The following is a 420,749-nucleotide window of genomic DNA, read 5'->3' on the forward strand; positions in this document are numbered from 1 at the left end:
AAAGCGTGCTGGAGGTATCAGAAGTGCGAATGCTGACATGAGTAGCGTTAAAGGGGGTGAAAAGCCCCCTCGCCGTAAGCGCAAGGTTTTCTACGCAACGTTCATCGGCGTAGAGTGAGTCGGCCCCTAAGGCGAGGCAGAGATGCGTAGCTGATGGGAAACAGGTCAATATTCCTGTACCGATATATAGTGCGATGTGGGGACGGATCTTAATAGGTCATCCAGTTATTGGATTATTCTGGTTTAGTTGGATGTAGGCGTGCATTAGGCAAATCCGGTGCACATATACCGAGGCCAACGATCGAGCGGACTTGTCCGTGAAGTGACTGAACGAGGTTCCAGGAAAAGCCACTAAGCTTCAGCTATATACGACCGTACCGCAAACCGACACTGGTGCGCGAGATGAGTATTCTAAGGCGCTTGAGAGAACTCAGGAGAAGGAACTCGGCAAATTGACACCGTAACTTCGGAAGAAGGTGTGCCCTATTAGTGTGTAGTGAACAACGAAGCATGAATGGGTTGCAAAAAATCGGTGGCTGCGACTGTTTATTAAAAACACAGCACTCTGCAAACACGAAAGTGGACGTATAGGGTGTGACGCCTGCCCGGTGCTGGAAGATTAAATGATGGGGTGCAAGCTCTTGATTGAAGTCCCAGTAAACGGCGGCCGTAACTATAACGGTCCTAAGGTAGCGAAATTCCTTGTCGGGTAAGTTCCGACCTGCACGAATGGCGTAACGATGGCCACACTGTCTCCTCCTGAGACTCAGCGAAGTTGAAATGTTTGTGATGATGCAATCTCCCCGCGGAAAGACGGAAAGACCCCATGAACCTTTACTGTAGCTTTGTATTGGACTTTGAACAGATCTGTGTAGGATAGGTGGGAGGCTTTGAAGCAGGGTCGCTAGATCTTGTGGAGCCAACGTTGAAATACCACCCTGGTGTGTTTGAGGTTCTAACCTAGGTCCATTATCTGGATCGGGGACAGTGCATGGTAGGCAGTTTGACTGGGGCGGTCTCCTCCCAAAGCGTAACGGAGGAGTTCGAAGGTACGCTAGTTACGGTCGGACATCGTGACGATAGTGCAATGGCATAAGCGTGCTTAACTGCGAGACTGACAAGTCGAGCAGATGCGAAAGCAGGACATAGTGATCCGGTGGTTCTGTATGGAAGGGCCATCGCTCAACGGATAAAAGGTACTCTGGGGATAACAGGCTGATACCGCCCAAGAGTTCATATCGACGGCGGTGTTTGGCACCTCGATGTCGGCTCATCTCATCCTGGGGCTGTAGCCGGTCCCAAGGGTATGGCTGTTCGCCATTTAAAGAGGTACGTGAGCTGGGTTTAAAACGTCGTGAGACAGTTTGGTCCCTATCTTCCGTGGGCGCTGCAGATTTGAGGAAGCCTGCTCCTAGTACGAGAGGACCGGAGTGGACACACCTCTGGTGTATCGGTTGTCACGCCAGTGGCATTGCCGAGTAGCTAAGTGTGGAAGAGATAACCGCTGAAAGCATCTAAGCGGGAAACTCGTTTCAAGATGAGATCTGCCGGGGCCTTGAGCCCCCTAAAGAGTCGTTCAAGACCAGGACGTTGATAGGTCAGGTGTGGAAGCGCAGTAATGCGTTAAGCTAACTGATACTAATTGCTCGTGCGGCTTGACCCTATAACTTTGATCAGTCTGATCAAGGTGTTATGCCAAGTTGACGCATTCAAAATACATTCAAGCAGCGCAGTCACTGCGTGCTGATTCCAAACTCTATGAATTCGTTTGACTGATCATGTGATCAGCCAGACAACAAGTTATGCCTGATGACCATAGCGACGTGGTACCACTCCTTCCCATCCCGAACAGGACAGTGAAACGCGTCAGCGCCGATGATAGTGCGGGTTCCCGTGTGAAAGTAGGTCATCGTCAGGCTCTTACAGCCAGGAAAAGCCCAACACAGCGTGTTGGGCTTTTTCATTTTGAGCTTTAAAAAAGCGCGCCATCCTTCGATGGCGCGCTTTTTTTGTTTCTGATCGACAAGCGTCAAATATTGCGGAGGAGCGACGAGTCCCGCTCGGCCGCCCCAGCAGCGATCAATTCGGCCAAGATGTCTTCAGCCAATTGATCCAGTTCCGTATCGGCAAAGAAGCGTGAGTGGATAACACCAAAATATGACGCGCTTCGAAGCCACTCAGCCCAATCGTGCAGTGCGATGGACTGCACCTCGAGCAGCTTGAACTTCATCAGCACCTTGATGGCATGCCGAGCATGCTTTACAGGATCGTGCTGAAGGCTATCGAGCCGGCGGCGCGCTATGGCCAATGCCTTTTCAACCTGACTGAAAACAGCTCCATGACCGGGGATCACTTGAAGGGGCGCCAACGCCTCAATCGAGTCCAGTGTTGCCGCTATATCTCCGAAGGAGGGCTCTCCGGTCAACTCGGGGAAGGCAATACCAAAACCGTTTTCCCAAAGGGCATCCGCCGAAATCAGTGTTCGCGAGATGGGCTCGAACAGGATGACCGAATGAGGGTCGTGGCCTGGTGCCCCGTGTACCTGCCAAGGCTTGTCACCCAGGAAGCACTCAGTTCCAGGCTGCAGCAGCCCGGTGAATCCGAACCGCGGGCACGTCTGGCCCGTCGCAAGAAAGCTCAACCCGCTTTCGTCCCAGCGCTCAACCAAGGCCGCCTCGCCGGGGGGAATACTCGTCCGGACGGCCGGGTAGCGGTGTTGCAACGCAGCGTTGCCACCGCAATGGTCGCTGTGCAGATGCGTGTTCAGCAACCGGTCGAGCGGCCGCGCCCCAAGAACCGATTCAACAAGCGCCAGGGTCTGGTCGGCGTGCGTGACATAGCCAGTGTCGACCAGCGCAGTCTCTTCCGCGCCAACGAACAGGATGTTGTTAGAAGAGAGCCAGCCGCGCTCGAAGACCACGAGATTCGCCGGAAGACCGGCCGCGGGGCCTTCGCGCATTCAGGCGCCTGCGCTGGTTCTGAGTTCGCGGCGCAGAATCTTTCCGACGTTCGTTTTCGGTAGCGATTCACGAAACTCGATGTGCTTGGGCCGCTTGTAGCCAGTGAGCTGGCTATTGCAGTACTGAAGCACGGTATCTTCCGTCAGCGTCGGATCCCTGCGCACGACGAACACCTTGATCGCCTCACCTTGCTTCTCATCCGGTACGCCGACTGCGGCGCATTCGACAACACCCGGGCACAGCGAAATCACATTCTCGAGCTCGTTCGGGAAAACGTTGAAGCCGCTGACCAGGATCATGTCCTTCTTGCGATCGACGATGCGGCTGTAGCCGTCTTCTTGCATGAGCGCAATATCGCCGGTGCGCATGAACCCGTCAGGGGTGAAGGCGGCCGCGGTTTCCACGGGCTGGTTGTAATAGCCCGTCATCACATTGGGGCCCTTGATGCAAAGCTCGCCCGCGGTTCCAACGGGCAGGGAATTCCCTTCGTCGTCCTTTATTGCAATCTCGATGCTCGGCAGCGGCAAGCCGATCGTGCCGGTGAACTTTGTATTCGACACTGGGTTGTTCGTACCGATTGCACAGGTTTCGCTCATGCCCCAGCCTTCGATCATCGGACATCCGGTCGCCTCGAACCATCGCTGTGCCGTACCTTCCGATGCGGCCATGCCGCCTGCTTGCGAGACGAACAGCGTCGAAAAATCGATCGACTTGAACTGTGGGTGCATCAGCAGCGCATTGAACAGCGTGTTCACTGCCGGCAGCATGTGGAACGGACGCTTCTTGAGCACCGCAACAAATTTGTCAAAGTCCCGCGGATTCGGAATCAGCGTCATGTGCGAGCCCTGGCGGATGACCAAGAGGCACAGCGTGAGCGCGAAAATGTGATACAGCGGCAATGCCGCAATGCTGTTGACCTTCGACAAGTCGCCCGCGCGTGAAAGGGCCGGCGTGAACCACGCCTCAGCCTGCAGGGTTGCTGCAACAATATTGCGATGGGTCAGCACCGCGCCCTTTGACAAGCCAGTCGTGCCGCCTGTGTACTGCAAGAAGGCGATCGAATCGAGCGTACTTTGATCCGGGCCCAGCGGTCGACCGCGCCCATCGGCAATGGCCTTTGAAAATTCCGTAACCGTGCGGCCATCGGTCAGCGGCAGCTTGTAAGGCGGGACCATCTTCGCCAGGTGACGAACCGCCACAGTGATCCAGGCGCCATACAAACCGCCCAGCAGATCGCCCATCGAAGTGACGACCACATGCTTGACGGGTGTGCGCTCGATCACTTGTTCCAGCGTCGAAGCAAAGTTCTCGAGAATGACGATGGCCGTGGCGCCGGAGTCCTTGAGCTGATGCTCGAGTTCACGCGCCGTGTAGAGCGGATTGACATTCACGCAGGTATAGCCTGCACGCAGCACGGCGCACATCGTCACGGCAAACTGAGGGACGTTGGGCAGCATGATGGCCACTCGCGCGCCGGGTTCGAGGCCGAGCGATTGAAGCCAGGCACCCAGCGCCTTCGAGAGCGTGTCAAGCTCTCCGTACGACATCCAGCGCTCCATGCAAACCGAGAACGGCCGCTCGGCGTAGCGGCTGAAAGCCTCGTCGAACATGTGGGTCAGAGACCGGTATTGCTCGGGATTGATCTCCTGAGGGACGTCGGCCGGATAGTTTTGTCGCGCGGATGTTTGCATGCAAGCTCCTTTGCGCGAATTGTGGGAGTCAGGTGCGTCCGGCCACTAGCGGGCTTCTCCTAGGACGATGGCAACCACTGTCGCGCGTGCGATAGCTGCCCGGTGCCATCCGTCTCCGGGCAAGGGGCTGCGCCCTCGCGCGAACGGCTTGTTTTCAGGCCTTGCCGGACTCGCCGGGAAGCAGCACTCCAGCCGGGATATCGGGCTCGACTTCCAATGCCCGGTAGAGGGGCGTGAAATCAGGCGCCGTCAGCTCGAACAGCTGCGCAAAGCTCTCGATCACGAAATAGTTCGCTTGGTACGTGTCGATCTTGTAGCGCGTGCGCATGGTGCGCAGCAGGTCGAGCGGCAGCCGGTGCGGCTCGCCGCTGCGCACCGCGTGCTGCAGCTCGCCCACCGAACTCAGGATGCCCGCACCGTATGCACGCAGGCCATCCGGCTGGCGGATGAGTCCGAACTCCACCGTGTACCAATACAGCCGCGCGAGCTTCTCGCCGGCACCCAGTTCGTGCGCCTTGATGCCGCCCTCGCCATAACGCTGCACGTAGTCTGCGAAGGTCGGGTCGAAGAGCATCGGCACGTGGCCGAACAGGTCGTGGAACACGTCGGGCTCGACGATGTAGTTGAACTCCTCCGGCTTGCGGATCCAGTCGGTCACTGGAAACTTGCGATTCGCAAGCAAGGTGAAGAACGGCAACTCGGGAATCAGCCCCGGCACAGCGACGATCTCCCAGCCGGTAGCCCGATGCAGCCGCTCGTTGATTTCTTCAAAGCGCGGAATGCGGTCCTTCACGCCGAGCGATGGCAACGCATTGATGAACGCATCGCAGGCAAGGCCGGGCAGTTGCGCGGCCTGCCGCTCATAGAGCCGCCTGTAGGTGTCGTGGTCGGCCGGCGTATAGCTCGCCCAGTCCTGCGGGCAGGTGTAGTCGGCATGCACCGCGCCACCACGCGAGTAGTCGCCTCGAGGCGGGCGATCCGACGCGCCGTACACAGCGGGTTTGACGGCGGCAGTGGCAGGGGCGGGGGTGTCCATGGAAGATTACTCTCGGGTTATTTGAGCCAGCGATTCATCACGCGCTGGAAATCGCCGCCGGCTTGCTGCAGGTGCAGCCATTGGTCGACATAGGCCTTGAAAGCCACGTCGTCGCGCGGCAGCATCCAGGCCATTTCGCCGTACTGCAACGGCTTCTCGGGGTTGATGGCGCAGAGTCCGGGCTTGAGCTTCTGCTGTGTGATGGCTTCAGCGGACTCGGTCACGAACACATCGGCGCGGTTGGTCAGGATCTCGTCGAAGATCGTCACGTTCTCGCCGTGCAGCGTGAGCTTGGCCTGCTTGAAGTTGGCTCGTGCAAAACGCTCGTTGCTGCCACCCGGATTGAAGATGACCCGGGTCGAAGGCTTGTCGATATCCGCCACGCTCTGGTACTTGGCAACGTCGGCACAGCGCGCAATGGGCGCCTTGCCGTTCACCATGTACGGCGCGCTGAAGAAAGCGCGCTTCTGCCGGTCGGTGGTTACCGAGACACCGCCGACAGCAATGTCGCATTTGCCCGCCGCAAGGTCAGGCAGCAGGTTTGCCCACGTGGTCTTGACCCACTCCGGCTTGGCGCCCAAGCTGGAGCTGAAACTCGCCATCAGGTCGACGTCGATGCCCTCGAACGATCCGTCCGCCTTCTGGAAGCTGAACGGCTTGTAGTCGCCCGGCGTGCAGATGCGCAGCACGGCAGCCTTCTGCACCGCATCCAGATGCGAACCTGCCGTGGGCACGGCAGGGGCCACGGCGCAACCGGAAAGAACGGCGGCCGCCGCGACAAGGGTCAGGCCGATTGAGAACGTGCTGCGCATGAAGGCTCCTGTGCAATGAAAGAGGCGCTTATTTTGGGGCCGCCAGCACGCCACGACGCATCTGGTCGAGCTCGATGCTCTCGAACAGCGCCTTGAAATTGCCGTTGCCAAAGCCGTCGTCGCCCTTGCGCTGGATGAACTCGAAGAAGATCGGGCCGAGCTGGTTTTCGCTGAAGATCTGCAGCAGCAGCGCATCCTTCTTGCCGTCGATCAGGATCTTGCGCTTCTGCAGTTCGGCCACGCTTTCGCCGTGTCCGGGAATTCGCTTGTCGACCAGCTCGTAATACGTGTCGATGGTGTCGAGCAGCGTCACGCCCTTGGCGCGCAGCGCATCGACCGTTTTGTACAGGTTGTCCGAGCCCATTGCGATGTGCTGGATGCCTTCGCCGCGGTACATGTCCAGGTACTCCTGGATCTGGCCCGCCTGCTCCTTGCCTTCTTCATTGATCGGAATGCGGATCTTGCCGCACGGGCTGGTCATGGCCTTGCTCTTCACGCCTGTCACCTGGCCTTCGATGTCGAAGTACTTGATCTCGCGGAAGTTGAAGAGCTTTTCGTAGAAGCCTGCCCACACGTTCATCCGGCCCCGGTACACGTTGTGCGTGAGGTGGTCGATGTAGGTAAGGCCGTTGCCTTTGGGCGCCAGCGCGTCTTGCGAGGCCACGCCCGGGAGCGGCTCGAAGTCGACGTCGTAAAAACCGATGTTGCCGATGTCGCCCGACTTCGCACCGTTCTTGCCGGGCCAGCGGTCGACCAGGTAGATCAGGCTGTCGCCGATGCCCTTGATGGCGGGAATATTCAATTCGCCAGGCCCCGCCTTGTCTGCAAAACCCCAGGCGCCGAGCGAGATGGCGCGCTCGTAGGCCTGCTTGGCGTCTTGCACCCGAAACGCAATGGCGCAGACGCTCGGGCCGTGCTCGCGCGCAAAGCGCTGCGCGAACGAGTCGGGCTCGGCATTCACGATGAAATTGATCGTGCCCTGGCGATACAGCAGCACGTTCTTGTGGCGGTGCTTGGCCACCGCCGTGAAGCCCATGCGCTCGAACACCTGGCCCATGGCAACCGGATCCGGCGCCGCGTATTCGATGAACTCGAAGCCGTCGGTCCCCATCGGGTTCTCCCAAGGCGTGAAGGCGGGGGCGTCGATATGGCTCATAAAGGGGTCTCCGGAGGTGGGTTCGAATGGATAAAGAAACAGAAATATTGCGAAAAAGCGCACCGAAGCGCCCTTTGCTGCAATGTAGGACGGATGTCGCTCATGTTTTCAGCGTTATTGGGCGCCATCCGTGGTGCTGACGCACAAAAACTGCAAAAATAGCAATATGGAAGCACTCGACAAGATCGATCGACTCATATTGCGCACGCTGCAAGCAGATGGCCGTGCTACCTACGACCAGATCGCCGAGCAGGTCAGCCTATCTCCCAGCGCGGTGCTCAGGCGCGTCAAGCGGCTGGAAGAAAGCGGCGTCATCGATCGCTACGTTGCGCTCGTTCGCCCGGAAGTCATCGGCCTGGGACTCACCGCATACTTGAACGTTCGCCTGGAAAAACACACCGAAAGCCACAAGCGCAACCCTATGGACCTGTTCCGGGCCAGCGTGCAGACTTGGCCCGAGGTGGTGGAATGCGCAGCGCTCACCGGTGAAATGGACTACCTCTTGCGCGTCGTGGTCGCCGACATGGGCCACTACAGCCGTTTCATCATGGACACCCTGCTCAAGCACCCCAGCGTCGAAGACTGCAAGACCAGCTTTGTGCTCGACCGTGTCAAGGCCACAACGGCTGTGCCGGTTTAGCAACGATCAGTTGCTCGAATAAAACACCCTTTTGGCATTGGTTCACAAATGACAACCGGAAGTACCCATTCGGACTTGTTGATTAAGGGAAAACCCTTATATTTGGACCATGCTCACCGCCAAGACCCTTCTCAAAGCGTCTCTCGGCCTCGGTTCTTTCCTGAAGGCTCCGATGGTTGAGGCGCAACCGCGCGCGGCCTTCGCGCCTCAACCCGTCATGGTGCCGATCCGATCCATCGGCCCGCGCGAACGCGACCGCATCGCGCGCCACCTGCTGGCTTTGAGCCCTCACGACCGCTACCTGCGTTTCGGCTATGCCGCGTCCGATGAGCAGGTGCAGCGCTATGTCGACGGCCTCGACTTCGACCGCGACGAGCTCTTCGGTATCTACAACCGCCGTCTCGACCTGATCGCGATGGCTCACTTGGCCTTCGCACCGGACGACCAGCACAGCGACTGCGCAGAGTTCGGTGTTTCGGTGGCGGCGCATGCGCGCGGCCGCGGCTACGGCGCCCGGCTGTTCGAGCGGGCCGTGGTGGTGGCGCGCAATGAGGGCGTCGGCATGCTCTTCATTCATGCGCTGAGCGAAAACGCCGCAATGCTCAAGATCGCCCGCAACGCCGGCGCGACCGTGGTGCGCAGCGGCTCGGAGTCGGAGGCGCATCTGCAGCTGCCGAGCGCCACCTTCGACAGCCGCATGAGCGAAATCGCGCTCGAGCAATATGCTGCGGTCGACTACCACCTCAAGACCCGCGCGAAGCAGTTCTGGGCTTTTCTCGCTAGCCTGCAGGAAGTGCGCAGCGGCATTCGCGACGCCCGCGGCAAGTCGGCGCAATAGCGGCCCGGTAGCGGGCCAACAGGCCTGAAACGGGGCATTGCCGCTGGCAAGCTACGCTCTTGTTTCGTCCTGTAGCGGAATTGCGAGATGGCTGGAGTGCCAGGGGTAGAGCCTGTCACACGCAATCCGGTATCCTTGTATCTCTTCAACTACGCCTCCCGAAGTGGCCGAACCTCACCCTGAACGCGCACCCGTTGAACGGGAAGACAAGCGTGGCTTTCTCCAGAAGCTGGCCGAATTCATCCATCCCGGTCCCGACTCGCGCGACGAGCTGATCGAAACCTTGGCCGACGCCGAGGACAACGAGGTGATCGGCGCAGAGTCGCGCGTGATGCTCGAAGGCGTGCTGCGCATGGCCGACATGACGGCCGGCGACGTGATGGTCGCCGCCCCGCGCATGGACCTGGTGAACATCGACGCGCCCTTCGACGCGCTGCTGCACCTGGTCATCGACACCGCGCACTCGCGCTTTCCGGTGTACGAGGGCGAAAAAGAAAACATCATCGGCATCCTGCTCGCGAAAGACCTGCTCAAGCTGCAGCGCGCGCCGGGGCTCAACATTCGCGCCCTGCTGCGTCCGGCCACCTTCGTGCCCGAGAGCAAGGGCCTGAACGACCTGCTGCGCGAATTTCGCGGCAACCGCAATCACCTGGCCATCGTCATCGACGAGTTCGGCCGCGTGGCCGGCCTCATTACCATCGAAGACGTGCTCGAGCAGATCGTCGGCGAGATCGAAGACGAATTCGACATTGCCGAAGACGAGGGCGACATCTTCGGCCTGGCCGACCACACCTACCGCGTCTCGGGCGACACGCCGATCGAGCGCGTTGCCGAGGCTTTCGGCATCGTCTTCGACGAAGAACAGCTGAGCGAAGACTTCGACACCATCGGCGGCCTCATCGCGCATGAAATGGGCCATGTGCCCAAGCGCGGCGAGCATCACGCCATCGGCGGCTTCGACTTCGTGGTGCTGCACACCAAGGGCGGCGCGGTACGCTGGTTCAAGGTGTCCCCGGCCCGCGGCAGCGACGCGGCCGACTGATGCCGCTGCCTGCAGCGGCGACGCTCCGCACCTCGCGCATTCTTTCTGCCGTCGGCCTGCTGCGCCTTCTCGGCTTCGTTTTTGCGGGGCTCGCACAGGCTGCATCCATAGCCTGGCCTACGAACGGCCAGCCGCTATGGTGGCTGCAGCTGGCCTCGATAGCGGTGCTCGTCGGCCTGCTGGACCGGCTGCGTTCAGAAGGCGCCGGCTGGCGTCGTGCCGGCCTGCATGGTTGGCTCTTCTCAACGGCCTGGCTCACCGGCAGCTTCTGGTGGCTCTTCATCTCGATGCACACCTACGGCGGGCTTCCGGCGCCGCTGGCGGCCATTGCGGTGCTCGCGCTTGCGGCGGCGCTCGGCCTTTACTACGCAGTGGCTTGTGCCTGGTTCGTCGTTCGCGGGCCGCGCGGACCCGTGGCCGGTGCCTTGCTCTTCGCCGCACTGTGGACACTGGCCGAACTGGTGCGCGGCAGCTGGTTCACCGGCTTCCCCTGGGGTGCCGGCGGCTACGCGCATGTCGAAGGTCCGCTGGCGGCCTGGGCCCCATGGATGGGTGTCTACGGCATTGGCGCTGTCGCGGCCATCGCGGCGGCACTGGTCGCGCTCACACGGCCTGCGCGCACAGTGGCGCTGGTGCAATCGCTGGTTCTTTTTGCCGCCGCATTCGCTCTGCCGCACCTCATTGAGCCGCTGCCTGCCAATGTGCAAGGCGACAAGGGCTCGAGCGGCAACCTGCAGATGGCATTGCTTCAAGGCAATATCCCGCAAGACGAAAAATTCATTCCTGGCGGTGGCATCGACCTGGCACTGCGCTGGTACGGCGAACAGCTGCGCGATGCCAAGGCTTCGCTGGTAGTCACGCCCGAAACGGCGTTGCCGCTGCTGCCGCAGCAATTGCCCGGCGGCTATCTGGAGGCCATCCAGGCCCGCTACAGCCAAGGCGCGCAGGCGGCGATCGTCGGTCTTCCGATGGGCGGCCAAGGCACCTACAGCAACGCGGTGCTCGGCTTCCAACCCGGCGCCGCGCAGCCCTATAGCTACAGCAAGCACCACCTCGTTCCGTTCGGCGAATTCATTCCGCCGGGTTTTCGCTGGTTCATCCGCATGATGAATATTCCGCTCGGCGACTTCGCCCGTGGAGGCCTGGCGCAAGCGCCTTTCGTCTGGCAGGGGCAGCGCATCGCGCCGAACATCTGCTACGAAGACTTGTTCGGCGACGAGATCGGAGCCAACTTCAAGAACGAGGCCACGGCGCCGACCGTGCTGCTCAACGTGAGCAACATCGCCTGGTTCGGCGACTCCGTAGCCATCGACCAGCACCTGGCCATTTCGCGCATGCGCTCGCTCGAATTCGCGCGGCCGATGGTGCGGGCCACCAACACCGGCGCCACCGTGGTGATCGATGCTGGCGGCCGCGTCACACACCAGCTGCCGCGCCTTACGCGCGGCGTGCTCGAGGCCTCGGTCGAAGGCCGCAAGGGGCTCACGCCGTATGCGCGCTGGGTTGCACCGTTCGGGCTCTGGCCGCTGTGGATCTTGGCGCTGGGTATCGTTGCCATTGCCTTCGCGCTGCGCCGCCGCCAGGGCTGAGCAGGAACGATCGTTCTCAGGCCGCGGTCTTCACAGGCCAGTCGCGCAACTTGCCGGGGTTCAGCAGCCCCATCGGGTCGAAGCGCTTCTTCACCTCGATGACCTCTGGCGGCAGCGTACCGCCCGCCTTGCCGTCTTCCACGATGTTCACGTGCGGATTGTTGATGTGCACGTTGTGGGCACGGTAAATATCGATGATTTCCGAGAGCCTTTCTTCGGTGCTGAAGCGCACCAGCTGAAGCCCGCTGCACGTCATGAGCCCCGCCACATTGCGGATGAACTCGATGTGCATCATTACTTCGCCGCCGAGCAGCTTTTCCATCTCGATGATCTGCTCGACGTGCCGTCCGGGCACAAAGCCGCTCTGCAGATAGGTCAGCGTCGGATCGACCTTCAGCGCATGCAGCGTCGTGTGGTTCCAGGTGAACTCCATCAATGTGCGGTTGCTCTTCTGAACTTCGGCCGCCGTCTTGCGGTAGCTCACTGTGCCGCCGTGCGCTTCGGCAAACTGCAGCATTGCCGGCTCGCAGTACTCGGCCACGAGCGACAGCACTGTGTGGCAGCCTTTGGGAAGGTGCGCCGCAAGCTGCGCAAGGTGGTCGGAAATGGGTGCGGCAAAAAAAGCGATTTCCCGTTTCACGATGCCGGGCGCGTTGGCGAGCTTGTCGGCAAAGTGCAGAGCGTCTTCGAACTTGTCGAAGGTCACAAGCGTTTCGAGCCAGGGGTGTGCGGGTGCGAGTGCCACCTCCAGTTCAAGCACCAATCCGTTGGTGCCCCAGAGATGGTGCATGCGCATGGCCTCGGCGCCGCGCAGTTCAACCATCTGCGGCTCGGCCTCGATGGTCATTGCACGAATGCCGAGCACGTTGCCTGGTGCGCCAAGCGGCCCATAGTTGATGGAGCCCACGCCGCCGAAGCCGCCGCCGAACAGCCCGCCGAGCGTGGCGCTGCGGTAGGTGGAGGGCAGGCAGCGCATCTCCTGGCCTGAAGGCTTGGTCTGCTTTTCGAGCTCGCCCAGGCGAATGCCGGCCTGCGCGCGCGCCACGCCGGGCTTTACCCACAGCAGGGCGTTGTAGCCGGTCATGTCGAGCACCACGCCGCCCGCCAGCGGCGTGGTCTGGCCGTAGTTGCCGGTGCCGCTGCCGCGAAGGGTGATCGGCACATTGCGCCGAGCGCAGGCGCCGACCACCGCCCGGATTTCGTCCTCGGTGCGCGGGCGCACGACCACGTCGGCGCGCTTGTCCTTCAACTGGCGGTTCAGCACCGGGCTGAACCACGAGAAGTCTTGCGAAAGCCGCGCCACACGGCTTTCATCGGTGATCCAGTCGAGCCCGGGGAGCTCGAGCAGCAACTGTTCGATGGCGGAAATGGAAGCGTTCATGATCAAGGTCTCAATCCTGGGAAAGTTCGCTCGCGTGCCACGAGCCCAACGCCAGCTTGGTAAGCCAGGCCATCAGCACGAATAGCGCGACACCCGTGAGCGAAATGAGCAGCAGGGCCGCGAACATGCGCGGAATGTTCAGCTGGAAGCCGGCCTGCAGAATTTGATACGCCAGCCCCGCACCGGAGCCTCCTGTGCCGGCGACGAACTCGGCCACCACCGCACCGATGAGCGCAAGACCGCTGGAGATGCGCAGCCCGCCGAAAAAATAAGGCAGCGCGCTCGGAATGCGCAGCCGCACGAGCTGTTGCCAGCGCGTGGCGCGGTTGAGCTTGAAGTAGCTCTGCAGGTCGGGGTCGATGCTGCGCAGGCCGAGCGTGGTGTTGCTGATGATGGGAAACAGCGCCACAAGCGCCGCGCACACCGTCATCGCCGCCACCGGGTTCTTCACCCAGATGATGATGAGCGGTGCCACCGCCACGATGGGCGTTACCTGCAGCAGCACCGCATACGGAAAGAGCGCGGTCTCGATGCGCTTGCTCTGCACAAAGAGAAATGAGATCAGCACACCCGCCACCGTGGCCAGCGCGAACGACAGCAGCGTGATCTTCAGCGTAACGAGCAGCGCGTTGCCGAGCGGCGCCCAGTCGGTGACGAGCGTTTGCACCATCAGGATGGGCGAGGGCACCAGGTACGGCGGCAGCTCCATTGCCACCACCATCCATTGCCACAGCGCCAGCAGCACCACGCCGATCAGCACCGGGTAGAGCACGCGCTGCACACGCGGCTGGCTCAGAAGGGGCGTGCTCTTTTTCATTGCGCATGCTCCTCGTCGCCCTGGCTCGCGCGCAGCAGGCTGTCTTGCAGGCGCTTGGCGTGGCGCGCGAATTCCGGCGTCACCATGAAATCGGGCGTGCGCGGATAGGGCTCGTCGATGTGGAACTGCTCCACCACCCGGCCCGGCCGCGCGGCCATCATTACGACGCGGGTCGACAGAAACACCGCCTCGTGGATCGAATGCGTCACGAAGATCACCGTCAGCTTCTTCTTGCGCCACAGGTCGAGCAGGTCGGCATCGAGCTTGTGGCGCGTGATCTCGTCCAGTGCGCCGAATGGCTCGTCCATCAGCAGCAGGTCGGGCTGCGTCACGAGGCCGCGCGCAATCGACACGCGCATCTGCATGCCGCCCGAGAGCGCGCGCGGCAGCGCATCGGCAAACTTTTCGAGCCCCACCAGCGCAAGCGATTCCATCACGCGCGCATCGGCCTCCTTGCGCGGCACGCCGGCCAGGTCGAGCGGCAGCCGCACGTTGGTGCGCACGCTCGCCCACGGCATCAAGGTGGCCGACTGGAACACAAAGGACAGCTTGTGCGGGCAGCTGTGGATCTCAGCCACGGGCTTGCGCCACACGAGCAAGCGTCCGTCGCTCGGCTCGAGCATGCCCGCCACCATCTTCAGCAGCGTGCTCTTGCCGCAACCCGAGGGCCCCAGCAGCGTGACGAACTCGCCTTCGGCGATGGACAGGTCCACCGGCAGCAGCGCCTGCGTGCCGTTGGGGTAAGTCTTCTCGGCCGAGAGCACTTCCACCGCGGGCACGGCGGGCACCGCGGGCGGCGCAAGGGTGTGGGGTTCGATGCGGTTCATGGCGCAAGAATCAAGGCAGTACCTTGGCGTCCTTCACGAAGTCGGTGGTGTACGTCTTTGCAAGTTCCACCTTGGCCGGGTCGAGCAGCTTGGCACTCACGAGAAAGTCGTAGCTCGCCTTGGAGCGTGCGTCGGTGATCACGCCGATGCCGAGCTTGGCTGCGTCGCCGCCGGTGACCATGCCCATCTCCTTGAGCTTGGCAACGCTGTAGGCCAGCTGGTCGTCGGTCATGTTGGGGTTGTCCTTCTTGATCAGCGCATTGGCGGGCGCCGGGTCGGCGAGATAGCTCTTCCAGCCTTCGGCCGAAGCCTTCACGAAGGCCTCCACCTGCTTGCTGCGGTCCTTCACGGTCTTTTCCATGCACGACACGGTGGTGGCGTACGCGGGAAAGCCGTGGTCGCTGAACATCAGCACGGTGCTCTTCACGCCGGCTTTCTGAATGGCGTAGGGCTCCGAGGTCAGATAGCCCTGCTGCGCAGCGTTCTTGTCGGCCACAAAGGGCTGGATGTTGAAGGTGTAGGGCCGCGTCTGTTCATCGGTAAGGCCGAACTTGGCCTTGAGCCACGGCCAATAGCCGCGGTTGGCCTGCGCGCCGATCAGCAGCGTCTTGCCTTTCAGGTCTTCGAACTTCTTGACGTCGTCATGCGCAATCAGCACCTGCGGGTCTTTCTGGAAGAAGGCCGCCACGTTGACCACCGGCACGCCGCCTTCGCGCACCTGCATCATCTGGATGTCGCTCGAACCCATGATGCAGTCGGCCTGGCCGGCGGCCATCATCTGCGTGATGTTGACCTGGGGGCCACCCATCTTGATGGTCACGTCGAGCCCGTGTTTCTTGTAGATGCCCTGTGCCACCGCCTGGTAGAAGCCGCCGTGCTCGGCTTGCGCATACCAGTTGGTCATGTAGGTGAACTTGTCTTGCGCGCGGGCCGGTGCGGCGGCGGCGAGCAGTGCGAGCGCGGCGGCGCCGGCCATGGAAAGAGCGAAGGAACGCATGGTGGGAACCTCTCGAGGCTGGTGGAAGAACGGTTGAAGAAGAAGGAAGCCGGTGGAACGATGCAAGTAGCGCGCCTCAGGCGGGCTCGAACGACTGCTGGATGAAGCCCTGCTGGTGGCCGCGTTCCCAAGTTGCCTCTTCGCGGACAACCCAGCGCAGGGCATGCAGTTCGGTCAGCGCCTGCACCCAGCTGTCGGACAGCGTGTCCAGAATCTCCATGCCCTGTTCGCGCGTAGCGCTGGTCGGGTCGCCGATCACGCCGCTGGGGCCAAAGTCGCGTGCAGTCCATGCGCAGGCCGGCCGGCCATCGGCAGACAGCAGCTTGATCGGGAACGGCGGCGGAAAATTGGCGGCGGCGCGCTCCATGTGCACCGTGTCCGGCGCCAGCGCAAGCATCAGCGCCGTCTCCGAATGGCCGGCATGCATCGAGAGGCGCTTTTCCTGTTCGCTGATCTGCTTGCTCGATGCGTTCGGCAGGCGCGACACGCCATGAGGCACCACAACAAAGTCGCCATGCCGAAGGCGCAGCTCACGTGCGGCCATCTCCAGCACCTGCGGCTGGCCGCCGTGGCCGTTGGCGAACAGCAGCTTGCGAAAGCCCGCGCGGTAGACCGACTCGCCGATCTCCGTCACCGTCGACAAAAGTGTGGTGCCGGTCAGCGTCATGGTGCCCGGAAAGTGCAGGTGCTCTTCCGACTTGCCATAGGTGATGGTCGGCAATGCGAAGGCGCGCACTTCCGCCGGCAGCTTTTCGAGCGCCTTGCCCATCACGCCCGAAGCGATCACGCTGTCGACCGAGCAGGGCAGGTGCGGGCCATGCTGCTCGATGGCGCCGCAGGGCAGCACGATGACCGTGTTCTCGCGGTCGGGCAGGGCGGCAATTTCAGTCCAGCTCAGGTAGGGCAGAAAACGATGGGGCGGTATGTAGCCGTGGAGCATGGGAGGTCCTTGTTCTTTAGCGGGAATCAGCGGGAATAAAAAGGCGCGGGGTCGCCATGGGTGGTGCTGCCTTCGCGCAGCACCACGCGTGTTGCGCTGCGGGAAGGCCAGCCGGGCGGGTCGGCTTGTGTGAACAGCACCAGGTCGGCCTTGGCGCCGACCAGCGTCGGCGTCGCCGCGGCGGGCGCGCGCTGCAGCCAGTCGCTGCGGCACAGCGCCTGCGACCAGTTGTCGAAGGGTTCGTCCAGCTGCGCCACCAGCGCGGCGGTGCCCAGTGCCTCGACGGGGTCGAAGCTGCCGAGCCGGCAGAACGGGTCTTGCACGTTGTCGCTTGCAAATAGCAGCGGAATGCCGCGCTCGCGCGCTTCCTTCACCAGCGTGATGCCGCGCATGCGCGGCGTGCGGCCCGTGACGGCGTCTTGCAGCAGCAGGTTGGTGGCGGGCAGCGACACCACCGTGATCGGCGAGCGCGCCACGGCGTCGAGCGTGGCAAATGCCTGGGCCTCGGGCTGGGCGGCCAGTGCGCAGATGTGGCCGCAGACCACTCGGCCCTCGAAGCCGATCTCGCGCAGGATGCGAGCAGTGGTCTGCAAGCCCACTGCTGCGGCGTTCAGTTCCTCATCGACGTGCAGGTCGACGTCCAGGTCGCAGGCCTGCGCAGACACAAGCAGGTTGCGCAGCGCCTTCTCGCTCCAGTTGGTGGAATGCACGAAGCCGCCCAGCAGCGCCTGCGGCCCGGTGGCCTTGACCTGCCTTGCAAGGCGCATGGCCTGCTCGGCATCTTCGAACAGCGGCAGCTTGATGAGGCTGACCTGCTCCAGCCGCACCTTGCCTGCCCATTCCTGCGCCAGTTCGGCCATCACCGGCCAGGCGATCGGCACTGCATCGGGTTCCCACCAGTCGACGTGCGTGCGCACATGCGTGGTACCGCACTCCCAGGCCCATTGCAGGCCGCGCGAGGCGCGTTCGCGCACGTCGCCGGCGCTCCAATGCACGCGGTCGCTCAGCATCGCGTCGATGGCGCCGAGCAGGCCGGGCTGCACGTCTTTCATGCGCGGCAGCGTGAAAGCCTTGTCGAGGTGCGTGTGCGCATCGACAAAGCCGGGCAGCACCGGGGCACCGGCCAGGTCCCAGCCTCCAAGGCGGGGCGCACTGTCATGGGACGCGGGCTGCACCGATCGGACGCGCCCGGCATCGATTGCAATGCGCGCCAGCCCTGGCGCACCGCTGCGCTGCTGCGGCCAATCGGCGGGCAGCAGCCAGCGCGGCAGGCGCGCGTTGTCCAGAAAAGCGGGGGTTTTCATGCGAAGCGCGCCATTGCGGTGCCCACCCGCGCCATGAAGCGCTTGAGCTGGGGCTCGGTCGCCACGTTCATGTGATAGTGGGCGTGGTAGTCCACCTTGGCGCGTCGGCCGGTCAGCCTCAGCATGTACCGCGTGACGATCTTGCGGGGCGGATCGCCCATGTACCAGGCCATCCAGCGCGGGCGGCCATAGGTGACGACGGCGCTGATGCGCTTGATGTGCGTGAGCATCGGCTTCACGTTGGCCGGGTCGCTGATGTCGAAGGCCACGCCGGGCATGAAGAGCCGGTCGAAGTAGCCCTTCAGCATTGCGGGCAGGCCGAAGCACCACGTCGGAAAGCAGAAAACGATGCCTTCGGCCCACTGCAGCCGCTCGACATAAGGCTTGAGCGGCAACTGGTTGGCCGGTACCTCGTGGTAGCCCAGCCGCTCTTCGCGCGAGAGCACCGGGTTGAAGCCCTCGGCGTACAGGTCGCAGTCGTCCACCTCGTGCCCGGCCGCGCGCAGGTTCTTCAGCACCTCCCGGTGCAGGGCTGCATGAAAGCTGGTTTCGACCGGGTGGCAGTAGACGACGAGCACGCGCATGTTGTTTGACCGCTTAATCAGAGCAAGTGGTCAGGTTATGCAAGCCGCGTGCCAGTGCCGATGCACCGGAGTGGGGAGGCGAGGGACTCCGCCCCGCCTTTCTTCTGGAGCTACGTGGCCTTGCCCCGCCAGAGCCGCACGCCCAGCCCCGCCGCAGCCGTGGCGGTTGCCAGCCAGGTCACACCTGCCCAGCCCCACTGTGCGAGCGCCAGGGCGCCCAGTGCCGAGCCGGCCGCCATGCCGATGAACATGCTGGTGAACAGCACCGCGTTGAGCCGGCTGCGTGCACCGGGCTCGATGCTGTAGACGATGGTCTGGTGCGCGATCAGCGCCGCCTGCATGCCCAGGTCGAAGCCGATTGCCGCGAGTGCGAGCAGCCAGAGCTGCGCATGGGGCGGCAGCAGCGGCGCGAATCCCATGGCCGCGAAAGACACCACCACCAACCCCGCGCCGAGCCGTGTTACCAGTTCCGGGCCGCGGCGGTCGGCCAGGCGTCCGGCAAGCGGTGCGGCCAGCGCGCCTGCAGCACCGGCCAGGCCGAAGGCACCCGCAGCGGCGCTGCCCAGGTGGAACGGCTCGCCGTGCAGCATGACGGCCAGCGTGGACCAGAAGGCGCTGAAGCCCACCGCCAGCAGCGCTTGCGCCAACGCGGCGCGGCGCAAGGCGCCGTGGCGTGACCACAGCGTGCCCAGTGATCCGAGCAACGCGCCGTAGCCCAGGTGCGTGGTGGGCCGAAACCGCGGCAGGCCGCGCCAGGCCGCCGCGCCGATGAGCGCAATGCTGGCTGCCGCAGCAATGAACATCGCGCGCCAGCCAAAGTGCTCGGCGACGAAGCCACTCACCACGCGCGACAGCAGGATGCCGAGCAGGAGCCCCGTCATCACTGTGCCCACGGTCTTGCCGCGCGTGGCTTCGGGTGCCAGCGTTGCCGCGGCGGGCACGATGTCTTGCGCCATCGTGGCCGCCAGGCCGATGGCAAGGCTGGCTGCGAGCAGCATGCCGATAGACGGTGCGGCTCCGGCCACCAGCAGCGCGGCGCACAGGGCGGCTGCCTTGGCCAGCACGATGCGCCGCCGGTCGTAGCGGTCGCCCAGCGGCGCCAGCAGCAAGATGCCCAGCGCATAGCCAAGCTGGGTAAGCGTGGGAATGAACCCGACCGACCGTGCGGAGGCGCCTATGTCGGCGCCCAATACGCCCAGCATCGGCTGGGCATAGTAGAGCGACGCCACGGAGAGCCCGGCGCCCGTGGCGAGCAGCAGCACCAGCGAAGCCGGCAGGTCGCGTGCAGCCGGTGCAGCGGCATCGATTGCATGCGTTTGTTGAATGGAAGACATGGCGTTAACCCTTGAATACTGAGCGAGGGTTGAAATGTGCGCCTATGAGGCGTGACTTGGTAGCCCCGAAGATCGCACAATGCCTATACGCATCACGCATAAAGACAAGTCATGTCGACCTCTTCTCCCGCAGCCGACCGCATCGAACTGATGCAGACCTTCATCCATATCGTCGAGGCCGGCAGCCTTTCGGCGGCAGCCCAGCAGATGGGCGCCACGCAGCCCACGGTAAGCCGCCGGCTGCAAGCACTGGAGCGCTCGCTGGGGGTGCGGCTCTTGCGCCGCTCCACGCACGCGATGAAGCTCACCGAAGACGGCGAGCGCTGCTACGAGCGCGCCAGGGAACTGGTCGCCGACTGGCACGCCTTCGAGGCCGACCTCCGGGGTGTGGGCGACGAGCCCGAAGGCACGCTGCGCGTGGTGGCGCCGCATGCGCTGGGGCAGCTGCTGCTGGTCGGGCCCCTGGCCGACTACCTGCGCGCATACCCGCGCGTGTCCGTCGAATGGCTGCTGAACGACCGCCGGCCCGACTTCATCGCCGAAGGCGTCGATTGCGCCATCCAGGTGGGCGAAGTGACCGACACCATGGCCGTGGCCATCAAGCTTTCGGAAGTGCCGCGCGTGGTGGTCGCCGCGCCCTCGGTGCTGGCGGGGCGGAAGCCGCCCACGCATGCATCGGAGCTGGCCGAACTGCCATGGATCGCGCTGCGCACGTTCTATCGCAACGAGGTGGTGCTCACCCACAGTCCGTCCGGCGAGATTGCACATGTGCCCATCCGGCCGCGCATGAGCACCGACAGCCTCTATGCGCTGCAAAGCGCGGCGCGCATGGGGCTTGGTGCCTGCATGGGTTCGGCCTGGCTCATGAATGACGACATCGCAACGGGCCGCATGGTGCAGCTTGTGCCGCAGTGGCACGTGGCGGCGCTACCTGTCTACCTGATCTATCCGCATGCGCGCTACCAGCCGGCGCGGCTGCGCCGGTTCATCGAGATGATGCGCATCGCGCTGGCCGACCCGACCGGCCGCGCCTGGGAGGCCGGCGCGTCATAGGCGCCCGCCTCGCGAGCGGCCCGGTCAAGCCTTTATGCCGCAGCCGCCCAGCACAAAGGCCACCAGTTCGCGCGCAATCGGCTCGCGGTCGATGGGTGCGTCGGGCGGCAGGCCGAGCATCACCCGCGTCTGTATGGCGTAGTCGGCATAGCTCTGGGTCATGGCCCAGATGTGCATCAGCAGCAGGCGCGCATCGAGCGGGCGCATCTGTCCGCGCGCAATCCAGCCGTTGATCACGTCGACCTTCTTTTGCGTCCACGCCCGCGCATTGGGCCAGTAGCGGTCGAGGTTGCGGCCGCCGTCGAGCACCTCGCGCGTGAAGATGCGCGAGATCTCGGGGTTGTCGAATGCGTGGTCGAGCTTCTTGCGGATGTAGTCGCCCAGCACCGTGCCCGGGTCGCTCGCGTCTTCGAACGAAAACACCACCTTCCATGCATGCAGCACCTGCATCAGCAGCTCTTCGTAGAGCTCTTCCTTGCCGGCAATGTAGTAGTGAAGCTGGGGCTTGGTAAGGCCGGCGCGCGCGGCAATGGCCTGGGTGGATGTGCCCTTCAGCCCATGCAGGCTGAACTCGGTAACGGCCGCCGTGCGAATCGCGGCCATGATGCGCTCGCGCCCCGGGCGTGCTCGCGACAGCGGCCCGTCGGGGGCGGGCATTTCCTGGGCTGTGGTGGGGGGCAGGGCGGCGGGATCGGCGTTCATTGGATGGCGGGGTTTGCGGCGGGGCGCGAGCCGATGGTAATCCTTGGCGCATGGCCGCATGCCATGCCGGCATGGAAGGCCGAGGCATGCGGGCATGGTTCATGTATCTTCTCGCCGCTTCCAGAATTTCATTCAAGACACAGGAGTTTTCTCATGTACCTTTCTCCCCGTTTCAGGGCCTTTGCGGCCGGTGCCGCACTGCTTGCGGCCAGCGCCCTCGCGCAAGCCCAGCAGGCAATGCCCAATGTGGTGATCCTGGCCACCGGCGGCACCATTGCGGGGGCTGGCGCCTCGGCTGTGAACAGCGCCACCTATGCGGCTGCCAAGGTCGGTGTCGACAAACTCATTGCCGGCCTGCCCGAGCTCTCGAAAATTGCCAACGTGCGCGGCGAACAGGTGTTCCAGGTGGCTTCCGAGAGCCTTACCAACGACAACCTGCTGACGCTCGCCAAGCGCGTGTCCGCGCTGTCCAAGCAGGCCGACGTCGACGGCATCGTCATTACCCACGGCACCGACACGCTGGAAGAAACCGCCTACTTCCTCACGCTGACCGTGCACACCAGCAAGCCGATCGTCGTGGTCGGCTCGATGCGTCCGGGCACGGCGCTTTCGGCCGACGGTGCGCTCAACCTGTATGACGCAGTCAGCGTGGCAGGCAGCAAGGACGCCGCCGGCAAGGGCGTGCTGGTAACGATGAACGACAACATCGACAGCGGCCGCGACGTGAGCAAGAACGTCAACATCAAGACCAGTGCGTTCTCCAGCCAGTGGGGCCCGTTGGGCATGGTGGTCGAGGGCAAGAACTACTGGTTCCGCGCTCCGGTCAAGCGCCACACCATGAATTCGGAATTCGACATCGACAGCATCAACACGCTGCCGCCGGTCGAGATTGCGATGGGCTATGAGGGTGTTTCGTCGATTGCCATCGATGCTTTCGCCAAGAGCGGCGTGAAGGCGATCATCCATGGCGGCACGGGCAACGGCTCGGTGGCCAACCGCATCGTTCCCAACCTGCAGAAGGCGCGCGCCGACGGCGCCATCATCATTCGCAGCTCGCGCGTGCCCGACGGCTTCGTGATCCGCAATGCAGAGCAGCCTGACGACAAGTACGACTGGGTGGTGGCGCACGACCTGCGTCCGCAGAAGGCCCGCATCCTGGCAATGGTGGCACTCACCAAGACCAGCGACACCAAGGAACTGCAGCGCATCTTCTGGGAATATTGATCCCGCTCAGCGCGCGGCCCGGCGCTTGCGGTGCCGCGCGTATTCGAGGCTGCTCACGCACACCAGCAGCCACGCCAGGCCAGTGAGCAGGCCGGCCACCACGTCGCTTGCAAAATGCACCTGCAGGAAGACGCGGCTGCACGCAATGGTGACGATGGCGGCTGCGGCTGCCATGGCCGCCGGCACATGCCAGCGCGCCGGCAAAAGGCGCAGCGCCAAGTACATCAGCATGCCGTAGCTCACTATGGCGCCCGAGCTGTGCCCGCTCGGAAAGCTGAAGCTCGTTTCCAGTGCCAGCCCATGGTCGTGCAATGGCCGCGCCCGCGCAAAGATGCGCTTGAGCGCGGGGTTCAGCAGCACGATGCCGCCGAGCGCCATCACCCAGCCCAGCGCCAGCCCGCGGTGCGCCTTGCGCCACAACGCAGCGGCCAGCACCACGCACACCGGCGCCAGCAGTTCGGCGTCACCCAGGTGGGTGAGCCAGCTGAAAACAACCAGGGCAGCCCACGGCGCATGCTCGCCGATGGCATCGGCCAGCGCCTGGTCGGCCAGGCCGAGCAAGCGCCCGTCTCCCAGCTTCGACGCGATGTAGGCCACCAGGCTTGCCGCCGCAAGAATCAGCACGAAGCCCAGCGCCAGGCCGCCCGCTACGCGCGGCTCATCCGGCTCGTCGCTTTCAGAAGAAGCCCTGGCGCGGCGCTGCTGCAGCAATCGGCAGATGGCGCCGGTGCCCAGCACAGACACCGCAAAAACACACACGAACCAGGCAAGGGCATGCTCGCCGACATGGCGGGCTAGAAGAACAAGAGCAGGGGCTTCCATCGGCATGCGGCGCACCCTAAGGGAGCATCGCGCCGCTGGCAAGCCGAAGCCGCAATACTTTGCCGCACACAAAGGCCTTGTGAGCCGCCGAATGGTCCCATCGCTCCGCTTGGCAGACGCGGGTGCCGCCAATGTTTTCCATGCGCAGCACGTTCACCGAATTGGGGTGGCCCGCCCGCACGCGCGACGACACGGCCGTGCCGGCCTGCACAGCCCACGTCGTGCGCGGGCAACCGGCGTACGCGTCGTGCAGCGAGCGCACGAACGGCAGGTGGATGTGGCCGCCCAGGATCAGGTCGGCTCCTGCATCGCACCAGCGCGCGACCGCCGCTTCGCGGCCATGCAGCCGGTTGTGCATGTCTTCCTGGCGCGTGACCATGACCGGCTGGTGCGTCACCACCACGCGCAATTGCGATGGCGACGCGGCCGCCAGCCGGGTCGCGACCCGCTCGACCTGTGCAGGCGAAACTTCGCCGTCTTCGTGCCGGTACCAGCGCGTGGTGTTCACTGCAAGCACCAGCCATTCGGGAGATTCGAACTCCGGCTCGAGATTGGTGCCGAAAGCTTCGGCGTACCGTTCATAGGGCGAGAACAGCCGCGCCGGCAAATGAAAAAGCGGAATGTCGTGGTTGCCGGGAATGGCTACCACCGCCGGCACCGCCAGCCTGTCGACGAACGCGCGGGCCGCTGCAAACTGCGCCCGCGTGGCGCGCTGGGTAATGTCTCCGGAGAGCACCACCACCCGCGGCGAGAGGGACTGCGCAAGCTGCTCGAGCGCCTCCATCACCTCGGGCTGCTCGGTGCCGAAATGCGGGTCGGAAATCTGAAGCAGGCAGTTGCTCATTGCTTGGCAGCCTCCAGTTCGGGGGCGGAATCCGGCCGCACGAGCCACAGCGGCTCGGGCGACACACGAAACAGCAGCGGCATCTCGGTCCAGGCGATCTCGCCGTCGGTGGCCACCTTGACCCGGCGCGGAGAATGCAGGCGGCCGGTCTTCACCGTCATCGACTCGAACGGAAAGCTCAGCACCTCGTCGGCGCTCCCAAGGCGGCCCAGCGCGCCGCGCACCAGCAAACCGGGCATGGCCAGCACCCCGGTGGGCTTCAGCACAACCGCTGCAAGCTGCCCATTTTCGGGTGCGTCCGCATGCTCGATCCCAACCTGCAGCAGCTGCAACGGGTTGTTGCCCACAAAAAGCGTCGGCGTCCTGATGTCGCGCTCCTGCCCGCGCCAGGCCATGCGCAGGTTCCAGAGCCGGTGGCCCCGCATCACGGTCAAGAGCCCCGCAAAAAAAGCGATCCAGCGGCTCCGGCCATAGCGCGCCTTGTAGCTTTCGCGCTCTTCCAGCAACTCGGCGTACAGCCCCATGCTGGCGTTGACCAGGAACACGCGGTCGTTCACCAGCCCCACCTGCGCAGGCTGCGGCTGCGCAGTCAGCAGCACCTGCAGGGCCTCTGCCGTATCGCCGGGAATGCCGTGCGCGCGGCTGAAGTAGTTGAAAGTGCCCTGCGGCAGCACGCCAAAGGCCAGCCCGCTCCCCAGCGTGGCCTGCGCCACCGTATTGATGGTGCCGTCGCCGCCCGCCGCCACCACCACGCCGCCGACAGCGCGGGCGCGCTCCACCGCCTCGCGCGCGAGCGCCTGCACCGTGGTGCGCTCATCCACAAGAAAGATGCGGTGCTTGCGGCCGGCCACGGTGCAGCCCTCCTCGATGATCCGGCGGGTTTCGGCGGTGTCCGCGTTGCCCGAGCCGGCGTTGAGAACAATGAACAGAGGCGAATTCGGACCGATTTGGGGCGGCAGCATGTCGGTGGAAACTGGGAAAAGGGGCACCCCGCAATAGAGCGCAATGCCGACTGCGGGGCGAAAGAGACCAGGAAAAGATCTGGGGAAGACTGCGAAAAGGCGATTGCATGCAACCGGCCCGCCTTTGTCTCACGGCCCGGCGCGCCGGGCGGGCAGCCGGCATCCCGGCTTGATGTGGGAGAGTTGCCCTCCGACCGTAAAATCGTTCGCTTTCGCGGCGCATTGCCGCGCTACCGTCCAAATGTCCGGCCTGCGCCGGCCAGCTTCATGTTGACCTTCCAGCAAATCATTCTCAAACTGCAGTCGTACTGGGCCGACAAGGGCTGCGCGCTGCTGCAACCGTACGACATGGAAGTGGGCGCGGGCACCTCGCACACTGCCACCTTCCTGCGCGCGCTCGGCCCCGAACCCTGGAAGGCTGCCTACGTGCAGCCCAGCCGCCGCCCCAAGGACGGCCGCTACGGCGAGAACCCCAACCGCCTGCAGCACTACTACCAGTACCAGGTGGTTCTCAAGCCGGCGCCCAGCAACATCCTGGAGCTGTACCTCGGCAGCCTCGAAGCGCTGGGCTTCGACCTGAAGAAGAACGACATCCGCTTTGTCGAAGACGATTGGGAAAACCCCACGCTCGGCGCCTGGGGACTGGGTTGGGAGGTGTGGCTCAACGGCATGGAAGTGACGCAGTTCACCTATTTCCAGCAGGTGGGCGGCATCGACTGCAAGCCCATTACCGGCGAAATCACCTACGGCCTGGAGCGCCTGGCCATGTACCTGCAGGGCGTGGACAACGTCTACAACCTCACATGGACCGAAGGCCTGAGCTACGGCGACGTGTACAAGCAGAACGAGGTCGAGCAATCGACCTACAACTTCGAGCACAGCGATGCCGAGTTCCTGTTCACCGCCTTCAACGCGCACGAAAAGCAGGCCAAGCACCTCATGACCGAGCAGCTCGCGCTGCCGGCCTACGAGCAGGTGCTCAAGGCCGCGCACAGCTTCAACCTGCTCGACGCGCGCGGCGCCATCAGCGTGACGGAGCGCGCCGCCTACATCGGCCGCATCCGCAACCTTGCGCGGAGCGTGGCGCAAAGCTACTACGAGAGCCGTGAGCGGCTCGGTTTTCCGATGGCGCCGCGCGAGTGGGTTGCACAAATCACGAAGAAGGCGGCTTGAGCGATGACGAGCGTGCAAAAGAATCTGTTGGTCGAACTCTTCGTTGAAGAGCTGCCCCCCAAGGCGTTGAAGAAACTCGGCGATGCCTTCGCAAATGGCCTGCGCGACCAGCTCGTGGCCCAGGGGCTTGCCGAGCCGAGTTCCGTGCTCACCGCCTACGCATCGCCGCGCCGGCTGGCTGCGCACCTCACCCACGTGGCCGAGCGTGCCGCCGACAAGGCCGTGTCGCAAAAGCTCATGCCCGTGGCCGTGGGGCTCGACGCCTCTGGCCAGCCCACTCCTGCGCTGCTCAAGCGGCTGGCCGCCCTCGGCGCCGATGCCTCGGCCGTGCCCGGCCTGAAGCGAGCAATGGACGGCAAGGCCGAAGCGCTGTTCTATGAAAGCACCGCCAAGGGCGCAACGCTCGCCGAAGGGCTGCAGAAGGCGCTGGCTGAATCCATCGCCAAGCTGCCGATTCCCAAGGTAATGAGCTACCAGCTCGAAAGCGGCTGCGAACTGCCCGGCTGGAGCAGCGTGAGCTTTGTGCGCCCCGCCCATGGCCTGGTGGCGCTGCATGGCGATGCCGTGGTGCCTGTCGAGGCGCTGGGCCTGCATGCGGGCCGCGAAACGCACGGCCACCGCTTCGAAGCGGCAGTCGACCCGGTCGTGCTGCGCGATGCCAACAGCTATGCGCTGCAGATGCAGGACGATGGCGCGGTCATTGCGAGCTTCGAGGCCCGTCGTACCGAAATTGCGCGCCAGCTTGCGGCCGCGGCCGTGCGGGTGGGCGGCGGCACGGTGCCCATTCACGACGACGCGCTGCTCGACGAAGTCACGGCGCTGGTCGAGCGGCCCAACGTGCTGGTCTGCAGCTTCGAGCGCGAGTTTCTCGAAGTGCCGCAGGAGTGCCTCATCCTTACGATGAAGGCCAACCAGAAATACTTTCCCCTGCTCGACGCGGCGAACAAGCTCACCAACAAGTTCCTGGTGGTCAGCAACATCAGCCCCGACGACGCGAGCGCGGTGGTCGGCGGCAACGAGCGCGTGGTGCGCCCGCGCCTGGCCGATGCCAAGTTCTTCTTCGACCAGGACCGCAAGAAATCGCTGGCCTCGCGCGTCGAATCGCTTGGCAAGGTGGTCTATCACAACAAGCTGGGCACGCAGGGCGAGCGCGTGCAGCGCGTAATGCGCATTGCGCGCGGCATTGCGGCGCAACTGGGGCAGCCGGGGCAACCGACGGATGCCACGCTCACCGCGCACGCGGTGCAGGCAGCGCAGCTTGCCAAGGCCGATCTCGTGACCGACATGGTCGGCGAGTTTCCGGAGCTGCAAGGCACCATGGGCCGCTACTACGCGCTGCACGACGGCCTGTCCGCCGAAGTGGCCGATGCCATCGAAGACCATTACAAGCCGCGCTTTGCCGGCGACGAACTGCCGCGCAACACCGTCGGCCTCGTGGTCGCGCTGGCCGACAAGCTCGAGACGCTGGTCGGCATGTTCGGCATCGGCAACCTGCCCACCGGCGACCGCGATCCGTTCGCGCTGCGCCGCCATGCGCTCGGCGTGATCCGCATGCTGATCGAGAAGGACCTGCCGCTGGGGCTCGACGCGCTGCTGCATGACGCCGCCGCGCAGTTCAAGGACATCGAAGGCTTCGACAGCGGCAAGGCCACGGTCGAGCTGCAAGACTTCATTCTCGACCGCCTTGCCGGCAGCCTGCGCGAGCAGGGCGCCAGTGCGCAAGAGGTCGACGCCGTGCTGGCGCCGCGCCCGCAGCGCCTGGGCGAAGTTCCCAAGCTGCTGGCGGCCGTGCGTGCCTTTGCGGCGTTGCCCGCGGCCGCCGCCTTGGCCGCGGCCAACAAGCGCATCGGCAACATCCTCAAGAAGGCGCCCGAGGCCGACGCCCACGTCAGCGAGCTGCTCTTGCAGGAGCCCGCCGAAAAGGCGCTGCATGCGGCCATGGCAAAGGTGGTGCCTGCCGCCAATGCGCAGTTCGACGCCGGCGACTACACCGCTTCCCTGCAGACCCTGGCTGCGCTGCGCGAGCCGGTCGATGCCTTCTTCGACGGCGTGATGGTCAATGCAGAACAGGCCGACCTGCGACTCAACCGGCTGGGCTTGCTGATGTCGTTGCACGCCGCGATGAACCGCGTGGCGCAACTCGAACGGCTGGCAGTCTGAAGCGAAGCACGGGCTCTTTTGCCAACGCCATGAAACTCGTCATCCTCGACCGCAACGGCACGATCAACGTGCACCGCGAAGACTTCGTCAAGAGCGACATCGAGTGGACGCCGCTGCCCGGTGCGCTCGAAGCCGTGGCCAAGCTCAACCATGCGGGCTGGCACGTGGTGGTCGCGTCCAACCAGTCGGGCCTGGGCCGCGGCCTGTTTGACATGGCGTCGCTCAACGCCATGCACGCCAAGATGCACAAGATGCTCGCGGCCGTGGGCGGCAAGGTCGATGCGGTGTTCTATTGCCCGCACAGCCCCGACGAGGATTGCGACTGCCGCAAGCCGAAGCCGGGCCTCTTCCTGCAGATCGGCGACCGCTACGGCATCGACCTGCAGGGCGTGCCGACCGCCGGCGACAGCCTGCGCGACCTGCAGGCGGGTGCCGCCGCGGGGTGCGAGCCGCACCTCTTGCTCACGGGCATGGGGGCCGCCTGCATCGGCGTAGACCCGCTGCCCCCCGAATACCCGGCGAACACCATGGTTCACGAGAACCTCGCCGCCTTTGTCGACTTCCTGCTTGCGCGCGAAGCGCAGGCTGCACTCCAGGTGGCTGTCTGATGGCGTTTTTCCGTTCCGTTCTCCACGCCCTGTGGATGCTCGTCACCGTGGTGCCCTGGGGCATCATCATGTGCGTCAGCTCGCTCTGGAAGCGCGGCATACCGCTCTACTGGATGGCCGTGCAGTGGCTCAGCTGGGCCATTGGCGGCGCGCGCGTGCTGCTGGGTATCAAGACCCGCGTCACGGGCATGGAAAACCTGCCGACCGACAAGCTCGCAGGCGCGATCCTGCTGGTGAAGCATCAGTCGACTTTCGAGACATTTCTCATGCCCACGCTGATGCCGCATCCGCTGGCATTCGTGTTCAAGAAAGAACTCATCTACGTACCCTTCTTCGGCTGGGCCATGGCCCGGCTCGACATGATTCACATCGACCGCAGCCAGCGCGCGCAGGCGTTCAACAAGGTCGTGAACCAGGGCCGCAAGCTGCTTGCGCAGGGCATCTGGATCATCATGTTTCCCGAAGGCACCCGTATTCCGCGCGGCCAGAAGGGCACCTACAAGAGCGGCGGCACGCGGCTCGCATGCGAAACCGGCGTACCGGTGATTCCGGTTGCGGTGACCTCGGCCAAGGTTTGGCCGCGCAAGGCGTTCATCAAGCGCCCCGGCGTGGTCGATGTGTCGATCGGCCCGGCCATCTCCAGCGTCGGCCGCAAGCCCGATGAGCTGATGCGCGAAGTCGAAGCGTGGATCGAATCCGAAATGCGCCGGCTCGACCCCGAGGCCTACCGCGACAGCCCCCCGCTGCAGCTGCCGCAAGAAGTGCGCTGAGCAAGAAGAACGACGACCAGAGATTCGACATGCGGGGACTGCTTCAGTTCACGATGGACCTGTTCGAAGGGCCGGGCAACGAGTTTGCGCCGGCCAAGGCACCTGAGCCCAAGCCGCGAAAGGTGAAGAAGAAGGCTGCGCCGCCCGTGGCTGCTTCGCCTCCTGTGGCCGATGCCCAGCAGCAACAGCAAGACGACGCCGGCCAAGCCGCTTTGCCCGCCATTCCGCTGCGCGACACGCTGACGCTGGCGAGCTTCGTCCATCCGCAGGCCACGCGCGAAACGGTGCTGGGCTCGGCCCGTGTGGCGTATGAGTTCAAGCGCGGCAAGCGCAAGACCATCGGTTTCGTGGTTGGCCCCGAAGGTTTGTCGGTACGTGCGCCGCGCTGGGTCACCCTGCGCGATGTCGATGCCGCCATTCAGGAGAAGGCCGACTGGATCATCCGCAAGTTGCTGGAAACGCGGCAACGCCACGCACGTGTCGAGGCCACGCGCATCGAGTGGAAAGACGGCGCGGAGTTTCCTTTCATGGGCGAGCCGGTCGTGATTCGCCTGGATCCGAAGCACGGCTTTGCAAGCGTCGGCGGCACGCTCGATGAGGCAAGCGGCGACGGCACGGGGCCGCGCATCTTGCGCCTGGCCGTGGCGCAAAACGCCGAACCCGCGCAGATTCGCGATGCCGCCCAAGCCTGGCTCATGAGACAGGCGCGGCGGCTGTTCATCGAAAGGCTCGATCACTTTGCGCCCCGACTTGGAGTGCGGTGGCAGAAGCTGTCGTTGTCGAATGCCGCCACGCGGTGGGGCAGTGCGAGTGTGGATGGGTCGATTCGGCTGAACTGGCGCTTGATTCACTTTCGCCTGCCGGTGATCGACTATGTGGTTGCGCATGAGCTGGCGCATCTGCGGGTGATGGATCACTCGCATCGGTTTTGGGAGACGGTGGAGAGTGTGGTGCCGGACTATGGGGTGCTGCGGCGGCAGTTGAAGGATGAGGCTGTGCCTCGGTGGGGCTGATTGCTGGCTGTGTTTGCTTCCCGGGGCCGGGGCGAAACCCGGCCTCGGGAAACAAACCAAGACCAGCAGACTCAACGCGCGTGCGTAACCCCCCCATCCACCACCAACGTAGACCCCATCACATAGTCCCCCGCCCGAGAAGCAAGATAAATAGCCGCCCCAGCCATATCCTCCGGCACCCCAATCCGCCCCGCAGGAATCCGTTCCTTCACCTCGTCCCCATGATCACGCGCCAGCTTGTTCATGTCCGAAGCAAACGCCCCAGGTGCAATCGCACTCACCACAATCCGCTCTTGCGCCAGCCGCAGCGCCATGCGCCGAGTCAGCTGAATCAATCCGGCCTTGCTCGCCGCATACGAATAAGTCTCCTGCGGGTTCACCGAAATCCCGTCGATGGAAGCAATGTTGATCACCTTCGCGAGGTGATCGGTCGCCGCCTTCCTGAGCATCGGCGTCAGCGCCTTTGTCAGGAAGAAGGGCGTCTTCAGGTTCAGGTCCACCACCTTGTCCCAGCCGCTCTCCGGAAACTCGTCGTACGGCGCGCCCCATGCCGCCCCGGCGTTGTTCACCAGGATGTCGAGCGAGCTTTCATGCTTGGCGTAGGCATCGACCAGCGCCTGCGCACCTTCCAGTGTAGACACGTCGGCCGGCAAGGACACACACTGCCCGAAGGCCGAAAGCTCCTTGGCGGTCTGGTCGCATGCGGCTGCCTTGCGGGCCGAGATGTACACGCGCGCGCCCTGCGCCAGAAAGCCCTCGGCAATCATGCGGCCGATGCCGCGCGAGCCGCCGGTGATCAAGGCGCTGCGGCCCTTCAGCGAGAAGAGTTGGGTGGTGTCCATGGTGCAGGTGTCTCCTGAATGAAAGATTTCAGGAAACGAGCTTAGTGCGCCGCGTGCGCGCAGCGCGTCACCTTGGCGGCAGCGCCAGGCTCCGGGGGCTTGTGAAGCTGCGCAGCTCGCCGCTCACCGGGTCCTGAAATGCCACCGACTTTGCCAGCAGCTGCAACGGCTTTTCGAAGTCGTCGGTATCGGGCGGCAGAAGCGTGGGATAGATCGGGTCGTTGACGATCGGCATGCCCAGCGCCATGCAATGCACCCGCAGCTGGTGCTTGCGGCCCGTCACCGGCGAAAGTTCCAGCAGGGCGTAGCCATCGGCCGCCTGCCGCACGACGATGCGCGTTTCCGAATTCGGCTCGCCGGCTTCTTCTTTCACGCGCATGAAATGCTCGTCGTCCACCAGCCGGCTGCGGTAGATGGCGGGCGCCGACGACACGCCCGGTTGCCACGGCACCACGGCTTCGTAGTGCTTGGCGATGCGGCGCTCGGGAAACATGGCCTGGTAGGCGCCCCGGGTTTCGGGGCGTACCGAAAACAGCACCAGTCCGGCCGTGCTGCGGTCGATGCGGTGCAGAGGCACCAGGTTGTCGAGCTTCAATTTGCGCTTGAGCCGCACCAGCAGGCTCTCCTGCAGATACTTGCCCGTGGGGGTTACGGGCAGGAAGGGGGGCTTGTCGACCACCACGAGTTGGTCGTCCTGAAACAGCACCCGTTCGTCGAACGGAATGCGCACCTCGGCGTCGAGCGTGCGGTAGTAGTACACGCGTAGCGGCGCCTGATAGCGGCGCTGCGCGGTCACGGGCACGCCGTGCTCATCGACCACGTCGCTGGCGTCGATGCGGGCCATCCAGGCCTCGCGCGAAATCGCGGGAAAGCGTTCGATCAGAAACTCGGCAATCGTGGTCCAGTGGCCTTGCGGCAGGCCGACGCAGCTGGGGCCGACCCCGTCGCGCGTGGGCAGCGGCAAGCGCTGGCCGGTCATTGCAAGAACTCGCGACGGAGCACAAGGGCCGCCTCGGCAAACGAGGGCCGCGCGGCCACATCGGGGTGCATGCAGCGGTCTTTAAGGGCGGCCATGGCCTCTGGCGGCGCATCGCTGCAGCGGTCGAGCAACTCTTCCAGCAGGCAGCCGAAGGCGCGCATCTCCAGCCGTTGCAGCGCCGCAGTTTGCGCCGCCTCCAGCGCGCCGGTCATCCAGGCCGCGCCGAAGTCGCCGAGCAAGCCGCCGCCCTGTGCACTCCACAAGATGTTGTGCGCGTACAGGTCGCCGTGCAGGATGCCGCGGGCATGCAGATGCTGCATGGCCGAAGCAATGTCGCGCGCAATGCGCAACGCCACGCCGGAAGGCCATTGCGCGTCGGCGGCATAGATGTCGCGCGTGCACGATGCGAGGCTCGGCGGCCCGGCAAGCGTGTGAAAAGACGAGTCCACCAGCGCCATGACCAGGCCTTCGACGCCTTCAGGGTGGCCGTCGATCCGGCTTTGCGCGGCAATCAATGTCGAGTGCGCACCGGCTGCGATGCTCGCGGCCATTTCGCTGTGCGGCCAACCGTCGCTCGTTACCGCGCCCTTGAACAGCTTGACTGCCACGGGCTGCGCCGCAGGGCCGAGCGTCGCCCGGTAGATCACACCCGAGGCGCCTTCTCCGAGCTTTTCACCCAACGCCAGGTCGCCCCAATCGACGTGCGGTACCGACTGCGCGGCAATCGCGGCGTCTTCGGCTTTCGCATCGAAAGGGTTGCCCGCGCCAGCGAGCCACGAAAGGCGCGGCATCGAAAGCAACCATCGGGGCAGGGCCTCGAAGCGGTTCGCGGAAATGCGCAGCAGTTCGAGCTGGCTGCAGGCCGCCAGCGATTCCGGCAGTGCGCTCAGCCGATTGCCGGCAAGCATGAGCTTCTGCATTCGCGTGCACTGGCCAATGGCATCGGGCAGTGTCTCGACGCAGTTGTCCGTCAGGATCAGCCAGCGCAAAGAGGGCAATTGCAGCGCTGCTGCCGGTACGGCGGCGATGCGGTTGGCCTTGAAGCCGACCATTTCCAGGCCCTGGCAACGGCCGATGGATTCGGGCAACCGCGTAAAGCGGTTGTCGGAGCAGAACAGGACGCGAAGGCGGTGCAGCCGGTCCAGATCGCCCGGCAGCGTATCGAGCGCGTTGCCCGAAAGGTTCAACACCTCGAGCGAATCGGCAAGGTCGAAAATCTCGCGCGGAAACTCGGTGAGTCCGCACGAGAGGTCGATTCGTTTGGCGCCAGCCAGCCGGCCGGCGCGCAGCTCAGCCAGCGTGTCCATCCGGCAAGTCTAAATCCCCGGCTAGACGGCGCTGCGGCCTCTGAAGCGGTAGACGCCGTCCTTGCCCAGTTCGCGCCTGACCTGGCCCGAAAACCACAGCAGGTGCAGGTGTGCCACCGTTTCGCCCATGGCAAAGGTCATCTGGTGCAGATCGAGTTCACGCTTGAACAGGATCGGCAGGCCCTCGGCTGCGGTGAGCGGGCGGGCGGTGCAGGCTTCGAGCAGTTCGGCCAGCCGGTCGCGGTGATGCTCTTGCAGCTGGTCGACGCGGCGGTGAATGCCGGTGAACGGCTTGCCGTGCGAAGGCAAGCCCAGCGTGTCGGCGGGCAGCGCCTTGAACTTGTCGATGCTGTCAAGGAAGAGCCGCAGCGAGTTGGCCTCGGGCTCGCCCGCATGCACGCTCACGTTGGTCGAAATGCGCGGCAGCATCATGTCGCCGCCCAGCAGCAGCTTCAGTTCGTCGCAGTACAGGGCGATGTGCTCGGGCGCATGGCCGTAGCCGCTGATGCAGCGCCAGGCATGGCCGTTGATGGTGACCGTGTCGCCGTCCATCATGCGTGTGAAGCGCTCTGGCACCGAGGGCACCATGTTGGCGTAGTAGTTGGTGCGGGCGCGAATCTTTGCCACCGCCTCCGGATCGGTCAGGCCGTGCGACGCAAAGAAGTTGGCCGCCTGGTCGCCGCCGGCCAGGGTGTCGCCGGCGGAGGTCAGCACGCGCGCCACGTGGTAGTCGGTAGAACTGATCCACAGCGGCGCATTCCAGCGCTTGCACAGCCAGTCGGCCAGGCCGATGTGGTCGGGATGCATGTGCGTGACGATCACGCGCAGGATCGGCAGGCCCTGCAACTGGGTTTCGAACACCTGCTCCCATTGCGCGCGGGCCTCGTCGTGGGCAATGCAGCAGTCGACCACCGTCCAGCCCTCGACGCCGTCCAGGCTGTCGCGCAGCAGCCAGAGGTTGATGTGGTCGAGCGCAAACGGCAGCCGCATGCGGATCCATCGCACGCCCGGCGCCACTTCCAGTGCTTCGCCGGGGGCGGGCAGGGTGTCGCCCAGGGGGTAGTGGAGTTCGCGTTCGAGGAGGTTCATGTAAGATTGACGTTTACGTAAACGTCATGGGTTAAGGGCATCATTGTAGGGACGCGGGCGCAAACCTGCTGTCGCCACCGCAACGCCCCTCCAGACGGCTTTTTCGACCGATTCCAGCTACATGTCTGCGCAAACCTTCACCATCAGCCAGCTCGCGAAGGAGTTCGACCTGACGACGCGCGCCATTCGCTTCTATGAAGACATGGGGCTGCTGACGCCGGAGCGGGCCGGCATGCAGCGCGTCTACAGCGCGCGCGACCGGGCGCGGCTCACGCTTACGCTGCGCGCCAAGCGCCTGGGCCTCAGCCTGACGGAGGCCAAGGAAATCCTCGACATGTACGACAGCCCGCGCGACACCGTCGCGCAGCTGCAGAAGTTTCTCGGCGTTCTGGGTACCCACCGCGCCCAGCTGGAAGAGCAGCTTGCCGAACTGCAGGCCAACCTGGCCGAAGTGCGCGAGCACGAGAAAAAAGGCCGCGCGGCCCTGGCCAAGGCGCAGCGGGCGGCCAAGGCGGCCTGACCCAGGGGCCACTGATATACCGCATACGAATCACGACTCATCGACAATCACGCCCATGTCCGACACTCTTGATGACCTCTTTGCCCACAACCGTGCCTGGTCCGCACAAATGGAACGCGACCGGCCCGGCTTCTTCACCAGCTTGGTGAAGCAGCAGACGCCGCGCTACATGTGGATTGGCTGCTCCGACAGCCGGGTGCCCGCCAACCAGATCACCGGCCTCGAGCCCGGCGAGGTGTTCGTGCACCGCAACGTTGCCAACATCGTTGTGCATTCCGACCTGAACGCGCTCTCGGCCATCCAGTTTGCCGTAGAGCACCTGAAGGTCGAGCACATCATGGTGGTCGGCCACTACGGCTGCGCCGGCGTCAAGGCGGCGCTCAGCGGCAAGCGCATCGGCCTGGCCGACAACTGGATCCGCCACATCCAGGACGTGCGCGACCGCCACGCCGTTATGCTCGACAGCCTGCCCGAAGACGTGCGCGTCGACGCGCTGTGCGAGCTCAACGTGGCCGAGCAGGTGGTCAACGTGGCCGTCAGCACCGTCATGGTCGACGCCTGGGGACGCGGCCAGAAGGTCAAGATCCACGGCTGGACCTTTGGCGTGCACGACGGCCTGCTGCAGGACCTGGGCCTGAACGTCGACGGCGCCAAGCCGCTCGACGCGGTGTACAAAGCTGCGGTTCAGCGCATTCGCTACAAGTGGAGCAAGCCGTCGGGCGCCTCGCCGTCCGGCCAGGCAGGCGCGGACGGAATCGCTACTGAAGCCATTCCGGTCGTTTCCCCCATTCAGGCGGCTGCAGGCAGCGAAACGAAAACCGGCTGAGGCCATGTTCCCGCAGCGCCTCGATTCGCCGCTGGCTTACGACATCGCCAAGGCGATGATCGATGGATTCAATCGCCATTACAGCCTTTTTCGTGCCGAATCGGCGCGTGCCAAGCATCGCTTCGAAACGGCCGACTGGCACGGCCAGCAGCGCGCGCAGCGCGAGCGCATCGAGTTTTACGACCTGCGGGTGAACGAGGCCGTGGCCCGGCTCGAGAAAGAGTTCAAGGCCGGCGACCAGCCAATGGAGGTGTGGCACCAGGTCAAGCTGCACTTCATCGGCCTCCTGGTGGACCACCACCAGCCCGAGTTGGCCGAGAGCTTCTTCAACTCGGTAACCACGAAGATCCTGCACCGCGCGTACTTCCAGAACGACTTCATCTTCGTGCGGCCGGCCATCAGCACCGAATACATCGAACCGCGCGGCGCCCCAACGTACAGGCCCTACTACCCCTCGCACGAAACGCTGGCAGACACCATCGAGCAGATGCTCGACGACTACGGCCTGCAGGGCGGCTTTGCCAACAAGCGGCGAGATTCTGAAAGGGTGGCCCACGCCATCATGGGGCGCTTTCACCAGGTGAAGCTGCGCGCCAACTTCCAGATCCAGGTGCTGTCGGGGCTGTTCTACCGCAACAAGGGTGCCTACGTGGTCGGCAAGATCATGAACGGCTTTGTCGAACTGCCGTTCTCGCTGCCCATCCTGCACGACCGGCACGGCAAGTTCTACGTGGATGCGGCGCTTTTCGGCGAAGACGACCTGCAGATGCTCTTCAGCTTTGCGCGCGCCTACTTCATGGTCGACATGGAAGTGCCTTCGGCGTGCGTGCAGTTCTTGCGCTCGCTCATGCCGCGCAAGCCGCGCGCCGAAATCTACAACGCGCTGGGGCTTGCCAAGCAGGGCAAGACGCTTTTCTACCGCGACTTTCTTTCGCACCTCAATTATTCGAGCGACCGCTTCCGTATTGCACCAGGCATCAAGGGCATGGTCATGCTGGTGTTCGACCTGCCTTCGTTTCCTTTCGTCTTCAAGGTCATCAAGGATTTCTATCCGCCGCAGAAAGACACCACCCGCGAGCAGATCAAAGGCAAGTACCTGCTGGTGAAGCAGCACGACCGTGTCGGCCGCATGGCCGACACACTCGAGTACAGCGACGTGGGTTTTCCTCTCGACCGTTTCGAGCCCGAGCTGATTGAGGAGATCCGGAAGTTCGCGCCCAGCCAGCTCGAGATTGCCGACCGCGACGGCAACGGGGAGATGGAGCTGGTGCTCAAGCACGTCTACATCGAGCGCCGCATGATCCCGCTCAACATCTTTCTGCAAGAAGCCTTCGACACGCTGGCCAATCCTGAAAGCCCGGCGCATGCCAAGCGCGCGCAGGAGCAGCTCGAGCACGCCGTCGTCGAATACGGCAATGCCATCAAGGACATGGTTGCGGCCAACATCTTTCCCGGCGACATGCTGTGGAAGAACTTCGGCGTCACACGCGGGGGCAAGGTCGTGTTCTACGACTACGACGAGATCGAATACATCACCGATTGCCAGTTCCGCAAGGTGCCCGCGCCCCGCAACGAGGAAGACGAGATGAGCGGCGAGGTCTGGTATTCGGTCGGCCCGAAAGACGTATTTCCCGAAACCTTCGGCCCCTTTTTGCTGGGCAACGACGCGGTGCGCGAAGCCTTCATGGCGCACCACGCCGACCTGCTCGACGCCGCCTTCTGGCAGCACCACAAGGAACGCATCCAGGCCGGGCAGATGCTCGATGTGTTCCCGTACGAAGAAGCGCAACGCTTTCCGCACGACGGACATGCAACGCATTTTTGATTGAGCCACTGTCCACAGCCATCCCTTTCACTTTTTCGAAGGAGACCCCCATGTCCGAATCCATCGTCATCGTCGGCGCCGCCCGCACCCCCATGGGGAGCTTCCAGGGCGACTTTTCTTCCCTCTCCGCGCACGACCTCGGCGGCGCCGCGATCAAGGCCGCAGTGGAACGCGCCGGCATTGCGCCCGAGAGCGTCGGTGAAGTGCTGTTCGGCAACTGCCTCATGGCCGGCCAGGGCCAGGCGCCCGCACGCCAGGCGGCCTACAAGGGTGGCCTGCCCGACAGCGCAGGCGCAGTCACGCTCAGCAAGATGTGCGGCTCGGCCATGAAGGCCGCCATGCTTGCACACGACCTGCTGCTGGCCGGCACGCACGACGTGATGGTGGCCGGCGGCATGGAAAGCATGACCAACGCGCCGTACCTCATGCTCAAGGGCCGCGGCGGCTACCGCATGGGCCACGACAAGATCTATGACCACATGATGCTCGACGGCCTCGAAGACGCCTACCAGCCGGGCCGCTCGATGGGCACCTTTGGCGAAGACTGCGCCGCCAAGTACAAGTTCACGCGCGAGCAGCAGGATGCGTTCGCCATTGCCAGCGTGCAGCGCGCCAAGGCAGCCACCGAGTCCGGCGCTTTCAAGGACGAGATCACGCCCGTCACCGTGAAAGGCCGCGGCGGCGACACCGTCATTTCCATCGACGAAGGCCCGGGCAAGGTCAAGCTCGACAAGATTGCCACGCTCAAGCCCGCGTTCAAGAAAGAGAACGGCACCATCACCGCGGCATCGAGCTCGTCGATCAACGACGGCGCCGCAGCGCTGGTGATGATGACCGAATCGCACGCGAAGAAGATCGGCGCCAAGCCCATCGCGCGCATCGTCGGCCATGCCACGCATGCGCAGCAGCCCGAGTGGTTCTCCACCGCGCCCGTCGGCGCCGTGGCCAAGCTGTTCAAGAAGACCGGCTGGAGCGTGAAAGACGTCGACCTGTGGGAAGTGAACGAAGCCTTTGCCGTGGTGCCCATGGCGCTGATGCATGAGCTCGACGTGTCGCACGAAATCGTCAACGTGAACGGCGGCGCCTGCGCGCTGGGCCACCCCATCGGCGCCAGCGGCGCGCGCATCATGGTTACGCTCATTCACGCGCTGAAGGCGCGCGGCAAGAAGCGCGGCGTGGCCACGCTTTGCATCGGCGGCGGCGAAGGCACCGCCGTGGCACTCGAATTGCTCTGATAAAAACGACCGCCACGAAGCGCCCCGTGCCAAGGCGCTTTGTGGTTCTTCTTCAAAAAATATCGCAGACGCCAGGAGGTTCTTCATGCGCCCATTCACCCAACATACCGTCATGGCGGCCTTGCTCGCCGGCGCCTTTCTTGCGCCTGCCGCCGCCTGGGCGCAAAAACGCGACAACGTGCTGTTCCAGGCCGCTACCGATGCGCAGCCCGCCGTGCTCAAGACGCTGGAGCAGCTCGTGAACATCGAAACCGGCACGGGCGATGCCGAAGGCATTGCGGCCGCCGGCAACTACCTGGAAGGCGAGCTCAAGAACCTCGGCTTCACCGTGACGCGCAGCAAGTCGGCCGGCATCGTGGTGGGTGACAACATCGTCGGCAAGCTCAAGGGCCGCGGCGGCAAGAACCTGCTGTTGATGTCGCACATGGACACCGTATACCTCAAGGGCACGCTCGCGAAGGCGCCGTTCCGCGTCGAAGGCACCAAGGCCTACGGCCCCGGCATTGCCGATGACAAGGGTGGCAACGCCGTCATCCTGCACACGCTGAAGCTGCTCAAGGACTACGGCGTGCGCGACTACGGCACCATCACCGTGCTCTTCAACACCGACGAGGAAAAGGGTTCCTTCGGCTCGCGCGACCTGATCCAGGAAGAAGCCAAGCAGGCCGACTACGTGCTTTCCTTCGAGCCCACGGCCGCCGGCGACGAAAAACTTTCGCTCGGCACTTCGGGCATTGCCTACGTACAGGTCAACATCACCGGCAAGGCCTCGCATGCCGGCGCTGCGCCCGACCTGGGCGTGAACGCGCTCGTGGAAGCGTCGGACCTGGTGCTGCGCACCATGAGCCTCGACGACAAGGCCAAGCACCTGCGCTTCAACTGGACCATTGCCAAGGCCGGCAACGTGTCGAACATCATCCCCGCCAGCGCCACGCTCAACGCCGACGTGCGCTATGCGCAGAACGAAGATTTCGAAGCCGCAATGAAGACGCTGGAAGAAAAGGCCCAGCAAAAGAAGCTGCCCGAATCCGACGTCAAGGTGCTGGTCACGCGCGGCCGCCCGGCATTCAACGCGGGCGAGGGCGGCAAGAAGCTGGTCGAAAAGGCCGTGGCTTTCTACAAGGAAGCCGGCGGCACGCTGGGCGTTGAAGAACGCACCGGCGGCGGCACCGACGCGGCCTACGCGGCGCTCTCCGGCAAGCCGGTGATCGAAAGCCTGGGCCTGCCGGGCTTCGGCTATCACAGCGACAAGGCCGAATACGTCGACATCAGCGCGATTCCGCGGCGCCTGTACATGGCGGCGCGGCTCATCATGGACTTGGGCGCCGGCAAGTAAGCACGCAAGAACAAAAAAGACAGGAGACACGCCATGCTGCTCAGTGCCGACCAGGAAGCCATCCGCGACGCGGTGCGCGATTTTTCGCAAGCCGAACTCTGGCCCAACGCTCCGAAGTGGGACCGCGAGCACAGCTTTCCGAAGGAAGCGCACCAAGGCCTTGCGGCGCTTGGCGCCTACGGCATCTGCGTGCCGGAAGAGCATGGCGGCGCGGGGCTCGACTACCTCACGCTTGCGCTGGTGCTCGAAGAAATTGCGGCCGGCGATGGCGGTACCAGCACGGCCATCAGCGTGACCAACTGCCCGGTCAACGCCATTCTCATGCGCTACGGCAATGCGCAGCAGAAAAAGCAGTGGCTCGAGCCTCTGGCGCAAGGCCGCATGCTTGGCGCCTTCTGCCTGACAGAGCCGCAGGCCGGCAGCGATGCCTCCAGCTTGCGCACCACGGCGCGAAAAGACGGAGACGGCTACGTGATCGACGGCGTGAAGCAGTTCATCACCAGCGGCAAGAACGGCCAGGTCGCCATCGTCATTGCGGTAACCGACAAGAGCGCCGGCAAGCGCGGCATGAGCGCGTTCATCGTGCCCACCGATGCGCCCGGCTATAGCGTTGCGCGTCTCGAAGACAAGCTCGGCCAGCACAGCAGCGACACCGCGCAGATCAATTTCGACGGCTGCCGCATTCCGGCGGAAAACCTCATCGGCGCCGAGGGCGAGGGCTACAAGATCGCGCTGGGAGCGCTCGAGGGCGGGCGCATCGGCATTGCGGCGCAGAGCGTGGGCATGGCGCGCAGCGCGTTCGACGTGGCGCTGGCCTATGCGAAAGAGCGCCAGGCCTTTGGCGGTTCGATCTTCGACCAGCAGGCCGTGGGCTTTCGCCTGGCCGAATGCGCCACGCAGCTCGAAGCCGCGCGCCAGCTCATCTGGCACGCCGCCAGCCTGCGCGACGCCGGCCGCCCCTGCCTGAAGGAAGCCGCCATGGCCAAGCTGTTTGCCAGCGAAATGGCCGAGCGCGTGTGCAGCGCCGCCATCCAGACGCTGGGCGGCTACGGCTACGTGAACGACTTTCCGCTCGAGCGTATTTATCGCGACGTGCGGGTGTGCCAGATCTACGAAGGCACGTCCGACATCCAGAAGCTGCTGATCCAACGCGCGCTGGCGTGAGTGCCGTTACGCGCCGCCGGCTGCCGGTGCTCCGGATCGCGGCAGCGGCCCTGCTGGCGCTGGCCGCCTGGACAGTTGCCATCGAGCCACGCTGGGTCGCGGCACGCGCCGAGCCGCTGAGTTCGGCGCAATGGCAGCCGCCCGCCGGGATCAAGGTGGCCGTGGCGGGCGATTGGCATCTCACCACGCGCTCGGCATGGCGCATTACCAGCGTGGAGCGCGCCGCGCGCATCGTCGACCAGATCAACGCCGCGCAGCCCGACGTGATCCTGCTGCCCGGCGACTTTCTTGCGGGCTCGGGCGGCGACGAAGAACTGTCCATCGAGGAGATGGCTGCCGTGCTCGGACGCCTGAAAGCGCCGCAGGGCGTGTACGCGGTGCTCGGCAATCACGACTGGTGGCACGACGGCGAACGTACGGCGCGCGCCTTGTCTGCGGCGGGCATCCGCGTTCTGGAGAACGCCTCGGTTCGCCTGCCCGGCCATGACATCTGGGTGGTCGGCATCGGCGACGACTCAACCGGCCACTCGCAACCGGACAAGGCATTGGCCGGCGTGCCGAAGGGCGCCGCCACGCTGGTCATGATGCACGACCCCTTCAGCTTTGCGACCATGCCGCCCACCCGTGGGCTGGTGGTGGCCGCGCACACGCACGGCGGGCAGATCAGCGTGCCGGGCTACGGCGCGCTGGTTGTGCCGGGGCGGGCGCCGCGCGAGTGGGCCTATGGCTGGGTCGCGCACAAGGGCAAGCGCATGTACGTAACCAGTGGGCTGGGCGTGAGCATTCTCCCGGTGCGCTTCAACATGCGGCCCGAGTGGGTGATGTTCCAGTAGGGCCTGGATGCGGTGTCATCGGTTTTGATGACAGACAGAACGGCGCCCTTGGCGCAGCATGGCGGCCTCTTCGTCGAAGGTTCTTGCCATGTCCATTTTCTTCAGGCCCATCTCGTTCGCCGCGGCCCTCCTGTGCCTCGGTGCATCCGCGCAGGCGCAGTCCGCCGCCGCTGACCTCGGCACGCTGACTGCGAGCGATGCCGTGCAGCAGCTCTGCGCCGGCACTCTCACCAGCGAGCAACTCGTAACGGCCTACGTTGCGCAGGCCAAGGAAAAGGCAAGCCTCAATGCCTTCATCACGCTCGACGAGGCCGGCGCGCTGAAGGCGGCGCGCGCGGCCGATGCCGCCCGCGAGCGCGGCGGCGCTTGCAAGCCGCTGGCCGGGCTGCCGGTGGTCATCAAGGACAACATCCAGGTGCAGGGCCTGCCCGCCACGGCCGGCTCGCCGGCGCTCAAGGGATTTGTGCCCGCAGCCGATGCGCCGGTGGTAGCGAAGCTGCGCGCGGCCGGCGCCGTCATTCTCGGCAAGACGAACATGCACGAACTGGCCTTCGGCGTGACGGGCTACAACCCGGCGTTCCAGACCGGCACCGAGGTGGGCGTGCGCAACGCCTACGACGCAAGCCGCGTGGCGGGCGGTTCGTCGTCGGGCAACGGCGCGGCGCTGGGGGCGCGCATGGCGCCGGCGGCACTGGGCACCGACACGGGCGGCTCGGTGCGCATTCCGTGCGCGTTCAACGGCTGCGCGTCGCTTCGTCCGAGCATGGGGCGCTACTCGCAACGCGGTATCGCGCCGATCTCGCACACCCGCGACACCGCGGGGCCGATGGCGCAGTTGATGGCGGACGTTGCGCTGCTCGACCGAGTGATTGCGGGCGGCGCGCCGCTGAAGCCGGCCGACCTGAAGCACGTGCGCCTCGGCGTGGTGCCGGCTTTCTACGCCAACCTCGACGCCGACACGCGGGCCGCAACCGACGCCGCGCTCGGCAAGCTGCGCGCGGCAGGCGTCACCCTGGTGGACGTGGAAATGCCGAAGCTCATGGAACTCAACAGTGCCATCGGCTTTCCGGTTGCGCTTTACGAGGCGCACGACGACATGGTGGCCTACCTCGCAAAGTACCGCACCGGCATCGACATCGCGCAGCTGACAGCCGGCGTCGCAAGTCCGGACGTCAAGGCCACCTTCGAAGCCTTCGTGATTCCACGCAAGCTGCCGGCGCCCAACGGCATGGTCGATGCCAAGCCGGCGTATGACAACGCAATGCACGTCGCCCGGCCCGCGTTGCAGAAGCTCTACCGCGACACCTTCGCTCGGCACCGGCTCGACGCGCTGGTGTTTCCGACCGTGCCGCGCGTGGCTCCGCCGGCGGCACCCGAAGCCAGCAGCCCCGAGACCTTCAGCGCGCTCATCCAGAACACCGATCCCGGCAGCAACGCCGGTATTCCGGGCGTGCAGCTGCCGTCGGGTCTTGGCCCGAGCAGCGGCCTGCCCATCGGGTTGGAGCTGGACGGGCCCGCCGGCAGCGATCGCAAGCTGCTCGCCGTGGGCCTCGCAGTAGAAAACGTACTGGGCCGCCTGCCGGCTCCGAAGGGCAAGTAGCGCCTCCGGCCGTGTCAGCGCCGAGCCAGGCCGGCCAGCGCCGAACGCCGTTCGATGCCGAGCTTGTCGAAGATGCGCCGCAGGTAGGTGCGCACCGTGGGCACGCCCACCGCCATGCGGCGCGCGATCTCTTTGTCGGTCAGGCCTTCGAAGACAGCCCCCGCAACCTCCTGCTCTCGCGCGCTCAGGGCACTCCACGGGGCTTCGGCGGGCATATGCGCGGCAGCCGCCGTGCGCTGCGCACGCTGCAGCGCACCGATGAAAGCCGGCTCGATCAGGTCGAGCAGCGCCTTCTCATGGTCGCCGAAATCGCCGCGGCCCTTGCGCCGCCATATGCGCAGGTCGCCCAGGGCCCTGTTGCCTTCGAAGGCATGCAGGTTCATGCCCCAGTGCAGTCCGTCGCGCGAAAGAAAGTCGGTGAAGAACGCCGTGCGCATGAGTTCGCGCTGCGGCATCACGTCGGTCACGCGCGTGGCGCGGCGATGCGACTGCAGCACGAAGGTGATCGGGTCGTGGTGCTGGTGCCATTCGCCATAGCGGTCGAGGTTGGCAGGGTCCATGTTCAAGGCCACGCGGCCGTCGAACTGACCGGTCTCGGCATTCCAGACGAAGGATGCGAACTGGTCGGCATGCAGCAGGTCGAGCAGCGCCCCGCCCAGGCGCTCGCGAATGTCGCCTTCGCCCCGGTCTTCCGCCAGCAGCGTGAAAACGCCGCGCAGCGCCTGCTGTTCGGAGCCTGTCAGGTACATCGCCGCCTCGCTCTTTTGGTGTGCAGAAACAAGGCTAGCGTCTAGCAAGCACTGCGCCAAGAGTGGATCTCCGCAGGCGGCCCCGGGCTTGCCCCATCGGCGCGAGGGCCGCAAGGTGTTCCAATAGAGGCCTTCATGAGCGCCACTGATCCCACCACCGGACCCTGCCCCTGCGGCCGCACGGACCGTCGAGACAAGCCCATCGGCTATGCCCTGTGCTGCGGCCGCTACCTCGAAGACTTCGAGGGCACGCCCGCGCCGGATGCCGAATCGCTGATGCGCTCGCGCTATACCGCCTTCGTGCTGGAGCGAGAGCCCTACCTGCTGGCCACCTGGCACGCGTCGAAGCGGCCGGCTTCGATCGAGTTCGAGCCCGGCGTGAAATGGCTGGGGCTCGACATCCGCTCGCGCTCGGTGCTCGACGCCGACCACGCAGAGGTCGAATTCGTCGCGCGGCAGCGCAGCAGCACCGGCACCGCCACGCGGCTGCACGAGCGCAGCCGCTTCGTGCGGGAAGGCGATCGCTGGTTCTACCTCGAAGGCGACCTGCAGACTCCTGGTTGACGCGGCGGGCCGAGGCTCGCACAATCGGCCTCGCTCCGGGGTGCACGCATGTGGCGTGCTGAGATGGCAAAGCTGCCGACCCGCGAACTTGATCCGGGTCATACCGGCGTAAGAAGAGCTGCACTCCCTGACTCCGGTCCCGCCACCCACCCACCGTGGCGGTCCAAAGTCCACCGAGCGATTGCGGAGCACCCTTTCCCTCAACAAGGAGTGCCCCGCATGAATGCCCCCGACAAGTTCACCTCCCTGCTCTCGCTCACGCGCGAGCCCTTTCCCGCTTCGCACAAATGCCTGATTCCGGGCAGCCGGCCCGACCTGAACGTGCCGGTGCGCGACGTGCTGCTGACCAACGGCGAGACCGTGTCGCTCTACGACACCTCGGGCCCCTACACCGATGCCAAGGTCGAGATCGACGTGCGCCGCGGCCTGCCCGACGTGCGCGGTGCGTGGGTGCTTGAGCGCAACGACACCGAAAGCTACGAAGGCCGCACCCACCACGCGCTGGACGACGGCGCCAAGAACGAAGACCGCGATGCCCAGCGCCTGGCCGAACTGCGCGCCGGCGCTTCAGCGCTGCAGCGCACACCGCGCCGCGCCAAGCCGGGCGCCAACGTCACGCAGATGCACTATGCCCGCCGCGGCATCATTACCCCCGAGATGGAGTACGTGGCACTGCGCGAGAACGGCAAGCGCGAGTGGATGGCCGAGTACCTGGCCAACGAAGAGCGCGCAAAACGCGTGGCCGGCAACCCGATGGGCGCGAGCATTCCGCGCATCATCACGCCCGAGTTCGTGCGCGATGAAGTCGCACGCGGCCGCGCCATCATCCCCGCCAACATCAACCACCCTGAAGTCGAGCCGATGGCCATCGGCCGCAACTTCAAGGTGAAGATCAACGCCAACATCGGCAACTCGGCCGTCACTTCGAGCATCGAGGAAGAAGTCGAAAAGCTGGTGTGGGCGATTCGCTGGGGCGCCGACAACGTGATGGATCTTTCGACCGGCAAGAACATCCACACCACGCGCGACTGGATCGTGCGCAACTCGCCGGTGCCCATCGGCACGGTGCCGATCTACCAGGCGCTCGAAAAAGTGGGCGGGGTGGCCGAAGACCTCACCTGGGAGATCTACCGCGACACGCTGATCGAGCAGGCGGAGCAGGGCGTGGACTACTTCACCATTCATGCAGGGCTGCGGTTGCCGTTCATTCACCTGACCGCCAATCGAATGACGGGCATCGTCTCGCGCGGCGGCTCGATCATGGCCAAGTGGTGCATTGCCCACCACAAGGAGAGCTTTCTCTACGAGCACTTCGAAGACATCTGCGACATCATGAAGGCGTACGACGTGAGTTTTTCTCTAGGCGACGGCTTGCGCCCGGGCTCGGGTGCCGACGCGAACGACGAGGCTCAGTTTGCCGAGCTGCGCACGCTGGGCGAGCTCACGCAAATTGCCTGGAAGCACGACGTGCAGACCATGATCGAAGGGCCGGGCCATGTGCCGATGCACATGATCCAGTCGAACATGGACGAGCAGCTCAAGCACTGCCACGAGGCGCCGTTCTACACGCTCGGTCCGCTGACCATCGACATTGCGCCCGGGTACGACCACATTGCGAGCGCCATCGGTGCCGCGATGATCGGCTGGGCCGGCACTGCGATGCTCTGCTACGTGACGCCGAAGGAGCACCTGGGTCTGCCCGATCGCGACGACGTGAAGCAGGGAATCATTGCGTACAAGATCGCCGCGCATGCTGCCGATGTGGCCAAGGGGCACCCGGGAGCGCGTTCGCGAGACGATGCGCTGAGCAAGGCGCGCTTCGAGTTCCGCTGGCAAGACCAGTTCAACCTGGGGCTCGATCCCGATACGGCACGCGAGTTCCACGACGAGACGCTGCCCAAGGATTCGAGCAAGGTGGCGCATTTCTGTTCGATGTGCGGCCCCAAGTTCTGCTCGATGAAGATCACGCAGGAAGTGCGCGAGTACGCCGCCAGGAAGGGCGTGGCCGAGGCTGAGGCCATGGCCGAGGGCATGGAGGAAAAGTCCAAGGAGTTCATGGCGGGCGGTGGAGAAATCTACATCCCCATACGCCCAGTAGCCTGAGCGCGCCCCGGGGTCGTTGCTACCATGGGGGCTCTCCCCGAAACCCCTTCAGCGCAATGACCCCATTTCCCTTCGCCGCAGTCCTCTTCGACTGCGACGGCGTGCTCGTCGACTCCGAACCCATCACCAACCGCGTGCTCGCCGAAATGCTCGGCGAGCTCGGTTGGCATCTCACCACCGAAGAGTCGATGAACACCTTCACCGGCAAGGCCGTGAAGGACGAGACAGACCTCATCGAATCCAAGACCGGCGTCCGGATTACCGAGGAGTGGCTCAGGGCTTTCAGGGCTCGCCGCAACGAAGCACTCGAACGCGACCTGGCAGCCATTCCCCATGCGCCCGCGGCCATCCGCGAAATTCATGCAACGCTCAAGGGCCGCATCGCCTGCGCCTCGGGGGCCGACCGCCACAAGGTAGAACTGCAACTGGCCAAGGTGGGCCTGCTCGATTGCTTCCAGGGCCGAATCTTCAGCGGCCACGAGATGCCGCGCTCCAAGCCGCACCCCGATGTGTACCTTGCCGCCGCCGAGGCTCTGGGCGTCGATCCGAAGCGCTGCGCCGTGGTCGAGGACACCGTAACGGGCGCGATGGCCGGCGTGGCCGCGGGCGCCACGGTGTTCGGCTACAGCACCGGCGAGTCAGGCCACAGCGGGCCCGAGGCGCTGCGCAGCGTGGGCGCGCTGCAGGTGTTCAGCGACATGCGGGAACTGCCCGCGCTGCTCGCCTCGCATGGCATGCAGCCCGCCTGAAAACGGGCCCCGACAAACCAAGCCCCTGCCGCGAACAAGCCCGCAAAATTTTGGTGCAATGGGCCAAGCAACCCAAGAAAGGAGCCAGATCGTCATGACTTCCGAATACAAGACCGAGCAACCGGCCCGCGCTGAAATCGACGCCCTGAAAGGCCCCGCGGTGGTCGAGTTTGGCACCAACTGGTGCGGCATCTGCAAGGCCGCGCAGCCCAATATCGCGGAGGCTTTTTCCAGGTATCCGGACATTCCTCGCATCAAGGTCGAAGACGGCAGCGGCCGCCCACTGGGGCGCTCGTTCAACGTGCGCCTGTGGCCTACGCTCGTGTTCATGCGAGACGGCAAGGAAGTCGCGAAGCTGGTGCGTCCGGAGGACAGCCAGTCGATTTCGGATGCGCTGGCTTTGATTGCCCAGCCGGGGTGATTGCTCGGTTTTAGCGCTGCTTCTTTCGGGGCGGCGCACCCGCCGACGGGGTACCTTGCTCCGCGAATGTCCCCCGGCCTGCGGCCTCCTCCTTTATTTCGCTGCGCAAGGCACCCCATCGACGGGAGCGTTGCGCAGAGCGGTCATTGAACAGCGGAACACCAGCGCCTGAAAAAACCTACAACCCCCGTGCCCGAAAGTCACGCGGCGCGTGTCCGGTCCACTGCAGGAACGCACGCGAAAAACTCTTCTCGTTGCGAAACCCCACCGCCAGCGCGACTTGCTTGATCGGCCGATTGGTTCGGCGCAACTGCTCCACTGCCATCTCGTGGCGCACTTCATTTTTCAGCACCTGCAGCGACGTGCCTTCTTCGTGAAGTTGCCGGTGCAGCGTGCGGCCCGACACATTGAGCAGCGTAGCCAGCGCTTCCGCCGTGGTGGCCTCGCCGGCGCGGGAGCGCAGCAACTCTCGAACCCTCTGACCGAGCAAGCGGTCGCGGCGGTACTGCAGGATGGTGAGCGGCAGCGCGCGCTTGAGCATGGCGCGCAGTGCGCGTTCGTCGCGCTGCAGGGGCAGGGCGAGATAGCGCTCGTCGAAGCTGATGGTGGCTTGCGGCGCGTCGAAGCGCACCTCGGGCGTGAACATTGGGGCGTATGCATCGCGGTGCGGCGGCTCTGCGAACGGAAAGGTGGCGCTCCGCAGAGAAATGCGCGAGTCGATGGCCCAGCACATGTAGCCGTGCATGAAGCGCAGGCTGGTTACCAGGCAAAACTCGCGAAAGGCCTCGCCCAGCGGACGGTTTTCGGTAATGCGCAGCGTGGCCACTCCGCCCGCCACTTCTAGCGCGAGGCCGATGTCTTCGGTAAGCAACCGGTGGTGCCGGCACCAGCGCTTGATGGCCACGCCCAGGTCGGGCGAACTCAGCGATGCGCGGCACAGCATGCCGTAGCTGCCCCAGGGCAGGCGCCGCGAGAACCAGCCCAATGCTTCGTCGTCCAGTTCCTGCATGGCGTGGTCGGACAACGCCTCGAACTGCGCCGCCGTTACCCGCGCACCCGGCCGGGCCAGCTCGGGCGGCGTAATCTGTGCCGCCTTGAGTGCCTCGGCAGGGTCGACGCCGTAACGCTCGTAACCCTTCACGATAGCTCTCACAAAGGCCATGGGGGTGATGGCTCGGGCGGGTTTGAGAAAAGCGGGCGAGGTCATGGTCGGGCGGGAAAGGCGTGGCGCAATTTGCAACCATTGTGGCGCCAATTGCGGCGCAGCGAGGCGTAAGCTGCGTTCTTCCAAGCGCCAAATCCGCGTGGGTAGCTCTGCGCGCCGACCCCTCAGAGGAGACAACACACATGCACGATCCCGGCCTGAACTTCGACCTGGGCGACACCATCGATTCGCTGCGTAGCGCCATCCAGGACTTTGCCGCGAACGAAATCGCGCCGCGCGCCGCGGACATCGACCGCGACAACCTGTTTCCGCACGACCTCTGGCAAAAGCTCGGCGAACTCGGCCTGCACGGCATGACGGTGAAAGAAGAATTTGGCGGCACCGAACTGGGCTACCTGGCGCACATCGTGGCCATGGAAGAGGTCTCGCGGGCCTCGGCCTCGGTGGGCCTCTCTTACGGCGCGCACTCGAACCTGTGCGTGAACCAGATCCACCGCAACGGCAGCGAAGCACAAAAGAAAAAATACCTGCCCAAGCTCGTGAGCGGCGAGCATGTGGGCGCGCTGGCCATGAGCGAGCCCAATGCCGGCTCCGATGTGGTGAGCATGAAGCTCAAGGCCGAGAAGAAGAACGGCTACTACGTGCTCAATGGCGGCAAGATGTGGATCACCAACGGCGGCGACGCCGACACGCTGGTGATCTACGCCAAGACCGAACCCGAAATGGGCGCACGCGGCATGACGGCCTTCATCGTCGAGAAGAGCTTCAAGGGCTTTTCGGCCGGCAGCAAGCTCGACAAGCTCGGCATGCGCGGCTCCAACACCTACCCGCTTTTCTTCGACAACTGCGAAGTGCCGGAAGAGAACGTGCTCGGCGGCGAAGGCATGGGCGCCAAGGTGCTGATGAGCGGCCTCGACTACGAGCGCGCCGTGCTCTCGGGCGGCCCGCTGGGCATCATGGCTGCGTGCATGGACGCAGTGCTGCCCTTCGTCCACGAGCGCAAGCAGTTCGGCCAGAGCATCGGCGAGTTCCAGCTCATGCAGGGCAAGCTCGCGGACATGTACTCGACCTGGCAGGCCACGCGCGCCTATGTGTACGCCGTGGGCAAGGCCTGCGACCGCAACGACCATGCGCGCACCTTCCGCAAGGACGCGGCCGGCGCCATTCTCTATTCGGCCGAGAAGGCGACGTGGATGGCCGGCGAGGCCATCCAGGCGCTGGGCGGCGTGGGCTACACCAAGGAGTTTCCGGTCGAGCGGCTGTGGCGCGATGCCAAGCTGTATGAGATTGGTGCGGGTACGAGCGAAATTCGAAGGATGTTGATCGGGCGTGAGCTGTTTGCGGAAACGGCCTGAACTGCCTTTTTCCTTCCCCCAGAGGGGGAAGGAGCAAGACCAGACGGAGACAAGGAAGGACATGAGCATGACTGCTGCGTTGACCGAGAGCTACGGCAAGGGCGCCACCGACGTCCCCCTCATCGAACAAACCATCGGCGACTTCTTCGACGACATGGTCGGAAAGCAGCCCGACCGCGAAGCCCTCATCAGCCGCCACGAAGGCGTGCGCTTCACCTACCGCGAGCTGCAGGCCGAATCGAACAAGCTCGCAAGTGCGCTGCTGAACCTTGGCCTCGTTGCGGGCGATCGAGTCGGCATCTGGTCGCACAACAACGCGCCCTGGGTGCTGATGCAGATCGCGACCGCCAAGGCCGGCCTCGTCCTTGTCAACATCAACCCGGCCTATCGCACTTCAGAGCTCGAGTACGCGCTCAACAAGGTCGGCTGCAAGGTGCTGGTAACGATGGCGCGGTTCAAGACCAGCGACTACCTCGGCATGCTGCGCGAACTGGGCACCAAGCGCCTGCCGCAGCTGCAGCACATCTTCTGGATCGACGGAAAGGCTGCTGCGGACGCGAAAGAAGAACCGGGAATGCAGCGCTTCAGCCAGCTGCTGGCGAGCGGCAATGCAGCCGACCCCCGCGTGGCGCAGGTGCAGAAGACGCTGAAAGCCGCCGACCCGATCAACATCCAGTTCACCAGTGGCACCACGGGCTTTCCCAAAGGCGCAACGCTCACGCACCGCAACATCCTGAACAACGGCTTTTTCATCGGCGAGTGCATGAAGCTCTCGCCCGCTGACAGGCTGTGCATTCCGGTGCCGCTCTATCACTGCTTTGGCATGGTGCTGGGCAACCTGGCCTGCCTTACGCATGGCTCGGCCATCGTTTACCCGAACGACGGTTTCGATCCGCTCACGGTGCTCGAGACCGTGCAAGCCGAAAAGTGCACGGGCCTGCACGGTGTGCCCACCATGTTCATTGCCGAGCTCGACCACCCGCGCTTCAGGGAGTTCGATCTTTCCACGCTGCGCACCGGCATCATGGCCGGCTCGCCGTGCCCCATCGAGGTGATGAAGCGTGTGGTGAACGAAATGCACCTGAGCGAAATCACCATTGCCTACGGCATGACCGAGACCAGCCCGGTGAGCTGCCAGAGCAGCACCGACACGCCGCTGGACAAGCGCGTGTCGACTGTGGGCACGGTGCAGCCGCATCTCGAAGTGAAGATCGTCGACCCCGAGACCGGCGCCATCGTGCCGACCGGCCAGTCGGGCGAGCTTTGCACGCGCGGCTACTCTGTGATGCACGGCTACTGGGAAGACGAGCCGAAGACGCGCGAGGCCATCGACGCCGAGCACTGGATGCACACCGGCGACCTGGCCACCATGGATGCCGAGGGCTACGTGAACATCGTCGGCCGCATCAAGGACCTGGTGATCCGCGGCGGCGAGAACATCTATCCGCGCGAGATCGAGGAGTTTCTGTACCGCCACCCGAAGGTGCAGGACGTGCAGGTGGTCGGCTTGCCCGACAAGAAGTACGGCGAAGAGCTCTGCGCCTGGATCATCGTCAAGCCCGGCCAGAGCGCCACCGACACGGAGATACGCGAGTTCTGCAAGGGCCAGATCGCGCACTACAAGGTGCCCAGGTACATCCAGTTCGTCACCGAATTTCCGATGACGGTGACCGGCAAGATCCAGAAATTCAAGATCCGCGAAGCGATGGCCGAACAACTGGGCCTCGAACAAGAAAAGACAGCATGAGCAAACTCGAAACAAAATTGAATGCGCGTTCCGCCGACTTCCAGGCCAACGCCGCGGCCATGCGCGCGCTGGTCGACGACCTGCACAAGCAGTTCGCAAAGGTGGAGCAGGGCGGCGGCGAGGCCGCGCGTGCCAAGCACACCGCCCGCGGCAAGCTGCTGCCGCGCGACCGCGTGGCCGAGCTGCTCGACCCGGGCACGCCCTTCCTTGAAATTGCGCCGCTCGCCGCGCACGCGATGTACCTCGACGCCAAGGGGGCTGAATCGGCACCCGGCGCCGGCCTGATCGCGGGCATTGGCCGCGTGAACGGCGTCGACTGCATGATCGTGTGCAACGACGCCACGGTGAAGGGCGGCACCTACTACCCGATGACGGTGAAGAAGCACCTGCGCGCACAGGAAATTGCCGAGCAGAACCGCTTGCCCTGCATCTACCTGGTCGACTCGGGCGGTGCCAACCTGCCGAACCAGGACGAGGTGTTTCCCGACCGCGACCACTTCGGCCGCATCTTCTACAACCAGGCCAACATGAGTGCCCAGGGCATTCCGCAGATTGCGGTGGTGATGGGCTCGTGCACCGCGGGCGGCGCCTACGTGCCGGCGATGAGCGACGAGTCGATCATCGTGAAGAACCAGGGCACCATTTTCCTGGGCGGCCCGCCGCTCGTGAAGGCGGCCACGGGTGAAGTGGTCACTGCTGAAGATCTTGGCGGCGGCGATGTGCACACGCGGCTCTCGGGCGTGGTCGATCACCTGGCGCAAAACGACCTGCACGCGCTGGCGCTCGCGCGCTCCGCGGTGGCCAACCTCAACGCGAAGACTGCGACTGAAGGCGCCGAGAAAGCCGCCGTGCGTGAACCCGCATTCCCGCGTGAAGAGCTCTACGGCGTGATTCCGACCGACACGCGCAAGCCCTTCGATGTGCGCGAGATCATCGCGCGCATCGTGGACGGCAGCGAGTTCCACGAGTTCAAGGCCCGCTTCGGCGCAACGCTGGTCTGCGGCTTTGCAGAGATCGAGGGCATGCCCGTGGGCATCGTCGCCAACAACGGCATCCTGTTCAGCGAGTCGGCGCAAAAGGGCGCTCACTTCATCGAGCTGTGCTGCCAGCGCAAGATTCCGCTGGTGTTCTTGCAGAACATCACGGGCTTCATGGTGGGGCGCAAGTACGAGAACGAAGGCATTGCGCGCCATGGCGCCAAGATGGTGACGGCGGTGGCCACGGCCAACGTGCCCAAGTTCACCATCATCATCGGCGGCAGCTTTGGCGCCGGCAACTACGGCATGTGCGGCCGCGCCTACAGCCCACGCTTTCTCTGGATGTGGCCCAACGCACGCATCAGCGTAATGGGCGGCGAACAGGCCGCGAGCGTGCTGGCCACGGTGAAGCGCGACGGCATCGAGTTGAAGGGCGGCAGCTGGAGCAAGGAGGAGGAAGAAGCCTTCAAGGCGCCGATTCGCCAGCAGTACGAAGACCAGGGGCATCCGTATTACGCAACGGCTCGGCTGTGGGACGACGGAATCATCGATCCGGCGGATACGCGGCGGGTGCTGGCGCTCGGTCTTGCTGCTGCACGCAACGCTCCGATTCCGGAGCCGAAGTTCGGCATTTTCCGGATGTAGCCATGGCGCCGTTTTTGCGCAATTCAAGTCGATGCGGTCACCGTGCTTCAGGGGGCGCACCCGCCGACGGGGTACCTTTCTCCGCGAATGTCCCCCGGCCTTCGGCCTCCTCCTTTATTTCGCTGTGCAAGGCACCCCATCGACGGGAGCGTTGCACAGAGCGGTCATTGAACAGCGGAACACCAGCGGCGTGCCCTGTGCACACGCCCTGGAAAAAATGCGCACTACGCCACGGATCACATAAATGACCTTCACCAAACTGAAACTGGAAGTCCAGGACACAGTAGCGCGCATCTGGCTGGACCAGCCTGACGCACGCAATGCGTTCGACGACATAGTCATCGCCGAGCTCACCCAGGCCTTCGCCGACGCCGGCGCCCAGCCGCAGGTCAAGGCCATCGTGCTCGGCGCCAACGGCCCTGCTTTCTGCGCCGGTGCGAATCTCAACTGGATGCGCCGCATGGCCGACTACACCCGCGACGAGAACATCACCGACGCGGGCAAGCTGGCCACCATGCTGCGCACCATTGCCGAATGCCCCAAACCCACCATCGCACGGGTGCAGGGCGACGTATACGCCGGTGGCATGGGCCTGGTGGCTGCTTGCGACATGGCAGTGAGCGTAGACACCGCGTGGTACTGCCTCAGCGAAGTGAAGATCGGCCTTGTGCCCGCGACCATCAGCCCGTACGTGCTTCGCGCCATGGGCACGCGCGCATCGCAGCGCTACTTTCTCACGGCCGAGCGCTTCACCGCCGCCGAGGCGCATCGCATCGGCTTCGTGCATGAAGTGGTAGCGAGCGCTGACGCCCTCGACGCCAAGGTCGATGAGCTGGTAAAGGCGCTCACCAGCGCCAGCCCCGCCGCGGTGCGCGCCTGCAAGCAGTTGATCGCCGACGTGGACGGCCGCGAGATCGACGATGCACTGGTCGCGAAGACCGTCGAGAGCATTGCCGACATCCGCGCGAGCGATGAAGGCCGCGAAGGCGTGCAGGCCTTCCTGCAAAAACGCAAGCCGTCCTGGCTTGGCCGCTGAGCAGGCCATGACCGCACTCGACATGCCCCAGCTGCTTGCCCTGGCCGCGGCCGTCGGCTGGGCCAGCGGCGTGCGGCTGTACCTGGTCGTGCTGCTCACGGGCCTGGCTGGCTACTTCGGCTGGGTGCCGCTGCCCGGCGGGCTGCAGATGCTCGCGCATCCAGTGGTCATTGCGGCCAGCGGATTCATGGTGTTCATCGAGTTCTTCGCCGACAAGATTCCCGGCCTCGATTCGCTCTGGGACGTGGTGCACACCGCCATCCGCATTCCCGCAGGCGCGGCACTTGCAGCCAGCGTATTCGGCGCGGACCATGGCGCGATGGCCGTTGTTGCCGCGCTGCTCGGCGGCAGCTTTGCGGCCACCGCGCATGCAGCCAAGGCGACCACGCGCGCGGCCATCAACACGTCGCCCGAGCCGTTTTCGAACGTGGGCGCCTCGCTCGTCGAAGACAGCATGGTGCCGGCCGGCCTATGGCTGGCGGTGGCGCATCCGCTGGTCTTTTTGGTGCTTTTCGTGCTGGTGCTTGTGCTCAGCGTATGGCTCATTCGCAAGAGCTGGCGCTTTCTGAAGGCGCTCTTCAGCCGAGTGGCCCGCATCTTCAGCGGCCGACCCGATCCGGGCGTCACGCCTGCGTTTCAACTGAAAAAGAATCCTCCGGGAGACACTCCGAATGTTTAAAAAAATCCTGATCGCCAATCGCGGCGAAATTGCATGCCGCGTGGCAGCGACTGCCCGCCGCATGGCAATTCGCACCGTGGCCGTGTACTCCGATGCCGACGCGCATGCCAACCACGTGCGCGCCTGCGACGAGTCGGTGCACCTTGGCGGCAGCGCGCCGAAAGACAGCTACCTGCGCTGGGAAAAGATTCTCGAAGCCGCCAAGGCCACGGGCGCGGAGGCGGTGCACCCGGGCTACGGCTTCCTGAGCGAGAACGAAGAGTTTGCGCAAGCCTGCGCCGATGCGGGGCTGGTTTTCATCGGCCCGCCGCCTTCGGCAATCAAGGCGATGGGGCTGAAGGCCGAGTCGAAGCAGCTGATGGAAAAAGCCGGTGTGCCGCTGGTGCCCGGCTATCACGGCCATGACCAGGACCCGGCGCTGCTGCAGCGCGAGGCCGACCGCATCGGCTACCCGGTGCTCATCAAGGCCAGCGCAGGCGGCGGTGGCAAGGGCATGCGCGCGGTCGACAAGGCCGAAGACTTTGCGGCGGCGCTCGCTTCGTGCCAGCGCGAGGCGATCAACAGCTTCGGCGACGACGCGGTGCTCATCGAAAAATACGTGCAGCGCCCGCGGCACATCGAGATCCAGGTGTTCGGCGACGCGCACGGCAACTACGTCTACCTGTTCGAGCGCGATTGCTCGGTGCAGCGCCGGCACCAGAAGGTGCTCGAAGAAGCGCCCGCGCCCGGCATGACCGAAGCCATGCGCAAGCAGATGGGAGAGGCGGCCGTGGCAGCAGCGCGTGCCGTCGACTACGTCGGCGCTGGCACGGTCGAGTTCATCGTCGAGCAACGGGACGGCGGCGAGATGAACTTCTTCTTCATGGAGATGAACACGCGCCTGCAAGTCGAGCATCCGGTGACCGAAGCCATTACCGGGCTCGATCTGGTGGAGTGGCAACTGCGCGTAGCCTCGGGCGAGGCGCTGCCGGCCAAGCAGCAAGAGCTGCAGATTCATGGCCACGCCATCGAAGCGCGCATTTGCGCCGAGAACCCCGACAACAACTTTCTGCCCGCCACCGGCACGCTGCGGGTCTACCGCAAGCCGCAGGCCACCGCTTTCCAGCGCAGCCGCGTGCGCATCGACGACGGTGTGCGCGAGGGCGGCGAGATATCGCCCTTCTACGACTCGATGATTGCCAAGCTCATCGTGCACGGCAGCACGCGCGCCGAAGCGCTGGCTCGGCTCGATGCGGCATTGGCGCAGGTGCAGATCGTCGGGGTATCGACCAACGTGCAGTTTTTGCGCGGCATTCTTGCGACCGATTCGTTCTCGAAGGCGAACCTCGACACCGCACTGATCGAGCGCGAACGCGCCGTGCTGTTCGACCGCGAGGCGCTGGGCCTGCCGCTGGCCGCAGCCGCTGCCATTACCCGCACGCTGATCACCGAGCGGCCAGTTGGCGCACCCGACCCCTTCGAGCGTCGCGACGGCTGGCGCGCGATGGGCGAGTACCGGCGCCACTTCGACTTCGAGTTTCGCGGGGCCGAACAGACCGCCTTGCTGACCTACAAGCGCGACGGCAGCCTGTGGCTCGAAGCCGGCGGCGCGCAAGGCCCGCTGGTCGTGGGCCAGTTCCCGTCGGGCGAGTTCGAGGTCGAGTTCGCGGGCACGCGGCAGACGCTCGACGTGCATCTGGACGGCGCCACGGCCCACGTGTTCGCGTCGAAGGGCGCGACCAGGATTACGGCGATCGACCGGCTGGCCCATGCCGGCGACACCCAGGCCGAAGGCGGCCGGCTCACTGCGCCGATGCCCGGCAAAGTCGTGTCCTTCGCGGTCAAGGCCGGCGACAAGGTCAGCCGCGGCCAGCCGCTCGCGGTGATGGAGGCCATGAAGATGGAGCACACCATCGCCGCGCCGGCCGATGGCACCGTGGAAGAGCTGATGTTCTCGCCCGGCGAGCAGGTGGCCGAGGGCGACGAACTGCTGCGGATGGCTGCTGCAGCAGCCTGAGTCAGCCCACCACCACTTCGCTGATCTGCATCACGGGCGCGAGGTCGGTGTAGTTCCTGATGTCGCCGAGGATCTCCTTGGAGTGCGGGCCAAAGGCCGCCTGAAAAGCTTCGACAGATTCGCAGAACACGTGGCACATGCCGACATAGGTCGGTGGTGTGCCGGGCGCGCCGCCTCCCAGTCCCTTGTCGATGGTGTACGACTTGCAGGCGTCGCCCATGCGGGCCTTGAGAAGCGGCATGTGCTTGTCGCGGTAGTAGGCGTGGTCGAATCGTGCGCCCTCGGTGTAGGGGTACATCACGCTGACTTTGATCATGTTTAGGTCTCCTGGTGTTTCGAGGTCTTCGTTGGTCGCGCACCAGCATAGAAGAAGCACCTCGCGCGTACAAGCAGCCGGTGCTGCCGTGGCCCCGGCAGGCGGCAAAGGGGCCGGCCCCTCTAAGATTCGGTCATGAAAATCATCGTCTCTCTCACCGACAACCGCCCCGAACCGTGGATCGAAGGCCTGAAGGCCGAACTGCCTGAAGCGCAGATCGAGACCTGGCAGCCGGGTGCCGCGCAGGCCGACCATGCCGTGGTGTGGGCGCCGCCGCAGCAACTGCTCGACGAGCAACCCCAGCTGCGCGGCCTCTTCAACATAGGCGCGGGCGTCGATGCGCTACTCAAGCTGAAAGTGCCGGCGCACACGCGCATCGTGCGGCTCGACGATGCCGGCATGTCGGTGCAGATGGCCGAGTACGTGTGCCACACGCTGATCCGGCACTTTCGCGAGTTCGACATCTACGAAGCCGATGCGCGCGAAGGGCGCTGGAGCTACCGCAAGCCGCGGCTGCGGCGCGACTTTCCGGTCGGCATCATGGGCCTGGGCGTGCTGGGCGAAAGGGTTGCCAGGGCCGTGGCGCAGTTCGAGTTTCCGGTGCTGGGCTGGAGCCGTTCGCCCAAGGCCATCGACGGCGTGAAGGTGTTCAGCGGCGAAGCGCAGTTCGACGACTTTTTGTCGTCCACGCGCGTGCTGGTCAACCTGCTGCCGCTCACGGATGCCACGCGCGGCATTCTCAACCGCAACACGCTCGGCAAGCTGCGGCCGGGCGGTTATCTCATCAGCATTGCGCGCGGTGCGCACCTGGTCGAAGACGACCTGATCCCGATGCTGGATGCCGGCCAGCTGGCGGGCGCCACGCTCGATGTGTTCCAGGTCGAGCCACTGCCCGCCGACCATGCCTTCTGGCGCCATCCGAAGATCACGGTCACGCCGCACGGTTCGGCGCGCACGCTGCGAGAGGAATCCATTGCCCAGATCGCCGGAAAGATCCGCGCAATGGAGCAGGGCCTGCCGGTCAGCGGCGTGGTCGATCCCGTTCGCGGCTACTGACCAACGCGGCCGCCGCGCCGCCGACACCGCGAAAAAACGAGGGCGCAGGCAGGGCAAACCCCGACGCTTTTGTTTTTCACATACGCGAAAATTTCTTCATGGTTGTGAAGACTGCGTTTCGCGTGATCGAGATCGTCGAGCTTTTCGCCCGCGAGAAGCAGCCGCTGGCGCTGTCCGAAATAGCGCGCCTGCTCGATGTGCCGGTTTCCAGTTGCCTGGGCCTCATCCGGACGCTCGAAGAGCAGGGCTACGTTTATGAAACCGGGCGACGCCAGGGCTACTACCCGACCGGCCGGCTGCTGGCCATGGCGCAGATCATCGCGGCGCATGACCCGGTGCTCGACCGCGTGCGGCCCGCGCTCGAAGAACTGCGCGATGGGGCGCGCGAAACCGTGCTGTTCGGCAAGTTTCGCGACCCCAACACGGTTGTCTACCTCGAGGTGTTGAGCGCACCGCAGAGCATTCGCTATTCCGCCGAGTCGGGCGAGACCCGTCCGGCCTACGCCAACTCGATGGGCCGCGCGCTGCTTTCCACGCTGGCACCCGAAGCGCGCCGCAAGCTGCTCGAAGCCACCCGGCCGGTGCCGCTGACCGACGCCACGCTGACCACCGCCGAGGCCATCGAGCAGGAGCTAGAGCGTTCACCCGCGCGCGGCTGGTACGGCAACCTGGGCGAAAGCATTCCCGACCTGGTCGGCCTGGCGTGGCCGCTGCGCATCGGCGGCGAGGCCTATGCCATCTCGGTGGCGGGCCCGCGCTACCGGCTGGAGCCCCGCATCGACGACGTGGCCGCCATGCTGCGCTCGGCCTGCCTGGCCATCGAACACAAAGGCTGAAAAAACAATGACCTCACCGCGCTACTTCATTCGCGAAAGCGAAATTGCCGGCTACCACCCGGCCAACCACACCGGCACGCTCAACAAGCGGCTCATCGGACCCGAGACGGTGGGCGCGAAGCAACTCGAAGTGCTGGTCGGCCACATTCAGAAGGGCAAGGGCGCGCTGCCCCATGCCCACCCCGGCATCGAACAGGTCTGCTACATGCTCGAAGGCCGGGCCGTGGCAGAAGTGGGCGGCCAGCGGCAAGAGCTGCATCCGGGCGACAGCTGTTTTTTTCCGGCCGACGCAATGCACACCTTCACGGTGGTGAGCGACGAGCCGGTGCGCGTGCTGGTCATCTACAGCCCGCCGTACGAGGAACTGCCGGAGCGCGTGATCCGGCCCTGAGCGACAACAACCCCCGGAGACAGACAACATGCAGACGACGAAGAACGCGGCAGAAACAGCCGCGGTGGCAAGCCGCCGCCGTTTCATTTCCATCGGAGCCGCAGCAGGCCTTGCCGGCGCGGCGCCGTGGGCCTTTGCGCAAGACGGCTATCCAAAGCAGCCGATCAAGCTCATCGTGCCCTTTGCCGCCGGCAGCGGCACGGATGCGGTGGCGCGCATCACCGCGCAGATGCTGGGCGAGGCACTGAAGACCTCGGTCATCGTGGACAACCGCGCCGGTGCCAACGGCGTGATTGCCGCCGAGTTCGTGGCCAAGGCGCCGCCCGACGGCTACACGCTATTCATGACGACCAACACCACGCATTCGGCCAACCCGAGCCTGATGAAGTCGCTGCCGTACGATCCGGTGAAAGACTTTGCGCCCGTAAGCCGCATGGGCAATCTGCCGTTCATGCTGGTGGTGAACAACGACCTGCCGGTCAAGAGCGTGGCCGAGTTGCTCGCCTGGGGTCGGGCCAACCCGGGCAAGCTCACCTATGCAAGCGGCAACAGCACCGGCATAGTGAGCGGCGCCACGCTCTCGCGCATGAGCGGCGTGCCTATGCTGCATGTGCCCTACAAGAGCACGCCGCCGGCCATCGCCGACCTGATCGGCGGGCAGGTGTCGATGATGGTGGTCGACCTTGCCGCCGGGCTTGCGACGGTAAAGGCCGGCAAGATGCGCGCGATTGCGGTCACCACGCAAGAGCGCACCAAGCTCTTTCCAGAACTGCCTCCGCTGGCCGACACGCCCGAACTCAAGGGCTTCGACATCACCTCCTGGAACGGCGTGTTCGCCCCTGCGGGCACACCGCGCGACATCGTGCTGAAGCTGAACAAGGCGCTGTCCGAAATGGCGAACGGCGCTGTGTTTCGCGAGCGGGTGATGAAGCTGGGGTTCGATGCTTTCGGCAGCACGCCTGAAGAGCTGGGTGCGTTCACTGTGGCGGAACTGGCCAAGTGGAAGAAGCTGATCCAGGCCGCGGGCATTCAACCGGAATGAGTGTGCTGTTGCTGTATTTCTCCCTCCCCTTCCGGGGGAGGGCAGGGGTGAGGGCAAGCGGCGTATCCATCGGGCGCTCTGGCTGCCCCCATCCCAACCTTCCCCCGGAAGGAGCAAAGACATGAAGACCATTGGACCTCTCGACGGCATCCGCATCCTCGACCTCACGGCGGTGGTGATGGGCCCCTACGCCACTCAGACGCTCGGCGACCTGGGCGCCGACATCATCAAGGTCGAGCCGCCTTCGGGCGACAACCTGCGCGCGGTCGGGCCGATGCGCAACGCGGGCATGGGCGCCATGGCGTTGCACCTCAACCGCAACAAGCGCTCGATCGTGCTCGACCTCAAGCAGCCCGAAGGCCGCGAGGCGTGCCTGCGGCTCGCGGCCGGCTGCGATGCGCTCATCTACAACACGCGGCCGCAGGCGATGGCGCGGCTCGGGCTGGGCTACGAAGCGGTGGCCGCGGTCAACCCGAAAATCGTTTATCTGGGCGCGTTCGGCTACGGCGAGGAAGGCCCTTATGCCGGCAAGCCTGCCTACGACGACCTGATCCAGGGCGCGGCCGGCGTCGCCTCTCTCTTTGCGCAGCAAAGCGGCGGCGCACCGCGCTACGCCCCGGTCACGCTCGCTGACCGCGCGGTGGGTTTGCAAGCGGCCATCGCCCTGCTGGCTGCCGTGTTGCATGCGCAGCGCACCGGCAAAGGGCAGGCGGTGGAAGTGCCGATGTTCGAGGCGCTTTCGCAGTTCGTCATGGGCGACCACTTGGGCGGCCATAGCTTCGAACCGCCGCTCGGCCCCACCGGCTATGCGCGCCTGCTCGCGCCGCACCGAAAGCCTTACGCCACCGCCGACGGCTACCTGAGCGTGCTGATCTACAACGACAAGCATTGGCAGGCTTTCTTCGACGTGATCGGCCGGCCCGAGTTGCGCCACTCGCCGATGTTCGGCACGCACACGGCGCGCGCGGCAAATATCGGTGCGGTCTACGCATTCGTGGCCGAGGTGATGGCCACGCGCGGAAGCGACGAATGGATGGCGGTGCTCGAAGCAGCCGACATTCCGGTCGCGCGCCTGCACAGCACCGAAAGCCTGCTGGGCGACCCTCACCTGCGCGCAGTCGGTTTCTTTCCGGAGCTCGACCATCCGAGCGAGGGCCGCATCCGCACGTTGGCGCCGGTCGGCCGCTACAGCGCTACGCCCGCGGCCATTCGCCGGCCCGCGCCGCGCATCGGCGAACAGAGCGTCGAGCTGCTGCGCGAAGCGGGTTATGCAAGCGAAGAGATCGACCGGATGCTCGCGCGCGGCGTGACGCTGCAGCCGAAACCCCCGAAGGACAGCGAATGAACTTTTCCCTGAACGAAGACCAGCGCTCGATGGTGGCGGCCATCGAGCGCCTCTGCGAAGACTTTCCCGCCGACTATTGGCGCGACCACGACGACCGCGCCGTGTTCCCGCACGAGTTTCACCGTGCAGTGGCCCAAAGCGGCTGGCTAGGCATTGCAATGCCCGAGGCGCAGGGCGGCGCGGGGCTCGGCATTACCGAGGCCGCGCTGATGATGCGTGCCATCAGCGCATCGGGCGCGGGCATGTCGGGTGCGTCGGCGGTGCACATGAACATCTTCGGGCTCAACCCGGTGGTGGTGTTCGGCAGCGAGCAGCAACGCCAGCGCTTCTTGCCGCCACTGATTGCCGGCACCGAGAAGGCCTGCTTTGCCGTGACCGAGCCGGACGCGGGGCTGGACACCACGAGCCTCAAGACGCAGGCCGTGCGCCAGCCCAACGGCAGCTATCTGCTGCATGGCCGCAAGATATGGATATCGACCGCGCAGGTGGCCGATCGCATGCTGATTCTCACGCGCACCACGCCCATCGACCAGGTGAAGAAGCCCACGCAGGGCCTCACGCTGTTCTATACGCCGCTGGATCGCGAGAAGGTGGAAGTGCGCGAAATCCACAAGCTTGGCCGCGCGGCGGTCGATTCGAACATGCTCTTCATCGACGGGCTCCAGGTGCCCGAGGAAGACCGCATCGGCGAGGAAGGCCGCGGTTTCGAATACATCCTGCATGGGCTCAACCCCGAGCGCATTTTGATTGCGGCCGAGGCCATCGGCATAGGCCGCGCAGCACTGCGCATTGCGTCGCAGTACGCGCAGGAGCGCGTGGTGTTCGGCCGGCCCATCGGCCAGAACCAGGGCGTGGCGCATCCGCTCGCGCGCGCCTGGGCCAACCTGGAAGCGGCCGACCTGATGGTGTTCAAGGCCGCCACGCTGTACGACGCGGGCGAACCCTGCGGCGTCGAGGCCAACGCCGCCAAGTACCTTGCGGCCGAAGCGGCGCACGACGCCTGCCAGAACGCGGTGCTCACGCTCGGCGGCATGGGCTACGCGAAGGAATACCACGTGGAGCGGCTGCTGCGCGAGAGCTACATTCCGCGCATTGCGCCGGTGAGCCCGCAGATGATCCTGAACTTCATCGCGGAAAAAGCGCTCGGGTTGCCCAAGTCGTATTGAGCGATGCTGGCTCGCTGGCGCGATTTGCAACGCCGGTGGCGGGCATTGCAACCCCGCGCAGCAGCCCCGGCCGAGCGCGCCGGACGCAGGTGGCCGACAATCGACGGACGGTCCATTTTTCTTATTCCTGCGAACTCCAGAGACACGCCATGAAACTCCCCGCCAAGGTCAAGATCGTCGATGTCGGTCCACGCGACGGACTGCAGAACGAGAAGCAACCCGTTCCGGCCGAGGTCAAGATCGGGCTGGTGCATCGTCTTCAGGATGCGGGCGTGGACGAGATCGAGGTCACCAGCTTCGTCAGCCCCAAGTGGGTGCCGCAGATGGCCGACAACGCCGAGGTGATGCACGGCATCAAGCGCAAGCCCGGCGTTCGCTACTCGGTGCTCACGCCCAACATGAAGGGCTTCGAGGCCGCCATTGCCGCGCCGCGTGAAGAGTGGCCCGACGAGATCGTGGTGTTCGGCGCCGCGAGCGAGGCCTTCAGCCAGAAGAACATCAACTGCTCCATTGCCGAGAGCATCGAGCGCTTTGCGCCCGTGGTGGCCGCTGCACGCGAGAAGGGCATCGATGTGCGCGGGGCGATGTCGTGCACGGTGGGCTGCCCCTACGAAGGCGAGGTTGCCCCCGAGCGCGTTGGCATGCTGGCCAGGTTGATGAAGGACATCGGCGTGCAGCGCGTGGACGTGGCAGACACCATCGGCGTGGGTACGCCGCGCAAGGTGCGGGCCGCCATAGAAGCCACGCTGGCGCACTTCGGCGTGGACCACATCTCGGGCCACTTTCACGACACCTATGGCCAGGCGCTGGTCAACACGCTGGCTTCGCTGGAGCTGGGGGTCTGGAACTTCCAGTCTTCGTCCGCCGGGCTGGGCGGCTGCCCTTACGCCAAGGGCGCCACGGGCAATGTGGCGACCGAGGACGTGGTCTACATGCTGCACGGCATGGGCATCGAGACCGGCATCGACCTGGACAAGCTGATCGATGCGGGCGTGTACATCAGCGAGGCGCTGGGCCGCGAGCCGAACTCGCGCGCATCGAAGGCCATTCGCACGAAAAGGGCGGGATGATGAGCCGGCCGACGAACACAGACGAAAAGCATGGAGGCATGTAATGTGCGGCGCTGAACTTCATTCGCTGCCCGAAGGCGTGCAGCGCGTTTCGCGCGTGCTGCAGGACGCGGGCCATCCGCATTCACCGCGCATGCTCGACGACGCCTGCCGCACCGCGCAGCAAGCGGCCGATGCGCTCGGCATCTCGGTGGGGCAAATTGCCAAGAGCATCATCTTCCGCCGCAAGAGCGACGACGCCGCGGTGCTGGTCATTACCTCGGGCGACAAGCGCGTCGACGAGAAGAAGGTCGACGCGCTCATCGGCAAGACCGGCCGCGCCGACGCCGAGTTTGTGAAGGCGCGCACCGGCTTCACCATCGGCGGCGTGTCGCCGGTAGGCCATGCAACAAAGCCGGTGGTGCTGATCGATCGCGAACTCTTCCGCTTCGATGACATCTGGGCTGCGGCGGGCCACCCGCATGCGGTGTTCCAGCTCAAGCCGCAAGATCTCGAAACCCTCACCGGCGCGCCGGTGGCGGACGTGGTTTGAATTTCGCTGAAGCCGAGACGCTGGCCGCACGGGCTGTCGCGGTGCAGGCGCTGCGCGAAGGCGTGCCCTCACCGTGCACCTCCGTCTGCCGCATGGACCGCCAGAGCGGCTTCTGCGAGGGGTGCCTGCGCACCATCCCCGAGATTGCGGCCTGGAGCAAGATGGACGACGCCGCCCGCCGCAGCGTATGGCACGCGATAGAGTTGCGGGCGCGCGCCGGCATCTGGCGGCTTGCCGAGGCACCTGGAGACAACCACGCATGAAGCACATCGACTTTTATCTCGACTTCATCTCGCCCTATGCGTACCTTGCCTTCGAGCACCTGCCCCAGGCGCTCGAAGGCCTGAGCTACAGCGTGGCCTACAAGCCGTTGCTGCTCGGGGCGCTGCTCAAGCACCATGGCCAGCTCGGCCCCGCCGAAATTCCGGCCAAGCGCAGCTGGACGTACAGGCACGTGCTGTGGCTAGGCCACGCCAACGGCATTCCCATCGAAATGCCGGCGTCGCACCCGTACAACCCGCTACCGCACCTGCGGCTTGCCGTTTCCACGTCGGACGACGGCAACGTCAGCCGCCTGGTGGCCGAAACCATCTTTCGCAACGTGTGGCGCGGCGGTGAAGAGGCGGGCGACGCAACGCGCCTGGCCGCGCTCGCGGCGCAACTGCAGCCCGGGCGCGACATGAACAGCGACGAGAGCAAGGCATTGCTCAAGCGCAACACCGACGAAGCGGTGCAGGCGGGCGTGTTCGGCACGCCGGCCTTTGCGGTCGACGGCCGGCTGTTCTGGGGCTTCGACGGGCTTGCGATGCTGCGTGCCTACCTGGCTGGCGATTCGTGGTTCAACGGGCCGCAATGGGCCGGCGCAGACCAGCGTCCATCGATGCTGCGCAGCAGCAAAAACTGATCAGGACTTTCCCGATTTCTTACAACCTGAAACGAGCGCTGCGGGTTTCACCTTAATCCGTAAGCGTCGGTTCAGTTTCGCGAAAGGCTCGGGTCAGTCGCGCCTCCAAGAATGCCCCACGGTTCCGAATGCCGGGACTGACGAACGCATACACAGGAGACGACGCAAATGGCAGCAACACTGGATTCGAGGGGGGTGCCGCATCCGGCCCCCCGGCCCATGTCGGCAGAGGAAAAGAAGGTCATCTTCGCTTCCTCGCTTGGCACGGTGTTCGAGTGGTACGACTTCTACCTTTACGGCTCGCTGGCCGCGATCATCGCGAAGCAGTTCTTCAGCGGCCTCGATGCGGGCGCGGCCTTCATCTTTGCGCTGCTGGCATTTGCAGCGGGCTTCCTGGTGCGGCCGTTCGGCGCCATCGTGTTCGGCCGCCTCGGCGACATGATCGGACGCAAGTACACCTTCCTGGTCACCATCCTGATCATGGGCCTGTCGACCTTCATCGTCGGCTTGCTGCCCAGCTACGCGACCATCGGCGTGGCCGCGCCGGTGATCCTGATTGCGCTGCGCATGCTGCAGGGGCTTGCGCTCGGCGGTGAGTACGGCGGTGCCGCCACCTACGTGGCCGAGCACTCGCCGCACGGCAAGCGCGGCGCCTACACCTCGTGGATCCAGACCACCGCAACGCTCGGCCTGTTCCTGAGCCTGCTGGTCATCCTGGGTGTGCGCGAATGGCTCGGCGAAGCGGTGTTCAACGACTGGGGCTGGCGCATTCCGTTCCTGGTGTCGATCCTGCTGCTGGGCATCTCGGTGTGGATCCGCCTGTCGCTGTCGGAGTCGCCCGCCTTCCAGAAGATGAAGGCCGAGGGCAAGACCTCGAAGGCCCCGCTGTCGGAATCGTTCGGCGAGTGGAAGAACCTCAAGATCGTGATCCTGGCGCTGGTCGGCCTTACGGCCGGCCAGGCGGTGGTCTGGTATTCGGGCCAGTTCTATGCGCTGTTCTTCCTGACCGCGCAGCTCAAGGTCGATGCGACCACTGCCAACCTGATGATCGCCGCCGCGCTGCTGCTCGGCACGCCGTTCTTCGTGATCTTCGGCACGCTGTCGGACAAGATCGGCCGCAAGCCGATCATCATGGCCGGCTGCCTGCTGGCCGTGGTCACGTACTTCCCGGTCTTCAAGATGCTGACCGAAGCCGCCAACCCCGACCTGGCCAAGGCGCAAGCCACCGCCGGCGTCACCGTCACGGCCGACCCTGCCACCTGCTCGTTCCAGGGCAACCCTGTGGCCCGCGAAATCGACTTCCGCAGCTCGTGCGACATCGCCAAGCGCTACCTTGTGCAGAACTCGGTGAGCTATGAGAACGTGGCCGGCGCACCCGGTTCGAAGGCTGTCGTGAAGATCGGCAACAAGACGGTCGAAGCACCGGTCGGCAATGTCGTCAACCTCAAGTTCGACGAAAACTCCGCCAAGGAAATCGCCGCCTTCAAGAAGGGCGTGGCCGAAGACCTGAAGGTTGCAGGCTATCCGGCCAAGGCCGACCCCACGAAGATCAACAAGCTGCTGACCATCGGGCTGCTGTTCTGGCTGGTGCTGCTGGTAACCATGGTCTATGGCCCCATTGCCGCAATGCTGGTCGAACTGTTCCCCACCCGCATCCGCTACACCTCGATGAGCCTGCCGTACCACATTGGCAACGGCTGGTTCGGCGGCCTGCTGCCGACCACCGCCTTTGCCATCGTGGCGTCGACCGGCAACATGTACAACGGCCTGTGGTACCCGATCATCATCGCCGGCGTCACGCTGGTGGTGGGCACGCTCTTCATTCGCGAGACGAAGGACGTGGACATCTACGCGAACGACTGAACGCAGGGTTCAGGAGGAGGGCGGCGCGAGCCGGCCCTCCGTTCAACAAAGGGGCTTCATGCCGTCGGCATGAGGCCTTTTTCTTGAACCCATTGAACCCATCAGGAGATACGACCCATGTGGAAACTCGTTGTCGGCTTTGTCATTTTTGCCGCCATTGCCCTGTACGTGATCTCGAAGGCCGGCGACAAGGTCGATATGTCCGGCGAGAAGCACGGCGGCGACGCGATGCACGAGCCGGCGCCGGCCGCACCTGCTGCACCTGCTGCCCCCGCCAAGTAAGCAGCTACCGCTTGAAACGGCCTTCGCTGACGATCGACAGGTCGACATAGTCGATGCCGGTGTGGTCCTGCGGCGAGTAGTTCACGTCGAGCCTGCCGCCCACGTCGTACTGAAAGCGGTTGAGCGTCGCAACCAATCGGGCGCGGGTCGGCTTGGGGCCGGTGCGGCGCAGGGCCTCCACGAGCACCTTGGTGGCAACAAAGCCTTCGAGCAGCGCTGGCGACAGCTCGGTTTGCCCCCTGGCCTGTGCAAGTGCCATCGCCTCTTTGATCAGCGGATGGCCGAACGCACGCTCGTAGGGCAGCACCTGCGTGACGATCACGCCGGTGCTGGCCGAACCGAGCTCCTTGATGAAGCCTGACGCCGCGTTGTTCGACAGCGTGATGATCTGCGCCGCCGAGCCCGCGGCGCGCAGCGCCTTCACGCCGTCGGTTACCGCGTTGCCGGAGCCGATCCACAGCACCGCCTGCGCGTTGGCCTTGACCAGCTGCGGCACGATCGCTGCAAAGTCGGGCTTGCTTCTGTCGGCAAGCGCGAGCACGGCCGGCGCCAGCCCGGCCCGTTCGAAGCCCTTGTTCGCGCCTTCCATCGCGTCCCTGCCAAAGGAATCGTCGGCCTGCACGACGGCAATGCGCCGGATGCCGGTGGTGAACAGGTGCTGCACCGCTCTTTCCGCCTCGCGCTGGTAGGTCGAGCGCACGTTGAATACGTTTTTCTGCAGCGGCTGGTGCAGCACCATGGCGCCCGTCGAAGGGCCGACCAGCGCCACGCCGTATTTGTCGAGCAGGGGAATGACGGCAATGGTGTTGGGCGTGCCCCGGTTGAGCAGCAGTGCCAGCACCTTCTTGTCCTCGATGAGGATGCGGGTGTTCTCGACCGAACGCTTCGGGTCCAGGCCGTCGTCCAGCCGGATCACCTCGATCTGCTCGCCGTGAATGCCGCCCTGGGCGTTGACATGGTCGATGACCAGCTGCGAGCCCATGATCGTTTCCTTCACGCCCACCGCTGCCGGCCCCGACAGGTCGGCCGACTGGCCGATGACGATCTGCGCGGATGCGCCGGAGGCCGCCATGGCCAACAACAGCGCGGCGGCGCGGAACCTGTACATCTTCATCGAACGAGCCTTTACGCGAAGCGGATGCTTCCGTCGGAAGATGCGCAAATGTGTTCCAGCGAGTGGTGTTCACTCGCTCGTGGAAACCCTGTCAAACCATAGTTACCAATGGCATGGGCAGGGAGCCCACGCAACAACGCGGCCCGCGCGGGCGCGGTTTACCGCTTGAAGCGGCCGTCGCTGATGATCGCCAGGTCGGCGAAGTCGATGCCCGAATGGTCCTGCGGCGAATAGCTCACCTCCAGGCCGCCGAGGTCATAGGCGCGCAGGGTTTCGAGTGCTGCAAGCACCTTGGCGCGCGTGGGCTTCGGCCCGGCGCGGCGCAGCGCTTCCACCAGCACCTTGGCCGAGGCGAAGCCCTCCAGCGCCGCTGGCGAAAGCTCGCCCTGGCCCTTGGCCTGCGCAAGCGCCATCGCCTCCTTGACCATCGGGTAGCTGATGGAGCGCTCGTTCGGAAACACCTGCGTCACGATCACGCCTTTGCTCGCGTCGCCCAGCTGTTTGATGAAGCCCGACGAGGCGTTGTTGGACAGGGTGACCACCTGCGCGAACGACCCCGCGGCGCGCAGCGCCTTGATGCCGTCGACCACCGCCACGCCCGAGCCGATCCACAGCACCGCTTGTGCGTTGGCGTCCTTGATGGCGGGCACGATGGACTTGTAGTCGGGCTTCTCGCGGTCGGCCGGCACGGTGACGATGGGCTTGGCCTGGGCCTTGGCAAAGCCGGTCATCGCGCCTTCGAGCGCGTCTTGCCCGAAGGAGTCGGTTACGTAGACCACCGCAATGCGCGCAATGCCGGTGGTGAGCAGGTGCTGAACCGCCTTCTCGGCTTCGCGCTGGTAGGTGGCGCGCACGTTGAACACGTGCTTGAGAACCGGCTTGTGCAGCGCCATGGCGCCGGTGGAGGGGGCAATCAGCGGCACGCCGTGCTTGTCGAGCCAGGGCACGATGGCTTGCGAGTGCGGTGTGCCACGGCTCAAGAACAGCGCCAGCACCTTCTTGTCTTCGATCAGCACGCGGGCGTTTTCGCTGGCGCGCTTCACGTCGAACGCATCGTCCATGCGCAGTATCTCGATCTTCTCGCCGTGAATGCCGCCTTGCGCGTTGGCGGCGTCGATCACCAGCTGGGCGCCGCCCAGGGCTTCATTGACGCTCGCGGCCACCGAGCCGGTCACGCCCGTGGTCTGGCCGATCAGGATCTGGGCCGAGGCGGCCGTGGCCGCCATCGTCAGGAGGGCGGCGCAAAGTGCGTGCAGCGTCTTCATGGGTAATCTTCCTAAAACGACCAGGTCAGGTAAACGTAAACAAAATCCGCTATTTGTTACTCAAAGTGTCTGAGGCTGAATCCGTATAAACCCCTGCACACACACAGTCCATGTGACGGAGTGCACAAATCCGTCACCAGCCACTCCCTAGAATGTTTGCCCCACCCCCCAAGGCACTCATGACACAGGGCTCCATCCGGATTCGCGGCGCGCGCCAGCACAACCTCCAGAACCTCGACCTCGACATCCGCACTGGCGAGATGACCGTGGTCACCGGGCCGAGCGGCTCGGGCAAGTCGAGCCTCGTGTTCGACACCCTCTACGCCGAAGGCCAGCGGCGCTATGTAGAAACCTTTTCCGCCTATGCGCGCCAGTTCCTGGACCGCATGGACAAGCCGGCCGTCGACAAGGTGGAGGGCGTGCCGCCCGCCATTGCCATCGACCAGACCAACCCGGTGCGCTCGTCGCGCTCCACGGTCGGCACGATGACGGAGCTCAACGACCACCTGAAGCTGCTCTATGCGCGCGCAGCGCAGCTGTTCGACCGCGAAACGGCGTTGCCTGTGCGCCACGATTCGCCCGACAGCATCTATGCGCAGATTGCCGAGCGGGCGGCCGCGGCGGGCGACCCGCGCCTTGTGGTCACCTTTCCGGTCGAACTGCCCGCAGGCACCACGGCAGACGAAGTCACGCAGTGGCTGTCGGCCAGCGGCTTTACGCGCGTGCAGGCGGAGCGCGAGGTGGCAACGCCCACGGGGCCGCGCAAGATGCTCGACGTGGTGGCCGACCGCTTCCGCATTTCCAGCGCCGAGCGGTCGCGCGTGGTCGAAGCCATCGAAGTGGCGCTCAAGCGCGGCAGCGGGCGCGTTACGGTGCATGCCACGGGCGCTGAAGAAAACGCGCCCACCGATGTGTGGAAGTTCTCGACCGGCCTGCACTGCCCCGAAAGCGACATCCGCTACACCGACCCGATTCCGTCGATGTTCTCGTTCAACTCGGCCGTGGGCGCCTGCGACACCTGCCGCGGCTTCGGCCGGGTAATCGGCGTCGACCTGGGCCTGGTGATTCCGAACGACAAGCTCACGCTGCGCGCCGGCGCGATCAAGACCATCCAGACCCCGGCGTGGAAAGAAGCGCAGGACGACCTCATGCGCCACGCCGAGGCGGCCGGAATTCCGCGCGACACGCCCTGGAACAAGCTCACCGACGAGCAGAAGCACTGGGTGATCGAAGGCACGCCCAACTACAAAGAGGGCAACTGGAACAAGCAGTGGTACGGCGTGCGCCGCTTCTTCGGCTACCTGGAGAGCAAGGCCTACAAGATGCACATTCGCGTGCTCTTGTCGAAGTACCGCAGCTACACGCCGTGCCCGGTATGCAGCGGCGCGCGCCTCAAGCTAGACAGTCTGCTGTGGCGCATCGGCAGCAAGGAAGACGCCGATGCCGTGCTGGAGCCCGCCAAGCGCTTCATGCCGACCGGCGCCAAGTGGACGCGCGCGCAGCTCGAGGCGCTGCCGGGGCTGTGCCTGCACGACCTGATGCTGTTGCCCATCGAGCGGCTGCGCAAGTTTTTCGACCGCATGGGTTTGGCTCCCTCCCCCGCCGGGGGAGGGCTGGGGTGGGGGCACGCGGCCTCTGCAAAAGCTGTGGCGGTGGTGGAGGCCGGGAGCCCCCATCCCCACCTTCCCACAGCGGGGGAAGGAGCCAGACAGGGCGAAGCCCAGGCCCTCAAGCTCCTCCATGAAGAAATCACCACGCGCCTGCGCTACCTGCACGACGTGGGCATCGGCTACCTCACACTCGACCGGCAGAGCCGCACGCTTTCGGGCGGCGAGGTGCAGCGCATCAATCTCACCACCGCGCTGGGTACCTCTCTGGTCAACACGCTCTTCGTGCTCGACGAGCCCAGCATCGGCTTGCATCCGCGCGACATGAACCGCATTACCGAAGCCATGCTGCGCCTGCGCGATGCAGGCAACACGCTGGTGGTGGTCGAGCACGACCCGGCCGTGATGCTTGCGGCCGACCGCGTGATCGACATGGGCCCCGGCCCCGGCGTACGCGGCGGGCAGATCGTGTTCGACGGCAGCACCGACCAGCTGCGCGATGCCGACACGCTCACGGGCCAATACCTGGGCGGACGCAAGAAGATCGGCATGGGCTTCAAGCGGCTCGTGAGCGAGAACACGCACCGCCTCATTCTTGAAGGCGCGCGCGAACACAACCTGCAGAACGTGACGGTCGAGTTTCCGCTTGCGCGCCTGGTGTGCGTAACCGGCGTCAGCGGCTCGGGCAAGTCGACGCTGATCCAGGACGTGCTGGCGCCCGCGCTCATGCGCCACTTTGGCAAGGCCACCGAAACGCCCGGCGCGCACGACCGCCTGCTCGGTGCCGATCACCTGGGCGACGTGGTCTTCGTCGACCAGTCGCCCATCGGCAAGACCGCGCGCTCCAATCCCGCGAGCTATGTGGGCGCATGGGACGCGATTCGCGAGATCTTCGCCACCGCTGCGCTTTCGCGCCAGCGCGGCTACACCGCGAGCAAGTTCAGCTTCAACTCGGGCGACGGGCGCTGCCCGACCTGCGGCGGCTCGGGCTTCGAGCACGTCGAGATGCAGTTCTTGTCGGACGTGTACCTGCGTTGCCCCGATTGCGACGGCAAGCGCTACCGGCCGGAAATCCTCGAAGTGAAGGTCGAGCGCAAGGGCAAGAGCTACAACGTGGCCGACGTGCTCGAGCTCACCGTAGCCGAAGCGGCTGCCGTGTTCGAGGCCGACCGCGACGTGCTGCGCGTGCTGCAGCCCATTTCCGACGTGGGGCTCGACTACGTGAAGCTCGGCCAGCCGGTGCCCACCCTGAGCGGCGGCGAGGCACAGCGCCTCAAGCTCGCGGGCTTTCTTGCGGAAGCTGCAAAGAACGGCACGGCCAGCAAGCAGTCGGTCGCGCGCAAGGGCACGTTGTTTCTGTTCGACGAGCCGACCACCGGCCTGCACTTCGACGACATTGCGCGCCTGATGCGCGCGCTGCGCAAGCTGCTCGACGCGGGGCATTCGCTGATCGTGATCGAACACAACCTCGACGTGATCCGCGCGAGCGACTGGTGCATCGACCTTGGCCCTGAAGGCGGAGAGGGCGGCGGCCGGGTGGTGGCCGAGGGCACGCCGGAGCAGCTGCGCGAGAACCGCGCCTCGCTTACCGGCGCGGCGCTGGCCGACTACGAACTGGCCATCGGTCCCGAGGCCTACAAGGTGGCCGAGCGCGCAGCGCGGCGCTATGTGGCCAACGCCAAGACGGCGCCGGGCGGCAAGGCGATCGAGATCGTCAACGCGCGCGAACACAACCTGAAGAACCTCAGCGTCAATATTCCGCGCGGCAAGTTCAGCGTGGTGACGGGCGTCAGCGGTTCGGGCAAGTCGACGCTGGCCTTCGACATCCTGTTCAACGAAGGGCAGCGGCGGTACCTTGAATCGCTCAACGCCTATGCGCGCAGCATCGTGCAGCCCGCGGGCCGGCCCGAAGTGGATGCGGTGTATGGCATTCCGCCCACGGTGGCCATCGAGCAGCGCCTGTCGCGCGGCGGCCGCAAGAGCACGGTGGGCACCACCACCGAGGTGTGGCACTTTTTGCGCCTGCTGTACGTGAAGCTGGGCATCCAGCATTGCACGCACGACGGCGCGGCCGTGCAGCCGCAGACGCCTGACAGCATTGCGGCGCAGCTGATGCGCAACTTCAAGGGCCAGCACATCGGCCTGCTGGCGCCGCTGGTGAGCAACCGCAAGGGCGTATACACCGAGTTGGCCGACTGGGCGCGGCCGCGCGGCTTTACGCACCTGCGTGTGGACGGGGAGTTTCTTCCGACCACGGGCTTTCCGCGCATCGACCGCTTCAAGGAACACAGCATCGAACTGCCGGTGGCCAGCCTGGACGTGCTGCCGTCGAAGGAGACCGAACTGCGCGAGGCGCTGACCAAGGCGCTGGAGCATGGCAAGGGCGTGGTGCATGTGCTGAGCGAACTCGACGGCCTGAAGGCCGCGATGATGGCCGGCGTGTCTGCCTCGGGCATCGGCCGCGTGAACGTGTTTTCCACGCTGCGTGCGTGCCCGGTCTGCAGCACCAGCTATGCCGAGCTCGACCCGCGCCTGTTCAGCTACAACAGCAAGCACGGCTGGTGTCCCGATTGCGTGGGCACGGGCGTCAAGCTCAGCAAGGACCAGCGCAAGGTCTTCGACGATTCGATTCGCGACGACGACAACAAGGGCCGCGAGCAGACTTTTGCGGAGCCCGAGGTGGAAGACCTGGCCGATGTGGCGTGCCCCACGTGCGAAGGCACGCGGCTCAATGCCACGGCGCGGGCGGTGAGCTTTGGCGCATCGCTGGCGGACGGCATGGGCGGCATCGGCATTACCGAACTCGCGCGCATGAGCGTGACCGAAGTGCGGCAGTGGTTCGAAGGGCTGGCATTGACCGGGCGCGAAGCCGAGATCGCGCGCGACCTTGTGCCCGAGATCAAGAGCCGGCTCGAGTTTCTCGAAGAGGTGGGCCTGGGCTACCTCACGCTCGACCGCGGCGCTCCCACGCTGAGCGGCGGCGAGGCCCAGCGCATCCGGTTGGCGGCGCAGCTTGGCAGCAACCTGCAGGGCGTGTGCTACGTGCTCGACGAGCCGACCATCGGCCTGCATGCACGCGACAACCAGATCCTGCTCGACGCACTGCACAAGCTCGGCGACAAGGGCAACACGCTGGTGGTGGTGGAGCATGACGAAGACACGATCCGCCGCGCCGACCACATCATCGACATCGGCCCCAGCGCGGGCAAGCGGGGCGGCCGCCTCGTTGCGGAAGGATCGGTCACCGACATCCAGGCGGCAGGCGATTCGCAAACCGGCCGCTACCTGCGCGACGCCATCAAGCATCCGTTGCAGGCGCGCCGGCTCATTCCCTCGCCCGACCCCAAGGCGGAAGACAGCGGCAACTGGCTCACGGTCCACGGCGCCGACCTGCACAACCTGCAGGACGTGACCGCCACGCTGCCGCTGCACCGCCTGGTGGTGGTTACCGGCGTGAGCGGCTCGGGCAAGTCGACGCTGGCGCGCGACGTGTTGCTGGCCAGCGTGCAGGCGGTGGTGGTGCAGCGCATGACCAAGGCCGGCCGCGACGCCGATGCCGCAGGCAAGCGCCCGGCATGGTCCGGCTGCGATCGCGTGGAGGGCTACGAAACCATCGATCGCGTGCTCGAGGTCGACCAGACGCCCATCGGCAAGACGCCGCGCAGCTGCCCGGCCACCTACATCGGCTTCTGGGACACCATCCGCAAGCTGTTTGCCGACACGCTCGAAGCCAAGGCGCGCGGCTATGGCCCGGCGCGCTTCAGCTTCAACACCGGCGAAGGCCGCTGCCCCGGCTGCGAAGGCGCGGGCGTGCGCACCATCGAGATGAGCTTTCTGCCCGACGTGAAGGTGCCATGCGAGGTGTGCCATGGCGCACGCTTCAACCCCGAGACGCTGGCCGTGAGCTGGCGCGGCAAGAGCATTGGCGACGTGCTGCAGATGGAAGTGGACGAGGCGGTGGAGTTTTTTGCCGCCATGCCCAACATCAGCCATCCGCTGCAGTTGCTGAAAGACGTCGGCCTGGGCTACCTCACGCTGGGGCAGCCTTCGCCCACGCTCTCGGGCGGCGAGGCGCAGCGCATCAAGTTGGTGACCGAGCTCAGCAAGGTGCGCGACGACATTACGCGCCGCGGCCAGAAGGCGCCGCACACGCTGTACGTGCTCGACGAGCCGACCGTCGGCCTGCACATGGCCGACGTGGAAAAGCTGATCCACGTGCTGCACCGGCTGGTGAACGGCGGCCACAGCGTGGTGGTGATCGAGCACGACCTCGACCTGATTGCCGAAGCCGACTGGATCATCGACCTGGGGCCGGAAGGCGGCAATGCCGGCGGGCGCATCGTTGCCGCGGCGCCGCCCGAAGAGGTGGTTCGACTGGGTACCCATACGGGCGTGGCGCTGGCGCCGGTGCTGACGAGATAGGGCAACACTGCGGGCCGGCAAGCGCCGGCCCGCGGGGGCTCGCAAAGCGCCGTGAGCGGGCGCACAATGGCTTCGATCCTTGGCGCAGGCGCATCCTGAATCAGCCATGGGGAATCGAGTCGAGTGACAGGATGAAGCGCCGTGCCGGGGCTACGCAAGGAGCCATGTCATGACCCGCTTCATCGATGTTCACAGCCTGGTTCGCCTGGTGGATGAAACCGGCGTTCCGCAATTCCTCACGGCGCTGGCCGACGCGCTACGCGACGACTTCCTGCGCTGGCGCGAGTTCGACAAGAAAGCGCGCGTGGCGAGCCATTCGCACCTTGGCGTGATCGAGTTGATGCCCGTGGCCGACGACGGTGCCTACGCCTTCAAGTACGTCAACGGCCATCCGCATAACACGCAGGTCGGCCTGCCCACCGTCATGGCTTTTGGCGTGCTGGCCGAGGTCGACACCGGCTATCCGGTTCTGTTGTCCGAACTCACGCTCACCACCGCGCTGCGCACCGCCGCCACATCGGCCATGGCGGCGCAGGCCCTCGCGCGGCCGGGTTCGCGCAGCATGGCGCTCATCGGCAACGGCTCGCAAAGCGAGTTTCAGGCGCTGGCTTTTCATGCGTTGCTGGGTATCGAGGAAGTGCGCGTGTTCGACATCGATGCGCGGGCGACCGACAAGCTGGTGCGCCACTTGGTCGCGTGCACGCCGCTGGATGTGGTGCGCGCCCGCTCGGTGGCCGACGCCGTGCGCGGTGCGGACATCGTCACCACCATCACAGCTTTTCAGGGGAAGGCCGCCGTTCTCACGCCCGACATGATCGCGCCTGGCATGCACATCAATGCCGTGGGCGGCGATTCGCCCGGCAAGACCGAGCTGCACCCCGATGTGCTGCGCCTGGCGCGCGTGTTCGTCGAGTATGAAGCCCAGACCCGCGTGGAGGGCGAGATCCAGCAGTTGCCCGCCGATTTTCCCGTGCACGAACTCTGGAAGGTGCTCGTCGGCGACGTGCCGGGCCGCGAGACCGCCGACCAGGTCACGGTGTTCGATTCGGTCGGCTTCGCGCTCGAGGACTACACCGCGTTGCGCTACATCCACCAGCTGGCTGTGGAGCGAGGCGTGGGCCAGCAGATTGCACTGGTGCCTGAGCTCGATGACCCGAAGGATCTGTTCGGCCTGACCGCATCGGGACGGCGCCGTGCGGTGCTGCGGCGTGCGGCATGATCGAGGCATGCTCACCATCTACAACGACCAGCACGCGCTTCACCAAGGCAAAGTCGAGATGTTCCGCGGCGAGCTGGTGCCGTGCTTCGAGGTGCCCGACCGCGTCGACCACGTGAAGCGTGAACTGGAGCGCCGAAGGCTCGGCCCGCTTCAGGTGCCCGACGGTTTCGATGAAGCCCTGCTGGCCAAGGTGCATTCGCCGCGCTACCTGGACTTCATTGCACATGCCTGGGAGGAGTGGGTTGCGCTGGATGCGGCCAACGCCTCTCGCGATGCGCTGCCTTCATACTGGCCCACGCGCGGCATGCGCACCGATGTGCTGCCCGGGAGCTTTCCGGCCCGCCTGGGCCTGTTCTCGTTCGATGCGGGCACACCGCTTACTGCCGGCAGCTGGACCGCCGCGCGGCACGGTGCCGCCTGCGCATGGACGGCGGCGCAGCGCGTCATTGGCGGCCGGCGCGCCGCCTTTGCGCTCACGCGGCCGCCGGGCCACCATGCGGGTGCCGACTTTTTTGGCGGCTATTGCTTCGTCAACAATGCCGCCGTTGCCGCGGAGGCGCTGCGCAGCGCCGGTGTGGAGCGCGTTGCGGTACTCGACGTGGACTACCACCACGGCAACGGAACGCAGGCCATCTTCTACGAACGCAGCGACGTGCACTTTGCAAGCATTCATGGCGATCCGCTCACCGACTATCCGTATTACCTCGGCCATGCCGACGAGCGCGGCGCGGGCAAAGGGGACGGCTTCAACCACAACCTGCCGCTCGCGCGCGGCGCCGGCTTTGCCGCATGGCGCGCAGCACTGCAATCCGCGCTCGACGGCATTGCGAAAGTGAAAGCTGGTGCCCTGGTGGTGTCGCTCGGCGTCGACACCTTCGAGGGCGATCCGATCTCCGGCTTCAAGCTGAAAAGCGAAGACTACTTGCGCATGGGAGAAGACCTTGCACGCGCGGGGCTGCCCACGGTGTTCGTGTTCGAGGGCGGCTACGCGGTCGCGGAAGTGGGCATCAACACGGCGAACGTGCTCGAAGGTTTCGGCCAGCGGGCCGGCTGAGGAACCTCGGCGACAGCAGTCGGGTGAGCCCCGATTGCCCGGCACGGCGGAGCAGGGCCCAATCCGCGGTTCATTCAGTATCAGGAGTCCTCCGTCATGTTCCGCCGTTCCCTTCTTTGTGCCGCCACGCTTGCCGCGTGCGGTCTTGCTTTTCCGTTGGCGGCGCTTGCCCAGGCTTTTCCCAGCAAGCCGATCAAGCTGGTCATCGCGTTTCCCGCGGGCGGCCCGACCGACATCACCATGCGCCAGCTTGCCGACAACGCAAGCAAGATCCTCGGCCAGCCCGTCATCGTCGACAACAAGCCCGGCGCCGGCGGCACGCTGCCCGCCCAGGCGCTGCAAACCTCGCAGCCCGACGGCTACACGGTCGCGCAGATTCCGCTTGGCGTGTTCCGCCTGGGCTATACCACCAAGATCAACTGGGACCCGCTCAAGGACATCAGCTACGTCATCAACGTGACGGGCTACGCCTTCGGCATCGTGGTGCCGGCCAGCAGCCCCTTCAAGACCTGGGCCGACTTTGTCGCCTATGCCAAGGCCAACCCCGGCAAGCTCACCTATGGCTCCACCGGCAACTTGACGAGCCCGCACCTCACGACCGAAATCATTGCGCAGAAGGCCGGCATCGAACTGCAGCACGTGCCCTACAAGGGTAGCGCCGACCTGATGCTCGCCGTGGTCAGCGGCCAGCTGATGGCCGCTGCCGACAGCACCGGCTTTGCGCCGCAAGTCGAGGCCGGCAAGCTGCGCGTGCTGAATACCTGGGGCGAAAAGCGCCTGGCCAAGTTCCCCGATGCGCCGACGCTGAAGGAGCTGGGCTACGACGTGGTGCAGAACTCGCCGTTCGGTATTGGCGCACCCAAGGGGACCCCGCCCGAAGTAGTGAAGAAGCTGCACGACGCGTTCAAGCAGGCCATGGAAGAGCCAAGCTATGTGGCGTCGCTCGGCCGCTACGACATGCTGCCTAACTACATGAGCTCGGCCACTTACACCAAGTTTGCGCAGGACACCGTGGTGAAGGAAAAGGCCGTTATCGAGAAGCTGGGCCTGGCGAAGGAACAGCCGAAGACGAACTGATCGCAAACAACTCGCCCACCAGCCGCTGGGCGAGCTCGGGCTTTACCGGCTCGGCGCCGAACACCAGCCGGAAGACGATCGGCGCGATCAGATGATCGATCACCTGCTGCGTCTCGGGCGTGTGCTCGCCCCGGGCGTGCGCCTGCTCGACCAGCGTGCCCGCCTCCTTGCGGCGGTTGCGCAGACAGTCGGTGTCTGCGCCGTCGTTGGCCAAAGCGGCCGCGGCTTTCAACAAGGACTTGCTGCAGGGCTGCGCCAGATGGGTGATGAGTTCCTGCGCCCAGGCCACCAGGTCTTGCCGCAGCGAACCCGTGTTGGGCAGGGGCCGGTTCGGGTCGAGCCGATGGGTTGCGGTCTCGGCCAGGAGGCCTGAAAGGTCGCCCCACCGCCGATAGATGCTCGAGGCGCTGACGCCCGCGCGTTCGGCCACGGCCGGCACGGTTACCCGCTCGCGGCCTTGCTCGGCCACCAGTTCTTCAAGGGCGGTGCGCACCAGTGCCTGCACTTGCGCGCTGCGGCCGCCGGGACGCTTGCTGGGAAGGACGACATCATTCATGACACGACTTTAACGCAAAGATATTTGCTTTAGGGAATATACAGGTCTAGAATCGCAAAAGCTAAAAAAGTTGCGTTAAGGATTTGCCATGTCGTCCTCCTGCCCTGAACTCGCGGTTGCCACAGCCGCCACCGCAGCCCGGTCCAAGCCCTGGCGCCTTCCGACGTCCGTCAGCTTTGCGCTGCTGGGTGCGGTGCTCTTTGCGTTCTTCTTTGCCGCGGCCGCGCCGTCGCCGCTGTTCGTGGTGTTCCAGCACGCCTGGGGGTTTTCGGCGTCGATGCTCACAGTGGCTTTTGCGGTCTATGCAATTGCGCTCCTGATCTCGCTGCTGGTGGCGGGATCGCTGTCGGACCACATCGGGCGCCGGCCGGTGGTGCTGGGGGCGCTGGTGCTGCAGGCGGTGGCCATGGGGCTCTTCCTGCTGGCGCATGACATCGCCGGGCTGATTGCCGCGCGCATCGTGCAGGGCGTGGCCACGGGCGTGGCAAGCGGCGCGCTGAGCGCGGCGGTGGTCGAGGCGGCGCCGGCGTCGCGCAAGCGGCTGGGGGCGCTGATCACGAGTGTCTCGCCGCTCGCCGGGCTCGCGGTGGGCGCCCTGCTGACGGGCATGGCGGTGAAGTTCACAGGTGTGCCGGTGGCGCTGGTCTTTGGCGTGCTGGCCGCGGTATTTGCGCTGGGAGCCGCCACGGTGCTGTGGCTGCCCGAAACCGTGACGCCGCGCGCCGGTGCGCTGGCCTCGCTGGTGCCGCGTGTGTCGATTCCCGTGCGGGCGCGGCGCGAGTTTGCGCGCGGCCTGCCGGTGTTGGTCGTGGTGTGGGCGCTGGGCGGGCTGCAACTGTCGCTCGCGCCTTCGCTGATGCATTACGTGTTCGGCATCGACAACGGCGTGGTCAATGGCCTCACGATTGCGGTGCTCTCGGGCTTTGGCGCGGTCGCGCCAACGCTGCTGGGCCGCCTGGGTGCGCCTCGTTCAGTCGTCTTTGGCACCGTCAGCATCGCGGTCGGGTTGGTGCTGCTGCTGGCTTCGCTGGCCACGCGGTCGCTCACGCTCTTCTTCGTCGGCACGGCAGTCGCGGGAATCGGCTTCGGCGGCGCGTTCTCGGCGCTGATTCAAATTCTGGCCCCGCTTGCAGATGCCCACGAGCGCGGCGAGCTGTTTGCGGCCATCTTCGTGGTCTCTTACCTTGCGTTCAGCCTGCCCGCAATGCTCGCGGGCTTTCTGGTGGCACCGCTGGGGCTTCTGCGCGTGGCGGAAGGCTATGCAGCGGTGCTGCTGCTTATCGCGGCCTTCGGTGTCTGGCGCCAATGGGCAGCGCTGCGGGGCGCGTCGGAACCGGACGCGCCGCTCACCGAATAGCACGCGCCGAGAGCACGGCGCGCGCCGCCTCGGCAAAGCCCGCGCCGCGCTCGCCCTCGGTCACGTAGCGCGGCAAGTGCTCCAACTGCGGCACAAAGCGTGCAACGTTGGCCACGCCGATGCTGCTTGCAAAGGTGCGGAACATCAGCTGGTCGTTGGTGGAGTCGCCTACGTAGGCCCAGCGGTCGAGCTCGTCGTCGAGCGTGCGGCCCCAGAGCTCGCGCACGATCCAGCGCGCGCCTTCCAGCTTGTCGTTGTCACCGTACCAGCCATTGATGTGGATGCTGCTCACCGTGGCGTGCATGCCCTCGCTGCGCATCAGTGCAACCACGTGCGCAATGGTCTCGTCGCTCAACTGCACGAACTCGCTGTGGTCGATTGCAATGTCGGTCTCGCGGCCCGGTGAATCGGTGGCGCGCCGGGCACCCGGAATCTCGCGCTCGATGCGTGCCAGCACGGCCTGCATGCGCTCGAAGTTGGCAGCGCGCGTGGGGGCGTCTTGCTGGTAGCGCTTTTCGATCTTGCCCCCGGCGGCGGGCAGCAATGCCACCGCGCCGTTCTCGGCCACGATCGCGTCGACCGGCCAGGTGTTGACGAAGGGCAGGCTCCAGCCCACCGGCCGGCCGGTGATCGCCACGACGGAAAGCCCCGCCGCCTTGAGGTCGCCGAGCGCCTGCAGTGCGTCTGCCGTGATCGCGCCTTCGCTGGTGAGCGTGTCGTCGATGTCGGTAAACACGCCGACGAGCGCATTGCGCGTGGGCGCTGCCCAGTGATCCAGGGGCAGCAGATGGGTGGGCGAGGGAGGCAGGGGCGGCGAAGATGGAGACATGGCGGGCTAACGCTTGGTATCGCTTGGAGAGCCCACGATCGTACCGGCGCTTTCGTGTAGCATCCCGCCCCCGCCGGGCTTTCCGTACCGCTGCGCCGACGCCATGCCCCACATCCTTGTCGACAACCTTCGCAAGACCTACCGCATCTCCGAGAGGGATCCCGGTGTGCTGGGTGCTTTGCGCGGCCTGGTGCAGCGCCGGCACCGCACCGTCGAGGCGTTGTCGGGCGTGTCGTTCTCGCTCGAGCGTGGCGAGCTGCTTGGCTTCATCGGGCCCAACGGCGCGGGCAAGTCGACCACCATCAAGATTCTTGCCGGCATCCTGCGGCCCGACGGCGGGCGTGTGCAGGTCGACGGACGCGACCCCTTCGCAAACCGTGAGCGGCACGTGGCGCGCATCGGCGTGGTCTTCGGCCAGCGCACGCAGCTGTGGTGGGACCTGCCGGTGGGCGACGGCTTCGACCTGCTGCGCGACATCTATCGCGTCGACCCGCAGCGCTACAGGCGCACGCGAGACGAATTGGTCGCGCTGCTCAACCTGGAACGCGTGCTCGGCCAGCCAGTGCGCCAACTGTCGCTGGGCCAGCGCATGCGCGCGGAAATTGCGGCGGCGCTGCTGCACGAGCCCGACATCCTGTTTCTCGATGAGCCGACCATCGGACTCGATGCGCCCTCGAAGCTGGCGGTGCGCGACTTCGTCCGGCGCGCCAATCGCGAACGCGGCACCACAGTGCTGCTGACCACGCATGACATGCATGACATCGAGGCGCTGGCCGAGCGCGTGATCGTCATAGGCCACGGCCGCGTGCTGGCCGACAGCCCGGTCGAGGCGCTGCGTGCCCAGGTGATGGCGGAGCGCCGGCTGGTGGTCGACTTTGCGCAAGATTCGGAACTGCCTACGCAGGTGCCTGGCGCCAAGGTGCATTCGCGCGATGGCCACACGCTGGTGCTCGACTTCGACCCTGCGGTAACCTCGGCGCCGGCGCTCATTGGACGCATTGCGGCCGCCCATGCGGTGGAAGACATTCGCCTGGAGGGCATGGCCATCGAGGCTGTGATCGCGCGTTTCTACGCAATGCATGGAGCGGCGGAAGCGTGAGCCCGAGCGACCTGCTACGCCCCTACGCCGCGGCCTTTGTGTCGCGCTTCATGCAGATGCTGCAGTACCGCACCGCTGCGCTCGCCGGCTTTGCAACGCAGTGCTGGTGGGGTGGAATCAAGGTGATGGTGTTCGCGGCGTTCTATGGCGGCAGCGCCATGGCGGGCGCGGCACCGTCGATGTCGCTCGCACAGGCCATCACCTACACCTGGCTCGCGCAAGGCCTGCTGGTGCTGCTGCCATGGCTCGGAGACCCCGAGGTGGCGCAGGCCGTGCGCACCGGTGCGGTGGCCTACGACCGGCTGCGCCCTGTGGACGCGTATGCCCTGTGGTTTGCGCGCAGTGCGGGCTGGATTGCGGCGCGCCTGCTGCCGCGCGTGGCGCTGATGGCAGTCTTTGCCGGCGGTGTGCTGCCGCTGGTCGGGCTGGGCGAGTGGGCCTGGCAACTGCCACCCAGCGCGATGGCCGGCATGGCGTTTCTCGTGTCGGTGGGGCTTGCGCTGTTGCTGTCGACTGCGATGGTGATGCTGCTCAACGTGGCGGCCACCGCGGCGCTCAACGAACGCGGCATCAGCGCGGTCGCAACACCCGTGGTCATCGTGTTCTCGGGCAACCTGCTGCCGTTGGCGCTGCTGCCGGATGCCTGGCAAACGGGGCTGTTGGTGCAGCCGCTGGCGGGGCTGTTCGACATTCCGGCCCGGCTGTACTTCGGGCAGCTGAGCGGCTGGCACGGGCTGGCAGGCTTGGCGCTGCAGTGCTTCTGGATCGTTGTGCTGGTGGCGTTCGGGCGCTTGACGATGGGCCGCACCATGCGCAGTTTGCAGGTGCAGGGTGGCTAGGGCCACGATGGGCGCGCTCCCGCTTTTCTTTCGCCTCATGGCCGCTTCGATCAGCGGGCAGGCGCGATACCCTGCCTCCGCGCTGTTGCTGACCGTGGGCCAGTTTCTCGGCACGGGCATCGAGGTGATTGCGGTCTGGGCGCTGTTTCATCGCTTCGGCGAGGTGCAGGGCTGGAGCATCGGCGAGGTGGCGTTGTTCTACGGGCTGGTCAACTGCATGTTCGCGATTGCCGACGCACTGGGGCGCGGCTTCGATGTGCTTGGCACCGAGTTCCTGCGGACGGGCACCTTCGACCGGTTGCTGCTCCGTCCGCGCCCGCTTGCGCTGCAACTCATGGGACATGACGTGCGCATCAGCCGCCTCGGCCGTCTGCTGCAGGGCCTCGTCGTGCTGGTGTTCGCTACTGTCCAGGCAGGCATTGCGTGGACGCCGGGCACCGTGGCGCTCGCGCTGTTCGCGCTGTCCGGCGGCATCGCGCTCTTTCTGGGCATTCTGGTGCTGCAGGGTACGCTGTCGTTCTGGACTGTCGAAAGCCTGGAGATCGCAAACGTGCTCACCTACGGCGGCGTGCAGGCCGCCCAGTATCCGCTGGCGCTTTATGCGCAGTGGTTCCGCCGCGTGCTGACTTTTATCGTGCCGCTCGCCTGCGTGGCGTACTACCCGGCGCTTGCGATTCTTGGCAGGCCCGACCCGCTGGGTGCGCCGGCGTGGGTGGGCATGGTGTCGCCGCTTGCGGGCTTTGTGTTTCTGGCGGCGGCCTTTGGCGCCTGGCGTATCGGGTTGCGCCACTACACCTCTACCGGCAGCTAGCCGGCGCGCACCCTGGCCCGTGTTTCGACCCGTGCTTCAGCCCGCGCTCTGAAGCGCCAGGCCCGCGTGCTCCCGCAGCGGATGGAAGTGAATCTTGGGAAAACGCTCCTGCGCCAGCCGCACGTCGTAAGGCGATGTGCACAGGAAGGCCAGCGTATCGGCCGCGTCCTTCGCCATACGTTGCGGATAGGCGTTGACGAACTCCCGCAGCTCGGCGGGCGAGTCGGCCGTGATCCAGCGGGCGCCGGTGTATTGGCAGCCTTCGAGCCGCACGTCGGCGTCGTATTCGGCTTTCAGGCGGTGCTGCACCACTTCGAACTGCAGCTGGCCAACGGCACCCAGCAGCATCGGGCCGCCGATTTCGGGGCGGAACACCTGGATCGCACCTTCTTCGCCGAGCTGGGCCAAGCCCTGCTGCAGTTGCTTGGTGCGCAGCGGGTTCTTCAGGATCACGGTCATGAACAGCTCTGGCGCGAAGAAGGGCAGGCCGGTGAACTGCAGGCTCGCGCCGTCGGTGATGGTGTCTCCAAGCTGCACGCCACCGTGCGTGGTAAAGCCGACGATATCGCCCGCATAGGCCTCTTCGACTGCCTCGCGACGTTGGCTCATGAAGGTGACGACGCTGGTGGGGCGCAGTTCCTTTGCGGTGCGCTGCACCTTGAGCTTCATGCCCGGCGTGTACTTGCCCGAGGCCATGCGCACGAAGGCGATGCGGTCCCGGTGGTTGGCGTCCATGTTGGCCTGCACCTTGAAGACCACGCCTGCGAAGTCCTTGTCCTCGGGCTGGATTTCCTTCACCACCGGCTGCCGGTTGACCATGGTGGTGCTGGTACGCGACTGCGGCGGCGGCGCCAGGTCGACCAGCGCATCGAGCACTTCCATCACGCCGAAGTTGTTGACGCCGGAGCCGAAGAACACGGGCGTCTGCTTGCCGGCCAGAAAGGCTTCGCGGTCCCAGGTGGGCGAGGCGCCGGTTGCCAGTTCCATGCTGTCCATGGCGGATTCGAAATCGGCGCCGAAGCGCTTGGTGAGCGTGTCGCGTTCTGAAAGCGGAATGGTCTCGAAGTCTTGCGGCAGCCGCTCGCTGCCCGATTCGAACACCGTCATCGTCTGCGTGCGCAGATTCATGATCCCGCGGAAGCTCTTGCCCTGGCCCACCGGCCAGGTCATTGGCACGCACGGCATGCCAAGCTCGCGCTCCACCTCGTCGAGGATGTCGAGCGGCTCGCGCACTTCGCGGTCCATCTTGTTGACGAAGGTGATGATGGGCGTGTCGCGCTGGCGGCAAACCTCGATCAGCCGCCGCGTTTGCGCTTCCACGCCGTTGGCCGCATCGATCACCATCAGGGCCGAGTCGACTGCGGTGAGCACGCGGTAGGTGTCTTCGGAGAAGTCCTTGTGGCCGGGCGTGTCGAGCAGGTTGATCACGTGGTCGCGGTACAGCATCTGCATGACCGACGAGGCCACCGAAATGCCACGCTGCTTTTCGATTTCCATCCAGTCGGACGTGGCGTGGCGCGAGGCCTTGCGCGCCTTGACCGAGCCGGCGATCTGGATCGCGCCGGAGAAAAGCAGCAGCTTCTCGGTCAGCGTGGTCTTGCCGGCGTCAGGGTGGGAAATGATCGCAAAGGTGCGACGGCGGCGGGTTTCGGAGAGAAAGGGGGATGACACGGGAACTCCAGGGGAACCCGTAATTTTCGCAGATGTCCGTCCGTCCGTCCGTCCGCCCGCGCCGGACTTGTGTCGAGGCCCCGCTCAACGTCGACCGGAGCAGCGAACTCTGTGGATCGAGCAAGCGACCCGCAGACCGCTGGTGCTAGCCGGAGGTACGCGAATCAAAGACTCGTCCAACCGAAATATGCAGCTCCTTCATACGAGTACACCCGAAGATTTTGTTGAACGCTGTCGCGCTCGCCAGCGTTGATTGTGTAGAAATGGGTTTGGGTCTTCGTTTGAAAGAACCGGAACATCGGGGTGGATCCAGCGGCTTGCGAAGTACTGGCATACCACGCCACGCCCTCGTATTGGTACCCGGGGAGTGTGGCCAGGACTTGAGCACGCTCCTGATCGCTGATTGTGTAGAAGTGAGCGCCGGTGCGGGTGTTTAAGAACCGATGAACCGGGCTCGTGCCCGGTGCTGCGGCGGCGAACGCGAAAAAGGCGGGACCTTCGTAGCTGTACTCGCGTAGCTTGGTGATGACGAGGTCGCGTTCCGCAACACTAAGGGTATAAAAGTGCGTACCTGTTCTGGTATTGAAGAAGCGGTAGATGGGCGTGCGAACAGTGGTCGATGGAGCGTTGAGCCACTGTTGCAGCGCGGTGTTGAAAGGGAGATCGAAGCGTCCGTAAAAATCGTATCCGTTGGGCTGACTGCACGAAGACGCTCCCCCCAGCAGTTGCCCGACAAGATAGTCCTTGCCATTCAGTCTCCGGAACAGCCCTGAACCGCTGCTTCCGCCTTCGGTCACGCCTCGATTCCACCTGACGGCCAGAAACTTGGCTTCACTTCCCGTTGAAGAGCTGCAGCTCGAGCTGCCGCAGACTGCAGTTCCGAGGTAATCCCCTTCACTGTATTTCTGAAAGTCGCCTCTAGGGTGATGTACACCATAGACGCCCCGCATCCCCTCGAAGTAGCTGGGTCCAAAAGGACTTGATCCGGCAAACAGCGCACCGGCCGGTGGCTGCGAATTCAGTCGCATGAAGGAGGTGTCCGTCGCCGACTCCGAATAAAGCAAGGTCGCGCCGGAGCCGATTGAGGCAAGCGCCGGACTGACCTGTGTGCTATTGCAACTGGCAGACTTGTAGGACCACAGGGTGTAGAGGGTCGACGCAACCGTCTGGTTGGGGATGCAATGGTTGGCACTCAGGAAATATGGAGTGCCTGTCGACATGCGGTCATTCAGCAGCGTACCGGTGCACAGATAGTTGCCTCCGTCGCTTATGAAGTCCATCAAGGCGACAGACTTGCTGAGGGTGTCGTATTGGGACGCACAAGTAACATCAAGATTGCATGCCCCTGCTTCGCCGAGTTTCTGCAGCGAATCCAGTTTGGTAATGTCGACCGCCACATGCGACAACATGGGAACGGCCACTTTGACTGCATCGAGCACGGCGTTGGGCGGCACCTCGATCTCGACGGTGAGCGCTTCGCCTCCCATGTTGGGCGACCAATAGAGTCGCGCGTTGTCGCTGGAATCGCCTGCGTCGAGATTGCGCTGGATAGAAGCCAGGATTTCCTGCGCAGACACCTCGTACAGCTTTTTGCTCGTGTCGCCATAGAAGCGCACGATGGTGCCGAGAGGAAGGCTCTCGACACGCAGCCCGACGCGAACTCCCTTTGCGTCTGGTGAAGCGAATCGCAAGGCAGCCAGTTTTCCGTCCCGTTCCGACGGCGTCCAGTTCATCATGCCGGAAACCGACTGGGCACTTGCTGTTTCATCAATGGGGCGTGCAACACCGATCTTGGTAGGCGTGCCGAAGATCGCGGGTGCCGACTTCAGGGGAAGAGCGCTCTGTGCTGGGAGCGACGGCAGGATGACGTGCCGTGGAACAGGGACGGCGCCCACCGGGCGATCCTTGAACGGACTGACGTCGATTGCCGCGAGTTCTGGCGTCTGCACTCTCGAATCGATGAGCACGGGGGCGTCGCTGGTGGCAGGAGTCGGCGGCGCGTTCTGACCTGCCGTTTCGGCGCTCGCCCCTACGGCGAGCGGGGCGGATTCACCACCACCACTACCACTTGATCCTCCGCACGCGGTCAGCAGAGCTGACAAGATGACCGTGCTTAATCCTATCCCGAGACTTGCGCGCATACCCTGTTCCCTGAACGTTACGTCTTGACACGTTATTGTCCAGCAAGGCAATGTTTTTCTAGGATCTGCATCATGTCTATCGTGCGAAACATCACGAGATCGGTGGCTTTGCGCAACAGATTCACGCCTGTGCGAGCAAGCAGCTTCGGCTACTTAGGAGCTTAGTACCACTTGCTCCAAGCGAGATATTGGTTCTTTTTAGGGAATTACTTTCGCTTCAGCATCTTGGTCACTTCGTCCACATTGGCCTGAATGCGCTGGCGCACCAGTTCGAAGGCATCGGCCTGCGACTTGGCGGCCAGGTTGGCCAGTTCCTTGATGTCGTCGATGGCGCGCTGGAACGACTGGCGGCCGAGTTCGTCGAGCTTGGCCAGGTTGGCCTTCGGGTCTTTGCCGGGCATTTCCTTGGCAGCCGTCTGCCATTCGGTGATGGCGCTCTTGATCATCTCGGTCTGCCGCTGCACCACGGTTTGCAGGCCCTGGTAGGACTTTTCGTTGGCCTGCATCAGCGCCTGCAGATCCTTCTGGCCGCTTTCAAGCAGCTTGCTCGCGCCACCGGTCAGGTTGAGTTCCTGAAGGCGATCGGTCATGGCCTTGAGATTCTTCAGCGGATTGAGCATGTCGGCGGCATCAGGGCCGGCCGCCCTGGTGCTGCCGTTGCCGTTGTTGCTGGTGCTGCTAGCCGCGGTCTTCGTTGCGGCTGCTTTCTTGGCTGTGGCCATGGTGCGGTATCTCCTGTGTCGGATGAACGGGTGAATATGGCAAGGACTGGCCGGGCGGCAAAGTCCCTCGCCACGATACGCCGCACGGGAACGGCCGCAATGCCCACGGCAAAAATTCGCCTTCGGGATTTCCCTTGGGCTGCTACATCGGAGGCGCAAAGCCGTTTCTCCCTGCGGTGACGCGCAGCGCCGTGGGCGTGCCGTTCTTTTCTTGTGCATTGACCAGCACCTTGGCGCCCGGCACCAGCAGTGACTCGGTGCCCGGGCGGAAGGTTACGACCGGCACATCGGGCGGTACGACGACAGTCTTTTCTCCACCGTTGTAAGTCAGCCGAAGCTGCTGCCCGCCGCGCACCGATCTGGGCGCTGCGGCCAGATCGGCCACGGTGGCGTTGGTCATGGTGCTCTGCGGCAGCAGGTCCCATGGACGATGCCCTTCACCGGTGCCGCGCGCGGCCTCGGGAAACACTACCACCTCGAGCGCTTTCTGCGAGCCGTCGGCCTGCGGCATGGCGGCAGTGCCGATGAAGCTCCCCCGCTTGATATCTGACAGCTTGATCGGATAGACCTCCGAAACGGCCATGCCGGCGGACCGAGCAAGGCTGACGACCTCGCCGCTGCGGTCTTGCACCACGAGGGTCGTCGCGTCGACCCGGACGATGGTGCCGCGGATGCGGACCGGATCGGAGGCTTGTGCCGATGCGACAGGTGGAAACAGGAGCACGGTCACGCAAAGGGCTGTGGCAGCGGCAACTTGGGTTCTCGAAGGAAGATGCGGCATGGCGGCTTTTCGAAAGCTGAGTGAGGGGCAGGTCAATGTACGCGGCATCGGGGAATCCTGCCGGCGCGAGACTTAGTCTGGAATGAGCGAAGGCCGCAAGCCGCTGGACGCGGCGTGCAGCCTTTGTGCCTGGCGGCCCGCGAGTCAGTCGATCAGGCCGATCTCAAGCGCACCAGCCGTGGCCGGGTTGCGCGAACCGACCATCGCGAAGAGCTTGGCGCTTTGGCTCGCGAAGTGCAGCGAGGAGCCGCCGAACGAGGCCGTGCGCATGTTGAGTGGGCCGATTGTTCCCGTGGAGCTCAGGTTCGCATTGAGCGTTGCCGAAGTTCCGTCGGAAAACGCCTGGGTGCGCGTGTAGCTGGATGCGTTGATGGAACTGCCGCCCCAGCTGCCATTGCTCGCCCCGCCGAGCGCCGTGACGCTGGGCCATGTCGCGCGCTCTGGCAGGCCGATGCGGAAAACCGAGGTGGTGGGCGTCGCGGGCGAAACACCGGCTGAGAGATAGACGTTCTCGTCTCCGATCCGTGCGATTCCGAAGTTGCCGCTGTCCGATGGGTTGGACACGTTCACGATGTGCCAGGTGTCCACGGTCGGGCCTGCCGAGACGGTATAGGTGCGCACCGAGGCCGCGGGACAGTTGTCGATACGGTAGATCCCGCTGTCATTGCACAGGTAGAGCGTAGTGCCGCCATTGGTGACCTGGATCTGCGTGATCGACGAATCGCGCGTAGTCGCCGTCAGATTGATGCCTAGCCGGTTGTAGATGCCGTCCAGGCCGGCCTGTGCCTTCACCAGCGTGCGAGACGCCACGAACGGCTTGATGCCGTAGCTCACCGGCGTGACTTGTGCGAGCGCGAACGGAAAGGAGCCGACCACGGTATCTGTGGCCAAGCGGAAGCGCGCCGTATTGACCGGGCTGGTGACCCGGGCGCTGTCGAAGACGAATGTGCCGGGTTCGGCCGCGTCCTCGGCGAAGCTGCCCGATGCGACGGTGCCGGCCTCGTCGGTCATCTCATAGCGCTTGCTGTCGAGGTTGAGGGCGAGCGTCTGGCGCGATCCGTTGGCGGCGTACACCTTGTAGCGGCCGTTGCGTGCGTCCGGTGCCGCGCCACTGTCGATCAGATTTAGCTGGATGTAGCCCTGCGTATTGGGGTTGCGCGCACCGACGAGCACCGAGAGCAGGCCGTTCTGCATCGCGAAGTACTTGCTCGTGCCGTTGCTGTTGACGCCCCGGATGCCTTCGGGCTGCAGCGGGAACGTGCCGCCCACCGGCATTGTCAAGGTGCCGTAGGTGCCGTCGATGTTGGTGGCCGCTCGGACCGAGTTAGCGGTGTCGATCAGGTTGCTGCCCCAGCTGCCCGTGGTCGATGCGCCGACGCCGCGGGTGGCGGGCCAGTTCGACGAATCGGACAGGCCGATGCGCAAGAACTGAACAGCCGGGGTGGCATTAATGCCGGCGGCCAGATAGACGTTCTGCCCACCGACGCGCGCCATGCGGAAGTTCGCAACATCACTGCCATTGGACACGTTCGTTGCAACCCAAGTGTTGTCGGCGCCGGCCGTGACGGCGTAGGTGCGCTTGGATGTCGCAGGGCAAAGGTCTATCTTGTAGATGATGCTGTCATTGCAAATATCGAGCGTCGTGCCGCCGCCTGACAGGCGTATGGCAAGAATTGAAGAGTCCTGCACGCTGCCGGGGCTGCGCGTGATACTGAAGCGGTTGTAGGTGCCATCCAGTTGCGCCGCAGTAGTCACGAAATCGCGTGCGGCAACGAAGGGTTGTGCCGCATACGAGACCGGGTCCGAGTAAGCCACCTGAAACGGGAATGCGCCGATTACGGCGTCGGTCATGATCCTGAAGCGCGACGTGTTGGCCGGGGAGGTGATCCGGCTGCTCGCGAACACGTATGTACCGGGTTCGGTGAAGTCTTCTGAGAAGCTGCCAGACTCAGCTTGGCCGAGATGGTCCGTCATGGTGTAGCTGGCCGCCTCGAAATCGAGCGCCAATTGTTGCTGTGTGCCGTTAGCGGCGTAGACGCGATAGATGCCGTTGCGCAAGTCGGCATCGCTCTGGGCCTTGGTCGCTGCAGTGCCGGGCTTGGCATTGCCTGCCGTGGCCGATAGCCCGCCTCCACCCGAACTTGAACCGCCTCCCCCTCCACAAGCTGCCAGCAACAAGGCTAGCCCCCAGCCCACAAGATGTCCTGTGATCCTCATGTTTGTCCTTTTGTTTTCAGTTGGCTTCGGCAGCAAACCGAGTGGCTCCTGAACCGAACCCACGAGAATCGTAACGGGATGTTTTGGCGATCGCGAGGCGATAAACAGACGCCAAAAGACCGAGATTGGCCTCTCCTTTTCGCCCCGTCTACAATCCCCCGTTCCGAGGAGCGTTGCAGCGCCATCAGGCGTGAGGCTCGGACTACATCGCAACCACGCTCACCCGCTGTTCTCGCGGTGAGTCTTTCCCCGAACGCAGTGGCACCTTTCAAACTAGCTTTGTTGGAGTTCTCATGAGCGCTGTTCTCAAGCCCACCCCCGTTTCTTCCGCCGACCAGGCGATTGCCGACCTGTCGCTGGCTGCATGGGGCCGCAAGGAAATCCGCATCGCGGAAACCGAAATGCCTGGCCTGATGGCCATCCGTGAAGAGTTCTCGAAGGCGCAGCCGCTGAAGGGCGCGCGCATCACGGGCTCGCTGCACATGACGATCCAGACCGCCGTGCTGATCGAGACGCTGCAAGCGCTTGGCGCCACCGTTCGCTGGGCCTCGTGCAACATCTTCTCGACGCAGGACCACGCCGCCGCCGCGATTGCCGCAGCGGGTACACCGGTGTTCGCGATCAAGGGCGAGTCGCTGAAGGACTATTGGGACTACACGCACGCCATCTTCGACTTCGGACCGAAGGGTTCGAAGGGCGAAGGCCCGAACATGATCCTGGACGACGGCGGCGACGCCACGCTGCTGATGCACCTGGGCCAGCGCGCTGAAAAAGACCTGGGCGTGCTCGCCAACCCGACCAGCGAGGAAGAACGCATCCTCTACGCGGCGATCAAAGCCAAGCTGGCTGTCGATTCGACCTGGTACACGCGCAAGTCGGCCGAGATCATCGGCGTGACCGAAGAAACGACGACCGGCGTGCACCGCCTGAACGAGATGAGCGCCAAGGGCACGCTGCTGTTCCGCGCCATCAACGTGAACGACTCGGTCACCAAGAGCAAGTTCGACAACCTGTACGGCTGCCGCGAATCGCTGGTGGACGGCATCAAGCGCGCCACCGACGTGATGATTGCCGGCAAGGTGGCTTGCGTGGCCGGCTACGGCGACGTGGGCAAGGGCTCTGCCCAGGCGCTGCGCGCGCTGAGCGCCCAAGTGTGGGTGACTGAGATCGACCCCATCAACGCCCTGCAGGCTGCGATGGAAGGCTACAAGGTCGTCACCATGGAATACGCCGCCGACAAGGCCGACATCTTCGTGACCACCACCGGCAACAAGGACGTGATCCGCCACGAACACATGGCTGCAATGAAGGACCAGGCGATCGTCTGCAACATCGGCCATTTCGACAACGAAATCGACGTTGCCTCGATCGAGAAGTACGAGTGGGAAGAGATCAAGCCGCAGGTCGACCACATCACCTTCCCGGACGGCAAGAAGATCATCCTGCTGGCGAAGGGCCGCCTCGTGAACCTGGGCTGCGGCACGGGCCACCCGAGCTTCGTGATGTCGTCGTCGTTCGCGAACCAGACCATTGCCCAGATCGAGCTCTTCACCAAGCCCGATGCATACCAGGCCGGCAAGGTCTACGTGCTGCCCAAGCACCTGGACGAGAAGGTTGCACGCCTGCACCTGAAGAAGGTCGGCGCCATGCTCACCGAACTGACGGACGAACAGGCTGCCTACATCGGCGTGAACAAGGCGGGTCCGTACAAGGCGGACACGTACCGGTACTGAATGCGCGCTGATCAATTGCTGGTGGAACGCGGCTTTGCCGCGTCGCGCTCGCAGGCCGTCCGGCTAATTGCCGGCGGCATGCGCTGGCGCGACGCAGGCACGGGCGACGCGTGGCGCTCCGTCGTGAAGAACCGCGACGAAGTGCCCGAGTCGGCCGAGGTCGAACTCGACGATGCGGCGGAGGCCCGCTACGTGTCGCGCGGTGGGCTCAAGCTCGAAGGTGCGCTGGCCACTAGCGGCCTGGACCCCTCGGGCAAGCTTTGCCTCGACGTCGGCCAGTCCACCGGCGGTTTTACCGATTGCCTGCTGCAACGCGGAGCCGCAAAGGTGGTGGGCGTAGACGTCGGTCATGGGCAGCTGCATGCGCGGCTGCGCGAGGACGAGCGCGTTGTCGCCATCGAGGGCGTCAATGCGCGCGCGTTGTCGGCGGACGACTTGCAGGAAGAAGGCGAGGAGCCATTCGAATCGCGTTTCGACCTGATCGTCGGCGATTTGTCGTTCATTTCGCAGACGCTGGTGCTGCCGGCGCTGGTGCCATTCTTGGCCGATGACGGCCACCTGCTGATGCTGGTCAAGCCGCAGTTCGAACTGCAGCCGGGCCAGGTGGGCAAGGGCGGTATCGTGCGCGACGGGTCGATGTATGCCGTGGTCGAAAAGCGCCTGCGCGACGCCTGCGAAGCGCTCGAGCTTCGCGTGCTGCAGTGGTTCGACAGCCCCATCGCGGGCGGAGACGGCAACCGCGAGTTTTTCATTCATGCCGTGCGCGCTGTTCAAGCGGACGGCTCTTAAGGAGACGCAGGTGCGCCTTCCGCTGAGCTTCGAATTCTTTCCGACCAAGACGCCTGAAGGCGCGGTCAAGCTGCGCGCCGTGCGCCAGCAGCTGTATGCGCGCAAGCCCGAGTTCTGCTCGGTTACCTATGGCGCGGGCGGTTCCACGCACCAGGGCACTTTTGGCGCGGTTCAAGAGATATTGGCCGAAGGTGTAGACGCCGCCAGTCATTTCTCGTGCATCGGCGCCACGCGCGCCACGGTGCGCGAGCAGTTGGCCGAACTCAAGGCCATGGGCGTCAAGCGCCTGGTTGCGCTACGCGGCGATCTGCCGAGCGGCTACGGCATTGGCGGCGAGTTTCTGTATGCGAGCGATCTCGTGGCCTTCATTCGTGAAGAAACCGGCCGGGACTTTCACATCGAGGTGGCCTGCTACCCTGAAGTCCACCCGCAGGCGCGGTCGCCCGAAGCCGACCTGCAGGCCTTTGCCGCAAAGGTGAAGGCCGGTGCCGATTCGGCAATCACGCAGTACTTCTTCAGCCCCGAGGCGTACTTTCGATTCGTCGACGACGCTCGCAAGCTGGGGCTCGACATACCGATCGTTCCCGGCGTCATGCCGATCATCAGTTCGACGCAGCTCATGCGTTTCTCCGATGCCTGCGGCGCCGAAATCCCGCGCTGGATTCGCCTGCGGCTGCAGGGCTTCGGCGACGACTCGGCATCCATCAAGGCCTTTGGCCTCGACGTGGTGGCCGACCTCTGCGCGCGGCTGCGCGACGGCGGCGCGCCTGCGCTGCACTTCTACACAATGAACCAGTCAGCGCCGACGCTGGCTGTGCTGGAGCGTCTCGGTTGAGGGGGCGCGCAGAAGCAGGGAGCTCGCTGCGCGGAGCCCTTCGGGTCGCTCTTGTCGCAGCAGCCTGCGCACTGGCCGGCTGTTCCATGCCTTCTGCCACCGACGGTTCGGCAGCGGACGCAAAAGACGCAAGGCTCTCGCCTTTGCCGCGCCAGTTGGCTGTCCCTGCGGGCGCGCCGGCACGCTCCAGCGTGCCTTCGGTCCGCTATGACCTTGCAGCGCCAGGCCCGGGTGAGCTGGGGCCTGACGACGGCGTGCCGGGCGACGGTGGTCCCCGCGAAATCTATGAACGGGGCGGTGCCTCCTGGTATGGCATTCAGTTTCATCAGCGCAAGACCGCTAGCGGCGAACGTTTCGACATGACGGCCATGACGGCGGCCCACAAGACCTTGCCATTCAACACGCGCGTCTGCGTGCGCAGCCTGGTCACCGGCAGCGAAGTGCTGGTGCGCATTACCGACCGTGGCCCCTACGCGCAGGGCCGCATCATCGACCTGAGCCGTGCCGCGGCCGAACGCATCGGCATGATCGGCCTTGGCATCAAGCAGGTGGCACTGACGATCATCGACCGCGACGGTATGCGCTGCGGTGGCGCCGACGTGGAGGCGGCCGAGCAGCCGGTGGCATCTGCACCGGCAGCCCCGCGCCGCAAGGTGAACGTGCCGGCGCGTCGCCGACGCTGAAAACGTCGGGCGAAGAAAAACCGGAAAGAGCTAGCCGCCCGAATCGAGCGAGAAGGCGGCGTGCCGGTCTTGGGCGAGACGCTCGACCAATTGCGGCAGGGCAGCGGCCAGCAGGGGCTTCAGCGTGTAGGGCGGGTTGATCAGGAACATGCCGCTGGCCGGCAGTCCGGGGCGCTGGGTTTCACCCGTTGTCGTGGTGATCAGCTTGCTCGACTTGACCGTGAGCGTGGCGTGCAACCACGACTTGCCGGCCTTGGTTGCCAGCGTCTTGAGCCGCCGCGGCAAATCGTGCGCTTCGGGCCGCGGAATGATCGGGTACCAGACCGCATAAGTGCCGGTGGCAAAGCGCTTGAGCGCCTCGGCTGCGAAGTCGAGCACGCGGCCGTAGTCGCTCTTGATTTCGTAGCTGGGGTCCATGAGCACCAACGCACGGCGCGAAGGTGGCGGGAGGAACTTGGTGGCGCTGCCGAACCCGTCTTCGCGCAATACGGCAATCTGGCGGCCCGCTTCGAGTTGCGCAATGTTGGCGTCCAGGGTGCGCGCGTCGGTGGGATGCAGTTCGAACAGCTTGAGCTTGTCGTGGTCGCGCAGCAGGTGCTGCACGATGAAGGGCGAACCGGGGTAGATGCGCGCGCCGCCCTTGGGATTGAAGTCGTGGATCACGCTGAGATAGCGTGCAATCGCATCGGCCAAGGGCGTTTCAGCTTCGGGCACTACTTTTTTTGTAGCAGACTTTGCAGCCGGGCCTGTTGGCGCCGCAGGAGCTGCTGCCTTCTTGTCCGCAAGCAGGCGCAATATGCCTTCGGCTGCTTCGCCGCTGGTGCCGGCGTAGTCCCCGTCGAGCCGGTAAAGGCCGGCGCCGGCATGGGTGTCGATGACGGTGAGGGCTGCTTCTTTTTCAAGCAGGTGGTCGAGCGTGGCAATCAGCACCGTGTGCTTGAGCACGTCGGCGTGGTTGCCGGCATGGAAGGCGTGGCGGTAACTGAACATAGGGTGACGATGGTAACGTCTCGGGCTCCCCGGCAGGCTTCAATTTGCTTCGATGGCCCGATTCTTCGTATAATCGCAGGCTTCGCAGCGTTTTTGTGGCCCCGCGGCGAAGGCATGCAACCTGTTCCCCAGGGCGCGTGAAACCCACCTAAGAGATTCCCGTCAGAGGAACGCCGACCGTGGAAAAGGGCTCGCCAAACCCTCTTTTCAAGAGAAAAACTCATGACCAAAACGTTCAGCGCAAAGCCCGCTGACGTGACGCACGAGTGGTTTGTGATTGACGCGACCGACAAGGTCCTCGGACGAGTAGCCAGCGAAGTTGCTCTCCGTTTGCGCGGCAAACACAAGGCCATTTATACGCCTCACGTCGATACCGGTGACTTCATCGTCATCATCAACGCAGCCCAGCTGCGCGTCACCGGCGCCAAGTCTATCGACAAGGTGTACTACCGTCACTCGGGCTACCCGGGCGGTATCACGGCGACCAACTTCCGCGACATGCAATCCAAGCACCCGGGCCGCGCCCTGGAAAAGGCTGTCAAGGGCATGCTGCCCAAGGGCCCGCTCGGCTACGCGATGATCAAGAAACTCAAGGTGTACGGTGGCGCTGAGCACCCGCATACCGCCCAACAGCCCAAAGTGCTGGAACTGTAAGGAGCCTTGAGAATGATTGGTGAATGGAACAATGGCACCGGCCGTCGCAAATCGAGCGTCGCCCGTGTGTTTCTGAAAAAGGGCTCGGGCAAGATCACGGTCAACGGCAAGGACATCCAAGAGTTCTTCGGCCGCGAAACCTCGATCATGATCGCGAAGCAACCCCTCGTGCTGACCAACAACCTCGAAGCTTTCGACGTGATGGTCAACGTGAACGGCGGCGGTGAATCGGGCCAGGCCGGCGCAACGCGCCACGGCATCACCCGTGCGCTGATCGACTACGACGCAAGCCTGAAGCCGGTGCTGAGCCAAGCTGGCTTCGTTACCCGCGATGCGCGTGAAGTCGAACGTAAGAAGGTCGGTTTGCACTCTGCACGCCGCCGCAAGCAGTTCAGCAAGCGCTGATCTGTCCACTGCGAAAAAAGCCGCCTTCGGGCGGCTTTTTCTTTGCGGGGCTTGGCGGGGGCGGTTATCGACCCCACTTGTGTTGGGTGCTCGCTGCCGCCGCCCTGCCGAGAATGCCGCATTGCAGTAGCATTGGTTCATTGGCCGCCTGTTCGGCCCTCAAGGAGTTATCCCACATGAGCGTTGTTGCCGAAAACATCCAGACCCAGATGCCAGAACCGATTGTCTTCACCGACAGTGCGGCCGCCAAGGTGGCCGACCTGATCGCCGAAGAAGGCAATCCCGACCTCAAGCTGCGCGTGTTCGTGCAGGGTGGCGGGTGCTCGGGCTTTCAGTACGGCTTCACTTTCGACGAAATCACGAATGAAGACGACACGACAATGACCAAGAACGGCGTGTCGCTGCTGATCGATGCCATGAGCTACCAGTACCTGGTCGGCGCTGAAATCGACTACAAGGAAGACCTGCAGGGCGCCCAGTTCGTGATCAAGAACCCGAACGCCACCAGCACTTGCGGCTGTGGATCAAGCTTCTCGGCCTGATCTTTCAGTCCTGCTGCTGCCGATAAGCCGCCTTCGGGCGGCTTTTTGCTGGGCGCCGATGGCTCTTTGTTGAGCGCCGCTGGCCAGTGCCCGCAAACTCGGTGCGCGATGCTCGCGGGAGCTTTCAGGCCGGGTAAATCGCGCCGAGCACGCGGGGCCCGCGCGCACCTGTCACGCTGGCCAGGTTGCCGACTTCGCGCCGCATGGTGCTGCGAGCCAGCCATGCAAAGGCTGCTGCCTCGACCTGCAGCGGCGGTAACCCGTGCTTGGTGGACGCGGCCACCTCCACCCCGGAAAGCATCGCGCGCAAACGCTCGAGCAGATGGTCGTTCAGAGCCCCTCCGCCGCAAACGATCAAAAGCTTGCTATCGTTTCCATAGCGCAACACATCAGTCGCACAAACGCTGGCAGTGAATTCCGTCAGCGTGGCCTGTACATCGACGGGTGCGAAGCCCGAGGCCGCGCCAAGGCGCGCTGAAAGCCAGGCCGGGTTGAACAGATCGCGGCCCGTGCTCTTGGGCGGGGGCTTTGCAAAGTAAGGTTCGGCCAGCAGCTTTGCGAGCAGCTCAGGCAGCACCCGGCCGCTCGCAGCCCATTGTCCGCCTCGATCGAAGGGCTGGCCGGTATGAAGCTGGCACCAGTAATCCATCAAGGCATTGCCGGGGCCGCAATCGAAACCCAGTACCGCAGGGTCTTCCGCCGCATCGGCGGCCGGCAGCAGGCTCAGATTGGAAATGCCGCCGATGTTCAGTACTGCCACGGGCTCGCCGGCGCGCGCGAACAGCGCACGGTGGAACGCCGGCACCAGCGGGGCTCCCTGGCCGCCTGCGGCGAGGTCGCGGCTGCGAAAGTCCGCAACCACGTCAAGACCCGTGAGTTCGGCGAGCAACGAAGGGTTGTTGATTTGCAGCGTGTAGCCGACGCCGTCGAACTCGGTAGGCCGGTGGCGCACTGTCTGCCCGTGGGCGCCCACGCCTGCAACTTTGTTGGCGGAGGTGCCGCTGTCAGTCAGGAGTTGGCTGACTACGCTGGCATAGATTCGGGCCAGCCCGTTGGCCGCAAGGGCTGCGCGATGAAGCTCGTTATCGCCCGGAGTGTTGAGCGCCATCAACTCGGCACGAAGCGCGTCGGGGAAGGGTGCCGTGGCATAGGCGCGCACCGCGATGCGATCTTCCGAAAAGTCGGCCAGAACGCCATCGACGCCGTCGAGCGACGTGCCGGACATCAAGCCGATGAACAGTTCGGCAGCCATTGCTGGGTGGGCGAGACGAGCGGGGCGCCTGTTGTGCCGCCGCTATCGCCCCTTGGTGCTCAGTCTGCGCTGGCCTGAATGACCGAGAACGCCGCGGCCAACTCGGTGCGTGCACCGACGGCGATGCGTTCGAAGGCCGGGCGCATGGCCGCTGTAATTGGAGCGCCGCCTTCCTGGGCAATGGAGGCCGGGTCCTGGTATTCGCCGTTCACGCGGAACTCGAAGTGCAGGTGGGGGCCGGTGGCCCAGCCGGTGGAGCCCACAGCGCCGATGGTTTGGCCCTGGCTGATGCTTTCGCCGGCCTTGACGTCCACGCGGCTCAGGTGGGCGTAGGCGGTCTGCTGGTTGTTGCGGTGCTTGACGATGACGATGTTGCCGTAGCCGCTTTGCGTGCCGGCGAAATCGACCGTGCCGTCGCCGACGCTGCGCACCGCAGTACCCGTGGGGGCCGCAAAGTCGATGCCGTTGTGCTGGCGCCAGCTGTTGAGAATTGGGTGCATGCGCATCGCAAAACCGCTGGAAACGCGCGAAAACTCGACCGGCGAGCTCAGGTACGCCTTGCGAAGGCTGTCGCCGTTGGGGCGGTAGTAGCTGCCCTTTTGGCCTGGGGGCTGGAACCACACGGCCTGGTGCACCTTGCCGCCGCTCTCGAACTCGGCCGAGAGCACGCGGCCGCTGCGCAGAGCCTGGCCGTCGGCTTCGAAAGTTTCGTAGACCACGGCAAAGCGGTCGCCCTTGCGAAGCGCGCGCACGTCGACGTCGCCCGCGAAGATGTCGGCCAGCTGGCTGGCGACCGAGTCGGGAACGCGGGAGTCGTCAGTGGCTGCGAACAGCGACGTGCGGATGGTGCCGCTGGCCAGGCGCGTGCCGGGCGTCAGGGTGTCGCGTTCGGTGAGTGCAACGAAGCCGACAGCGGTGCGCTCGATGACAAAGCGCTTGAAGCCGCCGTCGCCGTCGGGGATCCAGCGGGCGCTCAGCTTCTTGAGCTGGTTTTCCTGGGTGGCTTCGGCCGTGATAGTGCGGCCCGCGCGCGCGAACAGCGCATTGCGGGCTTCGCCGCTCGCGCGCACGAAGGCGGTGGCGGCGGGGTCGGAAATACCCAGGCGCTTCAGCAGGGCTTCGGCCGTGTCGCTGGAGCGCGTGATGTCGGTGCGAAACAGCGTGAAGCTGAAGTTCTCGAGCGATTGGCTCTGTTCTGCAAAGGACAGGGGCGCGGTCGCTTCAAGCACCTGTTGGACCGGGAGGTCGGACGCGTCGGGGCCCAGGGAGGCCACCGCCAGGGTTCCGGCGCTCAGCAAGGCAGCCGCGATAGCCGCGGTGATCTGCTTGGGATAGGTCCGGAATGTATAGGCCACGCGAGAAGCAAGGAGCTCCTCGGCGGCGAGAATGCCGTTGATCAAACTTTGAATTCCAGCTCAGGTTCTGCAAATCCGTGCTGCAAAGCCCAGAACGGAGCGGGCGGCAGGACGGTGCGGAAAAAGCGCCGCTTAGAATCCGGCGCTTGAAAAGTCGGGCTGAGTATAGCTTCGGCAACCTGAAAATCAGCCAAAAAGCCTATGAACGCCGAATCTGTTACATCCAATGGCCTGTCCGACGATGTAAGACGAGCGCTTGAAATATCCCTCCGGGGCGCCGACGAGCTACTGCCGCAGGACGAATGGGTGCGCAAACTGCAGCGTTCGGAGGCAAGCGGAAAGCCGCTGCGCATCAAGCTGGGGCTCGACCCGACAGCCCCCGATATCCACATCGGCCATACGGTTGTCCTCAACAAGATGCGCCAGCTCCAAGACCTGGGACATCGGGTCATTTTCCTGATTGGTGACTTCACGACCACCATCGGCGACCCCTCGGGCCGCAACAGCACCCGGCCGCCCCTCACCCGGGAGCAGATCGAGGCCAACGCCCAGACCTACTACCGGCAGGCCAGCTTGGTGCTGGACCCCGAGAAGACCGAGATTCGCTACAACTCCGAGTGGAGCGACCCGCTGGGCGCGCGCGGCATGATCCAGCTGGCCGCCAAGTACACCGTCGCCCGCATGATGGAGCGCGACGATTTCAACAAGCGCTTCAAGGCCGGCCAGTCGATCTCGGTGCACGAGTTCCTCTACCCGCTGATGCAGGGCTACGACTCCGTGGCGCTGGAAAGCGATCTGGAGCTGGGCGGCACCGACCAGAAGTTCAACCTGCTCGTCGGGCGGCATCTTCAGCAGGAATACGGCCAGGAGCCGCAGTGCATACTCACTATGCCCTTGCTGGAAGGGCTCGATGGCGTCGAGAAGATGTCCAAGAGCAAGAACAACTACATCGGTATCAGCGAAGACGCCAACACCATGTTTGCCAAGGTGCTGTCGATCTCCGATGACCTGATGTGGCGCTGGTACACCCTGCTGAGCTTCCAGTCGCTGGAGCAGATCGACGCGCTCAAGGCTGAAATTGCGGCCGGCCGCAATCCAAAGGATGCAAAGGTTGCGCTGGCCAAGGAAATCACCGCGCGTTTCCACAGCGCAGCAGCGGCAGAGACTGCGGAGCAGGATTTCATCAACCGCAGCAAGGGCGGCGTGCCCGACGAAATACCCGAGGTGTCGCTCGGCGGCGCACCGCTGGGGATCGCCCAATTGCTCAAGCAAGCCGGGCTGGCACCTTCGACCTCCGAGGGCAACCGGTTGATCGACGGCGGTGGCGTGCGGGTCGATTCAGTCGTGATCAACGACAAGGCCTTGAAGCTGCCCGTGGGCAGCTACGTGGTGCAGGTCGGCAAACGCAAGTTTGCGCGTGTAACCCTCAGCTGACTGCGAGGGAGGGCGGTGGCGGCATCGGCCACCACCAACCGCATTTACCTGACTTCGATGGTGACGCGCCGGTTGCGCGGTTCGTCTACTTCGTCGGCCGTGGATACGGCGAGTTCACGTTCGCCTCGGCCCACGGCTTCGATGCGCTTTGCCGGAAATTGCCGGTCCACGAAGAGCTGCACCACTTCCTGAGCACGGCGCTTCGAAAGCATGTCGTTCTGCTCGAGAGGGCCCTTGGTGTCGGTGTGTCCGGTCACCACGATGTCGCTGCCGCTGCGGGTTTGCGCCGCAATGAGCGCTTCGTTCATGACCTGCTGCGACGCGGGTGTGAGCGTGGTGCCGCCAGCATCGAAAAACACGGTGTAGCGCTGCGGCGGGGGCGGGCGCATGTCGAACAGCACCTTGTTCTCGGCCTGGATCTTGGCGGGCTCCGCCTTGTCGACCACCGGCGCGCCAGACGCGCCTACGGCCGCGGTTGCACGCTGATAGGGTGTGGAAAGCGTTTCTTCACCGTCTTTGGCGCGAACCACTACCGCTGAAGGCTTGCCATCCGCCTGGGGCAGCAAGACCACACGGGTGCCTGGGGTGGTGCAGGCGGCAAGCAGCGTTGTAACCAGGGCGGCAAAGACGATGGAAGAGGCCTGGGGGCGCAGTTTCATGATCATGGTTGGCCGTCGGTCTGCACGATGAAGTCTGTTCCGCGGATTCCGATGGTGGCCGTTTGCGTTTCCACGCGAATCGCGTCGGGATTGGTCTTGCCGATAAGGCCGGTGATCATGCGCATGGAGCCGCGCAACAGCGATACGAGCACGCCGCCTTCATGCGTAGTGGCGTTGAAGTGAAATTCCTTCAGGTCCAGCCGCGACGAAGGTCCGACCACGAGCGTTGTGTCGTCGCGCAAGACCACGGCGGCGGAAGAATCGGGGCCCGTCACGATGCGGTCCACCGCGCTGAGCGCATCGCCCGGCTTGGCGTCACGCGGCGCTCCTGCGGCACTGAGCAGCTGCACGCTGCCGCGCACCGATTTCATGAAACCCGCCTGCGGCTCTGCGACCGGTGCAACTGCGGGCGCTGTAGAAGTAGTTGCTTGTGCGTGGGCCAACGCCACTGCGCCCCAAAAGGCAAAGCCTCCCAAGGCGGTCAGGATTTTTTTCATCATCACTCTCTGCGAATGTCTCGCGGTGACACAAATATTAAATTGAACCTGTTACAAGCGGAGCCCTCACTTGATAACTCGGCTACAAGGATGCGGCCTTTTACCGCATTTCCGTCGTTTTTATTGACTGTCGCTTCTCACCGCGCATGACTCTCACGCCCAAGACGCTGCTTCGCGTTTCCGTTGCCGTTGCTCTCGTCACGATCCTGCTCAAGGGAGCGGCCGGCTATGTCACGAACTCGATGGGGCTGATTTCAGATGCCATGGAGTCCTTCGTCAATCTTGCCAGCGCAATGTTCGCGCTGGCGATGGTGACCGTGGCGGCCCGGCCGGCCGACGAGGACCATCCCTACGGCCACCACAAGGCCGAATACTTTTCGTCGGGCTTCGAAGGCATTCTCATCGTCGCAGCCGCAGGCGCCATTCTGTGGGTTTCGGTGCAACGGCTGCTTGCGCCTCAACCGCTCGAGCAGCTCGGCTGGGGGCTGGGGCTTTCGGTAATCAGCTCGGGCTTCAATGCGGCTCTGGCCTTTGCGCTTTTTCGTGCGGCGCGTACGCACCGGTCTATTGCCCTGGAGGCCGATGCGCGGCATCTGGTGACCGACGTCTGGACATCGGCGGCGGTGCTTGTGGGAATCGTGGCCGTGCATTTCAGCGGATGGCTCTGGCTCGATCCGCTGCTGGCAATTGGCGTGGCACTCAATATCGTGCGGGAAGGCGTGAAGCTCGTGTGGCGCTCTTCGCAAGGGCTGATGGATGAAGCCTTGGAGCCGGAGACCATTGCCACGCTGCGCACCACACTCGACCAGTTTGCCGCGCGCCGGCCCGAGGGCGGGCGGCTGCGCTTCGACGACATGGTCACGCGGCGCGCCGGCCAGCGCCGGTTTGCCGACCTGCACATGCATGTACCAGGAGAGTGGACACTGCAGCGCGCGGCCGCCATGCGCGATGAACTCGAGCAGGCACTGATGGATGCCGTGCCCGGCCTGCGCGTGACCATCCAGCTGCTGCCGCTCGGCATGGAAGCACGCGCTACGCAAATGGAGGAAGAGGCATGAAAGCCGTGATTCAACGTGTGGCCAGCGCGCGTGTCGATATTGCCGGGCGCACTGTCGGCGCCATCGATGCGGGCTTGCTCGTGCTGCTTTGTGCAGAGCGCGAAGATGTGGATGCGCTGGCCGACCGCATGCTTGCGAAGATATTGAAGCTGCGCATCTTTTCAGACGATGCGGGCAAGATGAACCGCAGCCTGCAGGACATCGGCGGCGGCCTGCTGGTGGTGAGCCAGTTCACGCTTGCGGCCGACGTGAGTGGCGGCAACCGTCCCAGCTTCACGCAGGCGGCGGCGCCTGACGAGGGGCGTCGGCTCTACGAATATTTTGTGATGCAGGCCCGCGCTGCGCACCCTGTGGTTGCAACGGGCGAATTCGGCGCCGACATGCAGGTGCACCTGGTCAATGATGGGCCAGTCACCATTCCGTTGCAGATGGCGGCGTAACGCGCCGCCTTCACCTTCACAGGCGTTCGAGCACGGCTTCCCAGAGCACCTTCGGTTGCTCGTAGCGCTGCACCGTGCGTTCCTCCAGGTGCAGCATGCGCCAGCCGTCGGCAAAAAGCCGCTGCACCGCGGCGCGGTCGAAAAAGCGCTTGGGCATGCCGTCCACCATGTAGAAGGAGTCTTCGCCCTCGGGCGCCGGACCATTGGCGCCGTGATGAAAGTCGTTCACCGAATTCAACCGGCACAGCAGCACGCCGCCCGGGCGAAGCACCCGATGAATCCGCCGCGCCAAAGCCAGCGTTTCGTCCCAGGCAAAGTAGTGCAGCGAAAGGCTCGCGAGAACCACGCCGCCGCTTCCGTCGGCCACTGGAAAGGGCTCGCGGAAATCGCGGCAGTGAAACTCCCCGCCATGCGGCACGCGCGTTCGTGCTGCCGCCACCGACTCGGCCGACAGTTCAATGCCCACCACGCGCAGCCCCGCGTTCACCAACACTGCGCTGTCGCGGCCGGTGCCGCAGCCTAGCTCCAGCACCGGGGCTGTTCCTGCGTGCTCGGCGATCAGGCCAAGCCAACGGTCCAGCCACGGATCGGTGCTCGCTCCGGGTGCCGGCATGCTAGCGGCCGTATGGATTGCGAATGCCCAGGCCCGCGAGGATTTCGATCTCTCGCGCTTCCATTTCCTCGGCATCCGCCTCGCTGGTTTCGTGGTCCCAGCCCTGCGCATGCAGCGTGCCATGAACCAGCAGGTGCGCGTAGTGCGCGGCCAGGGTCTTGCGCTCTTCCTTGGCTTCGCTCGCGACCACCGGCGCGCACAGTACAAGGTCCGCCATGACTACCGGGCTTTGCGCATAGTCGAAAGTCAGCACGTTGGTCGCGTAGTCCTTGCCGCGGAATTCGCGGTTCAGGCGCTGGCCTTCCTCTGCGTCGACGATGCGCACCGTGATCTCGCCATCCACGTCCAGCGCATGGCGGATCCAGCGGGCCACGCTGTGCCGCGGCAAGGCGGCCCGGTGCCGCTCGATACCCTTGAAGCCCGGTGCGAACTGCAGCGAAAGCGAAAGCTGAGCCAACGCCATGTCAATGCGACCCCGCGCGCTTGCGCTGGCCATCGTAGGCATCGACGATCTTGGCGACCAGCGGGTGCCGCACCACGTCCGAACTGGTGAAGTGCGTGATTGCGATGCCGCTCACACGCCGCAGCACCCGCTCGGCGTCGATCAGCCCGCTCAGCTGCTGCTTGGGCAGGTCGATCTGGCTCACGTCGCCCGTTACCACCGCCTTGGCGCCGAAGCCGATGCGTGTGAGAAACATCTTCATCTGCTCGACCGTGGTGTTCTGCGCCTCGTCCAGGATGACGAAGGCGTTGTTCAGCGTGCGTCCGCGCATGAAGGCCAGCGGCGCAATCTCGAGCGCATTGCGTTCGAAAGCCTTTTGTACCTTTTCATAGCCCATCAGGTCGTAGAGCGCGTCGTACAGCGGGCGCAGGTACGGATCGACCTTCTGCGTCAGATCGCCCGGCAAGAAGCCGAGCCGCTCCCCGGCTTCCACGGCCGGGCGCGTGAGCACGATGCGCTGCACAGCCGCGCGCTCCAGCGCATCGACTGCGCAGGCCACCGCCAGGTAGGTCTTGCCGGTGCCGGCGGGGCCGATGCCGAAGGTGATGTCGTGCTTGGCAATGTTGTCGAGATACAGCGCCTGGGTGGGCGTGCGTGCGCGCAGGTCGGCGCGGCGCGTGACGAGCATGGCCGCATCCTCGTCGCCGTCGATCATGGAGCCGTCACCCGCGAGCGTGAGCTGCACCACGGCCGGGTCGATCGGGCGCTGGGCAATTTCGTACAGTGCCTGCAGCACGTCCATTGCCCGTTGCGCGGAAGCCTTGGGGCCGTCGACCTTGAACTGCTCGTGGCGGTGCGCGATTTTCACGCCCAAGGCCTCTTCGATGCGGCGCAGGTGCGCGTCCAGCGGTCCGCACAGGTGGCCGAGCCGCGAGTTGTTGGGGGGAGCAAAGGTGTGTCGCAGAATCACGCCGGACATTTCAAGGAAAAAGGGCACCCATGATAGGCAAACTCACCGGCATCCTGGCCGAGCGCAACCCACCGCAGGTGGTGGTGGACTGCAACGGCGTCGGTTACGAGGTCGACGTGCCGATGAGCACGTTCTACAACCTGCCCGGCACCGGAGAGCGCGTTTCGCTGCTCACGCACTTCGTGGTGCGCGAGGACGCGCAGATTCTCTACGGTTTCGGCACTGCCGAGGAGCGTGCGGCTTTTCGGCAACTCATCAAGATCACCGGCGTGGGGCCGCGCACGGCGCTTGGCCTGCTTTCGGGCATGAGCGTGGGCGAGCTGTCGCAGGCCATCACCACGCAGGAACTCGGCCGGCTGGTAAAGATTCCGGGCATTGGCAAGAAAACCGCCGAGCGCCTGCTGCTGGAGCTCAAGGGCAAACTGGGCGCCGACATCGGCCTGCCCGCGCATGCGGCCTCGGATGCGCAGGCCGACATCCTGCAGGCGCTCATCGCGCTCGGCTACAGCGACAAGGAAGCCGCGCTGGCGCTCAAGGCACTGCCCAAGGATGCAACGGTGAGCGACGGCATCAAGCTCGCGCTGAAGGCGCTGGCCAAGTAGGAAGCAGGCACGGGAGCCGGCGATGCCCAACTGCGATTTTTACGCGACGAAGGAAGACCACGAGGGCCTGCTCACGTGGCTCTTCGCGGAAGAGAGCTGCGACGTGTATGAACTTGCGTCCGACTTCGGGCAGCCGCTGAAGTGCTTTCGCTCGGCGGCGGAGGTGCTGGCGCAATTCGGGCGCAGCTACGCCAATGGCAACAAGTGGCGCTCCGTGCATCTGCAGCTGTATGTGCGCGGCGCGGGGCCCGCCTTCGAACCCCGCCGCGTGGAGCTGGACCCGGCAGCTTGCGGCGGCGCCACCTTTCGCTACAACGCGGACGGATGGGGCCTGGTGCAGCTTTATTTGGGCACGCTGCCCGAAGGCGACACGCGGCTCGAGGACTCACACACCAACCACAACACCCTGAAGCGTGCACAGACCTGGTCGGGTACCGTGCCCGAACTGGGTGATGTCGATGCCTGGGCCTTCAGCAAGATCACCTCGTTCTCTTCGCGCCTGAATCGCGAAATCCGAAAACGCGGTGTCGCGAAAGCGGGCAGTCGCGTCGTGTTGCCGGGCGCGCTGAAGCTGTGGGACACCGGCGTGGCGTTGGGGCCTTACAAGCCCGGCGAGCACACGCTCCAGCGTGCGGAAACATAGCGCCCGCGGCGGCACTCAGGGATAGATCTTCTCGCCCTTGGCCAGCATTTCGACGAACTGCGCAATACGCCGCGCCCGGGTTTCGGGCTTCTTCGCCCCCTGCGTGCGGAACAGCACCGAATAGCGGTTGCGCGAATCGAGCTTGGCAAAGAAGGCCGCGGCCTTGGGGTTCGCGTCGAACGCGGCCTGCAGATCGGGTGGCACGGTGGCGACGCTCTGGGCGTCGTAGGCTGCATCCCAGCGGCCGTCGGCTCGGGCGCGATCGACCTCCGCCAGGCCGGCAGGCTGCATGCGGCCCTCCTCGATCAGCTTCAGTGCCTTGTCGCGGTTGATTTTCGACCAGGTGCTGCGCGGTGTGCGCGGGGTGAAGCGCTGCAGAAAGTGCGTGTCGTCTTCCGCCTTGCGCTGCCCATCGATCCAGCCATAGCACAGCGCAACTTCGAGTGCCTCGGCGTGGGTGACCGATGCAATGCCGCTGCCCTTTCTGGCCATTCGCAGCCACACGCCGGAGGCGGCGGCATGGTGGCGCTTGAGCCACCGCTCCCATGACGCGGCGGTGGTGCATTCGACAGGCGTGTCATGCGGAACACGCTCGGCCATTGCCGTTTTTGTTGCGCTCGCGCGTGCCGTAGTCACGGCACCCACCAGTAGCGCAATGCGTGAAAGTAGATTGGCGCCGCAAAGATCACCGAGTCGAGCCGGTCGAGCATGCCACCGTGGCCTTCGATCATCGAGCCCCAGTCTTTCACGCCGCGGTCGCGCTTGATTGCCGACATCACGAGCCCGCCGAAGAAGCCCATGAGGCAGATGGTGAGCGCCATCAGCGCGGCCTGCCACGGGTTGAACGGCGTCGCCCAATAGAGCGCCGCGCCGAGAGCGGTAGCGCTGGCGACGCCACCGACCAGGCCTTCCCAGGTTTTGGACGGAGAGAGTTCGGGCGCCACCTTGCGCTTGCCGAAGAGCTTGCCCCAGACGTACTGCAGCACGTCGCTGCCCTGCACCACGATCACCAGGAAAGCAATCAACAGGAGGTTGCGGCCTTCGAAGCCGGGAATCTGCAGCGTGAGCAGCGCCGGCACGTGGCTGATGCAGAACACGCAGATCATCAGTCCCCACTGGATCTTGGAGGTTCGCTCCAGAAAGCGCTGGGTGTCGCCGCCCACCGCCGCAAGAATGGGCAGTACAAGAAAGGCGTAGACCGGAATGAATATCGAATAGAGCCCGTACCACTCGATCCACACCAGAAAGTACTGCACCGGCAGCCCGATATAGAACGCCGCCGCAATTGCATGGTGGTCGCCGCGCCGCGTGTAGGCGAGGCTGATGAACTCGCGCAGCGCATAGAAGGAGATCAGGTAGAACAGCACGATCACGCCGCCCTTGCCAAATGCAAAGGCAAGGCCGATCACCGCCACCATCACCCACCACGCATTCACGCGGGCGTTGAGGTTGTCGATGACGGAGTTGGGCTGGCCCTGCGCCACGCGCCACTTGAGCGTGGTGCCAATGGCGGAGGCAAGTATCAGCACGCCGGCCACACCTCCGAAGAGTTGCAGCGTGGTCTGGGTAGATGGCGAGATGTTCATGGCGTCGTGGCAGCTGCTTTTTCTTGTTCTGGCACGCGGTCGTATTCGGGGCGCAGGTCGAGCATTGCAGCGCGCGCGCGGGTCAGGAAGCCCGTTTTGTCTTCGCCGTCGGCCAGGCGGATCGGCGCGCCGAAGCGAACCGTGCAGGCCAGTGGAATCGGCACCAGCGTGCCCTTGGGCAACACGCGTTTCAGGTTTTCGATCCACACCGGTACCAGCCGCACTTCGGGGCAGGCGCGTGCCAGGTGATAGAGCCCGCTCTTGAGCGGCAGCAGGATCTCGTCGCCGGTGTTGCGCGTGCCCTCCGGAAACATGATGAGCGAGTCACCACCCTCCAGCGCTTCTTTCATCTGGTCTACAGGGTTGCCGCCCTGGCCTGAGCCATCGCGGCGGATCATCAAGGCGTTGAACACATCGGCGCCGATGAACTGGCGCACCTTGGACGCCATCCAGTAGTCCTGCCCCGCCACGGGCCGCGTCAATGCGCGAAGATCGGGCGGCAGCGTGGCCCACAGCAGCACGAAGTCGCCGTGGCTGGTGTGGTTGGCGAAGTACAGCGTCTGCTCGGCCTTGGGCGTGGTGCCGCTCCAGATGGCGCGCACGCCCGTCAAGAGGCCGGCTGCGCCGATGATCAGCTTGCCCGCAACGACGGCGAGTGCACGCCGAAATAGCGTGCTCTCGGGGCGGGAGTCTTTTTCTTTGTTGTTGTCGGTGTTGTTGTCTTTTTCGGTCACGACAGGTCCTGGGTCATCAAGGCAAGGAGAAACATCGCGCTCTGGCAAGCGACCACGATGGCGTGGCGCTGCATGAGCTGCCGCGTGCCTTGCACGCGGTCATCGAGCGGCCGCAGCGCCTGAGCCGTTTGCGCGTTGCGCAGGCCGAGCCTGTCGAGTGCGGTGTCGAGCGCATCGAGCGACGCGATGGTGCCGCGCGCCAAGCCGGCGAACAGCGCCTGGTCCAACCGCAGCCTGAACGCGAAATAGCGTTCGAGCCCGCCAAGCACCACCACCGCTCCAAAGCCCATGGCCGCCGTGGTCGAGAGTGAGCGCACGGTGAGGGCGAGCACCAGCGCCGCAATGCACATGAGTGCAAAGCCCCACACCGCCAGCACCGCTGCCGAGCGCAGCAACCCGGCTAGGGCTGCGCAGGTGGTGCGATCGTTTTCAGTCATGAGGCGGCGCTCCAGGAACCGTGCGGCCCAGCGGCTCGAGCGAGACTCTCCACGCGGGGCGAAGAACGATTTGCGGGCGCGCCACGCGCACCGCGTCTTCCGCCTGCACCAGCCCGCCCGATGCGCCGTAGCGACCCAGCCATGCAATGGTCGCCGCGGCACTGCGCGAGAAGCCCAGCGCACAGCAGACCCACACTGCCGCGCCTTCGGCATCGAGGCGCTGGCCTTCGATGACCGCAGCGGCGCGCTGCAGCCGCACGGTCGGTGGCACGGTCAGGTCGAGTATCGGCACGCAGCGCGCATGCGGAACGCCGGCCGGCGTCTGCAGCTCGGCACACAGGCTCACCAGCCGGGGCTGCCCGGCAGCCATCCATTCGGCCTTCGTCGGCAGGCGTCCGAGGCGCAATCCCGGCACTACTTCGACCGACGCCGGCAGCTTGCGCGTCCAGAGCCACGCATTGACGGCGGCGCCCAGGCGATAGGGCGCAAACAGCCAGCGTGCGGCCCAGCCAATGCGCCCGTGACCGTTCATCTGGAAGCCGCGCGCCCCAAAGCCGATGTAGTTGAGCGCCACCAGGGCCAGCGAAACCGCGGGCCAACCGAGCCACAGCAATACCCCGCCGCCATACAAGCCGGCCGCAAGAAACAGCGCCGCCCCGGCGGCATAGAAGCCCGCCAGCTTGCGGCGCTGCGCATCGCGCGTGCATTGCCAGGCGCGCGGCATCGACACCGTGCGCTCCAGCGGCCACAGCCATACGCAGAAAAGGCCCAGCAGTGCGCCCGTGGGAATGTCGATGAAATGGTGCTGCCAAGTGGTGAGCACCGATGCGCAGATGGCGAATGCCCACACATGCAGCACCCACCTTGTCCACGCTGCGCGCAGGAACTGCCGGTACCAGTCCCAAAGGATCACTGCCAGTGCAATGTGCAGCGATGGCGCCTGGTTGTAGGGCTGGTCGAAGCCGCGCAGCGCATTGAACAGGAACGCCGGGGCGCCCTGTACCTCCGGTTGCCCAAAGCTGAAATGCAGCGGCCAGACGACGAAGCAGGTGCAGGCGATGAGCGTGGCGCTCACCAGCCGCAGCGCATGCCGGTCGAGCGTGTGCTTGCTGCGCGCGAGAAAAAGCGAGAGCGCGTAGAAGACGTTGATCGTCCAGTACGGAAAGATCGTCCACGCCCAGAACGGCACCTGCCGCTCCCATTCGAAGGCCATGGAAGGCACTTGCGCGCGCGTGGTGGCCCACCAGTTGGCGAGGCCGTAGGTTGTGTAGAACAGCGGCCCCAGGAACACCAGCCATGCCGCGGCCCGCTTCCACGGGCGTTGCGCCAGCCAGTGCTTCATTTCGCGCAACGTTCCAAGTTCATGCCACCCTCACAGCGAGCGAGACGGTGAAGATGCCCCACTCGTCGACGCGCTGGTCGATCTTGCGAAAGCCCGCTTCTTCGACCAGCTGGTCCATCTCGGCCTGCGTGCGGCGGCGCATTACCCAGGCCTCGCCCTGGCGGTGGCTGGTGAGCGCGCGCGCAATCATCTCGAGCTGCGGATGCCAGGGCTGTCCGGTGTAGACAAGGTAGCCGCGGTCTTCCACCGCATCGCCCACGCCCGCGAGAGAGCGCCGCACCATCTCGTTGTCGGGAAACAGTTCGTACAGGCCCGACACCACGGCAAGGGTGGGGCGTGGCGTTACCGTGGCCAGGCTGATGCGATCGAAGGCGTCGGCCTGAACGAACTGCGCGACGTCTTCGAGGCCTTTTTCGGCGATGAGCGCGCGGCCGTCGCGCACGTTGATGTCGCTGTAGTCGCGCAGCAGGATCGAGCTGGCCTTGACCGGGCTTGCAGCCACCGCGTCGAGCACATAGCGGCCATGGCCCGCTGCAATGTCCATCACGCGCACCTCGCGATGCATTTCGGCCAGGCGCTCCATCGCGATGCGAATCAACTCCTCGACATGGACCTTGCGCTGCCGAATACCGCGCCAGCCAATCGAGTTGAGGTAGGTCTTGTCGATCGAGCGGCCGAGCGGCCCGTTGCCCTGGGGCTCGTTGCGGTAGACGTAGTCGAGCGTGCTGCCCGAATCGAAGCCGGTGTCGTGGCCCAGCTTCACGCCGCGAGCAAGCGTGCCACCAAAGCGCAGCCCGGCCCGCGTGAGCCCCCAGTAGGCGCCGCGCGGAGAAAGCGATGGCAGCGGTTCGGCCAAGGCGCGCGACTCGTCGGCGGTGTTGCCGCTCAGGTGCGCGGCGCGCAGGTCGACCGGTGCGGGTGGCTGGTCGAACAGCTGCAGGACGAACTCGCGGATGGCCTGCACCGCCGGTGCGCGGTCTTTCTCGCCCAGCGTGTCGTGAAAGAAGCCCGGCAGTTCCATCTTGGTCTTGATGGCGCTGCCCAGCCGCTCGAAGAACTGGTGCTGCGGCTTGTGGTGCACCACCCAGTCAGCCCCGGATATCAGCAACTGCACCGGCTGCGTGATGGCGTTGGCGTCGGCCACCACGCGGTCGGCCGCTTCGTACAGGCCCAGCAGGATGTTCACCGCAATGGGCCGCGAGATCAGCGGATCGCTTTCGTAGCTGGCAATGCGCGCCGGATCATGCGTGAGGAACTTCGCCTTCACATAGCTGTTGACGAAGAACAGGCCGCGCAGCTTGTGCATGAGGCCCAGCCCCGCGCGCGCAAAAGGCACATAGAGCTTGACCTTGAAAGCCGGCGAGGCCAGCGTGAGCCCGCGCACCTTGGGCGCGTAGTCGTGCGCCCAGGTAGAAACCAGCACGGCGCCCACGCTCTGCGCAATCACGTGGATGTCCTGCTCGGCCACGCCATGCGCGCTGCCGATGTGCTGCACGAAGGTCTGCACGTCCCGCACAGACGTGGCAAAGCTCGGGCTGTAGCCGCGCTGGCCCGGCGAGCGGCCGTGGCCGCGCGCGTCCCAGGCAAAAAAGTCGATGTCGGGCAGGTTGAGCTCGTCGACCAGGTGCGACATGCGCGCGCCGTGCTCGTGCCCGCGATGAAACAGCACGATCGCGCCGCGGCGCGCTGCGCCCGTGGCCGGCCAGTGCCGGTAGAAGAGCGATTCGCCGTCGTGCGTGCGGAACTGGCGCTCTTGCGCCGTGCGTTGGTGGGTGTTGGTATCGATGTCGGTCATTGAATCCAGATCGCTGTTCTTTTGTTTGTTGTGCAGGGGTTCATGCGGCTTCGGCCAGCGCACGCCGCACGCGGTTGGCCACCGTCCAGGCGACAAGTGCGGCGAGAAGCGGCATCAGCCAGGCCGCCGAGCCCGGCAGCGGCCAGCCCAGCACCACATAAAGGCCGAGTGCGCCGAATACGAAGGCGCGGTCGCTCTTGCCGAGCGGCCCGTCGTAGCGGCGCGAGGCGCCCACCGTGGGCCCCAGCGCGCCGGCAAATTCGCTCAGGCCCGCAAGCATGATCACGGTGCCGACCCAGAACGGGCTGAACGGCTGAACCAGCGCAAAGGGCAGGTACAGCGCGGCGTCGGAGACTACGTCGGTCAGTTCGTTGAGAAAAGCGCCGAGCTTGCTCTGCTGCCCGTGCTCGCGCGCCAGCATGCCGTCGATGGCGTTGAAAGCCATGCGCACGAACATCCAGGCCGGAATGAGCGCAAAGGCCGCAGGCGACGGCGCAGCAAAGAAAAGCCAGAGCCCGATGGCAACCGAAACCGCGCATGCGGCCAGCGTGACCTGGTTGGCGGTAACGCCCATGGCGTGCAGGCGTGCCACCAGCGGCCGCAACAGCGCCTGGAACCGCGGCTTCAGTTCGTAGATGGACACGTGCTGGCTTCCCCTCGTTTGTTATGTGGCCTGAGACGGCCGAAGCATTCTGCCAGTGTGGGGATTGGCCCCCACGCTCGGCACTTCATGTCCTCGCTGCCCCCCAAGGGGGCCACTCGCTTGCTTGGGGGCGGCCCGGCGCGCGCTCGGACTAAACTTGCCGCCGAAGCCCCTCATTCCATGACCATCCAGACTGACGATTTCGCCCCCGCACCGCCCCGCGTGGTGTCCGCCGCCCCGGCTTCGCCCCAGGAAGAGGCGATAGAGCGGGCGCTGCGGCCCAAGCTGCTCGACGAATACGTCGGCCAGGCCAAGGTGCGCGAGCAGCTCGAAATCTTCATTGGCGCGGCGCGCAAACGCAAGGAAGCGCTCGACCACGTGCTGCTGTTCGGCCCGCCCGGCCTCGGCAAGACCACGCTGTCGCACATCATTGCGGCCGAACTGGGCGTGAACCTGCGCCAGACCTCCGGCCCCGTGCTCGAAAAGCCCAAGGACCTGGCCGCGCTGTTGACCAACCTCGAGCCGAACGACGTGCTCTTCATCGACGAGATCCACCGCCTGAGCCCGGTAGTCGAGGAAATCCTCTACCCCGCGCTGGAGGACTACCAGATCGACATCATGATCGGCGAAGGCCCCGCGGCGCGCAGCATCAAGCTCGACCTGCAGCCCTTCACGCTCGTGGGGGCCACCACCCGGGCCGGCATGCTCACCAACCCGCTGCGCGACCGCTTCGGCATCGTTGCGCGGCTGGAGTTCTACACGCCCGAAGAACTGGCGCTCATCGTGCGGCGCAGCGCCGGGCTGCTCAAGGTCGAAACAGACGAAGCCGGCGGCTTCGAGATTGCGCGCCGCTCGCGCGGCACGCCCCGCATTGCCAACCGCTTGCTGCGGCGTGTGCGCGACTATGCCGAGGTAAAGGGCAACGGCCGCATCACCGAAGACATTGCGCACAAGGCGCTTGCCATGCTCGATGTCGATCCGCAGGGCTTCGACCTGATGGACCGCAAGCTGCTCGAGGCTGTTATCCACCGTTTCGATGGTGGCCCTGTGGGGCTGGACAACGTGGCGGCCAGCATCGGCGAGGAGCGCGACACCATCGAGGATGTGATCGAGCCGTATCTCATTCAGCAGGGCTACCTTCAGCGCACCCCCCGCGGACGCATCGCCACGCTGGCGGCCTACCGCCACCTGGGCGTAACGCCGCCTTCGAGCCGCTCGGACGGGCAAGACCTTTTCGGAATCTGATCTTCTTCTACTCATGCATACCCATGACCTGAGTGCCTGGCAGCACGACCATCACTTTGGCGCAGGCAACGAGTCGGCCGAGCGCAGCACCCGCCTCGTGATGTGGATCACCATTGCCGCAATGGTCGTCGAGATCGGCGCGGGGTGGTGGTTCAACTCCATGGCGCTGCTGGCCGATGGCTGGCACATGAGCTCGCATGCGTTGGCCATCGGCCTGAGCGCCTTTGCCTATGCGGCGGCGCGACGCTACGCGCACGATCCGCGCTTTGCTTTTGGCACCTGGAAGATCGAAGTGCTGGGCGGCTTTGCGAGCGCGTTGATGCTGCTTGGCGTTGCGGTGCTCATGGTGGTGGGTTCCATCGAACGGCTGCTCTCGCCTTCGGCCATTCACTACCGCGAAGCCGTGGCGGTGGCCGTGCTGGGGCTGGTGGTCAACCTGGTCTGCGCGCGGCTGCTGGGCTCGGCTCACCACCACGGGCATGGGCATGGGCACGACCATGGTCATGCGCATCATCACGATCACGGCCACGCGCATGGCCACGACCTGAACCTTCGCTCGGCCTACCTGCACGTGGTGGCCGATGCCGCTACCTCCGTGCTCGCCATTGCGGCGCTCCTGGGCGGCTGGTTCTTCGGCTGGGCCTGGCTCGACCCGGCGATGGGCATCGTGGGTGCGGTGCTGGTGTCCGTGTGGGCCAAGGGCCTGCTGAAGGAAACCGGCCGCGTGTTGCTCGACCGCGAGATGGACCATCCCGTCACGGCCGAGATTCGCGAAGGCGTGGAAACCATGCTGGCCGATTCCGAAACGCGCGTGGTCGACCTGCACGTGTGGCGCGTGGGCCGGGAGGCCTATGCCTGTGCGCTCACCGTGGTGACGCATTCCCCCACGCTCTCGGCCGACGAGGTGCGCGCCTGCTTCTCGATGCACGAGGAAATCCGCCACTCGACGGTGGAAATCCAGCGCTGCGCAACCTGAGCTGACTGCACCGCGTGGCGTGCGGGCCACGCGTCACCGGAGTGTCACGGGAAAGCCATCGCGCCGTCATGCGGCGGTGGGAGCCTACCCGTCCATGCAACGCGACGATGCTTTCCTCCGCGCATGGCGCGACACAGCGACCCGGGCCCCCGAGCCGGAGGACGACGATCTTGCGCGCCCGCCGCTGCGCTATCGCACCCTCTGGATCTCCGATTTGCACCTCGGCACGCCCGGCTGCCAGGCCCGCGCGCTGCTCGACTTTCTGAAGCACACGGAGTGCGAAACCCTGTTCCTGGTCGGCGACATCATCGACGGCTGGCAGCTCAAGCGCCACTGGTACTGGCCGCAGGCCCACAACGACGTGATCCAGAAGCTGCTGCGAAAGGCGCGCAAGGGCACCCGCGTGATTTTCATTCCGGGCAACCACGACGAGTTTGCACGCAAGTATTTGCACCACAACTTCGGCGGCATCGACGTGGCAGAGGAATGGATTCATGAGACGGCCGACGGCCGCAAGCTCTGGATCATTCATGGCGACCTGTTCGACGGTGTGATCCAGTGCGCCAAGTGGCTCGCGCACGTGGGCGATTCGCTCTACGAGTTCACGCTCAAGCTCAACCGGCACCTCAACTCGCTGCGCGCGCGCATGGGACTGCCGTACTGGTCGCTTTCCAAGTACCTCAAGGGCAAGGTCAAGCGTGCCGTGAGCTACGTGGGCGACTTCGAGAACGCGGTGGCGCGCGAAGCCCGCAAGCGCGGCGTGCAGGGCGTGGTGTGCGGCCACATCCACCATGCGGAGATGCGCGACATCGACGGCATTCTTTATTGCAACGACGGCGACTGGGTCGAAAGCCTCACCGCGCTGGCCGAGCATGCAGACGGCACTCTGGAGATCATCGACTGGGCCCGGCACATGCCGGTGAACGCGAAGGTCGGCGCACAGCGTGAGCCCGTCGCGGCCTGAGCAACGGACGGCCCAGCGGTTACTGGTCGGCTCGTGGCCGATGGGAGGGCTGGCCGAGGTGCTGCTCGCGCCAGCTGTCGTAATGCCGCAGCATGGTCTTGCCCACTTCATCGGCCCAAAGCCACCAGGCGAGCGCAAGGTTTTCTGCGCCCGTGGGTTCGGGAAGCGGGTTGGCCATTGGCGCGGCAGGCGCCGCCGGGTCTGGCAGTTCGTAGTCGCACAGCCGCTCGACGCTGGCGTGCGAGAAATTCGTGGCGACAAGGCTCAAGGTTGCTCTCCTTCGAGCGGCGCGTTCTTGGGCGCCTAAGAACAACTCCCGTAACGAATTGGAACAGTAAACGCGCGAGAAATCGCCTCGGGCAATCCCGAATGAAAACAAAAGGACTCATAAAACCGCGGCCGACCCAAAGGGATCGGCGGGCTTGGTGCGCCAGCTCAGCGCCGCATGGTGTCGAGCTGTGTCACGGGCGGACTGTCGTTGCCCCATGACCCGCGGATAAAGGTGAGCACCGCCGACACGTCGGCCGCATCGAGCAGGTGCCCGAACGGCGGCATGCCGTAAGGCCGCGGATTGCCTTCGGTGGCGGGCAGGTAGCCGCCGTGTGCAATTACCTGGATCAGATTGGTCGTCTGCGCCATGTTCACGGCGCGGTTGCCCGCCAGCGGCGGAAATGCGCCCGGCGCTCCCTGGCCCTGGTCGCCGTGGCAATAGGCGCAGCGCTGGTCGTAGATCTTCGCGCCGCGCGCCATGGTGCCGGCGTCCCGGCGCAGGGCGGCGACGGGTTGTGCCGGTGCGGCAGATGCAGCCGGCACCCCCGGCAAGTCTTTCAGGTAGCTCGCCATCGCGGCCAGATCGGCATCGCTCAGGTACTGCGTGCTGCGAAACACCACGTCCGCCATCGGCCCCATGACCGAGCCGCGCGGTGCGATGCCGCTCTTGAGCAGTGCGACAACCTCGGTCGTGGGCCAGTCGGCCAGGCCCGCTTCGTGCGGATCGGCAAGCGACGGCGCATACCAGTTCTCCGCCGCGATCAGCCCGCCCGAAAGGCCGAGCTTGGTCTGCGTGGCGCCGAGCGAATCGCGGCTGCCGTGGCAGGCGATGCAGTGGCCCAGCCCGCCGACCAGGTACGCGCCGCGGTTCCATTCCGCCGGCTTGCCTGTGTTGGCGACGAAGGTCTCGGGTTTGAATGAAAGAGCCCGCCACACCGCGAGCGCAGCCTGCGTGTCGTAGGGAAACCGAAGCCGGTGCGCCAGGTTCGGCGCCGGCGCGGGCGGCACGCTGCGCAGGTAGGCATAGATGGCGTCCGAATCTTCTCGCGTTACCTGCGTGAAGTTTGGATAGGGAAACGCGGGATACAGAAGCCGGCCGTCCTTGCTGCGGCCGTTGTGCATTGCGCGCCAGAAGTGGGCGCTGCTCCAGCTTCCGATGCCGGATTTTTCGTCCGGTGTCAGGTTGCTCGAATACACCGTGCCGAAAGGCGTTTCGATCGGCAGGCCGCCCGCGTAGGGCTGGCCGCCGCGCGTGGTGTGGCAACCGGCGCAGTTGCCGGCCAGCGCAAGATAGCGTCCGCGCTCGACCTGCTGCGGCGTGGCGTTGAAGGTTTCGGCCCGGTCCGGCAGCGGGTCTTCGCCGCGCAGGTTCAGCGCCACAATGCCGCCGGCCGCGCCGCCCACCAGCAGCACCACAAGCAGCAGACCCCAGCCGAGATATTTCATCTTCTTCATGGCCGCCTCACTTCGGCATGCCGCCGCACGCAATCGGCAGCGGTGCAGGCAAGGACGAAGCGGGCTTCGGATCGGCCGGCATGGGTTGCACTGCGAGCCAGCTTGCCACGGCGTTGATGTCGGCGGTGGTCATGCGGCGGCCGATCTCGGCCATGCAGTCGGGTGCGAGCGCATGCCGTTCGTTGGTCAGCCAGGCGCCGAGCTGCGACGACACGTAGAGGCGCGGCAACCCAAGCAGCCCCGGAATGGCCGGCTGCACGCCGGTGAGCGCGGCCCCGTGGCATTGCACGCAGGCCGGAATGCGGCGCGCCGCATCGCCTTCGAGCGCAAGCTGGCGGCCGCGCGCCAGCTGCGCGGGCGTTGCATCGCTCGCGGGCGAAACGGGCGGGTAGGGCAGGTCCAGGCCGGCAAAGTATTCGGCCATCTCCATCAGGTACGCATCGGAGAGGTGCTGCACCATGTAGGTCATGTCGGCGTTGAAGCGCCGGCCGTCGCGAAAGCTCCGCAGCTGGTTGAACAGATAACCCGCGGGCTTGCCTGACAGTCGCGGAAAGTAGCCCGCGTTGGTGGTGGCGCCCTCGCGCCCATGGCAGGCAATGCAGGCGGCCACGCGCTGCTCGATGCCGTTGGCAGCCATGGCGATTCCATGGCTTCCGAGCAATAGAAGGAGCGCGATCCCGGCGAGGTGGCGGACGGCCTTCATCACGTGCCGGCTGCAAGGTGCGCAAGCGCCAGCAGCCCCGCAATGAGCAGCAGCACCGTGACCAGCGCCACGCCGATCAGCGGCAGCAACCCGACCTGCTCGGTGCGCCGGTCGGCATCTGCCCGTCGGCCGCCCAGCCCGATGAAACTCCAGAGAACGGCGCGTACCGCGCGCATGAGATTGACCATGCACCGACTGTGCCCCAACCGCGTCAAAAAAAACAGATGCAGATCCGGATCAAATCACCAGTGCAGATAAAGTCCCGGCATGAAAGCAGCCCCGCGATGAAGCGCTACGAAGCCCTTGCCGCCGACATCGAGGCGTCGATTCGCCAAGGCACGCTGAAGACCGGCGACCGCCTGCCTTCGGTGCGGCATACGGGCGAGAGCCGGGGCGTGAGCGCGTCTACCGTGTTCCAGGCGTACTACCTGCTCGAGGCGCGCGGATTGGTGCGCGCCCGCGACCGTTCGGGCTACTACGTCACCGCTGGCGGGCTGCGCGACGCCCCGCCCGAGGCCAATCTCACCTCGCGCCCCGCCGAAGGGCCCACATCGCTCGACGTGAGCGGCCACGTATTCGACATTCTCGAGGCCAGCATGTCGCGCAAGGTGGTGCCCTTCGGTTCGGCGTTTCCGAGCCCGCTGCTTTTTCCGCTTGCGCGCCTCGGCCAGTTCATGGCCGCGAGCGCCAAGTCGCTCGACCCCTGGAGCACCGTGGACGACCTCACGCCTGGCAGCGCGGCGCTGCGCCGGCAGATCGCGCTGCGCTACCTGGGCGACGGCATGCAGGTGCCGGCCGATGAGATCGTTGTGACCAACGGCGCGCTGGAGGCGCTCAATCTGTGCCTTGCGGCGGTCACGCGGCCGGGCGATTCGGTGATTGTCGAATCGCCCACCTTCTATGCGGCACTGCAGGCGCTGGAGCGCATGGGCCTGCGCGCAATCGAGGTGCCGACGCATCCCGGCGAAGGCATCGACCTCGAGGCGCTGGAGCTTGCAATCGCGGCGCACCAGCCCAAGGCCTGCTGGTTGATGACCACCTTTCAGAACCCACTCGGCAGCCTCATGCCCGACGCGAAGAAGAAGGCGCTGGTCGAACTGCTGGCACGGCATGCACTGCCGCTGATCGAAGACGACGTGTACGCCGAACTTTATTTCGGCGACCGCCGCCCGCCGCCGGCCAAGGCCTTCGACACTCAAGGCCTCGTGCTGCATTGCTCTTCATTCTCGAAGTGCCTGGCGCCGGGATATCGCATCGGATGGGCATCGGCAGGGCGCTTCGCGCGGTCCGTGGCGCGGCTGAAGCTGACCACCACGCTCAGCACTTCAGTGCCCGCGCAACTCGCGCTGGCAAGCTACCTGGAGAAGGGCGGCCTGGACAAGCACCTGCGCAAGCTGCGCCAAACCCTGGCCGTGCAGCAGGCGAGTTTTGCGCAAGCCGTGGGCCATTACTTTCCGGCGGGTACGCGTGCCACGCGGCCGCTTGGCGGGTACTTCATGTGGGTCGAGTTGCCGGTGCACGTGAATGCGCTCGACATCCACCGCCGGGCCCTGGAACTCGGAATCAGCGTTGCGCCGGGCCCGATCTTTTCGGCCACTCGAGGCTTCTCCCATTGCCTTCGGTTGAACTACGGGCATGCATGGGACGGCCAAGCCGAAAAGGCGATGCAGACACTGGGGCATCTGGTCGCCGAGGCAGCGGCCGGTAGCCCCGGGGGCGAGAAAATCGCTTTGTGACGCTCGATCTTTTTTCCGACGCAGAGCTGCCGCGCCGCAACGAGGCCATCGGCCCGGGCGCATGGGTGCTGCGTGGTTTCGCGCTGCCCTTCGTGGACGAACTTCTGGCCGCATTGAACGAGGTCGAACAGCGCGCCGCCTTCCGGCATCTGGTGACGCCGGGCGGCCTCACCATGTCGGTGGCAATGACCAACTGCGGCCGTCTCGGCTGGATATCGGACCGGCGCGGCTACCGCTACGGCGAGCTCGATCCCGAAACCGGCCGGCCATGGCCGCCCATGCCCGCGGTGTTCGAGCGCCTGGCGCAGGCGGCCGCGGCTGAAGCGGGGTACCAAGGCTTTGCGCCGGACGCTTGCCTGGTCAACCGCTACGAGCCCGGCACCCGGCTGTCGCTGCACCAGGACAAGGATGAGCGCGACTACGGCGCGCCCATCGTCTCGGTTTCGCTCGGCATGCCGGCCACATTTCTTTTTGGCGGGCTTGCGCGCGGCGACAAGGCCGTTCGCATTCCGCTCGAGCATGGCGACGTCGTTGTGTGGGGCGGGCCGGACAGGCTGCGCTATCACGGCGTGTTGCCGCTCGCAGACAGGCCGCACGCGCTGCTGGGCAGCCGCCGCATCAACCTCACTTTTCGGAAGGCTGGCTGAGCCGGGCGGCACTACATTCCGACCAAGTCAAACGGATGACTTGTCCCGCTTTTCTGTGCACAACTCTGTGGGTTGTCTGAGGACCCGGGCCGCCGGAGCAAGCATTGGCGCGGGTTTGCACCACATTGCCCGCTGAACGGGCACCGGGCCCGGCGGTGGAAAAAACAGGGCCGAAAAGAGCGCTATCCGCGAGGGCGCGGAAAACAAAAAAGCCTTGCAAGTCGTTGACTTGCAAGGCTTTTAATGATGTTGGTGGCTCTTCACGGATTCGAACCGCGGACCTGTGGATTATGATTCCATCGCTCTAACCGACTGAGCTAAAGAGCCGTTCGGCGCAGTTTTGTGCCGAGCCCAAGATTATAGCGCAGGCTGCGGGGCTTCAATCAAGGCCCGGCGCGCCCAAGAGGTGTCTTTTTTGCAAGGCCCAACCCCGAAGCCGCCTGCCGCCCGTACAAGCCCGGGTGAGAATCCTCCGATGTCAGCGCTCCCCCGCGCCCCTTCCGCCAAAGCCGCCACCGAGCGCGACGCCATGCCCGACGATCAGTTGATGCTGGCCTACGCGCGCGGTGACGGCGCCGCGTTCGATGTGCTCTATGCGCGGCACGAAGGCGGGCTGTTCCGCTTCGTCAAGCGGCTGCTGGGCGCGCGGCTCGCTGCGCAGGCCGACGAAGTGTTCCAGGACACCTGGGTGCGCATCATTTCCGCGCGCGAGAGCTTTTCGCCGCAAGGCGCCGCGTGGCGCACCTGGGCCTTCACCATTGCGCACAACTTGGCCATGGACCGGCTGCGCGTGAGCGGACGTGAAGTGGCGCTCGACTCCCACCCGGACGACGGCGACGAAGCCGTGCCTACACTGGATCGGGGATTGCGCGGCGCAGCCGATGCGGCGGCGCATCCTTCAGCCGAGGAACTCGCGTTCTGGCGCGCCGCCGGGCGCAGGCTGCTGGCCTGCCTCGACGAACTGCCGCCCGAGCAGCGCGCCGCATTCCTGCTGCACCACGAAGATGGGCTGACGGTCGAGGCGCTCGCTGCCAGCCTGGAGATCGGATTCGAGACCGTGCGCAGCCGCCTTCGCTATGGGCTGCAAAAACTGCGTGGCTGCATGGAACGCTACCTGGCGGTACTGGAGCAGCGCGCATGAACACCGGCGGCAAAAACGGCGGCGGTCTCGGCAGCGACGATGGTGCTTTGCATGACCCGGTGTTGCGTCGCGCCTTGGACCATGCGCCGGACAGCGGTGCCATGCCCGATGCACGCACCCGGGATGCGATCAGGAAGATGGCACACAACCTGGCGCCCGTTTCCAGTGGGGCGCCGGCATCCGAAGACAGGCGCGCCACGCCGTGGTGGCAGCGCCTGTTCGGTGGAGGAGAAGCGCCTTCCCGCATGCCGTGGAATGCGGCCTTTGCGACCGTGCTCGTGGCCACATTCGTGACCGTGCTTTGGTACCGCGAACCGGTGCCCGATGCGCGGCTCGATGGCGAGGCGCAGGTTGGCGGTGCTGCCGCACCCGCACCGCAGGAACCGGCACCCGTCCAGCCAGTTCCGCAGGCAACGGAACCTGCGCGCGATACGGCGAATGAGGAGTTGGCCCGAAGCCGGGCCGATGCTTTGCGCCGGCCCGCGCCGGCACCCTCCGGCAAGCAGGCCGCGACCGCGCCGGACGTTGAACGGAAGACATCGAAGGCGCCGTCGGCACCCGTAGTCGCCGCGTCGCCAGCCGCACCGGCACCGGCACCGGCACCGGCACCGGCACCCGCACCGGCACCGGCACCGGCACCGGCACCGGAGCCTGCCGCCGTGCCACCCCCGCCGCCGGCCCCTGCCGCTGCGGCAGCGAAGGCAATGCCCGCACCGGCGATTGCGGAGCAATCCGCAGCCGAGCCGAGGGCATTCCCACGCACCGAAGATCGAAGCACGGCGGCGCCCGTGGCCGCAGCAGCTCCGCCGCCGATGCAGCGCGAGCGGGCGGAGAGTGCGCCGCCTGCGTTGTCCGCACAGCGAAGTGCCAATGCCGGCCCTTCCGGCGCTTTGCGCCCGGTGCCTGCTCCGAACGCAGCCACTGAAGCCGGGGCCGCAAGTCCGCAGGGCGGTACGTTGCCGTTTTCGGCGCTGGACAACTGGACGTCCCTCAACTACGTGCGCGCCGGGCAAGCTGTGCGCCATGCGCGTGGGGACGTCGAAGGACTGGCCGCGTCGGTGAACACGGTGGCGCGTTCGGCAACGCTTACCGGCAGCGACTTGGCCGCCCCGGTCGAAGCGCGCCTGGAGCTCTACAGCGGCACAGCGCTGCTGGCCGTGCTCGAGATTGCGGGTGACCAGGTGCGATGGACGCCGCAGTCGGGCGGGCGTCCCTCGGTGGGCACGCCACCGGCATCGGCGCTCGCTGCGCTGCGGGCGCTGCTCACGCGGCAATAGCAGGCGCGAGCGAGAGCGCCTCAGCGTCTGCCGTCAGGCGTTCTTGAAATCGGGCTGGCGCTTGTTGAGGAAGGCGTCCATGCCTTCCTTCTGGTCCGCCGTGGCAAACAGCGCGTGGAACAGCCGGCGCTCGAACATCACGCCGTCGGACAAGCCGCTTTCGAAAGCGCGGTTGACCGATTCCTTGGCCGCCATTACTGCGATCTGCGAGTAGCCGGCAATGACCAGTGCGGCGCCCAGCGCCTCGTCGGCCAGCTTTTCGTAGGGCACCACGCGGCTCACGAGTCCCGCGCGCTCGGCTTCGGCCGCGTCCATCATGCGGGCGGTGAGCGCCATGTCCATGGCCTTGCTCTTGCCCACTGCGCGCGGCAGGCGCTGCGTGCCGCCCGCGCCCGGGATCACGCCGATCTTGATCTCGGGCTGGCCGAACTTGGCGTTGTCAGCCGCAATGATGAAGTCGCACATCATCGCGAGCTCGCAGCCGCCGCCAAGCGCAAAGCCGCTCACGGCCGCAATGACCGGCTTGCGGATCGAGCGGATGGTCTCCCAGTTGCGCGTGATGTAGTCGCCCTTGTAAGTGTCGATAAAGCTGTATTTGGCCATTGCGGCGATGTCGGCACCGGCCGCAAAGGCGCGTTCGCTGCCCGTCACGATGATGCAGCCGATGGCATCGTCGGCATCGAAGGCCTTGAGCGCCTGGCCCAGCTCGGTCATCAGCGCGTCGTTCAGCGCATTCAGCGCCTTGGGACGGTTGAGGGTGATGATGCCGACCTTGCCTGCTTCGGTCCGCACTTCGATGTTTTCGTAGCTCATGGTGTCTCCGGGAGAAAGAAAATGCCTCGCTTCACTATACCCAGCATCAGGCGCAGGCGCCTGTGCGGCCACACTGGGCAACACTTACTAAAGAATTTGAGCGTCTGTCGTTCAGCGCCGCGCTGGCGCGAGCCAGGCCGTCACTTTGGCCGCGTCGTGCAGGAACAGCCGCCAGGTGGTGGCACCTTCCGGCCGCACGAGCGGTAGCCTCAGCAGCTTGCGGTCGCGTGCCACCAGCGCGGTAAAGCGCGTGGCATCGCCCAGATAAAGTGCCAGGTCTTCGAGCTTGGCAATGCGCCAGGCCTGCGCGGGCCGTTGCAGCCCCTTCTTGCCGACGGCCGGCAGCTCGATGCCGATCCATTCGTCGTTCGCCGAGAAGCCCGCCTTTTCAGCTGCGCCGCCGCGTAGCACCACCTTGACCTGAACGCTGCCGTTGGCTTCGGCCACACGCAGGCCCAGCGCCTGCGCCGGCTGCGACGGGTCTTCGAGTGCGGCCACGCCATGCGCGCGCAGCAAGTCCGAAAGCGGCAGCTCGTCGGTGGAATGCACCCACTGCGCAATTTCCGCCGCAAAGGAGCGGCCGCCCACGGATTCGAGCGCAGCGGCCATGTCGGCCTCGCTGATCGGACCGCCACCGCTTTGCACCCACAGGTGGCGCATCACGTCGTCGAGCGTGCCCTTGCCTTCACGCCGCAGCGTGAGGTCGAAGCACAGCGCCACCAGCGCGCCCTTGGTGTAGTAGCTGACGGTGCTGTTGGGCGTTTGCTCGTCCTGCCGGTAGTACTTGATCCAGGCGTCGAAGCTCGCGTCGGCCACCGGCTGGACCAGCCGCCCGGGTGTCTGCAGCACCTGGTTGATGGTCTTGTTGAGCAGGCGCAGGTAACCCGCGTCATCGATGCGGCCCGCGCGGCGCAGCAGCAGGTCGTCGTAGTAGCTGGTAAAGCCCTCGAAGAACCAGAGCAGCTGCGTGTAGTTTTCGCGGCCGTAGTCGTAGTGCGCGAATTCCGCCGGGCGCATGCGCTTGACGTTCCAGGTGTGGAAGTACTCGTGGCTGATGAGCCCCATCAGCGTTGTGTAGCCCTCGGGCTGCTTCTTTGCGTTGCGCTGCGGCAGGTCGCGCCGGTTGCAGATGAGCGCGGTGGAATGCCGGTGCTCGAGCCCGCCGTAGCCGTCGTCCACGGCATTGAGCATGAACACGTAGCGGTCGATGGGCAGCTTGGGTCCACCGCGCTTGCCCGCCTTTTCGCCATGCCAGAAGCGGATTTCGGCTTCGCAGATGGCTTGCGTATCGGCGATCAGCCGCTCGCCGTCGAACGAAGCCGCGGCACCCGCGATCACGAAGCGATGCGGCACACCGCAGGCTTCGAACTCGGCGCTCCAGAACGCGCCCATTTCGACGGGGCTGTCGGCCAGCTCGTCGTAGCCCGCTGCCAGGTAGCTGCCGAATCCGTGCTTGTCGGTCTTCGACGGAACAAGGGCGGTGGCGCACGACCAGCGCGCGTTTTCAGGCGGCAGCGCAGGCGCAACAATATCCAGCGCATGCGGCGCATCGGTGTGGCCCTCGACCCGCAGGCACAGGCTGGTGCCGTTGAAGAAACCGCGTTCGGCGTCGAGCCAGGCGGTGCGCACCGAGTTGTCATAGGCGCACACCTGGTAATGCAGCACCAGCGGCTGCCCCGGCACGCAATCGATCTGCCAGCTGCACTTGTCGACCTGCGTCAGCACGGGCTTGCGGCGGCCTTGCACGGCGCGCAGGCCTTGCAGGTTCTTGGCGAACTCGCGCACCAGGTAGCTGCCCGGAATCCACACCGGCAGCGTCACGCGCTGCTGCGCCGCAGGCGCTTCGATGGTCAGGATCACCGCGAAGAGGTGCGCGTGCAGGTCGGCGCATTCGATACGGTAGCGCACGGCGGCGGCGGCCGGCGCAGCAGATGCCGCGCGCCGGGAAACTGTCGGCGTGCCCATCAGTTGGAAGAAGCGGTGAGTTGCTTTTCGACCTGCTCCGCCGGAATGGCGCCCGGCGTGCGGGTGCCATCGGCAAAGATCAGCGTGGGCGTGCCGGTGATGTTGTACTTGCGGCCGAACTCCACGTTGCGCTGCAGCGCGGTCACGTCGCAGCTGCTTGCCGCCGTGGTGGGCTTGGCGTTGGTTTCCATCCAGTCGCCCCAGGCCTTGCCCTTGTCCTTGCTGCACCAGATGTCACGCGACTTGGTGGCCGAGTCGGGGCCAAGAACCGGATAGAGAAACAGGTAGACGGTCACGTTGTCGACCGTCTTCATGTCTTTTTCGAAGCGCTTGCAGTAGCCGCAGTTCGGGTCTTCGAACACCGCGAGCTTGCGCTTGCCGGTGCCGCGCACGATCTTGATCGCGTCTTTCACGGGCAGCTTGTCGAACGAAACCTGGCTGAGCTTCTCGATGCGCTCCTCGGTGAGGTTCTTGCGCGCATTCACGTCGATGAGGTTGCCCTGCAGCAGGTAGTTGCCCTGCTCGTCGGTGTAGTAGATCTGGAACCCGTTCACGCGCACTTCATAAAGGCCCGGCAGCGGAGACTTGGTGACCTCGTCGATGGCGGGGAACTGCGGAATGCGGGCCGGAAGGTTCTTGCGAATCTCGGCTTCGCCGGCAAGGGCTGTAACGGCCGCACCCAGCGTGCAGGCGGCGAGAAGAAGGTGGCGTGCGAGTTTCATTGAAAGTCCGGTCGATGGATTCATGCCCTCAAGCCCATCGCCTGGTTGGCGATCCAATGCTTGAGGAGGCGCGTGCGGTCGAAGCCGCGCATGCCCCAGTTGCGCAGCGTGGGCAAGGGGCCTGCGCTGTGCGAAAAAAGTTGCTGCAGGCCATCGGTGGCAAGGCTCATCTGCAGCACGTCGGCGCGGCGGGCGCGTTCGTAGCGGCGCAGCAGGCGCGCATCGCCAACGCTGCGCCAGTAGTCTCGCTGCTTGATCACCTCGGCCAGCATGGCCGCATCGGCCAAGCCGAGATTGAGGCCCTGGCCCGCGAGCGGGTGCACGGTATGGGCGGCATCGCCGGCCAGTGCCCAGGTATGCGCAGCAGAAGCGGAAGCACCTTGTGCCTGTCCGGGCATGGCGCCGGTCCAGCGGTCGGCAATGGCGCGCGCCAGCGGCCAGGCGGCGCGCTCGCTCGTGAGTTGCAGCGCGCCCAGCGCGCCGTGGCTGGCCTCGCTCACGGCTGCGTTGAATTCTTCGGCGCCCTGCGCAAGCAGCGCAGGCGCACGCAACTGGTCGACCGACCACACCAGCGCGAGCGAACGGCCGTGCACGCCGCCCATCGGCAACAGCGCCAGTATCTCGCCCTTGTCGTTGAACCACTGGCGCGCCACGCCGTCGTGCGGCTCCACCGCTTCGAGCCGCGCTGCAATTGCATGCTGGGGATAGCGCGTTACCGCGTAGGTCACGCCGAGCGCTTCGCGCGTTGTGCTGGCCTTGCCTTCGCACACCACCGTGAGCGCAGCCGGCACCGGTTCGGCCACCACCTCGACCTGGGGCTGAAAGCGAACCGCGTCCGCCAGTTGCTTTTCGAGCGCCGGCACATCGACGATCCAGGCCAGCGCCTCGACCTTCTGCCGCACTGCGTTGAACTGCACGCTGCCGCCCTCGTCGCCGTTCACGAGCATTTCGCGCACCGGCGTGGCATGGGCCGCGTCGGGCCAAGCGCGCAGCGATTCGAGCAGCTTCCTGGATGCGGTGTTGAGCGCGTAGGCCCGAATGTCTTCCTTGCCGGCTGCGGCGGGCGGAACCACCAGCGCAACGCGCACGCGCTCGCGCGCAAGCAACAGGGCCAACGTACGGCCGACGATGCCGGCACCGCGTATGCAAACTTCAGGGGGGAGGGCCATCGGCTCATTGTAAGAACTATGCCCAGCCCCGGGGTTCGCCGGAAATGCCCGATGCGGGACAATCTCGGCCGAATTCCAAGGAACCCCACGTGCCACAGTCCGCTTTCGATCTTCAAGCCACCATTGCGCGCCTGTTCGTCTATCCAGTCAAATCGTGCGCGGGCGTCGAGCTCCCGGAGGCGCTGCTCACCGAAACCGGCCTCGAATTCGACCGCGCCTGGATGGTGGTCGATGCGGATGGCGAGTTCGTCACCCAGCGGCAGCTGCCGCGCATGGCGCTCATCAAGCCGCAGATGAAGCAGATGGAAGCGGTGTTGCGGGCGCCGGGCATGCTGGCCCTGCATCTCGCGTTCGACAAGGTCGAAAAGCCGGTGCGCGTGCGCGTCTGGAAAGACGAAGTCGCCGCCTATGACATGGGCGACATCGCCGCGCAATGGTTCAGCGACTTTCTTTCCGAACCGGGCAAGCCGCAGAAGCTGCGCCTGGTGCGCTTCGATCCGGAGCACAAGCGCCTGTCGAGCCTGGATTGGACGGACGGCGTCGAGGCGACGAACCAGTTTGCCGACGGCTACCCGCTGCTGGTGGCAAGCGAGGGCTCGCTGGCCGAACTCAACGAGCGGCTGGCCGCCGCGGGGCACGGCGCCGTCGGCATCGAACGCTTCCGGCCCAACATCGTGCTGGCCGGTATCGAGTCGCACGACGAAGACCGCGTCGACGCGCTGCACATTGAAACGGCTGAAGGCGAAGCCGAACTGAAGCCTGTGAAGCCCTGCACGCGCTGCCCGATTCCGGACATCGACCCGGCCACGGCCATCAGCAGCCCCGAGGTGGGCGACATGCTGCGCACCTACCGGGCGGACGCGCGCGTCGACGGGCGCATTACCTTCGGCATGAACTGCATCGTGCTGCAGGGTGTGGAGCACATGCTCAAGGTGGGGCAGGCCGTGGGTGCGAACTACCGGTTCGAATAGACAGCCGGGGCTTCTCGTTTTTTTCCGTTGCCCCCTGCAAGGGGTCAGCCAAATGCGACGCCGGCGATCAGCATGATGTTGGCGTAGGGCGTGCATTCGCCGGTGCGCACGATGGCGCGGGCCTTTGCGCTGCGGCGCTTGAACTCTTCGTGCGACACGGTTTGCGGCGCTATGCCGAGCGATTCCGGATACCAGGCGGGCAAGGCCTTGGTGCCGTTCAGGGCCTCGTCCGCCACCACCACGCTCTCGACCTGCATTTCTGAAAGAACGGCTTGAAGCACGTCGGTGAGCAGCGGCACGCCGCGCGTCACCGCGAGGTCGATGCGCCGCGGGCCGTCCGGAATCGGCAGGCCCGCATCGCCGATCACCAGCATGTCGCCATGGCCGAGGGAGGCGATGACCTGGGACAGTTCGGAATTGAGAAGAGCGGTACGTTTCACAGCGCGGTCCAGTCAGGGGGCATGGGGCTCTGCAGCACGGCATTGCGCTGCGGAATGGAAGGCTGGGCGCCCGGCTGCTGAATGCACAGCGCGGCCGCGCGAATGCCCAGGCGCACGGCTTCGTCGAACGACTGGCCTTCGCCCAGCGCAATCGCCAGCGCACCCAGGAAGGTGTCTCCCGCCGCGGTGGTGTCTATCGCCTGCACCTTGGGTGCGGGATGGTGGCGGGCTCCTTCGGCATCGATGGCCACCGCGCCACGCGCGCCGAGCGTCACGACCACGCGCTGGACGCCCTTGGCACGCAAGGCCTGGCCGGCCTGCGCTGCTTCCTGGGGGCTATCGGCCGCTTGCCCACAGAGTGCCCGGGCTTCGATTTCGTTGACGACCAGCGTGTCGATGAGCGGCCACAGCGGCTCGGCAATGGGCTGCACCGGCGACGGGTTGAGCAGCACCTTGCAGCCCGCATCGTGTGCCACCGTGATGGCATGGGCTACCTGGTGCATCGGTGTCTCGAACTGCGCCACCAGAAACGCCGCGCCTTGCAGCTGCTGCCGCAGCGCTGGCTCGTCGATCTCGACCTTTGCGTTGGCGCCGGGAATCATCACGATGCGGTTCTGGCCGCTGTCTTCCACCAGGATCAGCGCCGTGCCGGTGGGCTCCGCGCCGTCTGTGCGCAGCGCGGCGGTGTCGATGCCGTCTTGCATGAGCGCTGTGCGCAACGCCTGGCCATGCGCGTCGTTGCCGACGCAGCCGATCATGCCGACCCTGCCTCCTTCGCGTGCGCAGCTCACGGCCTGGTTGGCGCCCTTGCCGCCGGGAATATGGGCGATTGAACGGCCCAGCAGGGTTTCGCCCGCAGACGGCGCCTGCGGCACGCGCAGCACAATGTCCATGTTCAGGCTGCCGAGCACCACGATGCGCGGTTGCTGCTGCGCAGCGCTGGAAGAAGAAGGCGTCGAACTCACGGGGCGCGGGACTTTCGTTTTTCCATTGAAGAAGAAGCGGGAGCAGCAGCAGAGGGGGCGGCCGCCTCGCGGAAGCTCGCATGCCGCGCCGTCGAGGCGCGCACGCGCAGCTCCGGCTGCAGCACCACCTTGCGCGCGTCGCGCCGCTTGCCGCCGACGCGCTCCAGAAGCATGTCGACCGCCAGTGCGCCAATGCGCTCCTTGGGCTGCGCCACGGTGGTGAGCGGAGGGCTGGTGTAGGCCGACAGTTCGATGTCGTCGAAGCCGACGATCGATAGGTCGTCGGGCACGCGCACGCCGCTTTCATGCGCCGCACGCAAGGCACCGATTGCCATCAGGTCGTTGCACACAAACACCGCCGAAGGCGCCTGCTCGGTGCGCAAGATGGCATGCATTGCCTCGTAGCCGCCCTGGCTCGTGAAGCCGCCGCGCCACAGCAACGCGTCTGCATTGGCAATGTCGGGTGTGGCGCCGTTTTCGGCCAACGCCATGCGCCAGCCCTCGATGCGCTGTTCGCTGGGCATCACGCCGACCGGGCCGCCAATGCAGGCAATGCGCTTGTGTCCGAGCGAGAGCAGGTGCCGCACCGCAAGCAGGCCGCCTTGCATATGCGCGGTTTCCACCAGGTCGCAGGCGGGGTCGGCAATTTCGCGGTCGACCAGCACGGTTGGAATGCGCAGGCCGTGCAGCTGGGTGACCAGCGAATCGTCGTCGCCGGCGCCCGTCGACACCACGATCAGCCCGTCGATGCGGCGCTCGGCCAGCACCTGCAGGTACACGCTCTGGCGGCGGGGCTCGTCGTCGGTGTTGCACAGCACCAGTGTGTAGCCGGCGCCAAAGCAGCGGTCTTCCACGATGCGCACGATCTCGGCAAAGTACGGGTTCGAGCTGTTCGGAATCAGCATGCCGAGCGTCGACGTGGTGTTGCTCTTCAGGCTGCGCGCCATTGCATTGGGCACATAGCCCAGTTCGCGGATGGCCTCTTCCACGCGCTCGCGCCCCTTGGCGCTCACATGCCGCGTGTCGTTGACCACATGCGAGACGGTGGTAACCGAAACCCCTGCCCTCAGCGCAACGTCCTTGATGGTGGCCATGGCGTGTTCCTTTATTTGAAGCGTCAGGCCAGGCGGCGATCGGCCCGGCGCTGGCGCAAGGTGTCGATGATCACCGCAACCACGATCACCGCCCCGGTGATGATGCGCTTGCTAGGCTCGCTGGCGCCCACCTGCGCGAGCCCGGCTTCAAGCACCGCGATGATGAGCACGCCGAAGAAGGTGTTGACCACCGAGCCGCGTCCGCCCATGAGGCTGGTGCCGCCGATGACCACAGCCGCGATCACCTGCAGTTCGATGCCGACGCCGGCATTGGGGTCGGCCGCCTCGAGCCGTGCCGACTGCATCAAGCCCGCGAGCCCGGCCAGGAGGCCGGTGGCGGCAAATACGATGATTCGAATGGGCCGCGGGTCGATGCCCGCCAGCCGCATGGCTTCTTCATTGGTACCGATGCCCACCACGTGCCGGCCGAACACCGTGCGCGTGAGCACCAGCTGGCCGACGGCCACCAGCACCACCGCCAGCACAAAGGCCGCGGAAATGCCGCCGACCCACGGTGCGGCAAGGCCGGAGATCGCGTCGCCTACATATTGCGTGCGCGAATCGGTCACCAGGTAGGCGCCGCCGCGCACCGCTTCGAGCATGCCCAATGAAACGATGAAGCTCGGCAGCCGCCAGGCGACGGAAACCGCGCCCGTTACCGTGCCGCATACCAGCCCGGTTGCAAGGCCCAGCGCGGCAGCCACGGGCACCGAAAGCTTCCACTGGAGAATGGCCGCAGCCGTGACTGCGGCGCTCAGTGCAAGCACCGATCCCACCGAAAGATCGATGCCCGCGATGATCAGCACGAAGGTCATGCCGACGGCCATCACAGCCAGCGCCGGAATTTCGTTGGCAATGGAAATGAAGGTTTCGCGGGTAAGGAAATACTCGCTCAGCGAACCGAAGAGCACGACCATGCCCACGAGCACGACGGTGAGGCCGAGATAGGTGCCCAGCTGGCCCTTGAGGGCGGAGGGCTGGGTGGAGGTGGCGGCGGCTGAGTTCATGGTGTCTCGGCTGGGGCTGTTTGGGCCGGGTTCGAATCGGAAACGACGGATGCTGCCGTCGGGCTCGTCGCAGTGGTGGCACGTCCTGCCGCGTCGCTGAATGCGGCGGCGAGCAGCGACTGTTCGCTCCATTGGCCGCGCTCGAACACGGCAACCAGCCGGCCGGCGCTCATCACGCCGATGCGGTCGCACATGGCCATCAGTTCGCGCAGGTCGCTCGACACCATCAAGAGCGCCTTGCCGGCCTCGGTCATGCGGTCGAGTTCGGCATACAGGTCGGCGCGCGCACCCACATCCACGCCGCGCGTGGGCTCGTCGAGCAGCAACACCTTGCATTCGCGGTGCAGCCAGCGCGCGAACACCACCTTTTGCTGGTTGCCGCCGCTCAGCGTGGCAACGGGTTGTTCGATGCTGCGCGAGCGAATGCGCAGCAGTTCGACGAGCCGCCTGGCAATGCCGCGCTCCTTGGCGCGTTGCAGCCAGCCGGCGTGCGAAATGGCGCCCAGGTCGCTCAGCGTGGCGTTGACGCGAATCGGCTGCGTGAGCAGCAGACCTTGCGACTTGCGGTCTTCGGTCACCAGGCCGATGCCCGCGCGAATGGCCTGCATCGGCGAGCGCCAGCCCTTGGGAGCGCGCTGCACCGGCTGCGTGCTGGCAATGCCGTCGTAGAGAAGAATTTCGCCGCGATCGGCACGGTCCGCGCCGAACAGCAGCCGCACGAGTTCGGTCCGGCCCGAGCCGACCAGGCCCGCCAGGCCCATGACTTCGCCTGCATGCAGGTCGATGTCCACGTCCTTCACAACCTGGGCACGGCCAATGCCTCTTGCACTCAGCAAAACCGGGCCTGCCATGCGGCGGTCGCGGCCTTCGTGCTCGTGCACCGCGCGGCCCACCATGCGCTGCACCAGTTCGGATTCGCGCACGCCGGCCATGGGGCGCACGTCCACCAGGCGGCCGTCGCGCAGCACCGCCACGCGGTCTGCAATGCGCTGGAGTTCTTCGAGCCGATGCGACACATAGACGATGGCCACGCCGCGCGCCTTCAGCAGTTCGATCTGCTCGAAGAGGTGCGACGTTTCGCGCGGTGTGAGCATGGCGGTGGGCTCGTCGAGCACCAGCACGCGCGTGTCGTCCTGCAGGTTGCGGGCAATCTCGACCATCTGCTGCTGGCCGATGCCGAGCCGCGCCACGGGTGTGGCCGGGTCGATGTTCTGCATGCCGATTTTTGCGAGCTGCTGCGCGGCCAGCTCGTGCAGCTTGCCGCGGCGGATCCAGCCCGTCTGGTTGGGCAACCGGTCGAGCAGCAGGTTTTCCGCCACGGACAGCGTGTTGACCAGCCCCAGCTCCTGCATGACCATGCGCACGCCCTGGCGCTCGGCATCGCGGCGCGATGCGGGCTGGAACGGCGCCCCGTTCAGCAGCATCTGGCCGCGCGTCGGCTGCACCAGGCCACAGACGATTTTCGACAGCGTGCTTTTGCCCGCGCCGTTCTCACCCGTGAGCGCAAGCACCTCGCCGGCATTCAGCTCCAGCGAAACGTCGTCGAGCACCGGCGCCGCGTAGTCTTTGCCGAGCGTGCTCAACGAGAGCACGGGCGCGGCAAGACCTGTATTCATGGCGGCGGCGGATGCGTTCAACGGCGGCTCTTCTTGTTGTACTTACTTGGACGAAGACTTGGTGACCAGCACCACGTCAGTCTTCACTTCAGCCGGCATGCTCGACTGCGGCTTTTTCTCGGCCAGGGCCTTGAGCGCGGTCTCGATGCCGAACACCGCCTGCTTGGCCGCGAACTGGTCGGCGGTGGCAAGCACGCGGCCGTCCTGCAGCATCGGCTTGATGGCGCCGATGTTGTCGTAGCCCACCACCAGCACCTTGCCGGTCTTGCCGGCGGCCTTGACTGCCGCCACGGCGCCGAGCGCCATGCTGTCGTTGCCCGCCAGCAGCGCCTTCAGGTCGGGATGCTCACGCATCATGCCGGCGGCCACCGTGTTGCCCTTGTCGATTTCCCACTGGCCCGACTGCACGCCCACCACCGTCACGCCGGCGGCCTTCATGGCGTCCTGGTAGCCGAGGGTGCGCTGCTGTGCATTGAAGGTGGTCGACACGCCCTCGATGATGCCGACCTTGTCGCCGGACTTCAGGCTCTTGGCAAGTTCGTCGCCGACCAGCTTGGCGCCAGCGCGGTTGTCGGGGCCGACGAAGGGCACCTGAATGCCCTTTTCCTTCAGCGCGGCGGCATCGAACTGGTTGTCGATGTTCACCACCAGGATGCCCCGGTCGATGGCGGCCTTGACCACCGGCACCAGTGCCTTCGAATCGGCCGGCGCGATGACCAGTGCGTTGATCTTCTGCGCCATCATCTGCTCGACCATCTTGATCTGGGCGGCCGTGTCGGTCTCGTCCTTGATGCCGTTGGCCACCAGCGTGTATTGCGAGGCGTTGGCTTTCTGGTGCGCCTTGGCACCGTCTTCCATGGTGCGGAAGAATTCGTTGGCCAGCGACTTCATGACCAGCGCCACCTTGGGCTTTTCCTGGGCGAGGGCGGGCGTGGCGGCAAAGGCGCCCAGCAACGTCAGAGCGGCTGCGCTTTGCAGCGTACGGCGGGTGAACTTCATGGTGATGTGTCTCCTGAGGTGATTGAGCGGGCGCCGGTCTTGGCCGGGGGCTCCGATGTTAACCAACGAAAACGTTTGCGCAAACGTTTGCTTCTTGGGTTTAACCCTGAGCAATTTGAGCTGTCTCGCACACTCCGCAAACGGTGGCCGAGCCGGCTCGCCTAAAATCCTGGGTTACCCAGAGGACCCCCCATGAGTTTGCAATGCGGCATCGTCGGCCTGCCCAACGTCGGTAAATCCACCCTTTTCAATGCGTTGACCAAAGCCGGTATCGCAGCGGAAAACTATCCGTTCTGCACCATCGAGCCCAACGTGGGTGTGGTGGAAGTGCCCGATCCGCGGCTGGCGCAGCTCAGCGAGATCGTCAAGCCCGAGCGCGTGGTGCCCGCCATCGTCGAGTTTGTCGACATTGCCGGCCTGGTGGCCGGTGCCAGCACGGGCGAGGGCCTGGGCAACAAGTTTCTTGCGCACATCCGCGAGACCGACGCCACGGTGAACGTGGTGCGCTGCTTCGACGACGAGAACGTGATCCACGTGGCCGGCAAGGTCGACCCGATCTCGGACATCGAAGTGATCCAGACCGAACTCTGCCTGGCCGACCTGGCCACTGTCGAGAAGGCTCTGCACCGCCACACCAAGGTGGCGCGTTCGGGCGACAAGGACGCGCAGAAGCTCGTCGGCCTGCTCGAGCGTTGCCAGGCCGCGCTGAACGAGAACACGCCGGTGCGCGCGCTCGAGTTCACGAAGGAAGAACAGCCGCTGGTGAAGTCTTTCACGCTGATCACCGCTAAGCCGGCGATGTTCGTCGGCAACGTGGCCGAGGACGGCTTCGAGAACAACCCCTACCTCGATCGCCTGCGCGAGTACGCGGCAAAGCAGGGCGCACCCGTGGTCGCCATCTGCGCCAAGATCGAAGCCGACCTGGCCGAGATGGACGACGAAGACAAGAAGATGTTCCTCGCCGAAATCGGCCAGGAAGAGCCGGGCCTCAACCGCCTGATTCGCGCCGCCTTCAAGCTGCTGGGCCTTCAGACGTACTTCACCGCGGGCGTGAAGGAAGTGCGCGCCTGGACCATCCACATCGGCGACACCGGCCCGCAGGCCGCCGGAGTGATTCACGGCGACTTCGAAAAGGGTTACATCCGCGCGCAAACCATCGCGTTCGAGGACTACATCGCCTACAAGGGTGAACAGGGCGCCAAGGACGCGGGCAAGATGCGTTCGGAAGGCAAGGAATACGTCGTCAAGGACGGCGACGTGATGAACTTCCTCTTCAGCTCGTAAAGCTCGCCACGTGCTCACCGTCCATCACCTGAACAACTCGCGCTCGCAGCGCGTGCTGTGGCTCCTCGAAGAACTCGGGCTGCCTTACGAGATCGTTCACTACCAGCGCGATCCGAAGACCATGTTGGCGCCCGCTTCGCTGCGTGCCGTTCATCCGCTGGGCAAGTCGCCGGTAGTCACAACGGACGACGGGCTCACGCTTGCGGAATCGGGCGCGATCATCGAGACGGTGATCGAGCGTTATGGCAACGGCCGGTTGGCACCGGCTGCGGGCACACCCGAGGCGCTGCGCTATCGCTACTGGCTGCACTTTGCGGAGGGCACGGCCATGTCGCCGCTGCTGCTGAAGCTGGTGTTCGACAAGATCGAGCGCAGCAAGATGCCTTTCTTCGTGAAGCCGATTGCAAAGATGATTTCGGGCAAGGCCAAGGCGGCCATCATCATGCCCAACATCGAGAGCCACCTGAACTTCATGGAAGCCGAGCTTGGCAAGAGCGAATGGTTTGCCGGCAATGAATTCACGGGTGCCGACATCCAGATGAGCTTTCCGGTCGAAGCTTCGCAAGCGCGCGGCGGCCTCGATGCAAAGCGCCCGCGCCTCATGGCTTACCTGGAGCGCATCTATGCCCGTCCGGCCTACCGGCGCGCGCTGGAACGCGGCGGCCCCTACGATCTGTTGAACTGAGCGCGCTGCGCCGGGCGCGCGCCGGGGCTACCCCGGAAAGATGTGAAGCAGCGCCACGGTCATGCACACGTAGCGCAGGAATTTGCCGATGACCATGTAGCCAAGGCATGGCCAGAACGGCAGCTTGAGCCAACCCGCCACGGCGCAGAGCGGGTCGCCAACAATCGGGAGCCAGCTCAAGAGGCATGCCTTCGGGCCAAGCCGCTCGAGCCAGCTCAATACGCGCACATGATGTTTCGAGTGCGAGTATTTGTCTGCCACCTTGTGTGCGCCGTAGCCTATCCACCAGTCGACGGCACCGCCCAGCGTGTTGCCCACGGTGGCCACCAGAATGGCAGGCCAGAACATTTCGGGATTGAGCTTGAGCAGGCCGAAAAGAATCGGCTCCGAACCCACGGGCAACAGCGTGGCCGATACAAAGGCCGCTATGAACAGCGTGGAGAGGCCGTATTGCGGAAGCGCAAGTAGCGCCAGAAGAGCGTCGAGCCAGGCTTGCATAAGGTGAAATGAGTCGACGCAGTATAGGTAGCCCGGTTGCTTGAACAGGTCGGAGAAAGCGCCGAGGAGCGCGGGTTTCATTCCCCTACCCAAAGCGCAAATCGTTTCATTCCCCGAAATCGCGCGTGGCTACAATCGTGCCTCATTTTTCAGCAGCCGGACTCGCGACGCTATCTCCTCCATGACCTTGCAGATCGGCACTCACACGCTGGAAAACCGCCTGTTCGCCGCGCCGATGGCCGGCGTGACGGACCGGCCTTTTCGCATGCTGTGCCGCCAGCTTGGCGCGGGCTATGCGGTAAGCGAGATGGTGACCTCGCGCAAAGACCTCTGGAACACGCTCAAGACATCGCGCCGCGCCAATCATGACGGCGAGCCCGGCCCCATCGCGGTGCAGATCGCCGGCACCGATGCGGCCATGATGGCCGAGGCCACGGTCTACAACATCGAGCGTGGCGCGCAGATCATCGACATCAACATGGGCTGCCCGGCCAAGAAGGTCTGCAACAAGTGGGCGGGTTCGGCGCTGATGCGCGACGAGCCGCTGGCGCGCGAGATCGTGCAGGCCGTGGTGGACGCAGCCCACCCCTTCAACGTGCCGGTCACGCTCAAGATGCGCACCGGCTGGAGCGAAGAGCACCGCAACGCGGTAAGGCTGGCGCGCGACTTCGAGTCGGCCGGCGTGCAGATGCTCACCGTGCATGGCCGTACGCGCGAGCAGGGCTACAAGGGCAACGCCGAGTACGACACCATTGCCGCTGTGAAAGCTGCGGTGCGCATTCCCGTGGTGGCCAACGGCGACATCAATTCGCCGGAGAAGGCGCGCGACGTGCTCGCGGCCACCGGGGCCGACGCGGTGATGATCGGCCGTGCCGCGCAAGGCCGACCATGGATTTTTCGTGAGATTTCTCACTTTCTCGCGACGGGTACGCATCTTGCGCCGCCGCTGGTCATTGAGGTTCGCCGCTTGCTGCTCGATCATCTGGTGGAGCACTACGCGCTCTACGGCGAATTCAGCGGCGTGCGCACGGCGCGCAAGCACATCGGCTGGTATGTGCGTACGCTTGCGGACGGCGAAGCCTTCCGCGCGCAAATGAACACCATCGAAGATTCCGCCGCGCAGCTGCGTGCGGTCGGCGATTATTTCGACGGGTTGGCGGACCGCATGGACCGCATGCCCGTGTACCAGGCGGCCGAAGAGCTGTCCGGTGAAGAGGAGGCGGCCTGCGCCGCTGATTGAGAGAGAAGAAGAGAAGAAAAGCATGAGCAAGAAACACATCGAGGACTGCGTTCGCACCAGTCTGGACAGCTACTTTCGCGATTTGCGCGGCACCGAACCCGACGGCATGTACGAGATGCTCGTGCGCGTGGTCGAGAAGCCCTTGCTCGATGTCGTGATGACGCGCGCCGAAGGCAACCAGTCGAAGGCTGCGCAATGGTTGGGCCTGAATCGCAACACGCTTCGCAAGAAGCTGGTTGAACACAAACTTTTGAAATAACTACACGGCATATTCCATGGCCCAGACCGCACTCATCTCCGTTTCCGACAAAACCGGCATCCTTGAATTTGCCCAGGCACTGCATGGCCTTGGCATCAAGCTCTTGTCCACCGGCGGCACTGCCAAGCTGCTGGCCGATGCCGGCCTGCCCGTGACCGAAGTGGCCGACCACACCGGCTTTCCTGAAATGCTCGACGGCCGCGTGAAGACGCTGCACCCCAAGATCCACGGTGGCCTGCTGGCGCGCCGCGACTTGCCCGCGCACGTGGCTGCCATCAAGGAACACGGCATCGACACCATCGACCTGCTGGTGGTCAATCTCTATCCGTTCGAAGCCACAGTGGCCAAGGCCGGCTGCACGCTCGAAGACGCGATCGAGAACATCGACATTGGCGGCCCAGCCATGGTGCGCAGCGCCGCCAAGAACTGGAAGGACGTGGGCGTGCTGACCGACGCCTCGCAGTACCCGGTGGCACTGGCTGAACTCCAGGCCGCCGGCAAGCTCAGCGACAAAACCAAGTTCGCGTTCTCGGTGGCCGCGTTCAACCGCATTGCCGATTACGACGGCGCCATCAGCGACTATCTTTCGGCCATCGACTTCGAGGCCAGCATCGGCCAGCCTTCGCCGGCGCGCTCGTTGTTCCCGGCGCAAAGCAACGGGCGCTTCGTGAAAGTGCAAGACCTGCGCTACGGCGAGAACCCGCACCAGCAGGCCGCGTTCTACCGCGACCTGTACCCCGCGCCAGGCTCGCTCGTATCGGCCAGGCAGCTGCAGGGCAAGGAGCTCAGCTACAACAACATCGCCGATGCCGACGCTGCCTGGGAATGCGTGAAGAGCTTCGACGCGCCGGCCTGCGTGATCGTCAAGCACGCCAACCCCTGCGGCGTGGCCGTGGGCAAGGACTCGCTCGAGGCCTACAGCAAGGCCTTCAAGACAGATCCGACATCGGCCTTCGGCGGCATCATCGCCTTCAACCGCCCGGTGGACCTTGCCACTGCGCAGGCCGTCAACAAGCAGTTCGTCGAAGTGCTGATGGCGCCCGGCTACACGCCCGAGGCGCTCGAAGTGTTCCAGGCGACCAAGGCCAAGCTCAACGTGCGCGTGCTCGAGATCGCATTGCCCAAGGGCGGCGCGACCGACTGGGACAACGGCCGCAACGCGATGGACGTCAAGCGGGTCGGCTCGGGCCTCTTGATCCAGACCGCGGACAACCACGAGCTCGCGGCCAGCGATCTCAAGGTGGTCAGCAAGAAGCAGCCGACGCCCGAGCAACTGCAAGACCTGCTGTTCGCATGGAAGGTGGCCAAGTACGTGAAGAGCAACGCCATCGTGTTCTGCGCCGGCGGCATGACCATGGGCGTGGGCGCCGGCCAGATGAGCCGCCTCGATTCGGCGCGCATCGCGAGCATCAAGGCCGAGCATGCGGGCCTGTCGCTCAAAGACACCGCGGTGGCAAGCGATGCGTTCTTCCCGTTCCGCGACGGCCTCGACGTGGTGGTCGACGCCGGTGCGAGCTGCGTCATCCAGCCCGGCGGTTCGATGCGCGACCAGGAAGTGATCGACGCCGCTGACGAGCGCGGCGTGGTCATGGTGCTTTCGGGCGTGCGCCACTTCCGCCACTGAGCACCAACCGCCCATCGCCCGCCTGGGCGAAGGCCGGACTGCCTGCCAGCGTTTTGCTGGCGGCAGCCCGGCTTTTTTCTTGGCTGGACGCTCGGCTTAAAGGGGCTGCGACGCCTTGAAGATCTGCCTTGCCGCTTCGATGGTGGCGGCAATGTCGTCGTCGCTGTGCGCAGCGCTCACAAAGCCCGCTTCGTAGAGCGCCGGCGCGATGTACACGCCGCGGTCGAGCAGGCCATGGAACAGCGCATTGAACTTTGCGTTGTCCGTTGTCATCACGGTGGCGTAGTTCTGCGGCAGTTCGTTCATGAGAAAGAAGCCGAACATGCCGCCTTCGCTATCGGCGTTGAAGGCCTGGCCTTCTGCTGCGGCGGCCGCTTTCAGGCCGGCGACCAGCGACTGGGTTTTTTTCGACAGCGCTTCATAGAAGCCGGGCTTTGCAATTTCCTTCAGCGTAGCGAGTCCGCAGGCCGTGGCCACGGGGTTGCCCGAAAGCGTCCCAGCCTGGTAGACCGGGCCTAGCGGTGCAAGCTGCTCCATGATGGCGCGCGGGCCGCCGAAAGCCGCCAGCGGCATGCCTCCGCCAATGACCTTGCCGAGCACCGTGAGGTCGGGCGTGATGCCCAGCACGCCTTGTGCGCCGTGCAGGCCCACGCGAAAGCCGGTCATCACTTCGTCGAACACCAGCAGCGCGCCGTGCTGCGTGCATAGGTCGCGGCAGCGCTTTGCAAATTCGGGCGTGGCGCGCACGAAGTTCATGTTGCCGGCAATCGCCTCGATCATGAGGCAGGCAATGTCGTTGCCGTGCAGCGCAAAGGCTTCTTCGAGCTGGGCGATGTTGTTGTACTCGAGCACCAGCGTGTGCTGCGTGACCTCGGGCGGCACGCCGGCCGAGGTGGGGTGGCCGAAGGTGGCGAGGCCCGAGCCGGCCTTGACCAGCAGCGCGTCGGCGTGGCCGTGGTAGCAGCCCTCGAACTTGATGATGTGCTTGCGGCCGGTGGCGCCGCGGGCCAGGCGCAGCGCGCTCATGGCGGCTTCGGTGCCCGAGCTCACAAGGCGCACCATCTCCATTGACGGCACCAACGCGAGGATGGCTTCGGCCAGCTCGATTTCGCGTTCGGTGGGCGCTCCGTACGAAAAGCCTTCCAGCACGGCCTTTTGTACCGCCTCGACGACGGCCGGATGGCCGTGGCCCAGGATCATGGGGCCCCACGATCCGATGTAGTCGATGTAGCGCTTGTCGTTGGCGTCCCAGAAGTAGGCGCCTTCGGCACGGCGGATGAAGCGCGGCGTGCCGCCCACGGCCTTGAATGCGCGCACGGGCGAATTGACGCCGCCGGGAATGACCGCGCGTGCGCGGTCGAAAAGAATGTCGTTTTGGTCAGCGTTTGGCATCAATGTCTGGTGTCGTGAGGGGGGAGGGCAAAGTCTGGTGGTGCGTCGGGGTCTTCGCCGTCGTCTTCGTCGTCTTCAGGTTCGGCCCAGAACAGGCGGTCGGGGAGCACGTGGCCCATGCCGGGCCTGAAACCCGCGTCGAGGCAGCGGTCCATGTAGGCGAGGGCTTCGGTGGTGGCGGCCACCAGGTCGGTGCCGCTCGCGAGCAACGCGGCCAGCGCGGCCGAAAGAGTGTCGCCGGCGCCGGCAAAGACGGCTTCGAGCCGCTCGTACTTTTCGCTAGCGAGCACTGACTGCGGAGAGGCCAGCACGTTGTCGATGAACTGGTCGGGCAGGACCATGCCGGTTACCAGTGTGTAGGGCACGCCAAACTCCCCGGCAGCCTTGGCGATGTCGCGTGCGCCGGGCGGACGGTCGCCGCTCCAGTCGGGAAGCAGCCATCGCCAGAGCGTACTGTGGTTTCCAACCAACACTGTGGCCTGCGGCAAAAGTAACTCCCGAAAAGCGTCCAGATAGGGCTCGATCAGGTTCTCGTCCCACCAGGAAAGGTTGGGCATATAGGCCACCAGCGGCACGTCGGGGTAGTCGGACGCGGTCTCGGCAATGGTGCTCAGGGTGTCCGGGCTGCCGACAAAACCGACCTTGATGAGCTGGACTTCCACATCCTCCAGGATGGCGCGCGCCTGCTCGGCCACGGCCTCTTCGTCGAAGGCGAAATGGTCGAATATCTCAGCCGTGTCGCGGGCGTAGGCGCCTGTAACCACAGGAAGCATGTGTGCGCCCACCGACGCCATTGCGAGGGCATCGGCGCCCAGGCCGCCGGCACCGCTCGGATCGCTGGCGTTGAAGACCAGCACGCACGGCGGATTCAGGTCGCGCTCGGCTACCTCTTCGGCGTCCGCCGAGGGGTCGTTAAGATCGCCCGGTTTACGGGCGTTGTCTGCTGGAAGTAAGTAAATGGTCATACGCCGGGCAAAATCCCCTGGATGGTGGCATAGGCGCGACGTTTACGGCCCGCCAGTGAGATACGCATAGATACACTCGTTGCATTTAATGAACAAGGACTTTAAGCTCCGATGAATACGAAAACTTGGATGTGCCTGATTTGTGGGTGGATCTATGACGAAGCGGTTGGTGTACCGGAAGACGGCATCGCAGCAGGCACGGCCTGGGCCGATGTTCCGATGAACTGGACCTGTCCTGAGTGCGGTGCGCGCAAGGAAGACTTCGAAATGGTTGAAATCTGAAGAGCATGGCATAGGGCTACGCGATTTGCGTCGATGTACGGCGCGGCGGGCATCCAAGTCTCATCTCAGCAGGAGCGTGTGCAATGGGGCCGAATGGATCAGGTTACAAGGTGCTTGTCATCGATGACAGCAATACGATCCGGCGCAGTGCCGAAATATTTCTGAAGCAGGGCGGTCACGAGGTTCTTCTGGCGGAAGACGGCTTTGACGCGCTCTCGAAAATCAATGACCACAAGCCGCATCTGATTTTCTGCGACATCCTGATGCCTCGCCTGGACGGTTACCAGACCTGCGCCATCATCAAGCGCAATGCTCAATTCTCCAATGTTCCGGTCGTGATGCTCTCCTCGAAAGACGGCGTCTTCGACAAGGCCCGCGGCCGCATGGTCGGATCGCAAGACTACCTGACCAAGCCTTTCACCAAAGACCAGCTGCTGCAGGCCGTGCAGCAGTTTGGCATTGTTCAACAGGAAGTGCAGTAATGCCCATTCGAAAAATCCTCGTCGTCGACGACTCCAAGACGGAACTGGTGTTCCTGTCTGACCTGCTCCGCAAGAACGGCTTTGCCGTCAAGACCGCTGAAAACGCCGACGACGCCATGCGCCGTCTCGAGGAAGAGCAGCCCGACCTGATCCTCATGGACGTGGTCATGCCCGGCCAGAACGGCTTTCAGCTGACGCGCGCGATTGCCCGCGATCCGAAGTACGGCTCGATCCCGATCATCCTGTGCACCAGCAAGAACCAGGAAACCGATCGTGTGTGGGGCATGCGCCAGGGCGCGCGCGACTACATCGTGAAGCCGGTCAACGAGGCCGACCTGATGTCGAAGATCACGGCGCTCGCCTGAGCAGGAGCCGACTGAGTCCATGGCCAATCGCGACGCTCTCCGCGCCTTCCAGTCCCGGCTTGCAAGCCGCCTGCAGGCTGCACGCACGACTGGCGTCGCCGCCACGTGGCTCGCGGTCGAGGCGGGAGAAGGCAAGTTCCTCTTTCCTCTCGGCCACGCGGGCGAAATCTTTCCCTGGACGCCTCCGCAGCCTGTGCCTTATTCGCAGCCGTGGTTCCTGGGCGTTGCCAACCTGCGCGGCGGCCTCTATGGCGTGGTGCAGCTGTCGGCATTCGCCTCGGGCGTTCCGAGCGGGCCGGCCGCCACCGAGGCGGCCCGCATGCAATCGCGGCTCGTTGCCCTCAACGAGCTGCTCGAAGTCAACTGCGCATTGCTGGTCGACCGACTGGCAGGGTTGCGCGGCGCCGAGGCTTTTACGGCCGCGGAGCCGCCAAGCGCAGAAGCACCTGCCTGGCTGGGGCATCTGTACACCGATGCGGCGGGTGAGCGCTGGCAGGAAATCAACCTGCAAGCGCTTTCGCAGCAACCCGAGTTTTTGAGTATTGGCGCCTAGTGCTTTCGCACAGCCCAAAGACAACCACCCTGAAGGACCGACCGTGAGCTCGATCGCCGACAAGTTCAAGAAATTACTGCCCGCGAACAGCGGCAACGAAAAGGCCCGCGTCGACGGCTCAGGTTCCACCTTGTCGCTCGACGATGTCGATACGGTGCAGGCACTGGACGAGAAGACCGTCCGCCTCGCCCGAAAACAAGGCCGCACCGCCGACGAGCCCACGCCTACCGGCTTTGCCGATGGCGGCGCGCTGCCTCCCAGCGAAGCAGCCAACGAGGCAGGCGCGGGCGCGCTGGACGCAGCCCAGGCCGCGGCCGACAAGGCCGGCTCCCGGCCGGCGCGCCAGCAGCGGATCCTGGCCATCATGCTGGCCGTGGTCGTGCTGCTGCTGTTGCTGGTGGCCGGTTCCGCCATTCTTCGCGCTGAGCGGCTCGCCCAGCAGGTGGCCGCCACCGGCCAGTCGCTGATGCAGTCGCAGCGTCTCGCAAAATCGATCTCCCAGGCTCTTGTGGGCAGCGCACCCGCGTTCGTCGAGGTGAAGGACAGCGCCGACGACCTCACGCGCCGCGTGCAGGGCCTGACCAACGGCGACGATGCCTTGCGCCTCGAACGCGTGGGCAACCAGTACGACGAGGACATGGCCAAGATCAACCCGCTGGTCGCCCGTGCCGACGCCAGTGCCAAGGTTGTGCTGTCGCAGCGCCAGATCCTGACCCAGGTGGGTGCCGCCTTGCGCGACATCAACCAGCAATCGTCCGCGCTGCTCGAAATGACGGAAACCGTCGCTTCGCTGAAGATGCAGCAGAACGCCACGCTGCCTGAAATTTCGGCCGCCGGCCAGCTCGTGATGCTGACCCAGCGCATCGGCAAGTCGACCAACGAATTCTTCACGGTCGAGGGTGTGAACCCGGACGCCGTGTTCCTGCTCGGCAAGGACCTGAACACCTTCCAGGAAACCACCCGCGGCCTGCTCGACGGCAATGCGCAGCAGCGCTTCCCCGGCTCGAAAGACCCGCAGACCCGCCAGCAGCTCGAAGCCATCCTGAAGACCTACGAGCAGATGCGCACGCAGGCATCCGCCATTCTGGGCAACCTGCAGGGCCTGGTGGCCGCGCGCGAAGCGCAGGCGTCCATCCTGACCGACAGCGAACCGCTGCGCAAGTCGCTCGGCGAGCTGCAGGACAAGCTCTCCGCACGCACCGGCCTTGGCGCCGGAACCATCGTGCTGCTGTTCGTGCTGTCGCTGGCCGCTCTGGCTCTTGCCGGCGCCATCGGTTTCGTGCAGGTTCGCGAAGGCCGCGAACGCGCCGCCATCGCTGAACGCGAGCGTCTTGCTGCCGAACAGGCCAGCGACGAAGCCGGCCGCATCAACAACGCCAACCAGGCCGCCATTCTTCGGCTGATGAACGAACTGCAGACAGTGGCTGAAGGCGACCTGACGCAGGAAGCAACCGTGACCGAGGACATTACCGGCGCCATTGCCGACTCGGTGAACTACACGGTGGAAGAACTTCGCCTCCTGGTGGGCAACGTGCAGAACACGGCAACCCGCGTGGCCCAGACGACGTCGCAGGTGGAAAGCACCTCGACCGAGCTGCTCGCCGCTTCCACCGAACAGCTGCGTGAAATTCGCGAAACCGGCCAGTCGGTGCTGACCATGGCCGAGCGAATCAACGGCGTGTCCTCGCAAGCGCAAGAGTCCGCCACGGTGGCGCGCCAGTCGCTGCAAGCCGCATCGTCGGGTCTGCAGGCCGTGCAGAACGCCATCGGCGGTATGAACTCCATCCGCGACCAGATCCAGGAAACCTCCAAGCGGATCAAGCGCCTGGGCGAATCCTCGCAGGAGATCGGTGAAATCACCGAACTGATCTCGGACATTACCGAACAGACGAACGTGCTGGCACTGAACGCCGCCATTCAGGCCGCATCGGCCGGTGAAGCCGGTCGCGGCTTCTCGGTGGTGGCGGAAGAAGTGCAGCGGCTGGCTGAACGCTCCGCAGATGCCACGCGCCAGATTTCGGCGCTGGTGAAGGCCATTCAGACCGACACCCAAGACGCGGTGGGCGCCATGGAGCGTTCCACGCAGGGTGTGGTCGAAGGGGCCAAGCTGTCCGACAATGCCGGTACCGCACTGACGGAGATTGACCGCGTGTCGCGCCGCCTTGCAGACCTGATTGAGCAGATTTCGCAATCCGCATCCCGCGAAGCCGATTCGGCCAACGTGGTGGCTGCCAACATCCAGCACATTTTTGCGGTGACCGAGCAGACCGGAGAAGGTACCCGTACCACCGCCCAGCAGGTGCGCGAGCTTTCGCAGATGGCGGAAGAACTGCGTCGCTCGGTGGCCCGTTTCAAAATTGCCTGACAAGAGATAAGAACGGCGAGCATCCAACGTGTCGATCCAAACCCCTGCCACGGCCCCCCTCGCTGGCAACGTGCCGGCCACCGAAGACCTTGGGCCGCTGGCCTGGGTTCTGGGAGAAATCCAGAAATCCCTCGACAGCGTTGCCAAGTCGCTGCGGCGCTTCGTGCGCGACGTGGGCAATAGCGCTGAACTCGAGAGTGGCCCGCTGCAAATGGCTCGCCAGCAGCTGCACCAGTCCGTCGGTGCGCTGCAGATGGTGGGCAACACTGCGCCGGCGCTGGTGCTCGGCGCCATCGAGTTCGCGGTTCAGGGCTTCATTGCCGAACCGCAACGCTGCACCGACAGCGCAGTCCAGAAGATCGAGCGTGCCGGCTTTGCCGTCGTCGATTTCCTCAACGCACTGCTGGCCGGCAAGCCCGTGTCGTCGGTGGCGCTCTTCCCGCAATATCGCGATGTGCTCGAACTGGTCGGCAACGAGCGCGTCCACCCGGCGGACCTGTGGAGCATTGCGTGGCGCTGGGTCGAAGTGCGTCCCGCGCTCACCCAGGCCGCATTGGCCTATGACCCGGCGGTGCGTTCGCGGCTGGACCGCGAAGTGCTGCAACTGGTCAAGACCGGCGATGCGCAAGCCGCTCGCCGGCTGCACGCGCTGTGCCTGGGTCTCGGACGCGGCGCGCTGCTGCCCCGCGTGGCAAGTTTTTGGACGCTGGCTGCCGGCTTCTTCGAGGCCCTGGCGCTCGAGCTGATTCCGGCTGATTCATACGTCAAGCGCGCCGCTTCGCGCGTGCTGCTGCAATACGCCACGCTCGCGCGCGGCGACAGCACCGTCTCCGACCGTTTGGGCCAGGACCTGCTGTTCTTCTGCGCGCAGGCAGTGCCTACCGGCCGCGACGACGCCGCCACGCTGCGCACCGTGCGCAGCGCCTGGGGCGTTGCAAACGAGCCGTACGTCAACTACAGCGTCGAGCAATTCGGCCGCTTCGATCCGCTGGTGCTCACGCAGGCACGCAAGCGCATCGAAACCGCCAAGGAAATGTGGTCGGCGCTTTCGGGCGGCGACGTCACCCGTACCCGCCAGGTGTCCGACACCTTTGCGCAGTTGGGCGAATCGCTGCATAAGCTGCATCCGCCGAGTCTGCCGATGGTGGAGGCGCTCACGCACGCGGTCGAGGCGTCGGTGCGCAGCGGCCAGCCGCCCGACACCGAACTTGCGATGGAAGTCGCAACCTCGGTGCTCTACCTGGAAGCCGCGCTCGAAGACCTGGACCCGAGCGATCCGCAGCTCACCTCCCGAACCCTGCAACTGGCCGGCCGTATCGAGCGTGTGCGCGCTGGCGGCCATTCGGAGCCGCTCGAGCCCTGGATGGAAGACCTGTATCGCCGCGTGAGCGATCGCCAGACCATGGGAACCGTGGTCGACGAGCTGCGCAGCCACCTGAGCGAACTCGAAAAATCGCTCGACCAATACTTCCGCCGCCCGGCAGAAAAGGCACTGCTGCGTACCGTGCCGAGCCAGCTGCTGCAAATGCGCGGCGTGTTCTCGGTGCTGGGCCTCGAGCAGGCCGCGCACACCGTGCAGCGCATGCGCGACGACGTCGAGCAGATGCTCGTGGGCAATGCCTCGCCCGTTGAAGAAATGCATAGCTTCGATGCGCTCGGCAACAACCTGGGCGCACTCGGCTTCCTGATCGACATGCTGGGCTACCAGCCTGCACTTGCCAAGCGCCTGTTCGTGTTCGATGCCGAGGCCGGCGAACTCAAGCCGCTGATGGGCCGCCAGGCCGACACCGGCGGCTCAGATGCCGAAGTGGCAGACGGCAAGCCCGCGGCTGCCGAAGCCGTGCTCAGCATCGAAGAAGTCGATGCACAGATCGCTTCGAAGCTGGCCGCCCTCGCCACGCCCAACCGCAAGGCGAAGGTGTCGCCCATCGAGGAATTCAGCCGCAAGGCCGACAGCTGGACCAACAAGATCACCGGTCCCGCAGCGCTGCCCGACACCGAAGTTACCGAACTCGAAGAAGACGACCTGCAGAACATCTTCCTCGACGAGGCTCGCGAGGTGGTCCAGAACGGCCTGGCCGCCATCGACGAACTCGGCGGCCACCCCGACGACACCGAAGAACTCACCATCCTGCGGCGTGCTTTCCACACGCTCAAGGGCAGTTCGCGCATGGTCGGCCTTACCGACTTCGGCGATGCCGCGTGGTCCTTCGAGCAGGTGCTCAACACCTGGCTGGCCGACCAGCGCGACGCCACGCCCGAGCTGCTTTCCGCCACCCGCAATGCGCTCGGCGAATTCAGCGAATGGGTCGAGGCCATTGCTTCCGGCGCTGCGCACAGCTGGCAGTCGTCGCATTTCAGCCGCGTGGCCAACGCCCTGCTGGCCGGCGAGCCCGTGCCCACTGCGCCGCCGCGCGCCGACGCTGACGCCCTTGCCGTTGCCGCGCGCCATATTGCCGCGGAGCCGCCTGTGGCTGCCCCGTTGCCAATGCCGGAGCTGCCCGAGCTTCCGGACCTCCCCGACCTGTCGCTGGCTCCTGCCGCGCCGCCGGAGCCTGCGCCCGCGCCAATAACCGCACCCGCACCCGCCTTCGAACTGCCGGTGCAGGCGCTGGAGGAGCCCGCAAGGCACGAAACCGACGACGACTTCGCATCGACCGACTTCCTCGACTTCGATACCAAGCCGAGCCCGGAAGAGTCTTTCGAAGTGCTGACCGGCAGCGGAGATTTCGACTTCCTGGCGGCCGAAAAGGTGGAGCCCGCACCGCCGGTCGCTCAATTTGCCGCCGAACCGGCCGCAGAACCTGCGCCGATCGCCGCGCCGGAGCTGCTGCAAACGCCGGCGGCGCTGCCCGATCTGGACTGGGCCCCCGAGCTCTCGCCAGCCAGGGAGAGCGAGCCCGCAGCCCTTGCCCCGGTCGAGCCTGTGTCCGTGTCCGTGGAAGAAGAGCCCGTGGCTGCCGCACCGGCGTTCCTGCTGGAGCCGGAAGAGCCCGCCGCAACGGTGGCCGAAGCGCCCGCCGCACCGGAAGAGCCAGTCGAGCCGCCGTTGGCGGTTGCAGACACGGTTGCAGTTGCCGAAGAAGCGCCGCAGCCCGAACTCGCAGCCGAGCCCGAGCCCGAAGTGCAGGAAATGGCCGAAGCTGCAGCCCCCTCGGGTGCCGACGACCAGGTCAAGGTCATCGGGCCGCTGCGCATCGGCATCGCGCTCTACAACGTCTACCTCAACGAAGCCGACGAATGGTCGAGGCAATTGGCCACCGAAGTCGGCGAGTGGGCGCTCGAATCGCACGAGCGCCTGTCGGATTCGACCGTCGCGCTTGCGCATTCGCTGGCCGGCAGTTCGGCAACGGTCGGCTTCCATAGCCTTTCGGGCATGGCCCGCCTGCTCGAAGCGGCGCTGCAGCATCTGCAAATGCAGGGCAGCGGTACGCGCGAACAGGGGGTGGTGCTGGTTGCCGCGGCCGACGAGCTGCGCCGCCTGCTGCACCAGTTTGCCGTCGGCTTCCTGCGCGAACCTTCCGAAGGAACGCTGCAGGCATTGCGCGACATTGCCGCCGCACCCATGCCGGCCGAGGCTGCTGCCCGTGCCGACGTGCGGCCGCTGCAGCACATGGTGGCGACCGACAGCGTTGCCGACGTGGCGCTGGACGACTCCGAAGATGCCATCGACGTAGCCGATGCGGTCGACGTCGACCTGTTCCCGATCTTCGAGGAAGAAGCCGCGGAATTGCTGCCCCAGCTCGGCCAGGCGCTGCGCCAGTGGGCTCACCATCCCGACGACAACGCGCCCCGCGCCTCGGTGCTGCGCACGCTGCACACGCTCAAGGGCAGCGCCCGGCTGGCGGGTGCCATGCGCCTCGGCGAGCGGGCGCACCGCATGGAGTCCGAGATCGAAATCCTGGGCACCCAGGGCGGCGCCGACAGGATCGAGATCGAAAAGCTGCTCACGCGTCTCGACGCACTGCAGTCCACCTTCGACGCACTGCGCGCGGCGGACGATGCCACCCAGGCCGAAGTGGCCCAGCTCGTGGTGGCGGCAACCGCCGCCCAGCCGGGCGTTCAGCTGGTGCAGGTTGCTGCCGAAGCCGGCGTGCCCGCCAACGACGAGACCGCGGACACAGCCGATCAGGACGCAACCTCCGCAGACACGGCCGCCGTGCCGTCGCTCTTGCCGCGGCCGGCTCCGGCGCTGCTCGCACCGCTGCGCGCGGCGTCTACCCAGGCCGTTCGCATTCGCACCCAACTGCTCGACCGCCTGGTGGCGCAGACCGGCGAGGTCATCATCACGCGTTCGCGGCTCGAGGCCGAGCTCGGCCAGCTGCGCGGTTCGCTCTCCGACCTGACGGGCAACCTGGACCGCCTGCGCCAGCAACTGCGCGACATCGAAGTGCAGGCCGAAAGCCAGATGCAGTCCCGCCTGGCGCAAGCCAAGGACTCGCAGCAGAGCTTCGACCCGCTCGAGTTCGACCGCTTCACCCGCGTGCAGGAACTCACGCGCATGATGGCCGAGTCGGTGAACGACGTGGCCACCGTGCAGCGCACGCTGCAAAAGACGGTGCAGGCAACAGAAGACGACCTGAGCGTGCAGGCACGCCAGACGCGTGAACTGCAGCGCGGCTTGCTGCGCACGCGCATGGTGGAGTTCGAAGGCATTTCGGACCGCCTCTACCGCGTGGTGCGCCAGGCGTCGAAAGACACCGGCAAGCAGGTGCGCCTGGACATCGTCGGCGGCTCCATCGAAATGGACCGCGGCGTGCTCGACCGCATGACCCCCGCCTTCGAGCACCTGCTGCGCAATTGCGTGGCGCACGGCATCGAAGACCCGGCCACGCGCGAAAAGGCCGGCAAGGACGCCAATGGCCTGATCGTGATCGACCTGCACCATGAGGGCAACGACGTCTCGGTGAGCTTCCGCGACGACGGCGCCGGCCTGGACCACAAGCGCATTGCCGAACGTGCCCGCACACTCGGCCTGCTCGAGCCGGGCCAGGAACTCTCGCCCGAAGAAGCCACCGAGCTGATCTTCAAGCCCGGCTTCTCCACGGCGGGGCAGGTGTCCGAACTGGCTGGCCGCGGCATCGGCATGGACGTAGTGCGCGCGCAAATCGCCGCGCTCGGCGGCCGTATCGAAACGCACAGCACCGCCGGACACGGCACCACCTTCAAGCTGGTGCTGCCGCTCACCACCGCGGTGACGCACGTGGTGATGCTGCGCGCCGGTGAGGTGTCGATCGGCGTGCCGTCCAACCTGGTGGAACTGGTTCAGCGCGTGAGCAGCACCGAGCTCGAAGCCGCCTACCTGCACAACAGCCATCCGTTCGGCAGCGAACAGGTGCCGTTCTATTGGGCCGGTGCGTTGCTGCAGGCCTCGGCACGCAGCGACCATCCCGCCAGCAAGAACAACACCGTCGTGATCGTGCGAAGCGCGGCACAGCGCGTGGGCCTGCACGTGGACGAAGTGCTGGGCAACCAGGAAGTCGTGGTCAAGAACCTCGGGCCGCAACTCGCGCGCCTGCCGGGTCTGGCCGGCATCTCGGTGCTGGCTTCCGGCGCGGTGGCGCTCATCTACAACCCGGTGGCGCTGGCCGCGGTGCACGGCGAACAGGCGCGCATGCGCCAGGCCGCCGCGCTGGCTGTCTCCGCGCAGGCCGGATCGGCCGATGCCGACCACGGCGCGCCGCAGGAGCCGTTGCCGATGCTGGCTCCGCCGGTGCCGCAGGTTCCGCTGGTGCTGGTGGTGGACGACTCCATTACCGTGCGCCGCGTGACGCAGCGCCTGCTGCAGCGCGAAGGCTATCGCGTGTCGCTCGCGGCCGACGGCCTGCAAGCGCTCGAGCGGCTCCAGCAGGAGCGGCCGGCGGTGGTGCTGTCCGACATCGAAATGCCGCGCATGGACGGCTTCGACCTGGCCCGCAACATCCGCGCGGACGAGTCGATGGCCGGCCTGCCGATCATCATGATCACCTCGCGCATTGCAGAGAAGCACCGCGACTACGCCCGCACGCTGGGCGTGAACCACTACCTGGGCAAGCCGTACTCGGAAGACGAGCTGCTGCGCCTGGTTCGTGCGTACACGAGCGAACCGGCATTGGCCGCCGCGGCCTGACGCTCTCCAGCGCTCGACCCATAAAGGGGCCCGCCGGGCCCCTTTATTTTTGCAGCGCCTTGGCTCGCGCCACGCCGTAGCGCTGCAGCGTTTTCTCGCGTGCCTCGGCGTGGTCGACCACCGGCTTGGGGTAGGTCTCGCCAAGCTTGATGCCTGCCGCCTCCAGCTCCACCGGCGAGGCCGTCCAGGGCGAATGGATTGCGGCATTCGAAAGGCCCGCCAGTTGCGGCAGGTAGCGGCGGATGAACTTGCCCTCGGGGTCGAAGCGCTCGCTCTGCGTTACCGGGTTGAAGATGCGGAAGTACGGCTGCGCGTCGCAGCCGCTGGAGCTTGCCCATTGCCAGCCGCCGTTGTTCGAGGCCAGCTCGAAATCGTTCAGGTGCAACGCAAAGTAGCGCTCGCCGCGCCGCCAGTCCAGCCCCAGGTCCTTGCAGAGAAAGCTTGCCGTCACCATGCGCAGGCGGTTGTGCATGTAGCCGCTCTGGTTGATCTGCAACATCGCCGCGTCTATCAGCGGGTAGCCCGTGCGGCCCTGGCACCAGGCCTCGAACAGCTGGTCGGCATGCTTGCCGTGGTGCCACTGGATCTTGTCGTACTCGGGGCGAAAGCTCTTCGATTCGCCGCCCGAATGCACATGCGGAAAATGCGCCAGGATCTGAAAGTAGAACTCCCGCCAGATCAGTTCGCTGAGCCAGGTTGCCGCTCCCGTGTCGCCCTGCAGCGAGAGCTGGTGCGCCACCCCGGCCACCTGCCGGATCGACACGGTGCCAAAGCGCAGGTGCACACCCAGGTAGCTGGGGCCCCGCACTGCCGGAAAGTTGCGCGCCGCGTCGTAGCGGTCGATGCGCTGGAAAAAGTCTTCGAACAGCGCCGCCGCCCCCTGGGTGCCGGTGGGAATCTCGAGTTCGGAAAGGTTGGTTTCCTGAAAGCCGATCTCCTCGAGCAAGGGCACCGGCGCGCGCCAGGCCTCGGGCGGCGCGGCCAGCGCGTCGGCGTATGCCCGAACCGGGTACGACTTGAGAAAGAACGGGTCCACCTTGGCCAGCCAGGCCCGCTTGTAGGGCGTGAAGACCGTGTAAGGCTGGCCGGTCTTGGTCATCACCTCGTCGCGGTCGAAAACGGTGGAGTCCTTGTAGGTATGAAAAGCCACGCCCGCGTTGGCCAAGGCTCCGAGCACCTGGGCATCGCGGGCCAGCGCGTCGGGCTCGTCGTCGCGGTTGGCAAAAACGGCCTGCACGTCCAACGCGTGCGCCAGCGCCGGAATTTCATCGACTGCGGCGGCATGGCGCACGATGAGCCCGCCGCTCAGGTCGCGCAGCTCGTCATCGAGCTCCACGAGCGACTCGCGGATGAATTCCACCCGCCGGTCGGCGCGGGGCAGGGGTTCCAGAATGGCGCGGTCGAACACAAAAACGCACACCACCTGGCGGCAGGCCCGCAGGGCGTGGTAGAGGGCTGCGTTGTCGTCCACGCGCAGGTCGCGGCGGAACCACATGAGCCCTTTGGGATAGGTCTTGTCGACGGCCAGTAAAATCGGCGGCATATGGCTTCCGATTCTGCCCCGATGAACCTCACGCATCACTTTTTGATAGCGATGCCGGGGATGGAAGATAAAACTTTCAACCGCAGCGTCGTCTACCTCTGCGAGCACAGCGAGCGCGGTGCGCTCGGCCTTGTGATCAACAAGCCCAGCGACATCAACCTCAAGGTGTTGTTCGAGAAAATCGAGCTCCACCTGGCACGCCCCGAACTCGGCGACGCCCCGGTTTTCCAGGGTGGCCCGGTGCAGACCGAGCGCGGCTTCGTGCTGCACGAGCCGGTGTTCTCCCATGCCGAGAAGCCCGAAGAGTCGGTCTACGCCTCGACCATGACCATTCCGGGCGGTCTTGAAATGACCACCTCCAAGGACGTGCTGGAGGCCCTGGCCACCGGCGCGGGGCCGCGCAAGGTGCTGGTTTCGCTGGGCTATTCGGCCTGGGGCGAAGGCCAGCTCGAATCGGAACTGGCTGAAAACAGCTGGCTCACCGTGAGCGCCGATCCGGCCGTGATCTTCGACACCCCCATCGAGCAGCGCTACGACAAGGCGCTGATGCTGCTGGGCCTGGAGGCCTGGAAACTGTCGCCGGAAGCGGGACACGCGTGATGGCCGCTGCCATGCCAGACGCTCCCGTTCCCTCCGCTTCCCCTGTTTCCGTTGCCGTTCCTTCCCATTTTCAGAGCTTCCTGGCCTTCGATTTCGGCCTGAAGCGAACCGGCGTCGCGAGCGGAAACCGCTTGCTCGGCGCCGCCACCCCCCAGGCCACCATCAAGGCCGAGGGCGATGCCCGCTTTGCGCAAGTCGAGGCGCGCATCAAGGAATGGCAGCCCGATGCCCTGGTTGTCGGTGTGCCGTATCACCCCGACGGCGCCCCCCACGAAAACACCCGCCGCGCGCAGAAGTTTGCGCGCCAGCTGCGCGGCCGTTTCAACCTCCAGGTGTTCGAGGTCGACGAGCGCTACAGCACCACCGAGGCGCTGGCTTCGGGCGCGCGCGACGCCGATGCCGCATCGGCCTGCATCATCCTGGAGCAATTTTTGAGGAGTCTCCCGTGAGTTCAATACCCGATGCCGAAGCGCTCTACAAAGAGCTGCTGAACGGCGTGAAAGCGCTGATGCGCGCAGAGACAAAGCTGGTGGGTATTACCTCCGGCGGCGCCTGGCTGGTGGAGCGGCTGCAAAAAGACCTGGGCCTTGCCGGCGCGCCGGGCGTCATTTCGTCGGCCATGCACCGCGACGATTTCGCGCGCCGGGGCTTGTCAGCCAGCGCGCAGACCGCGCTCCCCTTCGACGTGAACGGCGCCGACGTGCTGCTGCTGGACGATGTGCTCTACACCGGCCGCACCATTCGCGCGGTGCTCAACGAGTTGTTCGACTTTGGCCGCCCGGCGTGCGTGCGGCTTGCGGTGCTGGTCGACCGCGGCGGGCGCGAACTGCCGGTGGCGGCCGATTTTGCCGCCGCGAAACTCACGCTGCCCGATACGCAGCTGCTCGCACTGGCCCGCGCAGACGACGGGGCCTTCAGCCTCAAGGTCGAGGAGAACAGCTGATGCTCTACAAGCGAAATCCGCAGCTCAACAAGAACGGCGAACTGATTCACCTGCTGTCGATCGAGGGCCTGCCCAAGGACATCGTCACGCACATTCTCGATACCGCCGCCAACTTCACGAGCGTGAGCGACCGCGAGGTGAAGAAGGTGCCACTCCTGCGCGGCAAGAGCGTGTTCAACCTGTTCTTCGAGAACAGCACCCGCACCCGCACCACCTTCGAGATCGCGGCCAAGCGCCTGTCTGCCGACGTCATCAACCTCGACATTGCGCGCTCGTCGGCCACCAAGGGCGAATCGCTGCTCGACACCATCGCCAACCTGAGCGCAATGGCCGCCGACCTGTTCGTGGTGCGCCACAGCGAATCGGGCGCGCCCTACCTCATCGCGCAGCATGTGGCACCCCACGTGCACGTGGTCAACGCCGGCGACGGCCGCCACGCACACCCCACCCAGGGGCTGCTCGACATGTACACGATCCGCCACTACAAGAAAGACTTTGCGAACCTCACGGTCGCCATCGTCGGCGACGTGCTGCATTCGCGCGTGGCGCGCTCCGACATTCATGCGCTCACCACGCTCGGCTGCGCCGAGGTGCGCGTGGTCGGTCCCAAGACCTTGGTGCCCGGCGACATGGCCGGCATGGGGGTGCGCGTGTGCCACACGCTCGAAGAAGGCATCAAGGACTGCGACGTCATCATCATGCTGCGCCTGCAGAACGAGCGCATGAGCGGCGCGCTGCTGCCCTCGTCGCAGGAGTTCTTCAAGACCTACGGCCTCACGCCCGAGAAGCTGCAGCTGGCCAAGCCCGATGCCATCGTGATGCATCCGGGTCCGATCAACCGGGGCGTCGAGATCGACTCCGCCGTGGTCGACGGCAGGCAGAGCGTGATCCTTCCACAGGTCACCTTCGGCATCGCCGTGCGTATGGCGGTCATGAGCATCGTCGCAGGTAACGAAGCATGAACACACTGATCATCAACGGCCGCGTGGTCGATCCCGCCTCTGGCACCGACAAGAAAGCCGACATCGCCATCGCCGGCGGCAAGATCGCCAGCATCGGCAGCGCGCCGGCCGGCTTCAAGGCCGATCGCACCATCGACGCCGCGGGCTGCATCGTCGCCCCCGGCCTCGTCGACCTGGCCGCGCGCCTGCGCGAGCCCGGCTACGAACACGAGGGCATGCTCGAAAGCGAAATGGCCGCCGCCATTGCGGGCGGTGTAACCAGCCTCGTGTGCCCGCCAGACACCGACCCCGTGCTCGACGAGCCCGGCCTGGTCGAAATGCTCAAGTTCCGCGCAGAGAAGCTGCAGGGTGCACGCCTGTTTCCCCTGGGTGCGCTGACGCGCAGCCTGGCCGGTGGCGTGCTCACTGAAATGGCCGAGCTCACCGAAGCCGGCTGCATCGGCTTCAGCCAGGCCGACGTGCCGCTGGCAGACACCCAGGTACTGCAGCGCGCATTGCTCTACGCAAGCACCTTCGGCTACACCGTGTGGCTGCGCCCGCAGGACCGCGACCTGGGCAAGGGTGTGGCCGCCAGCGGCCCGCTTGCCACGCGGCTCGGCCTGTCCGGTGTGCCCGTGTCGGCCGAATCCATCGCCATCTTCACCATCATCGAGCTCATGAAGAGCACCGGCGCGCGCGTGCACCTGTGCCGCATTTCGAGCGCCCGGGGCGTGGCGCTGGTCCGCGAAGCCAAGGCGCAAGGCCTGCCGCTCACCTGCGACGTGAGCATCAATTCGCTGCACCTGGCAGACACCGACATCGGCTTTTTCGACAGCCGCGCGCGCCTGAACCCGCCGCTGCGCCAGCAGGGCGACCGCGACGCGCTTTCGGCCGCGCTGGCCGATGGCACCATCGACGCGCTGGTGTCCGACCACACGCCGGTCGAGGCCGACGCCAAGACGCTGCCCTTTGCCGAAGCCGAACCCGGCGCGACCGGGCTCGAGCTGCTGCTGCCGCTGGCGTTGCAATGGGGCGAGCGCAGCGGCGCCGGCATGGCGCGCGCGCTCGAAGTGATCACCTCCGCGCCTGCGCGACTGCTGGCGGCCGCAGATGCGGGCACCGGCATCGGGCGCCTCGCAGAGGGTGGCGTGGCCGACCTGTGCGTGTTCGATCCGGCCCTCGAATGGCAGGTGCAGCCCGATGCGCTCAAGAGCCAGGGCAAGCACACGCCTTTCGCGGGCTACCCGCTCCAGGGGCGTGCGCGCCACACCCTGGTCGCGGGCCGCGTGGTTCATGGCTGATGAAAAGAAGAGGGCGCACGTCTCGATGATCCGTTCGCTGAAGGCCTGCTGGCGCCTGCTGCATGCGGTGGGGCACGCACTCGGCGGATGGTGGACGATCCGCTTCGCCTTTCCGGGCCTTTCGGAGGAAGAGCGCCACCTGCGGGTGCAGCAATGGTCGCGGCGCCTGCTCGAGATCATGGGCGTCACGCTCAAGGTGCAGGGCACGCCGCCCGCAAAGGGGCCGGTGCTGGTCATTTGCAACCATCTCTCGTGGCTGGACATTTCCACCATCCACGCTGCGTGCCACGTGCGTTTTGTCTCGAAGGCGGGCGTGAAGCGCTGGCCGGTGATCGGCACGCTTTCCACCGGCGCGGGCTCGCTCTATATCGAGCGCGAACGCCGCCGCGATGCAATGCGCGTGGTGCATCACATGACAGAGGCTTTGCAAGGCGGGGACCGCATCGGCGTGTTTCCCGAAGGCACGACAAGCGACGGGCAAGGGTTGCTGCCCTTTCATGCCAACCTGCTGCAGGCCGCCATTTCGTCGGGCGCACCGGTGCTGCCCGCCGCGCTGCGCTTTGCCGACGCGGCCACCGGAGAAACAAGCCAGGCGCCGCGCTACATCGACGACGACAACCTGCTCACCTCGCTCTGGAACACGCTTCGCGCGCCGCCCCTCTTGGCCATCGTGCGCTTCGGCGAGCCGCAGCCCTCGCTGGGCCGCGAGCGCCGTGCCTGGGCGCTGTCGCTGCATGAAGACGTGCAGCAGCTGCGCCGCGAAACGCACTGATACGACTGATACGCACGGCACGGCATCTGCACAAAAAAAGCGCTCCCGAGGGAGCGCTTAACGACGCACGAATGCGCCGTGAGGAGGAACCGCAATGCAAAGCCGCACATCGGGCGATGCCTGTGTGAGCTTGACTGCAGGTTGAACCCTTCGCAGGCCGCAGCGTGCGGGAGAAATCAGTTCGTGCGCGTGGGCGAGTGCCTACATACGTAGGCCGGGCAATCGCCGGCTTGGCGCGAGGTGGTAGCCCGCTTTCAGCCGGCCCGGCCCTGTCCCTCTTCCTTGCTGCGCTCGCTTTGCTCCATGGTGCCCGAGCGCAGAAGGTCGCCTGCCTCGTTGGCGACCACGGCCTCGCTGAAGTAATAGCCCTGTGCCAGGGTCGTGGAGCCTGTGGAATTGAGAAACGCGCGCTGCGCTTCGGTCTCCAGCCCCTCCACGATGATGCCGATGCGTGCCTCTCGCGCCAGGTTCATGATGGCGCGCACGGTGGCCGCGCTGTCGGGGTCGTCAATGGCTCTCTTGAGCATCGATTGCGCGATCTTCAGGTGGTTGACGCGGTAGGTACGCAGGTACTCGAACGACGAGTATTCGGTGCCGAAGTCGTCGATGGCAATCCGCACGCCAAGCGCCCTCAACTGCGGCAGCACTTCGTTGTGGCTCCATGTCATCTGGGCCAGCGTCGACTCCGTCACGTCGAACTCCAGGTCGGAAGGGTTGAGCTGCCATTTGGCAAGGGAGTCGACCACGTCGCGGACCAGCTCGGCGCCTTTTCTGAGCTGCCCGAGCGACAGGTTGATCGCTACCACTGGCGGGGCCACGCCCTGTTCGCGCCACAGGCTCATTTGTTTGCACGCTTCGTTCAGCACCCACCGGCCGAGCATGACGATGCCCCCGGTTCGTTCCGCAATGGGCACGAAGGCGGTTGCGTCGAGCAAGCCGCGCTCCGGGTGGTTCCAGCGCAGCAGCGCTTCCACTCCCACGATTTTTCCGGAAGACAGCTCGACCTGCGGCTGGTAGTAGAGCTCCAGCTGTTCGCGTTCAATCGCCTTCTTCAAGTCTTCGCCCAACGCCACGCGGTCGCGCACCTCATGGTCGATTTCTTCGGAGTGAAAGTGGAACTGGTTGCGCCCCTCTTCCTTGGACCGGTACAGCGCAAGGTCTGCCTGCACGAGCATTTCGTCCGGCCCTGCGCTGCCAGCGATGTAGGGGCAGATGCCGATGCTCACGGACACATGCACTTCGTTGCCAGCGAGCATGTAGGGGCGCGCCAGCTCCGCCTGTATTTTTGCGGCCAGCGCGCCGGCACCTGCGAGCTCGCCCATTTCACTTTGCAGCACCGCAAATTCGTCGCCGCCCAGGCGTGCCACCACATCGGTTTCGCGTGTGCAATTCTTCAGGCGCTGGGCCACCTCGCGCAACAGCAGGTCGCCCGTGGGGTGGCCGTACATGTCGTTCACGGGCTTGAAATGATCCAGGTCGAGATAGTGCAGCGCAAAGGGCACGGAGCCCCTGCGTGCGGCCGCATGGGCCTGGTGAAGGCGTTCGGTCAGCGTGGCGCGGTTTGCAAGGCCGGTGAGCCCGTCGGTGCGCGCGAGCCGCGCCAACTGCTCTTCCGCCGCCTTGCGTTCGGTAATGTCGATGACGATGCCCTCGACCTCGATGAGCCTGCCTTCCTTGTCGCGAACCGGAACATAGCGGTTCTCCACCCACCGCCGCGTGCCGTCGCCTGTGCACAGCCGGTATTCGATGGAGGCGCCTTCCGCGTCCTTCTCGAGCACGCGAGCCATTGCATCGGCAACCCCCGCGCGGTCGGCCGGGTCGATCAGAACATCTGCCCAGTCCGGGTTGGCCATGAGGCTGGCCGGATCGTGGCCGAACTTGGTGATGTTGTGCGAGATGTAGATCAGAGGAAAGGCCGGCTCGCCGCGCAGCCGGTACAGGATGGTCGGGCTGTTCTGCACGATGATGTTGGCATCCGACAGCTCGCGGGTGCGCTCTTCGACAGCCTGCTCGAGCATGTTCATCTTGAAGGCGGCGTCCTGCGTCATTTGCCACTTCATGGTGAGCGCACTTGCCAGCTGCCGCACCTCGATCGGGTCGAACGGTTTCTTGAGCACCAGCAGGCGGTCGCGCGCGTCCAGCCGCTCGAACACTTCCACCCACGACTGGTCTGCATAAGCGGTGCAAATGACGATCTGCAGGCGCGGGTCCACCAGCCAGAGCTGCTCGATCGTCTCCACGCCGTCCCAGCCCGGGGGCATTCGCATGTCGATGAAGGCCATGGCGTAGGGCTGGTCCGCGTCCAGTGCCTCGCGCACCTTGGCAAGCGCTTCTTGCCCCTGGTAGGCGGTGTGCAGCACAAAGTCGACCGCGGTCTGCTTTGCCGAAGTGCCGAACAGCGCAGCCTCCATGTCGTCCAGATCCGATGCCGCCGGCTGGGGCAGAAGAATCTTGCGGAAGTCTTCGTGAATTGCAGGCGTGTCGTCCGCCAGCAGAATACGCCGGTTTTGCTGCTTGGTCATCGGGCTTCTTCTGCCTCCCTCGTCGCAATTCGGGACGTGATTGCTGCGCACGTGCGAACCAAATGCCTCATGTTGCGGCTCCTTACATGATCGATGCATTAGACACTTCGAAGCGCCGTCTGGCTTGGGTTCGACGCCTATTCAAGGCCATGCGGTGGCCGCGAAGAAACATGCTCATGCATTGGCCCCCGCGGCTGCGAACGAGGCTGTCCGCAGCTTGGGTCCGGCAATGGCAGTAGCATCCGCATCTTCAAGTCGGCGGATCGCCCGCCGGCGCTGTTCGTCGAACAGCGCAATGAACTCCTTTTCGAAATCAACGCCGTGAACAAGAAAATGCAGGAGCAAAGCACGGAGAGGCGCCCGAGACCGCCCGTACGCACCACCGTGAAGGACGCAATGCTGAAGCGCGACACCGATGTCGATACAGCGACTTCCGCGCTCAGGGCCGCTGCCGACGACGTTACCGCCAGCGTGGCCGAACTGATGCACCTCATCGGTCCGAGAGCAGCTTCAACCCCCCTGGAGTGGCGAAGCGGCAGCGCCGAGCGCATTGACGCCAGCAAGCAGTTCGGCCTCGTCGGCGAGATTCACGATGTGACCTTTCAGCTGCGTGCGCTGCAGCGCGCGGCCGAGTTGGCCGCCCGCCGCGCCCGCCGCCGCGCTGCCGAAGAGAGCGCCCGGCGCGAGGGCTCCGGCAGCTGAAAATCGCAGCAACACTACTGCCCGCGGGGCTGTAGTGGCGTGCCGGCGCAAGGCGCCCATAATGCCGCCTGCGGCCACGCCAGAGGCCGTATCAAACCGAAGACTGCGCCTCGACCACGGCGAGCCAGCCACCTTCTTTTCTGGCCTCACGGGATGACATCATGAGCGTATTGCAGATGTTTCTACCGGCCTCCGAACCAGCGCGCAGCGAGGCGCTGGAGCAGTTCAGAAGAACCCACCACCTCCCGCGCCACCTCGTGCGAGGCATCGGGCGCAAGACCCCAGGCGCACCGGGACCGATTGCGTTCATCGGGCCGGTGCAAGGCCAGCAGCAGGCCGCGTCACCAGCCCTGCGTACGCCGGCTGCGCCGGAATAGGGGTTTCAGGTCAGCGACGCGCTGAAGGCGAAGAGAGCCTGGCCGGCACTGACGCGCGGCAGGCTTCCAGAATTTCATCGGCCAGTGGCGAGTCGTCAGGGCAGGCCCGCGACAGCACTATGGCGCCGATCACCTGCGCAATGACCTCGATTCGCTTGGCGCGCGCGCCGCCCGGCTCGCCTTTCTCCGCACCCGCAGACCGGCTTCCCAAGGTCGCGAGCATGTTTTCCAGGCCGGCTGCGAAAGCCGTCTTGACTGCCTGCGGCTGACGCGCAGCGTCTGCGCACAGCGCGGCCATCGTGCAACCTTCGCCAGGCGTGTCGCGGTGCGCGCGGGACAGGTAGTGATCGACGAATTCTTTTGCACCGACGCCTTCGGCCTTGGCTGCCGTCTGCGCGAAACCGCAAGTAGCCGCTTCGGCCATCAGGTCGGTCTTGGAGCCGAAGTGCTTGTAGAACCCGCCGTGGGTAAAGCCTGCCTCCGCCATCAAGTCCGCAATCCCCACGCCGTCGTAGCCGCGCTCGCGAAACAGCGCAGAGGCAGTCTCGACGATGCGCGCGCGATTTGCCTGCGCCTGCGCTTTGGTGACCTTCATGTCCAGATCTCTTTAGATGTTGGGTATGCCGTCCGCGAAGTCCATGAATATACATTGATGTCGATCATCATCAAAGTCCTTGACGGCAAAGATGATGATTGACATCATTACGTCGTTCAGCTTTTCGAACCCCACCGATTCCAACGCCCGACAGCCATTTTCAAAAAAAAGAGGCAGCACATGACATTCAAGGCACTACTCGCCGGCAAGACCGGCGACACCATTTCAACCAGCCTGGTCGACTTCAACGAGCAGGACCTGATGCCGGGCGATGTCACCGTCTCGGTCGAGTACTCGACGGTGAACTACAAGGACGCGATGGCACTCAGTGGCCGTTCCCCGGTCATCCGCCAGTTTCCGCTGATCCCGGGAATCGACTTTGCCGGCGTGGTCGAGTCGTCGACCTATCCCGGGCTTGCCGCCGGCGACCGTGTGCTGGCGACCGGCTGGGGACTGAGCCAAACGCATCACGGCGGCTTTGCACAGAAGGCGCGGGTGAGCGGTGATTGGCTCATCAAGATACCGGAGGTCTTTTCGACTCGCGACGCCATGGCCATCGGCACCGCTGGCTTCACCGCCATGTTGTCCGTGCTCGCCCTGGAGCACGGTGGCCTCACGCCTGACCGTGGCGATGTGCTCGTGACCGGCGCGAACGGCGGAGCCGGGTCTGTGGCAATCGCGCTGTTGTCGGGCCTCGGCTATCGCGTGATCGCCTCGACCGGGCGCCTGGAGGAAGCCGACTATTTGCGCGAACTGGGTGCGGCAGACGTCATCGATCGCCGCACCTTGTCCGAGCCCGGGGCACCAATCGCCAAGGAGCGATGGGCCGGGGCCGTCGATTCAGTCGGCAGCCATACGCTGGCAAACGTCCTGGCGCAGACGCGGTATCGCGGCGTGGTCGCGGCCTTTGGCCTCGCACAGGGCGCCGATCTGCCGGCTTCCGTATTGCCCTTCATCCTGCGCAACATCACCCTCGCCGGTATCGATTCTGTGAATGCACCGCAGCCGACCCGGCTGCAGGCATGGTCGCGGTTGGCAAGCGACCTGGATCTGCAAAAGCTTGAACGCACAACCAGGGCGATTGGCCTGGCCCAAGTGCCTGAAGTCGCCAGCCAGGTACTCGCAGGAAAAGTCCAGGGCCGCACCATCGTCGATGTGCGTGCGTGACTGACCGCGATCAACATCCAGGATCGAGCATGCCGTACATCGACACCCCCACTCGATCCATCGACGTCAGGGGCATCACGCTTGCCTACCGAGACTTGGGGCCGCGTGACGGTGTGCCGCTGGTCCTGCTCAACCACTGGGGCGCCGTACTCGACAATTTCGATCCACGCATCGTCGATGGACTCGCACGCAGTCATCGCGTTATTGCCACCGACTACCGGGGAATCGGCGCTTCTGGCGGTACGTCGCCCGTCACCATCGATGCCATGGCAAGCGATGCGATTGCACTGGTTCGCGCGCTGGGCTTCGAGAAGGTCGATCTGCTCGGCTTCTCCCTTGGAGGCTTTGTAGCGCAAGACATCGTGCTGAAGGCGCCCGACCTCGTGCGCCGGCTCATCCTGGCCGGCACGGGGCCGGCGGGAGGCACGGGCATCGCGAAAGTCGGAGCGGTTTCGTGGCCGCTGATGGTCAAGGGGTTGTTGACGCTGCGGGATCCGAAGACATACCTGTTCTTCACCTCCACGGCCAATGGCCGGCAGGCCGCGAAAGCCTTCCTGGAGCGCTTGAAGGAGCGCAAGGCGAACCGGGACAAGGGGCCGACGCCAAGTGCCTTCCTGCGCCAACTGAAGGCCATCCAGGCCTGGGGCAGGCAGGCGCCGCAGGATCTCGGCCGCATCCGCATTCCGGTGCTCATTGCCAACGGCGACAACGACATCATGTTGCCCACCGTGAACAGCCATGACATGGCACGGCGCATTGCTGGCTCGCAACTGGTGATCTACAAGGACGCCGGGCATGGCGGGATTTTTCAGTACCACGGCGAGTTCGTGCCCAAGGCGCTGGCCTTCCTCGGCGACTGAGACGATCAACACAGGAGAGCGACTTGGGTACACAAACCACCGTCGATGTCGGCGGCAAGCGCGCGCTGGTAACCGGCGCATCCAGCGGCATTGGCGCGGCAATTGCGCGTGAGCTCGCCAGTCTTGGCGTCGACCTGGTGCTGACAGCGCGGCGCCGCGATGCGCTCGAAGCGGTCGCGGCAACCTGCAAGGGCGTAAATGTCGAGATCGTCACGGCAGATCTCGGCAAGCCCGACGCGGCGCGCGCATTGTGGAACGAGGCAATCGCCGGCGGGCCGATAGATATCCTGGTCAACAATGCCGGCTTCGGCTACTTCCGCCGCTTCGACGAAGTCGACTGGGCGCGAGACGCGGAACTCATCCAGCTCAACATGACCTCGCTCGTCGCGCTCGCGCGATGCTTCGTCGATGCACGCAAGACAAGCACCGCACCTGCGCACATGGTGAACATCGCGTCCACCGGTGCATACCAGTCAGTGCCGAACATGGCGCTGTACGCCGCGTCGAAGGCGTTTGTCCGCAACTTCAGCGAGGGCCTCCATGACGAGCACCGCGCCACCTCGCTGTCGGTGACCTGCATCTGCCCCGGCGGCACTGACACCGCCTTCCATGCCGCATCCGGCGGGGGCGACTACTCGTGGCTCGCAAACGCATCGACGAAGAGCGCAGAGTTTGTGGCGCACGCCGCAATCCGCGCAATGCTGCAAGGCAAGCGCACGGTGGTGCCGGGCCTTTTCAACAAGCTGTCGTGCTTTGGTGTGCGCTTCCTGACGCGGAGGTTCGCGTCGCGGGTGGCGACGCAAGTGCTCGGCAAGCCGCGGTTCGTGCTGCCGACGCGAAGAGAGGCTTGAGGAGAAACGGGCAGCTATCGCCAGGAATTCGTGCCGCGCCGCTGATCGACTCCTGGCCGCGCTGAATGACTCAGCTCAAACCATGTCGTCTTGGTTTGCTGCACTCGAACTCGTGGCCTTTCGTTCTGCAGTAAGCGCCAGTTTATGAACTATCGTGGAATTGACGCGTATCAAGTCTGCCCATCAAACTCAGCAGCAATCGCTCCAAGGGGTCGAATGCTGTCCAGCCTACGCCACCTGTGTCGCCGCGGATTGCCGCGGCAGAGGGATGCCTTTGTGCTAATGGCTATGTTTGCTGCCCTAGCGTCGTGGCTCGTGTTCTGGTTCGGCGAATAGTCATCTGGGCCAACGAGCGGCACATTCCGCGCCCGGGAGGAACAATGGCCGCCGCAAGGGTCGAGGTCCGGTTCGCCGCAGTCGTGAAAGGCACTGCTGATGTGCCGTTCCATGGCGTGAGTCGGGAGAGCGTCGGGGAGCTGGCTAGCGCCAGTCCGGTGGCGCGCTTGCTGGTGCCTTCGACAGGAATCGAACCTGTATCTGAGTCTTAGGAGGACCCCGTTCTATCCATTGAACTACGAAGACGGTGGACGGCCCGAACTTTACCAGTTCGGTTGGGCTTCGAACCGGCCGGTGAGGTTCAGCGCAAGCCCACGCGCGAGGCGTGCCAGCGCAGCACGGCGGCGCGTGCGGGGTCGGACGCCTCGATGCGATCGGCGCGCGTTTGCAGGGCGCGCATTTCTTCGACCTCGCTGATGATCTTGCCTGGGCTCAGCAACGCCTGAACGAGCACGCTTGCTTCTTCTGCAAGCGCCTTGAGCGCGCCAGCCAAGCCATTGCCGAATGTGCTCGTGCTGGACGATCGGTCAAGGGTAGACATAAAGGGACTCCTGGATCTGGTGAGTGGGGGTGACCCCTCTATTCTAGGGTTTACCCGCATATACCCCGGAGCGGGGGAATTGGCCCGAGCCAAGCCAGGAGCCGGTCCTTGCGCATACACGCTCGCGCGCTCGTCCAACCACACGGCGCGGGCTAACCCCAAGACAAAATCTTTGAAAAGTTGACCATGGTCAAGCAAGCGACGTTCGTGCTGCGCGCACCATCTGCCCTGTTCGCATCTCGGCTCAGATTCTTTAAAAAATAGAGCGCACCCTTACACAGGAGACAACATGATGAAGAACTTCTTTTCGCGCGCCCACGCTTGCCGGGCAAAAGTTTTTACCGCCGCAATGCTGGCACTTGCAGCCGCCGCGCCGGCTGCTGCGTGGGAGCCCGCCAAGCCGGTGGAGTTCGTGATTCCCGCGGGCACGGGCGGAGGCGCCGACCAGATGGGCCGATTGCTGCAAGGCATCGTCATCAAGTACAAGCTCATGAAGGAGCCGCTGATCGTCGTCAACAAGTCCGGCGGCGCCGGCGCCGAGGGCTTCCTTGCGGTGAAGGAGGCCAAGGGCGATCCGCACAAGATCATCATCTCGCTGTCCAACCTGTTCACCACGCCCATGGCCACTGGCGTGCCCTTCAACTGGAAGGACATGACGCCGGTTGCGATGATGGCGCTCGACCAGTTCGTGCTGTGGACCAATGCCGAGCAGCCCTACAAGAACGCTTCGGAGTACATCGCGGCAGCCAAGGCTGCGGGCCCGAACAAGTTCAAGATGGCCGGCACCGGCTCGAAGCAAGAGGATCAGATCATTACCGTGGCGCTAGAGAAGGCCACCGGCACCAAGTTCATCTACGTGCCGTTCAAGGGCGGCGGCGAAGTGGCGGTGCAGCTGGTGGGCGGCCACGTGCAATCGACCGTCAACAACCCGATCGAGGCCGTGGCCCAGTGGCGTGCAGGCAAGCTGCGCGCACTGTGCGTGTTCGACGACGAGCGCATGCCGTTCAAGGCCAAGGTGACCGACACGCAGTCGTGGAACGACATTCCCACCTGCAAGGAAGCCGGCGTTCCCACCAAGTACACGATGCTGCGCGGCATTTTCATGGCCCCGGGCGTCACGCCCGAGCAGCGCGCTTTCTATGTCGACCTGCTGACCAAGATCGCGGCCACGCCCGACTGGAAGGAATACATGGAGAAGGGCGCGTTCAACCCGACGTTCATGACGGGCGACGCCTTCACCAAGTGGCTCACCGAAGCAGAAGCCACGCACCGCACGCTCATGAGCGAAGCCGGTTTCCTGGCAAGCAACAAGTAGCAGCAATCGAGCGCCCTGCAGCGCTCCCTGCCTGACGACGCGGCCGGCGGCTGACGGGCGGCGGGCAGGGCGCTGCACTCTCGTTTTTTTCTCGGTACATACACACGAACGATGAGGACTCCATGGAGCACGACGAGAATTCCGAAGGCGCCGTACGCACTGGCGTAGCGACCAACGTGGTCGAGGCGGTGGTGGCGGTGGTCCTGCTGGTCATAGGCCTCGTGGTCATTGTCGAGAGCCAGAGGCTGGGCTCCGGCTGGACCAGCGACGGCCCCGGCGCGGGCTACTTCCCTTTCTACATCGGCGCAATCATCGCGGTTTCCGGCGCCGGCATCCTGTACCAGGCGCTGCTTGGCAAAGACAAGAAGACCGAAGTCTTCGTCGACTCCGTGCAGCTCAAGCGCGTGCTGTCGGTGCTGCTGCCGGCCACGGTCTATGTGCTCGCGATTTCGCTGCTGGGCCTGTACGTGGCATCGGCGATCTACATCGCGCTGTTCATGGTGTTTCTTGGCAAGTACTCGTGGGTGAAGAGCGTCATTGCGGCGTTGATCGTCAACACGGTTTTCTTCTTCATGTTCGAGGTGTGGTTCAAGGTGCCGCTGTTCAAGGGCGCACTCGATCCCCTCCGATTCCTCGGCTACTGAATTTCACGGAGCAAACGCGAAATGGAAGAAATCAGCGCCCTGCTGCAGGGCTTCTCGGTGATCCTTACCCCCATGAACATCGGCCTGATGTTCGTCGGCATCATCCTGGGGGTGCTGATTGGCGTGCTCCCGGGCCTGGGCGGCGCCAATGGCGTGGCCATCCTGCTGCCCCTCACATTCACGATGTCGCCCACCTCGGCGATCATCATGCTGTCGTGCATCTACTGGGGTGCGCTGTTCGGCGGGGCCATTACCTCCATCCTGTTCAACATACCGGGTGAACCGTGGTCGGTGGCCACCACCTTCGATGGGTACCCGATGGCGCAGCAGGGCAACGCGGGTGCGGCGCTGACCACGGCGTTTACGTCGTCGTTCGTCGGCGCGCTACTGGCGGTGATCATGATCACCTTCCTCGCTCCGCTGGTGGCCAAGTTTGCGCTGAAGTTCGGCTCGCCCGAATTCTTTGCGGTGTACCTGCTCACCTTCTGCAGTTTCGTGGGCATGGGCAAGGGGTCGCCGTTCAAGATCCTGGCGTCGATGGCGCTCGGCTTTGCGTTGGCCAGCGTGGGCATGGACACGGTCACGGGCCAGTTGCGGCTCACCTTCGGCCAGCCCGAGCTGATGCGCGGCTTCGACTTTCTGATTGCGGTGATCGGCCTGTTCGGCATCGGCGAAATCCTGCTGTCGATGGAAGAGGGCCTCAAGTTCTCGGGCAAGACCGCGAAGATCGATCCGAAGGTGGTTCTGCAAACCTGGAAGCAGCTGCCGCAATACTGGGTTACCTCGCTGCGCAGTTCGCTCATCGGCATCTGGATGGGCATTACGCCCGGCGGCGCCACGCCGGCTTCGTTCATGGCCTATGGCCTGGCCAAGAAAATGTCCAAGCGCGGTTCCAAGTTCGGCACCGGTCAGATGGAAGGCGTGGTTGCGCCCGAGACTGCGGCGCACGCCGCAGGCACCAGTGCGTTGTTGCCAATGCTGGCGCTGGGCATTCCGGGTTCGCCCACTGCCGCAGTGCTGCTGGGCGGCCTGCTGATCTGGGGCTTGCAGCCCGGGCCGCTGCTCTTCGTGGAGCAGAAAGACTTTGTCTGGGGGCTCATTGCCAGCATGTACCTGGGCAACATCGTCGGCCTCATCGTGGTGCTGAGCACGGTGCCGCTGTTCGCTTCGATCCTGCGCATTCCGTTCTCGATCATTGCGCCGGTGATCATCGTGATCTGCGCCATTGGTGCGTACACGGTGCACAACGCCATGCTCGACATCTGGTTCATGCTCGGCTTCGGCGTGGTGGGGTATCTGTTCAAGAAGCTCGACTTTCCGTTGGCGCCGCTGGTGCTGGCGCTGGTGCTCGGCGACAAGGCCGAAGACTCGTTCCGCCAGGCCATGCTGGTCTCGCAGGGCGACGTGACGATCATGTTCTCGAACGCGCTGGTCGGCGGCATCACCACCCTGGCACTGGTGCTGCTGTTCTGGCCGCTGATCTCCAAGGTGCTGGCCTTCATCAAGCCCAAGAAGCCCGATGAGTTTGCCGTCGAACGGCCCGTGGACTGACCGGAGAACAACGAACATGCCAGTCATTGCACTCACCCAGGAGATGGGTTCGCTTGCCAAGGACGTCTCGCAGCGCCTTGCAGAGCAGCTCGGCCTCGAGATCATGCGGCACGAAACCATCGAACGCGTGGCCGACCGCATGCAGGTACCCACCAGCTTCATCGGCCGCCTTCGCGACGGCAAGGCCGGCTTCGTCGAACGGCTCACCGCCGACAAGCGCAGCCTTGCGCTCTATACGGCCGAAGAACTGTTTGCGCTGGCAGACCGCGGCAACGTGGTGCTGCGCGGCTGGGGCGCAACCTGCCTGCTGCGGCCGGTGCCGCACGTGGTGTGCGTGCGCATCACGCGCTCGATGAAGAACCGGGTCGCTTGGCTGATGGCACACCTGGAAACCGACGATGCCGAGTTTGCCGAAGCCGAGATCCGGCGCAGCGACGACGCGCACGCCGCGCGCATGCATGCGCAGTTCGGCGTGACATGGGGCGACCCAGTGCTCTACGACCTGGTGCTCAACACCGACCGGCTCTCGGTCGACAGCTGCGTGGCGCAAATCCGCGCGCTGATGGAGCGCCCCGAGTTTGCCGAAACACCGGCCTCGCGCGCGCTGTTGGCCAACATGGCGCTTGCGGCGCGGGTCAAGTCGGCGCTGAAGGACAACGAGGCGACCAGCGACATCCGCGTGACCGTGGAGGCCGACCAGGGCAAGGTCAAGCTGAGCGGCATCGTTCTGAATGCGGAAGAACGCGCGCTCACGGAAGATGTGGCTTCCAAGGTCAACGGCGTGAGCGGCGTGGACAACGCGCTGCGCCTGATGACCGTTCCGCGCCGCTTCGCGTCGGCAAAGCAGACCTGAAGACGCGGTCCCTCTAGATCTTTCCGCGTTTTCGGAGCCGGCTAAGGGTTTCTGCGGAGAGGTTGAGATACGACGCAAGCTCCTTGCTCGGAATGCGGTCTTCCAGTTCAGGGTGCTTGCGCATGAACCGGTGCACGCGCCCGGGTGCATCGAGCAAATGCAGCGTAATGGTGTGCGCCATGATTTCGCTCATGCCGCGCATCACGCAGTATTCGAACAGTTCCTTCGTCTCGGGGTGGCGGTTCAGGAACGCGATCCACTCCTTGAGCGGCAGGCTGGCCACGCGGGCCTTGGTCACGCAAACGATGCCATAGGGCGTGGGCGTGCCCAGCCGGAGGGCCGCATAGCTGGTTTCCATGTCGTGCGCATCGGCAAAGCGCAGGATCATTTCCTTGCCCTCGGGGTTGCTCACCACCCGCTTGAGGATGCCGTCGAGGATGAAGTACTGCTCCATCTCGCGCACGCCCTGGTGCAGCAGAAAGTCGCCCTTGTTGCCGTCCACGATGACGAGATGGGTTTCCAGCTCGGCGCGTTCGCTCTCGCTCAGGTCCTTGAGAAGGATGTTCTGCCGGAGCTGTGCGCGAATGATGTTTTTCTCCGGATGGTTTTCCAACAAAGTCATGGGTCCCGTCTTGCTCGAATTCGCAACAACAACTTCTGGTTCATCTGGCCGGTGCCGTTTTCCGGAAAGTTGACCGCGGTCAACGTCCGAAAGACATGCCCCGAATCATAGTCCCGGCTCGGGCCTCGGCCATTCACCCAAGCAAGAAGGAGAGACATGTCTTCAGTAAGAACGGATAAAGAGGCATCCACGACCCTCGACGACGCCCTCAAGCCAAAGAACAAGGCTGCCGATGGCGATGCGGTTGTGCTCGCGCTCAAGCAACCCACGGAAGAGGCGCACGACACCACCATCGACGGCTTCCACCTGGTCATCGATGCGCTGAAGCTGAACGACATCGACACGATCTTCGGCTTGCCGGGCATTCCAATTACCGACCTCACGCGCATGGCGCAGGCAGAAGGCCTGCGCGTCATCTCGTTTCGCCACGAGCAGCATGCGGGCAATGCCGCGGCCGCTGCCGGCTTTCTCACGCAGAAGCCTGGCATCTGCCTCACGGTGTCGGCGCCGGGCTTCCTGAACGGCCTCACGGCGCTGGCCAATGCCACCACCAACTGCTTCCCGATGATTCTCATCAGCGGCTCGAGCGAGCGCGAGATCGTCGACCTGCAGCAGGGTGACTACGAAGAAATGGACCAGCTGGCCATTGCCAAGCCGCTGTGCAAGGCCGCCTTCCGCGTGCTGCACGCCGAAGACATCGGCGTGGGCATTGCGCGCGCAATTCGTTCTGCCGTGTCGGGCCGCCCGGGCGGCGTGTACCTCGACCTGCCGGCCAAGCTGTTCGCGCAGACCATGGACGCCGAAGCCGGCCGCAGGTCGCTCATCAAGGTGATCGATCCGGCGCCTCGCCAGATTCCGGCCCCCGATGCAGTAAAGCGCGCACTCGACCTGCTCAAGGGTGCCAAGAAGCCGCTGATCCTGCTCGGCAAGGGCGCAGCCTACGCACAGGCCGACGCCGACATTCGCGCGCTGGTCGAGAAAACCGGCATTCCCTACCTGCCGATGTCGATGGCCAAGGGCCTGCTGCCCGACACGCATGCGCAATCGGCCGCGGCCGCGCGCTCCTACGTGCTGCAAGAGGCCGACGTGGTGATGCTGGTGGGTGCGCGCCTCAACTGGCTGCTCTCGCACGGCAAGGGCAAGACCTGGGGCCAGGAGAAGGGCGCCAAGCAGTTCATCCAGATCGACATTGCACCGACCGAGATCGACAGCAACGTGGCCATCGCCGCGCCGGTGATCGGCGACATCGGCTCCTGCGTGGCTGCGCTGCTTGCCGGTGTCGATGCCAAGTGGGCCAAGCCGCCGGCCGAATGGACCGGCGCCATTGCCGAGCGCAAGGACAAGAACCTGTCGAAGATGGCCGCAACGCTGGCTGCACGGCCTTCGCCGATGAACTTCCACAGCGCGCTGAGCGTGATCCGCGACCAGGTCAAGGCCCGGCCCGACGCCATCGTGGTGAACGAGGGTGCCAACACGCTCGACTTCGCGCGCAGCATCGTCGACATGTACGAGCCGCGCAAGCGCCTCGACGTGGGCACCTGGGGAATCATGGGCATCGGCATGGGCTTTGCTGTGGCGGCCGCGGTGGTCACCGACAAGCCGGTGATCGCCATCGAGGGCGACAGCGCCTTCGGCTTCAGCGGCATGGAGGTGGAAACCATCTGCCGCTACAACCTGCCGATCTGCATCGTGGTGTTCAACAACAACGGCGTCTACCGCGGCACCGACGTCAACCCCAGCGGCACGCCCGATGTGGCGCCCACCGTGTTCGTGAAGAACGCGCGCTACGACAAGCTGATGGAAGCCTTCGGCGGCGTGGGTGTCAACGCCACCACCGCCGACGAACTGCAGAAGGCGCTGGCCGAAGCCGTGGCTTCCCGCCGCCCCACGCTGATCAACGCCGTGATCGACGAGACCGCCGGCACCGAGAGCGGCCGCATCACCAGCCTCAATCCGGCCACGGCCAAGAAGAAGTAAGCCTTTCCATTCAATCAGGAGATACGCAGCATGAGCAGCAACAACAAACCCCTCAACGGCATCAAGATCATCGACTTCACCCACGTGCAGGCGGGTCCGGCATGCACGCAGATGCTGGCCTGGTTCGGCGCCGACGTGATCAAGGTCGAGCGTCCCGGCGCCGGCGACGTCACGCGCAGCCAGCTGCGCGACATCCCGAATGTCGACGCGCTGTACTTCACCATGCTCAACAGCAACAAGCGCTCGATCACGCTGGACACCAAGAAGCCCGAGGGCAAGGCGGTGCTGGAAAAGCTGATCCGCGAATCCGACGTGCTGGTGGAAAACTTCGGCCCCGGTGCACTCGACCGCATGGGCTTTACCTGGGCTCGCATCCAGGAACTGAATCCCAAGATGATCGTCGCCTCGGTCAAGGGCTTCAGCGACGGCCACCACTACGAAGACCTGAAGGTGTACGAGAACGTGGCACAGTGCGCGGGCGGCGCGGCCTCCACCACCGGCTGGTGGAAGGGCGAAAACTCGGTGCCCACCATTTCGGCGGCTGCACTGGGCGACTCCAACACCGGCATGCACCTGGCCATCGGCATCCTGACGGCCATCATCGGCCGCCAGCAAACGGGCAAGGGCCAGAAGGTGGCCTGCTCCATGCAGGACGCCGTACTCAACCTGTGCCGCGTGAAGATGCGCGACCAGCAGCGCCTGGACAGCGTGGGCTACCTGGAGGAATACCCCCAGTACCCGCACGAGATGGACGCCTTCAAGGACAAGGTGGTGCCGCGCGGCGGCAACGCCGGCGGCGGCGGCCAGCCGGGCTGGATCCTGAAGTGCAAGGGCTGGCAGACCGACCCCAACGCCTACATCTACTTCACGGTGCAGGGCCACGCCTGGGACCCGATCTGCGATGCGCTCGGCAAGCCGGAGTGGAAGACCGACCCCGACTACATGACTCCCAAGGCACGCCAGCCGCACATCGACCAGATCTTCGCGACCATCGAAGACTTCATCAAGGACAAGACCAAGTTCGAGGCGGTGGACATCTTCCGCAAGCACGACATTCCTTGCGCCCCGGTGCTCTCGATGAAGGAACTGCTGCATGACGAGTCGCTGCGCAAGAGCGGTTCCATCGTCGAAGTGCCGCACAAGGAGCGCGGCAGCTACTGGACCATCGGCAGCCCTATCAAGTTCTCGGACCTCAAGCCCGAAGTCACCGCCTCGCCGCTCCTGGGCGAGCACACTGACGAAGTGCTGGCCGAACTGGGCTACACCAAGGAACAGATCGACAACCTGAAGGAAGCAAAGGCCGTGTAGCGGCTCCCCCGGCTTCGCCCGCTCCCACGGCGGGCGAAGCCGGGAATCGATATGAAGCGCCAGAGGTAAACATGCAAGCGAACGTTGATTTCAAGCAGCTCGTCGAAGGCGCCGGCGACGCGATCATGGTGTGCGATGCGAAAGGAGCGATCACGCTCTGGAACCGCGCCGCCGAGCGCATCTTCGGCTTTACCGAAGCCGAGGCCCTGGGCCAGTCGCTCGACATGATCATTCCCCAGCGGCAGCGCCAGCGCCACTGGGACGGTTACCACAAGACCATGGAAACCGGCATCACCAAGTACGGAGCCGACCTGCTGCGTGTACCCGCGCTGCACAAGGACGGGCACACGCTGTCGATTGCCTTCACGGTGTCGATGCTGTTCTCGGAGGATCGTGAGGTCACGGGCATCGTTGCCATCGTGCGAGACGAAACCGCCCGCTTTGCCGAAGAGCGTAAATTGCGCGCTCGACTGCAAGAAGCAGAGACCACGATCAAAGGAGACAGCTGATGAGCAAGGCACTTGAGGGCGTTCGCATTCTCGACTTCACCCATGTCCAGTCCGGTCCCACCTGCACCCAGCTGCTGGCGTGGTTCGGCGCCGACGTGATCAAGGTGGAGCGCGCCGGCGAAGGCGACGCAACGCGCGCACAGCTGCGCGACATTCCCGGCGTGGACAGCCTCTACTTCACGATGCTGAACCACAACAAGCGCTCGATCACGCTGGACACCAAGAAGCCCAAGGGCAAGCAGGTGCTCGACTCGCTGATCAAGACCTGCGACGTGCTGGTGGAAAACTTTGCACCCGGCGCGCTCGACCGCATGGGCATTACCTGGGCGCACATCCAGGAGCTCAACCCGCGCATGATCGTGGCCTCGGTCAAGGGCTTTGGCCCCGGCAAGTACGAGCACTGCAAGGTGTACGAAAACGTGGCGCAGTGCGCGGGCGGGGCGGCGTCGACCACGGGCTTCGAAGACGGCCCGCCGGTTGTCACCGGCGCGCAGATCGGCGACAGCGGCACCGGCCTGCACCTGGCGCTGGGCATTGTGGCGGCGCTCTACCAGCGCAACAACACGGGCCGCGGCCAGCAGGTGCTCGCGCCCATGCAGGACGCGGTGCTGAACCTCTGCCGCGTGAAGATGCGCGACCAGCAGCGGCTGGAGCGCACCGGCACCATGCACGAGTACCCGCAGTACCCCGATGGCAAGTTTGGCGACGCGGTGCCGCGCGCGGGCAATGCATCAGGCGGCGGCCAGCCTGGCTCCATTCTCAAGTGCAAGGGCTGGGAGACCGACCCCAACGCGTACATCTACTTCATCACGCAGGGTGCGGTGTGGCCGGCGGTGTGCAAGGTCATCGGCGAAGAAGGCTGGATTACCGACGAGGCCTATGCCACGCCCGCGGCGCGCCTGCTGCACCTGAAGCCGATCTTCGCGCGCATCGAGCAATGGACCATGACCAAGGACAAGTTCGAGGCCATGGACATCCTCAACCAGTACGACATTCCGTGCGGCCCGATTCTCTCGATGAAGGAAATTGCCGCCGACGAGTCGCTGCGTGAGACCGGCACCATCGTCGAGGTGGACCACCCGACACGGGGCAAGTACCTGACGGTAGGCAACCCGATCAAGATGTCCGACAGCCCGACCGAAGTGACGCGCTCGCCGCTTCTGGGCGAGCACACCGAAGAAGTGCTGACGCAGCTCGGCTACACGGCGGGCGACGTTGCGGCGCTGCGTGCCGAAGGTGTGATTTGAGCTTTAGCTGAAACGCCGTTTTTAAAAGGCCGTGGGAATTGCGGGTGCCATTTTGCCTGTGCCGGGAATTCGCGGCCATTTATGTATAACTTATCGCAAATGCATTCAATAAAATAGTTTAACTATTATTTATCGATCATCGAATCTACATTTTGATCATGCCGACACGCAAAACATTTGCCGCCCGGCGTTCAATTTCTAGGAGAAATTTCATGATCGATGATTTGCCGGTTCAATACTGGAGCAGTGAAACGGAGCGCAATGCCTACAACGCAGCGTTCTATGAATTGGGTTTCCGCTGGCATTGGGATCGCGAGATCTACTGCCAGCTGCTGCGCCAGAGCCAGGACGGCATCGAGCGTGTTTGCCAATACCTGAAGGCTCATCAGCCGCATCTTCTGCGTGCCTACGACGCCAAATTCCTGGCCGAGGTGATCGAGCAGAAGAAGGAAGAGCATCAAAAGCGCGAAATCGACGCCGGTGCCATGAAAAGGCGCTATTTCAATTGGGCCGAAAGCCGCGGCGCAGAGCTCGGCGCCTGAAATTGCCATGAATATCCACGAATACCAAGGCAAAGACGTATTGCGCAAGTACGGCGTGCCCACGCCACGTGGATATGCATGCTTTTCGCCTGACGAAGCAGCCGATGCCGCAGCGCGGCTGGGCGGCCGGGCGTGGGTGGTCAAGGCGCAAATTCATGCCGGCGGACGCGGCAAGGGCGGCGGTGTCTGGCTCGCATGGTCGCCCACCGAAGTGCGGCGCCATGCGAACGAACTGCTGGGCATGACCTTGCGAACGCACCAGACGGGGCCGCAAGGCCGGCTGGTCAAGCGCCTCCTGGTCGAGGAGAGCGTCGAGATCGAGAAGGAGTTCTATCTCGGCATGGTGGTCGACCGCGATTCGCGGCGCGTTGCGCTCATGGCGTCGAGCGAAGGCGGCATGGACATCGAAGAGGTCGCGGCGCGCACGCCGGAAAAAATCCGCAAGCTGTTCATCGACCCTGCCACGGGCGTGAAGGCGACAGAGGCGGACAGCTTGGCGCGCGACATCGGCTTTTCCGGAAAGTCGATGCTGCAGGTGCGCACGCTGGTGCAAAGCCTCTACCAGGCCTTCGATGCCTGCGACGCATCGCTGGCAGAGATCAACCCGCTGGTGCTGACGCGCGACGGCCGCGTGATGGCACTGGACGCCAAGTTCAATTTCGACCCCAACGCGCTCTTCCGTCAACCGGAGATCGCCGCGATGCGCGACTTGGACGAGGAAGACCCGGCCGAGGTGGAAGCCTCGAAGTTCGACCTTTCCTACATTCCGCTCGAGGGCGACATCGGTTGCCTGGTGAATGGCGCAGGGCTGGCAATGGCCACGATGGACGCGATCAAGCTCTACGGTGGATCGCCCGCCAATTTTCTCGACGTGGGCGGCGGCGCTACGGCCGAGAAGGTGACCGAAGCGTTCAAGCTGATGCTGCGCAACCCGAACCTGCGGGCCATCCTGGTCAACATCTTCGGCGGCATCATGAAGTGCGACGTGATTGCGCGCGGCATTGTTGCGGCGGCGCGAGAGGTCGAGCTGTCGGTGCCGCTCGTGGTGCGCATGAAAGGCACCAACGAAACCCTGGGGCGGACCATCCTCGGGCAATCGGGGCTTCCGATCATTTCCGCCAATGACATGGCGGATGCAGCTCAGACGGTTGTGGCTGCGGCTCGCCGGGGGGCTCGATGAGGGCTCGCTGCTGCACACGCCCTGAACAGCAGCGCCAAGAACAAGAGACGGAGAGCTGAGACATGTCGATCCTGATCAACAAGCACACCCGCGTAATCACACAAGGCATCACCGGCAAGACAGGGCAGTTTCACACCGCCATGTGCCGCGACTACGGCCACGGACAGAAGTGCTTCGTGGCCGGAGTCAACCCCAACAAGGCAGGCAAGACCTTCGACGGCATTCCCGTGTTCGGCACCGTGAAAGAAGCCAAGGCGGAAACCGGCGCCACCGTCTCCGTCATCTACGTGCCCCCGCCCTTTGCCGCCGCTGCCATCGACGAGGCTGTCGATGCCGGGCTCGACCTTGTCGTGTGCATCACCGAAGGCATTCCGGTGCGCGACATGATTCGCACACGCCACCGCATGGAGGGCAGCAAGACCTTGCTGCTCGGCCCCAATTGCCCTGGCCTCATCACGCCTGACGAAATCAAGATCGGCATCATGCCCGGCCACATCCACCAGAAGGGCCGCATCGGCGTGGTCTCACGCTCGGGCACGCTCACCTATGAGGCCGCCAGCCAGCTTGCGAGCTTCGGCATCGGGCAGTCGACCGTCGTGGGCATCGGCGGCGACCCGGTCGGCGGGCTGCGGCACATCGATGTGCTCAAGATGTTCAACGACGATCCTCGCACCGACGCCGTGATCATGGTCGGCGAAATCGGCGGCAACGACGAAGAAATCTGCGCGCGCTGGATCAAGGACCACATGCAGAAGCCCGTGGTCGGCTTCATTGCCGGTGCCAGCGCACCGCCAGGCAAGCGCATGGGCCATGCGGGCGCCATCGTGTCCGGCGGCAAGGGAACCGCGCAGGAGAAGCTCGCGGTCATGAAGGAGTGCGGCATTCACGTGACCGACAACCCCGCCGAAATGGGAAAGCTGCTCGCGTCGCTCGTGGTCCCCGATTACTTGCCGTTCGACTGAGCCTTAAGAAACCACTCCAACAGAAACCAAGGAAGACACGACATGCAGCAGCAACAGCAGCGATGGGTCCGTTTCGAGCACGGCGGCGAGACCGGCTTCGGCACGCTCGAGGGCGACACCGTGCACGAGCACCGCGGCAACATGTTCGACCGGCCCGAGCCCACCGGCCGCGTGTTCGTGCTCTCCGGCGTGCGGCTCCTCACACCCACCGAGCCCACCAAGGTCATCGCGCTGTGGAACAACTTTCATGCGCTCGGCGAAAAGCTCCAGCTGCCGGTGCCGGCCGAGCCGCTCTACTTGCTGAAGGCGCCCAACTCGTACCTTGCACCGGGTGCGGACATCCGCAAGCCTTTATGCGACGGCAAGGTCGTGTTCGAGGGGGAACTCGGCATCGTCATCGGCAAGACCTGCACCGCGGTGCCGGAGGCCGAAGCGCTCAGCCACGTGTTCGGCTACACCTGCGCCAACGACGTGACCGTGGCCGACATACTGAACCGCGATGCTTCCTTCGCGCAGTGGGTGCGCGCCAAGGGCTTCGACACCTTCTGCCCGATGGGCCCGGTGGTGGCCACCGGCCTCGACCCCGCAACGCTGACCGTGACCACGCTGCTCAACGGCGAGGTGCGGCAGAACTATCCGATCAGCGACATGCGCTTTTCGGTCCAGCAACTCGTGAGCCTCATCTCCCTCGACATGACGCTGTACCCCGGCGACGTGATCCTGTGCGGCACTTCCATCGGCGTCGGTTCGATGAAGCCCGGCAGCCTCGTCGAGGTGGAGATCGGCGGTATCGGCAGGCTCGGCAACCGCTTCGGCTGAAGCCTGCCCTTGCGCAAAGAATCAACAACTTGGGGATCGACATGAAGATAGCAGTCATCGGAGCGGGCGCCATTGGCGGCCTGGTGGGCGCAAAGCTCGCCCTGGCCGGCGAGGACGTGACGTTCATCGTGCGCGGAAAGAACCTCGACGCCATTGCCACCAACGGCTTCAAGCTCATCGGAGCCGACGGAACGGAGCAGGTGGCGCTCAATGCAAAAGCCACCGACCGATACGATCAGGCGGGCCCGCAGGACATCGTCATCCTGGCGATGAAGGCGCACCAGGTCGAGGCCGTGGCAAACGATGTTCCCAAGCTCTTCGGACCCGACACCGTCGTGGTCACCATGCAGAACGGCATTCCCTTCTGGTATTTCCACAACCATGGCGGCGCGTTGGCAGGCACGCCGGTGCGCAGTGTCGACCCCACGGGCGTGGTCGCTGCAAAGATTCCGGCCGAACGCGTTATCGGCTGCGTGGTGTACCCGGCCTCGGAGCTGATTGCACCGGGCGTGGTGAAGCACATCGAGGGCGAGCGCTTTCCCGTTGGCGAGCTCGACGGCTCTTCGAGCGAGCGCGTCAGCCGCGTTTCGGCCTGCCTCACCGCGGCTGGCTTCAAGGCGCCGGTGCTCGATAACATCCGCTCCGAGATCTGGCTCAAGCTCTGGGGCAACCTGACCTTCAACCCGATCAGCAGCCTCTCGCACTCGACGCTGGTCGACATCTGCCAGTACCCGCCGTCGCGCGAGCTGGCCGCGGCAATGATGCAAGAGGCGCAAGCGGTGGCCCACAAGCTCGGCATCGAGTTTCGCGTGACGCTCGACAAGCGCATTGCAGGTGCCGAGAAAGTGGGCAAGCACAAGACATCGATGCTGCAAGACGTCGAGGCAGGGCGCGCGCCCGAGATCGATGCGCTGGTGGGCGCCGTGGTCGAACTGGCCCGGCTCACCGAAACCCCTACGCCGCACATCGACACGGTGTATGCGCTCGTCAAATTGCTGGCGCGTACGATGGAAGAGCAGCGCGGCCGGGTTTGCCTTCAAGAGATGGCCAGCTAGCACCACTCGGGCTGGGCGATTTTTGCGCAGCATGTGTGCGCTGTGTTCAATGAAATGGAATGGATGATGCGACGTACACGCAGCGCGAAGATCGTGGCCACGCTGGGCCCCGCCACCACCGACGAGCCGGCCATTCGTGCCCTGTTCGAGCGCGGTGTGGATGTGTTCCGGCTCAACTTCAGCCACGGCACGCAGCACGACCATGCGCGCCGGCTCGACACCATTCGCAGGCTCGAGAAAGAATTCGGCAGGCCCATCGGCGTGCTGCTCGACCTGCAAGGGCCGAAGCTGCGGCTGGGCACTTTCGAAGGCGGACGCGCGCAGCTCGACGCGGGTGCGCGCTTCCGGCTCGACATGGACAAGACCAGCGGCCACGCAGGCCGCGCACCGCTGCTGCACCCCGAGATTTTTGCGGCGCTGCAAGTGGGCACCGAGCTCCTGCTGGACGACGGCAAGCTGCGGCTGCGCGTGGACAGCTACGGCGCCGACTTTGCCGAAACCACAGTGCTCGTCGGCGGGCCCATCTCGGACCGCAAAGGGGTGAACGTGCCGAGCGTGGTGCTGCCGATTTCGCCGCTCACGCCCAAGGATCTGGACGACCTGGCCTGCGGCCTTGCAATGGGTGTGGACTGGGTGGCGCTTTCTTTCGTGCAGCGCCCTGAAGACATCGAAGAGGCGCGCGCCATCATCGGCAACCGCGCATGGATCATGGCCAAGCTCGAGAAGCCCGCGGCCATCGACCACCTGGACGCCATCGTCGACCTGTGCGACGGCGTCATGGTGGCGCGCGGCGACCTTGGCGTGGAGCTGCCGCCAGAGCGTGTGCCCGAGCTGCAGCGCCTTATCGTGCGAGCCTGCCGCAAGCGCGGCAAGCCGGTGGTGGTGGCCACGCAAATGCTCGAGTCGATGATTGCCGCACCGGTGCCCACGCGCGCCGAAGTGTCCGACGTTGCAACCGCGGTCTACGACGGCGTCGATGCGGTAATGCTCTCCGCCGAATCCGCTTCCGGCAAGTATCCGCTGGAGGCCGTGGCCATGATGGACCGCATCATCTCCCGCGTGGAAGCCGATGCGTCTTATCGCATCGGCATCGACGCCACGCATGAAGCGTCGCTCTCGACCACGGCCGACGCGGTGTGCGCCTCGATGCGGCAGGTGGCTGCGCTGCTTGCGCCCGCCGCCACCGTCACCTACACCTCTTCAGGCTTTACCAGCCTGCGTGCCGCACGCGAGCGACCGGCCGTTCCCATCCTGAGCCTTACGCCTGACGTGGCCACTGCGCGGCGCATGGCCATGGTGTGGGGCACGCACGCGGTGCTGGTCGACGATGTGCACGACGTGGCCGAGATGATCGAGTGCGCCTGCCGCGTGGCGTGCGCCGAAGGTTTCGCGAGCGCCGGCAGCGACGTGGTGGTGGTGGCCGGCCTTCCGTTCGGGCTTTCGGGAACGACGAACCTGCTGCACGTCGCGCGAATACCGTAGGCGTTCGGTTCAACGTTCTCGTCTGAATGAAGCACGCGACCCTGCGGCAGCTGAAGGTCTTCGAAGCGGTGGCGCGCCTGCTGAGTTTTTCGCGCGCCGCGGAAGAGCTGCACCTCACGCAGCCGGCCGTTTCCACGCAGGTGCGCAAGCTCGAAGAGCATGCGGGCAATGCGCTGTTCGAGCAGTTCGGCAAGAAGATCTACCTCACCCCTGCGGGCACCGAACTGCTGCAGATCAGCCGCGCGATCATCCAGCAGTTCGAGGCCGCCGAGAATGCAATGCTGCAGTTCAACGGCGTGTCGGGCGGCAAGCTCAACGTGGGCGTCATCAGCGCGGGCGACTATTTCTTTCCGCGCCTGCTCGTGGAGTTTGCAAGCCGGCACCGCGGCGTGACGCTCAACTTCACGGTGCACAACCGCGAAGGGCTCATGACCCACATTGCGGAGAACCTGACCGACCTGGCGATCATGGTGCGGCCCCCCACCGACCTGGACACCGTCAACCAGCCCTTCGCGCCGCACCCTTATGTGATTGTTGCGGCGCCCAACCATCCGCTGGTGGGCGTACCCAGCATTCCGCTGGACCGGCTGATGCGCGAGCCTTTCGTGGTGCGCGAAAAAGCCTCGGACACCTGGCATTCGATGGAAGAGGGCTTTGGCGGCGACCTGAGCGGCATCAACATTGCCATGGAAATACGCAGCACCGAAACCATCAAGCAGGCTGTGATCGCGGGCATGGGCGTGAGCTTTGTCTCGGCCCACACCATCAGCCAGGAAACCCGGGCGGGCAGCTTGCGCGTGCTCGACGTGCAAGGCTTTCCGCTGATGCTCAACTGGTACGTGGTGCACCGGCGCGCCAAGCGACTGCCGCCGGTGGCGCAAGCCTTCAAGGACTTTCTGCTCGCCGATGGTCCGGCGCTCATTTCGCAGATCGTGCCTTTCGAATCTACGGCTTGAAGAACATGGGGAGTGCCTTGCGCACCCTCCCGATGGGCCGAGGGCCCGACCGGATCAGCGGGTGCGCGCGCCTGCTGAACGCTGCAGCGCGGCACGTGCGGCCTTCGCGAAGATCACGATAGGCATGGCAGCGATGAGGCTGCGCAGGGTTTCGTTCGCGCCAAGCGAAGCGGCGTTCTTGAGTGCGCTGGAGTTCATTGCGGTGTTGTTCATGGAACGCTCCGGAAGTTGGAATGACTGTCTGCAATTATAGGGTTTACCCCTAATCTCGGCAAACCCTCTCGCCTTCGCCCCACCGCACCGCGCAGTCCGCTGGCCGTCGAAATCCATTCGCATGCAGGCGTGATTCGGCGATGTCGAAAGACACGAATCGACACACGCCGCGCAAGGGTTCCTCATTGGAGAAATCAAGCGTCATCGCGAGGTCGAGGTTCTCCGGAACTTGACTGCGGTCAAGAGCTTTTGGGGCGCTCCGTCCGACAGTCGTTCTCGCGCGGTAACCGGTCATTCAACAGACCGGGCCGCCGACCGACATCGTCGGACCTCAATACAACATGAAGACAAAGGAAACCCATGACTCGGCCTACGACAACACTTGCCGGTTCCACTCCGGCGATGTATCCCCCCCCAGGAAGACATGGCGCCGCGCCCGCGCGATCGGAGGCCTACCGATGGGGCCAACTGCTGATTGGCATCGTGTGCATGGCGATGATCGCCAACCTGCAATACGGCTGGACGCTCTTCGTCAATCCGATCGCGGAGAAGCACGGCTGGAGCCGCGCCGCGATCCAGGTGGCCTTCACGATCTTCGTGCTCACTGAAACGTGGCTCGTGCCTATCGAAGGCTATCTGGTCGATCGCTTCGGTCCGCGCCCGGTGGTGCTGGTGGGCGGCGTCCTTTGCGGCCTTGGCTGGGTGATCAATTCGGTGGCATCCACGCTGCCGGTGCTCTACATTGCCGCGGCCATCGGCGGCATTGGCGCGGGCGCGGTGTACGGTACCTGCGTGGGCAATGCGCTGAAGTGGTTTCCCGACCGGCGCGGCCTGGCGGCGGGCATGACGGCTGCGGGCTTCGGCGCCGGCTCGGCACTGACGATCATTCCCATCTCCGCGATGATTCGCACCAGTGGCTACGAGTCCGCGTTTCTCTACTTCGGCATCGGGCAGGGGCTGATCGTTTTCTTGCTGGCCTGGGCGCTGACCCGCGCGCCCGATCACGCCAAGAGCTCGGGCAGCCGCAATGTGCAGCAGTCGCAGCGCGACTACGCCCCTTCGGAAGTACTGCGCTCGCCGGTCTTCTGGGTGATGTACGCAATGTTCGTGATGGTGGCGGCCGGAGGGCTGATGGCCACGGCCCAGCTCGGGCCCATTGCGCAAGACTTCAAGATCATGGACGTGCCCGTCAACATCATGGGCCTGGCGCTGCCGGCTCTGACCTTCGCGCTTGCAATCGACCGCGTGCTCAACGGGCTCACGCGGCCTTTCTTCGGCTGGGTGTCCGACAAGATCGGGCGCGAGCAGACGATGTTCATCGCCTTCGCGCTCGAATCGGTCGGCATCCTGATGCTGTATCACTACGGCCACAACCCGATCCTCTTCGTTGTGCTCACGGGCATCGTATTCTTTGCCTGGGGCGAGATCTACAGTCTTTTTCCGTCGACCTGCGCCGACACTTTCGGATCCAGGTACGCAGCATCGAACGCCGGCATGCTCTACACCGCCAAGGGAACGGCCTCGCTGCTGGTGCCGCTCTCCAGCGTGCTCGCGGCGGCCACCGGAAGTTGGCAGGCCGTGTTCATAGCCGCCAGTGCGGTCAATGCGGCTGCGGCATTGATGGCGTGGTTCGTCCTGCGCCCGATGCGGCGCAAGCACATCGAGCAAAGCCGGCTGTCGTCATAGCCGGCACCGCGTTCGCTGCGCGTCAGCGCAGGCCGATGCGCGCAGCGCGCGAGCGCAGCACCTCGGCTTGCGCCGGATCGGTGGCTTCGATGTTGTCCGCCGCAACTTGCAGCGAACGCATCTGCTCCACCTCTCTGATGATCTTGTTCGGGCTCAGCAGCGCCTCGGCGAGCATCAGGGTCTCGTCGAGAATCGCCTTGATCGCATCGAAGAAGCTTTCGGATGCGGCGGCATGGAAGGACTGGCGAAGAGCGGGCATTGGTCAACTCCTGATTGCTTTTGAATGCCTTTATCTTCGGCTTGCGTTCGCATCAAGTAAAACGATATTAATTGCCAGTTAAGTGCAAAATTAATGCACTCAAAACCGACGCGGCATGGACATCAACCTGGCCCGAACCTTTCTCGCGATCGTGGACACCCGGAGCTTCCAGCGTGCCGCAGAGCGGCTCCACGTAACGCAAACCTCGGTGAGCGCGCGCGTGCGCACGCTCGAAGAACTGCTGGGCCGTCCGCTCTTCGTGCGCAACAAGGCGGGGGCGGTGCTCACCGCGGCAGGCGAGCAGTTCTTGCCGCATGCCACCACGCTGGTGCAGGTGTGGGAGCGCGCGCGCCATCAGGTGGCGGTGCCAAGCGGCAGCCGCGCCGTGCTCGCCATCGGCTGCGAGATCAGCCTTTGGGACCCGCTGCTGCTGCAGTGGCTGCTGTGGATGCGCACTGCCGCGCCGCACCTGGCCATTCGCACTGAAGTCGGCTTTCCGCACGACCTGCTCGACAAGGTGGCGGCCGGCGTGCTCGACATTGCCATTGCCTACGCGCCGCAGCAGCGGCCCGGGCTGCGCGTGGAGTTGCTGATCGAAGAGAAGCTCGTGATGGTGACCACCGCACAACGCCCGCGCCTTCCCAAGCCCGCAGACTATGTGTACGTGGACTGGGGCCCGGAGTTCGCGGCGCAGCACGGCCTTGCTTTTCCGGAGCTATCGAATGCCGCGGTAATGGCGGGGCTCGGGCCGCTCGGCCGCGAGTACCTGCTGGCTGCGGGCGGCACAGGCTACTTCAGGCACGACGTGGTGCGCAGCCATCTTGAATCGGGCCGGCTGCGCCGTGTGCCCAACACGCCGGAGTTTCTTTACCCGGCCTATGCGGTGTATGCGGTGGGCGCGGACGCCGCCATTGTCGAACCCGCGCTGCAGGGCCTCAGGCAGGTGGTGAAGACCAAGCCCGCCGATGCAGACTAGGTGGGAGTGAGCGTGTGCCTTGCATGCTCCACGCGCTCCTGGTGCGACTGGAGCAGCGATTCGTAGTAAAGGCACAGCGGCATTGCAATGAACACCATGCCGGCCACGTAGATGATCAGGCTCATCAGCGGAAAGTCATCGCCGCCCCAATAGGGAATGGACGCCAGCGCGGCGCCTGCTGCAATGGCTGCAATCACGCACTGGAGTGCGTTGCGCAAGAACGTGGTTCGCGAGTACCCGGGAGGGTCGTACTTCTGACGGTCCAGCGGGGAACACTCGCCCTTGTCTCCATCATCGTGCATCGTCGTTCCTTGTATTGGAGGGCGCCGATGATTCTTATCCCGGGGTATTGCCGCGGTCAAGGCGGCAGACCCGGACCTCAGTCGTACTTCAGCGTGTAGATCAGGTCGAGCCCGCTGGTTTGCCCGGCCTGCCCGCGCAACGTGAGCCGCTGCGTCAGGTCGTAGAAGATGAAGAGGGTGCCGAAGGTGCCGCCCACGCTGCGCTCGTAGGTGAGGTAGAAATCCTTCGAGAGCCGCTTGCCGAGCGTCACCGCCGACTCGCGCAGGTCGCCGCCGTTGCCCGGCCCCTTGAAGCCGAGTTCGTCCAGTCCGAAGCGGCTCGCCAGGCTGCCGCCGCTGCCACTCTTGCTGACATGGCCGATGAGCGCGAGCGCTGCCTGCTGCAGCAACGCCGACTCGCCCCCGCTGGTGGCCGAAGCACGGCCCAGCACCACCCACGAGAGGGTTTCCGCATCGGACAAGGCGGGCTCGGAATAGAGCTTGACGCGCGGCGACTGCGCGGTGCCCGTGATCTGCACGCCGGCGCGCTGCGAGATGTTGGGCCGGATGGCCAGGATGTCGAGCGACGGATTGTCGAACGGACCGTTGAAGCGCGCGAGGCCTGTTTCCACGTCGAGTTGCTGTCCGTAGGCGCGGTACTGGCCCTTGACGGTTCTGACCTCGCCGGTGATGCGCGGCGGCGCATTGAGCCGGTTGCTTCTGATTTCCAGGTCGCCTTCGAGCCGGGTCGTGATGCCGCGGCCCTGCACGGCGAAGTCGTCGCCCAGGTCGAAGTTCACCACGATGTCGGGCGGCTTTGCCGTTTGCGGCTTGGCGGCTTGGGCCTCGTTGCGCGCCGCATCGCGCTGGGCCTGTTCGGCCGCTTCGCGGTCCTTGGCGGCGGAGCGCACGACCACGTCGGAGCCCAGGCTGGGTGCGGTCTCGTCGGGCAGGATGATCACGGCGCGGTCGGTCTTGAGCTTGCCGCGCACATTGAACTGGCCGTTGTCGAGCCGTGCCTGCAGGTTGCCCGAGAGCGTGACTTGCCGGTCGGTGCGAACCAGCACGCGCAGCGCACGCAGGTCGGCTTGCAGTGCCATGCGAATGCCGGTGCCGGATGAGCCCGGTGCGCCGGCCGCGCCCCAGCCGATGTCGCCGCGCGCCGTGAGCGAGCCGCCGTCGACGGCCGCCTCGCTGGCCGCGGTGCTGCGGTTGCCGCTCTGGCCCGCTATGCGCGCGGTGCTGCCCGCGCCACCCTTGAGCGTGAACTCGGTGATCTCGACGCGCGTGCCGCTCAGCGTGGCGCGCAGGCGGCCGTCGCGCAGGTCCAACCCTTCGACGGGGGCGCGCAGCGCGAGCTTGTCGGCGCCCAGCGTGCCGTTCCAGCGCGGTGCCGCTCGGTTGCCTGCCAGAACGGCGTCTGCATCGAGCGTGCCTGCCACGCGCCAGCCGGGCGGTGCGAGCATCGACCACACGCCGAGGTTGGGCAGCGCCGCCTTGATGTTGCCGGCCAGCGGCGCATCGGCCGCCCATTGCCAGCCGTTCGCGCGTTGCTGCATGCGCGTGTTGAGGTCGGCATTGATCTTTCCGGCGCGCTCGCTGTCCCATGCCAGTGTGGCGCGCACGGCATCGCCTTGTGCGTCGAGCCGCAGCTCGGCCTGCCGCAGGCCTGCGGGCGTGCTGGGTGCCTCTGCGCCGGCGGTGGCGGTGGCGGTGGCGGAGTTCATCGTGCGCTCGCTCGCCGTGCCTGTGCCGCGGCTCGTGATGCGCGTCACCAAGGCTGCTTCGCCCGCCTGCACCCGGATGTCGCCGCTCTGCCGTGCCAGCCGCGCCTGGGCCCGCAGCGTGTCGCCGGCGTCTATGTCCCAGTCGCCATCGAACATCAGGTCGCCGCTCACGCCCAGTTCATTGAAGGTGGCGCTCGCGCCGAAAGCCTCGGCCCATGCCATCGGAAGGCCCTGCAGCTTGCCCTTGGACTGCACGCGAAAAGCCTGGTTGGGCGCCACGCCGCTTCGGCTGAAGCGCAGCGGCTGCCATTCGATGCGAACGGTGCCGGGGGCCGGCCCACGCAGGGTGGCAGTGGCCGCGGAGGCTTCGAGGTCGAGGCGGCTGGTGGCGCCGCTTCCGCTGGTCTTGATGGTGGCGGCGACTTCGCGGCCAAGCTCCAGCGTCCATGGCGCCGCGGCAGCACCCGCAGCAGCCGTGCTGGCCCGCGCGGTGTCTTGTGCTTGCACGCGCAGGCTGGCGAGTGTGGCGCGCCATTGGTTGGGCCCCGCAAGGCCACCGTTCGCGCGGGTGTCGAGCGTGAGCTTTTGCGTGCCGGTGGTGGCCTCACCCTGCAGCGCAAGCGTGGCCTGCGCGAGGCTGCCGTCGAGGTTGGCGCGAACGTCCTTCAATTGAACCGTGGTTGCTGCAGCATTGGCATTGGCATTGGCATTGGCCGCCGCCATGCGCAGTTCGAGGCGCGGCACGCCGAGCGTGGCCTTGATGCTCGGCTCTGCCGCGCCGCGCTGGGCCGGCGCACCGGGGTTCTCGAGGCGGCGCTGAATGGTCTGCCAGCCGCCTTGCCAGCTGGCGTCCAGCCGCGCGGAGCCCTTGGCCGTCTTGCCCGCGAACACGTTGGACAGTTCGGGCAGGCCTTCGATCCAGCGCTGCACGGCGTCGGCATCGTCGATGCGCGCCTTGATGTCGCCACTCCCCTGGGCCGGCGCGATGCGGCCTTCGAGCTCCGCACCGCCGCCCGGCAAGGCCAGCTCGAGCTTGCCGCTCGCAGCCTGTTCGGCCACGCGCACCTGCAGCTTGCCGGCAATGCTGGCGCCTTCGGCCTCCAGGCGCAGCGTTCGCAAGTCGAGCACCTGGTTTTTCCATTGGCCCTGCGCAACCGCGCGGTCGAGGCCGAAGCCGGGCATCGCCTTGCTGCCGGCGCCGCCCTCAGCCCGCAGCGCCAGGTCGAAGCCGATGGTGTCTTCGCGCTGCTGCGCGGTGGCCGTGCCGTTGATGGGTGCGCCCGACAACTCGCTGTGCAGCAGGCCGGCGCGCACACCGCGCACAGTTGCGCGCACTTGCCATGGCGCAGGGGCGGGGCTCCAGCGGCCCTCTGCTTCAATGCGGCCGCCACCCGCGCGCACCACGGCCTCCGGAATCGTCCAGTTGGTGCCGTCGAAGCCTACGCGCGCCTCGACCTGCTCGAGTGGAAGCGCGCCCTTGTCCCAAGGTCCGGGTAACGCATTGCGGATGCTGGCCGAGGCTTGCCAGGCGGCCGGACCGGTGGCCGGATCGGGCTGGAGCTCGACCGTGCCGGTAAGGCGGGTGCGCGGTGCGTCGGGCCATAGCGCGGCCGCATCCACGTTGCGAAGATCGGCCTTGGCATCGATGACGGGCTGCGGCAGCCAAGGTGCAATGTTGGCTTGCAGCCTGGCTTCCATCGGGTCTTCCGCGGCGGGCTCGGCCGGCTTCAGCTCGGCGGCTATCTGCAGCCGTGCATCGGTGCCGGCAAGGTTGCCCTTGATGGCTGCCTGGGCCAGCACGTCGATGCTGCGGCCTTCCGCCAGCGGGGCTTTCACGCGGCCGTTCAGCGCGGCGTCCAGCGCCATGGGTGCGGGGCCCTGCAGCTTTACGCGTGCGCTGTAGTGGCCTTCGGCAATGTCGACGCCCTTCACCTCCAGCTGATGTTCGGCGCCGGTGTAGCGGTAGCTCCCGGCAAGCTGGTTGGCCTGGAGCGCGGGTGGGCCGGCCCAGCGCAGCTCGTCGATGCGAAACGGCACATCGACCTCGATGGGCAGCGCAAGCTGCTCGAGCGGCTCGGTGGGCGTGTCGCTCGGCGGGCCGCGCTTTTCGATGAGGAGCCGTGCCGCATGCACCTCGCCGAGTTGCACCTTGCGCTTGAAGAGCGGTGCCAGTTGCCAGCCGATGTCAGCCTCATGCACCTCGACAGCCAGCTTCTCGCTTTGCCAGCGCAGCCAGCCAATGCGCCCACCGGTGCGCAGCGATCCGGTCACGTCGCGGCTTTCGAGTGTTTGTCCGGCGGGCAGGTAGCGCGCGGCCTTGGCAAGCGCAAAGGCCAGCGACTGGTTGGAGCCGATCCACCACCACGCGCCCGCACCGAGCACAAGCACCAGCGCAAGCAGGCCCGCGGCAGTCCAGCCCAGCCCGCGCAGCACCCGGCGCGTGCGTGAGCGCCGGGCGCGCGGCTGTGCCTTCTCGGGCTGGTGTTCGGCGTCAGTCTGCATCGATGCGCGTTTTGTCAGAAGGTGAAGCCCAGGCGGAAGTGAAGGCGGAACTTCTTCGTGTCCACGCCATAGGCAAGGTCGGCCTGCACCGGTCCCACCGGGCTGCGCCAGCGCGCGCCCACGCCCACGCCAACCTTGGGCTTGAGTTCTCCGGGCTTGTCGGCCACGGCGCCCGCATCGACGAAGACGGTGCTTTCCCACTCGGTGAGCTTGTCGTTGTAGACAAAGGGCCGTTGCCATTCGAGGCTCATCACGCCCAGGTAGCGGCCCGCCACGATCTGGCCGTCGCTGCGCACGGTGCCTATCTGGCGGTAGCTGTAGCCGCGCACCGTGGTGTCGCCGCCGGTCAGGAACATCAGCGTGGAGGGAATCTGCGCGCTCTCCTTGGCGGCCACCGCGCCGGCTTCGGCCCGCAGCTGGAGCCGGCTGCGGCGTGCCAGCGTGGCGGCGTCCTGTCCGTTCGCAAAGCCTAGGGGCAGCACGCCTAGCCAGCGCGCATAGGTGCGCGTGAAAGGCAGTTGCTCGCCCGTCAGCGTGTAGCCCGCGGCCAGCTCGAGCGCCAGGCCATAGCCGCGGGTGGGTGCAGCGTTGTCGTCGAAGTAGCGGCCGGTCCAGCCCCAGTTGGCAGTCACGGCGGAGGCCGAGGGCGGCGCGTTGGTGCCGCGGTTCTGCGCGTAGTCGTATTGCAGGAAGTAGCTGCGGTCGATGTGGCCGCCCGACTTGTTGCGCCCGCTGCGCACGCGGCCGCTGTCGACCACATAGCTGCCCGAGGTTTCGCTCTTGAGTTCGGCGCCCGCAAACCAGCGCCATCCGGTGTCGTCGGGAATCGCGTTCCACTCGGTGCCCAGCAACTTGGTGTCCCGGTCGATAGACAGGCGCGACACCGCGCGCCAGCCGAGCAGGGGCAGGCGGTTGTGGATGTGGTCGACGGAAAGGCGCGGCCCGTTGTCGGTGGTGAAGCCGGCGCCGAGCACCACCTTCTGCATGGGGGCTTCGCGCAATTGCGCGATCACGGGGGCGGCGAGCGGCGTGCCGCTTTCGGTGTCGAGGGTAAGAAAAACCGAGTCGTAGTAGCCGCTGCTCGCCAGGCGCTGCTGGGCATCGAGCAGCTTCTGCTGGTCGTAGTCGGTGCCGGTGGGAAGCTGCGCAATGCGGCGCGCGCCGTCGGCGTCGTAGCGCTCGACGCCGCGCAGCACGAGCGGGCCGAAGCGGTAGGCAGGGCCCGATTGATAGGTGACGCTGAGCCGCACCTCCTGCCGGTCCGCATCGACCTCGGCGTGGCTCATTTCGATGCTGCCGGTGGGAAAGCGCTTGGCCGTGAGGCTGCGCAAGGCGGTGTTCTTGGCGTTGTCCCAGCCTTGCTGGGTGAAGGGCTGGCCCGCCCGCAGTGCCCAGGCAGTGCGGATCGAATCGCGCTGTGCCTCGGCGGTGGGGTCGCTGGCAATCTGGCCGCCGTAGCTGATTTGCACGGTGCTCACGCGGGTGAGCTCGCCGGGCTCTACGGTAATGACGATCTCGCGCGGGGCCTTTGTGCTGGCCGGCGTTTCGTTGAGCTCCAGCGTAAGCGTGGGCGTGAAGTAGCCCAGCGTGCCGAGCAGCTCGCGGGCATTGGCTTCGGCCGCCACCATGAGCCGCGAGATCTCCGTGGCGCCCAGGTCGTCGAGCGTTCGGTAGCGCTGGATGTCCAGGTGCAGCGAGAGATATTCGCGAACCGCGGCAGGGCCGCGAACATCTACCGTGAAGGCATCGCGCCGGCCGCGCTTCTCGCCTTCCTTTTTACTTTCGTCAGCGCTTGTGGCCGCGGTGTCGCCGCTGCGCACCAGCACCGGGGGAGGGGAGTCCTTGGTTGTGTCTTTCTTGGGCAGCAGGCTGCATCCCTGCAAAAGCAGGACGCCGCAAAAAAGCAAAGCCGGCAACCATGCCGGCGCAAAGACTTGGACCACCCTGAACATGGGCGGATTTTGACAGCATGGCGAGCGCGCTCCAGAAGCATCCGGAAACAGGTTCGCCCCACCCACCCCCGCTTACTTCGAAAGCATTCGCATGGCTTCTTCGAGGCCGCGCAGTGTCAGTGGGTACATGCGGTTGGACATGAGCTGCTGCATGACGGCAATGCTCTGGCGGTATTGCCATACGCCTTGCGGCTCGGGGTTGATCCAGGCGAACTTCGGAAACGCATGCGTCAGGCGCTGGACCCACTCGGCGCCGGCTTCCTCGTTGTTGTATTCAACGCTGCCGCCGGGCTGCAGGATTTCGTAGGGGCTCATGGTCGCGTCGCCGACGAAGATGAGCTTGTAGTCCTTGTTGTACTTGCGCAGGATGTCCCAGGTTGCGAACTTCTCGGAGAAGCGGCGCTTGTTGTTCTTCCACATGAAGTCGTACACGCAGTTGTGGAAGTAATAGAACTCCAGGTGCTTGAACTCGGTCTTCACGGCCGAGAACAGCTCTTCCACCCGCTGGATGTGCTCGTCCATGGTGCCGCCCACGTCCATCAGCAGCAGCACCTTCACGTTGTTGTGGCGCTCCGGCCGCATCTTGATGTCGAGGTAGCCGGCATTGGCCGCGGTGGAGTGGATGGTGTCGTCCAGGTCCAGCTCTTCGTCGTGGCCTTCGCGCGCAAACTTGCGCAGCCGCCGCAGCGCCACCTTGATGTTGCGCGTGCCCAGCTCCTGGCTGTCGTCGTAGTCCTTGTAGGCGCGCTGGTCCCACACCTTCACGGCGCTCTTGTTCTTGCCCGCGCCGCCGATGCGAATGCCCTGCGGGTTGTAGCCGCCGTGGCCGAAAGGCGAGGTGCCGCCCGTGCCGATCCACTTGTTGCCGCCCTCATGGCGTTCTTTCTGCTCTTCGAAGCGCTTCTTGAGCGTTTCCATGAGTTCGTCCCAGCCCATCTTCTCGATCTTGGCTTTTTCCTCGGCGGTGAACTCCCGCTCCAGCGTCTTGCGCAGCCAGTCGAGCGGCACTTCCTTGGTGAAGTCGGCCAGCATTTCGACGCCCTTGAAGTAGGCGGCAAAGGCGCGGTCGAACTTGTCGTAGTGCTTCTCGTCCTTGACGAGCGCGGTGCGCGAGAGATAGTAGAAGTCGTCGATGCCGTAGGCGCCGTCGGAATTAGGCCCCACCACGTCGGCCTGCAGCGCCTCGAGCAGCGTGAGGTATTCCTTGACCGACACCGGCAGCTTGGCCGAGCGCAGCGTGTAGAAGAAATCGATCAGCATGGCGGGCTTTTCTTTCCTTGAGCTTTTCTTCAGCTTCGCGGCTTGTCGAGCAGGTAAAGCAACTGTGCCTTCACCTCGGGCCACTCGCCCGAGCGCAGGCTGTACATCACCGTGTCGCGGATCGTTCCGTCGCGGCGCATTGCGTGCCCGCGAATCACGCCGTCCTTCCTGGCGCCGAGCCGCTCGATGGCTTGCTGCGAAGCAAAGTTGAAATTGTCGGTGCGCCAGCCCACCACGTTGCAGCCGAGGGTATCGAAGGCGTGCGTCAGCATGAGCAGCTTGCAGGTGGTGTTGACGTGCGTGCGCTGGCAGCGCCTGGCGTACCAGGTGTAGCCGATCTCCACGCGCTTCACGGCCGGCAGGATGTCGTGAAAGCTGGTGCTGCCGAGCACGGTGCCGGTTTCGGCCTCGGTCACGGCAAACGCAAAGCGGTGGCCGGCTTCGCGGCCCTGCAGGGCAGTTTCGATGTAGGCACGGGTTTCGTGCGGCTCGGGCACGGAGGTGACGCGCAGCTTCCAGAGCTCGCCGTCGGCCGCGGCGGCGCGCAGGCCCTCTTCATGGGCAAGCGACAGCGGCACCAGGGCCAGGTCGCGTGCCTTCAGCGTGACAGGTTCGACGAACGCCATCTTGCAGACACCCTTCTCGGTTGATTTTTTCAGCGCTGCGGCTTGCCGTACTTGCGGTCGTACCAGGCGCGCGCCAGTTGCACGCCGCCGCCGCCGCCCAGGCCGATCAGCAGAATGCCGAAGATCTCCCGGTTGCCATAGCCGTTGGCGCCGAAGGCATCGAGCCCCAGTTGCAGGCCGATCCAGCGGCCAAGCAGTGCACCGGCCACAAACAGCACGGCCTGCGCAACGCCCAGCTTGAGCAGCTGGCCCACCGGATGCGGCGCCTGTGGCTCGCTCACAGGGAAACCTCCGTGCTTCGCACTGCGGTGCGAATCCCCTTCGAAGCGGCCGGGCGGGGACTCATCGGTTATTTCGCTGCATGAAGACGAGCTTTTCGAACAGCGTCACGTCTTGCTCGTTCTTGAGCAGGGCGCCCACCAGGGGTGGCACCGCAACTTTGTCGTCCTTGCTCTGCAGGGCTTCGAGCGGAATGTCCTCGGCCACCAGCAGCTTGAGCCAGTCGAGCAGTTCGGAGGTGGAAGGCTTCTTCTTCAGGCCGGGCAGGTTGCGCACGTCGTAGAACGTCTTCATTGCGGCCGTGAGCAGCTCTTGCTTCAGGCCGGGAAAGTGCACCGCGACAATGTGCTTCATCGTCTCGGCATCTGGGAACTTGATGTAGTGGAAGAAGCAGCGGCGCAGGAAGGCGTCGGGCAGTTCTTTCTCGTTGTTGGAGGTGATGAACACCACCGGCCGGTGCTTGGCGCGGATGAGTTCGCGCGTTTCGTAGCAGTAGAACTCCATGCGGTCGATTTCTCGCAGCAGGTCGTTCGGAAACTCGATGTCCGCCTTGTCGATCTCGTCGATGAGGAGCGCCACCGGCTGGTCGGCCGTGAAGGCCTGCCAGAGCACGCCCTTGACGATGTAGTTCTGGATGTCCTTGACGCGCTCGCCGCCGTCCACGTCCTTGAGTTGCGAGTCGCGCAGGCGGCTCACAGCGTCGTATTCGTACAGGCCCTGCTGCGCCTTGGTGGTCGATTTGATGTGCCACTGCAGGAGCGGCAGCCCGAGCGATTCGGCCACTTCTTCCGCCAGCATGGTCTTGCCGGTGCCGGGCTCGCCCTTGACGAGCAGCGGGCGCTTGAGGGTGATGGCGGCATTGACTGCCAGCATCAGGTCCTGAGTGGCAACGTAGTTGTCTGAGCCCTTGAATTTCATGAGTGGACAGGAAGCAGGTGGAGAAGGCAGGGTGGAGAAAAGAACACACTCGATCCGGTTCGCGCAACCTCTTGGGCGGCTTGCCGGGGGTCTTGCAAGACCCTTGCATATAATCGAATGTTGATTCGAAAAACTGTATCTCCACGAGATTGTGCGCGCAAAATGAACAAGTTGTTGACCACGATGTTTGCCTTCGCTGTCGCTTGCGTGACGGTCTCGGCGCAAGCCCAGCAAGTCACGGGCAAGGCCCAGGACGGTTCCAAGAAGGTGGCAATGTGCGTGGGCTGCCACGGCATCATCGGCTACCAGGCCAGCTTTCCGGAGATCCACAAGGTTCCGATGATTGCCGGCCAGAGCGCCAGCTACATCACTGCCGCGCTCACCGCCTACAAGGGCGGCGACCGCAAGCACCCCACCATGCGCGCCATTGCCGACAGCCTGAGCGAGCAGGACATTGCCGACGTGGCCGCCTACTACAGCCAGCTGGGCCTGAAGGAAGGCGACGCGCCCCCGGCCGAAATGGCCAAGCCAATGCCTGAAAACATCCAGGCCCTGGTGTCGCGCGACAAGGACAACAGCTGCACCAAGTGCCACGGCGCCAACTTCAATACGCCGAACGATGGCACCGTGCCCAAGCTGGCCGGCCAGCATGCCGATTACCTCTTCGTCGCGCTCAAGTCGTACCGCGTCAAGAACAACCTGCACCTGGGCCGTTCGAACGCCGTCATGGCGCAGCAGGTCGAGCCCAAGAAGTTCACCAACGCCGAACTCAAGACGCTCGCCAACTACATCAGCACGCTGCCCGGCGAGCTCAAGACGGTGCCGGAATCGCGCCTGCACCGCAGCGGCGGCCAGTAACCAGCCAGGCCTGGCAGCGCAACCCGGCTGCCGCGCACAAGAAAAAGCCCGCTTCGAGCGGGCTTTTCTGCGTCTGGCGGGTTCGTCTTGGGTCAGACGTCGAAGAACACCGTTTCGTCTGCGCCCTGCATGCGGATGTCGATGCGGTAGCTCACCGCGCCGCCGCGCTCCACGCGCTCGGCAATCAGCGTGTGGCGGCGCTCGGCCGGCACGCTCGCCAGCACGGCGTCTTTCGCATTGGCTTCGGCCTCGTCGCTGAAATACACGCGCGTGAACGCATGCAGCAGCAGGCCGCGCATCAGCACGATCACGTTGATGTGCGGGGCTTCGCCCAGTGTTTCAGCGCCCGGCTTCACGGTGTGGAACAAGAAGCGGTTCTGCGGATCGGTGCCCGTGCCGGCGCGTCCGAAGGCGCGAAAGCCCATTTCGCTGGCCTCGGCCGGGGTTTGCGGGTAATGGCCTTCGCCGTCTGCCTGGCTGATTTCGACCAGCGCGTCGCCAATCGGGTTGCCGTCGCCGTCGAGCACGCGGCCTTCGAGGCGAATGCGCTCGCCTCGGGCGTTGTCCAGCGCCACGGCGGCGTCGAAGGGCTGGTTGAAGTCGTAGCCGTACTGCGTCGCGGTAAGGCCGTAGGCGAAGTAGGGGCCCACGGTCTGGGAAGGGGTCTGGCCGAAGTCGGCTTCCTGGGCGGTCATCAATGGCATGGGAAATCCTTTCAGCGGTTCTCGAACGGCGTTTCGTCGGCGCCGCGCAGCACGATGTCGAACTGGTAGCCCAGCGCGTAGCCCTCTTCGGTGATGTCGAGGCTGAAGTCGGCAATCAGGCGGTTGCGGTAGCGCTCGGGCGTGCCGGTGACCATGGGGTCGTACTGCAGCAGCGGATCGCCGGGAAAGTACATCTGCGTGACCAGGCGGCTCGCAAAGCTCTGGCCGAAAAGCGACAGGTGAATGTGCTGCGGACGCCAGGCGTTCGGATGGTTGCCCCACGGGTACGCGCCGGGCTTGATGGTGAGAAAGCGATAGCGGCCTTCGCTGTCCGTCAGGCAGCGGCCGGCGCCCAGAAAGTTGGGGTCGAGCGGTGCGTCGTGCTGGTCGACCTTGTGCACGTAGCGGCCCGATGCGTTGGCCTGCCACAGCTCGACCAGCGTATTGGCCACCGGGCGGCGGCGTTCGTCGAGCACCTGGCCGGTCAGGATCATGCGTTCGCCCAGCGGCTCGCCGTTCTTGCGGGCGTTGCGCGTCAGGTCGTGGTCGAACTCGCCGATGCTGTCGTGGCCATAGACCGGCTGCTGCAGTTCGCCCAGCGAGGCCTTCAGCGGCACCAGCGGCTTTTGCGGGCCCCGCTTCACGGTGGACTTGTAGCCGGGGTAGACATAAGAGGGGTGTGCCTCCCAGTCGCGCGGCGTGAGGACGGCCGAGGAGGCCTTCGTTTTGGTCAACATGTCGTTGTCTCCTGTCGTGGGGGACGGATCGAATCCGGAACCCGAACTTTAGAAGTCCCGTTCGATGATGTAAATTGAAGATTGATTCGTTTTGAATAACCACCGGTAATTGAAAAACGCAGCCGATCTTCGCCAGGACTTTGTGCGCAACGTGCAGCTGCGCCACTTGCGTTGCCTTGTCGCCGTGGCGCAAGAACGCCATCTGGCGCGTGCCGCCGAGCGGCTTTCGCTGAGCCAGCCGGCTGTTTCCAAGACGCTTTCAGAGCTTGAATCCATCGTAGGCACGCGCCTGGTCGAGCGGAGCAAGGCCGGCCGGCGCGGCGTTCAGGGGCTCGCGCCCGCCGGCGAGCAGTTGCTGGCCCATGCGCTGCGCGTGCTCGAGGCGCTCGACGCCAGCGCCCAAGCCGTGGCGCCCGCCTCGGGTGAGCGCGTCGAGCGGCTGCGCATCGGCGCGCTGCCGAGCGTGGCGCCGGCCTTGCTGCCTGTGGCGCTCGCGCGCTTTCGCGACCGCTGGCCCGCAGTGCAGGTGGTGGTGAAGAGTGCAGCCAACCCGGTGCTGCTCGACGAGCTGCGCGCCGGCGAACTCGACCTGGTGGTCGGCCGCATGAGCGATCCGCGCCTGATGGGCGGGCTCAGCTTCGAGCTGCTCTACACCGAGCCGCTGGTGTTTGCCGTGCGCGCCGGCCACCCCCTTTCGGCGCGGCCCACCCGGGCCGTGTCGGTTCAGGCAGTGCTCGGCTACCCGCTGGTGGTGTACGGCGAGGGCACGATTCCCCGCCACAACACCGAAAGCTTCTTGTCTGCGCGTGGCCTCGCGCTGCCTGCCAATGCCTTGCAGACGCTCGACGTTGCCGTGGCGCGCGGCCTGCTGGCTGTTTCCGATGCGGTGTGGATCACCCCCCTGGGCGCCGCGCGCGGTGAGCTGGCCGACGAGCGCCTGGTCAGGCTGCGTATCGAAACCGCCGGCACCGACGAGCCCGTGGGCCTGCTGCTGCGCAGCGAGGCCGAGCCTTCCGCCCTGCGAGGTGCCATGGCCGCCCTGCTGCGCGAGGGCGCGAAGCAGCAGGGGGCGTTGCCTTCCCGAAGGGCCGGCTAGTCCTTGGTGGCGCGGCGCTGCACGCAGGCCACGTAGCCGTCGCCATCGGGCGGGCGGCCGGCGCGCTGGCTCTCCCACATCATCTGCCCGAGGCATTCCATGGCCTCGTGATGCGCGTCGAGCAATGAGCCGCGGCGCGCGGCCAGCAACTCGACCGCCTGGCGGATGCCGCGCGGCTGGTCGATCGAGCATTGCTCGCTGATCGAAAGATGCATCGACAGGTGCAGGAACGGGTTCTCCCGGCCGTTCGAGCCGTCGTACACGCGCGCCACTGCTGCATCGGCGTCGGCCAGGTCCTCGTGGTATTCGGGGTGCGCGTCGATCCATCCCGCGGCAATCGTCTCGAGGGCTTCCATCGGCAAGCCTTGCCGGTGCTTTGCGTACACGTCGCAGAAGAAGCGGCGCACGTCTTCCTGGGAGGGATTGAACATATCTGTATGAGGGAGCCGAAAAGGGGGAAGAAAAATGCCGGGTGAATCCGCGAGTGGAGGGCTCGGAACACGCCTGATGTTCCGGTAGCACGACGTTACATCGTTACGTAACGAACGGCGAAAAGAGGCTGGCGAGCGCGATTTCCTGAGTGGTCCGATGGCGGAGAAATAAAAAAATCCCGTTATAGATCAATGACTTACTGCGAGCGAGGTGCCCCGTCGAACAACTGTTAACGATTTGGCACGCCTGTTGCCCCTGTACATGCATCTTTTGTCACAGAGGCCCACCATGAACGCAACCCAAGCATCGACCAATTCGACCGAAGGACTCGCCGCAAGTGGCGTGGCTCCCGTGGTCATCGCCCAAGCCAACAGCATGCCGCTCGGCGCTCCCGCCGCAGCCAGCTCGATGGCGCCCACCGCAACCGCGGCGCCTGCCGGCATCGGCACATTGTCCAATGCTACGCCGGGCGTCGCAGTGATGCGCGACGGTGTCCGCATTCCGGTGGAGGGCAACCAGACGTTGATGGCGGGCGACCGTGTGATCGTTCCCGAAGGCGGCCAGGCCAACGTGCTGTTCCCCGGCTCGGCCAGCAACAAGGCGCCGCTGGCCGGCGTCTTCACCGGCGGCACCGATGCCACGATCGGCTCGACCAAGCTGCCCGGCGGCCTCGAGCAAGTAAACGTGGACGTCGCCTCGGGCGACCTGCAGGTGACCCCTCCCGACAGCGATGCCGATGCGGCCGCGCTCGCCGTCACGAAGAAGGTCGCCGCAGGCGGCGGCCTCGGCCTGGGTGAATTCGCACTCGGCGCTTTGGGAGCCGCCGGCCTGGGCGCCGCACTCGGCGGTGGTGGTGGCGGCGACGGCGGAACGATTCCGTTCCTCGTCGGCAGCGGCGACACGGATGCCGATGCGGATGCCGACGCGGACGCGGATGCAGATGCGGACGGTGATGCCGATGCTGATGCTGATGCCGACGCTGATGCAGACGCTGATGCAGACGCTGATGCAGACGCTGATGCAGATGCAGATGCAGATGCAGATGCCGATGCCGATGCAGATGCCGATGCAGATGCCGATGCCGATGCCGATGCAGATGCAGATGCAGACGCTGATGCAGATGCCGACGCAGACGCAGACGCAGACGCTGATGCAGACGCCGATGCAGACGCAGACGCAGACGCCGATGCCGATGCCGATGCCGATGCCGATGCAGATGCCGATGCCGATGCCGATGCAGATGCAGATGCAGATGCAGATGCAGATGCAGATGCAGATGCAGATGCAGATGCAGATGCAGATGCCGACGCCGATGCAGATGCAGACGCAGACGCAGACGGCGACGCACTCCTGAACCCGGGCGACAACCTCCTCAGCGGCGTGGTCGGCTCGACGGACGACAACCTCGGCCTGGGCGATTCACTCGACCCCGTCACTGGCGTCCTCGACGGGACGACCGACCTGGTGGACGACATCGTTGCGCCGGTGCTCGGCTCCGAATTCACACGGGACGACCCGAACCAGTTCGACCCCGTGGACAACGTGGCCGAGACAGTGCTCGACAGCGTCAATGGCGCGATCAGCCCGGCGCTCGACGGCCTGCTTGGTGAAGGCGCCACCGATTCGCTGGTCGGCCAGGTCGACCATGTGACCGACGCGCTGCAAAACGGCCTGGACAACCTTGTGGGCGACAACGGCATCCTGATCGGCGCGACCACCGCGCTCGGCCTGGACGGCGTCATCGACGACCTCGTGGGCGACGGCGGTGTGGTCGAGAACGTCGTCGACGGGCTGCTTGGCGACAACAGCCTCGTGGCTGGCCTGGTGAGCGAAGAAGGCCTCGTGGGCGGCTTGCTGGCGGAAGACAGCGCCGTGGGCGCACTGCTTGCTGAAGACGGCGTTGTCGGCGGCCTGCTCGGCGGCGCAACGAGCGGCGATGGCCTGGTCGGCGGGCTCCTGGGCGACGATGGCCTCCTGGGTGGCCTGCTTGGCGGCCCCCTGGGTGAGGAAGGCCTTGTCGGCGGCCTGCTCGGAGACGATGGCGCACTCGGCGGGCTGGTCGGCGGCGACGGCCTTGTGGGCGGCCTGCTTGGAGGCGATGGCGCACTCGCCGGCGTGCTGGGCAGCGAAGGCCTCACAGGCGGGCTGTTGGGCCAGGACGGCTTGGTGGACAACCTGCTCGGCGACGGCGGCGTCGTGGGCGGCCTGCTGGCAGACAGCCCCGTGAGTGGCTTGCTCGGCGGCGAAGACGCCCTGCTGGGCGGTGCGCTCGATGGAGTGCTGGGCGACCAAGGCCTTCTGGGAGGCGTACTCGGCGACAACGGCCTGGGCGGTGGCCTGCTGGGTGAAGGTGGCCTGTTGAGCAACGAAGGTCCGGTCGGCAGCCTGCTGGGTGGCGACCTCCTCGGTGGCGATCTGCTTGGCGGTGACCTGCTGGGCGGCGTGCTCGGTGAGGACGGCATCGTCGGCGGCCTGGTCGGCGGCGATCTGCTTGGCGGTGACCTGCTGGGCGGCGTGCTCGGCGAGGACGGCATCGTCGGTGGCCTGGTCGGCGGCGATCTGCTCGGCGGTGACCTGCTGGGTGGCGTGCTCGGTGAGGACGGCATCGTCGGTGGCCTGGTCGGCGGCGATCTGCTCGGCGGTGACCTGCTGGGCGGCGTGCTCGGTGAGGACGGCATCGTCGGCGGCCTGGTCGGCGGCGATCTGCTTGGCGGTGACCTTCTGGGCGGTGTTCTCGGCGAAGACGGCATCGTTGGCGGCTTGGTCGGCGGTGACCTTCTCGGCGGCGACCTGCTGGGCGGTGTTCTCGGCGAAGACGGCGTCGTCGGCGGTTTGCTCGGCGGCGACCTGCTCGGTGGAGACCTCCTGGGTGGCGACCTCCTCAGCGGTGTTGTCGGCGACGACGGCCTGGTCGGAAGCCTGCTGGGCAACAGCGGCCTGCTTGGCGGCGTGCTGGGCGACAGCGGCCCGGTCGCGAACATTCTTGACCCGGTGCTCGACACGGCAGGCTCGGTCGGCGAGGTGCTGCAACCGGTGATTGCCGCCGTCTCCGAGGTGGCCGAACCCGTCACCGACATCCTGGCCGGTGCGGCCCCGACGCTTGAGCCGGTTGTCGAAACAGTCGCCAGCGTGGTCGACACCGTCGAGCACGCCGCTCCGATCGTGACGGACGTCGTAACCCCGATCACCAGCCTGGTCGACCAGGCGGCCGGCACCGGCAGCGTTCTGACTCCGGTCACGAACATCCTGCACGGCCTGCTGGGCTGAGGAACAAGGGCAGCAGCAGGAGAAGAAGAAAAACAACAGCGCAGGGGCGGGCCTCGCGGCCCGCCCCCCGCACAAAGGACCCAACATGAAAAACACTTTCCGGATACTTGCCGTCGTCGCACTGGGGGCAAGCCTTGCCGCCTGCGGAACAGGGCCCAAGGGCGGACGCGAAGACGCGACCTACTACTACTCGAACAAGGCCACACCGGTCGCGAAGGTGGAGCCGCCTCCGCCCGCGCCGCCGGTGCAGGAGAGCCCCGCCGCGGCAAGGATCGTGTATTTCGATTTCGACAGATACGACATCAAGGCGCAGTACCGCAGCGTTGTGGAGGCGCATGCGAACTTCCTGCGGAGCCGGCCTGGCAGCAAGGTGACCATCGAAGGCCACACCGACTTGCGCGGCGGCCGCGAATACAACCTGGCCCTGGGCCAGCGCCGGGCCGAATCCGTGCAACGCGCGCTCACGCAACTCGGCGTGCCGGCCGAGCGCATCGAGGCCGTCAGCTGGGGCCTCGAAAAGCCGGCGTCGACCGAGGCCACCGAGGAGGGTCACCAACTCAATCGCCGAGCCGAATTCAGCTACCGCTGAAATCCGGATAACGCGATGCCTTCGAGGGGAGTTTCCGGTCCGCTGCGTCAAAAAAGCAAGAGCACATGACAGGCGCGATCGGTCTCCCGTATTCGATCGAGGCCGAATGATGTCCTTCTCCGATCAGCTCCATGCCTGCCACGAGCGCCTGGTGCCGGTGTGCGCGGCATTGCCGGCGCCGTACCCGGCATTCACGCTTTTCTTCTCGGTGAGCGACGGATCGCAGCGCGCGCACGTGGTTCACACGCGTGCGGCCGAATTCGAGGACGCATGGCACGAAGGCGCCAAAGCCATGGCCCGCTGGGTGCGCGAAAACGGCATCGTGTCGCCGTGGCTGCGCATCGACTGGGTAGAAGGCGCAAGCCCGATCGACTGGTCGCAGTTCAAGGCCCAGCTGGCTGCCGTCAAGCGCAACTACTTTCGCCTTGGCCTGGCGTTCGACAAGGACTTCAGCACGGCATTCACCGAGCAGGAGCTCAACGCCAATGCCATGCTCCATGCCGATTCGAACATTGCGCATGCGGTGGTGAACGCGCGCAACTTCGAGATCTATGGCCAGGCGCGCTTCGCACGCACGCTTACGCTCGAACTCCCGGCGGACCAGCCGGTCTACCTGCTGGCCACTGCGGGTGTGTTCTGCCAACCCGACTGCGTGGTGCACAAGCTCGTGGGCACGGGGCTCGATGCGGGGCGGCGCCAGGCGCCCGCGCTCAACCCGCAGTCGGCGCTCGACCTCGTGCGCAGCGGCACGTCCTATCTCGCGCGCCAGGTTCAGGGCGACGGGCGGTTTGTCTACGGCTACTTTCCGTGTTTCGACCGCCGCATTCCGGCCAGCGACGCCACTCGCCACGCGAGCGTGCTCCACGCGATGCTCGAGGCGTGGGAGCTCACGGGTGGCGACCAGCTGTGCGCCGCCATCGACCGTGCCCTCGGGTATCTGGCGAACTGGCTCATACGCGGCTACACCCTCCCGGACGGCAGCCAGGCCGCGTTCCTGGTCGATGCGGATGAAGAGATCAAGCTGAGCGGCAATGCGGCCTGCGTGCTCGCACTGGTGAGGTACTGCGAGGCCACCGACACGCGCCAATGGCTGCCATTGCTCGAGAAGCTGGCGCAGGGCATCGTCTCGATGCAAGACGTTGTCACGGGTCGCTTCAACCACGTGCTGCATGCAGGCAACCTGCAAGTCAAGCAGGCCTCTCGCGCCATTTACTACGACGGCGAAGCGGCCCTGGGGCTCCTGCGCCTGTATGGCCTGACGCGCGATGCGCGATGGCTCGCAGCGGTGGAAAAAGCCTTCGATCATTTCATTGCAAGCCAGCACTGGCAGTCGCACGACCACAGCTTGAGCTGCTGCGTCAACGAGCTCACGCGCTGGAGCCCGCAAGAAAAGTACTTTCGCTTCGGCCTGCAGAACGTGGCCGGCTACCTGGACTTCGTGCTCGACCGCAAGACCACGTATCCGACGCTGCTCGCGCTCATGCTTGCCGCGCAGCAGATGCTCCAGCGGCTCGAGGGCATGCCCGCCATGCGGCACCTGCTCGAAGAGCTCGAAACCGAAAAGTTTCATCGCGCACTCGAGTACCGCGCGCACTACCTGCTCAACGGTTTTTTCTGGCCAGAAATGGCGATGTACTTCCGGCGGCCTGCCGCCGTTGCCGGGTCGTTCTTCATACGGCACCACGCGTTCCGCGTGCGCGTGGACGACGTGGCGCAGTACGTGTCGGGCTTTGTCGCCTACCACCGCTACCTGCTCGAGCGCCGTGCCGTGCCCGGCGCCGCCAGCGGTAGCGCAAAGGACGACGGCGCCGCATGGACCGCCAGCGAAATGGCGCGCGTAACCGGCGGCGAATGGGTCGTGCGCCCGGAAGAGGGCTGGCGTGCCGCCGGCGTGACGCAGCGCTCTTTCTTGCGCAAGGGCCGCGTGGTGTTCGAGCACCAGCCGCGCACTTCGAAGACGCAGTTGGCCGCGGTGGCCCTCAAGGGCGTGTTGCAGCCCGCGGCCGCCGTGCTGTGTACCGATCCCGCGCCGCACCTCGACAAGCGCGTGCCCGTGCTCCAGGTGCCCAACGTGCTGCAGGCCGTGCTGGAGCTGGGGGCTCACGCGCGCAACGAGTTCGTCGGCCGCGTCTGCGGCGTGCTGGGCAGCGGCATCGGCAGCAACACCGTGGCCGCCATGCTGGCCGATGCGTTGGCCGTCTGGGGCGAAGTGGCCCGGCCCGAAGGCAATGTGAGCCTGCCTTCAGGCATTGCATGGAACCTCACTTGCATGCCGCGGCATGCCGCGTATTGGGTGCTTGAGATGGCGTCGCCGCACATGCTCGCCTCGGCGCAACTGGTGCGTCCGATGCTGGCGATCGTCACGGGCCTGTCGGCGGCATCGCAGAAAGCACGTGGTCCCTCGGAAGCTGCCGCGCGCCTGGACAGCCGCATCTTCCAGGGCATGGCGCCGGGCGACAGCGCCGTGCTGAACCGCGACATTCCCGAATTCGCAACCTTCGCCGAAGCCGCGATGGCGCAGCAGCTGCAGATAGTGACCTACGGCGAGCACAAGGATGCCGACGTGCGGCTGCTCGCGTTCGGCCAGGGCGAGGTTCAGGCGCTTGTCTACGGAGAACCGTTCCAGCTGCGGCTCAACGCGCCGGGCCGCCACATGGGCGCGAGCGCCGTGGCCGTACTCGCGGCGCTGCAGGCCATGCGCCTGAAGCTCGCCGCGGCCGTGGAGCCCTTTGCCCGCTTCGAGCCGCCGGGCGGGCGCGGCGCGCTGCACACCATCCACATCGGCGGCGGCAGCTTCAAGCTGATCGACGAAACCTACGACGCAAACCCAAGCTCGATGCGCGCCGCGCTCGAGCTGCTGTCGCAGGCCCCCTGCGAACCGGCCCGGCGCGTCGCAATCCTCGGCGACATGCAGGAGCTGGGCCCCGCCGCGCAGCGGCATCACCTCGACCTGGAGCCCGAACTGCTCGCATCGCAGCCCGACCGCGTGCTGCTGTGCGGGCCTCTCATGCGGGCGCTGCATGCACGCATACGCACCAAGGTCCGGTCGCATTGGTTCGTCGATGTGTCCGACCTGTCGACCGCACTCGGAGGCCTGCTGCAGCCGGGCGACTGGGTGCTGGCCAAGAGTTCCGCAGGCGTTGGCCTGTCCCGGCTCGCCCGGGTTTTGAAAGCATTGCCATGAAATTCAGCGCGTACCAGCCCTTGCACTATCAACCGGCAGAGGCGGCAACTGCGCGCCGCTGGTGGCTCGGCTGGCTGCAACTGCTTGGCGCCTGGCTTCTTTGCATGTTGCTGTGCGCCAATGTCGCACTGGTGCTGACCAAGGGCCTGCCTGACGATGAAGCCCGTCCCGCTGCCAGAAAAGCCACAGGTTGCGTGCATGCGGAGCGCGGTAACAAAGATGTCGCCACGCCCGACGATCCGGCTGTGAAGGAATACACAGGAACGCCGCGCTGCCTCGGCATACAAGGGTAGATATTGCTTGTAACAGAAGGGTAACAGTTGATAATCGTTGAGGCGTCACTGCCCGACGGATCGGCCATTCCCATGATCAAGTTTCTCTTGCCCAGTCAGTTGGTTGCCGATGTACCCAAAGAGCCGGGTGCCAGCCCGTATGCGGGCGCCCTGAACGCGGCCTTTCGCGACGCTTATCCCTTGGTCAAGAGCGCTGCGTGGCGCTCGCTGCCCATCAGCCTATTCGGTCTGCTGCCGTCGATCTTCCTGCTCCAGGTGTACGACCGCGTGCTGTCGCGCAGCGGCATCTCCACGCTCGCCGCGCTGGTGTGCGGCATTCTGTTTTTCCTGTGCATCGAGTTCTGGATGCGCTCGCGGCGTTCGCGCCTGCTGCGCAATGCGGGCGCCATCATCGACCACGGCGTGTCTGGCGCGTTGCTGAACTCGATGCTGAACCGCCCGCTGCGCGCGCTCGAGGCACGGCCGGCCTCGGTATGGCACCAGTTCTTTCGCGACGTGGCTTCCGTGCGCGGCACGGTCACCGGCGGCCTGGCGCAATCGATCTTCGATCTGCCAATGGCGATCTTCGCGCTGGTGGTGATCGGCATCGTTGCATTGCCGGTGTTGCCGGTGGTGGCCTTGTTTCTTGGCGTGATGGCGTTTCTGGCGTGGTGGTGGGCCGACGAGGTGCGCAGCGGCCGGGTCGAGGAAGTGCAACGTGGCCGCGGCCTCGACCGCATGACCTCGGAGATCTGCAATGCGCGCGAAACGCTCAAGACGCAGTCGAACGACGGTCCCACCATCGAAATGTGGCGCCAGACCTACAACGCCTGGCTGAGCGAAAGCTTCAGCAAGAACGGCCAGATCGAATCCGCTCGCGACGGCACCACGGTGCTGCTGACGGTCTTCTCGGTCATCGTGGTGACGGTGGGCGCTATTTCCGTCATGGAGCAGTGGATGACGGTGGGCGGCCTGGTCGCCTCGAACATGCTGGCCCTCAAGGCATTGCAGCCGGTGGCCGGCCTTGTCTCGAGCTGGCGTTCGCTGGCCGCCGCCAAAGAGGCCGCAAAGCGGCTCGAGAAAGTGCTTGCCGAGCCGGTCGAAAAGCCGCCGAGCGGCATGACGCTGCCGCAGCCGCTGGGCCGTGTCACGCTCAAGGACGTGAGCTTCAGCTTCACGGAAACCGCGCAGAAGCCGGTGCTCGAAAACGTCGATCTCGACATCGGGCCGGGCGGCCTGCATGTGATCGTCGGGCGCAACGGCGCCGGCAAGTCGACGCTGGTCAAGCTGCTTTCGGGCCTGTACACGCCCACGCGCGGCATCATCAGCATTGGCGAATACGACCTGTCGCAGTTCGGCCGCGAAGAGCTTTCCCGATGGATCAGCTATCTCTCGCAAGAGGTGTACTGGTTTGGCGGCCCGCTGATCGACACCATGCGCCGCACGGCCCCGGGGCAGAGCGACGAGCAGGTGGTGGCGGCCTGCAAGCTCTCGGGCGCGCACGACTTCATCTCGAAGCTGCCCGATGGTTACCGCACCGTGGTGGGCGAAGGCGGCACCGGTTTTTCGGTCGGCGAGCGCCGCAAGCTGGCGCTGGCCATGAGCTTCTTGCGCAAGCCCTCGGTGCTGGTGCTCGACGAGCCCAGCAACGACCTTGACTTTCAGAGCGAACGAACCTTGCTTGCCACGCTGCTCGCCGTGGCCAAGGTGCGCACCGTGGTGGTCGTCACGCATTCGCTGCGCATCGTCTCGGCCGCCACGGTGGTCTATCACGTCACGGGGCAGGGCAATGTCGAGCAGGGAACGGCTGCAGTGATGGTGCCGAAGCTCTTTGGTGTCAAGAAGGCGCTGGTGGCGTTGGGCGATCCGGCTGCGGCAGACGCGGAGGCCGATGCGCATCCGCATTCGCAGGGCGCAGCTGCAGCCGCGAACCGTTCGATGGCCTGAGCCGGGCAACGGAAGAGAAGAGCAATTGCAATTGGGAGCCGCGACTTGAAATCAGATCTGCCGCAGATACTGCAGGACGAAGAGCACAAGCGCGCGGCTCGCGCCTCGCCCGAGGGGCGTCGCCGCCAGTGGGTCATCGGCAGCGTTGTGGCCGTGCTCGCTGTCGTCGGCCTGGGCTTTCCCATGGAAACAGTGGTGGTGGCACCCGGGCGCGTGATTCCGTCGGACCGCGTCAAGTCCATCCAGCATCTGGAAGGCGGCATCGTCAGCAACGTGCTGGTGAAAGAAGGCGACCGCGTGAAGCAGGGGCAGTCGCTTGTCGAGATCGACCTTGGCGGCAGCGGCCTCAATTTTGAAGAGCTCACTGCGCGCTATGCGGCCACGCAAGCCACGCGCATCCGGCTCATTGCAGAGAGCCGCGGCAAGCCGCTCAAGCGCGACAGCTTTGCGGCGGACATCGACGAGAGCGTGCTCGACGGCGAAACCGGTGCCTATGAGGCACGCGCGCTCGAGCAGCGCGGGGTGATGGCCGGCGCGGTGTCGGGGCTCGAGCAGGCGCGCAGCAAAGAGCTCGAGCAGCAGGCCAAGGTAAAGGGGCTGAACGACCGGCTGGCACTGATGCAGAAAGAGCTTGAAATCTCGGAGCAGCTGCTGTCCGAAAAACTGGTGGGCCAGGTCGAGGTGCTCGAAAAGCGCAGGCTGGTCGAAGGTGTGCGAAGCGAACTCGCGGTGGCACGCCAGGGCGCCATATCGGCCAGCGCCGCCATCGCCGAGGCACAGGCCAAGATGGCCGAGGCGGAAGGGCGCTTTCGGCGGCGCGCCTCCGACGAGCTGGCCACGGTGGAACGCCAATTCGCAAGCCTGAGCGAAGACCTTGCGCGCGCGCGCACGCAGCGCTCCCGCACGATCGTCAAGGCGCCCGCGGACGGCATCGTCAAGGGGCTGCGCAGCGCCAGCCCGGGTTGGGTCATCAAGCCCGGCGAAGCCATCATGGAAGTGGTGCCCGACAAGGACGAGGTCATGATCGAGGCGCGCCTGAATCCCAACGACCGCGGCTTTGTCGAAGTGGGGCAGGCGGCGCGCGTGAAGATCACCGCCTACGACTACCTGCGCTACGGTGCAATCGATGGCAAGGTCACGCTGGTGGCCGCCGATGCCGACCGCGATCCGGCCGTTGCCAATGCGGCGCCCTACTACCGCATCCTGGTCGGCACCGGGCAGGCCTATGTCGGGCACCAGGACAACCGCGTCACCGCGGGCATGGAGTCCGAGGTCGACCTGAAGGTGGGAACCGATCCGTTCATCTGGTACATCCTTCGTCCGGTGCTCAAGCTGCGGCGCGAAGCCTTCCGCGAACCATGAGGGCGCGCAAATCGGCAGGCCGGCGCCGCATGGGCCGCAGCGTTCTCCTTGCAGCACTGTGCGCCGGTTTTGCACTGCCTCCAGGCGCGGCAATCGCACAGGAGGAGGCGGCGCAGCTCGTTCCGGCGCGGCGCCTTTCCACTCCGTCGATCGGTGCCGCAAGCTATGCCCAGCGCGTAAAGCAGGCGCTTGTCGCGCTCTCGCAGGAATACCCTGAAGTGCAGTCCGCGCAGGCGGCAGCCAACACCAGCAGCTTCGGCGTCGATGCAGCCAAGAAGGCGCGCTTTCCGCGCTTCAAGATGGGCACCGCGTCCGGCAACTACAACAGCGGCGCGGCCAACGCCAAGACCGAGAACTACACCGTACTCACAGCTGAAGCGCGCGTGAGCCTGATCGACGGCGGCGCCATGAACGCCGCGGTGCGCGCGGCCGAGGCCGGCAACCAGGCCGACGACGAAGCGGTGGTGACCACGTCGCAAAAAGTGGTGCTCGATGCGTTGACCGCCTACCTGCAGGTGCAGCGCTTCGACCTGAAGAAGCAGATCGCGCGCAAGTCGACCGAGGTGGTGGCCGAGTTGTCGAAGGCCGAGGCCCGGCGTGTTGCGCTTGGCGCCGCCGGCGAGAACGACCTGAACATGGCGGCCGCGCGCCGCGCGAGCGTTGCCGCGCGCGAATCCGACTTTCAGGCGCAGCGCGACGAGGCGCTCGCCAAGTTCAACACCTACTTCAAGTTCACGCCCGCCACCGACTCGCTGCCCGTGCTCGCGGCGCCCGCGTTCTGGCGCATTGCGTCGCAGGAAGAAGCCCTGCGCCGCGCCGAAGAGCGCAGCACTGAAATTGCCGAGGCCAAGGGGCGCGTTGCGAAAGCCCAGGCGCTTGTCGACCAGCAGGAGGCCAGCATCTACCCCACGGTGGATGCGGTGCTGGTCAAGAGCAAGGACCCGCGCGGTGTGTCGCCGCAAGACCCGACGCGCGCGGCCTTCGAGCTCAACTGGAACTTCGGCAACGGCTTCGACCGGCAGCTGCGCCTGAAGTCGGCACTGGCCGAAGTGGCCAACCAGGAAGCCAAGCTCGAAGGCGTGAAGCTCAACCTGCTGGAGCTCACGTCGGCCTCATGGGCGCGCACGGTTTCCGGCCGCGAGCGCGAGCGCCAGTTGATGGAAGCCGTGAGCACTTCAGGCCAGGCCTTTCGCGGCCGGCGCCGCCTGATGGAGTTCGGCCGCGAGACCCTGCCCGCCGTGCTCGACGCGCAACTGGACTACTACAACCTGCTGTTCGACTATGTCGATGCCGTGTTCGACCTGCGCATTTCCGAACTGCGGCTGGCGCGCACCACCGGAGAATTGCGCATCGACCCTGACGCAAGCAACGCATGGATCGATCGCATCTTTGGCCCACCCAGCCGGCCCGCCCTGAGCGACGACGGCCTGCTGACGGCGCTGTGCATCTCGAGCAACGCAAGCTGCGCGAGCGAACCGGTGGTCGACCGCGGCGCCGCGGCGGTTGCATCGAATCCGCCGCTGCGCCGGTCCACACGCCTGGCAGAGCGCTGAGCAGGCGAAGGGCTCAGGCGTCTTCGGGAATGCCCGGCTCTCCGTCGAGAATCTGGTACTTGCGCATCTTTTCCCATAGCACCTTGCGGCTGATGCCCAGGTGCTGCGCGGTGTCCTGGCGCTTCCAGTCGTTGATCTCCAGCGCCGCAATGATGCGGTTGCGCTCGCTGCCGTTCCATCCCTTGCGCTCGCCGTTGCCGTCGGGCGCCATGCCGCTGGCGCCTGCGCCGTACCCGTTTCTTTCGGCCGGGTTTGCAGAAGGCGTCGGCGTGCCGCGCGTGAGTGCAATGGCGCGCTGAATGAGGTTCTGGTCCCATGAATGCAGCTGCCGCGCAATCACCCCAACGCGCTCGGCCAGGTTGCGCAACTGCCGCACGTTGCCAGGAAAGTACGTTTCGGCAACCGCATCGCTCAGCCAGTGCGGTGTTTCACCCAAGGCCTCGAGTTCATCGCCCAGCACATTGCCGAGCAGCGCCTTGAAGATGGCGATCTTGTCGATTTCGCCGCGCTCCTCGAGGCTGGGCACATGCAGCTCGATCACCGCAAGCCGGTAGAACAGGTCTGCGCGAAACTCTCCGTTTGCCACCATTTCGCGCAGGTTGCGGTTGGTGGCGGCCACCAGCCGAAAGTCGACCCGGACAGGCGCGGTGGCACCGAGGCGCGTGACTGCGTTGTCTTCCAGCACGCGCAGCAGCTTGACCTGCTGGTACTTCGGCAGATCGCCAATCTCGTCGAGAAACAGCGTGCCGCCCGTGGCCTGCTCGAAATAGCCGCGATGCGCATGCACGGCGCCGGTGAACGAGCCCTTGGTATGTCCGAAGAAAAGCGATTCGAACAGGCCGTCGGGAATTGCGCCGCAGTTCACCGCCACGAAAGCGCCTTTGCTGTAGTGCTGGTGCCCCAGGTGCAGTTGCTGTGCAATGCGCTCCTTGCCCACACCGGTCTCGCCGCGCACCAGCACGCTGTGGTTGCAATCGGCGAATGCCCCCACTTCGGCCAGCAGCGACTTCATCGCGTCCGAATGTGCCACCAGCACGTCGGGGGCCTGCGGAGCGATGTCGCGTGCGCGCAGCTGCCGCACCAGCTTTGCCACCATGGTGCGCAGCTCTGCGCAGGTGAAGTCGTACGGCAGAACGTGAAGGTATTCGGGCGGATAGGTGCGCGAGTCGCGCTCGCGCGACCCCGCTGCCACCCAGATTACCGGCATGCCCTGCAGCAGTTCGGTCGCGTGGGCCAGGCCGCCGCCGTCTATCACCGTCACGCTGATGATTGCCACCGAAGGCCGAAGCGCCGTGCCGCGCTCCTGCTGCGGCGGCGGCATGCCGTCGGCGCGGATCACCTCCACGTCGAAGCTCGCCATGCACCGGGCGATGCGGTCGAGGATGTCGGCCTTGCCTTCCCAGACAAAGAGGTCGAGTTCGTCGAAGTTGGGAGCGCTCATGGGAACAATAGCTTGAGTGTTAGTACACCAACTCCGCGCCCGCCTTGCATGAAAGACGGGCGCCGACTTCGGCATCGGCAAGATCAATGCCCAGGTTGTTCAGCAACGACCCCAGGAGCGAATTGACGACCGAGGAGATGAGAGGCGCGATGAGGGTCTTGAGCAACGAAAAAACCGCGGTGGCGGCTGCATCCGTCGTGCTCAATATGGCGCCGAGCAAGCCTGTCGATGCATTTGGACCATACAGATTGAGTTGAAGGCCGTTGACGACGCCGGTCAGCAGGCCGGCTACGTTGTTCGTGGCAGAGGTCGAGAGATACGTTTGTGCGGGCGCCGCGGTGTCGTCCAGTTCTTTCAGGAGCCCGGGCGCGGAGGAATGGAAAAGCAATGAATCGGTGCTGCCGCCAAGGGGGCCGGAGTTGACCGCGAGGCCGATGCCCCCGCCACCAAAAGCCGTGCGCTGCGCCGTCGCCTTCTGAGTGGTCCATGTGCCGTTCGGTTGCAAATACTCTTGCACACTGCCAACGCACACTCCGAGGACCACAACGGTGCAGGTTTTTCTTGTCTGGATCGTGCCGATGTCGATCAGCGGAATGGGTTCCACGGTGGGCGGAGGGGACGACGATGAAAAAACCTTGGACTTTGCATCTGCCGCGCTGGTGCCCATTTTTCCGATGCGCAACGTCGCAATACTGGTTGTCGCGTTTGCCCAGAGCTTCCTGTCGGCGTTGTTGGTGCAGTCGTAGTCCGTCACGTAGGCTGCCGCCGAGGCAACGTCGATGCTGATGTCGATTCGAATGGGCAACGGCAATGCCTTGACATCCGCGATTTCGGTTTTGGCGGGGGTGTGGCAATTGACCGCAATGACCGCGCAGCTCCCTGGCGGGGTCAGGTCGATGATGGAACCAAGGATCGAGACCAGGGCAGAGGTCAGCGAAGTCAGTGCGTTCAACAGGCCGCTGATCAACGTTGTCAGCAGCTGCCCGGCTGCACCGATGTTTGTTGAAACGAGTGCTCGAACCTGTGCGGTTCGAACATAGATCTTGTTCGGCCCAAGCGGATCGATTTTTGCCAGCTCAGGGTTGCCGACGGCAGAAAACTGCGGCGGCTCTATCACCTTGATGCTGGCGGTGACCCCGGCAAGATTCACATCCGCAGCAACGCCGTTCTTGCCGTTGGCCGCCTGGACCACGCCCTGCAGCAACTGAAAAAGCTGGACGCTGGTGTCCAGCCCCGCGGCATCGGTGCCGGATTGCACGCCGAGCAGATCACCCAGCTTCAGCAACGGCTGGGCCGCAGCGGCATTGGCTGCAACCCTCAGCAGGGTGAGCGCATCCACAGCCGCCTGGGCCGTGCTTCCGCTGCGCTGCAGCGCATTGATCATGGCCTGCAGCAGCGTGCCGACCGAAACATTGGTGGCCAGAACCTCGTCGTACTTGCCGGCGCCAATGCCCAACTGCAGCGCCAGCTCGTCGAGAAAGCCCAGCAGCTTGAGGTCGGTGTTGATCAATCCGTTCCAACCCACCGCGTCGAGGTTGAGGCTGCCGCCGAGCAGCCCGCCGAACACCGAGTTGAGGATGGGCGACTGCGTGCTGTCCACGCTCAGAAGCGTGCTGCGAATGCTCAATGCCGCCAGCGGGTGCTTCAGGGCCGCGATGGCATCGACACCGATGGCCCGGGGTGCGTTGCCGGGAATGCCTGCAAGCACCAGCGCCGGCGTCCTGTTGATGGTGACTCGCACTGCGTTCAGTTTCTGGCCGCTCTCCGGCGGGCCAAAGTGAGGCGCGCTTGGCCTGGACAAGGGGTCCCAATGGCCGCACGCCACACTGTCTGCCGCAATGGCCGCCAGGCCGGGCGGGAGGTTGAGCGCCGCATTGGCAATTGCAGCCGCTGTTGCGGTTGTGCAGCTCTCCGCTTCAAGCGCCTGCGCACCGGCAAGCGCGGCAAGGTCGGCCGTCTTCTGGAGTTCGCGCTTTACGAAGAACATGTAGCCGAGTTCGACGCCGACGAGCACGATGACAAGCAGGCTCAACGCAATGGCCGACGTAATGACCACCGACCCGCCTTGCCGCCGTGCTGTGCTTCGTTTGAATGCGTGCATCGTTCGCATCGGTCTACGAAGGGGCTCTGGCGGTGGTGGCCTTGCCGAGCAGGCGCTCGGGCATCCAGCTTGCGGTAAGCGGAACCGGCGGCAGCAGCGGATTGGCCCGGTAGGGGTAAGTGACCTTCACCGCGATCGTCCCAGGCGAAACAGTCACTTCAGGAGGAATGTCCGCCATCTTTGCGCGAAGCCATGTCTCTTTTGTCGACGGTACATTGCCTGCTGCAGCAGGGGTGATCATCGAGAGTGCGAGCGACCGGTAGATGGCTGTTCGAACATTGGCCTGCAGGTCGGCGGCCGGCGTGTCGCTTCGAAAGGTTTGCGCGGCTCTTGCGCCGTCTTCCGCTGCGCGTGAGACCACTTGCTGCACATAGAGAACGCCGCAGAAGGTGACGAGCCCGTAGATGCCGAGAAACAGAACGCTGAACACGAGCGCGAACTCGATCGCGGCAACGCCGTGCTGTTGGCGGGAAGCGGCCTTTTCGAGCCGTGGGCGGCCGGGCCTCACAACGACCTTCCGTCGAGCAGCATGCTGGCCTTGCCCGCGATGCGCTCAGGCAGGGCAAAGGCGGGAAAGACCGGAAACAGCTGGTCGATTCCGGTGACGGTCTGTCACCATCATCTGGCAGCGGGTGTTCCATTCGGGGCCGCATGGCGGCGTCGCTTGCGAGCAGGTGTCTTCTGTTGCCGTACAGATTGCCGCGACGATATTGCGGTTGGTTTTGAGCCCGGCGGGCAGCCAGTCGGTGCGCTGGACCGCAACGGTGCTTGCTTCCGTTCTGCGGCTGTTCAGCGTGGCCTGGTACCGCAGGCCCGCACGCGCACCGTCTTCCGCCGCGTTCTGCAAGCTCATGCGCATGGCCAGCAAGAAGCCGTAGCAGATTACCGCGTAGAGCAGCGCAAAGACGATGAGGAACACGAACGCAAACTCGATCGCGTACACGCCGCGTTGGGCGTGCCCGGGTTTGGCGTGCGTGCGTATTTGCGTCATGGTTCCTGGTGCGCGGCGAAGATGGCGCGGGGTCAGCGGTCGCCTGAAGAGGAACCGCCGCCGCTCTTCGACTTGGCTACCGTCGAGCCCAGGTGCTCGGGAATCGGATGCTCGAAACTCTTGATGTAGCGCTCATAGCTTCGCCCGGCAACGCTTCCGGCGATGGGCCGCGGCGTGCGCGAGGCGATTTCTCCGCCGCGTTGCCAGGCGAGCAGGTTCAGGGTTGCATCGCCCATGAGCAGCGGCGGCGGTTCGTACTCTTCGGCCTCGGCCTCTTGTACGTCTGCCTGTTTTGCCTCGGCTTTTTGTGTCTCTGTCTTCTGCGCTTCGAGCGGCTGAGGTGCCGCCTGGGCCACGGCAGCTGTTCCCATGCAGCAGAGTGCGGCAATCAAGGCAAGACGTAGCGGCAGCAGGGCAGTCCGCTCAGCGAGCTTGTGGTTCATGGTGTACCTCGTGCGGTCGAGTTCAGGTAAAGCGGTGCTTCAGGCGCGGAGGCCGAAGGATTCGTCTGGCTTGCGGTTCTTACGCCGCCCGCGCCCGCCCATCGAGACGGCTTGAGTGCAAGGGGCACCACCACCGCTTCTCCGCGGGCCTCGGGGGCCACGCCGGCCGAAGGTGCGGGCAACCCGCCCGATGCGCGCATCTGCAGTGCCGCTTCGCGCACCGCCTGGCGTGTCGGTTGGGGCATGCGGTTGGCGTCCATCAGGGCAGCTGCCTGGTCGCGCTGGTTGGTCACTTCCAGGTAGAGCGCAAGATTGGCGAGCGCCTGCGCACTGTCGGGGCGCAACTGCAGGGCCTGCATCAGCGGCAGCCGCGCCTCTTCGGCCTGGCCGGCGCGAAGGTAGGCATAGCCAAGGTCGCTCAGCAGCAACGCATCGGTCGGCGTGCGGCGCTGTGCTTGCGCGAGCAGCTGCACTGCTTCGGCGTAGTTGCCGCGAGCGCCTGCCAGGAGGCCCAGGCCGCGATAGCCCGAACTTGCGAGCGGCGTGCCCAGCAGGCGCTTGTAGGTGGCTTCCGCGGGCGCGGCCTGTCCGGTCTGGCGCAGCGCTTCGGCGCGCGTGCGGGTCGATTCGGGCGACACGCCCCAGCGCTGCTCGAGCGCGTCGATGTGCGCGAGCGATGCAAACCACAGGTCTTCTTTCTGCATCTGCTCGACCAGCTTGAGATACGTGGCCTGCGTGTCCACGTTCGCGCCCGCCCTGGTGTCCGCTGCGGCTTCGGCGGCCATGCGCTGCTGTGCATCGGCGCTGGCGGCGTATTGGTCCTTGGTGCCGGCGCAGCCGGCCACCGCGATGGCCGCTGCCGCTGCGCAGGCGATTGCCAGCAACCGGCAGGCAGGGCGCGGGCTTGCGCAAAAATCGAGTGGCTTCATTTGGCGGCGGCTCCCAGTGAACGGAAGATTGCAAGAAAGGCCGGACCTGCCGTAACGATGACCAGCGCCGGCAGCAGCGTGGTCACCATCACCGCGGTCATCTTCACCGTGATCTTTCCGATGCGTTCCTTCATTTCGGAACGCCGGTGTTCGCGCAGCCGGTCGCTGAAGATGCGCAGCGGCTCCTGCACGGCACCGCCGTGCTTGTCGACCTGCACCAGCAAGGAGACAAGCCCGCGAAGGTTTTCGTTCTTGTGCAGGGTTGCAAGGCGTTGCAGCGAATGCTCGCGGCTGCGGCCGCGGCTGTACTGGTTGTTGGCCAGCGTCAGCTCGTAGCCGAGCACGCGCAGCACGTGCGAGAAGTCACTGGCCATGATCTGCAGGCTCTGGTCCAGGCTCAGCCCCACGCCTTGCAAAAGGCGGAGCAGGTCGATGAACAGCGGCAGCTCCTGGTTCACCCGCTCGCGGCGTGTGGCGGCAAAGCGGCCGAGCACCCATTTGGGTGCCATGAATCCGATGACGAATGCAGCCGCCAGCACGATGGTGACGGTGCGCTGCGGCCGCCCCGCGCTCCACAGCACATACACAAGAAACGGAAGAAGGAACGTGAAGACGATGCGGGTCACCAGAAAAACCAGCTGGGCACGCTTCGACGAAAAGCCGCATTGATCGATGAGGTTGCGGTCTTCCTTGGCCACGAGCGCGCGGCCCAGGCGCGAATCGAGCCAGTGGAAAGGCAGGTCGAGGTCCTGTTTTGTCGAGCCGTTGAGCAAGTCGGTCGCATCGGCGGAAGCCATGGACCCTTGCGGCGCCGTGGTGACCTGCTGGATGGCACGGCCGATGACCTTGCCGCTGCGTGTGCGCCGCAGTTCGGCCGCAATCAGTGCACCGGCGCCGGCCATGAGGCCCAAGGCCAGCAAAGCGAGGCTGACAATTGCCAGCTGGGTAGAGGTGGCGTTCATGTGAGTTTCGCCAGCCGGTAGAGGAGCGCTGCGCCGAACAGCTGGAAGCCCGCTGCGGAAAGCACCATGATGCGCCCGGTTCCGTCGTTCCACATTCCCATGAAGTACCCGGGATTGGTGAAGATGAAGAAGACGCCCACGCTCACTGGCAGCAGCCCCAGGATCCACGCTGAAAGCCGGGTTTCGGACGAAAGCGCGAGCAGCTCATGCTCGGCTTGCTCGCGATCGCGCATGAAATTGCCCACGCGCTCCAGCAGCAGGTCGGAGCGCCCGCCGTAGCGCACGCCCAGGCCAAGAATGGAAGCCAGCAGGAACATTTCTTCTATGCGCACATTGCTGGCTGTCTGGTGCAGGGCGCGATCCAGGTCCATGCCCGCGCGCACCAGCGATGCCGAGCGCTCCAGCTGGCCGCGCAGCGGAGCCTCGGTGGTGGCAATTGCAAGCTGGAAAGCCGCCTGCGTGGAGTTGCCGATGGTGATCAGCCGCACCATCGCGTCGATGTATGCGGGCAGCTGGCTCACGATCTTGCGGCGAAACTTTTGCAGCCGGAGCCAGACCGCGAATGCTGCGAGCAGTATCAGCAGCGCAAGCGCGCTCGCACCCGGCAGCCATCCGCCGAACACGCCGGCGAGTGCGGCCATTGCCACGATGGCAAGCAAGCCCAGCGCGGCGGTGCGTGGGGCAATCACGCCTGCGAGCCGGTCGGGCAGGGCCTTTTCAAGCAGCCCCGCGGGTGGCGCGGCCGGGCCGCCCGCATCGGCGTTGAGCCACGGGTCCGAGGTCACGCCCGTCATGAGGCCGTCGTTGGCCGGGTCCCGCACCGGCATTGGCACCGGTGTGCCTTCGGCTGTGCTTACCTGGATCTGGTGTTTCAGGTGCCGGCCGGCCAGCTGCCGTGCCTGGCGGCCCTTGGCCCATTGCCACAGCAGCAGCCCTGCGGCTGCCAGCAGCAACGCGACGCACGCCACTGCAAGCAGGATTTCACGCACGGTTGTTGTCCCCCTGTTGCGCCGCGCGCGTCAGCGACTGGCGAAAGCGCGTGATCTTGGGCGAATGCGGTGCAATGCCCAGCGACACCCAGCGGTCGCGCTCCTCGCCATCGGGCGAGGTGATGGGTTCGTAGCGGTAGAGCTCCTGCATGGCGACCACGTTGTCGTTGACGCCGGTGACTTCGCTCAGTGAAAGGATGCGGCGCTGCCCGTTCGAAAGGCGGCCGATCTGCACGATGAAATCGATGGCATTGGCAATCTGCCGGCGCAGGCTCACTTCGCTTCCCTGGTAGCCCGCAAAGCCCGCGAGCATTTCAAGGCGGTACAGGCATTCGCGCGGAGAACTGGCGTGAATGGTGCCCATCGAGCCTTCGTGGCCCGTGTTCATTGCCTGCATCATCTCGATCACTTCGGCGCCGCGCACCTCGCCCACGATGATTCGGTCGGGCCGCATGCGCAGGCTGTTGCGCAGCAGGTCGCGGATGGACACCACGCCGGTGCCGTCGAATCCGCCCGGCCGGCTTTCGAGCCGCACCACGTGGCTGGTGCCGAGCGAAAGCTCCGCCGTGTCTTCGATGGTGATGACGCGCTCGCGCGGCGGAATGAAGGTGGCCAGCGCGTTGAGCAGCGAGGTCTTGCCCGAGCTGGTGCCGCCGCTCACAAGAATGTTGCAGCGCGCGCGAACCGCAATCTCGAGCAGCTGCGCCATGCCCGCGTCGAAGGTGCCGAGCTTGACCATGTCGGCCGGCGTGAGCGGCTCCTTGCGGAACTTGCGAATGGAAACCGAGAGCCCGTCGATCGCCAGCGGCTCGATGATCACGTTGATGCGGCCGCCATCGGGCAGGCGCGCGTCGACCATCGGGTTCGATTCGTCCAGCCGCCGGCCGAGCGGCGCTAGGATGCGGCGCACGATGCGCATCACGTGCTCCGCATCGGCAAAGCGCACCGTCTCGCGCTCGAGCATGCCGTGGCGCGAGACGTACACGTTCTGGTAGCCGTTGATCAGGATGTCTTCGACGGCCGGATCGTTGAGCAGGTCTTCCAGCGGCCCGAAACCCGCAAGCTCCTTGGTCAGCGCGTCGGAGATGAGCTGCATCTCGCGGTCGTTGATGGGCACGCGGCGCAGCCGCACGAAGCTGTCGACCTCGAGTTCGACAAACTGCTGGATGGAGGCGCGCGACCAGCGGCCGAACTCCGCGCCGAGTTCTTCGATGCGGCTCAGCAGGTGGTCATGCGTCCAACTCTTGATGTCCTGGAACTGCTGGGAGTTGATGAACGCCTGGTCGTCGTCGGCAAATTCGAGATCGTTGGACATGGGGCGTTTCAACCTTCACTAGAGCTTTTCCAGAAGCCGGCAAGCCGCGGCACCCGCGGCATGCGCGCCGCCCAGCGGGATTCCTTGGCCGGCGGCTGGCCGGTGCAGGAAATGAGTTCCTGGTGCAGGCCGCGCGCCAGCTCGGCCACGGCTTGCGAATAGGCGTCGCCACGCGCCGTGCGCACCAGCATTTCTCCGCGGCTTGCCGCCGCCAGCAGTTGCGCGCTGCGCGCGGGCACTACGTGGTGCAGCGGCAGTTCGAGCCGGTCGGCGATGTCCTTGGCCGAAAGGTCCACGTGGCTGTCGAACTTGTTGACCACGAGTGCCAGCCGCTCGGTTTCGACGCCGCGCGTGCGCAGCTCCTTGAGCATGGTTGCCGTCGAAACGATGGCGCCGATGCTCTGGTCGCACACGACCCAGCTGCGCGGTGCCGCCTTCACGGTCTGGGCGACGAAGTCGAGGGTCGAAAACCCCCCGAGATCGGCAATCTGGAAATCGAAGAAGTCGCCGAGCCGCTTGATCAACGCCACTGAATCGGCGTGCGATATTTCGCGCACTTGCGCAAGGCTTGCGGGCAGCGGAAGCACCGCGACGCCGCTTGCGTGATGGGCCAGCGCGGTGTGCAGCAGCGTCTGGTCGAGACGGCGCAGGTTGCGTACACCGTCTACAAAGCTGAAGCCGCTTTGCGTGTCGAGATACAGGAGCCCGTCGCGCGCCGGAAGCCCGAGGTCGAGCAGCGCAACGCCGCCGCGCGTGTTGCGCGCACCGGCGGGAAGCGTCGCCGCTTGGCAGAGCTGATCTTTCAGCACCAGCGACAGGCTGGCTGCGAGCGTGGTCACGCCGATGCCCGCGCGCGCGCCGAGCAGGGCAAGCGTTCGTCCGCGCGTGCGGCCCGGCAGGCTGCTCTGGCGATCGAGCAGCTTGCGCAGCGTGCTGATCGCATCCGCCGGCGGTGCGCCCATGTCGACGAAGTCGTCCACGCCGGCGCGCAGCGCGGCAAGCATCGAGGCAGGCTCGGCCGATACGCCGGTGGCCAGCACCGGCAGCGTCGGCCATTCGCGCTTGAGGCGCTGGTGCAGCTCGCTTGCCGCCGCGGCATGGCCGCCTGAAAAATCGAGAAAGACTGCCGCCGGGCCGAGCATGGCCATGCGCTCGTCCAGCGACTTGGCCTCGGCAGGAAGGTTCACGACCGTACCCAGCCCTGCGAGCGCGTCGGTCAGCCAGGTGATGTGGCTGCTGTTCGGCGATGCGAAGAGGTAGGTCTCCGCACCGGGGTCGGGAAGACTGTCGCGTGGAGCGTTCATGGCGTCTGCCACCGGATCTGTGGGGTTTGTTTCAGTCAACGTGAGAAGCCCGGAACAGTGGTGCCGGAAGCCGGCCCCAGAAGATGCGCCCGCCAGACGGGACCGTCGCGCTGCTCGGCGCCACCGGGGAGGTAGGGGCCGAGATCGGTGCCGCGCGCAATGGGCTTTACCAGGTGCGGCGTGACGAGGATCACCAGCTCCTTCTCGTTCATCTGGTACTTGTTCTGCTTGAAGAAGGTTCCGAGCACCGGAATGTCGCCAAGCAGCGGGACCTTGTCGGCGTTCGAAGTGGTGGTGCGGCTCACGAGGCCGCCGATGATGAAGCTCTCGCCGTCGCCGAGTTCCACTGTGGTGTCGGCGCGCCGGGTGCTGATGGCGGGCACGGCCACGCCGCCGATGCTGAGCGAGTTGGTGTAGTCCAGGTCGCTGGCTTCCGGCGCCACCTTGAGCACGATGCGTTCGTTGGACAGCACGGTGGGCGTCAGGGTGAGGCCGATGCCGAAGGGCTTGTATTCGATGCTCGTGGTGCCCAGGCCCTGGGGGGCCGGCACCGGCAGTTCGCCGCCGGCCAGAAAGCTTGCGCTCTGCCCCGACAGGGCCACCAGCGTGGGTTCGGCGAGCACGCGGGCCATGCCGTTGCCCTCGAGAAAACCCACGTTCAGGCCGATGCCGGCCCTGCCGAAGTTGAAGAGAAGGCTGAACGCCTGCGCGAGCGGATTGCTGATGTCGGCCGCAATGGCTCCGTCAGGTCCGAACGAGGCCGAACGCAGCGACGACGGGGTGAGAACGCCGAAGCTGAAGCCGTTCGAATTGGCACGCGTGCTGAAGATGTTGAGGCCGGCCTGCTTGAGCACGCTGCGGTTGAACTCGACGATCTTGACCTCGACCTGCACGGTGTTGCTGCGCACGTTGACCACGGAGCGATCGACGAGTGTCGATTTTTCACCGCCGGACGACATGGCTGCATCGCGTGCTTCCTGGTGCGCCTCCATGCTGTTGAGCGAGCCGGCAAGCGTGGAGGCGCGGCGCCGTACTTCAAGCGCATAGACGGTTGCGTTGGCTTGGCCCTTTTCCCAGATCATGAGGGTGGTGCGGCCCGCCGCCTTGCCGGTGATGATGAGGCGCGCCGCCGGCAAGTTGGGCGATTGGCGGGTGAGTGCAACGCCCGCCACGGTTTCGTCGGCGATGGCCATGCGCTCGATGCCCTTGCCGATCAGCAATTCCTTTTGCGTGCCGGCATCGATGCGCAGCTGAAGCGCGGCGCGCGCAGGCGTTGCCTCTGCATCGGCTGCCGCTGCCCGTGCCGCCGGCCAGACGACCGATGCCAGCAGGCACAGCACCGCAAGGGTCGGGCGCAGGGGGTGGGCCGTGCCGGGTGTTCTCGCGCAGTGGGCGATCGTCATGGTGTTTTTCTTGTGAGTGGCTTGCATGTGCGTGCCACTGGTTGCTGATCAGTAATTGATGGTTTCGCTGCGGTCGCCGCGAATGACCTCGACCTGCAGTCCGCCGCGGGAGCCACCGGTGCGGGCAGGCGCGTTCGCGGTGGGCGCTGCTGCGGCTGTTGCTGCAGCTGCTGGCACTCGCAAGTTGACTGGCTTGCCGCCCGTGACAAAGTCGACCGCCATGACCCCGGCCTGGGCGCGGTCCAGGCCCTCGAGCGGCGGCCTGCGCGCTTCGCCGGCCTTGGGCGGCGCTGGCTGCAGGGCGGTGGGCAGCTCGGCAAAAAGCTTCGGGTCGGGCTCCGACATATCGGTGGGGTTGCGCAAGGCCAGGACCAGGCGGCCGCTGTATTCGGCAATCGTCAGTCGATTGACGTCGTCGACCGGCACTGCCAGCACGGCGGTGCGGGCGGCTTCGGCGCGCGAGGCCTGTTGCTGCTGCTGTTGCTGGGCCGAACCGTTCTTGTCCATGCCCGAGGCCATGCCGTCGATGGAGGCACCGCCATAGGCGAGCACGCGCTTGCGCGACAGGAGCAGGCGAGCCTGGCTGTGGTCGACATCCTTGCCGTCGGACTTCAGCATCAGGAACACATCGACGAAGTCGCCGGGCCTGACCTTGTGGCCCACGCCCATTACCTCGTCGGCCTTGATGGCGACTGCGCGTTCGCCCTCGGCCACGCGCAGGGCGAGGCCGGAAACGAGTTGCCCTTCGACGAGCGGCGTGCCCTCGCCCAGGTCGATGACGGGAACACGGCCCGCAAGCGGTGCCGTCTCCTGGAAGGCGCCTGCGGGGTTGATCGTCAGGCGCTCGACGCGGAGTGCATCGGGCGGGATCGCGCGGCCCGCGGGCAGCGGCTTGGCGGCCACTACCACCCGGAAGGTCTGCGCCTGCGCGGTCTTGCCCGCCGCGGCAGCGGAAGGGGCGGCCACGACAGGAGGCGGCGGCTGCCGGCTGAGCAGCCATGCATAGCCGCCGAGCGCGAGGGCCAGGAGCACAAGGACGGCGGCGATGATTTTGGTGAGATTGATCATGGGCGGCGGGTCAAGAAGGGAGCAATTCGAGAGTCATTGATGAACAACTCGTGGTGACGGAGCGATCAGCTCTGTCGACCCCAAACCATCCACACCGCGGCGGCCATAGAAAGGTAGGCCGCATAGGGAATAAACCGGACCCGCGCCGACGCGGGCTGGCCCTGTGCTGGAGACAGCGGCCCAAAAAGTACGAGCGAAAGCCGGGGAGCAATGGGCCAGCGCCTTAGAGCCAGCCCAAGCGCGGCGTGAAGGCCGGCAAGGAGGCTGCCGATGAGCCAGATGCAGGGCAGGGCCGAAAGGCCTACCCAGAGGCCGAGAGCTCCAGCGAACTTCACGTCGCCGGCTCCCATGACCCGGAGTGCATAAAAAAGCAGCAGAAAGCCGAAAGCGAGTCCGGCACCCAGCAATGCGGCAGGCCAGTCTTGCCCGATCGGACCGGTTCCTGTTGCCAGTGCCGCAAGAGCCAATGAGGCTCCTGCGAGCACAAGCCAGTTGGGAACGCGCCGCTGCCTGAAGTCATAGGCGGCAATGAAGAGCAACCACATCAAATAAGCCGATGTCATTGCTGGCATTGCGCTTCAGGTAGCAGGGGTGATGGCCGTCCTGATGCCCTGCCAGATGGTTCCCAGGCTTTCGCCTATTCCGCCATCTCCGGTAATGGCCGTGATCATCACAACCGAGATCAGCCCCGCAATAATTCCGTATTCAATTGCGGTGGCGCCTTCTTCATCACGCAAAAAACGAGTAATTGAATTAAACATGATTCACCTTTTTAAAAAGTTAACTAACGGCAGGCAATGTGAATGTTATACAGCGTAACTCCGTGTATCAAGGAGGTGAACCCGCGAGGCGGCGCGTTTCATGTGCTAGTGAGGATGAGCAAGCACGAAGGCGGCCAGCCTCTTGCCGCAGTCGTGAAAGTTGTTGCTCCGAGGGAAGCGGCATCTCCTCGAACGCATTCTTCCCTCTGTGGGAACTCTGCCGTATCCCATGAATGTGGGACGTGCGTTACGGGCAAACGGAACGTACAAGAGCAGCCCGTTACGGCAACAAAAGGGCTGCGTGTTACGTAACTACCGCGGTGTGATGCCAGATGTAACACCGAAGATTGGTGCTTTATCTAGGGAAAAAGTCACATTTTTGGGGGTGCAACCCCACTGACAGGAGGGCCTAGCGCCGGCTTAACCCAAGACTTCTTCGTAAAAAAGCTTCCAATCGCCGCCTTGGCGAAGCCAGTATTGGCGGCGCGTGCGCCCGCTTTTTTCTCCGTCGAATACCTCGCCGAAGGTGGCGACCATGGTGTCGTCCCCGTCCCGCCAATGCAGGTAGGAAACATCCTTGAACTGGACACGCTTGCCTTGGGCGTATTCCACTTCGTCGCGGAGAACTGCAAATCCGTCGAGGGATTTTTTATTACTATTGCGCTGGAAATCCGCTAAATAGAACTTTTTCAGCAGCGCTTCATTGCCGCTGGCGCGCGCATCTTTCCAGGCGACGATGGTGCTGGTGAAGGTGCGGGCTTCTTTTTCGGCCTGCGGCGGTGAGATCCATTGCAGGCTGCGCGCGGTAATCACCGGAGTCGCGCCGATCTGCACCTTGCGCAGCAGCTGCTTCAGGTCGGGATTGGCCATGACCACGCAGCCGTCGCTTGCCTGCGGCGCGCGGGCAAACTGCTGCGACGGGGTTCCGTGCAGCCAGATGCCGCCGCCAGTCTTGCCGCGCCGCACGTCGTAGGGGTTGGGGTAGTTGATGGGCAGCGCGCCGGCGCCGTAAAAGTCGCGCAGCGACTTCGGGTCGAGGCTGCTGGTGATGTAGTACACCCCCAGCGGCGTGCGCGCGTCTCCTTCGGTGGCCTTGTCGATACCTGACTTGCCGACCGATATGTAGTAGTCGGCCACCAGCTGCAGCCCCTTGTCGGTGTTCTCGAGCAGGTAGAGCCGCGAGCGCGAGGCGTCGATTGCAATGGCATGGCGGCTGCGCGTGGACAGCGCCAGGAACTGGGACGGCACTGTGCCGGCCGGCGGCCTTTCGCGCAGGGCCTGCGAGCGCCGGCGAGACTCTTCGCGCAGGTCGGCCATGGCCGGATCGCTGCGCAATCGTGCAACACCGGCGTCCGAGAAGGCGTGCGCCGGCGGCACCTGCGTTGCGAGCAGGTCGGCGTAGACCAGGTGGGCGAGCTGAAAATTGGGATAGTCGCGCACCAGGTCGCGCGCCTTCGCCAGTGCGGGCCGGGTCTGGCCGCGGCCGAACAGCTCGTAGACGGCAATCAGGCGGGCTTCAGCGCCACTGGCTTCCTGGATGGCCGGCGACGACGCAGCAGTTTTACGCGGCGCGCCCTTGCCCGCGGCGGTGCGGGTTGCCGCAGCAGGGGCTTGCCTTGCCCTGGCACGTGCTTCCTTGCCGGCGCCATGTTGTACCGCACGGCTGCTGCCCGTCTTGGCCTTGCTGCCTTGCATAGGCTGGGCCGAAGCGTTGGCTGCGCCCGGCGCGGCCAGCAGCAGGGCCGATGCCGCCAGGATTGCGGCAAGCCCGTTTCTGCCGTGTTGCATCGGAAGGTTCTGTGGCCGGGCGCACCGGACGATCTCCGCCACTATCCGCCGACGCTTTCCTTGCGAATTTGCCATTGGTTGCCGGAGCGCTGCAGCTCCAGTGTCTTGCGGCTGGAGATGTTGAGGCTGTCGGCCCGGTAGACCTGGCGGAACTTGGCCGTTGCGGCTTGCCCGTTGACGCCGATCACCAGGTTTTCGATGTTCACGCTGATGCTCGACTTGCCGACGATGCGAGCCCGGCGCTCTTCCTCCCAGCTCTTGCGGCTTTGCCCGCCGCCTGGATTGAAGTCGGGCCCGTAGGCGGCGAGATAACGGTCCATGTCCTTGCCCGCCCAGGCGGCGGCCCAGCCGCGAACTGCAGATTCGACTTCGGCGGAGGAGGAGGTGGCGGCGGCCGCTGCCGGCGCGGGAGCTGGCGCGGGGGCTGGCGTGGATGCGGATGCAGAGGCAGGCGGCGCAGATGCTTCGGGTGCCTTTGCGACGACGGCGGGTGCCGGTGCGGGAGCCGCCGGCTTGGCGGCCGGAGCGGGCGCAGGTGCCGGCACCGGAATGGGTGGGGGCGGAACCGGTGCCTTTGCCACAACCGCGGGCGTTGTCGCCGCCACCGTGGCGGCCGGTTTGCCGCCAGCCGGCGCCGGAGTGAACAAGGTGCGGATCACCGCGAGCTTGGGCTGCACCGCCGTGTTGTTCTGGTCGAGCTGCAACGCCTTGCTGTAGGCCTGGCTGGCCAGCCGCGCATACACGTCGCCCAGGTTCTCCTGGGCCGTGGCATAGCTCGGGTTGGTGCGAATCGCGCTCTCGAGCGCGCTGCGGGCCTTGTCGAACTGGTTCTGGCTTGCGTAGATCACCGCAAGGTTGTTGTACGGCTCGGGCAGCTCGGGCGCGTCTTGCGTCAGTTGCGTAAAGGCCGCAATGGCTTCGGCGCGCTTGCCGGTGTCGAGCTGGATCACGCCCTTGAGAAAGCGCATCTGCGGATCTTTCGGCTTGTCCTTCAGGAACGCGTCGGCGCGGCCCATGGCTTCGTCGAGCTTGCCGGCTTGCATGAGGCGGTCGACTTCATCGTGCTCCGCCGCAGCGAATGCGGGCACTGCCATGCCGCAGGCACTTGCCAGGAGCAGGGCGCGCACGGCAGGGGAAAAGCTGAAACGGGCGCGCGGGTGGGGGCTCTTGGGCATTGCGGACAAGACCTCGTAGGAGGGAAGGGAGAGATGCGGCAGGAATTGTATGTGTGCAGTTAACTTGCGGATACATCGGCAACACCGAGAGCCAATGCGTGAAGGCCCAGGCTGTCAAGGGGTCATTTGCAATGCCGCATCGATGAATACGCATCGACTTGCGGAACGCGTCTTGATCATGTAACGTTGTGTAAGCGGATTGTCAGCAATCCCCCAATTCCTTCACTCCCAGGAGTCACCTTGAAGATCACCAAACGCCGCTTGCTGGAGAGCGGCGCAGCAGCATTTGCCGCGTCGCTTTTTGCGCCGGGTTCCTTGGCGCAGCAGCGCGCCGCAGCTGGCGCGGCCGGCGGCGACGCATGGCCGACCAAGCCGGTTCGCATTCTTGTGGGCTTTCCCGCCGGTGCATCGCCCGACCTTGCCGCGCGCGCCATTGCGGAGCCGTTGTCGAAGATCTTGCGCCAGCCGGTCACGGTCGAGAACAAGCCCGGCGCAAGCGGCAATCTTGTGGCCGACCAGGTGGCCAAGGCGACCGACGACCACACCATCGGTGCATTGATCAACGGCAACCTCACCATCGCGAAGCTGCTCAATCCCAAGCTCAGCTTCGATCCCGAAAAAGACTTCCTGCCGGTCGGCATGATCGGCACCGCGCCGCTGGTGCTGGTGGTTTCGGGCAATGCGCCCGGCAAGACCGCGGCCGACCTGCTGCTGTGGACGCGCAACCTGAGCAGCACCGGCAAGTACGGCACGCCGGGCGTGGGCACGGTGGGCCACTTGGGCATGGAGCTCATCAAGAGCCGCGCCGCCATTACCGCGCAGCACAAGCCCTACACCGGCAACCCCCAGGTCATTGCAGGCCTGCTGGCAGGCGAGATCCAGCTTGCCCTTCTGCCGCCCGGCCTGGCGCTGCCGCATGTGAAGTCCGGAAAGATCAAGGCCATTGGCGTGACGTCGCCCGAGCGCAGCCCCCTGGCCGGCGACCTGCCCACCATTCGCGATGCCGACGTGCGCGGCGCCGACCTTGAAATCTGGACCGCGCTGGCCGCACCCGCAGGCATGAAGCCGGCGGCCGTTGCCAAACTGAACGCGGCGCTGGTCGAAGTGACCAGCTCGCCCGAGGTGAGCCAGGCGCTGCTGAAGACCGGCTGGCAAGCTCAGCCGGGCACCCCCGATGCGCTCGCCAAGCGCATGCGCTCGGACACGGCGCGCCTGGGCGGCGTGATCATCATGAAGGGCATCCAGTCAGAGGGCTAGCACGCCCCCCGACGCGCCTGCGCTGGAAGGAGCCGTTTTCTCTTTACAGCAGTTGGGAGACTTTCCTTGCGGCGTCGACCAGTGCCGGGAGCATGGTCTCCTGCATCACCTTGGCGCTGGTGCGGTTGGCTTGGCCGCTGATGTTCAGCGCCGCGACCATGCGGCCCTGTCGATTGACGATGGGGGCGGCCACCGAGATCAGGCCTTCTTCGAGCTCCTGGTTTACAAGGCACCACTGCTGCCTTCGCGCCTGTGCCACCTTTGCCATGAGCGCATCGACATCGGTCACCGTGTGCTTGGTGAGCGCCTCGCGCTCCGAGGCCTCGAGCCGGGCGCGCACCTCGTCGTCTTCAAGGTCGGCCAGCAGCAGCCTGCCCAGTGAAGTGCAATATGCCGGCAGCCGCGAGCCCACGCCCAGGCTGATGTGCATGATCTTCTTGGTCGGCACGCGCATCACATAGACGATGTCGGTCGCGTCGAGCACGGCCGCCGAGCAAGACTCTTGCACCTGCTGCACGAGCGCTTCCATCACCGGCTCGGCGCGGTTCCATATGGGCATGGAGGAAAGGTACGCAAAGCCCAGGTCGAGGATGCGCGGCGTCAGCGTAAAGAGCTTGCCGTCGGTCACCACATAGCCCAGCGTCTGCAGCGTGAGCAGGATGCGCCGCGCGCCGGCTCGCGTGAGGCCGCTCGCGGCCGCCACTTCGCTCAGCGTCTGCCTTGGGGCGCTTTCGCTGAACGATCGAATCACCTGCAGGCCGCGCGCAAAAGACTGCACGTAGCTGTCGCCGGGGGCGGGTGCCTCGGGAGCCGTGGGCGTGCCGGGTTTCTGAGCGTGGGTTGCCATGCAGGGTGATCCTCTTTAGAATTCATTATACGAACAAATGTTCTTTAGACGAACAAATCGACGGTTCACGGAATCGATGGCTTGTTCGGCGGATCGCAGGCAGTTCGGTTTCTTTTCCCACTCCCGGAGACAGGCTTCATGATCAACAAGATCGCGCGCTCGGTCGCCGATGCCCTTGAAGGCATCCAGGACGGCGCCACGGTTCTCATCGGCGGCTTCGGCACCGCCGGCATTCCCGGCGAACTCATCGACGGCCTCGTCGAGCAGGGCGCCCGTGACCTCACCGTCGTCAACAACAACGCCGGCAACGGCGAAACCGGCCTGGCGGCGCTGCTCAAGGCGGGCCGTGTGCGCAAGATCATCTGCAGCTTTCCGCGCCAGGCCGACAGCCAGGTGTTCGACGGGCTCTACCGCAGCGGCAAGCTCGAGCTCGAACTGGTGCCCCAAGGCAACCTGGCCGAGCGCATTCGCGCAGCAGGCGCCGGCATTGGCGCCTTCTTTTGCCCGACAGGCTACGGTACGCAACTCGCGGGCAACCGCGAAACGCGCGAGATCGACGGCAAGCAATATGTGCTGGAGTACCCCATCCATGGCGACGTGGCGCTCATCAAGGCCGAGCGCGGCGACCGCTGGGGCAACCTGGTGTACCGCAAGGCCGCACGCAACTTCGGCCCGGTGATGGCCATGGCTTCGAAGAAGACCATTGCCACCGTGCACGACATTGCCGAACTCGGCACGCTCGACCCAGAGACCATCGTGACCCCGGGCATCTTCGTGCACCAGGTGGTGCGCATCGAACGCGTGGCCACTCAGGCCGGCGGTTTCAAGAAGGCAGCATGACCATGACTTACACACGCCGCACTAAAGACCAATTGGCAGCCCGCGTGGCGCAGGACATCTTCGACGGCGCCGTCGTCAACCTGGGCATCGGCCAGCCGACGCTCGTGGCCAACCACCTGCCGCAAGGGCGCGAGGTCATCCTGCAAAGCGAGAACGGCATTCTGGGGATGGGCCCCGCGCCTGCGGCCGGCGAAGAAGACTACGACCTCATCAACGCCGGCAAGCAGCCCGTCACGCTGCTGCCGGGCGGCTCGTTATTTCACCACGCCGACAGCTTCGCGATGATGCGCGGCGGCCATCTCGACATTTGCGTGCTCGGCGCCTTCCAGGTGTCGGCCACGGGTGATCTTGCCAACTGGCATACCGGCGAGAAAGATGCCATTCCCGCCGTGGGCGGCGCCATGGACCTGGCCATCGGAGCCAAGCAGACCTGGGTAATGATGGACCTGCTCACCAAGCAGGGCGTGAGCAAGCTGGTGAAGGAATGCACCTATCCGCTCACCGGCATCGGCTGCGTGAAGCGGGTGTACTCCGACCTTGCTACGCTCGAATGCACGCCAGAGGGCCTGAAGCTGGTCGACGTGGTCGACGGCCTCAGCCGCGAAGAACTCGAGAAGCTCGTAGGCCTTCCCATTGCCGCCTGAAGCGGATTCATTCACTTTCGAGACAAAAGACATGACCAACCAAGCCTTCATCTGCGACGCCGTTCGCACCCCCTTCGGCCGCTACGGCGGTTCGCTCAGCAGCGTGCGCACCGACGACCTCGGCGCCGTGCCCCTCAAGGCGCTGATGGAACGCAACAAGAACGTCGACTGGCAAGCCGTGAGCGACGTGCTCTACGGCTGCGCCAACCAGGCCGGCGAAGACAACCGCAACGTCGCGCGCATGTCGGCGCTGCTGGCGGGGCTGCCCATCGAGCTCGGCGGTGCCACCATCAACCGCCTGTGCGGCTCGGGGCTCGACGCCGTGGGCACCGCGGCGCGCGCCATTCGGGCGGGCGAGGCGGGCCTCATGATTGCCGGCGGCGTCGAAAGCATGAGCCGCGCCCCCTTTGTCATGCCCAAGGCCGAAAGCGCGTTCAGCCGCAACAACGCGGTGTACGACACCACCATCGGCTGGCGCTTCGTCAACAAGCTCATGAAGGCGCAGTACGGCGTCGACTCCATGCCCGAGACGGCGGAGAACGTGGCCACCGACTACAAGATCGAGCGCGAGGCGCAAGACCTGATGGCGCTCAACTCGCAGCTGCGCGCCGTCGCATCGCAGAAGTCCGGCTTCTTCGACGCCGAGATCGTGCCCGTGACCGTGCCACAGAAAAAGGGCGATGCGATCATCGTCAACAAGGACGAGCATCCGCGCGAAACCAGCATGGAATCGCTGGCCAGGCTCAAGGGCGTGGTGCGTCCCGACGGCACCGTGACCGCGGGCAACGCCAGCGGCGTGAACGACGGCGCGTGTGCGCTGCTGCTGGCCGACGAAGCCAGCGCCGCCAGGCACGGCCTCACGCCGCGCGCCCGCGTGGTCGGCATGGCGACCGCCGGCGTTGCGCCGCGAATCATGGGCATCGGCCCCGCGCCCGCCACGCAGAAGGTGCTGGCCCTCACCGGCCTCAAGCTCGACCAGATCGACGTCATCGAGCTCAACGAAGCCTTCGCCGCCCAGGGTCTTGCCGTGCTGCGCCTGCTCGGCCTGAAGGACGACGACGCACGCGTCAACATCAACGGCGGCGCCATTGCCCTCGGCCACCCGCTGGGTGCCAGCGGCGCACGCCTTGCCACCACCGCCGTCAACCAGCTGCACAAGGGCGGCGGCCGCTATGCGCTGTGCACCATGTGCATCGGCGTAGGCCAGGGCATTGCCATGATCCTGGAACGCGTCTGATGGTTCTCGCCCGACGCGATCTGCTGCTGGGCATTCTGGCGGCGGCGGGCTTGCCCGCGCATGCGCAGCAGGCCGAGGGCAAGCCCATTCGCATCGTCGTGCCCTTTGCGGCTGGCGGCGGCAACGACGTGTTCGCGCGCCAGATGGCCAAGGGCCTCGGCGAAGTGCGCAAGTCGGGCGTCATCGTCGACAACAAGCCCGGCGCGGGCGGCAACCTCGGTACCGAGCAGGTGGTGCGCAGCGCGCCCGACGGCAGCACGCTGCTGCTCGGGCACACGGGCACGGTGTCGATCAACCCCGCGCTCTACAAGGGCCTGAAGTTCGACGCGCGCAAAGACCTGGTGCCGGTTGCCATGTTCGCCTCGTCCGCGCTGGTGCTCGTAGTGCCAGCCGCGTCGAAGGTGCGCAGCGTGGCCGATCTCGTCGCCGAAGCCAAGGCGAGGCCGGGCCTGCTCGACTACGCATCGAGCGGCAGCGGCACAGGTGGCCACCTGACTGGCGAACTCTTTGCGCAGCGCACCGGCAGCAAGCTCAACCACATTCCCTACAAGGGCACCAACCCCGCGCTCACCGATCTCGCGGGCGGGCAGGTGCAGATGATGTTCAGCGTTATTCCGCCGGCGCTCGCGCTGGTGAAAGGCGGCCGGCTGCGAGCCATCGCCGTCACTGGCGCCAAACGCTTGCCCTCGCTGCCCGATGTGCCCACCGTGGCCGAGTCGGGCTTGCGCGAGCTTGCGGGTTTCGAAAGCACGCTCACCTATGGCGTGCTTGCGCCGCGCGGCACGCCTGAGGCGTTCGTGAAAGAGCTGTCGGCGCAGATGCTCCAGGTGGCGGGCGGCGCCGAGTTCCAGTCGCGCCTCGATGTGGAGGGCGCCGTGCCGCTGCTCGGCGGGCCGGCCGAATACGCCGCGCTCATTGCCAGGGAAAGCGCGCTATGGGCCGGTATCGTCAAGGCCTCGGGAGCTTCGGTCGATTGATTCGGCAAGGCATGCGCAAGCCGTCTTGTGAAACGTAGTGTGTTGATTTTCGTGCCCCGATACAGAGGCATACGCAATACGCACCGCGGGCTTGTCGAGCGGAAAACAATCCGCTCGTCAACAACCCGCGCCCATGCGCATTGCTCCAAGGAAATCACCATGAAGCTCCCCCGCGTTGCCATTGCATCGAGCATTGCCGCGACCATCGCCGCGTCGGTGGCCGCCCTGGCGTTTGCAGCGCCGCAGCTTGGCGCCAATGCATCCGCCGGCGCTGCCCGCCCGGCGCCGGAGTTCCAGAACATCGACACATGGCTCAACTCGCCGCCGCTCAAGCTCGAGGCGCTGCGCGGCCAGGTGGTGCTGGTCGACTTCTGGACCTACACCTGCATCAACTGCCTGAACCACCTGCCGCACGTGAAAGAGTGGCACGAGAAGTACAAGGACAAGGGGCTGACCGTGGTGGGCGTGCACACGCCCGAATTCGCGTTCGAAAAATCGACCAGGAACGTGAAGGACGCCATCGAGCGCCTGCAGATCAGGCACGCCGTGGCGCAGGACAACAGCTACGGCACCTGGCGGGCTTTCAACAACCAGTATTGGCCCGCCGTGTACCTGATCGACAAGGAAGGCCGCATTGCCTATTCGCACTTTGGCGAAGGCAGCTACGGCGCCACCGAGAAGAAGATCCAGGCGCTGCTTGCGGAACCCGCGGGTGCTGCTGCCGCAGCCCCGGGTGGGAACGTCAAATGAAAAAGCTCTGGTTTGCGCTGCTCTTTTTTGCGGGCGGCGTGGCGCACGAGGTGCGCAACCCGACCAGCTGCCAGTGCGTTGCGTCGGTCAGTCTTTCGCCTCGACAGACGAAGCGAGGACGTAGCCTTCGCTCCGCACGGTCTTGATATAGCGCGGCTCGCGCGCATCGTCGCGCAGCCGCTGGCGCAGCCGGCTTACCAGCAGGTCGATGGAGCGCTCGAAAAGCTCGGCCTCGCGGCCCTGGGTAAGGCTGAGCAGTTGGTCGCGGCTCAGCACCTTCTGCGGGTGGTCCAGGAACACGCGCAGAAGCCGGTACTCGGCGCCGCTCAGCGCCACCATCACGCCGCTTTCGTCGATGAGGTGGCGCGCCACGGTGTCGACTTCCCATTCGCCGAATGCCAGCTTCTGCGCCGGCTCGGCGGCGTTCATGTTGGGCGGCAGCATGCGCGTGCGGCGCATCACGGCGCGCAGCCGCGCAAGCAGTTCACGCGCTGAAAAGGGCTTGGCCAGGTAATCGTCGGCGCCCATTTCAAGGCCCAGGATGCGGTCGGCCTCCTCGCTGCGCGCCGTCAGCATGAGGATGGGCGTGGCCTTGTACTTGCCGGTGCGCAGGTCCCGGCACAGCGTGAGCCCGTCTTCGCCGGGCAGCATCAAATCCAGAATGATCAGGTCGAACGGGCCCGACTCTTCGAGCGCGGCGCGCATGTGCCGCCCCGTGGGCACCGCGACCACCCGCAGGCCGTTCTTCACCAGGTAGGTGGTGAGCAGCTCGCGGATTTCCCGGTCGTCGTCGACGATGAGGATGTGATCGGAAGTCTTGGGTGTCATGGCAGTGAGCAAAAGGTATGGCGCGGAAGGCCTCCGCAGCCGCAATGTAGCGTCACCGCCGGGCCACAAGCGTGCGCAGTGAAACGTAGTGTGTTGATTTCTCGGGCGGATACATAGGCATACGCAATGTGCGTTTGCAGGGAGGGGGCGGCCCAACAATCCGTCCGTTCGCAACCCAGCGTACGTCAACCTTCATCAAGGAATCACCATGACCCGCATCGAAAAAGTCCTCTACACCGGCAAGACCCACACCTCTTCGGGTGGCCGCGACGGCGAAGCGCGCAGCTCCGACGGCCGCCTGGACATCAAGCTCTCTTCGCCCGGCAGCGCCGGCGCCGGCACCAACCCCGAGCAGCTGTTTGCCGCCGGCTGGTCCGCCTGCTTCATCGGCGCCATGGGCAAGGCGGCCGGAAAGATGAAAGTCACGCTGCCGCCCGACCTGGCCGTGGACGCCGAAGTCGACCTGGGCATGGCGGGCACCGAGTATTTGCTGCAGGCGCGCCTCAACGTGAGCCTGCCGGGCCTCGACCGCGAAGTGGCACGGGCGCTGACCGATGCGGCGCACCAGACTTGCCCATACTCCAAGGCAACGCGAGGCAACATCGACGTTGCCATCAACCTGGTGTGATCCGGTCACGCCGCATCTTCTAGAAGAAAGCGCCCATGCCCACTCCTGCGAACCCTTCTGCGAACACGGCCCGTGCCGCGAATGCCGCCGGAGGGTGGCGCAGGCTGCTTCCCGGTTCGCTGTTCTATCGGGTAACGCTGATCATCGTGGTGGGCCTGGCGGTTGCGCAACTGCTCACTTTTGCCGCAATCCGCTACGAGCGGAACATTGCGCTGCGCGAGCTGATGATGATCGGGATCGAGCGCGACATTGCGAGCTCGGTCGCCATTCTCGACCGCCTCCCCGCGGCCGAGCGTGCAGGCTGGCTCGACCGGCTGGAGCGGCGCAACTACCGCTTTGTGCTGGGCGGCAGTGCAGAAGGCCGCGAGCCCGAATCGCCGGCTTCGCGCCAGTTTGCCGCCGCCATCGTCGAAGCGATGCGCCCCTTCGAGATCGTGAAAGTTGGAGAGGTGGCGTGGCCGCCCGAGGGGCTGCAGATCCAGGTGCGGCTGGGCGACGGGTCTTCGGTCGTGGTTCATGCCATGCGCGTGGGCATGCCTGTGTCGGGCTGGGTGATGTGGCTGCTTGTGGTGCAGCTGCTGGTGCTGGCCGTTTGCGCGTGGTATGCGGTAAGGCTGGTCACACGGCCGCTCGCGCAGCTGTCTGCCGCGGCCGACGAGCTCGGCCCCGACCTCAAAGGCCAGGCGCTCGCGGAAGACGGGCCCAGCGAGGTTGCGCATGCGGCGCGCGCCTTCAACGCCATGCAGCAGCGCATTGCCGGCTACATGGCGGAGCGCGTCGAGATTCTGGCGGCCATTTCGCATGACCTGCAGACCCCCATCACGCGCATGCGCCTTCGCACCGACCTGATGGACAACGAGCACGACCGCGAGAAGTTCCGGCAAGACCTGGACGCCATGAACTTGCTCGTGCGTGAGGGCGTTACCTACGCACGCACGCTTCATGGCGCAACCGAGCCGCCGCTGCGCATCGACGCCGACGCGCTGCTCGAGAGCATGGTGGCCGACTACGAAGACGTGGGCCAGCAGGTGCGGCTCGAAGGCAAGGCCGGCGCGCCCATCGTGAGCCGCCCCAATGCGCTGCGCAGGATCTTGATGAACCTGATCGACAACGCGCTGAAGTTTGGCACCGACGTGCGCCTGCAGGTGCATGCCGAAGGCGGCAGGCTGGTGGTTGCCGTGCTCGACAACGGACCGGGCATTCCGCCCGACGAACTCGAGGCGGTGCTCAAGCCCTTCTACCGCGTCGAGAGCTCGCGCAACCGCAGCACCGGCGGCACGGGGCTGGGCCTGGCCATTGCGCACCAGCTCGCAATGGCCATGGGCGCCGAGCTCACGCTGGACAACCGCCCCGAAGGCGGGCTGGAAGCCCGGCTCACGCTGGGCACCGCGCCTGTGCACTGAACACATCCTTTAACGGACGAACCGAATCATGCTCATCCTCCTCATCGCCTACCTGGGCGGGGTGCTCACCATATTGAGCCCCTGCATCTTGCCGGTGCTGCCCTTCGTGTTCGCACGCGCCGACCGCCCGTTTCGCTCGCACGGCCTGCCGATGCTGCTGGGCATGGCGCTGGCGTTTGCGGCCGTTGCCACGCTGGCAGCGGTGGGCGGCGGCTGGATCGTCACGCTCAACGAGTACGGGCGCTATGCCGCCATTGCAATGCTCGCGCTCTTCGGCGTCACGCTGATGTTTCCGGGCATTGCCGACCGCATGAGCCGGCCCCTGGTGGCGCTGGGTGTGCGCATGTCCGAGACGCAAGGCAATGCGATGCCGGGCTCGGTGTTCTCGCCGCTCATGCTGGGTGTGGGCACGGGCCTGCTCTGGGCCCCGTGCGCGGGCCCGATCCTCGGCCTCATCCTGACCGGAGCGGCGCTCAATGGCGCAAGCGTTGGCACCTCGCTGCTGCTGCTCGCCTACGCTGCCGGCGCCTGCACGTCGCTGGCGGCCGCTTTGCTGTTCGGCGGGCGCGTGTTCTCGGTCATGAAACGGTCGCTGCACACCGGCGAGTGGGTGCGGCGCGCCGCCGGCGGGGCCGTGCTGGTGGGCGTGGGCGCCATCGCGATGGGGCTGGACACCGGCTTGCTCGCGCGCCTCTCGGTCGGCACCACGTCGGCGCTGGAGCAGGCGCTGGTCGACAAGATCAAGCCCGGCAAGCCGCACGCGGAGCCGGTTGCCGCGCAGGAGGAAGCAGGCTTGCTGCGGGTGTCCGACAACCGCACGGCAACTGCGCCCCCGCGCCAACTCGCGGTCGAAGGCAACTTTCCTTCGCTTGCCGGCGCCACCGAATGGATCAACTCCCCGCCGCTCACGCCGCAGGCGCTGCGCGGCAAGGTGGTGCTGGTCGACTTCTGGACCTATTCGTGCATCAACTGCCTGCGCACGCTGCCCTACCTCAACGCATGGGCGGAAAAGTACAAGGACGCGGGCCTCGTGGTGCTCGGCGTGCATACGCCGGAGTTCGCTTTCGAAAAGCGTTCGGCCAATGTGCGCAGGGCCACCAAGGACCTGGGCATCGGCTTTCCGGTGGCCACGGACAACGACTTCGCAGTCTGGCGTGCGTTCGAAAACAATGCCTGGCCGGCGTTCTACTTCATCGACGCCGAGGGGCGCATTCGCCACCATCAGCTGGGCGAGGGCCGGTACGACAAGGCCGAGCAGGTCATCCAGCAGCTGCTGGCCGAGGCGGGGCAGGCCCGCATTCCGGCGGGGCTGGTCGCGCCTACGGGGCAGGGTACCCAGGCGCAACCTGGCCTGGAGCCCGCCTTGTCCGGCGAAACCTACCTGGGCCACGAGCGCGCGCACGGTTTTGCCTCGCCGGGAGGCGTGGTGCGAGATCATTCAAAGGTCTACCAGGCGGCTTCTGCGCTGCGAACCAACCAGTGGGCGCTGGCCGGCGACTGGACAGTGGAGGCCGAGCGCGCAGTGCTCAACAGTGCCAACGGCCGCATCGCCTATCGCTTTCAGGCGCGCGACCTGCACCTGGTGCTCGGCCCGGCGGCCAACGGCAAGCCGGTGCGCTTCAGGGTGCTGGTAGACGGCAAGCCGCCTCTTGCGGATCACGGTGCCGATACGGACGCGCAGGGCTACGGTGTAGTCGATGCGCAGAAGCTCTATCAACTGGTGCGCCAGTCCGCCAATGGGACCAGCGGGAAAGACAGGCTGTTCGAGATCGAGTTTCTCGATGCGGGCGCACAGGCCTACGCGTTCACCTTCGGCTGAGCGCTGACGCGGCTCGGGGCGGCTGGCGAAAGAGCGAAACGGGCAAAAGGACTTTTACGCCGCCCAGGCGGTCAAGGAGAGCCGCCGCAGCATGTCCGTCTGGCGCGACTCTTCAGCGTCCCGCAGGCTCTTGGCTGCACGGGCGGCCACGTAGGCTACGTACATCGTCTCGATGGCCTTGCCCCATTCGTGCATCTTTTGAGAAACCGCGTTGGTCGACGTTGCCGACGGGTCTTCCGCAGGGCAGGCGGGAACCTCGAAACCTGCTTTGCTGAGGATGGTGGCTTTCTGAAAAATGGTGAGCATGGGGCTGGCCTCTGGAATATGGGCATCAGATTAGCCATCGCGCAAGAGGCGTGCCATCAGCCGCTTGACGTATGTGTTTGTCAGTAAATGGCTATCCATCCCGGCAAACAGCCGCGGTTTTCTAGGCCTTAAGCCTTAGGCTGGTGTCGATTGGGCGTGCCGCCACACCAGCGTGGCGGCCGTCAGGTCTTCGAGCGCACTGCCCACCGCCTTGAACACGGTGCGCTCGTCGCTGCCGGTGCGGCCGGCACGCTCGCCCCGGCAGAGTGCGGAGAGCGTGCCCTGCACCTCATCGGCGCGCAGCGTGCCGGCAGCCATTGCGTCGAGCAGCTCGCCCGCTTTCTGCAATGCCTCGGTGGTGTCGATGAAGGTGCGGGCGCCCGCGAAGCAGCGGGCATCGGCCTCGCGCATGGCGGGAGTGAAGCTGCCGATCAGGTCCAGGTGCGAGCCCCGACTCATCCATTCGCCGCGCACCAGCGGCTGGGTTGCGAGCGTGGCGCAGCTCACGATGTCGGCTTGCCGTACGGCTGCTTCGAGCCCCGTAACGGCGCGGGCGTTGAAGCCCTCTGCGCGCCACTGCGCGGCCAGTGCCTCGGCGCCTTCGGGCCGGTGGTTCCACACTTGCACCTCGTCGATGGCCCTCACGCTCGCATGCGCAGCAGGCAGCAACCTGGCGATGCGGCCGGTGCCAACCACCAGAAGCCGGTGCGCATCGGGCCGCGCCAGAAGCGAGGCGCCCAGCGCCGACGCAGCCGCCGTGCGGCGCGCGGTGAGCTCGTTGCCATCCATCATCGCGAGCGGCACGCCGGTGTGCGCGTCGTACAGCACATAAGTCGCATGCAGGCCGGGCAGGCCACGCGCACCGTTGCCCGGAAAGACATTGATGGTCTTGATGCCGAGAAACCCCGCATCGCTCCACGCCGGCATGATGAGCACGGTGCCCTTGTTTCCGCCGGCCGTCTCGATGCTGTGCACATGGCGCGGCGGCACCTGCGCCTCGGCCGCGAAGGCGACGCGCAGCGAGGGTACGAGACGTGCAAAACCCAGCGGCTCGCGGGTGGCGGTTTCGTCGAAGTGCTTCATGGTTGCCGTGCTTGCAGCGCGGCGTCGAAGAATTCGGCCAATGCGCGCTCGCCATTTTCGGCGGAGGATAGCTCAGCCCGCGGCAATGCGGCTCCATTCGAGGCCGTGCTTGGCAAGGTACTTTCGCAGGCGATCGGCATCGTTCACCACGCTGCGCTGCGCGCGCGACGCCTGGAAAAGCTGCCGCCCCGCATCAGACAGGCTGCGCGAATCACGGCACACACGCACCACCGCCTCCAGCTGCAGCCGGTCGAACAGGTCGAGCGCAGCCGCGCGCTCGTCGCCCAGCAGCGCATCGAGGTCCACATCCGCAGCGCCGCCGCTCGGGCCTTTGGGGCCTTCGCGGTTCCACAGCCACCGAAGCCGCGCAATCTCGGCTTCGACCAGCGCGACCGGAATGCGCCCGCCGTCCGCCAGCGTGGCCAGCCGCGTCACGCTGGCCGACAGGTCGCGAAAGTTGCCGCACCACAGCGCCTCGGCGCTTTGCGCAAACCGCAGGTAGGCGGCGCGGGCCTCGGCGTTGAAGCGCACCACGCGGTTGTTTTCGGCCGCGTGAATGGCCAGCAGGTGGTCGATGTTGGGTTCGATGTCCTCCGGCCGCTTTGCCAGGCCAGGCAGGTCGTAGGTCCAGAGGTTGATGCGCGCGAACAGGTCTTCGCGAAAACGCCCGCCGGCCACGTCGCTGCGCAGGTCGCGGTTGGTGCCGGCAATGAGCTGGAAGTCGCTCTCCACCTCCTTGTCGGCGCCTACGGGAAAGAAGCGCTTCTCTTCGATGGCCTTGAGCAGCATGGCCTGTTCATCGAGCCCGAGCTCGCCGATTTCGTCGAGGAACAGCGCGCCCTGGTGCGCCGTGCGCAGCAGGCCCGCCCGCTCGCCCGCCGCGCCGGTGAATGCGCCCTTCTTGTGGCCGAACAATGTGGACGCGGCGCCGTCGCCGCGCAGCGTGGCGCAGTTCACCTCCACGAACGGTCCCGTCATCTGGTGACGCGCCTGCTTCAGTTCGAACATGCGCCGCGCCAAAAAGGATTTGCCCGCGCCGGTCGGCCCCACCAGCAATATGGGTGCGCGCGAGCGCACCGCCACGCGTTCGATCTCGTCGATGAGCGCATTGAAGCGCGCATTGCGCGTGGCGATGCCGCTTTTCAAAAATGCCACGGCATCGCGCTGCTCGGCATCGAAGCGGCGCGCAATCGCGTCGTAGCGCGACAGGTCGAGGTCGATCAGCGCCACGTCGCCCGGGTTGCCCGCGCGCTGCCGCTTGGGCGGCGAGGTTTGCGCCAGCACACCCGGTATCACCCGCGATTCGGCCAGCAGGAACATGCAGATCTGCGCCACGTGCGTGCCGGTGGTGATGTGCGTCCAGTACTGCTCGCGTTCGGTGTCGAAGGTGTAGGTGCGCGCCCAGTCGTAGAGGCGCGCGTACACCTCGCCGAAGTCCCACGGGTCAGCAAGGTCGAGCGGCACCAGATTGACTGTGGTCTCGGGCGACACGGTGGCAATGTCGGCCTTGACCACCTCGGCCAGCGCCTTGTGCTTGAGCGTGTAGAGCAGCTCCATGCGCGAGATGACCATGTCCTCGTGCTGCGCGAGCGAGACGGTGGGGCGCCACTTCTCCCAGCGGCCGGTGCCTTGCCCGGCATCGAGCTGGGTGCCGAGAAAGCCGATGACGACGATGGATTTCTTCATGCTTGGATAAATGACTATCCAAAATTATAAGAACTGCCGTCCTTTTTAGCCTGCGGGATTAGGCGTGGGCAGCAGGAGATCGGAAAAATACCTTGTAAATCAACAACTTAACCTTGTTTGGCGCTACGAAGCTGCTGACTGGCATACCCGTTGCAATAAGGAGCACAAATCCAAGAAAACGAACGAACAAAAAGAACTGCACAAGGAGAAGTCACATGGCCAACCTTCAACTCTTCCAGACCCTACGCGGCGCGCTGCTGCCTTCGGCCAACACGCTCAACGAAGCGGGTGGCGCGGCCTACGTGCTGTCGCCCAAGCACCAGCTGGCGCAGCTCGCGGCCACCGGTTGCCTCAACAGCACCTTCTATGCGCAAGCTCAGGACCAGCTCGACACCGTGCTGGCCCTCGCCCGCGAGGTCGATCCGCTGTTCGTCGCCAAGACGGCCGTGTACGCGCGCCGCGCCGGCCACATGAAGGACATGCCCGCGCTGCTGGCTGCCACGCTGGCCGTGCGCGACGTGGCACTGCTTGCCAAGGTGTTCGGCCACGTGGTCGACAACGGCAAGATGCTGCGCAACTTCGTGCAAATGCTGCGTTCCGGCGCGGTGGGCCGCAAGTCGCTTGGTACGCGTCCGAAGAAGCTCGTGCAGCAATGGCTGCTCGAAGCAACCGAGGCGCAGCTGCTGAACGCCGCCGTGGGCAACACGCCGTCGTTGGCCGATGTGGTGAAGATGGCTCACCCAAAGCCCGCCGAAGCCTGGCGCGCCGCATGGTTCGCATGGCTCATCGATCGTCCGTATGCGCTGGAGGCGCTGCCTCCGCTAACGCAGGCTTTCGAACGCTTCAAGCGCGACCGTACGCAGCCGTTGCCCGACGTTCCGTTCCAGATGCTGACCGCGCTGGAGCTGGACGCGCAGGCCTGGGCGCAGATCGCGCAACGTGGATCGTGGCAGATGGTGCGTCAGAACCTGAACACCTTTGCGCGCCACGGCGTGTTCGAACTGCCCGGCCTCGCCGAAGCGGTGGCTGCCAAGCTGCGCGACCCGCAGGCCGTGGCCAAGGCGCGGGTGCTGCCGTACCAGCTGATGGCGGCCTACACCGCAACCGGCGCCGAGGTGCCGCATGTGGTGAAGGACGCGCTGCAAGACGCGATGGAACTCGCGCTGGCCAACGTGCCGGTGTTCGAGGGCCGCGTGGTGGTGTGCCCCGACGTGTCGGGCTCCATGAGCTCGCCGGTGACGGGCCACCGCGGTTCTGCGACCTCGGCGGTGCGCTGCATCGACGTGGCCGCGCTGATGGCTGCCGCCGTGCTGCGCCGCAATGCGGATGCGCGTGTGCTGCCTTTTGAAACGAAGGTGGTGCCGCTCGAGCTGAATCCACGCGATTCGGTGATGACCAACGCAGCCAAACTGGCAGCGGTGGGTGGCGGCGGTACCTCGTGCAGCGCGCCGCTGGCGCTGCTGAACAAGGAGAAGGCGCAGGCGGACCTGGTGGTGCTGGTGTCGGACAACGAGTCGTGGGCCGACCGTGCACGTGGCCGGGGTACGGCCACCATGCAGGAGTGGGAGGCGTTCAAGCAGCGCAACCCCAAGGCGCGGCTGGTGTGCATCGACATCCAGCCCTATGCGACCACCCAGGCGCAGGAGCGCGGCGATGTGCTGAACATCGGCGGCTTCAGCGACGAAGTGTTCAAGCTGCTGGCGGTGTATGCCGCGGGCGGCCTGGGCGCCGAGCACTGGGTGGGTGTGATCGAAGAGACTTCGATCTGAGAGAAGAAAAAAGAGAGAGAAGGGCGCCGCAGGCTTCGGCCCGTGGTGCCCGGCTCGAAATGAATTGAACGTCGTCGTTCGGCGAATGCAGATGCGAGTACATCCACCATGTTCTTCCTCGCATCGATTGTTGGTCGCCGAACGGGGATGAGGTTTTTTGCAGCGAATGCTGGCGGAACTACAGACTCTTAATCTCGTGGTCGCGGGTTCGAATCCCGTCGGTCGAAAGACCGTAGCTCAGTGGTAGAGCACGAACGTTTCGCCGATTTTTGTCGCTGTTTTTTTATGGCAAGTGCGGATATCGAATCCGGCGCTTGAATCGCACAGTCGTGAAGAATGGATAGAGAGAGAAAAATGGAACAGAACTACAAACTGCACAAGGTAGCCAACGGCGTCCCCGTAAAAATGTGGACGAACGGCGTGCCGGTGGAAGACGAGGCGCAAAAGCAGCTCGAGAACGCGGCGCGCCTGCCCATCGTGTTCAAGCACATCGCGGCCATGCCCGACGTGCATTACGGCATCGGCGCGACCGTGGGTTCGGTGATCCCGACCTTCAAGGCGATCATCCCCGCCGCGGTGGGCGTGGATATCGGCTGCGGAATGATGGCCTGCAAGACCACGCTCAACGCGCGCGACCTGCCCGACAACCTGGGCCCGCTGCGTTCCGCAATCGAGAAGGCCGTGCCGCACGGATCGAACCCCAAGCGCATGGGCCGCGACAAGGGCTCGTGGGAAACGCCGCCCGACGAAACCGATGCGGCGTGGGCCAAGCTGGTGGACGAGTTCGGTCTGATCTGCGAGGACTACCCGCGCCTGAAGAACACCAACAACCACAAGCACCTGGGCACGCTGGGTACCGGCAACCACTTCATCGAGGTGTGTCTCGACGAGGCGGGCGCGGTGTGGTTCATGCTGCACTCGGGTTCGCGCGGGGTGGGCAATGCCATTGGCACGCACTTCATCGAGCTTGCGAAGAAAGACGCCGAGCTGCACCAGCGCAACCTGCCCGACCAGGACCTGGCGTACTTCGAAGAAGGTGCCAAGTACTTCGGCGACTACGTGCGCGCGGTGGGCTGGGCCCAGAAGTTTGCGCGTGCCAACCGCGAAGTGATGATGCAGCGCGTGGTCGCGGCCGCGCGCAAGGTCATTGCCAAGCCGTTCGAGGCGCATGTGGAAGCGGTGAACTGCCACCACAACTACGTGAGCCGCGAAACGCACTTCGGCGAAGACGTGCTCGTTACGCGCAAGGGCGCGGTGAGCGCGAAGGCCGGCGAGCTCGGGATCATTCCAGGCAGCATGGGAGCCAAGAGCTACATCGTGCGCGGCAAGGGCAACCCCGAGAGCTTCATGAGCTGCAGCCACGGCGCGGGCCGAAAGATGAGCCGCACCAAGGCGAAGAAGCTCTTCACCATCGCAGACCAGATCGCCGCGACCGAGGGTGTTGAATGCCGCAAGGACGCCGATGTGATCGACGAGATTCCGATGGCCTACAAGGACATCGACGCGGTGATGGAGGCGCAGAAGGACCTGGTGGAGGTGGTCTACACGCTAAAGCAGGTGGTTTGCGTGAAGGGTTAGAAGCCCGCGCTGTTCTCAGGACTGGGCGCGGTCGTGTGCAACGGCAATCGAGTAACGAACAATGAAAAGCAACAAGCAACGCCGCGCCGAAATCAAGGCGCACCGCCTCCAGCGCGCAGCCGCGCTGAAGGCACAACTGCGCACACAGGACGCCCGTCAACTCGCGGCGGGCGGCCTCGTGCCTGGCATGGTCATGGCCGACAAGTCGCGGCTTGCGCACTACAACACCACCTTTGGCGAGGTGCCGGATTTCTATCTCGACCAGGCGTTTACCTGCCGCGATTGCGGCGCCGAGGAAGTGTGGACGGCGAAGCAGCAGAAGTGGTGGCACGAAGTGGCGCAAGGCTCGGTGTATAGCCAGGCGGTTCGATGCCGCGCATGCCGACAGGCCCGTCGCGCCCTGCGCGATGCGGCGCTTCGGAACGAAGGCGCCAACCTGTTGGGCGAGGAGGTAGGCCGGCTGCGTGCGCTCGCCATGCAAAAGCCCACTGCTGAAGCGCTCGCGCAAGTGGAGGCTGCCCTGCAAAGCAAGTGGCGCAGCCTGCGCGTGGTCGCCATCGACGTCATGGGACAGTGGGGCGGCGCCGAACAGATTGCGCAACTGGAGGCTCTGGTGGCCGCGCGCCCAAGCGGGCAGAACCATCGTGTTTGGGAGCGTGAAGCTGCGGACGCTGCAGCCAAGGCGCTTCGCCGTCTGGCGGAGCCACGGCAATGATGTTGAAGCTCACCTTCCTGGGCACGTCCTCTGGTGTGCCCACGCGCGAGCGCAACGTCTCCGGCTTGGCGGTGCAGACCGTGCTCGGCCCCGACTGGTTCCTTGTCGATTGCGGCGAGGGCACGCAGCACCGGCTGCAGCAGACGCGGCTGTCCATGCACGACATGGCGGCTGTCTGCATCACGCACGTGCACGGCGACCATTGCTACGGGCTGCCGGGCCTGCTCGCGAGCGCCGGCATGGGTAAGCGCGCCAGGCCGCTGAAGCTGATTGCGCCGCTGCCGGTGTGGCAGTGGTTCGAAGCCACGCGCCGGTTGACGGACCTGCATCTGCCTTACGAGGTGGAGCATGTGGATCTCGACGCAAAGGCCCTGGTGTACGAAGGCCCGGGTCTTCGCATCGAGCGCCACGTGTTGCGGCACCGTGTGCCCAGCCATGCTTACCGCGTGCAGGTCGAAACCCGGCGCGTGCGGCTGAAGGCCGAGGCCTTGCGAGCCGCCGGCCTGCCGCCCGGCCCCGCATGGCGCGCGCTGCAGAACGGGGAGGATGTGCCCTTCGACGGAGCGGTGCTTCGCAGCGCAGATTTTGCGGAGACGCAAGTCGACACGGCAAGCGCGGTGCTTGGGGGAGACAACGCCGAGCCCGGTCTGCTGCGCGCCGCTTGCCAGGGGGCGCAGCTGCTGGTGCACGAGGCCACCTACACGCAAGAGGCGCTCGACAAGGTGGGGCCCGGCCCCATGCACAGTTCGGCGCGTCTCCTGGCCGAGTTTGCGCAATCTGCCGAAGTGCCGAACCTGGTGCTGACGCACCTGAGCCCGCGCCACCAGAACAACGAAGGCATGGCCGCTCTGATGGCGGAAACCCGGGCCCATTACAAAGGCAACGCGTTCCTGGCCAACGACCTGGATATTTTTGAACTCGACAGCACTGGCAAGCTGGCTGTCACCCGTGCCCGACCGGATGAATGAAAGAGCCGGCGACAAGAAGAAGTTTTCATGAGCAACAAAGAAAAAGAATTCCTGCGCTCGGCGCACCCCATCGATCCCGCCATGCGCGCGCAGGTCATGGACGCCCTGCGCGACATCGAAGCACGCCATGACGTGGCGGTACTGTTCGCATGCGAATCGGGCAGTCGCGGCTGGGGCTTTGCCTCGCCCGACAGCGACTACGACGTGCGCTTCATCTACGTGAACCGCCTACCGTGGTATCTCACCGTCACGCCGCGGCGCGACGTGATCGAACTGCCGATCAGCGGCGACCTCGATGTGAATGGATGGGACCTGCGCAAGGCGCTGGGGCTCATGCGCGAGTCGAACCCCACGCTGCTCGAATGGCTGCGCTCGCCGGTGGTGTACCGCGAAGACGAAGCGGCCATGCCGCGTTTTCGTGCGCTCTCCGAGGCGGTGTTTTCCAACGCGCGCGGCTGGCATCACTACACGTCGATGGCAAAGAAAAATTTCCGCGAGCACCTGCAGGCGGACGAGGTGCGCTACAAGAAATACCTCTACGTGCTGCGCCCGCTGCTGGCCGCGCGATGGATTCGCACGCAACGCGGCGTGCCGCCGATGCGCTTTGCCGACCTGGCGCAGAAAACGCTCGACCCCGTGCGCGATGCCGCGCTGGTCGAAGAAATCAACGCGCTGCTCGAAGTGAAGATGCGCGCCGGAGAAGCCGCGACCAGCCCACGCTGGCCGGGCATTCACGCGTTCATCGAAAGCGAACTGGCCGCCAACGCGGCCGAGCCTGTTACGCCGCTGCCGCAGGCCGATGGCACCGGGCTCGACGCGTTTCTTTGCGAGACCGTGCTGCGTTTCGACGCAGCCGCGGCTGCCGGGAAAGATGGAGGCCGCGCATGCGCATGATCGAACTCGACGGCTCTCAGGGCGAGGGCGGCGGCCAGATCCTGCGCACCAGCCTCGCGCTCTCCGTGGCAACGGGCCAGCCCGTCGCCATCGAGAAGATTCGTGCGGGCCGCGCCAAGCCGGGGCTCATGCGGCAGCATCTCGCCTGCGTCAACGCGGCGGCCGAAATCAGCGGCGCGCAGGTCGAAGGGGCCGAGCTCGGATCGCAGTCGCTGCGGTTCGTGCCTGGGCCGGTGCGCGCGGGCGACTACAGCTTCACGATTGCCAGCGCGGGCAGCTGCATGCTGGTGCTGCAAACGGTGCTGCCGCCGCTGTTGCTGGCCGCCGGGCCAAGCCGCGTGCAACTGCGCGGCGGCACGCACAACCCGATGGCGCCGCCTTTTCACTTCCTGGAGCGAGCCTTTGCACCACTGGTGCGCCGCCTGGGTGCGGACTTTCAACTGGCGCTGCGCCGCTGCGGCTTCTATCCGGCCGGTGGCGGCGAGGTCGACGCGACCATCGTTCCGTCGGCCGACGGGCTGAAGCCCTTCGACCTGGTCGAGCGCGGCGCATTGCTGTCGGGCCACGCCGAGTGCCTGGCGCCGGGGCTCGCACGGCACATTGCCGCGCGCGAACTGGAAACGCTGGGCAAGGCCATGGGCTGGTCGGGCGATCAGCTGCGCGTGGGTACGGCGCGGCAGAACGAAGGGCCGGGCAACGCGCTGCTCGCCACGCTGGCCTACGAGCATGTGACCGAGGTTTTCACGGCCTTCGGCGAAAAGACGCTGAGCGCGGAGCAGGTGGCGCATGCGCTGGTACGCGAACTGCGCGACTTCCAGAAGAGCCAGGCGGCCGTGGGGCCGCACCTGGCCGACCAGTTGGCGCTGCTGCTGGGCCTGGCGACATGGCAAAGCGGCGGTGCGGCCGCCTTCACCTGCAGCGAGGTAACGGAGCACACGCGAACCAACTGCGCGGTGATCGAGCGCTTTCTGCCGGTGCGCTATGCCATCGAAGAAGCCGCTGGCGCGGCCACCGTGTTTGCCAACTACAGGGGCGTTGCCGCGGGCTGAGAGCAGATGACCGACAGCGGCTCCGACCGCCCACGCACCACCAGTGTGTCGACCTGCCCCGCGGCGTGCGCAAGGCCGGCCTGCTGCGCCGCATACAGCGAAACCACGAGCCGCGATGCCGCTGCCTTCGAGTGGTCCTGAAGCCGGCTTGCGGTGTTGACCACTTCGCCTATTGCGGTGAAGGTGGTCGTGTCCAGGTAGCCAACTTCGCCCACTGCGGCGCGGCCTGCGTGCAGGCCCATGCCAAAGTCCAGCCGCTGGCCGAACTGGGCCTCGAAGCCTTCGCTCCACGCATCCATGCGCTCGCCGATGAGCTCGGTCGCGCGCAGCGCCTGCCGGCATGCAGTGGGCAGGTCGGTTTCGAGCCCGAAGATCGCCATCACGCTGTCGCCGATGAACTGGTTGGGCACGCCGCCGCTTTCTCGAACGGCCGCGCCCACCGTTGCAAAGTAGCGGTCGAGCACGTATGCAAGATCGAACGGCCATTGCCGCTCCGACAAGCCGGACCAGCGCCGGAGGTCCACGAACAGAATGGCCACGTCGCGCTCGCGCCCGAAGCTGCTCACCGGCGCGGGGCGGCCTCCGTTGGGCGGCGGCGCAAACAGCGGCGTAACCTCGATGTCGCCACGCGGCCGCAGCTGGCAGGCCAGCCGCACGTCGCCGGGCGCGCGCACACGGTCGAGCGTTCGCTGCTCGTCGCGGCCCGGCTCGCCGATATGTTCAGCGGCGCCGCGCACGCGCACGCGGCAGGTCGAGCAGCGCGCCCGGCCGCCGCACACCGAAAGATGGTCGATGCCGTGCGAGCGGCTTGCTTCGAGCACGCTCCAGCCGCGCGGCACTTGCACCGTCCGGCCGGGGTAGCGCAGCGCCACCGATAAGCCGGGCGACCGGCGTGCGAGCCGGTTGCGCATTCCGAAGGCGACGAGCAGGCAGGCCAGCCCGAGTGCGTAGAAGAGCTTGATGCCGCTCTCTGCGGCGTCCAGCGCGCGGCCCTGGGCCGCAGTTGGCACGGCCGCAGGCGGCACGCCGGTCCACTGGAACTCCCGCCCCATCGAGACGAAGCCCATTGCGGCAGTGAGCGGCAGCACGACCGCGAAGGCCAGCAGCAGATGGGAGAAGCGCCGGTAGCCCGGCCGCGCCCTCAGCGCAAAGTGCATGCCCAGGCAGCCGTGCGTCCATGCGGCGAGCATCATCGTCAGCTGTGCAGCGGCGCCCGGCAGGCTCCACAGCCCCCACACCACGCGCGCATACGAACCCTCGATGCCGTAGGCCTGGTAGGCGCCGCGCATGGCCGTGAGGTGGGCCGCCATCAGCAGCGGCAGCGCAAAGCCCAGCACGATGCGGAGGCCCTCCAGCGGAGGCATGCGCAGGGTGCGGCGCTCCCAGAGTGCGGCCACTGCAAGCGCCAGGTGCGCGGCGGCGGCGCTGTACAGCAGCAGCGTGCCCGGCAGGCTGTGCCAGAACACCTGCACGCCGCGCAGCGCCGTCTCGGCCGCGGCAAAGGAAACGATGCCGAGCGAATGGTTCAGCAGATGCGCCGTCACATAGGCCATCAGCACCAGCCCGCTCGCCCAGCGCAGATTCCGCCGGCTGGGCGGAATCGACAAAGAAGGGGCTTGGGGGGAACGTCTGTCCATGAACGGGTTCGAAGGGCTCCCGAGCATAATGCGCGCGCCCCTCTCACCCGGCATGGCCCCGACCACTCCTTCAACCACCCTTCGCTCCAGCCTTGCGCTGCGCCGCATCGCGCTGCTCGAGGGTCTTTCCGACAAGCGCCTGGACCTGCTCGCGCAGCAGTGCCTGTGGCACAGCGTGGAGGCCGGCAAGCCGCTGTTGCTGCGTGCCGAGCAGCAGGGCGACGTGTTCCTGCTGGTCTCGGGCCGGGTGCGCGTGACCACCTATTCGGCCAATGGCCGGCAGGTCACTTTCAGGGATTCGGAAGCCGGCGAACACTTTGGCGATATTGCCGCCATCGACGGCGGGCCGCGTTCCGCCGATGTGGTCACGCTGGAAGCCAGCGTGCTCGCCAGCCTCGACCGGCTCTCCTTCATGGCCCTGCTGCGCGAGGAGCCGCGGGTGGCCGAGCGCGTGATGCAGCGGCTTGCTTCACTGGTGCGGCAGCTGTCGGAGCGCGTGATCGACCTGAGCACGCTGGGTGTGCAAAACCGCCTTCATGCCGAGCTGCTGCGGCTGGCGCGAACCGCGGGCGTGGAGAACAACCAGTCGCGGCTGGACCCCGCCCCCAGGCATGCGGCCCTGGCCAGCCAGATCAGCACCAACCGCGAGCAGGTAACGCGCGAGCTCAATGTGCTGGTGCGCGGCGGCGTGCTGCGCAAGGACGGTAAGGCCCTGGTGGTGGCCGACGCAGCCCGGCTCGAGCGCATGGTGGCGCAAGTGCGCGGCGATGCGGGCTGAGCCGGCGGCTGGCCGGATCAGTTCCAGCGGCCGCGCAAACCGCCCAGGCTGAAGCGGCCCGCACCCAGCAGCACCACCGCGAGTGCGCCAAACAGGTAGAGGCCTTGCAGTTCAAGCGCCCAGCCACCCTGCTTGGTCAGTGCGAACAGGTCGGCCATGTGCACCAGGCCAAAGGCCGCAAGCATGTTGATGACGACCACGCCTGCGGCGGCGCGGGTCCAGAAGCCGGCAATCATGAGCACCGGCGCCACGATCTCGCCCACGTACACCAGGTAGGCCAGCCCGCCCGGCAGGCCGGCCTTCACCAGCATGGCACTCACGAAGCCCACGCCGGCCGAAATCTTGAAAATGCCGTGCAGCAGCACCAGCACGCCAATGGCTACGCGCAGCAGCAGCTTGCCGGAATCGTCCAGCGTGGCGGGAGAGGGAGAGGCGAGCGAAGATGCGATCGGCGCACGCGCGGAATCGGCGGCTACGGCCTGGGTGTTCATGGCAGATCCTTGAGGAAGAAAGTTGTATGCCGGCGCGGAATGCGACGGTTGCGGTTCCAGTGTGCGCAGCCACGGCGGGCGCGGCTGTGCGTTTACGCACACTTTCCCGAAGGAACCTGAGGTGCCTGAAGGGGCTGCAGGCCGGGCGCCGTCCTGCTACGCTTGCACCGCCCGCCAACACGGCGGGCTTTTTTCTGCGCCGCCCACTCCATGTTCTTTCCTGTCATTACCGATCCGCATTTTTATGCGGTTGCCATTCCGGCGGTGCTTCTGCTCGGCATCAGCAAGAGCGGGTTCGGCGCCGGCTTCGGTTCTCTCGCGGTGCCGCTGATGGCGCTCGCGGTCACGGTGCCGCAGGCTGCGGCCATCCTGATGCCGCTGCTGCTCTTGATGGACTTGCTGGGAATAGCTGCCTTCCGGCGCGACTTCGACCGGGCGCTGCTTAAGTTTCTTGTTCCGTTCGGGCTGCTGGGCACGGTCATCGGCACGCTGCTGTTTCGAACGCTTTCCGCCCCCACGGTGGCGGGCATCGTCGGCGTGTTCACCCTGCTGTTTCTTGCCCAGCGCCTGGTGTTTCCGCCCAAGCCGGACGATCCGCTGCCCTCGCGTGTGGCGGGTGCGGCACTTACCGCGGTGTCGGGCTTCACGAGCTTCATTGCCCATGCGGGCGGGCCGCCGATCAATGCCTACGTGATTCCGTTGCGGCTCAAGCCGGTGGTGTTCACGGCGACGATGGCCTACTTTTTCTTTGTGGTGAACCTGAGCAAATGGGTGCCGTATGCGTGGCTCGGCCTTATCGATTTGCGCACGCTGGCCACGTCGGCGGTGCTGATGCCGCTTGCGCCGCTGGGCGTATGGGTTGGCATTCGCATTGCGCGGCGCATCAGTGCCACGTGGTTCTACCGCTTTCTGTACCTGGGCATGCTGCTGACGGGGCTCAAGCTTGTCTACGACGGTTTTCTTGCCTGAGCCCGGGCGGCAGGGTCAGAACTCGACGATGCTCTTGAACCCGCCGAAGATCATCCGCTTTGCATCGAAGGGCATGGTCTTCGGGTCCATTGCGGCAATGCGCGGGTCGGCCATGACCTTGGCGTTGACCGCGTCGCGGTGCTTGCGCGACTTGTAGACGATCCACGAGAACGCGACCGTTTCGTCCGTCTTCTGCTTCACGCTTTGCGGAAACGAGGTGAGCTTGCCGGGCTTCACATCGTCGGCAATGCACTCCACGTATTCGAGCGCGCCGTATTCCATCCAGATCTTGCCGGCCTTGCGCGCCAGCTTGCGGTACGCCTCGACGTTGTTCGAGGGAACGGGAACGAGAAAACCATCGACATAGCGAGCCATTGAAAGTCTCCTTGAAAGAAACGGAAAGAAGAGAAGAAACGTGGGCCGCCGGACTGGCGCGCCCTCATGACGCCGCCGCACGGTTTGCCGTGCTTGCGGATGCCGCGGCCCCTTCGTTGTTTCGGTTGTTGCTGTTGTTGTCGTTCTGGGCAGGCCCCGGTGGTGCAGTGCGAAGCAGCAACGCGCCGATCAAACCCGCCAGCGCCGCAAACACGGCGCCGACAAGAAACGCAAGGTTGTAGCCGCCTGTGAGCGCAAGGGGCAACTGCGCCCCGGCTGCTTGCATCGAGCCGGTGCGCGCCGCGGCCGCGCTGGCCAGCACGGCCAGGCCCAATGCACCGCCCATCATGAAGGCGGTGTTGACCACGCCCGAGGCAAGGCCCGAATCGGCGGGGTCGACCTCGCTCATGGCTGCGAGCAGCACAGGGTTGAAGGCCATGCCGGCGCCCAGGCCGAGCAGCATCATTCCGGGCAGCACGTCGACCACAAAACTGCCGTTGACGGGCGCGCGCGCAAAGAGCGCAAGTCCGATGGCCGCGAGCCAGAGCCCGGCCGCAAGCGGCTTGCGGATGCCGAAGCGCATGACCAGCTTGGCCGAGAGGCCGAGCGAGAACACCGCCATGATGATGTTGGCCGGCAGGAAGGCAAGGCCGATCTGCATCGGCGTGTAGTTGAGCACCAGCTGCATGTAGAGTGCGGAGATGAAGAACCACGCGAACATGGCCGCAGCCCATAGCACCCCCACCACGTTGGCGACTGACACGCTGCGCAGGCGAAAGAGGCCCAGCGGCATGAGCGGATGCTGCACGCGCGCCTCGATGGCGATGAAGATGGCGAGCAGCACCACTGCAGCGCCGAGCAGGCCGAGCGTTTGCGTGGAGCCCCAGCCGGCTTCGTTGCCGTTGACCACGCCGTAGACCGCGAGCATGAGCGACAGCGTGACGGTGACTGCGCCGGCCACGTCGAGCTTTTCACCGTGCGCCTGGCCGCGAGCGTTGGGCAACAGCGCCACGCACAGCGCATACACCGCCACGCCGATCGGCAGGTTCACCAGGAAGATCCAGTGCCAGCTCAGCGAACTCGTGAGCAGCCCGCCCAGCAGCACGCCGATGCTGCCGCCACCTGCGCAAACGAAGCCGTACACGCCCATGGCCTTGGCGCGGTCCGCCGGTTCGGTGAACAGGTTCATGATGAGCGAGAGCGAAACGGCCGAGACCACCGCGCCGCCGAGGCCCTGCACCGCGCGCGCCGCCACCAGCAGGGCCTGCGAGTTGGCAAGGCCGCAGGCGAGCGATGCGAGCGTGAACAGCACAAGGCCGATGAGGAAGAGCCTGCGATGGCCGTACAGGTCGCCGAGCCGCCCGCCCAGCAGCAGGAAGCCGCCGAAGGTGAGCATGTAGGCATTCACCACCCAGACCAACGAGGTTTCGGTAAAGCCCAGGTCGGTACGAATGGAAGGCAGCGCCACGTTCACGATCGTGGTGTCGAGCACGATCATCAGCACGCCAAGGCACAGCACCATCAATGCAAGCCAGCGCTTCCGGTTGTTGTCGAGTGTGTCGGTCATGGAGAGTGATTCCCTGCAGCAGGTTGCGAGTGGGGTGGGTTCAGACCAGCGGCTTGCCGCCGTTGATGAGCCACGGCGTGCCGAAGCGGTCGGTCACCATGCCGAAGCCCTCGACCCAGAAGGTTTTCTCGAAGGGCATCGAGACAGTGCCGCCCTCGGCGAAGGTGTCGAACACGCGGCGCGCTTCGGCGACGGTGTCGAGGGTCAGCGCAACGCCGAATCCCTTCATGCCTTCGTAGGTCTGGCCGGGCATGGTGTCGGAAGCCATGAGCATGCCGTCGCCGTAGGCAAGGGAGGCATGCATGATTCGCTTCTTGGCATCTGCGGGCATCTGCTCGGTGCCGGGCGCTTCGCCGACGGTCATCATCATCTGCATGGTGCCGCCGAGTGTCTTCTCGTAGAAGCGCATGGCTTCGGCCGCATTGCCGTCGAACGTGAGGTAAGCGTGGATGGGAGACATGGTGTTTCCTTTCGGGGTTATTTTTCAGAGGCCGTCTTCAGGTTGGCAAGGCCGGTCTCGAAGTCCTTGCCGATCATCTGGTCCATGTTGAAGAAAATGCCCATGACCTTGGCGATATAGGGACTCGGGCCGTGCATGGCCCAGGTCACCCGTGTTGCGCCGTCCTGCGGCTGCAGCGTGAACTCGGCCATGTTGCGGGCTTCGAAGGGCTTGGTGAAATCGAGCTTGATCGCGATCTTCGAGGAGGGCGCCGACTCGACGATTTCCATGCGGCCCGCGCCCGCCTTGTCGTTGCCCTCCCACGCGTAGGTTGCGCCCTTGCCGGCGGGTGCGCCGCCAAAGGTGCGCTTCATGCCCGGGTCCAGCTTCTCGTAGGGCGACCATTCGCCCCAGCGGTGAAAGTCGTTGATCAGCGGAAAGATCTTCTCGGCCGGCGCGGCGATGCGCGCCGTGCGTTCGACCCGGAAGGCGTCGGGCCGGGTCGCGGCGTAGATGAGCACGATCGCGACCAGCGCGAGGATGACGAGGGCAATTTTCTTGAGCATGAAGATGTTCCTGGTGCGGGGTCGGGAGGCTCCGCCGCGGTAGTTGTTTACTGGCCGGCGTGCACCACCAGCAGCCAGCCGATGCCGAAGCGGTCGGTGAGCATGCCGAAGCTGGAGCTGAAGAAGGTCGGCGTCAGCGGCTGCATCACCTGCCCGCCGTCGGCCAGCGCATCGAACCATTGGCGCGCCTCGGCGTCGGTGGAAGCGGAAAGGGCGAGCATGATGCCCTTGAACTCCGGTTGGCCGGAACACCGCCCGTCGGATGCCATCAGCTCGGTTTCGCCGATACGCACGACGGCGTGCATCACCTTGTCGGCACCTGGCGTGGCGCCGGGGCAACCTGCCTCGGCTTCGCCCGCCGGCATTTCGGGCGCGTCGCTGTAGCGCATGAGCTGCACGACCTCGGCGCCCAGCGCCTTCTTGTAGAACGCGATTGCTTCGTCGCAACGGCCTTCGAATGACAGGTAAGACTGGACTTTCATGGCGGTTCCTTGGACTGAGGGTGAATGGGTGCGCAGAAGACCTGCGCGAATACGGAATACTTAGTTTGTGTACACCGTCCACAAAGAATAGCAGACATAATGGACACTGTCCACATGGAGATTCCGATGAGCCCCCCCGTCATTCCGCCAGGCCCCGTTTCGCCCGCTGCCCGCAGCACCTACCGGCACGGCGACTTGCGGCGCGCACTGCTCGAGGCGGGCATCGAACTGGCCCGGGACGGCGGGCCCGATGCGGTGGCGCTTCGCGAAGTGACGCGACGTGCGGGCGTGGTGCCCAACGCGGCCTACCGGCACTTCGCAAGCCGGCGGGAGCTGCTGCTGGCCGTGCGTGCAGCCGCGCTCTCGGCGGCGGCCAAGGCCATGGAAAAAGAACTGGCGGTGCTGCCTCGCGAGCAGCCGCCCATCGACTTTGCGCGGGCGCAGGTGCGGGCCATCGGCACCGGCTACCTGCGTTTTGCGCAGGCCGAGCCGGGGCTGTTTCGCACGGCTTTCGTGGTGTCGTCGGAAGATGCCGAAGGCGAAGTGGGCCCGGCGAGCGCAGGGGCCAGCGGGATGGGGCCCTTCCAGCTGCTGGGCGCCGCGATCGACCGGCTTGTGGAAGCGGGGGCGCTCGATGCCTCACGCCGGCCGAATGCCGAATACCTGGCCTGGTCGGCGGTGCATGGGCTGGCACTGCTGATCATTGAAGGGCCGCTGAAAGGCATCGATGCCGAAGCTGCCCACGCACTTGGGCAGCGGCTCATCGACATGGTGGAGCGCGGTATCTAGCCGGCAGCCCGGCGAGGCCGGCCGCTGCAGCTACAGGTAGATTTTCTGCAGCAGCCGAATCAGCGTTTCGCGCTCACGCACGGTGAGCCGTGCGCTGGCGTCGGCCTCGAGCTGCATTACCGTCTGCTCGGCTTCGCGAATCAGCTTGTCGCCCGCCTCGGTGAGGTGCAGGCCCACGGCGCGGCCGTCGTGCGGATGCGGCTTGCGCTCGATGAGCCCGCGGCTGTCCAGCGTGGCCACCAGGCTCACCAGGTTGGGCGGAAGAATGTCGAGCGCGTTGCACAGCTGGCGCGAAGTGGCGCCCGGGTTGTGCGCCAGCAGCGAGAGCACCGAAAAATCGATCTGCTTGAGGCCGTACGGCGCCATGCGTTCGGCGAATACGCCGCTGATGATCAGCCAGGCCCGGCGCGCGTTGTAGCCGACCAGGGCTTCGAGCATGCGGGCATCGAGCCGGTCGGACTTGCCGTTGCCCGGCGTTGCGGGCTCTGCCTTGGCGGAACTGTTTTTGGATGGACGAGGCATGGCCCGAGCGTAACCCGCGCCCGGCACGCAGGGCTTACGTCAGCTTGATGCAGCCGGAGTTTTTGCAGCGTCGTGCGACATGGCAACACCTTCGCAGGCGCGCTTGACGATGCCCAGCCGCATTTCGAACTCGGGCAGCACCCAGCGCCGGAATGCCGCCGCGGGGCCGGCCCTGGCGGCGCGCTCCGCCTCCGATGCATCGGCCGCATCGATGCGCGCCCAGGCCCAGGCCATCAGGGTGAGCATCACCACGCGCAGGTAGTCGTCGGCCACTTCGTAGGGCAGCACCGGGTTTGCATGCGCGGCCATGGCAATGGTGGTGCCCAGGTAGCGCAACTGCGCGAGCCGCCGCTGCACATCGGCATCGGCTTCGCGCGAGGCATCGAGCGTGTCGCGCAGTTCGAGCAGCACGGCCGACATGGCGGCGCCGGCGTCGGGCAGCACCTTGCGCACCAGCAGGTCGATGGCCTGGATCTCGTTGGTGCCCTCGTAGATCATGGTGACGCGTGCATCGCGCACGATCTGCTCGATGCCCCATTCGCGCACATAGCCGTGGCCGCCGAACACCTGCAGGCATTCGCTTGCGCCATGAAAAGCCTGCTGCGTGCAGGCGGCTTTCAGCACCGGGGTGACCAGCGAGCACCAGCGCTGCGCGCGGTCGCGCGTCTTGGCGTCGGCGTCGTGCGTGGCCACGTCGAGCATGAGCGCTGTGCGGTAGGCGAGCGTGCGCCCGGCTTCGACCCACGCGCGTTGCGTATCCAGGATGCGCCGGATGGCGGGATGCTCGGCAATCAGGTCGGCGGCTTCGCTGCCTCGGCTTGCGGGCACTGTGCCGGGCGCGCGCATCTGGCGGCGCTCCGCGGCGTAGGCGTCGGCCTTCTGCCAGGCGGCATCGAGCAGGCCGATGCCCTGCAGCGCCACATGCATGCGCGCCGCGTTCATCATGACGAACATCGCGGCCAGGCCGCGGCCCGGTTCGCCGACCAGCCAGCCCGTGGCTTCGTCGAAGCGCATGACGCAGGTCGGGCTGCCGTGCAGGCCCATTTTTTCTTCGATGCGTTCGCAGTGCACCGCGTTGCGCGTGCCGTCTTGCAGCTGCTTGGGCACCAGCACCAGCGACAGGCCCTTGGGCCCTGCAGGCGCATCGGGCAATCGGCACAGCACCAGGTGCACGATGTTCGGCGTGAGGTCGTGCTCGCCGCCTGAAATGAAGATCTTGCCGCCGCTCACCCGCAAGCTGCCGTCGGCCTGCGGCACGGCGCGCGTGCGCACCTGGCCCAGGTCGCTGCCTGCGTGGGCTTCGGTCAGGCACATGGTGGCGAGCCATTCGCCGCTTGCGATCTTCGGGAGGTAGAGCGCGCGCAGTTCGTCGCTGCCGTGATGCTTGAGGCAGGCGTAGGCGCCGTGCAGCAGGCCTGGCGCCATGGTGAACCCGTGGTTTGCTGCGCTCAGCCATTCGTAGAGAACGGCTTCGAGCACGGTGGGCAAACCCTGGCCGCCGTCTTCAGGCGCCGCGGACAGGCTGGGCCAGCCGCCATCGACCAGCGCCCGGTAGGCCTCGCGGAAGCCCGGCGGCGTGGTGACTTCGCCCTGGCTGAAGCGGCAGCCGATCTCGTCTCCGCCGCGGTTCGATGGCGCGACCGCCTCAGCCACGAAGCGGGCCGCTTCTTCCAGCACCTGCGCCTGCAGCGCCTCGTCGGCTTCGGCAAAGGGCGCGAGCGCGCCGAGCCGCAAGGGCGCGTCGAGCACGGCGTTCAGGATGAATCGGCTGTCTTCGGGGCGGGGGCGGTAATCCATCGAGGTATCGGCAACAGGAAGAGGATCAGGACTCGGCGGTGAAGCCGATCTTCTTGACCAGCGGGCCCCAGCGTTCGTATTCGGACTGGAGCGATTTCTTCATGTCCTCGGGCGAGGAGCCGTGGGCGACGAGGCCCACCGACAGCAGGCCCTCGGCCACTGTCTTGTCTTTGAGGGCAGCCTGGATTGCGGTGCTTGCCGTGGCGACGACGCTGGCCGGGGTCTTGGCGGGTGCGAAAAAGCCGAACCATTCGTCAGCCACGATCTCCGGAAATCCCTGCTCGGTGAAGGTGGGCACATCGGGCAGGTAGGCGGCGCGCTGCGCGCCCGAGGTGGCCAGCACGCGCAGCTTGCCGGCCTTGGCAAAGGGCAGGTAGTCGCCCACCGGCGTCATGCTCGATGCGATCTGTCCGCCCACCACGTCGTTGATGGCCGGCAGGGAACCGCGGTAAGGTATGTGGCGCAGGTCGGTGCCGCTGTTCAGGCCGAGCAGCGCGCCCAGAAAGTGCGGCGTGGAGCCCGCGCCCGGCGAGCCGTAGCTGGCCTGGCCGGGGTTGGCCTTGGCCCAGGCGATGTAGTCTTTCAGCGTTTTCACGCTGGCCGGCACCATCGGTCCGACCGCCAGGCCGTGGGTCATGACGGCGCCGATGGAAACGGGCGCGAAATCGGCAAGGCCGTAGCTCAGCTTGGTATAGATGTGCGGGTAGGTCGACAGTGCGGAGGCCTGCGCCAGGCACAGCACCGAGCCGTCGGCCACCGAAGTCTTGAGCGTTTCGAGCGCAATGCGCCCGCCGGCCCCCGGCTTGTTCTCGACCACTGCGTTGATCTTGGAGAAAGGCGTGTCGCCGAGTTTTTCGGCCACGCGGCGCGCCACGCTGTCGCCAGCGCTGCCGGCCGGAAAGCCGTAGTAGATCTTTGCCTGCTGCACCGCCTGGGCGAGTGCGGCAAGCGGATGCAGGGCGCCGAATGCGGCTGCGCCGCCGAGCACCTTCACGAACTGACGTCGGTTGGTCATGGTCTTGTCTCCGGTTTTCTAGGGTGCTGGAATCGAAATCAGCGCGGCGCCATGCGCAAGGCGCCGTCGAGGCGAATCACTTCGCCGTTCAAATGCCCGTTGGTCACGATGTGGCAGGCCAGCTCGGCAAATTCCGAAGGCTTGCCCAGGCGCGGCGGAAACGGAATCGATGCCGCAAGCGATTGCTGCACGGCTTCGGGCAGTTCCATCAAGAGCGGCGTGGCAAAGAGGCCGGGCGCCACGGTGCACACGCGAATGGCGTGTTGCGCCAGGTCGCGCGCCATCGGCAGCGTCATGCCGACCAGGCCGCCCTTCGATGCGCTGTAGGCCTGCTGGCCCACCTGGCCATCGAAGGCCGCAACCGAAGCGGTGAAGAGCATCACGCCCTTTTCGCCGTTGTCGAGCGCCTCGAGCTTGGCGCAGCGTGCCGCAAACAGGCGCGCCATGTTGTAGCCGCCGATCAGGTTGATGTGGACCACGCGCACAAAGTCTTCGAGCGGCGCGGGGTTGCCGTCCTTGCCGACGATGCGCTTGGCGCTGCCGATGCCGGCCACGTTCATGAGGATGCGCGCAGGGCCGTGCGCCGCGGCGGCCTTGTCGAGCGCGGCGTTCACGCTGTCGGTGTCGGTGATGTCGCAAACGCACGCCACGCCGCCGATCTCTGCGGCCACTTTTTCGGCGAGCTCTGCGTTGCGGTCGAGAACGGCCACCTTGGCACCCAGGCGCGAGAGTTCGCGCGCGGTGGCCTCGCCCAGGCCCGATGCGCCGCCGGTGACGAGTGCTGCTTGTCCTTCGATCTTCATGGTGTTGTCTCCTGGATGTGGTTCAGCGGGGCTTCAGCGTGAAGGGCAGGGTGTCGGTGTGCAAGGCCTCGACGAGGTCGGCGCGGTGCTTGAGCACGGCCCGCTGGTTGATGGAGCCCTTGTCCGTCACTTCGCCCTTGTCGATGGAGGGAGGCTCGGCCATCAGGTGCAGCCGCGCGATGCGGTTGGCGCTGCCGGTGCCCATGGCCGCCAGTTCATTCGCCACCTGCTGGAAGTGCGCTTGCACGGGGGCGCTTTCGAGCACCTGCTGCATGGTTGCGTCTTCGGGCAGGCCTGCAAGCTGGCGCACCTTCTGCGTCGGGAAGATCAGCGCGCCGACTTCCTTCAGGTTGATGCCGGTCAGCACCGCGTCTTGCACATAGGGCGCGCCAGCCGCTATGACCTTTGCGCGCAGCGGGCCCACGCTCACGAAGGTGCCGGTGGCGAGCTTGAAATCTTCGGCAATGCGGCCGTCGAAGCGCAGGCCGCGGTGAATGTTGCTTTCGTCGATCCACTTCACGGCGTCGCCGGTGCAGAAGAAGCCTTCTTCGTCGAGCGCCTCTGCCGTGGCCTCGGGCGCGCGCCAGTAGCCGGGCGTGATGTTGGGGCCGCGGTAGCGCACCTCGGTCTTGCCGTCGACCTCGATCAGCTTCAGTTCGATGCCCGCGGCGGGCAGGCCGATGTCGCCCGACTTGACCTCGGGACCGGTGACATACAGCGCGAACGGGCCCGACTCGGTCATGCCCAGGCCCGTGCCCATCACGATGCGCTCGCCCACTTCGGCCTCTTGCGTGCGGTGCAGGCTGTCCCAGATGGGCTGCGCCAGCGCCGCGCCCGAATAGAAGAACATCTTCACGCGCGACAACAGGTTGCGGCGCAGCACCGCATCGGTTTCCATGGCGTGCGCAATCGCCTCGAAGCCGGTCGGCACGTTGAAATAGATGGTGGGCGCAATCTCGCGCAGGTTGCGCAGCGTCTCGGCCATGCCTGTTGGCGTGGGCTTGCCGTCGTCGATGTAGAGCGTGCCGCCGTTGTCCAGCACGATGCCCACGTTGTGGTTGCCGCCGAAGGTGTGGTTCCACGGCAGCCAGTCGACCAGCACCGGCGGTTCTTCGCCCAGCGCGGGAATCGACTGGCGCAGCTGCTGCTGGTTGGCGCACCACATGCGGTGCGTATTGATCACCGCCTTGGGCATCTTGGTAGAGCCCGAGGTGAAAAGAAACTTGGTGATGGTGTCGGGCCCGGTGGCGCGCATTGCGGCGTCGATGGCCGGCGTTGCAGGCGTGGCGGCGAGGGCGTCCAGGCTGGTGGTGGCGCGGCCTTCGAGCTGGCCTTCGGCAAGGACTACCTCGGTGCCGGCCAGCACCACAGCCTGGATGGCGCGTGAATAGCGCGCGGCGTCGGCGGCAAACACGAGGCCGGGCGTGAGCGTCTCCAGCACGTGGCGCAGCTTTTCGAAGTCCTGGCTCACCAGCGAATAGGGCGGCGACACGGGGCAATACGGCACGCCGGCATAAAGGCAGCCCAGGGCCAGCAGTGCATGTTCGATACTGTTCTCGCTGAGGATTGCGACCGGCCGTTCCGGGCTCAGGCCGCGGTCGAGCAGGGCCTGGCCGATGCCGCGCGCCTTTTGCAGCGCCTCGGCGTAGCTCACGCGCTGCCAGTCGCCGGTGCTGCCATCGGCCAGCCGTTCCCGGCGGGCGATGAAGGTGCGCTCGGGCGCGGCTTCGGCCCAGTGCGCCAGGCGGTCGGTCATGCGGTCGCGGTAGGGGCCGAGCTCTGTTTCGGCCCGCAGGTATTGCGTGCCCGGCGCGCCGTCGCGCAACACTGCGCGGGTAACGCCGAACGCCAGCGGACGGTATCGGATCGTGGTCATCCCTTGCTCACCTTCGCGCCGCGGCCTTCGAGGAAATCGCGCACGCGCTCCTTGGCCTCGGGCGCGTTCTGCACGATGCCGGACATCAGTGCCTCGGTAAAGAAGCCGTGGTCGGCCGATTGCTCGGCAATGCGCGGCAGCGCATGCATGAGCGCGTAGTTGGTAAGCGGCGCGTTGGTGGCAATGCGTTTGGCGAGCTCGAAGGCCTTGTCGAAGGCTGCGCCTTCGTCGACCAGGTACTGCGCAAAGTTGGCGCGCTCGCCGTCTTCCGCGTTGTAGACGCGGCCGGTCATCATCATGTCGGTCATGCGGGCGACGCCGATGAGCTTGGGAATGCGCACCGAGCCGCCGCCGCCCACGAAGATGCCGCGCGAGCCTTCGGGCAGCGCGTAGAAGGTGGAGCGGTCGGCCACGCGAATGTGGCAGGCGCTGGCCAGCTCCAGCCCGCCGCCCACCACCGCGCCGTGCAGCGCGGCAACCACTGGCACCGGGCCGTGCTGGATGAGGTCGAGCGCGGCATGCCACATGCGCGAATGCTGCATGCCCTGGCCCGCGTCGCGTTCTTTCAGTTCGCTCAGGTCCAGGCCGGCGCAGAAGTGCGGGCCTTCGCCGTCGAGCACCGCGGCGCGTACCGTGGAGGGCAGGGTCTCGAAGGTGTTGCGCAACGCGAGGACCAGGCCGTCCGAAAGGGCATTGCGTTTGGCGCCGCGCGTCAGGCGAACGATGGCGACTTCGTCGCGAATGTCGAGTTGGAGGTCGGGATTGGTCATGATTGCATTGGTGTGTGAGTTGGATTATGGTTATGATAAATAATCAATTCAAGGCACTTGAGCGCCCCAAATCCTAGGGACTTACCCGTACTGGAGACAACGAGATGGACCACAAGAACCTCATCGCGATCGACATCCACACCCACGCCGAAGTGAGCTGCTGGAACCCGTTCGACAACTACGGCGAGGAATACGACCGCGCCGCGGACAAGTACTTCGGCTCGAGCGGGCGGCCGACCATTGCCGAGAGCGTGGCGTACTACCGTGAAAGAAAGATCGGCCTGGTGATGTTCATGGTCGACGCCGAGTCGAACATGGGCCGCCGGCGCATTCCGAACGAGGAAATTGCCGAGGCCGCGCAAAAGAACAGCGACATCATGATTGCCTTTGCCAGCATCGATCCGCACAAGGGAAAGATGGGCGCGCGCGAGGCGCGGCGGCTCATCGAGGAGCACGGCGTGAAGGGCTTCAAGTTTCACCCGACGGTGCAGGGCTACCACCCGTACGACAAGATGGCCTGGCCCATCTACGAGGTGATTGCCGAGTACAACCTGCCGGCCATCTTCCACACGGGCCACAGCGGCATTGGCTCGGGCATGCGCTGCGGCGGCGGCCTCAGGCTGGAGTACAGCAACCCGATGCACCTGGACGACGTGGCCATCGACTTTCCGGACATGCAGATCGTGATGGCGCACCCCAGCTTTCCGTGGCAGGACGAGGCGCTGAGCGTGGCCACGCACAAGCCCAACGTGTGGATCGACCTGTCGGGCTGGAGCCCCAAGTACTTTCCGAAGCAGCTGGTGCAATACGCCAACACGCTGCTGAAAGACCGCATCCTGTTCGGCAGCGACTATCCGCTGATCACGCCCGACCGCTGGATGAAGGACTTCGAGACGGCCGGCTTCAAGCCTGAGGTGATGCCCGGCATCCTGAAGGGCAACGCGGTGCGGCTATTGAAGCTGGAAGGCTGACCACGGGCCAGCCCTCGGGGCGGGCTCAGCCGTCCGCCTCTTCTGCCTCTTCTTTTTCTTCGAGCCGGTCCCAGTCGCGGCCCGAGCGGCGTTGCCGTTCCTCGCGTTCGCGCGCCATCTGCTCTTCGAACTGCTGGCGGCCCGCCTTGTTGGCCGCGATGAGCTTGGCGCGGTCCTTGTAGTGCGGATAGATCTCATCGCTGAGCAAGATGTTCCGGCGGCGGAACCGCATGGCGGTTTCGCGCGCCTCGTGCGCGGGCCAACCCAGCGCCTCCAGCGTGGTGCGGGCGCTGCGCAGCGACGACTCGAACACCTCTCGCTCGACGTCGTTCACGCCGCGATCGCGCAGCTGGAAGAGGTGAGTCACGTTGCGGGCCCGCGCAATGATGCGCGCCTGGGGAAAGTGCTCTTTCACCAGGTCGACGATATTGAGCGACTGCTCGATGTCGTCCACCGCCACCACAATGGCCTTGGCCGTACCGGCGCCGGCGGTGCGCAGCAGGTCGAGCCGCGTTGCGTCGCCATAGAACACGCGAAAGCCGAACTGCCGCAGGCCTTCGACGGTGTCGGCGTCATGGTCGAGCACCGTGACGCGCAGGCCCTGCGACATCAGCATGCGGCCGACGATCTGGCCGTAGCGGCCAAAGCCGCAGATCAGCACCTTGGCGTCCTGCTGCTCTGAAATTTCTTCCAGTTGCGTGCCGTTGTTGCGGCTGTAGCGGGGCAGCACGAACTTGTCGAGCAGCACCAGCAAGAGCGGCGACAGCAGCATCGACAGCGCCACCGCACCAATCAGGAGCGAGGTGATTTCAGGCGGCAGCACGTCGGGCCCCGCGGCCTGGAACACCACGAACGCAAACTCGCCGCCCTGCGCCAGCAGCAGCGTGAACACGGGGCGCTCCTGGTAGGCAATGCCCATGGCCTTTGCCAGTGCGTAGATCACCACCAGCTTGACGGCCATGAAACCGACAACCAGAACGGCCATGAGCCAGGGGCTCGCAATGAGCACGCCGAAGTTGATCGACATGCCCACGGCAATGAAGAAGAGGCCCAGCAGCAGGCCCTTGAACGGCTCGATGTCGGTTTCGAGCTCGCGCCGGTATTCGCTTTCGGCCAGCAGCACGCCGGCAAGAAAGGCGCCGAGCGCCATCGAAAGGCCGACGAACTGCATCAGGGCTGCGATGGCCACCACCAGCAGCAGCGCTGCGGCGGTAAAGATCTCGGGCGTATCGCTGCGGGCAATCCAGCGCAGCACCGGGCGCAGGGCAAGCCGGCCGCCCAGGATGATGCCGGCGATCACTCCGACGATCTTGAGCGCCTCGAGGGCGCGGTCCAGCCCGCTGAGCGACTGTTCAGCCGCCGTGGCGCCAGCCAGGAGGGGCAGCAGCGCGAGGATTGGAATGGCCGCCACGTCCTGGAACAGCAGGATCGAAAAGCCGGCCTGGCCGCTCGGCGTCTTGAGCAGGTTGCGCTCGCCGAACACCTGCAGCGCAATGGCGGTGGACGAGAGCGCCAGGCCGAGCGCCGCCACCAGCGCCACGCGCCATTCGGCACCTGCAGCCCAGCCCACGGCAAACAGCACCGCGGCGCAACTCAGCACTTGCGCCGCGCCCCATCCGAAGATCGGCCTGCGCAGGTTCCACAGGCGCTTGGGCTCAAGCTCGAGGCCCACCAGAAACAGCATCAGCACCACGCCGAATTCGGCGAAATGCAGCACGTCTTCCACGCTGGAGACGAGCCCCAGCCCCCAGGGGCCGATGGCGATGCCGGCCACGAGATAGCCAATGATGGACCCGAGGCCCAACGCTTTGGAGAGCGGCACCACCAGAACGGCGGCGCTCAGATAAATAAGGCTGCTGGTCAGCCAAGCGGGTGCGTGCTCCATGGTCAGGCCGTGCCTTTCTTGTTGTTGTTCTGGGCTTCTTCGTTGGCAGCGGAGATGGAAGCCAATCCATGGGCCATGGCGGACTGGAAGGCTCCGGAAGCGCCTGCGCCGGCTTCGTCATGCTCGGCGGGGCGGTCGGCCTCGGGCACCGGGCATGCGATGCAGGCATCGAGCTCTTCGAGTTCGGGCCACTCGGGGTAGCTGCCGAGCCGCTGCGCGAACACATCAACGTGCGCGTCCACGTCGGCCTCGCTGGCGCTGCGCGCGCCGTGAAAGACCAGCGGCGGCAAGAAGCGCATGCCGCAAAGGGCGGCGGTCTGCTCGTACGGCGGCAGGAAGGCGTCGAAAAAATAGCGGTGGTAGCTTTGCGGGTGGTAGCTCTGCTCGGGGCTGCCCGTGGTGACAGCCAGCCACAAGTCCTTGCCCTGCAAGGCCGTGCCGCCGGGGCCATATGCCCAGCCGTAGCCGAGCACATCGTCCACCCAGAGCTTTTGCAGCGCGGGCATCGAATACCACTGGATCGGGTGCAGCAGCACCACGAGGCTGGCCTTGGCAAGCCGCGCCTGCTCGGCCTCGATGTCGATGGAAAAGTCGGGGTAGCTGCCATAGAGGTCGTTCACCTCGACGCCGGGCACCGAACGGGCGGCGGCCAGCAGCCGGCGGTTGACGCGGGAATCGCGCCAGTGCGGGTGGGCCGCAAGCACATAGATGCCGCCGGAATCGGCGTTGGCGCTGTCGGCGGATGTTGTTGTGGTCATGCCGCGAACATAGCTCAAGATCGGCTCCTGCCGGGCCGGGCATGCCTCGTGTCGCTACGATGCGGGGTGTTCCAGCTCTGGAGGAGATGCTCATGCCGGTGGTTCTGGTCGCCAATCCCAAGGGTGGCGTAGGCAAGTCGACGCTCGCGACGAACATTGCGGGCTACTTTGCGAGCCGCGGCCATGCCGTGATGCTCGGCGACGTGGACCGCCAGCAATCGTCGCGCCTTTGGCTCGGCCTGCGGCCGCCGCAGGCGAGGCCCATCTCCACCTGGGAGGCCACTGGCGACAGCGCCGTGGTGCGGCCGCCGCGCGGAACCACGCATGCGGTGCTCGACACGCCGGCCGGCCTGCACGGGTGGCGCTTCAAGGAAGTGCTGGCGCTGGCCGACCGGGTCATCGTGCCGCTGCAGCCGAGCATCTTCGACATCTACGCGACGCGCGATTTTCTCGACCGGCTGATGGAGCAGCGCCGTGCCGAAAAAACAAAGATCAGCCTCGTGGGCATGCGTGTGAACGCCCGCACCCTTGCTGCCGACCGGTTGAACGAGTTCATCGCAAGCCTGGGCGTGCCGGTGCTGGGCGAGCTGCGCGACACGCAGAACTACGTTCAGCTTGCGGCGCGCGGGCTCACGTTGTTCGACATTGCGCCAGGACGCGTGCAGCGCGACCTGGCGCAGTGGCAACCGATCTGCGAGTGGCTGGAAGGCTGAGGGTTTTGGCTGTCGCGGTGCCGACACCCGCGCCAGCGCCGTTGACGCCAGAATGCCGCGCATGACCAAAAAGACATTCCAGACCCTTCAGGATCTTGCCGCCTGCGTTGGCCAGGAAGTCGCCGTGAGCGACTGGATCACCATCACGCAGGAGCAGGTGAACCAGTTCGCAGAAGCCACGGGCGACCACCAGTGGATTCATGTCGACGTCGAGCGCGCCAAGGCGGGCCCCTTCGGCGGGCCGATTGCGCACGGCTTTCTCACGCTGTCGCTGCTGCCGCGTTTCTATGAGACGGCTCTGGACGTGGTCGAGTCGCGCATGGGCGTGAACTACGGGCTGAACCGGGTGCGCTTCATGTCGCCGGTGCCGGTGGGCAAGCGGCTGCGGGCGCGCATGAAGCTGCTCACCGCCGAGCCGATTGCGGACGACGGCATCCAGATGACTTGGGAAACCACGATCGAGCTCGAAGGCGCGGCCAAGCCGGCCTGCGTGGCGGAGTCGGTGGTGCGCCGCTACCGCTGAGGCGTTTTTCCCTCCTACATCCGGCGGTCGGTCACTTCGCCGTAAGTGGCGGGGCCCTGGCGGGTAACGCCGAGTGCGCCGGCGCGAACAGCCGCGCGGTCGGTTGTGCCGGCAGTCGGGGCGGCGGTGCCGGTGCCGCCATTGCCGATTTGCAACGGCTGGCGCGCCTGGGCCTGGACTTCGGCGCGCGACTGGGCCGACTGGAAAGGTGCCGGCGGCAGCGGATTCTGTTCACCCTGGAAGGCCTGGGCGCCGGTACAGACGCCGACGGCGGCAAAGGTCGCAAAGGCAATTGACTTGGCATTCATGGCGGAACTCCTTGAGGCAAGGCGGTGGATGGACTCACTCGTATGCCCGGCCGGACGACCGGACATGCCTGTCATACGGTGCTTCTTGCCTGTTGGATTCGCCGTTGCCTCTGCAAGGGCCGCCTTTTCAGCCGAATCCGTTTTGCCGCCAGGCTTCGAATACGGTTACCGCCACCGCATTCGAGAGATTGAGGCTGCGCTGCCCCTCGCGCATCGGCAGCCGCAGGCGCTGGGGCTCGGCAAAACCTTCGCGCACCGCCGGTGGCAGTCCGCTCGTCTCCGAGCCGAACACCAGCCAGTCGCCGGGCTGGAATCGAACGTCGTGCACGGCGCGCATGCCTCGCGTGGTAAGCGCAAACATGCGCCCGGCGGCAGGCTGCTCGGTGTCGAGCAGGGCCTGCCAGCTGGCGTGGCGCTTGACCTCGGCGTATTCGTGATAGTCGAGCCCGGCGCGGCGCAGCAGACGGTCGTCCATCGAAAAGCCCAGCGGCTCGACCAGATGCAGCGCGCAGCCGGTATTGGCCGCCAGGCGGATCACGTTGCCCGTATTCGGCGGAATTTCGGGGTGGACCAGGACGATATGGAACATGCGCCGATTGTCGCGGCGGCGCGGCCGCTCAATGCGGCGAGCCGGTCCGCGCGAGCACCACGGCCGTGATGTGGGCCGCGCCGGCCAGCCGCAGCGCCGCGGCCGCCGAGAAAAGGGAGGCGCCCGTCGTCATCACGTCGTCGACCAGCACGACGCGCCGGCCCTGCAGCTGGCTTGCGCGCATAGGCTCTACCGCGAAGGCTCCGCGCAGGTTGCGAAGGCGCTCGGCGCGCTCAAGGCCGATCTGCGCCGGTGTGTCGCGGGTACGCAGGAGCAGCGCGGCATCGGTCTTGGCGGGCGCCAGCCTGCGCGCGAGTTCGAGTGCCTGGTTGAAGCCGCGCTCGCGCAGCCGGGCGGGCGCCATGGGCATCGGCAGCACGGCGTCGCATTGTTCAAGCGCCGGCTCCACCCAGGGCACGCTGCGCATCAGCGTCGACAGGGGCCCGGCCCAGCCCGCCTCGCCGCGAAACTTGAACTGGGCGATGCAGTCGGGCCACGGCCACGCGTAGTCGCAGGCCGCAAGACAGGCATCGAGCGGCGGCGGATCGCCCACGCATTCTCCGCACCGCACAACGCCCTCGGGAACAGCCAGCGCGCAGCTGCTGCAGCGGGCGGCCGGCGGCGCAAAACGGGCCACGCAGGCGTCGCAAATGCGCCGGGAAGGCCAGGCACGGCATACCTCGCACTGGCTGGGCAGCCGTGCAAGCAGAGAGGTCAAAGGCCGACGGGCCCAACGGCTGAACATGGCCTCAATATACTCACGGCCCCATGGCCACCGACCCTGCAAGAAGACCGCCGACCATCGATCCCACGGCGGCCGCACGCTGGAGGCGGCTCGCGCCTGCCGACGGCTCACCCTGGCTGCACGAGGAAATCGGCCGCCGCATGGAAGACCGGCTGCAATGGATCAAGGCGCAGCCGCGCACCTGGGCCGACTGGGCACCCCTTCGCGGCGGCATGGAGGCGCACGAACTCGTGGCCCGGCGCTATCGCGAGGCTGCCTGCTTCGTGATCGAAACCGAGCCGGCGCTTGCCGCAGCGACCAGCCAGGTACTGGCTGCGCCGTGGTGGAGCGCACGCCGCTGGCAGGGCGGAAAGGCCCGTTTCGATGCGCCGCCGGAAGACGGAGTCGATCTGCTCTGGGCCAACATGTCGCTGCACATGGCCGCCGACCCCGAGGCGCTCATTGCGCAGTGGCACCGGCTGGTCGCGACCGACGGCTTCCTGATGTTCTCGTGCCTGGGCCCTGATACCGTGCGCGAATTGCGCGCGCTGCACGCGCGGCTTGGCTGGCCGGCGGCGGGCCACGAATACACCGACATGCACGACTGGGGCGACATGCTGGTACACGCCGGCTTTGCCGAGCCGGTGATGGACATGGAACGCATCGTGCTTACCTGGGCCACGCCCGAGGCAGCGCTTGCCGAGTTGCGCACGCTCGGGCGCAACCTGCATCCGGCGCGCTTTCCGGCGCTGCGCGGCAAGGCATGGCACCAATCGCTCAAACAGGCGCTGCCCGAATTGGCCCCGGCAGAAGAGGGCGGCGGGCGCATTGCGCTGACCTTCGAAGTCATCTATGGCCACGCCTTCAAGCCGGCGCCGCGCGTGGCGCTTTCGGCCGAGAGCGCGGTGTCGCTGCGCGAGATGCGCTCGATGCTGCAGCGCGGGCGGCCGGGGGGCTGAGCCGCCGGGCCGCTCCCAAGGCGAAACCGCGGCGCGCAGCGCATAGGCTATCGAATAAGCGGCGAGCCCCTCGAGCTGCGCATCTTGCGGGCGGGCACCTGTGTCTACCCGCTACAATCCGCCGTTGCGTGAAACTCGCGGGTGTTGTTCCGCGAACGAGGGCTATCCGATCCTGTGGAGACAAGGGGTTGGCCGGTTGTCGACGCACCGATTTGCTGAACTCGCCCGTGTCGAATTCCGTGTTTCGTTTTGCCACCGTTTCAGGCCAGAACATCCACTGGTTCCTGAAGCGCAATTGCTCGGTGACGCCGAGCCAGCTGGGCTGGCTCTATGCCTCGCTGTGCGTGGTATCGCTCGGTATCGGTACGGCGTTCTGGCTGCACGGAGCGCCGCTGGTGCTGCCCTTTGCGTGGCTCGAACTGGCGGCGGTGGGTTACGTATTCATGCTGTACGCGCGGCACGCGACCGATGGAGAAAAGATCGCGTTGCAGGGCGGACGGCTGGTGGTAGAGCTCGAGAACGGTGGAGACTACGAGCGCACGGAATTTCTGCCGCACCAGGTGCGGATCGAACCGCAGGCCGGCGATCGCTCGCTGATCGAGGTCTCGGGTCCGGGTCGGTCGGTCAGGGTGGGGCGCTATGTACGCCCGGAGTTGCGAGCCGCACTGGCGCGCGAGATTCGCATGGCGTTGCGTGGCGCCTGAACGGCTCGCGCGGCACGGCACGGTTGGGTTTGTTGAAAAAATTGAGAAACGTGAACACGATGAAGAGCATTTGGCGCAACAAGTACAGGCCGGCGAATCTGTTGCTGGCGGCCGGCGCGGCTTTCAGCGGCGCGGCGCACGCAGTCAACGATCTGCCCGGCGGCCCTTCGGTGCGCCAGCTGAATCTTCCGCTTGGCGTTACCAAGATTGCGCAGGAACAGCATTTCCTGCACACGGTGATGATGATCCTGTGCACGGTCATCTTCGTTGCCGTGTTCGCGGTCATGTTCTATTCCATCTGGAAGCACCGCAAATCGGTCGGCCACAAGGCGGCCAACTTCCATGAATCGGTGGTGGTCGAGGTCATCTGGACCATCGTGCCGTTCATCATCGTGATCGTGATGGCGCTGCCCGCCACCAAGGTGCTGGTGGCCCAGAAGGACACCACCAACGCCGACCTCACCATCAAGACCACCGGCTACCAGTGGAAGTGGGGCTACGACTACCTGAACGGCGAAGGCGAAGGCCTGGCCTTCATCTCCACGCTCGACAGCTCGCAGCGCGCCATGTCCGACGCCGGCGCCAAGGGCCAGATGCCTGACGACTATCTGTTCAAGGTCGACAACCCGCTGGTCGTGCCGGTGCAGAAGAAAGTTCGCATCATCACCACCGCCAACGACGTGATCCACGCGTTTGCGGTGCCCCAGCTCGGCATCAAGCAGGACGCTATTCCCGGCTTCGTGCGCGACACCTGGTTCCGCGCCGAAACCGTGGGCGACTACTACGGCCAGTGCCAGGAACTCTGCGGCAAGGAACACGCCTACATGCCCATCCATGTGAAGGTGGTTTCGGCCGCCGACTACACGGCATGGGTCGACACCAAGCGCAAGGAAGCCGCCGCCAAGCTCGACGATCCGAGCAAGGTCTGGACGCTGCCCGACATGATGGCGCGCGGCGAGAAGGTCTATGCCGCCAACTGCGCAGCCTGCCACCAGGCCAACGGCAAGGGTGCCGGCCCGATCAAGCCGCTCGACGCCAGCCCCAAGGTGGTCGACGCCGACCACAAGGTGCAGCTGATGGTGCTGCTCAACGGCCAGAACAATGGCGCAATGCCCTCCTGGAAGCAGCTGAGCGACACCGACCTCGCCGCCGTTGCCACCTATACCAAGAACAGCTGGTCGAACAAGACGGGCCAGCTGGTGCAGCCGGCCGAAGTTCTGGCCCTGCGCGGCAAGTGATCGTGAAGATCGAGCAAAAGCGCCCCGCGACGAAGAAATTGCAAGGAACAATGAAATGAGTGCAGTCCTCGACCCCCACGGTCACGCCCACGACGGCCACGCACACGATCACGACGAGCACCATGCAGCGCCCACCGGCTGGCGCCGCTGGGTGTTCGCCACCAACCACAAGGACATCGGTACGCTCTACCTGCTGTTCAGCTTCACGATGCTGATGGTAGGCGGCGTGCTCGCGCTCCTGATTCGCGCCGAGCTGTTCCAGCCCGGCCTGCAGCTGGTGAACCCCGAGCTGTTCAACCAGTTCACCACCATGCACGGCCTGATCATGGTGTTCGGCGCCATCATGCCGGCGTTCGTGGGCTTCGCAAACTGGATGATCCCGCTGCAGATCGGCGCATCCGACATGGCCTTTGCGCGCATGAACAACTTCAGCTTCTGGCTGCTGATTCCTGCTGCGCTGATGCTCGTGGGCTCGTTCTTCATGCCTGGCGGCGCACCCGCCGCGGGCTGGACGCTGTACGCGCCGCTCACGCTGCAAATGGGCCCCTCGATGGACGCCGGCATCTTTGCGATGCACATCATGGGCGCCTCGTCGATCATGGGCTCGATCAACATCATCGTCACCATCCTGAACATGCGCGCCCCCGGCATGACGCTGATGAAGATGCCGATGTTCTGCTGGACCTGGCTCATCACCGCCTACCTGCTGATTGCCGTGATGCCCGTGCTCGCAGGCGCCATCACCATGACGCTGACCGACCGCCACTTCGGCACCAGCTTCTTCAACCCCGCCGGCGGCGGCGACCCGGTGATGTACCAGCACATCTTCTGGTTCTTCGGTCACCCCGAGGTCTACATCATGATCTTGCCGGCCTTCGGCATCATCAGCCAGATCGTTCCGGCGTTCTCGCGCAAGAAGCTGTTCGGCTACGCCTCGATGGTGTACGCCACCTCGTCGATCGCGATTCTTTCGTTCATCGTCTGGGCGCACCACATGTTCACGACCGGCATGCCGGTCACGGGCCAGCTGTTCTTCATGTACGCGACCATGCTGATCGCGGTGCCTACGGCCGTGAAGATCTTCAACTGGATCGCCACCATGTGGCAGGGCTCGATGACGTTCGAGACCCCGATGCTGTTTGCCGTGGGCTTCATCTTCGTGTTCACGATGGGCGGCTTCACCGGTCTCATCCTGGCCATCGCCCCCATCGACATCCAGCTGCAGGACACCTACTACGTCGTGGCCCACTTCCACTACGTGCTGGTGGCCGGCTCGCTCTATGCCATGTTCGCGGGCTACTACTACTGGGCGCCCAAGTGGACGGGCGTGATGTACAGCGAAGCTCGCGGCAAGATCCACTTCTGGTGGTCGCTGATCTCGTTCAACGTCACGTTCTTCCCGATGCACTTCCTGGGGCTGGCCGGCATGCCGCGCCGCTATGCCGACTACCCGATGCAGTTTGCCGACTTCAACGCGGTGGCATCGATCGGTGCGTTCGCCTTCGGTCTTGCCCAGGTCTACTTCTTCTTCTTCATCGTGCTGCCGACCATGCTCGGCAAGGGCGAGAAGGCACCGCAAAGGCCATGGGAAGCCGCTGAAGGCCTGGAGTGGGAAGTGCCGTCGCCGGCGCCTTTCCACACTTTCGAGAACCCGCCCAAGCTCGACCCGACCGCTACCAAGGTGATCGGCTGATCGCTTCACGGCCGCAGTCCGCATGACGACAATGACCACGCCCGAACAAAGAAAGAACAACCGACGCATGGGGCTCACGCTGGCCTCCATCGCGGTGCTGTTCTTTCTCGGATTCCTGGTCCGCATGATCTGGTTCAGCGGACGCTGAAGCGAACGGAGCCGTACGCATGAGCCTCGGTCAACGCATCAAGCGCGCCAATGTACGCATGGTCGGCAAGCTGGCCGTGGTGGCCTGCGGCATGTTCGCGTTCGGCTATGCCCTGGTGCCGCTCTACCGCGCCATCTGCGAAATGACCGGCATCAACATCCTCGCGCTCAACGAGCTCGAGGTGCCGGGCGGCGCGAGCGGCGGCAAGAACGTGCGCGTGCCCGACAACTCGCAGGTCGACACCACCCGCACCATCACGGTCGAGTTCGACTCCAACGTGCGCGGCGGCCTCTGGGACTTCAAGCCCGCCGAGCGGACGATGCAGGTTCACCCCGGCCAGCTGAACACGGTGATGTACGAGTTCCAGAATGTGCAGAACCGCCGCATGGCGGCGCAGGCCATTCCGAGCTATGCGCCGCAGCAGGCCGCTCCGTACTTCAACAAGCTCGAGTGCTTCTGCTTCAACCAGTACACCCTGGACGCCGGCGAAAAGAAGCAGTGGCCCGTCGCATTCGTCATCGATCCGAAGATCTCCAAGGACGTGAAGACGATCACGCTGTCGTACACCTTCTTCGAAGTCGGCGGCAAGACGCCTCCGGCCCCGGTTGCTGCCGTTTCCAATGCTGCCCATGAGCCCCGCTCGTGACCGCCGGTCCGAATTCGCCGCCGCCCAAGGCCACGCTGTGGGACACGGTGAAGGCCGTCTGCTGGTCGTTCTTCGGGGTGCGCAAGAAAAGCGCCTATCAGGACGATCTGGCCAAGCTGAACCCATTGCACATCATCGCGGTGGCATTTGCCGCGGTCATCGTTTTTATCGTCGGCCTGGTGCTGCTGGTGCGCCACGTGGCTGCGCCCTGAAAACAGCCCGCAGGGCCCCCGACATCCAGACCCCATCGAATTGAATCGAGAGAAGAAAGAAAGCCAGGAGCTGATATGAGTTCAACCACCCACGGCACCACGCCCTACTACTTTGTGCCCGGGCCATCGGCCTACCCGGTCATGGCCTCGATCGGCCTGTTCTTCGTGATTCTTGGCGCCGGCCAGTGGATCAATGGCCATCAATGGGGCGCGTGGTCGCTGCTGCTCGGCATGGTCGTGTGGCTCGCCACGTTGTTCGTGTGGTTCAGTGCTGCCATCGGCGAGAGCGAAAGCGGCCAGTACGGCCACAAGATCGATCTCTCGTACCGCTGGAGCATGAGCTGGTTCATCTTTTCCGAGGTGATGTTCTTCGGTGCGTTCTTTACCGCGCTGTGGTGGACCCGTACCCACTCGCTGCCGGCGCTCGGCAGTCTCGACAACGCGCTGCTCTGGCCCGACTTCAAGGCCGTGTGGCCCAGCATTGCCGCCGGCGCAACCGGCTCGCCGGCCGACATCGTCGAGCCGTTCCAGACCGTCGGCCCGTTCTGGCTGCCCACGATCAACACCGCGCTCCTGCTGAGCTCGGGCGTCACGCTCACCATTGCGCACCATGCGCTGCGCGCCGGCCATCGTGCCCAGTGCATCCGCTTCATGTGGCTCACCGTGCTGCTCGGCCTGGTCTTCCTGGGCGTGCAGGGCTACGAATACTTCCACCTGTACACCGAACTGAACCTCAAGCTCAGCTCGGGTGCCTATGGTTCGACCTTCTTCATGCTGACCGGCTTCCACGGCTTGCACGTGTTCATCGGCATGCTGATGCTGCTGTTCATCACGCTGCGCCTGCGAAAGGGCCACTTCACGCCGGAACGCCATTTCGGCTTTGAAGGCGCGGCCTGGTACTGGCACTTCGTCGACGTGGTGTGGCTTGGCCTTTACGTGCTGGTCTACTGGCTTTGAGCGAAACCCGCGGCATACAAGCAAAAAGGCGCCGAAAGGCGCCTTTTTCATGGTTCTCGTGGAACGAGCACCATCTACTTGCTGACCGGGAGCCCGGTGGGCTGGATGTAGCCGAGTTTCCAGGCGAGCAGCATGCAGAGGAACAAAACCACCGAAATGCCGATCCGAAAGGTGAGGGCGCGCGCCATGCCACCGCTTTTGGCACGCCCGTTGCGCCCGTCTTTCAGCATGTAGAAGAGCGCGAAGGCAAGGCTCGCGAAGATGCCCAGAAAAGCCAGGGCGACGAAGTATTTCATGACCCCGATTATCGGCCGCGCGCCTCATCCCTTCCAGTGACGCCGGAACCCGTTTCTTCCGCCGCGCGTGCGCCCAGGCGGGGCCGCCTTCTGCTGGTCACGCTGGCGGCCGCGCTCACTTTGGCCGCCACGGTGTCGCTCGGACGCTGGCAGCTTTCGCGCGCGGCGCAAAAAGAGGCGCTGCAGGCCGAGATCGAAGCCCAGAAGCAGAAGCCGCCGCTCGACCAGGCCGAATTTCTGGCCCTGGAAGCGCCGGCTGGCGCGTTGCACCGGCCCGTGCGGCTGCGCGGCCTCTGGCTGACGCCGCAAACGGTTTACCTGGACAACCGGCAGATGCACGGCGTGCCCGGGTTTTACGTGCTGACCCCGTTCGCCCTCGAAGGAAGCGACCAGACGGTGATGGTGCAGCGTGGCTGGGTACAACGCAATTTCAACGACCGCATGCAATTGGGCGCGGTCCAGACGCCGCCCGGCATTGTCGAAGTCACGGGGCTGATCGAACCCCCGCCGGGCCACTTGTTCGAGCTCGGCAAGCCGGCCGCAGCCGCCTCGGCACCGGAAGCCCAGGGGTCTTCGCCCATCCGGCAGAATCTGGACCTGGAAGCGTTCCGCGCCGAAACCAAGCTGCCGCTGCGCACCGACGTGTCGCTGCAGCAGGTCGGCCCCGCTTCCGAGGGGTTGCAGCGCGACTGGCCGGCCCCCGCACTGGGTCTGGAGAAGCACTACGGCTATGCATTCCAGTGGTTCGGGCTCTCAGCCCTCGTGGTCATCCTCTATGTCTGGTTCCAATTCATTGCCCCCTTCCGCCGCTCCAGGCGCCGCACACACGATGCAAGCAGCCTCTGACGAACCCCTGGGCCTGACGGTGCACTCGATGCCGTCGCCCAACCAGGCACTCGACGGCGCCGAGGGCCGCCGCACGGTCGTCGGGCGCTGGAAGATGATCGCGGTAATGCTGATGTGCGCCGCTCCCGTCATCGCGTCTTACTTCACCTACTACGTGATTCGGCCCGAAGGCCGCAGCGTCTACGGCGAGCTGATCGATCCGCAGCGCGTGCTGCCCGCACTCACCGCCACCGACCGCAATGGCGCATCGGTCGACATCGCGACGCTCAAGGGCCAGTGGCTGCTGGTCGCCGTGGCCGATGCGGCCTGCAATGCACTTTGCGAACAGCAGCTCTACCTGCAGCGCCAGTTGCGCGAAAGCCTGGGGCGCGAAAAAGACCGGCTCGACCGTGTCTGGTTCGTGAGCGATGCAGCGCCTGTGCCCGCCCGCCTGGACAACGGCCTGCGCGGCGCCACCGTGCTGCGCGTGCCGGCCGAGCAGCTCGCCAAATGGTTTGCGCCCGTGCAAGGCCACTCGCTGGCCGAGCACCTGTATGTGGTCGATCCCATGGGCAACTGGATGATGCGTTTCCCGGCGGGCATGGATGCCAAGGGCGCCAGCCGCGCCAAGCGCGACCTCGACCGCCTGCTGCGCGCCTCCGCATCCTGGGACGAACCCGGCCGCTGACACCGCATGGACACCGGCTCGCTCTACGACCTCACTCCGATCGCCTGGCTGATGGCGGCCGGCGTGCTGATCGCGCTCGGCCCCCTGGTGTGGGTGTGGCGCCGCAATGCCGGTGCAGGACCGGCGCGCCGGCTGCACGCCTTGACCGTGCTCACGCTGTTTCTCACTTTCGATCTCACGCTCTTCGGCGCCTTCACCCGGCTTACGGATTCGGGCCTGGGCTGCCCCGACTGGCCTGGTTGCTACGGCAATGCAAGCCCGGTGGGCGCGCGCCACGAGATCGCGATGGCGCAGTCGGCCCAGCCGACCGGGCCGGTCACCCACAGCAAGGCATGGGTAGAGATGGTCCACCGCTACCTGGCCACAGGCGTGGGGGTGCTCATCCTCACGCTGGCCGCAGCCACGTGGGTGGTGCGGCGGCGCCAGCCTGTACCGGCGGAGGGCGAACACGCCACGCTCAGCGCGTGGTGGCCGGCGCTCACGCTGGTCTGGGTCTGCCTGCAAGGTGCATTCGGTGCGCTTACCGTCACCTGGAAGCTCTTTCCCGCCATCGTCACGCTTCACTTGCTGGGCGCGGTGGTGCTGCTCGTGCTGCTGTGCATCCAGGCGGTGCGCTACCGCCAGGCCGCCGCGGACCGCCTGCCCACTGCCGTATCGCCAGCGCTGCGCAACGGCCTCATCGCCACATCGGCGCTGCTCCTGCTGCAGATTGCGCTTGGCGGCTGGGTCAGCACCAATTACGCCGTGCTGGCCTGCACCCAGTTTCCGACCTGCCAGGACAGCTGGTGGCCGCCGATGAACTTTGCGCAGGGCTTTGAAATCTGGCGCCATCTGGGCGTGACCGGGAGCGGAGCGCCGCTCGATTTTTCGGCGCTCACTGCCATTCACTATGTGCACCGGCTGATGGCCTATGCGGTGTTTGCCGCACTCGGTGTGCTCGCATGGCGGCTGCGCCGCATCGAGCCGCTGCGGCCTCAAGCGGGCTGGCTTGCGGGCCTGGCCTTGCTGCAGCTTGCTACCGGCCTGGGCAACGTGCTGCTGGGCTGGCCGCTGGCCGCCGCCGTGCTGCACACCGGAGGTGCCGCGGCGCTGGCCGTGGTGCTGACCTGGGCGCTTTGCGAAAGCCGCCGCGCGACCGCCACCGCAACCGTACACAACAGAGACAAGGCGCCCGGCGCCCTGCATGACAACCAGAGGGGGGCCACCGCGTGAGCACGCCGATTTCCGTGGAGCAGGCGAGCACAGCCAACGTGCTGCGCCAGTTCTATGCGCTGACCAAGCCGCGCGTGGTGCAGCTGATTGTTTTTTGCGCCCTCATAGGCATGGTGCTGGCCGTACCGGGCGCGCCCACGTGGGCCGATGTGCAACGTGCCCTGCTGGCTTGCGCAGGCATCTGGCTGGTGGCCGGAGCGGCGGCGGCGTTCAACTGCCTGGTCGAGAAGGGTATCGACGCCAAGATGAAGCGCACCGCGTGGCGACCCACGGCACGCGGGCAGCTCAGCGACCGGCAGGCGCTGGTGTTCTCGGCGCTGCTGTGCCTGGCCGGCTCGGCGCTGCTGTGGTTCAAGGTCAACCCGCTCACCATGTGGCTTACCTTTGCCACCTTTGTCGGCTACGCCGTGATCTACACCGTCATCCTCAAGCCCCTGACGCCGCAGAACATCGTGATCGGCGGCGCATCGGGAGCAATGCCGCCCGTGCTGGGCTGGGCCGCAATGACCGGCGATGTGGGGCCGGAGGCCCTCATCCTGTTTCTCATCATCTTTCTTTGGACGCCGCCGCACTTCTGGGCCCTGGCGCTCTATCGCGTCGAGGACTACCGCAAGGCGGGCCTGCCAATGTTGCCCGTGACCCACGGCAACGAGTTCACGCGGTTGCAGGTGCTGCTGTACACATTCATCCTCTTCGCGGCCTGCCTGATGCCGTTTATCTACGGCATGAGCGGCTGGCTCTACCTGGCGGTGGCAGTGGGCGTGAGCATCGGATTCACCGGCTATGCCTTTGCGCTCTGGCGCAAGTATTCCGACACGCTGGCGCGCAAGACCTTCAGGTTTTCGCTGATTCACCTGAGCGTGCTGTTCGCGGCATTGCTCGTCGACCACTATCTCCGTTGATCGAAATGTCCGTATCCATGAACAAGCGAAATGCTCTCAGGTTGATCGTCGGCAGTGCAGGGTGGGCGGGTGCTGCCGCCACCTTCGGGCTCGGGCTTTCCGGCTGCAGCGAACCCCGGCCGAGCTTCAATGCGGTCGACATTACCGGGGCGGACTACGCCAAGGACTTTTCTCTCAAGGACGCCGACGGCAAGGTCCGCACCATGGCCGATTTCAAGGGCAAGGTGGTGGTGCTGTTCTTCGGCTATGCGCAGTGCCCCGACGTCTGCCCGACCACCATGACCGAGATGGCGCAGGTCAAGCAGCAACTCGGAAGCGACGGCAACAAGCTGCAGGTGGTATTTGTCACGGTCGATCCGGCGCGCGACACGCCCGAAGTGCTCAAGGCCTACATGGGCGCGTTCGACCCGGGCTTCGTGGCGCTCATTCCCACGGCCGAGCAACTCGCTGCAACCGCGAAGGACTTCAAGGTCTATTACAAGAAGGTCGAGGGCAAGACCCCCACCAGCTACTCGATGGACCATTCCGCGGCCAGCTTTGTCTACGACACCGAGGGCCGGGTGCGGCTCTACGCACGCTATGGCACTGGCGTTGCGCCCATGGTCTCCGACGTGAAGGCGCTGCTCAAGGCCTGAGCGGGCCCTGGCCCAGCCGATGGACGCCGCCGTTGCTTTTGCGTCGGTCGATCACCTGAAGACGCGCAAGGGCGCGTTCCGCATCGCGCTCATCCCGCCCGAGGTGCTGGACGCGCTGAACGGCGGTTTGCTCGAAACCGTCAACCTCAATGAATTTCTGGCGCTGGAGCTGCCGCAGCTTGCGCGCAGCGTTGCGGGCCACATCGGCCTGGATCCGGCGAGCGAGCGGCTGGCCGACACGCTCGCGATGCTCGGCGCGTTCAAGCCGATGCAGCGGCACGGCCACATTGCGCGCGCTCTTTACGACCTGGCGGCGCTGCACGCCGAGCGCGACGCCGTGGCGCACCGGCTGGCCACGCATGCGAGCGATGCTGCGCGCTGCTGGGCCGCGCAGTGGGTTGCGCTCTCGGGCTTGCCGCTGGCTGCTCAACTGCAGGCGGTGCGCCGCTTTGCCGCAGATCCGCACTTCGGCGTGCGCGAAATCGCCTGGATGGCGGTGCGCGACGCGGTCATCGGCGCGCTCGACGAATCGCTGGCGCTGTTGCAACCCTGGACGGCCGACGCCGACCCGAACATCCGCCGCTTTGCGAGCGAGCTCACGCGCCCGCGCGGCGTGTGGTGTGCACAGATCGAAGCGCTCAAGGCCGAACCGTGGCGGGCGCTGCCACTCATCGAACCGCTGCGCGCCGACCCCAGCCGTTATGTGCAGAACTCGGTGGCCAACTGGCTCAACGACGCGAGCAAGACCCAGCCGGAATGGGTCGACCGGCTCTGCACTCGCTGGATCGACGAATCCGACGCGCCGGCAACCCGATACATCGCCAAGCGCGCGCTGCGGACGCTTTCGAAGCAGGCATGAAGGAATAAAAAAAGCCCGGCATGACCGGGCTTTTTTCTGAGCGAAGAACCGAACCGGGGCTTACGCGTATTCGGCCAGCGCCTTCTTCATCTTCTTCATGGCCGCGACTTCGATCTGGCGAATGCGCTCGGCGCTCACGCCGTACACCGCCGCAAGGTCGTGCAGCGTCATGCCGCCCGAACCGTCGTCGTTGACCTTGAGCCAGCGCTCTTCCACGATGCGGCGGCTGCGTTCGTCCAGCGCCTCGAGCGCGGTCGCGATACCGTCGCTCGAGAGCCGGTCGCGCTGCTGCGATTCGAGCAGGGCGGTCGGTTCTTGCGTGGCGTCGGCCAGGTAGGCGATCGGACCGAAGGCTTCATCGCCGTCGTCCGACGGACCCGGATCGAGCAGCACGTCGCCGCCCGACAGGCGGGTTTCCATTTCAAGCACTTCTTCGGGCTTGACGTTGAGCCGGGTCGCCATTTGCGACACCTCGTCGGGGCTCAGCGTGTCGCGGTGCGTGCCGTTGTCGGCTGCGGCCGAATCGGCTTTGAAGCCTTGCTTCATCGAGCGCAGGTTGAAGAACAGCTTGCGCTGGGCCTTGGTCGTGGCGACCTTGACCATGCGCCAGTTCTTCAGGATGTACTCGTGAATCTCGGCCTTGATCCAGTGCATGGCGTAGCTCACGAGCCGCACGCCCTGGTCGGGGTCGAAACGCTTCACGGCCTTCATGAGACCGACATTGCCCTCCTGGATCAGGTCGCCGTGAGGCAGGCCGTAACCCAGGTATTGGCGCGAAATGGAAACCACGAGACGCAGGTGCGAGAGGATCAGCGCACCAGCCGCTTCGAGGTCGTTGTGGTCGCGCAAACGGCGTGCGAAGCCCTGCTCTTCTTCGAGCGTGAGCATCGGCAGGCGGTTGGCGGCCGAAATATAAGCATCCAGGTTGCCCAGCGGCGGCACCATCGACCATGGATTGGCAACGGCGAGCTGGTTGGCAGAGGCTCCAGACAGCGTGGTCATCAGGGGAAACTCCTTTGTATTGGGCATATTAGCACTCGATTAGAGGGAGTGCTAAAGCAAGGGTTCCCGTTCAGTCTCTATTGGGCCGATAGCCAATGGCATCACCTTGTCCATGCAACGAACGTTGGTTCCGGGATCATGCCGCGAGTTCCTTTACCAACTCCTTGGGATTTCATCGCACGGCAGCAATTTCTTACAATCCGTTGCGTTGCGTTTCGCCGCGCGGCCCAAGTCGCGCCTTCGTGTATATCTATTGCACCCGCTCATGCCTTCCTCCAGACCCGCCTGCCGCATCATTCGCAATGCCCGCCTGGCCGCAGGGCTGACCGCCTCTATGGCACTGTTCGCCTGCGGCGGAGGGGGAGGCGGAGGTGGCGCGGGTAACGCGGCATTCTTCGTTCCCACCGCGCCGCAGCCCGCCACGCCTTCGCCCGCCGGCACATCCGGCGAATCCACTGTGCTGATGCGCGTCAAGTCCGAGGCCGTCGGCGGAAACTGCACCTTGGGCGGCGCACGCGTCGACGCCGGCCTGGACGCCGACAACAATCACGTGCTCGCGGACAGCGAAGTCACGTCCACCCAGTACATCTGCAACGCCACCGCCGGGGTGGATGGCCTCAGCACGCTGGTGCGCATGCGGGCCGAGCCCGCCGGCGGCAACTGCGCGCAGGGCGGCTCGCAAGTGCTGGCCGGCAAGGACCTGAACCGCAACGACGTGCTCGAGGATGCGGAGGTGACCAGTTCGGCCTACGTCTGCGGCGGTGGGCCGGGTGCGACGGGCGCTGCGGGGTCGAATGGCCGCGACAGCCTGCTCGCATTCGCCGCCGAAGCACCGGGCAGCACCTGCACCTATGGCGGTCAACGCGTGCAGTCCGGGCTGGACCTGAACGCCAACGGCGTGCTCGACGCCGCAGAGGTCACGGCCACGGCCTACGTGTGCGCGGCCGCGCCGGCCGACACGCGCTGGGTCAACGTCACCGCCTCGAGTGTCCAGACCGAGTCGAACACCGGCTATCAGGCGAATTCGAGCACCGGCGTCATGCTCACCCTGCCGCCCGCGCCCACGGTGGGCGATTGGATCAAGGTTGTGGGGGTGGGCAGCGGCGGGTGGACCATCGCGCAGAACGCTGGGCAGCGCATCGACACGCGCGGCCTGCCCGGCGGATCGGACTTCGACTGGCGCTCGGGGGCGCTCACCAGCAACTGGAGCAGCCTGGCCTCGTCCGCTGATGCCGCCCGTCTGGCGGCAGCATCCAGCAGCGGCGATCTGTACACCTCGAGCGATTCCGGTGCGACCTGGGGCCTGCGCCTCACAGGACAGACCTGGAGTGGCGTCGCTTCTTCCAGCGATGGACTTGCGCTGCTCGCCGCAACCAACGGCGGTGCGCTTTTCCGCTCGACCGACGGCGGCAGCACATGGGCCAACGACGGATCTTCCCGAGCCTGGAGCGCGGTGGCCAGTTCCGCCGACGGGTCGCGCCTGGTCGCGACCGCCTACCTCGGGCAGATCTGGACGTCCTCGGACGGCGGCAGCAGCTGGACTGCGCGTGAGTCGAACCGAGCCTGGCGTGCCGTGGCCTCTTCGGCCGATGGCCGGGTTCTGGTGGCGGCCACCAATGGCGCCCAGCTGTATGTCTCGACCGACTATGGCGTGAGCTGGACCGCGCGCGCGAGCGGCCAATTCTGGTGGTCGGCGGCGTCGTCGGCGGACGGCAGCATCCTGTACGCCACCGTGGACACGGGCGCCGTCTGGATTTCCACCGATTCGGGTACCACGTGGGAAGCGCAGAGCGTCAACCGGGAATGGCGAGGCATTGCCACGTCCGCCGACGGCCGCTACGTCGTGGCCGCCACCAGCGGTGGTCGCCTCTACGCGTCCAGCGACAGCGGCCGGACCTGGCGTGCGACCAGCGACGCCGGTGCCTGGACTGCGGTCGCGAGCAGCGCCGACGGCGTGAAGGTGGCCGCCGCCAAGTCGGGCTCAGCTATCCACCTCGGTACGCGTCGCGCTTCGACCACCCTCGGCACGGCCGGGTCGATTTCCGGAGGGCAACAAGACTCGCTGGAGCTGCAATACGTGGGAGGCGGCGTGTTCCTCCCCGTGGGCTACGTGTTGGCCAACGTGGTATTCGTCATTCGCTAAATCCGCTTCGCGGCTCGCACGCTGGTGTGGGGCTTACCAGCGGATACCCAACCGCAAAAACAGCCTCGAGAGTACGAAAAGCGGCCCCACCCAGAGGTATTGGATATCTTCGAAGAACGAAGGTTTCCGGCCCTCGATCTTGTGCCCGATGAACTGAAAGACCCACGCCACGACAAAGATGGCGGCGGAAATTGGCAGAACAAGGGCGCCCATGGCCTGAACTATTGCCAGCACCAGCGCGGTACCGATCAGCATGGTGATCAGGAAGGCGGGGGAGCGAAGGGTGGCGTAGTACACCAGGCTGGCCGCCACAAAGCCGTAGGCCACCCACGGGTGCAGCGCGAACAACAGCCCGACGATGCTCAGCATGATGGCCGGGATCGCGACGAAGTGAATCAGTTCGTTGGTCGGATGGCGGTGGCTTTCGCCATAGTGGGCAAGCAGCCGGTCGACCTTGCGGTCTGTTGCGGCCACCGGGGCATCGGCGGTGTGCATCATGTCTGTCTCCAAAGCGTCGCTCGGTACGGCGATGTACCTGCATGGTGCCTTCGCCGAAAGGCGATGGCAAGTGCTATTGAAAACGCAGCAAAACCATCTTTGGGCGCCCCTCATGGGGCCATGACTTAGGACACTGTTGCGCATTTCGCGCGTCGCTAAGATCGGCCGCGTGGCCCTTCCGCTCGAATCTTCCTCCCAGCCGCCGCCTTCCATTGCTGAAACCGGCCTTGCCCGCGCGCGTACCGCGATCCTGGTGGTGGACGACCACGATCTGCTGCGTCTCGGCGTGCGCGCACTGGTGCAGACGCAGGCCGCTTCTTCCGGCGCGAGCATCGAAGTTTTCGAAGCCGGCAATGCGGCCGATGCGCTTGCGCTCTACGAAGAACATCAGGATTCCATCGGCCTGGTGCTGCTCGACCTGGCGCTGCCGGACACCCATGGCCTCAGCGGCCTGGCCGAATTTCGCCTGCGCTACCCGGCGGCGCGCCTCGTGGTGCTTTCGGGCACGGGCAACACATCCCTGGCCCAGGGCGCGCTGGCGTTGGGTGCGAGCGCCTTCCTGCCGAAGTCGGCAGACCTGAAAGAGGTGGTGGGCTTTATCCGGGCCTGCGGGCTGCTCGACGCGGAAGCGGCCGCAGTCACGCCTCCGCCTCTCATGAAAGCGCCCGGCGGCCAGATCGAATCGATGCAGGCCAGCGCCTGGCAAGAGCTCACCCCGCGCCAGATGCAGGTGCTGCAGTGGGTGCTCGAAGGCAAGGCGAACAAGGAAATTGCCCAGATTGCAAACCTGAGCGAAGGCACGGTGAAAAACCACGTATCGACCATCCTTCTGCTGTTCGGCGTGCGTTCGCGCGCGCAATTGATCAGCAGCCTGCGTTGAGCCCGCCGCCCGTGGCCGCCGACACGCCGCTGAGCCAGCGGGTGCTGCGCGAGCACGTGGCCTCGGTGTATTTCAACTACAACGCGACTTTTCTCGCGCGCCTGGTCTTCGTTCTTGTGCTCGGTGGGTTCATGTACCTGCAGCTGGGCGACCCGATGGTGCTGCCGTTTGTGGTGCTGCATCTGGCGCTCTACCTGGGCATGTATTTCACGCCGCGCTGGAATCCGTCGGTGCCGGCGTCGGAAAGCGCCTGGTGGGCCCGCAAGATCACCCGCATCGTGACGCTTCTCGGGTTTGCCGATGCGCTGGCGCCATGGATCTTCGTGCCCTCAGGCAACCTGCCCGTCACGGCCGCGCTGATGGTGGTGATGATGGGCAACTGCGCTCGCGCGGTTCAGTCGCTGCGGCCGCTGAAGGCGGCGCTGTTCGGCCACACGCTGCCGATGATGGGCGGGCTGATCGTCGCCCTGGCGTGGCAGGGCGATTCCATCCATCTCTTTCTTGCGGCCTTTGCCACGATCTACCTCGTTCTGATGCTGCGCGTGGGCGTGCAGGAACACCAACTGCTGGCGGATTCGCTGGCCCTGCGCTTCGAAAAGGAAGCACTGGCCGTGCGGCTGGAGGAGCAGATCGCCGCCACCGAACGTGCCAGCGAAGAAAAAACCCGCTTCCTCGCCAGCGCCAGCCATGATTTGCGGCAGCCGCTGCATGCCATTGCGCTATTCGGCGCCGCGCTGGAGAACGAACTGCGCGGCCGCCCCGAAGGCGCCCATGCGGAGCGCCTGATGCGCGCGGTGAACGCATTGGGCACCTCGCTGGACACAATGCTCGATGTCTCGCGGCTCGATGCGGGCGTGGTTACGCCGGAGATCCGGCCGGTGCAGCTCGACGCCTTGTTCCTGCCGCTCAACCACATGTTTTCGCCCCAGGCCGAGCAGAAGGCGTTGCAGCTGCGCGTGCGCGCGAGCGGATTGTGGGTGCGCAGCGACCCGCAGTTGCTGCACCGCCTGCTTTCCAACCTTATCGACAACGCGCTCAAGTACACCGTGAGCGGCGGCGTGACCGTGCAGGCCCGGGCCCGCGGCGACGCAGTGTGGATCGAAGTGCGCGATACGGGCGTCGGCATTGCGCCTGAGCAGATGGGCCGCATCTTCGAAGAGTTCTACCAGGTCGGCAATCCGGGCCGCGACCGGTCGCAAGGGCTGGGTATCGGGCTGTCGATCGTGCAGCGTCTGTCGCGCCTGCTGGACCATCCGCTGCAGGTGCATTCGCGCCCCGGCCGGGGAACGCACTTTCGCGTGGTGTTGCGCGGTGCCGCACCGGCGGCGGGCTTTAGCGCGCAAGTGCCCGAGGCTCACCGGCAGCGCGCCGCAGGGCCCCATAGGCTCCCGGGACGTGTACTGCTGGTCGACGACGAGGCGGAAATCCGCGAGGCCATGAGTGAACTGTTGCGCTCCTGGTCCATAGATGTGGAGGCCGTGGCCGACGAGACGCAGGCGGAGAACGCCATTGCGCGGGCGGAGCGCCACGCGCAACCCTTCGATCTGCTGGTGTGCGACTACCGCCTGTCCGAGGGCAACGACGGGCTTGACGCCGGCCTGCGCCTTCGCCGCCGTTCCGGCAGCGGCATGCCCCTGTTGCTGGTTACTGGTGAAACCGCACCCGACCGCTTGCAGCGCGTCCGCGCGTCCGGCGTTGCCGTGCTGTTCAAGCCAGTCGATGCCGGCAAGCTGTTTCGAACCCTGAGCGAACTTGCGCCTGCTGGTGCGCCATGACTTTTGGCACTGGTGTGCGAGTGGGGCGCGCTTTACCTTTGTGCGGTTTCACACATCAATGTTCTCAGGGAGAAGTTTCATGCAAGCAAAACTATTGATATCGGCGCTCGCCGCGACGCTGGCCGCCTGCGGTGGAGGAGGTGGCGGCGGGGGTGGCGGTGGCTTTGCCGGTCTGCCGGTAGTGCCGGCACCTGCACCCGCGCCCGCTCCTCCCGCTCCACCGCCGCCGGCCCCGCCGCCGCCCGCTCCGGCGCCGGTTCCCGCCACGCGCACTTTCATGTACGAGGCCCTTACGCCGTCGGCCGATGCATCGGCGTTTCTCAGCCGGCTGAATGCACAGGGCGCACGAGCCTTTCGCTTTTTCAGCGGCCTTGCTTTCACCACGGGCCCGGCGAGCGTGGAGGTCGTAGAGGCCTACGTGAAAGACGCGGAGACCACCTACACCTTCGAACTGCTGCCCGACACCGGCTCCGTGGCCGACCTGCAGGCGCAGCTCAGTGCGCAGGGTGCCAGGGGCTTCAAGTGGGGCGGACCGTACGCGGTTGGCGGCCAGATCCGCGCGCTCTATCGCAAGGACAACAACTCCTCGTCGACCTACACCTATTCCGTGCTGACGGCGGCTGCCGACAGCGCCGGCTATCTGGCGCAAGCCAACGCACAGGGCGGCAATGGCTACTTCAGCGTCGCCGGGGCCTACATGGTCGGCGGGACCACGGTGCTGGTGTACCAGAAGGACTCGCAAGGCAGCGCAACCTATGGCTACGAGGCGCTGGGCCAGCCGGGCAGCGACGCCGATTTCCTCGCACAACTCGAGTCCCAGGGCGCCCGGGGCTTCCGCTTCAAGACGGGTTATGTCTTTTCGGATGGCACTAGGTTGCTCTACGAGAAAGACCTGTCGCAGTCGGCCACGTTCAGCTACCAGAACCTGCAGCCCGCGGGTAACAGCGCGGACTACATCGTGCAGGCGAATGCCGAAGGCGCCAAGGGCAACGCGCTGGTGGGCGACTATGCGCTGCCAAGCGGGCAGATCAGGACGCTCTATATCCGGCCGGCCAACTGCACCGGTTTTCTCTGCGATACCCGTTCGCTCTTCGGCTTTTGAGCGGCTTCTGAGCAGCGGCGGGCGCTGCTGGCGGCCGCTTAGCCCAGCAGCGCATGCGCAAATTCGCGCGCGTTGAAGGTCTCGAGGTCTTCCAGCTTCTCGCCCACACCGATGAAGTAAACCGGAATCGGCCGCTCGCGCGCAATGGCGCAGAGCACGCCACCCTTGGCCGTGCCGTCGAGCTTGGTCACCACCAGGCCTGTGAGGCCCAGGGTTTCGTCGAAGGCCCTCACCTGCGCCAGGGCGTTCTGCCCGGTGTTGCCGTCGATCACCAGCAGCACCTCGTGCGGCGCGGTGGCGTCGGCCTTGGTGACAACGCGCTTGATCTTCTTGAGCTCGTCCATCAGGTGCAGCTGCGTCGGCAGCCGGCCTGCGGTGTCGACCAGCACCACGTCCTTGCCGCGGGCCTTGCCGGCCGTCACCGCGTCGAAGCTCACCGCGGAAGGGTCGCCGCCTTCCTGGCTGACGATCTCGACCGTGTTGCGGTCGGCCCAGACCAGCAGCTGCTCGCGCGCAGCCGCCCGGAAGGTGTCGGCCGCTGCAAGCAGTACCGAGGCGCCTTCGTTGGCCAAATGCTTGGTGAGCTTGCCGATGGACGTGGTCTTGCCCGCGCCGTTGACGCCGGCCACCATGATGACTGTCGGCGAGAACTGGCCGATGACCAGCGGCTTTTCGAGCGGCTTGAGCAAGTCGGCGATGGCATCTGCCAGCAGCTTCTTTACCTGCGCGGCGTCCGTGGCCATCTGGCGCTTTACGCGGCCCCGCAAGTCGTCGAGCAGGAATTCGGTGGCCTTGACGCCCGCGTCGGCCATCAGCAGGGCCGATTCGAGCTCTTCATAAAGTGCTTCGTCGATCTGCGCGTTGACGAACACCGCCTGGATTCCGGTGCCCGTCTTGCGCAGGCCGGTTTTCAGCTTGTCGAACCAGCCTTTGCGTTCGGCGGGCAGGGCGGCTTCTGCAGAGGGCGCTGGCTGCGGCGCAGGGGGCTCGGCGGGAGCAGGCACTGGAACCGGTGCCGGCGCAGGCACTGGCGCAGCGGCGGCGGGCTCTGCAGGCGCAGGAGCAGGCGGCGCCACGGTCGGGGGCGTGGCCGGTGCGGGCGTAGGCGCCGGTGAGGCCGCGGGCGCAATTACCGGTGGAGGCGCCGGTTCCTCCACGGCCGGCTTCGAGCCGAACCAGCTCGACGGCGAGAACACCGAGCGCGCAGGGGCGGGCTCGGGCGCCGGTGACGGTTCAGCTGCCGGGGCGGGCGCCGGTGTGGCCGGAGCTTCGGCGGGTGGTTTTTTCTTGAAGAAACTGAACATCGGGAGCTTTTTACAATCCGACCCATTCTATGAAACACCCCTCGCCACGCCGTGCTGCGTCTGGTGCGGTGCTGGCAGTGGCGCTTTCCGCGCTGTGGGCCGCGCCCGTACTGGCCCAGTCCACACCGGCTCCCGCCGCCTCTTCAACCGCTTCCACCCCTTCCACCCCCGTTGCACCCGCAAGTGCCGCAGCCGCGCCCGCGCCCCAGCAGTTCACCCTTGCCAACGGCATGACGCTGCTGGTGCTGCCCGACCGGCGGGCCCCCACCGCGGTGCAGATGGTCTGGGTGCGCGTGGGCTCCGTCGACGAGGTCGACGGCACCTCGGGCGTGGCCCATGTGCTCGAGCACATGATGTTCAAGGGCACCAAGGCCATCAAGCCTGGGGAGTTCTCGCGTCGCGTGGCGGCCCTGGGCGGCCAGGAAAACGCGTTTACCTCGCGCGACTTCACCGGCTACTACCAGCAGATTCCCGTGGCCAGCCTCGAGCAGGTCATGAAGCTCGAATCGGACCGTTTTGCCAACAACCAGTGGTCCGACGACGAGTTCAAGCGCGAGATCGAAGTGGTCAAGGAAGAGCGCCGCATGCGCACCGAAGACCAGCCGCGCGCATTGCTTGGCGAACAGCAGAACGCCGCGGTGTTCACAGCCTCGCCCTACCAACGTCCCGTGGTCGGCTGGATGAGCGACCTGGACGCGATGACGCCCGATGACGCGCGCGAGTTCTTCCGGCGCTGGTATGTGCCGGGCAACGCGGCGGTGGTGGTGGTCGGCGACGTCGACGTGGCCCAAGTGCGCGCCCTGGCCGAAAAATACTATGGCGGCATTCCCGCCCGCGCAGTGCCCCCGCGCAAGCCGCGCATCGAACCCGCGCAGCGCGGCATCCGCCGCATCGAATTCAAGGCGCCCGCCGAGCAGGCCTACGTGTCGCTTGCCTTCCGCATTCCGCAGCTGGAAAAAATCGATGATGCGGACAGCGACGTATGGGCGCTCGAAGTGCTCTCGGCCGTGCTCGACGGCTATTCCGGCGCACGCCTCGATCGTGCCTTGACCCAAGGCCCCGACCGCGTGGCCGACTCGGCCGGCGCCTATTCGGGCCTGGCCGGCCGCGGACCGCAGCTGTTCATGCTGGTGGGTGTGCCGGCGAACGGAAAAACCCCCGAGGCAGTCGAGGCGGCGTTGCGGGCCCAGGTGGCGCGTATCGCCAGGGACGGCGTGGGCGAGGCCGAACTCGCACGCGTCAAGACTCAGTGGGTGGCCAGCGAAACCTACAAGCGCGATTCCGTGATGGCGCAGGCCCGCGAACTTGGAAGCAACTGGGTGCAGGGGCTTCCGCTGGATTCCAGCGCCCGCATCATTGCGAAGCTGCAGGCAGTGACCCCGGCCCAGGTACAGGCGGTGGCCGCCAAATACTTCGGCGACGACCAGCTCACGGTGGCCACCTTGCGTCCTTTGCCGCCGGAAGCCAAGCCCCGCCCACGCGGTTTTGCAGCCCCTGCGGGCGAGATGCGCTGAAGGACCGGATCGGCATGATCACAATGAAAAAAATCCTCCGTCCCGCCCTGTTCGCCGTTGCTGCCGCTTTGGCAGGCGCTGCGCAGGCCGCGCTCCCCATCGAACACTGGACGCTCGCAAGCGGCGCCAGGATCTACCTGGTGTCGACCCAGGCGCTGCCCATCGTCGACGTGCAGATCGATTTCGACGCGGGCAGCCGGCGCGATCCGGCCGCACAGGCCGGCCTGGCCAGCGTCACGGCCACCATGGTCGAGAAGGGCGTGCGCGCCGGCAAGAACGGCGAACCGGCGCTCGACGAGAACGCGCTGGGCGAAGCCTGGGCCGACCTGGGCGCCGAGTTCAACGCCAGCGCCGGAACCGATCGCGCCAGCTACTCGCTGCGCACCCTTTCCGACCCGGCGTTGCTGGCCAAGGTTGTTGCGCTGGCTTCGCGCGAGATCGGCGAGCCGGCGTTTCCCGATGACGTGTGGCAGCGCGAGCGCGAACGCATCAATGCATCGCTCAAGGAGGCGAACACCAAGCCGGCGACCATCGCGGGCCGTGCTTTTGCGCAGAGCGTCTACGGCAGCCACCCCTACGGCCAGGAGGTGACCGAGGCCACGCTGGCACGCATCGACACGGCGGCAATGCGTCAGCGCTACCAGCAGTTCATCGTGCCGTGCCGCGCCAAGCTCAGCATCGTCGGCGCCGTGACCCGCGCGGAAGCGGAGGCCATGGCCTCGGCGCTGCTCTCGCGGCTGCCCGGCCCCGAGGCCTGCACGCCGCTGCCGGCAGTTGCGCCGGTGGCCGCACTGGCTGCGCCGAAGGACGAACGCATTCCGTTCGCATCGGCCCAGGCCCATGTGCTGATCGGCCAGCCCGGCTATGCGCGTAAAGATCCGGACCACTTCGCGCTCACGCTCGGCAACTACGTGCTCGGTGGCGGCGGGTTCGTTTCGCGGCTGACCAACGAAGTGCGCGAGAAGCGCGGCCTGGCCTACAGCGTCTACAGCGGCTTTTCGCCGGGGCTCGACGCAGGGGCCTTCCGCATCGGTTTCCAGACGCGGCCCGACCAGGCTGAAGAGGCGGTAAAGATATCGCGCGAAGTGCTTGCCAAGTTTGTGGCCGAAGGCCCGACCGCCGCCGAGCTCAAGGCCGCCAAGGACAACCTGATCGGCGGCTTCCCGCTCTTGATGGACAGCAACCGGAAGCTCATCGGCAACGTGGCCAACATCGCCTGGCACGATTTGCCGCTCGACTATCTCGACACCTGGACCACGCGCATGAATGCGGTTACTGCTGCAGAGGTGCGCGCCGCGTTTGCGCGCAAGCTGCAGCCCGAGCGCATGGTGACGGTGGTGGTGGGCGGCAAGTGAGCGGGCGGCGCTTCAGCGCAAGGCGTGTGCGCCGCTGCCGGCGGCGCTGCGCACCGTTGTCCTGAGACGCTCGAGGAGCCGCGGCGCCGCGCGCGCCTGCTGCCAATAGAGCGGCACTTGCAGTGTTGCGCCGGGCACCAGTTCCACCAGCGCACCCGTGCGCATTGCATCGGCCGCCATGCTCACGGGGAGCATGCCCCAGCCCATGCCGGCGCGCGCGGCTTCGACGAACCCATGCGCAGAAGGCAGCCAATGCCGCGGCGTCTCGATGCTGCGATGGCAGATGCGCCGCACCCAGCGGGCCTGCAAGCGGTCCTTGCGATCGAACACCAGGCTCGGCGCAAGCGCCAGCGTGCGCGCGCCCACGCCCTTGGCGAAATATCGGAGCACGAACTCCGGGCTTGCAGCCGCCACGTAGTGCATGGCGCCCAGCGCCTCGCTGTTGCACCCCGCCACCGGTTGCGCCAGTGCGGTAACCGCGGCCAGCACTGCGCCGCTTCGAAGGCGCTCGGCCGTGTGGTCCTGGTCGTCCACGGTCAAGTCGAGCAGCGCGGATTCTTCTTGCCTGGCAAATGCTGCGGCGGCCGACATGAACCATGTGGCCAGGCTGTCGGCATTCACCGCCACGCGCACCGTCACTCTCTCGGCGCCTTTGCCGGTCTTGCCGGCCATGCCGAGCGCGGGAAGCGCGTCGCGCAGTTCGTGCTCCAGCATGCCTACTCGTTCGAAGTGGCGGCAAAGCTGCTGGCCGGCCTCGGTGGCGATGCACGGCTGGCCGCGCACCAGCAGCGCGCCGCCTGTGCGTTCTTCGAGCAGCTTCACCCGCTGCGAAACCGCCGACGGTGTGACGTTCAGGGCACGCGCCGCGCGCTCGAAGCTGCCTTCGCGCACCACGGCGGCCAATGCGTTCAACGCAGCGTAGTCGAGCATGATTTGCAACAATTAGAAAAACTGAATAAGGCTTAGAAAGTTTAGTTTGAGTTAATTAGGTCGTAACGGCAAGCTTGCGTCATGGCCACCGAACAAATCACCACCGCATTCGCCAACGGGCTTTTCATGAGCCTGGTGCTCATCGTTGCTATCGGCGCGCAGAACGCCTATGTGCTGCGCCAGGGCTTGCGGCGCGAGCATGTGAGCGCCGTGGTGCTCTTCTGTGCCGCGAGCGACGCGGTCCTGATCACGGCAGGCGTGGCCGGAATGGCGCAGGCGCTGCAAGGGCGCCCCGCAGTGGCCACCGCACTTGCGGGTTTCGGTGCGCTGTTCCTGGGGGCCTATGGAATGCGCGCGCTGTGGCGCTCGCGGCAGGCTGGTGCACTGCAGGCGGCGCCCCGGGGCGCTTCGGCCTCACGGGCCGCCGTGCTGGCGCAGGCTGCAGGCTTCACGCTGTTGAATCCGCATGTCTACCTCGACACCGTGCTGCTCGTGGGCAGCACTGGCGCGCAATATGGCGGCGGGCTCAAGGCATGGTTCGTTGCGGGCGCGGCGCTCGCGAGCGCGCTGTGGTTTTCGGCGCTCGGGTTTGGTGCGCGCTGGCTGGCGCCGGTGTTTGCGCGTCCGCGGGCCTGGCAGGTGCTCGACGCGCTGATCGGCGGCACCATGCTCGTGCTTGCCGCGCTGCTGGCGCGGCGGGCCTTTCTCGGCGTCTAGGCGGGCATCTGGCGGCGCGCGGCGGCGTTAAGCTTGCCGCATGCCCCAGAAGAAAGCCGCAGCCGCCAGGCGCCCCGCCTCGTCGCCATCATCGACACCGCCCCGCTCCAGGTCGCGGCCGAGTGAAGTGCGCATCATCGGCGGCCAATGGAAGCGCACCCGCCTTTCCGTGGCCGACAAGCCGGGCCTGCGCCCCACACCCGACCGCGTGCGGGAAACACTGTTCAACTGGCTTGCAAGCATCGCGGGTGCGGGCGGCGGTGAGCTACCCGGCTGGCACTGCGTCGATGCATTCGCCGGCACCGGCGCCCTGGGCCTGGAGGCCGCTTCGCGCGGCGCCGCGAGCGTGCTGCTGTGCGAACAGGACGCCGCGCTGGTGGCGCAATTGCAGTCCGCAAAAACCAAGCTCTCGGCCGAGGCCGTGCGAATCGAGCGTGGCAACGGCCTCACGGCCCTCGAACGCGTGGCTGCGGGCAGCCTGGATGCCGTCTTTCTCGATCCGCCTTTCGACAGCGCCGCCCTCTACGAGCCTTCGCTGCGGGCCGCCGCACGGGCAGTGAAGACCGGAGGCGCCATCTACCTGGAAGCGCCGAAACATTGGACCGATGATGAGCTTTCGGCTCTGGGGCTTGTTGGTTTTCGTTACTTGAAGGCAGGGGCCGTGCATGCGCACTTGCTGCGGCACCTTGCGAACGGAACCGCATAGGGACTGCATAATTCGCCGGACAAGCCGCACCGGCTGCATGAGGAAGAAGCAACCATGGCCAGCAACGTGATCGCGGTTTATCCCGGCACTTTCGATCCCATCACCCTCGGCCACGAGGACGTGGTGCGGCGTGCAACCCAGCTTTTCTCGAAGGTCATCGTCGCGGTTGCGGCGGGCCACCACAAAAAAGCGCTGTTCACCTTGCAGGAACGCATGGAAATGGCGCGCGAGGCCGTAAAGCCCTACAGCGACCAGGTCACGGTCGAGAGCTTTTCGGGCCTGCTGCGCGACTTTGTCGTGGCACGTGGCGGCAAGGCCATGGTGCGCGGCCTTCGCGCCGTGACCGACTTCGACTACGAGTTTCAACTGGCGGGCATGAACCGTTCGCTCATGCCCGACGTGGAAACCGTGTTCCTGACACCCAGCGACAAGTACCAGTTCATTTCGAGCACCTTCGTGCGCGAAATCGCCATGCTCGGCGGCGAGGTCCACAAGTTCGTTTCGCCCGATGTGGAGACGCATCTGGCCGCCAAGGTGCGCAGCCTCGGTCGTGAATAGCCGGCTTCCCTTGCCTCGCCTGCATCCGCTGGGCGATGCGGCGTTGCTTTGCGAACTGGCGCCTCCCGCCACGCTGGCACAGCAGCAGCAGATCTGGGCCCTGGGCGCCCAGGTGCAGCAATGGCCCGGCGTGGGCGAGGTGCTGCCGGGCATGAACAATCTCACGCTGACTTTCGATCCGGTCGCGATCGATATCGATACGCTGATGGCGCGCGTCAACGAGGCTTGGCCGCGGCTGTCGGCCAAGGCAATCGCCGGCCGGCTGGTGGAAATTCCGGTGGCCTACGGCGGCGAGCACGGGCCTGACCTTGCCGATGTTGCTGCGCACACCGGGCTCACGCCCGCCGAGGTGGTGCGGCGCCACAGTGGCGGCGAGTACGTCGTCTACCTGCTCGGCTTTCTGCCGGGCTTCGCCTTCATGGGTGGGTTGCCGCCCGAGCTCGCCACGCCGCGCCGGGCCGAACCGCGAACTGCCGTACCCGCGCGCTCCGTTGGCATCGGCGGCGAGCAGACCGGCATCTATCCGCTGGTGTCGCCGGGTGGCTGGCAACTCATCGGCCGCACTTCGCTGGAGCTTTTCGACCCGACGGCCGAGCCGCCCACTTTGCTGCGGCCGGGCGACCGCGTGCGCTTTGTCGTTGAAAGTGTCGAGACATGATGCTGGTCCAGAAACCCGGCATGCTGGCCTCGGTGCAAGATCTTGGGCGGCACGGACACCGGCAGGTCGGCATCTGTCCCGGCGGCGCACTCGATGTGCTGGCGCTCACGCTTGCGAACCGGCTGGTCGGCAATGCCGACGGTGCTGCGGGCCTCGAAATAACCATGGGCGGTTGCGAGATCCGCTTTGAAACCGCCACGCGCATCGCATTGGCCGGGGACGATTTTTCCGCCCGGCTCGACGGCCGGCCCATCTGGCCGTGCTGGAGCGTACCTGTCGCGGCGGGACAAACGCTCAAGCTCGCGGGTGCGAACGCACTGGCACCGGGTGCAAAGAAGGCCGGCTTGCGCAGCTGGCTTGCGGTGGCGGGCGGTGTCGACGTGCCACCGGTGCTCGGTTCGCGCAGCACAGACTTGAAGGCGGGCTTCGGCGGCCACCACGGGCGGGCGCTGCGCAAGGGCGACCGGCTTGCGCTGGGAGCAACGGCGCTCGACGCCGATCGGCTCGCCCGTCGCGCGTTCGGCTTGCGCGGCCCCGAGTGGGGCCCTGAGCAGAGCGACTCGGCCATTGCGCTGCGCGTGCTGCCCGGCCCGGAGTTCGACCAGTTCACCGCGGCTTCGCATGCGCTGCTCTGGAGCGAGCGCTGGCGAATTACCGCGCAGAGCAACCGCATGGGAAGCCGGCTCGCGGGCGCCGAACTCAAGCGCAAGCGCAGCATCGACATGCTCTCGTCGGGCGTCATTCCCGGCACCATCCAGGTGCCGCCGTCGGGCCAGCCGATCATCCTGATGGGCGACGCACAGACCACGGGCGGCTATCCACGCATCGGCGTGGTGATTCGCGCCGACCTCTGGAAGCTCGCGCAGGCGCCGCTCGACGGCCGGCTGCAGCTGGTGCAGGTCGACATGGGGACGGCGCTCGAGGCGTGGGCCGGGCAGCAGCGCTACCTCGCGCAAGTGGCGCAAGGGCTGGCCGCGGCAGGCTGGAGCAGACCGGCATAGACTGTGCGGGCAGCAGCGCGCGGGCGCGGCTCCGATGCGCCGGCCCGTCTTGAAGAAGGAACAAACCCAATGCAAATCGACCTGAATGCCGACCTGGGCGAAGGCGCGGGCAGCGACGAAGCGCTGCTCGGCCTTGTGAGCTCGGCCAACATTGCCTGCGGCTGGCACGCGGGCGATGCCAAGACCATGCAGCAATGCGTACGCTGGGCCATCGAGCACGGCGTGGCCATCGGCGCGCATCCGAGCTTTCCCGATCGCGAGAACTTCGGCCGCAGCACCATGCATTTGCCGCCGGACGAAATCGTGGCCAATGTGCTCTACCAGGTCGGCGCGCTTGCGGCGATCGTCAAGGCGGAAGGCGGCAAGCTGTCGCACGTAAAGCCGCACGGGCAGCTCTACAACCAGGCCGTGAAGGAGCCCGAGCTTGCCGAAGCGCTCTGCGAAGCGGTGCGGCGCTTCGACCCGTCGCTCAGGTTTTTCGGCCTTGCGGGCAGCGGCATGATCGACGCCGCGCGCCGTGCCGGCCTTACGCCGGTGGAAGAAGTGTTTGCCGACCGCGGCTACATGCCCGACGGCAGCCTGGTGCCCCGCAGCCAGCCCGGCGCACTCATTGAAGACGAAGAACAGTCGCTGGCCCAGACGCTCTCGCTCGTGCGCGACCGCAAGGTGACGGCCATCGACGGCAGCACCGTGGCCGTCAACGCCCAGACCGTATGCCTGCACGGCGATGGCGCCCATGCGCTTGCATTCGCACGCCGCATTCGCGACCGCCTGCAGCAAGAAGGCATTGCTGTTCGCGCGACGACAGCCTGAGCGCAGTCTTCAAGCCGTGGTGCAGCGAACCAACGTCCTGCTGACCGGTTTCGATCCGTTCGACCGCGAAGCCCTCAACCCTTCATGGGAAGCCGTGCGGGCCCTCGACGGCTGGAAGTGCGGCCGTGCCACCGTGCATGCGCGCCAGATGCCTTGCGTTTTCGGCGATGCCATCGAGGCGCTTGCGCGTGCCATGGACGAACTGCAGCCCCAACTGGTGCTGTGCATCGGCCAGGCGGGCGGCCGCGCAGAAATCACGCCCGAGCGCGTGGCCATCAACATCGACGACGGCCGCATTGCAGACAACGCGGGCCGGCAACCGATCGACGCTCCCGTGGTGCCCGGTGCACCAGCGGCGTATTTTTCGACGCTGCCAATCAAGGCCATCGTGCGCGACCTGCGCGCGGCGGGCGTGCCCGCCTCGGTGTCGAACACGGCCGGCACCTTCGTCTGCAACCACATCTTCTACGGCCTGATGCACCGCATGGCCACGCACCCGGTGCCAGGACTGCGCGGCGGGTTCATTCACATTCCGTATATGCCCGAGCAGGCGGCGCGCTTTCCGGGGCTGCCCAGCATGTCGCTCGCCACCATGGTCGAGGCTCTGCGCGTTGCGGTAGCTACCGCACTGGCTGTAGAAAAGGACATTGCCGAAACCGGCGGTCAGCTCCACTGAGCGAGCCAGGAGAGCAGCGCCGCGTTGACGAGTTCGGGCTTCTCCATCGTGAGCATGTGCCCGCATTGCGGCAGCCACACCACCTCGGCATGCGGCACCAGCGCCGCAATTTCGCGCGTGCAGTCGGGCGGCGTCAGCCGGTCCGTGTCGCCGCAAACCAGGAGCACCGGTGCGCGCAGCGAAGGCAGGTGGGTGCGCGCATCGGGGCGCCGCATCACCGCGCGGTTCTGGCTGACGAGCTGCTGCGTGCCGGCGTCCACCACGATCTCTACGTAGCGCTCCACCAGCGCCTGATCGGCCGCCTGCGTGGGGTGAAACGCGAAGACGACATTCGGCTCGATCACGTCGCGCAGTTCGCCGCGCTCGAACAACTCGATGGCGCTTTCGCGCAGCTCGTACATGTCGGGCGACTCTGGCCGCGCGTTGGTGCCCAGCAGCGCAAGCCCTGCAATGCGCCCGGGCGCCTGCCGCACCGCTTCCATGGCGACCATGCCGCCCATGGATGCGCCGCAGAGCACCAGCGGGCCGGGGTTCTCGCGCAGCACTGCCGAGGCCATGTCTTCGATGGTGTCGTGCCGCATATGGGCATCGCTCACACGTGCCTCGAACATGGCGGGAAGAACGGGAAGCTGGGCCTCCCAGAGGCGCTCGTCGCAGGCGAGGCCGGGCAGCAGGACAAGGTGTGGCATGGGGCGGATTTTGCGTCATCGCGCGCTCCGGCGTAACGGCATAGGCTGCTTGGCCAGAAGCCATCCGGCGGCGGAATCGACATACTTTCATTTGCTGCGCGATCTGCGGTTCGCGCGTTTCCGCTTCATACCGAGGACAAGAAAATGAACCTGGTTCAACGCGTGCAGGACATCCTGCTCAAGCCCAAGGCCACCTGGCCCGCCATCGATGCCGAGCCCGCGGACACTGCATCGCTTTACAAGAACTACGTGATGATCCTTGCGCTGATTCCGGCGGTAGCGGGCTTCATCGGCCTGTCGGTCATCGGCTTCGGCGCCTTCGGTGTCAACTTTCGGGTGCCCGTTGCCACGGGGCTCGTGAACATGGTCGTCGGCTACGTGCTCTCGCTTGCCATGGTGTTTGTGCTGGCGCTGATCATCGATGCGCTTGCGCCCACCTTCGAGGGCACGAAGAGCCAGATCGGCGCGCTCAAGCTTTCGGCATACGCCAGCACCGCGAGCTTCCTGGGGGGCGTGTTCAGCCTGATCCCTTCCTTGTCCATTCTGGGTGCGCTCGCAGCGCTCTATGGCATCTACCTGATCTACGTCGGCCTGCCGGTGCTCATGAAGTGCCCGCCCGACAAGGCGCTGGCATACACCGCGGTTGTGGTGGTTTGCGCCATCATCGGCGGCGTGGTGATTGCCTGGGTGCTTTCGCTTCTTACGCCCTCGCCGGCACGCGTGGGCGCCGCACCGTTCGCGCTGCAGGTGGCGGCCATGCAACAGATGGTGCCGCCGAGGCTCTGAGCGCGGCGCACGCGGTGGAGAATGGGCGTTCCATGCCAACGCCCAAACCCGACTCCGCCACCGAACTCATCCTGATCCGCCACGGCGAAACGGCCTGGAACCGCGAACTGCGTTTTCAGGGGCATGCCGATGTGCCGCTCAACGACATGGGGCACGAGCAGGCGCGGCGACTGGGCTTGCGGATGGCGGGCGAAACGGCGCAGCACATCATCAGCAGCGACCTCCTTCGTGCGCAGCAAACCGCGGCGCCGGCGTCGCTGCAGCTGTCGCTGCCGGTGGTCACGTCGGCCAGCTTGCGCGAGCAGCACTTCGGCGTGGTCGAAGGCATGCGGGCCGACGAAATACAGGCCCTGCACCCCAGGGCATGGGAAGAGTGGCTGCAGTTCCGCGAGGACCACGCCATGCCCGAGGGCGAGTCGGCACGCGAATTTCACACGCGCATCGTCGCGGCGCTGGGCAACCTTGCAGCCACCTACCGTGGGCAGCGCCTGGTGGTCGTTACCCACGGCGGGGTGCTCGACATGGTGTGGCGCACTGCGCGCGGCCTCAGCCTCAGCGGGCCGCGGCAGAGCGACATTCCCAATGCGGGCTTCAACCGCATCCGTATCGCAGACCCTGCCATGCCCGACGCCATCGAGATCGTCGACTGGGCCGACACGCGGCATCTTGCCGACCTGCCGCCGCAGCCTGTGTACGACCAGCGGCGGCACCTCGAGAAGAACTGAGCATCCTCGGGCCCGTGCACGCGCCTCAGGTGCAGCTGCCCGCCTTGGGAGTGCGCAGCAAGGGCTGGCCCGCACCAATTCCCGTGGGCTTGCCGGCATCCACCGCCAGGCGGCCGTTCACCAGCACCGTGACCACGCCCTCCGACAGCAGTGTCGGTTGGGTGTACGTGGCCTTGGCCGCATAACGTGCGGGATCGAACACGACCACGTCGGCGTAGTAACCGGGCCGCAGGTGCCCGCGCTGTTTCAGCCCCAGCGTGTCAGCGGTCAGCGACGAGCTGCTGCGGATGAACTGCGCAAGCGAGATCGTGTGCTCCTTCACCACGTACTGGTCGTACTTGCGTGCAAAGGTGCCGTAGGCGCGCGGATGTCCCAGCGAGGAGTCGGACGACGTCATGACCCACGGCCGCTTCATGAACGCGCGCACGTCGTCGTCGCTCTGGTTGAACGAGGCGATCATCAGGTCGCCGTCCCGCAGCACGGCAATGGCGGCATCCACCGGGTCGGCGTTCGAGGCCTTGGCCACGTCGGCCAGCGTCTTGCCCACGTACTTGGTGCTGCCGGCTGAAAACAATATGGTTTCCGGACCGCCGCGCAGGCGCAGGTTCTCGCGCATGCCGGTTCGCAGGCGCTCCTGCGCGGCCGCATCGTCGAAGCGCTTGAGCATTGCCGCGCGCCCGCCGTCGACCGCCCAGGGCGGCACCAGCGCCGCCGAGAAGCGCGTGCTCGACGCCGTCCACGGATAGTGGTCGGCCGTGATGTCGAGGCCGGCGGCGCGCTCTTTCTCTATGCGGCGGATGATGTCGCCGCTCTGGCCCTGCACGTCTACGCCCAACGCCTTGATGTGGGCCACGTGCACGGGCAGGCGGGCTTCGTGGCCAATGCGGATCACTTCCTCGATCGAGCCCTTGAGCCCGATGTTGTACATCGACTCATCGCGAATGTGGCTGTCGTATAGCCCGCCGTGATGCGCCGCAACCTTCGCGAGCTCGATGACTTCCTCGGTCTTCGAGAAATTCTGCGGCGGATAGAAAAGCCCGGTCGAGAGTCCCAGCGCACCGTCGCACATGGCCCGGCTCACATGCTTGCGCATGGCGTCGAGCTGCTCGGGCGTCGGCGCGCGATTGGCCTCGCCAAGCTGGTCGATGCGCACAGGGCCGAAGCCGACGTACATGGCAACGTTGGTCCCAACGGGTGCCGACCGCAGGCGCTGGGTCTGCGCGGCAATGTCGAAGCCGCCGAAACCGTCGTTTCCGATCACTGCCGTGGTCACGCCTTGGGTGAGAAACGGAATGTTCAGGCGCTTGTGCGGATCGGCGGAATGCAGGTCGGCATCGGCATGGGTGTGCGCATCGATGAAGCCCGGTGCCACGACCATGCCGGTCGCATCGATGGTTCGCCGTGCAACGAACTGTGCCGGTGCCTTCTTGCCCGCAAAGACGATGCGGTCGCCCGCAATGCCGACGTCGCCCACCACGGGGTCATTCGAGTCGCCGGTGTAGACGGTGCCGCCGCGCAGCAGAAGATCGAGTTCGACCGGGGCATCGGTCGCGGCATGCGCCGCGGTAGAAAGGCCTGCCATGGCCGCGAGGACGGCAAGCACTACAACTGATTTCTGCATGGGACGTGACTGGAGCGATAAGGACCGGCCAGTTTAGGAGTCGCCTCCGCGTGCCCGTTAATTCCTTTTGCGACACGCCCCATGACCGGAAGGCATGACCTCGCTTGCCCCTCAAAGGCGGGAAGCCAACTGCTCGAGGCCGAGCCGCGAATAGACATCGCCGGCCTGGCGCCGCAGCCGCAGCGATTCGGGCTGGCCATTGAGCTGCTGCTGCAGGATGCCCTGCGCGCCCGTGAGCGTGGCCTCGCTTCCGGCATGCACGAGCGCATCGAGGTACACCTGCTCGAACAGGTCGCGTTGCGCATGGCTGCCCCCGATCTCGATGAGGCGTGGCAAGGCGCTGCCGAGCCCGTCGATGGCCGAAGCGAAGTCGCCCCGCGCATGGGCAACAAGCCCGCGAGCGGCCGGCACGCAGACGTGCTGCCACGCGGCGCGGCTCGATTCCGGTGCGCGCGGCGCGTACGCCTCGATGTTGCGCAGCAGCGAATCCGCTTCGGCCTGGCCCGCCCGGGCCAGGCCATAGAGGTACTGCAGGTCGAGAAAGGGCAGCACATGGTCCGCCTGGCGCTGCAGGAGATAGTCGCCCACATCGCTCCAGCGCGTGCCGACATCGATGCCAGCGAGCTCGAAGCGTGCCAGCAGAGAGACTGCGCCGATCTGGTCCTGCGAGTAGTCCTTTGCCACGCCCCACACCTCGCGGTCGTACACCGCGAGTGCTTCCGCATTGCGCCCCAGCTCGATGAGGAACAGGGCGACGTGCCACCAGTTGTGCGTCACCATGAACGAATTGAGGCCGGTCCAGGTGTCGCTTACGCCCTGCATGAACGCCAGGCCCTCTGAAAGCCGGCCTTCGGTGAGCATGACATGTGCCAGTGCATGGTGCGCCCACGGCTCCTTGCGGCACATGCCGATGGCGCGGAGGGCGCTGGCCTCGGCATCGCGCATCAGGTGGCACTGCTCATAGCCGAAGGCCACCATGCCGTGCACGTAGGGCACATCGGCCGCCGCGGATAGCGCCGCAAGTGCGAGCCGAAGCATGCCCGGGCAGTCGCCGGTATTGAAGCAGTGGTATTGCCCCAGCTTCAGCGACACCAGGTCGCGGGGGTACTCGCGCGCCTGCTCGGCGTGCAGGGCGATGGCTGCGGCAATATTGCCACCAGCCCAAGCTTCCACGGCTGCTATGTAGCGTTGCTCGCGCTGCGTCGCACGCGCGGCCGCCGCGCGGGCCTTGGTGAGATAGGGGAGTGCATTGGCCGCAGCATCGCGCGATTCGGCAAAGAGGTGAAGCGTTGCGCAATAGGCCTGGACGATGGGGCTCGAGTCGCCACCGGCCAAGGCCAGCAGGTTGACGGCGCGCGCTTCGCTCGAAACGAAGCCCATGACGAAGTCTTCGACAAGCGGCAGGCTGGCAGCGCTGTCGAGCGTGAGCGGGTTGCCGAAGCTGTCGGCATGCGGGGTTGCGGAGGGCATGGCCGGATGGTGCCATGCCCCGCCGCAGGCTTCAAACGCCCGCTTGCTGGTGGCGGTACTCCTGGGTCTTTCCACCGTAGCCGTAGGCAGCGCCGCGGGCATCGATCACGTGGATGTACGACACCTCGTGCAGGTTGGGGCGCAGCCTTGCCATGGCGGCATGCACTTCGCGCAGGTAGCGCGCCTTTTCCGCCTTGGTGTTGGTTTCGTCCGTCACGCTGATGTCGAGGTGAAACGCCGACTTGCCAAGCGAGGCGAGCGACTGTCCGCCGATGAACCATGCATCGGCGCCGATGTACTGCACCGTGATGGCAATCACCGGCAACTGCTTTCCGAGCACGCTCTGGGTGAGTTCGGCAACCACGTCGACGGTCTTGCGGGTGAGTTGGGCGTCGGGCTCGCCCGACAGATGAACAACGATGTGCGGCATTTGGAACTCCGTGAATGAGTGGTCGATGGGGTTATTGTGTGGGCCGACAGGTCATCGGAAAAGCGGGAAGATATGATTTCAAACATCGGAAAATCGAATGGATAAAACATGCAGACGTTCGACCTGGAGCAGCTTCGCACGCTTGTGGCGGTCATCGACGCCGGCAGCCTCACGGCGGCTGCGCCGCGCGTGTTCCTTTCGCAGTCGTCGGTCAGCGAGCAAATTCGCAAGCTCGAGGAGCGGGCAGGGCAGTCGTTGCTCACGCGCAGCAAGAGCGGTGTGGCACCCACCGGGGCGGGCATGCGGCTCCTGGCTTATGCGCGCCGCATCCTCGCGCTCAGCGATGAGGCATTTCGCGACTTGCATGGAGAGACCCTGCAGGGCGAACTGCGGCTGGCCGTGACCGACTACTTTCGCCCTGGCGACCTCACGCGGTTGCTGGGGCGCCTGGGCGAGAGCTACCCGCAGGTGCGGTTGAACGTGAGCATCCTGAAGAGTGACGCGCTTCGGGCCGCGTATGCAAACGGAGAATTCGACGTGGGGCTGGCAATGAATATCGCAGGTGCGGCCGCTTCGCCGGAGCAAGGCGCCAAGGCACAGGTGATCCGGCGCGAATCGCTGGTGTGGCTTGGCGCGGCCGGCATGAGGCTGGCCAGGGGGGAATCGCTTCGGCTGCTGGCCCTGCCCGACACCTGCTCGTTGCATCAGTACACCGTGGCGCTGCTTCGGCGGCGCAAGGTGCCGTATGTGCTGGCACATGTGGCGTCAGGGGTGGCGGGGTTGCAGTCGGCACTGGCAGCGGGGCTGGGGGTGGCATGCCTGAACGAATCCGCAGTGAGCGAAGGCGTGGCGCGGCTGGCGCCGCCGCATGGATTGCCGGCCTTGCCCCGCGTCGCATTTCAATTCCTGCCTGGCCGGCGGGGTGAAACGGAGTTTGTGACAAGGGCCCGAGAAATGCTGGCCACTCACCTGGTGTGACGCCCTCTGAAGTGGGTGGCGCGGGACTTGCGTCAAGCTGCCTGACATGAACGCGCCCCAACCCAGAACCCCGGCGGATTTTCTGCGGCACTCCCGTTTCGACGACGCGCAGGCCATCTTTTCGGGCACCTTGTTCGTCGCCATTGCCATGATGCTGTTCGGCCAGGCAGGCTTGCTCACGGGCGGCACGGCCGGCGTTGCATTTCTCTTGCACTACGCCACCGGTGTGAGCTTCGGAAAATTGTTCTTCCTGGTCAACTTGCCGTTCTACTGGTTCGCGTGGCGCCACATGGGGCGGGCCTTCACCATCAAGACGTTCTCGGCCATCGCACTGCTTTCGGTGATGACCGACTGGGCGCCTCGCTACATCTCGATCGATTCCCTGCACCCGGCCTTTGCCGCCGTGCTCGGCGGTCTGCTGCTTGGCACGGGTTGCCTGTTTCTCGCACGCCACCGCGCGAGCCTGGGCGGTGCAACGGTATTGACGCTCTATCTGCAGGAAAAGCGCGGCTGGCCTGCCGGCAAGGTGCAGATCGGTATCGACTGCTCGGTGGTACTGCTTGCGCTGTTCGTGATTCCGCCCCAGCGGGTGGGCTGGTCGGTGCTGGCGGCGGTGGTGATGGGGCTTTTCTTGTGGATCAATCACAAGCCAGGGCGGTACGCCGCGACTTGAAATGCGGGGCGCGCCGCCCCGAACAGCAGCGTAAAAGCGCTAAAGCAGAACAGGCCAGGGCCGCTGCGGCTCACGGATCTGCTCGAACGCACGCGACACGCGCAGCACACCGAGGTCGTCGAAACGCTTGCCGGCAATCTGCAGCCCGATCGGCAGTCCGCTCGCCGAGTACCCGCAGTTCACTGAAGACGCAGGCTGCTCCGACATGTTGAACGGAACAGTGAACCCGATGTGCTCCAGCGGCCGCAGCGGGTCGTTGGTTGGCGAAGGCGCTTCCGCGGCTGCGGGCATGTTGGGCGACACGGGTGAGATCACGTAGTCGAACCGTGCGCAGGCTTGCACTGCCGCCACGCGTGTTGCGTGGAACTGGCTGAAGCCACGGAACACATGCTCGCCGCTGAACTCGGCCGCGCTTTCGGCCCACTCGCGGATGTACGGCAGCACCTTGGCGCGCTGGTCGGCGCGCAAGGCTTTCATGTCCACCAGCGAGCGCATGCGCCACAAATGATCCATGCCGTCGAGCATGGCCTGGGACATGAACGGCTGCATGGTTTCGACAATTGCACCAGCCTTTTCGAACAGCCGGGCTGCATGCTCGACTGCCGCCTCGATCTCCGGCTCGACTGCCAGGCCGCAGCCCGCGTCCAGCAGCAACCCGATGCGCAACCCCCGCAGATGATCGGGCGTTACGTCATACGCCGCCCAATCGATGTCTTGCGGCGGCAAGCTCATGCTGTCTCGCGCGTCCGGTTTCGAAAGCACCTGCATCATCAAGGCCGCATCGCCGACGCTGCGGGTCATTGGTCCTGCAGCGCGGCCCATGTACGGCGGATCGATGGGAATGCGGCCCAGGCTCGGCTTCAGCGTGAAGATGCCGCACCAGCTTGCGGGCAAACGCAGCGAGCCACCGATATCGGTGCCGATGTGCAGTGGGCCGTAGCCTGCCGCAGCGGCTGCGCCGGCACCGGCGCTCGAGCCGCCTGGGGTCCTGCTCAGGTCCCACGGATTGCGCGCCAGCTTGTGAAAGCTTGAAAGTCCGGACGACAGCATGCCGTAGTCCGGCATCGTGGTCTTGCTGACGATCACCGCGCCGGCTTCCTTCAGCCGTGCGGCAGGCGGTGCGTCGGCGGTGGAGGGCTTCAAGTCGACTGCTGCCGTGCCGGCTGGCATCGGGTCGCCGCGAGTGGCGATGTTTTCCTTGATGGTGGCGGGCACTCCGTCGAGCGGGCCGAGCGCTTCCCCGCGCTGCCAGCGCGCTTCGGAAGCACGCGCCTGCTCAAGTGCGGCTTCGGGCCTGAAGAGCCAGGTGGCTTGCAGCTTCGGTTCACAGCGCTCGATGTGCGCGATAACGGCCTGCGCAACCTCGACGGGCGACAGTCGCTTGTCGCGATAAGCTTCGGAGAGTTCCCGGGCCGAAAGGTCGTTCAATGCGGGGGAAGAAGAAGACACGTCCGTGCTCATCCCCACGACAGCGCCGACAGGTCGTTCACGAAGATCGGGTTCTCCTTCCAGAGGCCCTTGACGTTCTTCTTTGCGATGGTCGGGAACTGCGGCTGATAGAGAAAGCCGTTGGCAGCGTCGGTGGCCAACATCTTCTGCGCTTCGCCCAGGAGCTTGTTGCGCTCGGCGGCGTTGCCGGTGGCTTTGATCTTGTCGAACAGCGTGTTGAAGGCTTTCGACTGGTAGCCCCAGTAGTAGTCTGCCTTGGCGTAGTTGCCAAGGTCGAAGGGCTCCACGTGCGACACGATCGACAGGTCGTAGTCCTTGTTGCCGTAGGTGCCGCTGAGCCACTGGGCCCACTCGACGTTCTGCACCTTCACCGTGATGCCGATCTTGGCCAGCTGGGCCACGATCACCTCGCCGCCCTGGCGTGCATAGGGCGGCGGCGGCAGGGTCATGGTGAGTTCGAGCGGCGTCTTCACTCCGGCTTCGGCGAGCAGCTTCTTGGCTTTTTCAATGTCGAACGGATTCACGGCGGTGGTGTCGACATAGCCGGCGGCGCCGGGAACATAGTGGCTGCCGATCGGCACGCCAAAGCCGTCGGCCGCGCCTTCGATCACGGCCTTGCGGTCGATGGCCGCGAGGATGGCGCGGCGCACGCGCACGTCGTCCAGCGGTTTTTTCTTGTTGTTGATCGAAAGAATGGTCTTGGCGCGCGAGCCGGCCAGGATGGTCTGGAACTGCGGGTTGTTCTTGAACTGCGGCACCACGCGCGTGCCGATGCGCGTGAACACGTCGACGTCGCCGGCCAGCAGCGACGCGGCCTGCGCGGCGGCGTCGGCAATGAAGCGGAACGTGACCTTGTTGATCTTTGCGGTGCCGGGGCTGCGAAAGCCGTCCCACTTGCTCAGTGTGATGGACGAACCCTTGGCCCAGTTGTCGAGCTTGTAGGGACCGGTGCCCACCGGCTTGGTGGCGTTGGCGTCGGCGCTCTTGGGCTCGACGATCACCGCAGTGGCCTGGCCCAGCACAAAGGGCAGGTCGGGGTCGATCTCCTTGTTGATGATGACGACGGTGTAGTCGTCGACCACCTGCGTGCTCAGGTTTGCGAAGGTGCGCTTGTCCTTGTTGGTGCTCTTCTCGCCGCCTGCGCGGTCGAAGGAGAACTTCACCGCGTTGGCGTTGAAAGGTTCGCCGTTCTGGAACTTGACGCCGCGCCTGAGCTTGAAGGTGTAGGTCTTCAGGTCGGGCGAGACTTCCCAGCTTTCGGCCAGGAGAGGGGTCACGTTGCCGTCGACGTTGATCTTGGTGAGCGTTTCGAGGATGTTGTAGTGCACCACCTCCGCAATCGCGGCCGCGGCGCCGGCGGTGGGATCGAGGCCTGGCGGTTCGAGCGCCATGCCGATCACGATGGCGTCCTTCCGCCCCTGTGCCATGCCGGCAACGGGGGAGGCCAGCGCGACAGTGGCGCCGGCTGTGGCAAGGAGGGTGCGACGGTTCAACATACGTTGTGATCTCCGGAAAAACGGTGAGTGCGAAACGGCTGCTTCAATGTGCGCGGCGCCCCGAATGGAGGCGCTGCGGCACGGACCAGGCGCACGCAGCACGAAAGATGCCACGCACGCAGCAAAGTCATTCTCTCGCAGCGCGCGCATCGCCGCTCGGCCGGCGGGCGGTTTTTCCTCGGGACGTACCCGGATGCCGCAGCCGGTGCGCCTTTTTTTCAGGCGGCCAGCAGGGTGCCGCCGGCAGGTGTGCGCGGCACGGCGTTGAGCAGCGTGCGCGTGTACGGATGCTGCGCATCGCGAAAGAGCTCGCCGGGCGGCCCTTGCTCGACGATCTTTCCCTTCCACACCACGCAGACCTCGTCGCACAGGTGGTTGACCACCGCGAGGTCATGGCTGATGAGCAGGTAGCTGATGCCGAACTGCTGCTGCAGGTCCTGCATGAGGTTGAGCACCTGTGCCTGCACCGACACGTCGAGCGCGCTCACGGGCTCATCGGCCACGATGAGCTTGGGGCGCGTGATGAGGGCGCGCGCAATTGCGATGCGCTGGCGCTGCCCGCCCGAAAATTCGTGCGGGTACTTGTCCATGTCGGTGGTGCGCAGGCCCACCGCGGCCAGGGCTTCGGAGGCGCGCTCGCGCTGCACGGCGCGGCTGGTTTCAGCCAGCGCTTCGAGAGGTTCGGCCACGATGCGCGCCACCGTCTGGCGCGGGTCGAGCGAACCGTAAGGGTCCTGGAACACCATCTGGAAATCGCGCCGCGCCACTCGCAGGTCGTTGCGAGGCAATTGGTGCAGGTCGCGGCCCAGCATGCGCACACTGCCGGAAGTCGGCGTGTCGAGCGCCATCACCAGGCGCGCAATGGTCGATTTTCCCGAACCCGATTCGCCCACGATACCCAGGCTGCGGCCGGCCTCGACGTTAAAGCTGACGCCGTTCAGCGCCTTCACGAGCGGCGGTGGTCCAAAGAGCTTTTCGCGCGGGAGCGCGTAGTGGCGCACGAGATCGGTCACCTCGAGCAGGGGCGCTGTGCTGATCGACTGGCTCATGATGCGAGGGCGCCTTCGGCGGCAATTTCTTCGATCCGGATGCACCGAACCGCGTGGTCGTGCGGCAGCGGCGTGGGCGGCGGCCGGGTCGCGCGGCAGGCGTCGACGGTGTACTTGCATCGGCCGGCAAAAGGGCAACCTTGCGGCAGGTCGATAAGCTCCGGCACGCTGCCCCGGATGGTCGCCAGGCGAACGCCGCGCGGTGCGCCAAGCGCCGGGCGAGCCGCGAACAGCCCCTGCGTATACGGATGCGCGCGCTCGGCGAATACGGTTTCGGTCGGGCCGCTCTCGACCACGCTGCCGCCGTACATCACCAGCATCTTCGAGACGCTCTGGGCAATGACGCCCAGGTCGTGCGAAATCAGGATCAGCGCCATGCCGCGCTCCGCGACCAGGCCCTGGATCAGCTCGAGAATCTGCTTCTGGATGGTGACGTCCAGTGCGGTGGTGGGCTCGTCTGCAATGAGCAGGTCGGGGCCGCAGGCCAGTGCCATTGCAATGCCGATGCGCTGGCGTTGTCCGCCCGAAAACTGATGCGGATAGGCATCGAGCCGCGAAGCCGCATCGGGAATGCCCACGCGTTCGAGCAATGCGAGCACCTCTTTGCGCGCGTCAGCGCCGGCAAGGCCGCGATGCAGGCGCAGTGGCTCGCCGACCTGGCGCGCAATGGTGTGCACCGGGTTCAGTGCCGTCATCGGCTCCTGGAAGATCATGCCGATGCGGTTGCCGCGAATCTTGCACATGGCCTTTTCGCCCAGGCCCACGAGCTCGGTGCCGTCGAAGCGGATGCTGCCGGTGACCTTTGCGGTGGATGGCAACAGGCCCATGAGCGACTGCACCGTGATCGATTTGCCGCAGCCCGATTCGCCCACGATACCCAACGTTTCGCCGCGCTCGAGCGTAAAGCCGATGCCGCGCACGGCCTCGGCAGGGCCGCGCTGCGTTTGCAGCTGGACATGCAGGTCTTTGACTTCGAGAAGAGGCATGGCTTAGCGGGCCCTCGCCAGGCGCGGGTCGAGCAGGTCGCGCAGGCCGTCGCCCAGCAGGTTGAGCCCCAGCACCGCCAGCGCGATGGCCATGCCCGGAAACACCGCGAGCAGGGGCGACTGGAACATCATGGTCTGCGCCTCGTTGAGCATGCGGCCCCAGGAGGCCTGCGGCGGCTGGGTGCCCAGCCCGAGGTAGGAGAGGGCGGCCTCGGCCAGGATGGCAATCGCGAAACGGATGGTGATCTGCACGATCAGCACGGCCGAAATGTTGGGCAGTACGTGCTGCATGGTGATGGCAAACGATCCCTTGCCGCAGGCGCGCGCCGCCGCCACGTATTCGCGCGACCAGATGGCGTTGGCCGATGCGCGCGTGATGCGTGCAAAGGTCGGAATGTTGTAGATGCCGATCGCGATGATCGCGTTGACGATGCCGGCGCCGAACACGGCCGTCATCATGATGGCCGAGAGAATGGCGGGAAAGGCAAGCGAGAAGTCGGTGAGCCGCATGATGGCCTCTTCGACCCAGCCGCGCCGCGCCGCGGCCAAGAGCCCCAGCGCCGTGCCGACCACGAGGCCGATGCCCACGGCAATCATGCCCACCAGGATGGACGCTCGCGCGCCCACCAGCAGCAGCGAGGCGACGTCGCGGCCGTAGGTGTCGGTGCCCAGCCAATGCGCGCCTGAGGGCGGCTTGAGTTTGTTGGGCATGTCCATCTCGTAGGGCGACCACGGCGTCCACACCAGCGAGACAAAGGCGGCCAACAGCAGGAGCAGTGTGAGCACACCGCCGAGCACGAAGCTGCGGTGCCGCAGCGCGCGGCGCCAGAACCCCGGAACCTTGAGCGCCGCAGCGCTCGGAACAGTCGTCGCGCTCATATGTCGCTCGCCTTGATGCGCGGGTCGATCACGGCGTAGAGCACGTCGACCACAAAATTCACGATGACCACCAGGGCGGCGAGCAGCATCACGCAATTGCGCACGACGATCAGGTCGCGATTGCCGATGGCCTCGAAGATCAGCCGGCCCAGGCCAGGGAGGTAGAACACTTTCTCGATCACGATGGTGCCGGCCAGCAGTTCGGAAAACTGCATGCCCATGACCGTGACGACCGGAATCATTGCGTTGCGCAGCACGTGGGTCCAGAGCACCGCGCGCTGCGAAACGCCCTTTGCGCGCGCAGTGCGGACGAAGTCTTCGCGCATTACTTCGAGCACCGCCGAACGCGTGATGCGCGCGAGGATGGCCGCCTGCACCACGGCCAGCGACAAGGCCGGCAGCAGCAGCGATTTGATGCCCGCGAAGACACCTTCACTCCACCCTTCGAAGCCGCCGGCAGAGAACCACTGCAGCTGAACCGAGAACACCAGAATGAGCAGGATCGCGAACCAGAAATTGGGAATGGCGATACCCACCTGCGTGAGGCCCATCAGGCCCACGTCGCCGAGCTTGTTGTGGCGCGCGGCCGCCGTTACGCCTACAAGCAGTGCGAGCACGGTGGTCAGGGCCATCGCAAGCAGCGCGAGAGGCACGGTGAGCGCCAGCCGTTCAAGAATAAGGTCGAGCACCGGGGTGCTGTACGCGTAGCTGTCGCCCAGGTTGCCTGTCAGCATGCCCCCAATCCAGTGCCAGTAGCGCGTCCAGGCGGGCTGGTCGAGGCCGAGCTTTGCGGCAAGGGCAGCGACCGCATCGGGTGCGGCGTCGGGGCCCATGAGCAACTGCGCGGCGTTGCCGGGCAGTATCTCGAGGACGAGAAACACTATGACCGAGGCGCCGATCAGCGTGGCGATCAGCGTGACGAGGCGCTTGAGAATAAACAGGCTCATGGGGCGGGGCGCAGCATAACCCGACTCCTGCAACAAGCGTGCCTTGTTCGCGATAATCGGGTATGGCCCTCATGATCACCGACGAATGCATCAACTGCGATGTCTGCGAGCCAGAGTGCCCGAACGATGCGATCTACATGGGTGCGGATTTCTACGAGATCGATCCGCACAAGTGCACCGAATGCGTGGGCCACTTCGACGAGCCGCAGTGCGTGCAGGTGTGCCCGGTTGCCTGCATCCCCATCAATCCGGAGCACGTGGAAAGCCGCGAAACCTTGTGGCAAAAGTTCGAGCGGCTTGCCGCGGCCAAGGCCGCAGCCACGGCCACGGAGCCGCGGCCGCCCGTGCCTTCAGCCGGCGCTTGAGCCGGAAGACGGCTTTCGCTTTTTCTTGCCACTTCCGCCGGCGTCATCGGGCGCCGAGGCTGGTTTCCGTGCAGATGCGCCGCTGAAGCGCGCGCTCGACTTGTGCGGTTCGGCGGCAAGCTTCAGCGCGCGTGCCTGCGCGAGTTGGTCGGAAGCCGCGAGCTGCCGTTCGGCAATGGCGGCCTGCCGCGCCTCATGGGCGGAACGGCGGTCGCGTTCGTACGCTTCCTTTTCCTGTGACAGGCGAACGCGCTCGAGCTGATCGGCGCGGATTTCGGCCTTTTGCGTGCCGGCCTCCGAGGCGCGGCGGTCTGCTTCGGTGCGCGCGTCGTCAACCTTCACCGGCTTTCCGCCTTGGCATGGCCGGTCGGTGTAGGTGTTGCCGCAGCGGTAGGTTTCGGACCTTCCCTGTGCGACGGCGGGTAGCCACAGGGCACTTGACGCTATAAAAAATATAGCTATGCCGGTTTTCCCGGTCTGCATTGCTCGATTTTTCATTTTTTTATTTCTCTCCCTTTTCTCTTTCCCGCTCTCGTTGCCGGCTAGGTGGCGGCAGGCGTGCCTCCGTCGCCGGGCTCTCGCCGCGGCGGTTTGGGCCGGGGCGGTTTGCTCGTGTGAATGATCAGCGTGGCTTTTTCCATCTCGCCCGCCACCAGGGCAGGGGCCGCATGCAAGGTGCGCACGATGGTGTCCTCGATGGCTTCGCGCTGTTCTTTCAGCGGCTTCTTGAGCACCCAGTTGATGACCTCCGACTTCACGCCCGGGTGTCCGATGCCCAGGCGCAGGCGCCAGTAGTCGCCGGTGCCCAGCTGAGCATGAATGTCGCGCAGGCCGTTGTGGCCGGCGTGGCTGCCGCCAAACTTGAGCTTGGCCTGTCCGGGTACCACGTCGAGTTCGTCGTGCACCACGAGAATTTCTTCGGGTGCAATCTTGAAGAAGCGCGCGAGCGCGCCCACCGACTTGCCCGACAGGTTCATGAAGGTTTGCGGCTCGAGCAGCCACACGCTCTGCCCGCCGATGTTCGCGCGCGCCGCTAGGCCGTGGTAGCTGCGCTCGGGTACCAGGGTGAGCTTCCAGTCGCGTGCGAGGGCGTCGATCCACCAGAAGCCCGCGTTGTGCCGGGTGGCTTCGTATTCAGGCCCGGGATTACCGAGGCCGACAAACAGCTTGATCATGAGGGAATTATCTCGCCGCCCCAAAAGCAAAAGGCCCGCACGAAGCGGGCCTTTTGCAGGGTGCGGGAAGAATTACTTCTTCGCAGCCGGCTTTGCCGTCTTGGCAGCAGGCTTGCCACCGGCGGGCGCTGCGCCTTCGGCAGGCGCTGCGCCTTCAGCGGCAGGTGCCGGCTCTTCGGCGACCAGCGGAGGCACGGCCGACACGATGACGGGGTTCAGCTTGCCGTGGCTCACGAACTTCACGCCCTTCGGCAGCTTGATGTCGCTCACGTGCAGCGTGGCGTTCTTCTTGAGGCTGGAGAGGTCGACCTCGATGAACTCGGGCAGGTCGCTCGGCAGGCAGCTCACTTCGAGCTCGTTCATCACGTGCGTGACCAGGTTGTGGTCGAGCTTGACGGCGTCGGACTCTTCTTCACCCTTGAAGTGGAGCGGCACCTTCATGTGCAGGCGGGTCTTGGCATCGACTCGCTGGAAGTCGATGTGTTGCACCAGCTGGCGGAACGGGTGGTACTGCACGTCGCGCAGCAGCACTTTGCTGGTGGCGCCGCCGAGTTCCATTTCGAGGATCGAGGCGTGGAAGGCTTCCTTCTTGAGGGCGTGCCACAGCGCGTTGTGATCGAGCTCGATCAGCTGGGGCTTGCCTTCACCACCATAGACGATACCGGGCGTCTTGCCCGAGATGCGGAGACGGCGGCTCGCACCCGTGCCCTGCTTGGCGCGCTCAAAAGCGACGAATTTCATAACAACTCCTGTGAGAGTCCACCGCGACCAGTGCGACTCCGGTTCAACAAGGGCGCCGTTCCGGAAAGAGGAAGTGGCGCCCGCTTTTTGCTCAGAACAGGTTGTCCTGATCCGAGAACAAACTCATGACCGACTCGCCCTTGGCAATGCGCTGGATCGTTTCGGCGATCAGCGGTGCCACGGAGAGTTGGCGGATCTTTCCGCACGCCAGGGCGCCGTCGGAAAGAGGAATGGTGTTGGTCACAACCACTTCGTCGAGGGCGGAGTGGGTGATGCGCTCGATGGCCGGACCCGAGAAGATCGGGTGCGTGCAATAGGCGTAGACGCTTTTTGCGCCGCGTTCCTTGAGCACTTCGGCCGCTTTGACCAGCGTGCCGGCCGTGTCGATCATGTCGTCCATGATCACGCAGTTGCGGCCGTCGATTTCGCCGATCACATTCATGACCTCGCTCACGTTGGCCTTCGGGCGGCGCTTGTCGATGATGGCGAGATCGCAGTTCAGTTGCTTGGCCAGGGCGCGTGCGCGCACCACGCCGCCAACGTCGGGCGACACGACGATCAGGTCTTCGTAGTTTCTCTGGCGCAGGTCGCCAAGCAGCACCGGCGACGCATAGATGTTGTCGACCGGAATATCGAAGAAGCCCTGGATCTGGTCGGCGTGCAGGTCCATGGTGAGCACGCGCTCGACACCCACGGTTTCCAGCAGGTTGGCCACCACCTTGGCCGAGATCGGCACGCGGCTGGAGCGCGGGCGGCGGTCCTGGCGGGCGTAGCCGTAGTAGGGAATCACCGCGCTGATCCGCTCGGCCGAGGCGCGCTTGAGCGCGTCGACCATGATGAGCAGTTCCATCAGGTTTTCGTTGGTCGGTGCGCAGGTGGACTGCACCACGAACACATCGCGAGCCCGCACGTTCTGGTTGATCTCGACGGTGACTTCGCCGTCGGAGAACCGACCCACGCGCGCGGCACCCAGCGAGGTACCGAGGTTTTGCGCGATTTCTGCGGCCAGGCCAGGATTGGCGTTGCCGGTGAAAACCATGAAATCAGGGTGATTAGCCTGCATGAGCGCGTCCCGGCAGTCGAATGGCTTTTAGGAAGCCGCCAAAGAGTTTGAGTCGTGGTGGCGGCCCGGAGGCCGCCGATTATTGCAGCGGGTAGGCTGCAAAAGAAGCACTGCGGCCCGTGGGCCGCAGTCTGAAAGCGCCGCGGCGGTTAGACCGCAGCCTGAAGAGATTTGGCAGGGGAGAAAGGATTCGAACCTTTGCATGCTGGAATCAAAATCCAGTGCCTTAACCAACTTGGCGACTCCCCTACACGGGTCGATGGTTTTCACCACAAACCGATATATGTCGCATCGGACCCATCACGGTCCGATTATCTTCAGGTCGCCCACCCCCAAAGTGGATGAACGGCCATGTTGCTGCATTGACGAACCTGCCAGCCCGCGGGGGCTTCGGCCAGTTTCGCTTCTTGCGGCCCTTGCGGCAATTTTGCGAATACCGAACTTCCGGAGCCGGTCATCCGGGCTTTGAGTCCTTGGGCGCCGAGCCATTCGATGGCTTCGGTGACTGCGGGGCAAAGCCGTTGGGCAACCGGCTGCAGGTCGTTGTGGCCGAAGTCGAAAACCTTGAAAGCAGCGCTTTCGCGGTTTGGAGCTTCAAGCTGTTCGCTATCTGCAGCAAAGCCCGAGATTATAGCAACAGGAGTGGCGCGTTGAAGGTCCGGCGCAGAAAAAATTAAACGCGTATCGAGCCCCTCGGGTGGCTTGGCCACCACGAACCGTGCCGCTGGAATGTCGATAGGGCTGATTTTCTCGCCGATTCCCTCGACCCAGGCATTGCGGCCCCCAAGAAAAAACGGCACGTCGGCACCCAGTTTCACGCCGATTTCGGCCAGGCGCGACAGCGGCAGGTTCAGGTTCCAGAGCCGGTTGAGAGCCAACAGGCACGTTGCGGCGTCCGAAGAGCCCCCACCCATGCCCGCCTGCGCCGGAACCCGCTTGGCAACCCCGATATGGGCGCCCTGGCCGGGGCTCGCATGCGCCTGCAGTGCCCGCGCCGCCCGCAGGACGAGGTCGTCGGGTGGCAATTCGGTCGTCAGGTCTTCGCGGCTGAGTTGCCCGTCATGCCGCAACTCGACGTGCAGCGTGTCGCACCAGTCGATCAGCATGAAAACCGACTGCAGCAGGTGGTAGCCGTCTTCGCGCCGGCCGGTAATGTGCAGGAAGAGGTTGAGCTTGGCCGGTGCGGGAAGGTCGTAGATCGCCTTCATGACCGTTCGAACACGATGCGCAGGTCTGCCGTAGGGCCCGGGTTTTCGCGCGTGGCCTGAAGCCGGCCATTCGCAATCTGTGCCAGATCGGGGCGCCAGCCGGGAACGCGGTCGTCGCGGCCCGCGAGCCAGCCGAAGAGTGCGCCCACGGGTATTGCCGCTCCGGTGGCCGCTTCGATCAGCGCATCGACCGATTCGTAGCGCCGTACCTCGCTGCCGTTCTTGAGCAGGGCTTCGCCGGGCGACCAGTGCAATTGGGCCAGGGTGCTGCCGATCGGGCTTGTGAGCGACAGCTCGCCAGCCTCGGGAGAACCGCGCAGCTCGAACAATGCTGAGAAGGTTTGCACCGGCTGGCTGTCGATGCGCAGCGACATTCGGCCGCTCCATGTGTCCGTGCCTTGGGGCCGCGCGCCGCCGGGGAGCTGCGCGCAGCCCGCCGTTACCAGCAGCGCCGCAACACCAGCAGCCAGAAAACCCCTGCGGCCGTCCTGAAGAGCAGGGGCGAGCATTGCGGTCACGGCTTGACCCGCAGGCGCTTGAGCGTCTCCTGCAGGGTTTCGTTTTCAGCGTCGCTCAGCAAGGCTTCCTTCCAGATCGTCACGGCGCGGTCCTTCTGGCCGGTCGACCAGAGCACTTCGCCAAAATGCGCGCCAATCTCGGGGTCGGGCCGCGTCTTGTAGGCGGCCTCGAGGATGCGGATGGCCTCGGTCGTGTTGCCCAACCGAAATTCCACCCAGCCCAGGCTGTCCGCAATGAACGGATCCTGCGGTGCCAGTTGCACCGCCTTCTGGATGAGAGTGCGAGCCTCGTCAAGCCGGATCTTGCGATCGGCGAACGAGTAGCCGAGCGCGTTGTAGGCGTTCTGGTTTTCGGGCTTGAGCTCGATCAGCCTGCGCAGGAGCCGCTCCATTTCGTCGAGCCGGTTGAGCTTTTCGGCCACCATGGCCTGGTCGTAGATCAGGTCGGTGTCGTTCGGCGAGGCTACCGAAGCCTGGGTGAGCATGTCGTAGGCGGCCTGGTATTGCTTGGCGTCGCGCAGCAGCTGCACTTCAGCAAGAAATTTCTGCTTCTTGTCTTCTGGCGTGCGCTCGGGCAGGCCGCGCAGCACTTCGCGCGCTTGCGGCAGCTTGCCCTGGCGTGCGAGCAGGCCAGCGCGCCGCGTTTGCGCGACGGCCAGGTCGTCGGTGCTGTCGACGCGTGCGAGCCAGCGCTCCGCGCCCGTAAAGTCTTTGCGGCGTTCCGCAAGTTGCGAGAGAACCAGGTACGCCTGAGTGGTGCCCCGCTGGCGATCGTCCGAATCCTTTGCGTCTTTTTGCGACGACGCAAGTTCGACATAGCGCTTGAGCGAGGTTTCCGCCGCCGCGTCCTGGCGGGCCTGCGCCTGAAGGCTGCCGAGCAGCAGCCAGGGCTCGGCCAGCTCAGGCCGTGCCGTGGTCAGCGCCTGCAGTTGCGCCGTGGAATCGGCGAAGCGGCGGTTTTCGACCAGCACGCGTGCATAGGCAACGCGCAGGTCGGGCGAGGCCTTGGGGTTGCTCGCGAGATAGCGCGTGACGATCGGCTCTGCCAACGGCTGGCTGGGGTCGATCATTTCGAGCGCCAATGCTGCCGGCGCCTCGGAAGCGGGGTCGATCTCCTGGCCCTTGAAGGCGGCGTCGAGCGCACCGGAGGTGTCGCCCGCATTCAGCCGCATGCGGCCCACAGTCGCCCAGGCCAGTCCGCCGGTGGCCGGCTTCTTGAGTTCGTCGGCCAGCGCCCGCTCGACCACCGAGGCGGCCAGCTTCTTGTCGGTGGCACGCGAGTAGTTGCGCACGATCACCGCCATGAGCATCGGGCGTTCGACTTGCGAGGTGGCCGCAACTTCTGCGCGCAGCAGCTCGGCCGTTTCGCCGATGCGATTGAGCGCAATCAGGATCTGGAGCTCGATGCGGCGTGCGTCGCGCGAGTTGGGCAGTGTCTCCTGCCACGCACGGGCGGCTGCAAGCGCCGCATCGCCGGAGCGCGACTGCAATGCAATTTCGACCGCGCGCTGAAACAGCTTGCCGTCGCGCAGGCGCCGCGCCGCGTCGAGCACCAGCGCGTACCCAGCGCCGGGATCGCCGGAGCGCGTGGTCATCTCGCCCATCAGGATTTCGTAGAACAGCTCGGCCGTGAGCGCCGAAGGCTGTGCAGCAGGTTCGCTCGCCGGCTTGGAAACGACCGGCGCCGCTGCGGGCCTCGTACCCGGCCGGGGCGGAGCTTGCCGCTCGATGATGGGCGCCGGGCTGTTGGGCGCGGCGGGATCGGAGGTTTGCGCATGAACCGCGCAAGCAAGCAGAACGAGAGACGCGGCCGCCGCAAGGCGGTGTCGGCGGGGCGATGGAATCATCGAACCATAATAATCCAAGCTTTTGAGCGAGCACCGCGTGGGGCTTCATTGCAGCCCGGAGTTTTATTGTCATGCCTGAGCTTCCCGAAGTTGAAGTGACGCGGCGCGGTTTTGCCGAACGCATTGCCGGCGCACGCATCGATGCGGTGCGCATCGGCAAGCCCTTGCGCTGGGCGCTGATGGTCGCGCCCGAAGCGCTGGTGGGCCGGCAGGTGCTGCAAGTGCGCCGGCGCGGCAAGTACCTGCTGATCGACCTGGACCGTGGCCTGCTGCTGTTGCACCTGGGTATGTCCGGCAGCCTGCGCTTCGATGCGGCGCTGCCGCCCCCCGGTGTTCACGATCACTTCGACCTCGTGACCGACCGGGGCACCCTGCGGCTCAACGATCCGCGCCGCTTTGGTGCCGTGGTCTATGTCGAGGACGAGGCCGCGCCCTGGGCCATCAAGCTGCTTGGCGGGCTGGGCATGGAGCCGTTGGACGATGCATTCGATTTCGAGGCGTTCCACGCCGGCCTTCGAAAGCGCCGCACCGCCGTGAAGCAGGTGCTGCTTGCGGGCGACGTGGTGGTGGGAGTCGGCAACATCTATGCGTCTGAAGCGCTGTTCCAGGCGGGCATCCGACCGACGCTGTCTGCCGCCCGCATCAGCCGGCCGCGGGCGGCCAAGCTTTATGCAGCGGTACGCGAAATTCTGGCCAGGGCCGTCGAGAAGGGCGGCAGCACGCTGCGCGATTTTTCCAATGTGGACGGGCAGAACGGCTATTTCCAGCTCGAAGCCACGGTCTACGGGCGGGCCGGCGAGCCTTGTAGGGTCTGCGCAACGCCGATACGGCAGCTACGCCAAGGGCAGCGTTCGACTTACTATTGCCCAAATTGTCAAAAATAGTGTTTCGGCGTCCACGTTCGAATATCCCGCAACGGTTGCTCCACAGCTTGCGATGCTATATTTGTAAGTTGTTTCTTACATATTCCCTTTGAGCCGCTCTTTCAATCAACAACTCGATCAGCACGGCGCCTGGCGAAGCAATTTTGCTCACCGCCTGCAGTGGCTGTCCCGCTGGCTGACCGAGAACGAGCTGCTCGACCAAGCCGTGGCCGAGCGCCTGCGCGGCCTCGAGCTGCAGATTCGCAACAGCAAGGTCATGGTCGCTTTCGTGGCCGAGTTCTCGCGCGGCAAGTCGGAGCTGATCAACGCGATCTTCTTCGCGGGCTACGGGCGGCGCATCATGCCGGCCAGCGCCGGACGCACGACGATGTGCCCGACCGAGCTGGGCTACGACGCCGCGGTGTCGCCCAAGCTGCGGCTGCTGCCAATCGAAACGCGGCTGGAACCCCATTCGCTCACGCACTGGCGCGAAAAGCCCACGCGCTGGACTGAAATTGCAATCGACGTGGAGAACGCCGAGCAACTGGCCCAGGCCATGGGCAAAGTGGCCGAAGTGCGCTGGGTCAGCAAGGACGAGGCGAACGCCCTTGGTTTCTGGAACGAAGAAACGCCCGACGACAACCCGGTGCAGGACGCCGAAGGCCGCGTTGAAATTCCGCGCTGGCGCCATGCCATCCTGAACATGCCGCACCCCCTGCTGGAGCAGGGGCTGGTCATTCTGGACACGCCTGGCCTCAATGCGATTGGCGCCGAGCCCGAACTCACGGTCAGCCTCATTCCGCAGGCGCACGCGGTTGTCTTCATTCTTGGTGCCGAAACCGGCGTGACGCGTTCCGACCTGTCCATCTGGCGCGAGCACCTGGTTACTGAAGGCGAAGGCAGCGACACGCGATTCGTGGTGCTGAACAAGATCGACACCATGTGGGACACGCTCAGCACGCCCGCGCAGATCGAAATGCAGATCGAGCGCCAGCGTGAAGTGGCGGCCAAGTTTCTCGAGGTTCCGCTTGTGCAGGTGCTGCCCGTTTCCGCGCAGAAGGGCCTGCAGGCAAAGATACAGCGTGACGGCCGGCTGCTCGAGGCCAGCCGCCTGCCGGCGCTCGAAACGCTGCTCGCCGAAGGCGTGCTCGGCAAGCGCGAAACAATGCTGCGGCTTGCGGTCGATGCAGGCATGGTGGCATTGCGCATCGAGGCCGAACGTATCCTGAAGGTACGCCAGCGCGATCTTTCGGAGCAGGCGCTCGAACTGCAGGGCCTGCGCGGCAAGAACGTTTCTGTAATACGCCACATGCGTTCGCGCATCGACCAGGAGCAGACCGAGTTCGAGGGCAGCAATACCCGCATCCTCGCGCTGCGCTCCGTGCAGGGCAAGCTGCTGCGCGAGGTGTATGCCGTGCTCGGCCGTACTGCGCTCAAGGCCGACATGGTGCGGCTGTCGACCGCGCTCAAGCGCCCCGGCATCAAGCTCAATGTGCGCAAGGTGTACGGCGAGACTTTCGACTCATTGCGCAACAACCTGCGCGAAGTGCAGGCGACCACGGCCGAGATCCAGTCGATGCTGCATGCAACCTTCCGACAGCTCAATGCGGAGCAGGGCTTCAACTTGCAGGCGCCTGCCGAGCCCGACCTGACGAGCTTCGAGCAGGAGCTGAGCCAGATCGAACGCAGCCATATCCACTACCTGAGCGTCGGCAATCTGCTGAGACTGGCACAGGCGGATTTTTGCGACAAGCTGGTGCGCGCGCTCGCGAGCCGGCTGCGGCTGGTCAATGAAGCGGCCATGACCGAGGTCGAACGCTGGAGCAAGGGTGCAAGCGCACAGATCGATGCACAGCTGAAGGAGCGCCGCCGCACTTTCAGCAAGCGCATCCAGGCGATCGAGCGCATCCAGAATGCGGCGGGGAATCTCGACGAGCGCTTGCTCGAACTTGCCGCGCAAGAGAGCAGCCTGGCCGAGTTGCATCTTCGGCTGAATGAATTCACTTCAATGATCACCCAACAGGGAAAGCCGGCCGCTCCGGCAGCCATCGGCGAACTGCGTGCGGCCTGATCGTCCGGTGTCCGGCGGCGCAACGCAAGAGTTGCACATGCCGCCCGATTTTGCGCAGCGTGTGGTGGCCTGGCAGCGCAGCCACGGCCGCAGCCAACTGCCTTGGCAGAACACACGCGATCCGTACCGCGTGTGGCTGTCGGAGGTAATGCTCCAGCAGACCCAGGTATCGACGGTGCTCGGTTACTTTGCGCGCTTTCTCGAACGGTTTCCAACGGTGCGGGCGCTGGCCGACGGCACGGAGGACGAAGTGTTCGGGCTGTGGAGCGGCCTGGGCTACTACAGCCGGGCGCGCAACATGCACCGCTGCGCCCAGGAGGTGGTTGCGCGCTTCGGTGGCGAGTTTCCGCGCACGGCCGCCGAGCTCGCTACCTTGCCCGGCATCGGCCGTTCCACCGCATCGGCGATTGCGGCTTTCTGCTTTGGCGAGCGCGTTGCAATTCTCGACGGCAACGTGAAGCGCGTGCTTACGCGGGTTCTCGGCTTTGGCGGAGACATGTCGTCATCGGCGCAGGAACGCGCGCTGTGGGACAAGGCTACCGAGCTGCTTCCACCCGATGGGCAAAAGGAAGACATTGCAAGCTACACGCAGGGCGTGATGGACTTGGGCGCCACGGTGTGCCTGCCGCGCAAGCCAAGCTGCATGATCTGCCCGGTGAACAGCATCTGCTCCGGCTTGCGCGAAGGGCAGCCGGAGCGTTATCCCGTCAAGACGCGCAAGCTGAAGCGCAGTGCCCAATCGCTCTGGGCGCTGCTGGCGCGCGATGCGCAAGGCCGCGTTTGGCTGGAGAAGCGGCCTGCCAAGGGAATCTGGGCCGGGCTTTATTGCCTGCCGGTGTTCGACAGCCGCGAAGACCTGCTTGCCGCACTGCCGCCGCGCGTGCAGCGCAAGGCGCAAGACCTGCCGCCTTTCGTGCACGTGCTGACCCACAAGGACTTGCATCTGCACCCTGTGTTGCTTCAGGATGGCCAGCCGCAAGGCGAGACTGCGCGCTGGGTGGATGCGGAGGAATGGGGCCGGCTCGGGCTGCCTGCGCCGATGCGCAAGCTGCTGGAAGGCAGCGGGGGCTAGCTCCGAGCGCTGCCGACTGTGGGCGAGTTCAGATCGCGTCCAGCTCGCGATGCCGCTTGAGGGCGCCCCAACGTGCGCCGAACGCGCGCGCCAGCTGTTCCACCAGAAACACAGATCGGTGCTGGCCGCCCGTGCAGCCGATGGCCACGGTCACGTAGCTGCGATGGTCTCGTGCCAGCGCATCCAGCCAGCGCGAAAGAAACTGCTCGATGTCGTCGTACATGCGCGCCACGTCTTCATGCTCGCGCAGCCACTCGATTACCGGCGTGTCGCGGCCCGTGAGCGGGCGCAAGGTGGGCACGTAATGCGGATTGGGGAGCATGCGCACGTCGAACACATAGTCAGCGTCCAGCGGCACACCGCGCTTGAAAGCGAACGATTCGAACACCAGCGTCAGCGCGCTCTGCGGCGCCGAGATCAGCGCCTTGATGTAGCTCTGTAGCTGTGCCGGCCGTATCAGGCTGGTGTCGATCACATCGGCGCCGTCCCGCAAGTCGGCCAGCAGCTCGCGCTCCAGTTCAATGGCTTGTACCAACGCGCGTTCTTGCTCCGGCGCGTCGGTGCGGCCCTCCTGGCGCGACAGCGGATGTCGCCGGCGGGTCTCGGAATAGCGCCGCAGCAGCGCGTCAGTGGTGGCGTCGAGAAACAGCGAGCGTAGCGAAACACCATCGTTCCGCAACGCTTCGAGCTGCTGCGGAACGATCGGCAGCGACACGCCGCTGCGCACGTCCATTGCAATGGCAACGCGCTTGGCTTCCTGCGCCTGCTGCAGCGCGATGAACGGGCCCAGCAGTTCGGGTGGGAGGTTGTCGACGCAGTAGTAGCCCGCGTCTTCAAGAGCATGCAGGGCGACGGACTTGCCTGAACCCGACATGCCGGTAATGAGCACCAGATCGAGGTTCATCACAGCGTTGCCGAACTCTTGTGGCCCAGCATTTCGCGGGCATGCGCCAGCGAGGTGTTCGAAACCTTCTCGCCGCCGAGCATGCGGGCGATTTCGCGGGCGCGGTTTTCGTCGTCAAGCCGCGAAACGCCGCTTTCGGTGCGCGGGCCGTCCTGGCCGGCCGCGGACGTCTGGCGCTTGGCCACCACCAGGTGGTGATCGGCGCAGGCAGCCACTTGCGGCAGGTGGGTGACGGCCAGCACCTGGCGGTCGCGCCCTAGCTGCTTCATGAGGCGCCCCACGGTTTCGGCGACCGCCCCGCCGACGCCGGCGTCGACCTCGTCGAATATCAGCGTCTGCGCAGCACCTAGCTGGCTCGTGGTGACCGCAATGGCCAGGGCAATGCGGGAGAGTTCGCCGCCCGAGGCCACCTTGCCGATCGGGCGTGGCGTGCTGCCCGGGTGGCCGCTCACCAGAAACGCCACGTCTTCGAGCCCGGCGCGGCCTGGCTGCGCCAGCGGCTGCAGTTCGACTTCGAACCTGCCCCCCTGCATGCCCAGCCCCTGCATGGCCTGTGTGACTGCTTCGGACAGGCGTGGGGCGGCTTGCTTGCGGGCCTTGGCAAGCGCCTTGGCTTCCTTCATATAAGCCTGCTGCGCAGTTTGCTCGGCGCGCTCCAGGCTTTCGAGATCGCTTTGCGCGTCAAGCGCTTTCAGCTCGGCTTGCCACCCGGCCAGCAACGAAGGCAGGTCGTCGGGTGTGCGCTTGTAGCGGCGCGCCAGCGACATCCACAAGCCCATGCGCTCGTCGAGTTCTGCAAGGCGCTGCGGATCGGCCTCGGCATCGCGCAAGTAGCCATGCAGCGAATGCGCGGCGTCGGATGCCTGCGCAACGCTAGAGGCCAGCACTTCGCCCAGCGCGCGGAATTCGGGCTCGATGTGCTCGCAGTTCTGCAGCAGCGTTACTGCGCGCGAGAGCGCGGCAAGAGCGCCGTTGTCGTCGTCTTCGAGCGCCTGGCTTGCGCCTTGCGCCGCATCGATCAGGGCCTGGGCGTTCGAGATGCGTGCGTGGTTGGTCGAGAGCTCTTCCCACTCGCCTTCGGCGGGGGCCAGCTTCATGACCTCGGCAATCTGCCATTGCAGCCGCTCGCGCTCGCGCTGCAGCGAATCTTGCGCGGAGCGCGCGTTGTCGAGCACGGAGATTGCCTGTCGCCAGCCGTGCCAGGCCGCGTCGAGTGCATCGGTGCGCACGCCGGCATAGGCATCGAGCAGGCCACGCACGGCTTCTGGGCGCGTCAGGCTTTGCCACGCGTGCTGGCCGTGAATGTCGAGCAGGCGGTCGCCGAGCTCCCGCAGCTGCGTGGCCGTGGCCGGGCTGCCGTTGATCCAGCCGCGGCTGCGGCCTTGCAGGTCGACCGTGCGCCGCAGCAGCAGCGCGTCGCCGGATTCGAATCCGCCTTCGTCGAGCCAGTCTGCAAAGGCCGGGTCGGCGTCGAATTCGGCGCTCACGTCCAGGCGCTCGGCGCCCTCGCGAACCGCGCCTGCGTCGGCACGGTTGCCCAGCGCCAGTTGAAGCGCATCGATCAATATGGATTTGCCCGCACCGGTTTCGCCAGTGAGCACCGTAAAGCCGGCGGACAAGTCGAGTTCGAGTGATCGCACGATCACGAAGTCGCGCAGTGCGATGCGTCGCAGCGCCATCTCAGGAGCCCCCTTCGTTCCAATGAAGTTTTTTGCGCAGCGTGTCGAAATAGCTCCAGCCCCGTGGGTGCAAAAAGCGAACCCGAAAATCGGAGCGGCGCACCACCACCCGGTCGCCAATGGCAAGCGAAGCGAGGGACTGCATGTCGAAATTGGCACTGGCGCCGCGGCCCGACACCAGTTCGATCACGATCTCGTCGGCGTCGGGCAGCAGCACCGGGCGGTTGGACAGCGTGTGCGGTGCAATGGGCACCAGCACCCAGCCCGGCACCGCGGGATGCAGCAGCGGCCCGCCGGCCGACAGCGCATAGGCCGTCGAACCCGTTGGCGACGCAATGATCAATCCGTCGGCGCGCTGGTTGGCCACGAAATGCCGGCCCACCGAAACCCGCAACTCGACCATGCCCGAAGTCGAATCGCGATTGACCACCACGTCGTTCATTGCCAGCGCGTCGAAAACCGATGCGCCGTCGCGCATTACCTGCGCATGCATGAGGCTGCGGTGGTCTTCTTCGTATTCGCCAGCCAGCATCGGGATCAGCGTGGCCTGGTAGTTGTCGATTGGAATGTCGGTGATAAAGCCGAGCCGGCCGCGGTTGATGCCGATCAAGGGAATGCCGTAGCACGCCAGTTGCCGGCCGATGCCCAGCATGGTGCCGTCGCCCCCAACCACCAGGCCAAGATCACAGCGCTGCCCGATTTCTGCAACGCTCAGCGGCTCGTAGCGCCCGCCTGCAATGGCGTCCGCATCGGCGGCCTCTGCCGCGGCCGATTTTTCGACAAAAACCGTGCACCCTTGCGATTCCAGAAAGGCGCCAATATCTTCCATGACGCCGTCGCGCGCATCCGCTTGCGCCCTGGCGCCTGAAGCCTGGTATTTGCCGATCAGGGCGACGTTGCGGAAGCGAGAAGTCATGTACAAATTACAACACTAAAATCTTGCAATGCTGGACGACCGTGCCAAGTTGCTCCTGAAGACATTAGTGGAGCGTTACATCGCCGAAGGCCAACCGGTCGGGTCGCGGACTTTGTCACGCGCGCCTGGGCTGGACCTGTCGCCCGCCACCATCCGCAACGTCATGTCGGACCTCGAGGCGTTGGGGCTTATTGCCAGCCCGCACACCTCGGCAGGCCGCATACCCACAGCGCGCGGCTACCGGCTCTTCGTCGACACCATGCTCACCGCGCAGCGCGAGCAGATGAGCACCCCCAGCCTCGCGCCCGACCAGCCGCAAAAGGTGATTGCCAACGCGGCCAGCCTGCTGTCCAGCCTGTCGCAGTTTGTGGGTGTGGTCATGGCGCCGCGGCGCGCATCGGTGTTCAAGCAGATCGAGTTCCTGAAGCTTTCCGAGCGGCGGCTGCTGGTGATCATCGTTTCGCCGGACGGCGATGTGCAAAACCGGGTGATCTTTCCAGAGGCCGACTACACGCAGTCGCAACTGGTCGAGGCTTCCAACTACATCAATGCCCACTATGCGGGCCTGACCATCGAGCAGGTGCGCGACCGGCTCCAGTCAGAGGTCGAAAAGCTGCGCGGCGAGATTGCCGCGTTGATGCAGGCGGCCGTCAAGGTCAGCTCCGAAGTGCTCACCGAAGCGCAAGAAGACGACGTTGTGATCTCCGGTGAGCGCAACCTGCTCTCGGTGACCGATTTTTCGAGCGACATGGGGCAACTGCGCCGTGCGTTCGAACTGTTCGAGCAAAAGGCGCAGCTAATGCGGCTGCTCGACGTGTCGAGCAAGGCCGAGGGCGTGCGGATCTTTATCGGCGGTGAGAGCCAGGTGGTGCCCATCGAAGAGCTTTCCATCGTCAGCGCCAACTACGAAGTCGATGGGCAAGTCGTGGGCACCCTGGGCGTCATCGGCCCGACCCGCATGCCTTATGAACGAATGATCCAGATCGTCGACATAACCTCGCGCCTGGTCAGCAACGCGCTGAGCCACCGTAAGTAGGCCGCACGGCGAATAGAATCGGGGGCTCTCGTGGGCCGTTAGCTCAGTTGGTTAGAGCAGCGGACTCATAATCCGTTGGTCGATGGTTCAAGCCCATCACGGCCTACCACTTGCATTCATTTCCAAACTGGTCCGGCCAGGGCCAAAAATGGATGCTATAATCGATAGCTGTGCGGCTGTAGCTCAGTTGGATAGAGTACTTGGCTACGAACCAAGGGGTCGTGGGTTCAATTCCTGCCAGCCGCACCACTCTCTTAAAGGGTTAGGACATCAACGTGTCCTAACCCTTTTTCTTTTGCCGATCAGCATGCCAAAGAGGGGCCTGCAGGCAACGTGGTCACATCGATCGGCTCCCTGCCAATGCTGGTGGCAAACCAGCGAAAGGTGTTCGTCCGGTTGCCGCTGCGGCCCGTGGTCCGCACAAACAGATAACCCGAAATTGCGTTGCCCAGCCCATCGACTGGAATGCCGGCGGCCCGAAGCGCCGCGACTTCTGCGCTGGGGCTTATATCGAAGGGCAACTGCAACGTAATCGTCGCGTTGTGAATGACCTGAGTGACCATTGCTTCCCGTCAGAGTCAGTGGAGTTGCGAGCTTCCTCTCGCCCAACTCATCCGTAACTAGGCGAAGGAATGAAAAACGTGACTTTTTTCACGCCAAGTGAAAAATGTTAACGTTTTACTGTCTTCGTAACAAATAGCACAGACGGGATATGCCGAACCTTGGCTCACAGGAAACGGCATAGAGTGAATCATGAGTACCTGCGCAAAAACGCTCGCATTTCCATTCGTTTTCTCGCTTTTTTTGGCTGCGAGTCCCGCAGTCTGGGCCGGAAAGATCACATGCGTTCCCAGCGCAAACAATGCCGCCGGATCGCCTTTCAACCCGATTCGCAGGATTTCAATTGACGAGCATTCGCGCACCGTCAACATGGACGTTGTTCGCTCCAGAACAAAAGACACCGAGACCATGGGCAAGATGCGGGCGGACCTGGTGCACATGGAAGAAAGCCAGTCCGGGGAGCCGGTCTATGTCTTCAATTCGATTCCAACGGTCGGCGTGGAAGCGACCAGCCTGTTCAGATTGTTCAAGACCACCGAATGGCATCTGGTGAGCGCCAGCGTGGTTTATGTAAGCAAGGTGCCTGCGCTGCGAACAGTGGAGCAAGGTGTCGTCTTCGACTGCAAGCGCTCGGACATGGGGTGAGGGTGAGGGTGAGGGTGAGGGGTGGGGCAATCGGGGCACAATATCCGTCCGCCGCACTTTCATCATGAGGGCCTGCAACGAAAGTTGTGGGCCTTTTTAAATTCGGAGGTTTTGCGTTGAGCAAAGCATTCACCAAGGAAACAGACGCCGACGAGGACGAAGACGGCGGCGAAAGCGCCGGCCCCGCGTTGCCGAGCGGAAGCAAAAACTACATGACGCCAGCCGGGTACGCCCGGCTGCGCGACGAATTGCTGCAATTGATGGACGAGGAGCGCCCCAAGGTCGTCGAGGCGGTGCATTGGGCGGCCAAGAACGGCGACCGCTCGGAAAATGGCGATTACCTCTACGGCAAAAAACGCCTGCGAGAAATCGACCGGCGCATCCGCTTTCTTACCAAGCGGCTCGAGATTGCAGAGGTGACCGACCCCTCGGTGCACCACGGCAGCGATCAGGTTTTCTTTGGCGCAACGGTGCGCTATGCCGATGAAACGGGCGAGGAGCGCAGCGTCACCATCCTGGGCATCGACGAGGCGGACAGCGCCCAGTCGCAGGTCAGCTGGATCTCGCCAATTGCACGGGCCTTGCTCAAGTCGCGCGAAGGCGACGTGGTGAAGCTCGTGACGCCGGGCGGCACGCACGAGGTCGAGCTGTTGTCCGTGAGTTATCCCGCTCCGGGTTCAGGCGGCGCGGCGTAGCACCGCCGCCCGCAGAGCAGCAATTCAGGGCGCGGGCACCGTTCGCGCCGCCGTCAGCACGGAGGCAGTTCGCCGCGCGGCTCGCAATACGGCGTCCAGATGGCTTCTGTCGCGCACGGCAATCACAAAGCGAAGGTCGGTTGAATCTTGCGGCGTTTCGTCGGCCATTTCGACGTGCGTGATGTCGGCCTCGGCATCTGCCAATGTTGCGGCCACTCGGGCGAGCACGCCCTTGTCGTTGCGCACGGTAATTACCACGCCGGTTTCGAAAGCGCGGGTGGGCTCATCCGCCCATTCGACTGCAAAAAAGCGCTCGCTGTCTTTGTGCCGCAAACGTTGACCAACGCCGCAGCTTTCGGTGTGCACCACCAGGCCTTCGCCGTGCCCCAGGTAGCCGACGATTTCGTCGCCCGGAATCGGTCGGCAGCACAGCGCAAAGCGAACGGAAGAGTTTTCGCTGCCGTCCAGTGTCACGGCGCCCTGCGAAATGGTTTCGTGCGAGATGAAGCGTTCGCGGCTCAGCAGCAGCGCATCTGGCCGTTCGCCCAGTTCGGAGAGCATGGCCACGAGCCGCTTGGCGACGATGCTGGCAATTCGCTTGCCCAGGCCGATGTCGGTCAGAAGCTCGGCGCGGGTGCGGTTGCCGGTAAAGCGCAGCAGCTTCTCCCACAGCGCCTGGTGCTCGGCGTCGTCTGCCGGCAGCTTGCTCAGGCCTTCGGCGCGCAGCGCTTGCGCCAGCAGTTTTTCGCCGAGCCCTTCGGATTCGGCATGCGCCAGCGTCTTCAGGTAGTGGCGAATCTTGGAGCGCGCGCGGCCCGTTCGCACAAAGCCGAGCCAGGCCGGATTGGGCGTTGATACGGGCGCGGTAATTACCTCGACCACGTCGCCGTTCTTGAGCTCCGTGCGCAGCGGCACCTGGTCGCCGTTGATGCGCGCGGCAGAGGTGTGATCGCCGATGTTGCTGTGAATGGCATAGGCAAAGTCGACCACCGTGGCACCGCGCGGCAGCGCCAAGATTTGGCTCTTGGGCGTGAACACGTACACCGCATCGGGAAACAGGTCGACCTTGACGTGGTCCCAGAACTCCGCCGCGTCGCGGGTTTCGTCCTGGATGTCGAGCAGCGACTGCAGCCACTTGGTGCCCAGCCGGTCGTTGCTTGCCGCATTGGGCTCGGCGGCCTTGTACAGCCAGTGCGCTGCCACGCCCGATTCGGCCACCACGTGCATGGCCTCGGTGCGCAGCTGAAACTCCACGTTCACGCCCGCCGGGCCCACCAGCGTGGTGTGCAGCGACTGGTAGCCGTTGAGCTTGGCGATGGCGATGTGGTCCTTGAACTTGCCGGGCAGCGGCTTGTACATCTGGTGCAGGATGCCCAGGCCCGTGTAGCAGGCGATCACGTTCGGCACGATCAGCCGAAAACCGTAGATGTCGGTCACCTGGGCAAAGCTCAGGTGCTTTTCTTCCATCTTGCGGTAGATGGAATAAAGCGTTTTTTCTCGGCCCGCAATCCGCAGCGTCATGCCGGCGGCCGAGAAGGCGGACTCGACCTCTTTCTGCACCTTCTGAATCAGGTCGCGCCGGCGGCCGCGTGCCTTGGCCACGGCCTTCGACAACGTGGCGTAGCGCCAGGGCTTCATGTGGCGGAACGACAGCTCTTGCAGTTCGCGATACGTCTGGTTCAGGCCCAGCCGGTGCGCAATTGGCGCGTAGATCTCGAGCGTTTCGCGCGAAATGCGGGCCCATTTTTCGCGCGGCGCATCGTCCAGCGTGCGCATGTTGTGCGTGCGGTCGGCCAGCTTCACCAGAATGACGCGCACGTCGCGCGCCATGGCCAGCAGCATCTTGCGGAACGATTCGGCCTGGTTTTCTTCGCGGGTGTTGAACTGCAGCTTGTCCAGCTTGGTGAGCCCGTCGACCAACTCAGCCACTGGCGCGCCAAAGCGTTCGATCAGCTCTGGCTTGGTTACGCCGCAATCTTCAATCGCGTCGTGGAGCAGGGCGGCCATGAGGGCCTGTGCGTCGAGCTTCCATTCGGCGCATTGCGCAGCCACGGCAATCGGGTGCGTAATGTACGGCTCGCCGCTGTTGCGCAGCTGGCCCAGGTGGGCCTCGTCGGCAAAGCGGTAGGCGCGGCGGACCAGCTCGGTGTCTTCGGGGCTCAGGTAATCGAGCCTGGCCGTCAGCGCGGCAAAGCTTGCGGCGGCTGCATTCAGCGCCGCCGGGCTCGGCTTTGGCGTGCCCGATGGGGCATGGGACTGATGTTTGGCAACCGCACTCATGGCTACCACTTTAGCGTGAGCGCTGTAGGGACGCGTCCAGACGTAAAAAAAGCACCGCTTTGCGGTGCCTTTTCGTTGCAGGGCTGCGTCAGATCAGCCCGGCACCTTCTTGAGCATTTCGATGCCGATCTTGCCTTCGGCGATTTCGCGCAGGGCGGTAACGGCGGGCTTGTTCTTGCTCTCGATCTTGGGCGCGTGGCCCTGGCTCAGCATGCGCGCACGGTACGTGGCGGCCAGAACCAGCTGGAAACGGTTGGGGATCTGAAGCAGACAATCTTCGACGGTGATGCGGGCCATGATCAGAATCTTTCGGTCGGTGAGCGGGAAAATCAGGGGATGTTCAGTGCGGCGAATGTGTCGGCACGTGCGCGGCGCTGTGCAGAGTACCGAAGCCGCTGAGCGTGGACGATCGCCTTGAGATCGAAAAGCGCGCGCTCAAATAACTCGTTGATTATAACGAAGTCGAATTCCCCCGCCCGGGCCATCTCTTCGGCGGCATTCTTGAGCCGCAGCTCGATCACGGCGGCGCTGTCTTCGCCGCGCCTCTCCAGCCGGGAGCGCAGTTCTTCCCAGCTTGGCGGGAGGATAAAAATCATGACCGCGTTAGCAAAGGTCTTGCGGATCTGGATCGCGCCCTGAAAGTCGATCTCCAGAATCACGTCCGCCCCCTGGGCGATGCGCTCTTCAATGGCCTTTTTGGAGGTGCCGTACCGGTGCCCGTGCACATGGGCCCATTCCACAAAGCCGTCTCCGGCAATCATGGCGTCGAACTCGGAAGGCGACGTAAAAAAGTACTCCCGGCCGTGCTTTTCTTGCCCGCGCGGTGGCCGCGTGGTGTGCGAAACCGAGGGCTGAACGGCCGTGTCCAGCTCCATGAGCGCTTTGACCAGGCTCGATTTGCCGGCACCGCTGGGTGCCGCCACCACAAAAATGTTGCCCGGATAGTCCATTCGCTCGCTCATTCGATGTTTTGTACCTGTTCGCGCATCTGCTCGATCAGCACCTTCATGTCCACGCCAATGCGGGTGAGCTCCAGCGCAGCCGACTTGGAGCCCAGTGTATTGGCCTCGCGGTGCAGCTCCTGGATCAAAAAGTCCAGCCGCTTGCCGATTTCGCCGCCCTTCTTCAGCAGCCGCTCGATCTCGTCCAAATGCGAATTAAGGCGCGTGAGCTCTTCCGCCACGTCGATGCGAATGGCAAAAGCCGTTGCTTCGTTCATCGCCCGGTCTTGCGCCGCCTCGGGCAGGGTGCCGCCCGTCAGGCCCATGGCCTCTTGCCAGCGCTCCAGAAAGCGTGCGCGCTGCTGCTCGACCAGTTGCGGAATCAGCGGGCCGGCCTGTTCGACCAGCGTACGCAGCTGGGCCAGGTGGGCTTCGAGCATTTTGGCGAGCCGCGCGCCTTCGCGCTGGCGGGCGGACATCAGCGCGTCCAGCGCCTTGCCGGCCACTTCGAGCAGGTCGCTGCCCCAGTCGCCGCGGCTGGTGCCGTCTCCGCCGGCCAGCCGCAATACGTCGGCCACGCTCAGTTCGCGGGCGCCCGGCAGCCAGGCCTTGATGCCGTCTTGCACGCCGTTCAGCCGCTGCAGCAGCTTGACCGAGGGCTCGGCAATGCCGCCCTGGGCCGTGTTTTCGATGGCGGCCCGCACTTCGACCTTGCCGCGCTTCAGCTTGCCCGTAAGCAGCTCGCGCAGCGCGGTTTCATGCTGGCGCAGTTCCTCCGGCAATTTGAAGGTGAGGTCGAGAAAGCGGCTGTTGACCGAGCGTATTTCAACCCCGAGTCGGCCTGCGGCGGTAGGCCGTGCTTCGGCTTCGGAGTGGCTGCCAACGGCGCCGTTCTGGCCACTGGCATAGCCGGTCATGCTGTAAACTGGCATTGCGCCTCACTGTGGTTTTTGCTGTATGCACCGAGGCGTCGGCATGGCGTTCGCTTGCCGCACCATCGCCTTCGGGCGAAACTCCCGGATTATGTCAAAGGTCAAGCCTTCGCCCCTGCTGCCCGATACGGTCATTGGCGGTTACCGCATCGTTCGCCGGCTTTCTGCAGGCGGGTTTGGCGTCGTCTATCTCGCCATCGACCCCAGCGGACAGCAGGTTGCCATCAAGGAATACCTGCCTTCCTCGCTGGCAACCCGCGGCCCCGGCGAGCTCACGCCCGAGGTTGCGCCCGAAAAGCTCTCTCTTTACCGGCTCGGCCTGAAGAGCTTTTTCGAAGAAGGGCGCTCCCTCGCGCAAATCTCGCATGCCTCGGTGGTCAGCGTTCTCAATTTTTTCAGAGAGAACGAAACCGTCTACATGGTCATGAACTACCTGGAGGGTGCCACCCTGCAGGACTTTGTGGTGACCGCGCGCGACCTGAAGCGGCCCAAGGTGTTCCGCGAATCGACCATCCGGTCGCTCTTCGACGAAATTCTGCGCGGGCTTCGCATCGTGCACCAGTACAAGATGCTCCACCTGGACATCAAGCCCGCCAACATCTTTGTTACCGACGAAGACCGCGCCGTGCTCATCGACTTTGGTGCCGCACGCGAGGTGCTCAGCAAAGAGGGCATCTTCATCCGCCCCATGTACACCCCCGGCTTTGCCGCCCCCGAGATGTACCGGCGCGATTCGTCCATGGGCCCCTGGACCGACATCTACGCCATTGGCGCCTGTATCTACGCCTGCATGCAGGGCTACCCGCCCAACGACGCGCCCCGCCGCATCGAGAAAGACCGCCTCAGCCTGTCGCTGTCGCGCCTGCGCGGCGTGTACTCCGACAACCTCATCGAAGTGGTTGAATGGTGCATGTCGCTCGACCCGCTCTCCCGCCCGCAGTCGGTCTTTGCCCTGCAAAAAGAACTCAGCCGCGAAGGCGAGCGGCGCTACACCAAGCTCACCGTTGGCGAGAAGGTGCGGCTTTCATTCGACAACATCCGCTCTTTCGACAAGAAGGCCCTGCCCAGGGCCGCGGCACCTACCACCCGTCCGGCATGAAATTCTCGGTTTTCCAGGTCAGCCGCAAGGGCGGGCGTCTCAAGAACGAAGACCGCATGGGCTATTGCTACACGCGGGAATCCGGCCTGTTTGTGCTGGCCGACGGCATGGGCGGCCACCCCGAAGGCGAGGTTGCGGCCCAGCTCGCATTGCAGACCATTGCCGCCCTTTACCAGCGCGAAGCCCGCCCCACCGTCAAGGACGTGAAGGCCTTCTTGGCTGAATCGGCCATGGCCGCGCACCAGCAGATCATGCGGTACGCCAGCAACAAGGCCATGCTCGACACCCCCCGCACCACCGTGGTGGCGGCCGTGCTCCAGGGCACCACGGCCACCTGGATGCATTGCGGCGACTCGCGCCTTTACGTGGTGCGCGACGGCCGCATGCTCACCCGCACGCGCGACCATTCGCATGCCGAGCGGCCCCGCCCCCAGGGCTCTGACATGCCCGTCAACCGCAACCTGCTGCTCACCTGCCTCGGCTCGCCCACCACGCCGCTGTTCGATATTTCTGCCCCGCTGCAACTGCAGCGCGGCGACCGCATCATGCTGTGCTCCGACGGCGTGTGGGGCGTGCTCGACGACGCCGTTATCGTGCACACCCTGTCTTCCGACAAGCCCGTGTCCGACGCCGCGCCAGACCTGGCCGAAATGGCGCTGCGCAAGGGCGGTGCCCACAGCGACAACGTCACGCTCATTGCGCTCGAATGGGAAATGGCCGATTCAAAGCGCGAAGACCGCGGCGTTTCTACCGAAACCATCGACGACGGCGTGTTTGCCTCCACCATCCAGGCCGGCATGCCCTCTGACGGCGAGATCGACGACATGGACGAAGACGCCATCGAGCGCTCCATCGCCGAAATCAACGAAGCCATTCGCCGCTCTGCTGCCAAGAAAAACTGATATTCGGGCTGCTTCGGTTTGCGGGGCTGCCTCCGCTTTTGTCTCTTACACATCTCTAAAAAAATGACTGCTTTCACACGAAGCGGCGGCCGTGCCGCCGACCAGCTGCGCCCCGTTCGCATGACCCGCGGCTTCACCATTCACGCTGAAGGCTCGGTCCTCATCGAATTCGGCCAGACCCGCGTGCTGTGCACCGCCTCCGTTGAAGAGCGCGTGCCCCCGCACAAAAAGGGCAGCGGCGAAGGCTGGGTTACCGCCGAATACGGCATGCTGCCCCGCGCTACCCACACCCGCAGCAGCCGCGAAGCCGCCAAGGGCAAGCAAACCGGCCGCACGCAAGAAATCCAGCGCCTTATCGGCCGCTCCATGCGCGCCGTGTTCGACCTGGCCGCCCTGGGCGAGCGCACCATTCACCTCGACTGCGACGTGCTCCAGGCCGACGGCGGCACCCGCACCGCCGCCATTACCGGCGCCTTTGTTGCCGCGCAAGACGCCGTCAACAAGCTGCTGGCGGCAGGCACCATTGCCACGTCGCCCATTCGCGGCCACGTGGCGGCCATTTCTGTCGGCATCGTCGGCGGCACGCCGCTGCTCGACCTGGAATACACCGAAGACTCCGCCTGCGACACCGACATGAACGTGGTGATGACCGGCGCCGGCCATTTTGTTGAAGTGCAGGGCACCGCCGAAGGCGCGGCCTTTTCGCGCGACGAGATGAACATCCTGCTCGGCCTGGCCGAAAAAGGCATTGGCGAACTCATCGTCATGCAGCAGCAGGCCTTGCTCGCCAATTAAGCAATGGCAGCAATGCAACTGGTCTTGGCATCGAACAACGCCGGCAAGCTGGCCGAGCTGCAGCAGCTGTTTGCAGAGTTGTCCGTCACGCTCGTGCCCCAATCGGCACTGGGCGTGGGCGAGGCCGAAGAGCCGTTTCGCACCTTTGTAGAAAACGCCTTGGCCAAGGCGCGCCATGCCAGCGCCGCCACCGGCCTGCCCGCCATTGCAGACGACGCCGGCCTGTGCGTCGATGCATTCGGCGGCCTGCCCGGGGTCGACACCGCGTTTTATGCCACCCAGTTCGGCTACGCCAAGGGCGACGCCAACAACGTAAAAGCCCTGCTCGAGCAACTGAACGGCGTGGCCAACCGCCGCGCCGCGCTGGTGAGCACGCTGGTTGCGCTGCGCGGCCACGACGACCCCGAACCCCTCATTGCCGTGGGCCGCGTCGTCGGCGAAATTACCCAGGCGCCCATTGGCGACAACGGCTTCGGGTTCGACCCCGTCATGTACCTGCCCGGCTTTGGCAAAACCTTTGCCCAACTGCCGCCCGAGGTAAAAAACGCCAACAGCCACCGCGGCCAGGCGGCAAAGGCCATGCTCGCCCTGATGCGCGAGCGCTGGTTCTGACCGAGTGGCTGACTGACTGACTGAACCCGATGGCCACCGTGTTTCCCATTCAGCCGGCGCAGGCCGCGGGCGCCCCGCAGGCCAACGACGTGCTGCACTGGATGCGCCCCGGCCCGCTGCAACTGGCCGCGCTGCCGCCCCTGTCGCTCTACATTCATTTGCCGTGGTGCCTGCGCAAGTGCCCCTATTGCGACTTCAACTCGCACGAGTGGCGCGCCACCAGCGAGGCAGAGGCTGAAGGCATTCCGGAGGCGGCGTACCTCGACGCGCTTATTGCCGACCTCGACGCCGCGCTGCCCCTTATCTGGGGCCGCACAGTCCACACCATTTTTATTGGCGGCGGAACGCCCAGCCTCTTTTCGCCCCAGGCCATAGACCGCCTGCTGGGCGACGTGCGCGCCCGCCTCAAGCTTGCGCCCGAGTGCGAAATTACCCTTGAGGCCAACCCCGGCACCTTCGAGCGCAACCGCTTTCGCGCCTACCGCAGCGCCGGCGTAACCCGCCTTTCAGTGGGCGTGCAAAGCTTTAACGACGAGCACCTGAAAGCGCTTGGCCGCGTGCACGACCGCGCCCAGGCCATTGCCGCCATGGAAGAGGCCGCCAGCGCGTTCGACACCTTCAACCTCGACCTGATGTACGCCCTGCCGGGCCAGACCATCGAGGGCCTGGACGCCGACCTGAGCCAGGCGCTGGCCCTCGCGCCGCCGCACATATCGGTGTACCACCTCACCATTGAGCCCAACACCTGGTTCGCCAAGTTTCCGCCTGCGTTGCCTGAAGACGATTTGGCCTACGCCATGCTCGACCGCATTACCGAGCGAACCGCCGCCAGCGGCATGGCGCGCTACGAGGTTTCTGCCTATGCGCGCAGCGGCCACACCTGCGCGCACAACCTCAACTACTGGCAGTTTGGCGACTACCTTGGCATTGGCGCCGGCGCCCACAGCAAGCTGAGCTTTGCGCACCGCATCGTGCGCCAGGTGCGTTACCGCGAGCCGCGCCTGTACATGCAAAACGCCAGCGCCGGCATGGCCGTGTCGCAAAGCGACGAGGTTGCGCTGGCCGACCTGCCGTTCGAGTTCATGCTCAACGCGCTGCGCCTGAAAGAAGGCTTTACGCTGCCCCAGTTCAGCGAGCGCACCGGCCTTGCCATGACCAGCATTCAAAAAGGCCTGGAAGAAGCCGAGCGCAAGGGCCTCATCGCCCGCGACCTGCACCGCGTGTGGCCCACCGAACGCGGGCTGGATTTTTTGAGCGACCTGCAGACGCTTTTCTTGCCCGACGATTGAAGGGCCAGCGTCAGCATAAAATCGACGGTTCCGGAGAGTTGGGTGAGTGGTTTAAACCAGCAGTCTTGAAAACTGCCGACGTGAAAGCGTCCGTGAGTTCGAATCTCACACTCTCCGCCAGAATCAATCTGAGCAAGTTTCCAAAAGTCCCGCGCAGTCCCTGCGACGGGACTTTTTCATTGGAGGAAGCGTCCGTTGCGACCATGAAGGTCCGTGGCCCGACCCCGAGACCTATACGACCTTCGTGCTGCTCGATGTTGCAGCCGGCTTGTGGCATCAGGAAGATGGTGCTGTTAAGTATGCCCACGCAAGAAAAAGCCCGCTGTTGCGGGCTCTGTGTGGGATCACGCAGTTGCGTCAATCGCCCGAAGCCACCCGGCCGACGAGCTTTTCAAATGCCCAACTGAGTACCCCACCGAGGATCGATTGAAGCATCCAGATGTACATCATCAAGGCGATGATGCGCGCGCGTAAATGGTCGCCGTTTGCGAGAGTGGCCTGATAGTCGGTAAGAGCATCCGCGTGTAGTGCTTCGAGAACTTCCTCGCGAAAGTCCTTCGGACAGAAGTGGCCAAGAAAATGACAAAAACCAAAACCTGGCGCGCGTGCAATCGCTATCTTTTTGGCGACTCTGCTCACGAAAACGAACGTCTTGCGAGGGGCCTCCTGTTTCTCATGACGAAGGTACCGCGGCCGCAACCCGTCCGAGATTTGATAGAGCAGGGGATCGTTCAGCGACACAAAACTACTGGAGCCCTTGTTCGTCTCGAAGGTCACGACGACCATGTTTTTCGTCACCTTGGAAGTGGCGCTTTTGGGCTTGAAGTGATCGCAAGCCCAATAGAGGGCATTGTGTTTTTTACGTTCTTCACTCACGCAAGTTCTCCTGCAAGTCCAGCGTGGTAGACCGCCATCGCAGCGCTCCATGCTTCGAAGGTTTTTCTGCCTGCGCCAGTGATCTTGTAGAGACGGCGCGGAATTGTTTGCGCGGGATCCTGCTCGCGGCGCGATTGCACGAATCCCTTCTTTTCCAGACGGCCGAGGGTCACATAAATCGTGCCCATCTTCAGTTCGTCGTTAGACGCCTTGACCATCTGCAGGCCATACAACTCCGAGCCGGCCGAGACCGCGAGTTGCTCGAGGATCAGAGCCTCTTTGTTCGTCAGGTTCATTGATTCATGCGGTTGGGTTGAAAAAAGAGACCGCACGCCGGTCGAAGACCCTGGCAGCCTGTGTGAAAGAACATTTCTTCCGCTTCCGAGATGCATGATATCTTACAAAAATAAGATGTCAACGAATCCGATGATATCTTGCGCACTAGGACTGCACCGCTTGAACTTCAAAGGGGGCCAGGGCGGCCTCGCGCGTCATTTCGAAGCTGGTCGAATAGCTCAAAGATAGTGAGCCCAGTGCATTCGCGATTACCTCCACTGCGTTCAACGTGGGATTCGTGCGTTGTCCGTGGCAAAGCGAAGGTTGATCGCTCGGCTGGGTATGGTAGTTGCCGCACTTGATGTGCCCGGCTGAGGTGTCATGTTTGCGAAAACGCTAGATGCAGCGTATCTTGATGCTCTGAGCGCTACATCTAGTGTGTAGAAGTTGCCAGCTTAGGCCAGCGAGGTGCACGATATGGACAAGGTTGCGATCGAGAAGGAAGCTCGTCGGCTCCAAACCGAGATATGGAGCCGCCGGAATGTGCACTATCCGCTCGGTGCCCCGGACATCCCCACGCTTTTTGATCCAAGGAACGTGGCAGACCACTGCGATCTCTATTTCGACGTGCGGGATAGGCTTGACACCGATTACCGTGGAGGCGGTGAGGCCGCCGGTCTCTGGCAGCGAGATCGCTCGACTATCCTCGTGTCGAGGAGGTTCTCCTTTGAGACTCAACGCTTCACTGCCGCGCATGAGATCGGGCATTTCATTCTCCATCCGGCGGTCGGGGATCGAACACTTCATCGTGAAATGCCTGTAGATGGGCCTCGCAGCAGCAGGCCGCCGCTTGAGCGGGAGGCCGACTATTTCTCGGCATGCCTGCTCATGCCTCGCAAAGCAGTAATGACTGCATTTGAAGCTCGGTTCACTAGGCAGCCGCTCGTGCTAACTGAAACCGTGGCGTACCACCTGAAGGCGGATGCCGGATCGCTGTTTTCACAGCCCAGAGGGTCGTTGCTGTTTGCCGAAGCCGTGGCTCGCGCCCAGCAATTTGATCGCCTCCGATTCGAATCGTTGGCGCGGCACTTCGGGGTCTCTGCGCGTGCGATGGCAATCCGGTTGGAAGAACTCGGTCTCGTCGCCCCTTACTTGTACGCATAGCGGCCAAGGTTGCCGCGGGAGAGTTGAGATGCATCCGAATGCCCGTGCTTTGGTCGCTGGAGTGGCTGTCCGGATCGTTGCCGGCGGTGGAAGCGTCGGAGCGGTTTACGACTACTCGCAGAGCAAATACATCCAGATTTCTGGCAGCGTAAACGCGGGCAGCGTGTCTGTCTACGATCACGATCGTGGATGCCACTTTTCTGGAGCTGGTGGCAGTCTCTATGACTATGGGCGGGGAGCATACGTTTCGCTGCAATTCAACGGTAACAGCTTTAGTGGCTACGATTACGGCGAGGGACACCACTTCAGCGGAACAATCAACGGTGGCTCAGCCTCTCTTTACGACTATGGCGAGGGAGGCTACTTCAATTTCTCCGCGTAATGGGCAGACATCATGATGGATCTGAATCTGCTGCTGCCCGGTGCCATTTAGAAGTTGGATCTTCATATATCGAGCCCTACAACCAATACGTACGGAAGCGCCGCGCGGTTATGTGGGGGACACTGGCAACCTGCTAAACGCTGAGGTTGCGCGCCTGGCATACCTCGCAGGCTTAGCGATTTCTTGAGTATTCGAGAACGCGGTCAGATGAGGCCACCGTGACATCGGTGGCGCGTCCGCAGTTGACTTCCGCCCCTCTCAAAAAGTCATCGTCTGTAGGCGCCAGCAGAGCACTCACAGTTCGTACTAGGTGATTGGAGTTACTTAAGCGGATTTAGCGCAAGCACTTCAACTGCACAGGCGTAGTGCGCGTGGTCAAGCGACTTCACTGCCGGGACAGCCTTCAATACGGCTCGAACGTAGCAATGGCCATCCGTATCGGGGATAGGCAGCTTTCTCCTAATTGCGAAACTCTTGTCGGTCACGAAGCGAGCGGGCCGCTTACCTTCCGAGACGATCAAAAGGAATGCCCACACATCGGGCCGGGCTTTCTTAATCTCAAGAAGACGACGTAAGTCGTCGTTTATCGCAGCATTCGAGGCGCTCCCTCTCTTTACTTCAAGCACACATTGGATTTTTTCTAACGGCTCATCCCCTTTTCTTAGCGGCCCACATACGCAGAGGTCAACACGAGATCTTTCGGTGAACTCGGTCTCCTGATCTGGAATCTCGAGTAGTTTTGAGTACTGAACCTCACAAACGAGCTTCAATCCTGTGGGTAGGTTTGCGAAGAGCAAGTTACATAGTTCGGCCACCATGGCTGACTCGCCAAGCGGATACTCGCGATACAGCGCACGGCGATGGCCCATCCAAAAGCACGTTCCGAGCAATGCTCTTCTGAGCCACCAGGGAGCATCTGTTTGCCGGACAACTTTGTCCATGGATCGGAATGTTTCTCTAGATTGGGTCATCGTCTCGTCAGTGCTCAAGTCTCAAGCGTCGATGGCTTCCAAGACGGGGCTCAAATATGCGGACCGAGTGCCCTCTAGCGATGCCGCGCGGCGAGTGCCGTTTCTAACCGCTTTATGCCTCCAGGTGTTTCTCGCCGTGCGCAGCCTCGGGATCGGCGGCAGCCAGGTGCTGTGCCTTTCCCGATCAGACGCATACGAAGCACTACGCGAAGGGGCAGCGCGGTCTCTGGCGGATTCAGCTTCTGCGAAAGTGCCCACCCGCAGACCTCGCCGGCTTGTTCAAAATCGCCTGATTCTTTCGCCGCAGCAGTCCCCCTTCAGATGTCGGCGCATTCGTAGCAACGATTCCCTCGAAAAGTACAGGCAACGTCGTCCCCAAGCTGTAGCAGAGGGTCGCCAGTGTCATCACCGAAGGATTGATGTGGCCTCCTTCGAGTTTGGATATCCGAGACCGCTCGACCTCCGCGTCGTAGGCCAAGGCCACTTGTGTCTTGCCAGCGGCAAGTCTCAGCTTCTTTAGGTTCCTCCCTAGCGCCAGCGTCACTTCATTCGGCAAGGTTCCAGCAGTAGGTGCTGTCGGGGGAGCGGCTCTTCGACTTGCATTTTTCATCGCTTTCGAGCGTGAAGAAATGTGCATCTCAGGGAAACGTCTTAAACGACACACTCGCAAAAATGTGTTCTTTAAGACATGCTTAAAGATCGCTGCCTGAGTTCGTTTGGGGAGCGATCTTGGAGGCCCTTTTGGAACTCATCACCCCCAAGTTGCGCCAGCTGTTGCTCGCCAACGGCAAGGCATCCCGCAGCAACCCTCGCTTCGACCCGCATCCGGTGGTCAAGTGGCTCAACCCTCGCGGCGCTGCCAGGTGGCTCATCACTGAACTGAACCCCGACGACGCAGACACAGCCTATGGCCTATGCGACCTTGGCATGGGCGCGCCCGCGCCGGGCCATGTGTCCGCGCGGGGGCTGATGTCGATCCGCCTGTTGGGCGGCACGCTGGGCATCGAGCGCGACCTGTACTGGAGGGCGAACAAGCCGTTGAGCGAATACGCGCGGTTGGCGCGGCGCGCCGGGCGCATCGTCGACTGACTGAGCTTTTGCGCCCGCCGTATGGGCGCCGCGCGGTCACTGGGCTTGCTCAAATCTTGAAGGGTGACAGCGGTCGGCATCGAGGCGTTTTTTCCCTGAGCGGATCTTTGTTCCCTTGCCTCTACCGGCGCCGGCCGCTGTCGGAAGGCAGTGTGCTTGCTGTCGGCGAAGCCAACGTGAAGTGCGTGCGAGAGTTCTGTGAAGCGATACCCGCCGTCTTGCCATGGGCCACTTCGGGTACGGCGCCTGTCCGCGCGGGCGGGGCTTTTCCACCGTCTTATCCACCGCAATGGTGGAGAACGCCCCCTCTGTGATGGGCGGTTTGACGCTTGTTGGGGTGCAAAGTTGTACACATTTGGTATTACATATCGGTCATAACTAACAGTGATCTCTCCCGCGGTGGGCAGGCCTGACGGTTTCAGGGCTGCTCGAACCGAATCTCCGCCACCGTGGGCGCGGTGGGCTCCCTGGTGTTGGCATTTGCAATGGCGCCGTCCTTCTCGTACTTGAACCAGTAGCGGCAGCCGGTTCGGGCAACCATGGTCACGCACATGGCGCCGTCGGGGTTCAAAAACCATTTGCCCGAGGCGCGGCCGGGGCCGCTTCGGTTAACAAAGTCGACGCGGCCGTCGGCATAAAACTGCCAGCGCGAGATCATGCCGCTCGCAAGATTGCTCGAGACAATGGGCTTGCCGATCAAGGTGGTCTCGATGTCGGCCTTGCTCAGGTACACGCGGTCGCGCGGCCCGGGGGGCTCGTCTGAAATGGCGGGCACGGCAGCAACGCAAACAAGCGTGCGAATGGCTAGGCGCGTGATGGACATGGCATGCCCCTTTTGCCGTTGCCGGCAACGTCATTTGTTATTGGCGGCGCGATGCAGCCAAAGGTACTCAATGGCGTTACAGCGCATTAACCAAAAAGAACTACTCATCGATGCCGCATGAGCGGCGCAGGCGGGCCTGAAAGGCGTGCTCTTTCCACAGGGCGGCTCGGCCAGGGCGGTGCGCATGGGCTGCATTGACACGACCTGTGCTCCGGTTGCACCTCGGTAAACGGCCGAAGTGCGTGGGGGGTGGCAATTTGCTGCTGCCCGGCACTGGGCACTGCAAATCGCGGAAAAGCACTATGGCGCCATACGCAACACCGCATGTATTGCCTTGTGTCGCAGGTATCGCCGTTGTAAATGCACAGGTGTAGGGGCTTTGCCACGCTCAATCGTTTCAGGCGTTGTCGAAAACCGTCAGCTTCGCTCAGGTTGGTTACCGGATATGTTCCGCCTGCCCGCACGCCAGTTTCGCTATGTGGAGCGCCAAACTTTCGGGGCCTGGGGTCGATTAAGCCCGCCGCCCGCGTCTTCACTGGGCGGTTCGAGGGCGTGCGGCCAGTGCATGCCGCATGAGGTCTTTCGTTGTCAACCCGGCCAGGCGCGTCCGCCCTGTAGGAGCTTTGCCCGACCAGACGAGCGGCGGCAATGTGAAGTTCGCACATCTTGTTGCGTACCGAAGCAGTGGTAAATCGCCTTTCGCCGTACCTTCTTATTGCACTGCAGCATTGCGGACGCACCGGCCTCACGGGTGGAGCGGCTCCGTTGGGTTGCAGGCAAGTTCCCTTTCATTCATGGATGTTGCGCCGCTTGCTTCGGCGCACGCCTTCGCATCAAAGAGGTGGGGTATGCGTGTGTCGAAACTGCCTTCATTGGTTTTCTTGCCCGGCGGCCAGCGCCGCCAATCGGGCGCCTTTGTTCCAAAACTGGCGGGCTATGTACTGCTGGCTTTTGTGCTGTGGCTGATGGTTGCCACGCTGATTCAGCCGCTGCTGTCTTCGCAGGCCACCCGCGCGGTGCTGCAGGCGCCGGTAACGTTGATCACGTCGCCCATCAACGGCGTGGTCACGCAAATGGTGGTGCATTCGCGTGACACGGTAGAGCCGGGTACGGTGGTGGCCACGGTGCGCAACCCGACGGTCAGCCAGGAAATTCTCACCACGCTGCGGTCGCAGCACCTGGCGCTGCAAAGCCAGTTGGCGCAGCTGGGCAACCAGTTCAAGGCCGACAACCAGGAGATGAAGTCCGTCGGGCAAGAGGCCAACGTTCACCGCCAAGCCTCGGTGGCGCAGGCCTGGGAGGCGTGGCAGGTTGCACGGCGCCAGCGCGATGCAGCGCACAGCATGGTCGAAGAGCAAGAAAACAAGGTCAAGACCAACCAGGCCCTGCTGGCCGAAGGCGCCATCAGCGAGCAGGTCATGAACGCCTCCGTGGCGCAGCTGAACACGGCGCGTGCCACTGCAGCGGTGGCAGAGCAAACCTTTGCCGGGCAAGCGCAAACGGTGGCAAGCGCAGGGCAGGGTGCCTTTGTGGGCACCAGCGGCAACAACCTGTTCCAGACGCTGGCCAGCCGCCGCGAGGCGCTGCGCAACAGCGTGGGCCGGGCGCAGCAAGACGGCGCGGCCATTCTTCAGCAGCTGAAGCAGGTCGCCCAGCTGGAGGACGAAGAGCGCCGCCGGGTCGAAAAGCTGTCTTCGTACGAAATCAAGGCTACCCAGCCGGGGCAGGTGCACTCGGTGCTTGCGCCTGAGGGTGCCTACGTAACGGCGGGCGCATCGCTGGTGCGCGTTACCGACTGCAGCCGGCTTGGCGTGGTGGCGGTGTTTCCGGCGCGGGTGGCCAAGCGGCTGGGCATCGGCTCGATGCTCGACGTGAAGATCGGCGAAAACTCCAAGGCAATGCCGGCGCGGGTAGAGCAGTTGCTGCCGGTGGCCTCAGAAGAGCTGCAAAGCACCTACAGCGTGCCGTTCCCGTATGCGGAGCAAGGCTCCATCTACGCCGTGGCGCGCATCGAAACCAAAGAGGCGCCAGCGGCCCCAGCCGATGGGGGCAGCAACATGTGCGCGCCCGGCAAGGTGGTTTCCGCCACCCTCCAAAGATCTTGAGCGCAGGCAGAAATGCACCGCCCCGCAGCCGGAACAAGCCCATGCAGGTTCTCTCCTCCATTCCGCGCACGTTGGCGCATTGCGCTGTCGCATCGATGGCGTCGATGCTGCTAGTGCCGGCGGCCCATTCGCAAAAGCCAAGCCCCACGCAGCAGCAGCTGGCGCGGCAAAGCTGCGAGGGGCTGCGCCGCGCGGTCACCGAAGACCAGAAGGGCGCAGCTTCGGGGCCGCTGTTTCTTGCGAGCTACCGGCTCGCGGCCGACAAGCAGGGCTCTCCGCCGCTGGAGCCCGCGCTGGCCGGCGCAGCCTTTACTTATGACAACGCACTGGCCGGCATTGCGCTGCTTGCATGCGGCGACACGGCTTCGGCCAGGCGCATCGGCGATGCCGTGGTGCGCGCGATGGAGCGCGATCCGGGCATGCCCGACGGCCGCATTCGCAACGCCTATCGCGCCGGCCCCATGACTGAAGACAAGGCCGCACTGCCGGGCCGTTGGGACGCGGGCAAGAAGCAATGGATTGCCGATGCCTACCAGGTAAGCACCGCTACGGGCAACGTGGCGTGGGCCGCCTTGCTGCTGCTAAACCTGTCGGAGGCGGAGCGCTCGCCGGCCTACGTGGCCAACGCGCGCAAGCTGCTCGGCTGGATAGAGCAGCGCACGCGCGCCAAAAACGGGCCCGATGGCTACAACGGCGGCTGGTATGGCTGGGACAACGCGCAGCGTCCGCAAACCTGGAAATCGACCGAGCACAACATCGACATTGCCATGGTCGCCGCATGGGCCGCACGCGCAGGTGGCTCCAACGAAGCCGAGCGCCAGCAAGCCCGCACCGCGCTCGAGTTCGTCAACCGCATGTGGAATGCGCAAGAGCAGCGCTTCAACATAGGCACCAAAGAAGACGGCGCCACCATCTCTACCGAAGCCTCGGGCCTCGATGCCCAGCTGTGGCCCCTGCTGGCGGCGCCCGAAGGTTCATGCGCGTGGACCCGGGCGCTCGACTGGGTCGAAAAGAACCACCGCTTCGCCGAGGGCTACGGCTTCTCGCGCAACCCCGACGGCATCTGGACCGAGGGCAGCGCGCAGGCCGCCGCAACGCTGGTGGCGCGCAAGGGCGCGGCACCCGAGGCGCTGTGGCAGCTGCTTGCATCGCAACGCGCCGACAACGGCCTGTACTACGCAACCCCGAGCACCCGCATTTCCACCGGCCTTGCCATAGGGCCGGACTCGACGGGCGCCGACTTTTACTACTACCGCTGGCCCCACTTGGGCGCTACCGCCTGGATTGCGCTTGCCGCAACCGGCTTCAACCCCTTCACCGGCAAAACCACTGCCGCAGGAGCTATCCCATCATGTCCAACCTGATCGCTACGCCGGAGTTCCAGCTCAACGCCCTTGTTGCGGGGCTCGCGCTTTTACTCATGTCATTGGGGCGGGTCGATCGCACCAGCCATCGCATGGTGTTTGGCGCGCTCACCGCGCTGCTGCTCATGCGCTATGCCGTGTGGCGCGTGGTAGCCACCATGCCGCCTTCGGACCTGGGCTTTGAAACGCTGTTTGCCTGGGTGTTTCTGGCCTTCGAGCTCACGGCCATCGTCTACACGCTCATGTCGATCCACATGCTGGTTGGCCGGCGCGACAACACGCCGCTGGCCGACCTGGGCGAGGCCGAGTTGCGCCGCCGCGGCGACAAGGTGCCGGCGGTGGACGTGTTCATCTGCACCTACAACGAAGAACTGGCGGTGCTCGAAAAAACCATCATTGCCGCGCAGGCCATCGACTATCCGCAAGTGAACGTCTGGGTGCTCGACGACACGCGGCGCGACTGGCTGCGCGACTATTGCGAACGCAAGGGCGTGCACTACGCGCGCCGGCCCGACAACAGCCACGCCAAGGCGGGCAACATGAACAACGGGCTGAAAATTTCTGCGGGCGTAACCAACGCGCCGTACATCCTGGTGCTGGACGCCGACTTTGCGCCGCAGCGGCAAATCATCTACCGCATGCTCGGCCTTTTTGCAGACCGCAAGGTCGGGCTGGTGCAAACGCCGCAGTTCTATTACAACGCCGACCCCATCCAGCACAACCTGCGCGCAACGGACAGCTGGGTCGACGAGCAGCGCGTTTTCTTCGACGTGCTGCAGCCGGCAAAAGACGCGGCAGATTCGGCCTTTTGCGTGGGCACATCGTTCATTGTGCGGCGCGACCTGATTACCGCCGCGGGCGGCTTTCCGGTGGGCAGCGTGTGCGAAGACATCCACACCACCTACCTGCTGCTGCGCAAGGGCCACGTTACGCGCTGGCTGGGCGAGAGGTTGTCCAACGGCCTGTCGGCCGAGAGCATCATCGATTACATCAACCAGCGCAGCCGCTGGTGCCTGGGCACGGTGCAGCTTGCTCTGCTGCCCGATGGCCCGCTGCGCGGCAAGGGCTACAGCTTTTCGGCGCGGCTCCACTTCTTGCACGGGCTGCTGCATTGGCTGGGCAAGCCTTTCATGGCAATGATCATGCTGGCGCCTGCGCTCTACTGGTATGCAGGCGTGTCGGTGTTCCACGCCACGCCGCAGGCCTTTGCTTCGTTCGGGCTGCCGCCGCTCATGATGTTCTGGGCCTACAGCTACTGGATCAGCCAGCGGCGCTGCCTGCCGGTGTTCAGCGAGGTGAGCCAGCTGGTGGCCGCCATGGCGGTAACGGGCACGCTCGCCAGCGCAATGCTGCGGCCCTTCGGCCGCCCCTTCAAGGTAACGAACAAGGGGCTCGACCGCTCCAAGACGGTGGTGCACTGGAAGCTGGTGGCCGTGTTCGGCGGCCTGCTGGTGGCACTGCAGCTTGGCGGCGCATCGGTGGCCTTGAGCGGCGAGGCGCTCACGCCGGGCGATGAACTCAACCTGGTGTGGACCGGCATTGCGCTCATCCTGTGCCTGGCAGCGCTCATCGCGTGCGTCGATTTGCCGCGGCCCGATCAGGAAGAGCGCTTTCCATGGCGTGCACGCACCCGGCTGCGAACGGCTGCCGGCGAAATCGACTCGCGCTTTGTCAACATTGCCGCGGACGGAGCGCTGCTCGAATCGCGTGCGCTCAAGCGCATGCGCGTGGGGCAGCCGCTGGAGGTGTATGTCGATCCCGTCGGCTGGTTGCCCGCGCAGCTTGCCGGCAAAAGCTCGGCCGGTGCCGAACTGCGGTTTGCCGGCACCGAGGCACAGCGCGAACGTTTGGTAAGCCACGTGTTCAACGTGCCTCCGAGCCATGTCGCGGTTCAGGTGCGGCCATGGCGCGCGGCATCGGCCCTGCTCGCCAGCGCGGGCTTCGGCGCGCCCGAAGCGGGGTTCGTGCGCTTTTCGCTGCGGCTCATCTTGATGGTGCTGGCGGTGTGCGTGGCCTTGGTGGTGAGCGGCTGCAACATGACGCCGCCCATGAAGCAACCCGACCTGGCGCTGCCTTCGCAGTTCCCTGCGGGCACCGCGGCGCCCAATGCCGAGCCGGTCGAGTGGCGCAACTTCGTTCAGGACGACGAGCTGCGCGGGCTCATTGCCACTGCGCTCACGCAAAACCGCGACCTGCGCGCCTATGCCGCGAAGGCCCGCGAAGCGCGCGCCGTGTATGCAGGAAGCCGCGCCTCGCTGTTCCCGCAAATCGGTTTGTCGGGCCACGCACAGCGCGCGCAAACCACGCCGCAAGGTTCGCTCAGCCCGGTGGGCAATGTGCCGTCCGACGGACGCGTGTCGAACAGCTTCGACATTCAGGCGGGCGTCACGTCGTATGAGCTCGACTTTTTTGGCCGCCAGCAGAGCACGGCGCAGCAGGCCGGCGCGCTGGCTGAAGCGGGCGACAAAGACTTTGCCGCGGCCCGCATGAACCTGGTGGGCGAAGTGTCGAATGCGTATCTCACGCTGCGCGCCGACCGCGCATTGCTTGCGCTGGCAAACGCCAACGAATCCGGGCTGGCATCCAATGCCGACATGATCGGCCGCGCCAAGGCAGCCGGCGGTGCCGCGCAGCTCGACGTGTATCGCGCGCAGTCGTTGCTGCAGAACGCGCGGGTGCGGCAAGAAGAGTTCCGCATGCGCGTCGCCCAAGACCTGCAATGGCTGAACGTGCTGGTCGGCCAGCCGGTGCCGCCCGAAACCGGCAGCGCACGGCCTTGGCCCGAACGCTCGACGGCATCGGTTGCTGCGGGCTTGCCCTCCAGCCTGCTTCAGCGCCGGCCCGATCTTCTGGCGGCCTATTCGCGCGTAGAGGCGGCCAACGCCGGCGTGGGTGCGGCCAAGGCCGCCATGCTGCCCACCATTTCGCTCACGGCTTTGGCGGGCGGCATCAGCGGAGACTTGTCGACGCTGCTGAGCAGCGGCAACAGGAGCTGGGCCGGTGTGCTGGGCGTGTCGCTGCCCATCTTCGATTGGGGCCGCCGCTCGGCCAACGTGACCGGCAACGAAGAGCGGCTGGCAGCCGCAATGGCGTCGTATGAATACGCGGCGCAAGTGGCGTTTCGCGAGACCGCCAATGCGCTGATTGCCGATGACCACATGCGCCCGCAACTCGAGGCGCAGCAGGCCCGCGTGCTGGCACTCGAAAAAGTTGCGAGCATTTCGCGCACGCGGTTCCGCGGCGGGCTTGAAGATTATTTTTCGAGCCAGGACGCGCAGCGCGAGCTCTATGCAGAGCAACAACAGCTCATCGAGATGCAACTCAAGCAGGCTGTGAACATGGTCAACCTTTACAAGGCGCTTGGCGGGGGCTGGCGCAGCGCGTAATGGCATTGCAACAGCGCGTGCAAGCGAGTCAAATTTCACGACTTGTCCGCATCGTCGAGCGCGCGCTGTCGTCTTCGCGTGGCTCCCTGCGTTCTTGATTGCAGACTGCGCTCGCGCCGGGCATTCGCCCCCGGGTTGGCAGTCGGAATCAAACTCAAGGGAGATTACGAATGAAGATTCAGCACACGATGGTTCATGTTCTTGTGACCACTGCCATGGCGTTTGCAATTGCACCCGCAATGGCTCAAGGCGTCGCACAAATGGCAAAGACCGATGCACCTGCCGTTTCAGGCAACGTGTACATGCCCGCCGGCCAGCAAAACCAGACCGGCGGCCCCATGGGCGAAACCGGCACCACGCTGCAAGTTGCACGGCCCGCCGCACCCGCGCCTGCGCCCGTTCGCATGGCAGCCCCGGCACCTGCGCCGGAGCGCATGGTGGCCGCACCGGTTGCTGCACCAGTGGCCGCACCAATGCCGGCACCGGCACCTGTCGCTGCGGCGAAGCCCATGCCCGAACCGGCGCGCGCAGCGCCGATGCGCCGCGCGCGCGCCGACCGCGGCTAATTCAGCTGCGTTCCCTGGGCTCTGAACGCGGCCGCCATCTTCCGGGGTGGCGGCCGCGTTTCAGCTTGAGGCTTCGCGCTATTGCTTTTGTGCCCCCATGAAAAAACCTGTGCTCTTGTCGCTTGCACTCGCTTGCGCGGCAACGTTCGCATACCGGCCAGCCGATGCGTTGGAGGCTGTTGCAAGCACCGAAGCGTCGGTTGAAGCGCACCAGTTGGCGCAAGCGGCAGCCAACGCGCACGACAGCCAAGGTCTTCCCTTTGCAGTTGTCGACAAGAAGAAGGCGCGTCTCTTTATCTTTGGTGCTGACGGAACCCTGCAAGGCACATCGCCCGTGTTGCTGGGGCTTGCGCAGGGAGACGATTCAGCGCCGGGCATCGGAGAGCGAAAGCTGTCCGATATACGCCCCGAAGAGCGCACCACGCCCGCCGGACGTTTTGTTTCGGAGCCCGGCACCAACCTGCAAGGCGAAGACATTGTGTGGGTGGACTACGGCGCGGCGGTGTCCATGCATCGCGTTCGCACCGCCAACAAGTCGGAGCGGCGGCTGGAGCGGCTTGCGTCGGCAAATGCGGCGGATCACCGCATTTCCTATGGCTGCATCAATGTGCCCGCGGCGTTTTACGACACCTACGTAAAGCCGGCGTTCGGCAGTGCGAGCGGCGTGATCTATGTCTTGCCCGAGCAGCAGCCTGCGCACGCGTATTTCAACTTTTTGCCAAGAGGCAATGAATGACGCGGCGCCAGGCGTGATGGCGCCTTGTATCAGCCCGCCTGGTTGATGGCGTCCTTCAGCGCTTTGCCGGCGGCGAACTTGGGGCTCTTGCTTGCCTTGATGGTGATTGCCTCGCCGGTGGAAGGATTGCGGCCCTGGCGCTCGGCGCGGCTCGCAACGGTAAAGGTGCCAAAGCCGATCAGCTGAACGGTGTCTCCACGCACCAGGGCGCGCGACAGATGCTCGAGCGCCGAGTCGAATGCGCGGCCTGCGTCGGCCTTGCTGAGGTTGGTGTCTTCTGCAATTGCGGCAATGAGTTCGGTCTTGTTCAAAACAGGGGTTCCTTTCAGTAGAACAGTGGTGAAAACGTTGGTGGGTACAGCACCCGAGTTTGACTGAATGCGAGCGGCGGATTTCCGCTTTTGCACACACATTCGCTTCTAAATTGACGTACCTGTGACAGATGCCCGCTGATCGCGCGCTGGTGCGGCAACACGAACCCCGGCACAGGTGTGACGTACTGGACAGAGTTGTACCCTAGTTCCGGTCCCTCACGTAAACCACCGCCGAACGTGAAGCAATTCCTAACGGAATAGAGGTGCGCCACGTATCGTCGCGGCCTGTTTCCAGAGGGAATTCATGCTCAATCCGTTCTTGAGAGACGTCGCCGCGGGCGAATCGTCTCCGCCCCACGCAAGGCCAACATACCTCGCCTTGCTGCCTTTGCTTCTGTACGTTCTGGCAACCGCTTCGTTGCTGACAATGGCCGTTCGCGTGCCGAGCGTTGTTGCGGCTGCGCTCTTCGTAACCGCGGCCATCGTGTCTTTGGGGGCAGGCGTCATTCTCGCCTTGAGCTTCTGGATCTTGCCGGAGCTTCCGAAAAGCATTTCGCTCCCGCCACGGCAATGACCAATTCCGAATCTCCGGTTCTTCGCATCCGCAACTGGCGCGGCGCGTTGATGGCCGCGTTGATCGTGCTCCTGATCGTGATGGCACTGCTCATGAAATGGCTGGTGCAGTTTCAGGTTGATGCGGCCCAGGAACGCCGCGCACTCGAGTCGCTTGCGCGCGAGGCCGAGGCGCGCTGCTTTGCGTTGGCGTCATATCGCGCAACGGAGGCGTGCCGCGCAGCACACGCCGCCCGCACGGCGAGCGAGCTCGCCGTCAAATAGCGCGTTATGCGCTCTTTATCAGCCTGACGATAAACAGGAGCACCACCGCGCCCACGGTGGCAACAATGAGGCTGCCCACGAGGCCACCGCCCATCGACACGCCGAACGTGCTGAACAGGAAGCCACCGAGCACGGCTCCCACCACGCCCACGATGAGATCGCCAACCAGGCCAAAGCCGCCGCCCTTGACGAGAATGCCAGCCAGCCAGCCAGCAACCAAACCTACAACAAGAAACCACAAAAGACTCATTACCTACTCCCTTTGATCGGCCACGATTGGCCTTGGAGCGGGCAGGGTATCAGCGGTGCAGGCAGCGGCCCGAAACGATCAAGCCGAAGCGTGAACTTGTGCTTTCTTGCAGGAAATTACCGGCGCGCGCTTCGCCTGACGCAGCGTTTGCCGCTGTTCAGCCGAGATCCAGCTTCTTGTGTTCACCCAGCGATGGCGGCTCATCGCCGGTGATGGCCGCCTTGGCCATCTTCAGCAGTTGCACCATCTTGCTTTCCTTAACGTCCCAATATTCGGCGCTTAGGATTTCAACCGCCAGCAGGGCCAGGTTCGGATCGGTCGCGCCGCCCGGAAACCAGGCTTTGGCCGCGGGGTTGAAAAGAGCTTCTTTCTTTGCCTGGTCTTCCCGCAGCGTTGCGCGGCCCACGACCGACACATAGCTGTCGTCGTCGGGGTTGGCGTAGGCGATGTTCACACTCGGGTCGCTTGCCACATGGCGCGCGACGTCGCCGTTCCTGGGTACAAAAAAGTAGAGTGTCGAGCCTTCTTCGATGTTCTTGCTTTGCGTGGTGAGCGGATGGCTGTGCAGTTGCCCATCGGCGTGGCGGTGGGTCAGCATGCCGTAGCGGGTGTCCTTGATCAGGTCCCAGAGCTTGGCGTGTTCGTCGGTAGTGGTGGTCATGGCTTGCTTGCTCTCCGTTGTTCTCGAGGTTCGAAAATCGAAGGCACCACCGTAGGCGGCCGAAAACCGGCGCCATGAGGAAGTTGGGCGCATGCGCGTGTCATCCGATGCCGACGCCTGGCGCGCGGCGCGAGGTGGCATGGCTGCGCATGCCGGGTGGGCTCAGTCGGCGACGAGCATGCCGCGCTTCTCGATGAAGGCGACCACCTCGGCTACGCCGGTATGGGTCTTGAGGTTGGTCATCACGTAGGGGCGCTGGCGGCGCATGCGCTGCGTGTCCTGCTCCATCACGTCGAGGTTTGCGCCCACATACGGCGCGAGGTCGGTCTTGTTGATAACGAACAGATCGCTCTTGGTAATGCCGGGGCCGCCCTTGCGCGGAATTTTTTCGCCGGCCGCCACGTCGATCACGTAGATGGTGAGGTCCGACAGCTCGGGGCTGAAGGTGGCCGCAAGGTTGTCGCCGCCCGATTCGACGAACACCACGTCGGCATCGGGAAAGTCCTCGAGCATGCGGTCGATGGCCTCCAGGTTGATGGAAGCGTCTTCGCGAATGGCGGTGTGCGGGCAGCCGCCGGTTTCCACGCCCATGATGCGTTCGGCGGGCAAGGCGCCGGCCACGGTAAGCAGGCGCTGGTCTTCCTTGGTGTAGATGTCGTTGGTAATGGCAACAAGGTCGTACTTGTCGCGCATTGCCTTGCAGAGCATTTCGAGCAAGGTGGTCTTGCCCGAGCCGACCGGGCCGCCGATGCCCACGCGCAGCGGAGGCAGTTTCTTGGTGCGATGGGGAATGTGATGCAGGGCGGAGGTCATGGCAAAGGTCCGGTTCGGTCAGCTTCTGAAGAGGCGCGAGTATTGTGTTTCATGGCGTGCCGACAGCACGGCCAAGAGGGGGGCGAAGGCTTGGCGTTCATGGTCGCCGAGCTGCATGGCACGCTCGACGGCAGTGGGAATTTCATTCGCAAGCCGCGCAAGAATGCGCTGGCCCGCGCTCTGGCCGAGCGGCACGGCCTTGACGGCGGCGGCAACCATGTTCTCGGCCCAGCCGAAGGCAAAAGCAAGGCAGCCGTCGTGCACCGAGGCACCGGTGCGGCTTGCGGCAAAGGCAAAGGCAATCGGGTAGCTCGCGGGCAGGTCGGCAAAAACGGCGGCGGTGTCGTCGTGGTGCAGCTTGAGCCATTCGACGAAGGAGCGGCCCATCTGTTCGGTCTGCAAGAAGAACTCGGCCGATTCGCGCGTGGTTATGACCCATTCATTGAGCTCGTGGATGCGCCGTGCGTTGCCATCGCGCCAGGCCGGTATGGCTTGCGCCACCAGTGCCAGGTCGCCGCGCGCAAAGCTGAGATACAGCTGGTCTGAGAGCCACTCGATGGCTTTGGCCTCCGAGTCGATGCCGGCCCATTCGACTGCCGCTTCAACGCCTTCGGAATAGGAGAAGCCGCCTACGGGCAAGGCGGGGGACGCGAGCCAGATGAGCTGCAGCAGGCTTTGTGCGTCGGGCATGTCAGCTCTTTTGCTTGGCGCTGTTGTTCAGGGCGGGTGCGCACCCTGATTCAGCCATGGTCGTCGAGCAGCTCCGGTGCAAGCACCAGCGGCTTCGGACCCTTCGAATGCGAGTGAGCGTGATCATGCGCATGGTCATGGCTGTGCCCACCGCCATGCGAATGCTCGTGCGACCCATATGCGCCGCCCTCAGGCTCGAACGCTTCCTCGACTGCGACGACGATCAGGTGCATCGAGCGCAGCATGTCGGCCAGCACATGGTCGGGCTCGATCTTCAGGTGGTCGGGCTTGAGCTCGATCGGCACATGGCGGTTGCCCAGATGGTAGGCCGCGCGAGTCAGGTCGAACGGGGTGCCGTGGGCCGTGCAATGCGTGATGCGCAGCACCGGCTGCGGCGCCGCGATCACGCGGACGAGCGAGCCGTCTTCGGCCACCAGCACGTCGCCGCCGCGCACCGCAGTGCCGCGCGGCAGAAACACGCCGATCTGCCGGCCTTGTGAGTCGGTGGCGTCGAAGCGGCTTTTCTGGCGCACGTCCCAGTCGAGTTCGATGGTGGCGGCGCGCTTCAGCAGCACGGGCGCAAGGCCGCGGCCCTGGGGCATGAGTTTGTTGGCGGTGAGCATGTTGCGAATGGAACGCCAAAGGCGTGAAACGACAGGATGGATACCGTCGAGGATACGCAGCCTGTCAAGCGGGCGCCGGGCCTCTTGTGCAAGACCCTGAGCGCTCCGCTCAGAACAGGAAGTAGCGCTGAGTGAGCGGCAGCTGCACCGCAGGGTCGCAGGTCAGCAGGTGCCCGTCGGCGCGCACGGCATAGGTCTGCGCATCGATCTCCATCTTCGGCGTGTAGCTGTTGTGGACGAGGTCTTTCTTGCGCACATTGCGAATGTTCTTTACCGCGCTCAGTTGCTTGGCCAGGCCATAGCGTTCCTTGATGCCCGCAGCCAGGCCGGCCTGCGAGACGAAGGTGAGCGAGCTTTTGGCCAGCGAGCCGCCGTAGGCGCCGAACATCGGGCGATAGTGCACCGGCTGCGGCGTGGGTATGGACGCATTGGGGTCGCCCATTGCGGCCATGGCAATGGTGCCGCCCTTGATGAGGGTAAAGGGCTTCACGCCGAAGAAGGCGGGCTTCCAGATGACGATGTCGGCCCACTTGCCGACTTCGAGCGAGCCGACCTCGTGCGCGATGCCGTGCGCAATGGCGGGGTTGATCGTGTACTTGGCGACGTAGCGCTTGGCGCGGAAGTTGTCGTTGCGCTCGTTGTCTTGCGGCAGCTTGCCGCGCTGCAGCTTCATCTTGTGCGCCGTTTGCCAGCAGCGCAGCACCACCTCGCCCACACGGCCCATGGCCTGGCTGTCGGAGCTGAACATGCTGATGGCGCCCAGGTCGTGCAGCACGTCTTCGGCAGCAATGGTTTCCTTGCGGATGCGCGACTCGGCAAAGGCCAGGTCCTCGGCAATGCCTGCGTCCAGGTGGTGGCACACCATGAGCATGTCGACGTGTTCGTCGAGCGTGTTCACGGTGTAGGGCATGGTGGGGTTGGTGGAAGAGGGGAGAAAGTTTTCTTCGCCCACCACGCGAAGAATGTCCGGCGCATGCCCGCCGCCCGCGCCTTCGGTATGAAAGGCGCAGATCGAGCGGCCGCCCACGGCGGCAATGGTGTTCTCGACAAAGCCCGATTCGTTGAGCGTGTCGCTGTGGATTGCCACCTGCGTGTCGGTGGCGTCGGCCACGTCCAGGCAGTTGCTGATGGCCGAGGGCGTGGTGCCCCAGTCTTCGTGCAGCTTGAGTCCGATCACGCCGGCTTCGATCTGCTCGTGCAGCGCATCGGGCAGGCTGGCGTTGCCCTTGCCCAGGAAGCCCAGGTTCATGGGGAATGCATCCGCCGCCTGCAGCATGCGCTCGATGTGCCAGGGGCCGGGCGTGGCGGTGGTCGCGAACGTGCCGGTGGCCGGGCCGGTGCCGCCGCCGAGCATGGTCGTCACGCCTGAGGCGAGCGCTTCCTCGATCTGCTGCGGGCAGATGAAGTGGATGTGGCTGTCGATGCCGCCGGCCGTGACGATGTTGCCCTCGCAGCTGATGATCTCGGTGCCCGGGCCGATGACGATGTCCACGCCCGGCTGCACGTCGGGGTTGCCGGCCTTGCCGATGGCAGCAATGCGGCCGCCCTTCAGGCCGATGTCGGCCTTGACGATGCCCCAGTGGTCGAGGATGAGTGCGTTGGTCAGCACCGTGTCGACGGCGCCCCCGGCGGTGGGGCCGCTGCCCTTGCCGTCGCGTGTGCGCTGCGACTGGGCCATTCCGTCGCGAATGGTCTTGCCGCCGCCGAACTTCACTTCTTCGCCGTAGCCGCCGGCGCGCAGGGTGTAGTCGGCTTCCACCTCGATCAGCAGGTCGGTGTCTGCAAGACGGACCCGGTCGCCCACCGTGGGGCCGAATATCTCTGCGTATGCACGCCTTCCGATCGTTGCCATGGCTTAGAGCTTTCCTTGGATGAGGCCGCGAAAGCCGTAGACGACGCGGTCGCCCGAAAAATCGACCAGCTCGACCGTGCGCTGCTGGCCGGGCTCGAAGCGCACCGCCGCGCCCGAGGCAATGTTCAGCCGCATGCCGCGCGCGGCCTCGCGATCGAAGCCAAGCGCGCCGTTGGTTTCGGCAAAGTGATAGTGCGAGCCGACCTGGATCGGCCGGTCGGCGGTGTTCTGCACCACCAGCGTGAGCGTGCGGCGGCCGGGGTTGAGCGTGTGCTCGCCGTCGTCGGTAAAAAGTTCGCCGGGAATCATGGTGTCGCGGCGCCGGGTTAGACCGCCTGCGAAAGCAGCGTCGCGCCCAGTGCCACCACTGCAGCACCCGCCACGCGCGGCAGCCAGGCATTGGCATGGCGCAGCGCCCAGCCAAGGCCGATGCCGGCAAGATGCAGCAGCACGGTGGCGCCCACCATGCCCGCCAGCGTCAGCGCGGCGCCTTGCTCGCTCGCGAGTTCGTGGCCGTGCGCCACGCCATGAAACACGGCAAACACGCCGACCACCGCAGCCGCTGCCGCAGCCGGCAGGTGGGTGCGCGTGGCCACCAGCAGGCCCAGCACCAGCAGCGAGGCCGCAATCATCGGCTCGACCGCCGGCAGCTGCACACCCGCCAGCCCCGCCAGCGCACCGGCCAGCAGCATGCCCGCGAAGGCCAGCGGCGCCCACAGCAGATCGGGCCAGGCGCGCCGTGCGGCCAGCGCGCTCCAGAGACCGACCGCCACCATGGCCGCCAAATGGTCGGCGCCGGTCAGCGGGTGCAGAAAACCGGTGGTGAAACCGTGGTGCACACCGCCGTCGGCGCCGGTGTGGGCGCTGGCCGCGAGGGGCAGCAGCATGGCAACAAGGGCAAGGGTCTTCGAAGCGTTATGGCGCATGACAGGGCTTTCTTGTTCTGGAGAAGGAGGGTCAGACGATGGGTTGGTGGACGGTGACCAGCTTGGTGCCGTCCGGAAAGGTGGCTTCCACCTGGATGTCGGGAATCATCTCGGCGATGCCGTCCATCACGTCGGCACGCGTGAGCACCGTGCGGCCCTCGCTCATGAGCGCCGCAACGCTCTTTCCGTCGCGGGCGCCTTCCATCACGGCGGCGGAAATCAGCGCGACGGCTTCGGGGTAATTGAGCTTCAGGCCCCGCGCCTTGCGGCGTTCGGCCAGCAATGCTGCGGTGAAGATCAGCAGCTTGTCTTTTTCGCGCGGGGTCAGTTCCATGAGGGGGCGTCGGGTGCGTGGAAGTCGGCCATTATTGGGCAGGCTTCGGCTTTGCAACAGTCGTGCCGCCGTTCGCCAAAAGACGTATGGATGGCACGAAAGCTGCACCGAAACGGTGTGAACCCCGCCGAGACTTCCACCACCCCCGACGACGCGCCGCAGCGCATCGTGAAGGTGCGGCGCGACTACAACAGCTGGGTGGCGAGCGAAACGCTGGAAGACTACGCCCTGCGCTACACGCCGCAGCGCTTTCGCAAATGGTCCGAATGGCGGGTAGCCAACACGGCTTTTGGCGCCGCGTCTTTCCTCATATTGGAGGCGGTGGGGGCCACGCTGCTGGTGCAGTACGGTTTTGCCAATGCCTTCTGGGCCATCGTGGCGACGGGGCTCATCATCTTTCTGGCGGGCCTGCCGATCAGCGTGTACGCCGCGCGCTACGGCGTCGACATGGACCTGCTCACGCGCGGCGCGGGCTTTGGCTATATCGGGTCCACGCTCACTTCGCTCATCTACGCGTCGTTCACGTTCATCTTCTTTGCGCTCGAGGCGGCGGTGATGGCCTATGCGCTGGAACTGGCGCTGGGCGTACCGCCCGTCTGGGGTTACCTGGTGTGCGCGCTGGTGGTGATTCCGCTGGTGACGCACGGCGTTTCGGCCATCAGCCGGCTGCAGCTTTGGACGCAGCCGCTGTGGCTGGTAATGCTGGTGGTGCCGTTCGTCTTTGTTCTGGTGCGCGATCCTGGTGCATTTGCCGGCATCGTGCACTACAACGGTGTGAAGACGGGCGCAAAGGGCTTCGATCTGCACCTGTTTGGCGCTGCACTGACGGTTGGCATCGCCTTGATTACCCAAATGGGGGAGCAGGCCGACTACCTGCGCTTCATGCCCGCGCGCACCTCCGTGAGTGCCCGGCGCTGGTGGGCGGGCGTGCTGGCAGGCGGCCCGGGTTGGGTGGTGCTTGGGGTGCTCAAGATGCTGGGCGGCGCGCTGCTGGCCTACCTGGCCATCACGCACATGGTGCCGGCCGAGCGCGCGGTCGATCCCAACCAGATGTACCTGGCGGCCTACGAGTACGTGTTTCCCAACTACGGCTGGGCCGTGGCCGCGACCGCGCTGTTCGTGGTCATTTCGCAGCTCAAGATCAACGTGACCAACGCCTATGCGGGCTCGCTGGCGTGGAGCAATTTCTTCTCGCGCGTGGCGCACAGCCATCCGGGTCGGGTGGTGTGGGTGGTGTTCAACGCGCTCATCGCTTTCATGCTGATGGAGATGAACGTGTTCGAGGCGCTGGGCGACGTGCTCGGCCTGTTCGCCAACATCGCCATCGCCTGGATGATGGCCGTGGTGGCCGACCTGGTCATCAACAAGCCGTTGGGGCTTTCGCCGCCGGGCATCGAATTCAAGCGGGCGCACCTGTGGGACATCAACCCGGTGGGCGTGGGCGCCATGGCGCTGGCTTCGCTGCTTTCCATTACCGCGCACCTTGGCGTCTTCGGGCCGCTGGCGCAGGCTTTTTCAGCGCTTATCGCGCTTGGCACAGCGCTGGTCGTTTCGCCGCTGATTGCCTGGGCCACGGGCGGCAAGTACTACCTGGCGCGTGGTTCGGTGGGCAATGGTGCGGTCGCGTTTGCGCCGGCATCGGGCTCGCGTGCGGTGCGATGGGCACGGGTCGAGAACGGCGTGGACGAGCCCGGCGCGGACGGCGCCTATCAGCGCCTCAAGGTGCAGCACTGCGTGATCTGCGAGCGCGAATACGAAGGCCCCGACATGGCTCATTGCCCGGCCTACCAGGGGGCGATCTGCTCGCTGTGCTGCACGCTCGATGCGCGCTGCGGCGATTTGTGCAAACCGCATGCGAGTCTTTCGGCGCAGTGGTCGTCGGCGCTGCGCTGGCTGCTGCCGCGCCTCAGCTGGCGGTATCTCGATACGGGGCTCGGGCATTTCCTGCTGCTGATGCTGATCATCGTGCCGGTGCTGGCGGTGGTGTTCGGTGTGCTCTACCAGCAGGAGCTACGCGCACTGGCCGAAAGCGCGGTGCAGCTTGCATCGCAATCAGAGTTGGCCGAAGCGCTGGCCGGCGTGCAGCGCTCGTCGCTGCGCTCGGGCTTTCTCAAGGCATACATGGCGCTGCTTGTCATTGCCGGGGTCGTGGCATGGTGGCTGGTGCTGGCGCATCAGAGCCGCAAGGTGGCGCAGGAAGAATCGAACCGCCAGACCCATTTGCTGATGCGCGAGATCGAGCTGCACCGCGCCACCGACCGCGCGCTGCAGTCGGCCAAGCAGACGGCCGAGGAGGCGCGCGAAGTCGCCGAGCAGGCCAAGCTCGCAGCAGAGGAGGCCCGCCGCGCCGCTGACCAGGCCAACCAGGCCAAGAGCCGCTATATCAGCGCCATCAGCCATGAGCTGAGAACGCCGCTCAACAGCATTCTTGGCTATGCGCAGCTGATGGGCGAAGACGCGTCCGTGCCGCCGCACCGGCAGCAGGCGGTGGCGGTGATCAAGCGCGGCGGCGAGCATCTGCTGTCGCTCATCGAGGGCACGCTGGCCATTGCGCACATCGAGGCCGGCAAGCTCACGCTGCACGCCCGGCCCATGCGCTTTGCCGACACCCTGCGCGAACTGGCCGACATGTTCGAACTGCAGGCAGCCGAGAAAGGCCTTCGGTTTCGCTTCGAGGCGACAGGCACCTTGCCGGAGGTGGTGCGCGCCGATGAAAAGCGGGTATGCCAGATTCTCATCAACCTGCTGGGCAACGCGATCAAGTTCACGGCGGCGGGCGAGGTGACGCTGCGGCTTTCTTATGCACGCGAATTCGCCTCGGTTGAAATAGAAGACACCGGCCCGGGCATGACGGCCGAAGACATCGAGCGCATCTTCGAGCCGTTCACGCGAGGCGACGCGGCGGCGGCCGCTACTCCCGGCGCAGGGCTGGGCCTCACCATCGCCAAGATGCTGACCGACCTGATGGGCGGCGAAATGAAGGTGCGCAGCACGCCCGGCAAGGGTTCGCTCTTCCGCGTGCGGCTCTTCCTGCCGCGCGTGCATGAGACGGCGGGCGCAGCAGGCCTGCCGGCTCAGGTGCAACGCGCGCGGCGCGGCTATGAAGGGCGGCGCCGCCAACTGCTGGTGGTGGACAACGAAGAGGCCGACCGCGATTTGCTCGGCCATGTGCTGGCTCCACTTGGCTTTGGCCTGCGCACCGCCGCAAGCGGGCACGACGCGCTCGATCTCATCGTTGCGGGCTTCCGGCCGGATGCGATGTTTGTCGACCTGGCCATGCCGGGCATCGACGGATGGGAGACCATTCGCCGTGCGCGCAAGCTCGGGCTGGTCGATGCGCCGGTGGCGATTGTCTCGGCCAATGCCTTCGACAAGGGCCTGGACAACGACGTTGGCATTGCGCCCGAAGATTTTTTCGTCAAGCCAGTGCGGCACTCAGAGTTGCTCGACTGGCTCGAGCGCCGGCTCGGCCTGCAATGGACGGACACCGCCGCCAGGCCGCTGCCGGCTACGGAGCCGCGCGCAGTGCAGGCGCCTTCGCTTTCGAGGCTGCGCGCACTCGACGAAGCTGTGAGCCTGGGCTACTTTCGCGGCATCATGAACCAGCTCGACGAGATCGATGCCGAAGAACCCGAATGCAGGGCATGGACCGAGGCGCAGCGCGTGCTTGCCCGCCAGTTCCAGTTCGAGGCCCTGGGCCGCGCGCTTGCGGCCGCCGTTAGCGCTGCCTGAAAATTGCGGCGAACATCGACACTCCATGGACACCACACCGCTCGCTAAAACGCTGCGCGAACAGGGCGCCAACAGCGACTTGGTGCTGATCGTCGACGACGTGCCGGACAACCTTGCCGTGCTGCACGATGCGCTCGACGAATCCGGCTACACGGTGCTTGTTGCCACCAGCGGCGAACAGGCACTGCAGCGCGCCGCGCAGGCTCGGCCCGACATCGTTCTGCTGGACGCCATGATGCCGGGCATCGACGGTTTCGAAGTGGCACGCCGGCTCAAGGCCGATGCCGCAACGGCGCACATTCCCATCGTCTTCATGACCGGGCTCACCGAAACCGAGCACCTGGTGGCCGCGCTGGAGGCGGGTGGCGTCGACTACGTCACCAAGCCGATCAAGCCCAAGGAAGTGCTGGCGCGCATGAACGTGCACCTGCAAGGCGCCCGCCGCGCCCGGCAGGACGCGCGCCAGGCCGGGCAGGCGCGCAATGCGCTCGACGCCTTCGGCTACGCCAGCATTACCGTGCGCTTGCCCGAGGGCCGGCTGATCTGGCAGACGGCGCTCGCGCGCGACCTGCTGCAGCGCTACTGCGACACCCGCGCCCCCGAAACGCCGCCCGCCATACTGGAATGGCTGCGGCGCCATGCGCCCGATGCCCGGCAAAAGGGTATCGAGCCGCCGGCCCTTTCGGTGGTGCAAGGTGCAAGCAGCCTCAGCCTTCGGCTGCACCGGCAAACGGGGCAGGACGACGATGGCGACGAATGGATGATCGTCATGCGCGAGATTTCGGACACGGCCGTGATCGAGGCCATGAGCCTGAGCCTGAAGCTCACGGCGCGCGAGGCCGAGGTGCTCTATTGGGTGGTGAAGGGCAAGACCAACAAGGACATCGGCGAGATTCTCGGCAGCAGCCCCGCCACGGCCAAGAAGCATCTCGAGAGGGTGTACGTGAAGCTTGGGGTCGAGACGCGCACGGCAGCAGCCGGCGTGGCGATCAAGCGCATTCGCGAGCTGCAGCCGCTATTCGAGATCTGAGGCAATGCGGGCGCGCCAGCCGCGTCGCCCGGGCGACTTCCGCCGTCCCTAGAATGCGCGATCCCCGGGATGCTGGCGATGAAGAAGAACAGACCCACAACAACGATTCGATGGCCCCGGCTCGCCTGGCTGCCCTTGGCGGCCTGCGTGCTGGCGAGCGCGGGTGCATGGGCAGGCGGCCATTTCGATGTTGACGATGCCGGCACGCTCGATGCGGGCCGATGCCAGTACGAAGCCTGGTGGGGCCGTACCGGACCGGAGCCGGTAACCGGGTTGCACCTTGGGCCATCGTGCCGCGTCGGACCTGTCGAACTCGGGTTCAGCTTCGACAGGCTTTCGGCAGAGGGAATTCATACAGTCATCGCCGGGCCGCAGCTCAAATGGAACTTCTTCGGGCCGGCGGCAGATGCACCGCTGAGCGCCGCAATTTCACTTGGAGCTGTGTTCGACGTCAGGCGCGGCGGCCGTGCCGGCGGGCAACTGGTGCTGCCCGTCACGTGGCGCCCTGCGGACAGTCTGCAACTTCACGCCAACATCGGCGCCGACTGGGCCACGGGCACAGGCGCACGTACGCCCCGTGCCGGCCTGGCGGCGGAGTGGGCGCTCGACGAAAAAGTGTCGCTCATCGCCGAGCGCAGCCGCGCGTCGGGCGTATGGACCTCGCGCATCGGCGGGCGCTTCAGCCTTACGCCGCTGATCAGCGTGGATGTGAGCGCTTCCAGGACCGGGCCACGCGGCGTGAACGGCTTTGTCGTGGGGCTTAACCACGAGTTCGGCTGGAAGTAAGCAGAGGCCGGGGCGAATCAGCGCAGGTAGCGCTGAATGCGTTTCTCGTCTTCCGCCAGCTGCCGGCGCATGAGGGATAGAAAGTCGCGCGCGGTGGTGGAAAGCACCTTGCCAGCCGGCATGGCCAGCACGCACGAAAAGAACACGTCGACCGATAGCCTTCGCACGACGAGTCCGCGTTCAGCGTAGTCGAGCGCGGTGATCGGGTTGACGAGTCCCACGCCCAGGCCGCGCAAAGCCATTTCGCAAACGCTGGCCGCGTAGGGTGTCTGCACCATCACCCGAAGCGCTGCGCCGCGTTCGGCAAGCGCGGCTTCGAGCCCGCGGTGCGAAGGGTCCTCGGGGTTGAGTGCAAGAAACGGCACCTGCGCGAGCTGCTCGGGCTCGACGCGCTTGAAGCGGGCCAGCGCATGGCCCTGCGGCATCACGACCACGCCGGGAAAGCGCGCGAAGGTGGAGTGGTCGATGCCTTCGAGCGACAGTTCGTCGGCCATCAGGCCGAAGTCTGAAATGCCTTTTGCCACGCGGTCGCGCACGTCCTTGGAACTGAGCACCTGCAGCGACACCTGCGGCCAGGGACTGTCGCCGCGCTGCGCCTTCAGGCGCTCCAGCGCCCGCGGCATGAAGCCGAGGCCAAAGGCCGGATAGCAACTGAGTTCGAGCTGGTTGGTGCCGAAGTCGCGCAGGCTGCGCATGCGGTGCTCGATGGCTTCCATGCCGATGAAAACCCGCTCGACCTCCGTCCATAGCGCGCGTGCCTCTGGCGTGGGCACCAGCCGCCCGCCGGTGCGCTGGAACAAGACCATGCCGGCTTGCGCCTCGAGCCGCTTGAGCGACTGGCTGATGGCCGGTTGCGTCACATGCAGCAGCGCGGCGGCCTTGCGGGTGGAGCCGGCACGCATCAGGGCCCGGAACGTCTCTATTTCGGTGAAGCGCATCGATAAGTTTTCTTATCGCTTGAGTATTTCAAGCTAGATGATTTTATTTGCAGATGCCTAAGATTTAGGCACAACTTTCCACGCCCAACACCACTCGTGAACATGCCTGCGCCCGTTATGCACTTCAAGTTCGACTCGCCTCCCCAGCCGTCGGCCGCGCCGGCAACCCCTGCGCGCATCCGGCCGCCGCAGCCGGTGAGAAACCCCCGCTTGCAGGGCTTTCGTTGCCTTCGCTGCGATGCGCCTTACTCGCTCGGCCTGGCGAACGATGGCTGCCCGGCCTGCCGCGCCATGGGCATCCACGTCGGGCTGCGTGCCAGCTATCTGCCCGACAGCGGCAGCCCGCTGCCCATGCCCTACGCACCGGGGTTCACGCTGGGAGAGGGGGGTACGCCGCTCGTCGACATGCCAGGGCTGGCCCGCCAGCTCGGCGTGGCGCGGCTCGCGCTCAAGGACGAATCGTGCAACCCCACCGGCTCGCACAAAGACCGGATGACCGCGGTGGGCGTGGCCCAGGCGCTGGACTTTGGCGCCCACACGCTGGTGCTGGCCTCGTCGGGCAACGCCGCGATTTCGGCGGCGCACTATGCGTGGGCCGCGGGCCTGGCGTGCGAAGTGGCCACCTACGAAGGCCTGCCGTCAGCCTATGCACGGCAACTCGATTCCCTCGGTGCCCGGCGATATACCTTTGCAGACAACGCCGGCCGGTGGGCTTTTGTGCGTGAGCGCTCACAACATGCGGACTATTTCGCGCTGACCAATTACCGCTTGCCCGCATTGGGCAGCGCACCGCTGGCGATCGAGGGCTACAAGCCCATTGCGCTGGAGTGCCTGAACGAGGGCGGCCTGCCCGACCACGTGGTGATTCCCACGGCGCGCGGCGACCTGGCCTGGGGCATCTATGCGGGGTTTCGCGACCTGCTGGCGGCGGGGCGAATTGCGCGGCTGCCGCGGCTCTGGCTGGTAGAGCCGTTTGCGCGGCTCTCGCGGGTGCTTGCCGGCGGCGCGCTCAACGGCACGTATCTCGGCCATACCGCCCAGTTTTCTACCGCGGGCTCCACCGTGACTTACCTGCAGTGGCAGGCGGCCGTTGCTTCGGGCGGGGGCGCGGTGGTGGTAAGCGACGACCAGGCGCGCGCGGCCCGGCAAAAGCTGACTGCGGCCGGCGTGAGCGCCGAGCTTTGCGCCGCCGCCGGACTGGACGCCGCGCGCCAGTTGCGCGAGGGCGGCGCCATTGCAGGCGATGCCCACGTGGTGCTGATGCTCACCGCCAATGCCTCGCGCGACCCGAGCTGGCCGGACGAAACCGCCTGAGCTCCCCAGTTACCCAAAGGAATCGAAACCATGCAAGCACTGCAACGCCGCGCCTTCCTGGCTGCCGGTTCGGCCGCTCTTTTCTGCACCACGGCGCAGCGCGCCTGGGCTGCTTTTCCGGACAAGCCCATCAAGCTGATCGTGCCGTGGGCCGCCGGCGGCAGCACCGACGCCATTGCGCGCGCCATGGCGCAGCGCATGAGCCAGACGCTCGGCAGTTCGGTGATCGTCGACAACCGGCCGGGGGCGGCCGGGCAGATCGGCACCGAAGCGGCGGCCAGGGCCACGCCCGATGGCTACACGCTGGCCATCGTCGAGTTGCCGCACGCCATTGCGCCCGCTGTGACGGCGCGGTTGCCCTACGACCTGCTGCGCGACTTCACGCCGGTGACGATGATCGGCACTTCGCCGCTCGTCTTCTTTGCGGGCATGGGCGACGATAGCCGCGACTTCAAGACTTTCGTCAAGACCGCGGCCGCGCATTCGATGCCGCCGGCCATTGCGCACAGCGGCGCCGGCACGGTGAGCCACCTGGCGGCCGAACTGCTGGCGAGCCGCACGAAGATCAGGTTCAACATGGTTCCGTACCGTGGGTCGGCGCCGGCGCTTACAGACGTGGCGGCGGGCACGGTGGGCGGCCACTTCGCGACGCTGGCCAGCGGCTCCAGCCTGATGGGCGCCAACCGGATCCGCCCGCTCCTGGTGACGAGCACGCAACGTGTGAGCCTTCCGGGGCTCAAGGAGGTGCCTGCCCTGGCGGAAAGCGGACTCAAGGGAATGGAGATCGACCAGTGGTGGGCGCTGGTGGCGCCCGCCACCACGCCGCTGGAGGTGATCGAGCGGCTGCGGCGCGAAGCCATCGCCGCGCTGGACCATCCGTCGGTAAGGGAGCGCATGACGACTCTCGGCGTGCAGCTGAAGGGGTCCACCACGGGCGAACTGCGGGCTTTCATGCGGGCAGAAGCCGAGCGCTGGCAAAAGGTTGCGCACGACATCGGGCTTCAGCCGCAATAGAAACAGGCCGAAGTGCGGCTGGACCGGCCGGTTTGCGCAACCGGCGGCTGATTTGGGTTCAGCGCCCGGATTGCACCTTGATCCGGATCGTGTTCACGTCCCAGCCCCGGTTTCGCAGCCGGGTAACCAGCATGGGCGACAGTTGGCGCAACTTGGCGGCCGCGGCACTGCCGTTGACCAGGAGGCACCACACATCTCCTTCGGCCGGGCCGGCCTGCACGGCGGGGCGCATGGCAGGCGGAATCAATCCCTCGACCGCCCGGAGCCGGTCGCCGGCATCGCGCGCACGGGCAATCAGGCTCGCCAGGGTGGGCGAACCTTCGGCGGCCTGGTGCAGCGTGAGAGGCGGGACGGTGCGGCGATTCATGGGTAATCCGGAGGGTGGAACAAGGGCAGCTAAAATGCCCGGTTTGCCGACGCTTGCGCCGGCAGATCCGGTCTGAGCCGCTTGCTTTCGAGGCTTGCATTCGAAGAAGGCGCGCCCAACTGCTTTCACCATATCTTAGGGAATCCGGTCGCAGTGCCTGTTGTGTCAGGTGCACGCCCATCTCCACGCCAATGGCAACCAACTTCCTGACCCAGATTTTCGGCAGTCGCAACGACCGGCTCCTCAAGCAGTATCGCAAGACGGTGGAGCGCATCAATGCGCTGGAACCCGAGTTCGAGAAGCTCACCGACGACGGGCTGCGCGCAAAAACCCAGGAGTTCAAGGACCGCATCGCCAAGGGCGAAACCCTCGATGCCCTGCTGCCCGAAGCTTTTGCCACGGTGCGCGAAGGCTCCAAGCGCGTCATGAAGATGCGCCATTTCGACGTGCAGCTGCTCGGCGGCATGGCGCTTCACAACGGCAAGATCGCCGAAATGCGCACCGGCGAAGGCAAGACGCTGACCGCCACGCTGCCGGTGTACCTGAACGCGCTGTCGGGCCAGGGTGTGCACGTGGTCACGGTGAACGACTACCTGGCCAACCGCGACGCCCAGTGGATGGGCCGCCTGTACAACTTCCTGGGCCTTACGGTGGGCATCAACCTGCCGCAGATGCCGCGCGAGGAAAAGCAGCAGGCCTATGCCAGCGACATCACGTACGGCACCAACAACGAATACGGCTTCGACTACCTGCGCGACAACATGGTGTACGAGCCGGGCGACCGGGTTCAGCGTACCCTGAACTACGCCATCGTCGACGAGGTGGACTCCATCCTGATCGACGAGGCCCGCACGCCGCTGATCATCAGCGGCCAGGCCGAAGACCATACCGAGCTCTACCTGGCCATCAACAAGGTGGTGCCGCTGCTGACCAAGCAGGAAGGCGAAGCCGATCCGCGCACGGGTGAAGGCGTCACAGTGCCGGGCGACTTCACGGTCGACGAAAAGACCCACCAGGTGTTCCTGACCGAAGACGGCCACGAGAAGGCCGAGCAGCTCCTGAGCGAATTCAAGCTGCTGCCCGAAGGCGCCTCGCTCTACGACCCGGCGAACATCACGCTGATGCACCACCTGAACGCCGCGCTGCGCGCGCGGCACCTGTATCACCGCGACCAGCATTACGTGGTGCAGCAGGGTGAAGTGGTCATCGTCGACGAATTCACCGGCCGCCTCATGACGGGCCGCCGGTGGAGCGACGGCCTGCACCAGGCCGTGGAAGCCAAGGAAGGCGTGCAGATCCAGGCCGAGAACCAGACGCTCGCCTCGATTACCTTCCAGAACTACTTCCGCCTGTACAACAAGCTGGCCGGCATGACCGGTACGGCCGACACCGAGGCCTACGAGTTCCAGGAAATCTACGGTCTCGAGACCGTCATCATTCCGCCGAACCGCATCAGCAAGCGCGAAGACCAGCTCGACCGCGTCTACAAGACCACGCGCGAAAAGTACGAAGCGGCCATCCAGGACATCCGCGAGTGCTACGAGCGCGGCCAGCCGGTGCTGGTAGGCACCTCGTCGATCGAGAACTCCGAAATCATCGACGGCCTGCTCACCAAGGCGGGGCTGCCGCACCAGGTGCTCAACGCCAAGCAGCATGCGCGCGAAGCGGACATCGTGGCGCAGGCCGGCCGCACGAAGATGATCACCATCGCGACCAACATGGCGGGCCGCGGTACCGACATCGTGCTGGGCGGCAACATCGAGAAGATGATCGAGGCGGTCGAGCAGGACGAGGCGCTCGACGAAGCCGCCAAGCAGACCGAGGTGGAGCGCATCCGCGCCGAATGGACCAAGGACCACGAATTCGTCAAGTCGCTGGGCGGCTTGCGCATTATTGCGACCGAGCGCCACGAGTCGCGCCGCATCGACAACCAGCTGCGCGGCCGTTCGGGCCGCCAGGGCGACCCGGGCTCTTCGCGCTTCTACCTGAGCCTGGACGATCCGCTGATGCGCATCTTTGCGGGCGACCGCGTGAAGGCGATCATGGATCGCCTGAAGATGCCCGACGGCGAAGCCATCGAAGCCGGCATCGTCACGCGCAGCATCGAAAGCGCGCAGCGCAAGGTCGAGGCGCGCAACTTCGACATCCGCAAGCAGCTGCTCGAATACGACGACGTGTCGAACGACCAGCGCAAGGTGATCTACCAGCAGCGCAACGACATCCTCGACGCGGCCGACCTCACGGCGCAGATTGCGGCGCTGCGTGAAGGCTGCTTCATGGATCTGGTGCGCCAATACGTGCCGGCCGAATCGGTCGAGGAGCAGTGGGACCTGGCGGGCCTGGAGAAGACGCTCTTCAACGAGTGGGGCATCGACATGCCGCTGAAGAGCGAAGTCGAGGCCGCCGAGGCGGTGAGCGACGAAGACATCGTCGAAAAGGTGGTGAAGGCCGCCAACGACACCTTCGACGCCAAGGTGGCGCTCATCGGCCAGGAAAACTTTACGCAGTTCGAGCGCATGGTGCTGCTGCAGAGCATCGACACGCACTGGCGCGAGCACCTGGCTTCGCTCGACTACCTGCGCCAGGGCATTCACCTGCGCGGCTATGCGCAAAAGCAGCCCAAGCAGGAATACAAGCGCGAAGCCTTCGAGCTTTTCGGCCAGCTGCTCGATTCGGTCAAGAACGAAGTCACGCGCCAGCTGATGACGGTGCGCGTGCAGTCGGGCGAGCAGCTCGAGCAAGCCGCCGATGCGCTCGAGAGCCGCGGCGAAAACGTCTCGAACATCACCTACAGCGCACCGACCGAAACCGGCGAGGTCGAGGTTCGGCTCGACGAAGAAAACCAGCGCCGCATCGCGGCTGCCGGATTGGGGCTTGGAACGCTCAGCGCCGAGGCGGCTGCCTTTGCGCGCGTCGGCCGCAACGATCCGTGCCCCTGCGGCAGTGGCAAGAAGTACAAGCAGTGCCACGGCAAGCTCAGCTGACCCAGAAACTCCAGAAGAGAAATCTCCATGCCCGTGAACCTGTCCGCTCCTGATCCTGCCGCCTTGTTCGCGGTGCCCGGCGTCCGAATCGGCGTGGCCGAAGCGGGCGTGCGCAAGGCCAACCGCAAGGACCTCACCGTCGTGCTGATCGACGAAGGCTCGGCGGTTGGAGGCGTGTTTACCCGGAACCGTTTCTGCGCAGCGCCGGTGCAGGTCTGCCGCGAGCACCTGGCGGCCAACTACGGCATCCGCGCCATGGTCATCAACACCGGCAACGCCAATGCCGGCACGGGCGAAGACGGCCTGATGCGCACGCGCTCGACCTGCATTGCACTGGCGCGCCAGCTGGAGATTGCGCCCGAGCAGATCCTGCCGTTCTCGACCGGCGTGATCATGGAGCCGCTGCCGGTGGACCGCATCGAAGCCGGCCTGCCCGCCGCGCTGGCCGACGCTTCGGAAAACCACTGGGCGCGTGCTGCCGAAGGCATCATGACCACCGACACGATTCCGAAGGCGTTCAGCCAGCAGGTTCAGGTTGGCGGTGCCACGGTCACCATCACCGGCATCAGCAAGGGCGCCGGCATGATCCGCCCGAACATGGCAACCATGCTGGGCTTCATGGCCACCGACGCGAAGATCGATCCGTCGCTGATCCAGCCGCTCGCCAAGCGCCTGGCCGATGCCTCGTTCAACCGCGTGACCATCGACGGCGACACCTCGACCAACGATTCCTTCGTGGTCATCGCGACGCAGAAGGCCGCGCACGCAACCATCACCTCGCTCGAATCGGCAGAGGGCCAGGCACTTGTGGCCGCCATGCAGGACGTGGGACGCAAGCTGGCGCAGGCCATCGTGCGCGACGGCGAAGGCGCCACCAAGTTCATCACCATCCAGGTCGATGGCGGCCGCAATCCGGAAGAATGCAAGCAAGTGGCCTATGCCGTGGCGCATTCGCCGCTGGTCAAGACGGCCTTCTTTGCGAGTGACCCGAACCTGGGCCGCATTTTGGCGGCTGTGGGCTACGCGGGCATCGACGATCTGGACCAGACCGGGATCGACCTGTTCCTGGACGACGTGCATGTGGCCGTCAAGGGCGGGCGCAATCCGTCGTACCGTGAGGAAGACGGCCAACGCGTGATGAAGCAGAGCGAAATCACCGTGCGAATCGGCCTGGGCCGCGGCAACGCGAGCGAGACGGTGTGGACCTGCGATCTGAGCCACGAGTACGTCACGATCAATGCCGACTACAGGTCATGAATGAAAAATTCGAAAAGCTGATCGAGCGTGCCGAACAGCTGATCGGCCGCATCGAATCGATCTTGCCGCAGCCGCTGGCCGCGCCCACTGACTGGAACGCGTCGATCGCATGGCGTTACCGGCGCCGCAGTTCGGGCCATGGCGTGCTCGAGCCGGTGAAGCATGTGGCCGCAATGGCGCTCGACTCACTGAAAGAGATCGACGTCCAGAAAGAAAAGATCGAGCGCAACACGCGCCAGTTTGTCGAAGGCAAGCCGGCCAACAACGTGCTGCTGACCGGTGCGCGCGGCACGGGCAAGTCGTCGCTCATTCGCGCCTGCCTGCAAGCCTATGCGCCGCAGGGGCTGCGCCTGATCGAGGTCGACAAGGCCGAACTGACCGACCTGCCGGACATCGTCGAGGTGGTGTCGCAGCGGCCCGAAAAATTCATCGTGTTCAGCGACGACCTGAGCTTTGACGAAGGCGAGCCGGGCTACAAGGCGCTGAAGTCGATTCTCGATGGCTCGATTGCGGCGGCCACGCCCAACGTGCTGATCTACGCGACCAGCAACCGGCGCCACCTGTTGCCCGAATACATGAAGGACAACCTTTCGTACACCCACACCGAGGACGGCGAAGTGCACCCCGGCGAAGTGATCGAAGAAAAGATCTCGCTGTCGGAGCGCTTCGGCTTGTGGGTCAGCTTCTACCCCTTCAGCCAGAACGAATACCTGGCCATCGTTGCGCAGTGGCTCTCGTCCTTTGGCGTTGGCCAGGCGGCCATCGAGGCGGCGCGGCCCGAGGCGCTGGTGTGGGCACTCGAGCGCGGTTCACGCAGCGGTCGCGTCGCCTACCAGTTTGCGCGCGACTACGCCGGGCGGGCCGGCGCATGAGCGCACAGCCGCAACCCCAGGGCCGCAAGCACACCGAGGTCGCCGTCGGCGTGCTGATCCGTCCGGTGGACGACGCATTGCTGCTGTCGACGCGCCCCGAAGGCAAGGCGTACGCCGGCTTCTGGGAGTTTCCGGGCGGCAAGATCGAGGCCGGCGAAACGGTCGAGCAAGCGCTGCGGCGCGAACTGCAGGAAGAGCTCGGCATCACCATCGCGGGGGCAGAGGTCTGGAAGGTCACCGAGCACGACTATCCGCACGCACTGGTGCGGCTGCATTGGTGCAAGGTCACGGCGTGGAGCGGCGAGTTCGAAATGCGCGAAGGGCAGGAAATGCGCTGGCAGCAGTTGCCGCTGGATGTGACGCCCGTGCTGCCCGGCGCCATGCCGGTGCTCGAATGGCTGGCCCAGGAGCGCGGTCTTCCTCATGCCGCCGGGGCGGCGGCATAGGCGCCTTCAAGAAACAACCAGGACCGCCACAGCGCGTTCAACGACCCCATTAGATGCTGCATCCCAAGTACCGACCGGACATAGACGGCCTGCGTGCCATTGCGGTGGCCTCCGTGGTGATCTATCACGCCTTTCCCGGCGTGCTGCCCGGCGGTTTCATCGGTGTCGACATCTTCTTCGTGATCTCGGGCTTCCTGATCTCGACCATTCTTCTGCAAAGCCAAGTGGCGGGCGACTTCAGTTACCGCGACTTCTACGCACGGCGCATCAGGCGCATTTTCCCGGCGCTCATCCTGGTGCTCTTGGCTACCTTGTGCTTCGGCTGGTACATGCTGCTGTCCGACGAGTTTGCGCAACTGGGCAAGCAGGTGACGGGCGGTGCGGCCTTCTTTGCCAATTTCGTGTTCTGGGCCGACGCAGGCTATTTCGATTCGGCCGCCGAAACCAAGCCGCTGCTGCATCTGTGGTCGTTGGGTATCGAAGAGCAGTTCTACATTTTCTGGCCGGTGCTGCTGGGCGTGGCCTGGCGGCGCCGCTGGCCGATGATCCGCGTGATCCTGGCGATTGCGGCGGTGTCGTTCCTGGTCAATGTGCTCACGATCCATCCGTTTCGCACGGCGGCTTTCTATTCGCCGGCTTCGCGCTTCTGGGAACTGATGGTGGGCGGCATCCTGGCGTGCATGCGGCTGAAGCCCGCAGTGCCGAGCCGCTTGCGCAGCCATGTGCAGTCCTTCGTCGGCGTGGGCTTGCTCGGACTCGGACTGGTGATGATCCGTGGCGACAAGGCTTTTCCCGGCTGGTGGGCGCTGCTGCCGACGCTGGGTGCGGTGAGCTGCATTGCGGCCGGGCCCACGGGCTTCCTGAACAAGTACCTGCTGTCGAACCGGGTGATGGTGTGGATCGGGCTCATCAGCTATCCGCTCTATCTTTGGCATTGGCCGCTGCTTGCTTATGCGCGCATCCTGAGCGACGGATTGCCGTCGCTGCCTGTGCGCGCGGGGGCCGTCGTTGCCAGCGTGGTGCTGGCCTGGCTGACCTACAGGTTCGTCGAGCGCTACACGCGCGCGCGCACCGGCCCGGGTCTGCTGCGTTTGCTGGCGGGCTCGGGGGTGGCTTTGGTCGTTGTGGGGCTGGTGGTTTTCTCTGGCGTGCTGCAGCCGCGCCACCACGACATTCGCCTGCAGCAGATCTCCGAGGCCGCGGCCGACGTGGGCTACTACGACGATTTCAAGAATTACGAACTAGGGCGGCATCTGCTCTATCAGGTCGGCAATGGGCCGCGCAAGAGCCTGCTGGTCGGCGACAGCCACGTTCAGCAATATGGTCCGCGGGCAGTGGAGCTCGCGCGCACCGTGCCCGACAAGGCAAACACCATCTACTTTGCGACGCAGGGGTCCTGCCCGCCGCTTCCCGGTGTTTACGCGGACGCGAACATTGGCTGCGCCGAGCGGCGCACGGCAGTGCTCGAATTCGCCCGGAGCCCTGAGGTCGACACGGTGGTGATCGGCGGCTGCTGGAACTGCTACTTCATCGCGGGCGGCGCACCGGGCTATTACTTCCGCGATGCGGCCGGCGCGGCCCATCAGTTCCGCGGCGGCGATGGCATGGCCCTGGCGTTCGACTCGCTCGGCCAACTGCTGCGAGAACTGTCGGGCAAGGGCAAGAAGGTTTTTCTGCTGCTCGATATTCCGGTAGCACCCGATTTCGAGCCGAAGCGCCTGCTCGAGGGCAGCCGATTGACCTCCATGAAGGTCTCGACCACAACCCCGACGCTGCCGATACCGCAGGACCAGCGCGAGTTGAACGATCGCCTGCGGCAGATCGGCATTGCGAGCGGCGTGGAAGTGATCGACGCGGTTGCGAACCTGTGCACGGCGGATGGCCAGTGCCTGCGCACCATGTCCGACGGTGCTCCCGCATACAAGGACGCGGGCCACTTGCGGCCCAAGTACACCCGCTCGTTTGCAACCTACATGGATCGCGCGCTGCTGAACGAAGGCGGCGCGGCGCCGAAGAAGTAGCGCGAAGCCGCTGCGGCGGCCGCGGCGCCTTTTACTGCTTCAGCTTGGGGTCGCCGAAGGTCTCTTCGTCCGGCGGCTCTTCGGCGGGCATCCTGAATTCCTCGTTGGCCCATGCGCCGAGGTCGATACCCTTGCAACGCGCGCTGCAGAAGGGCCGATAGGGATTGCTGGCGGCATAGATGCTGTCGCCGCCGCAGGCGGGGCAGCGAACGATCCGCTCGCCGATGTCGTTGTGGGTCCTGCCGTTGCTCATGGCGTGTCGTTGATGCGCTGCTGCGCTCAGGCGCAGAGCGTGAGTTCGAAGGCTGCGTCTTCCGTGCTCTGGTGCAGGCGGTCGTCGGCCTCGTGGCGCATCATGCGCACCGAAACCATGAGCCGGTTCCCGCTGATTTCAGGCACGAGCCCGAGTGCCGGGTCGATCCGCAGGCGCAGCAACTGGAAGCTGCGGCCCTGCGGCAGGTTCTGCTGAAACTGCCCATGAGTGGCAATTACCTTGTAGGGCACATCGGCTTCACGCAGCAGCTTGAGCAGCAGGTAAATGGATTCGGCCAGTGGCGCGAGCGTGCTCGACCAGCGCTCCAGATCCTTGCGCCGGCTCTGTGCGCTGCGGTGTTGCCAGGCGTAGTACGCAGGCAGGTCGAACTCGCAAGTGCCGCCCGGAATGCCGGCACGGCTGCGAATGCTCATGAGCCACTCGTTTTCGGTCAGCGCCTGGCCGGCCTTGCCGGACACGCTGTTGAGCGCCGCGAAATTGCGTTCGAGCTGGGTAACGACCTGGTCCAGCGCCGCCTCGGCGATGGCCGGGTTGCCGCGGTAGCTGTTGAAGACGTTCTTGTGCTTTTCGAGATCGCGCATGACATCGGCCTTGAGGTCGGCGCGCGCGGCAACGTCCATGATCTCGAAAATCGTGACCAGGGCGAAGTGATGGGAAAGCGCGGATTCCGCAGGCACCAGCTCGCCAAGGCGGCGGAACAGGTGTTCCAGCCTCAGGTAGGTCCGGATGCGCTCGTTGAAAGGGTACTCGTAGAGGATCACGCGTTTGGGTTCATGTGAGGGACGAGTTCATTGCGATTTCGCGGCCGCCGGAGTCGGCTGCACTTCTCGCACAGCCTCCAGCATACGCTGACCGAAGAGCAGATACCCGGCAGTGGAAACGTGCGTTTCGTTGGCCGGATACAAGTCTGTGATTTTGAAGCGGTTCTGCTCGGACAGTGTAAAAAGATCCGGGCCGATTTTCAGGTCGTTGAACGTGCTGCGAAACGCGGCAGCATGGTTCTGGTCGAGGTACACCGTGCTCTTGTTGGGCACGACCATCCAGATGATGCGCAGGGACGGCGCCATTTTCTCCGTGAATTTCGCCATGAAGGTGGCAGAGTCGGCGGTGAGCGGGTCCATCAGGCGGTCTTCCGCCGTCATGAGCAATTTGTTGCAAGCCACGTGGCTGAATTGCTTGCAGCCGTCGGGCACCGTGCGCGCGTCGATGAGCGGGCCCCAGCGGTCGGGCGTGTTGGTCCAGCTGTCGGAGCGCTCGATGGCCCGGGTATTGCGATAGGTGAGCCAGCCCCTCAGCAGCTCCGCGTCCCAGTTCAGGCGGAACTCGGTAGGAGCCGGCTTGGACGGATTTTCGAACGGAGGAGGCGAGGGCACGAAGGCGTGCTTCATGGCCGCGCATTCCTTCGAATCTTCGATGCGTCCCTGGAGCAGGCGTTCGATGCTCTCGATGATGACCACCTTGCCCTTGAAGCCGGACTTGCGCACCCAGTCCGAGAAGTCGCTGCACATCGGACCGGTCTTGTCCCAGTGCGCGGTTGCAACGCGGTAGCCCGCGCCGACCAGCGGCGACTGCCATGCGTAGCGAACCGAGAAGCTGTCGCCGATCACGAGCACATCGGCTTCCTGGATCGACGAGGCCTTGACGTTGGCGTCAGGGATGGGCGGGGGCGGATGGTGCCATCCGAAATCGCGCTCGGAAATTCGACCGATGCGTGTCAGGTCGCCATACGGGATGGGCGTGAGCAAGCTGGTGACCAGCAGCGCGGCGCAGACAAGAAAGCCCGCAACGAAGATGGCGAGCCACATGCGGGCTGGTTTCGTGTCTTCCATGTCAGAACTGGAAATAGAGGAAGGGACTGTAGTTGCCGAATTTCGACACGCACAGGCCAAAGAGGAAAACGCATCCCAACGCCGTCAGCACGGTGGCGATGCGGTTGAGAGCGGGGCGCCCAGCCAGCGCGGCGACGGACGGGATCCAGCGGTCGAGCGTGATGGTTGGAGGCAGCGCCAGGCAGATGACAAGGCCGGCCAGCATTGTCTGGAAGAACTCGGGTTTGCGGAACGGTACCTTGAACTCGCCGAATGCGCTCGGATTCACGCCGTGCATGCCCAGCATGCCCTTGTAGATCTCGATGGCCGCCGTCATGCTGTCGGCGCGGAAAACCACCCACGCCACCATCACGCACAGGAAGGTCACGAACCACCCGAGCAGGCGGCCAAGGCGGGACGAACTTGTCTGGCCGCGGCGAACCGTGGCATTCCAGAGGTGGTTCACCATGAGGAAGAGACCGTGCAGCGCGCCCCAGATCACGAAGGTCCATGCGGCGCCGTGCCACAGGCCACCCAGCAGCATGGTGAGGAACAGGTTCAGGTAGCGCCTGGCCGGCCCCTTGCGGTTGCCGCCGAGCGGCACGTAGAGGTAGTCGCGCAGGAAGTTCGAGAGCGAGATGTGCCAGCGGCGCCAGAACTCGATGATGTTGGTCGACTTGTACGGCGAGCGGAAGTTGAGCGGCAGCTGCACGCCCATGCACAGCGACAGGCCGACAGCCATATCCGAATAGCCCGAGAAGTCGAAGTAGATCTGCAGCGTATAGGCAAGCACGCCGAGCCACGCGGTGTACAGGGAGGGCAGCACGCCCTCGTGCACGCCCTTGAACATCATGTCTGCATACTGCCCGAGCGGGTCGGCGATGAGCATCTTCTTGGCGAGCCCGAAGGTGAAGATGCCGAGGCCGAGCGCAATGTTGCTGGCGTTGACCCGGTAGGTGGACGGGCTGGCGAACTGCGGCATCATCTGCGCGTGGTGCAGCACCGGGCCGGCGATCAGGTGCGGAAAATAGGTGACGAACAGCACGTAGTGAATGAAGCTGCGCTCATGCACTTTGCCTTGCCAGCAGTCGACCAGGAAGGCGATCTGGGTAAAGGTATAGAACGAGATGCCGATCGGCAGCACGATGTGCAGCAGCGGAATCTGCGAAAGGCCCGCCGCGGCAAGGCCGTCGTTCACATTCGAAACGAAGAAATTGGCGTACTTGAAGATCGCCAGTACGCCAAGGTTGACCACCAGCGCTGCGATCAGCAGGGACTTTCGCTTGCGCTCGTCCCGGCCAGGGGCAGGCGTCAGGCGAAGGCCGAACCAGTAGTTGATGCAGATCGACGCCAGCAGCAGCGGCAGCGCCTTGACGCTCCACCAGCCGTAGAAGAACAGCGACGCCAGGGCAAGAAACCCGGCGGCGGCCCGGGCATTGCGCTTGCCGATCAGGAAGAACCCGATCAAGACCAGCGGGAAAAAGACAAAAATAAAGGGGTACGAATTGAAAAGCATCGCGGGGAATGGCACCCCGGTGAGCGCCTTCTCGGTCTTGATCGTTATGCAGCCGCTGCTGCGGCAAGTCTCGAATTATCGCGTGGCGGGCGGCGCCCACAGCTTCCAGAGACTCCGCACCTCTGTGCCGAGTTCCTCCAGAGAGAGCGACTCGTTGAAAATGACCGCATCGGCGGCCGCTCTGCGCAAGGCGCGCGGAGCCTGCTGGGCGATTACCGCGCTCACCGCTTCGGCCGTCCAGCCCGACCGCGCCATGACGCGGCGCAGTTGCGTTTCCTCGGTCGCATCGACCACCAGCAACCGGTCGACGTTGGCGCGCCAGCGGCCCGATTCGACCAGAAGGGGCACATCGAAGACGACCGCTGCGTCCTGCCCTGCGGCAAGGGCCAGGCGCTCGGTTTCGGCGCCGATCAGTGGGTGCAGGATCGATTCCAAGCGCTTCCTGGCGCTGCTGTCGGCGAACACGAGTTGCCGCATGACCGCGCGATCCAGCCCGCCATCCGGCGCAATCACGGTGCGGCCGAACGCGCCCTCGATGGCCGGCATTGCAATGCCGCCGGCTTGCGCAATTCGGCGTGCAATGGCGTCGGTGTCGACCAGCACGGCGCCCTCGGCGACAAGCAGCGCGGCAACCGTGCTCTTGCCGCTTCCAATTCCGCCAGTCAGGCCGATGCGCCGCATCACTCGCTTTTCAACGGATCAGTGCGTCGAGCGGGAAGGCGAAGGGGATCCATTGCCGCACGAGCTCAGGACCGGCGATGAGGCAGACCAGGCCCGCACCAGCGAGGAAAGGGCCGAACGCGATTGGAATGTCCTTATGGGCCAGCTTGCCGACGACCCGCAGTGCCAGGCCGATCACGGCGCCCACCAACGATGAAACCAGGACGATGGCAATGAGGTAGTCGGCCCCGAGCCAGGCGCCCAGCGCAGCCAGCAATTTGAAGTCGCCATATCCCATGCCTTCCTTGCCCGTGGCCAGTCGATAGCCATGGTACACAAGCCAGAGGCTCAGGTAGCCGAACACCGCGCCCCAGACCGACGCACTCAGCGCGACGCCTGTCCAGCCCATGGCCGCGCCGATGAGCCCCAGCCACAGCAGGGGGTAGTTGAGCGAGTCCGGGAGGAACTGCGTATCGAAATCGATGAGAAACTGGCACACCAGCAGCGCCGCGAACGCGGCCCAGAGTGCACCCGCAGGCGTCAGGCCGAAACGGTAGGCGCACAGGGCGAACAGCGCGCCGGTGATCAGTTCGACCAGCGGGTAGCGCGGGCTTATGGATGTCTTGCAGGCGGCGCAACGGCCCCGCAGCACCAGGTAGCTCAGCACCGGAATGTTCTGGTACCACCGGATCTTGTGTCCGCAAGCGCCACAGCGGGAAGCTGGCCGGGACAGGTCGAAAGGCGGCAGGTTCTCGATGGCTACCGCCGCCTTGTCCGCCGCGGCTTCGAGCCCCGCTGGAGGCGCCGATTTCGGCCCGAACACCAAGGTCCAGAGCGAAGGTGCGTCCTTGGACGACATGAGGTTGGCCACGGCATCCGCCAGCCAGTCCCGGTACATCATCACCGGGGTGCGGTAGATCACCACATTGAGGAAGCTGCCGACCAGCAGGCCCAACACACCCGCCAATGCGGTGTCGAATTCCCGCGAAACCAGCATCAAACGACTTGGCCGAGCTTGAAGATTGGCAGGTACATCGACACCACGATGCCACCGATGATCGTGCCGAGAAACACGATGATGATGGGTTCCATCAGGCTTGAGAGACCCGCCACCATGTCGTCCACCTCGGACTCGTAGAAGTCTGCGGCCTTGCCCAGCATGTGGTCGATGGAGCCGGACTCTTCACCGATGGCCGTCATCTGGATGACCATCGAGGGGAACAGGTTGACGTTGGTCATGGCCGTGGTGAGGCTGGTGCCGGTCGAGACCTCTTGCTGGATCTTGGCCGTGGCGTCGCCGTAGACGGTGTTGCCCGATGCACCGCCCACCGAATCCAGCGCTTCGACCAATGGAACGCCAGCGGCAAACATGGTGGCCAGGGTGCGTGTCCAGCGGGCCACGCAGGATTTTTCAATGAGAGTTCCGAAGATCGGCACGCGCAGCAGTGCGCGGTCCATCACCCGCTGGACTTTTTCATTGCGCTTCCAAGCCTGCAGGAAGAAGTAAATGCCGCCGCCGAGCACACCGAAGATAAGCCACCAGTATGAAACGAAGAATTCGCTGATCCCGATCACGATCAGGGTTGGCGCGGGCAAATCGGCACCGAAGGAGGTGAACACTTCCTTGAAGGCCGGAATCACAAAGATCATGATGATCGCGATCACCACGAAAGCCACGACGACCACTGAGATCGGATACATCAGCGCTGACTTGATCTTGGACTTGATCGCCTCGGTCTTTTCCATGTAGGTGGCAAGGCGGTCCAGCAGGTCTTCCAGAATACCGGCCGCTTCACCAGCCTCCACCAGGTTGCAGTAGAGGTTGTCGAAATACTTCGGAAACTTGCGGAAGGCTGCCGAAAGCGAAGTTCCGGTCTCCACGTCGCTTCGAATGTCGTTCAGCAGCTTGGCAACACTCGGGTTCGCGTTGCCGCGGCCGACGATGTCGAACGACTGCAGAAGCGGGACGCCGGCTTTCATCATCGTTGCCAATTGGCGCGTAAAAATCGCAATGTCCTTGGGCTTGATCGCCTTGCCCGAGCGCATGCGGCGCTTCTTGATCTTGGATGCAAGAACGCCTTGGCGTCGCAACGCAGCCTGCACCTGGTTTTCGCCGGCGGCACGGAGTTCGCCGCGCACCAGCTTGCCGTTGCGGTCCTTGCCTTCCCACTCGTAGACAAATTCCTTGAGTGTGTTTGAAGCGCGGTTGGATGCCACTGTTGCCATTCGATCTCCGATTTCTTACGGTGTGTTCGTTATTCGTTGGTGACCGCCACCACTTCTTCGAGTGAGGTGAGCCCTTGCATGACTTTTCTGAGTCCGGACTGCCGCAGCGAACGAACGCCCTCGGCTTCGGACTGGCGCGCGATATCCAACGCGCTGCCGTCGCGCAGGATGATGGCCTGGATGGCTTCGGAAATCGGCATCACCTGGTAGATGCCGACGCGGCCCTTGTAGCCACCATTGCACGCCGAGCAGCCGACCGGCCGATAGGGCTTCCAGGAACCATCGAGTTCTTCTTCCTTGAAGCCTGCATCGAGCAGGGCCTGGCGGGGCACATCGGCTGGCGCGCGGCACACATGGCACAAGCGACGGGCCAGCCGCTGCGCGGTGATCAGGATGACGCTCGATGCAATGTTGAACGGGGCGATGCCCATGTTCCGCATGCGGGTGAGGGTGGTCGGCGCGTCGTTGGTGTGCAGCGTCGACAGCACCAGGTGGCCCGTCTGGGCGGCCTTGATGGAAATGTCGGCGGTTTCGAGGTCCCGGATTTCGCCGACCATGATGATGTCGGGATCCTGCCGCAGGAAGGCGCGCAGCGCAGCGGCGAACGTGAGTCCGGCGCGTTCGTTGACGTTGACCTGGTTCACCCCGGGCAGATTGATTTCGGACGGATCTTCCGCCGTGGCGATGTTGACGCCAGGCTGGTTCAACAGGTTCAGGCAGGTATAGAGCGACACCGTCTTGCCGGAACCGGTGGGGCCGGTCACCAGCACCATGCCATAAGGTCGGCCGATCGCGCTCAGCAACCGCTCTTTTTCGTCCGCGTCATAACCGAGCGCATCGATGCCCAGGCGCGCACTGCTCGGATCCAGGATACGGATCACGATTTTCTCGCCGAACAGCGTGGGCAGTGTGCTCACACGAAAATCGATCACCCGGTCGGGGCCGATCTTGAGCTTCATTCGCCCGTCTTGGGGAATGCGTTTTTCGGAAATATCGAGCCGCGAGATCACCTTGATGCGCGACGCCAGCTTGTCCTTGATGAGCGTCGGCGGGCTCGCGATCTCGCGCAACTCGCCGTCGATGCGAAAACGCACCCGATAGTTGTGTTCGTACGGCTCGAAGTGAATGTCCGAGGCACGCATGCTGACGCCGTCGAGCAGCATCTTGTGCAGGAAGCGAACGACCGGCGCGTCCTCGACTTCGGCAATCGCCTGTTCGCTGACGTCCCCTGCGGTATCCGCCGTGACATCGTCGAACTCGAAGTCCCCGCCGCCGACGATATTGTTGAGGGTCTCCGAGGCGCTGACGGCGGCGGCTTCGATCATGCGCGACAGCTTGTCGTATTCCGCAATGACCCAGTCCACCCCCATCTGCGACGCAAACTTGATCTTTTCGACGGCCTGCTGGTCCGAGGGGTCCGCCGTTGCAACAATGAGACGGTTGTTGCGCTTGCTGAGCACCACGATGCGGTACGCAAGGCAGAGCTTCGGGTCGACCAGGTCCTTGGGCAGGCGTTGGTGGTCGATTGCGTCCAGATCGAGCAGCGGCGCGCCAAAGGCAGAAGAAAGCGTGTGGGCCAGATCGGCGGCCGAGACAGCACCGCTGCCGGTCAGCTCCGCAATGAAGCTGGTGCGGCTACTCAGCGACTTCTGATAGATGTCTTCCGCAGTTTTCGCGGGCAGCTTGCCGGCCGAGACGAGGGCGCGCGCAAGGCCGGGAAGGGCGATTTGCGTGGTTTCTTTAACAGGAAGTTCGGCGGCAGCCATTCAGCGAATTGCAAAAGATGTGAAAAAATGCTTCACGATCATCGCTGAACACCCGCGTCCTGTAAATCGCTACACAGCAACAGGCACGGGCATTATTTGTACCAGCCAAGAAGACTGGTCGGGGTGAGAGGATTCGAACCTCCGGCCTCTACGTCCCGAACGTAGCGCTCTACCAGGCTAAGCTACACCCCGATTGGTTGCAAAAAAAGAGAAGTCGTCCTTGCCAACTCTTGTGAGGTGTTCAGGCACGTCGCTCAAGCAACTGAGCCGCCAATTGTAGCAAACCGTCGGCGTGCAAATTGGACGGGAAGTCGCGCAATGCGTGAATCGCGCGCTTCGCTTCGTCGGCGGCGGCGGCGCGCGATGCTTCGAGAGCCCCGGTGCTGTGGACGATTTCCACGATCTTTCCCAGTTGGGCGGTATCGCCCGCCTGGATTGCTGCGCGCACCAGTTCGCCCTGTGCTGTGGTACCGCGCTGCATGGCAAAGATCAGCGGCAGCGTGGTCTTGCCTTCTCGAAGGTCGTCGCCCACATTCTTGCCCGTTTCGTGGGCATCTCCCGCGTAGTCGAGCACGTCGTCGATCACCTGGAATGCCGTGCCCAACGCCTGGCCGTAGGTGGCGCAGGCCTCCTCGACTTCGGGTGTGGCGCCAGCGAGCACGGCGGCGAGCCTCGTGCTGGCTTCGAAGAGCTTTGCGGTTTTCGAGCGGATCACGCGCAAGTAGGCGGCTTCATCCAGCGAGGCATCGTGCATGTTCATCAGCTGGAGCACCTCGCCTTCGGCGATCACGTTGGTTGCCTCGGCCAGAATTTGCATGATGCGCATGTTGTTTGCATCCAACATCATCTGGAAGGCGCGCGAGTACAGGAAGTCGCCGACCAGCACGCTGGCCGGATTTCCGAACGATTCGTTGGCCGTGGGGCGCCCGCGCCGCAGGGTCGATTCGTCGACCACGTCGTCGTGCAGCAAAGTGGCCGTGTGGATGAACTCCACCACCGCAGCAAGGTTGAAGCGCTGTTCGCCGGTGTAGCCCAGCGCACCGGACATGAGCAGCAGCAGTGCCGGGCGCAGGCGTTTGCCGCCCGCAGAGATGATGTACTTGGAAACCTGGCTGACCAGGGGTACGCCCGTATCGAGGCGCCGCGCGATCACACGGTCGACTTCGACCATGTCGCCGGCGATCAAATCCAGCACGGTGGCGGTGGGGGAGGTATCGGCGGCGTGAACTGGCAAGGCGTTTGCGCGCGGCGCGTCTGAATGCGAAGGTAGCGGCGGCACAAGGCCGGAAGGCGCAGATTATAGGGACGAGCCGGCGGCGTTCAGATGCGGCTTCTGCTGCAACCATGTTAGCGCGTGCAAACCGTGCTAGAATCTTGGGCTCTGCGGAATTCGCCGTAGAGCTCATATTCCCAAGAGGTTCACATGTACGCGGTCATAAAAACCGGCGGCAAGCAGTATCGCGTTGCTTCCGGCGAAAAAATTAAAGTAGAACAGATTGCTGCGGATGTAGGCCAGGAAATCGTGATCGATCAGGTTCTCGCAGTCGGCAACGGCAGCGAAATCAAGGTTGGTACGCCCCTGGTGTCCGGCGCAACGGTGACAGTCACGGTCCTGTCGCACGGCAAGCACGACAAAGTTCGCATCTTCAAGATGCGCCGTCGTAAGCACTATCAGAAACGTCAAGGCCATCGCCAGCAGTTCACCGAACTGCAAATCGGCGCGATCGCCGGCTAAGGAGCAGATTCCATGGCACAGAAAAAAGGCGGCGGCTCAACGCGAAACGGGCGCGATTCCAAGCCCAAGATGCTCGGTGTGAAGGCTTTCGGCGGCGAACTGATCAGCGCAGGCTCGATCATCGTGCGCCAGCGCGGCACCCAGTTCCACCCTGGCGTGAATGTCGGCGTGGGCAAGGACCACACGCTGTTCGCACTGGTCGACGGCCACGTGTCGTTCGGCGTCAAGGGTGCTCTGAACAAGCACATGGTCAACGTGACCCCTGCGGCATAAGCCTCAGTCGCTTAGATCACAGTTCACTTCGATCAGCTCGAAGCCCCGCTTTGCCGGGGCTTCTTCATTTGTACACTGGATACCCCATGAAGTTCGTCGACGAAGCCTTCATCGACATCGCCGCCGGCGATGGCGGCAACGGCTGCGTGTCGTTCCGTCATGAAAAATACAAGGAATTCGGCGGCCCCAATGGCGGCGACGGCGGCCGCGGCGGCCACGTCTACGCGGTGGCCGATTCCAACCTCAACACGCTGGTCGACTTCCGCTACTCGCGCCGCCATGAGGCCAAGCGCGGCGAGCACGGCATGGGCTCGGACATGTTCGGCGCGGCCGGTGACGACATCATCCTGAAAATGCCCGTCGGCACCATCATCAGCGACGCCGAAACCGGCGAAGTGCTGTATGAACTGCTGAAAGAGGGCGAGGTCGTCACCATCGCCAAGGGCGGTGATGGCGGCTTCGGCAACATGCGCTTCAAGAGCGCGATCAATCGCGCGCCCCGGCAGAAAACGCCCGGCTGGCCCGGCGAGAAAAAAAGCCTCAAGCTCGAACTCAAGGTGCTTGCCGATGTGGGCCTGCTCGGCATGCCCAATGCGGGCAAGTCGACGCTGATCAGCGCCATCTCGAATGCCCGCCCGCGCATTGCGGACTATCCATTCACCACGCTGCATCCGAATCTTGGCGTGGTTCGCGTCGGCCCCGAGCAGAGCTTCGTGGTGGCGGATCTCCCCGGCCTGATCGAAGGCGCCTCGGAAGGTGCCGGCCTGGGCCATCTGTTCCTGCGCCATTTGCAGCGCACCCGCTTGCTGCTGCATGTGATCGACCTGGCGCCGTTCGACGAAACAGTCGATCCGGTGGCACAGGCCAAGGCCATCGTCGGCGAGTTGAAGAAGTACGACACGGCGCTCTACGAGAAGCCGCGCTGGCTCGTGCTCAACAAGCTCGACATGGTGCCCGGCGACGAGCGTGCCGCGCGCATCAAGGATTTCGTGAAGCGCATGCGCTTCAAGGGCCCGGTGTTCGAAATTTCTGCGCTCACGCGAGAAGGGTGCGAGCACCTGGTGCAAGCCGTTTACCAGCACATCAAGGCCGAACAGGTGGCTGAACAGGTGCCGGTTGAGGTCGATCCGCGCTTTGCCGAATTGCCGCCCGATCCAAACTGAGGCCGTGCGGCCTCGGCAGGGCAACTGATGCTCGCAGCGAGGCCGAATCGACGGGCGCTTCACAAACAACAGAACACGCACATTCACGACGACCGACAGCGACAGCCTCAAATGACCTCGAATCCCGGATCCACTGCCCTGCGGGACGCCCGCCGAATCGTCGTCAAAGTGGGCTCGAGCCTCGTCACCAACGAAGGGCGAGGCCTCGACGAGGCGGCCATCGGTGAATGGTGCCGGCAGCTTGCGGAACTTGTGCGCGATGGGCGAGAAGTCGTCATGGTGTCCAGCGGGGCCATCGCCGAAGGCATGAAGCGCCTCGGCTGGCGTACCCGGCCGCACGAAGTCCACGAACTCCAGGCGGCGGCGGCCGTCGGGCAGATGGGCTTGGCCCAGATGTACGAGACCAAGCTGCGCGAAAACGAAATGGGCAGTGCGCAGGTGCTCCTGACCCACGCCGACCTGGCCGATCGCGAACGCTATCTCAATGCACGTTCGACCCTCGTCACGCTGCTGAGGCTGGGCGTGGTGCCGGTCATCAACGAGAACGACACCGTCGTTGTCGACGAGATCAAGTTTGGCGACAACGACACGCTGGGCGCGCTGGTGGCCAACCTCGTCGAGGCCGATGCACTCGTCATCCTGACCGATCAAAAAGGGCTCTTCACGGCCGACCCGCGCAAGGACCCTGAAGCCCGGTTCGTGCACGAGGCGGCAGCAGGGGATCCGGCGCTCGAAGCCATGGCGGGCGGAGCGGGCTCCAGCCTTGGCCGCGGCGGCATGATCACCAAGATCCTGGCCGCCAAGCGCGCAGCCGGCTCCGGCGCTTCCACCGTGATTGCCTGGGGCCGCGAACCCGACGCTCTGCTGCGCCTCGTGCGCGGTGAACCCATCGGCACCCTGCTGGTCGCCCAGACGGCCAAGCACCAGGCTCGCAAGCGCTGGATGGCCGACCATCTGCAATTGCGCGGCTCCGTAACGGTCGACGCCGGTGCCGCGGCCAAGGTGCGCGCCGAAGGCAAGAGCCTGCTGCCCATCGGCATGACGAGCGTCTCGGGTGAGTTTTCGCGCGGCGACGTGATCGCGGTCCGCGACACCGAAGGCCTGGAGCTGGCTCGGGGCCTTGCCAATTACTCGAGCGTTGAAGCGCGCTTGCTGTGCCGCAAGCCTTCATCGGAATTCGAACGGTTGCTGGGCTACGTTGCGGAGCCGGAGATGGTGCACCGCGACAACATGGTGCTGATGCCCAGCTGATTAAAAAAAACGGGGCGCAAGGCCCCGTTACTGGTTTACTGAACTTCGCGAACCGGATTGCGCAGGTTTCGCACCATGTCCCCCACCGAATTGCGCGGCGCATTGCCGCGGCACAGTGCCTGGGTCGACAGCGCCTTGGCGTAGCGCGAGTTCAGGTTGTCAATGCGCTTCCACTCCGGCGTCTTGGTTTCTTGCCAAGTACCATTGTTGTAGCGGGCATAGCTCTTCAATTCCCCGGTGGAGCAGCGTACGCCCTCGTAAAACGCGTTGGTGCCCCCGCCGTTGCGGTTCTGCGCCACTACCACGTAGCGCACGATGCCGTCCGGCGTGATTGCAATGGTGCCCGGGTCGACGCCGAACTTCAGCGTCATGTAGGGCGGCATCTCGATGGGCAGCAGACGGCTTTCGCTGAAAGCCGGCGGCGGAGGTACCTCGGTTTCGGCCCACTCGGTGTCCGACTCGGTGCGCTTTGGCGGCGGCGGCATGCCCGCCTGCGCCCAGTCGGGGTTGTCGGTGTCGTGAGCCCCCGATGCGCAACCCGCAAGCACGGCTACGCACAGGAGAAGCAGGGCGCGTTCAGCGTTGCGACGGAAGGAAAGGCGCTTTGTTGTTGGGAGAAGAAGGTTCATCGCTCACTGAAGGAATGTCGGGATGCGGATCGAAACTGCCGCCGGGCGGCAGGTCCAGTCCCGCGGGCGCGCCGCCGTCTGGCGTGTGGCGCTCGAACTCTCGGGCGCGCACGTTGCTGCGCAGAAAACGGTTGCGAAAATCCTGCCGCGGCAGGTAGCGAGCGAGCTCGGTCAGTGCCATCTCGTAGACGCCGCGTTTGAATTCGACGACCACATCGAGCGGCACCCAGTAATCGTGCCATCGCCAGGCGTCGAACTCGGGGTGGTCGGTGGCACGCAGGTTCAAATCCCAGTCGTGACCGATCAATTGCAGCAAATACCAGATTTGCTTCTGGCCCTTGTAGTGGCCCCGTGCGTCACGGCGAATGAACCGATCCGGCACCTCGTAGCGCAACCAGTCACGGGTACGGGCCACGATGCGCACGTGCTCCGGATGGAGCCCGACTTCCTCGTGCAGTTCCCGGAACATGGCTTGTTCGGGACTTTCCCCGCGGTCTATGCCGCCTTGCGGAAACTGCCAGGAATGCGTGCGTATGCGTTTGCCCCAGAAAACCTGGTTTCTCTGGTTGAGCAGGATGATGCCGACGTTGGGCCTGAAGCCGTCCCGGTCGAGCATAATCAAACCCCAATTTTTGAACTGAGTCGATTATGCATGCCGGGTTGCGCTCGGCAAGCGGCCAGTTCGAGGCTCACGGGTTCCCGGAGGTCTCTCCCGGCGCCTGTTTTCTCTACGACTTTGAATCCACCAGCGCGATCCCGATGAAAGCTTCCCGATTTTTTGTCTCCACCCTCAAGGAAGCGCCGGCCGACGCTGAAGTCGCGAGCCATCGGCTCATGATGCGCGCCGGCATGATCAAGAAGCTCGGCACCGGTATCTACACCTACATGCCCATGGGCCTGCGCGTGATCCGCAAGGTCGAGGCCATTGTTCGCGAGGAAATGAACCGCGCCGGCGCGGTCGAGCTCACGATGCCCGTGGTGCAGCCGGCAGAGTTCTGGCAAGAGACCGGCCGCTTCGACAAGATGGGCCCCGAGCTTCTGCGCATCAAGGACCGGCACGACCGCGACTTCGTGGTCCAGCCGACCAGCGAAGAAGTGGTGACTGACATCGCGCGCCAGGAAATCCGCAGCTACAAGCAGCTGCCGAAGAATTTCTACCAGATCCAGACCAAGTTCCGGGACGAACGCCGTCCGCGCTTCGGCCTGATGCGTGGGCGCGAGTTCATCATGAAGGACGCCTACAGCTTCGACCGCGACCTGGACGCCGCCAAGGCCAGCTACCAGGTCATGGCCGATGCGTATCGCCGCATCTTCGACCGCTTCGGCCTGCGCTATCGGGCAGTGGCGGCCGACAGCGGCGCCATCGGTGGCGACCTGAGCGAAGAGTTCCAGGTGATTGCCGCCACCGGCGAAGACGCCATCGTCTATTGCCCCGAGAGCAATTACGCCGCAAACATGGAAAAAGCCGAGGCGCTGCCCCCGGCCGGCCCGCGCCCGGCCGCGGCCAAGGCGCTCGACAAGACGCCCACCCCCGGCAAGAGCACCTGTGCCGACGTGGCCGAGCTCCTGGGCGTGCCGCTCTCGACCACCGTCAAGTCGCTGGTGCTTGCAACCGACATCGTCGACGAGGCCGGCAACCTGAAAGGCTCGCAGGTGTGGCTGCTGCTCTTGCGCGGCGACCACGACATGAACGAGATCAAGGTCAGCAAGGTGCCGGGGCTCGACAAGGGCTTCCGCTTTGCCACCCTTGCCGAAATCGATGAGCACTTCGGTTGCAAGCCCGGCTACCTGGGCCCGCTCAACCTCAAGAAGCCCGTCAAGCTCGTGGCAGACCGCGAAGTCGCCGTCATGGCCGACTGGATCACCGGCGCCAACGAAATCGACTTTCACATGACCGGCGTCAACTGGGGCCGCGACCTGCCCGAGCCCGAACTGGTGGCCGACCTGCGCAACGTGGTGGCCGGCGACGCCTCGCCCGACGGCAAAGGCGTGCTCGCCATCGAGCGCGGCATCGAGGTCGGCCATGTGTTCGTGCTCGGCACCAAGTACAGCAAGGACATGAACGCCACCTACCTCGACGAAGGCGGCAAGCCGCAGTTTCTCGAGATGGGCTGCTACGGCATCGGCATCACGCGCCTGCCTGCCGCTGCCATCGAACAGAACCACGACGAGCGCGGCATCATCTGGCCTGACGCACTCGCGCCGTTCACCGTGGTGGTTTGCCCCATTGGCATGGACCGCAGCCCCGAGGTCAAAGTGGCCGCCGAGGCACTCTACGAACAGCTGCTCGCAGCCGGCGTCGATGTGCTGCTCGACGACCGGGGCGAACGCCCGGGTGCGATGTTTGCCGACTGGGAACTGATCGGCGTGCCGCACCGCGTGGTCATTTCCGACCGTGGCCTGAAGGAAGGCCAGCTCGAATACCAGCATCGCCGCGACACCGCGGCCACCAAGGTGCCGGTGGCCGGCATTGCCGAATTCATCACCGGCAAGCTCGCGAAATGAGCGTGGAGGGCGGCCTCTCGCGACGCCAATGCCTGGGCGCCGCCGCTGCGGCGGGCGCCTTGGCGGCGCTGTCGCTGCCACAAGCCGCCCATGCCGGTGCGCAGATCGAAGAGCCGCTGATCGACTCGGTGCGCACCGCGCTGAGCTCGGCCGTTCATAACAAGGCGCCGCCGGTTCCAGAGTTTTCGAGCACCGAGGCTCGGCTGAACTATTTGCGCTGGCTCGGTGAAATGAGCGAGCGCCTCAAGAAAAAGATTGCCGACTGGCCCACGCGCAAGGAGTTCTTGCAGACCGTCTGGTACGAGAGCAAGCGCTCGGGTCTCGACGTGAGCCTGGTGCTTGGGCTCATCCAGGTCGAGAGCAACTTCCGAAAGTTCGCGGTGTCCAGCGCCGGCGCCCGAGGCTACATGCAGGTCATGCCGTTCTGGACCCGCGTGATCGGCGACAGCGACCCGGCCAAGCTGTTCCACATGCAGACCAACCTGCGCTTCGGCTGCGTCATCCTGCGCCACTATCTCGACCGCGAGCAGGGTGACCTGTACATGACGCTTGGCCGCTACAACGGCAGCCGTGGCAAGTCGCCGTATCCGAACGCCGTGTTCGCGAACCAGCGCCTCTGGACCTTCGTCGACAGGGACCGCGCGGCCGCCTGACCACTTGGCGCAGAAGGCGGCGGGCTAAGCCCTTGTGACCATGACCTGGTCGATGCGATAGCTGTCGACGTCCATCACCTCGAAGGTGTAGCCGCCCCAACTCACGCTGTCGGTACGCTTGGGCACGCGGCGCAGCATCACCATCAAGAACCCGGCGAGCGTTTCGTATTCATCCGAATGCGGCAGTTCGTCGATGTGCAATGCGCGCTGCACGTCCTGGATCGGCGTCACGCCGTCGATCAACCAGGAGTTCTCGTCGCGCTTCACGATCTGCTCTTCGTCGGGCATCGACACCAGGTCGCCCATCACCGTGCTCATCACATCGTTGAGCGTGATCACGCCCACCACCAGGCTGTACTCGTTGACGATGATCGCGAAGTCTTCATGCGCCTGCTGAAACTGCTCGAGCACCTCGGTAAGCGAAAGCCGGTCCGGAACAACCAGTGCCTTGTGCAGCGGCAACCCCTTGTCGAAAGCCAGCGGCTGGCCGCTCAGCACGCGCTGGAACATGTCCTTCGCATCGACATACCCAAGCACGTGGTCGATATCGCCGTCGCATACCGGATAGGCAGAAAAAGGCTCGGCCACAATGCGCGCCCGCAAAACCGATTCCGGGTCGTCGTGCAGAAACCAGGCGATGTTGTCTCGCACCGTCATCACGCTGCTCACCAGGCGCGTGTCCAGTTCGAACACATTGGCGATCACCTGCTGCTCGCGCACCGCGAGCACGCCCGCGCGGGCGCCGGCTTCGGTCATGGCCAGGATGTCGGCCGAGGTGATCTTGTCGTCCCGCACCAGCGGCATGCCCAACACCTTGAACAGCATGTCGGTCGAGCGAGTGAACAGCCACACCAGCGGCTTGAACGCCGTGATCAGCAGCAGCATCGGTCCGACCATGCGCACGGCGATGTGCTCCGGGTTGCTCATGCCGAGCCGCTTTGGAAACAGGTCGGCAAAAACCAGGAAGACCGCAATGACGATCACGAACGAACACATGAAAGCCACGTTCGCCGAGGCTTCCACGCTCATCCAGTTCTCGAAGAAGCGCGCAAAGTACGGGCTGAGCGAGCCCTCACCCACCACGCCGCCAAGAATGGCCACTGCGTTGAGGCCGATCTGCACCACCGTGAAATAGTGGCCCGGCTGCTCCTGCACGCGCAGCACGCGCTCGGCCCTGGCATCGCCTTCGTCGGCCATCTGGCGCAGCCGCAGGCGCCGCGAGGCGGCAAGGGTGATCTCGGCAAGTGAGAAGAATGCGCTCATCGCGATCAGCAAGACGATGATGAGCAGGCTTTGGGTAAGAGTCATGATGGCACTTCGAAGAGTGCCATGGTGCCATGACATGGCGCCCATTCCGGCGACCGCCGCGGAACCGGCCTTGCCCGGCCTCCGTAAACCCTAGACCCCGCCGTGCGGGTGGGTCGGATCGACCCAGAGCACCGATTCCGGTTTTTCCACCGGCTCGATGTCCAGGTTGACGGCCACCGCTTCGCCGTCGCTGCGGCACAGCACGCACTCGAGCGGTTCGGTGGCGCTGGCGTTGATTTCCTGGTGCGGCACATAGGGCGGCACGTAGATGAAATCGCCCGGCCCGGCTTCGGCTGTGAACTCGAGCTTTTCACCCCAGCGCATGCGCGCGCGGCCGCGCACGACATAGATCACCGATTCAAGGTGCCCGTGGTGATGGGCACCCGTCTTGGCGTCGGCATGGATGGTGACGGTGCCGGCCCAAAGCTTCTGCGCACCGACGCGGGCAAAGTTGATGGCTGCCGCCCGGTTCATGCCGGGCGTCTGCGCCGTGTTGACGTCGAGCTGGTTGGCCGCGACCACGCGCACCCCGTCGTGCTTCCAGGCGGGAGCAGCCTCGCCGTCGTGCGAATGACCATCGTGATCGTGGCTCATGGCAGGCCCCGAAAAAAAGAATCAGGCGGGGTTGCTGCCGCCCAGCACTTGCTGCAGCTCGCCCGATTCGTACATCTCCATCATGATGTCCGAGCCGCCTACGAATTCGCCCTTTACGTAGAGCTGGGGAATCGTCGGCCAGTTGCTGTATTCCTTGATGCCCTGGCGAATGCCGTCGTCTTCGAGCACGTTGACGGTCTTGAGCGTCTTGGTGTCGACACCGACCGCCTTGAGGATCTGGATTGCACGGCCCGAAAAACCGCACATCGGAAAGCTCGCGTTGCCCTTCATGAAGAGCACGAGGTCGTTGGTCTTGACGAGGTCGTCGATGCGTTGTTGAGCGTCGGACATGGGGACTCCTGAAAAAGTGGGCTTGAGGGGATTATTTCACCGGCCGCCAGATTCCGCCGGAACAGCGCGCGATGCCGGCAAGGTCATCGCGGCTTTGGACTTCCGCAAAACCGCGCGTTTCCAAAAGCTGGCGCACGGCCGCTGCCTGGTCGTGGCCGTGTTCCAGCAGCAGCCAGCCGCCGTTGGCAAGGTGCGACGGCGCGCTCCGCACGATCTGGCGAATGTCGTCCAGCCCGTCGGCACCCGCCACCAGCGCAGCCGGGGGTTCGTGCCGAAGCGCAGGCAGATGCGGATCGCCGGCCGCGATGTAAGGCGGGTTGCTGGCAATGACGGCGTAGCCACCGGCCGCACCCTCCAGCCAATGGGCTTGGCTGAAATGCACCGGGAGACCAAGGCGCTCCGCATTGGCCCGGGCGACGGCCAGCGCATCGGCGCTCGCATCGACCGCGTCGACCTGCGAATCCGGCCGCGCATGCTGCAGCGCCAGCGCGATGGCGCCGCTGCCGGTGCCCAGGTCGAGCACCCGCGGAGCGTCATGGCCTTCAAGGCACTCCAGGGCCCAGTCGACCAGCGTTTCGGTGTCGGGGCGCGGCACCAGCACCCGCGCGTCCACCTGCAGGGTCAGGCCGTGAAACTCCTTTTCGCCGAGCAGGTAGGCCACCGGTTCGCCCGCCAGCCTGCGCGACAGCCGCGCGGCCAGTGCGGACCACGCGGCGCCCGGAATGGCGTCGGTGTCGTGCGCCAGCAGCCACGCGCGGTCGTGCGCCGCGCGGCCCAGCGTGTGCAGCAGCAGCAGCTGGGCGTCGAGCCTGTCGATGCCCAGCGCCGCCGCCGCGGCCAGCGCCTGCGCCACGGTGGCCGGGGTGGTGGCATCCGTCATCGTCACGCCGGCAGGCTCGATTCGAGCTCGGCCAGCTGCTCGGCCTCGCGCGCGGCGCGCAGGGCGTCGAGCACGTCGCCCAGGTCGCCCTCCATGATCGCCAGCAGCTTGTAGAGCGTGAGGTTGATGCGGTGGTCGGTGAGCCGGCCCTGCGGAAAGTTGTATGTACGAATGCGGTCCGAGCGGTCGCCGCTGCCGATAAGGCCCTTGCGCATGGCGGCGTCCTTGGCGGCCCGCTCGCTGCGCTCCTTCTCCTGGATGCGCGCGGACAGCACCTGCAGTGCCTTCGCCTTGTTGCGGTGCTGGCTGCGATCGTCCTGGCACTCGGCCACGATGCCGGTGGGAATGTGCGTGATGCGCACTGCCGAGTCGGTCTTGTTGATGTGCTGGCCGCCGGCGCCGCTCGCGCGGTAGGTGTCGATGCGCAGGTCGGCCGGATTGATCTGCACCGCCACCGTTTCGTCGGGTTCGGCCAGCACGGCCACCGTGCAGGCACTGGTATGGATGCGGCCCTGGGTTTCGGTTGCCGGCACGCGCTGCACGCGATGGCCGCCCGACTCGAACCGCAGGTGCCCGAACACGTCATTGCCTACGATGCGGATCACCACCTCCTTGTAGCCGCCGAGCTCGCTTTCGCTTTCGCTCACCACCTCGCAGCGCCAGCCGGCGCGCTCGCAGTAGCGCGTGTACATGCGCAGCAGGTCACCCGCGAAAAGCGCCGATTCGTCGCCGCCTGTGCCCGCGCGGATTTCAAGGAATGCGTTGCGCGCGTCGTCCGGGTCTTTTGGCAGCAGCAGGCGCTGCAGCTCTTCCTCGAGCTGGGCCAACTCGGCCTCGGCACCGGCAATTTCTTCTTGCGCCATTTCGGCCATGTCGGGGTCGTCGAGCATTTCGCGTGCGCCGGCAATGTCGGCTTCGCGCTGCTTGTAGCGCTCGTAGCGCCCCGCGATCTGCGTGACCTCGGCATGCTCGCGCGAGATGGTGCGGTACTGCGCCATGTCGCTCATGATGTCTTCGCGCGAAAGCAGGAAGTCGAGTTCGCCGAGGCGGTGCGCATAGCGCTCGAGTTGTTGGCGCAGAAAAGGTTTCACGTCGAAAAATGCCGAAGAAGAAGGGGGAGTGCGGCTCGCGGCGGCAAGGCGCAGGATGGCCGCGGCAACAACGGGCCGGGCCGGCGGCGGCAAGCGTCGCTAACGCTCTTTGCGCAGGAAGAGCCGCGAAATCGTCTGGGCCGTCTGCTCGCGCGAAGCCGCGTCGCCCGCGTGCAGTTCGGCCAGGGCGCCGTGCAGCATCTTCTGCGTGAGCCCGCGCGACATGGCTTCGAGCACCGCATCGACCGATTCGCCCTTGGCCAGCAGCTTGCGCGCACGCGCCATTTCGGCCGCCCGCCATTCGTCGGTCTGGGCGTTGAGCTGCTGGATGAGCGGCACCGTGCCGCGCTGGCCGAGCCAGTGCATGAAGCTCTGCACACCGGCGTCGATGATCACTTCGGCCTGCGCCACCGCGGCCTGCCGGTTGGCCTGGCCTTGCTGCACCACCTGGGCGAGATCGTCCACGGTGTACAGATAGATGTCTTCGAGCGCCTTCACTTCGGGCTCGATGTCGCGCGGCACCGCCAGGTCGACCATGAACATCGGGCGGTGCTTGCGAGCCTTGAGCGCGCGTTCCACTGCCCCCAGGCCGATGATCGGCAGCGTGCTGGCGGTGCAGCTCACCACGATGTCGAATTCTGCGAGCCGGCTCGGCAGGTCGGCCAGTCGCATGGCCTCGCCACCAAAGCGCGAAGCCAGTTTTTCACCGCGCTCGAGCGTGCGGTTGGCAATGGTGATCGATTTCGGATCCTTGGCGGCGAAGTGCGTCGCAGCCAGGTCGATCATTTCGCCCGCGCCCACGAACAGCACGCGCGTCTGGTGCAGGTCTTCGAAGAGCTGGCCGGCCAGCCGGACCGCAGCGGCCGCCATGCTGATGGAATGCGCGCCGATTTCGGTGGCGGTACGCACTTCTTTTGCAACCGCGAAAGACCGCTGGAACAACTGGTTGAGCGTGCTGCCAAGCGCGCCCGCCGTTTCGGCGGCGCGCACGGCGTCTTTCATCTGGCCGAGGATCTGCGCTTCGCCCAGCACCATGGAGTCGAGCCCGCTGGCCACCCGGAAGGCATGGCGCGCAGCCTCGTCGTCGTGCAGCGTGTACGAATGCGAGCGCAGCAGCGCCGGCGCCACGCCGCCGTTTTCGGCGAGCCACCCGAGCGTATGGTCGAGCGCGGCGTGTTCGGCGGCGCAATAGATCTCGGTGCGGTTGCAGGTGGAGATGATTGCGGCTTCGACCTGCGGATGGCGGCCGGAGGCGAACGAGCTGCGCAAGCTTTGCAGCGTGGGTGCCAGTTGATCGAGCGCGAACGCAAAACGACCGCGCAGATCGAGCGGCGCGGTCGTGTGGTTCAACCCGAGGGTCCAGACTGACATATTCTCCTGATTATAAAATCAGCAGGAGCTGTGCGGCTGCCAAGGGGTTTGCCGCATACCCAGCATCACACGAAAGGGCGCCGCGGGCGCCCTTGGCTTTATCTGGCGCTTCCCGCCTTGCCCAACCCCTTCTCCTGGCACCCCTCCATGTCCCTGCTGGCACTGCTCAACCATCTGCTCAACTTTGTCGCCCCCGCCTTGGCCGTCGGTTTCATGTGCGCGCTGGCGGGCCGGGTTTTCGGCCGCCGCGCCGGAGCGCCGGCCTGGTGGATACAGGGGGCAATCAACTTCGGCGTGGGCACGTTGGTGCTCCTGGCCGGGCTGGTCTTTTCTGGTCGTGATGGCGCGATGATCACCTACGCAGCGCTCGTGCTGGCCTGCGCTACAAGTCAATGGACGGTGTCGAAAAGTTGGCAGAAATAGGCCGATACCGAAACAATTGTTACGTCTTGCGTGTCAAGATGTTACTTGGGTTAATATATTAATTGGAGTGGTAATTTTTCACACCTGAGAACGATTTTTGGCGAACTGCCTTGACCATCTAGGGAAAGGCGAGCCTTTGGACGGTATAGATGTATTTGCATCCTCTTCTTGCCAGCGTTCCCCAAGACGAACGGGCAGCGTTTGTCCAGCGCATCGAACTTCGTTCCTACCGTCGAAACGAGGTTGTGCTGGGTGCGGATGATTGGACAGACCGCATCTACTGCGTCGCCACCGGCCTGCTGCGGGTGGTGGTGCAAGGCAGCGAAGACAGCGGCGACGTCACTACCGATTTCATCAGGCAGGATGATCTGTTCCTGAATGCCGCCCCCATCGAACAGCGATACCAGCCGGGCGCAACCCTCATTGCGGCACTGCCCACCTCTCTTTATCTTGTGCCCGCGCTTGAATTGCGCGCCCTGTGCGATCGGCATCCGGCCGTGACGATGGGGCTGCTGGAGATAGTGATGAAGCGCACCACGGTGCTGCGCAGGCAGATCAGGCAGATTTCATCGGCTTCGTCCGAGCGGCTCATCAGCCGCATCCTCCACGAGCTCACCGTGCTGGCGCCGGGCACCGGCGGGGGCTACGACAAGCGCATCACGCAGTCGGTCATCGCCTCTTATTCAGGGCTCTCCCGGATGCAGGTCAACAAGACCATGCGCGACCTGGAGCGTCGCGGCCTGGTCAGGAGAGACGAGCACGGGGTCTATGTGCCGCCGCATTTCGCGTCGTCGGACTTCCAGGAGCTTGCGCCGGGCGAGGCCAGCAGCCCACCGGCAAACCCGCCTCCCGGCGAGGTGGGGCCGTCGTTTTTTTCGGAACTGTTCGAAGAGCCCAAGCCGGGCAAGCCCCGCAAGGGCTGAGCGCGGCGCGCCGGGGCGGCGCCGCTCAAGACTGCCAGTTTGCCGGGTCGATCCGCTCAGCCTACCGCCAGGCGGGTTCCCGTGCCGCTCGCCGATTTGCGGATTCCGTCCGGTCCGTAGAAGGGCTGGGCGCTGGCCTGCAGGTAATGCAGCGCGTTTTGCGTGAAATCGAGCTGGCTGTACACCATCGAGCCGTTGCGGCGGTTGTCGGTCCTGGCTTGGTGGGCAAGTTCGACCAGCGCAGTCCAGGCGGCCAGCGATGCTTCGCCATCGGCGGCCGCAGCCGCATCGGCGCCCACTCGGCCGGGCTCGAAGCCGCGAGCCACCTGGGCCGCCTCCCGGGCCTGGTCGAGTGCCGCCATGCGATCGAGCAGGCCGGTCTTGCGTTCGGTCAAAACCGGCAGCTCCGCAAAACGGCCGTTCTTCATGGCGTCTGCTTCCTGGTCGAGCAGGGACAGGAATTCCTCTACGCAGGATTTCTCGGCCAACAGGTGAACCAGCATGGCGGTTACAGCTTTCCGTTTTCTTGCAGCAGTTCGCGCACGCTGCTCAGGAGGCCGCGGGCGATCCGGTCGGGATGAATTTCGTAGCGCCCGGCCCGGATGTCCTCGCGGATCGCGGCCACGCGCGCTGCGTCGAAATCGGTATTGAGCGCTTCGGGCAGCGAATGCACCTGTCCCGTCGAGAGCTGCACCACGTCCTTGCCACCCTGGGCGGCTTCGGTGCCGCTGGCTGGCGATGACGATGCGCCCTTCTTGGTTCGGGTGAGCGGTGTGGCCGACGGGGCAGATGGATCGATTTTCAAGATGGTTCCTCAAAGGGCTGCCTTGTGTATCGGCAGTTCGGGCCGAAACTTTAGGGCATGGCGCACTGCGCCGTAAATTCGGCTACTGCGCCAGCCGTATCTGGCCTTCCTCGTCGGCCACGCCGCTGACCAGGCGGCCGTCCAGGGTCTTGGCCCGTACGATGGCGCCTGCCCCGGCGCTGGTCATTGCGCGGGCCTCGGTACTCACACTGTAGCCCGGCCCGGCGGCAACCACCGTGACCGTCTGGCCTTGTTGGATCACCGCCACGCCGCGCACCATTTCGCGCCGCAGCGGCGCGCCCGACGCAATGCGGTTGGCCGCCACCACGCCTTCGAGCTCCGACGGGTCCGTTACAACGGAGCGGGGGAGCGCCGTGAGGTCGCCGTTGCGCGCGGCAAAGTCGCCGGCGCCCAGGGGCTTTCCGGTGTCGATGTTCTGCAGCGCAACAAAGTAGCGGCCCTCGACGGCGACATGGGCCAGCACAAAGCGCGTCCAGGGCTTTTGCTCCGAATGGCAGCGCAGGCCCACCGACACACGGCCCCAGGCCGCGGCGCCGCGCGGCAGAAAAGGCTCGAGCGCGTCGCAGGGCGGCAACGAGCCGGAGCCGGGGGCCTCGACGCGGATGCTCACCTTGCCCGGCAGCCCGGCGGTTTGCGCCTGAAGAAACTTGTCCACGGCAACGCGGACGTCGCCTGTGAGTGGCGCAGCGGCAACGGGCATTGCCGCTGCGAGTCCTGCTGCCAAGGCTGGCAGCACGATCTTCAGGAGGCGCGCGTGGGAGTAGGTTTTTTCCATCATGGGTGCCCGGCAATTCTAGGAAGACGCCCCGGATCCGAAGATTCGAAGTGCACGCCAAATGCCCCTTTGTTCGGGCCATTGCGAAAGCAGTGCATGCATAGACTCGCTTTCCATCAGTCGCCATGCCCACCTGGGACGCGGCACCACCAATGATGGAAAAACATGATCGACAAGCTGGATGCGGCGCTGCGCTTCAACCGCGAAGCACTCAACCTCCGGGCACAGCGCCAGGAAGTGCTGGCCGCCAACATTGCCCACGCCGACACGCCCAACTACAAGGCGCGTGACTTCGATTTTTCGAGCCGCCTCACGCAAGCAGTAGAGCAGGGCCGCGGGGGGCAGTCGGTGCAGATGGCCGCCACGTCGGCCCGCCACATCCAGGGCCAGGCCTCATCGATGCCCGACCGCGATTTGCTGTACCGCGTGCCGAGCCAACCCAGCATTGACGGAAACACCGTCGAGATGGATGCCGAGCGCATCAACTTCGCCGACAACGCGCTGCGCTACGAGGCCAACCTCACCGTGGTCAGCGCCAAGATCAAGTCGCTGCTCGCCGCGGCGCAGTAAGCACAGGAGAGACACGCATGCCGCATCCGAGCGCATCCATGAACATCTTCAGCGTGGCGGGTTCCGCCATGTCCGCGCAGTCGCAGCGCATGAACGTGACCGCGAGCAACCTCGCCAACGCCGAGAGCGTGGCCGGCCCCGACGGCAAGCCCTACCGCGCCAAGCAGGTGGTGTTCGAAGTCGATTCTTCCGGCTCCGGCCAGCAGGACATCGGCGGCGTCAAGGTGGCCCGCGTGGTCGAGGACGCCTCGCCGCTGAAGATGGTCTTCGACCCCAAGAGCCCGCATGCAAACCCCGAAGGCTACGTGTCGATGCCCAACGTCAACGTGGTCGAGGAGATGACCAACATGATCTCCGCCTCCCGCAACTACCAGGCCAACGTCGAGGTGCTGAACACCGCCAAGACCCTCATGGTCAAGACGCTGAGCATCGGCCAGTAATCCGTACACCCACACCAAAAGCCATGGCCATTTCCGACACCTCCTCCATCACCGGGCTCAACGCCGCCACCGCCGCTTCGAGCGCGGGCAATACCTCCGGAGTCGACAGCGAACAGCGCTTCCTCAAGCTGCTGGTAACGCAGCTCAACAACCAGGACCCGCTCAACCCGATGGAGAACGCCGAGCTCACCAGCCAGCTCGCGCAGATGAGCACCGTGAGCGGCATCGAGCGGCTCAACACGGCGCTGAGCGGCCTGGTCAACCAGACCGGTACCAACCAGGTGCTGCAGGCGGCATCGCTCATTGGCTACAACGTGCTGTCGCCGGGCAACACCATCGGCACCACCGAACCCAAGGCCGGCGAAGAGCCGGCGGCCGTGCCCTTTGCGGTGCAGCTGCCGGGTACGGCCGGCAACGTCGAAGTGAAGATCGTCAATGCCGCCGGCAACACGGTGCGAACCATGTCGCTCGGCTCCATGACTGAAGGCGTCAATGCCGTCAGCTGGGACGGCAAGGCCGACGACGGCACCGTGGCAGCGCCCGGTTCGTACACCTTCACGGTTTCGGCCAGCAACAACGGCACCGACGTGAAAGCCACCTCGCTGGTCTTCTCGCAGGTGGCTGCAGTCAAGCAGGGGGCCGACGGCATCACGCTCGAACTGATGTCGGGCAACAGCATCGGCCTGGCCGATGTGCGCATGTTCCTCTGAGCAACCGCGGCATGCGTTCTTCATCGGCAGCGGCCCCGGCGCCGCAAGCCATTTCCATTTTTTCCTCGCACTGAAACAAGGATTCGATCATGGGCTTTTCCCAAGGCATCAGCGGCTTGTCCGCAGCCGCCGCCAACCTGGACGTCATCGGCAACAACATCGCCAACTCCGGCACCGTCGGCTTCAAGTCAGGGGCGGCAACGTTCCAGGACGTGTATGCAGGCTCGCGCGTCGGCCTCGGCGTTGCGGTGTCGGGCATCGTGCAGAACTTTACCCAGGGCTCGGTGCAAACCAGCAGCCGGCCCCTGGACATCGCCATTCTCAACGGCGACGGTTTCTTCCGCCTCAGCAGCCCCAGCGGCGAGGTGATGTATTCGCGCAATGGCCAGTTCACGCGCGACAAGGACGGCTTTGTCGTCAACGCCGCCGGCTTGCGCCTGACGGGCTACGGCGTTTCGGCCACCGGCGGACTCGACGGCGGCACGCCCGGCCCGCTGCAGATCCAGACCACGGCCATGAGCCCGAAGGCCACCACCGCCATCGACGCCACCTTCAACCTGGACGCGCGCGGCACGGTGCCCACCAAGACCCCGTTCTCCCCGACCGATTCGGACACCTTCAACTATTCGAACGCGCTCGGCCCGATCTTCGATTCGCTCGGCAATCCGCATGAGCTCGGCGTTTTCTTCGTGAAGACCGGTGCCAACGCCTGGAACGTGTACGGCGCCGCCGACGGCACCGCGCTCAACGCCGGTGCCCCCATCTCGACGATGACCTTCGACGGCAACGGCAACCTGCTTACGCCCGCGGGCGGCTCGATCACCCTGCCGACGATGAACTTCGGCAACGGTTCGGTGGCGCTCAATTCCACGGTGGACCTCTCGGGCACCACGCAGTTCGGCAACGCCAATGAAATCAAGACGCTGAAGCAGGACGGCTTCACCTCGGGCACGCTGACGTCGTTCTCGATCAACCCCGACGGCACCATTACCGGCAAGTTCTCCAACGAGCAGACCACGCTGATGGGCCAGGTCGTGCTGACGTCGTTCGCCAACCCCAACGGCCTGGAGCCCAAGGGCGAGAACGTCTGGGCCGAAACACTGGCCTCGGGCCAGCCGCTCACCGGCACGCCGGGCGCAGGCACCAAGCAGGGCTCGCTCGCCTCGGGCGCGCTGGAAGCCTCCAACGTCGACCTGACCTCCGAGCTCGTCAACCTCATCGTCGCGCAGCGCAGCTACCAGGCCAATGCGCAAACGGTGAAGACGCAGGATCAGGTCGTGCAGACGCTGATCAACATCCGCTGAGTAGCTTATGGACCGCATGCTGTATGTCGCCATGAGCGGCGCCAAGCAGGCCATGGAGCAGCAAGCCTCCGTCGCCAACAACATGGCGAACGCCTCGACTCCCGGGTTCCGCGCGCAGATCAACAGCTTTCGCGCAGTGCCGGTGACCGGCGGCGGCCCGGAAGCGTCGACACGCTCCTACGTGGTTGCCACCACGCCGGGTGCCGACTTCAGCCACGGTCCGCTCACCGAAACCGGCCGCGCACTCGACGTAGCGGTGCACGGCGACGGCTGGCTCGTGGTGCAGACGCCTGACGGCGGCGAAGCCTACACCCGCGTGGGCAACCTGCAGGTCAACGCCGAAGGCCAGCTCACCACCATGGGCTCACGCCCGGTGCTCGGCGATGCCGGCGCGCTCGTGGTGCCGCCCGGCTCCGCCGTCTCCATTGCCGCCAACGGCCTCGTCACGGCGCGCGGCGCCGGCGACCCTGCCATCGGCATTGCCGAGGTGGGCCGCCTCAAGCTGGTCAACCCGCCCACGGCCGACCTGGTGCGTGGCGCCGACGGCCTGTTTCGCATGCGCGAGGGCCTGCCGCCCGCTGAAGCCGATGCCGCTGTCTCAGTGACCACCGGTGCCGTCGAGGGCAGCAATGTCAACGGCGTCGAGGCCATGGTGGCCATGATCGCCAACGCCCGCAGCTTCGAAATGCAGATGAAGTCGATGCGCACCGCGGACGACAACGCGCAATCGGCCAACAAGCTGCTGGCGTACGGCTAAGCCTGCGCCTCACACAACTCCCAAGGAATTTTTCATCATGATGCGCTCGCTCTACATCGCCAAGACCGGTCTCGATGCACAACAGACCCAACTCGACGTGGTGTCGAACAACCTCGCCAACGTCGGCACCACGGGCTTCAAGAGAAGCCGTGCCGTGTTCGAGGACCTGATGTACCAGAACCTGCGCCAGGTTGGCGGCCAGACTTCGGACCAGACCCGCCTGCCTTCGGGCCTGCAGGTTGGCACCGGCGTGCACGTGGTCGCAACCGAGCGCATCCACTCGCAGGGCAACCTCACCAAGACCGACAAGCCGACGGACGTTGCCATCAACGGCGGCGGCTTCTTCCAGGTGCTGATGCCCGATGGCACCACCTCGTACACGCGCGACGGTTCCTTCCAGACCGACCGCGACGGCCAGCTCGTCACGGCCAGCGGCTTTCCGGTGCAGCCGGCCATCACGCTGCCCGCCAACGCGACCAGCCTGACTGTCGGCCGCGACGGCATCGTTTCGATCACGCAGGCAGGCTCCACCAACACGGTGCAGGTCGGACAGCTGCAACTGGCCACGTTCCTGAACCCCGCCGGCCTGCAGAGCAAGGGCGAGAACCTCTACGCCGAGACCGACGCATCGGGCGCACCCAACCAGGTGAACCCGGGCGTGGACGGCGCCGGCATCCTGAGCCAGGGCTACGTCGAGGCATCGAACGTCAACGTGGTCGAAGAGCTCGTGAACATGATCGCTACACAGCGCGCCTACGAGATCAACAGCAAGGCGGTCCAAACCTCGGACCAGATGCTGCAGCGCCTCGCACAGTTATGACCTCCCACAGTCTTCGCGCACTTCTCTTGTCGGCGCTGGCCGTCGTGCTGGCCACGGGCTGCGCGCAGGTGCCGCGCGAGCCGCTGGTGCACCAGCCGATGACGGCGCGGGCGGAGACCATGGCTTCTGCGCCGCGGCGCGCGAACGGCGCGATCTTCCAGGACGGTCCCGGCGGCAGCGCACTGTTCGAAGACCGCAGGCCCCGCAACGTGGGCGACATCCTGACCATCGTCATCAGCGAGCGGGTCAACGCCAGCAAGAACTCCGGCGCCTCCGCAAGCCGCACCGGCAGCCTGGCCGCCGACTTTGCAGGCGGCATTCCAAAGCTGCTGGGCTCGCTGCTCAACGGCCAGGACGCCAAGCTGTCCGGCGGCAACAAGCTCGACGCCAAGGGCGGCGCCAACGCCAACAACACCTTCAACGGCGTGATCACCGTCACGGTGGTCGATGTGATGCGCAACGGCAACTTGCTGGTCAGCGGCGAGAAGCAGATGGGCATCAACCAGGGCACCGAATACATCCGGTTCTCGGGCGTGGTGAATCCGCGCACGGTTTCCGGCAACAACACCGTGCCGTCGACCCTGGTGGCCGACGCACGCATCGAATACACGGCCAAGGGCTATATCGACGAGGCGCAGCACATGGGTTGGATGCAGCGCTTCTTCCTGAATGTCATGCCGTTCTAGACCATGAAAAACATCTGCAATACCGTGCGCCGTGTCGGCCTGCTGGCGCTGTGCGCCATGGCCCTGCATTCACCCGCCCATGCCGAGCGCCTGAAGGAACTGGCGAGCATCCAGGGCGTGCGCGACAACCCGCTGATCGGCTACGGCCTGATGGTGGGCCTGGACGGAACGGGCGACCAGACCATGCAGACGCCGTTCACCACGCAAAGCCTGAACAACATGCTGCAGCAGCTCGGCATCACGATTCCGCAGGGCGTGAACATGCAGCTTAAGAACGTGGCGGCGGTCATGGTCACGGCCACGCTGCCCTCGTTCGCGCGCCCGGGCCAGAACATCGACGTGACCGTGTCGTCCATGGGCAATGCCAAGAGCCTGCGCGGCGGCACGCTGCTCATGACGCCGCTCAAGGGTGCCGACGGGCAGGTGTACGCCATTGCGCAAGGCAACATGGTGGTCGGCGGTGCCGGCGCATCGGCCAACGGCAGCAAGGCGCAGATCAACCAGCTCAGCTCGGGACGCATTCCCGGCGGCGCGCTGGTGGAGCGTGGCGTCGAGGCGCCCGTGGGCGGCGAGGGCATGTTCTCGCTCGAACTCAACCGGTCCGATTTCGGCACGGTGCAGCGCGCGGTCGATGCCATCAACCGGCAGTTCGGCCCCGGCACCGCGCAGGCGCTCGATGCCCGCGTGATCCAGGTGCAGGCACCCGCACAGCAAGAGCGTGTCGGCTTTCTCGCGCAGCTCGAAAGCCTCGAGGTCACGCCCACGCAGGCGGTGGCACGCGTGGTCGTCAATGCGCGTACCGGCTCGGTGGTGATGAACCAGGCGGTGCGCGTGAACGACTGCGCCGTGGCGCACGGCAACCTTTCAGTGGTCATCAACACCGATCCCGTGGTGAGCCAGCCCAACGCATTCGCAGGCGGCAATACCGTGGTCGGCCAAACCTCGCAAATCTCCATCAACCAGGGCGGCGGCGCCTTGCAGATGGTGCGCGGCGGCGCTTCGCTGGCCGACGTGATCAAGGGCCTGAACAGCCTGGGCGCCAATCCGCAAGACCTGGTGTCCATCCTGCAGGCCATGAAGTCCGCCGGCGCACTGCGCGCCGAGCTCGAAATCATCTGAACACCGGCATGGCAATTCCAGAAAGCAGAAGCGGCGCGCTCGACCAGCGTCTTGCGCTCGACGTACAGAGCGTCGACGCATTGCGCTACACCGTTCGCAACTCGCCTGACGAAGGCCTGAAGCAGGTGTCGCGGCAGTTCGAGGCGCTGTTCATGAACATGGTGCTCAAGAGCATGCGCGAGGCCACGCCCTCCAGCGGCCTGCTCGAGAACCGCGACGAGAAGGTCTACCTCTCGATGCTCGACCAGCAGCTTGCGCAGAACCTCTCGGGCCGCGGCGTGGGCCTGGCCGAGGCAATGCTTGCGCAGCTCAGCCGCAGCGCGGCGTCGGGCGGCGAATCGGAGAGCGGCGTGGAGGGCATGTCGCTGGCTCCGCGCCCGGGCTTTCCGATCACGCCGCAGTCGGGCATTCCGCTCGGCTCCGCACCGTCGTCGTTTGCACCGGCCTCGGCCGCATCGTCCTCGGCTGCACCGTCTTCGTCCGTGCCTGCAAGGCAGGCTGCCGCACCGGTCGACCTGAGCATCTACCAGCGCAACAGCGAACGTCCGGCGGCAGCGGCAGCCGTTGCGTCGCTGCAAGGCAACGTCGACAGTTTCGTGCAGCGCATGGGCGGCTCCGCGCAGGTGGCAAGCGCCGCCAGCGGCGTGCCCGCGCCGCTCATTCTTGCGCAGGCCGCGCTCGAATCGGGCTGGGGCAAGCGCGAGATTCGCGCGGACGACGGCACGCAGAGCTTCAACCTGTTCGGCATCAAGGCCGACCGCAGCTGGAAGGGCCCCGTGGTGGAAACCACCACCACCGAGTACGTGGACGGCGAACCGCAGCGCGTGCGCGCCAAGTTCAGGGCCTACGCCTCGTACGACGAAGCCTTTACCGACTACGCCAAGTTCATCACCCGCAATCCGCGCTACGCCAACGTGCTGGCGGCGGATACGCCGGCCGAGGCAGCGCATGGCCTGCAGAAGGCCGGCTACGCAACCGATCCCCAGTACGGGCAGAAGCTCGTTCGCATCATGCAGAAGTTCAGCTGAAGGAATTCATATGGCAGAGATCATCGCCCCCGCACAACAACAAAACCTCCGGGGCGGCGCGGCGCCCGCCGTTTCCAGCCGGCTGGAGGTCGTGACCTTCACGCTGGGCCAGGAAGAGTACGGAATCGACATCCAGAAGGTGCAGGAGCTGCGCGGCTACGACGCGGTGACGCGCATTGCCAATGCGCCCGAATACATCAAGGGCGTGGTGAACCTGCGCGGAATCATCGTTCCGATCATCGACATGCGCATCAAGTTCCAGCTGGGCGCACCGACCTATGACCAGTTCACGGTGGTGATCGTGCTGAACATCGGCGGTCGCGTGGTGGGCATGGTGGTGGACAGCGTGTCGGACGTGATCACGCTGAGCGCAGAGCAGATCAAGCCCGCGCCCGAGATGGGCGCCGTGCTGGACACGGACTACCTGATCGGTCTGGGCACGCTGGACGAGCGGATGCTCATCCTGGTGGACATCGACAAGCTGATGTCCAGCGACGAGATGGGCCTGATCGAAAAACTCACCTGACATTGATACATACGGAGCAACCGAAATGAAGAACCTGAAAATTGGCACGCGGCTTGGCATCGGTTTTGCCCTGGTGCTGGCACTCATGGCGTGCATTGCAGGCATCGGCGTGTTCCGTTTGCAAGGCGTGGGCCACGCGGTACAGGAGATGGTGGAGCGCTCGCTGGTCAAAGAGCGGCTGGCCGCCAACTGGCTGCTCAACACAAGCAGCAACAGCGTGCGCACCTTCGCGCTGGTCAAGAGCAACGATGCGCAAGTGCAGGAGTATCTGCAAAAGCACATGAGCAAGACCAGTGCGAGCATTTCCGAAACGCAGTCCAAGCTCGAGGCCATGCTCGATTCGCCCGAAGAGCAGGCGATCAGCGCCGACATCAAGGAAAAGCGCAGCCAGTACGTCAACCTGCGCAACGCCATTCTCAAGCTGAAGAGCGAGGGCAAGCAGGACGAGGCCGCTGCGCTCACCAACGACAAGCTGGTGCCCATGCTCGACGTGTATGACGCGAGCATTCGCAGCATGCTGACGCACCAGGCGGAACGGATCGACAAGGCCGCCGACGCCGTGGAGGGCCTGAACCGCGCTGGCCGTGCCAACGTGATTGTGCTGGCCGTGGTTGCGCTGCTGCTCGGCGCCGTGCTGGCGTGGCTCCTCACCCGCAGCATTACCCGCCCGTTGAACGAGGCGGTGCGCGTGGCGCAAACCGTTGCGGGCGGCGACCTCACGAGCCATATCGAATCGTCGTCCACCGACGAGACGGGCCTCTTGATGCAGGCCCTGAAGAACATGAACACGAGCCTGGCCACTGTGGTCGGCGGCGTGCGCACCGGCACCGATGCCATTGCCACCGCCTCGGGCCAGATTGCCGCAGGCAACCAGGACCTGTCTTCGCGCACCGAAGAGCAGGCCAGCTCGCTCGAAGAAACCGCCGCCTCGATGGAAGAGCTCACCTCGACCGTCAAGCAGAACGCCGACAACGCCCGCCAGGCCAACCAGCTGGCCCTGTCCGCCTCCGAAGTCGCAATCAAGGGCGGCAACGTCGTCGGCCAGGTCGTCGACACCATGGCCTCGATCAATGCCTCGTCCAAGAAGATCGTCGACATCATCGGCGTGATCGACGGCATTGCGTTCCAGACCAACATCCTGGCGCTCAATGCGGCCGTCGAAGCCGCCCGGGCGGGCGAGCAGGGCAGGGGCTTTGCCGTTGTCGCCTCCGAAGTGCGCAGCCTTGCGCAGCGCTCGGCCGCGGCCGCCAAGGAAATCAAGGGCCTGATCGACGACTCGGTAGGCAAGGTCGATGTGGGCAGCGCCCTGGTGGGCGAAGCCGGCAAGACGATGGAAGAGATCGTGAGCGGCGTCAAGCGTGTCGCGGACATCATCGGCGAGATCACCGCGGCAAGCCAGGAGCAGAGCACCGGCATCGAGCAGGTGAACCAGGCCATCGCGCAGATGGACCAGGTGACGCAGCAGAACGCGGCGCTGGTCGAAGAAGCCGCTGCTGCGGCGCAATCGATGCAGGAGCAGGCCGCCAGCCTGGTGAGCGCTGTGAGCGTGTTCAGGCTGGAGCCCGGCACGCAGCCGCAGCGTGGCGAGCTGACGTTTGCGGCGCCTGCGACACGAACGGCAATCGGGCCCCTCAAGTCCGCTCCCAGGGCTCTGCGCCCTGCGCTGGGCAGCAAAAGCGAGGCTACCGCACCCCGGCAACTGGCCGCGGCCAGCACCGCAGCCGGCGATTGGACGGAATTTTGAACTAATGGCCTCAAGTCTTGCGCGGACCTGCCGATAAACCTGTCGACAGAACCGCACAAAAGACATCCACCCTAGGAAGAGACTAATGTTCAACCGTTTGAATCCCCGTGGCCTGCGCATCGGCCAGAAGCTCGGGCTGTTCACGGCCAGCGCCATCATGGGCGTGGCGGCCCTGACTGCCCTTTTCCTGATTTCGGAGCGCAAGCTCATCCTGGAGGAGCGCCAGGCCGGCGTGCGCCAGGTGGTCGAAAGCGCGCATGGCCTGCTGACCCATTACCACGGGCTCGTGGCCAAGGGCACGTTGACCGAGCCGCAGGCCAAGGAGCAGGCCATGCAGGCGATTCGCGGCCTGCGCTACAGCGGCACCGAGTATTTCTGGATCAACGACATGCAGCCGCGCATGGTGATGCATCCGATCAGCCCGGCGCTGGAGAACAAGGATCTGTCGTCCAACAAGGATGCCAACGGCAAGCGGCTGTTCGTCTCGTTCGTCGACACCGTCAAGGCCAGCGGCGCGGGCTTCGTTCCCTATCTGTGGGCCAAGCCCGGCAGCGACAAGCCGGTGCCCAAGGTTTCGTACGTCAAGGGCTTCGAACCCTGGGGCTGGATCATCGGCTCAGGCGTCTATGTGGACACGGTGCAAACCACGATCATGGGCCGGATCATTGCCCTGTCGATCGGTGCGGCGGTGCTGGCCGCGGGGCTGCTCGTTCTGGGCTGGGCAATTTCGCGCGGCCTGCTGAAGCAGCTCGGCGGCGAGCCCGCAGACGCGACAGCCATTGCGCACCGCATTGCCGATGGCGACCTCGCGGTTCGCATCGACCTGAAGCGCGGCGACCAGGAGAGCTTGCTGCACGCAATCCAGGGCATGCGCGACAGCCTTGCCAAGGTGGCGGGCGAAGTGCGCACCGGCACCGACGCCATCGCCACCGCCTCTGGGCAGATTGCCGCAGGCAACCAGGACCTGTCATCGCGCACCGAAGAGCAAGCCAGCTCGCTCGAAGAAACAGCCGCTTCGATGGAAGAACTCACCTCTACCGTCAAGCAGAACGCCGACAACGCCCGCCAGGCCAACCAGCTGGCCCTTTCGGCCTCCGAAGTGGCCGTGCGCGGCGGCGGCGTGGTCAGCCAGGTGGTGGACACCATGGGCTCCATCAACACCTCGTCCAAGAAGATCGTCGACATCAT

408 protein-coding genes, 7 tRNA genes, 2 rRNA genes and 2 riboswitches (1 of these 419 cut by a window edge) are annotated in these 420,749 nt (G+C 65.1%); of the genes, 225 read left to right on the plus strand and 192 right to left on the minus strand.

All coding sequences use genetic code 11. The features are described 5' to 3' along the window. Both J2X67_RS05105 and rrf read left to right on the plus strand, forming a co-directional pair. Positions 1-1,663 (plus strand): 23S ribosomal RNA (locus J2X67_RS05105); it begins 1,211 nt to the left of the window's first position. Between the two features lie 142 nt (positions 1,664-1,805). Then, positions 1,806-1,918: ribosomal RNA gene (gene rrf / locus J2X67_RS05110) — 5S ribosomal RNA — on the plus strand. Positions 1,919-2,029: 111 nt separating this feature from the next. Here rrf and J2X67_RS05115 read toward each other — a convergent pair. The 5 genes from J2X67_RS05115 to hppD form a co-directional block, all read right to left on the minus strand. Next, entirely contained in the window at positions 2,030-2,959 is a 930-nt protein-coding gene (locus J2X67_RS05115) for an MBL fold metallo-hydrolase (protein ID WP_309951113.1), read from the minus strand. Further along, positions 2,960-4,651, minus strand: a complete 1,692-nt coding sequence (locus J2X67_RS05120; RefSeq protein WP_309951114.1) for an AMP-binding protein — start codon at positions 4,649-4,651, stop codon at positions 2,960-2,962. A gap of 154 nt (positions 4,652-4,805) precedes the next feature. Further along, positions 4,806-5,687 carry a phenylalanine 4-monooxygenase gene (gene phhA, locus J2X67_RS05125; RefSeq protein ID WP_309951116.1) on the minus strand — a complete coding sequence of 294 codons (882 nt, stop codon included), beginning with the start codon at positions 5,685-5,687 and terminating at the stop codon, positions 4,806-4,808. Positions 5,688-5,704: 17 nt separating this feature from the next. Next, the gene (locus J2X67_RS05130; RefSeq protein WP_309951118.1) at positions 5,705-6,499 is read right to left on the minus strand and encodes a transporter substrate-binding domain-containing protein; all 795 of its coding nucleotides are present in this window, start codon (positions 6,497-6,499) and stop codon (positions 5,705-5,707) included. Between the two features lie 28 nt (positions 6,500-6,527). Beyond that, positions 6,528-7,655 (minus strand): 4-hydroxyphenylpyruvate dioxygenase, encoded by a 1,128-nt coding sequence (gene hppD, locus J2X67_RS05135; protein ID WP_309951120.1) that lies wholly within the window; start codon positions 7,653-7,655, stop codon positions 6,528-6,530. Positions 7,656-7,821: 166 nt separating this feature from the next. On the opposite strand from hppD, the gene J2X67_RS05140 reads away from it, so the two are divergent. The 4 genes from J2X67_RS05140 to lnt all read left to right on the plus strand — a co-directional run bounded on the left by J2X67_RS05140 (position 7,822) and on the right by lnt (position 11,764). Beyond that, complete coding sequence (locus tag J2X67_RS05140; protein ID WP_157616096.1) at positions 7,822-8,295, plus strand: Lrp/AsnC family transcriptional regulator; 474 nt, start codon at positions 7,822-7,824, stop codon at positions 8,293-8,295. Between the two features lie 109 nt (positions 8,296-8,404). Continuing rightward, the gene (locus tag J2X67_RS05145) at positions 8,405-9,133 is read left to right on the plus strand and encodes a GNAT family N-acetyltransferase (protein ID WP_309951123.1); all 729 of its coding nucleotides are present in this window, start codon (positions 8,405-8,407) and stop codon (positions 9,131-9,133) included. A gap of 163 nt (positions 9,134-9,296) precedes the next feature. Next, positions 9,297-10,175 (plus strand): HlyC/CorC family transporter, encoded by an 879-nt coding sequence (locus J2X67_RS05150; RefSeq protein ID WP_021012634.1) that lies wholly within the window; start codon positions 9,297-9,299, stop codon positions 10,173-10,175. Continuing rightward, positions 10,175-11,764 (plus strand): apolipoprotein N-acyltransferase, encoded by a 1,590-nt coding sequence (gene lnt / locus J2X67_RS05155; protein ID WP_309951125.1) that lies wholly within the window; start codon positions 10,175-10,177, stop codon positions 11,762-11,764. Before J2X67_RS05150 ends, lnt begins: the two co-directional genes overlap by 1 nt. Positions 11,765-11,780: 16 nt before the next feature. Here lnt and J2X67_RS05160 read toward each other — a convergent pair whose 3' ends face one another. The 8 genes from J2X67_RS05160 to J2X67_RS05195 all read right to left on the minus strand — a co-directional run bounded on the left by J2X67_RS05160 (position 11,781) and on the right by J2X67_RS05195 (position 19,948). Next, positions 11,781-13,145, minus strand: a complete 1,365-nt coding sequence (locus J2X67_RS05160; RefSeq protein ID WP_309951127.1) for an FAD-binding oxidoreductase — start codon at positions 13,143-13,145, stop codon at positions 11,781-11,783. Positions 13,146-13,155: 10 nt separating this feature from the next. After that, complete coding sequence (locus tag J2X67_RS05165) at positions 13,156-13,962, minus strand: ABC transporter permease (protein ID WP_309951129.1); 807 nt, start codon at positions 13,960-13,962, stop codon at positions 13,156-13,158. Next, positions 13,959-14,789 carry an ABC transporter ATP-binding protein gene (locus J2X67_RS05170; protein ID WP_309951130.1) on the minus strand — a complete coding sequence of 277 codons (831 nt, stop codon included), beginning with the start codon at positions 14,787-14,789 and terminating at the stop codon, positions 13,959-13,961. Before J2X67_RS05170 ends, J2X67_RS05165 begins: the two co-directional genes overlap by 4 nt. 10 nt (positions 14,790-14,799) lie before the next feature. Beyond that, positions 14,800-15,786 carry an ABC transporter substrate-binding protein gene (locus J2X67_RS05175; RefSeq protein WP_309951132.1) on the minus strand — a complete coding sequence of 329 codons (987 nt, stop codon included), beginning with the start codon at positions 15,784-15,786 and terminating at the stop codon, positions 14,800-14,802. Between the two features lie 76 nt (positions 15,787-15,862). Beyond that, the gene (locus J2X67_RS05180) at positions 15,863-16,726 is read right to left on the minus strand and encodes a creatininase family protein (protein ID WP_309951135.1); all 864 of its coding nucleotides are present in this window, start codon (positions 16,724-16,726) and stop codon (positions 15,863-15,865) included. Positions 16,727-16,752: 26 nt separating this feature from the next. After that, complete coding sequence (locus tag J2X67_RS05185; RefSeq protein ID WP_309951137.1) at positions 16,753-18,030, minus strand: amidohydrolase family protein; 1,278 nt, start codon at positions 18,028-18,030, stop codon at positions 16,753-16,755. Further along, complete coding sequence (locus tag J2X67_RS05190; RefSeq protein ID WP_309951139.1) at positions 18,027-18,614, minus strand: NAD(P)H-dependent oxidoreductase; 588 nt, start codon at positions 18,612-18,614, stop codon at positions 18,027-18,029. The genes J2X67_RS05185 and J2X67_RS05190 overlap by 4 nt, the downstream gene beginning before the upstream one ends. 110 nt (positions 18,615-18,724) lie before the next feature. Next, the gene (locus J2X67_RS05195) at positions 18,725-19,948 is read right to left on the minus strand and encodes an MFS transporter (protein ID WP_309951140.1); all 1,224 of its coding nucleotides are present in this window, start codon (positions 19,946-19,948) and stop codon (positions 18,725-18,727) included. Between the two features lie 111 nt (positions 19,949-20,059). Here J2X67_RS05195 and J2X67_RS05200 point away from each other — a divergent pair, with 111 nt between their 5' ends. Beyond that, positions 20,060-21,001, plus strand: coding sequence for a LysR family transcriptional regulator (locus J2X67_RS05200; RefSeq protein ID WP_309951142.1), 942 nt, complete (start codon positions 20,060-20,062; stop codon positions 20,999-21,001). Between the two features lie 24 nt (positions 21,002-21,025). Here J2X67_RS05200 and J2X67_RS05205 read toward each other — a convergent pair whose 3' ends face one another. Then, a complete protein-coding gene (locus J2X67_RS05205) occupies positions 21,026-21,703 on the minus strand; it encodes a TetR family transcriptional regulator C-terminal domain-containing protein (protein ID WP_281146836.1) in 678 nt (225 codons plus the stop codon). 153 nt (positions 21,704-21,856) lie between these two features. Between J2X67_RS05205 and J2X67_RS05210 the strand changes: the two genes are divergently transcribed. Beyond that, entirely contained in the window at positions 21,857-22,927 is a 1,071-nt protein-coding gene (locus J2X67_RS05210) for an asparaginase (RefSeq protein ID WP_309951145.1), read from the plus strand. A gap of 6 nt (positions 22,928-22,933) precedes the next feature. On the opposite strand, the gene J2X67_RS05215 is transcribed toward J2X67_RS05210, so the two are convergent. The 3 genes from J2X67_RS05215 to J2X67_RS05225 are packed head-to-tail and all read right to left on the minus strand — an operon-like array spanning position 22,934 to position 25,555. Next, complete coding sequence (locus tag J2X67_RS05215; protein WP_309951147.1) at positions 22,934-23,755, minus strand: phosphatase PAP2 family protein; 822 nt, start codon at positions 23,753-23,755, stop codon at positions 22,934-22,936. A 10-nt stretch (positions 23,756-23,765) separates the two neighbouring features. Beyond that, a complete protein-coding gene (locus J2X67_RS05220; RefSeq protein ID WP_309951149.1) occupies positions 23,766-24,593 on the minus strand; it encodes a metallophosphoesterase in 828 nt (275 codons plus the stop codon). Next, positions 24,590-25,555, minus strand: coding sequence for a diacylglycerol kinase family protein (locus J2X67_RS05225; protein ID WP_309951150.1), 966 nt, complete (start codon positions 25,553-25,555; stop codon positions 24,590-24,592). The genes J2X67_RS05220 and J2X67_RS05225 overlap by 4 nt, the downstream gene beginning before the upstream one ends. A 267-nt stretch (positions 25,556-25,822) precedes the next feature. Here J2X67_RS05225 and glyQ point away from each other — a divergent pair, with 267 nt between their 5' ends. From glyQ to J2X67_RS05250, 5 genes are read left to right on the plus strand one after another with little or no spacing between them, the layout of a single operon-like run. Next, positions 25,823-26,728, plus strand: coding sequence for a glycine--tRNA ligase subunit alpha (gene glyQ, locus J2X67_RS05230; RefSeq protein WP_055808465.1), 906 nt, complete (start codon positions 25,823-25,825; stop codon positions 26,726-26,728). A gap of 3 nt (positions 26,729-26,731) precedes the next feature. Further along, on the plus strand, positions 26,732-28,888 hold the full coding sequence (gene glyS, locus J2X67_RS05235; RefSeq protein ID WP_309951154.1) for a glycine--tRNA ligase subunit beta: 2,157 nt from the start codon (positions 26,732-26,734) through the stop codon (positions 28,886-28,888). Positions 28,889-28,917: 29 nt separating this feature from the next. Next, a complete protein-coding gene (gmhB, locus tag J2X67_RS05240) occupies positions 28,918-29,496 on the plus strand; it encodes a D-glycero-beta-D-manno-heptose 1,7-bisphosphate 7-phosphatase (protein WP_157616078.1) in 579 nt (192 codons plus the stop codon). Continuing rightward, on the plus strand, positions 29,496-30,266 hold the full coding sequence (locus J2X67_RS05245) for a lysophospholipid acyltransferase family protein (protein ID WP_309951158.1): 771 nt from the start codon (positions 29,496-29,498) through the stop codon (positions 30,264-30,266). Before gmhB ends, J2X67_RS05245 begins: the two co-directional genes overlap by 1 nt. Positions 30,267-30,295: 29 nt before the next feature. Further along, positions 30,296-31,279 (plus strand): M48 family metallopeptidase, encoded by a 984-nt coding sequence (locus J2X67_RS05250; protein ID WP_409050462.1) that lies wholly within the window; start codon positions 30,296-30,298, stop codon positions 31,277-31,279. Positions 31,280-31,350: 71 nt separating this feature from the next. Here the strand turns inward: J2X67_RS05250 and J2X67_RS05255 are convergent, their stop codons facing one another. The 4 genes from J2X67_RS05255 to J2X67_RS05270 form a co-directional block, all read right to left on the minus strand. Continuing rightward, positions 31,351-32,121 carry an SDR family oxidoreductase gene (locus J2X67_RS05255; protein WP_309951160.1) on the minus strand — a complete coding sequence of 257 codons (771 nt, stop codon included), beginning with the start codon at positions 32,119-32,121 and terminating at the stop codon, positions 31,351-31,353. Between the two features lie 67 nt (positions 32,122-32,188). Then, positions 32,189-33,100, minus strand: coding sequence for a pseudouridine synthase (locus tag J2X67_RS05260; protein WP_309951163.1), 912 nt, complete (start codon positions 33,098-33,100; stop codon positions 32,189-32,191). Next, complete coding sequence (locus J2X67_RS05265; RefSeq protein ID WP_309951164.1) at positions 33,097-34,407, minus strand: leucine-rich repeat-containing protein kinase family protein; 1,311 nt, start codon at positions 34,405-34,407, stop codon at positions 33,097-33,099. The genes J2X67_RS05260 and J2X67_RS05265 overlap by 4 nt, the downstream gene beginning before the upstream one ends. Before the next feature lie 21 nt (positions 34,408-34,428). Beyond that, on the minus strand, positions 34,429-35,496 hold the full coding sequence (locus J2X67_RS05270) for an MBL fold metallo-hydrolase (RefSeq protein ID WP_309951166.1): 1,068 nt from the start codon (positions 35,494-35,496) through the stop codon (positions 34,429-34,431). Positions 35,497-35,617: 121 nt separating this feature from the next. Between J2X67_RS05270 and J2X67_RS05275 the strand changes: the two genes are divergently transcribed. From J2X67_RS05275 to iaaH, 8 genes are all read left to right on the plus strand, one after another. After that, a complete protein-coding gene (locus tag J2X67_RS05275) occupies positions 35,618-36,016 on the plus strand; it encodes a MerR family DNA-binding transcriptional regulator (RefSeq protein ID WP_309951167.1) in 399 nt (132 codons plus the stop codon). A 55-nt stretch (positions 36,017-36,071) separates the two neighbouring features. Then, positions 36,072-36,842: a carbonate dehydratase gene (can, locus tag J2X67_RS05280; protein WP_309951169.1), complete on the plus strand. Its 771-nt coding sequence runs from the start codon at positions 36,072-36,074 to the stop codon at positions 36,840-36,842. A gap of 4 nt (positions 36,843-36,846) precedes the next feature. Continuing rightward, a complete protein-coding gene (gene aceK / locus J2X67_RS05285; protein ID WP_309951171.1) occupies positions 36,847-38,667 on the plus strand; it encodes a bifunctional isocitrate dehydrogenase kinase/phosphatase in 1,821 nt (606 codons plus the stop codon). Between the two features lie 50 nt (positions 38,668-38,717). Continuing rightward, positions 38,718-39,902, plus strand: coding sequence for an acetyl-CoA C-acyltransferase (locus J2X67_RS05290; protein ID WP_309951173.1), 1,185 nt, complete (start codon positions 38,718-38,720; stop codon positions 39,900-39,902). An 85-nt stretch (positions 39,903-39,987) separates the two neighbouring features. Continuing rightward, positions 39,988-41,238: a glutamate carboxypeptidase gene (locus J2X67_RS05295; RefSeq protein ID WP_309951174.1), complete on the plus strand. Its 1,251-nt coding sequence runs from the start codon at positions 39,988-39,990 to the stop codon at positions 41,236-41,238. Between the two features lie 33 nt (positions 41,239-41,271). Continuing rightward, entirely contained in the window at positions 41,272-42,402 is a 1,131-nt protein-coding gene (locus J2X67_RS05300) for an acyl-CoA dehydrogenase family protein (protein WP_309951175.1), read from the plus strand. Continuing rightward, complete coding sequence (locus J2X67_RS05305; RefSeq protein WP_309951176.1) at positions 42,399-43,235, plus strand: metallophosphoesterase; 837 nt, start codon at positions 42,399-42,401, stop codon at positions 43,233-43,235. Before J2X67_RS05300 ends, J2X67_RS05305 begins: the two co-directional genes overlap by 4 nt. 88 nt (positions 43,236-43,323) lie before the next feature. Beyond that, positions 43,324-44,835 (plus strand): indoleacetamide hydrolase, encoded by a 1,512-nt coding sequence (gene iaaH / locus J2X67_RS05310; RefSeq protein WP_309951177.1) that lies wholly within the window; start codon positions 43,324-43,326, stop codon positions 44,833-44,835. A gap of 14 nt (positions 44,836-44,849) precedes the next feature. Here iaaH and J2X67_RS05315 read toward each other — a convergent pair whose 3' ends face one another. Beyond that, positions 44,850-45,584 (minus strand): helix-turn-helix transcriptional regulator, encoded by a 735-nt coding sequence (locus J2X67_RS05315; RefSeq protein WP_309951178.1) that lies wholly within the window; start codon positions 45,582-45,584, stop codon positions 44,850-44,852. A gap of 135 nt (positions 45,585-45,719) precedes the next feature. Between J2X67_RS05315 and J2X67_RS05320 the strand changes: the two genes are divergently transcribed. From J2X67_RS05320 to J2X67_RS05335, 4 genes are all read left to right on the plus strand, one after another. Beyond that, entirely contained in the window at positions 45,720-46,148 is a 429-nt protein-coding gene (locus J2X67_RS05320; RefSeq protein WP_309951179.1) for a YchJ family metal-binding protein, read from the plus strand. Between the two features lie 26 nt (positions 46,149-46,174). Then, positions 46,175-46,280: riboswitch (TPP riboswitch) on the plus strand. A gap of 87 nt (positions 46,281-46,367) precedes the next feature. Further along, positions 46,368-48,251 (plus strand): phosphomethylpyrimidine synthase ThiC, encoded by a 1,884-nt coding sequence (gene thiC / locus J2X67_RS05325; protein WP_309951180.1) that lies wholly within the window; start codon positions 46,368-46,370, stop codon positions 48,249-48,251. 56 nt (positions 48,252-48,307) lie between these two features. Next, the gene (locus tag J2X67_RS05330) at positions 48,308-49,000 is read left to right on the plus strand and encodes an HAD family phosphatase (protein WP_309951182.1); all 693 of its coding nucleotides are present in this window, start codon (positions 48,308-48,310) and stop codon (positions 48,998-49,000) included. A 94-nt stretch (positions 49,001-49,094) separates the two neighbouring features. Further along, complete coding sequence (locus tag J2X67_RS05335) at positions 49,095-49,421, plus strand: thioredoxin family protein (RefSeq protein WP_309951184.1); 327 nt, start codon at positions 49,095-49,097, stop codon at positions 49,419-49,421. Positions 49,422-49,599: 178 nt separating this feature from the next. Here J2X67_RS05335 and J2X67_RS05340 read toward each other — a convergent pair whose 3' ends face one another. Beyond that, complete coding sequence (locus J2X67_RS05340) at positions 49,600-50,628, minus strand: AraC family transcriptional regulator (protein WP_309951186.1); 1,029 nt, start codon at positions 50,626-50,628, stop codon at positions 49,600-49,602. A 140-nt stretch (positions 50,629-50,768) separates the two neighbouring features. Between J2X67_RS05340 and J2X67_RS05345 the strand changes: the two genes are divergently transcribed. From J2X67_RS05345 to J2X67_RS05370, 6 genes are all read left to right on the plus strand, one after another. After that, positions 50,769-51,941, plus strand: coding sequence for an isovaleryl-CoA dehydrogenase (locus J2X67_RS05345; RefSeq protein ID WP_309951188.1), 1,173 nt, complete (start codon positions 50,769-50,771; stop codon positions 51,939-51,941). 61 nt (positions 51,942-52,002) lie between these two features. Further along, positions 52,003-53,688: an AMP-binding protein gene (locus J2X67_RS05350; RefSeq protein ID WP_309951189.1), complete on the plus strand. Its 1,686-nt coding sequence runs from the start codon at positions 52,003-52,005 to the stop codon at positions 53,686-53,688. Further along, positions 53,685-55,310 carry a carboxyl transferase domain-containing protein gene (locus J2X67_RS05355; RefSeq protein ID WP_309951192.1) on the plus strand — a complete coding sequence of 542 codons (1,626 nt, stop codon included), beginning with the start codon at positions 53,685-53,687 and terminating at the stop codon, positions 55,308-55,310. The genes J2X67_RS05350 and J2X67_RS05355 overlap by 4 nt, the downstream gene beginning before the upstream one ends. Before the next feature lie 244 nt (positions 55,311-55,554). After that, the gene (locus J2X67_RS05360) at positions 55,555-56,346 is read left to right on the plus strand and encodes an enoyl-CoA hydratase/isomerase family protein (protein ID WP_309951195.1); all 792 of its coding nucleotides are present in this window, start codon (positions 55,555-55,557) and stop codon (positions 56,344-56,346) included. 7 nt (positions 56,347-56,353) lie between these two features. Beyond that, positions 56,354-57,025, plus strand: a complete 672-nt coding sequence (locus J2X67_RS05365; RefSeq protein ID WP_309951197.1) for a DUF4126 domain-containing protein — start codon at positions 56,354-56,356, stop codon at positions 57,023-57,025. Beyond that, positions 57,018-59,021, plus strand: coding sequence for an acetyl/propionyl/methylcrotonyl-CoA carboxylase subunit alpha (locus J2X67_RS05370; protein WP_309951199.1), 2,004 nt, complete (start codon positions 57,018-57,020; stop codon positions 59,019-59,021). Before J2X67_RS05365 ends, J2X67_RS05370 begins: the two co-directional genes overlap by 8 nt. 1 nt (position 59,022) lies before the next feature. Here J2X67_RS05370 and J2X67_RS05375 read toward each other — a convergent pair whose 3' ends face one another. After that, positions 59,023-59,337, minus strand: a complete 315-nt coding sequence (locus J2X67_RS05375; protein ID WP_309951201.1) for an EthD family reductase — start codon at positions 59,335-59,337, stop codon at positions 59,023-59,025. 135 nt (positions 59,338-59,472) lie between these two features. Here J2X67_RS05375 and J2X67_RS05380 point away from each other — a divergent pair, with 135 nt between their 5' ends. The 12 genes from J2X67_RS05380 (at position 59,473) to J2X67_RS05435 (ending at position 69,824) form a co-directional block, all read left to right on the plus strand. Further along, on the plus strand, positions 59,473-60,393 hold the full coding sequence (locus J2X67_RS05380; protein ID WP_309951202.1) for a glyoxylate/hydroxypyruvate reductase A: 921 nt from the start codon (positions 59,473-59,475) through the stop codon (positions 60,391-60,393). Between the two features lie 98 nt (positions 60,394-60,491). Then, the gene (locus J2X67_RS05385) at positions 60,492-61,229 is read left to right on the plus strand and encodes an IclR family transcriptional regulator (RefSeq protein ID WP_309951204.1); all 738 of its coding nucleotides are present in this window, start codon (positions 60,492-60,494) and stop codon (positions 61,227-61,229) included. A 7-nt stretch (positions 61,230-61,236) separates the two neighbouring features. Next, complete coding sequence (locus J2X67_RS05390; protein ID WP_309951206.1) at positions 61,237-61,620, plus strand: cupin domain-containing protein; 384 nt, start codon at positions 61,237-61,239, stop codon at positions 61,618-61,620. 28 nt (positions 61,621-61,648) lie between these two features. After that, positions 61,649-62,662 carry a tripartite tricarboxylate transporter substrate binding protein gene (locus J2X67_RS05395; protein ID WP_309951208.1) on the plus strand — a complete coding sequence of 338 codons (1,014 nt, stop codon included), beginning with the start codon at positions 61,649-61,651 and terminating at the stop codon, positions 62,660-62,662. 121 nt (positions 62,663-62,783) lie between these two features. Next, positions 62,784-64,007, plus strand: a complete 1,224-nt coding sequence (locus J2X67_RS05400) for a CoA transferase (protein WP_309951210.1) — start codon at positions 62,784-62,786, stop codon at positions 64,005-64,007. Continuing rightward, positions 64,004-65,173 carry an acyl-CoA dehydrogenase family protein gene (locus J2X67_RS05405; RefSeq protein ID WP_309951212.1) on the plus strand — a complete coding sequence of 390 codons (1,170 nt, stop codon included), beginning with the start codon at positions 64,004-64,006 and terminating at the stop codon, positions 65,171-65,173. Before J2X67_RS05400 ends, J2X67_RS05405 begins: the two co-directional genes overlap by 4 nt. A 149-nt stretch (positions 65,174-65,322) precedes the next feature. Then, entirely contained in the window at positions 65,323-66,243 is a 921-nt protein-coding gene (locus tag J2X67_RS05410) for a hydroxymethylglutaryl-CoA lyase (protein ID WP_309951214.1), read from the plus strand. Between the two features lie 43 nt (positions 66,244-66,286). Next, positions 66,287-66,775 (plus strand): YbaK/EbsC family protein, encoded by a 489-nt coding sequence (locus J2X67_RS05415; RefSeq protein ID WP_309951217.1) that lies wholly within the window; start codon positions 66,287-66,289, stop codon positions 66,773-66,775. After that, positions 66,772-67,038: a DUF1289 domain-containing protein gene (locus tag J2X67_RS05420; protein ID WP_409050463.1), complete on the plus strand. Its 267-nt coding sequence runs from the start codon at positions 66,772-66,774 to the stop codon at positions 67,036-67,038. Before J2X67_RS05415 ends, J2X67_RS05420 begins: the two co-directional genes overlap by 4 nt. Beyond that, on the plus strand, positions 67,035-67,679 hold the full coding sequence (locus J2X67_RS05425) for a 2-hydroxychromene-2-carboxylate isomerase (RefSeq protein WP_309951219.1): 645 nt from the start codon (positions 67,035-67,037) through the stop codon (positions 67,677-67,679). The genes J2X67_RS05420 and J2X67_RS05425 overlap by 4 nt, the downstream gene beginning before the upstream one ends. 168 nt (positions 67,680-67,847) lie before the next feature. Next, on the plus strand, positions 67,848-69,542 hold the full coding sequence (locus J2X67_RS05430; RefSeq protein ID WP_309951220.1) for an MFS transporter: 1,695 nt from the start codon (positions 67,848-67,850) through the stop codon (positions 69,540-69,542). Positions 69,543-69,659: 117 nt separating this feature from the next. Continuing rightward, positions 69,660-69,824, plus strand: coding sequence for a hypothetical protein (locus tag J2X67_RS05435; RefSeq protein WP_309951221.1), 165 nt, complete (start codon positions 69,660-69,662; stop codon positions 69,822-69,824). Positions 69,825-69,828: 4 nt separating this feature from the next. On the opposite strand, the gene J2X67_RS05440 is transcribed toward J2X67_RS05435, so the two are convergent. Both J2X67_RS05440 and J2X67_RS05445 read right to left on the minus strand, forming a co-directional pair. Further along, entirely contained in the window at positions 69,829-70,938 is a 1,110-nt protein-coding gene (locus J2X67_RS05440) for an ABC transporter substrate-binding protein (protein WP_309951223.1), read from the minus strand. Positions 70,939-71,096: 158 nt separating this feature from the next. Then, entirely contained in the window at positions 71,097-72,203 is a 1,107-nt protein-coding gene (locus tag J2X67_RS05445) for an ABC transporter substrate-binding protein (RefSeq protein WP_309951225.1), read from the minus strand. A 179-nt stretch (positions 72,204-72,382) separates the two neighbouring features. On the opposite strand from J2X67_RS05445, the gene uvrA reads away from it, so the two are divergent. The 4 genes from uvrA (at position 72,383) to J2X67_RS05465 (ending at position 81,582) form a co-directional block, all read left to right on the plus strand. Further along, a complete protein-coding gene (uvrA, locus tag J2X67_RS05450; RefSeq protein WP_309951809.1) occupies positions 72,383-78,232 on the plus strand; it encodes an excinuclease ABC subunit UvrA in 5,850 nt (1,949 codons plus the stop codon). Between the two features lie 169 nt (positions 78,233-78,401). Further along, positions 78,402-79,451, plus strand: a complete 1,050-nt coding sequence (locus J2X67_RS05455) for an ornithine cyclodeaminase (RefSeq protein WP_309951226.1) — start codon at positions 78,402-78,404, stop codon at positions 79,449-79,451. 7 nt (positions 79,452-79,458) lie between these two features. Next, on the plus strand, positions 79,459-80,505 hold the full coding sequence (locus J2X67_RS05460; protein ID WP_309951227.1) for a histone deacetylase family protein: 1,047 nt from the start codon (positions 79,459-79,461) through the stop codon (positions 80,503-80,505). A 96-nt stretch (positions 80,506-80,601) separates the two neighbouring features. Continuing rightward, complete coding sequence (locus tag J2X67_RS05465; protein WP_309951228.1) at positions 80,602-81,582, plus strand: tripartite tricarboxylate transporter substrate binding protein; 981 nt, start codon at positions 80,602-80,604, stop codon at positions 81,580-81,582. On the opposite strand, the gene J2X67_RS05470 is transcribed toward J2X67_RS05465, so the two are convergent. After that, a complete protein-coding gene (locus tag J2X67_RS05470; RefSeq protein ID WP_309951229.1) occupies positions 81,536-82,138 on the minus strand; it encodes a TetR/AcrR family transcriptional regulator in 603 nt (200 codons plus the stop codon). The two genes, J2X67_RS05465 and J2X67_RS05470, sit on opposite strands and share 47 nt — an antisense overlap. 88 nt (positions 82,139-82,226) lie before the next feature. Between J2X67_RS05470 and J2X67_RS05475 the strand changes: the two genes are divergently transcribed. Further along, positions 82,227-83,495, plus strand: coding sequence for an MFS transporter (locus J2X67_RS05475; RefSeq protein ID WP_309951231.1), 1,269 nt, complete (start codon positions 82,227-82,229; stop codon positions 83,493-83,495). Here J2X67_RS05475 and J2X67_RS05480 read toward each other — a convergent pair. After that, complete coding sequence (locus tag J2X67_RS05480; protein WP_309951233.1) at positions 83,485-84,324, minus strand: HAD-IIB family hydrolase; 840 nt, start codon at positions 84,322-84,324, stop codon at positions 83,485-83,487. The two genes, J2X67_RS05475 and J2X67_RS05480, sit on opposite strands and share 11 nt — an antisense overlap. A gap of 103 nt (positions 84,325-84,427) precedes the next feature. On the opposite strand from J2X67_RS05480, the gene J2X67_RS05485 reads away from it, so the two are divergent. From J2X67_RS05485 to J2X67_RS05495, 3 genes are read left to right on the plus strand one after another with little or no spacing between them, the layout of a single operon-like run. Then, a complete protein-coding gene (locus tag J2X67_RS05485) occupies positions 84,428-85,423 on the plus strand; it encodes an ATP-binding cassette domain-containing protein (RefSeq protein WP_309951234.1) in 996 nt (331 codons plus the stop codon). 50 nt (positions 85,424-85,473) lie between these two features. After that, complete coding sequence (locus tag J2X67_RS05490; protein ID WP_409050469.1) at positions 85,474-86,262, plus strand: ABC transporter permease; 789 nt, start codon at positions 85,474-85,476, stop codon at positions 86,260-86,262. A gap of 7 nt (positions 86,263-86,269) precedes the next feature. Then, positions 86,270-87,073, plus strand: coding sequence for an ABC-2 family transporter protein (locus J2X67_RS05495; RefSeq protein ID WP_309951238.1), 804 nt, complete (start codon positions 86,270-86,272; stop codon positions 87,071-87,073). Between the two features lie 36 nt (positions 87,074-87,109). Here the strand turns inward: J2X67_RS05495 and J2X67_RS05500 are convergent, their stop codons facing one another. From J2X67_RS05500 to J2X67_RS05520, 5 genes are all read right to left on the minus strand, one after another. Continuing rightward, a complete protein-coding gene (locus J2X67_RS05500) occupies positions 87,110-88,744 on the minus strand; it encodes a peptide chain release factor 3 (RefSeq protein WP_309951239.1) in 1,635 nt (544 codons plus the stop codon). 164 nt (positions 88,745-88,908) lie between these two features. Continuing rightward, the gene (locus J2X67_RS05505) at positions 88,909-90,846 is read right to left on the minus strand and encodes a serine protease (protein ID WP_309951241.1); all 1,938 of its coding nucleotides are present in this window, start codon (positions 90,844-90,846) and stop codon (positions 88,909-88,911) included. Between the two features lie 245 nt (positions 90,847-91,091). Beyond that, positions 91,092-91,607: a TIGR01841 family phasin gene (gene phaP, locus J2X67_RS05510; protein WP_309951243.1), complete on the minus strand. Its 516-nt coding sequence runs from the start codon at positions 91,605-91,607 to the stop codon at positions 91,092-91,094. Between the two features lie 142 nt (positions 91,608-91,749). Then, the gene (locus tag J2X67_RS05515) at positions 91,750-92,388 is read right to left on the minus strand and encodes a hypothetical protein (protein WP_409050464.1); all 639 of its coding nucleotides are present in this window, start codon (positions 92,386-92,388) and stop codon (positions 91,750-91,752) included. A 144-nt stretch (positions 92,389-92,532) separates the two neighbouring features. Next, complete coding sequence (locus J2X67_RS05520; protein WP_309951246.1) at positions 92,533-94,446, minus strand: hypothetical protein; 1,914 nt, start codon at positions 94,444-94,446, stop codon at positions 92,533-92,535. A 318-nt stretch (positions 94,447-94,764) separates the two neighbouring features. Then, positions 94,765-94,833, plus strand: a riboswitch (S-adenosyl-L-homocysteine riboswitch). Positions 94,834-94,898: 65 nt separating this feature from the next. Here J2X67_RS05520 and ahcY point away from each other — a divergent pair. From ahcY to J2X67_RS05540, 4 genes are all read left to right on the plus strand, one after another. Next, positions 94,899-96,338, plus strand: coding sequence for an adenosylhomocysteinase (gene ahcY, locus J2X67_RS05525; protein WP_258502454.1), 1,440 nt, complete (start codon positions 94,899-94,901; stop codon positions 96,336-96,338). Continuing rightward, on the plus strand, positions 96,339-97,127 hold the full coding sequence (locus tag J2X67_RS05530) for a TlyA family RNA methyltransferase (RefSeq protein WP_309951247.1): 789 nt from the start codon (positions 96,339-96,341) through the stop codon (positions 97,125-97,127). 10 nt (positions 97,128-97,137) lie between these two features. Next, positions 97,138-97,962, plus strand: coding sequence for a methylenetetrahydrofolate reductase [NAD(P)H] (gene metF / locus J2X67_RS05535; RefSeq protein WP_309951248.1), 825 nt, complete (start codon positions 97,138-97,140; stop codon positions 97,960-97,962). An 86-nt stretch (positions 97,963-98,048) separates the two neighbouring features. Beyond that, entirely contained in the window at positions 98,049-98,645 is a 597-nt protein-coding gene (locus J2X67_RS05540; RefSeq protein WP_309951250.1) for a septal ring lytic transglycosylase RlpA family protein, read from the plus strand. Between the two features lie 30 nt (positions 98,646-98,675). Here J2X67_RS05540 and J2X67_RS05545 read toward each other — a convergent pair whose 3' ends face one another. Then, positions 98,676-99,635 carry a 23S rRNA (adenine(2030)-N(6))-methyltransferase RlmJ gene (locus J2X67_RS05545; protein ID WP_309951251.1) on the minus strand — a complete coding sequence of 320 codons (960 nt, stop codon included), beginning with the start codon at positions 99,633-99,635 and terminating at the stop codon, positions 98,676-98,678. 222 nt (positions 99,636-99,857) lie between these two features. Here J2X67_RS05545 and rplM point away from each other — a divergent pair, with 222 nt between their 5' ends. From rplM to erpA, 3 genes are all read left to right on the plus strand, one after another. Beyond that, complete coding sequence (gene rplM / locus J2X67_RS05550) at positions 99,858-100,289, plus strand: 50S ribosomal protein L13 (protein WP_028259766.1); 432 nt, start codon at positions 99,858-99,860, stop codon at positions 100,287-100,289. Positions 100,290-100,301: 12 nt separating this feature from the next. Further along, positions 100,302-100,694, plus strand: coding sequence for a 30S ribosomal protein S9 (rpsI, locus tag J2X67_RS05555; RefSeq protein ID WP_126749434.1), 393 nt, complete (start codon positions 100,302-100,304; stop codon positions 100,692-100,694). A gap of 176 nt (positions 100,695-100,870) precedes the next feature. Continuing rightward, on the plus strand, positions 100,871-101,236 hold the full coding sequence (gene erpA, locus J2X67_RS05560) for an iron-sulfur cluster insertion protein ErpA (RefSeq protein ID WP_126749433.1): 366 nt from the start codon (positions 100,871-100,873) through the stop codon (positions 101,234-101,236). 124 nt (positions 101,237-101,360) lie between these two features. On the opposite strand, the gene J2X67_RS05565 is transcribed toward erpA, so the two are convergent. Further along, positions 101,361-102,488, minus strand: coding sequence for an anhydro-N-acetylmuramic acid kinase (locus J2X67_RS05565; protein WP_309951253.1), 1,128 nt, complete (start codon positions 102,486-102,488; stop codon positions 101,361-101,363). Between the two features lie 59 nt (positions 102,489-102,547). Continuing rightward, positions 102,548-103,888: a peptidoglycan DD-metalloendopeptidase family protein gene (locus tag J2X67_RS05570; RefSeq protein WP_309951255.1), complete on the minus strand. Its 1,341-nt coding sequence runs from the start codon at positions 103,886-103,888 to the stop codon at positions 102,548-102,550. Between the two features lie 156 nt (positions 103,889-104,044). On the opposite strand from J2X67_RS05570, the gene tyrS reads away from it, so the two are divergent. Further along, positions 104,045-105,277, plus strand: a complete 1,233-nt coding sequence (gene tyrS / locus J2X67_RS05575) for a tyrosine--tRNA ligase (RefSeq protein WP_309951257.1) — start codon at positions 104,045-104,047, stop codon at positions 105,275-105,277. Positions 105,278-105,321: 44 nt separating this feature from the next. On the opposite strand, the gene J2X67_RS05580 is transcribed toward tyrS, so the two are convergent. Both J2X67_RS05580 and J2X67_RS05585 read right to left on the minus strand, forming a co-directional pair. Further along, entirely contained in the window at positions 105,322-105,936 is a 615-nt protein-coding gene (locus J2X67_RS05580) for an OmpA family protein (protein ID WP_309951259.1), read from the minus strand. A gap of 2 nt (positions 105,937-105,938) precedes the next feature. Further along, on the minus strand, positions 105,939-106,307 hold the full coding sequence (locus J2X67_RS05585; RefSeq protein WP_309951261.1) for a FecR domain-containing protein: 369 nt from the start codon (positions 106,305-106,307) through the stop codon (positions 105,939-105,941). A gap of 272 nt (positions 106,308-106,579) precedes the next feature. On the opposite strand from J2X67_RS05585, the gene J2X67_RS05590 reads away from it, so the two are divergent. Both J2X67_RS05590 and dtd read left to right on the plus strand, forming a co-directional pair. Beyond that, the gene (locus tag J2X67_RS05590; RefSeq protein WP_309951263.1) at positions 106,580-107,491 is read left to right on the plus strand and encodes a cation diffusion facilitator family transporter; all 912 of its coding nucleotides are present in this window, start codon (positions 106,580-106,582) and stop codon (positions 107,489-107,491) included. Next, entirely contained in the window at positions 107,488-107,931 is a 444-nt protein-coding gene (gene dtd, locus J2X67_RS05595; RefSeq protein WP_309951265.1) for a D-aminoacyl-tRNA deacylase, read from the plus strand. The genes J2X67_RS05590 and dtd overlap by 4 nt, the downstream gene beginning before the upstream one ends. A gap of 16 nt (positions 107,932-107,947) precedes the next feature. Here the strand turns inward: dtd and J2X67_RS05600 are convergent, their stop codons facing one another. Genes J2X67_RS05600 through J2X67_RS05610 form a run of 3 tightly spaced genes read right to left on the minus strand, consistent with a single transcriptional unit; the run spans position 107,948 to position 109,965 of the window. Beyond that, positions 107,948-108,544 carry a class I SAM-dependent methyltransferase gene (locus J2X67_RS05600; protein WP_309951267.1) on the minus strand — a complete coding sequence of 199 codons (597 nt, stop codon included), beginning with the start codon at positions 108,542-108,544 and terminating at the stop codon, positions 107,948-107,950. 1 nt (position 108,545) lies between these two features. After that, a complete protein-coding gene (gene ybeY / locus J2X67_RS05605; RefSeq protein ID WP_309951269.1) occupies positions 108,546-109,007 on the minus strand; it encodes an rRNA maturation RNase YbeY in 462 nt (153 codons plus the stop codon). Between the two features lies 1 nt (position 109,008). Further along, positions 109,009-109,965 carry a PhoH family protein gene (locus J2X67_RS05610; RefSeq protein ID WP_309951271.1) on the minus strand — a complete coding sequence of 319 codons (957 nt, stop codon included), beginning with the start codon at positions 109,963-109,965 and terminating at the stop codon, positions 109,009-109,011. A 20-nt stretch (positions 109,966-109,985) separates the two neighbouring features. Here J2X67_RS05610 and ruvA point away from each other — a divergent pair, with 20 nt between their 5' ends. Both ruvA and J2X67_RS05620 read left to right on the plus strand, forming a co-directional pair. After that, complete coding sequence (gene ruvA / locus J2X67_RS05615; RefSeq protein WP_198786636.1) at positions 109,986-110,558, plus strand: Holliday junction branch migration protein RuvA; 573 nt, start codon at positions 109,986-109,988, stop codon at positions 110,556-110,558. A gap of 22 nt (positions 110,559-110,580) precedes the next feature. Then, positions 110,581-111,201 (plus strand): hypothetical protein, encoded by a 621-nt coding sequence (locus tag J2X67_RS05620; RefSeq protein ID WP_309951274.1) that lies wholly within the window; start codon positions 110,581-110,583, stop codon positions 111,199-111,201. Positions 111,202-111,216: 15 nt separating this feature from the next. Here J2X67_RS05620 and J2X67_RS05625 read toward each other — a convergent pair whose 3' ends face one another. From J2X67_RS05625 to J2X67_RS05655, 7 genes are read right to left on the minus strand one after another with little or no spacing between them, the layout of a single operon-like run. Next, entirely contained in the window at positions 111,217-111,801 is a 585-nt protein-coding gene (locus J2X67_RS05625) for a YdeI/OmpD-associated family protein (RefSeq protein WP_309951276.1), read from the minus strand. Between the two features lie 32 nt (positions 111,802-111,833). Beyond that, a complete protein-coding gene (locus tag J2X67_RS05630; RefSeq protein WP_309951278.1) occupies positions 111,834-112,787 on the minus strand; it encodes a phosphatidate cytidylyltransferase in 954 nt (317 codons plus the stop codon). Then, positions 112,784-113,521 carry a lysophospholipid acyltransferase family protein gene (locus tag J2X67_RS05635; protein ID WP_309951279.1) on the minus strand — a complete coding sequence of 246 codons (738 nt, stop codon included), beginning with the start codon at positions 113,519-113,521 and terminating at the stop codon, positions 112,784-112,786. Before J2X67_RS05635 ends, J2X67_RS05630 begins: the two co-directional genes overlap by 4 nt. Next, on the minus strand, positions 113,518-113,958 hold the full coding sequence (locus tag J2X67_RS05640) for a hypothetical protein (protein WP_309951281.1): 441 nt from the start codon (positions 113,956-113,958) through the stop codon (positions 113,518-113,520). The genes J2X67_RS05635 and J2X67_RS05640 overlap by 4 nt, the downstream gene beginning before the upstream one ends. Further along, positions 113,951-115,300: a phosphatase PAP2/dual specificity phosphatase family protein gene (locus J2X67_RS05645; RefSeq protein ID WP_309951282.1), complete on the minus strand. Its 1,350-nt coding sequence runs from the start codon at positions 115,298-115,300 to the stop codon at positions 113,951-113,953. Before J2X67_RS05645 ends, J2X67_RS05640 begins: the two co-directional genes overlap by 8 nt. 19 nt (positions 115,301-115,319) lie before the next feature. Then, a complete protein-coding gene (locus J2X67_RS05650; protein WP_309951283.1) occupies positions 115,320-117,095 on the minus strand; it encodes a bifunctional alpha/beta hydrolase/class I SAM-dependent methyltransferase in 1,776 nt (591 codons plus the stop codon). A gap of 40 nt (positions 117,096-117,135) precedes the next feature. Next, entirely contained in the window at positions 117,136-117,738 is a 603-nt protein-coding gene (locus tag J2X67_RS05655) for a CDP-alcohol phosphatidyltransferase family protein (RefSeq protein ID WP_309951284.1), read from the minus strand. A 180-nt stretch (positions 117,739-117,918) separates the two neighbouring features. On the opposite strand from J2X67_RS05655, the gene ruvB reads away from it, so the two are divergent. The 3 genes from ruvB (at position 117,919) to J2X67_RS05670 (ending at position 120,923) form a co-directional block, all read left to right on the plus strand. Continuing rightward, positions 117,919-118,983: a Holliday junction branch migration DNA helicase RuvB gene (gene ruvB, locus J2X67_RS05660; protein WP_126749416.1), complete on the plus strand. Its 1,065-nt coding sequence runs from the start codon at positions 117,919-117,921 to the stop codon at positions 118,981-118,983. 13 nt (positions 118,984-118,996) lie between these two features. After that, positions 118,997-119,959, plus strand: a complete 963-nt coding sequence (gene dmeF, locus J2X67_RS05665; RefSeq protein WP_309951285.1) for a CDF family Co(II)/Ni(II) efflux transporter DmeF — start codon at positions 118,997-118,999, stop codon at positions 119,957-119,959. 94 nt (positions 119,960-120,053) lie between these two features. After that, positions 120,054-120,923, plus strand: a complete 870-nt coding sequence (locus J2X67_RS05670; protein ID WP_309951286.1) for a UDP-2,3-diacylglucosamine diphosphatase — start codon at positions 120,054-120,056, stop codon at positions 120,921-120,923. A 19-nt stretch (positions 120,924-120,942) separates the two neighbouring features. On the opposite strand, the gene J2X67_RS05675 is transcribed toward J2X67_RS05670, so the two are convergent. The 4 genes from J2X67_RS05675 to J2X67_RS05690 form a co-directional block, all read right to left on the minus strand. Beyond that, the gene (locus J2X67_RS05675) at positions 120,943-121,191 is read right to left on the minus strand and encodes a hypothetical protein (RefSeq protein WP_309951287.1); all 249 of its coding nucleotides are present in this window, start codon (positions 121,189-121,191) and stop codon (positions 120,943-120,945) included. 167 nt (positions 121,192-121,358) lie between these two features. Beyond that, complete coding sequence (locus J2X67_RS05680; protein ID WP_309951811.1) at positions 121,359-122,639, minus strand: cytochrome c; 1,281 nt, start codon at positions 122,637-122,639, stop codon at positions 121,359-121,361. A gap of 16 nt (positions 122,640-122,655) precedes the next feature. After that, positions 122,656-123,351, minus strand: a complete 696-nt coding sequence (locus J2X67_RS05685; protein ID WP_409050465.1) for a c-type cytochrome — start codon at positions 123,349-123,351, stop codon at positions 122,656-122,658. After that, complete coding sequence (locus J2X67_RS05690; protein WP_309951289.1) at positions 123,351-123,539, minus strand: DUF2970 domain-containing protein; 189 nt, start codon at positions 123,537-123,539, stop codon at positions 123,351-123,353. The genes J2X67_RS05685 and J2X67_RS05690 overlap by 1 nt, the downstream gene beginning before the upstream one ends. Positions 123,540-123,635: 96 nt before the next feature. On the opposite strand from J2X67_RS05690, the gene J2X67_RS05695 reads away from it, so the two are divergent. Then, entirely contained in the window at positions 123,636-125,087 is a 1,452-nt protein-coding gene (locus J2X67_RS05695) for a PLP-dependent aminotransferase family protein (protein WP_309951290.1), read from the plus strand. Next, complete coding sequence (gene alkB / locus J2X67_RS05700; protein ID WP_309951292.1) at positions 125,084-125,734, plus strand: DNA oxidative demethylase AlkB; 651 nt, start codon at positions 125,084-125,086, stop codon at positions 125,732-125,734. Before J2X67_RS05695 ends, alkB begins: the two co-directional genes overlap by 4 nt. Before the next feature lie 250 nt (positions 125,735-125,984). On the opposite strand, the gene J2X67_RS05705 is transcribed toward alkB, so the two are convergent. Next, a tRNA-Met gene (locus tag J2X67_RS05705) sits at positions 125,985-126,061 on the minus strand. A gap of 148 nt (positions 126,062-126,209) precedes the next feature. On the opposite strand from J2X67_RS05705, the gene J2X67_RS05710 reads away from it, so the two are divergent. Further along, the gene (locus tag J2X67_RS05710) at positions 126,210-126,875 is read left to right on the plus strand and encodes a sigma-70 family RNA polymerase sigma factor (RefSeq protein WP_309951294.1); all 666 of its coding nucleotides are present in this window, start codon (positions 126,210-126,212) and stop codon (positions 126,873-126,875) included. After that, entirely contained in the window at positions 126,872-128,152 is a 1,281-nt protein-coding gene (locus tag J2X67_RS05715; protein ID WP_309951296.1) for a hypothetical protein, read from the plus strand. The genes J2X67_RS05710 and J2X67_RS05715 overlap by 4 nt, the downstream gene beginning before the upstream one ends. Before the next feature lie 33 nt (positions 128,153-128,185). On the opposite strand, the gene J2X67_RS05720 is transcribed toward J2X67_RS05715, so the two are convergent. The 4 genes from J2X67_RS05720 to J2X67_RS05735 form a co-directional block, all read right to left on the minus strand. Continuing rightward, complete coding sequence (locus J2X67_RS05720; protein WP_309951298.1) at positions 128,186-128,965, minus strand: enoyl-CoA hydratase; 780 nt, start codon at positions 128,963-128,965, stop codon at positions 128,186-128,188. 111 nt (positions 128,966-129,076) lie between these two features. Then, positions 129,077-130,930, minus strand: a complete 1,854-nt coding sequence (locus J2X67_RS05725; RefSeq protein WP_309951300.1) for a peptidase M61 — start codon at positions 130,928-130,930, stop codon at positions 129,077-129,079. Beyond that, entirely contained in the window at positions 130,930-131,652 is a 723-nt protein-coding gene (locus J2X67_RS05730) for a DsbC family protein (protein WP_309951301.1), read from the minus strand. Before J2X67_RS05730 ends, J2X67_RS05725 begins: the two co-directional genes overlap by 1 nt. A 20-nt stretch (positions 131,653-131,672) precedes the next feature. Next, positions 131,673-132,821: an FAD-dependent monooxygenase gene (locus J2X67_RS05735; RefSeq protein WP_309951302.1), complete on the minus strand. Its 1,149-nt coding sequence runs from the start codon at positions 132,819-132,821 to the stop codon at positions 131,673-131,675. A gap of 89 nt (positions 132,822-132,910) precedes the next feature. Here J2X67_RS05735 and J2X67_RS05740 point away from each other — a divergent pair, with 89 nt between their 5' ends. Next, entirely contained in the window at positions 132,911-133,792 is an 882-nt protein-coding gene (locus tag J2X67_RS05740) for an MOSC N-terminal beta barrel domain-containing protein (protein WP_309951303.1), read from the plus strand. A 44-nt stretch (positions 133,793-133,836) separates the two neighbouring features. On the opposite strand, the gene rbsD is transcribed toward J2X67_RS05740, so the two are convergent. The 6 genes from rbsD to J2X67_RS05770 are packed head-to-tail and all read right to left on the minus strand — an operon-like array spanning position 133,837 to position 139,913. Further along, the gene (gene rbsD / locus J2X67_RS05745) at positions 133,837-134,232 is read right to left on the minus strand and encodes a D-ribose pyranase (protein ID WP_309951304.1); all 396 of its coding nucleotides are present in this window, start codon (positions 134,230-134,232) and stop codon (positions 133,837-133,839) included. After that, positions 134,229-135,197 carry a ribokinase gene (rbsK, locus tag J2X67_RS05750; RefSeq protein WP_309951306.1) on the minus strand — a complete coding sequence of 323 codons (969 nt, stop codon included), beginning with the start codon at positions 135,195-135,197 and terminating at the stop codon, positions 134,229-134,231. Before rbsK ends, rbsD begins: the two co-directional genes overlap by 4 nt. After that, positions 135,194-136,291: a LacI family DNA-binding transcriptional regulator gene (locus J2X67_RS05755; RefSeq protein ID WP_309951307.1), complete on the minus strand. Its 1,098-nt coding sequence runs from the start codon at positions 136,289-136,291 to the stop codon at positions 135,194-135,196. Before J2X67_RS05755 ends, rbsK begins: the two co-directional genes overlap by 4 nt. Positions 136,292-136,314: 23 nt before the next feature. Next, positions 136,315-137,298, minus strand: coding sequence for an ABC transporter permease (locus tag J2X67_RS05760; RefSeq protein ID WP_309951308.1), 984 nt, complete (start codon positions 137,296-137,298; stop codon positions 136,315-136,317). Continuing rightward, on the minus strand, positions 137,295-138,914 hold the full coding sequence (locus J2X67_RS05765; RefSeq protein ID WP_309951814.1) for a sugar ABC transporter ATP-binding protein: 1,620 nt from the start codon (positions 138,912-138,914) through the stop codon (positions 137,295-137,297). Before J2X67_RS05765 ends, J2X67_RS05760 begins: the two co-directional genes overlap by 4 nt. A 42-nt stretch (positions 138,915-138,956) precedes the next feature. Beyond that, complete coding sequence (locus tag J2X67_RS05770) at positions 138,957-139,913, minus strand: sugar ABC transporter substrate-binding protein (RefSeq protein ID WP_309951309.1); 957 nt, start codon at positions 139,911-139,913, stop codon at positions 138,957-138,959. Between the two features lie 192 nt (positions 139,914-140,105). Here J2X67_RS05770 and ychF point away from each other — a divergent pair, with 192 nt between their 5' ends. Both ychF and J2X67_RS05780 read left to right on the plus strand, forming a co-directional pair. Beyond that, positions 140,106-141,197, plus strand: a complete 1,092-nt coding sequence (gene ychF, locus J2X67_RS05775) for a redox-regulated ATPase YchF (RefSeq protein ID WP_157615968.1) — start codon at positions 140,106-140,108, stop codon at positions 141,195-141,197. A 10-nt stretch (positions 141,198-141,207) separates the two neighbouring features. After that, complete coding sequence (locus tag J2X67_RS05780; RefSeq protein WP_309951312.1) at positions 141,208-141,882, plus strand: glutathione S-transferase; 675 nt, start codon at positions 141,208-141,210, stop codon at positions 141,880-141,882. 27 nt (positions 141,883-141,909) lie between these two features. Here J2X67_RS05780 and J2X67_RS05785 read toward each other — a convergent pair whose 3' ends face one another. Further along, the gene (locus tag J2X67_RS05785; RefSeq protein ID WP_309951815.1) at positions 141,910-142,380 is read right to left on the minus strand and encodes a YqaA family protein; all 471 of its coding nucleotides are present in this window, start codon (positions 142,378-142,380) and stop codon (positions 141,910-141,912) included. Positions 142,381-142,561: 181 nt separating this feature from the next. On the opposite strand from J2X67_RS05785, the gene dusB reads away from it, so the two are divergent. From dusB to purH, 3 genes are read left to right on the plus strand one after another with little or no spacing between them, the layout of a single operon-like run. Then, positions 142,562-143,620: a tRNA dihydrouridine synthase DusB gene (gene dusB / locus J2X67_RS05790; protein ID WP_309951315.1), complete on the plus strand. Its 1,059-nt coding sequence runs from the start codon at positions 142,562-142,564 to the stop codon at positions 143,618-143,620. Between the two features lie 22 nt (positions 143,621-143,642). Next, positions 143,643-143,879 (plus strand): Fis family transcriptional regulator, encoded by a 237-nt coding sequence (locus tag J2X67_RS05795; RefSeq protein WP_007838304.1) that lies wholly within the window; start codon positions 143,643-143,645, stop codon positions 143,877-143,879. Between the two features lie 16 nt (positions 143,880-143,895). Then, positions 143,896-145,503, plus strand: a complete 1,608-nt coding sequence (gene purH, locus J2X67_RS05800) for a bifunctional phosphoribosylaminoimidazolecarboxamide formyltransferase/IMP cyclohydrolase (RefSeq protein ID WP_309951317.1) — start codon at positions 143,896-143,898, stop codon at positions 145,501-145,503. A 96-nt stretch (positions 145,504-145,599) separates the two neighbouring features. Here the strand turns inward: purH and hemL are convergent, their stop codons facing one another. Next, complete coding sequence (gene hemL / locus J2X67_RS05805; protein WP_309951319.1) at positions 145,600-146,895, minus strand: glutamate-1-semialdehyde 2,1-aminomutase; 1,296 nt, start codon at positions 146,893-146,895, stop codon at positions 145,600-145,602. After that, positions 146,895-147,860, minus strand: a complete 966-nt coding sequence (locus J2X67_RS05810) for a bifunctional hydroxymethylpyrimidine kinase/phosphomethylpyrimidine kinase (RefSeq protein ID WP_309951321.1) — start codon at positions 147,858-147,860, stop codon at positions 146,895-146,897. Before J2X67_RS05810 ends, hemL begins: the two co-directional genes overlap by 1 nt. 111 nt (positions 147,861-147,971) lie before the next feature. Here J2X67_RS05810 and J2X67_RS05815 point away from each other — a divergent pair, with 111 nt between their 5' ends. The 6 genes from J2X67_RS05815 (at position 147,972) to J2X67_RS05840 (ending at position 158,016) form a co-directional block, all read left to right on the plus strand. Further along, positions 147,972-148,142, plus strand: coding sequence for a rubredoxin (locus tag J2X67_RS05815; RefSeq protein ID WP_007838397.1), 171 nt, complete (start codon positions 147,972-147,974; stop codon positions 148,140-148,142). A gap of 83 nt (positions 148,143-148,225) precedes the next feature. Further along, a complete protein-coding gene (locus J2X67_RS05820) occupies positions 148,226-148,624 on the plus strand; it encodes a PleD family two-component system response regulator (RefSeq protein WP_126749384.1) in 399 nt (132 codons plus the stop codon). Then, complete coding sequence (locus J2X67_RS05825; RefSeq protein WP_281148244.1) at positions 148,624-148,989, plus strand: PleD family two-component system response regulator; 366 nt, start codon at positions 148,624-148,626, stop codon at positions 148,987-148,989. Before J2X67_RS05820 ends, J2X67_RS05825 begins: the two co-directional genes overlap by 1 nt. 19 nt (positions 148,990-149,008) lie before the next feature. After that, the gene (locus J2X67_RS05830) at positions 149,009-149,542 is read left to right on the plus strand and encodes a chemotaxis protein CheW (protein ID WP_281148245.1); all 534 of its coding nucleotides are present in this window, start codon (positions 149,009-149,011) and stop codon (positions 149,540-149,542) included. 43 nt (positions 149,543-149,585) lie between these two features. Then, positions 149,586-151,907 carry a methyl-accepting chemotaxis protein gene (locus tag J2X67_RS05835; protein ID WP_309951324.1) on the plus strand — a complete coding sequence of 774 codons (2,322 nt, stop codon included), beginning with the start codon at positions 149,586-149,588 and terminating at the stop codon, positions 151,905-151,907. Positions 151,908-151,935: 28 nt separating this feature from the next. Further along, complete coding sequence (locus tag J2X67_RS05840) at positions 151,936-158,016, plus strand: Hpt domain-containing protein (RefSeq protein WP_309951326.1); 6,081 nt, start codon at positions 151,936-151,938, stop codon at positions 158,014-158,016. A gap of 43 nt (positions 158,017-158,059) precedes the next feature. On the opposite strand, the gene J2X67_RS05845 is transcribed toward J2X67_RS05840, so the two are convergent. Continuing rightward, positions 158,060-159,559, minus strand: coding sequence for a deoxyribodipyrimidine photo-lyase (locus tag J2X67_RS05845; RefSeq protein ID WP_309951327.1), 1,500 nt, complete (start codon positions 159,557-159,559; stop codon positions 158,060-158,062). Between J2X67_RS05845 and J2X67_RS05850 the strand changes: the two genes are divergently transcribed. Genes J2X67_RS05850 through J2X67_RS05875 form a run of 6 tightly spaced genes read left to right on the plus strand, consistent with a single transcriptional unit; the run spans position 159,560 to position 164,116 of the window. Then, positions 159,560-160,159, plus strand: coding sequence for a YqgE/AlgH family protein (locus J2X67_RS05850; RefSeq protein ID WP_126749378.1), 600 nt, complete (start codon positions 159,560-159,562; stop codon positions 160,157-160,159). It begins immediately after the preceding gene. Continuing rightward, on the plus strand, positions 160,159-160,608 hold the full coding sequence (gene ruvX, locus J2X67_RS05855) for a Holliday junction resolvase RuvX (RefSeq protein WP_157615946.1): 450 nt from the start codon (positions 160,159-160,161) through the stop codon (positions 160,606-160,608). Before J2X67_RS05850 ends, ruvX begins: the two co-directional genes overlap by 1 nt. Then, the gene (gene pyrR, locus J2X67_RS05860; RefSeq protein ID WP_309951331.1) at positions 160,605-161,102 is read left to right on the plus strand and encodes a bifunctional pyr operon transcriptional regulator/uracil phosphoribosyltransferase PyrR; all 498 of its coding nucleotides are present in this window, start codon (positions 160,605-160,607) and stop codon (positions 161,100-161,102) included. Before ruvX ends, pyrR begins: the two co-directional genes overlap by 4 nt. Then, complete coding sequence (locus J2X67_RS05865) at positions 161,102-162,064, plus strand: aspartate carbamoyltransferase catalytic subunit (protein WP_126749375.1); 963 nt, start codon at positions 161,102-161,104, stop codon at positions 162,062-162,064. Before pyrR ends, J2X67_RS05865 begins: the two co-directional genes overlap by 1 nt. Then, positions 162,061-163,344, plus strand: a complete 1,284-nt coding sequence (locus tag J2X67_RS05870) for a dihydroorotase (protein ID WP_309951334.1) — start codon at positions 162,061-162,063, stop codon at positions 163,342-163,344. Before J2X67_RS05865 ends, J2X67_RS05870 begins: the two co-directional genes overlap by 4 nt. Positions 163,345-163,369: 25 nt before the next feature. Continuing rightward, positions 163,370-164,116, plus strand: a complete 747-nt coding sequence (locus J2X67_RS05875; protein ID WP_309951336.1) for a lysophospholipid acyltransferase family protein — start codon at positions 163,370-163,372, stop codon at positions 164,114-164,116. A gap of 254 nt (positions 164,117-164,370) precedes the next feature. Here J2X67_RS05875 and J2X67_RS05880 read toward each other — a convergent pair whose 3' ends face one another. Further along, positions 164,371-166,638 (minus strand): EAL domain-containing protein, encoded by a 2,268-nt coding sequence (locus J2X67_RS05880; RefSeq protein WP_309951338.1) that lies wholly within the window; start codon positions 166,636-166,638, stop codon positions 164,371-164,373. 321 nt (positions 166,639-166,959) lie between these two features. Between J2X67_RS05880 and J2X67_RS05885 the strand changes: the two genes are divergently transcribed. Both J2X67_RS05885 and J2X67_RS05890 read left to right on the plus strand, forming a co-directional pair. Then, the gene (locus tag J2X67_RS05885) at positions 166,960-167,340 is read left to right on the plus strand and encodes a hypothetical protein (RefSeq protein WP_309951340.1); all 381 of its coding nucleotides are present in this window, start codon (positions 166,960-166,962) and stop codon (positions 167,338-167,340) included. A gap of 161 nt (positions 167,341-167,501) precedes the next feature. Beyond that, on the plus strand, positions 167,502-167,717 hold the full coding sequence (locus tag J2X67_RS05890; RefSeq protein WP_309951342.1) for a hypothetical protein: 216 nt from the start codon (positions 167,502-167,504) through the stop codon (positions 167,715-167,717). A 10-nt stretch (positions 167,718-167,727) separates the two neighbouring features. Here the strand turns inward: J2X67_RS05890 and J2X67_RS05895 are convergent, their stop codons facing one another. Beyond that, the gene (locus J2X67_RS05895) at positions 167,728-168,312 is read right to left on the minus strand and encodes a helix-turn-helix domain-containing protein (RefSeq protein WP_309951344.1); all 585 of its coding nucleotides are present in this window, start codon (positions 168,310-168,312) and stop codon (positions 167,728-167,730) included. Between the two features lie 180 nt (positions 168,313-168,492). Between J2X67_RS05895 and J2X67_RS05900 the strand changes: the two genes are divergently transcribed. The 3 genes from J2X67_RS05900 to J2X67_RS05910 are packed head-to-tail and all read left to right on the plus strand — an operon-like array spanning position 168,493 to position 171,190. Next, on the plus strand, positions 168,493-169,479 hold the full coding sequence (locus J2X67_RS05900; protein ID WP_309951347.1) for an MDR family oxidoreductase: 987 nt from the start codon (positions 168,493-168,495) through the stop codon (positions 169,477-169,479). Between the two features lie 29 nt (positions 169,480-169,508). Beyond that, positions 169,509-170,339: an alpha/beta hydrolase gene (locus J2X67_RS05905; protein ID WP_309951348.1), complete on the plus strand. Its 831-nt coding sequence runs from the start codon at positions 169,509-169,511 to the stop codon at positions 170,337-170,339. A 23-nt stretch (positions 170,340-170,362) separates the two neighbouring features. Continuing rightward, positions 170,363-171,190, plus strand: a complete 828-nt coding sequence (locus J2X67_RS05910) for an SDR family oxidoreductase (RefSeq protein WP_309951349.1) — start codon at positions 170,363-170,365, stop codon at positions 171,188-171,190. Positions 171,191-171,697: 507 nt separating this feature from the next. Here the strand turns inward: J2X67_RS05910 and J2X67_RS05915 are convergent. Then, positions 171,698-171,772: transfer RNA gene (locus tag J2X67_RS05915), tRNA-Arg, on the minus strand. 55 nt (positions 171,773-171,827) lie between these two features. Continuing rightward, positions 171,828-172,067, minus strand: coding sequence for a hypothetical protein (locus J2X67_RS05920; protein ID WP_309951350.1), 240 nt, complete (start codon positions 172,065-172,067; stop codon positions 171,828-171,830). Between the two features lie 292 nt (positions 172,068-172,359). On the opposite strand from J2X67_RS05920, the gene J2X67_RS05925 reads away from it, so the two are divergent. The 4 genes from J2X67_RS05925 to J2X67_RS05940 all read left to right on the plus strand — a co-directional run bounded on the left by J2X67_RS05925 (position 172,360) and on the right by J2X67_RS05940 (position 176,430). Then, positions 172,360-173,382, plus strand: a complete 1,023-nt coding sequence (locus J2X67_RS05925; RefSeq protein ID WP_409050470.1) for a Bug family tripartite tricarboxylate transporter substrate binding protein — start codon at positions 172,360-172,362, stop codon at positions 173,380-173,382. A 122-nt stretch (positions 173,383-173,504) separates the two neighbouring features. After that, a complete protein-coding gene (locus J2X67_RS05930; RefSeq protein WP_309951352.1) occupies positions 173,505-174,026 on the plus strand; it encodes a tripartite tricarboxylate transporter TctB family protein in 522 nt (173 codons plus the stop codon). Between the two features lie 21 nt (positions 174,027-174,047). Next, a complete protein-coding gene (locus tag J2X67_RS05935) occupies positions 174,048-175,577 on the plus strand; it encodes a tripartite tricarboxylate transporter permease (RefSeq protein WP_281148264.1) in 1,530 nt (509 codons plus the stop codon). 16 nt (positions 175,578-175,593) lie between these two features. Next, positions 175,594-176,430: a cytidylate kinase family protein gene (locus J2X67_RS05940; protein ID WP_309951355.1), complete on the plus strand. Its 837-nt coding sequence runs from the start codon at positions 175,594-175,596 to the stop codon at positions 176,428-176,430. 13 nt (positions 176,431-176,443) lie between these two features. Here the strand turns inward: J2X67_RS05940 and J2X67_RS05945 are convergent, their stop codons facing one another. Continuing rightward, complete coding sequence (locus J2X67_RS05945; protein WP_157615924.1) at positions 176,444-177,052, minus strand: Crp/Fnr family transcriptional regulator; 609 nt, start codon at positions 177,050-177,052, stop codon at positions 176,444-176,446. Positions 177,053-177,208: 156 nt separating this feature from the next. On the opposite strand from J2X67_RS05945, the gene oxc reads away from it, so the two are divergent. The 11 genes from oxc (at position 177,209) to J2X67_RS06000 (ending at position 189,089) form a co-directional block, all read left to right on the plus strand. Further along, on the plus strand, positions 177,209-179,029 hold the full coding sequence (oxc, locus tag J2X67_RS05950; RefSeq protein WP_309951357.1) for an oxalyl-CoA decarboxylase: 1,821 nt from the start codon (positions 177,209-177,211) through the stop codon (positions 179,027-179,029). 30 nt (positions 179,030-179,059) lie between these two features. Continuing rightward, a complete protein-coding gene (gene frc, locus J2X67_RS05955; protein WP_309951359.1) occupies positions 179,060-180,337 on the plus strand; it encodes a formyl-CoA transferase in 1,278 nt (425 codons plus the stop codon). Between the two features lie 71 nt (positions 180,338-180,408). After that, positions 180,409-180,846 carry a PAS domain S-box protein gene (locus J2X67_RS05960; RefSeq protein ID WP_157615917.1) on the plus strand — a complete coding sequence of 146 codons (438 nt, stop codon included), beginning with the start codon at positions 180,409-180,411 and terminating at the stop codon, positions 180,844-180,846. Further along, positions 180,846-182,093 carry a formyl-CoA transferase gene (gene frc, locus J2X67_RS05965; RefSeq protein ID WP_309951361.1) on the plus strand — a complete coding sequence of 416 codons (1,248 nt, stop codon included), beginning with the start codon at positions 180,846-180,848 and terminating at the stop codon, positions 182,091-182,093. The genes J2X67_RS05960 and frc (J2X67_RS05965) overlap by 1 nt, the downstream gene beginning before the upstream one ends. Positions 182,094-182,251: 158 nt before the next feature. After that, positions 182,252-182,635 carry a hypothetical protein gene (locus J2X67_RS05970; protein ID WP_309951362.1) on the plus strand — a complete coding sequence of 128 codons (384 nt, stop codon included), beginning with the start codon at positions 182,252-182,254 and terminating at the stop codon, positions 182,633-182,635. Positions 182,636-182,642: 7 nt separating this feature from the next. After that, positions 182,643-183,815: an ADP-forming succinate--CoA ligase subunit beta gene (gene sucC, locus J2X67_RS05975; protein ID WP_309951364.1), complete on the plus strand. Its 1,173-nt coding sequence runs from the start codon at positions 182,643-182,645 to the stop codon at positions 183,813-183,815. Between the two features lie 62 nt (positions 183,816-183,877). Further along, entirely contained in the window at positions 183,878-184,777 is a 900-nt protein-coding gene (gene sucD, locus J2X67_RS05980) for a succinate--CoA ligase subunit alpha (RefSeq protein ID WP_157615909.1), read from the plus strand. Between the two features lie 42 nt (positions 184,778-184,819). Next, positions 184,820-185,596, plus strand: coding sequence for a fumarylacetoacetate hydrolase family protein (locus tag J2X67_RS05985; protein ID WP_309951367.1), 777 nt, complete (start codon positions 184,820-184,822; stop codon positions 185,594-185,596). A gap of 41 nt (positions 185,597-185,637) precedes the next feature. Then, entirely contained in the window at positions 185,638-186,651 is a 1,014-nt protein-coding gene (locus J2X67_RS05990) for a 2-dehydropantoate 2-reductase (RefSeq protein WP_309951368.1), read from the plus strand. Positions 186,652-186,717: 66 nt separating this feature from the next. Continuing rightward, on the plus strand, positions 186,718-188,133 hold the full coding sequence (gene pyk, locus J2X67_RS05995; RefSeq protein WP_309951369.1) for a pyruvate kinase: 1,416 nt from the start codon (positions 186,718-186,720) through the stop codon (positions 188,131-188,133). Positions 188,134-188,159: 26 nt separating this feature from the next. Continuing rightward, positions 188,160-189,089, plus strand: a complete 930-nt coding sequence (locus J2X67_RS06000; RefSeq protein WP_309951371.1) for a LysR family transcriptional regulator — start codon at positions 188,160-188,162, stop codon at positions 189,087-189,089. A 54-nt stretch (positions 189,090-189,143) separates the two neighbouring features. Here J2X67_RS06000 and J2X67_RS06005 read toward each other — a convergent pair whose 3' ends face one another. Next, entirely contained in the window at positions 189,144-189,302 is a 159-nt protein-coding gene (locus tag J2X67_RS06005) for a hypothetical protein (protein WP_309951373.1), read from the minus strand. A 402-nt stretch (positions 189,303-189,704) separates the two neighbouring features. On the opposite strand from J2X67_RS06005, the gene oxlT reads away from it, so the two are divergent. Beyond that, on the plus strand, positions 189,705-190,988 hold the full coding sequence (gene oxlT / locus J2X67_RS06010; protein ID WP_409050466.1) for an oxalate/formate MFS antiporter: 1,284 nt from the start codon (positions 189,705-189,707) through the stop codon (positions 190,986-190,988). Positions 190,989-191,010: 22 nt separating this feature from the next. On the opposite strand, the gene J2X67_RS06015 is transcribed toward oxlT, so the two are convergent. Next, positions 191,011-191,247: a hypothetical protein gene (locus J2X67_RS06015; RefSeq protein WP_309951376.1), complete on the minus strand. Its 237-nt coding sequence runs from the start codon at positions 191,245-191,247 to the stop codon at positions 191,011-191,013. A 115-nt stretch (positions 191,248-191,362) separates the two neighbouring features. On the opposite strand from J2X67_RS06015, the gene J2X67_RS06020 reads away from it, so the two are divergent. Then, positions 191,363-192,223 (plus strand): LysR family transcriptional regulator, encoded by an 861-nt coding sequence (locus tag J2X67_RS06020; RefSeq protein WP_309951377.1) that lies wholly within the window; start codon positions 191,363-191,365, stop codon positions 192,221-192,223. Here J2X67_RS06020 and J2X67_RS06025 read toward each other — a convergent pair. From J2X67_RS06025 to J2X67_RS06055, 7 genes are all read right to left on the minus strand, one after another. After that, positions 192,220-192,525 (minus strand): hypothetical protein, encoded by a 306-nt coding sequence (locus J2X67_RS06025; protein ID WP_309951379.1) that lies wholly within the window; start codon positions 192,523-192,525, stop codon positions 192,220-192,222. The genes J2X67_RS06020 and J2X67_RS06025 overlap by 4 nt on opposite strands. Before the next feature lie 77 nt (positions 192,526-192,602). Next, a complete protein-coding gene (locus tag J2X67_RS06030; RefSeq protein ID WP_309951381.1) occupies positions 192,603-196,733 on the minus strand; it encodes a translocation/assembly module TamB domain-containing protein in 4,131 nt (1,376 codons plus the stop codon). Between the two features lie 14 nt (positions 196,734-196,747). Further along, a complete protein-coding gene (locus J2X67_RS06035) occupies positions 196,748-198,685 on the minus strand; it encodes a BamA/TamA family outer membrane protein (protein WP_309951385.1) in 1,938 nt (645 codons plus the stop codon). Between the two features lie 72 nt (positions 198,686-198,757). Continuing rightward, positions 198,758-199,945: a VWA domain-containing protein gene (locus J2X67_RS06040; RefSeq protein ID WP_309951386.1), complete on the minus strand. Its 1,188-nt coding sequence runs from the start codon at positions 199,943-199,945 to the stop codon at positions 198,758-198,760. Positions 199,946-199,974: 29 nt separating this feature from the next. Beyond that, complete coding sequence (locus J2X67_RS06045) at positions 199,975-200,571, minus strand: GNAT family N-acetyltransferase (RefSeq protein ID WP_309951388.1); 597 nt, start codon at positions 200,569-200,571, stop codon at positions 199,975-199,977. 29 nt (positions 200,572-200,600) lie between these two features. Further along, positions 200,601-200,852, minus strand: coding sequence for a hypothetical protein (locus J2X67_RS06050; protein ID WP_309951390.1), 252 nt, complete (start codon positions 200,850-200,852; stop codon positions 200,601-200,603). A 61-nt stretch (positions 200,853-200,913) separates the two neighbouring features. Then, positions 200,914-201,768 carry a MoxR family ATPase gene (locus tag J2X67_RS06055; RefSeq protein WP_157615886.1) on the minus strand — a complete coding sequence of 285 codons (855 nt, stop codon included), beginning with the start codon at positions 201,766-201,768 and terminating at the stop codon, positions 200,914-200,916. A 162-nt stretch (positions 201,769-201,930) separates the two neighbouring features. On the opposite strand from J2X67_RS06055, the gene J2X67_RS06060 reads away from it, so the two are divergent. Further along, positions 201,931-202,626: a c-type cytochrome gene (locus tag J2X67_RS06060; RefSeq protein ID WP_309951392.1), complete on the plus strand. Its 696-nt coding sequence runs from the start codon at positions 201,931-201,933 to the stop codon at positions 202,624-202,626. A gap of 92 nt (positions 202,627-202,718) precedes the next feature. On the opposite strand, the gene pcaG is transcribed toward J2X67_RS06060, so the two are convergent. Together pcaG and pcaH are read right to left on the minus strand one after the other, a co-directional pair. Beyond that, on the minus strand, positions 202,719-203,330 hold the full coding sequence (gene pcaG, locus J2X67_RS06065; protein WP_309951393.1) for a protocatechuate 3,4-dioxygenase subunit alpha: 612 nt from the start codon (positions 203,328-203,330) through the stop codon (positions 202,719-202,721). Positions 203,331-203,341: 11 nt separating this feature from the next. Next, positions 203,342-204,067: a protocatechuate 3,4-dioxygenase subunit beta gene (gene pcaH, locus J2X67_RS06070; RefSeq protein WP_309951396.1), complete on the minus strand. Its 726-nt coding sequence runs from the start codon at positions 204,065-204,067 to the stop codon at positions 203,342-203,344. A gap of 109 nt (positions 204,068-204,176) precedes the next feature. Here pcaH and J2X67_RS06075 point away from each other — a divergent pair, with 109 nt between their 5' ends. After that, complete coding sequence (locus tag J2X67_RS06075) at positions 204,177-205,163, plus strand: LysR substrate-binding domain-containing protein (RefSeq protein ID WP_309951398.1); 987 nt, start codon at positions 204,177-204,179, stop codon at positions 205,161-205,163. On the opposite strand, the gene J2X67_RS06080 is transcribed toward J2X67_RS06075, so the two are convergent. Next, positions 205,160-205,594 (minus strand): DUF1841 family protein, encoded by a 435-nt coding sequence (locus J2X67_RS06080; RefSeq protein WP_018906845.1) that lies wholly within the window; start codon positions 205,592-205,594, stop codon positions 205,160-205,162. The genes J2X67_RS06075 and J2X67_RS06080 overlap by 4 nt on opposite strands. A 289-nt stretch (positions 205,595-205,883) precedes the next feature. Here J2X67_RS06080 and J2X67_RS06085 point away from each other — a divergent pair, with 289 nt between their 5' ends. The 7 genes from J2X67_RS06085 to J2X67_RS06115 all read left to right on the plus strand — a co-directional run bounded on the left by J2X67_RS06085 (position 205,884) and on the right by J2X67_RS06115 (position 217,769). After that, positions 205,884-208,862 carry a hypothetical protein gene (locus tag J2X67_RS06085; RefSeq protein WP_309951400.1) on the plus strand — a complete coding sequence of 993 codons (2,979 nt, stop codon included), beginning with the start codon at positions 205,884-205,886 and terminating at the stop codon, positions 208,860-208,862. An 85-nt stretch (positions 208,863-208,947) separates the two neighbouring features. Then, positions 208,948-209,451, plus strand: a complete 504-nt coding sequence (gene pal / locus J2X67_RS06090; protein WP_309951402.1) for a peptidoglycan-associated lipoprotein Pal — start codon at positions 208,948-208,950, stop codon at positions 209,449-209,451. A gap of 106 nt (positions 209,452-209,557) precedes the next feature. Further along, positions 209,558-212,635, plus strand: coding sequence for a glutamate ligase domain-containing protein (locus tag J2X67_RS06095; protein WP_409050467.1), 3,078 nt, complete (start codon positions 209,558-209,560; stop codon positions 212,633-212,635). Next, entirely contained in the window at positions 212,632-212,928 is a 297-nt protein-coding gene (locus J2X67_RS06100; RefSeq protein WP_309951406.1) for a hypothetical protein, read from the plus strand. The genes J2X67_RS06095 and J2X67_RS06100 overlap by 4 nt, the downstream gene beginning before the upstream one ends. Positions 212,929-213,000: 72 nt before the next feature. Continuing rightward, the gene (locus tag J2X67_RS06105) at positions 213,001-214,854 is read left to right on the plus strand and encodes an ATP-binding cassette domain-containing protein (RefSeq protein WP_309951408.1); all 1,854 of its coding nucleotides are present in this window, start codon (positions 213,001-213,003) and stop codon (positions 214,852-214,854) included. A 45-nt stretch (positions 214,855-214,899) separates the two neighbouring features. After that, positions 214,900-216,216: an HlyD family type I secretion periplasmic adaptor subunit gene (locus J2X67_RS06110; RefSeq protein WP_309951410.1), complete on the plus strand. Its 1,317-nt coding sequence runs from the start codon at positions 214,900-214,902 to the stop codon at positions 216,214-216,216. Beyond that, positions 216,213-217,769, plus strand: coding sequence for a TolC family protein (locus J2X67_RS06115; protein ID WP_309951412.1), 1,557 nt, complete (start codon positions 216,213-216,215; stop codon positions 217,767-217,769). The genes J2X67_RS06110 and J2X67_RS06115 overlap by 4 nt, the downstream gene beginning before the upstream one ends. Positions 217,770-217,782: 13 nt before the next feature. Here J2X67_RS06115 and J2X67_RS06120 read toward each other — a convergent pair whose 3' ends face one another. From J2X67_RS06120 to J2X67_RS06195, 16 genes are all read right to left on the minus strand, one after another. Beyond that, positions 217,783-219,210, minus strand: a complete 1,428-nt coding sequence (locus J2X67_RS06120) for a sigma 54-interacting transcriptional regulator (protein ID WP_309951413.1) — start codon at positions 219,208-219,210, stop codon at positions 217,783-217,785. Positions 219,211-219,229: 19 nt separating this feature from the next. Next, positions 219,230-221,311, minus strand: coding sequence for a pilus assembly protein TadG-related protein (locus J2X67_RS06125; RefSeq protein WP_309951415.1), 2,082 nt, complete (start codon positions 221,309-221,311; stop codon positions 219,230-219,232). A gap of 13 nt (positions 221,312-221,324) precedes the next feature. Beyond that, positions 221,325-221,819, minus strand: a complete 495-nt coding sequence (locus tag J2X67_RS06130) for a pilus assembly protein (protein ID WP_309951418.1) — start codon at positions 221,817-221,819, stop codon at positions 221,325-221,327. Positions 221,820-221,864: 45 nt separating this feature from the next. Further along, positions 221,865-222,254, minus strand: coding sequence for a pilus assembly protein (locus J2X67_RS06135; RefSeq protein WP_309951420.1), 390 nt, complete (start codon positions 222,252-222,254; stop codon positions 221,865-221,867). 80 nt (positions 222,255-222,334) lie between these two features. After that, positions 222,335-222,745 carry a DUF3613 domain-containing protein gene (locus J2X67_RS06140; protein WP_309951423.1) on the minus strand — a complete coding sequence of 137 codons (411 nt, stop codon included), beginning with the start codon at positions 222,743-222,745 and terminating at the stop codon, positions 222,335-222,337. Beyond that, complete coding sequence (locus J2X67_RS06145) at positions 222,742-223,674, minus strand: hypothetical protein (RefSeq protein ID WP_309951426.1); 933 nt, start codon at positions 223,672-223,674, stop codon at positions 222,742-222,744. Before J2X67_RS06145 ends, J2X67_RS06140 begins: the two co-directional genes overlap by 4 nt. Then, positions 223,671-224,636, minus strand: coding sequence for a type II secretion system F family protein (locus J2X67_RS06150; protein ID WP_309951429.1), 966 nt, complete (start codon positions 224,634-224,636; stop codon positions 223,671-223,673). The genes J2X67_RS06145 and J2X67_RS06150 overlap by 4 nt, the downstream gene beginning before the upstream one ends. Beyond that, positions 224,633-225,625, minus strand: a complete 993-nt coding sequence (locus J2X67_RS06155) for a type II secretion system F family protein (RefSeq protein ID WP_309951432.1) — start codon at positions 225,623-225,625, stop codon at positions 224,633-224,635. The genes J2X67_RS06150 and J2X67_RS06155 overlap by 4 nt, the downstream gene beginning before the upstream one ends. Next, on the minus strand, positions 225,618-226,940 hold the full coding sequence (locus J2X67_RS06160; RefSeq protein WP_309951435.1) for a CpaF family protein: 1,323 nt from the start codon (positions 226,938-226,940) through the stop codon (positions 225,618-225,620). Before J2X67_RS06160 ends, J2X67_RS06155 begins: the two co-directional genes overlap by 8 nt. An 8-nt stretch (positions 226,941-226,948) precedes the next feature. After that, positions 226,949-228,244 (minus strand): histidine kinase, encoded by a 1,296-nt coding sequence (locus tag J2X67_RS06165; protein WP_309951437.1) that lies wholly within the window; start codon positions 228,242-228,244, stop codon positions 226,949-226,951. Positions 228,245-228,279: 35 nt separating this feature from the next. Beyond that, positions 228,280-229,647, minus strand: a complete 1,368-nt coding sequence (locus J2X67_RS06170; protein ID WP_309951438.1) for a type II and III secretion system protein family protein — start codon at positions 229,645-229,647, stop codon at positions 228,280-228,282. Positions 229,648-229,695: 48 nt separating this feature from the next. After that, the gene (gene cpaB, locus J2X67_RS06175; protein ID WP_309951441.1) at positions 229,696-230,715 is read right to left on the minus strand and encodes a Flp pilus assembly protein CpaB; all 1,020 of its coding nucleotides are present in this window, start codon (positions 230,713-230,715) and stop codon (positions 229,696-229,698) included. 65 nt (positions 230,716-230,780) lie between these two features. Next, positions 230,781-231,287: an A24 family peptidase gene (locus J2X67_RS06180; protein ID WP_309951444.1), complete on the minus strand. Its 507-nt coding sequence runs from the start codon at positions 231,285-231,287 to the stop codon at positions 230,781-230,783. A 6-nt stretch (positions 231,288-231,293) separates the two neighbouring features. Continuing rightward, entirely contained in the window at positions 231,294-231,476 is a 183-nt protein-coding gene (locus J2X67_RS06185) for a Flp family type IVb pilin (protein ID WP_309951446.1), read from the minus strand. A gap of 420 nt (positions 231,477-231,896) precedes the next feature. After that, positions 231,897-233,339, minus strand: a complete 1,443-nt coding sequence (locus J2X67_RS06190) for a murein L,D-transpeptidase family protein (protein ID WP_409050468.1) — start codon at positions 233,337-233,339, stop codon at positions 231,897-231,899. Then, positions 233,306-234,439: a tetratricopeptide repeat protein gene (locus J2X67_RS06195; RefSeq protein ID WP_309951451.1), complete on the minus strand. Its 1,134-nt coding sequence runs from the start codon at positions 234,437-234,439 to the stop codon at positions 233,306-233,308. Before J2X67_RS06195 ends, J2X67_RS06190 begins: the two co-directional genes overlap by 34 nt. Positions 234,440-234,679: 240 nt before the next feature. Between J2X67_RS06195 and J2X67_RS06200 the strand changes: the two genes are divergently transcribed. Next, complete coding sequence (locus tag J2X67_RS06200; RefSeq protein ID WP_309951454.1) at positions 234,680-235,696, plus strand: tripartite tricarboxylate transporter substrate binding protein; 1,017 nt, start codon at positions 234,680-234,682, stop codon at positions 235,694-235,696. 43 nt (positions 235,697-235,739) lie between these two features. On the opposite strand, the gene J2X67_RS06205 is transcribed toward J2X67_RS06200, so the two are convergent. Further along, positions 235,740-236,543 carry an IclR family transcriptional regulator C-terminal domain-containing protein gene (locus tag J2X67_RS06205; protein WP_309951457.1) on the minus strand — a complete coding sequence of 268 codons (804 nt, stop codon included), beginning with the start codon at positions 236,541-236,543 and terminating at the stop codon, positions 235,740-235,742. Between the two features lie 138 nt (positions 236,544-236,681). Between J2X67_RS06205 and J2X67_RS06210 the strand changes: the two genes are divergently transcribed. The 5 genes from J2X67_RS06210 (at position 236,682) to J2X67_RS06230 (ending at position 240,991) form a co-directional block, all read left to right on the plus strand. Continuing rightward, positions 236,682-237,383 carry a 3-oxoacid CoA-transferase subunit A gene (locus J2X67_RS06210; protein ID WP_309951460.1) on the plus strand — a complete coding sequence of 234 codons (702 nt, stop codon included), beginning with the start codon at positions 236,682-236,684 and terminating at the stop codon, positions 237,381-237,383. Next, on the plus strand, positions 237,380-238,027 hold the full coding sequence (locus J2X67_RS06215; RefSeq protein WP_309951462.1) for a 3-oxoacid CoA-transferase subunit B: 648 nt from the start codon (positions 237,380-237,382) through the stop codon (positions 238,025-238,027). The genes J2X67_RS06210 and J2X67_RS06215 overlap by 4 nt, the downstream gene beginning before the upstream one ends. 31 nt (positions 238,028-238,058) lie before the next feature. Next, on the plus strand, positions 238,059-239,264 hold the full coding sequence (pcaF, locus tag J2X67_RS06220) for a 3-oxoadipyl-CoA thiolase (protein WP_309951465.1): 1,206 nt from the start codon (positions 238,059-238,061) through the stop codon (positions 239,262-239,264). Next, the gene (locus tag J2X67_RS06225; protein WP_309951468.1) at positions 239,264-240,241 is read left to right on the plus strand and encodes a tripartite tricarboxylate transporter substrate binding protein; all 978 of its coding nucleotides are present in this window, start codon (positions 239,264-239,266) and stop codon (positions 240,239-240,241) included. Before pcaF ends, J2X67_RS06225 begins: the two co-directional genes overlap by 1 nt. 159 nt (positions 240,242-240,400) lie before the next feature. After that, on the plus strand, positions 240,401-240,991 hold the full coding sequence (locus J2X67_RS06230) for a thioredoxin family protein (protein ID WP_309951470.1): 591 nt from the start codon (positions 240,401-240,403) through the stop codon (positions 240,989-240,991). Positions 240,992-241,078: 87 nt separating this feature from the next. On the opposite strand, the gene J2X67_RS06235 is transcribed toward J2X67_RS06230, so the two are convergent. Continuing rightward, on the minus strand, positions 241,079-241,819 hold the full coding sequence (locus J2X67_RS06235; protein ID WP_126747108.1) for a response regulator: 741 nt from the start codon (positions 241,817-241,819) through the stop codon (positions 241,079-241,081). Between the two features lie 208 nt (positions 241,820-242,027). On the opposite strand from J2X67_RS06235, the gene J2X67_RS06240 reads away from it, so the two are divergent. From J2X67_RS06240 to J2X67_RS06250, 3 genes are read left to right on the plus strand one after another with little or no spacing between them, the layout of a single operon-like run. After that, entirely contained in the window at positions 242,028-242,447 is a 420-nt protein-coding gene (locus tag J2X67_RS06240) for an organic hydroperoxide resistance protein (RefSeq protein ID WP_309951472.1), read from the plus strand. Between the two features lie 35 nt (positions 242,448-242,482). Beyond that, positions 242,483-243,850: an ATP-binding protein gene (locus J2X67_RS06245; RefSeq protein ID WP_309951475.1), complete on the plus strand. Its 1,368-nt coding sequence runs from the start codon at positions 242,483-242,485 to the stop codon at positions 243,848-243,850. 28 nt (positions 243,851-243,878) lie between these two features. Continuing rightward, positions 243,879-245,669 carry a cytochrome c biogenesis protein DipZ gene (locus tag J2X67_RS06250; protein ID WP_309951477.1) on the plus strand — a complete coding sequence of 597 codons (1,791 nt, stop codon included), beginning with the start codon at positions 243,879-243,881 and terminating at the stop codon, positions 245,667-245,669. Between the two features lie 54 nt (positions 245,670-245,723). Here the strand turns inward: J2X67_RS06250 and J2X67_RS06255 are convergent, their stop codons facing one another. From J2X67_RS06255 to rtcR, 3 genes are all read right to left on the minus strand, one after another. After that, entirely contained in the window at positions 245,724-245,975 is a 252-nt protein-coding gene (locus J2X67_RS06255; protein WP_309951479.1) for a hypothetical protein, read from the minus strand. Positions 245,976-246,110: 135 nt separating this feature from the next. Beyond that, complete coding sequence (locus tag J2X67_RS06260) at positions 246,111-247,058, minus strand: ornithine cyclodeaminase family protein (protein ID WP_309951481.1); 948 nt, start codon at positions 247,056-247,058, stop codon at positions 246,111-246,113. 72 nt (positions 247,059-247,130) lie between these two features. After that, positions 247,131-248,744: an RNA repair transcriptional activator RtcR gene (rtcR, locus tag J2X67_RS06265; RefSeq protein ID WP_309951483.1), complete on the minus strand. Its 1,614-nt coding sequence runs from the start codon at positions 248,742-248,744 to the stop codon at positions 247,131-247,133. A gap of 215 nt (positions 248,745-248,959) precedes the next feature. Here rtcR and J2X67_RS06270 point away from each other — a divergent pair, with 215 nt between their 5' ends. The 6 genes from J2X67_RS06270 (at position 248,960) to rtcA (ending at position 255,717) form a co-directional block, all read left to right on the plus strand. Continuing rightward, a complete protein-coding gene (locus J2X67_RS06270; RefSeq protein WP_309951485.1) occupies positions 248,960-250,513 on the plus strand; it encodes an RNA-binding protein in 1,554 nt (517 codons plus the stop codon). A gap of 354 nt (positions 250,514-250,867) precedes the next feature. Continuing rightward, positions 250,868-252,091, plus strand: coding sequence for an RtcB family protein (locus tag J2X67_RS06275; RefSeq protein WP_309951487.1), 1,224 nt, complete (start codon positions 250,868-250,870; stop codon positions 252,089-252,091). Between the two features lie 61 nt (positions 252,092-252,152). Beyond that, entirely contained in the window at positions 252,153-252,806 is a 654-nt protein-coding gene (locus tag J2X67_RS06280; protein ID WP_309951488.1) for a zinc-ribbon domain containing protein, read from the plus strand. Beyond that, positions 252,803-253,774 (plus strand): ribonuclease Z, encoded by a 972-nt coding sequence (locus J2X67_RS06285; protein WP_309951489.1) that lies wholly within the window; start codon positions 252,803-252,805, stop codon positions 253,772-253,774. Before J2X67_RS06280 ends, J2X67_RS06285 begins: the two co-directional genes overlap by 4 nt. A gap of 27 nt (positions 253,775-253,801) precedes the next feature. Continuing rightward, positions 253,802-254,668, plus strand: coding sequence for a nucleotidyltransferase domain-containing protein (locus tag J2X67_RS06290; protein WP_309951491.1), 867 nt, complete (start codon positions 253,802-253,804; stop codon positions 254,666-254,668). Then, positions 254,665-255,717 carry an RNA 3'-terminal phosphate cyclase gene (gene rtcA, locus J2X67_RS06295; protein ID WP_309951817.1) on the plus strand — a complete coding sequence of 351 codons (1,053 nt, stop codon included), beginning with the start codon at positions 254,665-254,667 and terminating at the stop codon, positions 255,715-255,717. Before J2X67_RS06290 ends, rtcA begins: the two co-directional genes overlap by 4 nt. Here the strand turns inward: rtcA and J2X67_RS06300 are convergent. Then, entirely contained in the window at positions 255,693-257,354 is a 1,662-nt protein-coding gene (locus J2X67_RS06300; RefSeq protein ID WP_309951492.1) for an adenylate/guanylate cyclase domain-containing protein, read from the minus strand. The genes rtcA and J2X67_RS06300 overlap by 25 nt on opposite strands. Positions 257,355-257,382: 28 nt before the next feature. Between J2X67_RS06300 and J2X67_RS06305 the strand changes: the two genes are divergently transcribed. Next, positions 257,383-258,132, plus strand: coding sequence for a Crp/Fnr family transcriptional regulator (locus J2X67_RS06305; RefSeq protein ID WP_309951494.1), 750 nt, complete (start codon positions 257,383-257,385; stop codon positions 258,130-258,132). Positions 258,133-258,149: 17 nt separating this feature from the next. Here the strand turns inward: J2X67_RS06305 and J2X67_RS06310 are convergent, their stop codons facing one another. Next, a complete protein-coding gene (locus J2X67_RS06310) occupies positions 258,150-258,623 on the minus strand; it encodes a DoxX family protein (RefSeq protein ID WP_281148331.1) in 474 nt (157 codons plus the stop codon). 210 nt (positions 258,624-258,833) lie between these two features. On the opposite strand from J2X67_RS06310, the gene J2X67_RS06315 reads away from it, so the two are divergent. Beyond that, positions 258,834-259,592, plus strand: coding sequence for a sulfite exporter TauE/SafE family protein (locus J2X67_RS06315; protein ID WP_309951497.1), 759 nt, complete (start codon positions 258,834-258,836; stop codon positions 259,590-259,592). A gap of 15 nt (positions 259,593-259,607) precedes the next feature. On the opposite strand, the gene J2X67_RS06320 is transcribed toward J2X67_RS06315, so the two are convergent. The 5 genes from J2X67_RS06320 to J2X67_RS06340 form a co-directional block, all read right to left on the minus strand. Beyond that, entirely contained in the window at positions 259,608-259,967 is a 360-nt protein-coding gene (locus tag J2X67_RS06320; RefSeq protein WP_309951499.1) for a DUF1428 domain-containing protein, read from the minus strand. 64 nt (positions 259,968-260,031) lie between these two features. Continuing rightward, positions 260,032-261,534 carry a DHA2 family efflux MFS transporter permease subunit gene (locus J2X67_RS06325; RefSeq protein ID WP_309951501.1) on the minus strand — a complete coding sequence of 501 codons (1,503 nt, stop codon included), beginning with the start codon at positions 261,532-261,534 and terminating at the stop codon, positions 260,032-260,034. A gap of 40 nt (positions 261,535-261,574) precedes the next feature. Beyond that, on the minus strand, positions 261,575-261,994 hold the full coding sequence (locus J2X67_RS06330) for a VOC family protein (RefSeq protein ID WP_309951503.1): 420 nt from the start codon (positions 261,992-261,994) through the stop codon (positions 261,575-261,577). A 17-nt stretch (positions 261,995-262,011) separates the two neighbouring features. Beyond that, positions 262,012-262,539, minus strand: coding sequence for an SRPBCC family protein (locus J2X67_RS06335; RefSeq protein WP_309951505.1), 528 nt, complete (start codon positions 262,537-262,539; stop codon positions 262,012-262,014). 47 nt (positions 262,540-262,586) lie between these two features. Next, positions 262,587-263,021, minus strand: coding sequence for a VOC family protein (locus tag J2X67_RS06340; RefSeq protein WP_309951507.1), 435 nt, complete (start codon positions 263,019-263,021; stop codon positions 262,587-262,589). Between the two features lie 126 nt (positions 263,022-263,147). On the opposite strand from J2X67_RS06340, the gene J2X67_RS06345 reads away from it, so the two are divergent. Beyond that, positions 263,148-263,810, plus strand: coding sequence for a TetR/AcrR family transcriptional regulator (locus J2X67_RS06345; RefSeq protein WP_309951509.1), 663 nt, complete (start codon positions 263,148-263,150; stop codon positions 263,808-263,810). Positions 263,811-263,840: 30 nt separating this feature from the next. On the opposite strand, the gene J2X67_RS06350 is transcribed toward J2X67_RS06345, so the two are convergent. From J2X67_RS06350 to J2X67_RS06375, 6 genes are read right to left on the minus strand one after another with little or no spacing between them, the layout of a single operon-like run. Next, positions 263,841-264,332 (minus strand): MarR family transcriptional regulator, encoded by a 492-nt coding sequence (locus J2X67_RS06350; protein WP_309951512.1) that lies wholly within the window; start codon positions 264,330-264,332, stop codon positions 263,841-263,843. A 39-nt stretch (positions 264,333-264,371) separates the two neighbouring features. Then, positions 264,372-266,129: an acyl-CoA dehydrogenase family protein gene (locus J2X67_RS06355; RefSeq protein ID WP_309951515.1), complete on the minus strand. Its 1,758-nt coding sequence runs from the start codon at positions 266,127-266,129 to the stop codon at positions 264,372-264,374. A gap of 25 nt (positions 266,130-266,154) precedes the next feature. Then, on the minus strand, positions 266,155-267,144 hold the full coding sequence (locus J2X67_RS06360) for a Bug family tripartite tricarboxylate transporter substrate binding protein (RefSeq protein WP_309951518.1): 990 nt from the start codon (positions 267,142-267,144) through the stop codon (positions 266,155-266,157). Between the two features lie 38 nt (positions 267,145-267,182). Next, complete coding sequence (locus J2X67_RS06365; RefSeq protein ID WP_309951521.1) at positions 267,183-267,947, minus strand: SDR family NAD(P)-dependent oxidoreductase; 765 nt, start codon at positions 267,945-267,947, stop codon at positions 267,183-267,185. A gap of 22 nt (positions 267,948-267,969) precedes the next feature. Further along, complete coding sequence (locus J2X67_RS06370; protein WP_309951525.1) at positions 267,970-269,823, minus strand: feruloyl-CoA synthase; 1,854 nt, start codon at positions 269,821-269,823, stop codon at positions 267,970-267,972. Further along, a complete protein-coding gene (locus J2X67_RS06375; protein ID WP_281148344.1) occupies positions 269,820-270,593 on the minus strand; it encodes a crotonase/enoyl-CoA hydratase family protein in 774 nt (257 codons plus the stop codon). The genes J2X67_RS06370 and J2X67_RS06375 overlap by 4 nt, the downstream gene beginning before the upstream one ends. A 104-nt stretch (positions 270,594-270,697) precedes the next feature. Between J2X67_RS06375 and J2X67_RS06380 the strand changes: the two genes are divergently transcribed. Further along, the gene (locus tag J2X67_RS06380; RefSeq protein WP_258502279.1) at positions 270,698-271,564 is read left to right on the plus strand and encodes an amidohydrolase family protein; all 867 of its coding nucleotides are present in this window, start codon (positions 270,698-270,700) and stop codon (positions 271,562-271,564) included. 25 nt (positions 271,565-271,589) lie between these two features. On the opposite strand, the gene kefC is transcribed toward J2X67_RS06380, so the two are convergent. Continuing rightward, the gene (kefC, locus tag J2X67_RS06385; protein WP_309951530.1) at positions 271,590-273,449 is read right to left on the minus strand and encodes a glutathione-regulated potassium-efflux system protein KefC; all 1,860 of its coding nucleotides are present in this window, start codon (positions 273,447-273,449) and stop codon (positions 271,590-271,592) included. A gap of 2 nt (positions 273,450-273,451) precedes the next feature. After that, positions 273,452-274,207, minus strand: a complete 756-nt coding sequence (locus J2X67_RS06390; protein WP_309951533.1) for an NAD(P)H-dependent oxidoreductase — start codon at positions 274,205-274,207, stop codon at positions 273,452-273,454. 92 nt (positions 274,208-274,299) lie between these two features. Here J2X67_RS06390 and J2X67_RS06395 point away from each other — a divergent pair, with 92 nt between their 5' ends. Further along, positions 274,300-274,920: a ParA family protein gene (locus J2X67_RS06395; RefSeq protein ID WP_309951535.1), complete on the plus strand. Its 621-nt coding sequence runs from the start codon at positions 274,300-274,302 to the stop codon at positions 274,918-274,920. Between the two features lie 52 nt (positions 274,921-274,972). Further along, on the plus strand, positions 274,973-275,443 hold the full coding sequence (locus J2X67_RS06400; RefSeq protein WP_309951538.1) for a MaoC family dehydratase: 471 nt from the start codon (positions 274,973-274,975) through the stop codon (positions 275,441-275,443). 14 nt (positions 275,444-275,457) lie between these two features. On the opposite strand, the gene J2X67_RS06405 is transcribed toward J2X67_RS06400, so the two are convergent. The 3 genes from J2X67_RS06405 to J2X67_RS06415 form a co-directional block, all read right to left on the minus strand. Beyond that, on the minus strand, positions 275,458-275,751 hold the full coding sequence (locus tag J2X67_RS06405; RefSeq protein WP_309951540.1) for a DUF4148 domain-containing protein: 294 nt from the start codon (positions 275,749-275,751) through the stop codon (positions 275,458-275,460). 127 nt (positions 275,752-275,878) lie between these two features. Continuing rightward, positions 275,879-276,340 (minus strand): tRNA (uridine(34)/cytosine(34)/5-carboxymethylaminomethyluridine(34)-2'-O)-methyltransferase TrmL, encoded by a 462-nt coding sequence (gene trmL, locus J2X67_RS06410; protein WP_309951544.1) that lies wholly within the window; start codon positions 276,338-276,340, stop codon positions 275,879-275,881. A 28-nt stretch (positions 276,341-276,368) separates the two neighbouring features. Continuing rightward, positions 276,369-277,085 (minus strand): ComF family protein, encoded by a 717-nt coding sequence (locus J2X67_RS06415; RefSeq protein ID WP_309951547.1) that lies wholly within the window; start codon positions 277,083-277,085, stop codon positions 276,369-276,371. A 23-nt stretch (positions 277,086-277,108) separates the two neighbouring features. Between J2X67_RS06415 and J2X67_RS06420 the strand changes: the two genes are divergently transcribed. From J2X67_RS06420 to J2X67_RS06455, 8 genes are all read left to right on the plus strand, one after another. After that, on the plus strand, positions 277,109-278,023 hold the full coding sequence (locus J2X67_RS06420) for a biotin synthase (protein WP_309951549.1): 915 nt from the start codon (positions 277,109-277,111) through the stop codon (positions 278,021-278,023). 227 nt (positions 278,024-278,250) lie between these two features. Then, positions 278,251-278,727 (plus strand): DUF2244 domain-containing protein, encoded by a 477-nt coding sequence (locus J2X67_RS06425; RefSeq protein ID WP_309951552.1) that lies wholly within the window; start codon positions 278,251-278,253, stop codon positions 278,725-278,727. A 59-nt stretch (positions 278,728-278,786) separates the two neighbouring features. Then, positions 278,787-279,965 carry a cytochrome c oxidase subunit II gene (gene coxB / locus J2X67_RS06430; protein ID WP_309951555.1) on the plus strand — a complete coding sequence of 393 codons (1,179 nt, stop codon included), beginning with the start codon at positions 278,787-278,789 and terminating at the stop codon, positions 279,963-279,965. Between the two features lie 55 nt (positions 279,966-280,020). Beyond that, entirely contained in the window at positions 280,021-281,658 is a 1,638-nt protein-coding gene (gene ctaD, locus J2X67_RS06435; RefSeq protein ID WP_309951557.1) for a cytochrome c oxidase subunit I, read from the plus strand. 22 nt (positions 281,659-281,680) lie between these two features. After that, complete coding sequence (locus J2X67_RS06440; protein ID WP_373423298.1) at positions 281,681-281,806, plus strand: cytochrome oxidase small assembly protein; 126 nt, start codon at positions 281,681-281,683, stop codon at positions 281,804-281,806. Positions 281,807-281,825: 19 nt separating this feature from the next. Next, the gene (locus J2X67_RS06445) at positions 281,826-282,452 is read left to right on the plus strand and encodes a cytochrome c oxidase assembly protein (RefSeq protein WP_281148356.1); all 627 of its coding nucleotides are present in this window, start codon (positions 281,826-281,828) and stop codon (positions 282,450-282,452) included. Continuing rightward, complete coding sequence (locus J2X67_RS06450; protein WP_281148357.1) at positions 282,449-282,664, plus strand: DUF2970 domain-containing protein; 216 nt, start codon at positions 282,449-282,451, stop codon at positions 282,662-282,664. Before J2X67_RS06445 ends, J2X67_RS06450 begins: the two co-directional genes overlap by 4 nt. Before the next feature lie 75 nt (positions 282,665-282,739). Then, positions 282,740-283,621: a cytochrome c oxidase subunit 3 gene (locus tag J2X67_RS06455; protein WP_309951561.1), complete on the plus strand. Its 882-nt coding sequence runs from the start codon at positions 282,740-282,742 to the stop codon at positions 283,619-283,621. Between the two features lie 74 nt (positions 283,622-283,695). On the opposite strand, the gene J2X67_RS06460 is transcribed toward J2X67_RS06455, so the two are convergent. Next, complete coding sequence (locus J2X67_RS06460) at positions 283,696-283,917, minus strand: twin transmembrane helix small protein (protein WP_281148359.1); 222 nt, start codon at positions 283,915-283,917, stop codon at positions 283,696-283,698. A 36-nt stretch (positions 283,918-283,953) separates the two neighbouring features. Here J2X67_RS06460 and J2X67_RS06465 point away from each other — a divergent pair, with 36 nt between their 5' ends. From J2X67_RS06465 to J2X67_RS06490, 6 genes are read left to right on the plus strand one after another with little or no spacing between them, the layout of a single operon-like run. Next, positions 283,954-284,763, plus strand: coding sequence for an SURF1 family protein (locus tag J2X67_RS06465; protein WP_309951565.1), 810 nt, complete (start codon positions 283,954-283,956; stop codon positions 284,761-284,763). After that, a complete protein-coding gene (locus J2X67_RS06470) occupies positions 284,747-285,430 on the plus strand; it encodes a hypothetical protein (protein ID WP_309951568.1) in 684 nt (227 codons plus the stop codon). Before J2X67_RS06465 ends, J2X67_RS06470 begins: the two co-directional genes overlap by 17 nt. A gap of 6 nt (positions 285,431-285,436) precedes the next feature. Then, positions 285,437-286,642, plus strand: a complete 1,206-nt coding sequence (locus J2X67_RS06475; RefSeq protein ID WP_309951571.1) for a COX15/CtaA family protein — start codon at positions 285,437-285,439, stop codon at positions 286,640-286,642. Then, complete coding sequence (cyoE, locus tag J2X67_RS06480; protein ID WP_309951574.1) at positions 286,639-287,544, plus strand: heme o synthase; 906 nt, start codon at positions 286,639-286,641, stop codon at positions 287,542-287,544. The genes J2X67_RS06475 and cyoE overlap by 4 nt, the downstream gene beginning before the upstream one ends. A 17-nt stretch (positions 287,545-287,561) precedes the next feature. After that, a complete protein-coding gene (locus J2X67_RS06485; protein WP_309951576.1) occupies positions 287,562-288,179 on the plus strand; it encodes an SCO family protein in 618 nt (205 codons plus the stop codon). 19 nt (positions 288,180-288,198) lie between these two features. Then, positions 288,199-289,038 (plus strand): DNA alkylation repair protein, encoded by an 840-nt coding sequence (locus J2X67_RS06490; protein ID WP_309951581.1) that lies wholly within the window; start codon positions 288,199-288,201, stop codon positions 289,036-289,038. A gap of 60 nt (positions 289,039-289,098) precedes the next feature. Here the strand turns inward: J2X67_RS06490 and rpoH are convergent, their stop codons facing one another. Next, the gene (gene rpoH / locus J2X67_RS06495) at positions 289,099-290,040 is read right to left on the minus strand and encodes an RNA polymerase sigma factor RpoH (protein WP_281148366.1); all 942 of its coding nucleotides are present in this window, start codon (positions 290,038-290,040) and stop codon (positions 289,099-289,101) included. A gap of 265 nt (positions 290,041-290,305) precedes the next feature. Between rpoH and J2X67_RS06500 the strand changes: the two genes are divergently transcribed. Further along, positions 290,306-292,183, plus strand: coding sequence for a hypothetical protein (locus J2X67_RS06500; RefSeq protein ID WP_309951583.1), 1,878 nt, complete (start codon positions 290,306-290,308; stop codon positions 292,181-292,183). A 33-nt stretch (positions 292,184-292,216) separates the two neighbouring features. On the opposite strand, the gene J2X67_RS06505 is transcribed toward J2X67_RS06500, so the two are convergent. Beyond that, positions 292,217-292,681: an Mpo1-like protein gene (locus J2X67_RS06505; RefSeq protein WP_309951585.1), complete on the minus strand. Its 465-nt coding sequence runs from the start codon at positions 292,679-292,681 to the stop codon at positions 292,217-292,219. 169 nt (positions 292,682-292,850) lie between these two features. Between J2X67_RS06505 and J2X67_RS06510 the strand changes: the two genes are divergently transcribed. The 3 genes from J2X67_RS06510 (at position 292,851) to J2X67_RS06520 (ending at position 296,438) form a co-directional block, all read left to right on the plus strand. Then, positions 292,851-293,561: a response regulator transcription factor gene (locus J2X67_RS06510; RefSeq protein ID WP_309951587.1), complete on the plus strand. Its 711-nt coding sequence runs from the start codon at positions 292,851-292,853 to the stop codon at positions 293,559-293,561. Further along, positions 293,558-295,336 carry a hybrid sensor histidine kinase/response regulator gene (locus J2X67_RS06515; protein WP_309951589.1) on the plus strand — a complete coding sequence of 593 codons (1,779 nt, stop codon included), beginning with the start codon at positions 293,558-293,560 and terminating at the stop codon, positions 295,334-295,336. The genes J2X67_RS06510 and J2X67_RS06515 overlap by 4 nt, the downstream gene beginning before the upstream one ends. Before the next feature lie 79 nt (positions 295,337-295,415). Beyond that, a complete protein-coding gene (locus J2X67_RS06520; RefSeq protein WP_309951591.1) occupies positions 295,416-296,438 on the plus strand; it encodes a hypothetical protein in 1,023 nt (340 codons plus the stop codon). A 38-nt stretch (positions 296,439-296,476) separates the two neighbouring features. On the opposite strand, the gene ftsY is transcribed toward J2X67_RS06520, so the two are convergent. Beyond that, positions 296,477-297,742 (minus strand): signal recognition particle-docking protein FtsY, encoded by a 1,266-nt coding sequence (ftsY, locus tag J2X67_RS06525; RefSeq protein WP_309951593.1) that lies wholly within the window; start codon positions 297,740-297,742, stop codon positions 296,477-296,479. A gap of 29 nt (positions 297,743-297,771) precedes the next feature. Here ftsY and J2X67_RS06530 point away from each other — a divergent pair, with 29 nt between their 5' ends. Both J2X67_RS06530 and J2X67_RS06535 read left to right on the plus strand, forming a co-directional pair. Beyond that, complete coding sequence (locus tag J2X67_RS06530; RefSeq protein WP_309951595.1) at positions 297,772-299,256, plus strand: pitrilysin family protein; 1,485 nt, start codon at positions 297,772-297,774, stop codon at positions 299,254-299,256. 14 nt (positions 299,257-299,270) lie between these two features. Continuing rightward, on the plus strand, positions 299,271-300,611 hold the full coding sequence (locus tag J2X67_RS06535) for a pitrilysin family protein (protein ID WP_309951596.1): 1,341 nt from the start codon (positions 299,271-299,273) through the stop codon (positions 300,609-300,611). A 12-nt stretch (positions 300,612-300,623) separates the two neighbouring features. Here the strand turns inward: J2X67_RS06535 and J2X67_RS06540 are convergent, their stop codons facing one another. Further along, positions 300,624-301,541, minus strand: a complete 918-nt coding sequence (locus J2X67_RS06540; protein WP_309951597.1) for a LysR family transcriptional regulator ArgP — start codon at positions 301,539-301,541, stop codon at positions 300,624-300,626. Between the two features lie 81 nt (positions 301,542-301,622). Here J2X67_RS06540 and J2X67_RS06545 point away from each other — a divergent pair, with 81 nt between their 5' ends. The 7 genes from J2X67_RS06545 to pcp all read left to right on the plus strand — a co-directional run bounded on the left by J2X67_RS06545 (position 301,623) and on the right by pcp (position 306,670). Further along, entirely contained in the window at positions 301,623-302,258 is a 636-nt protein-coding gene (locus tag J2X67_RS06545) for a LysE/ArgO family amino acid transporter (RefSeq protein ID WP_309951599.1), read from the plus strand. Positions 302,259-302,298: 40 nt separating this feature from the next. Then, the gene (locus J2X67_RS06550) at positions 302,299-302,964 is read left to right on the plus strand and encodes an RsmD family RNA methyltransferase (protein ID WP_309951602.1); all 666 of its coding nucleotides are present in this window, start codon (positions 302,299-302,301) and stop codon (positions 302,962-302,964) included. 54 nt (positions 302,965-303,018) lie between these two features. Further along, positions 303,019-303,522, plus strand: coding sequence for a pantetheine-phosphate adenylyltransferase (gene coaD / locus J2X67_RS06555; RefSeq protein WP_258502244.1), 504 nt, complete (start codon positions 303,019-303,021; stop codon positions 303,520-303,522). A 10-nt stretch (positions 303,523-303,532) separates the two neighbouring features. Beyond that, positions 303,533-304,180, plus strand: coding sequence for a 5-oxoprolinase subunit PxpB (gene pxpB / locus J2X67_RS06560; protein WP_309951818.1), 648 nt, complete (start codon positions 303,533-303,535; stop codon positions 304,178-304,180). Then, positions 304,177-305,181, plus strand: a complete 1,005-nt coding sequence (locus tag J2X67_RS06565; RefSeq protein WP_309951604.1) for a biotin-dependent carboxyltransferase family protein — start codon at positions 304,177-304,179, stop codon at positions 305,179-305,181. Before pxpB ends, J2X67_RS06565 begins: the two co-directional genes overlap by 4 nt. A 69-nt stretch (positions 305,182-305,250) precedes the next feature. Further along, entirely contained in the window at positions 305,251-305,994 is a 744-nt protein-coding gene (pxpA, locus tag J2X67_RS06570; protein WP_309951606.1) for a 5-oxoprolinase subunit PxpA, read from the plus strand. Between the two features lie 16 nt (positions 305,995-306,010). After that, on the plus strand, positions 306,011-306,670 hold the full coding sequence (gene pcp / locus J2X67_RS06575) for a pyroglutamyl-peptidase I (RefSeq protein ID WP_309951820.1): 660 nt from the start codon (positions 306,011-306,013) through the stop codon (positions 306,668-306,670). Here the strand turns inward: pcp and J2X67_RS06580 are convergent. Beyond that, a complete protein-coding gene (locus J2X67_RS06580; RefSeq protein ID WP_309951609.1) occupies positions 306,658-307,359 on the minus strand; it encodes an alpha/beta fold hydrolase in 702 nt (233 codons plus the stop codon). The two genes, pcp and J2X67_RS06580, sit on opposite strands and share 13 nt — an antisense overlap. A 144-nt stretch (positions 307,360-307,503) precedes the next feature. Between J2X67_RS06580 and J2X67_RS06585 the strand changes: the two genes are divergently transcribed. Both J2X67_RS06585 and J2X67_RS06590 read left to right on the plus strand, forming a co-directional pair. Further along, positions 307,504-308,145: a Yip1 family protein gene (locus J2X67_RS06585; RefSeq protein WP_309951610.1), complete on the plus strand. Its 642-nt coding sequence runs from the start codon at positions 307,504-307,506 to the stop codon at positions 308,143-308,145. Between the two features lie 32 nt (positions 308,146-308,177). Then, positions 308,178-308,870 carry a histidine phosphatase family protein gene (locus J2X67_RS06590; protein WP_309951612.1) on the plus strand — a complete coding sequence of 231 codons (693 nt, stop codon included), beginning with the start codon at positions 308,178-308,180 and terminating at the stop codon, positions 308,868-308,870. 25 nt (positions 308,871-308,895) lie between these two features. On the opposite strand, the gene J2X67_RS06595 is transcribed toward J2X67_RS06590, so the two are convergent. The 3 genes from J2X67_RS06595 to J2X67_RS06605 all read right to left on the minus strand — a co-directional run bounded on the left by J2X67_RS06595 (position 308,896) and on the right by J2X67_RS06605 (position 312,391). After that, positions 308,896-310,491, minus strand: coding sequence for an amidohydrolase family protein (locus tag J2X67_RS06595; RefSeq protein WP_309951614.1), 1,596 nt, complete (start codon positions 310,489-310,491; stop codon positions 308,896-308,898). A 111-nt stretch (positions 310,492-310,602) separates the two neighbouring features. Next, on the minus strand, positions 310,603-311,961 hold the full coding sequence (locus tag J2X67_RS06600; protein WP_309951616.1) for a tetratricopeptide repeat protein: 1,359 nt from the start codon (positions 311,959-311,961) through the stop codon (positions 310,603-310,605). Positions 311,962-311,992: 31 nt separating this feature from the next. After that, entirely contained in the window at positions 311,993-312,391 is a 399-nt protein-coding gene (locus J2X67_RS06605) for a 4-oxalocrotonate tautomerase (protein WP_309951617.1), read from the minus strand. A gap of 108 nt (positions 312,392-312,499) precedes the next feature. Here J2X67_RS06605 and J2X67_RS06610 point away from each other — a divergent pair, with 108 nt between their 5' ends. Further along, a complete protein-coding gene (locus J2X67_RS06610; protein WP_309951618.1) occupies positions 312,500-313,369 on the plus strand; it encodes a LysR family transcriptional regulator in 870 nt (289 codons plus the stop codon). A 46-nt stretch (positions 313,370-313,415) separates the two neighbouring features. Further along, positions 313,416-314,042, plus strand: a complete 627-nt coding sequence (locus J2X67_RS06615; RefSeq protein WP_309951620.1) for a YitT family protein — start codon at positions 313,416-313,418, stop codon at positions 314,040-314,042. A 39-nt stretch (positions 314,043-314,081) separates the two neighbouring features. On the opposite strand, the gene J2X67_RS06620 is transcribed toward J2X67_RS06615, so the two are convergent. The 6 genes from J2X67_RS06620 to J2X67_RS06645 all read right to left on the minus strand — a co-directional run bounded on the left by J2X67_RS06620 (position 314,082) and on the right by J2X67_RS06645 (position 320,848). Then, complete coding sequence (locus J2X67_RS06620; RefSeq protein ID WP_309951621.1) at positions 314,082-315,503, minus strand: amidase; 1,422 nt, start codon at positions 315,501-315,503, stop codon at positions 314,082-314,084. Continuing rightward, positions 315,500-316,987 carry an ABC transporter substrate-binding protein gene (locus J2X67_RS06625; protein WP_309951622.1) on the minus strand — a complete coding sequence of 496 codons (1,488 nt, stop codon included), beginning with the start codon at positions 316,985-316,987 and terminating at the stop codon, positions 315,500-315,502. Before J2X67_RS06625 ends, J2X67_RS06620 begins: the two co-directional genes overlap by 4 nt. 218 nt (positions 316,988-317,205) lie before the next feature. Further along, positions 317,206-318,036 (minus strand): ATP-binding cassette domain-containing protein, encoded by an 831-nt coding sequence (locus J2X67_RS06630; RefSeq protein WP_309951623.1) that lies wholly within the window; start codon positions 318,034-318,036, stop codon positions 317,206-317,208. Continuing rightward, complete coding sequence (locus tag J2X67_RS06635; RefSeq protein ID WP_309951626.1) at positions 318,033-319,022, minus strand: ABC transporter ATP-binding protein; 990 nt, start codon at positions 319,020-319,022, stop codon at positions 318,033-318,035. Before J2X67_RS06635 ends, J2X67_RS06630 begins: the two co-directional genes overlap by 4 nt. Before the next feature lie 3 nt (positions 319,023-319,025). Then, complete coding sequence (locus tag J2X67_RS06640) at positions 319,026-319,901, minus strand: ABC transporter permease (protein WP_309951628.1); 876 nt, start codon at positions 319,899-319,901, stop codon at positions 319,026-319,028. Continuing rightward, positions 319,898-320,848 (minus strand): ABC transporter permease, encoded by a 951-nt coding sequence (locus J2X67_RS06645; protein WP_309951630.1) that lies wholly within the window; start codon positions 320,846-320,848, stop codon positions 319,898-319,900. The genes J2X67_RS06640 and J2X67_RS06645 overlap by 4 nt, the downstream gene beginning before the upstream one ends. Before the next feature lie 62 nt (positions 320,849-320,910). Here J2X67_RS06645 and J2X67_RS06650 point away from each other — a divergent pair, with 62 nt between their 5' ends. Beyond that, the gene (locus tag J2X67_RS06650) at positions 320,911-321,213 is read left to right on the plus strand and encodes a YfhL family 4Fe-4S dicluster ferredoxin (protein WP_309951631.1); all 303 of its coding nucleotides are present in this window, start codon (positions 320,911-320,913) and stop codon (positions 321,211-321,213) included. Here J2X67_RS06650 and J2X67_RS06655 read toward each other — a convergent pair. From J2X67_RS06655 to J2X67_RS06690, 8 genes are all read right to left on the minus strand, one after another. Further along, complete coding sequence (locus J2X67_RS06655) at positions 321,199-321,555, minus strand: hypothetical protein (protein WP_309951633.1); 357 nt, start codon at positions 321,553-321,555, stop codon at positions 321,199-321,201. The two genes, J2X67_RS06650 and J2X67_RS06655, sit on opposite strands and share 15 nt — an antisense overlap. Positions 321,556-321,755: 200 nt before the next feature. Then, complete coding sequence (gene pth, locus J2X67_RS06660; RefSeq protein WP_309951637.1) at positions 321,756-322,388, minus strand: aminoacyl-tRNA hydrolase; 633 nt, start codon at positions 322,386-322,388, stop codon at positions 321,756-321,758. A 72-nt stretch (positions 322,389-322,460) separates the two neighbouring features. Next, positions 322,461-323,129: a 50S ribosomal protein L25/general stress protein Ctc gene (locus J2X67_RS06665; RefSeq protein WP_309951639.1), complete on the minus strand. Its 669-nt coding sequence runs from the start codon at positions 323,127-323,129 to the stop codon at positions 322,461-322,463. Between the two features lie 91 nt (positions 323,130-323,220). After that, positions 323,221-324,192, minus strand: a complete 972-nt coding sequence (locus J2X67_RS06670) for a ribose-phosphate pyrophosphokinase (RefSeq protein ID WP_126747032.1) — start codon at positions 324,190-324,192, stop codon at positions 323,221-323,223. A gap of 172 nt (positions 324,193-324,364) precedes the next feature. Then, positions 324,365-324,441, minus strand: a tRNA-Gln gene (locus J2X67_RS06675). A 68-nt stretch (positions 324,442-324,509) separates the two neighbouring features. Beyond that, positions 324,510-325,400 carry a 4-(cytidine 5'-diphospho)-2-C-methyl-D-erythritol kinase gene (gene ispE / locus J2X67_RS06680; RefSeq protein ID WP_309951642.1) on the minus strand — a complete coding sequence of 297 codons (891 nt, stop codon included), beginning with the start codon at positions 325,398-325,400 and terminating at the stop codon, positions 324,510-324,512. Continuing rightward, positions 325,397-325,909 (minus strand): lipoprotein insertase outer membrane protein LolB, encoded by a 513-nt coding sequence (locus tag J2X67_RS06685; RefSeq protein ID WP_309951821.1) that lies wholly within the window; start codon positions 325,907-325,909, stop codon positions 325,397-325,399. Before J2X67_RS06685 ends, ispE begins: the two co-directional genes overlap by 4 nt. Positions 325,910-325,914: 5 nt before the next feature. Then, on the minus strand, positions 325,915-327,765 hold the full coding sequence (locus J2X67_RS06690; RefSeq protein ID WP_309951643.1) for a tetratricopeptide repeat protein: 1,851 nt from the start codon (positions 327,763-327,765) through the stop codon (positions 325,915-325,917). Between the two features lie 71 nt (positions 327,766-327,836). Here J2X67_RS06690 and mutM point away from each other — a divergent pair, with 71 nt between their 5' ends. From mutM to mutY, 3 genes are all read left to right on the plus strand, one after another. Beyond that, complete coding sequence (gene mutM / locus J2X67_RS06695) at positions 327,837-328,649, plus strand: bifunctional DNA-formamidopyrimidine glycosylase/DNA-(apurinic or apyrimidinic site) lyase (RefSeq protein ID WP_309951645.1); 813 nt, start codon at positions 327,837-327,839, stop codon at positions 328,647-328,649. Between the two features lie 88 nt (positions 328,650-328,737). Continuing rightward, positions 328,738-330,699 (plus strand): dynamin family protein, encoded by a 1,962-nt coding sequence (locus J2X67_RS06700; RefSeq protein WP_309951647.1) that lies wholly within the window; start codon positions 328,738-328,740, stop codon positions 330,697-330,699. Positions 330,700-330,736: 37 nt separating this feature from the next. Next, positions 330,737-331,771: an A/G-specific adenine glycosylase gene (gene mutY, locus J2X67_RS06705; RefSeq protein ID WP_309951649.1), complete on the plus strand. Its 1,035-nt coding sequence runs from the start codon at positions 330,737-330,739 to the stop codon at positions 331,769-331,771. A gap of 28 nt (positions 331,772-331,799) precedes the next feature. Here the strand turns inward: mutY and rapZ are convergent, their stop codons facing one another. The 3 genes from rapZ to J2X67_RS06720 are packed head-to-tail and all read right to left on the minus strand — an operon-like array spanning position 331,800 to position 335,270. Beyond that, positions 331,800-332,675, minus strand: coding sequence for an RNase adapter RapZ (rapZ, locus tag J2X67_RS06710; RefSeq protein WP_309951650.1), 876 nt, complete (start codon positions 332,673-332,675; stop codon positions 331,800-331,802). Next, the gene (gene recN / locus J2X67_RS06715) at positions 332,675-334,354 is read right to left on the minus strand and encodes a DNA repair protein RecN (RefSeq protein WP_309951652.1); all 1,680 of its coding nucleotides are present in this window, start codon (positions 334,352-334,354) and stop codon (positions 332,675-332,677) included. The genes rapZ and recN overlap by 1 nt, the downstream gene beginning before the upstream one ends. 1 nt (position 334,355) lies before the next feature. Further along, a complete protein-coding gene (locus J2X67_RS06720; protein WP_309951653.1) occupies positions 334,356-335,270 on the minus strand; it encodes an NAD kinase in 915 nt (304 codons plus the stop codon). A 28-nt stretch (positions 335,271-335,298) separates the two neighbouring features. Between J2X67_RS06720 and hrcA the strand changes: the two genes are divergently transcribed. The 3 genes from hrcA (at position 335,299) to J2X67_RS06735 (ending at position 336,555) form a co-directional block, all read left to right on the plus strand. After that, positions 335,299-336,306: a heat-inducible transcriptional repressor HrcA gene (hrcA, locus tag J2X67_RS06725; protein ID WP_309951654.1), complete on the plus strand. Its 1,008-nt coding sequence runs from the start codon at positions 335,299-335,301 to the stop codon at positions 336,304-336,306. A 32-nt stretch (positions 336,307-336,338) separates the two neighbouring features. Continuing rightward, a tRNA-Ile gene (locus J2X67_RS06730) sits at positions 336,339-336,415 on the plus strand. Positions 336,416-336,478: 63 nt separating this feature from the next. Next, positions 336,479-336,555 (plus strand) — tRNA-Arg (locus tag J2X67_RS06735). A gap of 53 nt (positions 336,556-336,608) precedes the next feature. On the opposite strand, the gene J2X67_RS06740 is transcribed toward J2X67_RS06735, so the two are convergent. Further along, on the minus strand, positions 336,609-336,869 hold the full coding sequence (locus J2X67_RS06740) for a hypothetical protein (protein ID WP_309951655.1): 261 nt from the start codon (positions 336,867-336,869) through the stop codon (positions 336,609-336,611). 190 nt (positions 336,870-337,059) lie between these two features. Here J2X67_RS06740 and J2X67_RS06745 point away from each other — a divergent pair, with 190 nt between their 5' ends. Continuing rightward, positions 337,060-337,512: a hypothetical protein gene (locus J2X67_RS06745; protein WP_309951656.1), complete on the plus strand. Its 453-nt coding sequence runs from the start codon at positions 337,060-337,062 to the stop codon at positions 337,510-337,512. Positions 337,513-337,628: 116 nt separating this feature from the next. Beyond that, complete coding sequence (greB, locus tag J2X67_RS06750; protein WP_309951657.1) at positions 337,629-338,207, plus strand: transcription elongation factor GreB; 579 nt, start codon at positions 337,629-337,631, stop codon at positions 338,205-338,207. Between the two features lie 24 nt (positions 338,208-338,231). Here greB and J2X67_RS06755 read toward each other — a convergent pair whose 3' ends face one another. The 4 genes from J2X67_RS06755 to J2X67_RS06770 form a co-directional block, all read right to left on the minus strand. After that, on the minus strand, positions 338,232-340,487 hold the full coding sequence (locus J2X67_RS06755) for a bifunctional (p)ppGpp synthetase/guanosine-3',5'-bis(diphosphate) 3'-pyrophosphohydrolase (protein WP_309951658.1): 2,256 nt from the start codon (positions 340,485-340,487) through the stop codon (positions 338,232-338,234). Between the two features lie 93 nt (positions 340,488-340,580). Next, entirely contained in the window at positions 340,581-340,784 is a 204-nt protein-coding gene (rpoZ, locus tag J2X67_RS06760; RefSeq protein WP_021009011.1) for a DNA-directed RNA polymerase subunit omega, read from the minus strand. A gap of 32 nt (positions 340,785-340,816) precedes the next feature. Beyond that, complete coding sequence (gene gmk, locus J2X67_RS06765) at positions 340,817-341,437, minus strand: guanylate kinase (protein ID WP_309951665.1); 621 nt, start codon at positions 341,435-341,437, stop codon at positions 340,817-340,819. A gap of 8 nt (positions 341,438-341,445) precedes the next feature. Further along, positions 341,446-342,360: a YicC/YloC family endoribonuclease gene (locus tag J2X67_RS06770; protein WP_309951667.1), complete on the minus strand. Its 915-nt coding sequence runs from the start codon at positions 342,358-342,360 to the stop codon at positions 341,446-341,448. Positions 342,361-342,451: 91 nt separating this feature from the next. On the opposite strand from J2X67_RS06770, the gene J2X67_RS06775 reads away from it, so the two are divergent. The 6 genes from J2X67_RS06775 to J2X67_RS06800 all read left to right on the plus strand — a co-directional run bounded on the left by J2X67_RS06775 (position 342,452) and on the right by J2X67_RS06800 (position 347,177). Continuing rightward, positions 342,452-343,459 (plus strand): serine/threonine-protein kinase, encoded by a 1,008-nt coding sequence (locus tag J2X67_RS06775; protein WP_126747017.1) that lies wholly within the window; start codon positions 342,452-342,454, stop codon positions 343,457-343,459. Next, positions 343,456-344,361 (plus strand): serine/threonine-protein phosphatase, encoded by a 906-nt coding sequence (locus J2X67_RS06780; protein WP_309951669.1) that lies wholly within the window; start codon positions 343,456-343,458, stop codon positions 344,359-344,361. Before J2X67_RS06775 ends, J2X67_RS06780 begins: the two co-directional genes overlap by 4 nt. 63 nt (positions 344,362-344,424) lie before the next feature. Then, entirely contained in the window at positions 344,425-345,156 is a 732-nt protein-coding gene (gene rph, locus J2X67_RS06785) for a ribonuclease PH (RefSeq protein WP_309951671.1), read from the plus strand. A gap of 12 nt (positions 345,157-345,168) precedes the next feature. Next, positions 345,169-345,768, plus strand: coding sequence for a non-canonical purine NTP pyrophosphatase (locus J2X67_RS06790; protein WP_309951672.1), 600 nt, complete (start codon positions 345,169-345,171; stop codon positions 345,766-345,768). Positions 345,769-345,797: 29 nt separating this feature from the next. After that, entirely contained in the window at positions 345,798-347,057 is a 1,260-nt protein-coding gene (hemW, locus tag J2X67_RS06795) for a radical SAM family heme chaperone HemW (protein WP_309951675.1), read from the plus strand. A 32-nt stretch (positions 347,058-347,089) separates the two neighbouring features. Beyond that, positions 347,090-347,177: transfer RNA gene (locus J2X67_RS06800), tRNA-Ser, on the plus strand. Between the two features lie 237 nt (positions 347,178-347,414). Here J2X67_RS06800 and J2X67_RS06805 read toward each other — a convergent pair. After that, a complete protein-coding gene (locus J2X67_RS06805) occupies positions 347,415-347,933 on the minus strand; it encodes a hypothetical protein (protein ID WP_309951677.1) in 519 nt (172 codons plus the stop codon). Next, positions 347,930-348,229: a helix-turn-helix transcriptional regulator gene (locus J2X67_RS06810; protein WP_309951678.1), complete on the minus strand. Its 300-nt coding sequence runs from the start codon at positions 348,227-348,229 to the stop codon at positions 347,930-347,932. Before J2X67_RS06810 ends, J2X67_RS06805 begins: the two co-directional genes overlap by 4 nt. A 457-nt stretch (positions 348,230-348,686) precedes the next feature. Here J2X67_RS06810 and J2X67_RS06815 point away from each other — a divergent pair, with 457 nt between their 5' ends. Beyond that, a complete protein-coding gene (locus J2X67_RS06815) occupies positions 348,687-349,373 on the plus strand; it encodes an ImmA/IrrE family metallo-endopeptidase (RefSeq protein WP_309951680.1) in 687 nt (228 codons plus the stop codon). Positions 349,374-349,401: 28 nt separating this feature from the next. Continuing rightward, positions 349,402-349,755, plus strand: a complete 354-nt coding sequence (locus tag J2X67_RS06820; RefSeq protein ID WP_309951681.1) for a hypothetical protein — start codon at positions 349,402-349,404, stop codon at positions 349,753-349,755. 320 nt (positions 349,756-350,075) lie between these two features. Here J2X67_RS06820 and J2X67_RS06825 read toward each other — a convergent pair whose 3' ends face one another. Together J2X67_RS06825 and J2X67_RS06830 are read right to left on the minus strand one after the other, a co-directional pair. Further along, positions 350,076-350,696 (minus strand): hypothetical protein, encoded by a 621-nt coding sequence (locus J2X67_RS06825; protein WP_309951683.1) that lies wholly within the window; start codon positions 350,694-350,696, stop codon positions 350,076-350,078. Positions 350,697-350,961: 265 nt separating this feature from the next. Next, the gene (locus J2X67_RS06830) at positions 350,962-351,363 is read right to left on the minus strand and encodes a helix-turn-helix domain-containing protein (RefSeq protein ID WP_309951686.1); all 402 of its coding nucleotides are present in this window, start codon (positions 351,361-351,363) and stop codon (positions 350,962-350,964) included. A 104-nt stretch (positions 351,364-351,467) separates the two neighbouring features. Between J2X67_RS06830 and J2X67_RS06835 the strand changes: the two genes are divergently transcribed. After that, complete coding sequence (locus J2X67_RS06835; RefSeq protein WP_309951689.1) at positions 351,468-351,815, plus strand: DUF2958 domain-containing protein; 348 nt, start codon at positions 351,468-351,470, stop codon at positions 351,813-351,815. Positions 351,816-352,233: 418 nt separating this feature from the next. Here J2X67_RS06835 and J2X67_RS06840 read toward each other — a convergent pair whose 3' ends face one another. Continuing rightward, positions 352,234-352,638 (minus strand): hypothetical protein, encoded by a 405-nt coding sequence (locus tag J2X67_RS06840; RefSeq protein WP_309951691.1) that lies wholly within the window; start codon positions 352,636-352,638, stop codon positions 352,234-352,236. Positions 352,639-353,486: 848 nt separating this feature from the next. On the opposite strand from J2X67_RS06840, the gene J2X67_RS06845 reads away from it, so the two are divergent. The 5 genes from J2X67_RS06845 (at position 353,487) to J2X67_RS06865 (ending at position 360,795) form a co-directional block, all read left to right on the plus strand. Continuing rightward, entirely contained in the window at positions 353,487-354,743 is a 1,257-nt protein-coding gene (locus J2X67_RS06845; protein ID WP_309951693.1) for an HlyD family efflux transporter periplasmic adaptor subunit, read from the plus strand. Positions 354,744-354,784: 41 nt separating this feature from the next. Then, the gene (locus tag J2X67_RS06850; RefSeq protein WP_309951695.1) at positions 354,785-356,107 is read left to right on the plus strand and encodes a hypothetical protein; all 1,323 of its coding nucleotides are present in this window, start codon (positions 354,785-354,787) and stop codon (positions 356,105-356,107) included. Next, the gene (locus J2X67_RS06855) at positions 356,095-359,493 is read left to right on the plus strand and encodes an efflux transporter outer membrane subunit (protein WP_309951697.1); all 3,399 of its coding nucleotides are present in this window, start codon (positions 356,095-356,097) and stop codon (positions 359,491-359,493) included. The genes J2X67_RS06850 and J2X67_RS06855 overlap by 13 nt, the downstream gene beginning before the upstream one ends. A gap of 170 nt (positions 359,494-359,663) precedes the next feature. Beyond that, on the plus strand, positions 359,664-360,059 hold the full coding sequence (locus tag J2X67_RS06860; protein ID WP_309951698.1) for a hypothetical protein: 396 nt from the start codon (positions 359,664-359,666) through the stop codon (positions 360,057-360,059). A 97-nt stretch (positions 360,060-360,156) separates the two neighbouring features. Next, positions 360,157-360,795, plus strand: coding sequence for a L,D-transpeptidase (locus tag J2X67_RS06865; RefSeq protein WP_309951700.1), 639 nt, complete (start codon positions 360,157-360,159; stop codon positions 360,793-360,795). Positions 360,796-360,824: 29 nt separating this feature from the next. On the opposite strand, the gene J2X67_RS06870 is transcribed toward J2X67_RS06865, so the two are convergent. After that, entirely contained in the window at positions 360,825-361,208 is a 384-nt protein-coding gene (locus J2X67_RS06870) for an HU family DNA-binding protein (protein WP_309951702.1), read from the minus strand. Between the two features lie 471 nt (positions 361,209-361,679). Between J2X67_RS06870 and J2X67_RS06875 the strand changes: the two genes are divergently transcribed. Next, positions 361,680-361,946 (plus strand): hypothetical protein, encoded by a 267-nt coding sequence (locus J2X67_RS06875; RefSeq protein WP_309951703.1) that lies wholly within the window; start codon positions 361,680-361,682, stop codon positions 361,944-361,946. A 4-nt stretch (positions 361,947-361,950) separates the two neighbouring features. Here the strand turns inward: J2X67_RS06875 and J2X67_RS06880 are convergent, their stop codons facing one another. The 9 genes from J2X67_RS06880 to J2X67_RS06920 all read right to left on the minus strand — a co-directional run bounded on the left by J2X67_RS06880 (position 361,951) and on the right by J2X67_RS06920 (position 368,095). Continuing rightward, positions 361,951-362,196 (minus strand): GlsB/YeaQ/YmgE family stress response membrane protein, encoded by a 246-nt coding sequence (locus tag J2X67_RS06880; protein WP_309951705.1) that lies wholly within the window; start codon positions 362,194-362,196, stop codon positions 361,951-361,953. A 157-nt stretch (positions 362,197-362,353) separates the two neighbouring features. Beyond that, a complete protein-coding gene (locus J2X67_RS06885; protein WP_309951708.1) occupies positions 362,354-362,857 on the minus strand; it encodes a pyridoxamine 5'-phosphate oxidase family protein in 504 nt (167 codons plus the stop codon). 162 nt (positions 362,858-363,019) lie between these two features. Continuing rightward, positions 363,020-363,670, minus strand: coding sequence for an urease accessory protein UreG (gene ureG, locus J2X67_RS06890; RefSeq protein WP_309951710.1), 651 nt, complete (start codon positions 363,668-363,670; stop codon positions 363,020-363,022). A gap of 18 nt (positions 363,671-363,688) precedes the next feature. Continuing rightward, entirely contained in the window at positions 363,689-364,360 is a 672-nt protein-coding gene (locus J2X67_RS06895) for an urease accessory protein UreF (RefSeq protein WP_309951712.1), read from the minus strand. 50 nt (positions 364,361-364,410) lie between these two features. After that, on the minus strand, positions 364,411-364,983 hold the full coding sequence (ureE, locus tag J2X67_RS06900) for an urease accessory protein UreE (RefSeq protein ID WP_309951713.1): 573 nt from the start codon (positions 364,981-364,983) through the stop codon (positions 364,411-364,413). A gap of 109 nt (positions 364,984-365,092) precedes the next feature. Beyond that, positions 365,093-366,835 (minus strand): urease subunit alpha, encoded by a 1,743-nt coding sequence (gene ureC / locus J2X67_RS06905; protein WP_309951715.1) that lies wholly within the window; start codon positions 366,833-366,835, stop codon positions 365,093-365,095. A gap of 3 nt (positions 366,836-366,838) precedes the next feature. Beyond that, the gene (locus tag J2X67_RS06910; protein ID WP_309951717.1) at positions 366,839-367,144 is read right to left on the minus strand and encodes an urease subunit beta; all 306 of its coding nucleotides are present in this window, start codon (positions 367,142-367,144) and stop codon (positions 366,839-366,841) included. A gap of 17 nt (positions 367,145-367,161) precedes the next feature. Beyond that, positions 367,162-367,761, minus strand: a complete 600-nt coding sequence (locus J2X67_RS06915) for a HupE/UreJ family protein (RefSeq protein ID WP_309951719.1) — start codon at positions 367,759-367,761, stop codon at positions 367,162-367,164. Positions 367,762-367,792: 31 nt separating this feature from the next. Beyond that, on the minus strand, positions 367,793-368,095 hold the full coding sequence (locus J2X67_RS06920; RefSeq protein ID WP_015867014.1) for an urease subunit gamma: 303 nt from the start codon (positions 368,093-368,095) through the stop codon (positions 367,793-367,795). A 90-nt stretch (positions 368,096-368,185) separates the two neighbouring features. Between J2X67_RS06920 and J2X67_RS06925 the strand changes: the two genes are divergently transcribed. The 3 genes from J2X67_RS06925 to J2X67_RS06935 all read left to right on the plus strand — a co-directional run bounded on the left by J2X67_RS06925 (position 368,186) and on the right by J2X67_RS06935 (position 373,643). Next, positions 368,186-371,827: an ATP-binding protein gene (locus tag J2X67_RS06925; protein WP_354328488.1), complete on the plus strand. Its 3,642-nt coding sequence runs from the start codon at positions 368,186-368,188 to the stop codon at positions 371,825-371,827. Between the two features lie 25 nt (positions 371,828-371,852). Beyond that, positions 371,853-372,857, plus strand: a complete 1,005-nt coding sequence (locus J2X67_RS06930; RefSeq protein WP_309951722.1) for a response regulator transcription factor — start codon at positions 371,853-371,855, stop codon at positions 372,855-372,857. 78 nt (positions 372,858-372,935) lie between these two features. Beyond that, positions 372,936-373,643 (plus strand): hypothetical protein, encoded by a 708-nt coding sequence (locus tag J2X67_RS06935; protein WP_309951724.1) that lies wholly within the window; start codon positions 372,936-372,938, stop codon positions 373,641-373,643. A 17-nt stretch (positions 373,644-373,660) separates the two neighbouring features. On the opposite strand, the gene J2X67_RS06940 is transcribed toward J2X67_RS06935, so the two are convergent. Continuing rightward, positions 373,661-374,581, minus strand: a complete 921-nt coding sequence (locus tag J2X67_RS06940) for a LysR substrate-binding domain-containing protein (protein ID WP_309951726.1) — start codon at positions 374,579-374,581, stop codon at positions 373,661-373,663. Between the two features lie 102 nt (positions 374,582-374,683). On the opposite strand from J2X67_RS06940, the gene J2X67_RS06945 reads away from it, so the two are divergent. Together J2X67_RS06945 and J2X67_RS06950 are read left to right on the plus strand one after the other, a co-directional pair. Next, complete coding sequence (locus J2X67_RS06945; RefSeq protein ID WP_309951727.1) at positions 374,684-375,895, plus strand: pyridoxal-phosphate dependent enzyme; 1,212 nt, start codon at positions 374,684-374,686, stop codon at positions 375,893-375,895. Between the two features lie 30 nt (positions 375,896-375,925). Continuing rightward, positions 375,926-376,909, plus strand: coding sequence for a tripartite tricarboxylate transporter substrate-binding protein (locus J2X67_RS06950; RefSeq protein ID WP_309951728.1), 984 nt, complete (start codon positions 375,926-375,928; stop codon positions 376,907-376,909). A gap of 58 nt (positions 376,910-376,967) precedes the next feature. Here the strand turns inward: J2X67_RS06950 and J2X67_RS06955 are convergent, their stop codons facing one another. Continuing rightward, positions 376,968-377,276, minus strand: coding sequence for a hypothetical protein (locus J2X67_RS06955; RefSeq protein WP_309951730.1), 309 nt, complete (start codon positions 377,274-377,276; stop codon positions 376,968-376,970). Positions 377,277-377,467: 191 nt separating this feature from the next. On the opposite strand from J2X67_RS06955, the gene secA reads away from it, so the two are divergent. The 5 genes from secA to J2X67_RS06980 are packed head-to-tail and all read left to right on the plus strand — an operon-like array spanning position 377,468 to position 384,856. Beyond that, on the plus strand, positions 377,468-380,260 hold the full coding sequence (secA, locus tag J2X67_RS06960; RefSeq protein WP_309951731.1) for a preprotein translocase subunit SecA: 2,793 nt from the start codon (positions 377,468-377,470) through the stop codon (positions 380,258-380,260). Positions 380,261-380,287: 27 nt separating this feature from the next. After that, on the plus strand, positions 380,288-381,517 hold the full coding sequence (gene argJ, locus J2X67_RS06965) for a bifunctional glutamate N-acetyltransferase/amino-acid acetyltransferase ArgJ (protein WP_309951733.1): 1,230 nt from the start codon (positions 380,288-380,290) through the stop codon (positions 381,515-381,517). Next, positions 381,514-382,389, plus strand: coding sequence for an ATP-binding protein (locus J2X67_RS06970; RefSeq protein ID WP_309951734.1), 876 nt, complete (start codon positions 381,514-381,516; stop codon positions 382,387-382,389). The genes argJ and J2X67_RS06970 overlap by 4 nt, the downstream gene beginning before the upstream one ends. Then, the gene (gene mutT / locus J2X67_RS06975) at positions 382,386-382,835 is read left to right on the plus strand and encodes an 8-oxo-dGTP diphosphatase MutT (RefSeq protein WP_309951735.1); all 450 of its coding nucleotides are present in this window, start codon (positions 382,386-382,388) and stop codon (positions 382,833-382,835) included. Before J2X67_RS06970 ends, mutT begins: the two co-directional genes overlap by 4 nt. A 53-nt stretch (positions 382,836-382,888) precedes the next feature. Next, entirely contained in the window at positions 382,889-384,856 is a 1,968-nt protein-coding gene (locus J2X67_RS06980) for an acyltransferase family protein (RefSeq protein ID WP_309951736.1), read from the plus strand. Between the two features lie 31 nt (positions 384,857-384,887). On the opposite strand, the gene J2X67_RS06985 is transcribed toward J2X67_RS06980, so the two are convergent. From J2X67_RS06985 to J2X67_RS07030, 10 genes are all read right to left on the minus strand, one after another. Further along, the gene (locus J2X67_RS06985) at positions 384,888-385,109 is read right to left on the minus strand and encodes a DNA gyrase inhibitor YacG (RefSeq protein WP_281151280.1); all 222 of its coding nucleotides are present in this window, start codon (positions 385,107-385,109) and stop codon (positions 384,888-384,890) included. 26 nt (positions 385,110-385,135) lie between these two features. Beyond that, positions 385,136-385,891 carry a cell division protein ZapD gene (zapD, locus tag J2X67_RS06990; RefSeq protein WP_309951739.1) on the minus strand — a complete coding sequence of 252 codons (756 nt, stop codon included), beginning with the start codon at positions 385,889-385,891 and terminating at the stop codon, positions 385,136-385,138. A 27-nt stretch (positions 385,892-385,918) separates the two neighbouring features. Beyond that, on the minus strand, positions 385,919-386,959 hold the full coding sequence (locus J2X67_RS06995; protein ID WP_309951741.1) for a hypothetical protein: 1,041 nt from the start codon (positions 386,957-386,959) through the stop codon (positions 385,919-385,921). A 1-nt stretch (position 386,960) separates the two neighbouring features. Continuing rightward, the gene (locus tag J2X67_RS07000; protein WP_309951743.1) at positions 386,961-388,454 is read right to left on the minus strand and encodes an MBOAT family protein; all 1,494 of its coding nucleotides are present in this window, start codon (positions 388,452-388,454) and stop codon (positions 386,961-386,963) included. Positions 388,455-388,529: 75 nt separating this feature from the next. Continuing rightward, complete coding sequence (gene coaE / locus J2X67_RS07005) at positions 388,530-389,135, minus strand: dephospho-CoA kinase (RefSeq protein ID WP_309951745.1); 606 nt, start codon at positions 389,133-389,135, stop codon at positions 388,530-388,532. 10 nt (positions 389,136-389,145) lie between these two features. Further along, positions 389,146-390,111: a prepilin peptidase gene (locus J2X67_RS07010; RefSeq protein ID WP_309951746.1), complete on the minus strand. Its 966-nt coding sequence runs from the start codon at positions 390,109-390,111 to the stop codon at positions 389,146-389,148. Then, positions 390,111-391,340 (minus strand): type II secretion system F family protein, encoded by a 1,230-nt coding sequence (locus J2X67_RS07015; protein WP_309951747.1) that lies wholly within the window; start codon positions 391,338-391,340, stop codon positions 390,111-390,113. Before J2X67_RS07015 ends, J2X67_RS07010 begins: the two co-directional genes overlap by 1 nt. A gap of 29 nt (positions 391,341-391,369) precedes the next feature. After that, on the minus strand, positions 391,370-393,106 hold the full coding sequence (gene pilB, locus J2X67_RS07020; RefSeq protein WP_309951749.1) for a type IV-A pilus assembly ATPase PilB: 1,737 nt from the start codon (positions 393,104-393,106) through the stop codon (positions 391,370-391,372). Between the two features lie 115 nt (positions 393,107-393,221). After that, positions 393,222-393,298 (minus strand) — tRNA-Pro (locus J2X67_RS07025). A gap of 49 nt (positions 393,299-393,347) precedes the next feature. After that, positions 393,348-394,340 (minus strand): polyprenyl synthetase family protein, encoded by a 993-nt coding sequence (locus J2X67_RS07030; protein ID WP_309951751.1) that lies wholly within the window; start codon positions 394,338-394,340, stop codon positions 393,348-393,350. A 189-nt stretch (positions 394,341-394,529) separates the two neighbouring features. On the opposite strand from J2X67_RS07030, the gene rplU reads away from it, so the two are divergent. From rplU to proB, 4 genes are all read left to right on the plus strand, one after another. Beyond that, on the plus strand, positions 394,530-394,841 hold the full coding sequence (gene rplU / locus J2X67_RS07035) for a 50S ribosomal protein L21 (protein ID WP_028259151.1): 312 nt from the start codon (positions 394,530-394,532) through the stop codon (positions 394,839-394,841). Positions 394,842-394,853: 12 nt separating this feature from the next. Continuing rightward, a complete protein-coding gene (gene rpmA, locus J2X67_RS07040; protein ID WP_028259150.1) occupies positions 394,854-395,114 on the plus strand; it encodes a 50S ribosomal protein L27 in 261 nt (86 codons plus the stop codon). Between the two features lie 86 nt (positions 395,115-395,200). After that, positions 395,201-396,277 (plus strand): Obg family GTPase CgtA, encoded by a 1,077-nt coding sequence (gene cgtA, locus J2X67_RS07045; protein ID WP_309951754.1) that lies wholly within the window; start codon positions 395,201-395,203, stop codon positions 396,275-396,277. A gap of 111 nt (positions 396,278-396,388) precedes the next feature. Then, a complete protein-coding gene (proB, locus tag J2X67_RS07050) occupies positions 396,389-397,528 on the plus strand; it encodes a glutamate 5-kinase (RefSeq protein WP_309951756.1) in 1,140 nt (379 codons plus the stop codon). Between the two features lie 35 nt (positions 397,529-397,563). Here the strand turns inward: proB and J2X67_RS07055 are convergent, their stop codons facing one another. Both J2X67_RS07055 and J2X67_RS07060 read right to left on the minus strand, forming a co-directional pair. Beyond that, positions 397,564-398,157 carry a CNP1-like family protein gene (locus J2X67_RS07055; protein WP_309951757.1) on the minus strand — a complete coding sequence of 198 codons (594 nt, stop codon included), beginning with the start codon at positions 398,155-398,157 and terminating at the stop codon, positions 397,564-397,566. Next, on the minus strand, positions 398,105-398,773 hold the full coding sequence (locus tag J2X67_RS07060; protein WP_281151622.1) for an RNA pyrophosphohydrolase: 669 nt from the start codon (positions 398,771-398,773) through the stop codon (positions 398,105-398,107). Before J2X67_RS07060 ends, J2X67_RS07055 begins: the two co-directional genes overlap by 53 nt. Positions 398,774-398,916: 143 nt before the next feature. Between J2X67_RS07060 and J2X67_RS07065 the strand changes: the two genes are divergently transcribed. Together J2X67_RS07065 and J2X67_RS07070 are read left to right on the plus strand one after the other, a co-directional pair. Next, positions 398,917-400,662: a proline--tRNA ligase gene (locus J2X67_RS07065; RefSeq protein WP_309951759.1), complete on the plus strand. Its 1,746-nt coding sequence runs from the start codon at positions 398,917-398,919 to the stop codon at positions 400,660-400,662. Continuing rightward, complete coding sequence (locus J2X67_RS07070; protein ID WP_309951760.1) at positions 400,659-401,315, plus strand: lytic transglycosylase domain-containing protein; 657 nt, start codon at positions 400,659-400,661, stop codon at positions 401,313-401,315. Before J2X67_RS07065 ends, J2X67_RS07070 begins: the two co-directional genes overlap by 4 nt. 24 nt (positions 401,316-401,339) lie before the next feature. Here the strand turns inward: J2X67_RS07070 and J2X67_RS07075 are convergent, their stop codons facing one another. From J2X67_RS07075 to hemA, 6 genes are all read right to left on the minus strand, one after another. Beyond that, positions 401,340-402,623 carry a hemolysin family protein gene (locus tag J2X67_RS07075; RefSeq protein ID WP_309951762.1) on the minus strand — a complete coding sequence of 428 codons (1,284 nt, stop codon included), beginning with the start codon at positions 402,621-402,623 and terminating at the stop codon, positions 401,340-401,342. Between the two features lie 90 nt (positions 402,624-402,713). Next, complete coding sequence (locus J2X67_RS07080; protein WP_309951764.1) at positions 402,714-403,217, minus strand: cupin domain-containing protein; 504 nt, start codon at positions 403,215-403,217, stop codon at positions 402,714-402,716. Positions 403,218-403,238: 21 nt separating this feature from the next. Further along, the gene (gene grxD, locus J2X67_RS07085; RefSeq protein ID WP_124960760.1) at positions 403,239-403,568 is read right to left on the minus strand and encodes a Grx4 family monothiol glutaredoxin; all 330 of its coding nucleotides are present in this window, start codon (positions 403,566-403,568) and stop codon (positions 403,239-403,241) included. A gap of 31 nt (positions 403,569-403,599) precedes the next feature. Continuing rightward, on the minus strand, positions 403,600-404,448 hold the full coding sequence (gene prmC / locus J2X67_RS07090; protein WP_309951825.1) for a peptide chain release factor N(5)-glutamine methyltransferase: 849 nt from the start codon (positions 404,446-404,448) through the stop codon (positions 403,600-403,602). Positions 404,449-404,450: 2 nt separating this feature from the next. Further along, a complete protein-coding gene (prfA, locus tag J2X67_RS07095; protein WP_309951826.1) occupies positions 404,451-405,539 on the minus strand; it encodes a peptide chain release factor 1 in 1,089 nt (362 codons plus the stop codon). Between the two features lie 99 nt (positions 405,540-405,638). Then, positions 405,639-406,910: a glutamyl-tRNA reductase gene (gene hemA, locus J2X67_RS07100; RefSeq protein ID WP_309951767.1), complete on the minus strand. Its 1,272-nt coding sequence runs from the start codon at positions 406,908-406,910 to the stop codon at positions 405,639-405,641. A 147-nt stretch (positions 406,911-407,057) separates the two neighbouring features. On the opposite strand from hemA, the gene J2X67_RS07105 reads away from it, so the two are divergent. Both J2X67_RS07105 and J2X67_RS07110 read left to right on the plus strand, forming a co-directional pair. After that, positions 407,058-407,333, plus strand: a complete 276-nt coding sequence (locus J2X67_RS07105) for a hypothetical protein (protein WP_309951769.1) — start codon at positions 407,058-407,060, stop codon at positions 407,331-407,333. A gap of 149 nt (positions 407,334-407,482) precedes the next feature. After that, entirely contained in the window at positions 407,483-408,256 is a 774-nt protein-coding gene (locus tag J2X67_RS07110) for a Crp/Fnr family transcriptional regulator (protein WP_309951771.1), read from the plus strand. Between the two features lie 56 nt (positions 408,257-408,312). Here the strand turns inward: J2X67_RS07110 and J2X67_RS07115 are convergent, their stop codons facing one another. From J2X67_RS07115 to flgA, 3 genes are all read right to left on the minus strand, one after another. Further along, positions 408,313-408,759, minus strand: a complete 447-nt coding sequence (locus tag J2X67_RS07115; protein ID WP_309951773.1) for a flagellar protein FlgN — start codon at positions 408,757-408,759, stop codon at positions 408,313-408,315. A 5-nt stretch (positions 408,760-408,764) separates the two neighbouring features. Further along, a complete protein-coding gene (gene flgM / locus J2X67_RS07120; protein ID WP_309951775.1) occupies positions 408,765-409,061 on the minus strand; it encodes a flagellar biosynthesis anti-sigma factor FlgM in 297 nt (98 codons plus the stop codon). Between the two features lie 82 nt (positions 409,062-409,143). Beyond that, a complete protein-coding gene (gene flgA / locus J2X67_RS07125) occupies positions 409,144-409,857 on the minus strand; it encodes a flagellar basal body P-ring formation chaperone FlgA (protein WP_309951777.1) in 714 nt (237 codons plus the stop codon). 165 nt (positions 409,858-410,022) lie between these two features. Here flgA and flgB point away from each other — a divergent pair, with 165 nt between their 5' ends. From flgB to J2X67_RS07185, 12 genes are all read left to right on the plus strand, one after another. After that, positions 410,023-410,427 carry a flagellar basal body rod protein FlgB gene (flgB, locus tag J2X67_RS07130; protein ID WP_309951779.1) on the plus strand — a complete coding sequence of 135 codons (405 nt, stop codon included), beginning with the start codon at positions 410,023-410,025 and terminating at the stop codon, positions 410,425-410,427. A gap of 17 nt (positions 410,428-410,444) precedes the next feature. Continuing rightward, the gene (flgC, locus tag J2X67_RS07135) at positions 410,445-410,867 is read left to right on the plus strand and encodes a flagellar basal body rod protein FlgC (RefSeq protein ID WP_309951781.1); all 423 of its coding nucleotides are present in this window, start codon (positions 410,445-410,447) and stop codon (positions 410,865-410,867) included. A 23-nt stretch (positions 410,868-410,890) separates the two neighbouring features. Continuing rightward, a complete protein-coding gene (locus J2X67_RS07140) occupies positions 410,891-411,577 on the plus strand; it encodes a flagellar hook assembly protein FlgD (RefSeq protein WP_309951783.1) in 687 nt (228 codons plus the stop codon). Between the two features lie 89 nt (positions 411,578-411,666). Continuing rightward, entirely contained in the window at positions 411,667-412,881 is a 1,215-nt protein-coding gene (gene flgE / locus J2X67_RS07145; RefSeq protein ID WP_309951784.1) for a flagellar hook protein FlgE, read from the plus strand. A 7-nt stretch (positions 412,882-412,888) separates the two neighbouring features. Beyond that, positions 412,889-413,638, plus strand: a complete 750-nt coding sequence (locus J2X67_RS07150) for a flagellar basal body rod protein FlgF (RefSeq protein WP_309951786.1) — start codon at positions 412,889-412,891, stop codon at positions 413,636-413,638. Between the two features lie 37 nt (positions 413,639-413,675). Then, positions 413,676-414,458: a flagellar basal-body rod protein FlgG gene (gene flgG / locus J2X67_RS07155; protein ID WP_281151307.1), complete on the plus strand. Its 783-nt coding sequence runs from the start codon at positions 413,676-413,678 to the stop codon at positions 414,456-414,458. Continuing rightward, positions 414,455-415,144, plus strand: a complete 690-nt coding sequence (locus J2X67_RS07160; RefSeq protein ID WP_309951788.1) for a flagellar basal body L-ring protein FlgH — start codon at positions 414,455-414,457, stop codon at positions 415,142-415,144. Before flgG ends, J2X67_RS07160 begins: the two co-directional genes overlap by 4 nt. A gap of 57 nt (positions 415,145-415,201) precedes the next feature. Next, positions 415,202-416,263, plus strand: a complete 1,062-nt coding sequence (locus J2X67_RS07165; protein WP_309951827.1) for a flagellar basal body P-ring protein FlgI — start codon at positions 415,202-415,204, stop codon at positions 416,261-416,263. An 8-nt stretch (positions 416,264-416,271) separates the two neighbouring features. Beyond that, complete coding sequence (flgJ, locus tag J2X67_RS07170) at positions 416,272-417,291, plus strand: flagellar assembly peptidoglycan hydrolase FlgJ (RefSeq protein ID WP_309951789.1); 1,020 nt, start codon at positions 416,272-416,274, stop codon at positions 417,289-417,291. Between the two features lie 10 nt (positions 417,292-417,301). After that, a complete protein-coding gene (locus J2X67_RS07175; protein ID WP_281151311.1) occupies positions 417,302-417,817 on the plus strand; it encodes a chemotaxis protein CheW in 516 nt (171 codons plus the stop codon). A 25-nt stretch (positions 417,818-417,842) separates the two neighbouring features. After that, positions 417,843-419,561, plus strand: a complete 1,719-nt coding sequence (locus tag J2X67_RS07180; protein WP_309951791.1) for a methyl-accepting chemotaxis protein — start codon at positions 417,843-417,845, stop codon at positions 419,559-419,561. Positions 419,562-419,646: 85 nt separating this feature from the next. Continuing rightward, positions 419,647-420,749: cache domain-containing protein (locus J2X67_RS07185; RefSeq protein ID WP_309951792.1), on the plus strand; the 1,103-nt coding region annotated here is incomplete at its 3' end.

The sequence above is a fragment of the Variovorax sp. 3319 genome, assembly GCF_031456585.1.
In the GTDB taxonomy this organism is placed as follows: domain Bacteria; phylum Pseudomonadota; class Gammaproteobacteria; order Burkholderiales; family Burkholderiaceae_C; genus Variovorax; species Variovorax paradoxus_P.

Bases quoted from the DNA above. Each gene is read 5' to 3' on its own strand.
- J2X67_RS05115 (WP_309951113.1), bottom strand. From the start codon at position 2,959: ATGCGCGAAGGCCCCGCGGCCGGTCTTCCGGCGAATCTCGTGGTCTTC.
- J2X67_RS05120 (WP_309951114.1), bottom strand. From the start codon at position 4,651: ATGCAAACATCCGCGCGACAAAACTATCCGGCCGACGTCCCTCAGGAG.
- phhA (WP_309951116.1), bottom strand. From the start codon at position 5,687: ATGGACACCCCCGCCCCTGCCACTGCCGCCGTCAAACCCGCTGTGTAC.
- J2X67_RS05130 (WP_309951118.1), bottom strand. From the start codon at position 6,499: ATGCGCAGCACGTTCTCAATCGGCCTGACCCTTGTCGCGGCGGCCGCC.
- hppD (WP_309951120.1), bottom strand. From the start codon at position 7,655: ATGAGCCATATCGACGCCCCCGCCTTCACGCCTTGGGAGAACCCGATG.
- J2X67_RS05140 (WP_157616096.1), top strand. From the start codon at position 7,822: ATGGAAGCACTCGACAAGATCGATCGACTCATATTGCGCACGCTGCAA.
- J2X67_RS05145 (WP_309951123.1), top strand. From the start codon at position 8,405: ATGCTCACCGCCAAGACCCTTCTCAAAGCGTCTCTCGGCCTCGGTTCT.
- lnt (WP_309951125.1), top strand. From the start codon at position 10,175: ATGCCGCTGCCTGCAGCGGCGACGCTCCGCACCTCGCGCATTCTTTCT.
- J2X67_RS05160 (WP_309951127.1), bottom strand. From the start codon at position 13,145: ATGAACGCTTCCATTTCCGCCATCGAACAGTTGCTGCTCGAGCTCCCC.
- J2X67_RS05165 (WP_309951129.1), bottom strand. From the start codon at position 13,962: ATGAAAAAGAGCACGCCCCTTCTGAGCCAGCCGCGTGTGCAGCGCGTG.
- J2X67_RS05170 (WP_309951130.1), bottom strand. From the start codon at position 14,789: ATGAACCGCATCGAACCCCACACCCTTGCGCCGCCCGCGGTGCCCGCC.
- J2X67_RS05175 (WP_309951132.1), bottom strand. From the start codon at position 15,786: ATGCGTTCCTTCGCTCTTTCCATGGCCGGCGCCGCCGCGCTCGCACTG.
- J2X67_RS05180 (WP_309951135.1), bottom strand. From the start codon at position 16,726: ATGCTCCACGGCTACATACCGCCCCATCGTTTTCTGCCCTACCTGAGC.
- J2X67_RS05185 (WP_309951137.1), bottom strand. From the start codon at position 18,030: ATGAAAACCCCCGCTTTTCTGGACAACGCGCGCCTGCCGCGCTGGCTG.
- J2X67_RS05190 (WP_309951139.1), bottom strand. From the start codon at position 18,614: ATGCGCGTGCTCGTCGTCTACTGCCACCCGGTCGAAACCAGCTTTCAT.
- J2X67_RS05195 (WP_309951140.1), bottom strand. From the start codon at position 19,948: ATGTCTTCCATTCAACAAACGCATGCAATCGATGCCGCTGCACCGGCT.
- J2X67_RS05200 (WP_309951142.1), top strand. From the start codon at position 20,060: ATGTCGACCTCTTCTCCCGCAGCCGACCGCATCGAACTGATGCAGACC.
- J2X67_RS05205 (WP_281146836.1), bottom strand. From the start codon at position 21,703: ATGAACGCCGATCCCGCCGCCCTGCCCCCCACCACAGCCCAGGAAATG.
- J2X67_RS05210 (WP_309951145.1), top strand. From the start codon at position 21,857: ATGTACCTTTCTCCCCGTTTCAGGGCCTTTGCGGCCGGTGCCGCACTG.
- J2X67_RS05215 (WP_309951147.1), bottom strand. From the start codon at position 23,755: ATGCCGATGGAAGCCCCTGCTCTTGTTCTTCTAGCCCGCCATGTCGGC.
- J2X67_RS05220 (WP_309951149.1), bottom strand. From the start codon at position 24,593: ATGAGCAACTGCCTGCTTCAGATTTCCGACCCGCATTTCGGCACCGAG.
- J2X67_RS05225 (WP_309951150.1), bottom strand. From the start codon at position 25,555: ATGCTGCCGCCCCAAATCGGTCCGAATTCGCCTCTGTTCATTGTTCTC.
- glyQ (WP_055808465.1), top strand. From the start codon at position 25,823: ATGTTGACCTTCCAGCAAATCATTCTCAAACTGCAGTCGTACTGGGCC.
- glyS (WP_309951154.1), top strand. From the start codon at position 26,732: ATGACGAGCGTGCAAAAGAATCTGTTGGTCGAACTCTTCGTTGAAGAG.
- gmhB (WP_157616078.1), top strand. From the start codon at position 28,918: ATGAAACTCGTCATCCTCGACCGCAACGGCACGATCAACGTGCACCGC.
- J2X67_RS05245 (WP_309951158.1), top strand. From the start codon at position 29,496: ATGGCGTTTTTCCGTTCCGTTCTCCACGCCCTGTGGATGCTCGTCACC.
- J2X67_RS05250 (WP_409050462.1), top strand. From the start codon at position 30,296: ATGCGGGGACTGCTTCAGTTCACGATGGACCTGTTCGAAGGGCCGGGC.
- J2X67_RS05255 (WP_309951160.1), bottom strand. From the start codon at position 32,121: ATGGACACCACCCAACTCTTCTCGCTGAAGGGCCGCAGCGCCTTGATC.
- J2X67_RS05260 (WP_309951163.1), bottom strand. From the start codon at position 33,100: ATGACCGGCCAGCGCTTGCCGCTGCCCACGCGCGACGGGGTCGGCCCC.
- J2X67_RS05265 (WP_309951164.1), bottom strand. From the start codon at position 34,407: ATGGACACGCTGGCTGAGCTGCGCGCCGGCCGGCTGGCTGGCGCCAAA.
- J2X67_RS05270 (WP_309951166.1), bottom strand. From the start codon at position 35,496: ATGAACCTCCTCGAACGCGAACTCCACTACCCCCTGGGCGACACCCTG.
- J2X67_RS05275 (WP_309951167.1), top strand. From the start codon at position 35,618: ATGTCTGCGCAAACCTTCACCATCAGCCAGCTCGCGAAGGAGTTCGAC.
- can (WP_309951169.1), top strand. From the start codon at position 36,072: ATGTCCGACACTCTTGATGACCTCTTTGCCCACAACCGTGCCTGGTCC.
- aceK (WP_309951171.1), top strand. From the start codon at position 36,847: ATGTTCCCGCAGCGCCTCGATTCGCCGCTGGCTTACGACATCGCCAAG.
- J2X67_RS05290 (WP_309951173.1), top strand. From the start codon at position 38,718: ATGTCCGAATCCATCGTCATCGTCGGCGCCGCCCGCACCCCCATGGGG.
- J2X67_RS05295 (WP_309951174.1), top strand. From the start codon at position 39,988: ATGCGCCCATTCACCCAACATACCGTCATGGCGGCCTTGCTCGCCGGC.
- J2X67_RS05300 (WP_309951175.1), top strand. From the start codon at position 41,272: ATGCTGCTCAGTGCCGACCAGGAAGCCATCCGCGACGCGGTGCGCGAT.
- iaaH (WP_309951177.1), top strand. From the start codon at position 43,324: ATGTCCATTTTCTTCAGGCCCATCTCGTTCGCCGCGGCCCTCCTGTGC.
- J2X67_RS05315 (WP_309951178.1), bottom strand. From the start codon at position 45,584: ATGTACCTGACAGGCTCCGAACAGCAGGCGCTGCGCGGCGTTTTCACG.
- J2X67_RS05320 (WP_309951179.1), top strand. From the start codon at position 45,720: ATGAGCGCCACTGATCCCACCACCGGACCCTGCCCCTGCGGCCGCACG.
- thiC (WP_309951180.1), top strand. From the start codon at position 46,368: ATGAATGCCCCCGACAAGTTCACCTCCCTGCTCTCGCTCACGCGCGAG.
- J2X67_RS05330 (WP_309951182.1), top strand. From the start codon at position 48,308: ATGACCCCATTTCCCTTCGCCGCAGTCCTCTTCGACTGCGACGGCGTG.
- J2X67_RS05335 (WP_309951184.1), top strand. From the start codon at position 49,095: ATGACTTCCGAATACAAGACCGAGCAACCGGCCCGCGCTGAAATCGAC.
- J2X67_RS05340 (WP_309951186.1), bottom strand. From the start codon at position 50,628: ATGACCTCGCCCGCTTTTCTCAAACCCGCCCGAGCCATCACCCCCATG.
- J2X67_RS05345 (WP_309951188.1), top strand. From the start codon at position 50,769: ATGCACGATCCCGGCCTGAACTTCGACCTGGGCGACACCATCGATTCG.
- J2X67_RS05350 (WP_309951189.1), top strand. From the start codon at position 52,003: ATGAGCATGACTGCTGCGTTGACCGAGAGCTACGGCAAGGGCGCCACC.
- J2X67_RS05355 (WP_309951192.1), top strand. From the start codon at position 53,685: ATGAGCAAACTCGAAACAAAATTGAATGCGCGTTCCGCCGACTTCCAG.
- J2X67_RS05360 (WP_309951195.1), top strand. From the start codon at position 55,555: ATGACCTTCACCAAACTGAAACTGGAAGTCCAGGACACAGTAGCGCGC.
- J2X67_RS05365 (WP_309951197.1), top strand. From the start codon at position 56,354: ATGACCGCACTCGACATGCCCCAGCTGCTTGCCCTGGCCGCGGCCGTC.
- J2X67_RS05370 (WP_309951199.1), top strand. From the start codon at position 57,018: ATGTTTAAAAAAATCCTGATCGCCAATCGCGGCGAAATTGCATGCCGC.
- J2X67_RS05375 (WP_309951201.1), bottom strand. From the start codon at position 59,337: ATGATCAAAGTCAGCGTGATGTACCCCTACACCGAGGGCGCACGATTC.
- J2X67_RS05380 (WP_309951202.1), top strand. From the start codon at position 59,473: ATGAAAATCATCGTCTCTCTCACCGACAACCGCCCCGAACCGTGGATC.
- J2X67_RS05385 (WP_309951204.1), top strand. From the start codon at position 60,492: ATGGTTGTGAAGACTGCGTTTCGCGTGATCGAGATCGTCGAGCTTTTC.
- J2X67_RS05390 (WP_309951206.1), top strand. From the start codon at position 61,237: ATGACCTCACCGCGCTACTTCATTCGCGAAAGCGAAATTGCCGGCTAC.
- J2X67_RS05395 (WP_309951208.1), top strand. From the start codon at position 61,649: ATGCAGACGACGAAGAACGCGGCAGAAACAGCCGCGGTGGCAAGCCGC.
- J2X67_RS05400 (WP_309951210.1), top strand. From the start codon at position 62,784: ATGAAGACCATTGGACCTCTCGACGGCATCCGCATCCTCGACCTCACG.
- J2X67_RS05405 (WP_309951212.1), top strand. From the start codon at position 64,004: ATGAACTTTTCCCTGAACGAAGACCAGCGCTCGATGGTGGCGGCCATC.
- J2X67_RS05410 (WP_309951214.1), top strand. From the start codon at position 65,323: ATGAAACTCCCCGCCAAGGTCAAGATCGTCGATGTCGGTCCACGCGAC.
- J2X67_RS05415 (WP_309951217.1), top strand. From the start codon at position 66,287: ATGTGCGGCGCTGAACTTCATTCGCTGCCCGAAGGCGTGCAGCGCGTT.
- J2X67_RS05425 (WP_309951219.1), top strand. From the start codon at position 67,035: ATGAAGCACATCGACTTTTATCTCGACTTCATCTCGCCCTATGCGTAC.
- J2X67_RS05430 (WP_309951220.1), top strand. From the start codon at position 67,848: ATGGCAGCAACACTGGATTCGAGGGGGGTGCCGCATCCGGCCCCCCGG.
- J2X67_RS05435 (WP_309951221.1), top strand. From the start codon at position 69,660: ATGTGGAAACTCGTTGTCGGCTTTGTCATTTTTGCCGCCATTGCCCTG.
- J2X67_RS05440 (WP_309951223.1), bottom strand. From the start codon at position 70,938: ATGAAGATGTACAGGTTCCGCGCCGCCGCGCTGTTGTTGGCCATGGCG.
- J2X67_RS05445 (WP_309951225.1), bottom strand. From the start codon at position 72,203: ATGAAGACGCTGCACGCACTTTGCGCCGCCCTCCTGACGATGGCGGCC.
- uvrA (WP_309951809.1), top strand. From the start codon at position 72,383: ATGACACAGGGCTCCATCCGGATTCGCGGCGCGCGCCAGCACAACCTC.
- J2X67_RS05455 (WP_309951226.1), top strand. From the start codon at position 78,402: ATGACCCGCTTCATCGATGTTCACAGCCTGGTTCGCCTGGTGGATGAA.
- J2X67_RS05460 (WP_309951227.1), top strand. From the start codon at position 79,459: ATGCTCACCATCTACAACGACCAGCACGCGCTTCACCAAGGCAAAGTC.
- J2X67_RS05465 (WP_309951228.1), top strand. From the start codon at position 80,602: ATGTTCCGCCGTTCCCTTCTTTGTGCCGCCACGCTTGCCGCGTGCGGT.
- J2X67_RS05470 (WP_309951229.1), bottom strand. From the start codon at position 82,138: ATGAATGATGTCGTCCTTCCCAGCAAGCGTCCCGGCGGCCGCAGCGCG.
- J2X67_RS05475 (WP_309951231.1), top strand. From the start codon at position 82,227: ATGTCGTCCTCCTGCCCTGAACTCGCGGTTGCCACAGCCGCCACCGCA.
- J2X67_RS05480 (WP_309951233.1), bottom strand. From the start codon at position 84,324: ATGTCTCCATCTTCGCCGCCCCTGCCTCCCTCGCCCACCCATCTGCTG.
- J2X67_RS05485 (WP_309951234.1), top strand. From the start codon at position 84,428: ATGCCCCACATCCTTGTCGACAACCTTCGCAAGACCTACCGCATCTCC.
- J2X67_RS05490 (WP_409050469.1), top strand. From the start codon at position 85,474: ATGCAGATGCTGCAGTACCGCACCGCTGCGCTCGCCGGCTTTGCAACG.
- J2X67_RS05495 (WP_309951238.1), top strand. From the start codon at position 86,270: ATGGGCGCGCTCCCGCTTTTCTTTCGCCTCATGGCCGCTTCGATCAGC.
- phaP (WP_309951243.1), bottom strand. From the start codon at position 91,607: ATGGCCACAGCCAAGAAAGCAGCCGCAACGAAGACCGCGGCTAGCAGC.
- J2X67_RS05515 (WP_409050464.1), bottom strand. From the start codon at position 92,388: ATGCCGCATCTTCCTTCGAGAACCCAAGTTGCCGCTGCCACAGCCCTT.
- ahcY (WP_258502454.1), top strand. From the start codon at position 94,899: ATGAGCGCTGTTCTCAAGCCCACCCCCGTTTCTTCCGCCGACCAGGCG.
- J2X67_RS05530 (WP_309951247.1), top strand. From the start codon at position 96,339: ATGCGCGCTGATCAATTGCTGGTGGAACGCGGCTTTGCCGCGTCGCGC.
- J2X67_RS05540 (WP_309951250.1), top strand. From the start codon at position 98,049: ATGCCTTCTGCCACCGACGGTTCGGCAGCGGACGCAAAAGACGCAAGG.
- J2X67_RS05545 (WP_309951251.1), bottom strand. From the start codon at position 99,635: ATGTTCAGTTACCGCCACGCCTTCCATGCCGGCAACCACGCCGACGTG.
- rplM (WP_028259766.1), top strand. From the start codon at position 99,858: ATGACCAAAACGTTCAGCGCAAAGCCCGCTGACGTGACGCACGAGTGG.
- rpsI (WP_126749434.1), top strand. From the start codon at position 100,302: ATGATTGGTGAATGGAACAATGGCACCGGCCGTCGCAAATCGAGCGTC.
- erpA (WP_126749433.1), top strand. From the start codon at position 100,871: ATGAGCGTTGTTGCCGAAAACATCCAGACCCAGATGCCAGAACCGATT.
- J2X67_RS05565 (WP_309951253.1), bottom strand. From the start codon at position 102,488: ATGGCTGCCGAACTGTTCATCGGCTTGATGTCCGGCACGTCGCTCGAC.
- tyrS (WP_309951257.1), top strand. From the start codon at position 104,045: ATGAACGCCGAATCTGTTACATCCAATGGCCTGTCCGACGATGTAAGA.
- J2X67_RS05580 (WP_309951259.1), bottom strand. From the start codon at position 105,936: ATGAAACTGCGCCCCCAGGCCTCTTCCATCGTCTTTGCCGCCCTGGTT.
- J2X67_RS05585 (WP_309951261.1), bottom strand. From the start codon at position 106,307: ATGAAATCGGTGCGCGGCAGCGTGCAGCTGCTCAGTGCCGCAGGAGCG.
- J2X67_RS05590 (WP_309951263.1), top strand. From the start codon at position 106,580: ATGACTCTCACGCCCAAGACGCTGCTTCGCGTTTCCGTTGCCGTTGCT.
- dtd (WP_309951265.1), top strand. From the start codon at position 107,488: ATGAAAGCCGTGATTCAACGTGTGGCCAGCGCGCGTGTCGATATTGCC.
- J2X67_RS05600 (WP_309951267.1), bottom strand. From the start codon at position 108,544: ATGCCGGCACCCGGAGCGAGCACCGATCCGTGGCTGGACCGTTGGCTT.
- ybeY (WP_309951269.1), bottom strand. From the start codon at position 109,007: ATGGCGTTGGCTCAGCTTTCGCTTTCGCTGCAGTTCGCACCGGGCTTC.
- J2X67_RS05610 (WP_309951271.1), bottom strand. From the start codon at position 109,965: ATGTCCGGCGTGATTCTGCGACACACCTTTGCTCCCCCCAACAACTCG.
- ruvA (WP_198786636.1), top strand. From the start codon at position 109,986: ATGATAGGCAAACTCACCGGCATCCTGGCCGAGCGCAACCCACCGCAG.
- J2X67_RS05620 (WP_309951274.1), top strand. From the start codon at position 110,581: ATGCCCAACTGCGATTTTTACGCGACGAAGGAAGACCACGAGGGCCTG.
- J2X67_RS05625 (WP_309951276.1), bottom strand. From the start codon at position 111,801: ATGGCCGAGCGTGTTCCGCATGACACGCCTGTCGAATGCACCACCGCC.
- J2X67_RS05630 (WP_309951278.1), bottom strand. From the start codon at position 112,787: ATGAACATCTCGCCATCTACCCAGACCACGCTGCAACTCTTCGGAGGT.
- J2X67_RS05640 (WP_309951281.1), bottom strand. From the start codon at position 113,958: ATGACTGAAAACGATCGCACCACCTGCGCAGCCCTAGCCGGGTTGCTG.
- J2X67_RS05645 (WP_309951282.1), bottom strand. From the start codon at position 115,300: ATGAAGCACTGGCTGGCGCAACGCCCGTGGAAGCGGGCCGCGGCATGG.
- J2X67_RS05650 (WP_309951283.1), bottom strand. From the start codon at position 117,095: ATGACCGACATCGATACCAACACCCACCAACGCACGGCGCAAGAGCGC.
- ruvB (WP_126749416.1), top strand. From the start codon at position 117,919: ATGACCATCCAGACTGACGATTTCGCCCCCGCACCGCCCCGCGTGGTG.
- dmeF (WP_309951285.1), top strand. From the start codon at position 118,997: ATGCATACCCATGACCTGAGTGCCTGGCAGCACGACCATCACTTTGGC.
- J2X67_RS05670 (WP_309951286.1), top strand. From the start codon at position 120,054: ATGCAACGCGACGATGCTTTCCTCCGCGCATGGCGCGACACAGCGACC.
- J2X67_RS05680 (WP_309951811.1), bottom strand. From the start codon at position 122,639: ATGAAATATCTCGGCTGGGGTCTGCTGCTTGTGGTGCTGCTGGTGGGC.
- J2X67_RS05685 (WP_409050465.1), bottom strand. From the start codon at position 123,351: ATGAAGGCCGTCCGCCACCTCGCCGGGATCGCGCTCCTTCTATTGCTC.
- J2X67_RS05690 (WP_309951289.1), bottom strand. From the start codon at position 123,539: ATGGTCAATCTCATGCGCGCGGTACGCGCCGTTCTCTGGAGTTTCATC.
- J2X67_RS05695 (WP_309951290.1), top strand. From the start codon at position 123,636: ATGAAGCGCTACGAAGCCCTTGCCGCCGACATCGAGGCGTCGATTCGC.
- J2X67_RS05710 (WP_309951294.1), top strand. From the start codon at position 126,210: ATGTCAGCGCTCCCCCGCGCCCCTTCCGCCAAAGCCGCCACCGAGCGC.
- J2X67_RS05715 (WP_309951296.1), top strand. From the start codon at position 126,872: ATGAACACCGGCGGCAAAAACGGCGGCGGTCTCGGCAGCGACGATGGT.
- J2X67_RS05720 (WP_309951298.1), bottom strand. From the start codon at position 128,965: ATGAGCTACGAAAACATCGAAGTGCGGACCGAAGCAGGCAAGGTCGGC.
- J2X67_RS05725 (WP_309951300.1), bottom strand. From the start codon at position 130,930: ATGGGCACGCCGACAGTTTCCCGGCGCGCGGCATCTGCTGCGCCGGCC.
- J2X67_RS05730 (WP_309951301.1), bottom strand. From the start codon at position 131,652: ATGAAACTCGCACGCCACCTTCTTCTCGCCGCCTGCACGCTGGGTGCG.
- J2X67_RS05735 (WP_309951302.1), bottom strand. From the start codon at position 132,821: ATGGCCCTCCCCCCTGAAGTTTGCATACGCGGTGCCGGCATCGTCGGC.
- J2X67_RS05755 (WP_309951307.1), bottom strand. From the start codon at position 136,291: ATGGCCACCATCAAGGACGTTGCGCTGAGGGCAGGGGTTTCGGTTACC.
- J2X67_RS05760 (WP_309951308.1), bottom strand. From the start codon at position 137,298: ATGAACTCAGCCGCCGCCACCTCCACCCAGCCCTCCGCCCTCAAGGGC.
- J2X67_RS05765 (WP_309951814.1), bottom strand. From the start codon at position 138,914: ATGAATACAGGTCTTGCCGCGCCCGTGCTCTCGTTGAGCACGCTCGGC.
- J2X67_RS05770 (WP_309951309.1), bottom strand. From the start codon at position 139,913: ATGAAGTTCACCCGCCGTACGCTGCAAAGCGCAGCCGCTCTGACGTTG.
- ychF (WP_157615968.1), top strand. From the start codon at position 140,106: ATGAGTTTGCAATGCGGCATCGTCGGCCTGCCCAACGTCGGTAAATCC.
- J2X67_RS05785 (WP_309951815.1), bottom strand. From the start codon at position 142,380: ATGCAAGCCTGGCTCGACGCTCTTCTGGCGCTACTTGCGCTTCCGCAA.
- dusB (WP_309951315.1), top strand. From the start codon at position 142,562: ATGACCTTGCAGATCGGCACTCACACGCTGGAAAACCGCCTGTTCGCC.
- J2X67_RS05795 (WP_007838304.1), top strand. From the start codon at position 143,643: ATGAGCAAGAAACACATCGAGGACTGCGTTCGCACCAGTCTGGACAGC.
- purH (WP_309951317.1), top strand. From the start codon at position 143,896: ATGGCCCAGACCGCACTCATCTCCGTTTCCGACAAAACCGGCATCCTT.
- hemL (WP_309951319.1), bottom strand. From the start codon at position 146,895: ATGCCAAACGCTGACCAAAACGACATTCTTTTCGACCGCGCACGCGCG.
- J2X67_RS05810 (WP_309951321.1), bottom strand. From the start codon at position 147,860: ATGACCATTTACTTACTTCCAGCAGACAACGCCCGTAAACCGGGCGAT.
- J2X67_RS05815 (WP_007838397.1), top strand. From the start codon at position 147,972: ATGAATACGAAAACTTGGATGTGCCTGATTTGTGGGTGGATCTATGAC.
- J2X67_RS05820 (WP_126749384.1), top strand. From the start codon at position 148,226: ATGGGGCCGAATGGATCAGGTTACAAGGTGCTTGTCATCGATGACAGC.
- J2X67_RS05825 (WP_281148244.1), top strand. From the start codon at position 148,624: ATGCCCATTCGAAAAATCCTCGTCGTCGACGACTCCAAGACGGAACTG.
- J2X67_RS05830 (WP_281148245.1), top strand. From the start codon at position 149,009: ATGGCCAATCGCGACGCTCTCCGCGCCTTCCAGTCCCGGCTTGCAAGC.
- J2X67_RS05845 (WP_309951327.1), bottom strand. From the start codon at position 159,559: ATGCCGCCGATTTTACTGGCCGTCGACAAGACCTATCCCAAAGGGCTC.
- J2X67_RS05850 (WP_126749378.1), top strand. From the start codon at position 159,560: ATGGCTTCCGATTCTGCCCCGATGAACCTCACGCATCACTTTTTGATA.
- ruvX (WP_157615946.1), top strand. From the start codon at position 160,159: ATGGCCGCTGCCATGCCAGACGCTCCCGTTCCCTCCGCTTCCCCTGTT.
- J2X67_RS05865 (WP_126749375.1), top strand. From the start codon at position 161,102: ATGCTCTACAAGCGAAATCCGCAGCTCAACAAGAACGGCGAACTGATT.
- J2X67_RS05870 (WP_309951334.1), top strand. From the start codon at position 162,061: ATGAACACACTGATCATCAACGGCCGCGTGGTCGATCCCGCCTCTGGC.
- J2X67_RS05875 (WP_309951336.1), top strand. From the start codon at position 163,370: ATGATCCGTTCGCTGAAGGCCTGCTGGCGCCTGCTGCATGCGGTGGGG.
- J2X67_RS05880 (WP_309951338.1), bottom strand. From the start codon at position 166,638: ATGACCAAGCAGCAAAACCGGCGTATTCTGCTGGCGGACGACACGCCT.
- J2X67_RS05890 (WP_309951342.1), top strand. From the start codon at position 167,502: ATGAGCGTATTGCAGATGTTTCTACCGGCCTCCGAACCAGCGCGCAGC.
- J2X67_RS05895 (WP_309951344.1), bottom strand. From the start codon at position 168,312: ATGAAGGTCACCAAAGCGCAGGCGCAGGCAAATCGCGCGCGCATCGTC.
- J2X67_RS05900 (WP_309951347.1), top strand. From the start codon at position 168,493: ATGACATTCAAGGCACTACTCGCCGGCAAGACCGGCGACACCATTTCA.
- J2X67_RS05905 (WP_309951348.1), top strand. From the start codon at position 169,509: ATGCCGTACATCGACACCCCCACTCGATCCATCGACGTCAGGGGCATC.
- J2X67_RS05920 (WP_309951350.1), bottom strand. From the start codon at position 172,067: ATGTCTACCCTTGACCGATCGTCCAGCACGAGCACATTCGGCAATGGC.
- J2X67_RS05925 (WP_409050470.1), top strand. From the start codon at position 172,360: ATGAAGAACTTCTTTTCGCGCGCCCACGCTTGCCGGGCAAAAGTTTTT.
- J2X67_RS05930 (WP_309951352.1), top strand. From the start codon at position 173,505: ATGGAGCACGACGAGAATTCCGAAGGCGCCGTACGCACTGGCGTAGCG.
- J2X67_RS05935 (WP_281148264.1), top strand. From the start codon at position 174,048: ATGGAAGAAATCAGCGCCCTGCTGCAGGGCTTCTCGGTGATCCTTACC.
- J2X67_RS05940 (WP_309951355.1), top strand. From the start codon at position 175,594: ATGCCAGTCATTGCACTCACCCAGGAGATGGGTTCGCTTGCCAAGGAC.
- J2X67_RS05945 (WP_157615924.1), bottom strand. From the start codon at position 177,052: ATGACTTTGTTGGAAAACCATCCGGAGAAAAACATCATTCGCGCACAG.
- oxc (WP_309951357.1), top strand. From the start codon at position 177,209: ATGTCTTCAGTAAGAACGGATAAAGAGGCATCCACGACCCTCGACGAC.
- frc (WP_309951359.1), top strand. From the start codon at position 179,060: ATGAGCAGCAACAACAAACCCCTCAACGGCATCAAGATCATCGACTTC.
- J2X67_RS05960 (WP_157615917.1), top strand. From the start codon at position 180,409: ATGCAAGCGAACGTTGATTTCAAGCAGCTCGTCGAAGGCGCCGGCGAC.
- frc (WP_309951361.1), top strand. From the start codon at position 180,846: ATGAGCAAGGCACTTGAGGGCGTTCGCATTCTCGACTTCACCCATGTC.
- J2X67_RS05970 (WP_309951362.1), top strand. From the start codon at position 182,252: ATGCCGACACGCAAAACATTTGCCGCCCGGCGTTCAATTTCTAGGAGA.
- sucC (WP_309951364.1), top strand. From the start codon at position 182,643: ATGAATATCCACGAATACCAAGGCAAAGACGTATTGCGCAAGTACGGC.
- sucD (WP_157615909.1), top strand. From the start codon at position 183,878: ATGTCGATCCTGATCAACAAGCACACCCGCGTAATCACACAAGGCATC.
- J2X67_RS05985 (WP_309951367.1), top strand. From the start codon at position 184,820: ATGCAGCAGCAACAGCAGCGATGGGTCCGTTTCGAGCACGGCGGCGAG.
- J2X67_RS05990 (WP_309951368.1), top strand. From the start codon at position 185,638: ATGAAGATAGCAGTCATCGGAGCGGGCGCCATTGGCGGCCTGGTGGGC.
- pyk (WP_309951369.1), top strand. From the start codon at position 186,718: ATGCGACGTACACGCAGCGCGAAGATCGTGGCCACGCTGGGCCCCGCC.
- J2X67_RS06000 (WP_309951371.1), top strand. From the start codon at position 188,160: ATGAAGCACGCGACCCTGCGGCAGCTGAAGGTCTTCGAAGCGGTGGCG.
- J2X67_RS06005 (WP_309951373.1), bottom strand. From the start codon at position 189,302: ATGAACAACACCGCAATGAACTCCAGCGCACTCAAGAACGCCGCTTCG.
- oxlT (WP_409050466.1), top strand. From the start codon at position 189,705: ATGTATCCCCCCCCAGGAAGACATGGCGCCGCGCCCGCGCGATCGGAG.
- J2X67_RS06015 (WP_309951376.1), bottom strand. From the start codon at position 191,247: ATGCCCGCTCTTCGCCAGTCCTTCCATGCCGCCGCATCCGAAAGCTTC.
- J2X67_RS06020 (WP_309951377.1), top strand. From the start codon at position 191,363: ATGGACATCAACCTGGCCCGAACCTTTCTCGCGATCGTGGACACCCGG.
- J2X67_RS06025 (WP_309951379.1), bottom strand. From the start codon at position 192,525: ATGCACGATGATGGAGACAAGGGCGAGTGTTCCCCGCTGGACCGTCAG.
- J2X67_RS06030 (WP_309951381.1), bottom strand. From the start codon at position 196,733: ATGCAGACTGACGCCGAACACCAGCCCGAGAAGGCACAGCCGCGCGCC.
- J2X67_RS06035 (WP_309951385.1), bottom strand. From the start codon at position 198,685: ATGTTCAGGGTGGTCCAAGTCTTTGCGCCGGCATGGTTGCCGGCTTTG.
- J2X67_RS06040 (WP_309951386.1), bottom strand. From the start codon at position 199,945: ATGCTGATCGATTTCTTCTACACGCTGCGCTCGGCCAAGCTGCCGGTG.
- J2X67_RS06045 (WP_309951388.1), bottom strand. From the start codon at position 200,571: ATGGCGTTCGTCGAACCTGTCACGCTGAAGGCACGCGACCTGGCCCTG.
- J2X67_RS06055 (WP_157615886.1), bottom strand. From the start codon at position 201,768: ATGAAATTCAAGGGCTCAGACAACTACGTTGCCACTCAGGACCTGATG.
- J2X67_RS06060 (WP_309951392.1), top strand. From the start codon at position 201,931: ATGAACAAGTTGTTGACCACGATGTTTGCCTTCGCTGTCGCTTGCGTG.
- pcaG (WP_309951393.1), bottom strand. From the start codon at position 203,330: ATGCCATTGATGACCGCCCAGGAAGCCGACTTCGGCCAGACCCCTTCC.
- pcaH (WP_309951396.1), bottom strand. From the start codon at position 204,067: ATGTTGACCAAAACGAAGGCCTCCTCGGCCGTCCTCACGCCGCGCGAC.
- J2X67_RS06080 (WP_018906845.1), bottom strand. From the start codon at position 205,594: ATGTTCAATCCCTCCCAGGAAGACGTGCGCCGCTTCTTCTGCGACGTG.
- J2X67_RS06085 (WP_309951400.1), top strand. From the start codon at position 205,884: ATGAACGCAACCCAAGCATCGACCAATTCGACCGAAGGACTCGCCGCA.
- pal (WP_309951402.1), top strand. From the start codon at position 208,948: ATGAAAAACACTTTCCGGATACTTGCCGTCGTCGCACTGGGGGCAAGC.
- J2X67_RS06095 (WP_409050467.1), top strand. From the start codon at position 209,558: ATGATGTCCTTCTCCGATCAGCTCCATGCCTGCCACGAGCGCCTGGTG.
- J2X67_RS06100 (WP_309951406.1), top strand. From the start codon at position 212,632: ATGAAATTCAGCGCGTACCAGCCCTTGCACTATCAACCGGCAGAGGCG.
- J2X67_RS06105 (WP_309951408.1), top strand. From the start codon at position 213,001: ATGATCAAGTTTCTCTTGCCCAGTCAGTTGGTTGCCGATGTACCCAAA.
- J2X67_RS06115 (WP_309951412.1), top strand. From the start codon at position 216,213: ATGAGGGCGCGCAAATCGGCAGGCCGGCGCCGCATGGGCCGCAGCGTT.
- J2X67_RS06120 (WP_309951413.1), bottom strand. From the start codon at position 219,210: ATGAGCGCTCCCAACTTCGACGAACTCGACCTCTTTGTCTGGGAAGGC.
- J2X67_RS06125 (WP_309951415.1), bottom strand. From the start codon at position 221,311: ATGCACGCATTCAAACGAAGCACAGCACGGCGGCAAGGCGGGTCGGTG.
- J2X67_RS06140 (WP_309951423.1), bottom strand. From the start codon at position 222,745: ATGAACCACAAGCTCGCTGAGCGGACTGCCCTGCTGCCGCTACGTCTT.
- J2X67_RS06145 (WP_309951426.1), bottom strand. From the start codon at position 223,674: ATGAAGCCACTCGATTTTTGCGCAAGCCCGCGCCCTGCCTGCCGGTTG.
- J2X67_RS06150 (WP_309951429.1), bottom strand. From the start codon at position 224,636: ATGAACGCCACCTCTACCCAGCTGGCAATTGTCAGCCTCGCTTTGCTG.
- J2X67_RS06160 (WP_309951435.1), bottom strand. From the start codon at position 226,940: ATGTCCAACGATCTCGAATTTGCCGACGACGACCAGGCGTTCATCAAC.
- J2X67_RS06165 (WP_309951437.1), bottom strand. From the start codon at position 228,244: ATGAACGCTCCACGCGACAGTCTTCCCGACCCCGGTGCGGAGACCTAC.
- J2X67_RS06170 (WP_309951438.1), bottom strand. From the start codon at position 229,647: ATGACGATCGCCCACTGCGCGAGAACACCCGGCACGGCCCACCCCCTG.
- cpaB (WP_309951441.1), bottom strand. From the start codon at position 230,715: ATGATCAATCTCACCAAAATCATCGCCGCCGTCCTTGTGCTCCTGGCC.
- J2X67_RS06180 (WP_309951444.1), bottom strand. From the start codon at position 231,287: ATGCCAGCAATGACATCGGCTTATTTGATGTGGTTGCTCTTCATTGCC.
- J2X67_RS06185 (WP_309951446.1), bottom strand. From the start codon at position 231,476: ATGTTTAATTCAATTACTCGTTTTTTGCGTGATGAAGAAGGCGCCACC.
- J2X67_RS06190 (WP_409050468.1), bottom strand. From the start codon at position 233,339: ATGGCAAATTCGCAAGGAAAGCGTCGGCGGATAGTGGCGGAGATCGTC.
- J2X67_RS06195 (WP_309951451.1), bottom strand. From the start codon at position 234,439: ATGCCCAAGAGCCCCCACCCGCGCGCCCGTTTCAGCTTTTCCCCTGCC.
- J2X67_RS06205 (WP_309951457.1), bottom strand. From the start codon at position 236,543: ATGGCAACCCACGCTCAGAAACCCGGCACGCCCACGGCTCCCGAGGCA.
- J2X67_RS06210 (WP_309951460.1), top strand. From the start codon at position 236,682: ATGATCAACAAGATCGCGCGCTCGGTCGCCGATGCCCTTGAAGGCATC.
- J2X67_RS06215 (WP_309951462.1), top strand. From the start codon at position 237,380: ATGACCATGACTTACACACGCCGCACTAAAGACCAATTGGCAGCCCGC.
- pcaF (WP_309951465.1), top strand. From the start codon at position 238,059: ATGACCAACCAAGCCTTCATCTGCGACGCCGTTCGCACCCCCTTCGGC.
- J2X67_RS06225 (WP_309951468.1), top strand. From the start codon at position 239,264: ATGGTTCTCGCCCGACGCGATCTGCTGCTGGGCATTCTGGCGGCGGCG.
- J2X67_RS06230 (WP_309951470.1), top strand. From the start codon at position 240,401: ATGAAGCTCCCCCGCGTTGCCATTGCATCGAGCATTGCCGCGACCATC.
- J2X67_RS06235 (WP_126747108.1), bottom strand. From the start codon at position 241,819: ATGACACCCAAGACTTCCGATCACATCCTCATCGTCGACGACGACCGG.
- J2X67_RS06240 (WP_309951472.1), top strand. From the start codon at position 242,028: ATGACCCGCATCGAAAAAGTCCTCTACACCGGCAAGACCCACACCTCT.
- J2X67_RS06245 (WP_309951475.1), top strand. From the start codon at position 242,483: ATGCCCACTCCTGCGAACCCTTCTGCGAACACGGCCCGTGCCGCGAAT.
- J2X67_RS06250 (WP_309951477.1), top strand. From the start codon at position 243,879: ATGCTCATCCTCCTCATCGCCTACCTGGGCGGGGTGCTCACCATATTG.
- J2X67_RS06255 (WP_309951479.1), bottom strand. From the start codon at position 245,975: ATGCTCACCATTTTTCAGAAAGCCACCATCCTCAGCAAAGCAGGTTTC.
- J2X67_RS06260 (WP_309951481.1), bottom strand. From the start codon at position 247,058: ATGAAGCACTTCGACGAAACCGCCACCCGCGAGCCGCTGGGTTTTGCA.
- rtcR (WP_309951483.1), bottom strand. From the start codon at position 248,744: ATGAAGAAATCCATCGTCGTCATCGGCTTTCTCGGCACCCAGCTCGAT.
- J2X67_RS06270 (WP_309951485.1), top strand. From the start codon at position 248,960: ATGGCCAACCTTCAACTCTTCCAGACCCTACGCGGCGCGCTGCTGCCT.
- J2X67_RS06275 (WP_309951487.1), top strand. From the start codon at position 250,868: ATGGAACAGAACTACAAACTGCACAAGGTAGCCAACGGCGTCCCCGTA.
- J2X67_RS06280 (WP_309951488.1), top strand. From the start codon at position 252,153: ATGAAAAGCAACAAGCAACGCCGCGCCGAAATCAAGGCGCACCGCCTC.
- J2X67_RS06285 (WP_309951489.1), top strand. From the start codon at position 252,803: ATGATGTTGAAGCTCACCTTCCTGGGCACGTCCTCTGGTGTGCCCACG.
- J2X67_RS06290 (WP_309951491.1), top strand. From the start codon at position 253,802: ATGAGCAACAAAGAAAAAGAATTCCTGCGCTCGGCGCACCCCATCGAT.
- rtcA (WP_309951817.1), top strand. From the start codon at position 254,665: ATGATCGAACTCGACGGCTCTCAGGGCGAGGGCGGCGGCCAGATCCTG.
- J2X67_RS06300 (WP_309951492.1), bottom strand. From the start codon at position 257,354: ATGGACAGACGTTCCCCCCAAGCCCCTTCTTTGTCGATTCCGCCCAGC.
- J2X67_RS06305 (WP_309951494.1), top strand. From the start codon at position 257,383: ATGCGCGCGCCCCTCTCACCCGGCATGGCCCCGACCACTCCTTCAACC.
- J2X67_RS06310 (WP_281148331.1), bottom strand. From the start codon at position 258,623: ATGAACACCCAGGCCGTAGCCGCCGATTCCGCGCGTGCGCCGATCGCA.
- J2X67_RS06315 (WP_309951497.1), top strand. From the start codon at position 258,834: ATGTTCTTTCCTGTCATTACCGATCCGCATTTTTATGCGGTTGCCATT.
- J2X67_RS06320 (WP_309951499.1), bottom strand. From the start codon at position 259,967: ATGGCTCGCTATGTCGATGGTTTTCTCGTTCCCGTTCCCTCGAACAAC.
- J2X67_RS06325 (WP_309951501.1), bottom strand. From the start codon at position 261,534: ATGACCGACACACTCGACAACAACCGGAAGCGCTGGCTTGCATTGATG.
- J2X67_RS06330 (WP_309951503.1), bottom strand. From the start codon at position 261,994: ATGTCTCCCATCCACGCTTACCTCACGTTCGACGGCAATGCGGCCGAA.
- J2X67_RS06335 (WP_309951505.1), bottom strand. From the start codon at position 262,539: ATGCTCAAGAAAATTGCCCTCGTCATCCTCGCGCTGGTCGCGATCGTG.
- J2X67_RS06340 (WP_309951507.1), bottom strand. From the start codon at position 263,021: ATGAAAGTCCAGTCTTACCTGTCATTCGAAGGCCGTTGCGACGAAGCA.
- J2X67_RS06345 (WP_309951509.1), top strand. From the start codon at position 263,148: ATGAGCCCCCCCGTCATTCCGCCAGGCCCCGTTTCGCCCGCTGCCCGC.
- J2X67_RS06350 (WP_309951512.1), bottom strand. From the start codon at position 264,332: ATGCCTCGTCCATCCAAAAACAGTTCCGCCAAGGCAGAGCCCGCAACG.
- J2X67_RS06355 (WP_309951515.1), bottom strand. From the start codon at position 266,129: ATGGATTACCGCCCCCGCCCCGAAGACAGCCGATTCATCCTGAACGCC.
- J2X67_RS06360 (WP_309951518.1), bottom strand. From the start codon at position 267,144: ATGACCAACCGACGTCAGTTCGTGAAGGTGCTCGGCGGCGCAGCCGCA.
- J2X67_RS06365 (WP_309951521.1), bottom strand. From the start codon at position 267,947: ATGAAGATCGAAGGACAAGCAGCACTCGTCACCGGCGGCGCATCGGGC.
- J2X67_RS06370 (WP_309951525.1), bottom strand. From the start codon at position 269,823: ATGACCACGATCCGATACCGTCCGCTGGCGTTCGGCGTTACCCGCGCA.
- J2X67_RS06375 (WP_281148344.1), bottom strand. From the start codon at position 270,593: ATGACCAATCCCGACCTCCAACTCGACATTCGCGACGAAGTCGCCATC.
- J2X67_RS06380 (WP_258502279.1), top strand. From the start codon at position 270,698: ATGGACCACAAGAACCTCATCGCGATCGACATCCACACCCACGCCGAA.
- kefC (WP_309951530.1), bottom strand. From the start codon at position 273,449: ATGGAGCACGCACCCGCTTGGCTGACCAGCAGCCTTATTTATCTGAGC.
- J2X67_RS06390 (WP_309951533.1), bottom strand. From the start codon at position 274,207: ATGACCACAACAACATCCGCCGACAGCGCCAACGCCGATTCCGGCGGC.
- J2X67_RS06395 (WP_309951535.1), top strand. From the start codon at position 274,300: ATGCCGGTGGTTCTGGTCGCCAATCCCAAGGGTGGCGTAGGCAAGTCG.
- J2X67_RS06400 (WP_309951538.1), top strand. From the start codon at position 274,973: ATGCCGCGCATGACCAAAAAGACATTCCAGACCCTTCAGGATCTTGCC.
- J2X67_RS06405 (WP_309951540.1), bottom strand. From the start codon at position 275,751: ATGAATGCCAAGTCAATTGCCTTTGCGACCTTTGCCGCCGTCGGCGTC.
- trmL (WP_309951544.1), bottom strand. From the start codon at position 276,340: ATGTTCCATATCGTCCTGGTCCACCCCGAAATTCCGCCGAATACGGGC.
- J2X67_RS06415 (WP_309951547.1), bottom strand. From the start codon at position 277,085: ATGTTCAGCCGTTGGGCCCGTCGGCCTTTGACCTCTCTGCTTGCACGG.
- J2X67_RS06420 (WP_309951549.1), top strand. From the start codon at position 277,109: ATGGCCACCGACCCTGCAAGAAGACCGCCGACCATCGATCCCACGGCG.
- coxB (WP_309951555.1), top strand. From the start codon at position 278,787: ATGAAGAGCATTTGGCGCAACAAGTACAGGCCGGCGAATCTGTTGCTG.
- ctaD (WP_309951557.1), top strand. From the start codon at position 280,021: ATGAGTGCAGTCCTCGACCCCCACGGTCACGCCCACGACGGCCACGCA.
- J2X67_RS06440 (WP_373423298.1), top strand. From the start codon at position 281,681: ATGACGACAATGACCACGCCCGAACAAAGAAAGAACAACCGACGCATG.
- J2X67_RS06445 (WP_281148356.1), top strand. From the start codon at position 281,826: ATGAGCCTCGGTCAACGCATCAAGCGCGCCAATGTACGCATGGTCGGC.
- J2X67_RS06455 (WP_309951561.1), top strand. From the start codon at position 282,740: ATGAGTTCAACCACCCACGGCACCACGCCCTACTACTTTGTGCCCGGG.
- J2X67_RS06460 (WP_281148359.1), bottom strand. From the start codon at position 283,917: ATGAAATACTTCGTCGCCCTGGCTTTTCTGGGCATCTTCGCGAGCCTT.
- J2X67_RS06470 (WP_309951568.1), top strand. From the start codon at position 284,747: ATGCAAGCAGCCTCTGACGAACCCCTGGGCCTGACGGTGCACTCGATG.
- J2X67_RS06475 (WP_309951571.1), top strand. From the start codon at position 285,437: ATGGACACCGGCTCGCTCTACGACCTCACTCCGATCGCCTGGCTGATG.
- J2X67_RS06485 (WP_309951576.1), top strand. From the start codon at position 287,562: ATGAACAAGCGAAATGCTCTCAGGTTGATCGTCGGCAGTGCAGGGTGG.
- J2X67_RS06490 (WP_309951581.1), top strand. From the start codon at position 288,199: ATGGACGCCGCCGTTGCTTTTGCGTCGGTCGATCACCTGAAGACGCGC.
- rpoH (WP_281148366.1), bottom strand. From the start codon at position 290,040: ATGACCACGCTGTCTGGAGCCTCTGCCAACCAGCTCGCCGTTGCCAAT.
- J2X67_RS06500 (WP_309951583.1), top strand. From the start codon at position 290,306: ATGCCTTCCTCCAGACCCGCCTGCCGCATCATTCGCAATGCCCGCCTG.
- J2X67_RS06505 (WP_309951585.1), bottom strand. From the start codon at position 292,681: ATGATGCACACCGCCGATGCCCCGGTGGCCGCAACAGACCGCAAGGTC.
- J2X67_RS06520 (WP_309951591.1), top strand. From the start codon at position 295,416: ATGCAAGCAAAACTATTGATATCGGCGCTCGCCGCGACGCTGGCCGCC.
- ftsY (WP_309951593.1), bottom strand. From the start codon at position 297,742: ATGTTCAGTTTCTTCAAGAAAAAACCACCCGCCGAAGCTCCGGCCACA.
- J2X67_RS06530 (WP_309951595.1), top strand. From the start codon at position 297,772: ATGAAACACCCCTCGCCACGCCGTGCTGCGTCTGGTGCGGTGCTGGCA.
- J2X67_RS06535 (WP_309951596.1), top strand. From the start codon at position 299,271: ATGATCACAATGAAAAAAATCCTCCGTCCCGCCCTGTTCGCCGTTGCT.
- J2X67_RS06540 (WP_309951597.1), bottom strand. From the start codon at position 301,541: ATGCTCGACTACGCTGCGTTGAACGCATTGGCCGCCGTGGTGCGCGAA.
- J2X67_RS06545 (WP_309951599.1), top strand. From the start codon at position 301,623: ATGGCCACCGAACAAATCACCACCGCATTCGCCAACGGGCTTTTCATG.
- J2X67_RS06550 (WP_309951602.1), top strand. From the start codon at position 302,299: ATGCCCCAGAAGAAAGCCGCAGCCGCCAGGCGCCCCGCCTCGTCGCCA.
- coaD (WP_258502244.1), top strand. From the start codon at position 303,019: ATGGCCAGCAACGTGATCGCGGTTTATCCCGGCACTTTCGATCCCATC.
- J2X67_RS06565 (WP_309951604.1), top strand. From the start codon at position 304,177: ATGATGCTGGTCCAGAAACCCGGCATGCTGGCCTCGGTGCAAGATCTT.
- pxpA (WP_309951606.1), top strand. From the start codon at position 305,251: ATGCAAATCGACCTGAATGCCGACCTGGGCGAAGGCGCGGGCAGCGAC.
- J2X67_RS06580 (WP_309951609.1), bottom strand. From the start codon at position 307,359: ATGCCACACCTTGTCCTGCTGCCCGGCCTCGCCTGCGACGAGCGCCTC.
- J2X67_RS06585 (WP_309951610.1), top strand. From the start codon at position 307,504: ATGAACCTGGTTCAACGCGTGCAGGACATCCTGCTCAAGCCCAAGGCC.
- J2X67_RS06590 (WP_309951612.1), top strand. From the start codon at position 308,178: ATGCCAACGCCCAAACCCGACTCCGCCACCGAACTCATCCTGATCCGC.
- J2X67_RS06595 (WP_309951614.1), bottom strand. From the start codon at position 310,491: ATGCAGAAATCAGTTGTAGTGCTTGCCGTCCTCGCGGCCATGGCAGGC.
- J2X67_RS06600 (WP_309951616.1), bottom strand. From the start codon at position 311,961: ATGCCCTCCGCAACCCCGCATGCCGACAGCTTCGGCAACCCGCTCACG.
- J2X67_RS06605 (WP_309951617.1), bottom strand. From the start codon at position 312,391: ATGCCGCACATCGTTGTTCATCTGTCGGGCGAGCCCGACGCCCAACTC.
- J2X67_RS06610 (WP_309951618.1), top strand. From the start codon at position 312,500: ATGCAGACGTTCGACCTGGAGCAGCTTCGCACGCTTGTGGCGGTCATC.
- J2X67_RS06615 (WP_309951620.1), top strand. From the start codon at position 313,416: ATGAACGCGCCCCAACCCAGAACCCCGGCGGATTTTCTGCGGCACTCC.
- J2X67_RS06620 (WP_309951621.1), bottom strand. From the start codon at position 315,503: ATGAGCACGGACGTGTCTTCTTCTTCCCCCGCATTGAACGACCTTTCG.
- J2X67_RS06625 (WP_309951622.1), bottom strand. From the start codon at position 316,987: ATGTTGAACCGTCGCACCCTCCTTGCCACAGCCGGCGCCACTGTCGCG.
- J2X67_RS06630 (WP_309951623.1), bottom strand. From the start codon at position 318,036: ATGAGCCAGTCGATCAGCACAGCGCCCCTGCTCGAGGTGACCGATCTC.
- J2X67_RS06635 (WP_309951626.1), bottom strand. From the start codon at position 319,022: ATGCCTCTTCTCGAAGTCAAAGACCTGCATGTCCAGCTGCAAACGCAG.
- J2X67_RS06640 (WP_309951628.1), bottom strand. From the start codon at position 319,901: ATGAGCGCGACGACTGTTCCGAGCGCTGCGGCGCTCAAGGTTCCGGGG.
- J2X67_RS06645 (WP_309951630.1), bottom strand. From the start codon at position 320,848: ATGAGCCTGTTTATTCTCAAGCGCCTCGTCACGCTGATCGCCACGCTG.
- J2X67_RS06650 (WP_309951631.1), top strand. From the start codon at position 320,911: ATGGCCCTCATGATCACCGACGAATGCATCAACTGCGATGTCTGCGAG.
- pth (WP_309951637.1), bottom strand. From the start codon at position 322,388: ATGATCAAGCTGTTTGTCGGCCTCGGTAATCCCGGGCCTGAATACGAA.
- J2X67_RS06665 (WP_309951639.1), bottom strand. From the start codon at position 323,129: ATGAAATTCGTCGCTTTTGAGCGCGCCAAGCAGGGCACGGGTGCGAGC.
- J2X67_RS06670 (WP_126747032.1), bottom strand. From the start codon at position 324,192: ATGCAGGCTAATCACCCTGATTTCATGGTTTTCACCGGCAACGCCAAT.
- ispE (WP_309951642.1), bottom strand. From the start codon at position 325,400: ATGAAGGCGATCTACGACCTTCCCGCACCGGCCAAGCTCAACCTCTTC.
- J2X67_RS06685 (WP_309951821.1), bottom strand. From the start codon at position 325,909: ATGCTCGCCCCTGCTCTTCAGGACGGCCGCAGGGGTTTTCTGGCTGCT.
- J2X67_RS06690 (WP_309951643.1), bottom strand. From the start codon at position 327,765: ATGATTCCATCGCCCCGCCGACACCGCCTTGCGGCGGCCGCGTCTCTC.
- mutM (WP_309951645.1), top strand. From the start codon at position 327,837: ATGCCTGAGCTTCCCGAAGTTGAAGTGACGCGGCGCGGTTTTGCCGAA.
- mutY (WP_309951649.1), top strand. From the start codon at position 330,737: ATGCCGCCCGATTTTGCGCAGCGTGTGGTGGCCTGGCAGCGCAGCCAC.
- rapZ (WP_309951650.1), bottom strand. From the start codon at position 332,675: ATGAACCTCGATCTGGTGCTCATTACCGGCATGTCGGGTTCAGGCAAG.
- recN (WP_309951652.1), bottom strand. From the start codon at position 334,354: ATGGCGCTGCGACGCATCGCACTGCGCGACTTCGTGATCGTGCGATCA.
- J2X67_RS06720 (WP_309951653.1), bottom strand. From the start codon at position 335,270: ATGACTTCTCGCTTCCGCAACGTCGCCCTGATCGGCAAATACCAGGCT.
- hrcA (WP_309951654.1), top strand. From the start codon at position 335,299: ATGCTGGACGACCGTGCCAAGTTGCTCCTGAAGACATTAGTGGAGCGT.
- J2X67_RS06740 (WP_309951655.1), bottom strand. From the start codon at position 336,869: ATGGTCACTCAGGTCATTCACAACGCGACGATTACGTTGCAGTTGCCC.
- J2X67_RS06745 (WP_309951656.1), top strand. From the start codon at position 337,060: ATGAGTACCTGCGCAAAAACGCTCGCATTTCCATTCGTTTTCTCGCTT.
- J2X67_RS06755 (WP_309951658.1), bottom strand. From the start codon at position 340,487: ATGAGTGCGGTTGCCAAACATCAGTCCCATGCCCCATCGGGCACGCCA.
- rpoZ (WP_021009011.1), bottom strand. From the start codon at position 340,784: ATGGCCCGCATCACCGTCGAAGATTGTCTGCTTCAGATCCCCAACCGT.
- gmk (WP_309951665.1), bottom strand. From the start codon at position 341,437: ATGGACTATCCGGGCAACATTTTTGTGGTGGCGGCACCCAGCGGTGCC.
- J2X67_RS06770 (WP_309951667.1), bottom strand. From the start codon at position 342,360: ATGCCAGTTTACAGCATGACCGGCTATGCCAGTGGCCAGAACGGCGCC.
- J2X67_RS06775 (WP_126747017.1), top strand. From the start codon at position 342,452: ATGTCAAAGGTCAAGCCTTCGCCCCTGCTGCCCGATACGGTCATTGGC.
- J2X67_RS06780 (WP_309951669.1), top strand. From the start codon at position 343,456: ATGAAATTCTCGGTTTTCCAGGTCAGCCGCAAGGGCGGGCGTCTCAAG.
- rph (WP_309951671.1), top strand. From the start codon at position 344,425: ATGACTGCTTTCACACGAAGCGGCGGCCGTGCCGCCGACCAGCTGCGC.
- J2X67_RS06790 (WP_309951672.1), top strand. From the start codon at position 345,169: ATGCAACTGGTCTTGGCATCGAACAACGCCGGCAAGCTGGCCGAGCTG.
- hemW (WP_309951675.1), top strand. From the start codon at position 345,798: ATGGCCACCGTGTTTCCCATTCAGCCGGCGCAGGCCGCGGGCGCCCCG.
- J2X67_RS06810 (WP_309951678.1), bottom strand. From the start codon at position 348,229: ATGAACCTGACGAACAAAGAGGCTCTGATCCTCGAGCAACTCGCGGTC.
- J2X67_RS06815 (WP_309951680.1), top strand. From the start codon at position 348,687: ATGGACAAGGTTGCGATCGAGAAGGAAGCTCGTCGGCTCCAAACCGAG.
- J2X67_RS06820 (WP_309951681.1), top strand. From the start codon at position 349,402: ATGCATCCGAATGCCCGTGCTTTGGTCGCTGGAGTGGCTGTCCGGATC.
- J2X67_RS06825 (WP_309951683.1), bottom strand. From the start codon at position 350,696: ATGGACAAAGTTGTCCGGCAAACAGATGCTCCCTGGTGGCTCAGAAGA.
- J2X67_RS06830 (WP_309951686.1), bottom strand. From the start codon at position 351,363: ATGCACATTTCTTCACGCTCGAAAGCGATGAAAAATGCAAGTCGAAGA.
- J2X67_RS06840 (WP_309951691.1), bottom strand. From the start codon at position 352,638: ATGTCCATCACGCGCCTAGCCATTCGCACGCTTGTTTGCGTTGCTGCC.
- J2X67_RS06845 (WP_309951693.1), top strand. From the start codon at position 353,487: ATGCGTGTGTCGAAACTGCCTTCATTGGTTTTCTTGCCCGGCGGCCAG.
- J2X67_RS06850 (WP_309951695.1), top strand. From the start codon at position 354,785: ATGCAGGTTCTCTCCTCCATTCCGCGCACGTTGGCGCATTGCGCTGTC.
- J2X67_RS06855 (WP_309951697.1), top strand. From the start codon at position 356,095: ATGTCCAACCTGATCGCTACGCCGGAGTTCCAGCTCAACGCCCTTGTT.
- J2X67_RS06860 (WP_309951698.1), top strand. From the start codon at position 359,664: ATGAAGATTCAGCACACGATGGTTCATGTTCTTGTGACCACTGCCATG.
- J2X67_RS06865 (WP_309951700.1), top strand. From the start codon at position 360,157: ATGAAAAAACCTGTGCTCTTGTCGCTTGCACTCGCTTGCGCGGCAACG.
- J2X67_RS06870 (WP_309951702.1), bottom strand. From the start codon at position 361,208: ATGTGTGTGCAAAAGCGGAAATCCGCCGCTCGCATTCAGTCAAACTCG.
- J2X67_RS06875 (WP_309951703.1), top strand. From the start codon at position 361,680: ATGACCAATTCCGAATCTCCGGTTCTTCGCATCCGCAACTGGCGCGGC.
- J2X67_RS06880 (WP_309951705.1), bottom strand. From the start codon at position 362,196: ATGAGTCTTTTGTGGTTTCTTGTTGTAGGTTTGGTTGCTGGCTGGCTG.
- J2X67_RS06885 (WP_309951708.1), bottom strand. From the start codon at position 362,857: ATGACCACCACTACCGACGAACACGCCAAGCTCTGGGACCTGATCAAG.
- ureG (WP_309951710.1), bottom strand. From the start codon at position 363,670: ATGACCTCCGCCCTGCATCACATTCCCCATCGCACCAAGAAACTGCCT.
- J2X67_RS06895 (WP_309951712.1), bottom strand. From the start codon at position 364,360: ATGCCCGACGCACAAAGCCTGCTGCAGCTCATCTGGCTCGCGTCCCCC.
- ureE (WP_309951713.1), bottom strand. From the start codon at position 364,983: ATGCTCACCGCCAACAAACTCATGCCCCAGGGCCGCGGCCTTGCGCCC.
- ureC (WP_309951715.1), bottom strand. From the start codon at position 366,835: ATGGCAACGATCGGAAGGCGTGCATACGCAGAGATATTCGGCCCCACG.
- J2X67_RS06910 (WP_309951717.1), bottom strand. From the start codon at position 367,144: ATGATTCCCGGCGAACTTTTTACCGACGACGGCGAGCACACGCTCAAC.
- J2X67_RS06915 (WP_309951719.1), bottom strand. From the start codon at position 367,761: ATGCGCCATAACGCTTCGAAGACCCTTGCCCTTGTTGCCATGCTGCTG.
- J2X67_RS06920 (WP_015867014.1), bottom strand. From the start codon at position 368,095: ATGGAACTGACCCCGCGCGAAAAAGACAAGCTGCTGATCTTCACCGCA.
- J2X67_RS06925 (WP_354328488.1), top strand. From the start codon at position 368,186: ATGGCACGAAAGCTGCACCGAAACGGTGTGAACCCCGCCGAGACTTCC.
- J2X67_RS06930 (WP_309951722.1), top strand. From the start codon at position 371,853: ATGGACACCACACCGCTCGCTAAAACGCTGCGCGAACAGGGCGCCAAC.
- J2X67_RS06935 (WP_309951724.1), top strand. From the start codon at position 372,936: ATGAAGAAGAACAGACCCACAACAACGATTCGATGGCCCCGGCTCGCC.
- J2X67_RS06940 (WP_309951726.1), bottom strand. From the start codon at position 374,581: ATGCGCTTCACCGAAATAGAGACGTTCCGGGCCCTGATGCGTGCCGGC.
- J2X67_RS06945 (WP_309951727.1), top strand. From the start codon at position 374,684: ATGCCTGCGCCCGTTATGCACTTCAAGTTCGACTCGCCTCCCCAGCCG.
- J2X67_RS06950 (WP_309951728.1), top strand. From the start codon at position 375,926: ATGCAAGCACTGCAACGCCGCGCCTTCCTGGCTGCCGGTTCGGCCGCT.
- J2X67_RS06955 (WP_309951730.1), bottom strand. From the start codon at position 377,276: ATGAATCGCCGCACCGTCCCGCCTCTCACGCTGCACCAGGCCGCCGAA.
- secA (WP_309951731.1), top strand. From the start codon at position 377,468: ATGGCAACCAACTTCCTGACCCAGATTTTCGGCAGTCGCAACGACCGG.
- argJ (WP_309951733.1), top strand. From the start codon at position 380,288: ATGCCCGTGAACCTGTCCGCTCCTGATCCTGCCGCCTTGTTCGCGGTG.
- J2X67_RS06970 (WP_309951734.1), top strand. From the start codon at position 381,514: ATGAATGAAAAATTCGAAAAGCTGATCGAGCGTGCCGAACAGCTGATC.
- mutT (WP_309951735.1), top strand. From the start codon at position 382,386: ATGAGCGCACAGCCGCAACCCCAGGGCCGCAAGCACACCGAGGTCGCC.
- J2X67_RS06980 (WP_309951736.1), top strand. From the start codon at position 382,889: ATGCTGCATCCCAAGTACCGACCGGACATAGACGGCCTGCGTGCCATT.
- J2X67_RS06985 (WP_281151280.1), bottom strand. From the start codon at position 385,109: ATGAGCAACGGCAGGACCCACAACGACATCGGCGAGCGGATCGTTCGC.
- J2X67_RS06995 (WP_309951741.1), bottom strand. From the start codon at position 386,959: ATGGAAGACACGAAACCAGCCCGCATGTGGCTCGCCATCTTCGTTGCG.
- J2X67_RS07000 (WP_309951743.1), bottom strand. From the start codon at position 388,454: ATGCTTTTCAATTCGTACCCCTTTATTTTTGTCTTTTTCCCGCTGGTC.
- coaE (WP_309951745.1), bottom strand. From the start codon at position 389,135: ATGCGGCGCATCGGCCTGACTGGCGGAATTGGAAGCGGCAAGAGCACG.
- J2X67_RS07010 (WP_309951746.1), bottom strand. From the start codon at position 390,111: ATGCTGGTTTCGCGGGAATTCGACACCGCATTGGCGGGTGTGTTGGGC.
- J2X67_RS07015 (WP_309951747.1), bottom strand. From the start codon at position 391,340: ATGGCAACAGTGGCATCCAACCGCGCTTCAAACACACTCAAGGAATTT.
- pilB (WP_309951749.1), bottom strand. From the start codon at position 393,106: ATGGCTGCCGCCGAACTTCCTGTTAAAGAAACCACGCAAATCGCCCTT.
- rplU (WP_028259151.1), top strand. From the start codon at position 394,530: ATGTACGCGGTCATAAAAACCGGCGGCAAGCAGTATCGCGTTGCTTCC.
- rpmA (WP_028259150.1), top strand. From the start codon at position 394,854: ATGGCACAGAAAAAAGGCGGCGGCTCAACGCGAAACGGGCGCGATTCC.
- cgtA (WP_309951754.1), top strand. From the start codon at position 395,201: ATGAAGTTCGTCGACGAAGCCTTCATCGACATCGCCGCCGGCGATGGC.
- proB (WP_309951756.1), top strand. From the start codon at position 396,389: ATGACCTCGAATCCCGGATCCACTGCCCTGCGGGACGCCCGCCGAATC.
- J2X67_RS07055 (WP_309951757.1), bottom strand. From the start codon at position 398,157: ATGAACCTTCTTCTCCCAACAACAAAGCGCCTTTCCTTCCGTCGCAAC.
- J2X67_RS07060 (WP_281151622.1), bottom strand. From the start codon at position 398,773: ATGCTCGACCGGGACGGCTTCAGGCCCAACGTCGGCATCATCCTGCTC.
- J2X67_RS07065 (WP_309951759.1), top strand. From the start codon at position 398,917: ATGAAAGCTTCCCGATTTTTTGTCTCCACCCTCAAGGAAGCGCCGGCC.
- J2X67_RS07070 (WP_309951760.1), top strand. From the start codon at position 400,659: ATGAGCGTGGAGGGCGGCCTCTCGCGACGCCAATGCCTGGGCGCCGCC.
- J2X67_RS07075 (WP_309951762.1), bottom strand. From the start codon at position 402,623: ATGACTCTTACCCAAAGCCTGCTCATCATCGTCTTGCTGATCGCGATG.
- J2X67_RS07080 (WP_309951764.1), bottom strand. From the start codon at position 403,217: ATGAGCCACGATCACGATGGTCATTCGCACGACGGCGAGGCTGCTCCC.
- grxD (WP_124960760.1), bottom strand. From the start codon at position 403,568: ATGTCCGACGCTCAACAACGCATCGACGACCTCGTCAAGACCAACGAC.
- prmC (WP_309951825.1), bottom strand. From the start codon at position 404,448: ATGACGGATGCCACCACCCCGGCCACCGTGGCGCAGGCGCTGGCCGCG.
- hemA (WP_309951767.1), bottom strand. From the start codon at position 406,910: ATGTCAGTCTGGACCCTCGGGTTGAACCACACGACCGCGCCGCTCGAT.
- J2X67_RS07105 (WP_309951769.1), top strand. From the start codon at position 407,058: ATGTCCCTGCTGGCACTGCTCAACCATCTGCTCAACTTTGTCGCCCCC.
- J2X67_RS07110 (WP_309951771.1), top strand. From the start codon at position 407,483: ATGTATTTGCATCCTCTTCTTGCCAGCGTTCCCCAAGACGAACGGGCA.
- J2X67_RS07115 (WP_309951773.1), bottom strand. From the start codon at position 408,759: ATGCTGGTTCACCTGTTGGCCGAGAAATCCTGCGTAGAGGAATTCCTG.
- flgA (WP_309951777.1), bottom strand. From the start codon at position 409,857: ATGGAAAAAACCTACTCCCACGCGCGCCTCCTGAAGATCGTGCTGCCA.
- flgB (WP_309951779.1), top strand. From the start codon at position 410,023: ATGATCGACAAGCTGGATGCGGCGCTGCGCTTCAACCGCGAAGCACTC.
- flgC (WP_309951781.1), top strand. From the start codon at position 410,445: ATGCCGCATCCGAGCGCATCCATGAACATCTTCAGCGTGGCGGGTTCC.
- J2X67_RS07140 (WP_309951783.1), top strand. From the start codon at position 410,891: ATGGCCATTTCCGACACCTCCTCCATCACCGGGCTCAACGCCGCCACC.
- flgE (WP_309951784.1), top strand. From the start codon at position 411,667: ATGGGCTTTTCCCAAGGCATCAGCGGCTTGTCCGCAGCCGCCGCCAAC.
- J2X67_RS07150 (WP_309951786.1), top strand. From the start codon at position 412,889: ATGGACCGCATGCTGTATGTCGCCATGAGCGGCGCCAAGCAGGCCATG.
- flgG (WP_281151307.1), top strand. From the start codon at position 413,676: ATGATGCGCTCGCTCTACATCGCCAAGACCGGTCTCGATGCACAACAG.
- J2X67_RS07160 (WP_309951788.1), top strand. From the start codon at position 414,455: ATGACCTCCCACAGTCTTCGCGCACTTCTCTTGTCGGCGCTGGCCGTC.
- J2X67_RS07165 (WP_309951827.1), top strand. From the start codon at position 415,202: ATGGCCCTGCATTCACCCGCCCATGCCGAGCGCCTGAAGGAACTGGCG.
- flgJ (WP_309951789.1), top strand. From the start codon at position 416,272: ATGGCAATTCCAGAAAGCAGAAGCGGCGCGCTCGACCAGCGTCTTGCG.
- J2X67_RS07175 (WP_281151311.1), top strand. From the start codon at position 417,302: ATGGCAGAGATCATCGCCCCCGCACAACAACAAAACCTCCGGGGCGGC.
- J2X67_RS07180 (WP_309951791.1), top strand. From the start codon at position 417,843: ATGAAGAACCTGAAAATTGGCACGCGGCTTGGCATCGGTTTTGCCCTG.